The 461,373-nt window shown below is 72.4% G+C and carries 362 protein-coding genes, 7 tRNA genes, 3 pseudogenes, 1 CRISPR repeat array and 1 riboswitch (2 of these 374 only partly in view); of the genes and pseudogenes, 194 read left to right on the top strand and 178 right to left on the bottom strand.

Annotated elements, in window-relative coordinates; all coding sequences use genetic code 11:
• The 12 genes from MTQ01_RS05285 to MTQ01_RS05230 all read right to left on the bottom strand — a co-directional run.
• Positions 1-168, bottom strand: partial view of a DUF1707 and DUF4190 domain-containing protein gene (locus MTQ01_RS05285; RefSeq protein WP_247487083.1) — the 5' end (the start) only. The gene continues 384 nt to the left of window position 1, outside the view; the window shows 168 of its 552 coding nt (coding positions 1-168); it begins with the start codon at positions 166-168; its stop codon lies off the left edge, out of view.
• 234 nt (positions 169-402) lie between these two features.
• Positions 403-4,302, bottom strand: a complete 3,900-nt coding sequence (locus MTQ01_RS05280) for a DNA-directed RNA polymerase subunit beta' (protein ID WP_247487082.1) — start codon at positions 4,300-4,302, stop codon at positions 403-405.
• Between the two features lie 104 nt (positions 4,303-4,406).
• Positions 4,407-7,889, bottom strand: a complete 3,483-nt coding sequence (gene rpoB / locus MTQ01_RS05275) for a DNA-directed RNA polymerase subunit beta (protein ID WP_247487081.1) — start codon at positions 7,887-7,889, stop codon at positions 4,407-4,409.
• 671 nt (positions 7,890-8,560) lie between these two features.
• Entirely contained in the window at positions 8,561-8,950 is a 390-nt protein-coding gene (gene rplL, locus MTQ01_RS05270) for a 50S ribosomal protein L7/L12 (RefSeq protein ID WP_247487080.1), read from the bottom strand.
• Between the two features lie 81 nt (positions 8,951-9,031).
• Positions 9,032-9,586 (bottom strand): 50S ribosomal protein L10, encoded by a 555-nt coding sequence (rplJ, locus tag MTQ01_RS05265; RefSeq protein ID WP_247487079.1) that lies wholly within the window; start codon positions 9,584-9,586, stop codon positions 9,032-9,034.
• Between the two features lie 352 nt (positions 9,587-9,938).
• A complete protein-coding gene (locus tag MTQ01_RS05260) occupies positions 9,939-10,817 on the bottom strand; it encodes a hypothetical protein (protein WP_247487078.1) in 879 nt (292 codons plus the stop codon).
• 146 nt (positions 10,818-10,963) lie between these two features.
• On the bottom strand, positions 10,964-11,680 hold the full coding sequence (gene rplA / locus MTQ01_RS05255) for a 50S ribosomal protein L1 (protein WP_247487077.1): 717 nt from the start codon (positions 11,678-11,680) through the stop codon (positions 10,964-10,966).
• Between the two features lie 125 nt (positions 11,681-11,805).
• On the bottom strand, positions 11,806-12,240 hold the full coding sequence (gene rplK, locus MTQ01_RS05250; RefSeq protein WP_247487076.1) for a 50S ribosomal protein L11: 435 nt from the start codon (positions 12,238-12,240) through the stop codon (positions 11,806-11,808).
• A 208-nt stretch (positions 12,241-12,448) separates the two neighbouring features.
• Complete coding sequence (locus MTQ01_RS05245; RefSeq protein ID WP_247487075.1) at positions 12,449-13,327, bottom strand: NmrA family NAD(P)-binding protein; 879 nt, start codon at positions 13,325-13,327, stop codon at positions 12,449-12,451.
• A gap of 302 nt (positions 13,328-13,629) precedes the next feature.
• Positions 13,630-14,520: a transcription termination/antitermination protein NusG gene (nusG, locus tag MTQ01_RS05240; protein ID WP_247487074.1), complete on the bottom strand. Its 891-nt coding sequence runs from the start codon at positions 14,518-14,520 to the stop codon at positions 13,630-13,632.
• 73 nt (positions 14,521-14,593) lie between these two features.
• The gene (gene secE, locus MTQ01_RS05235) at positions 14,594-14,875 is read right to left on the bottom strand and encodes a preprotein translocase subunit SecE (RefSeq protein ID WP_247487073.1); all 282 of its coding nucleotides are present in this window, start codon (positions 14,873-14,875) and stop codon (positions 14,594-14,596) included.
• Positions 14,876-14,982: 107 nt separating this feature from the next.
• A tRNA-Trp gene (locus MTQ01_RS05230) sits at positions 14,983-15,055 on the bottom strand.
• Positions 15,056-15,459: 404 nt separating this feature from the next.
• Between MTQ01_RS05230 and MTQ01_RS05225 the strand changes: the two genes are divergently transcribed.
• Both MTQ01_RS05225 and MTQ01_RS05220 read left to right on the top strand, forming a co-directional pair.
• The gene (locus MTQ01_RS05225; protein WP_247487072.1) at positions 15,460-16,728 is read left to right on the top strand and encodes a pyridoxal phosphate-dependent aminotransferase; all 1,269 of its coding nucleotides are present in this window, start codon (positions 15,460-15,462) and stop codon (positions 16,726-16,728) included.
• Positions 16,729-16,919: 191 nt separating this feature from the next.
• Complete coding sequence (locus MTQ01_RS05220; RefSeq protein WP_247487071.1) at positions 16,920-17,993, top strand: adenosine deaminase; 1,074 nt, start codon at positions 16,920-16,922, stop codon at positions 17,991-17,993.
• A gap of 210 nt (positions 17,994-18,203) precedes the next feature.
• On the opposite strand, the gene MTQ01_RS05215 is transcribed toward MTQ01_RS05220, so the two are convergent.
• The 6 genes from MTQ01_RS05215 to MTQ01_RS05190 form a co-directional block, all read right to left on the bottom strand.
• A complete protein-coding gene (locus MTQ01_RS05215; protein WP_247487070.1) occupies positions 18,204-19,259 on the bottom strand; it encodes a UDP-N-acetylmuramate dehydrogenase in 1,056 nt (351 codons plus the stop codon).
• A 72-nt stretch (positions 19,260-19,331) separates the two neighbouring features.
• Positions 19,332-19,766, bottom strand: a complete 435-nt coding sequence (locus MTQ01_RS05210) for a MaoC family dehydratase (protein ID WP_247487757.1) — start codon at positions 19,764-19,766, stop codon at positions 19,332-19,334.
• Positions 19,767-19,785: 19 nt separating this feature from the next.
• Entirely contained in the window at positions 19,786-20,238 is a 453-nt protein-coding gene (locus MTQ01_RS05205) for a MaoC family dehydratase N-terminal domain-containing protein (RefSeq protein WP_247487069.1), read from the bottom strand.
• Between the two features lie 243 nt (positions 20,239-20,481).
• A complete protein-coding gene (gene rpmG / locus MTQ01_RS05200; RefSeq protein WP_006347275.1) occupies positions 20,482-20,646 on the bottom strand; it encodes a 50S ribosomal protein L33 in 165 nt (54 codons plus the stop codon).
• Positions 20,647-20,740: 94 nt separating this feature from the next.
• Positions 20,741-20,813, bottom strand: a tRNA-Met gene (locus MTQ01_RS05195).
• Positions 20,814-20,860: 47 nt separating this feature from the next.
• Positions 20,861-20,933 (bottom strand) — tRNA-Thr (locus MTQ01_RS05190).
• 279 nt (positions 20,934-21,212) lie between these two features.
• On the opposite strand from MTQ01_RS05190, the gene MTQ01_RS05185 reads away from it, so the two are divergent.
• From MTQ01_RS05185 to MTQ01_RS05170, 4 genes are all read left to right on the top strand, one after another.
• On the top strand, positions 21,213-22,472 hold the full coding sequence (locus MTQ01_RS05185; RefSeq protein ID WP_247487068.1) for a hydrolase: 1,260 nt from the start codon (positions 21,213-21,215) through the stop codon (positions 22,470-22,472).
• Positions 22,473-22,507: 35 nt separating this feature from the next.
• Entirely contained in the window at positions 22,508-23,167 is a 660-nt protein-coding gene (locus MTQ01_RS05180; RefSeq protein ID WP_247487067.1) for an NAD(P)H-binding protein, read from the top strand.
• A gap of 333 nt (positions 23,168-23,500) precedes the next feature.
• Positions 23,501-24,382, top strand: coding sequence for a class I SAM-dependent methyltransferase (locus MTQ01_RS05175; RefSeq protein WP_247487066.1), 882 nt, complete (start codon positions 23,501-23,503; stop codon positions 24,380-24,382).
• 614 nt (positions 24,383-24,996) lie between these two features.
• Positions 24,997-25,452: a CRISPR direct-repeat array (repeat unit 29 nt; unit sequence CTGCTCCCCGCGCACGCGGGGATGGTCCC).
• A gap of 39 nt (positions 25,453-25,491) precedes the next feature.
• A complete protein-coding gene (locus tag MTQ01_RS05170) occupies positions 25,492-25,821 on the top strand; it encodes a winged helix-turn-helix domain-containing protein (protein WP_247487065.1) in 330 nt (109 codons plus the stop codon).
• A 408-nt stretch (positions 25,822-26,229) separates the two neighbouring features.
• Here the strand turns inward: MTQ01_RS05170 and MTQ01_RS05165 are convergent.
• A tRNA-Tyr gene (locus MTQ01_RS05165) sits at positions 26,230-26,311 on the bottom strand.
• Positions 26,312-26,501: 190 nt separating this feature from the next.
• On the opposite strand from MTQ01_RS05165, the gene MTQ01_RS05160 reads away from it, so the two are divergent.
• Complete coding sequence (locus MTQ01_RS05160; protein ID WP_247487064.1) at positions 26,502-26,990, top strand: YajQ family cyclic di-GMP-binding protein; 489 nt, start codon at positions 26,502-26,504, stop codon at positions 26,988-26,990.
• 216 nt (positions 26,991-27,206) lie between these two features.
• On the opposite strand, the gene MTQ01_RS05155 is transcribed toward MTQ01_RS05160, so the two are convergent.
• Positions 27,207-28,988: an MFS transporter gene (locus MTQ01_RS05155; RefSeq protein WP_247487063.1), complete on the bottom strand. Its 1,782-nt coding sequence runs from the start codon at positions 28,986-28,988 to the stop codon at positions 27,207-27,209.
• A gap of 96 nt (positions 28,989-29,084) precedes the next feature.
• Here MTQ01_RS05155 and MTQ01_RS05150 point away from each other — a divergent pair, with 96 nt between their 5' ends.
• Complete coding sequence (locus MTQ01_RS05150) at positions 29,085-29,666, top strand: TetR/AcrR family transcriptional regulator (protein WP_247487062.1); 582 nt, start codon at positions 29,085-29,087, stop codon at positions 29,664-29,666.
• A gap of 363 nt (positions 29,667-30,029) precedes the next feature.
• Here MTQ01_RS05150 and MTQ01_RS05145 read toward each other — a convergent pair whose 3' ends face one another.
• The 14 genes from MTQ01_RS05145 to MTQ01_RS05080 all read right to left on the bottom strand — a co-directional run bounded on the left by MTQ01_RS05145 (position 30,030) and on the right by MTQ01_RS05080 (position 46,544).
• Entirely contained in the window at positions 30,030-30,404 is a 375-nt protein-coding gene (locus MTQ01_RS05145; RefSeq protein WP_247487061.1) for a YccF domain-containing protein, read from the bottom strand.
• Positions 30,405-30,409: 5 nt separating this feature from the next.
• The gene (gene htpX, locus MTQ01_RS05140; protein WP_247487060.1) at positions 30,410-31,258 is read right to left on the bottom strand and encodes a zinc metalloprotease HtpX; all 849 of its coding nucleotides are present in this window, start codon (positions 31,256-31,258) and stop codon (positions 30,410-30,412) included.
• A gap of 254 nt (positions 31,259-31,512) precedes the next feature.
• Complete coding sequence (locus MTQ01_RS05135) at positions 31,513-33,126, bottom strand: NADH-quinone oxidoreductase subunit N (protein ID WP_247487059.1); 1,614 nt, start codon at positions 33,124-33,126, stop codon at positions 31,513-31,515.
• Positions 33,123-34,946: a NuoM family protein gene (locus tag MTQ01_RS05130; RefSeq protein WP_247487754.1), complete on the bottom strand. Its 1,824-nt coding sequence runs from the start codon at positions 34,944-34,946 to the stop codon at positions 33,123-33,125. Before MTQ01_RS05130 ends, MTQ01_RS05135 begins: the two co-directional genes overlap by 4 nt.
• A gap of 12 nt (positions 34,947-34,958) precedes the next feature.
• Positions 34,959-37,055 carry an NADH-quinone oxidoreductase subunit L gene (locus MTQ01_RS05125; protein WP_247487058.1) on the bottom strand — a complete coding sequence of 699 codons (2,097 nt, stop codon included), beginning with the start codon at positions 37,053-37,055 and terminating at the stop codon, positions 34,959-34,961.
• A complete protein-coding gene (gene nuoK, locus MTQ01_RS05120) occupies positions 37,052-37,480 on the bottom strand; it encodes an NADH-quinone oxidoreductase subunit NuoK (protein ID WP_247487057.1) in 429 nt (142 codons plus the stop codon). Before nuoK ends, MTQ01_RS05125 begins: the two co-directional genes overlap by 4 nt.
• A complete protein-coding gene (locus MTQ01_RS05115; RefSeq protein WP_374207607.1) occupies positions 37,480-38,337 on the bottom strand; it encodes an NADH-quinone oxidoreductase subunit J in 858 nt (285 codons plus the stop codon). Before MTQ01_RS05115 ends, nuoK begins: the two co-directional genes overlap by 1 nt.
• On the bottom strand, positions 38,334-39,083 hold the full coding sequence (locus tag MTQ01_RS05110; RefSeq protein ID WP_247487056.1) for an NADH-quinone oxidoreductase subunit I: 750 nt from the start codon (positions 39,081-39,083) through the stop codon (positions 38,334-38,336). Before MTQ01_RS05110 ends, MTQ01_RS05115 begins: the two co-directional genes overlap by 4 nt.
• Positions 39,083-40,042 (bottom strand): complex I subunit 1 family protein, encoded by a 960-nt coding sequence (locus tag MTQ01_RS05105; protein ID WP_247487055.1) that lies wholly within the window; start codon positions 40,040-40,042, stop codon positions 39,083-39,085. The genes MTQ01_RS05110 and MTQ01_RS05105 overlap by 1 nt, the downstream gene beginning before the upstream one ends.
• Positions 40,042-41,499: an NADH-quinone oxidoreductase subunit C gene (locus MTQ01_RS05100; RefSeq protein ID WP_247487054.1), complete on the bottom strand. Its 1,458-nt coding sequence runs from the start codon at positions 41,497-41,499 to the stop codon at positions 40,042-40,044. Before MTQ01_RS05100 ends, MTQ01_RS05105 begins: the two co-directional genes overlap by 1 nt.
• Positions 41,496-42,089: an NADH-quinone oxidoreductase subunit B gene (locus MTQ01_RS05095; protein ID WP_247487053.1), complete on the bottom strand. Its 594-nt coding sequence runs from the start codon at positions 42,087-42,089 to the stop codon at positions 41,496-41,498. Before MTQ01_RS05095 ends, MTQ01_RS05100 begins: the two co-directional genes overlap by 4 nt.
• On the bottom strand, positions 42,080-42,451 hold the full coding sequence (locus tag MTQ01_RS05090) for an NADH-quinone oxidoreductase subunit A (RefSeq protein ID WP_211040734.1): 372 nt from the start codon (positions 42,449-42,451) through the stop codon (positions 42,080-42,082). The genes MTQ01_RS05095 and MTQ01_RS05090 overlap by 10 nt, the downstream gene beginning before the upstream one ends.
• A 367-nt stretch (positions 42,452-42,818) precedes the next feature.
• The gene (locus MTQ01_RS05085; protein WP_247487052.1) at positions 42,819-45,356 is read right to left on the bottom strand and encodes a hypothetical protein; all 2,538 of its coding nucleotides are present in this window, start codon (positions 45,354-45,356) and stop codon (positions 42,819-42,821) included.
• A gap of 30 nt (positions 45,357-45,386) precedes the next feature.
• Positions 45,387-46,544, bottom strand: coding sequence for a hypothetical protein (locus MTQ01_RS05080; RefSeq protein ID WP_247487051.1), 1,158 nt, complete (start codon positions 46,542-46,544; stop codon positions 45,387-45,389).
• Between the two features lie 472 nt (positions 46,545-47,016).
• Here MTQ01_RS05080 and MTQ01_RS05075 point away from each other — a divergent pair, with 472 nt between their 5' ends.
• A complete protein-coding gene (locus MTQ01_RS05075) occupies positions 47,017-47,754 on the top strand; it encodes an SDR family oxidoreductase (RefSeq protein ID WP_247487050.1) in 738 nt (245 codons plus the stop codon).
• A gap of 41 nt (positions 47,755-47,795) precedes the next feature.
• Here MTQ01_RS05075 and MTQ01_RS05070 read toward each other — a convergent pair whose 3' ends face one another.
• From MTQ01_RS05070 to MTQ01_RS05060, 3 genes are read right to left on the bottom strand one after another with little or no spacing between them, the layout of a single operon-like run.
• On the bottom strand, positions 47,796-47,990 hold the full coding sequence (locus MTQ01_RS05070; RefSeq protein WP_247487049.1) for a DUF397 domain-containing protein: 195 nt from the start codon (positions 47,988-47,990) through the stop codon (positions 47,796-47,798).
• Between the two features lie 10 nt (positions 47,991-48,000).
• Entirely contained in the window at positions 48,001-48,189 is a 189-nt protein-coding gene (locus tag MTQ01_RS05065) for a DUF397 domain-containing protein (RefSeq protein ID WP_247487048.1), read from the bottom strand.
• Positions 48,190-48,202: 13 nt separating this feature from the next.
• Entirely contained in the window at positions 48,203-49,054 is an 852-nt protein-coding gene (locus MTQ01_RS05060; protein ID WP_247487047.1) for a helix-turn-helix transcriptional regulator, read from the bottom strand.
• Positions 49,055-49,308: 254 nt separating this feature from the next.
• On the opposite strand from MTQ01_RS05060, the gene MTQ01_RS05055 reads away from it, so the two are divergent.
• The 3 genes from MTQ01_RS05055 to MTQ01_RS05045 all read left to right on the top strand — a co-directional run bounded on the left by MTQ01_RS05055 (position 49,309) and on the right by MTQ01_RS05045 (position 52,800).
• Positions 49,309-49,782, top strand: a complete 474-nt coding sequence (locus MTQ01_RS05055) for an ATP-binding protein (protein ID WP_247487046.1) — start codon at positions 49,309-49,311, stop codon at positions 49,780-49,782.
• 101 nt (positions 49,783-49,883) lie between these two features.
• On the top strand, positions 49,884-50,852 hold the full coding sequence (locus tag MTQ01_RS05050; protein ID WP_247487045.1) for a ribokinase: 969 nt from the start codon (positions 49,884-49,886) through the stop codon (positions 50,850-50,852).
• A 388-nt stretch (positions 50,853-51,240) separates the two neighbouring features.
• Positions 51,241-52,800, top strand: coding sequence for an FG-GAP-like repeat-containing protein (locus tag MTQ01_RS05045; protein WP_247487044.1), 1,560 nt, complete (start codon positions 51,241-51,243; stop codon positions 52,798-52,800).
• A gap of 323 nt (positions 52,801-53,123) precedes the next feature.
• On the opposite strand, the gene MTQ01_RS05040 is transcribed toward MTQ01_RS05045, so the two are convergent.
• The 3 genes from MTQ01_RS05040 to MTQ01_RS05030 are packed head-to-tail and all read right to left on the bottom strand — an operon-like array spanning position 53,124 to position 56,516.
• The gene (locus MTQ01_RS05040) at positions 53,124-54,707 is read right to left on the bottom strand and encodes a tripartite tricarboxylate transporter permease (protein WP_247487043.1); all 1,584 of its coding nucleotides are present in this window, start codon (positions 54,705-54,707) and stop codon (positions 53,124-53,126) included.
• 1 nt (position 54,708) lies between these two features.
• Positions 54,709-55,491: a tripartite tricarboxylate transporter TctB family protein gene (locus MTQ01_RS25135; protein WP_247487042.1), complete on the bottom strand. Its 783-nt coding sequence runs from the start codon at positions 55,489-55,491 to the stop codon at positions 54,709-54,711.
• Positions 55,492-55,514: 23 nt separating this feature from the next.
• On the bottom strand, positions 55,515-56,516 hold the full coding sequence (locus MTQ01_RS05030; RefSeq protein ID WP_247487041.1) for a tripartite tricarboxylate transporter substrate binding protein: 1,002 nt from the start codon (positions 56,514-56,516) through the stop codon (positions 55,515-55,517).
• Between the two features lie 542 nt (positions 56,517-57,058).
• On the opposite strand from MTQ01_RS05030, the gene MTQ01_RS05025 reads away from it, so the two are divergent.
• The 8 genes from MTQ01_RS05025 (at position 57,059) to rarD (ending at position 68,140) form a co-directional block, all read left to right on the top strand.
• Positions 57,059-59,107 (top strand): sensor histidine kinase, encoded by a 2,049-nt coding sequence (locus tag MTQ01_RS05025; protein ID WP_247487040.1) that lies wholly within the window; start codon positions 57,059-57,061, stop codon positions 59,105-59,107.
• Positions 59,104-59,871, top strand: a complete 768-nt coding sequence (locus MTQ01_RS05020) for a response regulator (protein ID WP_247487039.1) — start codon at positions 59,104-59,106, stop codon at positions 59,869-59,871. Before MTQ01_RS05025 ends, MTQ01_RS05020 begins: the two co-directional genes overlap by 4 nt.
• Before the next feature lie 261 nt (positions 59,872-60,132).
• Positions 60,133-61,365, top strand: coding sequence for a sensor histidine kinase (locus MTQ01_RS05015; protein ID WP_247487038.1), 1,233 nt, complete (start codon positions 60,133-60,135; stop codon positions 61,363-61,365).
• A gap of 8 nt (positions 61,366-61,373) precedes the next feature.
• Positions 61,374-62,732 carry a sensor histidine kinase gene (locus MTQ01_RS05010; RefSeq protein ID WP_247487037.1) on the top strand — a complete coding sequence of 453 codons (1,359 nt, stop codon included), beginning with the start codon at positions 61,374-61,376 and terminating at the stop codon, positions 62,730-62,732.
• Between the two features lie 142 nt (positions 62,733-62,874).
• Positions 62,875-63,546, top strand: a complete 672-nt coding sequence (locus tag MTQ01_RS05005) for a response regulator transcription factor (RefSeq protein ID WP_247487036.1) — start codon at positions 62,875-62,877, stop codon at positions 63,544-63,546.
• 274 nt (positions 63,547-63,820) lie between these two features.
• Positions 63,821-65,719, top strand: a complete 1,899-nt coding sequence (locus MTQ01_RS05000) for a 2-oxoacid:acceptor oxidoreductase subunit alpha (protein ID WP_247487035.1) — start codon at positions 63,821-63,823, stop codon at positions 65,717-65,719.
• Entirely contained in the window at positions 65,712-66,812 is a 1,101-nt protein-coding gene (locus MTQ01_RS04995; protein WP_247487034.1) for a 2-oxoacid:ferredoxin oxidoreductase subunit beta, read from the top strand. The genes MTQ01_RS05000 and MTQ01_RS04995 overlap by 8 nt, the downstream gene beginning before the upstream one ends.
• Before the next feature lie 299 nt (positions 66,813-67,111).
• Positions 67,112-68,140, top strand: coding sequence for an EamA family transporter RarD (rarD, locus tag MTQ01_RS04990; RefSeq protein WP_247487033.1), 1,029 nt, complete (start codon positions 67,112-67,114; stop codon positions 68,138-68,140).
• Here the strand turns inward: rarD and MTQ01_RS04985 are convergent.
• On the bottom strand, positions 68,121-69,212 hold the full coding sequence (locus MTQ01_RS04985; protein ID WP_247487032.1) for a DUF4185 domain-containing protein: 1,092 nt from the start codon (positions 69,210-69,212) through the stop codon (positions 68,121-68,123). The genes rarD and MTQ01_RS04985 overlap by 20 nt on opposite strands.
• Before the next feature lie 533 nt (positions 69,213-69,745).
• On the opposite strand from MTQ01_RS04985, the gene MTQ01_RS04980 reads away from it, so the two are divergent.
• The 4 genes from MTQ01_RS04980 to MTQ01_RS04965 all read left to right on the top strand — a co-directional run bounded on the left by MTQ01_RS04980 (position 69,746) and on the right by MTQ01_RS04965 (position 75,575).
• Positions 69,746-70,855, top strand: a complete 1,110-nt coding sequence (locus tag MTQ01_RS04980; RefSeq protein ID WP_247487031.1) for an ABC transporter substrate-binding protein — start codon at positions 69,746-69,748, stop codon at positions 70,853-70,855.
• Positions 70,856-71,382: 527 nt separating this feature from the next.
• The gene (locus MTQ01_RS04975) at positions 71,383-72,558 is read left to right on the top strand and encodes a macrolide family glycosyltransferase (RefSeq protein WP_247487030.1); all 1,176 of its coding nucleotides are present in this window, start codon (positions 71,383-71,385) and stop codon (positions 72,556-72,558) included.
• Between the two features lie 256 nt (positions 72,559-72,814).
• A complete protein-coding gene (locus tag MTQ01_RS04970) occupies positions 72,815-73,789 on the top strand; it encodes a M28 family metallopeptidase (protein ID WP_308294361.1) in 975 nt (324 codons plus the stop codon).
• 325 nt (positions 73,790-74,114) lie between these two features.
• The gene (locus MTQ01_RS04965; protein ID WP_247487029.1) at positions 74,115-75,575 is read left to right on the top strand and encodes a Gfo/Idh/MocA family protein; all 1,461 of its coding nucleotides are present in this window, start codon (positions 74,115-74,117) and stop codon (positions 75,573-75,575) included.
• Positions 75,576-75,730: 155 nt separating this feature from the next.
• Here MTQ01_RS04965 and MTQ01_RS04960 read toward each other — a convergent pair whose 3' ends face one another.
• On the bottom strand, positions 75,731-76,537 hold the full coding sequence (locus MTQ01_RS04960) for a DeoR/GlpR family DNA-binding transcription regulator (RefSeq protein ID WP_247487028.1): 807 nt from the start codon (positions 76,535-76,537) through the stop codon (positions 75,731-75,733).
• Between the two features lie 333 nt (positions 76,538-76,870).
• Between MTQ01_RS04960 and MTQ01_RS04955 the strand changes: the two genes are divergently transcribed.
• The 3 genes from MTQ01_RS04955 to MTQ01_RS04945 all read left to right on the top strand — a co-directional run bounded on the left by MTQ01_RS04955 (position 76,871) and on the right by MTQ01_RS04945 (position 80,087).
• Positions 76,871-77,851 (top strand): SIS domain-containing protein, encoded by a 981-nt coding sequence (locus tag MTQ01_RS04955; RefSeq protein WP_247487027.1) that lies wholly within the window; start codon positions 76,871-76,873, stop codon positions 77,849-77,851.
• Positions 77,852-77,942: 91 nt separating this feature from the next.
• A complete protein-coding gene (locus MTQ01_RS04950) occupies positions 77,943-79,235 on the top strand; it encodes a 1-phosphofructokinase family hexose kinase (RefSeq protein ID WP_247487026.1) in 1,293 nt (430 codons plus the stop codon).
• Positions 79,236-79,244: 9 nt separating this feature from the next.
• Positions 79,245-80,087, top strand: a complete 843-nt coding sequence (locus MTQ01_RS04945) for a class II fructose-bisphosphate aldolase (RefSeq protein ID WP_247487025.1) — start codon at positions 79,245-79,247, stop codon at positions 80,085-80,087.
• 205 nt (positions 80,088-80,292) lie between these two features.
• On the opposite strand, the gene MTQ01_RS04940 is transcribed toward MTQ01_RS04945, so the two are convergent.
• On the bottom strand, positions 80,293-80,712 hold the full coding sequence (locus tag MTQ01_RS04940; RefSeq protein WP_247487024.1) for a hypothetical protein: 420 nt from the start codon (positions 80,710-80,712) through the stop codon (positions 80,293-80,295).
• 557 nt (positions 80,713-81,269) lie between these two features.
• Here MTQ01_RS04940 and MTQ01_RS04935 point away from each other — a divergent pair.
• Together MTQ01_RS04935 and MTQ01_RS04930 are read left to right on the top strand one after the other, a co-directional pair.
• Complete coding sequence (locus MTQ01_RS04935; protein ID WP_247487023.1) at positions 81,270-81,719, top strand: VOC family protein; 450 nt, start codon at positions 81,270-81,272, stop codon at positions 81,717-81,719.
• A gap of 80 nt (positions 81,720-81,799) precedes the next feature.
• Positions 81,800-82,234: a VOC family protein gene (locus MTQ01_RS04930; protein ID WP_247487022.1), complete on the top strand. Its 435-nt coding sequence runs from the start codon at positions 81,800-81,802 to the stop codon at positions 82,232-82,234.
• Positions 82,235-82,345: 111 nt separating this feature from the next.
• On the opposite strand, the gene MTQ01_RS04925 is transcribed toward MTQ01_RS04930, so the two are convergent.
• Positions 82,346-82,633, bottom strand: coding sequence for a hypothetical protein (locus MTQ01_RS04925; protein WP_247487021.1), 288 nt, complete (start codon positions 82,631-82,633; stop codon positions 82,346-82,348).
• A gap of 418 nt (positions 82,634-83,051) precedes the next feature.
• On the opposite strand from MTQ01_RS04925, the gene MTQ01_RS04920 reads away from it, so the two are divergent.
• Together MTQ01_RS04920 and MTQ01_RS04915 are read left to right on the top strand one after the other, a co-directional pair.
• On the top strand, positions 83,052-83,891 hold the full coding sequence (locus MTQ01_RS04920) for a helix-turn-helix transcriptional regulator (protein ID WP_308294360.1): 840 nt from the start codon (positions 83,052-83,054) through the stop codon (positions 83,889-83,891).
• A complete protein-coding gene (locus MTQ01_RS04915) occupies positions 83,888-84,091 on the top strand; it encodes a DUF397 domain-containing protein (protein WP_247487019.1) in 204 nt (67 codons plus the stop codon). Before MTQ01_RS04920 ends, MTQ01_RS04915 begins: the two co-directional genes overlap by 4 nt.
• Before the next feature lie 88 nt (positions 84,092-84,179).
• On the opposite strand, the gene MTQ01_RS04910 is transcribed toward MTQ01_RS04915, so the two are convergent.
• Positions 84,180-84,620, bottom strand: coding sequence for a hypothetical protein (locus MTQ01_RS04910; RefSeq protein ID WP_247487018.1), 441 nt, complete (start codon positions 84,618-84,620; stop codon positions 84,180-84,182).
• A 190-nt stretch (positions 84,621-84,810) separates the two neighbouring features.
• Between MTQ01_RS04910 and MTQ01_RS04905 the strand changes: the two genes are divergently transcribed.
• Positions 84,811-85,011, top strand: a complete 201-nt coding sequence (locus MTQ01_RS04905) for a DUF397 domain-containing protein (RefSeq protein ID WP_247487017.1) — start codon at positions 84,811-84,813, stop codon at positions 85,009-85,011.
• A gap of 158 nt (positions 85,012-85,169) precedes the next feature.
• Here the strand turns inward: MTQ01_RS04905 and MTQ01_RS04900 are convergent, their stop codons facing one another.
• Positions 85,170-87,560 carry an HAD-IC family P-type ATPase gene (locus MTQ01_RS04900; RefSeq protein ID WP_247487751.1) on the bottom strand — a complete coding sequence of 797 codons (2,391 nt, stop codon included), beginning with the start codon at positions 87,558-87,560 and terminating at the stop codon, positions 85,170-85,172.
• Positions 87,561-88,173: 613 nt separating this feature from the next.
• Here MTQ01_RS04900 and MTQ01_RS04895 point away from each other — a divergent pair.
• Positions 88,174-89,634 carry an NCS2 family permease gene (locus tag MTQ01_RS04895; RefSeq protein WP_247487016.1) on the top strand — a complete coding sequence of 487 codons (1,461 nt, stop codon included), beginning with the start codon at positions 88,174-88,176 and terminating at the stop codon, positions 89,632-89,634.
• Positions 89,635-89,725: 91 nt separating this feature from the next.
• Here MTQ01_RS04895 and MTQ01_RS04890 read toward each other — a convergent pair whose 3' ends face one another.
• Positions 89,726-89,950 carry a hypothetical protein gene (locus tag MTQ01_RS04890; RefSeq protein ID WP_247487015.1) on the bottom strand — a complete coding sequence of 75 codons (225 nt, stop codon included), beginning with the start codon at positions 89,948-89,950 and terminating at the stop codon, positions 89,726-89,728.
• A gap of 182 nt (positions 89,951-90,132) precedes the next feature.
• On the opposite strand from MTQ01_RS04890, the gene MTQ01_RS04885 reads away from it, so the two are divergent.
• The 3 genes from MTQ01_RS04885 to MTQ01_RS04875 all read left to right on the top strand — a co-directional run bounded on the left by MTQ01_RS04885 (position 90,133) and on the right by MTQ01_RS04875 (position 92,967).
• Entirely contained in the window at positions 90,133-90,585 is a 453-nt protein-coding gene (locus tag MTQ01_RS04885) for a MarR family winged helix-turn-helix transcriptional regulator (protein ID WP_247487014.1), read from the top strand.
• Between the two features lie 94 nt (positions 90,586-90,679).
• Positions 90,680-92,248, top strand: a complete 1,569-nt coding sequence (locus MTQ01_RS04880; protein ID WP_247487013.1) for an MFS transporter — start codon at positions 90,680-90,682, stop codon at positions 92,246-92,248.
• A gap of 29 nt (positions 92,249-92,277) precedes the next feature.
• Positions 92,278-92,967, top strand: a complete 690-nt coding sequence (locus tag MTQ01_RS04875) for a 2'-5' RNA ligase family protein (protein ID WP_247487012.1) — start codon at positions 92,278-92,280, stop codon at positions 92,965-92,967.
• Between the two features lie 397 nt (positions 92,968-93,364).
• On the opposite strand, the gene MTQ01_RS04870 is transcribed toward MTQ01_RS04875, so the two are convergent.
• Together MTQ01_RS04870 and MTQ01_RS04865 are read right to left on the bottom strand one after the other, a co-directional pair.
• A complete protein-coding gene (locus MTQ01_RS04870; RefSeq protein WP_247487011.1) occupies positions 93,365-94,363 on the bottom strand; it encodes an aldo/keto reductase in 999 nt (332 codons plus the stop codon).
• A 274-nt stretch (positions 94,364-94,637) separates the two neighbouring features.
• Positions 94,638-95,342 (bottom strand): GDSL-type esterase/lipase family protein, encoded by a 705-nt coding sequence (locus MTQ01_RS04865; RefSeq protein ID WP_247487010.1) that lies wholly within the window; start codon positions 95,340-95,342, stop codon positions 94,638-94,640.
• Between the two features lie 83 nt (positions 95,343-95,425).
• Here MTQ01_RS04865 and MTQ01_RS04860 point away from each other — a divergent pair, with 83 nt between their 5' ends.
• Positions 95,426-96,436 carry an esterase-like activity of phytase family protein gene (locus tag MTQ01_RS04860; RefSeq protein WP_247487009.1) on the top strand — a complete coding sequence of 337 codons (1,011 nt, stop codon included), beginning with the start codon at positions 95,426-95,428 and terminating at the stop codon, positions 96,434-96,436.
• A 33-nt stretch (positions 96,437-96,469) separates the two neighbouring features.
• Here the strand turns inward: MTQ01_RS04860 and MTQ01_RS04855 are convergent, their stop codons facing one another.
• Positions 96,470-97,258 (bottom strand): TetR/AcrR family transcriptional regulator, encoded by a 789-nt coding sequence (locus MTQ01_RS04855; protein ID WP_247487008.1) that lies wholly within the window; start codon positions 97,256-97,258, stop codon positions 96,470-96,472.
• A gap of 254 nt (positions 97,259-97,512) precedes the next feature.
• On the opposite strand from MTQ01_RS04855, the gene MTQ01_RS04850 reads away from it, so the two are divergent.
• The 3 genes from MTQ01_RS04850 to MTQ01_RS04840 all read left to right on the top strand — a co-directional run bounded on the left by MTQ01_RS04850 (position 97,513) and on the right by MTQ01_RS04840 (position 100,020).
• Positions 97,513-98,583 (top strand): ATP-binding cassette domain-containing protein, encoded by a 1,071-nt coding sequence (locus MTQ01_RS04850; protein ID WP_247487007.1) that lies wholly within the window; start codon positions 97,513-97,515, stop codon positions 98,581-98,583.
• Positions 98,580-99,473 carry an ABC transporter permease gene (locus MTQ01_RS04845; RefSeq protein WP_247487006.1) on the top strand — a complete coding sequence of 298 codons (894 nt, stop codon included), beginning with the start codon at positions 98,580-98,582 and terminating at the stop codon, positions 99,471-99,473. Before MTQ01_RS04850 ends, MTQ01_RS04845 begins: the two co-directional genes overlap by 4 nt.
• A 154-nt stretch (positions 99,474-99,627) precedes the next feature.
• Positions 99,628-100,020 (top strand): pyridoxamine 5'-phosphate oxidase family protein, encoded by a 393-nt coding sequence (locus MTQ01_RS04840; RefSeq protein WP_247487005.1) that lies wholly within the window; start codon positions 99,628-99,630, stop codon positions 100,018-100,020.
• Positions 100,021-100,286: 266 nt separating this feature from the next.
• Here MTQ01_RS04840 and serC read toward each other — a convergent pair whose 3' ends face one another.
• From serC to MTQ01_RS04825, 3 genes are all read right to left on the bottom strand, one after another.
• On the bottom strand, positions 100,287-101,405 hold the full coding sequence (serC, locus tag MTQ01_RS04835; protein ID WP_247487004.1) for a phosphoserine transaminase: 1,119 nt from the start codon (positions 101,403-101,405) through the stop codon (positions 100,287-100,289).
• Between the two features lie 288 nt (positions 101,406-101,693).
• Positions 101,694-104,879, bottom strand: a complete 3,186-nt coding sequence (locus MTQ01_RS04830) for a sacsin N-terminal ATP-binding-like domain-containing protein (protein ID WP_247487003.1) — start codon at positions 104,877-104,879, stop codon at positions 101,694-101,696.
• Between the two features lie 168 nt (positions 104,880-105,047).
• On the bottom strand, positions 105,048-105,992 hold the full coding sequence (locus MTQ01_RS04825; protein WP_247487002.1) for a DUF3027 domain-containing protein: 945 nt from the start codon (positions 105,990-105,992) through the stop codon (positions 105,048-105,050).
• Between the two features lie 366 nt (positions 105,993-106,358).
• On the opposite strand from MTQ01_RS04825, the gene MTQ01_RS04820 reads away from it, so the two are divergent.
• From MTQ01_RS04820 to MTQ01_RS04805, 4 genes are all read left to right on the top strand, one after another.
• Positions 106,359-107,777 carry an MFS transporter gene (locus tag MTQ01_RS04820; protein WP_374207638.1) on the top strand — a complete coding sequence of 473 codons (1,419 nt, stop codon included), beginning with the start codon at positions 106,359-106,361 and terminating at the stop codon, positions 107,775-107,777.
• A 26-nt stretch (positions 107,778-107,803) separates the two neighbouring features.
• The gene (locus MTQ01_RS04815; RefSeq protein WP_247487001.1) at positions 107,804-108,313 is read left to right on the top strand and encodes a hypothetical protein; all 510 of its coding nucleotides are present in this window, start codon (positions 107,804-107,806) and stop codon (positions 108,311-108,313) included.
• Between the two features lie 64 nt (positions 108,314-108,377).
• Positions 108,378-109,160: a futalosine hydrolase gene (locus MTQ01_RS04810; protein WP_247487748.1), complete on the top strand. Its 783-nt coding sequence runs from the start codon at positions 108,378-108,380 to the stop codon at positions 109,158-109,160.
• Complete coding sequence (locus MTQ01_RS04805; protein WP_247487000.1) at positions 109,157-110,044, top strand: 1,4-dihydroxy-6-naphthoate synthase; 888 nt, start codon at positions 109,157-109,159, stop codon at positions 110,042-110,044. Before MTQ01_RS04810 ends, MTQ01_RS04805 begins: the two co-directional genes overlap by 4 nt.
• A 131-nt stretch (positions 110,045-110,175) precedes the next feature.
• Here the strand turns inward: MTQ01_RS04805 and MTQ01_RS24880 are convergent, their stop codons facing one another.
• A complete protein-coding gene (locus tag MTQ01_RS24880; protein ID WP_308294359.1) occupies positions 110,176-110,559 on the bottom strand; it encodes a cold-shock protein in 384 nt (127 codons plus the stop codon).
• 308 nt (positions 110,560-110,867) lie between these two features.
• Between MTQ01_RS24880 and MTQ01_RS04795 the strand changes: the two genes are divergently transcribed.
• On the top strand, positions 110,868-111,080 hold the full coding sequence (locus tag MTQ01_RS04795; protein WP_211039684.1) for a hypothetical protein: 213 nt from the start codon (positions 110,868-110,870) through the stop codon (positions 111,078-111,080).
• A 174-nt stretch (positions 111,081-111,254) separates the two neighbouring features.
• Here the strand turns inward: MTQ01_RS04795 and MTQ01_RS04790 are convergent, their stop codons facing one another.
• Positions 111,255-111,923: an HAD family hydrolase gene (locus MTQ01_RS04790; RefSeq protein ID WP_282613141.1), complete on the bottom strand. Its 669-nt coding sequence runs from the start codon at positions 111,921-111,923 to the stop codon at positions 111,255-111,257.
• 152 nt (positions 111,924-112,075) lie between these two features.
• Here MTQ01_RS04790 and MTQ01_RS04785 point away from each other — a divergent pair, with 152 nt between their 5' ends.
• Positions 112,076-112,600: a hypothetical protein gene (locus MTQ01_RS04785; protein WP_308294358.1), complete on the top strand. Its 525-nt coding sequence runs from the start codon at positions 112,076-112,078 to the stop codon at positions 112,598-112,600.
• A gap of 340 nt (positions 112,601-112,940) precedes the next feature.
• Here MTQ01_RS04785 and MTQ01_RS04780 read toward each other — a convergent pair whose 3' ends face one another.
• Positions 112,941-114,065, bottom strand: coding sequence for a hypothetical protein (locus MTQ01_RS04780; protein WP_247486999.1), 1,125 nt, complete (start codon positions 114,063-114,065; stop codon positions 112,941-112,943).
• Between the two features lie 109 nt (positions 114,066-114,174).
• Between MTQ01_RS04780 and MTQ01_RS04775 the strand changes: the two genes are divergently transcribed.
• Positions 114,175-116,580, top strand: coding sequence for a helicase C-terminal domain-containing protein (locus tag MTQ01_RS04775; protein WP_247486998.1), 2,406 nt, complete (start codon positions 114,175-114,177; stop codon positions 116,578-116,580).
• 328 nt (positions 116,581-116,908) lie between these two features.
• Complete coding sequence (locus MTQ01_RS04770; protein ID WP_247486997.1) at positions 116,909-118,561, top strand: DNA repair helicase XPB; 1,653 nt, start codon at positions 116,909-116,911, stop codon at positions 118,559-118,561.
• Between the two features lie 167 nt (positions 118,562-118,728).
• On the opposite strand, the gene MTQ01_RS04765 is transcribed toward MTQ01_RS04770, so the two are convergent.
• Entirely contained in the window at positions 118,729-120,837 is a 2,109-nt protein-coding gene (locus MTQ01_RS04765; protein WP_247486996.1) for an ATP-binding domain-containing protein, read from the bottom strand.
• A gap of 643 nt (positions 120,838-121,480) precedes the next feature.
• On the opposite strand from MTQ01_RS04765, the gene MTQ01_RS04760 reads away from it, so the two are divergent.
• Entirely contained in the window at positions 121,481-121,771 is a 291-nt protein-coding gene (locus MTQ01_RS04760; protein ID WP_247486995.1) for a hypothetical protein, read from the top strand.
• Between the two features lie 206 nt (positions 121,772-121,977).
• Here the strand turns inward: MTQ01_RS04760 and MTQ01_RS04755 are convergent, their stop codons facing one another.
• A complete protein-coding gene (locus MTQ01_RS04755) occupies positions 121,978-122,724 on the bottom strand; it encodes a copper homeostasis protein CutC (RefSeq protein ID WP_247486994.1) in 747 nt (248 codons plus the stop codon).
• A 269-nt stretch (positions 122,725-122,993) separates the two neighbouring features.
• Here MTQ01_RS04755 and MTQ01_RS04750 point away from each other — a divergent pair, with 269 nt between their 5' ends.
• The 3 genes from MTQ01_RS04750 to MTQ01_RS04740 all read left to right on the top strand — a co-directional run bounded on the left by MTQ01_RS04750 (position 122,994) and on the right by MTQ01_RS04740 (position 126,721).
• A complete protein-coding gene (locus tag MTQ01_RS04750) occupies positions 122,994-123,782 on the top strand; it encodes a hypothetical protein (RefSeq protein WP_247486993.1) in 789 nt (262 codons plus the stop codon).
• A gap of 303 nt (positions 123,783-124,085) precedes the next feature.
• Positions 124,086-124,649, top strand: coding sequence for a TIGR03086 family metal-binding protein (locus tag MTQ01_RS04745; protein WP_247486992.1), 564 nt, complete (start codon positions 124,086-124,088; stop codon positions 124,647-124,649).
• A 782-nt stretch (positions 124,650-125,431) separates the two neighbouring features.
• The gene (locus MTQ01_RS04740) at positions 125,432-126,721 is read left to right on the top strand and encodes a Cmx/CmrA family chloramphenicol efflux MFS transporter (protein WP_247487744.1); all 1,290 of its coding nucleotides are present in this window, start codon (positions 125,432-125,434) and stop codon (positions 126,719-126,721) included.
• A gap of 163 nt (positions 126,722-126,884) precedes the next feature.
• Here MTQ01_RS04740 and MTQ01_RS04735 read toward each other — a convergent pair whose 3' ends face one another.
• Both MTQ01_RS04735 and MTQ01_RS04730 read right to left on the bottom strand, forming a co-directional pair.
• Positions 126,885-127,154, bottom strand: a complete 270-nt coding sequence (locus MTQ01_RS04735) for a DUF4031 domain-containing protein (RefSeq protein ID WP_247486991.1) — start codon at positions 127,152-127,154, stop codon at positions 126,885-126,887.
• Between the two features lie 308 nt (positions 127,155-127,462).
• Positions 127,463-127,708: pseudogene (locus MTQ01_RS04730) on the bottom strand (hypothetical protein); the annotation flags it as partial.
• 491 nt (positions 127,709-128,199) lie between these two features.
• On the opposite strand from MTQ01_RS04730, the gene MTQ01_RS04725 reads away from it, so the two are divergent.
• Complete coding sequence (locus MTQ01_RS04725; RefSeq protein WP_282613312.1) at positions 128,200-129,123, top strand: MurR/RpiR family transcriptional regulator; 924 nt, start codon at positions 128,200-128,202, stop codon at positions 129,121-129,123.
• Between the two features lie 220 nt (positions 129,124-129,343).
• The gene (gene murQ / locus MTQ01_RS04720) at positions 129,344-130,270 is read left to right on the top strand and encodes an N-acetylmuramic acid 6-phosphate etherase (protein WP_247486990.1); all 927 of its coding nucleotides are present in this window, start codon (positions 129,344-129,346) and stop codon (positions 130,268-130,270) included.
• Between the two features lie 208 nt (positions 130,271-130,478).
• Here the strand turns inward: murQ and MTQ01_RS04715 are convergent, their stop codons facing one another.
• From MTQ01_RS04715 to MTQ01_RS04695, 5 genes are all read right to left on the bottom strand, one after another.
• A complete protein-coding gene (locus MTQ01_RS04715; RefSeq protein ID WP_247486989.1) occupies positions 130,479-130,913 on the bottom strand; it encodes a hypothetical protein in 435 nt (144 codons plus the stop codon).
• Between the two features lie 214 nt (positions 130,914-131,127).
• Positions 131,128-132,360 (bottom strand): lipase family protein, encoded by a 1,233-nt coding sequence (locus MTQ01_RS04710; RefSeq protein ID WP_247486988.1) that lies wholly within the window; start codon positions 132,358-132,360, stop codon positions 131,128-131,130.
• Between the two features lie 376 nt (positions 132,361-132,736).
• Positions 132,737-133,957, bottom strand: coding sequence for a lipase family protein (locus tag MTQ01_RS04705; RefSeq protein ID WP_247486987.1), 1,221 nt, complete (start codon positions 133,955-133,957; stop codon positions 132,737-132,739).
• Between the two features lie 419 nt (positions 133,958-134,376).
• Positions 134,377-135,231 carry a MerR family transcriptional regulator gene (locus MTQ01_RS04700; RefSeq protein ID WP_247486986.1) on the bottom strand — a complete coding sequence of 285 codons (855 nt, stop codon included), beginning with the start codon at positions 135,229-135,231 and terminating at the stop codon, positions 134,377-134,379.
• A 37-nt stretch (positions 135,232-135,268) separates the two neighbouring features.
• The gene (locus MTQ01_RS04695) at positions 135,269-136,018 is read right to left on the bottom strand and encodes a helix-turn-helix domain-containing protein (RefSeq protein ID WP_247486985.1); all 750 of its coding nucleotides are present in this window, start codon (positions 136,016-136,018) and stop codon (positions 135,269-135,271) included.
• 241 nt (positions 136,019-136,259) lie between these two features.
• Between MTQ01_RS04695 and MTQ01_RS04690 the strand changes: the two genes are divergently transcribed.
• Positions 136,260-137,252, top strand: coding sequence for a trans-aconitate 2-methyltransferase (locus MTQ01_RS04690; RefSeq protein WP_247486984.1), 993 nt, complete (start codon positions 136,260-136,262; stop codon positions 137,250-137,252).
• 94 nt (positions 137,253-137,346) lie between these two features.
• Here MTQ01_RS04690 and MTQ01_RS04685 read toward each other — a convergent pair whose 3' ends face one another.
• From MTQ01_RS04685 to thrC, 6 genes are all read right to left on the bottom strand, one after another.
• On the bottom strand, positions 137,347-137,913 hold the full coding sequence (locus MTQ01_RS04685; protein WP_247487740.1) for a sugar O-acetyltransferase: 567 nt from the start codon (positions 137,911-137,913) through the stop codon (positions 137,347-137,349).
• A 376-nt stretch (positions 137,914-138,289) separates the two neighbouring features.
• Positions 138,290-139,783, bottom strand: a complete 1,494-nt coding sequence (locus tag MTQ01_RS04680) for a sodium:alanine symporter family protein (protein WP_247486983.1) — start codon at positions 139,781-139,783, stop codon at positions 138,290-138,292.
• A gap of 309 nt (positions 139,784-140,092) precedes the next feature.
• The gene (groL, locus tag MTQ01_RS04675) at positions 140,093-141,721 is read right to left on the bottom strand and encodes a chaperonin GroEL (RefSeq protein ID WP_211040036.1); all 1,629 of its coding nucleotides are present in this window, start codon (positions 141,719-141,721) and stop codon (positions 140,093-140,095) included.
• Positions 141,722-142,068: 347 nt separating this feature from the next.
• Complete coding sequence (locus MTQ01_RS04670; RefSeq protein WP_037653356.1) at positions 142,069-142,272, bottom strand: cold-shock protein; 204 nt, start codon at positions 142,270-142,272, stop codon at positions 142,069-142,071.
• Between the two features lie 771 nt (positions 142,273-143,043).
• A complete protein-coding gene (locus tag MTQ01_RS04665) occupies positions 143,044-143,319 on the bottom strand; it encodes a MoaD/ThiS family protein (protein WP_247486982.1) in 276 nt (91 codons plus the stop codon).
• On the bottom strand, positions 143,316-144,620 hold the full coding sequence (thrC, locus tag MTQ01_RS04660) for a threonine synthase (RefSeq protein WP_374207601.1): 1,305 nt from the start codon (positions 144,618-144,620) through the stop codon (positions 143,316-143,318). The genes MTQ01_RS04665 and thrC overlap by 4 nt, the downstream gene beginning before the upstream one ends.
• Before the next feature lie 17 nt (positions 144,621-144,637).
• Positions 144,638-144,809: riboswitch (SAM riboswitch) on the bottom strand.
• Positions 144,810-144,958: 149 nt separating this feature from the next.
• Here thrC and MTQ01_RS04655 point away from each other — a divergent pair.
• Positions 144,959-145,948, top strand: a complete 990-nt coding sequence (locus tag MTQ01_RS04655; RefSeq protein ID WP_247487738.1) for a glucosyl-3-phosphoglycerate synthase — start codon at positions 144,959-144,961, stop codon at positions 145,946-145,948.
• A gap of 226 nt (positions 145,949-146,174) precedes the next feature.
• Positions 146,175-147,623, top strand: coding sequence for a trehalose-6-phosphate synthase (locus MTQ01_RS04650; RefSeq protein ID WP_247486980.1), 1,449 nt, complete (start codon positions 146,175-146,177; stop codon positions 147,621-147,623).
• Positions 147,624-147,849: 226 nt separating this feature from the next.
• On the opposite strand, the gene otsB is transcribed toward MTQ01_RS04650, so the two are convergent.
• From otsB to MTQ01_RS04630, 4 genes are all read right to left on the bottom strand, one after another.
• Entirely contained in the window at positions 147,850-148,710 is an 861-nt protein-coding gene (gene otsB, locus MTQ01_RS04645; protein WP_247486979.1) for a trehalose-phosphatase, read from the bottom strand.
• Between the two features lie 163 nt (positions 148,711-148,873).
• A complete protein-coding gene (locus MTQ01_RS04640) occupies positions 148,874-149,341 on the bottom strand; it encodes a DUF3263 domain-containing protein (protein WP_247486978.1) in 468 nt (155 codons plus the stop codon).
• Between the two features lie 9 nt (positions 149,342-149,350).
• On the bottom strand, positions 149,351-150,646 hold the full coding sequence (locus tag MTQ01_RS04635) for an extracellular solute-binding protein (RefSeq protein WP_247486977.1): 1,296 nt from the start codon (positions 150,644-150,646) through the stop codon (positions 149,351-149,353).
• Positions 150,647-151,078: 432 nt separating this feature from the next.
• The gene (locus tag MTQ01_RS04630; RefSeq protein WP_374207637.1) at positions 151,079-151,552 is read right to left on the bottom strand and encodes a flavin reductase family protein; all 474 of its coding nucleotides are present in this window, start codon (positions 151,550-151,552) and stop codon (positions 151,079-151,081) included.
• A gap of 338 nt (positions 151,553-151,890) precedes the next feature.
• On the opposite strand from MTQ01_RS04630, the gene cdgB reads away from it, so the two are divergent.
• Both cdgB and MTQ01_RS04620 read left to right on the top strand, forming a co-directional pair.
• Positions 151,891-153,519: a diguanylate cyclase CdgB gene (gene cdgB, locus MTQ01_RS04625; protein ID WP_247486975.1), complete on the top strand. Its 1,629-nt coding sequence runs from the start codon at positions 151,891-151,893 to the stop codon at positions 153,517-153,519.
• Between the two features lie 97 nt (positions 153,520-153,616).
• Entirely contained in the window at positions 153,617-154,549 is a 933-nt protein-coding gene (locus MTQ01_RS04620) for a hypothetical protein (RefSeq protein WP_247486974.1), read from the top strand.
• A 235-nt stretch (positions 154,550-154,784) separates the two neighbouring features.
• Here MTQ01_RS04620 and nagA read toward each other — a convergent pair whose 3' ends face one another.
• From nagA to arfB, 3 genes are all read right to left on the bottom strand, one after another.
• Positions 154,785-155,942 carry an N-acetylglucosamine-6-phosphate deacetylase gene (gene nagA / locus MTQ01_RS04615; protein ID WP_247486973.1) on the bottom strand — a complete coding sequence of 386 codons (1,158 nt, stop codon included), beginning with the start codon at positions 155,940-155,942 and terminating at the stop codon, positions 154,785-154,787.
• Positions 155,939-156,871: an ROK family protein gene (locus MTQ01_RS04610; RefSeq protein WP_247486972.1), complete on the bottom strand. Its 933-nt coding sequence runs from the start codon at positions 156,869-156,871 to the stop codon at positions 155,939-155,941. The genes nagA and MTQ01_RS04610 overlap by 4 nt, the downstream gene beginning before the upstream one ends.
• Positions 156,872-156,973: 102 nt before the next feature.
• Positions 156,974-157,402 (bottom strand): alternative ribosome rescue aminoacyl-tRNA hydrolase ArfB, encoded by a 429-nt coding sequence (gene arfB / locus MTQ01_RS04605; RefSeq protein ID WP_247486971.1) that lies wholly within the window; start codon positions 157,400-157,402, stop codon positions 156,974-156,976.
• 200 nt (positions 157,403-157,602) lie between these two features.
• Here arfB and MTQ01_RS04600 point away from each other — a divergent pair, with 200 nt between their 5' ends.
• Entirely contained in the window at positions 157,603-158,178 is a 576-nt protein-coding gene (locus MTQ01_RS04600; protein ID WP_247486970.1) for a TerD family protein, read from the top strand.
• Positions 158,179-158,392: 214 nt separating this feature from the next.
• Positions 158,393-158,890: a hypothetical protein gene (locus MTQ01_RS04595; protein WP_247486969.1), complete on the top strand. Its 498-nt coding sequence runs from the start codon at positions 158,393-158,395 to the stop codon at positions 158,888-158,890.
• 27 nt (positions 158,891-158,917) lie between these two features.
• On the opposite strand, the gene MTQ01_RS04590 is transcribed toward MTQ01_RS04595, so the two are convergent.
• Positions 158,918-159,583 (bottom strand): pentapeptide repeat-containing protein, encoded by a 666-nt coding sequence (locus MTQ01_RS04590; RefSeq protein WP_247486968.1) that lies wholly within the window; start codon positions 159,581-159,583, stop codon positions 158,918-158,920.
• A 301-nt stretch (positions 159,584-159,884) separates the two neighbouring features.
• On the opposite strand from MTQ01_RS04590, the gene MTQ01_RS04585 reads away from it, so the two are divergent.
• The 3 genes from MTQ01_RS04585 (at position 159,885) to MTQ01_RS04575 (ending at position 163,937) form a co-directional block, all read left to right on the top strand.
• Positions 159,885-160,898, top strand: coding sequence for a zinc-binding dehydrogenase (locus tag MTQ01_RS04585; RefSeq protein WP_247487736.1), 1,014 nt, complete (start codon positions 159,885-159,887; stop codon positions 160,896-160,898).
• 127 nt (positions 160,899-161,025) lie between these two features.
• Positions 161,026-161,832 carry an endolytic transglycosylase MltG gene (mltG, locus tag MTQ01_RS04580; RefSeq protein WP_247486967.1) on the top strand — a complete coding sequence of 269 codons (807 nt, stop codon included), beginning with the start codon at positions 161,026-161,028 and terminating at the stop codon, positions 161,830-161,832.
• Positions 161,833-161,987: 155 nt separating this feature from the next.
• A complete protein-coding gene (locus MTQ01_RS04575) occupies positions 161,988-163,937 on the top strand; it encodes a serine/threonine-protein kinase (protein WP_247486966.1) in 1,950 nt (649 codons plus the stop codon).
• A 210-nt stretch (positions 163,938-164,147) separates the two neighbouring features.
• Here MTQ01_RS04575 and MTQ01_RS04570 read toward each other — a convergent pair whose 3' ends face one another.
• Positions 164,148-164,342 (bottom strand): CsbD family protein, encoded by a 195-nt coding sequence (locus MTQ01_RS04570; RefSeq protein ID WP_247486965.1) that lies wholly within the window; start codon positions 164,340-164,342, stop codon positions 164,148-164,150.
• A 54-nt stretch (positions 164,343-164,396) separates the two neighbouring features.
• Positions 164,397-165,245: a DeoR/GlpR family DNA-binding transcription regulator gene (locus tag MTQ01_RS04565; RefSeq protein ID WP_247486964.1), complete on the bottom strand. Its 849-nt coding sequence runs from the start codon at positions 165,243-165,245 to the stop codon at positions 164,397-164,399.
• A gap of 219 nt (positions 165,246-165,464) precedes the next feature.
• Here MTQ01_RS04565 and galT point away from each other — a divergent pair, with 219 nt between their 5' ends.
• The 5 genes from galT to MTQ01_RS04540 all read left to right on the top strand — a co-directional run bounded on the left by galT (position 165,465) and on the right by MTQ01_RS04540 (position 170,673).
• The gene (gene galT, locus MTQ01_RS04560) at positions 165,465-166,511 is read left to right on the top strand and encodes a galactose-1-phosphate uridylyltransferase (protein WP_374207600.1); all 1,047 of its coding nucleotides are present in this window, start codon (positions 165,465-165,467) and stop codon (positions 166,509-166,511) included.
• Entirely contained in the window at positions 166,508-167,629 is a 1,122-nt protein-coding gene (galE, locus tag MTQ01_RS04555) for a UDP-glucose 4-epimerase GalE (protein WP_247486963.1), read from the top strand. The genes galT and galE overlap by 4 nt, the downstream gene beginning before the upstream one ends.
• A complete protein-coding gene (galK, locus tag MTQ01_RS04550; protein ID WP_247486962.1) occupies positions 167,626-168,756 on the top strand; it encodes a galactokinase in 1,131 nt (376 codons plus the stop codon). Before galE ends, galK begins: the two co-directional genes overlap by 4 nt.
• A gap of 455 nt (positions 168,757-169,211) precedes the next feature.
• Positions 169,212-170,000 (top strand): cyclase family protein, encoded by a 789-nt coding sequence (locus MTQ01_RS04545; RefSeq protein ID WP_247486961.1) that lies wholly within the window; start codon positions 169,212-169,214, stop codon positions 169,998-170,000.
• A 112-nt stretch (positions 170,001-170,112) separates the two neighbouring features.
• Positions 170,113-170,673 carry a GNAT family N-acetyltransferase gene (locus MTQ01_RS04540; protein ID WP_247486960.1) on the top strand — a complete coding sequence of 187 codons (561 nt, stop codon included), beginning with the start codon at positions 170,113-170,115 and terminating at the stop codon, positions 170,671-170,673.
• Between the two features lie 825 nt (positions 170,674-171,498).
• On the opposite strand, the gene MTQ01_RS04535 is transcribed toward MTQ01_RS04540, so the two are convergent.
• Entirely contained in the window at positions 171,499-171,753 is a 255-nt protein-coding gene (locus MTQ01_RS04535; RefSeq protein WP_247486959.1) for a hypothetical protein, read from the bottom strand.
• Positions 171,754-172,021: 268 nt separating this feature from the next.
• On the opposite strand from MTQ01_RS04535, the gene MTQ01_RS04530 reads away from it, so the two are divergent.
• The gene (locus MTQ01_RS04530) at positions 172,022-172,660 is read left to right on the top strand and encodes a TetR family transcriptional regulator (protein WP_247486958.1); all 639 of its coding nucleotides are present in this window, start codon (positions 172,022-172,024) and stop codon (positions 172,658-172,660) included.
• A gap of 209 nt (positions 172,661-172,869) precedes the next feature.
• Here MTQ01_RS04530 and MTQ01_RS04525 read toward each other — a convergent pair whose 3' ends face one another.
• Complete coding sequence (locus MTQ01_RS04525) at positions 172,870-174,489, bottom strand: helix-turn-helix transcriptional regulator (RefSeq protein ID WP_247486957.1); 1,620 nt, start codon at positions 174,487-174,489, stop codon at positions 172,870-172,872.
• 219 nt (positions 174,490-174,708) lie between these two features.
• On the opposite strand from MTQ01_RS04525, the gene MTQ01_RS04520 reads away from it, so the two are divergent.
• Positions 174,709-175,368 carry a DUF4232 domain-containing protein gene (locus MTQ01_RS04520; protein WP_247486956.1) on the top strand — a complete coding sequence of 220 codons (660 nt, stop codon included), beginning with the start codon at positions 174,709-174,711 and terminating at the stop codon, positions 175,366-175,368.
• A gap of 215 nt (positions 175,369-175,583) precedes the next feature.
• Here the strand turns inward: MTQ01_RS04520 and MTQ01_RS04515 are convergent, their stop codons facing one another.
• Together MTQ01_RS04515 and MTQ01_RS04510 are read right to left on the bottom strand one after the other, a co-directional pair.
• Positions 175,584-176,231, bottom strand: a complete 648-nt coding sequence (locus tag MTQ01_RS04515; RefSeq protein WP_247486955.1) for a response regulator transcription factor — start codon at positions 176,229-176,231, stop codon at positions 175,584-175,586.
• Positions 176,216-177,436, bottom strand: coding sequence for a sensor histidine kinase (locus tag MTQ01_RS04510; protein WP_247486954.1), 1,221 nt, complete (start codon positions 177,434-177,436; stop codon positions 176,216-176,218). Before MTQ01_RS04510 ends, MTQ01_RS04515 begins: the two co-directional genes overlap by 16 nt.
• Positions 177,437-177,760: 324 nt before the next feature.
• Here MTQ01_RS04510 and MTQ01_RS25130 point away from each other — a divergent pair, with 324 nt between their 5' ends.
• The 9 genes from MTQ01_RS25130 (at position 177,761) to MTQ01_RS04465 (ending at position 190,249) form a co-directional block, all read left to right on the top strand.
• Positions 177,761-178,597, top strand: coding sequence for an ABC transporter ATP-binding protein (locus MTQ01_RS25130; protein ID WP_374207636.1), 837 nt, complete (start codon positions 177,761-177,763; stop codon positions 178,595-178,597).
• A complete protein-coding gene (locus MTQ01_RS04500) occupies positions 178,597-180,981 on the top strand; it encodes an FtsX-like permease family protein (protein WP_247486953.1) in 2,385 nt (794 codons plus the stop codon). Before MTQ01_RS25130 ends, MTQ01_RS04500 begins: the two co-directional genes overlap by 1 nt.
• An 868-nt stretch (positions 180,982-181,849) precedes the next feature.
• The gene (locus tag MTQ01_RS04495) at positions 181,850-183,943 is read left to right on the top strand and encodes a PhoX family phosphatase (protein ID WP_247487732.1); all 2,094 of its coding nucleotides are present in this window, start codon (positions 181,850-181,852) and stop codon (positions 183,941-183,943) included.
• 319 nt (positions 183,944-184,262) lie between these two features.
• Entirely contained in the window at positions 184,263-185,015 is a 753-nt protein-coding gene (locus MTQ01_RS04490) for a class I SAM-dependent methyltransferase (protein ID WP_247487730.1), read from the top strand.
• Positions 185,012-185,665 carry a bifunctional 4-hydroxy-2-oxoglutarate aldolase/2-dehydro-3-deoxy-phosphogluconate aldolase gene (locus tag MTQ01_RS04485; RefSeq protein WP_247486952.1) on the top strand — a complete coding sequence of 218 codons (654 nt, stop codon included), beginning with the start codon at positions 185,012-185,014 and terminating at the stop codon, positions 185,663-185,665. The genes MTQ01_RS04490 and MTQ01_RS04485 overlap by 4 nt, the downstream gene beginning before the upstream one ends.
• A 120-nt stretch (positions 185,666-185,785) precedes the next feature.
• Complete coding sequence (locus tag MTQ01_RS04480; protein WP_247486951.1) at positions 185,786-187,030, top strand: aminotransferase class III-fold pyridoxal phosphate-dependent enzyme; 1,245 nt, start codon at positions 185,786-185,788, stop codon at positions 187,028-187,030.
• Positions 187,027-188,418, top strand: coding sequence for an aspartate aminotransferase family protein (locus MTQ01_RS04475; RefSeq protein WP_247486950.1), 1,392 nt, complete (start codon positions 187,027-187,029; stop codon positions 188,416-188,418). The genes MTQ01_RS04480 and MTQ01_RS04475 overlap by 4 nt, the downstream gene beginning before the upstream one ends.
• Positions 188,415-189,230, top strand: coding sequence for an inositol monophosphatase family protein (locus MTQ01_RS04470; RefSeq protein WP_247486949.1), 816 nt, complete (start codon positions 188,415-188,417; stop codon positions 189,228-189,230). Before MTQ01_RS04475 ends, MTQ01_RS04470 begins: the two co-directional genes overlap by 4 nt.
• A gap of 2 nt (positions 189,231-189,232) precedes the next feature.
• A complete protein-coding gene (locus MTQ01_RS04465; protein ID WP_247487728.1) occupies positions 189,233-190,249 on the top strand; it encodes a Gfo/Idh/MocA family protein in 1,017 nt (338 codons plus the stop codon).
• 42 nt (positions 190,250-190,291) lie between these two features.
• Here MTQ01_RS04465 and MTQ01_RS04460 read toward each other — a convergent pair whose 3' ends face one another.
• Positions 190,292-191,221 (bottom strand): hypothetical protein, encoded by a 930-nt coding sequence (locus tag MTQ01_RS04460; RefSeq protein ID WP_247486948.1) that lies wholly within the window; start codon positions 191,219-191,221, stop codon positions 190,292-190,294.
• Between the two features lie 78 nt (positions 191,222-191,299).
• Between MTQ01_RS04460 and MTQ01_RS04455 the strand changes: the two genes are divergently transcribed.
• The 17 genes from MTQ01_RS04455 to MTQ01_RS04375 all read left to right on the top strand — a co-directional run bounded on the left by MTQ01_RS04455 (position 191,300) and on the right by MTQ01_RS04375 (position 209,170).
• On the top strand, positions 191,300-191,998 hold the full coding sequence (locus MTQ01_RS04455; RefSeq protein ID WP_247486947.1) for a gluconate 2-dehydrogenase subunit 3 family protein: 699 nt from the start codon (positions 191,300-191,302) through the stop codon (positions 191,996-191,998).
• A complete protein-coding gene (locus MTQ01_RS04450; protein WP_247486946.1) occupies positions 191,991-193,685 on the top strand; it encodes a GMC oxidoreductase in 1,695 nt (564 codons plus the stop codon). The genes MTQ01_RS04455 and MTQ01_RS04450 overlap by 8 nt, the downstream gene beginning before the upstream one ends.
• Complete coding sequence (locus MTQ01_RS04445; RefSeq protein WP_247486945.1) at positions 193,682-194,764, top strand: hypothetical protein; 1,083 nt, start codon at positions 193,682-193,684, stop codon at positions 194,762-194,764. Before MTQ01_RS04450 ends, MTQ01_RS04445 begins: the two co-directional genes overlap by 4 nt.
• 208 nt (positions 194,765-194,972) lie before the next feature.
• Positions 194,973-195,245, top strand: a complete 273-nt coding sequence (locus MTQ01_RS04440; RefSeq protein WP_211041472.1) for an acyl carrier protein — start codon at positions 194,973-194,975, stop codon at positions 195,243-195,245.
• Positions 195,242-196,279: an acetylserotonin O-methyltransferase gene (locus MTQ01_RS04435; protein ID WP_247486944.1), complete on the top strand. Its 1,038-nt coding sequence runs from the start codon at positions 195,242-195,244 to the stop codon at positions 196,277-196,279. Before MTQ01_RS04440 ends, MTQ01_RS04435 begins: the two co-directional genes overlap by 4 nt.
• A 78-nt stretch (positions 196,280-196,357) precedes the next feature.
• Positions 196,358-197,404 (top strand): glycosyltransferase family 2 protein, encoded by a 1,047-nt coding sequence (locus MTQ01_RS04430; protein WP_247486943.1) that lies wholly within the window; start codon positions 196,358-196,360, stop codon positions 197,402-197,404.
• Positions 197,401-197,997, top strand: coding sequence for an AAA family ATPase (locus MTQ01_RS04425; RefSeq protein WP_247486942.1), 597 nt, complete (start codon positions 197,401-197,403; stop codon positions 197,995-197,997). The genes MTQ01_RS04430 and MTQ01_RS04425 overlap by 4 nt, the downstream gene beginning before the upstream one ends.
• A complete protein-coding gene (locus MTQ01_RS04420) occupies positions 197,994-198,782 on the top strand; it encodes a 4'-phosphopantetheinyl transferase superfamily protein (protein WP_247486941.1) in 789 nt (262 codons plus the stop codon). Before MTQ01_RS04425 ends, MTQ01_RS04420 begins: the two co-directional genes overlap by 4 nt.
• Before the next feature lie 249 nt (positions 198,783-199,031).
• Entirely contained in the window at positions 199,032-199,319 is a 288-nt protein-coding gene (locus MTQ01_RS04415) for an acyl carrier protein (RefSeq protein ID WP_247486940.1), read from the top strand.
• Complete coding sequence (locus MTQ01_RS25125) at positions 199,316-200,629, top strand: beta-ketoacyl synthase N-terminal-like domain-containing protein (protein WP_247486939.1); 1,314 nt, start codon at positions 199,316-199,318, stop codon at positions 200,627-200,629. Before MTQ01_RS04415 ends, MTQ01_RS25125 begins: the two co-directional genes overlap by 4 nt.
• Complete coding sequence (locus tag MTQ01_RS04405; protein ID WP_247486938.1) at positions 200,622-201,479, top strand: beta-ketoacyl synthase N-terminal-like domain-containing protein; 858 nt, start codon at positions 200,622-200,624, stop codon at positions 201,477-201,479. The genes MTQ01_RS25125 and MTQ01_RS04405 overlap by 8 nt, the downstream gene beginning before the upstream one ends.
• Positions 201,476-203,008, top strand: coding sequence for a class I adenylate-forming enzyme family protein (locus MTQ01_RS04400; protein WP_247486937.1), 1,533 nt, complete (start codon positions 201,476-201,478; stop codon positions 203,006-203,008). The genes MTQ01_RS04405 and MTQ01_RS04400 overlap by 4 nt, the downstream gene beginning before the upstream one ends.
• The gene (locus MTQ01_RS04395; protein ID WP_247486936.1) at positions 203,005-203,982 is read left to right on the top strand and encodes an ACP S-malonyltransferase; all 978 of its coding nucleotides are present in this window, start codon (positions 203,005-203,007) and stop codon (positions 203,980-203,982) included. The genes MTQ01_RS04400 and MTQ01_RS04395 overlap by 4 nt, the downstream gene beginning before the upstream one ends.
• A 128-nt stretch (positions 203,983-204,110) precedes the next feature.
• On the top strand, positions 204,111-204,800 hold the full coding sequence (locus tag MTQ01_RS04390) for an SDR family NAD(P)-dependent oxidoreductase (RefSeq protein WP_247487726.1): 690 nt from the start codon (positions 204,111-204,113) through the stop codon (positions 204,798-204,800).
• A 47-nt stretch (positions 204,801-204,847) separates the two neighbouring features.
• Entirely contained in the window at positions 204,848-207,313 is a 2,466-nt protein-coding gene (gene pabB / locus MTQ01_RS04385; RefSeq protein WP_247486935.1) for an aminodeoxychorismate synthase component I, read from the top strand.
• Positions 207,314-207,422: 109 nt separating this feature from the next.
• A complete protein-coding gene (locus MTQ01_RS04380) occupies positions 207,423-207,608 on the top strand; it encodes a Trm112 family protein (protein WP_247486934.1) in 186 nt (61 codons plus the stop codon).
• Positions 207,609-207,634: 26 nt separating this feature from the next.
• Complete coding sequence (locus MTQ01_RS04375; RefSeq protein ID WP_247486933.1) at positions 207,635-209,170, top strand: peptide MFS transporter; 1,536 nt, start codon at positions 207,635-207,637, stop codon at positions 209,168-209,170.
• Positions 209,171-209,257: 87 nt separating this feature from the next.
• Here the strand turns inward: MTQ01_RS04375 and MTQ01_RS04370 are convergent, their stop codons facing one another.
• The 8 genes from MTQ01_RS04370 to MTQ01_RS04335 form a co-directional block, all read right to left on the bottom strand.
• Complete coding sequence (locus tag MTQ01_RS04370) at positions 209,258-211,105, bottom strand: ABC transporter ATP-binding protein (protein ID WP_282613138.1); 1,848 nt, start codon at positions 211,103-211,105, stop codon at positions 209,258-209,260.
• A complete protein-coding gene (locus tag MTQ01_RS04365; RefSeq protein ID WP_247486932.1) occupies positions 211,102-212,958 on the bottom strand; it encodes an ABC transporter ATP-binding protein in 1,857 nt (618 codons plus the stop codon). Before MTQ01_RS04365 ends, MTQ01_RS04370 begins: the two co-directional genes overlap by 4 nt.
• Positions 212,959-213,233: 275 nt before the next feature.
• Complete coding sequence (locus tag MTQ01_RS04360; protein ID WP_282613137.1) at positions 213,234-214,181, bottom strand: aldo/keto reductase; 948 nt, start codon at positions 214,179-214,181, stop codon at positions 213,234-213,236.
• 94 nt (positions 214,182-214,275) lie between these two features.
• Positions 214,276-214,839 carry an AAA family ATPase gene (locus MTQ01_RS04355; protein WP_247486931.1) on the bottom strand — a complete coding sequence of 188 codons (564 nt, stop codon included), beginning with the start codon at positions 214,837-214,839 and terminating at the stop codon, positions 214,276-214,278.
• Between the two features lie 158 nt (positions 214,840-214,997).
• Positions 214,998-215,882, bottom strand: coding sequence for a class I SAM-dependent methyltransferase (locus MTQ01_RS04350; protein ID WP_247486930.1), 885 nt, complete (start codon positions 215,880-215,882; stop codon positions 214,998-215,000).
• A gap of 605 nt (positions 215,883-216,487) precedes the next feature.
• Complete coding sequence (locus tag MTQ01_RS04345; RefSeq protein WP_247486929.1) at positions 216,488-218,476, bottom strand: SelB C-terminal domain-containing protein; 1,989 nt, start codon at positions 218,474-218,476, stop codon at positions 216,488-216,490.
• Between the two features lie 22 nt (positions 218,477-218,498).
• Positions 218,499-219,809, bottom strand: a complete 1,311-nt coding sequence (gene selA, locus MTQ01_RS04340) for an L-seryl-tRNA(Sec) selenium transferase (protein ID WP_247486928.1) — start codon at positions 219,807-219,809, stop codon at positions 218,499-218,501.
• 174 nt (positions 219,810-219,983) lie between these two features.
• Positions 219,984-220,076: transfer RNA gene (locus MTQ01_RS04335), tRNA-Sec, on the bottom strand.
• 86 nt (positions 220,077-220,162) lie between these two features.
• Here MTQ01_RS04335 and selD point away from each other — a divergent pair.
• From selD to MTQ01_RS04300, 7 genes are all read left to right on the top strand, one after another.
• Positions 220,163-221,161 carry a selenide, water dikinase SelD gene (selD, locus tag MTQ01_RS04330; RefSeq protein ID WP_247486927.1) on the top strand — a complete coding sequence of 333 codons (999 nt, stop codon included), beginning with the start codon at positions 220,163-220,165 and terminating at the stop codon, positions 221,159-221,161.
• Positions 221,162-221,448: 287 nt separating this feature from the next.
• Positions 221,449-222,153: a hypothetical protein gene (locus MTQ01_RS04325; RefSeq protein ID WP_247486926.1), complete on the top strand. Its 705-nt coding sequence runs from the start codon at positions 221,449-221,451 to the stop codon at positions 222,151-222,153.
• Between the two features lie 7 nt (positions 222,154-222,160).
• Positions 222,161-222,853 (top strand): MauE/DoxX family redox-associated membrane protein, encoded by a 693-nt coding sequence (locus MTQ01_RS04320; RefSeq protein WP_247486925.1) that lies wholly within the window; start codon positions 222,161-222,163, stop codon positions 222,851-222,853.
• The gene (locus tag MTQ01_RS04315) at positions 222,841-223,368 is read left to right on the top strand and encodes a hypothetical protein (RefSeq protein WP_247486924.1); all 528 of its coding nucleotides are present in this window, start codon (positions 222,841-222,843) and stop codon (positions 223,366-223,368) included. The genes MTQ01_RS04320 and MTQ01_RS04315 overlap by 13 nt, the downstream gene beginning before the upstream one ends.
• The gene (locus MTQ01_RS04310; protein WP_247486923.1) at positions 223,368-224,285 is read left to right on the top strand and encodes a peptidoglycan-binding protein; all 918 of its coding nucleotides are present in this window, start codon (positions 223,368-223,370) and stop codon (positions 224,283-224,285) included. Before MTQ01_RS04315 ends, MTQ01_RS04310 begins: the two co-directional genes overlap by 1 nt.
• Before the next feature lie 166 nt (positions 224,286-224,451).
• Positions 224,452-224,619: a hypothetical protein gene (locus tag MTQ01_RS04305; protein ID WP_247486922.1), complete on the top strand. Its 168-nt coding sequence runs from the start codon at positions 224,452-224,454 to the stop codon at positions 224,617-224,619.
• A gap of 87 nt (positions 224,620-224,706) precedes the next feature.
• Positions 224,707-225,201: a hypothetical protein gene (locus tag MTQ01_RS04300; protein ID WP_247486921.1), complete on the top strand. Its 495-nt coding sequence runs from the start codon at positions 224,707-224,709 to the stop codon at positions 225,199-225,201.
• Positions 225,202-225,232: 31 nt separating this feature from the next.
• On the opposite strand, the gene MTQ01_RS04295 is transcribed toward MTQ01_RS04300, so the two are convergent.
• On the bottom strand, positions 225,233-225,967 hold the full coding sequence (locus MTQ01_RS04295; protein WP_247486920.1) for a LuxR C-terminal-related transcriptional regulator: 735 nt from the start codon (positions 225,965-225,967) through the stop codon (positions 225,233-225,235).
• Positions 225,968-225,987: 20 nt separating this feature from the next.
• Entirely contained in the window at positions 225,988-226,587 is a 600-nt protein-coding gene (locus tag MTQ01_RS04290; RefSeq protein ID WP_247486919.1) for a response regulator transcription factor, read from the bottom strand.
• Positions 226,588-227,074: 487 nt separating this feature from the next.
• Between MTQ01_RS04290 and MTQ01_RS04285 the strand changes: the two genes are divergently transcribed.
• The 3 genes from MTQ01_RS04285 (at position 227,075) to MTQ01_RS04275 (ending at position 233,875) form a co-directional block, all read left to right on the top strand.
• Positions 227,075-230,278, top strand: a complete 3,204-nt coding sequence (locus tag MTQ01_RS04285) for a type 2 lanthipeptide synthetase LanM family protein (RefSeq protein ID WP_247486918.1) — start codon at positions 227,075-227,077, stop codon at positions 230,276-230,278.
• A gap of 232 nt (positions 230,279-230,510) precedes the next feature.
• Positions 230,511-230,732, top strand: a complete 222-nt coding sequence (locus tag MTQ01_RS04280; protein WP_247486917.1) for a hypothetical protein — start codon at positions 230,511-230,513, stop codon at positions 230,730-230,732.
• Between the two features lie 227 nt (positions 230,733-230,959).
• Complete coding sequence (locus MTQ01_RS04275; RefSeq protein ID WP_247486916.1) at positions 230,960-233,875, top strand: AAA family ATPase; 2,916 nt, start codon at positions 230,960-230,962, stop codon at positions 233,873-233,875.
• 102 nt (positions 233,876-233,977) lie between these two features.
• On the opposite strand, the gene MTQ01_RS04270 is transcribed toward MTQ01_RS04275, so the two are convergent.
• The 6 genes from MTQ01_RS04270 to MTQ01_RS04245 all read right to left on the bottom strand — a co-directional run bounded on the left by MTQ01_RS04270 (position 233,978) and on the right by MTQ01_RS04245 (position 253,341).
• The gene (locus tag MTQ01_RS04270; protein WP_247486915.1) at positions 233,978-235,435 is read right to left on the bottom strand and encodes an MFS transporter; all 1,458 of its coding nucleotides are present in this window, start codon (positions 235,433-235,435) and stop codon (positions 233,978-233,980) included.
• A 119-nt stretch (positions 235,436-235,554) separates the two neighbouring features.
• Positions 235,555-236,856, bottom strand: coding sequence for a cytochrome P450 (locus MTQ01_RS04265; RefSeq protein WP_247486914.1), 1,302 nt, complete (start codon positions 236,854-236,856; stop codon positions 235,555-235,557).
• Positions 236,853-244,418 carry a non-ribosomal peptide synthetase gene (locus MTQ01_RS04260; RefSeq protein ID WP_247486913.1) on the bottom strand — a complete coding sequence of 2,522 codons (7,566 nt, stop codon included), beginning with the start codon at positions 244,416-244,418 and terminating at the stop codon, positions 236,853-236,855. Before MTQ01_RS04260 ends, MTQ01_RS04265 begins: the two co-directional genes overlap by 4 nt.
• Before the next feature lie 112 nt (positions 244,419-244,530).
• A complete protein-coding gene (locus MTQ01_RS04255) occupies positions 244,531-250,962 on the bottom strand; it encodes a non-ribosomal peptide synthetase (RefSeq protein WP_247486912.1) in 6,432 nt (2,143 codons plus the stop codon).
• A gap of 969 nt (positions 250,963-251,931) precedes the next feature.
• The gene (locus MTQ01_RS04250; RefSeq protein WP_247486911.1) at positions 251,932-252,669 is read right to left on the bottom strand and encodes a peptidase E; all 738 of its coding nucleotides are present in this window, start codon (positions 252,667-252,669) and stop codon (positions 251,932-251,934) included.
• Positions 252,670-253,089: 420 nt separating this feature from the next.
• Complete coding sequence (locus MTQ01_RS04245; protein WP_247486910.1) at positions 253,090-253,341, bottom strand: MbtH family NRPS accessory protein; 252 nt, start codon at positions 253,339-253,341, stop codon at positions 253,090-253,092.
• A gap of 277 nt (positions 253,342-253,618) precedes the next feature.
• On the opposite strand from MTQ01_RS04245, the gene MTQ01_RS04240 reads away from it, so the two are divergent.
• From MTQ01_RS04240 to MTQ01_RS04220, 5 genes are all read left to right on the top strand, one after another.
• A complete protein-coding gene (locus MTQ01_RS04240) occupies positions 253,619-256,039 on the top strand; it encodes a lantibiotic dehydratase (protein ID WP_247486909.1) in 2,421 nt (806 codons plus the stop codon).
• Positions 256,039-257,691, top strand: coding sequence for an amino acid adenylation domain-containing protein (locus MTQ01_RS04235; RefSeq protein WP_247486908.1), 1,653 nt, complete (start codon positions 256,039-256,041; stop codon positions 257,689-257,691). The genes MTQ01_RS04240 and MTQ01_RS04235 overlap by 1 nt, the downstream gene beginning before the upstream one ends.
• The gene (locus tag MTQ01_RS04230; protein WP_247486907.1) at positions 257,688-258,914 is read left to right on the top strand and encodes a threonine/serine dehydratase; all 1,227 of its coding nucleotides are present in this window, start codon (positions 257,688-257,690) and stop codon (positions 258,912-258,914) included. The genes MTQ01_RS04235 and MTQ01_RS04230 overlap by 4 nt, the downstream gene beginning before the upstream one ends.
• On the top strand, positions 258,911-259,189 hold the full coding sequence (locus MTQ01_RS04225; protein ID WP_247486906.1) for an acyl carrier protein: 279 nt from the start codon (positions 258,911-258,913) through the stop codon (positions 259,187-259,189). Before MTQ01_RS04230 ends, MTQ01_RS04225 begins: the two co-directional genes overlap by 4 nt.
• Positions 259,190-259,325: 136 nt before the next feature.
• Positions 259,326-261,731: a lantibiotic dehydratase gene (locus MTQ01_RS04220; protein WP_247486905.1), complete on the top strand. Its 2,406-nt coding sequence runs from the start codon at positions 259,326-259,328 to the stop codon at positions 261,729-261,731.
• Positions 261,732-261,924: 193 nt separating this feature from the next.
• Here MTQ01_RS04220 and MTQ01_RS04215 read toward each other — a convergent pair whose 3' ends face one another.
• Positions 261,925-262,551, bottom strand: coding sequence for a hypothetical protein (locus tag MTQ01_RS04215; RefSeq protein ID WP_247486904.1), 627 nt, complete (start codon positions 262,549-262,551; stop codon positions 261,925-261,927).
• Between the two features lie 314 nt (positions 262,552-262,865).
• Positions 262,866-262,939, bottom strand: a tRNA-Thr gene (locus MTQ01_RS04210).
• Positions 262,940-263,235: 296 nt separating this feature from the next.
• Between MTQ01_RS04210 and MTQ01_RS04205 the strand changes: the two genes are divergently transcribed.
• From MTQ01_RS04205 to MTQ01_RS04195, 3 genes are all read left to right on the top strand, one after another.
• A complete protein-coding gene (locus MTQ01_RS04205) occupies positions 263,236-264,360 on the top strand; it encodes an ABC transporter ATP-binding protein (RefSeq protein WP_247486903.1) in 1,125 nt (374 codons plus the stop codon).
• Positions 264,361-264,669: 309 nt separating this feature from the next.
• Entirely contained in the window at positions 264,670-265,095 is a 426-nt protein-coding gene (locus MTQ01_RS04200) for a hypothetical protein (RefSeq protein ID WP_247486902.1), read from the top strand.
• A gap of 27 nt (positions 265,096-265,122) precedes the next feature.
• Positions 265,123-265,887 carry a nucleotidyltransferase family protein gene (locus MTQ01_RS04195; RefSeq protein ID WP_247486901.1) on the top strand — a complete coding sequence of 255 codons (765 nt, stop codon included), beginning with the start codon at positions 265,123-265,125 and terminating at the stop codon, positions 265,885-265,887.
• A 605-nt stretch (positions 265,888-266,492) separates the two neighbouring features.
• Here MTQ01_RS04195 and MTQ01_RS04190 read toward each other — a convergent pair.
• The 7 genes from MTQ01_RS04190 to MTQ01_RS04160 all read right to left on the bottom strand — a co-directional run bounded on the left by MTQ01_RS04190 (position 266,493) and on the right by MTQ01_RS04160 (position 274,305).
• Positions 266,493-268,397, bottom strand: a complete 1,905-nt coding sequence (locus tag MTQ01_RS04190) for a DoxX family membrane protein (protein WP_247486900.1) — start codon at positions 268,395-268,397, stop codon at positions 266,493-266,495.
• A gap of 128 nt (positions 268,398-268,525) precedes the next feature.
• Positions 268,526-269,479 (bottom strand): 23S rRNA (guanosine(2251)-2'-O)-methyltransferase RlmB, encoded by a 954-nt coding sequence (gene rlmB / locus MTQ01_RS04185; protein ID WP_247486899.1) that lies wholly within the window; start codon positions 269,477-269,479, stop codon positions 268,526-268,528.
• 135 nt (positions 269,480-269,614) lie between these two features.
• Entirely contained in the window at positions 269,615-271,015 is a 1,401-nt protein-coding gene (cysS, locus tag MTQ01_RS04180; RefSeq protein WP_247486898.1) for a cysteine--tRNA ligase, read from the bottom strand.
• A 148-nt stretch (positions 271,016-271,163) separates the two neighbouring features.
• Positions 271,164-271,577 (bottom strand): PPOX class F420-dependent oxidoreductase, encoded by a 414-nt coding sequence (locus tag MTQ01_RS04175; RefSeq protein WP_247486897.1) that lies wholly within the window; start codon positions 271,575-271,577, stop codon positions 271,164-271,166.
• Between the two features lie 292 nt (positions 271,578-271,869).
• Positions 271,870-272,415 carry a 2-C-methyl-D-erythritol 2,4-cyclodiphosphate synthase gene (gene ispF, locus MTQ01_RS04170; protein WP_247486896.1) on the bottom strand — a complete coding sequence of 182 codons (546 nt, stop codon included), beginning with the start codon at positions 272,413-272,415 and terminating at the stop codon, positions 271,870-271,872.
• Complete coding sequence (gene ispD / locus MTQ01_RS04165) at positions 272,405-273,163, bottom strand: 2-C-methyl-D-erythritol 4-phosphate cytidylyltransferase (RefSeq protein WP_247486895.1); 759 nt, start codon at positions 273,161-273,163, stop codon at positions 272,405-272,407. The genes ispF and ispD overlap by 11 nt, the downstream gene beginning before the upstream one ends.
• Positions 273,164-273,822: 659 nt before the next feature.
• On the bottom strand, positions 273,823-274,305 hold the full coding sequence (locus MTQ01_RS04160; RefSeq protein ID WP_247486894.1) for a CarD family transcriptional regulator: 483 nt from the start codon (positions 274,303-274,305) through the stop codon (positions 273,823-273,825).
• A gap of 627 nt (positions 274,306-274,932) precedes the next feature.
• Between MTQ01_RS04160 and MTQ01_RS04155 the strand changes: the two genes are divergently transcribed.
• The gene (locus tag MTQ01_RS04155; protein WP_247486893.1) at positions 274,933-275,598 is read left to right on the top strand and encodes a DUF461 domain-containing protein; all 666 of its coding nucleotides are present in this window, start codon (positions 274,933-274,935) and stop codon (positions 275,596-275,598) included.
• Between the two features lie 220 nt (positions 275,599-275,818).
• Positions 275,819-276,985 carry a pentapeptide repeat-containing protein gene (locus MTQ01_RS04150; protein WP_247486892.1) on the top strand — a complete coding sequence of 389 codons (1,167 nt, stop codon included), beginning with the start codon at positions 275,819-275,821 and terminating at the stop codon, positions 276,983-276,985.
• Between the two features lie 114 nt (positions 276,986-277,099).
• Here MTQ01_RS04150 and MTQ01_RS04145 read toward each other — a convergent pair whose 3' ends face one another.
• Positions 277,100-277,780 carry a response regulator transcription factor gene (locus MTQ01_RS04145; RefSeq protein WP_211041444.1) on the bottom strand — a complete coding sequence of 227 codons (681 nt, stop codon included), beginning with the start codon at positions 277,778-277,780 and terminating at the stop codon, positions 277,100-277,102.
• Positions 277,777-279,348 (bottom strand): cell wall metabolism sensor histidine kinase WalK, encoded by a 1,572-nt coding sequence (locus MTQ01_RS04140; protein WP_247486891.1) that lies wholly within the window; start codon positions 279,346-279,348, stop codon positions 277,777-277,779. Before MTQ01_RS04140 ends, MTQ01_RS04145 begins: the two co-directional genes overlap by 4 nt.
• Positions 279,349-279,656: 308 nt before the next feature.
• Between MTQ01_RS04140 and phoU the strand changes: the two genes are divergently transcribed.
• The gene (gene phoU, locus MTQ01_RS04135) at positions 279,657-280,358 is read left to right on the top strand and encodes a phosphate signaling complex protein PhoU (RefSeq protein ID WP_247486890.1); all 702 of its coding nucleotides are present in this window, start codon (positions 279,657-279,659) and stop codon (positions 280,356-280,358) included.
• Positions 280,359-280,530: 172 nt separating this feature from the next.
• On the opposite strand, the gene MTQ01_RS04130 is transcribed toward phoU, so the two are convergent.
• Together MTQ01_RS04130 and MTQ01_RS25120 are read right to left on the bottom strand one after the other, a co-directional pair.
• Complete coding sequence (locus tag MTQ01_RS04130; RefSeq protein ID WP_247486889.1) at positions 280,531-281,187, bottom strand: response regulator transcription factor; 657 nt, start codon at positions 281,185-281,187, stop codon at positions 280,531-280,533.
• Positions 281,188-281,335: 148 nt separating this feature from the next.
• Complete coding sequence (locus tag MTQ01_RS25120; protein ID WP_247486888.1) at positions 281,336-283,117, bottom strand: histidine kinase; 1,782 nt, start codon at positions 283,115-283,117, stop codon at positions 281,336-281,338.
• A gap of 783 nt (positions 283,118-283,900) precedes the next feature.
• On the opposite strand from MTQ01_RS25120, the gene MTQ01_RS04120 reads away from it, so the two are divergent.
• The 3 genes from MTQ01_RS04120 (at position 283,901) to MTQ01_RS04110 (ending at position 286,768) form a co-directional block, all read left to right on the top strand.
• Entirely contained in the window at positions 283,901-284,764 is an 864-nt protein-coding gene (locus MTQ01_RS04120; protein ID WP_247486887.1) for an alpha/beta fold hydrolase, read from the top strand.
• A gap of 106 nt (positions 284,765-284,870) precedes the next feature.
• The gene (locus MTQ01_RS04115; protein ID WP_247486886.1) at positions 284,871-286,094 is read left to right on the top strand and encodes an AAA family ATPase; all 1,224 of its coding nucleotides are present in this window, start codon (positions 284,871-284,873) and stop codon (positions 286,092-286,094) included.
• On the top strand, positions 286,091-286,768 hold the full coding sequence (locus MTQ01_RS04110) for a hypothetical protein (protein ID WP_247486885.1): 678 nt from the start codon (positions 286,091-286,093) through the stop codon (positions 286,766-286,768). The genes MTQ01_RS04115 and MTQ01_RS04110 overlap by 4 nt, the downstream gene beginning before the upstream one ends.
• Before the next feature lie 69 nt (positions 286,769-286,837).
• On the opposite strand, the gene MTQ01_RS04105 is transcribed toward MTQ01_RS04110, so the two are convergent.
• The 3 genes from MTQ01_RS04105 to MTQ01_RS04095 form a co-directional block, all read right to left on the bottom strand.
• Positions 286,838-287,599, bottom strand: a complete 762-nt coding sequence (locus tag MTQ01_RS04105) for a phosphoglyceromutase (RefSeq protein ID WP_247486884.1) — start codon at positions 287,597-287,599, stop codon at positions 286,838-286,840.
• Between the two features lie 157 nt (positions 287,600-287,756).
• A complete protein-coding gene (locus MTQ01_RS04100) occupies positions 287,757-288,854 on the bottom strand; it encodes a PP2C family protein-serine/threonine phosphatase (RefSeq protein ID WP_247486883.1) in 1,098 nt (365 codons plus the stop codon).
• A 447-nt stretch (positions 288,855-289,301) separates the two neighbouring features.
• Complete coding sequence (locus MTQ01_RS04095) at positions 289,302-290,198, bottom strand: UbiA family prenyltransferase (protein WP_247486882.1); 897 nt, start codon at positions 290,196-290,198, stop codon at positions 289,302-289,304.
• A 448-nt stretch (positions 290,199-290,646) separates the two neighbouring features.
• Here MTQ01_RS04095 and MTQ01_RS04090 point away from each other — a divergent pair, with 448 nt between their 5' ends.
• The 6 genes and pseudogenes from MTQ01_RS04090 to MTQ01_RS04065 all read left to right on the top strand — a co-directional run bounded on the left by MTQ01_RS04090 (position 290,647) and on the right by MTQ01_RS04065 (position 297,992).
• Positions 290,647-291,777, top strand: coding sequence for a type III polyketide synthase (locus tag MTQ01_RS04090; protein WP_247486881.1), 1,131 nt, complete (start codon positions 290,647-290,649; stop codon positions 291,775-291,777).
• Between the two features lie 170 nt (positions 291,778-291,947).
• Positions 291,948-292,442, top strand: a pseudogene (locus MTQ01_RS04085) (isoprenylcysteine carboxyl methyltransferase family protein); the annotation flags it as partial.
• A gap of 188 nt (positions 292,443-292,630) precedes the next feature.
• Entirely contained in the window at positions 292,631-293,755 is a 1,125-nt protein-coding gene (locus tag MTQ01_RS04080) for an FAD-dependent monooxygenase (RefSeq protein ID WP_247486880.1), read from the top strand.
• Positions 293,756-293,906: 151 nt separating this feature from the next.
• Positions 293,907-295,517 carry an MFS transporter gene (locus MTQ01_RS04075; RefSeq protein ID WP_247486879.1) on the top strand — a complete coding sequence of 537 codons (1,611 nt, stop codon included), beginning with the start codon at positions 293,907-293,909 and terminating at the stop codon, positions 295,515-295,517.
• A gap of 2 nt (positions 295,518-295,519) precedes the next feature.
• Complete coding sequence (locus tag MTQ01_RS04070) at positions 295,520-296,761, top strand: FUSC family protein (RefSeq protein ID WP_247486878.1); 1,242 nt, start codon at positions 295,520-295,522, stop codon at positions 296,759-296,761.
• Between the two features lie 184 nt (positions 296,762-296,945).
• Positions 296,946-297,992, top strand: coding sequence for a glucose 1-dehydrogenase (locus tag MTQ01_RS04065; RefSeq protein ID WP_247486877.1), 1,047 nt, complete (start codon positions 296,946-296,948; stop codon positions 297,990-297,992).
• 104 nt (positions 297,993-298,096) lie between these two features.
• Here the strand turns inward: MTQ01_RS04065 and MTQ01_RS04060 are convergent, their stop codons facing one another.
• From MTQ01_RS04060 to MTQ01_RS04045, 4 genes are all read right to left on the bottom strand, one after another.
• On the bottom strand, positions 298,097-298,846 hold the full coding sequence (locus MTQ01_RS04060) for a class I SAM-dependent methyltransferase (protein ID WP_247486876.1): 750 nt from the start codon (positions 298,844-298,846) through the stop codon (positions 298,097-298,099).
• 217 nt (positions 298,847-299,063) lie between these two features.
• Positions 299,064-299,723, bottom strand: a complete 660-nt coding sequence (locus tag MTQ01_RS04055; protein WP_247486875.1) for a GPP34 family phosphoprotein — start codon at positions 299,721-299,723, stop codon at positions 299,064-299,066.
• A 213-nt stretch (positions 299,724-299,936) separates the two neighbouring features.
• Positions 299,937-300,605 (bottom strand): GPP34 family phosphoprotein, encoded by a 669-nt coding sequence (locus MTQ01_RS04050; protein ID WP_247486874.1) that lies wholly within the window; start codon positions 300,603-300,605, stop codon positions 299,937-299,939.
• Positions 300,606-300,788: 183 nt separating this feature from the next.
• Positions 300,789-301,370, bottom strand: a complete 582-nt coding sequence (locus MTQ01_RS04045) for a TIGR03086 family metal-binding protein (RefSeq protein WP_247486873.1) — start codon at positions 301,368-301,370, stop codon at positions 300,789-300,791.
• Between the two features lie 139 nt (positions 301,371-301,509).
• Here MTQ01_RS04045 and MTQ01_RS04040 point away from each other — a divergent pair, with 139 nt between their 5' ends.
• Together MTQ01_RS04040 and MTQ01_RS04035 are read left to right on the top strand one after the other, a co-directional pair.
• Entirely contained in the window at positions 301,510-302,124 is a 615-nt protein-coding gene (locus tag MTQ01_RS04040; protein WP_247486872.1) for a GNAT family N-acetyltransferase, read from the top strand.
• 275 nt (positions 302,125-302,399) lie between these two features.
• A complete protein-coding gene (locus MTQ01_RS04035; protein WP_247486871.1) occupies positions 302,400-303,833 on the top strand; it encodes an MFS transporter in 1,434 nt (477 codons plus the stop codon).
• Positions 303,834-304,018: 185 nt separating this feature from the next.
• On the opposite strand, the gene MTQ01_RS04030 is transcribed toward MTQ01_RS04035, so the two are convergent.
• Positions 304,019-305,998 (bottom strand): helix-turn-helix domain-containing protein, encoded by a 1,980-nt coding sequence (locus MTQ01_RS04030; protein WP_374207596.1) that lies wholly within the window; start codon positions 305,996-305,998, stop codon positions 304,019-304,021.
• A 95-nt stretch (positions 305,999-306,093) separates the two neighbouring features.
• Positions 306,094-306,927: a 3-hydroxybutyrate dehydrogenase gene (locus tag MTQ01_RS04025; protein WP_247486870.1), complete on the bottom strand. Its 834-nt coding sequence runs from the start codon at positions 306,925-306,927 to the stop codon at positions 306,094-306,096.
• Between the two features lie 99 nt (positions 306,928-307,026).
• Here MTQ01_RS04025 and MTQ01_RS04020 point away from each other — a divergent pair, with 99 nt between their 5' ends.
• Entirely contained in the window at positions 307,027-307,530 is a 504-nt protein-coding gene (locus MTQ01_RS04020) for a GNAT family N-acetyltransferase (RefSeq protein ID WP_247486869.1), read from the top strand.
• Positions 307,531-307,542: 12 nt separating this feature from the next.
• On the opposite strand, the gene MTQ01_RS04015 is transcribed toward MTQ01_RS04020, so the two are convergent.
• Positions 307,543-308,409, bottom strand: coding sequence for a hypothetical protein (locus MTQ01_RS04015; RefSeq protein WP_247486868.1), 867 nt, complete (start codon positions 308,407-308,409; stop codon positions 307,543-307,545).
• A gap of 389 nt (positions 308,410-308,798) precedes the next feature.
• Here MTQ01_RS04015 and MTQ01_RS04010 point away from each other — a divergent pair, with 389 nt between their 5' ends.
• The gene (locus MTQ01_RS04010; RefSeq protein WP_247486867.1) at positions 308,799-309,044 is read left to right on the top strand and encodes a hypothetical protein; all 246 of its coding nucleotides are present in this window, start codon (positions 308,799-308,801) and stop codon (positions 309,042-309,044) included.
• A 193-nt stretch (positions 309,045-309,237) separates the two neighbouring features.
• Here the strand turns inward: MTQ01_RS04010 and MTQ01_RS04005 are convergent, their stop codons facing one another.
• Together MTQ01_RS04005 and MTQ01_RS04000 are read right to left on the bottom strand one after the other, a co-directional pair.
• Complete coding sequence (locus tag MTQ01_RS04005) at positions 309,238-310,854, bottom strand: serine/threonine-protein kinase (RefSeq protein WP_247486866.1); 1,617 nt, start codon at positions 310,852-310,854, stop codon at positions 309,238-309,240.
• Between the two features lie 353 nt (positions 310,855-311,207).
• The gene (locus MTQ01_RS04000; RefSeq protein ID WP_247486865.1) at positions 311,208-311,849 is read right to left on the bottom strand and encodes a GyrI-like domain-containing protein; all 642 of its coding nucleotides are present in this window, start codon (positions 311,847-311,849) and stop codon (positions 311,208-311,210) included.
• Between the two features lie 214 nt (positions 311,850-312,063).
• Here MTQ01_RS04000 and MTQ01_RS03995 point away from each other — a divergent pair, with 214 nt between their 5' ends.
• From MTQ01_RS03995 to MTQ01_RS25240, 3 genes are all read left to right on the top strand, one after another.
• On the top strand, positions 312,064-313,161 hold the full coding sequence (locus MTQ01_RS03995) for a hypothetical protein (protein ID WP_247486864.1): 1,098 nt from the start codon (positions 312,064-312,066) through the stop codon (positions 313,159-313,161).
• 195 nt (positions 313,162-313,356) lie between these two features.
• Complete coding sequence (locus tag MTQ01_RS03990) at positions 313,357-317,865, top strand: molybdopterin-dependent oxidoreductase (protein ID WP_374207595.1); 4,509 nt, start codon at positions 313,357-313,359, stop codon at positions 317,863-317,865.
• A 195-nt stretch (positions 317,866-318,060) separates the two neighbouring features.
• A complete protein-coding gene (locus MTQ01_RS25240; protein ID WP_374207594.1) occupies positions 318,061-318,594 on the top strand; it encodes a VOC family protein in 534 nt (177 codons plus the stop codon).
• Between the two features lie 179 nt (positions 318,595-318,773).
• Here the strand turns inward: MTQ01_RS25240 and MTQ01_RS03980 are convergent, their stop codons facing one another.
• The 3 genes from MTQ01_RS03980 to MTQ01_RS03970 all read right to left on the bottom strand — a co-directional run bounded on the left by MTQ01_RS03980 (position 318,774) and on the right by MTQ01_RS03970 (position 320,049).
• Entirely contained in the window at positions 318,774-319,313 is a 540-nt protein-coding gene (locus tag MTQ01_RS03980) for a TIGR00730 family Rossman fold protein (protein WP_247486863.1), read from the bottom strand.
• 146 nt (positions 319,314-319,459) lie between these two features.
• Positions 319,460-319,735 (bottom strand): hypothetical protein, encoded by a 276-nt coding sequence (locus tag MTQ01_RS03975; RefSeq protein WP_247486862.1) that lies wholly within the window; start codon positions 319,733-319,735, stop codon positions 319,460-319,462.
• Entirely contained in the window at positions 319,732-320,049 is a 318-nt protein-coding gene (locus MTQ01_RS03970; protein ID WP_247486861.1) for a hypothetical protein, read from the bottom strand. The genes MTQ01_RS03975 and MTQ01_RS03970 overlap by 4 nt, the downstream gene beginning before the upstream one ends.
• A gap of 305 nt (positions 320,050-320,354) precedes the next feature.
• On the opposite strand from MTQ01_RS03970, the gene MTQ01_RS03965 reads away from it, so the two are divergent.
• From MTQ01_RS03965 to MTQ01_RS03940, 6 genes are all read left to right on the top strand, one after another.
• A complete protein-coding gene (locus MTQ01_RS03965) occupies positions 320,355-322,442 on the top strand; it encodes an NADPH-dependent 2,4-dienoyl-CoA reductase (RefSeq protein ID WP_247486860.1) in 2,088 nt (695 codons plus the stop codon).
• Between the two features lie 210 nt (positions 322,443-322,652).
• Positions 322,653-323,228 (top strand): PadR family transcriptional regulator, encoded by a 576-nt coding sequence (locus MTQ01_RS03960; RefSeq protein ID WP_247486859.1) that lies wholly within the window; start codon positions 322,653-322,655, stop codon positions 323,226-323,228.
• Between the two features lie 221 nt (positions 323,229-323,449).
• Positions 323,450-323,965 (top strand): lytic polysaccharide monooxygenase auxiliary activity family 9 protein, encoded by a 516-nt coding sequence (locus MTQ01_RS03955; RefSeq protein ID WP_247486858.1) that lies wholly within the window; start codon positions 323,450-323,452, stop codon positions 323,963-323,965.
• Positions 323,966-324,139: 174 nt separating this feature from the next.
• The gene (locus tag MTQ01_RS03950; protein WP_247486857.1) at positions 324,140-324,940 is read left to right on the top strand and encodes a MerR family transcriptional regulator; all 801 of its coding nucleotides are present in this window, start codon (positions 324,140-324,142) and stop codon (positions 324,938-324,940) included.
• Positions 324,937-325,551 (top strand): hypothetical protein, encoded by a 615-nt coding sequence (locus MTQ01_RS03945; protein WP_247486856.1) that lies wholly within the window; start codon positions 324,937-324,939, stop codon positions 325,549-325,551. Before MTQ01_RS03950 ends, MTQ01_RS03945 begins: the two co-directional genes overlap by 4 nt.
• 61 nt (positions 325,552-325,612) lie before the next feature.
• Complete coding sequence (locus MTQ01_RS03940) at positions 325,613-326,047, top strand: VOC family protein (RefSeq protein ID WP_247486855.1); 435 nt, start codon at positions 325,613-325,615, stop codon at positions 326,045-326,047.
• Positions 326,048-326,170: 123 nt separating this feature from the next.
• Here the strand turns inward: MTQ01_RS03940 and MTQ01_RS03935 are convergent, their stop codons facing one another.
• Positions 326,171-326,668 carry a VOC family protein gene (locus MTQ01_RS03935; RefSeq protein ID WP_247486854.1) on the bottom strand — a complete coding sequence of 166 codons (498 nt, stop codon included), beginning with the start codon at positions 326,666-326,668 and terminating at the stop codon, positions 326,171-326,173.
• 243 nt (positions 326,669-326,911) lie between these two features.
• On the opposite strand from MTQ01_RS03935, the gene MTQ01_RS03930 reads away from it, so the two are divergent.
• Entirely contained in the window at positions 326,912-327,148 is a 237-nt protein-coding gene (locus tag MTQ01_RS03930; protein ID WP_211041941.1) for a chaplin, read from the top strand.
• 137 nt (positions 327,149-327,285) lie between these two features.
• Here MTQ01_RS03930 and MTQ01_RS03925 read toward each other — a convergent pair whose 3' ends face one another.
• The 7 genes from MTQ01_RS03925 to MTQ01_RS03895 all read right to left on the bottom strand — a co-directional run bounded on the left by MTQ01_RS03925 (position 327,286) and on the right by MTQ01_RS03895 (position 336,995).
• A complete protein-coding gene (locus MTQ01_RS03925) occupies positions 327,286-328,398 on the bottom strand; it encodes an AI-2E family transporter (RefSeq protein ID WP_247486853.1) in 1,113 nt (370 codons plus the stop codon).
• A gap of 221 nt (positions 328,399-328,619) precedes the next feature.
• Positions 328,620-329,228 (bottom strand): response regulator transcription factor, encoded by a 609-nt coding sequence (locus MTQ01_RS25115; RefSeq protein ID WP_211041939.1) that lies wholly within the window; start codon positions 329,226-329,228, stop codon positions 328,620-328,622.
• 536 nt (positions 329,229-329,764) lie between these two features.
• A complete protein-coding gene (locus MTQ01_RS03915) occupies positions 329,765-330,847 on the bottom strand; it encodes an SIS domain-containing protein (protein WP_247486852.1) in 1,083 nt (360 codons plus the stop codon).
• Between the two features lie 329 nt (positions 330,848-331,176).
• Complete coding sequence (locus MTQ01_RS03910; RefSeq protein ID WP_374207592.1) at positions 331,177-333,108, bottom strand: choline/carnitine O-acyltransferase; 1,932 nt, start codon at positions 333,106-333,108, stop codon at positions 331,177-331,179.
• Positions 333,109-333,554: 446 nt separating this feature from the next.
• Positions 333,555-334,481, bottom strand: a complete 927-nt coding sequence (locus tag MTQ01_RS03905; RefSeq protein ID WP_247486851.1) for an arpA protein — start codon at positions 334,479-334,481, stop codon at positions 333,555-333,557.
• 449 nt (positions 334,482-334,930) lie between these two features.
• On the bottom strand, positions 334,931-335,875 hold the full coding sequence (locus MTQ01_RS03900; protein WP_247487715.1) for a bile acid:sodium symporter: 945 nt from the start codon (positions 335,873-335,875) through the stop codon (positions 334,931-334,933).
• 274 nt (positions 335,876-336,149) lie between these two features.
• Complete coding sequence (locus MTQ01_RS03895; RefSeq protein WP_247486850.1) at positions 336,150-336,995, bottom strand: MerR family transcriptional regulator; 846 nt, start codon at positions 336,993-336,995, stop codon at positions 336,150-336,152.
• 613 nt (positions 336,996-337,608) lie between these two features.
• On the opposite strand from MTQ01_RS03895, the pseudogene MTQ01_RS03890 reads away from it, so the two are divergent.
• The 3 genes and pseudogenes from MTQ01_RS03890 to MTQ01_RS03880 all read left to right on the top strand — a co-directional run.
• Positions 337,609-338,256: pseudogene (locus MTQ01_RS03890) on the top strand (DedA family protein); the annotation flags it as partial.
• Between the two features lie 476 nt (positions 338,257-338,732).
• The gene (locus tag MTQ01_RS03885) at positions 338,733-339,935 is read left to right on the top strand and encodes a sensor histidine kinase (protein ID WP_308294356.1); all 1,203 of its coding nucleotides are present in this window, start codon (positions 338,733-338,735) and stop codon (positions 339,933-339,935) included.
• A complete protein-coding gene (locus MTQ01_RS03880; RefSeq protein ID WP_247486848.1) occupies positions 339,926-340,570 on the top strand; it encodes a response regulator transcription factor in 645 nt (214 codons plus the stop codon). Before MTQ01_RS03885 ends, MTQ01_RS03880 begins: the two co-directional genes overlap by 10 nt.
• Before the next feature lie 304 nt (positions 340,571-340,874).
• Here MTQ01_RS03880 and MTQ01_RS03875 read toward each other — a convergent pair whose 3' ends face one another.
• From MTQ01_RS03875 to otnK, 5 genes are all read right to left on the bottom strand, one after another.
• Positions 340,875-342,113, bottom strand: a complete 1,239-nt coding sequence (locus tag MTQ01_RS03875) for a MerR family transcriptional regulator (protein ID WP_308294355.1) — start codon at positions 342,111-342,113, stop codon at positions 340,875-340,877.
• Positions 342,107-342,883: a HEAT repeat domain-containing protein gene (locus MTQ01_RS03870; RefSeq protein ID WP_247486846.1), complete on the bottom strand. Its 777-nt coding sequence runs from the start codon at positions 342,881-342,883 to the stop codon at positions 342,107-342,109. Before MTQ01_RS03870 ends, MTQ01_RS03875 begins: the two co-directional genes overlap by 7 nt.
• A gap of 198 nt (positions 342,884-343,081) precedes the next feature.
• Positions 343,082-344,005: an AEC family transporter gene (locus tag MTQ01_RS03865; RefSeq protein ID WP_247486845.1), complete on the bottom strand. Its 924-nt coding sequence runs from the start codon at positions 344,003-344,005 to the stop codon at positions 343,082-343,084.
• A 145-nt stretch (positions 344,006-344,150) separates the two neighbouring features.
• Positions 344,151-344,837 carry a class II aldolase/adducin family protein gene (locus tag MTQ01_RS03860; protein WP_247486844.1) on the bottom strand — a complete coding sequence of 229 codons (687 nt, stop codon included), beginning with the start codon at positions 344,835-344,837 and terminating at the stop codon, positions 344,151-344,153.
• Positions 344,838-344,972: 135 nt separating this feature from the next.
• A complete protein-coding gene (gene otnK, locus MTQ01_RS03855) occupies positions 344,973-346,238 on the bottom strand; it encodes a 3-oxo-tetronate kinase (RefSeq protein WP_247486843.1) in 1,266 nt (421 codons plus the stop codon).
• Between the two features lie 215 nt (positions 346,239-346,453).
• On the opposite strand from otnK, the gene MTQ01_RS03850 reads away from it, so the two are divergent.
• Positions 346,454-347,845, top strand: a complete 1,392-nt coding sequence (locus MTQ01_RS03850) for a homoserine dehydrogenase (protein ID WP_247486842.1) — start codon at positions 346,454-346,456, stop codon at positions 347,843-347,845.
• Between the two features lie 85 nt (positions 347,846-347,930).
• On the opposite strand, the gene MTQ01_RS24860 is transcribed toward MTQ01_RS03850, so the two are convergent.
• On the bottom strand, positions 347,931-348,062 hold the full coding sequence (locus tag MTQ01_RS24860) for a hypothetical protein (RefSeq protein WP_282613134.1): 132 nt from the start codon (positions 348,060-348,062) through the stop codon (positions 347,931-347,933).
• Here MTQ01_RS24860 and MTQ01_RS03845 point away from each other — a divergent pair.
• The 3 genes from MTQ01_RS03845 (at position 348,052) to MTQ01_RS03835 (ending at position 351,289) form a co-directional block, all read left to right on the top strand.
• Positions 348,052-349,413 carry a GntP family permease gene (locus MTQ01_RS03845; protein WP_247486841.1) on the top strand — a complete coding sequence of 454 codons (1,362 nt, stop codon included), beginning with the start codon at positions 348,052-348,054 and terminating at the stop codon, positions 349,411-349,413. The two genes, MTQ01_RS24860 and MTQ01_RS03845, sit on opposite strands and share 11 nt — an antisense overlap.
• A 178-nt stretch (positions 349,414-349,591) precedes the next feature.
• Complete coding sequence (locus MTQ01_RS03840; RefSeq protein ID WP_247486840.1) at positions 349,592-350,413, top strand: DeoR/GlpR family DNA-binding transcription regulator; 822 nt, start codon at positions 349,592-349,594, stop codon at positions 350,411-350,413.
• A 276-nt stretch (positions 350,414-350,689) separates the two neighbouring features.
• On the top strand, positions 350,690-351,289 hold the full coding sequence (locus MTQ01_RS03835) for a hypothetical protein (protein ID WP_247486839.1): 600 nt from the start codon (positions 350,690-350,692) through the stop codon (positions 351,287-351,289).
• A 62-nt stretch (positions 351,290-351,351) separates the two neighbouring features.
• Here MTQ01_RS03835 and MTQ01_RS03830 read toward each other — a convergent pair whose 3' ends face one another.
• Together MTQ01_RS03830 and MTQ01_RS03825 are read right to left on the bottom strand one after the other, a co-directional pair.
• Positions 351,352-352,041 (bottom strand): hypothetical protein, encoded by a 690-nt coding sequence (locus tag MTQ01_RS03830; RefSeq protein ID WP_247486838.1) that lies wholly within the window; start codon positions 352,039-352,041, stop codon positions 351,352-351,354.
• 80 nt (positions 352,042-352,121) lie between these two features.
• A complete protein-coding gene (locus tag MTQ01_RS03825; protein ID WP_247486837.1) occupies positions 352,122-352,523 on the bottom strand; it encodes a hypothetical protein in 402 nt (133 codons plus the stop codon).
• 324 nt (positions 352,524-352,847) lie between these two features.
• Here MTQ01_RS03825 and MTQ01_RS25235 point away from each other — a divergent pair, with 324 nt between their 5' ends.
• Positions 352,848-353,012 (top strand): hypothetical protein, encoded by a 165-nt coding sequence (locus tag MTQ01_RS25235; protein WP_374207590.1) that lies wholly within the window; start codon positions 352,848-352,850, stop codon positions 353,010-353,012.
• A gap of 79 nt (positions 353,013-353,091) precedes the next feature.
• Here MTQ01_RS25235 and MTQ01_RS03815 read toward each other — a convergent pair.
• Positions 353,092-353,168: transfer RNA gene (locus MTQ01_RS03815), tRNA-Thr, on the bottom strand.
• Positions 353,169-353,375: 207 nt separating this feature from the next.
• On the opposite strand from MTQ01_RS03815, the gene trxA reads away from it, so the two are divergent.
• A complete protein-coding gene (trxA, locus tag MTQ01_RS03810; protein WP_247486836.1) occupies positions 353,376-353,708 on the top strand; it encodes a thioredoxin in 333 nt (110 codons plus the stop codon).
• A gap of 315 nt (positions 353,709-354,023) precedes the next feature.
• Here trxA and MTQ01_RS03805 read toward each other — a convergent pair whose 3' ends face one another.
• The 4 genes from MTQ01_RS03805 to topA form a co-directional block, all read right to left on the bottom strand.
• A complete protein-coding gene (locus MTQ01_RS03805) occupies positions 354,024-355,613 on the bottom strand; it encodes an alpha/beta hydrolase (RefSeq protein ID WP_247486835.1) in 1,590 nt (529 codons plus the stop codon).
• A gap of 118 nt (positions 355,614-355,731) precedes the next feature.
• Positions 355,732-356,943, bottom strand: coding sequence for a DNA polymerase III subunit delta' (locus MTQ01_RS03800; RefSeq protein ID WP_247486834.1), 1,212 nt, complete (start codon positions 356,941-356,943; stop codon positions 355,732-355,734).
• A gap of 325 nt (positions 356,944-357,268) precedes the next feature.
• Entirely contained in the window at positions 357,269-360,382 is a 3,114-nt protein-coding gene (tmk, locus tag MTQ01_RS03795; protein WP_247486833.1) for a dTMP kinase, read from the bottom strand.
• A 321-nt stretch (positions 360,383-360,703) separates the two neighbouring features.
• Positions 360,704-363,568: a type I DNA topoisomerase gene (gene topA, locus MTQ01_RS03790; RefSeq protein ID WP_247486832.1), complete on the bottom strand. Its 2,865-nt coding sequence runs from the start codon at positions 363,566-363,568 to the stop codon at positions 360,704-360,706.
• Positions 363,569-363,849: 281 nt separating this feature from the next.
• On the opposite strand from topA, the gene MTQ01_RS03785 reads away from it, so the two are divergent.
• Both MTQ01_RS03785 and MTQ01_RS03780 read left to right on the top strand, forming a co-directional pair.
• Positions 363,850-364,266: a TM2 domain-containing protein gene (locus MTQ01_RS03785; RefSeq protein WP_247486831.1), complete on the top strand. Its 417-nt coding sequence runs from the start codon at positions 363,850-363,852 to the stop codon at positions 364,264-364,266.
• A 10-nt stretch (positions 364,267-364,276) separates the two neighbouring features.
• On the top strand, positions 364,277-364,675 hold the full coding sequence (locus MTQ01_RS03780) for a DUF2752 domain-containing protein (RefSeq protein WP_247486830.1): 399 nt from the start codon (positions 364,277-364,279) through the stop codon (positions 364,673-364,675).
• A 194-nt stretch (positions 364,676-364,869) separates the two neighbouring features.
• Here the strand turns inward: MTQ01_RS03780 and MTQ01_RS03775 are convergent, their stop codons facing one another.
• The 6 genes from MTQ01_RS03775 to bldG all read right to left on the bottom strand — a co-directional run bounded on the left by MTQ01_RS03775 (position 364,870) and on the right by bldG (position 372,507).
• On the bottom strand, positions 364,870-365,091 hold the full coding sequence (locus MTQ01_RS03775; protein ID WP_374207588.1) for a hypothetical protein: 222 nt from the start codon (positions 365,089-365,091) through the stop codon (positions 364,870-364,872).
• Between the two features lie 625 nt (positions 365,092-365,716).
• Positions 365,717-367,261 carry a methyltransferase gene (locus MTQ01_RS03770; RefSeq protein ID WP_247486829.1) on the bottom strand — a complete coding sequence of 515 codons (1,545 nt, stop codon included), beginning with the start codon at positions 367,259-367,261 and terminating at the stop codon, positions 365,717-365,719.
• A gap of 151 nt (positions 367,262-367,412) precedes the next feature.
• Positions 367,413-368,000 carry a small secreted protein gene (locus MTQ01_RS03765; protein ID WP_247486828.1) on the bottom strand — a complete coding sequence of 196 codons (588 nt, stop codon included), beginning with the start codon at positions 367,998-368,000 and terminating at the stop codon, positions 367,413-367,415.
• A gap of 262 nt (positions 368,001-368,262) precedes the next feature.
• On the bottom strand, positions 368,263-370,659 hold the full coding sequence (locus MTQ01_RS03760; protein ID WP_247486827.1) for a sodium-translocating pyrophosphatase: 2,397 nt from the start codon (positions 370,657-370,659) through the stop codon (positions 368,263-368,265).
• A gap of 983 nt (positions 370,660-371,642) precedes the next feature.
• Positions 371,643-372,071, bottom strand: coding sequence for an ATP-binding protein (locus tag MTQ01_RS03755; RefSeq protein WP_247486826.1), 429 nt, complete (start codon positions 372,069-372,071; stop codon positions 371,643-371,645).
• A gap of 94 nt (positions 372,072-372,165) precedes the next feature.
• Entirely contained in the window at positions 372,166-372,507 is a 342-nt protein-coding gene (bldG, locus tag MTQ01_RS03750; protein ID WP_143647025.1) for an anti-sigma factor antagonist BldG, read from the bottom strand.
• A gap of 186 nt (positions 372,508-372,693) precedes the next feature.
• Here bldG and MTQ01_RS03745 point away from each other — a divergent pair, with 186 nt between their 5' ends.
• A complete protein-coding gene (locus MTQ01_RS03745; RefSeq protein ID WP_308294354.1) occupies positions 372,694-375,114 on the top strand; it encodes a DEAD/DEAH box helicase in 2,421 nt (806 codons plus the stop codon).
• Here MTQ01_RS03745 and MTQ01_RS03740 read toward each other — a convergent pair.
• The 7 genes from MTQ01_RS03740 to ssd form a co-directional block, all read right to left on the bottom strand.
• A complete protein-coding gene (locus MTQ01_RS03740) occupies positions 375,038-375,352 on the bottom strand; it encodes an Rv3654c family TadE-like protein (RefSeq protein ID WP_374207587.1) in 315 nt (104 codons plus the stop codon). The genes MTQ01_RS03745 and MTQ01_RS03740 overlap by 77 nt on opposite strands.
• A gap of 140 nt (positions 375,353-375,492) precedes the next feature.
• Positions 375,493-376,098: a TadE family type IV pilus minor pilin gene (locus tag MTQ01_RS25110; protein WP_374207635.1), complete on the bottom strand. Its 606-nt coding sequence runs from the start codon at positions 376,096-376,098 to the stop codon at positions 375,493-375,495.
• 142 nt (positions 376,099-376,240) lie between these two features.
• Positions 376,241-376,483 (bottom strand): DUF4244 domain-containing protein, encoded by a 243-nt coding sequence (locus tag MTQ01_RS03730; RefSeq protein ID WP_374207586.1) that lies wholly within the window; start codon positions 376,481-376,483, stop codon positions 376,241-376,243.
• A 207-nt stretch (positions 376,484-376,690) separates the two neighbouring features.
• A complete protein-coding gene (locus MTQ01_RS25230; RefSeq protein ID WP_247486824.1) occupies positions 376,691-377,038 on the bottom strand; it encodes a type II secretion system F family protein in 348 nt (115 codons plus the stop codon).
• Between the two features lie 614 nt (positions 377,039-377,652).
• Positions 377,653-378,360, bottom strand: coding sequence for a type II secretion system F family protein (locus MTQ01_RS03720; RefSeq protein ID WP_247486823.1), 708 nt, complete (start codon positions 378,358-378,360; stop codon positions 377,653-377,655).
• Between the two features lie 401 nt (positions 378,361-378,761).
• The gene (locus MTQ01_RS03715; RefSeq protein ID WP_247486822.1) at positions 378,762-379,907 is read right to left on the bottom strand and encodes a TadA family conjugal transfer-associated ATPase; all 1,146 of its coding nucleotides are present in this window, start codon (positions 379,905-379,907) and stop codon (positions 378,762-378,764) included.
• A gap of 305 nt (positions 379,908-380,212) precedes the next feature.
• A complete protein-coding gene (gene ssd, locus MTQ01_RS03710; protein WP_247486821.1) occupies positions 380,213-381,310 on the bottom strand; it encodes a septum site-determining protein Ssd in 1,098 nt (365 codons plus the stop codon).
• Positions 381,311-381,800: 490 nt separating this feature from the next.
• On the opposite strand from ssd, the gene MTQ01_RS03705 reads away from it, so the two are divergent.
• Complete coding sequence (locus MTQ01_RS03705) at positions 381,801-382,628, top strand: HAD family hydrolase (RefSeq protein ID WP_211042297.1); 828 nt, start codon at positions 381,801-381,803, stop codon at positions 382,626-382,628.
• 755 nt (positions 382,629-383,383) lie between these two features.
• Here MTQ01_RS03705 and MTQ01_RS03700 read toward each other — a convergent pair.
• Positions 383,384-384,265: a Fic family protein gene (locus tag MTQ01_RS03700; protein ID WP_247486820.1), complete on the bottom strand. Its 882-nt coding sequence runs from the start codon at positions 384,263-384,265 to the stop codon at positions 383,384-383,386.
• 106 nt (positions 384,266-384,371) lie between these two features.
• Between MTQ01_RS03700 and MTQ01_RS03695 the strand changes: the two genes are divergently transcribed.
• Positions 384,372-385,358, top strand: a complete 987-nt coding sequence (locus tag MTQ01_RS03695) for an ATP-binding protein (RefSeq protein ID WP_247486819.1) — start codon at positions 384,372-384,374, stop codon at positions 385,356-385,358.
• Positions 385,359-385,530: 172 nt separating this feature from the next.
• Here the strand turns inward: MTQ01_RS03695 and MTQ01_RS03690 are convergent, their stop codons facing one another.
• Entirely contained in the window at positions 385,531-386,775 is a 1,245-nt protein-coding gene (locus tag MTQ01_RS03690) for a hypothetical protein (protein WP_247486818.1), read from the bottom strand.
• Between the two features lie 343 nt (positions 386,776-387,118).
• On the opposite strand from MTQ01_RS03690, the gene MTQ01_RS03685 reads away from it, so the two are divergent.
• The 5 genes from MTQ01_RS03685 to MTQ01_RS25225 all read left to right on the top strand — a co-directional run bounded on the left by MTQ01_RS03685 (position 387,119) and on the right by MTQ01_RS25225 (position 394,413).
• Positions 387,119-389,575 (top strand): SulP family inorganic anion transporter, encoded by a 2,457-nt coding sequence (locus MTQ01_RS03685; RefSeq protein WP_374207633.1) that lies wholly within the window; start codon positions 387,119-387,121, stop codon positions 389,573-389,575.
• Between the two features lie 504 nt (positions 389,576-390,079).
• Positions 390,080-392,050: an acetate--CoA ligase gene (gene acs / locus MTQ01_RS03680; RefSeq protein ID WP_247486816.1), complete on the top strand. Its 1,971-nt coding sequence runs from the start codon at positions 390,080-390,082 to the stop codon at positions 392,048-392,050.
• A gap of 473 nt (positions 392,051-392,523) precedes the next feature.
• A complete protein-coding gene (locus tag MTQ01_RS03675) occupies positions 392,524-392,973 on the top strand; it encodes a phage holin family protein (protein WP_247486815.1) in 450 nt (149 codons plus the stop codon).
• Positions 392,974-392,986: 13 nt separating this feature from the next.
• Entirely contained in the window at positions 392,987-393,913 is a 927-nt protein-coding gene (locus tag MTQ01_RS03670; protein WP_247486814.1) for an alpha/beta fold hydrolase, read from the top strand.
• Between the two features lie 296 nt (positions 393,914-394,209).
• Entirely contained in the window at positions 394,210-394,413 is a 204-nt protein-coding gene (locus MTQ01_RS25225; RefSeq protein ID WP_247486813.1) for a hypothetical protein, read from the top strand.
• Between the two features lie 64 nt (positions 394,414-394,477).
• Here the strand turns inward: MTQ01_RS25225 and MTQ01_RS03660 are convergent, their stop codons facing one another.
• The 3 genes from MTQ01_RS03660 to nth form a co-directional block, all read right to left on the bottom strand.
• The gene (locus tag MTQ01_RS03660; RefSeq protein WP_247486812.1) at positions 394,478-395,677 is read right to left on the bottom strand and encodes a MarP family serine protease; all 1,200 of its coding nucleotides are present in this window, start codon (positions 395,675-395,677) and stop codon (positions 394,478-394,480) included.
• Positions 395,678-395,853: 176 nt separating this feature from the next.
• Positions 395,854-396,642, bottom strand: a complete 789-nt coding sequence (locus tag MTQ01_RS03655; RefSeq protein ID WP_247486811.1) for a CoA pyrophosphatase — start codon at positions 396,640-396,642, stop codon at positions 395,854-395,856.
• Between the two features lie 334 nt (positions 396,643-396,976).
• Positions 396,977-397,828, bottom strand: a complete 852-nt coding sequence (nth, locus tag MTQ01_RS03650) for an endonuclease III (RefSeq protein WP_374207585.1) — start codon at positions 397,826-397,828, stop codon at positions 396,977-396,979.
• A 269-nt stretch (positions 397,829-398,097) separates the two neighbouring features.
• On the opposite strand from nth, the gene MTQ01_RS03645 reads away from it, so the two are divergent.
• Positions 398,098-398,772: a Crp/Fnr family transcriptional regulator gene (locus tag MTQ01_RS03645; RefSeq protein ID WP_211042215.1), complete on the top strand. Its 675-nt coding sequence runs from the start codon at positions 398,098-398,100 to the stop codon at positions 398,770-398,772.
• Positions 398,773-398,964: 192 nt separating this feature from the next.
• On the opposite strand, the gene MTQ01_RS03640 is transcribed toward MTQ01_RS03645, so the two are convergent.
• Positions 398,965-399,795 (bottom strand): MBL fold metallo-hydrolase, encoded by an 831-nt coding sequence (locus MTQ01_RS03640; RefSeq protein ID WP_247486809.1) that lies wholly within the window; start codon positions 399,793-399,795, stop codon positions 398,965-398,967.
• Positions 399,792-400,685: an NUDIX hydrolase gene (locus MTQ01_RS03635; RefSeq protein ID WP_247486808.1), complete on the bottom strand. Its 894-nt coding sequence runs from the start codon at positions 400,683-400,685 to the stop codon at positions 399,792-399,794. The genes MTQ01_RS03640 and MTQ01_RS03635 overlap by 4 nt, the downstream gene beginning before the upstream one ends.
• A 117-nt stretch (positions 400,686-400,802) precedes the next feature.
• Between MTQ01_RS03635 and MTQ01_RS03630 the strand changes: the two genes are divergently transcribed.
• Positions 400,803-402,512, top strand: a complete 1,710-nt coding sequence (locus MTQ01_RS03630; protein ID WP_247486807.1) for an MFS transporter — start codon at positions 400,803-400,805, stop codon at positions 402,510-402,512.
• On the opposite strand, the gene MTQ01_RS24850 is transcribed toward MTQ01_RS03630, so the two are convergent.
• The gene (locus MTQ01_RS24850) at positions 402,484-403,017 is read right to left on the bottom strand and encodes a TetR/AcrR family transcriptional regulator (protein ID WP_282613132.1); all 534 of its coding nucleotides are present in this window, start codon (positions 403,015-403,017) and stop codon (positions 402,484-402,486) included. The genes MTQ01_RS03630 and MTQ01_RS24850 overlap by 29 nt on opposite strands.
• Before the next feature lie 136 nt (positions 403,018-403,153).
• Here MTQ01_RS24850 and MTQ01_RS03615 point away from each other — a divergent pair, with 136 nt between their 5' ends.
• The 5 genes from MTQ01_RS03615 (at position 403,154) to MTQ01_RS03595 (ending at position 406,752) form a co-directional block, all read left to right on the top strand.
• Positions 403,154-403,321 carry a hypothetical protein gene (locus tag MTQ01_RS03615; protein ID WP_247486806.1) on the top strand — a complete coding sequence of 56 codons (168 nt, stop codon included), beginning with the start codon at positions 403,154-403,156 and terminating at the stop codon, positions 403,319-403,321.
• A gap of 307 nt (positions 403,322-403,628) precedes the next feature.
• Positions 403,629-405,020 carry an NADP-dependent succinic semialdehyde dehydrogenase gene (locus tag MTQ01_RS03610; protein ID WP_247486805.1) on the top strand — a complete coding sequence of 464 codons (1,392 nt, stop codon included), beginning with the start codon at positions 403,629-403,631 and terminating at the stop codon, positions 405,018-405,020.
• Positions 405,021-405,264: 244 nt separating this feature from the next.
• Positions 405,265-405,585: a LysR family transcriptional regulator gene (locus MTQ01_RS03605; RefSeq protein ID WP_247486804.1), complete on the top strand. Its 321-nt coding sequence runs from the start codon at positions 405,265-405,267 to the stop codon at positions 405,583-405,585.
• 128 nt (positions 405,586-405,713) lie between these two features.
• Positions 405,714-405,932: an MbtH family protein gene (locus MTQ01_RS03600; RefSeq protein WP_211040684.1), complete on the top strand. Its 219-nt coding sequence runs from the start codon at positions 405,714-405,716 to the stop codon at positions 405,930-405,932.
• 43 nt (positions 405,933-405,975) lie between these two features.
• A complete protein-coding gene (locus MTQ01_RS03595) occupies positions 405,976-406,752 on the top strand; it encodes a thioesterase II family protein (protein WP_247486803.1) in 777 nt (258 codons plus the stop codon).
• A 369-nt stretch (positions 406,753-407,121) separates the two neighbouring features.
• Here the strand turns inward: MTQ01_RS03595 and MTQ01_RS03590 are convergent, their stop codons facing one another.
• From MTQ01_RS03590 to MTQ01_RS25105, 3 genes are all read right to left on the bottom strand, one after another.
• Positions 407,122-408,126 carry a hypothetical protein gene (locus MTQ01_RS03590; RefSeq protein WP_247486802.1) on the bottom strand — a complete coding sequence of 335 codons (1,005 nt, stop codon included), beginning with the start codon at positions 408,124-408,126 and terminating at the stop codon, positions 407,122-407,124.
• Positions 408,127-408,325: 199 nt separating this feature from the next.
• Positions 408,326-409,363, bottom strand: a complete 1,038-nt coding sequence (locus MTQ01_RS03585; protein WP_247486801.1) for a beta-ketoacyl synthase N-terminal-like domain-containing protein — start codon at positions 409,361-409,363, stop codon at positions 408,326-408,328.
• Positions 409,360-410,607, bottom strand: a complete 1,248-nt coding sequence (locus tag MTQ01_RS25105) for a beta-ketoacyl synthase N-terminal-like domain-containing protein (protein ID WP_247486800.1) — start codon at positions 410,605-410,607, stop codon at positions 409,360-409,362. The genes MTQ01_RS03585 and MTQ01_RS25105 overlap by 4 nt, the downstream gene beginning before the upstream one ends.
• A gap of 261 nt (positions 410,608-410,868) precedes the next feature.
• Here MTQ01_RS25105 and MTQ01_RS03575 point away from each other — a divergent pair, with 261 nt between their 5' ends.
• Genes MTQ01_RS03575 through MTQ01_RS03555 form a run of 5 tightly spaced genes read left to right on the top strand, consistent with a single transcriptional unit; the run spans position 410,869 to position 413,324 of the window.
• The gene (locus MTQ01_RS03575) at positions 410,869-411,123 is read left to right on the top strand and encodes an acyl carrier protein (RefSeq protein ID WP_247486799.1); all 255 of its coding nucleotides are present in this window, start codon (positions 410,869-410,871) and stop codon (positions 411,121-411,123) included.
• Positions 411,120-411,497 (top strand): hypothetical protein, encoded by a 378-nt coding sequence (locus MTQ01_RS03570; RefSeq protein ID WP_247486798.1) that lies wholly within the window; start codon positions 411,120-411,122, stop codon positions 411,495-411,497. The genes MTQ01_RS03575 and MTQ01_RS03570 overlap by 4 nt, the downstream gene beginning before the upstream one ends.
• Complete coding sequence (locus MTQ01_RS03565) at positions 411,497-411,910, top strand: hypothetical protein (protein ID WP_247486797.1); 414 nt, start codon at positions 411,497-411,499, stop codon at positions 411,908-411,910. The genes MTQ01_RS03570 and MTQ01_RS03565 overlap by 1 nt, the downstream gene beginning before the upstream one ends.
• Positions 411,910-412,317 (top strand): hypothetical protein, encoded by a 408-nt coding sequence (locus MTQ01_RS03560; RefSeq protein WP_247486796.1) that lies wholly within the window; start codon positions 411,910-411,912, stop codon positions 412,315-412,317. The genes MTQ01_RS03565 and MTQ01_RS03560 overlap by 1 nt, the downstream gene beginning before the upstream one ends.
• Positions 412,314-413,324, top strand: coding sequence for a hypothetical protein (locus MTQ01_RS03555; RefSeq protein WP_247486795.1), 1,011 nt, complete (start codon positions 412,314-412,316; stop codon positions 413,322-413,324). The genes MTQ01_RS03560 and MTQ01_RS03555 overlap by 4 nt, the downstream gene beginning before the upstream one ends.
• A gap of 220 nt (positions 413,325-413,544) precedes the next feature.
• On the opposite strand, the gene MTQ01_RS03550 is transcribed toward MTQ01_RS03555, so the two are convergent.
• From MTQ01_RS03550 to MTQ01_RS03540, 3 genes are all read right to left on the bottom strand, one after another.
• Positions 413,545-414,342 (bottom strand): hypothetical protein, encoded by a 798-nt coding sequence (locus tag MTQ01_RS03550; protein WP_247486794.1) that lies wholly within the window; start codon positions 414,340-414,342, stop codon positions 413,545-413,547.
• A 139-nt stretch (positions 414,343-414,481) separates the two neighbouring features.
• Positions 414,482-414,679: a ferredoxin gene (locus MTQ01_RS03545; RefSeq protein ID WP_247486793.1), complete on the bottom strand. Its 198-nt coding sequence runs from the start codon at positions 414,677-414,679 to the stop codon at positions 414,482-414,484.
• Positions 414,680-414,684: 5 nt separating this feature from the next.
• Entirely contained in the window at positions 414,685-415,908 is a 1,224-nt protein-coding gene (locus MTQ01_RS03540) for a cytochrome P450 (protein ID WP_247486792.1), read from the bottom strand.
• Positions 415,909-416,288: 380 nt separating this feature from the next.
• On the opposite strand from MTQ01_RS03540, the gene MTQ01_RS03535 reads away from it, so the two are divergent.
• From MTQ01_RS03535 to MTQ01_RS25100, 22 genes are all read left to right on the top strand, one after another.
• Entirely contained in the window at positions 416,289-424,019 is a 7,731-nt protein-coding gene (locus tag MTQ01_RS03535; protein WP_247486791.1) for a non-ribosomal peptide synthetase, read from the top strand.
• A gap of 2 nt (positions 424,020-424,021) precedes the next feature.
• A complete protein-coding gene (locus tag MTQ01_RS03530) occupies positions 424,022-431,842 on the top strand; it encodes a non-ribosomal peptide synthetase (RefSeq protein ID WP_247486790.1) in 7,821 nt (2,606 codons plus the stop codon).
• Entirely contained in the window at positions 431,839-440,730 is an 8,892-nt protein-coding gene (locus MTQ01_RS03525; protein ID WP_247486789.1) for a non-ribosomal peptide synthetase, read from the top strand. The genes MTQ01_RS03530 and MTQ01_RS03525 overlap by 4 nt, the downstream gene beginning before the upstream one ends.
• A gap of 57 nt (positions 440,731-440,787) precedes the next feature.
• The gene (locus tag MTQ01_RS03520) at positions 440,788-441,489 is read left to right on the top strand and encodes a thioesterase II family protein (RefSeq protein ID WP_247486788.1); all 702 of its coding nucleotides are present in this window, start codon (positions 440,788-440,790) and stop codon (positions 441,487-441,489) included.
• A gap of 123 nt (positions 441,490-441,612) precedes the next feature.
• Positions 441,613-442,437: an SDR family oxidoreductase gene (locus tag MTQ01_RS03515; RefSeq protein ID WP_247486787.1), complete on the top strand. Its 825-nt coding sequence runs from the start codon at positions 441,613-441,615 to the stop codon at positions 442,435-442,437.
• A gap of 29 nt (positions 442,438-442,466) precedes the next feature.
• Positions 442,467-445,658: an amino acid adenylation domain-containing protein gene (locus MTQ01_RS03510; protein WP_247486786.1), complete on the top strand. Its 3,192-nt coding sequence runs from the start codon at positions 442,467-442,469 to the stop codon at positions 445,656-445,658.
• A gap of 50 nt (positions 445,659-445,708) precedes the next feature.
• Complete coding sequence (locus MTQ01_RS03505; RefSeq protein ID WP_247486785.1) at positions 445,709-447,541, top strand: non-ribosomal peptide synthetase; 1,833 nt, start codon at positions 445,709-445,711, stop codon at positions 447,539-447,541.
• Entirely contained in the window at positions 447,541-448,848 is a 1,308-nt protein-coding gene (locus MTQ01_RS03500; protein WP_247486784.1) for an NAD(P)/FAD-dependent oxidoreductase, read from the top strand. Before MTQ01_RS03505 ends, MTQ01_RS03500 begins: the two co-directional genes overlap by 1 nt.
• 343 nt (positions 448,849-449,191) lie before the next feature.
• Positions 449,192-449,986: an alpha/beta fold hydrolase gene (locus tag MTQ01_RS03495; protein WP_247486783.1), complete on the top strand. Its 795-nt coding sequence runs from the start codon at positions 449,192-449,194 to the stop codon at positions 449,984-449,986.
• 16 nt (positions 449,987-450,002) lie between these two features.
• On the top strand, positions 450,003-451,004 hold the full coding sequence (locus MTQ01_RS03490; RefSeq protein ID WP_247486782.1) for a thioesterase family protein: 1,002 nt from the start codon (positions 450,003-450,005) through the stop codon (positions 451,002-451,004).
• Between the two features lie 25 nt (positions 451,005-451,029).
• Positions 451,030-451,752, top strand: coding sequence for a 2-hydroxychromene-2-carboxylate isomerase (locus MTQ01_RS03485; RefSeq protein WP_211040602.1), 723 nt, complete (start codon positions 451,030-451,032; stop codon positions 451,750-451,752).
• A 91-nt stretch (positions 451,753-451,843) separates the two neighbouring features.
• Positions 451,844-453,547 (top strand): NAD(P)/FAD-dependent oxidoreductase, encoded by a 1,704-nt coding sequence (locus MTQ01_RS03480; RefSeq protein ID WP_247486781.1) that lies wholly within the window; start codon positions 451,844-451,846, stop codon positions 453,545-453,547.
• 150 nt (positions 453,548-453,697) lie between these two features.
• Positions 453,698-453,961: an acyl carrier protein gene (locus tag MTQ01_RS03475; protein WP_247486780.1), complete on the top strand. Its 264-nt coding sequence runs from the start codon at positions 453,698-453,700 to the stop codon at positions 453,959-453,961.
• 160 nt (positions 453,962-454,121) lie between these two features.
• Complete coding sequence (locus tag MTQ01_RS03470) at positions 454,122-455,354, top strand: beta-ketoacyl synthase (RefSeq protein ID WP_247486779.1); 1,233 nt, start codon at positions 454,122-454,124, stop codon at positions 455,352-455,354.
• Complete coding sequence (locus MTQ01_RS03465; protein WP_247486778.1) at positions 455,351-456,487, top strand: beta-ketoacyl synthase N-terminal-like domain-containing protein; 1,137 nt, start codon at positions 455,351-455,353, stop codon at positions 456,485-456,487. The genes MTQ01_RS03470 and MTQ01_RS03465 overlap by 4 nt, the downstream gene beginning before the upstream one ends.
• Complete coding sequence (locus MTQ01_RS03460) at positions 456,487-457,434, top strand: beta-ketoacyl synthase N-terminal-like domain-containing protein (RefSeq protein ID WP_308294368.1); 948 nt, start codon at positions 456,487-456,489, stop codon at positions 457,432-457,434. The genes MTQ01_RS03465 and MTQ01_RS03460 overlap by 1 nt, the downstream gene beginning before the upstream one ends.
• An 80-nt stretch (positions 457,435-457,514) precedes the next feature.
• Complete coding sequence (locus tag MTQ01_RS03455; protein WP_247486776.1) at positions 457,515-458,615, top strand: beta-ketoacyl synthase N-terminal-like domain-containing protein; 1,101 nt, start codon at positions 457,515-457,517, stop codon at positions 458,613-458,615.
• A gap of 80 nt (positions 458,616-458,695) precedes the next feature.
• Positions 458,696-458,959 carry an acyl carrier protein gene (locus MTQ01_RS03450; protein WP_247486775.1) on the top strand — a complete coding sequence of 88 codons (264 nt, stop codon included), beginning with the start codon at positions 458,696-458,698 and terminating at the stop codon, positions 458,957-458,959.
• Positions 458,956-459,354 carry a hypothetical protein gene (locus MTQ01_RS03445; protein ID WP_247486774.1) on the top strand — a complete coding sequence of 133 codons (399 nt, stop codon included), beginning with the start codon at positions 458,956-458,958 and terminating at the stop codon, positions 459,352-459,354. The genes MTQ01_RS03450 and MTQ01_RS03445 overlap by 4 nt, the downstream gene beginning before the upstream one ends.
• Positions 459,351-459,851, top strand: coding sequence for a 3-hydroxyacyl-ACP dehydratase FabZ family protein (locus MTQ01_RS03440; RefSeq protein WP_247486773.1), 501 nt, complete (start codon positions 459,351-459,353; stop codon positions 459,849-459,851). Before MTQ01_RS03445 ends, MTQ01_RS03440 begins: the two co-directional genes overlap by 4 nt.
• Positions 459,852-459,878: 27 nt before the next feature.
• Complete coding sequence (gene fabG, locus MTQ01_RS03435) at positions 459,879-460,625, top strand: 3-oxoacyl-[acyl-carrier-protein] reductase (protein WP_247486772.1); 747 nt, start codon at positions 459,879-459,881, stop codon at positions 460,623-460,625.
• Between the two features lie 20 nt (positions 460,626-460,645).
• Positions 460,646-461,373: the 5' portion of a YbaK/EbsC family protein gene (locus MTQ01_RS25100; RefSeq protein WP_308294353.1), read on the top strand. It continues 142 nt past the right edge of the window; only the first 728 of its 870 coding nucleotides appear in the window; it begins with the start codon at positions 460,646-460,648; the stop codon falls past the right edge of the window.

Genomic DNA, 461,373 nt, shown 5'->3' with positions numbered 1-461,373 from the left:
CCGGTGCACACGGTCGAGCCGGTGATCGTACTCCTCCTTCGACAGCCGACCCTCCGAGTAGCCGGCCTTGAGCACGTCGGCAGCGCGCTCGCGGTCGGAATCCGACGCACGCATCATCGGATTGTGACCGGGCTGCCCCTGCCCCGCGCCGTGCCAGTGGAGCGACATCCCCAGCACCTCCCCGCCTTAGACCGAGTACTGTCCCCATGTTCCATGACGACTGGGCCCGACGGGGAGTTCCGGGCAGGACCGTATGAGAACGCCGACACAGCCGTCACCGATACGAGACCCTTGCCGCGCGCGGGCTGCAGACCTGTGCGGGCCGACGCGCGGGCCGAACGCCGAGAGGCGGCCCCCCACCCCCGAAGGAGTGGAGAACCGCCTCTGGCGGAACGCTCGCGCCTACTGGTTGTACGGACCGTAGTCGTAGTCCTCCAGCGGTACGGCCTGGCCGGAGCCGGTGCCGAACGGCGAGTAGTCGATGTCGTCGTAGCCGACGGCCGAGTACATCGCGGCCTTGGCCTCCTCGGTCGGCTCGACCCGGATGTTGCGGTAGCGGGACAGGCCCGTACCGGCCGGGATGAGCTTACCGATGATGACGTTCTCCTTGAGGCCGATCAGGGAGTCCGACTTGGCGTTGATCGCCGCGTCGGTGAGCACCTTGGTCGTCTCCTGGAAGGACGCCGCCGACAGCCACGACTCGGTGGCCAGCGAGGCCTTGGTGATACCCATCAGCTGCGGCCGGCCGGAGGCCGGGTGGCCGCCGGTCTGCACCACGCGACGGTTCTCGCCCTCGAACTTGGTCCGCTCGACCAGCTCGCCCGGCAGCAGCTCCGCGTCACCGGACTCGATGATCGTCACACGGCGCAGCATCTGCCGGATGATGATCTCGATGTGCTTGTCGTGGATCGCCACGCCCTGCGAGTTGTAGACCTTCTGCACTTCCTGGACCAGGTGGACCTGGACGGCCCGCTGGCCGAGGATGCGCAGCACGTCGTGCGGGTTGATCGCACCCACGGTCAGCGCCTGGCCGACCTCGACGTGGTCGCCGTCGTGCACCAGCAGACGGGCACGCTTGGAGACCGGGTAGGCCGCCTCCTCCGCGCCGTTGTCCGGGGTGACGATGACCTTCTTGGTCTTGTCCGTCTCGTCGATGCGGACACGGCCCGCGACCTCCGAGATCGGCGCGACACCCTTGGGCGTACGGGCCTCGAAGAGCTCGACCACACGCGGCAGACCCTGGGTGATGTCGTCACCGGCCACACCACCGGTGTGGAAGGTGCGCATCGTCAGCTGGGTGCCGGGCTCACCGATGGACTGGGCGGCGATGATGCCGACCGCCTCACCGATGTCGACCAGCTTGCCGGTGGCCAGCGAACGCCCGTAGCACATGGCGCAGGTGCCGACCGTCGACTCACAGGTGAGGATCGAACGGGTCTTGACCGTCGAGATGCCGTGCCGGACCAGCTCGTCGATGAGCACGTCGCCGAGGTCGGTACCGGCCGGGCCGAGCACCTTTCCGTCGACCACGATGTCCTCGGCGAGGCAGCGCGCGTACACGCTGGTCTCGACGTCCTCGGCCTTGCGCAGCACACCGTCGGCGCCCTTGGCCGCGATCTCCAGCTTCAGACCGCGCTCGGTGCCGCAGTCCTCCTCGCGAATGATCACGTCCTGGGAGACGTCGACCAGACGACGGGTGAGGTAACCGGAGTCGGCGGTCCGCAGGGCGGTGTCGGCCAGACCCTTGCGGGCGCCGTGCGTGGCGATGAAGTACTCCAGCACGGACAGGCCGTCCCGGTACGAGGCGCGAATCGGCTGCGCGATGGTCTCGTTCTTCGCGTTCGACACCAGACCGCGGATACCGGCGATCTGACGCAGCTGCATCATGTTTCCTCGGGCCCCGGAGTCGATCATCATGAAGATCGAGTTGGTGCGCGGGAAGTGCGCCTGCATCGCCTCGGTGACCTCGTTGGTCGCCTTGTTCCAGACGACGACCATCTCCTGGTTGCGCTCGTCCCGAGTGATCAGACCGCGCTCGTACTGCTTCTGGATCTTCTGCGCCTGGCCCTCGTAGTTCGCGAGGATCGCCGGCTTCTCCGGCGGGCCCACGATGTCCGAGAACGCGACCGTGACGCCCGAGCGGGTGGCCCAGTGGAAACCGGCCGCCTTCAGGTTGTCCAGCGTCGCGGCGACCGCCACCTTCGGGTAGCGCTCGGCGAGGTCGTTGACGATCGCCGAGAGCTGCTTCTTGCCGACCGTGTAGTCGATGAAGGGGTAGTCCTCGGGCAGCAGCTCGTTGAAGAGCGCGCGGCCCAGCGTCGTACGGATCCGGAAACCGCTGCCGATCTGCCAGTCCGGCTCGCCGTCCTCGGCCGCCGGCGACTCGAAGCCGAGCGGAGGCACGGAACCGATCGGGAAGTTGATGTCGACCTTCGCCTGGAGCGAGAGCTCGCCCGCGTCGAAGGCCATGATCGCTTCCGCGGTCGAGGCGAACGCCCTGCCCTCGCCCTTGACCTCGCGCTCCTCCTCGTCGGTGGTGAGGAAGAAGAGGCCGAGCACCATGTCCTGGGTCGGCATGGTGACGGGACGACCGTCGGCCGGCTTCAGGATGTTGTTCGACGACAGCATCAGGATGCGCGCCTCGGCCTGGGCCTCGGCGGACAGCGGCAGGTGCACGGCCATCTGGTCACCGTCGAAGTCCGCGTTGAACGCGGTGCACACGAGCGGGTGAATCTGAATGGCCTTGCCCTCGACCAGCTGCGGCTCGAAGGCCTGGATGCCGAGGCGGTGCAGGGTCGGCGCACGGTTGAGCAGCACCGGGTGCTCGGAGATGACCTCTTCGAGCACGTCGTACACCACGGTGCGCTGACGCTCGACCATGCGCTTGGCCGACTTGATGTTCTGCGCGTGGTTCAGGTCGACCAGACGCTTCATCACGAACGGCTTGAAGAGCTCCAGCGCCATCGCCTTGGGCAGACCGCACTGGTGCAGCTTCAGCTGCGGGCCGACGACGATCACGGAACGGGCCGAGTAGTCGACGCGCTTGCCGAGCAGGTTCTGACGGAAGCGGCCCTGCTTGCCCTTCAGCATGTCGCTGAGGGACTTCAGCGGACGGTTGCCCGGACCGGTGACCGGACGACCGCGGCGACCGTTGTCGAACAGCGCGTCGACGGCCTCCTGGAGCATCCGCTTCTCGTTGTTCACGATGATCTCGGGCGCACCGAGGTCGAGCAGACGCTTGAGACGGTTGTTCCGGTTGATGACCCGGCGGTACAGGTCGTTCAGGTCGGAGGTGGCGAAGCGGCCACCGTCGAGCTGGACCATCGGACGCAGGTCCGGCGGGATCACCGGGACGCAGTCCAGCACCATGCCCTTGGGGCTGTTGCGGGTCTGCAGGAAGGCGGAGACGACCTTGAGGCGCTTGAGCGCACGGGTCTTCTTCTGGCCCTTGCCGGTGCGGATGATCTCGCGGAGGCGCTCGGCCTCCTCGTCCAGGTCGAAGGTCTCCAGACGCTTCTGCAGCGCGGCGGCGCCCATCGAACCGTCGAAGTACGTGCCGAAGCGGTCACGCAGCTCGCGGTAGAGGAGCTCGTCGCCCTCCAGGTCCTGGACCTTGAGGTTCTTGAAGCGGGTCCAGACCTCGTCCAGGCGGTCGATCTCGCGCTGGGCACGGTCGCGGAGCTGCTTCATCTCGCGCTCGGCGCCCTCGCGCACCTTGCGGCGGACGTCCGCCTTGGCGCCCTCGGCCTCCAGCTCGGCGAGGTCGTTCTCCTGCTTCTTGGCACGCGTCTCGAGGTCGGCGTCGCGCCGCTGCTCGATCTGCTGACGCTCGACGGAGACGTGCGCCTCCAGGGACGGCAGGTCGCGGGTGCGACGCTCCTCGTCCACGAACGTGATCATGTACGCCGCGAAGTAGATGACCTTCTCGAGGTCCTTCGGCGCCAGGTCGAGCAGGTAGCCCAGACGGGACGGGACACCCTTGAAGTACCAGATGTGCGTGACGGGGGCGGCCAGTTCGATGTGGCCCATCCGCTCGCGGCGCACCTTGGCGCGGGTCACCTCGACGCCGCAGCGCTCACAGATGATGCCCTTGAAGCGGACGCGCTTGTACTTGCCGCAGTAGCACTCCCAGTCCCGGGTCGGACCGAAGATCTTCTCGCAGAAGAGCCCGTCCTTTTCCGGCTTCAGGGTGCGGTAGTTGATGGTCTCCGGCTTCTTGACCTCACCGTGGGACCACTGACGGATGTCGTCGGCGGTGGCGAGGCCAATTCGCAGTTCGTCGAAGAAGTTGACGTCGAGCACTCTCGTCAATCCCTCTCAGGGTCGAGTCAAAAAGGGGTCTGAACGGGGGTCCGGGGAGAGCCGGGGAGCGTCCTGCTGTGGCGGGACGCTCCCCGGCCAGCCCGTCAGACCTCTTCGACGCTGCTCGGCTCGCGCCGGGACAGGTCGATACCGAGCTCTTCCGCGGCGCGGAAGACGTCCTCGTCGGTGTCACGCATCTCGATGGACATGCCGTCCGAGGACAGCACCTCCACGTTCAGGCAGAGCGACTGCATCTCCTTGATGAGCACCTTGAAGGACTCGGGGATGCCGGGCTCGGGGATGTTCTCGCCCTTGACGATCGCCTCGTAGACCTTCACACGTCCGGTGACGTCGTCGGACTTGATCGTCAGGAGCTCCTGGAGCGCGTACGCGGCGCCGTACGCCTCGAGCGCCCACACCTCCATCTCACCGAAGCGCTGGCCACCGAACTGCGCCTTACCGCCCAGCGGCTGCTGGGTGATCATCGAGTACGGGCCGGTCGAGCGCGCGTGCAGCTTGTCGTCGACCAGGTGGTGCAGCTTCAGGATGTACATGTAGCCGATCGAGACCGGGTCCGGGAACGGCTCTCCGGAACGACCGTCGAACAGCTGCGCCTTGCCGGAGGGCTGGACCATCCGGCGGCCGTCGCGGTTGGGCAGGGCGTGGTTGAACAGGCCGGCGAGCTCGTCCTCCCGCGCACCGTCGAAGACCGGGGTCGCGACGTTGGTGCCCGGCGCGACCTCGTCGGCGCCGATCGCCTTGAGACGCTCCATCCACTCCTCGGAGCCCTCGACCTTCCAGCCCCGCGAGGCCAGCCAGCCGAGGTGGATCTCCAGGACCTGGCCCGGGTTCATCCGGGAGGGCACACCGAGCGGGTTCAGGATCACATCGACCGGGGTGCCGTCCTCCAGGAACGGCATGTCCTCGACCGGCAGGATCTTGGAGATGACGCCCTTGTTGCCGTGGCGGCCGGCGAGCTTGTCACCGTCGGTGATCTTGCGCTTCTGCGCCACGTAGACACGGACCAGCTGGTTCACGCCCGGGGGCAGCTCGTCGCCCTCCTCGCGGTCGAAGATGCGCACGCCGATGACCTTGCCGGTCTCGCCGTGCGGCACCTTCAGCGAGGTGTCGCGCACCTCGCGCGCCTTCTCTCCGAAGATCGCGCGCAGCAGCCGCTCCTCGGGGGTCAGCTCGGTCTCGCCCTTCGGGGTGACCTTGCCGACCAGGATGTCCCCGGCCTCGACCTCGGCACCGATACGGATGATGCCGCGCTCGTCGAGGTCGGCGAGGACCTCCTCGGAGACGTTCGGGATGTCCCGGGTGATCTCCTCCGGACCCAGCTTGGTGTCACGGGCGTCGACCTCGTGCTCCTCGATGTGGATCGAGGAGAGGACGTCGTCCTGCACCAGACGCTGCGAGAGGATGATCGCGTCCTCGTAGTTGTAGCCCTCCCACGGCATGAACGCGACCAGCAGGTTCTTGCCGACGGCCAGCTCGCCGTCCTCGGTGGAGGGACCGTCGGCCAGGACCTGACCCTCGATCACCCTGGCGCCCTCGTCCACGAGCACCTTCTGGTTGAAGGAGGTGCCCTGGTTGGAGCGGTGGAACTTGGAGACGCGGTACGTGGTGTACGTGCCGTCGTCGTTCGCGACGGTGACGTAGTCGGCCGAGACCTCCTGGACGACACCGTCCTTGTCGGCCTTGATGACGTCACCGGCGTCGACCGCGGCGCGGTACTCCATGCCGGTGCCGACCAGCGGCGACTCGGCCTTGATGAGCGGCACGGCCTGCCGCATCATGTTCGACCCCATGAGTGCGCGGTTGGCGTCGTCGTGCTCGAGGAACGGGATCATGGCCGTCGCCACCGACACCATCTGGCGCGGCGAGACGTCCATGTAGTCGACCTCGGTGCCCGGGATGTTGTCGACCTCGCCGCCACGACGGCGGACCAGCACGCGCTCCTCGGCGAAGTGGAGGTCGTCCGTCAGCGGGGCGTTGGCCTGGGCGATGACGAAGCGGTCCTCCTCGTCGGCCGTCAGGTAGTCGACCTCGTCGCTGACGACACCGTCGGTGACGCGGCGGTACGGGGTCTCGACGAAACCGAAGGCGTTGACCCGGCCGTAGGAGGCGAGCGAGCCGATCAGGCCGATGTTCGGGCCTTCCGGCGTCTCGATCGGGCACATCCGGCCGTAGTGCGAGGGGTGCACGTCACGGACCTCGAAGCCGGCCCGCTCACGGGAGAGACCACCCGGACCGAGCGCCGAGAGACGGCGCTTGTGAGTGAGCCCGGAGATCGGGTTCGTCTGGTCCATGAACTGCGACAGCTGGCTGGTGCCGAAGAACTCCTTGATGGAGGCGACGACCGGCCGGATGTTGATCAGGGTCTGCGGCGTGATCGCCTCGACGTCCTGGGTGGTCATCCGCTCGCGGACGACCCGCTCCATCCTGGCCAGACCCGTGCGGACCTGGTTCTGGATGAGCTCGCCCACGTTCCGCAGGCGGCGGTTGCCGAAGTGGTCGATGTCGTCGGTCTCGACGACGATCTCGTCACCCTCGGCGCTGACCGTCTCGGTCTCGCCGGCGTGCAGCTTCACCAGGTACTTGATCGTGGCGATGACGTCGGCGTTGGTGAGCACGCCGGAGTTCAGCGGCTCGTCACCGCCGAGCTTCTTGTTGATCTTGTACCGGCCGACCTTCGCCAGGTCGTACCGCTTCGGGTTGAAGTAGAGGTTCTCCAGCAGGGTCTGGGCGGCCTCCTTGGTCGGCGGCTCGCCCGGACGCAGCTTCCGGTAGATGTCGAGGAGCGCGTCGTCCTGACCCTGGGTGTGGTCCTTCTCCAGGGTGGCGCGCATCGACTCGTACTCGCCGAACTCCTCGAGGATCTGGTCCGTGGTCCAGCCCAGAGCCTTCAGCAGCACGGTGACGGACTGCTTGCGCTTGCGGTCGATGCGGACACCGACCATGTCGCGCTTGTCGACCTCCATCTCCAGCCAGGCACCCCGGGAAGGGATGATCTTGGCGGAGAAGATGTCCTTGTCGGACGTCTTGTCCACGGAGGAGTCGAAGTAGACACCGGGCGAACGAACGAGCTGCGAGACGACCACGCGCTCGGTGCCGTTGATCGCGAAGGTGCCCTTGTTGGTCATGAGCGGGAAGTCGCCCATGAAGACCGTCTGAGACTTGATCTCACCGGTCTCGTTGTTGGTGAACTCGGCCGTGACGAACAGCGGAGCCGCGTACGTGAAGTCGCGCTCCTTGCACTCTTCCAGGGAGTTCTTCGGCGGCTCGAAGCGGTGGTCCCGGAAAGTCAGGGACATCGACCCCGAGAAGTCCTCGATCGGCGAGATCTCTTCGAAGATCTCTTCCAGACCGGACTTGTTGGGGACGTCCTCACCGCGCTCCAGCGCGGCCTCGACGCGGGCCTTCCAAGCGTCGTTGCCGAGGAGCCAGTCGAAGCTCTCGGTCTGGAGCGCAAGGAGGTTGGGAACCTCGAGAGGTTCCCTGATCTTCGCAAAGGAGATACGCAATGGGGCGGTGCTGGCGCCGTTGTTCGAATTGACGGTCGAGGCGTTGCGCGAGGCGGCCAAGAGGGGGTCCTTCCGAGGGCTCGGACTCACTACGCGCATACCGGTGCCCCCGGGTGACGGCAGGAGGCAACTAACAGGCAGCGCAAAGTGTCAGTGTAGCCACAAGGCACACTGATGTCCAGAGCGGATATCCGGAGATCGGCGCAGTGCCTCTCTCTCCCTCCGGGAGGGATCACTCCCTCGTTGTTCCTCCATTGCCTTCAGGGCCTCGACCGGGTCTGTACGCCCGGCCCGAGAGAGCCCTGCCTTGCGCTTCGAGCGGCCTCCTTCGGCGTCTGCCGCAAGACTTCCCACTTCCTCTGCGATCCATGCCTCGGACCCGAAATCGATGTGGATCGTCTGCCGCCGCCAGCCGTCGGCCGTCCTCGCCACCCAGGAGCGCCGCCTGCGTGCCGACCGATCGCTGTCGAGCAGCGTCCTGAGAATCGCTTGCCGTGTGCCGTTCGTCAAGGCCCTGCCGACCACGGGCCGGGCTGCGAAGCGGTTCGCACCGGCAACGATGATCACCCTACCCCCGGCGCCCGTGGTCGCACTCGACCGTCACTCGAACACCCGGGAACGCCGAAGGGCGACCACCCCAACGGGTGATCGCCCTTCGTGTGACGCCGTCCCGCACGGGACAGCACCGAGTCAGACGGCTCGCAGAACGGGCCGCGGGAGACTCAGCAGGGTCACTTGACCTCGACAGCGGCGCCGGCGCCCTCGAGGGACTCCTTGGCCTTGTCCGCGGCCTCCTTGCTGACCTTCTCCAGAACCGGCTTCGGGGTGCCGTCGACCAGGTCCTTGGCTTCCTTCAGACCCAGCGAGGTCAGCTCACGCACGACCTTGATGACCTGGATCTTCTTGTCGCCCGCGCCGGTGAGGATGACGTCGAACTCGTCCTGCTCCTCCGCGGCCTCGGCGGCGCCGCCGCCCTGGCCCGGGGCGGCAACGGCGACGGCGGCCGGGGCGGCAGCCTCGACGTCGAACTTGTCCTCGAAGGCCTTCACGAACTCGGAGAGCTCGATGAGGGTCATCTCCTCGAACTGCGCGAGCAGCTCGTCCTGGGTGAGCTTCGCCATGGTGGCGGTCCTTCCACTAATCGGCTGGTGCCGGATGTACATTGCGGCGGGCGTACGGGCCCGCTGGACTGCTGAGGGTTCTTACTCGGCAGCCTCGGCGGGAGCCGGCGTACCGGCACCGCCCTGCTCGACCTTCTCGCGCAGCGCGTCCGCAGTGCGGACGAGCTTCGTGAGCGGGGCCTGGAAGGTCGCCGCGGCCTTGGCCGTGGACGCCTTCATGCCACCGGCCAGCTTGGCGAGCAGCACCTCGCGGGACTCGAGGTCCGCGAGCTTTTTGATCTCGTCGGCGGACAGCGCCTTGCCTTCAAGGACACCGCCCTTGATGACGAGAGCGGGGTTCTCCTTGGCGAAGTCACGAAGACCCTTTGCCGCAACTACCGGGTCACCGGTAACGAAAGCGACAGCCGTCGAGCCCGTCAGGAACTCGTCGAGCGTGTTGACCCCGGCCTCCTTGGCCGCGATCTTGGTCAGCGTGTTCTTCACCACACGGTACTGAGCGTTATCACCGAGCGAGCGGCGCAGCTCCTTGAGCTGAGCCACGGAAAGCCCGGTGTACGCGGTGACCACAGTGGCGTTGGAGTTGCGGAACTTGTCCGTCATCTCCGCCACAGCTGCGACCTTGTCGGGCGTCGCCATGGGCCTCGGCCTCCTTCCGGGTGATGATCGTCAACCGACCTCTCGATCGGTCCTGCAAGCCGGACCGCCCGGATCGGGAGCGAGGACGCCCCACCTGACACGCGCACACGACAAACGCCCCGGCGCAGGCGCACGGGGCGTGGCTCGACCGGATGAATCTCTCCACCGGGAGCTGCTACCTCATTCACCTGCACGGGCCGCCCGCGCCAGCGGGGCCTTCGGACGCCGCACACATACTGTGCGCGGTGACGACCAGCGGTCTTTGGCTACGGCGTCAGAGTAGACGGAGCAGGGCTGCGCAGGCAAATCCGCGAAGTCTTCCCTCCCCGGCGGTGGTTCACACCTCTGCCGCTCAGGCTCCGAGATCGGCGAACCGCTCCAGCAGCGGCGCCACGTCGAAGGTGTCCGCCGCGGGCGGCGCCTTCGCGTTCACCTCGACGCCGTAGTCGGAGAGCTTCTGCACCACGGAGATCTTCCCCGCCGGGCTGTCCACGGTGGTGTTGATGCGCAGCGGCAGATCGTCCTTGACCCATGCCTCGATGGTGTAGCTCTTCACCTCGGAGTCACGCAGGTCCTTCAGGAGGGCCGAACGCTCCGCCTCGCTGAGCGAGTCCAGGCCGCCGCCGGCCTCGACGGCCTCGGCGGGGGTGACTGTGCCCCGGTAGTGCTCGGCGGTGGCGCCGTCGACGCGCTCCCGGCCGACGTGCCGAACGTTCGGTGCGGCGCGCAGCAGGGCCATGATCCGGCTCGGGTCCTGGTTGTTCACCTCGCCCAGACCGCCGGCGAGGTCCTTCGCACCGGCCTCGGCGAGCGCGTCGCCGAAGTCGAGCTTCATCCACTCCTTGCCGCCGGGCGCCGTCGCTCCTTTGTCCTGCGATCCGAGGTAGAGGGTGTCCTCCACCCAGACCAGCCGTCCGGAGGCCGGCAGGAGGGAGCTCGCGGCCTCGCCGGTGTCCACTTCGAGGTCGGCCACCAGCGGCCCCCAGCCCATGACGCCGGACAGCCGCACGTCGCCGACGAGTCCGTTCGGCGATTTGACCGTGGTGGTGACCTTCGCGGAGCTCGCCTCGCTTGTCCGCTCGGCCGCCGCGGTCACCGCGCTCACGGCGGCGGGACGGGACTTCTCCGGCGCGCTCTCGGCGTCCTCGCCGGCGGGGCCGTCGCAGCCGACCAGCAGCAGCACTCCGGCCAGCCCGGCGGCGTACACGGTCCTCCTGCGTGTGCTGCCCATGCCCGTCCCTTTCGTCCAACCGTCCGACTGCCGGGCCGAGTTGTCCCGTTCGATCACCGTAGCGCACGGGCTCGAACGACTCCGGCCCCGTTCCCAGGTGGGAGAACGGGGCCGGGGTGTGTGTGAGGCTCGGCTCACCGCGAGGCTCAGACAGCCTCTTCCGCCACCAGGAGGTTGCGGGTGCGGTTGCCGTCGACCGGGATTCCGGAGCCCATCGTGGTGGTGATGGTCGCCTTCTTCACGTAACGGCCCTTGGCCGCGGACGGCTTGAGACGCAGGATCTCGTCGAGCGCCGCCGCGTAGTTCTCCACCAGCGCGGTCTCGTCGAACGAGGCCTTGCCGATGATGAAGTGCAGGTTGGCGTGCTTGTCGACGCGGAACTCGATCTTGCCGCCCTTGATCTCGGTGACAGCCTTGGCCACGTCGGGGGTGACCGTGCCGGTCTTCGGGTTCGGCATCAGACCACGCGGACCGAGCACCCGGCCGAGGCGGCCGACCTTGCCCATGAGGTCCGGGGTGGCGACGACGGCGTCGAAGTCCAGGCGGCCCTTGGAGACCTCGGCGATCAGTTCGTCAGCACCGACGATGTCGGCGCCGGCGGCTTCCGCGGCCACCGCACGGTCACCGGTCGCGAAGACCAGGACCCGGGCGGTCTTACCGGTGCCGTGCGGGAGGTTCACGGTGCCGCGCACCATCTGGTCGGCCTTGCGCGGGTCGACACCCAGGCGCATGGCCACCTCGACGGTGGCGTCGAACTTGGCGGTCGAGGTCTCCTTGGCGAGACGCACGGCCTCAAGCGGCGCGTACAGCCGCGTGCGGTCGATCTTGGCGTCCGCGCTGCGAAGATTCTTGCTGCGCTTCACTTCTGCTCCTGACAGATCTTTGCCTCGCGGACGGGCCGCTGAGGCGGGTGGGAGTCGTGGTACGGGCCAGCGCTTGGCCCTGCCACGGGAGTTCAGGCCACGGGGGCGCTGAGAGACGGCCGGTTTCAGCCCTCGACGGTGACGCCCATGGAACGCGCGGTGCCGGCGATGATCTTCTCGGCGGCGTCCATGTCGTTGGCGTTGAGGTCGGGCATCTTCGTGGTGGCGATCTCACGAACCTGGTCGCGGGTGATCTTCGCGACCTTGTTGACGTGCGGCTCGCCGGAGCCCTTCTCGACACCCGCGGCCTTGAGGATCATCTTCGCGGCCGGCGGAGTCTTGGTGACGAAGGTGAAGGAGCGGTCCTCGTAGACCGTGATCTCCACCGGGATCACCCAGCCGCGCTGCGACTCGGTCGCCGCGTTGTAGGCCTTGCAGAACTCCATGATGTTGACGCCGTGCTGACCGAGCGCGGGGCCGACCGGCGGAGCCGGGTTGGCCGCACCGGCCTGGATCTGGAGCTTGATAAGCCCCGCGACCTTCTTCTTCTTGGGAGGCATGCTCTCTCCGGGTCTTGAGTGAGAGTGTTGGTGTCTGCCCGCCGATGTGCCGCCCCGTGAGGGAACGGCTGGTCGCAGGCATACCGCACAACGATAGCCCCTCCCCCACCGCGCGAGGAAACCGGCTGGTCAGTGCGGTCGAACGGACGGACGAGCCCGGGCCGGGCAGGGACGCGACCGCGCGGGCCCGGACCGTACGAGGCCCCGGTCAGGCCGCCGGGTTCGCGCCACCGGCCTCCGCCAGTACCCGGCGCAGCGTCTCCTCCAGCCCGGTCGTGCAGGAGTGCCGCCGGTCGCCGCGGAACCTGAGGATCCCCTGCTGCTCGGCGTCGTAGAGACCCGTCAGCTCCTGGGCGAACACCCGTGGCAGGCCGGCCTCGACGAGCGCGTCGACCCAACCGGGGCGAGGAATGGTGACGATCTCCAACCGTCGGCCGAGCATCGCCTCCAGCAACTGCGCGACCTCCCGCTCGGTGTACCGAGGGCCCTCCAGGTCCACGACCTCGCTGTGCGTCGGCGGTTCCAGCAGCGCCCCGGCGGCGGCGCGGCCGATGTCGGCGGTGGCGATCATCGGAGTGGGGACGTCGGCGGTGTCGCCGAAGACCGGGTACACGCCCGCTCCGAGCACCGCGGGCAGCAACGTCTCGACCTTCTCCTGGAAGTGCCAGGAGCGGATCGCACTCAGCACGGTGCCCGTCCCGCGCAGGAGGTTCTCCAGATGGCAGAGCCAGCGGATCGGCCCGGTCCCCTCGGCCAGTTCGGCGCCGATCGAGGAGAGCATCACCACGTGCGGCACCCCGCTGTCGGACACCGCGCCGGCGATCGAGTCGGCCAGCGCTCGGTGCTCGGCGTCGCCGCCGGTCGGGACCGTGGGCAGCAGGACGAAGGCGCCGCTGCTCCCGCGCAGTGCCTCGGCGAACGCCTCCCGGTCACCCAGGTCGGCGGTAGCCGTCTCGGCCCCGAGGCGCGCCGTCCGCTCGCCTCTCGACTTCTCCCGCACCACCGCGCGTACGGGCGCGCCCCGCTTCAGCAGTTCCTCGACGACGACGGAGCCGACGTGTCCGGTGGGTCCGGTGATCGTGTACATCTCATTCCCCTCAGCCCTGGCTGCTCTTGCTCGGTTGTCCTCAGTCAACCCTCGGCAGCTGAGCCGATCCATCGCCGATCCGCGCAGTTCCATGTGTTTGCGTCTACAGCTGGCTGGAGCTTCAACCACCCGCGGGAGCAGGGGCGTTCACCCGCGCGGCAGGCGGTGCGGCGGCAGGTGATGAGCAGTGAGCGGTGGGCGGAGGACCGCAGAGCGACAGAGCGGGGGCGCGGAAACGAGAAGCGCCCCGTCCCGCTGTCGTCCAGCGGTCGGGGGCGCTTCTCGATGCCTGCCTGCGAAGCTCAGTTCTTCTGGATCTGGTCGAAGCTCAGCTCGACCGGGGTCTCGCGACCGAAGATCTCCACCAGGCCCTTGACCTTCTTGGAGTCGGCGTTGATCTCGTTGATCGTCGCCTGGAGGGTCGCGAACGGGCCGTCGGTGACGGTGACCGAGTCCCCGACCTCGAAGTCCAGGACCTGGACCTCGACCTTGCGGCTCGGCGCCGGCTTGCCCTCGGCCTCGGCCGCCTCGCGGGCCGCCTTCTCCTCGGCCTCCGGCGCGAGCATCTTGACGACCTCGTCCAGGGTCAGCGGGTACGGGTCGTAGGCGTTGCCCACGAAGCCGGTGACGCCCGGGGTGTTGCGGACGACGCCCCAGGACTCGTTCGTCAGGTCCATGCGCACCAGCACGTAGCTGGGGAGCTTGTTCTGACGGACGGTGCGGCGGTCGCCGTTCTTGATCTGGACAACCTCTTCCTGCGGCACCTCGGCCTGGAAGATGTAGTCCTCGACGTTGAGCGAGACGGCGCGCTGCTCGAGGTTGGTCTTCACGCGGTTCTCGTAACCCGCGTAGGTGTGGATCACGTACCACTCGCCCGGAAGCAGGCGGAGCTCGTCGCGGAGGGCGGCGACCGGGTCGACCGGCTCGGGCTCCTCCTCCGGCGCTTCTTCCTCGCTGTCGGCGGCGTCCGCGTCGGCGGCGGGCGCGGCGCTCTCCGAGGACTCCGACGACTCGGCGACCTCGGCCTCGGCCGACTCGGCGGTTTCCGCGGAGGCGGCAGCTTCGGCCTTGTCCGCGCCGTCCCCTACAGGTGCCTCCGGGGAGGACGAAGCCTCGACGTTGCCGAGCGAGGCCTCGCCGCCCTTGGTGGGCTCGGCAGGCTCGACGACATCGTTCAGGTTCGGGTCAGACACGGTAGCTGCTTCTTCCTGGCTTTATGGATGTGGAACATACGGACCGGCGCCGTCCGGCGCCTCCGTGGAGCGGTCAGCCAAAGACAAAACTGACGACTTCTCCAAATCCATAGTCAATCACGAACACCAGGCTGATGACGATGAGAACGAAGACGATCACGACGAACGTGTAGGTCAACAGCTGACGGCGCGTGGGCCAGACGACCTTGCGCAGCTCGGCGACGATCTGCCGATAGAAAAGCGCGAGGCGGGCGAACGGGCCCTTCTTGCCCCGCTTGCCCCCGCGACGCGGCTTCTTGTCGTCGGAGGACCGCCCGGGCTCGGGAACCTCGGGGGTGTCCGTGATCTCGGCCACTCGTCCTCACCTGATCCGGGGTCATGGCCGTGCAGCGTCGAGTCCCTGCCGCACGGCCGTGCATTTCAGTACGTACGCATGCACGCACCGTGGTGAAGATGCGTGAGCAGGGCCGGAGGGACTTGAACCCCCAACCGCTGGTTTTGGAGACCAGTGCTCTACCAATTGAGCTACGACCCTTTGTGTGTCCCCAACCTACCCCATTCGCAGGACCGCACCTGATTCACACCTGGTACGGACACCGCTCATGGTGACCGGGGCCAACGACGGACGAGTGTACGTGGTCCTGGGCCGGTCGTCGAACACGTAGCTGTGGACGGCCGGTTCGCCCCTGTTCGGGCGGGTGTCGAGCCGCTTCCGTGCCCGCTTCGGAGCGCTTCCGGACCTGCTGCGGGCCGCGCCGGAAAGATCCACGGACGCTCGCTCTCGAGGCGTGCCGGAGCGCGCCCGCGGCGGTCCGGCACACCGCGTCGGACGGCGCGGAGGCCGGGCCGGCGACCGGTCCGCGTATCGGAGTACGGGCCCGGCGTATCGCACTGCGGGCTGATGTGCGCGGATCGTCCCCGGCCTGAAACGATGGCTGTATGAGTGCTACAACTCCTTCCGCACAGTCGGCCCCCGCACAGTCCTCCGCCACCGTGAGCGCGACCGAGCGCCGGGTGTCGGCGCGGATCGGCGCGATCTCCGAGAGCGCGACGCTCGCCGTCGACGCCAAGGCCAAGGCGCTGAAGGCCGCCGGCCGGCCGGTCATCGGCTTCGGCGCGGGCGAGCCCGACTTCCCGACGCCCGACTACATCGTCGAGGCTGCCGTCGAGGCGTGCCGCAACCCGCGGTTCCACCGCTACAGCCCTGCGGGCGGTCTGCCCGAGCTCAAGGAGGCGATCGCGGCCAAGACGCTGCGCGACTCCGGCTACCGGGTCGAGCCGGCCAACATCCTGGTGACCAACGGCGGCAAGCAGGCCATCTACGAGGCCTTCGCCGCGATCCTGGACCCGGGTGACGAGGTCATCGTCCCGGCCCCGTACTGGACGACCTACCCCGAGTCCGTACGGCTGGCCGGCGGCGTGCCGGTGCCGGTCGTGGCGGACGAGACCGTCGGCTACCGGACGAGCGTCGAGCAGCTGGAGGCCGCGCGCACCGACCGCACGAAGGTGCTGGTGTTCGTCTCGCCGTCCAACCCGACGGGCGCGGTCTACTCGCGGGAGCAGATCGAGGAGATCGGGCGCTGGGCCGCCGAGCACGGCCTGTGGGTGCTCACCGACGAGATCTACGAGCACCTGGTCTACGGCGACGCGGAGTTCCACTCGATGCCGGTCGTCGTTCCCGAGCTTGCCGACCGCTGCATCGTGGTCAACGGCGTCGCCAAGACGTACGCGATGACCGGCTGGCGGGTCGGGTGGATCCTCGGCCCGAAGGACGTGGTGAAGGCCGCGACGAACCTCCAGTCGCACGCGACCTCCAACGTCAGCAACGTCGCGCAGGCCGCCGCGCTCGCCGCCGTGTCCGGCGGCCTGTCGGCGGTGGACGAGATGCGTGCCGCCTTCGACCGCAGGCGGCGGACGATCGTGCGGATGCTGAACGAGATCGAGGGCGTCGACTGCCCCGAGCCGGAGGGCGCGTTCTACGTCTACCCGTCGGTCAAGGGCCTGCTGGGCAAGGAGATCCGGGGCCGGCGCCCGCAGACCTCGGTGGAGCTGGCGGCGCTGATCCTGGAGGAGGTCGAGGTCGCGGTCGTACCGGGCGAGGCATTCGGCACCCAGGGGTACCTGAGGCTGTCCTACGCGCTCGGCGACGACGATCTGACCGAGGGCGTCTCGCGGGTGCAGAAGCTCCTCGCGGAGGCTTCCGACTGAGGTCGCACTGCTGAGTGCTGCCGCTGGGTCGCACCGCCCAGTGCCGGCGGTCTTCCGGCGTGATCGGGGTGTTCCGGGTTCTTCCGGAACACCCCGATCTGCGTTCGGTTGCGGGCGCGGAGATGTTCGGTTCGGCGCTCGTTCGGGGAAACGGACTTCCGACCCTGTCGACAATGCGGCAAGATCCTGGAATGCAGCAGCAGTTTTCCGGGGAGCGTCCCCCTCAGCCCCGTGCACATGTTCGTGATGTCCGTCAGCTGCCGAAGGCGCATCTCCATCTGCACTTCACCGGCTCCATGCGGCCGGGCACCCTGCTCGAACTGGCCGAGAAGTACGGCGTCCACCTGCCGCCGGCGCTGAGCGGGGCGGAGCCTCCCCGGCTCAGGGCCACCGACGAACGCGGCTGGTTCCGCTTCCAGCGGCTCTACGACATGGCCCGGTCCTGTCTGCGCGAGCCGGAGGACATCCAGCGCCTGGTGCGCGAGGCCGCCGAGGAGGATGTGCGGGACGGCAGCCGCTGGCTGGAGATCCAGGTCGACCCCACCTCGTACGCGCCGCGTCTGGGCGGTCTGATCCCCGCGCTGGAGATCATCCTCGACGCCGTCGCCGCCGCCACCCGCGACACCGGTCTGCCGATCCGGGTGCTGGTCGCGGCGAACCGGATGAAGCATCCGCTGGACGCGAGAACGCTCGCCAGGCTCGCGGTGCGGTTCAAGGACCGGGGCATCGTCGGCTTCGGGCTCTCCAACGACGAACGCCGGGGTTTCGCCCGGGACTTCGACCGTGCCTTCGCCATCGCCAGGGAGGGCGGGCTGCTCGCCGCGCCGCACGGCGGCGAGCTGTCCGGGCCGTCGAGCGTGCGCGACTGCCTGGACGACCTGCACGCGGGCCGGGTCGGCCACGGCGTGCGGGCCGCGGAGGACCCGCGGCTGCTGGCGCGGCTGGCGGACGCGCAGGTCACCTGCGAGGTGTGCCCGGCGTCCAACGTGGCCCTGGGGGTCTACGAGAAGCCCGCCGACGTGCCGCTGCGCACGCTCTGGGACGCGGGGGTGCCCATGGCGCTCGGCGCGGACGACCCGCTGCTCTTCGGCTCCCGCCTGGCGGCGCAGTACGAGCTCGTGCGCGAGCACCACGGCTTCACGGATGCCGAACTGGCCGAGCTGGCACGTCAGTCGGTGCGCGGCGGCCGTATCGACGAGCCCGAGCGCAAGGCGATCCTGGCGGACATCGACGCCTGGCTCGCGGCGGAGCCGGTCGGCGGCTGAGCCCCCGGGCGGGCGGGACACCACGGGCACGCGTCGGCCCCCGCCCGGGCCCCTCGCGGGCGTGCGGCGCACGGCCGCCTGCCGGGCCCCGCGTCGGCGTGCGTACCGGCCTGCCGCTGCGGCACGGCCGTGCGGCTGCGCAGGGGCGTGCAGCCGCGCACCGGCCTGCCGCTGCGCGCGGGCGCGGGCGCAGGCCCCGGCGGCGCGGGGTCAGAGCGAGCAGCCCACCGTGACCGGCTCGTTGACCAGCGTCACACCGAAGGCCGCGTGGACGCCGTCGCGCACCTCGCGGGCCAGCGCGAGCAGTTCGTCGGTGCGGGCCTCGCCGCGATTGGTCAGCGCGAGGGTGTGCTTGGTCGAGATCCGTGCGCGGCCGGTGCCGTATCCCTTGGTGAAGCCGGCACGGTCGATCAGCCAGGCCGCGGAGGTCTTCACCCGCCCCTCCCCCGCCGGGTACGCGGGCGGTGCCGTGTCCGGCCCGAGGCGCTCGGCGGCGCGGGCGAGGAACTGCTCGTGCTCGGCGACGGTCAGTATCGGGTTGGTGAAGAAGGAGCCCGCAGACCAGGTGTCGTGGTCCTCGGGGTCAAGCACCATGCCCTTGCCGGCCCGCAGCTTCAGCACCGTCTCGCGGGCCTGCGCGGCGGGCACGCGGTCGCCGACCGAGACGCCCAGCAGCCTCGCGGTCTCCGCGTAGCGCAACGGTGCGGAGAGGCCGTCGGCGTCCTCCAGCGCGTAGCGGACCCGGAGCACGACGAAGCGGTCCGGCTCCGACTTGAAGCGGCTGTGGCGGTAGGAGAAGGCGCACTCGGCGGCGGGCACGGTGACCAGGCGGCCCTCCCGGCGGTCGTACACGTCGACCTCGGTGACGGTGTCGGCGACCTCCTGGCCGTAGGCGCCCACGTTCTGGATCGGGGTGGCGCCGGCCGAGCCGGGGATGCCGGCCATGCACTCGATGCCGGCCAGTCCCGCCTCCACGGTGCGGGCGACGGCCTCCGACCAGTTCTCACCGGCGGCCAGTTCGAGGTCGGTGCCGTCGAGCCGGAAGCCGCGGGTGGCGATCCGCAGGGCGGTGCCGGGGAAGCCCTCGTCACCGATGACCAGGTTGCTGCCGCCGCCGACGATCAGCAGCGGAGTGCCGCGCTCGTCGGCCTCCCGCACGGTCGAGACGACCTCGTCGTCGGTGGTGGCGGTCACCAGCACTCGGGCGGGACCGCCCAGCCGCAGTGTGGTGAGCGGGGCGAGGGGGGCGTTGGATTCTTCCTGCACGGGCACAGACTACGGCGCCGCCGTGCCCGCGCCCGCGGTGGACGGGGTGCACGGACGCGGCGGCGCGGTGCCTCAGGCCAGTCGTACGACGGCCTGCGCGCGGCCGAGTACCTTCTGGCCCTTGCTGGTCGCGGTCAGGTCGACGCGGACCGTACGGGCCTCGTCGTCCAGCTTGGCGGCGACCTTGGCGGACACCTCGATCAGCGCGCCCTGCTCGTCGTTGGGCACCACGACGGGGCGGGTGAAGCGGACCCCGTAGTCGATCAGCGCGCCGGGGTCGCCGGCCCAGTCCGTCACCACGCGGGCGGCGGAGGCCATGGTGAGCATCCCGTGCGCGATGACGTCCTCGAGCCCGACCTTCCTGGCGAAGGCCTCGTTCCAGTGGATGGGATTGAAGTCGCCGGAGGCGCCCGCGTAGCGCACCAGCGTCTCCCGGGTGAGGGGGAAACTGCGCGGAGGCAGCTCGGTGCCCTTCTCCACGTCGGCGTAGGCGACCCTGGCGGTCATCGGTGTGTGCGCCGTCATCTCAGCTCTCCTCCAGCGAACGCGAGACCAGCTTGGTGAAAGCGGTCACCACCAGCTCGCCCGACTCGTCGTGGACATCGCCGCGGATGTCCAGGATGTCGTTGCCGGCAAGGGACTTGATCGCCTCGATGGTCGAGGAGACGGTCAGCCGGTCGCCGGCCCGCACCGGGCGGTGGTGGACGAACCGCTGGTCGCCGTGGACCACCCGGTCGTAGTCCAGACCGAGCTGCGGATCGTGCACGACGTCCTGGGCGGCGCTGAAGCTGATCGCGAAGACGAAGGTGGGCGGCGCGATCACGTCGGGGTATCCGAGGGCCCTCGCCGCTTCCCGATCGGTGTGGACGGGGTTGTCCTCGCCGATCGACTCGGCGAATTCCCTGATCTTCTCCCTGCCGACCTCATAGGGATCGGTCGGCGGATAACTCCGGCCGACGAATGCCTGATCGAGCGCCATGACCCCGTGCCTCCTGATGTTTCCGCCGACCGACGGAGCCGGTCATCTGAGAGAACCGGCCCGAACGGGATCGAGCCCGGACCGGGCCGAACGAACGGATTCGAACGTGTGCGAACCGCTTCGATGAACGAACAACACCGCCGGAACGTGCCGGGACACAGACTCGATCGCAACGAAATCCGGCGTGCAACGCCCGGAGGCCGCCCCCCTGTTACGGGGACGGCCTCCGGAAGCGAGCCTTGTTTATCGCGTCTCGCGGTGCGCGGTGTGCGCCTTGCAACGCGGGCAGTGCTTCTTCATCTCAAGACGGTCCGGGTTGTTACGCCGGTTCTTCTTGGTGATGTAGTTCCGCTCCTTGCACTCCACGCAGGCCAGCGTGATCTTCGGGCGGACGTCGGTGGCAGCCACGTGAGTGCTCCTTGGACGCGGATGGACAGGTGATTAACACAGAAAGAGTAGCCGATCGAAGGGACCGACCCCACAATCGGCTACTGAGAGTGAGTAGCGGCGACCGGACTTGAACCGGTGACACAACGATTATGAGCCGTTTGCTCTACCGACTGAGCTACGCCGCCACGATGTGAGGGCCACCCGCCCGAAGGCGGACGGCCTTGCACATCAGAGCCCCAAAACGGAATCGAACCGTTGACCTTCTCCTTACCATGGAGACGCTCTGCCGACTGAGCTATTGGGGCGAGCGAGGAAGACATTACACGCTCTGCCGCCGAACGTGAAATCCGTATCCGCGGCCCCCGCGAAGGCCCTTCCGACCCCCGCCGGACGCGCCCTCCGCCCCGCTCCCCGAGCCGCAACACACCACGTCCGTACGACTATTCCCGGCCTGCCGGGGTGCGGACGGAGAGCGTCCTACCCTCGATCCATTCCAAGATCACGCGGCATCCCTCCGGGGTGCCCCGCGTCCATCCGCGCGGGTGCGCGCCCCGCACACACCCGCCAGAGCGAGCGGGAGTCCGATGGCCGACAGTCAGCCGCAGGGGCCGGGAGTGCCCGACCAGCCCAGCCCCACCCCGACCGGCAAGGGCTTGCTGCTCACCGGCGCCCGGCTGAAGGACGGCCGCACCGTCGACGTACGGCTGCGCAACGGACGGATCGACGCCGTGAGCACCGCGGGCAGCCTGCCCCGCGCGGAGGCCGACGGGCCGCCCCGGATGGACCTCGCCGGCTATCTGCTGCTCCCCGCACCCGCCGAACCGCACGCCCACCACGACACCGCGCTCACCGCCCCCGCCCGCGGACTGCCGCCCTCCCGCAAGCCCGCGCACATCCAACGGCGCACCACCGACGCGGCGTTGCTCCAGCTCGGCCACGGCGCGACCGCCGTGCGCACCCATGTGCCGATCGGCGGCCGGGACGGACTGACCACCCTTCAGGCCGTGCTCGCCGCCCGGCGGGCCCTGCGCGGGCTGACCGAACTCACCGCCGTCGCCGTGCCCAGACTGCTCAGCGGGATCGCCGGCGCGGACACGGCGGCGATGGTCGAGGACGCGGTGCGCATGGGCGCCACCGCCATCGGCGGCTGCCCCGATCTCGACCCCGACCCGGCCGAGTACACCGCCACGCTGCTGGACATCGCCGCCGAGCACGGCTGCGCCGTCGACCTGCACACCGACGCACGCGATCCGTCCCGACTGGCCGAACTGGCCGGCGCCGTCGGCGGGATCGGAGCCGCCGTCACCGTCGGCCCGTGCGGCGGCCTCGGCCGGATGACGGGCCGCACGGTCGCGGACGTCGCCGACCGGCTCGCCGCCGCGAACGCGGCCGTCACCCTGCTGCCGCAGGGCGGCTGCACGCTGACCGACCGCCAACTCCCCTGCTCCGCACCGCCGTTGCGCGTGCTGCAGGAGGCCGGCGTACGGGTGGCGGCCGGCAGCGGCGCCCTGCGCGACACGGCGAACCCGGTGGGCCGCGGAGACCCGCTGGAGGCCGCGTACCTGCTCGCCGCCCAGGGCACCGCGAGCGCGGCGGAGGCGTACGAGGCGGTCAGCACCGGCGCCCGTACCGCGCTCGGCCTGCCCGCGGTACGCGTCGAACCGGGCTTCCCGGCCGAGCTGTTGGCGGTGCGCGGCGAGACGCTGGAGGGCGCGCTGTCGCTGGCGTACAGCAGGGTCGTACTGCACCGGGGCCGAGTCGTCGCCAGGACGAGCGCGGTGCGCGAGTTCTGCGACGCCGACGCGGCCGGCACGCCCGAACTGCCGCGCCAGGCGCAGGGGTAGCGCCGGTGCGGCCGGCACCGGCGTAACGTCGGAGCATGCGCACAGTAATCGCAGGTGGAGCCGGACAGATCGCCCAACGCCTGGAGCGGCTGCTCCGCTCCCGGGGAGACACGCCCCTCGGGCTGATCCGGAGCCCGCAGAAGGCCGACCTGGTACGGGAGGCGGGCGCCGAACCGCTCGTCTGCGACCTGGAGTCGGCCTCCGTCGAAGAGGTCGCCGAGCTGCTGCGGGGCGCGGACGCGGCGGTGTTCGCGGCCGGCGCGGGACCCGGCAGCGGCGAGGCGCGCAAGGAGACCGTCGACCGCGCGGCGGCCGAACTGTTCGCCGACGCGGCGGCACGGGCGGGCGTACGGCGACTGCTGATCGTCTCGGCCATGGGCGTCGACGGCGAACCCCCGGCCGACGTCGACCCGGTGTTCGCCACGTACCTGCGGGCAAAGGGCGCCGCCGACGCAGCCGTCCGGGCACGCTCCGACCTGGACTGGACGATCCTGCGGCCCGGCCGTCTGACCGACGACCCCGGCACCGGCCGGATCGAGCTCGCCGCGCACACCGGGCGTTCCGAGGTGACCAGGGACGACGTGGCGGCGGTACTGCTCGCGCTGCTGGACGAACCCCTGTCGGTGGGACACACCCTGGAGCTGGTCAACGGGGATGTGCCGGTCGCCGAGGCCGTCGCGGCAGCGGTGCGCTAGCTCCGCCCCGGGCGGGCGGTGCGCCGGCTCCGCCCCGGGCGCCGCGGCCGAAGCCACCGGCCGCGGCGGCCGTCTGTGGCGGCCCGCGGCGGCGGGCGGTCGAGGCGGCACGCTGAGGCGCTCGGCCGGCGCTCGGCGCAGGTGCCGACCCGTCGGTGCTCCCCGGGGCGGCCGGGAAGCAGCTGCGGGGCGCCCGCGCCGTTCGAGCACCGCACACGGGTTGAACGTCTGATGAAGAGTGTCGAGAACACCGGATGAAGAGTGTTTCAGGACTGCGCGCTCCGGCCCGTTACCTGCTGACCCGACGCTCCCGGCCCCACTAGCGTCCGCGGCATGAGCCTCCTCAGCAAAGCCGCACGCCCCGTCCTCGACCGCATCGACCGGCGCATCGACCGCAAGGTGCGCAGCGAACTGCGCGACACCAGGGACGAGTTGAAGCGTCTCAGGGAGCAGCAGCACAGCGTCGAACTGCTGCTCGGCAGCGACGGCCGCCGATTCAACCGTCACCCCGGGCCCGGCCAGATCACCGCCGTGACGAAGCAGGTCGCCGACGTCACCGGCGAGAAGCACGCGCGCCGCGCCGTCATCCAGGCGTACCGCACACTCGTCGAGGCGGAGAACCGCGGCGTCGGCCGGATCGCCGGCGGCACCTCCAACATTCTCGGCAAGCTCGCCACCACACCGCTGCTGCGGCCGCCCAACGGCCGGGTGCTGGAGATCGGCACCCTCTACGGGCTCTTCGCCGGCTGCCTCGCCCGGCAACTGCTGCGCGCCGGCATCCCGTACGAACTGACGATCGTCGACCCGATCGCCTCCGTACAGCTCCAGGAAGAGATGACGATCGACGTCGACGCCTCCGGCACCCCGATCAACGAGGACGTCGTACGCGCCAACCTGCACTACACCGGCGTACTCCCCGACCGGCTCCGCCTCTTGCGCGGCTACTCCACCGCCCCTCGGATCCACACCGCGCTCGCCGGCAGCGAGTTCGGCGTGATCGTCGTCGACGGCGACCACTCGGCACAGGGCGTCAAGGCGGACCTCGACTGGGTCGAGCAACTGGCCGCGCCCGGCGCGGTGATCGTCGTCGACGACTACGACGACCGGGTGTGGCAGGGCGTCAAGGAGGCCACCGACAAGCACCTCGCCGACGGCGGCACCCGACTGCGGAAGATCGGCCAGGTCACCACCAGCGCCTTCCTCCGCGCCGAGTAGCCCACGCGGGAGGCGGGGTGGGCGGGGACGTCCCGCGGTGGCCACGGCCCCAGCCCGGCCCCGCTGCCGCACAGAACCCCGGTCACCCAACCCCGCTCCCCGCGCGCATTCGGGGACGGCCCCGGGATCTCGCGGATCGCACAGCCGATGGACTGCCGCCCCACCGCACGCGGGGACGAAGCCGACGGCAGGGGCTGCGCCGATCATCGCGGACCGGTCCGCGTACACGAGGAGTTGAGGCCGGGCGAAGTGGCACACAGTGGCCGGGACCCCGTACCCCGAGGAGGAGCGGCAACGGAGCGCGGCCCGTCCGGGCGGGGTGCGCGCGGAAGCCGAAGGGCGCCCAGCCGGGGTGGGGTGCTGCGAAACCAGGATTCGAACCTGCGAAGGCTGAGCCCGCAGATTCACATCGGGCTCCTCCATGAGCCGCTGGCCAGGCCGCCTCATACGCCAGCAGTCGTCTCGGGGGACGGATGGGGGAACGCTCAGCACGGCGCAGGCTTGATCGCGTACCGTGCTTGAGCAGCGGACTACACCTAAGGGGAGAAATGTCCGATTCTCCAATAGTTGCTCAGCCCGTACTCCTCTTCGGATAAACCCGCAGGTCAGCAAGACTGCTCCCCGCGCACGCGGGGATGGTCCCTGCACACACGATCAAGAGGACAGAGACCATGACTGCTCCCCGCGCACGCGGGGATGGTCCCGTGTGGTCGTCCTCGGTCACGGCCGTCTTGACCTGCTCCCCGCGCACGCGGGGATGGTCCCGGCGAGGCCAACGGCCGGTTCTCGAATCAGCGCTGCTCCCCGCGCACGCGGGGATGGTCCCTTCGGGCTCGCCCCGCCCAGGCCACAGGAGGACCGCTCCCAGCGCACGCGGGGATGGCCCCAATCCGGACGCGAGGCTAGGACGCGGCTCGCTCTGCTCCCCGCGCACGCGGGGATGGTCCCAGTTTCATCAGCATGGGCAGGGCGAAGATCGCCTGCTCCCCGCGCACGCGGGGATGGTCTCCACCTACCGACGTCGGTAGGTGCTCCGACGCACTGCTCCCCGCGCATGCGGGGATGGGTCCAGCGCCTGGGAGCTTGCGACGAATCGTGCGTTTGGAGGCGTGGATGTCACAAGCCAGTCCCCGAGGAACATTCCGGGTGGTGCCGATCAACTTCGCGAGCTGGTTCAGGACAGCCGGCTACTCGAGAAGTTGCCGTCTAAAGCCGAGTTGACGCGGAGACACAGCGTCGGCCGGGGCACTGTCCGGCGGGCGCTGAACGTACTGGCCGCCGAGAGGTTGGTGGAGTCGGTACCTGGGGTGGGCTGGCGGGTGGTGAGTGGTGCCGACCGGCATCGTCCGTTGAATGAACGACTGGCCGAAGTAATCGCAGCCGACGAGTTTCAGGTAGGCGCCCGATTCCCTTCGGAGGCCCAGCTGTACGCGGTGTGAGATGTCGCGCGCTGCGGTTCGTCGCGCGCTCGCGCAGCTGGAAGTGCAGGGGATGCTGGAGGCTGAGGGGCGGGGCTGCACGGGGAGTTGGAGTTGGAACGGCCTGAGCTGGTGGACGCGCTCGTCCACTGGGACAGGACGTCGACCTCGCCCGGCGACCGTACGACGACGCACGAGCGGTTGGACGAGGTCGTGGCGGCGGTACGGCCTGGATGCTGTCGAGGGGCGGCTCGCCCAGCGGGTAGCACAGTGCCGACCGCGAGGGGGCCGGGCCGTGGTCGATGCCCAGGCGCATCGACGGGTGGATGTCGAGGTTGTCGACGCACGAGACGCAGCCCCGTTGCCCGGAACGACGAAACCCCCTTCGACCTGCTGTGACAGCTGGTCGAAGGGGGTTTCCCATCCGTGTGGCGGCGCCAGGATTCGAACCTGGGAAGGCTGAGCCGGCAGATTTACAGTCTGCTCCCTTTGGCCGCTCGGGCACACCGCCTGGGATTTGCCGCCCCGGAGCCCTGCTCCGCGGCAACGGGGTAAACACTACCTGATACCCGTGGGTGCTTCGCCACCTGGTTGTTGCGGGGCAGGGGGCCATCCGTCGGGGCTAGGCTGACCCGGCCGGAACGGGAGCGCCGGGCCGGCATCGTCGTCAGCGGAATCTATGTACGAGGAGCCAACTCACGATGGCCGACTCCAGTTTCGACATCGTCTCGAAGGTCGAGCGGCAGGAGGTCGACAACGCCCTCAACCAGGCGGGCAAGGAGATCTCCCAGCGGTACGACTTCAAGGGCGTGGGCGCGTCCATCGCCTGGTCGGGCGAGCAGATCGAGATCAGGGCGAACTCCGAGGAGCGCGCGAAGGCCGTGCTCGACATCTTCCAGTCCAAGCTGGTCAAGCGGGGCGTCTCGCTGAAGGTGCTGGACTCCGGGGAGCCTCAGCTCTCCGGCAAGGAGTACCGACTGGTCTCCTCCCTCAAGGAGGGGATCTCCCAGGAGGACGCCAAGAAGGTCGCGAAGATCATCCGCGACGAGGGCCCCAAGGGCATCAAGGCGCAGGTCCAGGGTGACGAGCTGCGCGTCAGCTCCAAGAGCCGGGACCACCTCCAGGAAGTGATCGCCCTGCTCAAGGGCAAGGACTTCGACTTCGCGCTGCAGTTCGTGAACTACCGCTAACTACCGCTGAGGCAGCGGCAGTTGGTCACCGGCTCCTGGTCGCACGAGGTGCGATGACCGGGAGCCGCGACCGTGGGACGCAGACGACCGGGCCGGTCGCGCACGGGGCGATGCCCCGGTTCGCGACCGGCCCGGCCCGCGTGCGGCAGGGACCGGCCTCCCCGTCCGGTGTCCCGCGGCACGGCCTGACGGGCGGATGTCGCACCGCCGTCGGATTCAGTCGCGCATTCGGTCGCGCATTCGGTCGCGCACGAGGTCGTGTCCGGACCCGTGACCGTCCCCGGGTCGGGGTACGCCTCCCGGCTCGGCGGAACCCGCCGGACCCGGCTCGGACGAGTCCACCCTCCCGGGTTCAGGCGCCGTGGCATCTCCACCCAGCCCCAGCTCACCGACGAACTCGGGCGCGACGGGCGCGGGCGCGACAGGCGCGGACACCGAGGTGTCGGCCGTGGGTGGCTCGGCGGTGTCGTCCGCCGGTCCGCCGGTGGGCGTGGTGCCGGTGTGGCGCAGTCGGTGTGCGGCGAGGCCTGCGGTGGCCAGAGCGAGTGCGGCGGCCACGAGTGCGGCGGCGTTCATGCCGTTCGTGAAGGCCGTACGGGCTGTGTCGAGCAGCGCACGCCCTGCCTCGCCGGGCAGTTGACCGGCCACCTGCACGGCGCCGCCGAGGGTTTCGGCGGCGGGTCCGTCGGCGAGCGTGTCCTTGATCTCGCCGCGGTAGACGGCGGCGCCGATGCTGCCGAGGATCGCCATGCCGAGCGCGCCGCCCAGTTCCGAGGCGCACTCCACGGTGGCCGAGGCGCTGCCGGCCCGCTCGGCCGGAGCCGCGCCGACGACGAGGTCGGTCATCAGGGTCATGACCGCGGCAAGGCCCGCGGAGCACACCCCGACACCCACCAGCACGTGCCACAGCGGCGAGTCGACCTCCACCCGGACGATCAGCAGCAGCCCGGTGACGGCCAGGCAGAAGCCCGCGGCGATGAGGTGGGCGCGGTTGACCGTTCGGGCGAGCGCCACGGCGGCGGGTGCGGCGATCGCCACGCCCAGCGGCGGCAGCAGGCTCCACAGTGCGGCGGTGAGCGGGCTGTGGCCGAGCACCATCTGGAGGTACTGGGTGGTGAAGACCGCGCTGCCCACCATGACGAACATCGCCACCAACTGGCAGGCGAGCGCCGCCGGTACGCCGCGGACGCGGAAGAGGTCCGGCGGCAGCATGGGGTGCGGACAGCGCGACTGGCGCCGCACGAAGAGCGCGCCGAAGACCGCGGCGACAGCCAGGGCGACCCCGTCCAGCACCTGGAAGCCGTGGGCGGCGGCCTCCTTGACCGCGTACACCGCGGGCAGGATCGCGGCGAGGGAGAGCAGTGAGCTGAGTCGGTCGAAGCGGCCGGCGTGCTCGTTCCTGGACTCGGGCACCAGGAACGGGGCCAGGGCCAGGAGGGCCAGCATGGCGGGCAGGTTGATCAGGAACACCGATCCCCACCAGTAGTGCTCCAGCAGCACTCCGCTGATGACCGGGCCGAGAGCGACGCCGCTGCTCAGCACCGCCGACCAGATCGCGATGGCGGTGGCGCGTTGGCGCGGGTCGCGGAAGAGGTTGCGGATCAGCGCGAGGGTGGCGGGCATCAACGTGGCGCCGCCGAGCCCCAACAGGGCGCGGGCCGTGATGAGTTCGCCCGGGCCGTCGGCGTACGCGGCGGCGAGTGAGGCCGCGCCGAACGCCGCGGCGCCGATCAGCAGGAGGCGCCGGCGCCCGATGCGGTCGCCGAGCGCTCCCATCGTCAGCAGCAGCCCGGCCAGGACGAACGCGTAGATGTCCAGGATCCACAGCTGTTCGGTGGCGGTGGGGCCCAGCTCCTGGGCGATGAACGGGACGGCGAAGTAGAGCACCGAGACGTCCATGGACACGAGGAGCAACGGCAGCAGAAGCACGCAGAGCGCGGCCCACTCTCTGCGTCCCGCACGGGCGGGTGCGGCGTGGGACTTGGTGAAGGTGCGCATGGCGTCGACTATACACGCGTCTTATACGCTCGTATAGGACACGCGTACAAGTCACCTGTCCCAGACGCGCGTCCAGGCGCTGGATAGGCTGCGGGCATGGGACACCGTGAGGATCTGCTGGCCGGCGCGAAGCGCTGTCTGCTGGAGAAGGGGTACGCCAGGACCACCGCGCGCGACATCGTGGCGGCGTCCGGCACCAACCTGGCGTCGATCGGCTACCACTACGGCTCGAAGAACGCGCTGATGGCCGAGGCCCTGTTCGCCGCCACCAGCGACTGGGGCGACGACGCCGAGCAGGCCCTGGCCGCCGTGCTGCCCGACGGGGCCGGCCGCCGCCAGCACTTCGAGACGGGCTGGACGGTGATCATCGACCTGTTCCAGAAGCACCGTGCGCTGTGGAGCGCGCAGATGGAGGCGGTGCTGCTCGCGGACCGCGACTCCGCGCTCCGGGAGTTCTTCGCCACGTCCTGGCCGGAGTCGTCGACCGGACTGATCGCACTGCTGAACGGTGTTCCGGCCGAGGAAGTGACCGAGGAGCAGCGGCGGGTGTTCGGCTCGCTCTACATGACGCTGCTGGGCGGGCTGCTGCTGCAACAGCAGTTGGAGCACTACCCGGTGCCGGACGGGCGGGACCTCGCGCAGGCGATGGCCTGGATCAGCGGCGCGGACACTCCGTAGCGGTCAGCCGGCAGGGCTGGGACCGGCACCGGGCCGCTCGCAGGGCCACCCCGGGGCGGCAGTGGTGGGGCGGCAGCGGCGGGGCGGCAGTGGCGGGCGCACGGAGCCCGCAGGCGTGCGAGGCCCCCGGCCGTGTACGACAGGCGCGTACGACGCCCCGGGCGGCCCTGCGCGTACGCCGCGGCGGCAGCACCCGGCGGCGGCGTACGGACGCGGGACGGGGTCGCCCGGCGCGGGGCCCGGCGCGCACCGGGCCGCTGTGGCGCGGCAGGCAGCGACCGGCGCGGGCCCTGTGCCGGAACGCGCCGGACGGGGGTGGTCGGCGGAGGGCGGACGCCGACGCGTGGGGCGCCGGCGGGTGCGTCAGCGGGTGGGGACTATCTCGCGGCCCAGCGGCATCAGCGAGACCGGGATCATCTTGAAGTTGGCGATGCCCAGCGGGATTCCGATGATCGTCACGCAGAGCGCGATACCGGTGAAGATGTGGCCGAGAGCGAGCCACCAGCCGGCCAGCAGCAGCCAGAGCACATTGCCCACGCACGACGGGGCGCCCGCGTCGCGGCGTTCGACCGCCTCGTAGCCGAACGGCCACAGGGCGTACCGGCCGATGCGGAAGGAGGCCAGGCCGAAGGGGATGCCGATCACGGTGATGCACAGGATCAGACCGGCGAGCAGGTAGGCCAAGAAGAGCCAAAAGCCGCTCAGGACAAGCCAGATGATGTTCAGAATCGTCTTCACGTCGATCAGCTTCCCATGCGTTCGAGACGAGCGATGCGCTCTTTCATCGGAGGGTGGGTGGCGAAGAGACCGCGGCGCCCGGTGCAGCCGAACGGGTTGGCGATCATGAGGTGGCTCGCGGTGCGCAGCCGCGGCTCGCCGGGGAGCGGCAGCCGGCTCGTACCGACGTCGAGCTTGCGCAGGGCGGAGGCGAGGGCCAGCGGGTCGCCGGTGAGGCGGGCGCCGGCCGCGTCCGCCCCGTACTCCCGGGATCTGCTGACGGCCAGGCGGATCACAGTGGCGGCGAGCGGCCCGAGCACGGCGAGCAGCAGCAGCTCGACCAGGCCGGGCCCGTCCTCCTCGGTGCGCCCGAAGGGCAGCAGCCAGGCGAGGTGGACCAGGAGCATCACCGCGGAGGCGAGACAGCCGGCGACCGAGGCGAGCAGGATGTCGCGGTTGTAGATGTGGCTGAGCTCGTGCGCGATGACGCCGCGCAGCTCGCGCTCGTCGAGCAGCCGCAGGATGCCTCTGGTGCAGCAGACGGTCGCGTGCCGGGGGCTGCGGCCGGTGGCGAAGGCGTTGGGGGCGTCGGTGGGCGAGAGGTAGACCCTCGGCATCGGCCGCCGCGCGGCGGTGGAGAGCTCCCGCACCACGCGGTAGAGCTCGGGTGCCTCGAACTCGCTGACCGGGCGCGCTCGCATGGCGCGCAGCGACAGGGTGTCACCGCGCCAGTACGCGAAGCCGTTGAGCCCGATGGCGACGAGAAGAGCGAGGACGAGCCCGGTGCTGCCGAAGACGCTGCCGACGCCCATGATGAGCGCGGACATCAGGCCCAGGAGCAGGGCAGTCCTTGTCCCATTGTGTCGGCCGTGCACGGTTCGCCCTCCAGATGTGCGGCGGGAGAACACCTGCGGTCAGGTGTACCTCCACCCTCCAGCGGACCCTCCCCACTCCCACAACGCCGGTCCCCGGGCACGGGTTCCCCGAGCGCGTGTGCGGGCTGCGACACGGCCCGCGGCGCCCGTCCGCGCACGCTCCCGGCGGAGCGGTGGGAGGCGTGCAGCCGCGAATCGAAGGTCGCAGGGGATCGCTGGGATGCCTGGTCGCTGGAGGACGGGGCCGGAGCGGGTCAGAAGAGGGTGGTGGAGGCGAAGCGCAGTACGAGCTGGGGCAAGCCGGAGAGCACCGCTGCGACGCAGGCGGTCAGGGCGACGGCGAGCGCCGTGGGCCCCCGCAGCGGGGTGGCGGTACGGGTCCGGACCCCGGAGCCGGTCGCGGGCCGGACGGCGGAGCCGGGCTCGGGTGCGGCTGCGGAATCGGCCTCCGGGCCGGGCCCGGTTTCGGAAGCGGCCTCGGAATCGGGTGCGGGCTGGAAGAGCAGCGCGGTCCAGCGGAGGTAGTAGACGAGGCCGAGGACCACGTTCAGTGCCATGACCACCGCGAGCCAGCCGAGTCCGGCGTCCACCGCCGCTCCGAAGACCGCGACCTTGGCGAAGAGTCCGATCACCCCCGGCGGGAGTCCGGCCAGGCAGAGCAGGAAGAAGCCAAGCGCCAGCGCGGCCAGCGGGTTGCGGGCGAAGAGGCCGCGGTAGTCGGTGAGGCGGTTGGCCGGTGCGCTGCGGGCGACATGGGTGACGACCGCGAAGGCGCCGAGGTTGACCGCCGCGTACATCAGGGCGTAGCTCAGGCTCGCCCCGACGACCCGCAGCGGCTCCTCGCCGCTCGCGTACCCCGCGGCGGCGAGCGGGACGATCAGATAGCCGGCCTGGCCGACGGAGGACCAGGCGAGCAGCCGTACGGCGCTGTGGCGGGTGTCCGCGCGCTGGCGCATCGCGGCGAGGTTGCCGACGGTCATGGTCAGCGCGGCGAGCACGGCGACCGCCGGCGCCCAGGTGTCCGCGCGTCCCGGGAAGGCGAGCAGAGTGACCAGGATGAGTCCGACGAAGCCGACCGCCTTGCCGACCACCGAGAGGAAGGCGGCGACGGGCACGGGGGCGCCGACGTAGGTGTCGGGGACCCAGAAGTGGAAGGGCACCACGGCGGTCTTGAAGGCGAAGCCGACGAGGGTGAGCACCACTCCGGCCGCGGCCAGCGTCTCCAGCTGCGGGTCGACCTCCTCCAGGCCGGTCGCGACACGGTTCAGGTGGAGGCTGCCGGTGGCCGCGTACAGCAGGCTGATGCCCATCAGCGTGACGGCGGTGGCGGCGACCGAAGACAGGAAGAACTTGAGCGCCGCCTCCGAGCCGCGGCGGTCGCCGGCACGCAGCGCGAGCAGCGCGAAGACCGGCAGGGAGGCGACCTCCAGGGCGATGACCAGGGTCGCCAGATCGCGGGCGGCGGGCAGCAGCACGGCGCCGGCGGTCGAGGCCAGCAGCAGGAACCAGTACTCCCCCGCGGGCAGCTTCGCGTCCCGCACCAGCGCCAGCGAGATCAGTGCGGTCACCAACGCGGCGCCGAGCACGAGGAGTTGGACGGTGAGCGCGAAGGTGTCCGCGGTGTAGCTGCACGAACCGGGGTCCCCGACCAGGCAGAAGGTGCTGCGCCGCTCGCCGACGAGCGGGAGCAGGCTCAGTGCGGCGAGGACCGTCGCCAGCACCGCGCCCCAGCCGAGCAGCGGTTTGCGGCGCTCGTCCAGGAAGAGGTCGGCGACCAGCAGGACGAGCGCGGCCACCGTGATGACCGTGGGCGGGGCGAGCGCGACCCAGTCGACGGACTGGACGAGGTCCGCGGCGGCGTAGGTCATCGGGTGACTCCTGGCAGCAGGTTCTGCACGGCCGGGTTGGTCAGGTGCAGGAGGAGGCCGGGCCACAACCCGGTGAGCAGGGTGAGGACGACGAGCGGCACCCAGGCCGCGTACTCGTACCCGCGAACGTCCGGGAGCGCGGCGGTCGGCGGTGCCGCGACCGCCGTGGTGGTCGCGGTCGATGCGGTGGCCGCGGTCGATGCGGTGGCCGCGGTCGATGCGGTGGCCGCGGTCGATGCGGCCTCCGGATGCGGCTCGGTCGCCGGGCTGTGCGCCGGGCTGTGCGCCGGACCCTGCGTCGGGCTCGAAGCCGGAGCCGGGGTCGGGGTCGGAGTCGGGGCGCTGTCGGGTCCGGGGGGTGTGGTGTCCGTGGACGGGCGGGGGGCCTCGTTCGGATCGCCCATGCACACGCGGCGTACGACCAGCAGCAGATACGCCGCGGTCAGCAGCGTGCCGAAGGCGGCCAGCGCCATGAAGACCAGGTAGGTCGGGCGGCTCAGTCCGTCGGCGGGGTCGTACGCGCCGAGCAGGGCGAGCATCTCGCCCCAGAAGCCGGCGAGTCCGGGCAGTCCCAGCGAGGCGATCGCGGCGAAGGCCAGCAGTCCGCCGAGCCGGGGTGAACGGCCGTAGAGGGCGGCCCCGTTGGTGGCGGCGAGCCGGTCGAGGTCGGTGGTGCCGGTGCGTTCCTTGAGCGCGCCGACGAGGAAGAAGAGCAGGCCGGTGACGAGTCCGTGCGCGACGTTGGCGAAGAGCGCGCCGTTGACGCCGGTACGGGTGAGGGTGGCGATCCCCAGGAGGACGAAACCCATGTGTCCGACCGAGGAGTAGGCGATCAACCGCTTGAGGTCGCCGCCGGCGCCCCTGCGCACGAGCGCCAGACAGGCCAGCGATCCGTAGAGGATGCCGACGACGGCGAAGGCGCCGAGATAGGGCGCGAAGTGGGCCGCCCCCTCGGGTGCGATCGGCAGCACGATCCGTACGAGTCCGTAGGTGCCCATCTTCAGCAGGACGCCCGCCAGCAGCACCGACCCGACCGTGGGAGCGGCGGTGTGGGCGTCCGGCAGCCAGCTGTGCAGCGGCCACATCGGCGTCTTGACCGCCAGTCCGACACCGATGGCGAGGACGGCGACGAGCTGTGTGGTGCGGGTGAGCGAGGCGCCGTTGTCAGTGGCGAGTGCCACCATGTCGAAGGTGCCGCCCTGAAGGCCGATGAGCAGCAGTCCGAGGAGCATCACCACGGAGCCGAGGAGGGTGTAGAGGACGAACTTCCAGGCGGCCGGGGCGCGTCCGGCACCGCCCCAGCGGGCGATCAGGAAGTACATCGGGATGAGGACCATCTCGAAGGCCAGGAAGAACAGCACCAGGTCCAGGACCGCGAAGGTCGCCAGGACCCCGGTCTCCAGGACGAGCAGCAGCGCCACGAAGGCCTTGGGCGACCCCGCCCCCCGTGGTGGCGCGACGAAGTAGCTGTAGAGCGCGCACAGGAAGCAGAGCAGCGCCGTGAGGACGAGGAGGGGAAGCGAGATGCCGTCGATGCCGAAGTGCAGACGAATACCGAAGGCCGGGATCCAGCTGACGTCCGACTCCGCCTGGATGTCGCCGGCCCGGTCGTAGTCGAAGCCTGCGGCCAGCACCACCGTGGCCAGCAGTACGGCGCCGGTGACGGTGACACCGTGGCGCAGTACGGCCTGCTCCGGGCTGCGTCCGCGCAGACCGGGCGGTGCGGGCAGCAGCGCGGCGACGGCGCCGAGCAGCGGGAGCAACAGCGCGGCGACCAGCAGGAGTTGCGGTGCGCTCGCGCCGGGGACGAGGGCGTTCAGGGCAGTCACGACTCACGCTCCGGCGGCGAGGACGGCGATGGTCAGGATGATCGCGCCGGCCAGCAGTGCGCTCAGATAGGTCTGCGCGTTGCCGGTCTGGGTCCTGCGCAGCGCGGCTCCGAGCCAACGGGGCAGGGTGGCGGCTCCGCGTACACAGCCGTCGACGACCTCGCGGTCGAGGAAGCGGACCAGTCGTGCGCCGCCGCGCACGGGTGCGACGAAGAGCCGGTCGTACAGCGCGTCGAGGTGGAAGCCGGCGCGGGCGGGCCCGTGCAACGGCCCCAGGAGCACCGGGCCGGGGTCCGGGTCGCGGCCGAGCACGGTGGTGTGGCGCCAGGTCGCGTAGGTGACCAGCGCGCCGACGAGGGCCACGCCGGTGGCCAGGACGGAGGTGGTGAGCGTCGGCGCGAGGCTGTCGCCGTCGAACCAGTCGGGCAGGCGTGAGTAGAGCAGCCCGAAGCCGAGGGAGGGGACCGCCAGCAGCCACAGCACGGCGTTCATGGGCAGTGTGGCGGGGCGTGCGGCGGGCGCGGTCGGCACACCGGTCGTGGTCGCCTCCGCGGTGACCGTCGGCACAGCGGGCGTGGCCGGCGCTCCCGGCGCTCCGGGCGCGGTCGGCGCTCCGGGCGCCCCCGGCGCTCCCGGCGCGGTCGGCGCTCCGGGCGCGGTCGGCTCCGCCGTTGGCGGAAGGCCGGGTGCGGCGGGCAGGGTCGCGGGCGACGGCTCGGGCTGGACGGGGGCGTCGCGCCAGGTGAGCAGCCAGAGCCGGGTGGCGTAGCTCGCGGTGAGAAGGGCGGTGGCCAGGCCGGCGGCGAGCACGATCCAGCCCGCGGTCGCGGGGATGCCCCGGTCGGGGTCGACGGCGGCGTGCTCGGCGGCGCCCAGGACGGCTTCCTTGGAGAAGAAGCCGCTGAAGGGAGGGAGCGCGGCGAGGGCGAGGAGCCCGATCGTCATGGTCCAGAACGCGTCCGGTGCCCGGCGGGTGAGGCCGCGTATCCGGGCCATGGCCGTCAGCGAGGCGGTGCCGGCCGCGGTGATCACCACACCGGCGGTCAGGAAGAGCAGGGCCTTGAACGCACCGTGGGACAGGAGGTGGAAGACGGCGGCCGATCGGTTGCCGACGGCCAACGCACCGAGCATGTAGCCGAGTTGGCCGACGGTGGAGTAGGCGAGCACCCGTTTGAGGTCGTCCTGTGCCAGCGCGGCCAGGGCCGAACCGACCATGGTCAGGGCCGCGAGGAGGGCGAGGACCACCAGCGCCGCCGCGGAGGCGGTGAAGACCGGCAGCAGTCTTGCCACGAAGTACACGCCGGCCGCGACCATCGTGGCGGCGTGGATCAGCGCGGAGACCGGGGTGGGGCCCGCCATCGCGTCCGGCAGCCAGCTGTGCAGCGGGAACTGCGCCGACTTGCCCGCGACTCCCGCGAGCAGCAGCAGCGCGATCAGCGTCGGGTGGCCGAGCTCGAAGTCCGAGAGGGAGGAGGTGAGTCGGGCGACGATCGTGCTGATGCGGAAGGTGCCGGCTTCGGAGGCCAGCGCCAGGATGCCGATCAGGAAGGGGACGTCGCCGAGCTTGGTGATCAGGAACGCCTTGAGGGAGGCGGAGCGTGCCGCCGCCTTCTCCCAGTAGTGGCCGACCAGGAAGTACGAGCAGATGCCCATGATCTCCCAGCCGACCAGCAGCACGATGAGGTCGTCGGCGTAGACCACCAGAAGCATCGCGGAGGTGAACAGCGAGACGAGCGCGGCGTAGGAGGCGTAGCGCGGATCGTCGCGGAGATAGCCCGTCGAGTAGAGCTGCACGCAGGTGGCGACCAGGGCGACCAGCACTGCCACGAGCACGGCGAAGCCGTCGAGGTGGAAGGCGAGGCTGATCGGGAGCGATCCGTTGCCGGTGGGGGTGAGTTCGGTGGCGGCGGTGACCGCCGACTCCCCCGTGCCGCCGCCCTGCCGCAGCGCGACCACGACCGCCAGCGCGGTGGCCGCGAGAGTCGGCAGCACGGCGAGCGGCCGCACGAAGCCGGGTGCCCTGCGGCCCGCCGCGAAGCCGGCGAAGGCACCGAGGAAGGGCAACAGCGGGACGAGTACGGCGAGAGTGGTCGTGCTCACGCGGTGGCCTCCGCCTTCTTCGCCGCGGCGGCGTCGGGTTGGTGGCCGGTGCCGGCCGGGTCGGTGGCCTCGCCGGACGGCTCGACGGCGTCGGAGTCGTGGCGCGGTCCGTCGGGCGGTTCCTCGGCGAGGTCCCTGAGTTCGTCCAGGTTCGAGCTGCCGCGGTTGCGGAACACGAGGAGGACGATGGCCAGGCCGATACCGATCTCGGCGGCGGCGATCGCGATGGTGAAGAGCGTCAGCGACTGCCCGGCGTGCAGTTCGTCGCGGAGCCAGACGTCGAAGGCGACGAGGTTGAGGTTGACCGCGTTGAGCATCAGCTCGACGGAGATCAGGACGAGGACGATGTTGCGTCTGGCCAGCACGCCGTAGAGGCCGACGCTGAAGAGGAGAGCGGAGAGTACGGCCGGATAGACGAGATGCATCAGCGCTCTTCCTTCTTCCCCCGGCCGGACCGCGGCTCGCTCTCGGTGCCCGGGTCCTGTTCCGACTGCCCGTCGGCGTCGGCCCGTTCACCGGCGCCCGGCGGTTGCCCGACGGGGCCGCCGGACGCGGCGGGGCGGGTCTCTGCCTCGTCGCGGACGCCGGGCACGGGCGGGGTGGCGGACGCGGGCGGGGTGGCGGACACGGTCGGGGCGGCGGGGCGGGAGGTGCGGGCCGGCGTCCGGGCGGGGGTCCGGGGCGCGGCGTCCGCCGCGGCGGATCTGCGGCGGGAGAGCACGATCGCGCCGACCAGCGCTGCCAGCAGCAGCACCGAGAGCGCCTCGAACGGCAGCACCCAGTACCGGAAGAGACTCTCGCCGATCGTCGCGGTGTCCCCCTGCGGGGTGTCCAGCGTGATCCAGGCGGAGTTGGCCGAGACGAAGGCGTCGACGACGACGGTGACCAGTGTCGCGGCGGTGGCGAGAGCGACCGCGAGGGCGACCCAGCGGTTGCCGGAGTCCGCGTCGGGCGAGGGCCCGATGGGCGCCCGGGTGAGCATCAGCCCGAAGAGCAGCAGCACGACGACCGAGCCGACGTAGATCAACACCTGCACCCAGGCGATGAACTCGGCCGTGAGCAGCAGATATTCGACCGCGATGCCACCCAGTGCCAGTACCAGCCAGAGTGCGGCGTGCACCAGCTGCTTGCTGGTCACCGCCATGATCGCGGCGCCGAGCGTGACGAGGCCGACGAGCACGAAGGCGATCTCCACGCCGGTCGGCGACATGAAGCCGCGTCCGGCGGCGAGCAGCAGCGTGCCGTCGACGGTGCCGGAGGCGTGGGCGGGGAACGTGCTCATGCGTCTCCCTCCCGATCCCGGCGGCGGTCCTCGGGCCGGTCGGCTCCCTCCGGCCGGTCGCCCTCGGTCCGGTCGGCTCCCTCGGGCCGGTCCGGACGCCCGTCGACGAGCGGCCCGGCAGCGCCGTCGGCCGGCGCGGGGCCGGGGTCGCCGGCGTCCGGTCCGGCCGGCTCGGCGGCCTCCGCGCGCTCCTGTTGCGCGCGCTCCTGCTCCAGCTGCGCGGCCAGTTGGACGGCGAGCTTGTCGGCGGCCTTGCGTGCGGAGCCCACTTCCTTGGGCTCCTCCGCTGCGGGGTCCAGCGGCGGCGGTTCGGGGACGGTCCACATCCACTCGCGCAACTTCTCGCGTTCGTGGGTCAGTTCGTGGATGTCGGTCTCGGCGTACTCGAACTCCGGCGACCAGAACAGCGCGTCGAAGGGGCAGACCTCGATGCAGATTCCGCAGTACATGCAGAGCGAGAAGTCGATGGCGAAGCGGTCCAGCACGTTGCGGCTGCGGTCCCGGCCTCCCGGGGTGGTGGCCGGAACGGTCTCCTTGTGCGAGTCGATGTAGATGCACCAGTCGGGGCACTCGCGGGCGCACAGCATGCAGACCGTGCAGTTCTCCTCGAAGAGCCCGATGACACCGCGGCTGCGCGCGGGCAACTCCGGCTGTACGTCCGGGTAGTGCGCGGTGACCGACCGCCTCGTCATGGTCCGCAGCGTGATGGCCAGCCCTTTGGCGAGGCCCGAGCCGGGGAGGCCCATTACAGGAACACCACCTTCACGACGCCGGTCAGCGCGATCTGGGCCAGTGCCAACGGCACCAGGCAGGTCCACGCGAACCGCTGGATCTGGTCGGCCCGCAACCGGGGCCAGGCGACCCGCATCCAGATCACCAGGAAGCAGAGAGCGGCTGTCTTCAGGAGCATCCACAGCCAGCCGAGTTGATCGGCGAACGGACCGTGCCAGCCGCCGAGGAAGAGCACCGACGTCAGCGCCGAGATCACCACGATGCCGGCGTACTCCGACAGCATGAAGAAGGCGAAGCGCAGGCCGCCGTACTCCGTCAGCGGACCGAAGATGATCTCTTCGGGCGCCAACGGCGCGTCGAAGGGCGGGCGGTGCAGCTCGGCGACGCCGGCGACGAAGAACACGAACGCCCCGACGAGCTGCCACGGCAGCCACCACCACTGCCAGGCGTCGAGGATTCCGGGCAGCGAGAGCGTGCCGGAGGCCATCACCACGGAGGCGGCGGCGAGCAGCAGCGGCAGCTCGTACGCCATGAGCTGGGCGGCGGTGCGCATCCCGCCCAGCAGCGAGTACTTGTTGGCCGAGGCCCAGCCGCCCATCACCTGGCCGAGCACACCGACGCCCAGCACCGCGAGGACGAAGAAGATACCGGCGTCCACCACCTGCCCGACCACGCCGTTGGGCGCCAGCGGGATGGCGATGAGGACGATGAGATACGGCACCAGGGCGACCGCGGGCGCGAGTTGGAAGACGCGACGGTCGGCCGCGGCCGGGACGACATCCTCCTTCTGGGCGAACTTCACCCCGTCGGCGACGAGTTGGGCCCAGCCGTGGAAGCCGCCCGCGTGCATCGGACCGACGCGTCCCTGCATGTGCGCCATGACCTTGTGCTCGGCCTGGCCCACCAGCAGCGGCAGCACGAGGAACGCGAGCATGACGACCAGCAGCCGCCAGGCGACGTCGAAGAACTCCATCAGCCCTCGTCCTCCGTACGGCCGCGCTCGGACTCCGCGTCCTCGGCGGCGGACGACGCCTCGTCCTCCGGCCCCGACCCGCGTTGCGACCCCGACCCGCGTTCCGCCGCGGTCTCGCCGGGCGCGGTCTCGCAGGGCGCAGCTGTGTCGGGCGCGGTCTCGCCGGGCGCCGTACGGCTGTTGGACGCCGCGTCGTCGCCGGAGGGGGTCGCGTCGTCGAAGGCGGGGCGTGCGTGGTGCCAGGGAGCGTCGCTGGAACGCTGTCCGGGCGCACCGCTCGACGCGGAGTCCGGTGCGGCGTCGGTCCGGGGTGCACGCTGCGAGGCGGAGCCCTCGTTCACGCTGCGGTTCCGCCGAGCACGGCCGGTCGTTCCGGCCGGTGAACTGCCGGGCCTCGCCGCGGACTCCGGCGCCGACGACTCGGGAGCGGCCGACTCGGGAGCGGCGTCCGGCCCAGGAGCGACCGGCGGCTTCGGGTCGGTGTCCGGCTTCGGGGTCGGGGCGGTCTGCGAGGCCGAACCGTCCGCGGCGGTGCGGCTGCGGCGCGGACGCCTCGTCGGTGCCGCGGCGTCCCCGGTGGCCGGTGCTCCCGGTTCCTCCGCGGCGCCTGCGGCTGCTTGGCTCGACGAGCCCGCGGCGGCGCTGCGGGTACGGCGCGGGCGCTCACCGGCCGCGTCCGCGCCAGCAGCACTCGTACGCCCCGCCGCCCCCGTGCGACCGGCGGCGCCCGCACGGCCGCGGGCGGGTCGGGCCGGAGCGGGTGGGAGCTGGCCCTTGAGCGGGCCCCACTCGTTCGGGTCGGGTACGCCCGGCGGCAGCATCTGCCGCCGTTTGGGCCCGCCGTCGTGGCTCTCGCCGGGTTCCTTGGCGCCCGGCCAGGCCTTCACCACCCGGGCGGCGAGCACGAAGTCCTTGCGCAGCGGATGTCCCTCGAAGCCGTCCGGCAGCAGGAGCGGTTCGAGTCCGGGGTGGTCGGTGAACCGTACGCCGAACATCTCGTACGTCTCCCGCTCGTGCCAGGCCGCACCGGCGAACACCCCGGTGGCGGTGGGGAGTTCGGGCGAGGCGTGCGCCACGGTCGTACGGATCAGCAGCCGGCGCAGCCCGCGGGCCGTGCCGTCCGACGCGGCGCCCGGCAGGGCGACGAGATGGGCGCAGACCCGGAATCCGCTGCCGGGTTCGTCGACGGCGCTCAGCCAGTCGAAGTAGGTGCAGCCCAGTTCGTCCCGCGCCAACCGCAGGGCCGCGAGCCAGCGTTGGGCGGGTACGTCGACGGTGAGCAGCGCGTACGCGTCGCTCGCACTCGCGCCCTCGCCGAACAGTTCGGCCGCGGGCGCGGGCAGCCACCCCTCGGGCTCGGCCGGCGCGGCCGACGAGCCGGCCGCATCGGGCGCGGCGGGAGCGGGGCGCGGGGTCGCCCCGGCGGTCTCGTCGGGTTCCGGGGTGGGCACGCTCATTTGGCCTCCTCGCCCGGCGTGGGCGGAGGCGTCACCAGTCCGCTCGCGAGCGCGGCCGGACCCGCCCCCGTGGGCCCGCGGCCGTACCGCTCGCTCAGCGACTCCTGCGCGATCTTCTCCTGGAGCTTCAGAATCCCCTGGAGCAGCGCCTCGGGGCGCGGCGGGCAACCGGGCACGTACACATCGACCGGGATGATCTGGTCCACGCCCTTGGTCACCGAGTACGAATCCCAGTACGGGCCACCGCAGTTGGAGCACGCGCCGAAGGAGACCACGTACTTGGGCTCGGGCATCTGCTCGTAGAGCCGCTTGACGGCGGGCGCCATCTTGTCCGTCACCGTGCCCGAGACGACCATCAGGTCGGCCTGTCTGGGTCCGGGCGCGAACGGGATGACGCCGAGCCGGATGAAGTCGTGCCGCGACATCGACGCCGCGATGAACTCGATGGCGCAGCAGGCCAGTCCGAAGTTGAAGACCCAGAGGCTGTAGCGGCGACCCCAGTTGAGGACCACCTTCATCGGCTCGGGCGCCAGCCGGGCCAGCGCACCGAGTCGTCGCGGTTCCGGGAGGTCGGCACGTGTCACGTCCATGTGAGGACGCCCTTCTTATATGCGTAGAGCAGTCCGATCGCCAGCAGCCCGAGGAAGATGAACATCTCCACCAGCGTCGCTGCACCGAATCCGACCGCGGCGAAGATCGTCGCCCAGGGGAAGAGGAAGATCGAGTCGATCGCGAAGATCACGTAGAGGAAGGCGTACACGTAATAGCGAACCTGGGTGTGCGCCCAGTCGTCGCCCACCGGATCGACGCCGCACTCGTAGGTCAGCATCTTCTCGCGCGTCGGCGCGACCGGCCGCAGCAGCCGACCTCCGGTGAAGGCCGCCGCCACGAACACCGCGCCGAGGACCGCGACCAGGCCGACGACCGAGTAGCCGTGGAAGTAGTCCGGCACGACACCGTTCCTCTGCGTGTTGACGTCCGTCTCTCAGCGTGCGTACGCGTTCGACGATCTGTACGCACCGGAGTCTAGGCCCTGCCCCCTGACGTCCGACTGCCCCGTCTCACCACCGGGACGTTCGGAGCGGACGTGCGGGACGGCGACTTGCGGCTTGCTCCGGGCTTGCTCCGGTATGTCGGCGTCCGCTCCGTGCGCGTCGTTCACCGCTCGAAGGAGCGTACGAGCCGCGGCGGGGCGGGCCCGGAGCATCGGCGCGGCCACCGTCAACGGGCCCGGTCCGCCCGGCACTTGTCGTCGGAAGCGCCGCCCGCCGGGATCTGCGCACCTCGCTCCCGGACGTTGCCGCCGGGCCCGCGTCCGCCTACCGCCGGTCGAACGCGACCGCACGCCCCATGCACTCCGCGGCGAGACGGGCGGCCGCGGCACGGGTGTGGTGGCCCAGCAGCTCCGTGCGGATCGCGCCGCCCGCGGCGAGGTGCCGGTCGTAGGGGATGGGGACGACCGTCGCGCCGCCGACCGCGAGATGCCGGATCGCCTTCGCCTCGTCGAGCGCGGTGTCGGGTACCGCGTGCGAAACGGCGACCACGGTGGTGGCGAGCATCCGCGGATGGAGCTTGCCCATCCAGTCCAGCACCGAACGCGTCGCCGCAACCCCCTCCACCGTCGCCGGGGTGACGAGCACCCGCGCCTGGGTGGTGGTCAGCGCGGTGCGTGCCACTTCGGCGGGCAGCGTCTCGCAGTCCACCACCGAGGTGCCGAAGTAGCGGCCGAGCGAGGTGATCACGACACGGTAGGTGTCCAGGTCGAGTTGGGCGCCGACCGCGCCCTGACTCGCGGGCAGCAGCCAGCCGCCGCCGGGCAGCCGCACCAGATAGCCGGTGATGTCGGTCAGCCGCATCGAGGGGTTGACGATCCGCGCCAGATCCGCGCAGGTCCAGCGGATCTCTGAGGCCCCGAGCCGGCCCGGAATGGTCCCGAGGGCAGGATCGGCCTCCACGGTGAGCGTCGGATCGTTGCGGTAGTGCGCGTAGGTGAGGGACAGCAGCGCGGCGATTGTCGACTTGCCCGCGCCCCCGCGGATGCTGGTGACCGCCAACTGGCGTCCGCTGTGCACCGGTTGCTGTATCGCGCGGGCGGTCTCGGTGGCGATCGTGGTCTCGCGCGCGGTGGAGGAGACGAGCCGGTGCAGCGCCTGGACGGTGCGTCGGGACATGCTGTCGCCGTGCCGCGCCCGTCTTTTGACCTCGGCCACCTCCGGCCCGTTGACGGGGACGGAGACCGGCGCCAGAGCCCCGGGCGCCGAGCCGTACGGCAGGTGCGGGGCCGACGGGGCGTACGGCGCGTTCGGCATGTGCCGGGCGGGCGGGGCCGCCTGGGTGGAGTGAGCCGGCCGGGCGGGCGGGGCCTGCTGGGTCGGCTGGGCGTACGGCTGCGGCCCGACCGGCGCGGAGGGTCCGGACTGCGGCGGGTTGACGGGGTGGGCGGCCGGTGCGGTGTGCGCGGGTGCGTGCGCCGCCGGCGCCTGCGGGACTGCCGGTGCCTGCGGCGCCGCCGGTGCCCGCGGCGGCTGCGACGGAGCGTTCCGCGGTGGCTCGACCTCGGTGCGCCCCGCCGCCGACCCGACGTGCGGTGCGGGTGACGTCGCGGCCTGCGGTCCGGGCTGCACGGCGGATTGGGCGGCGGGCCGCGCGGCGACGGGCGGCTGTTGGACAGTCGGCGGCGCGGCCACCGCGTGCGGCGGCAGCGGGGCGGGGGGTGCGGCGTACGACTCGGCGGCGACGGTCGGTGCGGCGGTCGGTGCGGCGTACGGGACACCGGAGACGGTCGGCTCGGTGGCGGCGTACGTCTCGGTGGCGGCGTACGTCTCGGTGGCGGCCGTCGGCTCGGCGGCGGCCGTCGGCTCGGCGGCGGCCGTCGGCTCGGCGGCGAGGTCCGCGGGGACGGGTGACAGCAGCAGCGTCTGCTCGGCCGCTGCCGGTTCGGGAAACGCGGGCGGTGGGCTGCTCACGTCGAACACCGCGTCGGGAGGCGGGAGTTGGTCGATCGTCGGGCCGGTACCGGTCGGAGCGGCGACGGAGGCGACTGCCGACTCCCCGGAGGGCGGCGCCGACTGCGGCAGCGGGGGCGGAACGGCCGGCATGGGCGGCGGCGCGAGGGCCTCGATGTGTTGGGTGACGGCGGCGTCCTCGTCCTCCGCGAACGGCACCTCGATCCCGACCTGGGTCCGTTCTTCGGCGGCCGGCTCTGCCGTCGGGGGTGCGGGCCCCCGGTCGGGCCCCTCCACCGGCGCCCCGCCCTCCACCGGCGCCCCGCCCTGCGGCGGCGGCACGCTCGCCGCGGCTGCTTCGTCCGCCGGGCGGGCTGCCGCCCCGGCCGTCGGCTTCGACTCGGCTTCGCCCGGGAGCTGTTGGGCCTCGAACCCCGGCGGTACGGCGTCCTCCGGCTCGATCTCCGCGGCGCCTCCGCCGTCGGCCACGGGCTCCGCGCCCGGGTCGGCCACGGCCCGGGCGCGCGCGTCGGCCTCGGACTCGGCGGCGGCCCTCAGCCTCGGTCCCGGTACGGGCGCGGGCAACGGCACCGGACCGAAGCCCGCGAGCAGGACAGGGTCCTCGTCCGGCAGCGTTCCCGCGTCCGGCAGGCCCTCCGCGTCCGGCAGCGTTCCCGCCTCCGGCAGCTGCACCGCGTTCACGTCCGCCGCCGCCGCGTCGCGGTCGTCCGGGAGCGGCAGCGCCCCGCCGAAGGTGCGCGCCACGTCCTCCTGCACACCGCCGCCGTCGGCCGAACCGGCCGGCTCCGGCGCTCCCTCGCGAGGGCCCGCCCCCTGCTCCGCGGGCGGAACGCCTCCGCCCGCGGACGCCGAGTCCCGCTCTGCGCCCCGGACTTCGTCCCGTGCCGTCATCTCCGCATGCCCCCTCGACATCTCCACAGCTCAGAACGCCGTGAGCAGCTGACCGAACACCCCGAACGCTCCCACCACGAACGGCAGAAGCAGCACCACACTGACCGACTCCCCCACGTCGGTCACCCTCCGCAGCATCCCACCCGTGCGCTCCGGCACGCGCACCACCAGCGTCATCAGCACTCCGCCCAGCAGCACCGCGAACAGCGCGAGAGGGCCGACCGTCGCGTGGGAGCCCCACAGCACCACCAGACGCACCAGCAGCACGGCGGCCGCGGCCGTCAACGCCAGCACCTCCACCGTCAGCGGATACGCCCGGGCGCGCGCCAGCAGCAGCACCGCGAGCAGCACCACCAGTCCGACACTCCACGGCGACGGTCGTTCCAGCGCCAGCCAGCCGCCGGCGGCGGTCGAGGCGGCGGCGGTCATGGTGACCAGGGCCAACTGCCGGTGGTTGTCGGCGAGCGCGGTGTCGACCTCGTGCGCGCTGACCGAAGTGCCGCGCGCACGCTGGTCGTCCAGCCGCAGCAGCCCCGCGCCCTGGAGCGCGAGACGCGGCAGGAAGCCGAGGACGAACACCGACAGGGCGCCGAGCACGACGCCGGTGCCGCGTGCGTCGGTCAGCAGCAGTCCCGTCTCCCAGAGCGCGGCGGTGGCGGCCACCGCGCCCGCGCCGAGGAGCGCGCTGCGGCCCAGCGGCGTACTCACTCCGGCGAGCACCAGTGTCAGCGCGACGGCCGAGGCGAACGCGGCCAGCCGCACCGCGAGCGTGCCCGTCGCGACCCATGCGCCGCACACGCCCCAGAGGCCGGCCAGCGCCAACAGCACGTATCCCAGGCGGTGTCGGTCGCCGGCACGCGCACCGTCGGCGAGGCCGCCGAGCACGGAGCCCGCCGCCCCCGCCAGGCAGGCGACAACCAGAAGGACCGTGCCCGCACGGGCGGAACCGAGCCAGTGGTGGGCGTACCAGGCGGCGACCAGTCCGAGCGCGAGGGCCGTCACCCCGGCGGTCCTGGCCCGAGCGGGCTCGTCCCAACGCCAGTTGCGCACCCCGAGCGGCGCGGACGGGCCGACCGGGTCCTCGACGGGGTGGGGCCCCGGGCCCTGCGCGGTCTCCGGCGACGGGGGCGGAGCGGACTCCGGACGTGCCCGGGTCGCGGCGGGACCCGGCTGTGCGGCAGTCACCATCGCTCTGTCATCCCCTCAGTGATGCCGGACTGCAACCGCCGGCCACTCCCCTGTACTCGGCACATCTGCACCGCCGTATTTTACGGCCCCCACCCCGGCCGCCCTCCGACAGCCCGGTTCGACCGGCGCGACCCCAATCCTCGCGCCCCCGGGGCTTCTTGAGAAGTACACGTAGATGCGGAACACGACACTCCGGCGGTGTTCGGCGACCTCCCCGGCGACCGACCGCCCGAAGTCGCCCCCCACCCGCGACCGAACACGTCCGCCCGCCGACTGCGCACGTCCGCCCGCCGACTGCGCGCCACCGCCGCCGTACGCCCGCTCCAGCCCGCCGCCGCCGTACGCCGGACCGGGCAGCCGCCGCCGTACGCCCGGCCGGGCCGTCCCGGCGGGCCCGGGCCCCAATCGCCCGGTGGCGGCGGGTAGCGTGCGATTCCACGGAGGCGAACGGCAGCGCCAGAAGGAGAGTTCCGTGAGCAGAGCAGTCCTCGTCACCGGCGCCTCGCGCGGAATCGGCCGGGCGATCGCACACGCCTTCGCCGAACGCGGCGACCGCGTCGCCCTGCACTACGGTTCGCGCGCCGAGGCAGCCGAAGCCGCCTTCGCCGCGCTGCCCGGTGAGGGCCACGTGCTGGTGCGCGGCGACCTGAGCACCCCCGACGGGGCCGCCGAGCTGGTCGAGGCGGCGTCGACGGGCCTCGGCGCCGTGGACGTGCTGGTCAACAACGCCGCTGCCAACGAGCCCCACCCCGTCGCGGACACCTCCTACGCCGACTGGCATGCCGCCTGGCGCCGGATCGTCGACGTCAACCTGCTCGGCGCCGCCCACGTGAGCCACCTCGCCGCTCAGCTGATGATCGAGCGGGGCGCCGGCGGCCGGATCGTCAACATCGGTTCGCGCGGCGCCCATCGGGGCGAACCGGACCACCCGGCGTACGGCGCGTCCAAGGCGGCGCTGCACGCGCTCGGCCAGTCCCTGGCGGTCGCGCTGGCTCCGCACGGCATCGGTGTCGCCTCCGTGGCGCCGGGCTTCGTCGAGACGGAACGCGTCGCCGACCGCCTCACCGACGAGGTGCGCGCGCAGAGCCCGTTCGGTCGCGTCGCCGCGCCCGAGGAGATTGCCGCCGCCGCCGTGTGGCTCGCCTCCCCCGAGGCGATCTGGGCCTCCGGAACCGTCCTCGACCTCAACGGCGCCTCACATCTTCGCTGAGGCGCTCACGCGCACTGAAGTCGCGCTCCGGAACGGCCCGTTCAGAGGTCGGCCAGTCGACCGCTGCGCGCGGCCTCCAGCAGCGCGGCCAATCGGTCCGCGGTCGTCGTCAACTCGACTGCGGGATCGGCGGATTCGCGGAGCCGGACGACTCCGCCCGTCGAACCGGACGCAATCTCCACGCAGTTGCTCGCCTCGGCGCAGTAACTCGACTTCTGCCAGCTCGTGTTCACCATTCTCCGCCCCTCAGAGGCCGGCAAGTCGACCGGTGCGCGCGGCCTCCAGCAGCGCGGCCAACCGGGAGAAGTCGGAGGTCAACTGCACCGCGGGATCGGCCGATTCGCGCAGAGCTACGCCGTCTCCCGTCCCGGTGCGCGCGATCTCCACGCAGTTGTTCGCCTCGGCGCAGTAACTCGACTTCAGCCACTGGGTCATCCGGTACGTCCTCTCACAGGTCTTCGATGATCCCCACCAGGAACTCGCGGGACTCCTCGGCGCCGAGTGCAATCTCCACGGTACGCCCGAGCAGCGCCCGGTACTTGGCCAACTCCGTTTCCGAGTACAGAATTTCGGGCCCGTGTGAGGCGTCGAGAATCACCGTGTCGAGTTGCGGGACCGGACCGGCCGCGTAAGTGATCGTCTGGCCCGCCCCGGGAAACTCGCCTGCGGAGAAGGGAATGATGCGGAGAGTGACCGAAGCACGGTCACCGGCCTCCAGCAGATGATTGAGCTGCCTCTTCGCGGCGGCGGCGCCACCGAACTGCATCCGGAGCGCAGCCTCGTGAACGACCGCGAGAAAAGGAACGGGGCGGGGACGGAAGAGGATCTCCTGCCTCTTCAACCGGAAGGAGACCCGCTCCTCCACCTCGTGCGAGGGCAACTCCGGGACGGCCTGCCGGAAGATGGCGCGGGCGTACTCGGCAGTCTGGAAGACGCCCGGAATGTGTGTGGTCTGCGCGGTCCTCAACTCGGTGGCCTCGGTTTCGATTTCCACCAAATCGATCTGGCCGCGCGAGACCGTGCCACGGTGGACGTCCCACCATCGACCGCGCCTGGTGCGGCCGAGTTCGACGAGCGCCTCCAGGAAGGCGTGGTCCGCGCAGTCGTACAACTCCGCGAGGGCTCTGAACCGTTCGTCGTTCACCCCTACTCGGCCCGCTTCGATGTTGCTTATACGGGTCGCGTCGACGCCAAGTGCCTTGGCGGCAGTTGCCGACGACACACCGGCAGCCTCACGCAAGCTCCGCAACTCGGCGCCAAGACGTTGCTGCCTGGCCGTCGGCCTGCTCCTCGGCGCCACAAGCACTCCCTCTCCGCTGTAACCAACCAATCTACCGACCAGGGAAGTTGAAGCTCTTCCCCTATTGAGTAGCAACATGCAATCCATGTGCCCTACCGTGTGTAGTGCGTCACTCACTCGCCGTTTTCGGGTGTCGGAAGTGCATCGTGCTGCCTGCGCGCGGCGGCACGGCAGGCCACCGACCCGGAGCGCCGCGTTCCACCGCTTCATCGGCAAGACCAACTCCTCAGCACCGCAACGACCTTGGGGGTCCCGTGTCCGCTTCCGAACTGCGTCGACTCACGCCGACGGCTGTTCCGCTCCATCCGCCCGACGAGTGGGAGTGCGGGCTTCAGCTGTCCAACGTTCCCCGTGCCGCACGCGTGGCACGCGCGGCCTTCCGAACCGCGTTGGACGGCCTGCGGCCTCCCCGAGAGGTGGCGGACACCGCCGAGTTGCTGACCGGCGAGCTGGTGGGCAACGCCGTCAGGCACGCGGAGGGACAGGTCTGTGTACGGGCGCGAGTGCGCGAGGGCGTGCTGCGGATCAGCGTGCGCGACGAACATCCCGACCTGCCCGGCCCCGTACCCGTCACGTTCGACGACGCCCACGGGCGAGGGCTGCTGCTCGTCGAACGGCTGGCTCGGGCGTGGGGTCGCTACGCACTTCTGTCCGGTGCGGTCGGTGGAAGGGTGGTGGGGAAAGTGGTCTGGTGTGAACTGGACTGCTCCACCACACGTACGAGCTGAACTTCTCCAGCAGGGCGACCCGTCTCCACCGGGGGCGACGCGCTCTCACCGAACCGAACCGAACCGAACAGACCGAACCCGCCGAACAGGAAGGAACGTCCGTGCCCGTCGTCCACGTCGTCGGCAGTCTCAACGCCGACCAGCTGCTGGAGTTGACCGACTGCCCCGAGGCGGGCGAGACCGTGCTCGCCTCCGACGTACGGCTGTCCGCCGGCGGCAAGGGCGGCAACCAGGCGGTGGCCGCCGCACGGGCGGGCGCCGAAGTGGTGATGGTCGGCGCGGTGGGTGACGACGCGCACGGCAGGCTGGTCCGCGCCGAGTTGGACGGTTCCGGGGTCGACGCCCGCCGGGTGCGCACCGTGGAGGGTGCGCCGACCGGTACCGCGATCGTGCTGCTGGACGGGGCCGGCGAGAACCGGATCGTCGTATCGCCCGGCGCGAACTCCCGACTGACCGTCGCCGACGTCGAGTCGGGGCTGCGCGACCTCGGCGAGGGCGACGTGCTGCTGCTCCAGTTGGAGATCCCGTCGGAGGTCGTCGTGCACGCCGCACACCTCGGGAAGCGGCGCGGCGCTCGCGTCGTTCTCAACGCCGCCCCGGCGCCGGAACGGGCCGACTGCCTGGGCGCGGGCCTCGACCACCTGGTGGTCAACCGGGGAGAGATGTGTACGGTGGCCCAACTGCTGGGGCTCGCCGACGAGTTGCCGCCTGCCGAGCCGGCTCGCGCAGCGACCGGTCTCGACGCGCTGCCCGCTCTCGTCGCACGGGTGGCCGACTCGCTGGCGTGCACGGTCGTCTGCACGGCGGGGGCGGACGGAGCGTACGTCTGCGGCGGCGCACACGGCGCGACCGCCGTCCACATCCCGGCCGTGCCGGTCACCGCCACCGACACCACGGCGGCCGGCGACACCTACGCGGGATATCTGGCCGCCGACCTCGCGGCCGGACAGCGGCAACCGGCCACCGCACTGGCCCGCGCCTCGGCCGCCGCCGCACTCACCGTGACGCGGCCCGGTGCGATGGACTCGATCCCCCGCGCCGACGAACTGCCCGCCGCTTTCCGCCCGTGAGCCGGCCCCGATCCGCCCGCGGCTCCACAGCCCCGCAGCCGCACAGCACCGCAGCCCCTCGACCAGCCGCAGTCCGCAGCGCAGTCGGGCCAACGCCCCTGCGGACGCGGCGACTTGAGCACCGCACCGACCCGCGAGCCAACCCGCCGGAGTCGGCCGCACCGCGAAATCGGCGGTCCGCAGGAACTCCTCGCCACCCCGCGCACGTCCTCTTCAGAACCGCGCACCCGCACCCAACGACCGCACACAGAAAGACCGCACACCGATCGGACACGCAGGGCACGGGCACGCACGGCACGACCGCACGAGAAAACCGCACGCACCCCGTTCGGCGCCGAGGGCGCGGACCCTGCGACCGGGCGGGTACTACACGGGGAGGACCGAGACCGTGACGGAGGAACGCACGCCGCGACAACCGGACCGCGAACGCCCGGACAGCCGACGACGGAGCCGGTGGTGGTGGGCCGGCGGCGCGTCCGCGGTGGCCGCCACGCTGGTGGCGGTGGCGCTCGGCGCCCAGGCGCTCTCGGCCGGCGACGGAGCCGACGCCGATGGGAGCGCCCGCCCCGTCGAGAACGGCCCGGCCGGCACCGCGCCGAAGACCGACTTCAACGGCGACGGCCTGGAGGACATGGCCACGGCCGCCTCCTTCGGCGAGGACTCCGTCGCCGTCAGCTACGGCGCCCGGAACGGCGAACCCCGGCGGCAGCGGATCGGCCAGCAGGTCACCGGCACCCCGCACGAACGCGGCGACGGTGTCGGCTTCGCCCGCCACATGATCGCCCGCGACCTGGACGGCGACGGCTTCACCGATCTCGTCACCCACGTCGAGACCTACGGCGAGGACAAGGGCCCGGACGGAGCCCGTACGGGAGTGCTGGTGCTCTGGGGCTCCAAGGACGGTCTGCGCGACGGCCGGGGTGACGGCACCTACCTCGCGGACGTACCGAAGGACCACGCCCCCGCGGACGGACTCGACGACTCGCTGCTGGTGGCCGGGGACTTCGACGGTGACGAGCACACGGACCTCGTGGTCGCGATGGGCAGCGGCACAGGTCTGCTGAAAGGTCCCTTCGCCCGGGACGGCGAGGCGGCCGACACCGCCGAGGTGCCGAAGTCGCCGGGGATTCCCGAGGAGTTGAAGAGCGGCGCGGCCGGTACTCCGGCGGTGGCGGACGCCTTCGCCGCAGACCTCGACGGCGACGGGGCCGACGACCTCGTCACCTCGCACGTGTTCGAGGACGACATGATGGGCGGCGGCAAGTACGGCGTGCTGACCACCGGCGGCCCGGACGGCTTCGGGAAGCCGGACAACTCCGTGCTGCCGGGCATTGACAACGCAGCCGCGGCGGACGTCGACGGCGACGGCTTCACCGATCTGCTGCTGCGCCGCCACCCCGGTGACTCGGCGCCGGACAGCGCGGTCAGCGGCCCGGTCGAGGTCTTCCGGGGCGGCGAGAACGGGCCCGAGGCGCACACCGAGATCAGCTACGAGGACGTCACCGAGCCCGGCGAGCGCGACGAGGCGGGCAAGCGCGCCTTCGCCGAGTCCCTCGCGGCCGAGGACGTCGACGGCGACGGACGCGCCGAACTCGCGATCGGGACGGTCGGCGGACGCGGCCCGGTGCTGCTGCTCCGCGGCAGCGCGGAGGGCCCGTCCACCGACGGTGTGCAGCGGCTCCTGCCCGAGAGCGACGACACGGACGAACGCTCGGACTTCGGCGCCGCGCTGCACTTCTGGGACGCCGACGGCGACCGGCATCCCGAACTGGCCGTCGGTGCGCCCGCGGAGCCCGGCGCGAAGAAGGAGAAGGTGGGAGCCGTCCATGTGCTGACAGGTTCGGCGGACGGCATCGGCGACGCGGACGCGAACTCCCCGCTGACGCCTGCGGTGTTCGGCATCGCGGAGACCGACGGGGCCGAGTTCGGCCGCCACTTCGCCCGCTGACCGCCCCTCGTCCCAGCCCAGCGCCACCGCCCAGCGTCACGGCCCCTCGTCCCAGCCCAGCGCCACCGCCCAGCGTCACGGCCCCTCGTCACGGCCCCGTGCTCCGACCTCCCGGTTGCAGCCCGTGCTCCGACCCCGCGAGGCGCACCCCGCACGCCTCGGGCCCGGACCGCAACGTCCGGACCCGGGCCGACCGCCCGCCCGTACAACCGCGGTGCGGCGTGTACGCCCGGCGGCACCGCGCGTCTGCCGGGTCGGGCGCCCGGGCGCGAACACGCGGGCGGGCCCCCAGTTGGGGTGCCCGCCCGCGTGCGCGGAGTGCGTCAGCGCGACGCCGTACCGGCCGGCTCGCGCTCCTCCCCGCCGCCGTCCCGACCGTCCCGGTCGGCTCCGGTGCGGCTGCTGCGCAGTCGGCGCAGCTTCGCCGCCAACGGAAGCAGCGCGGCGACGACGACCATCACATAGAGGCCGATCGAGATACCGCTGTTGACGAGGATCGAGGGGTCGCCGGCCGAGGCGGCGAGCGCCCGGCGCAGCTCGGTCTCGGCGATCGGGCCGAGCACCACACCGATCAGCGCGGGCGCCACCGGTACGCCGAAGTGCCGCATCGCGAAGGCGAGCAGGGACACCGCGAGCAGCATCACCAGATGCACCGTGGAGCCGTTGATGGCGTAGACCGCCAGCACCGAGAAGAGCGTGATGCCCGCGTACAGGTACGGCTTGGGCAGCTTCAGCAGCTTGGCCCACAGCGGGGCGAACGGCAGGTTGATGGCCAGCAGCAGCACCGAGCCGATCAGCAGCGAGGCCAGCAGGGTCCAGACGAGATCGCCGTTGCGTTCGAAGAGCACCGGACCCGGCTGGAGCCCGTACTGCTGGAAGGCTGCCAGCATGATCGCGGCCGTGGCCGAGGTGGGGAGCCCAAGTCCCAGCAGGGGTACGAGAGTTCCGGCCGCGGAGCCGTTGTTGGCGGCCTCGGGCCCGGCGACGCCTTCGATGGCGCCCTTGCCGAACTCGCTCTTCTCGCCGCCGCGGCGCTCGCGCCGCTTGGCCAGTCTGCGCTCGGCGCCCAGCGAGAGGAAGGTGGGGATCTCCGCACCGCTGCCGGGGATCGGGCCGAAGGTCGTGCCGAGCGCGGTGCCGCGCAGCCACGCGGGCCAGGAGCGGCGCAGATCCCGGCGCTTGAGCCACGGCTTTCCGGACCGGATGGAGGCCAGGTCGGGCGCGTACCGGCCCTGTGCGGCGACGTAGAGCACCTCGCCGAGCGCCAGCAGACCGACGGTCACGATGATCAGGTCCACGCCGTCCAGCAGCACGGCCGAGCCGAAGTCGAAGCGCGGTGCCCCGCTCTGGCTGTCGATGCCCACCAGTCCGATGGCCAGGCCGATCAGCAGCGAGGCGATGCCCCGCACCACCGAGCCGGAGACCACCGCGGCGACGGCCACGAAGGAGAAGACGGTCAGCGCGAAGTACTCGCCGGGCCCGAACTTCAGCGCGAAGTCGACCATCGCCGGGGCGAAGAGCGCGACCACCAGAGTGCCGATGATGCTCGCCACGAACGAGCCGATGACGGCGGTGCCCAGTGCCTGCGGCGCCCGTCCGGCCAGCGCCATCTTGTGGCCCTCGTAGGTGGTGGCGATCGAGGACGCCTGGCCGGGGGTGTTGAGCAGGATGGAGGTGGTCGCACCGCCGAACATGCCGCCGTAGTAGACGCCGGCGAAGAGGATGAACGCCGCGGTCGGGTCCATCTGGAAGGTGACCGGCAGCAGCAGCGCCACGGCCATCGCGGAGCCCATGCCGGGCAGCACGCCGACGGCGGTGCCCAACAGCACGCCGCAGAACGCCCACAGCAGGTTCGCCGGGGTCAGCGCGGAGACGAGCCCGTCGCCGAGAAGGGAGAAGGCTTCCACGTCACACCATCCATTCCAGTACGCCGCCGGGCAGGCTCAGGCCCAGCCCGAAGGAGAAGCCGACCTGCACCGCCGCCGACATCGACACGGCGACGAGCGCGTCACGCGCGTACGAACGGGCACCGAAGGCGTACGCGACGCCCCAGAAGAGCAGTGCACCGGCGAGCAGCCAGCCCAGCGTCTCCAGCAGCGCGACGTGCACGGCGAGCGTGCCGACGATCAGCAGCACCGGCGGCCAGTCGGTCGGGGGCGGGGGCACGTGGCCGGGCAGTTGGGCGCGACCGCTTCCGCGGAGCTGACGGGCCGACCGCAGATTGGTGGCGGCCATCCAGGCCGCGACCACCAGCAGCAGCGTGCCGACCACGCCGGGCACGACTCCGGGGCCGGGCGGCTCGGTGTTGGGCGGGGCCTGGATGGTGAACGCGCCCCACACCGCGATCGCACCGAACGTCGCGACCAGCGCCGGGAAGACCCAGGCGCGCGGGCCGACCCACGGAGCGGTCTCCGGGTCGTACGCGGGCGCCGGCGCGAGGTCCGCGTCGCGGCCCTCGTCGGTCTCCGCGTCGGTCTCCGCGTCGCGGCCCGCCGTAGGGTCGTCGTCTTCCGCGTCGGGCGCGGGGGTTGCTGCGTTCCCGGCTTCCGCCGTGGTCTCCTCCGCAGCGTTCCCGGCCTCCGCAGCGTGCCCGGCCTCGGCCGCGTTTCCGGCCTCCGCTGCCCGGTCGCCAGCCGTCGTGCCGGCTTCCGCTGCTGACGGCCGGGATGCGGCCGGTCCGTTTCTCGTCACGTCCTGGTCCTCCTCCGCGCCCGTCACAGACCCAGCGCCTTCACGGTCTTGCGCGCCACCGCGACCTCTTCCTTCAGGAAGGCCGTGAACTCCTCACGCCCCTGGTACGTGTCGGTCCACCGGTTCCGCTTGAGGGTGTCGGCCCAGGTGGGGGTCTTGCGGAGCTTGGCGAGCACCCTCTCCAGCTTCTTCGCCTCCTCCTCGCCGATGCCGGGCGGAGCGATCACCCCTCGCCAGTTGGACATCTCCACGTCGTATCCCTGTTCGCGCAGAGTGGGCAGTTCGTCGACGCCCTTGAGCCGCTGCGGCGAGGAGATGCCCAGCGCGCGCACCGCGCCGGACTCCAACTGGTCGCTGAAGTCGCCGTAGGTGCCGAATCCGACCTGGGCGGTGCCGGAGAGCAGCGAGGTCAGCACCTCGCCGCCACCCGCGTACGGCAGGTAGTTGATGCCGCCCGGCGGCACCTTCATGCTCTGCGCGACCTGCGCGGCGAAGATCTGGTCGACGCCGCCCATCGAGCCGCCCGCGACCGGCAGACCGCGCTTCTTCTCCCGCCAGGCGTCGGCGAGTTCGTCCGCCGTCCGGAAGGGCGAGTTCTTCGGCACGACCACCGTCAGGTACTCGGAGGCCAGTTGGGCGATCGGGGTGGCGTCCGCCATGGTGTGCTGCGAACCGAGTGTCTCCACGGCGCCGACCATGCCGAGTCCGGTCATGGTGAGAACGCCGGACTGGCCCTCGCGGTTGGCGGTCTGGGTGAGCCCGATGGTGCCGCCCGCGCCCTCGGCGTTGGAGACCTCGACGTTGCGCCGCAGGCCCTCCTCGCGCAGACCGTTCTGCATCTCGCGGGCGAGCATGTCCCACCCGCCGCCGGGGGCCGCGGGCGCGATCAGCAGCAGCTTCTCGTTCTCTCCCGTGCCCGACGCGGCGCTCTGCCGTACGTCGACCACAGCGACGCCCACCAGGATCGCAGCCGCGCCGCAGGCGGCGATCCGCGTCAGGGCCGCCCGGGTCGGTGCCACCTTCATCTGGCTTCCTCCGTGATTCTCCGCAGCTCGGTACGGGGGTGGTTGCGGGTGCACGTGCGGGGCCCGGGGTGAGCCCGTGCAGGTGCGGGGGGGGTGTGTGCGGCTTGCTCGTGGGGCGCTGTGCGTTGTTCGCGCGGTGTTGCGGCCGGCTCGTGCGAGGTGCGGGGTGCTCGTGCGGGTGCGGGGTGCTCGTCGGGTGCGGGGCTCGGGTTCCTCCGCCCCCGGGGTCGGGACGGTGCGGAACGGCTGCGGACCGCCGGGGACGGACGGTCGTCGGGCCCGCGGGGTGGGGACCCGGCGAGGTGCCCCACAGTGTGGAGCGGGGTTACGGCGATGTACGAGATCTGTTAACACTGGCGTCGTAGTGGTCGTATTGGTCGTGTTCCGCCGGCTGCGGGAACCGCCGTTCGCCCCGTGCCACCTCCGCCTTTCACTGGAACCGCCGCCCCATGCGCCTCCGCCGCCCAGCCCGTCCGCACCCCGTTCCCGACGGGGCCGTGCCTCCCGCGCCTCCCGTGTCGCCCGGCCCGCACACCCCGCCCGTGCCCCGCGACATCGGCGACTCCGACGACCGCGACACGCGCGACTCCGGGGCCGCGGGTGGGCCGGGCCGCCGGGGCGGTCCGCTGCGCGCCTTCCGCCGGGTCTGCGGTCGGCTGCGCCGGCACCGGCTCTCGCTGACCGGTTCGCTCTTCGTCGGCTACGCGACGCTGCTCGTCCTCGCTCTGGTGGTGACGGGCGCACTGTGGGTGGCGCACCACGACCGGCAGTTGGACCGGCAGTACACCGAGCGGGTGCTGACCATCGGGCGTTCGGTGGCGGCGATGCCGGAGATCAGCGAGGCGCTGGCCTCGGCGGATCCGCCGGCCGTGATCGACCCGCTGGCGGACCGGGTGGGACGCGCGACCGGCGCCGAGTACGTCGTGGTCGCCACCCCGGACGGCATCCGGATGTCGCATGTGGACGACCGGCTCATCGGCAAGCGTGTGTCGACCCCGCCCGGCCCGGCGGGCGCGGGAGAGGAGTGGAGCGGTCAGCAGACCGGCACCCAGGGCACCAGCGTGCGGGCGAAGGTACCGATCCTCGGCGGGCCGAGCGGCGAGGACGTCCTCGGCTACGTCTCCGTCGGCGTCCTGACCTCCGACATCGCCACCGAGGCGACGGACGCGCTGCCGTCGATCATGGGCACCGTCGCAGCCGTGCTGACGCTGGGCGCCGCGGGCGCGTACGTGCTCTCCCGCCGGGTCCGCGCGAAGACGTACGGGCTGGAGCCGGCGGACATCACCGCGCTGCTGGAGAGCCGGGAGGCGCTGCTCCACGCGGTGCGCGAGGGCGTGATCGCCGTGGACAACGACGACCGGCTCGTGCTGGTCAATCCGCCCGCACGGCAGCTGCTGTCGCTGCCGGACGCCTGCGAGGGCACCGCACTGGAGGCGCTGGAACTGGACTCGCGGCTGCGCGACATCATCGGCGGGGCGACCGAGGGAGAGGACCAGATCGTGCTGATCGGCGCCCGGGTGCTGGTCTGCAACCGGATGCCGGTCAGCGTGCACGGCCGCGCGGCGGGTGCGGTGGTGACACTGCGCGACCGCACCGAACTCGACCGGCTGACCGGGGAGTTGGACGGCGCCCGTACCGTCACCCGCGGGCTGCGTTCGCAGTCCCACGAGTTCGCGAACCGCATCCACACCCTGGCCGGTCTGCTGGAGCTCGGCGAGGTGGAGGAGGCCCGCGCCTACCTCACCGATCTGTCCGCCGCGCACGCCCGGGCGAGCGGCCAGATCAGCGGTCACATCGCGGACTCGGCCGTCGCCGCGCTCGCGCTCGCCAAGAGCGCCCAGGCCGACGAGCAGAACGCGGAGCTGCGGCTGTCCCCGATGAGCAGAGTGCCCTACACCCTCCCGGGCGGGCTCCGCGCCGATGTGCTGCTGGTACTGGGAAACCTGCTGGACAACGCCCTGGACGCGGTCACCGGACGCACCGGCGAGGAGGGCTGGGTCGAGCTGCTGATCCGGGTCCACCCCGCCGACGGCGACGAACTCCCGCACGATCTGGTGGAGATCCGCGTCATCGACTCCGGGCACGGGGTCGGCGCCGGGCTCGCCGAGGAGATCTTCGAGTACGGGTTCACCACCAAGGCCGCGGACAGCAGAAACACCCGCGGCCTCGGCGAGGGCCTGGGGCTGGCGCTCGTGCGGCAGGTCTGCGAAAGTCGCGGAGGCAGCGTCGGGGTGGAGGTTCCCGGCGACGCCATGTCCGAAGAGGGAGCCGTGTTCACCGCCTACCTACCCGTCTCCGACCACCCGTTCGAGGACGAAACGGACATCGACGACGGCGCGGGCCCCGACGCCCCCGTACTCGGCGCCGGCGGCCCACGCACACCGCGCCCGTACGACAACTCCGCCCCCGATCCCTCCGACGGCTCCGGCGTTCAGCCCGGCGAGCCTGCCGGCGCCGGGACCTCGGGTGCCGCCACTCCGGGCGCCGTCACCTCGCGCACCAGGACCGCGCACACCCCCGGCTCCGAGTCCAGCTCCGACTCCGAGTCCGGCTCCGGCTCCGGCTCCGACGGGGCGGTCGAACGATCGTGAGCACCTCCGCCGCCACCCCCTCGCAGCCCGTGCCACCACCCGCGCCGCGCATCAGGGTGCTGGTCGTCGACGACGACGTACGAGTGGCCCGCAACCACCGCGAGCTGGTCCAGTCGCTGCCCGGCTTCACGGTGGTCGGAGTCGCCCACACCGCCGCGGACGCGCTGACCGAGATGGCCCGACTCCGGCCCGACCTGGTCCTGTTGGACCTCTACCTGCCGGACGACACCGGCATCTCGGTGCTGCGCAGACAGCGTTCGCCGGAGAACGCCGGGCACCATCCGGTGGACTTCCTCGTCATCACCGCCGTGCGCGACATCGACCAGGTGCGCGCCGCACTGCACGGCGGGGCCGTCCACTATCTGCTCAAACCCTTCCCGCTCACCGCGCTGCGCGACCAGCTGGAACGGTTCGCCGTCGCCCGGCAGCGGATGGCCGGAGCGGGCCAGGCGGCCAGTCAGCGCGATGTGGACCGGCTGTTCGGCCTGATGCGGCCCTCCACCGCGACGCAGTCACTGCCCAAGGGCCTGACCGCGGCGACCAGCGAGCTGATCGCCGGGACCCTGCGCGAGGCCGACGGCGATCTGTCGGCCGTCGACGTCAGCGAGCGGACCGGCGTCTCCCGCGTCACCGCCCGCCGCTACCTCGAACACCTCTGTGCCGACGGTCGCGCCGAGCTCCGTATGCGATACGGGTCGGCGGGCCGTCCCGAGCACCGCTACACCTGGCTCGGCCCCAACACCGGTCGCCCGCAGACCGGTTGACGCCGAGGCGGGAGGCCGACCCACCGAGACGCGGCCCCGGCGGCCGTCCGCGCCCGCGCGCCTGGCCGGTCCGCGCGGGTGCCGACGCAGGCGGGCAGCCGGCGTACACGCGGGCGCGCGGCGGGGCGGGGGCGCGCGGCAGGAGCGCGAGCCGGGGGCGCGAGCCGTGCGGCTTTGCGTACCTCCGGCTGGGGAAAACCCCAGCAGACGTTGCGGGAGACCTCATGGCGAGCAGCGTGGACGGCACGGCAGTCTTGTGGCATGACCGAGAGATCCACTTCCGAAGCGGCCGGTGCTGAGTCGCTTCCTCCGCCACGAGCGGCGCTGAGCGGCACGACCTGGCGGGAGATCGTCCATCTGCTGCTCAACCTCCCGCTCGGCATCTTCGCCTTCGTGTGTGCGGTGGTGTGGGTGTTCGCGGCTGCGCTGCTCTCGGTCACCGTGGTCGGGCTGCCGGTGCTCGCGGCGGGCCTCACCGGCATGCGCGCGCTGGGGCGTTGGGAGCGCGGTCGAGCGCGGGTGCTGCTGGGCCTGCGGATCGAGGAGCCGTCGCCGCTCGGTCGAGCCGGAGAACCGGGCTTCTTCCCGTGGCTGTGGCGGACGCTCTCCGACCCGGTCGGCTGGCGCTCGGCGCTGTTCGCGGTGATCAGACTTCCCTGGGGAGTGCTGACCTTCGCGATCACGCTGGTGTCGCTGTTCGTGCTCTGGCCGCTTCTGCCGTGGCTGGCGCGGCTGTTGACGCAGGTCGACCGGGTGATGGTGCGCGGCCTGCTCTCCCCCTCCGACGGGCTGGAGCGGCGGATCGCTCAGCTCAGGAGCAACAAGGAGACGGTCACCGACACGGCCAGCGGGGATCTGCGGCGGATCGAGCGGGATCTGCACGACGGCGCCCAGGCCAGACTCGTCGCTCTCGCCATGGACCTCGGCCTCGCCAAGGAAAAACTCACCGAAGACCCCGAAGCCGCCGCAAAAATGGTCGACGAAGCACACGGCGAAGTAAAACTCGCCCTCCAAGAACTCCGCGACCTCGCCCGCGGAATCCACCCCGCAATCCTCACCGACCGAGGACTCGCACCCGCACTCTCCGCACTCCGCGCCCGCTGCACCGTACCCACCACCCTCCACACCGAAATACCCCACAGACCCGCACCCGCCATCGAAGCCATCGCCTACTTCACCGTCTCCGAACTCCTCCAAAACATCAGCAAACACAGCCACGCCACCCAAGCCGACGTCGAACTCTGGCGCACCAAAAACCGCCTCCTCATCCAAATCACCGACAACGGCCAAGGCGGCGCCACCACCCAAACCGGCACCGGACTCAAAGGCCTCGCCGACCGCCTCAACTCCGTCGACGGACTCCTCCTCATCCACTCCCCACCCGGCGGACCCACCACCATCACCATCGAACTCCCCTGGCGAGACCCCCAACCCACCCACACCACCAACACACGAACCACCCACACCCACACGGACAACGGATCGGAGCGCTGACCACTGCCATGCGTGTCCTCAAAGAAGTGCTGCGCGCCCCGTTCGCGGGATGGACCTGGCGCGCTCTGCTCCACATCGTGAGCGGGCTGCTCATCGCCCTGCCGGCGTTCGTTCTGGTCGTGACGCTGATGGCGGCGAGCGGAGCGCTGCTGATCACCTTCCTCGGAGTGCCGCTGCTGGCTCTGACACTTGTGCTGTGCCGCGGGTTGGGCACGGTGCAGCGCTCCCGCACCCGCGCGCTGCTCGGGGTGCGAGTGGCCGCGCCCGAGCCGATACGACCCCGGGGCGAGCGCACCGGCGCCATGGCGCTGATCGGCGCGACGCTGAAGAACGGCGCCGCCTGGCGGCACGCCTGCCACGCGATGCTGAGCCTTCCGCTCGCGCTGTTCTCCTTCATCACCGGTGTGACGCTGTGGCTCTACGGCTGGGCGCTCGCTCTCTACCCGCTGTGGCACTGGGTCTTCCCGACCTACACCGACGATCCCGGCCTCCAGCTCTACGGCGAGTCCGACGGCAGCGGCATCTGGCTGGACACCCCGGTCGAGATCACGCTCGCCTCGGCGACGGGAGTGGTGTTCGTCCTTCTCAGCCCCTGGATGCTGCGGGGCCTCGCCGCCCTGGACCGGATGCTCGTCGTCGGCCTGCTCGGCCCTTCCAGGCTCGCCAGCGAGGTGCGAAAGCTGGAGAGCGCGCGCGGCACCGCGGTGGACACGGCCAGTGCGGATCTGCGGCGTATCGAGCGGGATCTGCACGACGGCGCCCAGGCCAGACTCGTCGCTCTCGCCATGGACCTCGGCCTCGCCAAGGAAAAACTCTCCGAAGACCCCGAATCCGCCGCAAAAATGGTCGACGAAGCACACGGCGAAGTAAAACTCGCCCTCCAAGAACTCCGCGACCTCGCCCGCGGAATCCACCCCGCAATCCTCACCGACCGAGGACTCGCACCCGCACTCTCCGCACTCCGCGCCCGCTGCACCGTACCCACCACCCTCCACACCGAAATACCCCACAGACCCGCACCCGCCATCGAAGCCATCGCCTACTTCACCGTCTCCGAACTCCTCCAAAACATCAGCAAACACAGCCACGCCACCCAAGCCGACGTCGAACTCTGGCGCACCAAAAACCGCCTCCTCATCCAAATCACCGACAACGGCCAAGGCGGCGCCACCACCCAAACCGGCACCGGACTCAAAGGCCTCGCCGACCGCCTCAACTCCGTCGACGGACTCCTCCTCATCCACTCCCCACCCGGCGGACCCACCACCATCACCATCGAACTCCCCTGGCGAGACCCCCAACCCACCCACACCCGCGCAGACGCCACCACCGCCTCCGGCGCGAAGGGCACCAAGGCCGCCCGCTGATTCAACCGCACACCACGCCGCCTCGCTCCCCCGCCGGGACAGTGGCCGCAAGTACCGGCAGGCAACCGAGGCAGCCTGCCGAAGCCGTCCGGATTCTGGGATGCTGAGTACCTGACTTCGGAGACCAGGGGGAAGTAGAGAAGTGTCGGACAACGTACGGGTCGTCATCGCCGAGGACTCGGTACTGCTGCGCGAGGGGTTGACCCGGCTGCTCACCGACCGGGGGCACGAGGTCGTCGCCGGGGTGGGGGACGGCGAGGCGCTGGTCAAGACCGTCGCCGACCTCGCTGCAGGCGGCGGACTGCCGGATGTGGTGGTCGCCGATGTCCGGATGCCGCCGACCCACACCGACGAGGGAGTGCGGGCCGCGATAGAGCTGCGCGGCCGGTACCCGAGCGTGGGCGTCCTGGTCCTCTCGCAGTACGTCGAGGAGCAGTACGCCACCGAGTTGCTGGCCGGCACCACCCAGGGCGTCGGCTATCTCCTCAAGGATCGGGTCGCCGATGTGCGGGAGTTCGTGGACGCGGTCTGTCGGGTGGCGGACGGGGGTACCGCGCTCGATCCGGAGGTCGTCACACAGTTGCTCGGCCGCAGCCGCAAACAGGATGTGGTGGAGCGGCTCACACCGCGTGAGCGGGAGGTTCTGGGGCTGATGGCGGAAGGCCGTACGAATTCGGCCATCGCCGCCCGCATGGTGGTCAGCGGCTCGGCGGTCGAGAAGCATGTGAGCAATATCTTCATGAAGCTCGGTCTCGCCCACAGTGACGCGGATCACCGAAGAGTCCTCGCCGTACTGACCTATCTCAACTCGTGATACGGATCGGCGGCCCTGTCACCGGCCGGCAGCGCGCTTCGGCCAGCGGGGCCGTCACCGCCAACTCCGCGCAGGGGGCGCTCCGTTCGGATCGCCCGGACCGCTCCCGCGACACCACCGCTTCACGTCCGCGAACCATGTCTGCCGCGCGGACGCGACCGCCACGGACACCCCGTCTCAGCCGGGCGTCCATCATCCGATCGGGCGGAGTTCGGCCGTCCCGACGCACGTACGATGGGCAGCGAGCCGTTGCCTCAAGGGGAGGTCCTCCGCAGTGACCCAGCAGGTCAGCCAAGAAAGCGCCAAGGAAGTCAGGCGTCTGGACCGGGTGATTATCCGGTTCGCGGGGGACTCCGGCGACGGTATGCAACTCACCGGTGATCGATTCACCTCCGAGACCGCCACCTTCGGCAACGATCTCTCCACTCTGCCGAACTTCCCGGCCGAGATCCGCGCCCCCGCAGGGACCCTGCCCGGCGTCTCCTCGTTCCAGCTGCACTTCGCCGACCACGACATCCTCACGCCCGGGGACGCCCCGAACGTCCTGGTCGCGATGAACCCGGCCGCGCTGCGCGCGAACATCGGCGACCTGCCCAAGGGCGCCGAGATCATCGTCAACACCGACGAGTTCGCCAAGCGCGCGATGGCGAAGGTGGGATACGCCACCAGCCCGCTGGAGGACGGCTCGCTGGACGGCTACCGGGTCCACCCGGTGCCGCTGACCACGCTGACCGTGGAGGCGCTCAAGGAGTACGACCTCGGCCGCAAGGAGGCCGCCCGCAGCAAGAACATGTTCGCGCTCGGGCTGCTGTCCTGGATGTACAACCGTCCGGTCGAGGGCACCGAGCGCTTCCTGCGGACGAAGTTCGCGAAGAAGCCGCAGATCGCGGAGGCGAACGTCGCCGCCTTCCGAGCCGGCTGGAACTTCGGCGAGACCACCGAGGACTTCGCGGTCTCCTACGAAGTGGCCCCGGCCACCAAGGCGTTCCCGACCGGCACCTACCGGAACATCTCGGGCAACCTCGCACTCTCCTACGGGCTGGTGGCGGCCTCGCAGCAGGCGGACCTGCCGCTCTTCCTCGGCTCGTACCCGATCACCCCGGCCTCGGACATCCTCCACGAGCTGTCCCGGCACAAGAACTTCGGCGTGCGGACCTTCCAGGCCGAGGACGAGATCGCGGGCATCGGCGCCGCGCTGGGCGCCGCGTTCGGCGGTGCGCTCGGTGTCACCACCACCTCGGGCCCGGGCGTCGCGCTGAAGTCCGAGACCATCGGTCTCGCCGTCTCGCTCGAACTGCCGCTGCTGATCGTCGACATCCAGCGCGGCGGCCCCTCCACCGGCCTGCCCACCAAGACTGAGCAGGCCGACCTGCTTCAGGCGATGTACGGGCGCAACGGCGAGGCCCCGGTGCCGATCGTGGCCCCCTCCACCCCGGGCGACTGCTTCGACGCCGCCCTGGAGGCGACCCGGATCGCGCTGACGTACCGCACCCCGGTCTTCCTGCTCTCCGACGGCTACCTGGCCAACGGCTCGGAGCCCTGGCGCATCCCCGAGGTCGAGGAACTCCCCGATCTGCGCACGCAGTTCGCCACCGGCCCGAACCACACGCTGGAGGACGGCACCGAGGCGTTCTGGCCCTACAAGCGGGATCCGCAGACCCTCGCCCGGCCGTGGGCGGTGCCCGGCACCCCGGGGCTGGAGCACCGCATCGGCGGCATCGAGAAGCAGGACGGCACGGGCAACATCTCCTACGACCCGGCCAACCACGAGCACATGGTGCGCACCCGCCAGGCGAAGATCGACGGCATCGAGGTGCCGGATCTGGTCGTCGACGACCCGGCCGGCCCGGACGGCGCGGGAGCACGGGTCCTGGTGATCGGCTGGGGCTCGACGTACGGCCCGATCACCGCGGCGGTGCGTCGGGTCAGGCGCGCGGGCGGGCAGGTCGCGCAGGCGCATCTGCGGCACCTCAACCCCTTCCCCGCCAACCTCGGTGAGGTGCTGCGCGGTTACGACCGCGTGGTCGTGCCGGAGATGAACCTCGGGCAGCTCTCCACGCTGCTCCGCGCCCGGTTCCTCGTCGACGCAAAGCCGCACACGCAGGTGAACGGCATGCCGTTCAAGGCCGAGCAGCTCGCCCACGTTCTCAAGGAGGCCATCGACCATGGCTGACGTTCTCGCCCAGGGCGACCGGGAGCGGGCACCGCACCCGCTCGCGCTGGTCCCCAAGACCGAGGTCAAGCAGACTGCCAAGGACTTCAAGTCCGACCAGGAGGTCCGCTGGTGCCCCGGCTGCGGCGACTACGCCGTGCTCGCCGCGGTCCAGGGCTTCATGCCCGAGCTGGGGCTGGCCCGGGAGAACATCGTCTTCGTCTCCGGCATCGGCTGCTCCTCGCGCTTCCCGTACTACCTGAGCACCTACGGGATGCACTCCATCCACGGCCGCGCCCCGGCGATCGCGACCGGCCTGGCAGCCGCGCGCAGCGATCTGTCGGTCTGGGTGGTGACCGGTGACGGCGACGCCCTCTCCATCGGCGGCAACCACCTGATCCACGCGCTGCGTCGCAACGTCAACCTGAAGATCCTGCTCTTCAACAACCGGATCTACGGCCTCACCAAGGGCCAGTACTCCCCCACCTCGGAGCCGGGCAAGCTCACCAAGTCCTCTCCGATGGGTTCGCTGGACGCCCCGTTCAACCCGGTGTCGCTGGCGATCGGCGCGGAGGCGTCGTTCGTCGCCCGCACGGTGGACTCCGACCGCAAGCACCTCACCGAGGTGCTGCGCGCCGCTGCCGACCACCCCGGCACGGCGCTGGTCGAGATCTACCAGAACTGCAACATCTTCAACGACGGCGCCTTCGAGGTCCTCAAGGACCGCGAGCAGGCCCAGGAGGCGGTGATCCGGCTCCAGCACGGCGAGCCGATCCGCTTCGGGCTGCCGGCCGAGGACGGGCTGGGTTCCAAGGGCGTGGTGCGCGACCCCGCTTCCGGGGAGCTGGAGGTGGTCGACGTCGCCGAGCACGGCACCGACGGCATCCTGGTCCACGACGCGCATGCGCAGTCCCCGACGCTGGCCTTCGCGCTCTCGCGGATCGCCGATCCGGACACCCTGCACCAGACCCCGATCGGGATTCTGCGCGATGTCCGTCGGCCGGTCTACGAGACGCTGATGACCGAGCAGTTGGAGACGGCGGTGCACAAGAGCGGCAAGGGCGACCTCGGTGCGCTGCTGCACGGCAACGACACCTGGACCGTCGCCGGCTGACCCACCGCCCGCGCGCCGAGAGAGCGCTCGCGGCAACGCCCGCAGACACCGCATCGCAGGTGGCCGGGGCCCGTCCGGGTCCCGGCCACCGCTGCGTGAGCCCCGCCCCGGTCGGGTCTTCGGCGTGAGCACTCTCGGCGTGAGCACTCTCGGCATGTGCGCTCACGCGGTGCGCGGCGACGCGCACGTACCGGCGTCAGGACCATAGTGCGAAACGGGAATGACTGCGCCGGCCGGGAGCGTTACCTTGCGCACAGGGCACGGCGGACGTCGCCCACGGCGCACAGGGAGGGGCCGAAGTGTCATCGAAGAGCGAGGCACGGACCGGGCTGGCATACGGCTTCGCGGCCTTCGGGATGTGGGGGTTCCTCCCCCTGTACTGGGCGCTGTTGAACGATTCGCCACCGGGCGAGGTGCTGGCCCACCGGATGGTCTGGTCGCTCCCGACCGCGCTGGTGATCCTGCTCCTGGTCGGGCGCTGGTCGTGGATCCGGCCTCTGCTCCGCGACCCTCGCAAGCTCGCGATGACGGCGCTCTCGGCGGTGCTGATCTCGGTCAACTGGTACATCTTCATCTGGGCGGTCAGCGCGGACCGGGTGCTGGAGGCGTCGCTCGGGTACTTCATCAACCCGCTGATCACCATCGCCATCGGAGTGCTGCTGCTGCGGGAGCGGCTGCGTTCGCTCCAGTGGGTGGCGGTCGGCGTCGGCGCCTCCGCCGTCGCGGTGATGACCTTCGCCTACGGGCAGGTGCCCTGGGTCTCGCTGGCGCTGAGCTTCAGCTTCGCCGGCTACGGGCTGATGAAGAAGCGCACCGGACTGGACGGCGTGGAGGGCTTCAGCGCCGACTCCGTGCTCCAGTTCCTGCCGGCGATGGGCTACCTCGGCTGGCTCGCGGTTCGCGGCGAGTCCGGATTCCTGGCCGAAGGGACCGCGCACGCGGGGCTGTTGGCGCTTTCCGGCCTCGCCACCGCGCTGCCGCTGATCGCCTTCGGCGCGGCGACGATGCGGGTGCCGCTGTCGACGGTCGGGATGCTTCAGTATCTGGGCCCGGCGCTGATGTTCGTCCTGGGGCTGACGGTCTTCCACGAGGAGATGCCGCCGGCGCGGCTGGCCGGCTTCCTGCTGGTCTGGCTGGCGCTGGTGATCCTGACCTTCGACGCGCTGCGCAACGCCCGCCGCAGCCGCGTCGAACTCCGCGCCCGCGCCGCCCGATTGGTGCCGGACACGGCAGCCGGCACGACAACCGGCGCGGCAGCCGGTGCGGCGGAGGACCCCGCCGCACCGACCGTGGCGAGCGCCGGTGCGATCACACAGCCAGACCGTTGATGCGGTACTGCATCACCCGGTAGTTCTGCGGGTCGTACCACTGGCTGACGGCGATGTGGAAGTCCTGGAAGGTCGAGCCCGGGAAGATCCAACCGCCGTACGGGTGCGCCACCCGGTTGCCGCCCTCCTGGCCGGGCGGCACCGGGTGAATGATCGTCTGCTCGGGGGTGGCGAAGAGGTTGGAGGTCGGCAGGTCGAAGATCTGCGCGCGGATGCCGAGGGCGTCCATGTTGAGCCAGGTCAGCGCGTACCGGCCCTCCATCGCGCGGAAGCAGATCTCGCCCCACCGGCGGGCCGCGGAGACGGTCGTCGCGGGCGTGCCCCAGGCCCAGTTGGCTCCGTCCCAGCCCCACGGCTCGTAGGCGGCCGGGTCACCGACCGACTCGTGGCGCACCCGGTGCAGGAGGAGGCCGGAGACGATGTCCCGGTTGAAGACGGTGGAGAGCACATAGGCCCAGCCGTCGTCGGCGATCGCGTACGTCTTCTGCTGGAACTGGCCGCCGAGCGCGTTGCCGGGCCACTGGCAGAGGTACTCCCAGTTCTCGCCGCCGTCGGTGGAGCGCCAGAAGTCGCTGTGGTGGGTCTGGTAGATCACCCCGCGCATCAGATGCATGTACATCGTGTCGCCGATGGTGAAGATGTCCGACGGGATGGCGGTGGTGCCGCCCTCGTGGCCCTCGGGGACGAGGTGCCGGGCGCTGCTGCCTCCCACCGCACCGTCGACGGTGATCGAGCCGAGTGCGGCGCTGGAGGACCGCAGGCCCACGGGTGAACGCCAGTTGGGGCCCCCGACGCCTCCCCCGTCGAAGGTGTCGCCGCAGGCGAGGAAGAGCGAACCGTTCGGGGTGCGCGCCGGGATGCCGAGGTCCGTCCACGGTGCGGCGAAACGACCGGTCTCGGCCGGACCGGTGAGGTTCTTGACCTTCGCGCCGGTGGGCGCGAGCCTCGCCGCGGGCGTGCCCGTACGCGCGGTGGCCGCGTTCGCCGCGGACGCTCCCGCACCCCAGACGGCCGCCGCCCCCGCGGCACCGATTCCCGCCCGCAGCAGGGACCTTCTGCTCGTTCCCGCCATGCCGTACCCCTTTCCCCGGCCTCCTCGGAGGCGCACGAGATCCCAACTCGCGGCGAGCGCGCGCGAGTTGCCGAATCGAAGCTACGGGCGCGTGTCGGGCGGCGCCAGGCATGACGCCGATCACCACAGGAACACACCAATGACGCGACCAAGACGTGATGACCGATTCATCCGGAACAACGCGACGGACATGCAGAATCCGCACACGGCGGACACCGCTGCGGCGCACGAAACGCTCCGAACGCCGCCCGGGCACCGCACCGCTCCAGTACGCGCCGAACGGCCGCCCACTGGAGCGAGTTTCGGAAGCGACCTCCTGGGGTGCAGGCCCTCGCCGGTGCCGATGACGATGATGCTTGGCGGCTCAGCAAGCCACATCTCTGTTGCCCACAGGCGCGGGCATTGGATCCAATGACCGGCATGATCAGCCGGGCGCGCCTGCCTCGGCGGGACGTGGTGAGCGCGCACCGTCAACGGCCGGCGCGCGATCCGGGCGGACCGCGACCGCATCGTCCCCAGGGAGACGCCATCCGATGAACACGCCACCATCGTCGTCCGGAGCGGAGCACACAGACGGGTCATCCATTCGCCTGGGTGCCCTCGCCCCACTGACGCGGCCCGGCTGGGTCGAGGCGGGCCGACACCTGCTCGCAGGAGTCGACCTGGCCGTTCGCGAGGTCAACGACACCGGCGGAATCGCCGGCAGACCCCTGGAGTTGGTGGTCCGGGACACCGCGGCCGATCCGGAGCGGGCTGCGGCGGCCGTCGAGGAGCTGGTCCACCTGGGCGTGGCCGCCGTGGTGGGTGAGTATCACAGCGTGGTCGCCCGCGCCGCCGCCGCCCGAGCCGACGCCCTCGGCGTGCCGTTTCTCTGCTCGTCCGCGGTGCTCGACTCGCTCACCGAGGAACCGACGCGGTGGGTTGCGCGTCTGGCCCCGGCCCAGTCCTACGGCTGGCGGATCTACGCGGACTTCCTCCTCCGCGCGGGCCGGCGCCGGATCGCTGTGGCGACCCAGCCCAGCGTCTACTGGGCGTCCGGGACTCGCGTCCTGCGGGACCACCTCGCTCCCCGCGGCGGCACCGTCCTCGAACTCGACGCGACGCTCACGCCCGAGGCTCTGTGCGACGCGCTCGTCGAGAATGGCGCGACGGCGCTCCTACTGCTGGTCGGCCATCCGGAGCCGGCGGTGCCGATCGTCCGGGCCGTCCGGGGCGACCGGCGACTCGCGGAGATCCTTGTCGGCGCTCCGGCCGGACAACCGGAGTTCGCCGAATGGGTCGCGGCGCTGGGTGAGGACGGCGCCGGGATCCCGTTCCTGCGCTACCTGCCCGAGCGCCTCGGTCCGCTCGGTGAACGCGTCGGGAAGGAACTCCGCGAGCGGCTCGGCGAAGTGCCCTCCTTCGTCGCCTTCGAGGGCTGGGACACCGTCGCCGCCCTCGCTGGGGTGCTGCGTTCCCACGGCACGGGCCGGGCGGCCATCGCCGAGTCGTGGCCGCGCGTGGCGGTCGAGGGCACCCGCAGGCCGATCCGGTTCTCCCGCACGCCGGGCATCAGCGTTTGGCAATGGGCTTGGGCACCCATCCAAGTCGTTGATCGGGATCCGGCGGAACCTGAGCGCTTTCGGATCCTCCACACCGGCTGAATGAGTGTGGAAGCGCAGCTGCCCGGATCTGCCGAAACTCGAAAGTGCCGGCCACAGCCACTCGTTGATGGCGGTGACGAGGACGGTCGCCTCGCAGCGCGTACCTCTCCCAGCAGGTCGTACGAGCACCTCCACGGTCCGTACTCCTCAGGCATGTCCCGCCGGGGATGCCCGAGGCCCCCGAGAAGGTATGTCGTCGATCAGCCGCCGGCGTGACCACACGAGTGGGCGCCCCGGCTTCTCCCCCTTCGGCAACTGCGGCGCCGGCACTGCCCCTTGTTCGCTCGCCAGACCTCCACACGACAACGATCAGGATCACCGCATGACCAGGATCCGCTTTCGAAACACGCGCTAGGGTCGCCGCATGAGTTCCTTCCTTCAGATCTACGGCTGACAGCGGCGGACCACGGGTCCGCCCTCTCCGGCACGCCCAGTGCGCGTCCGGCCCGCCGAGCGTGCGCTCGGACCGCCGGCGCGTCGGCCTGCCGTGTCACTTTCCGCCGTAGAACCGAAGTGAGTGATCGTCCATGACACGTCGCCGTGCCCATATCGCGATGGCCGGAATCCCCGCCATCAGCCACGTACTGCCCAGCCTGGAGATCATCCGGGAGCTGGTCTCCCGCGGTCACCGGGTGACCTACGCCAACGACCCGGTGATGGCCGACACGATCGCCGCCACCGGCGCCGAACCGGTCGTCTGCACGTCCACCCTGCCGGTCGCCGACCACAGCTGGCCCGAGGACCCCATCGCCGCGATGGATCTCTTCCTCGACAACGCCGTACAGGCGCTGCCCCAGCTGCACGACGCCTACCGGGACGACCCGGCCGACCTCTACCTCTACGACATCGGCGCCTACGCGGCCCGCGCGCTGGCCGAGTCGCAGGGCCGTCCTCTGCTCCAGCTCTCCCCGACCTTCGTGGCCTGGGAGGGGTACGAGCAGGAGGTCGGCGCGCAGACACGTCAACTGCCGGGCGCCGAGGCCCATCGGGAGAAGTTCGACCGCTGGCTCGCCCGTTGCGGGGCGACCACGACCGGGGTGGACGCCTTCGCCGGCCGCCCCGACCGGGCGCTGGCCCTGATCACCGCGGCGATGCAACCGTTCGCCGACCGGGTCGACACCGGCACGGTCACCTTCGTCGGCCCCTGCTTCGACCCCGCCGCGGACACGAAGGAATGGACGCGCCCCGCGCACGCGGAGAACGTCCTGCTGATCTCCCTCGGTTCGGCCTTCACCCGCCAACCGGAGTTCTACCGCCAGTGCCTGGCGGCCTTCGGCGACCTGCCGGGCTGGCACGTCGTCCTCCAGATCGGCAAGCACACGGATCCGGCGGTCCTCGGAACGATCCCCGGCAACGTCGAGGTGCACCCCTGGGTCCCGCAGCGCGCGATCCTGGAGCAGGCCGACGCCTTCGTCACCCACGCCGGCATGGGCGGCTGCGGCGAGGGACTGCTGGCCGGCGTACCGATGATCGCCGTGCCGCAGGCGGCCGAGCAGTTCATGAACGCCGACCGCCTGGTGGAGTTGGGCGTGGGCCGCCGGATCGACACCGCCGACGCCACCGCCGAGAACCTGCGGACGGCGCTGGACGAGCTGGTCGCCGATCCCGCGCGCAGCCGGCGGTCGGCGCAACTGCGCGCAGCGGCAAGGGCGGAGGGCGGCACGACGCGCGCCGCCGACCTCATCGAGGCCGCCCTCGGCTGACGGACCCCCGGCCGGGGCGGGGAGGCGGCGGCTCACCGCAGACCCACCGCCTCCCCGCCCCGGCACGGGCCGAGGGGCTCTGCCAGACACTCAGAACGTGCGCAGTTCAGTGCCTACGCACTGCTCGACAGGCCCGCTCCGCCGGTGGCCGGGGCAACTGTGGTGCGGGCCATGGGCCTTGACAGCTTCCGGGGGCGGGTCGAGCATCATGGCCACGTCATACGACGACTCTTTCGACCAGAGAGGCTTCCCCCACATGCCTGTCAACCCCCCACAGACCAGGCGCAAGCGGCACTTCCGGCGCGCGGCCATCGGTGCGTCCGTCGCCACCGCGCTCGCCGCCGCGGCGTTCACCGCGATGCCGGCCTCCGCCGCCCCGACGACGCTCGCCGCTCCGGACATCGCGGTGGAGAACGTCAAGGAACACCTGACCGCCTTCGAGAACATAGCCACCGAGAACGGCGGCAACCGGGCGCACGGCCAGCCCGGTTACGAGGCGTCGATCAACTACATCAAGGAGAAGCTCGACGCCGCCGGCTTCGAGACCTCCGTCCAGGAGTTCACCGCCAGTGGTTCCACCGGCTACAACCTGATCGCCGACTGGCCGAGCGAGGGCAGCGCGGACGAGGTCGTCATGGCCGGCGCGCACCTGGACTCCACCGGTTCGGGCCCGGGCATCAACGACAACGCCTCCGGTTCGGCCGGCATCCTGGAGACCGCTCTGACGGTCGCCAAGGAGGACCTGAAGACCAACAACACCCTGCGGTTCGCCTGGTGGGGTGCGGAGGAGATCGGTCTGGTCGGTTCCGGCCACTACGTCGACGAGCTGCCGCAGGAGGAACTGGGCAAGATCAAGGCGTATCTGAACTTCGACATGATCGCCTCCTCCAACGCCGGCTACTTCGTCTACGACGACGACGCCGACCTGGAGAAGGTGCTGACCGACTGGTACGCCGGGCAGGGCGTCGAGACCGACGTCGACACCGAGGCGGACGGGCGCAGCGACCACGCGAACTTCGACCGTGCGGGCGTCCCGGTCGGCGGTGTCTTCACCGGCGCCAGCAACCGGATGACCGAGGAGCAGGCGGCGAAGTGGGACGGCGAGGCCGGCCAGCCCTTCGACCAGTGCTACCACCAGGCGTGCGACACCATGGAGAACGTCAACGAGACGGCCCTGGACCGCAACAGCGACGCCATCGCCCACGCCGTCTGGACGCTGACCACCGGCTGACCCCACCGGTCGATCCAGCCGGCTGACCGGTCGGCTCGACCACTTGCCCGAGGACCCGCTCGAAACAGCGGTTCGACCACCGGCCCCCAGCGGGCCGTTCACATCCGGACGACGTACGGCCAGGCTCCCCCGCGGGACGAGCCTGGCCGTACGCGCGTTCCGAACCCCCTCACCACCACCCCGCGCCCGCGCCACTCGGCCCCTGCCTTCGATGATTTTTTCTGCGCGAAACAGCTCTCCTGTGAGCATCTATTGACACCTGGTTCTGCTTGCCGACAGAGTGCTGACGCCGGTACAGCTCACGACGGACCCAGGAGCGCGTCCCATGACTGAAAAGCCCGCGATATCACGACGGTTGGTGTTGGGCGGCGCGGTGGCCACGAGCGCCCTGGCGGCCGGAGTCGGCCTCGCGGGCCCCGCCGCAGCCGTACCGGCGACCGGCGCGACGAGTGCGGCGGGAGCCGCGCGCGGTCAGAGCGACCCGCGTCGACGCCCCGGCCAGAAGTCGATGATCGGCGTACCGTACGAGCCGCACGAGACCGTGCGCGTCGCCTGCGTCGGCCTCGGCCAGCGCGGCACCGGGATGACCGCGGGCTGGTCGATCATCCCCGGCGCGCAGGTCACCGCCGTCTGCGACATCCGCAAGGAGCGCGCCGAGAAGTGCGCCGACTCCCTCGTCTCCGACGGCAAGCCCCGCCCGGCGACGTACGGCGGCTCCGCGAAGTCCTACCGGGAGATGCTGCGCCGCGAGGACATCGACCTCGTCTACATCGCCACGCCGTGGGAGTTCCACCACGAGCAGGGCCGGGCCGCGCTGCTCGCCGGCAAGCACGCGATCGTCGAACTCCCCGTCGCCACCGAGCTGTCGGAGCTGTGGGACCTGGTCGACACCAGCGAGCGCACCCGAAGGCACCTCTTCCTCGCCGAGAACTGCTCGTACGGCCGCAACGAGCTGTCGATGCTCAAGATGACCCACGACGGCCTCTTCGGCGACGTCACCAACGGCCACGGCGGCTACCTCCACGACCTGCGCGAACTGCTCTTCGACGACGACTACTACACCGACTCCTGGCGTCGGCTGTGGCACACCCGCAGCCTCGCGTCGTTCTACCCGATGCACGGCCTCGCCCCGATCGCGGCAGCCATGGACATCAACCGCGGCGACCGACTGCGCACCCTCCGGGCGACCGCCACTCCCGCCAGGGGCCTCGCCGACTACCGGGCTCGCCACGTGCCCAAGTCGCACCCCTCCTGGAAGGAGGAGTACATCAACGGCGACCTGGTCACCTGTCTGATCGAGACCGAGAAGGGCCGCATCATCCGCGCCGAGCACGACGTCAGCTCGCCGCGCCCCTACAGCCGGATCAACAGCATCGCCGGCAGCCGCGGCATCTTCGAGGACTACGCGGGTCAGGGCGAGTCCGGCGGCCGGGTCTACCTGGAGCCGGACCACACCGACCACGCCTGGCGCGACTTCGACAAGCTCCAGAAGGAGTTCGACCACTGGCTGTGGGTGAAGCTGGAGGAGGAGGCCGAGGCCGGCGGCCACGGCGGGATGGACTACATCCTCCAGTGGCGCACGATCCAGCAGATGCGCGCGGGGCTCGTACCGGACATCGACGTCTACGACTCGGCCGCGTGGTGCGCGCCGGTTCCGCTCAGCGTCGCCTCGCTCAAGGCGGACGGACGCCCGGTCGCGGTACCGGACTTCACCCGCGGCGCATGGGTCAACAAGCGCCCGGGACTGGACTCCAAGCCGTCCGACATGCCGGCGGTCCGCCGCTAGCCGTCCCCGACGGCGCGCATACGGACGCGTGCAGGCCCCGGGGTGCGTACGCGGCGCAGGATGCGTACGCGGCCCGGGGTGCGTACGCAGTCCGGGGCGTCGGGCACGACGGGGGCGGGCGCACGGACGGGGGGCGGGGGTACGGGGGCGACGGGTCAGACCGCGAGCACGCGGACTCCCGCCTCCGTCATCCTCGCCCGGTCCTCGTCGCTGATGCCCTTGTCGGTCACCAGCACGTCGACCCGGTCGAGGTCGCAGATCCGGGCGAAGGCGCGGCGGCCCATCTTGGAGGAGTCGGTCACCACGATCACGCGGTGGGCGCGCTCGGCGAAGAGCCGGCTGATGCTCGCCTCGTCCTCGTGGTGGGCCATCACCCCCAGTCGCGGGTCGATCCCGTCGACTCCCAACACCACCGCGTCCAGGGCCACTTCGTTCAGCACACCCAGGGTGAGCGGGCCGACCAGCTCGAAGGTCTGCGGCCGGGCGACACCACCGGTGGTCACGATCTTGATCTGCGGGCGGACGGCGAGTTCGCCCGCGATGTTGAGCGCGTTGGTGACCACCGTGAGGGCGGGAGAGCCCGCCGAGGGTCCTCCGGCCGCGTTGTCCTGGCTGCCGCTGGTGCGCAGGGCCAGTGTGCGGGCGACCTCGGTGGTGGTGGTGCCGCCGTTGAGCCCGACGACCTCTCCGTTGCTGATCAACTCGGCCGCGGCGGCGGCGATGCGCTGCTTCTCCGAAGCGTGGCGAGCGGATTTGTAGCGCAGCGGAAGCTCGTAGGAGACACCGTGCGCGATGGCGCCGCCCCTGGTGCGCACGAGCATCTGCTGGCCGGCGAGTTCGTCCAGGTCCCGGCGGATGGTCGCGCTGGAGACCTCCAGCGCGAGGGCGGCCTCCTCCACCTCCAACCGGCCCTCGGTGGCCAGGAGTTCCAGAAGCGCACTCCACCTCTCGTGCTTGGACATGCCTCGGACTCCTCACGGCTGTGCGCGGCTCGCGGTGCGGCGGGCGCGCGGGGGCAGGTCTCGATCGTAGGCCGGTACCTCTGTGTGACCACCGCCCCCGGCAGACGGCGGTCCTCCTTCGCGACGGCTGGACCGGCGATGCGGCCTGGTGGATACTCGGACCACCGGAAGTGCGTTCATTTATGATTGCTGAGACCTGGAATCGAGCAGCTTCACGCACCACAGCACACGACCCGTGACCCACTCATCGCCGCCGCCCCACCCGCAGCACCCAGCGCGCCCGCACCGACCGCACCGCCGCCACGCATCCGCCGCCGCCCCAAGGAGCCCCACATGTCCGCAGCCAACGGCACCTCCGCCGCCGCCCCGGCTGAGCCCGGCAGCTCACGCACCGCAGTGGAGATCGCCAGCCAGCCGGACACCTGGCGCGAGGCCGCGCGCACCCTGGAGCGGCACACAGCGGCCCTGCCCCGCAGGGGCGAGCGGGTCGCCGTGGTCGGCTGCGGTACGTCCTGGTTCGTCGCCCAGTCGTACGCGGCGCTGCGCGAGGGGGGCGGCCACGGCGAGACCGACGCCTTCGCCGCCTCCGAGTTCCCGCACGGCCGCGCCTACGACCGGATCCTGGCGCTCTCCCGCTCCGGCACCACGACCGAGGTGCTCGAACTGCTGGCGCGCGTACGGGGCACCGGCACGGCCACCGGCGCGGTGACCGGCGACCCCGACACCCCGATCGCGGGCCTGGCCGACGCGGTCGCCGTGCTGGACTTCGCGGACGAGGAGTCGGTTGTCCAGACTCGTTTCGCCACCACCGCGCTCGCACTCTTCCGGGCCCATCTGGAGGCCGAGAACGCGCTGCCCGCCGGCGTCGCCGCAATCGAGCGGGCCGCGGCGGACGCCGAACGCGCCCTGACCGCGCCGCTGACCGAACAGCTCAGCTCCGCCGAGCAGTTCACCTTTCTCGGCACCGGCTGGACCTGTGGTCTGGCGCTTGAGGCCGGCCTCAAGATGCGCGAGGCCGCACAGGCGTGGACCGAGGCGTACCCGGCGATGGAGTACCGGCACGGTCCGATCAGCATCACCGGTCCAGGCCGGGTGGCGTGGGTGCTCGGCGAGGTGCCGGCCGGTCTCGCGGACGAGGTGCGCGGCGTCGGCGGCCACCTGGAGGCGGCCTCGGCCGGCGGCGCACTCGACCCGCTCGCCGATCTGGTGCGCGCGCAGCGGCTCGCCGTGCTGCTCGCCGAGGCCGCGGGCCACAACCCGGACCGGCCGCGCAACCTCACCCGGTCCGTCGTCCTCGACGCCCGGGACAGCTGACGGCGGCGGAAGAGATGGCCGCGCCCCGAACACCGTCCGCCACGCCTTCCCGGACGGCCAACTCCTGCACGGACGAGGAGAGTTGGCCGTCGTGATTCTCACCGTGACACTGAACGCCGCGCTCGACGTCACCTGTGAGGTGGCCGCGCTCGTGCCGGGCGCCTCGCACCGCGTCGGGCGGAGCCACGAGCGCGCCGGCGGAAAGGGCCTCAACGTCTCCCGGGTGCTGCACGCCCTCGGCCGGCCCTCCACCGTGACCGGCCTGGCCGGCGGCAGTACGGGTCAACTCATCCGCGCGGAGCTGGAGTCGGCGGGGCTCGCTGAGCAACTCCTGGACATCGGGGGCGAGTCGCGCCGCACCGTCGCGATCGTCTCCGCCGAGGACGGCGACGCCACAATCTTCAACCAGTCCGGTCCGACCGTCTCGCCCGCCGAATGGGACGCCTTCACCGTCCGCTTCCGCTCGCTGGTCGCGGACTGCCGCGTCGCCGTGCTCTCGGGCAGCCTCCCGCCGGGAGTGCCGCGGGACGCGTACGCCCTGCTCACACGACTCGCGCACCGGTACGGCGACGACGGCCGGGGCGCCGCGGCCGTCGTGGACACCAGCGGGCCCGCACTCCGCGCCGCTCTGTCGGCCCGCCCCGACCTGGTCAAACCGAACGCCGCCGAACTCGCCGGACTCGCCGAACTCCTCGACGACTGCCCCGAGTTGGCGCCCACCCCCGCTCAGGACGGCTCCACCGCGTCCCGTTCCGCCCCGCCCTCCCCCGGCACCGGCACCGAAACCGGCACCGGCACCGGCCACACCACCGGCGCCGGCCCCACGAGCAGCTCGGACGGCAGGCCCGGCGAAGTCCCGGACCGTCCCGGCGACGGTCCGCACGACGTCGGCGGACGGACCCTGCCGGAGGCGGTCGCGCGGCTGCGCGCGCTCGGCGCCCGCGCCGTGGTCGCCTCCGCCGGACCGGACGGGCTGTACGCCGACACACCGCACGGCGCCTGGTACGCCGTGCCGCCCACGAGACTCGCCGGCAATCCGACCGGTGCGGGCGACGCCTGCGTCGCGGCCCTCGCCGCGGGGATCGCGGACGGCCGTACGGCGTGCCCGGAGGGCTGGCCCGAGGTGTTGCGCGAGGCGGTCGCCGTCTCGGCGGCGGCCGTACTGCGCCCGGTGGCGGGCGAGTTCGACGCCCGGGCCCACGAGGAACTGCGCGCACGCGTCACCGTACGCCCCGCCCCCGTGCACCCTGTACGCCCTGTACGCGGTGTACGCCCCGGCCACCTAGGCGCCCCACCAGCCACCACCGCGCCGTCGGCGGCTGCCGGACCGCCGCGCACCGCTCGTTCCGACGTGCCGAACGCCCCTGCCTCAGAAGGAAGTTGAGTACGCACCATGCCGCTCGCACCCACCGACGAGATCGTCCGTCCGGCAGCGCTCGCCGGCCGCGGAGTCGGCGCGTTCAACGTCGTCCAGTTGGAGCACGCGGAGGCGATCGTCACCGGCGCCGAGGCGGCGCGGCGTGCCGTCGTTCTCCAGATCAGCGAGAACACCGCGAAGTACCACGGCGCCCTCGCTCCCCTGGCACACGCGACGCTGGCTGTCGCCCGCGCCGCCCGCGTGCCGGTCGCGGTGCACCTCGACCACGCCGAGTCGGCCGCGCTCGCCCACGAGGCGGTTCAACTCGGCTTCTCCAGCGTGATGTTCGACGCCTCGAAGCTGCCGTACGACGAGAACCTGGCCGCCACCGCGGCCGTCACGGAGCACTGCCACCGGCACGGCGTCTGGGTGGAGGCCGAGCTCGGCGAGGTCGGCGGCAAGGACGGCGCCCACGCTCCCGGCGTTCGCACCGACCCGGCCGAGGCCCGCGAGTTCGTCGCGGCCACCGGCGTGGACGCGCTCGCAGTCGCCGTCGGCAGTTCGCACGCGATGCTCACCAGGGACGCCGTGCTGGACTTCGCGCTGATCGGCGAGTTGCGCACCTCGGTACCGGTGCCGCTGGTGCTGCACGGCTCCTCCGGAGTGGGCGACGACGATCTGCGCCGGGCGGTGGCCGCCGGTATGACCAAGGTGAACGTCGCCACGCACCTCAACAAGGCGTTCACCGCCGCCGTGCGCGAGCAGCTGGCCGAACGGCCGGAGACGGCCGACCCCCGCACCTATCTCGGCCCTGCCCGCGCCGCCGTCGCCCGCGAGGTCGAGCACCTGCTCAACGTCCTCGCCACCGACGCCGGTTGAGCCACACGGCCCCAACGTCCGTCCCATTGAGGCCGGTTGAGCCGTAGCCTCACCCGCCCGCCGAGGACCGGGCGAGCAGTGCGGCGCGACACCCGACACCGAACGAGCCGCCAACTCCCCAACTCTCGGTGCCCGTTGCCACTGGACCCGGTGTGGAGCCCGGCGTATCCACCGAGCCCCACACACCTCAACTCAGCTGCTGCGGTCAGCCCTTGGCCGCGTTCGCCGCTCGGCTGCCGTTCGCCGCGGTCGGGTACTTGTCCTTACACAGCAGGACCGTTCCGGTGTTGTCGACCCAGCGCGCGGTCACCCACTGCTCGGCGCCCCGCAGCTTGAACCAGACGGTGTTGCCGTCCACGTTCTGGGCGTTGACCTTGCAGTCCAGGCCCACCTGCTGCCCGTACACCAGGGTCCCCTTCACCGAGGAGTCGGTGCTCGGGTACTGCCTGGTGTTCACCCCGGCCGGAGTGACGACGGTGCCGTACGGCAGCGCCGGCGCGGCAGCCGCCTTCGCCGCTGCGGGCGCCGCCTGGGCCGCTCCCGCCCCCAGCAGCGTGCCTCCCGCAAGCGCGGAGACGCCCAGCGCCACCGCGGTGATCCTGATACGACGCGTGTTCAGAGCCATGGCGTTCGTGTCCTTCCCTGGTGCCCCGTCCGGGGCGTGTGGTCTCGACGAGGAAGCCGACCGGGTCGTTCGCCACCGACCGCAATCCACCGCCTTCTGGCGATATTTCATGACTGCGGAACGCGATACCTCTCCCCGTTCACCGATCCTTCCCCCTGTTTTCCACCAGTTCGACAGGGATCGACCGCCGATGGTTGTACGCACCTTTTACTCCCTTTGGGTACTCGCCACGAAAGCCCAGCTCAACGCAGGCAGCCCTCCCCCGGTCGCCCCGAACTCGCCCTGAGCGCCGCGCACTTCGCCGCCCGCACGCCCCCGCATCACCACCCGCGCCGCCACTCCGGCCCAACCGCCACACCACCCGACCAAGCGCGCATCACCACCCGGCAACCCGCCGAACCACCCGACCAACACCGCACCACCCAGCCAACGCCGCACCACCCGATCGACACCGCACCGCGCGCTTCGACCCGACTGTCACACCCCCGCCGTAGGCTTCCCACCTGCGAGCACACCCGCGAGCCCGCTCGCCCCTCACCTCACACCGGAGTCGCGCCATGGCCCTGAGCTGGAAGCTCGTCGTCGACGCCCACGACCCGCACCTCGTCGCCGACTTCTGGGCACAGACCCTCGGCTACCTGGTCGAGGACAACAGCGTCCTCATCAACGGGCTGGTCGGCGCCGGCGCCATCGACGACTCACTCCTCACCGAGCACCACGGCCGCCCCTCCTGGCGGACCGTCGTGGCCGTACGCCACCCCGACGACCCGTACGCCGCCGAGACCGGCATCGGGCTCGGCCGCCGCATCCTCTTCCAGCAGGTCCCCGAGGCCAAGACCACCAAGAACCGCCTCCACATCGACGTGCACGCCGAGGCCGGCAGTCGCGCGACGGAGGTCGCCCGCCTCACCGCGCTCGGCGCCACCCACCTCCACGACGTCGACGACCAGGGCGGCCAGTGGTCCGTGCTCACCGACCCCGAGGGCAACGAGTTCTGCGTCTCCTGACGCCCCGCACCACCACACCGCACCGCCGCACCCGAAATAACCGCTGGCGACGGCGGGTTCACTTGTCCTACGATCCCGCCATGGCACCCATCCGACAGGTACAGATCACCTTCGACTGCGCGCAGCCGCAGCGCCTCGCCCGCTTCTGGTGCGAGGTTCTCGGCTACGTCGTACCGCCCGTACCGGAGGGGTTCGACAGCTGGGACGCCTACGAGGAGACCCAGCCGGCCGAGGAGCGCGACGCGGGCTTCGTCTGCTCCGACCCCTCGGGGACCGGTCCGCGGCTGTACTTCCAGCGGGTGCCGGAGGGCAAGGCCGCCAAGAACCGGCTGCATCTGGACGTACGGGTCGGCACCGGCCTGGTGGGCGAGGAGCGTCTCGCCGCACTGGAATCGGAGTGCGCCCGACTGCTCCCGCTCGGCGCGAAGCGGGTACGGCTGCTCGTCGCCGACGGGGTCAACGAGTCGTGTCTGGTGATGCAGGACATCGAAGGCAACGAGTTCTGCCTCGACTGACCCGAGGCATCGGCCGACCGTTTGATCGCGCCGTCGACGTGTGAGGGGACACGTCGACGGCGTTCGGCGTTCCAGGGCCGGCGAGCATCCCGACGCACGCGCTCGCCGTCCTCACTCCCACTCCCCCGGCACCAGCCGGTACGGGGTCGTACGGATCAACCGGTGCGAGAGATGCTCCGGTTGCTCCCGACGGTGCACCGGCACCCATTGCGCCGCCTGCCTCTTCGCCTCCTCGTCGGCCCTCAACTGCCCCTGCGGGTCTGAGGACTTCGCCGACTCGACGAGCGGCCCGGCCTCCTCGCAGACCGCGCACTGCATCGCGAAGCAGGTGGGCTCCCGGTCCGGTTCGGTGTCCCGCACCACGACGAACTTCCTGAAGGCGTACGTTCGTTGACTCACCGCTTCTCCAAGTCCTCGAAGTGCTGCTCGATCCGCACCCGCAATCCAGCGATACGCGCGTTCAGCTCGTCCCGGGTCGGTCTTTGCGGTTCCTCCGCCTCCCCCTCACCCTCTCCACCGGCCAAGATCAACGATCCTCCCGACCGGATCGGACTCGCTTCACTCCCCTCCTCACCCCCACACCACTGTGTGACTTCTTCACTACATACTGTCAAGTCACTTGATTTGACCTTCAGTTCGCTCAGGTCCGGCGTCTCGGGCGCCGATGAACCGAGTGGGACCGACGGCCTCGGGGGTTCGCTGTCTCCCAGCACGCTGACTCCTCTCCGTAGTGAGTTCACTACCGGGAAGCGACAGCGTGGCCCAGCGTTCTGAGCTCTTCAACTGACCAGACCTGAAGGAAGAGACGGGTGACAGCGTGGTCAACCGCAAGGAAATCGACCCGGAGGCCGGTCCGCGTGCCGCGTTCGGCGTACGCATGAGGCGATTCCGCGAGGATCGCGGATGGAGCCAAGACCTCCTCGCCGAGCGGACGGAGTACTCCGGCCAGCACATCTCGGCGGTGGAAACTGTTCGCAAACCGCCAACTCTCCCTTTCGCCCGCCGACTTGATCGCGCCTTCGGCATCAAGGACGGCCCTGACTCCTTCGAGCGGGAGTGGCGGGACATCCGGCACGGCAGCCTGCTGGAGGGCTTCCCGGAGTACGTCAGCCGCGAGAGCAGCGCCGTGGAGATCCGCCTGTACAACGTGGGCATCATCCCCGGGCTGCTGCAAACCCCCGCGTACGCACGGGTTCTGGCGGAGAGCGCGGTCCGACGCGGCGCCATCCCGTCCGGCCATGCCGTGGAGCGCGTCGAGTTCCTGGCGGAGAGGCAGGCCGCGCTGACCCGACCGAGCCCGCCGGCGATGCTGGTCGTGATGGACGAGAGCTGCATACGCCGAAGCGTCGGCGGCGAGAGCGTCATGCGCGAGCAGTTCGACCGGCTGCTGGAGTTCGCCCAACTCCCCCACACCGTCCTCCAGATCGCCCCGTTCAGCATGGGCGAGCTGCGGCCCTTCAACCTCCCGGTGAATCTGCTGACACTGCCAGATCTGACCGTGGTCGCCTACGCGGAGTCCCAGCTGCGCGGCCATCTGGAGCGCGACGCGGCCTCCGTACTGCCCCTGCTCTCCGCCTACCATCAGCTCCAGGCCGAATCCCTGTCCCAGGCGGCCTCGGTGGCCATGATCGAAGAGCTACGAAAGGGCAATCCGTGACGCTCCCGAGCGAGTCCCCACACTGGTTCACGTCCTCCTACAGCGACAACGGCGGCGACTGCGTCGAGGTCGCCACCGACCTCGCCGCGTCCCACGGCCTCGTCCCGGTGCGCGACTCCAAGAACGTCGGCGGTCCCACCCTCGCCGTGCCCGCCGCCCAGTGGGCCGCCTTCCTCACCACCCTCAAGGCCGACCGCTGACGCACACCGCACACCGCGTACGGCCCCGCCGCGCCTGCAGACGCCGCGGGGCCGTACGACGTGAACGGCCCACCGCACGCCGGGAGTTCTACTCGAAGAGGTCGACTCCCTTCCGATCCGCGAGAGCCTGCAATTTCTCGATGTCGTCGGCGGGAACACACAGATGAGCCCGCAGCCCCTCCTCGTCACGGCGCAGTACGTAGCTCGCGAAGCTGTCGGTCATCAGCTCGCCGTCGCCGTCGTGGAAGAGCCAGCGCACCCGGACCAGCACGACGGCCTCGCTGAGCAACTCGTGGCCGAGACGCTCGTACCCGACGGAGGCCAGCCCGAGCTTGCGATAGACGGGATACGACCGCTCCAGCCCTTCGGCCATGGCCTCGCGGGACTCCAGAACACCCGCGCCCTCCCGGTCGGTGAGGATCATGCCGGGGCTCCCCCACAGGGCCGCCGCACCCCGCGAGTCGTACGAGGAGAGCGTGCCGGCGTAACGGCCGAGAAAGTCGTCGAGCTCAACTCCGATGTCGTCCATACCACCCACGGTAGGCACGGCCCCGGTCACAGCCGTGGTGACCAACCCGGGGTGTTCACCACGGAACGGCGTGCGCCCCTGCGATGAAGGCGCTCCGGCCGGGGCACAACGACAGTGCGTTCCCTCAACGGCCCGCTCTCGCCGGGCACTTCGGAAGCAAGGCTCACCGCACACGGCGAAAGGCCGATCCATGACGAACACCAACGAGTCCCTCCGCTGGCTGACCTCCTCCTACAGCGGCAACGGCGGTCAGTGCGTCGAAGTGGCAGCCGGTCGCGCAGTCGCTCGGGTGCGCGACTCCAAGAACGTCGACGGCCCCACCCTCGCCGTACCCGCGGCGCAGTGGACGGCCTTCCTCGTCCACCTCGGGGCCGACCGCCCCGGCCTCTGAACGACCGGAGTCCGCCTGCCCGGACCAACTCGCGGACGCGCCGCAGGCGTTCGGCGTGGCCGAGCGCGCGCCGCAGGCGTTCGGCGTGGCCGAGCGCGCGCCGCAGGCGTTCGGCGTGGCCGAGCCCGACGACAGAGGTCACCACCCGCCCCGGGTGGCTACGCCGGGAAGCGGGTGGCGACGACGCGCCAGGCGATCTCCAGGAGCACCGCCGCCACCGCGGCGATGGCCGCCGCCGTGAGCGGCATGGTGAGGCCGACCAGTTTGAGCTGGAAGAAGTGCTGCAACCACGGCGTCACCATCACGACCACGAAGCCGCACGCCATCGTGAGGATCAGCCCGACGCGCCACCAGGTGTAGGGGCGGGCGACGATCGCCAGCACCCACATCGCGGTGAGGAAGAGCGTCAGCGTGGCCGCGCTGGTCTCCGCCTCCAACGACCCCTCGCCGGTGTAGAAGGACCTGGCGATCATGTACGAGGTGAACGTGGCGGTGGCCGCGATGATGCCGGACGGGACGGCGTACCGCATGACGCGGCGCACGAAGTGGGGTTTGGCGCGTTCCCTGTTCGGAGCCAGGGCCAGGAAGAAGGCCGGGATGCCGATGGTCAGCGCGGAGAGCAGCGTCAGGTGTCGCGGCAGGAACGGGTACGGGATCTGCCAGGCGATCACCAGGACGGCGAGCAGCACCGAGTAGACGGTCTTGGTCAGGAAGAGGTTGGCGACCCGTTCGATGTTGCCGATGACCCGTCGGCCCTCGGCGACGACCGAGGGGAGGGTGGCGAAGCTGTTGTTCAGCAGCACGATCTGCGAGACGGACTTGGCCGCCTCCGAGCCGCTGCCCATGGCGACACCGATGTCGGCGTCCTTCAGGGCCAGCACGTCGTTGACGCCGTCGCCGGTCATGGCCACATCGTGGCCCTTGGCCTGGAGCGCGCCGACCATCTCCCGCTTCTGCTGGGGGCTGACCCGGCCGAAGACGGCGCCGCGTTCGATGGCGGCGGCCATCTCCTCCTTGCCCTGCGGCATCCGGCGGGCGTCCACCGGGTCGTCGGCGCCGGGGAGTTGGAGCTTGCCGGCGACGGCGCCCACGGAGACGGCGTTGTCGCCGGAGATCACCTTGGCGGCGACGTCCTGCTCCTCGAAGTAGCGCAGGGTGTCGGCGGCCTCGGGGCGCAGCCGCTGCTCCACCACGACGAGTCCGGTGGGCTCGACGCCGTCGGCGACGGCGGGGTGGTCCAGCGGGCGGGTGCCTCGGGCGAGCAGCAGGATCCGCAGGCCCTGGGCGTTGAGTTCGTCGATCTCGGTGAGCCGCGGGTCGTCCGCGGGCAGCAGCACGTCGGGGGCGCCCAGGAGCCAGGTCGCGGTCTCTCCCCGCGGGTCGGTGAGGACCGCGCCGCTGTACTTGCGGGCGGAGGAGAACGGCAGCGCGCTCTCGCACCGCCAGCCGCTCGCGTCCTGCGCGGGACAGGCGTCGATGATCGCCTGGAGGCTCGCGTTGGGGCGCGGGTCGGAGTCGCCGACGGCGGCGAGCACCTCGCGCACCCGCTCCTCGTCGACGCCGTTCAGCCCCCGCACCTCGGTGACGTCCATGCCGCCCTCGGTGAGGGTGCCGGTCTTGTCGAGGCAGACCACGTCGACGCGGGCCAGGCCCTCGATCGCGGGCAGCTCCTGCACCAGGCACTGCTGACGTCCCAGCCGGATCACACCGATCGCGAAGGCGACCGAGGTGAGCAGCACGAGCCCTTCGGGGACCATCGGCACGATGCCGGCGACCATGCGCCGGATCGCCTCGTCGGCGCCCCGGCTCTCCACGACCATCTGGCTGATGATGAGCCCGATCGCGGCCGGGACCAGCATGTACGTGATGTATTTCAGGATCTGCGAGATGCCGCTGCGCAGTTCGGAGTGGACGAGCGTGAAGCGGGAGGCCTCCTCGGCCAGTTGTGCGGCGTACGCCTCCTTGCCGACCTTGGTCGCGGTGAACGAGCCGCCGCCCGCGACGACGAAGCTGCCGGACATCACGGTGTCGCCGGGCTGCTTGACGACGGGGTCGGCCTCGCCGGTGAGCAGGGACTCGTCGATCTCCATGTTGTCGGCGCCGACGACCACGCCGTCCACCACGACCTTGTCGCCCGGGGCCAGCTCGACCAGGTCGCCGAGCACGATCTCGCCGGTCGGCACCTCCACGCTCGTGCCGTCGCGCCGGACCTTCGGCTTGGCCTCACCGATGACCGCGAGGTTGTCCAGAGTCCGCTTGGCCCGCAGCTCCTGGATGATGCCGATACCGGTGTTGGCGATGATCACGAAGCCGAACAGGCCGTCCTGGATGGGCCCGACGACCAGGATGATGGCGAAGAGGACGCCGATGATCGCGTTGAACCGGGTGAAGACGTTCGCACGGACGATCTCGCCGGTGGAGCGGGAGGAACGTACGGGTACGTCGTTGACCTCGCCGCGCGCCACGCGTTCGGCGACCTGCGCGGAGCTGAGCCCGGTACGGGCGAAGTCCGGCCCGACGACCCCGGCGGCCTCCGCGCCCCCGGCGATCCCGTCCGCCTCGCCCGCCTCGTCCGCCTCGTCCGCCTCCGCGCCGGCCGCCCGGGGGCGTTCCGCCTCGGCGCGTTCCGCGCGCGCGATGGCGGCGGCGCGGCGGCGTACGTACCAGAGGCCGATCAGCCCGAGGGCGGTGCCGGCCAGCGGCGTCCAGACCCACCAGGTGTGGCCGCGGTCCGCGAACCAGCCGTAGAAGGGGAGTTGGACGAGGAAGAGAACGAACCACACCACGGTGCCGCCCGTGACGGTGGCGACGACGTTCCCCTCCAGCGGAGGCGGCGCCTGTCGCTTGCCGTCGGTCCAGTTACTCACGCGCATGGTCTGGGGCAGCCTCTCGGGTACGGGCGGATCGCGACCAGCGTATCGAGCACGGTCGGACAGCCCGCCGCGGCGCCGTCGGCGGGTGCTGTACGGGTGCCGTGCAGGTGCTGTGGGGAAGGCCACTGCGCGGCGCAGGGGATTGGCTTTCGGCTCCGCGGTGCGCTCATACTGGACCGGTTTCAAGGGTCCGGCCTCAATGTGGAGCGCCTTCTCAAGGATCCGCGCCTTCCCGGCTCGCAGGGCCGGCGCGAAGGCTCCTCGCACATCTCTCCACCCGAGGTTCCGCATGCCCGCTCAGGCCACTGGTTCGGCCGCCTCCGGCAGCTCCCCCAAGGCACCCCGCAACGGCTTCGACCACTTCTTCCGGCTCACCGAACGCGGCTCCACGGTCAGCCGCGAGCTGCGCGGCGGGCTGGCGACGTTCTTCGCGATGGCGTACATCATCGTGCTGAACCCGATCATCCTCGGCTCGGGCGCCGACAAGTACGGCAACCAGCTCGACAACGCGCAGCTGGTCACGGCCACCGCGCTGATGGCCGGTCTGACCACGGTGCTGATGGGTGTCATCGGCAATGTGCCGATCGCGCTCGCGGCAGGACTCGGCATCAACGCGGTCGTCTCGCTCCAGCTGGCGCCGAAGATGAGCTGGCCGGACGCCATGGGCATGGTGGTGCTGGCCGGGCTGGTGCTGATGCTGCTGGTCGCCTCCGGCCTGCGGCAACGTGTGCTGGACGCGATCCCCGGCGGCCTCAGGCGCGCCATCGCGATCGGCATCGGCCTGTTCATCTCGCTGATCGGCCTGGTCGACGCGGGCTTCGTCAGCCGCAACCCGGACGCCGCGAACACCACGGTCCCGCTGGGGCTGGGCCAGGGCGGACAGCTCCAGGGCTGGCCCGTGGTGGTCTTCGTGCTGGGCCTGGCGCTGATGTTCGTGCTGCTGGTGCGCAGGACCAAGGGCGCGATCCTGATCGGCATCGCCGTGATGACCGTGGTCGCCATCGTGATCAACAGCGTGGCCTCGATCCCGGACGAGAAGTGGGGCCTGGCCGTCCCCTCCCTGCCGGAGAAGGTCGTCAGCGCACCCGACTTCGGGCTGATCGGAGAGATCTCGCTCTTCGGCGGCTTCCGCGAGGTCGGCATCCTGACCGGCTGCCTCTTCGTCTTCACGGTGCTGCTGTCCTGCTTCTTCGACGCGATGGGCACCATCATCGGCGTCGGCGAGGAGGCGAAGCTGACCGACGAGAAGGGTCAACTGCCCGGCATGGGCCGGGTGTTGATGACCGACGGCGCGGCGGTCGCGCTCGGCGGCGCGGGCTCGTGCTCGGCCAACACCTGCTTCGTGGAGTCCACCGCCGGTGTCGGCGAGGGCGCTCGTACGGGCCTGGCGAACCTGATGACCGGCGGGCTCTTCCTGCTCGCGCTGGTCTTCACCCCGCTGGCCACCGTGGTGCCCTCACAGGCCGCGACCCCCGCCCTGGTGGTCGTCGGACTGCTGATCATGGCCGCCAACGTCAAGGACATCGAGTGGGACGACATCACCATCGCGGTGCCCGCGTTCCTCACGATGATCTCGATGCCGTTCACCTACAGCATCACCAACGGCATCGGCATCGGCGTGCTGGCCTTCGTGGTGCTGCGCACCGCGACCGGTCGCTTCCGCGAGATCCCGTGGCTGCTGAACGCGGTCGCCTTCTGCTTCCTGGTGTACTTCCTGCTCAACCCGATCGAGCAACTGCTGGGCGTCTAGCCCCCGTCGCCGTCACGGGCCCGGGCCTGCGGACGGGCGCGGGCCCGGGCCGGTGGCCGCGCACGGGTCCGGGTGCGCTGCCGGCCCGTACTCAAGTCGTTCCGGAGCCGCCGCGGCCGGCGGTGGTCGGTCCCTGCGGGCGGCTGTAGAAGCGCTCGGTCTCCTCGACCGCCACCTTGAAGCGTTCGTCGAAGTCCTCCCGCACGATCATGCCGATCACGTAGTCCTGCACGGTCATCCGCCGTCGGTCCGCGTGCTGGGTGAGCCGGTCGAGAAGCTCACTGTCGATACGGACGCTGAGCACCTTCGATGTCATGCCCACCACGTTCCTGGGGGCTGTGGTGTGTGCGGCCCGGTTCGGCCGTAGTCTCACTCATAAGGGTGAAGTGCGGCTCTCCACCGGCGAGATGCGGCATCCGACGGTGTCCCTCGGACGACCCGTGGCAGTGCTCACAAACGGGTGGTTGTTAGCGGGGCTAATGAGTTACCCTAACGACTATGCCGGACCTGTCCCACGGCGAGGACGCCGCCGCCGTGAATACCCTCCGCTCCTCGATCATGCTGCTCGGGCGCAGGCTCAAGCACCAGCGAGTGGACGAGTCGCTCAGCCCCACCGAGATGTCGGTGCTGGCGACTCTCTCCCGGTGCGGTTCGGCAAGCCCGGGAGAGCTCGCCCGCAAGGAGCACGTGCAGCCGCCCTCGATGACGAGGATCGTGGCCATGCTGGAGTCCAAGGGCCTGGTCGAGCTGGAGGCCCACCCCGACGACCGGCGTCAGAAGGTCGTCACCCGGACCGAGCGCGCGGAGTCCATGCTCGCCGCCAGCCGGATGAAACGGGACCGCTGGCTCACCGACCTCGCCGGCCAGCTCGACGAGGAGGAGTGGGAGAAGCTGCGCGCGGCGACCTCCGTGCTGGAGAAGCTCGCGCATCTGTCCGCGCCCCCGCGCTGAAAGACCGCGGGACTCCCCCGCACAGCGTGCGCCCAGCCCTGCGGCCGGGCGCCGCGACAACCGAAGCAGTACCGATCCAGGAGGCGAACCGCCCTTGAGTACGGGACCCGGAGCAGACTCCGCACCCGCACCAGGAACCGACCCGACAACCGACGACACCCCGCACGGCACAGGTGGCACCGCCCGCGAGAACCCCGCGAGCACCGGCCCCGTGACCGCGGGCGACGGCGCGGACACCACCGCCCGACCGGCCGGCAAGCCTGACAAGCCCGGCAACTCGATGTTCAGCTCGCTGAGGATCCGCAACTACCGACTCTTCGCCATGGGCCAGGTGGTGTCCAACACCGGTACCTGGATGCAGCGCATCGCCCAGGACTGGCTGGTCTTCACCCTCACCGGCTCCGCCACCGCCGTGGGTCTGACCGTGGCACTGCAGTTCCTGCCGATGCTTCTCTTCGGCCTCTACGGCGGCGTCCTCGCCGACCGCTGCGCCAAGCGCAAGCTGCTGATCATCACCCAGACCGCGATGGGCATGACCGGCATCGTGCTGGCCGTGCTGACCCTGACCGGTCATGTCGAGGTCTGGCACGTGTACGCGACGGCCTTCGCACTCGGCATGATCACGGTCGTGGACAACCCGACCCGGCAGACCTTCGTCTCCGAGATGGTCGGCCCCGACCAGCTGCGCAACGCCGTCTCGCTCAACTCCGCCAACTTCCAGTCCGCACGGCTCGTCGGCCCGGCCGTCGCCGGTGTGCTGATCACCGGCGTCGGCAGCGGCTGGGCCTTCCTGCTGAACGGTCTGTCCTTCCTCGCACCGATCGCCGGACTGCTGCTGATGCGCACCTCCGAGCTGCACCCGATCGACCCGGTGCCGCGCGGCAAGGGGCAGTTGCGCGAAGGGCTGCGCCATGTCCGCAGCCGTCCCGAACTGATCTGGCCGATCGTGCTCGTCGGCGCGATAGGCACCTTCGGCTTCAACTTCCCGATCTGGCTCACCGCCTTCACCGACCACGTCTTCGACCAGGGCGCGGGCGCCTACAGCCTGCTCAACGTGCTGATGGCCGCGGGTTCGGTCACCGGTGCGCTGCTCGCGGCCAGGCGCAACTCCTCGCGGATGCGGTTGATGGTCGCGGCTGCCGGGCTCTTCGGCGTGCTCCAGATCGTCGCGGCGGTGGCACCGACGTACTGGCTGTTCGCGCTGCTGATGCTGCCCATCGGGATCATGGGCCTGACCTTCAACGTCACGGCCAACAGCAGCGTGCAGCTGGCCGCGGACCCCGCGATGCGGGGCCGGGTGATGAGCCTGTTCATGATGGTCTTCGTGGGCGGCACTCCGATCGGTGGTCCGCTCATGGGCTGGATCACCGACACCTACGGCGCCCGGATCGGCTTCGCCAGCGGCGGTCTGGTCTCGCTGCTGTCGGCTGGGCTCGTCGGCCTGGCGCTGGCCCGTGCGGCGGGCCTGCGGATGCAGGTGCGCAGCTACCGGGTCACCTTCGTTCCGCGCGATCCGCGCGCCGCGGGCATCACCGCGGACACGGGCACGGACACAGGTACGCCCCCGAGCAACGGGCCGGTCGCGGGAGCCGTTCCCACCGCCGCGGCGGTGGAGCGCAGGGAGCTGACGCTCGCCGCGCCCCGGACCGACGGGCAGCCCTGAGCGCCGGAGCGGCGGGCAGCGAACCCCCGGTGCGCCTCTTCGCCGCGATCGAACTCCCGGAGCCCGTACGGGAGGAGCTGCGGCTGCGGACAGCCGCGCTGCGGACCCTGCCCGGAGCCGACCGGCTGCGCTGGAGCGCCCCGGCGGACCTGCACTGCACGCTGGCGTTCCACGGCCCGGTGCCCGAGCGGCTCGCGACCGGACTCTGTCGCGAACTCGGTCGCTCGGCCGCGCGGCAACGGCCCTTCGAGGTGTGGCTCGACGGCGGCGGCCACTTCGGCGACGCCGTCCTGTGGGCAGGCGTCGGGAGCGAACCGGCCGCCCCGGGACGGCCGGCCGCACCCGTCTCACCGGCCCCACCGACGGCGCCGCCGCCCTGGCCGTCGGCGCCGTCAAGGCCGGCCCCACCGATTGCCCTGGCGGCCCTGGCCGCGGCTGCCGCCGGGGCGGGCCGCGCGGCCGGGGTGCCCGCCGACGACCGACTCCCGTTCGTGCCGCACGTGACCCTGGCACGCGGACGCCCTGCCGAAGTGCCGCTGCTCCCCTGGGTCGACGAACTGCGGTCGCTGCGCACCCGCCCGTGGCGGGTCACCGAGGTCGTACTGCTGCGCAGCCTGCCGCAGCGGCCCGACCGCGCCGGCGCGCAGTCCCGGCAGGAGCAGCAGCCCCGGTACGAGCGGTGGGCGCGCTTCGGGTTGGGCTCGCCACCGGGCGGGTGACCGGCGGTCCGGACCGGGCGGTTACCGTGGTCCCGTGGACGCCAAGACCAGAACGCGGATCGTGACCGGCTTGCTCGTGCTGATGTTCGCCGTGGTGGCGGTGGCAGCCGCCTTCGGCCGATAGCGCCGAGCCGGCCGGGCCGAGCCGCACGGACCCGTACCGGCGAGCACGGACCCGTACCGGCGGGCGCCGGCCCGCACCGACAGGCCCGCGCGCCCGCCCGATCACGGGCTCGTACGCGGACGGCCGCCGCCGGCCCCCGCGCTCGTACGCGGTGGGCCGACGGGTCACCGAACGTGCACGGTGAGTTGGTGGGACGCCTCTGCGCGGTGGACCGTCGGGCCCCGCGGCCCGCGGCTCGCCCGGCTCACCCGGCCCGCCCGGTGGGCCGGTGGCTCACCAGGCGAACGCCTCCGGCGAGGGGCCGGGGCCGGGGAAGATCTCGTCCAGCCCCGCCAACACCTCGTCGCTCAGCTTGAGTTCGACCGCGCGCACCGCGGAGGCCAACTGCTCGGCCGTACGCGGACCGACGATCGGGCCGGTGACGCCGGGCCGGGTGAGCAGCCAGGCGAGCGCCGCCTCGCCCGGGTCGATCCCGTGCCGCTCCAGCAGGTCCTCGTAGCGCTGGACCTGCTCGCGCACCGCGGTGTTCTTCAGGGCGTCGCCCGAACGACCCTGCCCGGTGCGCGAACCGCCTCCCTCGCGCTCCTTGCGGATCGCGCCGCCCAGCAGTCCGCCGTGCAGCGGCGACCAGGCGATCACCCCGAGCCCGTACGCCTCGGCCGCCGGGACGACCTCCATCTCGGCGCGGCGCTCGGCGAGGTTGTACAGGCACTGCTCGCTGACCAGGCCGAGGCTGCCGCGGCGGGCAGCGGTCTCGTTGGCCTGCGCGATGTGCCAGCCGGCGTGGTTGGAGGAACCGGCGTAGAGGATCTTGCCCTGCTGCACCAGTACGTCGATGGCCTGCCAGATCTCGTCCCACGGCGTACGGCGGTCGACGTGGTGGAACTGGTAGAGGTCGATGTGGTCGGTCCGGAGCCGCTTGAGGCTGGCGTCCACGGCCCGGCGGATGTTGACGGCCGAGAGTCGGTCGTGGTTCGGCCAGGGGGCGACGCCGTCGCCGCTCATGTTCCCGTAGACCTTGGTGGCCAGTACGACCTTCTCGCGGCGACCGCCGCCCTTGGCGAGGAAGCTGCCGACGATCTCCTCGGTGCGGCCCTTGTTGTCGCCCCAGCCGTAGACGTTCGCGGTGTCGAAGAAGTTGACGCCGCTGTCCAGCGCGGCGTCCATGATCGCGTGGCTGTCGGCCTCGTCGGTCTGCGGACCGAAGTTCATCGTGCCGAGCACGAGGCGGCTGACCTTGAGTCCGGTGCGTCCCAGCTGCGTGTATTCCATGGCGCCAAGTCAAGGCGTTGGAGTGCGCTCCAAGCAAGGGCGCCCGGAACGCGGCGGGTTCGGTGCGCCGGGCCCGTCCGCAACGCCCTCGGCTCGGTGGGACACGGCTCGACGGGGCGGAGCCCGGGACGTTTCCCGGCGGTGGCGCGCTCGCCGGTGTCCCCCGTACGAGTGCTTCGTGCCCCGGCCCGCCACAGCGGGCAATCTCCGCCGCAAGGGCGCCTGTTGCCGTAGTGCCCGTACTGCCGCTCGCACCGCCCCCGTCGCCGGGCGGTCAGGCGGCTCGGGCGGCGGGCTGGGCGAGCGGCGGGAGCGCGGGCACGGCGTACGGGGCGCCGAACGACCAGGCAGCGTGCAGGGCGTCGGCGAACGCGGCGGCGAGGCGGTGCTCCCCGGATTCGGAGGGATGGGTGCCGTCGTGGGTGTCGTGCTCCAGGGTGTAGCCGGGCGGGCGGCCGGTGAGCACCAACGGCGAGCGTGCGGTGGTGAGTTCGGCGACCAGCTCGGCGAGCAGTCCGTTGAACCGTGCGCACTCGGCGGCGAAGAGCACGTCGGTGTCGGCCCGTGTGTTGGGAATGACCGGGAGCAGTACGGCCCGGATGTCGGGCCGGGCGGCTCTCGCGGCGGCGAGGAAGCGGCGGGCGTTCTCGGCGGTCCGCTCGGCACCGGTGTAGAAGCCGAGGTCGATCAGCCCGAGCGAGATCAGCAGGGTGTCCGGCCGGTGCTCGCGCACGGCGTCGCCGACGGCCTCGGACAGATGCAGCCAGCCCTCGCCCCAACCGGCCAGGTGGGCGCGGGCCGCGGCGGGAAAGGCGGGGTCGGCGTACTCCTGCGAGCCCTCGTGCAGTTCGCTGCGCGGACCGACGAACTCGACGTGCGCGGCGCCGCTTCGGCGAAGGTGGCTCCAGAGGCGGTAGCGCCAGGTGAAGTCGCCGGCACCGCCGATGGTCATTGAATCGCCCACGCACATCAGTCGCACCGCTTCATCCTGCCGGAGCGACAGTGGGACCGCGACGTGATACCGGTCACCGGTGCTTGTTTCGGACATGGCAGGCTGGGTGCATGCGAAAGCGCTTGCGTGCACTGGGAGTTGTGCTGGCCGTCCTCGCCACCGGGGCGTTCGGTGCCGCGTCGGCCGCTGCCGCCGAGGACGAGGGGCCGACCGAGGCGTTCACCCTCAAGGATCCGCGCATCAAGGAGTCCAGCGGCCTGGCGGCCAGCCGGGCGCACAAGGGCGTCTACTGGACGCACAACGACAGCGGTTACCAGCCGATGGTGTACGCCGTGGACAGCGCCACCGGCGAGACCGTCGCCGCGATCACCCTCACCGGCGTCGAGGGCCGCGACCTGGAGGCCGTCTCGGTCGGTCCGGACGGCAACGTCCACATCGCAGACATCGGAGACAACTTCGGCGGACGCTGGGAGGAGTTGTGGATCTACCGCTTCCCCGAGCCGGAGAAGCTCGTCGACCAGACCCTGCAACCCACCGTCTTCCGCATCGCCTACGACGACGGCAAGCGCGATGCCGAGTCCCTCGCGGTCCACCCGAAGACCGGCCGCGTCTACATCGTCGGCAAGAACGAGGACGGCGACGGCCTCTACCGCGGCCCGGAGGAGCTCACCACCGAGGGCGTCAACACCTTCGAGCGCATCGCCGAGATCGATCTCTGGGCGACCGACGCCGCCTTCTCTCCCGACGGCAGCAGACTCGCCGTCCGCGGCTACTTCGGCGGCATCATGTACGACTTCGCCGGCGGCAGGCCCGAGCGGTTGAGCCGGTTGCAGGTGCCGTTGCAGCGCCAGGGCGAGTCCGTCACGTTCACTCCGGACGGCAAACGGCTGCTCTACGGCAGCGAGGGCGAGGCCAGCGAGGTCAAGCCGGTCGAGCTCCACGGCGACCAGCGCCCCGCCGACGTGCAGAAGAAGGACGAGAGCGGGAAGGGCTCCGGCGGCGGCTCCGACCCGGACAGCCCGCAGGCCGACGGCAATCTGCTGCTCGGCGCCGCGACGTTCGCCGCCGCCGTGGCGATCTGGCTCGGGCTGCGCCGTGTGATCGGCTCCCGCAAGCGCTGAACCGCACGGCCGCCGCCCGCGCGAAGCCGGGAGTCAGTCGCCGTTTGCCATGCCCGGCAGCGGCGGCGCTCCCGCGGCGCGGGTGCGGACCAGTGTCTCGAAGCCGTCCAGCAGGGCCCGCATGGCCAGCTCCAGCACGTCCTCGTCGCGAAGATTGAAGGTGTCCTCGGCGAGCGCCGCGACCAGGGGGAAGTCGCCGCTCTCCATGGCCCGCTCCAGGAACGGCTCCTGCGTCTCCCAGAACTCGTCGTCCGTGACGCCGGAATGCTCGAACGCCTGCTGCTGGAGGATGTGGTTGCGGGCCAGCCCGGTGACCAGTCCGTCGATCGCCACGAAGAGCGAGACCTTCTCGCGCGAGGTCAGCGCCAGCTCCTCCAGCGCCCCGAGCGAGGAGTTGAAGGTGCCCAGCATGTTGGGGCCGAGCACCGGGCGCACCTGGTTCACCTGGAGCAGCCAGGAGTGCTTGACGTACTGCTCCCAGCTGTCCCGGGCGATCCACTCCAGCGTCGCCCGCCAGTCCTTGCCGCGGTAGGCATCGGGCTCGGCGCTCGCGCCGTTGACGTGGTCGATCATCAGATCCAGCAACTCGCCCTTGCCGGGTACGTACCGGTAGAGGGTCATCGTGCCGACGCCCAGCTCGGCGGCGACGTTGCGCATGGACAGCGCCGTCAGCCCCTCGCGGTCGGCGAGCTCCACGGCCGCGTGCACGATCGCGTCCAGGGTGAGGCCGGGTTTGGGCCCGCGGGTGGACCGCTCCTTGGTGCCCCACAGCAGTTCGAGGCTGCGGGTGAGGTCGCCGCTTCCGGTGTGTTCGCTCGCCATAGGTACGTCAGTTTACGGAGTGGTTTTCATTCTGGGTACGGCGTACGCTATTCTTACCGAGTACAGCGTACCCAGATTGCCGGCCGGTGGTTCGCCGCCGCGCCCTCCGTACGCACCCCGAGACCTCACGCAAGCCGCGGTGCGTCCGCCGCACCTCCGGCGGAAACCGGCCCGGAGCACCCGCGCACCGCACCGCCCGACCACCCCGAGCACCGCACGACAGACCACCGCACTCCGCGCAAGAGGGAGCCACCGTGAACCCGTCCGAACACGCGGTCCTCGCCGAGGACCTGCAGAAGCGCTACGGCCGCAAGAACAACGTCAAACACGCACTCGACGGCTTCGACCTGGCCGTCCCGACCGGCACCGTCCACGGGCTGCTCGGCCCCAACGGCGCGGGCAAGACCACCGCCGTCCGCGTACTGGCCACCCTGCTCCGCCCCGACGGCGGCCGGGCGACCGTCGGCGGCTACGACATCGCCACCCAACCCCGCCTGGTGCGCCGCCAGATCGGCTTCACCGGGCAGTACGCCGCCGTCGACGAGATCCTCACCGGCCGGCAGAACCTGGAGATGTTCGCCAAGCTCTTCCACGTCGACCGCCGGACCGCCAGGGCGCGCGCGACGGAGCTGCTGGAGCAGTTCGAGCTCGTCGACGCGGGCGACAAGCAGGTGCGCGGATACAGCGGCGGCATGCGGCGCAGGCTGGACCTCGCCTCGTCGATGATCCTGGCTCCCCGGGTGCTGTTCCTCGACGAACCCACCACCGGGCTCGACCCGCGCAGCCGCAGCGAGGTCTGGTCCTCGGTGCGCTCGCTCGTGCAGAGCGGCACCACGGTCATCCTCACCACCCAGTACCTGGACGAGGCCGACCAACTGGCGGACCGCATCGCGGTGATCGACAGCGGACGCAAGATCGCCGACGACACCCCGGACGCCCTGAAGCGGGCGATCGGCGGCGACCAGATCGAGGTGGTGGTCAGCCGCGCGGAGGACCTGCCGGCGGCCGAGCGCGTCATCGCCAGGGTCAGCGGCGCCGAACCGGAGAGCGACGTCGAGACGCTGCGGGTCACCGGCCCGGTCTCGGACCGGGTGGCCGCGCTGACCGAGGTGGCCCGAACCCTCCAGGAGGACGGCACCGAGGTCGTCGACATCGGCCTGCGGCGCCCCACCCTCGACGAGGTGTTCCTGCGTCTGACCGGCAGTCGCGCGGGGCGGGAGGCCGCGGACGGGGAGGTCGCGGCCCCCCGCGGAGAAGGGGACCGGGGCGGTCCCCCGGAGCAGTCCGGAGATTCCGGCGAGTCCAAGGAGGCAGCAGCCGTATGAGCACCACCACCGAATCCGAGTCCGCTGCCCGAAGCGGCGGTTCCAAGGGCACCGCGTCCGGCCGGGCGGTCGTGCTGCCCCCGCTGGACGGCCCCGAGCGCCGGCTCTACTGGGCCTTCGCGGACTGCACGACGATCGTCCGGCGGGATCTGACCCACCTGGTGAAGCAACCCGCCAACATCGCCTGGCAGTTGGGCTCGCCGATCATCTTCGTGCTGCTCTTCGTGTTCGTCTTCGGCAGCGCGATGGATGTGGGCGGAGGACTGGACTACAAGACGTTCGCGATGCCCGGCATGTTCGCGATGACGATGGCGTTCGGCTTCACGAACACCGCCCTCGCCGTCGTCATCGACAAGGAGCGCGGCGTCACCGACCGCTTCCGCTCGATGCCGATGGCGCCCTCGGCGGTCGTCACCGGCCGCGGCATCTCCGACGTCATCCAGGCCGGCCTCGACCTCGCGGTGCTGGCACTGATCGCACTGGCCATCGGCTGGCGGTCGGACGGCGGGCTCGGCGCGACGCTCGCGGCGTTCGGCCTGCTGCTCCTGCTGAGGTTCGCGCTCATCTGGATCGGGGTCCTGCTGGGTCTGATGGTCCCCAACCAGGAGGCGGCGGGCAACCTCTTCGCCCTCGCCTTCCCCTTCGGGATGCTCTCCAGCGTCTTCACACCGCCGTCGATGATGCCGGACTGGCTCGGCACCATCGCCGTGTGGAACCCGGTCTCCTCCACCGCCAACGCCATCCGCGAGCTGTTCGGCCAGGCGTCGCCGGCTCTCGGGGACAGCTGGGTCGAGCAGAACGCGATGCTGATGGCGGTCGTCTGGCCGCTGATCATCACCGCGATCTTCCTGCCGCTGGCGGTGCGCAAGTACCAGTCGCTCTCGCGCTGACCGATCCGGCGCACAGGGCCGGTGCGGTGGGGCGGTTCGCCGGAACGGGGGTCTCCGGCGAACCGCCCCGGCACGCGCCCGGGGTGGCGGCACGGTTGTGAAGCCGCTCGGCGGACGTCAGTTTTGGAGCAGCGGTCACGGGTATGCGGCGGCCATGACGACACCCACAACCGGGCTCGCCATGTACGCCCGGAAGAGCCGCGTACGGCTGACCACCTACCAGCGCGACGGCCAGCCGGTGGGTACGGCCCAGGCCATCGCCGTGGAGGGCGACCGGGCCTACGTCCGAGCGTCGGCACGCTCCAAGAAGATCGAGCATCTCCACCGCTACCCGGAGGTCGAGATCACCCCCGCGACGCTGGGCGGCACGCCGGCCGGAGCGCCGATGAAGGCGCGGGCCAGGCTGCTGGAGGGCCTCGACGCCCGGTACGCGGCCCGCAGACTGGCCATGCGGCACCCGTTCATGCACGGCCTGGTGCTGCCGGTCGGTTCGGCGCTCACCTTCGACAGCGCGGAGTACTACGAGCTGCGGCTGATCGGCGAGTGAGGCCGTAGCAGCCGCGACGACCGGAGCAGCAGGAACGGCCGGAGCAGCCTGGACGACCGGAGCAGCCTGGGCGGCGGTGCAGTCGGTCGCGGTGAGCGGGCCGCGGCGCGGGCCGTCGTCGCTCCCACCGCGGCCGACCCGACCGACCCGACCGACCCGACCGACCCGCTGAACGCGCGACAGGGGCCGGTGTCCCGGATCGCTCCGGGGCACCGGCCCCTGTCGTCGTCAGCGCCCGGGCGGAGGCGGTCCGCCCCGGCCTCGGGTCAGAGGCGCTCGATGACGTGGTCCACGCAGACCGTCAGCGCCTCCACGTCGGCCGGGTCGATCGCCGGGAACATGGCGACCCGCAGCTGGTTGCGGCCCAGCTTGCGGTACGGGTCGGTGTCCACGATGCCGTTGGCCCGCAGCACCTTGGCGACGGCCGCCGCGTCCACGCTGTCGTCGAAGTCGATGGTGCCGATCACCTGCGAACGCTGCGCGGGGTCGGTGACGAACGGCGTCGCGAGCTTGGATGCCTCGGCCCAGCTGTAGAGCGTCGCCGAGGAGGCGGCCGTACGGTCGACCGCCCAGCCGAGCCCGCCCTGGCCGTTGATCCAGTCCAGCTGCTCCGCGAGGAGGAAGAGGGTGGCCAGCGCCGGGGTGTTGTACGTCTGGTTCTTGCGGCTGTTGTCGATCGCGACCTGGAGGTCGAAGAAGGCCGGAATGTGCCGGTCGCTCGCCGCGATCCGCTCCGCGCGCTCGATGGCCTCCGGCGAGAACACCGCGATCCACAGCCCGCCGTCGGCGGCGAAGGACTTCTGCGGCGCGAAGTAGTAGACGTCCGTCTCCGTGATGTCGACCGGCAGGCCGCCGGCGCCGGAGGTGGCGTCCACCAGGACCAGCGCGCCCTGGTCCGCGCCGGCCGGACGCTGGAGCGGCATCGCGACACCGGTCGAGGTCTCGTTGTGCGTGAGCGCGTACACGTCCACGCCGGCCTCGGCGCTCGCCAGCGGGTGGGTGCCCGGGTCGGCGGAGATGACGGAGGGCTCCGCCAGCCAGGGCGCGAGCTTGGCGGCCTTGGCGAACTTGGAGGAGAACTCGCCGAAGGACAGGTGCTGCGAACGGTTGTCGATCAGCCCGTGGGTCGCCACGTCCCAGAACGCGGTCGAGCCGCCGTTGCCGAGGACGACCTCGTAGCCGTCGGGCAGCGAGAAGAGCTCGCGCACGCCCTCGCGCACCCGGCCGACCAGGTCCTTGACCGGAGCCTGGCGGTGGGAGGTGCCCAGCAGGGAGGTGCCGGTGGCGGCCAGGGCGCCCAGCGCCTCCGTACGCACCTTGGAGGGGCCCGCGCCGAAGCGTCCGTCGGCGGGCTTGATGTCATCGGGAATCCGGATCTCAGCCACGGAGGCAGCGTAGTACCGGCACAGGGCCCCGCCGCGGCGATTCCGTCAGATGAGACGCGTGGATGAGACAGACGGACAGGACAGGCGCACGGGACGTGGACGGGATCGGCGACGGGTCCGGCGGGACGGCTCGCACCGGACACCGCGTCCTGGCCCGGTCGCCCCCGCACCTCGTCCTCGGGACGGAAGGGGCGACCGGCCGGGCTCGGGCCGGTCCCGGTGTGGCTCGGGCGCGGTGCGGCTCGGTACGGCTCGGGCCGGTGCAGTGCGGTGCGGCTCGGGGTGCGGTCAGTCGAACCAGCGGGCGGTGCGCAGCTCCGCGACGCGGGACTCGTCCTCCAGCAGCGCGGCCAGCTCGAAGCGGCGCGGCCAGTGGCCGGCGGCCCAGGCCAGCCCGGCGGCGACGCCCTCCAGGGTCGCGGCGTGCAGTTCGCCCCCGGCCGGCAGCCGCCAGTCCAGCTCAGTGCCGCCGATGTTCAGCTCCTCGTGCTCCCAGTAGCCCTCGGGGGTGCGGTCGCCCAGCAACTCCCGTACGGCGTCGGGCACTTCGCGCCACTCGCCGCCGGCCGGAGCATCCGTGGGCAGCTCCCCGCTGAGCCGTCCGACCTCCAGCAGCGCGGCCAGCTCCGCGGCCAGCGCCGGGCGTACGGGCAGCAGTGCCCGCCCGTTCGCGAGCGGCAGCAGGTCGGGTGCGTCGGCGATCACCGCATCGGCGGCGTCCACCACACACGTCGCGCCGTCGCGCACCGCGCGCAACTCGTCCGGCAGCGTGACCTCTTCGGGGTCGAGCCGGGCCAACAGCGAGTAGAGGGCGTGGAGTTGGCCCGGTGTGACGGAGTGTTCGGGGTCGGCGAGCCGGCCGAGCAGCTCGGCCGCGCCGCCGGGCTCGTCGAGCAGCGCCGCCGCCGTGGTGCGTACGCCCAGCGCGTGCAGGACCTGCGGATCGTCGAAGCCGTGCGCGTCCACCTCCTCGTACAGCCCGTCCAGCAGCGGATCGCCGCCCGCGGCTCGCAGCCCGGCCGGCCGGCGTCCGTCGAGCACCGGATGCCCGCGCAACCACCAGGCGGTGTACGGGCGTACGGACTCGGCGGTGCCGTCCGGGAGCAGCACCCGTACGCGCTGGGTGAGGGCGTCGCGCAGCGGCGGACGGGAGAGCATCGCCAGCGCCTGCGGCCAGCGGTCGTCGTCCACCAGGTCGAGGTCGCGCACGGCGAGCACCTCGGTGGCGACCGGCGGCACCGGGGTCTCGGGCAGGGTGTCCAGCACGTCCTCGCACCAGACGTCGACGGCGTCCAGCAGCCCGGCGTCGTCGGGGGCCGGGAAGTCGCTCTCCCGCGGCTCCAGCTCGTCCGGCTCCAGGACCACGTCGTGGGCGCGCACCAGGGCGAAATCGGCGAGGACCCCTACCGCGGTGAGCGGGCCCTGTCCCCAGCGGGCGACCAACTCCGCGTCGCAGAGCGGGAGTTCGCCCTCCCGTACGACCTCGGCGAACGGGCTGCCGGGGTAGACCAGTTCGGCGGCGGGCTGGAGCTCGCCGTACTCGTCGGGCAGCGCGAGTGCACCGAGCCAGGGCTCGTCGCCGGGCGCGAGGGTCGCCGCCCCGACGAGGGCGAGCACGGTCTCGGCCAACTCCTCGGGATCGGGGGCGCCCTGGTCGTCCAGCCCGTCGTCCCAGCTCTCCTCCGCCTCCAGGGACGCGGCGACCGCCGCGCGCACCTGCGGCGTGGTGAGCACGGCACGGGGCGCGGCGGGCGTGGCGCCGAGCTTCTCCAGCAGCGGATGAGCGGCGTCCGCGTGTGCGACCTTCAGCCCGAGCGCGGCGAGCCGGGACGGCGCGAGCGCCGCCGGGGCGCCACCGCCCCGAGCGTCGGAGTCGCCGTGGCCGCCCCCGCCGTGGTCAACTCCCCGGCCGGTTTCCTCGTGGTCGGACCCGCCGGGCAGCGGCAGCAGGGCCTGGCGGGGGCCGATGGCGGTGCGGCCGTCGGCCAGCGGGACCGGGAGGCCGGTCAGCCGGTCGGGGTCGACGCCGGCCAGCGAGTCGTAGAGCCGGTACCACCAGGAGGCCGGGCGTTCGACGCCGGCCAGCCGGTCGATCAACTCGCCCAGCGGGACCCGGGTGACTCCGAGCGCGCGCAGTTCGGGGCGTCGTTCCAGGCCGGCGGGCAGCAGCTGCGGAAGCAGGTCGGACAGTGCCGCCACGGTGGCGCTCCCCGCCCCCTCGGCCAGCTCCGCCTCGCGCGGACGCAGGGCGTAGGGCTCGCCGTCCTCGGTGCGGGCGGCGGAGGCGAGGAAGGCGGTGTCGGGCAGCGCCCGCAGCACCAACTCCCTGATGGTGCCGTCGAGTTCGTCGCGACCGAGCGGGCCGGGCACCAGGTCGAGAGTGCCGTCGGCGACCGGCGACCACTCGCGCAGCAGCTCCGTGTAGGTCTCGGCGGCGCGCACGAGGAGGAAGTCGGTCAGCGGACCGGGCGCGACGCGGCGACGGGTCGGCTCCAGCGGGAAGGAGGCGATGAGCAGCGCGGGAAGTCCCAGCGGCTCGTCGGTGGGAGTGGGCGCGTGGACGTACGGCGCGGTGGGCGCGGGCACCGGCGCGCCCGCTCCGTCGACCGGTACGGCCCAGGTCACCGACCAGAAGGGACGATTGCGCTCCTCCACCGGCCGGTCGGCGAGCAGTTCGGCGGCGGTGGTGCCGGACTGCCGGGCCACTCGCCAGCGCCGGTCGCCGATCACGGTGTACGGGCCTTCCTCGCGCCGGGAGAGGGTGCGGCTGCCGTCGGGCGTGCTGACCGTGACCTCGGTCAGGCCGGGCAGCGAGAGCAGCAGCCCGTCGTCCACCGCGTCGAGCAGCCGGACGGTCAACTCCCGTGCGGAGTCGTCCCGGAGCGGCAGCACCACGGCGGTGTCGAACCCCTCGGCGACCGGGTGGGGCACGTTCGCGGGCAGGCCGGTGTCGGTCGGCAACGGCAGCCGCAGCAGCGGCACATGACCGTCCCTGCGGCCCAACTCATCCGCCAGCTCCGGGAGTTCGGCGGCCATCGCACGGGCCTCGGTCAACGACCAGCGCACGCCGCCCTGTTCACCGACCACGGCGGGGGCGTCGCTGACCGCGAGCACCGCGGCGAAACCGACACCGAAGCGGCCCACGGTGGGGCCCTCGGTCGACGGTTCGTCGCGCTTGGCCGAGGCACGCAGCGTCGACAGCGACTCCACACCGGCCGCGTCCAGTGCGGCGCCGGTGTTGGAGGCGACCAGCGCGCCGTCCCGCAGCTCCAGCCGCAGACGCCCGGGCACGCCCGCGCGAGCGGCGGCGTCGGCGGCGTTCTGGGCCAGCTCGACGATCAGTCGGTCCCGGTAGCCGCCGAGCGCGAGGTCCTCCTCCGCGTTGGCGTCCTCGCGGAAGCGGGCGGACGAGGCGGCCCACGCGTCGAGGACACGGCGGCGCAGCGCGGCGGTACGGAACAGGTCTTCAGCCATGCGGTGACCGTACCGCCAGCGGCCCGCGGCACCGCTCCCGGCGGCCGGGTCGCGCACGACGGGCGGCGGGCGCATCGGGACGCATCCCCTCATTCGCCCCGGCCACGCACCGGGACGGCGCTCCCGCACACCCCGGCAGCACCCGGTCCCGCTCGGACCGGAGTCGAATCAGCCTTCGCCGAGGGAGAGTTCGTCGACCCTGGTCTCGTCGATCACCGGCTCCGGCGGGCGCACGGGCTTGGGCATGACCGCCGCCTCGGAGTGGCCGCCGCAGCCGTAGTCGAACGCGACGACCCGGCCGTCGGCGGGCGCGAACTCGTTGGCGCAGACGCCGAACGCCTGCCGCAGCGAGCCGGCCAGCGGCACGCAGAAACCACAGGTGACGCAGGACGCGGGCGCGGCCTGCGCCATCGGCGTACCGGCCCCGTAGCTCTCCTCCCACCGTTCCGCGGCGAGCTCCAGTCCGAAACGGGAGAGCACCCGCGGCCGGGTCATCCCGATCTCCTGCGCGACGTAGCCGATCTCGGCGACCCGCGGCACCGCACCGACCCGCGGACCGTCGTCGGCCGACCCGGACCCGGTCGACTCGGACCCGGCCCGTCCGGCCTCGCCGTCCGCGGGCTCCGCGCCCGGGGCTTCCGTGCTCTCCGGGCGCTCGGCTCCGGCGGACGGGCCGTCGGCCGGAGCGTGCCGCCAACTCTCCTCCGCCAGAACGGAGTTGGGCGGCGGGCTGTCCTCGCCGGTGAAACCGGACTCCAGCCTCAGATCGGTGGGCTCGGTGGGCAGCAGATCGCCGGGGCCCATGTCGCCGGGGCGCAGGCGCTCGTTCCACGGCAGCCACTCGGGCGCGAGGACCGCGCCGGGGCCCGGCAGCAGCACCGTCTCGTCGAGCGTGACGTTCTTCGCCCGGGAGGCGCGGGCGACGGTGACCGCCCAGCGCCAGCCGCGATAGCCCGCGTCCAGGCACTCGAAGAGATGGGTGACCACACGGTCGCCGTCGGCGCTGAGCCCGAGGTGGTCACCGGGCTTGCCGGGCCACGCGGCCTCCTCGGCCGCCTCCCGCGCGAACTCGACGGCCTCGGCGCACAGCCGGTCCGGGGTACGCCTTCGCATCGCAGCACTCACAAGAATCTTTTCTCCTACGCCGTTTCGCGAGTGCGCCGGCTCGCCGAACCCGGCTGGTCGTGGAGGCGGAGCGGACCGGCGGACCGCTGCGACGCCCACCCGAACCGTCGCCGGACTGTGCGTGGCGCACTGCCCTCCCACGCTACCCCACGGCAGGCCAGGCGTGGCCTGGCCGTCCCGTCGATGTGCGGACATCTTCACACCGGAACGGCCTCCACCGCCCTGCCCGCCGCCGCCGCGCGTGCCCGGGAGCGCACGCCGGGGCGCGTTTCGCCGGCCGTCGAAGTTCCGCGCGCCCACAACCGGCGAAGCCCGGCCGCCGCTTGCGGGTCAGGAACGTGTCGCTGGGGCAGACTGAACGGCGTGGGCGCCACACGTCTGACGGAACGGGAGCCCGGACGAGCCGCCCCGGTGGCAGCGCTCGCCCGGCTGATCGGGCGCGCGATCCACCGGCCGTCGGCGGCCGTCGGCCGTCGCATCCGCCGGGCGACCCACGCGGAGGGCGCCGGCGAGAGCGGGCTCGGCAAGCTGATCGAGCTGCACGCGGTGAACTCGGCGGGCGACATGATGATCACCGTCGCGCTCGCCTCGACGATCTTCTTCTCGGTGCCGACCGGCGAGGCCCGCGGCAGGGTCGCGCTCTACCTCGCGGTGACGATGGCGCCGTTCGTCCTGCTGGCGCCGATCATCGGGCCGCTGCTGGACCGGCTCCCGCACGGCCGCAGAGCGGCGATGGCCGCGGCGATGGCCGCGCGGGCGCTGCTGGCGCTGATGCTCGCGGGCGCGGTGGCCGGGGGCGGTCTGGAGCTCTACCCGGCGGCGCTGGGCGTGCTGGTGGCGTCCAAGGCGTACGGCGTCGTGAGATCGGCGGTGGTGCCCAGGCTGCTGCCGCCCCGCGTCTCGCTGGTGAAGGCCAACTCACGGGTGACGCTTGCCGGTCTGCTCGCCACCGGCGCGGCGGCACCAGTGGGCGCGGGGCTCCACCAGATCGGACCGCAGTGGCCGCTGTACGGCGCGTTCGTGATCTTCGCCGCCGGAATGCTGCTGTCGCTGAGCCTGCCGCACATGGTCGACTCGGCCAAGGGCGAGCGGCGCGCCAAGCTCGCCGCCGCAGCCGGCGAGAGCGAGCCCTGGCTGGCGAAGCACAGCCCCGGCCACCGGCGCCGCGCCGCCCGCCCGGGGCTGCGGACCGTCGGCTCCTCGGTGCTCAACGCGCTGATCGCCAACTCCTCGATCCGGGCCCTCTCCGGTTTCCTCACCTTCTTCCTCGCCTTCCTGCTGCGCGAGGAGCCGTTCAGCGGGATGAACGCCGCCTACTCGCTCGCCCTGGTGGCCGGCGCCGCGGGCGCGGGCAACGCGCTGGGCACCGCGGTCGGCGCCTGGCTCAAGGGACGCGCGCCGGAGGTGAACATCGTGCTGGTGCTGATCCTCGTCACCACCGTGGCGGTGCTGGCCGCGCTGCTCTACGGCAGCATCGTGGTCGCGGTGCTCGCGGGCACGGCGGGCCTGTGCCAGGCGCTGGCCAAGCTCTCCCAGGACGCCCTCATCCAGCGCGATGTGCCCGAGGACTTCCGCACCTCGGCCTTCGCCCGCTCGGAGACGCTGATGCAGATGTCCTGGGTCCTCGGCGGCGCCGTCGGCATCTCGCTGCCGCTGCTCGGCCCGCTCGGGCTCGGGGTCGGCGCGGCTCTGGTGGCGACCGGTGCGCTGCTGTCGGTCCGAGCGCTGCTGGCCGCCGCACGCCGCGGCACACCCCACCCGCGCGTGGCCTGATCATCGGCGAGCGATAACCTGCGCCCATGACGAGCATGCTCTCTCCCGGTCGGGTCCGCCGCAGCATCCGTACCGCATGTGCCGTGGGCGCCGCCGGCCTGGTCGTGGTCGCCGTCTCCGGCTGCGAAAAGCCCAAGCCGGTCACCACCATCACCGTCGGCAGCACCAGCGTGCACAGCCACGACATGTGCGACAACGACGGCAAGAAGATGGGCAACAAGGCCTTCGAGGTCTGCGCCGCCGAGGCGAAGTCCAAGTCCATCGACTTCACCGGCAGCGACACCCTTCGGATCGGTGTCGAGCCCGAGGTGGCCGAGCGCGGCTGGGAGGTGCTGGGCACCATCCAGAACCCGCAGAGCGGCCAGGAACAGACCGCGAAGCTGGTCCAGTTCACCAAGAAGACCTACGCCACCACCGAGGGCCTGGACCTGAGCCTGCTCCCGGACAAGAGCGAGCTGGTCGTCGTCGAGCGCGACAAGGAGAAGGGCGACCCGTACGGCGTCTGGAACTTCACGCTCAACAAGAAGGACCACTGACACCTCGCCCGCGACTGCCGGCGACACCCGCGTGAGCGAACAACCGCCCGCAGCCGCCCGGCACGTGCGCACCCTGGTGGTCACCGCTGTTCCGCAGGAGCGGGACGCGGTGGCCGCGGGCTGTGCCCCGGAACGGTTCGAGGTGGTCGCCGGCGGCGTCGGCCCCGCAGCGGCCGCAGCCGCCACCGCACGGGAGTTGACCCGCGCCGAGCTGGCCGGACGGCCGTACGGGCTGGTCGTCTCGGCCGGAATCTGCGGCGGGTTCGCCCCGGTCACCGAGGGCCCGGTGGTGGCCTCCGCGATCGTCGCCGCCGATCTGGGCGCCGAGAACCCGGGCGCCGAGGGCGGGTTCACCCCGGTCGAGGGGCTCGGCTTCGGCACCGGCTCCCACCCCGTACCGCTCTCCCTGGCACGCGCCGTCGCCGACGTCTGCGGCGCCGCGTTCGGTCCGCTGCTCACCGTCTCCACCGTGACCGGCAGCGCCGAACGCGCCCGGACGCTGGCCGCCCGCCACCCGGGCGCGGTCGGTGAGGCCATGGAGGGCTTCGGCGTCGCCGAGGCAGCCGCCCTCCTGGCGCTGCCGGTGCTGGAGATCCGTACGGTCTCCAACCCGGTCGGCCCCCGCGACCGCGGCGGCTGGCGCATCCGCGAGGCACTCGACGGACTCACCGCGGTCTTCGCCGACTCCGCGCCGCTGCTCGGCAGTTGGACGGCTTCGACTCCGGACCACCCGGGCCCCGGGGACCACGTGGCCCACGGAGACCACGGGCCACGCGTAAAACACGGGGCACGCGGAGAACGCGAGAAACACGGGGGCCACCGCAAGTACGAGTTGGAGGGACCATGACGGACTCCGTCGGACCGCACGAGGACACGGTGCGGATCGCCTACTCCCCCTGCCCCAACGACACCTTCGTCTTCCACGCCTGGGCACACGGACTGGTGCCGGACGCGCCGCCGCTGGACGTGCGGTTCGCCGACGTGGACGTCACCAACTCCCTCGCGGAGCAGGGCGACCAGTGCCCGCAGGATGTGCTCAAGGTGTCGTACGCGGCGCTGCCCTGGCTGCTGGAGGACTTCGCGCTGCTGCCCTGCGGCGGCGCGCTCGGCCGCGGCTGCGGTCCGCTCGTACTGGGCCGGGAACCCGGCGACGGCAGCGGGCTGACGGGCCGTACGGTCGCGGTGCCCGGCGAGCGCTCGACCGCCTACCTGCTCTTCCGGCTCTGGGCCGCGGAGAAGGTGCCCGGCGGCGTCGGCCGGGTGGTCGTGCTGCCGTTCCACGAGATCATGCCCGCGGTGCGCGAGGGCCGGGTGGACGCCGGACTGGTGATCCACGAGGCCCGCTTCACCTACCAGGAGTACGGGCTGCACCAGCTCGCCGACATGGGCGAGCACTGGGAGTCGAGCACCGGACTGCCCATCCCGCTGGGCGCGATCATCGCCAAACGCTCACTCGGCGAGGAGCGCCTGGCCGCGCTCGCCGACGCCGCCCGCACCTCGGTGCGCATGGCGTGGCTGGACCCCGAGGCGTCCGCGGGATACGTACGGGCGCACGCGCAGGAGCTCGCGCCCGAGGTCGCACAGCAGCACATCGGCCTCTATGTGAACGAGTTCACCGCGGACCTCGGGGAGAGCGGATACGCCGCGGTGCGCGGGCTGTTGACCCGGGCGGCGGCGGAGGGGCTCGTACCGTCACTGCCACCGGACGCGCTGCGGGCGCCCGGCGCGTGACGCCGAACGCCCGCCTCGCGGCTCGGGCTCGTGAAGCGGTACGGGCTCGTGGAGCGGTGTGGACGGGCCGGTCGGCGCGGATGCGGCTCCGGGAACGGCGCCGGGCCGCGGCCGGGTGGTGCGACCGGGCCTCAGACGTCCAGTTGGTCGGCCACCGCGCGGAGCATCCCGGCGATCTTCTGGCCGTGTGCACGCTCCGGGTAGCGACCGCGCTCCAACTGCTGGGAGACGCCGTCCAGGAGGGTCGTCAGATCCTGCACGATGGACGCCAGCTCGTCCGGCTTGCGCCGCTGGGCGGCGGCCAACGAGGGTGCGGGGTCCAGCAGCGTCAACGACAGCGCCTGGTCGCCGCGCTGCCCGGCCACGACGCCGAACTCCACACGCTGACCGGGCTTCAGCGACTCGACCCCGCTCGGCAGCACCGACGAGTGCACGAAGACGTCCGCGCCGTCGTCACGAGAGAGGAAGCCGAAGCCCTTCTCGGTGTTGAACCACTTGACCTTGCCGGTAGGCACGTCTGTCCTCGCCCCTGAATCGTCCGGAAAGCCGGGGCGCCTCGTCGCGACCCGGCCGTTGAAACCTGCCGATGAATACCCTGAAGAGCAGTAGAGCGGGTCCGCGGACCCGCTGTCACCAAGATTAATCTCCCTGTGGCGGCTGGCAAGATCCCCCAGCCCGTTCTTCGTCGTGCTTGCACCCGGCCTACCCTGGCAGGGTGAGTACTACACCAGTGTCCGGGGGCACGCCCCCGCTGTCAGCCGAATCGTCCACTCCGGCGCAGGTCACGGCCGCCGACACGGAGCACGGGCGCCAGCCGGGCGATCTGCTGGTGCGGATCGGCGGGATCGTCTTCGTCGTCGGCGCGGTGGCGACGTTGATCACCTTCGTGCCGTTCTTCCTCGGCACCGACCCGTTCCCGGCCGCCGCCTACGTCGTCTCGATGCTGATGGGCGTCGGCTTCGCGCTCGCCGGCGCGGGCCTGGGCCGCTCGATGGCCGTGCAGCGCCGCCGCACCAGGGCCGCCTCGGCCGGCTGACGAGCCCCGGCCCGGCCGCCGTCGGCGGTCGACCGGTCGCGAGTCGGGCGGTCGCGAAACCGGCGCGCGCGAGTCCGGCGCGCGGTGGAGTCGACCGGTCGCGAGTCGGGCCTGTTCAGTGACCGCTGCCGGTCGGATCGCCGGTGACCGCTGCCGTCCGGTGCAGCTGAGCGGTCAGGACCGGTAGTCGGCCCACCACTGGGCGAACGACCGCAGATCCGGCAGTACGACGTCCGCACCCGCCGCACGCAGCTCGTCCGCGTCGCACGGGCCGGTCGTGACACCGACCGCCAGCGCGCCCGCGGCCCGGGCACCGCGCATGTCCCCGAGGTGGTCGCCCACGTAGACGGCGGCGCCGTGCTCGCGCAGCGCCAGCGCCTTGGCCTCCGCCCACAGCGAGCCGACCACCAGATCCGGACGCATGCCGAGGTGGTCCAGATGCAGCCGGGCGTGCGGTTCGTTCTTCGCCGTCACCACCATCGACCGCCCGCCGTCGGCCGCCAGCGCCGCCAGGGCCTCGCGGGCACCCGGCATCGGCAGCGTCGGCGCAATCGCGTGGTCCGGGTAGAGCGCCCGGTAGCGGTCGGCCCGCGCCGTCACCTCCTCGGCGGGGAACCAGTGCGCCAACTCCGCCTCCAGCGGCGGCCCGAGACGACTGACCACCAGATCGCAGTCGATGTGCGTGCCGGTCTCCCGGACCAGCAGCTCGTACACCGCCCTGATACCCGGGCGGGAGTCGATCAGCGTCATGTCCAGGTCGAACCCGACGGTCACGGGCTGCGTCGACGGGCTGTCGTGCGCCGCCTTCGGGGCGTGCGCCGGCTGGGCGGAAGGTATCGGCATACGCCCCATTGTGCCGGTGCGCGGCAGCGGGCCGCGAGGCCGGTCGAGTCCCTCCGACGCCCGTCCCGGGCCCGGTTTCGGACGGGCGGGCCCGCTTTCGGACGAGCGGCATCGAGCCGGGCGCTGTCAGTGGCGGGCGGCAGGATGGCCGCATGGACACCGAGACACGCATCACCACTTGGCGGAGCATTCTCGCCGACCCGCAGAAGTCCTGGGTGCTGTACGAGAACGGCACCTGTGTGGTCCTGCCGTCCCCGGGTGGGGATCCCGGCGCCGAAGCCACCGCCGTGCTGCGGGAGTTCGGGCCGGTGCACCCGGGCTCGCCCGCGGGGGACTTCGGAGTGATCGGGGTCCGGGACGCGGACGGCTGGGTGGTCACCGGCCGGCACCCCGATGTGCTGACGCATGTCGCCACCACCGAAGTACCGGCGAACGTACCGGAGTCCGACTTCGCGGTGGGCCTGTGCGGAAGGGCGAAGCGCGACCAGGACGCCGTGGAGCTGCGCATCGTGCACGTGGAGGACGGACGCCTGCACAGCTCTCGCGAGGCGGAGGAGGAGGCGGGCGAGGTCGGCGAGGCGGCCGACCCGGAAGCGGAAGGCGGCGGGATACCGGGGGCAGGCGGGGCGCGGAGCCGTGGTGGGCCGGGCGGGTCCGGCGGGTCGGACGCCGACTGACGGCCCCCGCGCGCGTCAACGGCCAATGGGACGCGGGGCGTTGACGTGCAGCACCACGTCGGCGCCGCCGTACCGCCGTTCCGCCCTGCCGCCGCAGTCGTGTCCGCCGGTCGGGCGGGGCTGTCCGGAAGGCAGGTCGTACGGGCAGCGCACGGGTCGTCGGCGCGGGTTCGTCGCGCTCGGGCGGTCGGCAGTCGGCGGGCGGCGGGCGGCGGGCGGCGGGCGAGCTTCCGGTGGCGACGGTGGGTCGGCGCGCGGACGAAGCACCCGGGGCAGGGCGCCGACGCGGGACTGTGGACCGCGGGACGGATCGGTGGCGGGACGGCGAGGCGGGAGGGGGTCAGCGGGGGCGGCGGGCGCGCCAGAGGAGGAAGGCGGCGCTGGCGGCAGCGGCGGTGCGCAGCAGCCAGGGGTAGCTCTCGTTCAGCACCTCGCCGAGTGCGCCCTCGGGGATCGGCTCGCCCCAGCGTTCGCCCGCACGGCCCCAGAGCCACACCGCGGTGCCGACGGCGACCAGTGCCGGCATGCCCGCGGCGGCCCACTTCGCCTCGTTGCGGCTCAACCGCGGCGACCACCAGGCCATCAGCCAACCGAGCCCGAGCGCGATGAGGTTGCCGAGGGCCGCGCCCGCGACGAGGGTGAGCACGGCGGCCAGCTCGACCAGCCCACCGGCGCGCGGCACACCCGCGGCGGTCAGCCCACCACCGCGCAGCCGGCGCAACAGCCCCTGCCCGGCCGGGGTTTCGGCCTTCTCGGCCGGGACGTCCTGCTCGATCGCGGGCTCCCCGCCCTGTGCCGGCAGCCCCCGAGTCACGCCCGGCTGCTCACCGGCCACGCCCTCCTTGGGCGGCGGCTTCAGCATCTCGGGGATCTCGATCCCGCCGATGAAGCCGTCTATCTCGCCGCCGCTCTTCTTGATGTACGGACTCGGGTCGTTGCGCCACCAGTCCGGGTCGGACTCGGCCGCGGAGAGCTCGTCCATACCGGCCAGATGCGGCGGCGGCGATCCGGTGGTGGGAAAACCGGACCCGATGCCCGTGGTGGGGGCGTCCCGGTCGGTCGGCGCGTCGGCGGGCTGCTGGGGGACGGGGCCGCCCGGCCCGGAGCCGCCCGCGGGTGCCGCGCCGCCGGTGCCCTCGCCGCGCCCCTTGAACAGGCGGGCGCCCAGGCCCCGTACGGAGGTGCGGCCGGTCGACGAACCGTCGCCGGTACGCGGCTCGGGGATCGTGACCTCGCCGCCGGAGGTGGAGGCGACGACTTCCTCGGGCCTCCCGACCGACTTGAGGATCTTCCGCACCGACGACGTCGTCTCGACACCTTCGGCCCTGGCCCGTCGCTGCTCGATGGTGGACCGCAGTTCGCCGATGAGTTTGGCGCGCTCGGCCGCCGTCATCGACGTACCGTGCGCCAGGTCTCCCACCCGGCTGAGGTAGTCCAGCACGAGCTGTTCGCTCTCGATCCCCACGGAGAAGACCGTACCCTCCCGGCGGCGCGGGGACAGCCGTTCGAGCCGGTCCGTTCCGTCGGAAGGCAGTCCGGCCCGTACTGCCCGGGTCGGTACTACTGTGGGGCGAATGACCAGCGAGACCGGTTCCCCGCGCACCCTCGCCGACGAGCTGCGTTCCTGGCCCGACGAGGCGATAGCCGAGCTGCTGCGGGTCCGCCCCGACCTGCTCTCCCCGGTGCCCGGCGATCTGACCCAGCTCGCCACCAGGGCGGGCACCCGGGCCTCGGTCAGCCGTGCGCTGGAACGGCTGGACCAGTTCGCGCTGCAGACCGCGCAGGCGCTCGCGGTGGCGCCGGACCCGTGCCCGTACGCCGTGCTGGAGGCGCTGCTGCCCGGCGGCGAGGCCGAGCTGCCGAGGGCGCTGCGGGCGCTGAGGGCCCAGGCGGTGATCTGGGGCGGCGACGACCGGCTGCGGCTGGTGCGCACCGCTCGCGAGCTGCTCGCCCCCACCTCCACCACCCCCTCGCCCACCGGGCTCGGTCCCTCGCTCACCGAGGCGGCGGTCGGCATGTCGCCGGGCCGGCTCCAGGAGATGCTGCTCAGCGCCGGTCTTGCCACCACGGCCGACCCGGTGAGCGCGCTCGCCTCGCTGGCCGAACTGCTCGGCGACACCGGGCGGTTGGCCGAACTGCTGGAGCAGGCCCCGGCCGGCGCGGTGACGATGGTGGACAAGCTGCTGTGGGGACCGCCGTACGGCGAGGTGTCCGGCAGTCCCTCGCCGCCGGTCCGCTGGCTGCTCGACCGCGGCGTACTGCTGCCCGCCGGGCCGCGCACCGTCGTACTGCCGCGCGAGGTGGCGCTCGCACGGCGCGGCGGCCGGGCGCACGAACGGTTGGAGGCCGTGCCCCCGGAGATCGTGCTGCGGCGCCAGCACCCCGAGCGCAGCGTGGACACGGCGGCGGCCGGGCAGGCGCACACCGCTCTCGGGCGGATCGACGACCTGCTCCAGGAGTGGCAGCACTCCTCCCCCGCCGTGCTGCGCGCCGGCGGACTCGGGGTGCGGGACCTCGCACGCACCGCGGCCGCGCTGGAGCTGACCGAGGACGAGACCGCCTTCTGGGTCGAACTCGCCTACGCCGCAGGGCTGTTGGCCTCGGACGGCGAGGCCGACGAGCGGTACGCGCCGACTCCCGCCTACGACAGTTGGCGCGAGCGCCGCGACCACCACCGGTGGGCCGCGCTGATCACCGCCTGGCTGCCGATGACGCGGGTCCCGGGCCTCGCCGGCACCAGGGACGGCAAGGGACGGCCGCTGTCCGCCCTCGGTCCCGGGCTGGACCGCAGCCCGGCGCCGGGTCTGCGGTTGCGGCTGCTGCGGCTGCTGGCCGAACTGCCGCCGGGTGCCGCGCCGGAGCCGGACGCGCTGGCCGCCCGGCTGCGCTGGGAGCGCCCGCTGCGGGCGTCCGGCGCGTTCCGCGAGCAGTTGTGCGCGGCCACGACGCAGGAGGCCGAGCTGCTGGGGGTGACCGGTCGCGGCGCGCTGGCGTCCGGCGTGCGGGAGTGGGTCACGGCCGTCGACGGCGACCGGCCCGCCGCGGTCGAGAAGGCCGCCCAGCTGGTCGCGCCGCTGCTGCCCGAACCGCTGGACCACGTGCTGCTCCAGGCCGACCTGACCGCGGTGGCGCCCGGCCCGCTGGAGCGTCCGCTCGCCGAGACGCTGAACGTGCTGGCCGACGTCGAGTCCAAGGGCGGCGCGACCGTCTACCGCTTCACCACCGCCTCGGTGCGGCGCGCGCTGGACGCCGGCCGCAACCCCGCCGAACTGCACGCCTTCCTCGCCGCGCACTCGCGCACCCCCGTGCCGCAGCCGCTCAGCTATCTGATCGACGATGTCGCCCGCAAACACGGCCGGCTGCGGATCGGCGCCGCCTCGGCGTATGTGCGCTGCGAGGACGACAACCTGCTGGCCGAGATCCTCGCCGACCGGCGCAGCGCCGCACTGCGTCTGCGGCTGCTCGCACCCACGGTCCTCGCCTCCCAACTCGACCCCTCCCAACTCCTGCTGAAACTCCGGGAGTTGGGCTACGCGCCGGCCGCCGAATCGGCCGAGGGCGATGTGCTGATCAGTCGGGTCGACGCCCGTCGAACGCCGCCGCGCACCGCACCCGAACCGGTGCCCGACGGTCCGCCGCGGCCGGACGCACGTCTGCTGACCGCCGCGGTGCGCGCCATCCGCGCCGGCGACCTCGCGGCCACCGCCACGCACCGAAAGCCCCGCGCGCCGCGTCGCACGCCGGCGGGCGAACTGCCCCGCAGCACCTCCGCGGACACCCTGGCGACCATGCAGTCCGCGGTGCTGACCGGCGAGGCGGTCTGGATCGGGTACGTCAACGCCGACGGCGCCGCCAGCCAGCGGGTCATCGCACCGGTGCGGGTGGAGGGCGGATTCGTCACGGCGTACGACCACACCGCCGACGAGGTCCGCACCTACCCGCTGCACCGCATCACCGGCGCCGCCGAACTCGCCGAGTGACACCCCTCCCGGGCCGGACGGGAGGCAGGCCGGACGGGAGGCACGGGGCGGGAGAGGCGCACGCGCCGAGTGAGAGGCGCGGGCCTGGAGCGGCGGGCCGGAAGAGGCGTGCCGGGAGAGACGAGTCGGGAGAGGCGAGTCGGCCCCGCGGTGAGCCCGGGGCGCGAGCGGTGCAGCGAACCGCGTCAGGGGCCGGACGCAGGTGGGGCGGCGGAGCCGACGGTGAGCCGGGTCACGACACGACCGCCCCGGGCAACACACGTCGAGGTCGTAGCCTGGAGGACGGCCCGCAGCCGCCGGGTCCGAAGGCTACGGAAGGCTGGCGCCGGTGAACGCTGGACCCCTGATCGTCCAGAGCGACAAGACGTTGCTGCTGGAGGTGGACCACGAGCAGGCCGACGCCTGTCGGCGGGCCATCGCGCCGTTCGCCGAGCTGGAGCGCGCTCCCGAGCACATCCACACCTACCGGATGACGCCGCTGGGCCTGTGGAACGCGCGCGCCGCCGGGCACGACGCCGAGCAGGTCGTCGACGCGCTGATGGAGTTCTCGCGCTATCCGGTGCCGCACGCGCTGCTGGTCGACGTCGCCGAGACGATGTCCCGGTACGGGCGGCTGACGCTCAGCAAGCACCCGGCGCACGGACTGGTGCTGGCGACCACCGACCGCCCGGTGCTGGAGGAGATCCTGCGATCCAAGCGGATCAAACCGCTGGTCGGCGCCCGGGTCGACCCGGACACGGTCGCGGTGCACCCCTCCGAGCGCGGCCAGATCAAGCAGACGCTGCTCAAGCTGGGGTGGCCGGCCGAGGATCTGGCCGGGTACGTGGACGGCGAGGCGCACCCGATCGAGCTGGACGAGCGCGAGTGGTCGCTGCGGCCGTACCAGAACCAGGCGGTCGAGGGCTTCTGGCACGGCGGCTCCGGCGTCGTGGTGCTGCCCTGCGGCGCCGGCAAGACGCTGGTCGGCGCGGGTGCGATGGCGAAAGCGGGCGCCACGACGCTGATCCTGGTGACGAACACGGTCTCCGCGCGGCAGTGGAAGCACGAGCTGGTCCGCCGCACCTCGCTGACCGAGGACGAGATCGGCGAGTACAGCGGCACCAGGAAGGAGATCCGTCCGGTCACCATCGCCACCTACCAGGTGCTGACGACCAGGCGGAAGGGCGTCTACCCGCACCTTGAGCTCTTCGACTCCCGGGACTGGGGGCTGATCGTCTACGACGAGGTGCATCTGCTCCCGGCTCCGGTGTTCAAGTTCACCGCCGACCTCCAGGCCCGGCGCAGACTCGGGCTGACGGCCACGCTGGTGCGCGAGGACGGCCGCGAGTCGGACGTGTTCTCGCTGATCGGGCCGAAGCGGTTCGACGCCCCGTGGAAGGAGATCGAGGCGCAGGGCTACATCGCGCCGGCGGACTGCGTGGAGGTGCGGGTCAACCTCACCGAGTCCGAGCGGCTGGCGTACGCGACGGCGGAGGCGGACGAGAAGTACCGCTTCTGCGCCACCACCGAAACCAAGCAGCGCGTGACCGAGACCCTGGTGCGTCGGCACGCGGGCGACCAGACGCTGGTGATCGGCCAGTACATCGACCAACTCGACGAGCTGGGCGAGCGGTTGGGCGTTCCGGTGATCAAGGGCGAGACGAGCAACGCCCAGCGCGAGAAGCTCTTCGACGCCTTCCGCCGGGGCGAACTGTCCGCGCTGGTGGTCTCGAAGGTGGCGAACTTCTCCATCGACCTGCCGGAGGCCACGGTCGCCATCCAGGTCTCCGGGACGTACGGCTCGCGCCAGGAGGAGGCCCAGCGGCTCGGCCGGGTGCTGCGCCCCAAGGCCGACGGGCACGAGGCGCGCTTCTACACCGTGGTCGCACGGGACACCATCGACCAGGACTTCGCCGCGCACCGCCAGCGCTTCCTGGCCGAGCAGGGGTACGCCTACCGGATCGTCGACGCCGACGAGTACCTGGCCGCCCCCGAGGACTGACGCCCCGGAGACCGACGCCCCGAGACTGACCGGGCAGGCAGTCCCCGCACGCCTGCCCGGGCCCGGACCACCGCGTCGTACGCCCCGCGCCCGTTCCGAGTGGGCACGGCGTACGACGCGGGACGTCTGCGGTCTCCTGCGGGCGCCCGCGGAACGCGTCGGCGGGGTCAGTCGGCGAGGGCTTCGGGGAGCGGGCTCGCGTGGACGACGGTCAGACCGGAGACCGCGCGGGTCAGCGCGACGTAGAGACGTCGAAGCCCGGTGCGGTCGTCCGGTTCGGCGTCGACCACCGCGGCCGGCTCGTCGAGCACCACGTGGTCGTACTCCAGTCCCTTGGCGAGCGAGGCCGGGACCAGGGTGAGGCGGGCGGTCTCGGAGGTCTCCTCGCCGGGGTCGAGATGGGGCATCCCCGCCTCGGCCAGCGCGGTCGCCAGCCGGTCGACTCGAGTGTCGGCGGCGATGAGTCCGATGGAGCCCTCGCGTCCGAGCGCTTCGCGGCAGGCGGCGACGACCGCCGCGTCCAACTCCCCGGCGGAGACGGCACGTACGGCGAAGTCGCCCGGCGCCTCGCGCACCGAGGTGGCCTCCTCCAGCTCCGGGGCGATGGCGGGCAGCAGCCGGGAGGCGTAGGCGATGACCTCGCGCGGCACCCGGAAGCCCTGCGTCAACTCCTCGACGGCGGCGTCGGGTTTGCCGAGATGCCGCAGCGCCTCCTGCCAACTCCCGGTCGCCCAGGGGGTGGTGCCCTGCGCGATGTCGCCCAGCACGGTCGCGGAGCCGGTGGAGCAGCGGCGGCCGACGGCGCGGTACTGCATCGGCGAGAGGTCCTGCGCCTCGTCCAGCACGACGTGTCCGAGCGAGGGCGTACGGGCGACCAGGTCCATCGCCTCGTCGATCAGCACCAGGTCCGCGGCGGACCACTTCGCGGACTTCACACCGCGCGCGGGCCGGTCCCACAGCAGGGTCTTCTGCTCCTGGTCGTCGAGGATCCCGGCAGCCTGCTCGGCCAGGAAGTCGGCGTCGGACAGCAGCCGCAGCACCAGTCGCGCCGGGTCGACGGCCGGCCAGACCTCCTTGACCGTCGCCTTCACCGCGGCGTTGCGCGCCACGGCGTCCTGCACCCGGTCGTCGGGTGCCTCGCCCGCCTGCTCCATCCGGATCAGCACGGCGTGCGCGATGCGCTGCGGGAACGCCTCCCGCGCCGCGCCGTAGCGGATGCCGCGCTCCCTCAACTGCTCGGTGATCTCGGCGAGTTCGTACGCCGGCACCCGCCAGCGACGGGACCCGCGCACCACCACGCACGGCTCGGTCGGCGTCGTGACGTGGGAGAGCAGCGCGCGGCGCAGCACCTCTGCCATCCGCGCATCGCCCTTGAGGGTCGCGGTGGGCGCGTCGTCGGCACCGCGGACCGGGAAGTGGGCGACCAGCCGGTCGGCGGTGGTCTGCCGTACGGCCAACTCCCCCAGCGCCGGCAGCACTTGCTCGATGTAGTGGAGGAAGGACTCGTTCGGCCCGATGACCAGGGTGCCGGTGCGGGCGAGCCGCTCGCGGTGCGCGTAGAGCAGATACGCGACACGGTGCAGGCCGACGGCGGTCTTCCCGGTGCCCGGGGCGCCCTGGACGCAGACCGTGCCCTCGACGGCGGCGCGGACGATCTCGTCCTGCTCGGGCTGGATGGTCGCGACGATGTCGCGCATCGGACCGACCCTGGGGCGCTCGATCTCCCGCTGGAGCAGCGCGCTGCCGCGGTCCTCCTCGGAGGTGTCGGTGAGGTGCTCGTCCTCGTAGGCGGTGAGGTCGCCGTGGGTGTAGCCGAACCGGCGGCGCAGCCGCACCTGTTGGGGATCGCGGCGGGAGGCGCGGTAGAAGGGCTGCGAGACCGGGGCGCGCCAGTCGATCACCATCGGATCGCCCTCGCGGTCGTGGACGTGGCGACGGCCGATGTAGAAGCGGTGGGCGTCCTCGTCACCGGGCCCGTGCCGGCGGACGGACCGGGCGCCGGAGCCGTCCGCGGGAGAGCCCTCCGCGCGGGCGTCCTCCGCGCGGGCGTCCTCGTAGTCGAGCCGGCCGAAGAAGAGCGGGGCGTGACTGAGGTCGGCGAGCGCCTTGATGCGCTCCTGCACGCCCGCCCTCACCACCTCCGCACTCACCCAACTCGCCGCCACATCAGTGGTGTCGAGCGATTCGACTTCCTCGCGCATCGCCCGCAGGGCGGCACGGGAGTCGGCGAGATGGGCACGTTCGTGGGCCAGTGGATCGGACGCGTGCGCGGACACGGCGGTACTCCTACGGGAACGGACAAGCCACCGCACGTCACCGGGACGGGCGGATCGGGCCTGGGGCGGCTGCGGACGGTGGCACGCCGGACGGACCGGGCGTGCGGAAGTCTCGACCGGTTCCGTCCGGCCGGGGTCCTGCCGGGCTCCGTCGGCGCACCGGGCCATGGGCTGCGCGGGCGCTGAAGACGGCCGCGGGCTTCGGTGCGGGCCGTACACACGGCCGCGGAAGCGGCGGGTACGGGGTGGGTGGAGCTCCGGGAAGGAGGCAAGACGCGAGAGTGTACTCAGCGGCGAGCGGGGACGCGAACCGTTTACCGGCCGAGCGCCCGCGCGGACGCCGGACCCCGCCGCGGGGCGTGCGGGGCGCGGGGCGGTCGGAGGCGGGAGCGCGGGGAGCCGGGGAGCCGGGAGCGGGGGCGGGGAGCCGGGAGCCGGGAGCCGCGAGCGGGTCCGCTGCCGGGTGCTCTCTGCCGCGCGGGGCCGCTGCCGCAGACCGGGGGGACGGGCTCCCTCTGCCATGAGGCCTCTGCCATGGGTCGAAGCGGTGGCCGACCCCTACGGCTCAGGACGGAGGGCCAAGATCACTCGTATCCACACCAGGTTGGATGTGCCTCGAAAGGATGACTCGCATGCTGGGCTCATGAGTACTGCATCGTTCACCTCTGCCATGGGCGGCCCGGAGAACCGGGGCGGCCGAACCGACGACAGGTCCGCCGAGCCGGGAGCCACCGCACTCCTCTCCGGTCGCGACCACCCCCGGCACCTGCTCGGCAACGCACTGCGAGTGACCAAGGTGTTTCTGACGACGGCCTTCGGTGTCGTCGTGCTGGGACAGTCCGACCAGGACGCGGGCGTGTACCGGCGCAAATCCGCCCGGCCCGCCCGGGTCGTACCCCAACCCCGCCCGCCCTCGGCCCCGACCGGCGGCTGACCTCCGCGACAGCGCCCCGTCACGGGGCTGCTCGCGGAAGGACGCCGTGGGTGGAGGCCCTGCACTTCCGACCGGCAGTGCAGGGACGTGCGGAACCTGCCGGGGGCAGTGCGCACGACGCCCGGCCGGACGAGCCGGCAAGCCACGAGCCGACGAGCCGAACGAGCCGAACGAGGGGTGCGCCGGGGCGCCGCGTACCTGCGAGGTCAGAGCGCGGGGGCCCGTACGCCCGGGGGCTCGCGATCCACCGGTTCACGGTCGAGGGCCGCCCGCCAGCGGCGTACGGCGTCCGCGTCGACGGGCTGCGTCCAACCGCCGGGGCGTGCCGCCGCACCGATGTGGAAGGCGTCGACGCCCGCCTCACGCAGCGGGGGCACCTGGTCGAGACGGAGGCCGCCGCCGATCAGGAGGCACGGGGTGTAGCCCGGCTCGCCCGCGAGATGGCGTTCCGCCTCGGCGGTGAGGACGGGCAGGCCGTCGGCGACGCCGTGCGGCGATCCCGCGGTCAAGTAGGTGTCCAGGCCCGGCAGTTCGGCCAGCTCCCGGCGGACGGCGTGCCGGTCCGCCGCATGGTCGACGGCGCGGTGGAAGGTCCACGAGCAGCCACCGAGTTCGAGCAGCACGGTCTCCGTGGCGGCGAGGTCGAGCTTCCCGTCCTCGTCGAGGAAGCCGAGAACGAACTCCTCCGCGCCCTCGGACCTCAGCTCGCGGGCGCGCGCCGTCAGCTCCGCGAGGCCGCGCTCGCCACCGGCGGTGAAGCCCGCCGACAGGCGCAGCATGACCCGCACCGGGATCGTCACGGCGTCGCGCACTGCCCGGAAGAGGCCGATGTCGGGCGTCAGGCCGTCGGCGGCCATGTCGGTGACCAGTTCGAGGCGGTCGGCGCCTCCCGACTGGGCGGCGGTCGCGTCGGCCGCGCTCAGCGCGATCACTTCGAGCATTGGTCTAGACATGTGCACCAGGGTGGCACACACCGCCGCCGTACGGAAGCGCGCCAGGTGCCCCACCAGAAGCGACCCGGTCCGGCGCCCCTCCCCAACATCCGTACGCCAGAGCCCGGTTGAGCCCCGCCCAGGGCCGCGCCGGCCCGGCCCGGCCCTCCACGCCACCGCCACCCCGTCCCGCTCGCCGCCCTGCCGTCCCCCCTCCCCCGCCCTCCCGCACCACAGCGCCCGATGCCGACAGCCCCGGCAGCCCCGCCGGCTTCGGCGACAATGGCCGCATGCCGGCCCAGGACTCCCCCGCACCGCACTCGAACGAACCGCACCCGGTCGAACCGCACTCGGCACAGTCACGCCGAAACGACGGGCGGACCGGTCCCCAGCACCCCCAGCACCCCCGACAGCAGCCGGACGAGCACCCGCGGACGGCGGAGCTGACCGAACGCTGGAACCGGCTGCTGCTCGCCGCACGCGACGACGCGAGCGGCCCTGCCCCCGAGCCGTACGCCCGCGACCTGCTGCGCCGCTGGGCGGAGCCGCAGCGGCGCTACCACACCACCGACCACCTGGCCGCGGTGCTGGACCGCCTCGACGAGCTGGGCCGCGACACCGCCCATGCGGCAGACCCGTGCGCCGTCGAGCTGGCGGCCTGGTTCCACGACGCCCACTACCGCCCGGACCGCAGCGAGAACGAGGAACGCAGCGCCGCCCTCGCCGAACGCGCCCTCCCCGAAGCCGGCGTACCCGACTCCCGCACCACCGAGGTGGCCCGACTGGTGCGGCTCACCGTCACCCACGACCCCGCCCCCGGCGACACCAACGGTGAGGCCCTCTGCGACGCCGACCTCGCCGTACTTGCCGGCACACCCGAGGAGTACGCCCGCTACGCGGCCCAAGTGCGCGAGGAGTACGACTTCGTTCCCGACGACGTCTTCCGCACCGGCCGCGGGAACGTACTGCGCCAACTGCTCGGCCTGCCACGCCTGTACCGCACCCCGCACGGCGCCGAACACTGGGAGGAACGAGCCCGTCACAACCTGCACACCGAGCTGACCCTGCTGCTCGGCTGACCCCGGCCCCCGCCGCCCGGTCCCACGTCCCGGCAACGCCGTTTCGCACCCCGTAGCCAGGGACCCGCGCCGGAGGCGGCACCACTCCGACCCCGGCACGTACCCGCTCCGACACCGAACGTGGCCGCACCCCGCACGGTTCGCCCCGTCGAGCCATTCCATGGGCCCCCGCTGCGGCGCAACCGGGCTTCCCGGCCCGTCCGTACGAGTCGGCCCGCGCACCTTCAGCACCCGGCGAACCCGTCCCGGCCCATCCGTCCGTCCGCGTCGCGGGGCGGCACGAGCGCTGGCACGCTGGAACGCATGGACCTGCTCACCGCACTCGACCGCGGCTTCACCGAATTCGGCCAACGCGTGGAGTACATCGGCGACGACCAGTGGTCCGCCGACACGCCCTGCACCGAGTGGAGCGTGCGCGATCTGGTAAACCACCTGATCGGCGAACACCTGTGGGCGCCCTGGCTGTTGAAGGGCGCCTCCGTCGCGGAGGTCGGCGACCGGTTCGACGGCGACGTCGGCGGCGACGACCCGCGCGGCGCCTGGGAAGCGGCGAGCGCCGTCTCCCAACCCGCGTTCCACCGCCCGGGCGCCCTCGAACTGCGCGTGGACACCACCATGGGCCCGCTCGACGCCGAGGAGTACGGCTGGCAGATGACGATCGACCTCACCGTCCACGCCTGGGACCTGGCCCGAGGCATCGGCGTCGTCGACCGCCTGGACCCGGAACTGGCCGGCGCCCTCCTCGAACGCGTCGCCCCGCAGGCGGAGGAGTGGCAGGGCCACGGCATCTTCGCCCCACCCGTGAAGGTCCCCGCCGACGCCCCCGCCCAGGACCAACTCGTAGCCCTCCTCGGCCGCACCCCGTAACTCCTGCCCCAGGGCCAACCGTGCGGGGAGCAGACGCAGTTGCCCAGACCCACCTGCGAACCGAAGGACCCATCCCCGTGCGCGCGGGGATGGGTCGATCACTCCGCCCTCGGCGTCGCGGATGAGGGGTCCATCCCCGGGCGCGCGGGGAGCAGCATGTTTCCCGCGGGAAACACGGAAGCCGTCGGGGCCCATCCCCGCGTGCGTCGGGAGCAGTCCCGCCCCCGACGGCGTCTGGCCAAGCCGGTCCATCCCCACGTGTGCGGGGAGCAGCGGCTGTAGCCCAGCCGCTCCAGGAACTCCCAGGGCCCATCCCCGCGTACGCGTGGAGCAGCGGGGCCCATTCGATTTCCCAGTCGACGCACTGGGTCCATCCCCGCGTGTGCGGGGAGCAGCTGGGAGCGTTGTTCCGCATGCGTCACCACCGGGGTCCATCCCCGCGTGTGCGGGGAGCAGTGTTGGTGAGGTGGGGTTCTAGTCGGCGGTGGGGCCGTGCTGAGCAACTATTGGAGAAACGGACATTTCCCCTCCCGTCGGCGGTCGTTGGCGTCACGGTACGCGGGTTCGCCGTCGTCGTGAGGTGGGTTTCGTGACGGAGTCCGACACGTCTGCGCCGTGACGGGCGGCGACTGCGGGCGGGCGGTCGTCGGGGCGAGGCCCGCACCTTGGGTGACCGGACGGGTACGTCGGGCGATTCACTCCCGGGGTGGGAATGCTCCTGCGGGGGCGGTGCGTTGGTTCCGGGTGTGACCACCGAGATCTCCCCTGCCCCGCCCTTCCGCATTCCTGCCGCCGTCTATGTCCTCGGGCTGTCCGTGTTCGCGCTGGGCACCAGTGAGTTCATGCTTTCCGGGCTGCTTCAGCCGTTGGCGCGCGATCTGGACGTGAGCATTCCGCAGGCGGGTTATCTCGTGTCGGCGTTCGCGGTCGGCATGGTGGTGGGCGCTCCGCTGTTGGCCGCGGCGACGCTGCGGCTGCCGAGGCGTACGACCCTGGTGGCGTTGCTCGCGGTGTTCGGGCTCGGACAGGTGGCGGGTGCGCTGGCGCCGACGTACGGCGTGCTGTTCGCGAGTCGGGTGGTGAGTGCGCTCGCCTGCGCCGGCTTCTGGGCCGTGGGTGCGGCGGTGGCGATCTCGCTCGTTCCGGTGAACGCGCGGGCCAGAGCGATGGCCATCATGGTCGGCGGTCTGAGCGTGGCCAACGTCTTCGGGGTGCCGGCCGGTGCCTTCGTGGGTCAGCACTGGGGCTGGCGGGCGGCTTTCTGGGCAGTGGCGGTGCTGGCGGCGATAGGGCTGGTCGGCGTGCTCACGGTGGTGCCCAGCACCAAGCCGCCGACCGGCGCGGACCGGCCCGTGCTCCGCCGCGAGCTGCGGATCTACGCCGACCGCCAGGTGTGGTTGGCGGTCGCGATCACCGCGTTGAACGCCGCAGCCGTGTTCGCGCTCTTCTCCTACCTCTCGCCGCTGCTCACCGATGTTGCGGGCCTGGCGGAGAGTTGGGTTCCGACGGTGCTGGCGCTGTTCGGAGTGGGGGCGCTGATCGGTACGTTCATCGGCGGACGCGTGGCGGACGCCCATCTGTTCGGCACGATGTATCTGGGGATAGCCGCCTCCGCCGTCGTGCTCGGGCTGCTGGCGATCACGGCGAGCAACCCAGTGGCGGCCGTGACCCTGTCGTTGCTGCTGGGCGTGACGGCGTTCTTCACCGCGCCGGCCATCAACGCCCGGATGTTCAACGTCGCGGGGGCCGCGCCGACGCTGGCGGGCGGTACGACCACGGCGTCGTTCAACATCGGCAACACCGTGGGCCCCTGGCTCGGCGGCCTGGTGATCAGCGCGAACCTCGGCTACCGCGCCGTGGCCTGGACGGGCGCCCTGCTCGCGGTGCTCGCGCTCGCCGGGACCGCGCTCGCCTCGCGCCTCCACCGCTCCGAGGGCGACTCGAGCGGCCACCACCACTCGGAGGTCGTCGCGGCCTCCGAGCAGCAGCGGTCGGTCGGGGCGACCGACGCTGCCGGGGAAGCGGTGCCGAGCGAGGCGGACGCGAGCGGCGCCGAGCGAATACGCAGCTGACGCACGACTGAACGCCTCGATCCGCGCGGCCTCACCCACCCCCGCAGGAGCATCCGCGGCGTACGAGTAGCTGCGGCGCCCTACCGCGGGTGACCGCGTACGAGCCCGGCGCCGTACGACGACCGCGGGCTCAGGGGCGCGGCGGACCCAGGGGTGCACGGGTTCAGGCGTGGGGGCGGCCTTTGGGGCGGCGGAGGCCGGCGGCGGTGAGCCGGCGCACCAGCTCCTTGCTGCCCACCTCGACAGCGCCCAGCCGTACGGCGTCGGGGTGGCGGGAGGCCGGTACGTCGTAGTGGTCCCGGTCGAACGCCCTTCTCGGCGCGCCGAGTTCGGCGGCGAATCGGTGCAGCTCCTCGTAGGAGACATCGCTGACCAGGTGCGACCAGAGCGTTCCGTGGCCGGGCCACTCGGGCGGGTCGATGTAGAGCGTCACGCCCCGCTCCCGGGCTGTTCCGTGCGGGCGCCGAGTCGGCCCACCGGTGCGACGGCGGTGGCGGTGCGGGCGCACACCCAGTGCGGGTCCTCGCCGAGTTCGGGCTCGACGTCCAGCGCGTGCGGGCCCTCGCCGCCGTACGGGTCGGGCTGCGGATCGGTGTGCGCGTGCGGATGCGCGTCGGGCATCCCGTACAGATCCGCTGTGGGCTCAGCTCCGTGCGACCCGTGCCCCGACCCGTGCGCACCGCCCGAACGCTGGTCGCCCGACCGCGAACCGCCCGGGTGCGGGCCGGTAGAGGGTGCTTGGTCACCGTCGCCGCAGAGCGGGCAGAGCGGCCAGCGCCCGTAGCGGTCCAGCAGCGCGTCCTGTACGTCCTGGGCGACCAGGCCGGGGACGAACTTCGCTCCTTCGGGCCACTGTTCGACCCACCAGCGACGGTGCGCCACCGCCTCCTCCACCAGCGAGACGGTCTCCGCGTCGGCCACCTCGGCGGTGGTGAGATCGGCCAGGATCAGCGCCCGCGCGGTGTGCAGTGCCTCTTCCAACTCCATCGGTCCATTGCACCAGACACGCGGGCCGAGCAGCCCGGATCGGTTCCACAAAGCCGGTCCGCGCTCTTGACGCACGCCACGACCGGAAATACTTTCCGCCCATGAGCGGTCGAATGAAGGAAAGTTTCTCCAGTGCGGGCCGCGGCGCCCCGGGCGGCGGTCCGTCCCAGCCTGCGCGCCAGGTCGGCCCGGGGACGAGCGCGGGCGCGCGCGGCCCAGCGGCCCAGCGCGGGCCGAGCGCCCCCTCCGGCCAGGCAGGTCCGGCAGCCCAGGCAGGTCCGGCAGCCCAGGCGGGTGCGGGGCAGGCCGGCGGCGCGGGGGCGGCGTACGCACAGGACGCCCGGAATCCGGGGACACCTCCGCACCAGGGCGGGCCGGCCGGGCACCAGGGCCGGGCGACCGGGCAGAGCGGGGCCGCCGGGCACCAGGGAGGGGCGGCGGGAGGGCCCGGTTTCCAGGCCGGTTTCCAGCCCGGTGCCCAGCAGGGCCGGCTGCGGCAGCCGCAGGGCGTGCGCGCTCCGGAGGCCCGGCAGACTCCCCCGGACCCGGGGGCGCTCGCCGCCAAGGTGCGCACTCTCGCGCCTTCGATGACGCGCTCCATGCAGCGGGTCGCCGAGACCGTCGCGGCCGACCCGGCGGGCTGCGCCGCGCTCACCGTGACGGGTCTGGCCGAGCGCACCGGCACCAGTGAGGCCACCGTCGTCCGCACCTCGCGGCTGCTCGGGTATCCCGGCTACCGCGATCTGCGTCTGGCGCTCGCCGGGCTCGCCGCGCACCAGGCGTCGGGGGCGGCGCCCGCCGTGACCGCGGACATCGCGGTGGACGATCCGATGACCGACGTCATCGCCAAGCTCGCCCACGACGAGCGCCAGTCGCTGGCGGACACCGCCGCGACTCTCGACCCCACCCAGGTCGAGGCGGCCGTCTCCGCGCTGGCGACCGCGCGAAGAATCGACGTGTACGGGGTCGGCGCCTCCGGGCTCGTCGCCCAGGACCTGGTGCAGAAGCTGCTGCGCATCGGCCTGCTCGCCCAGGCGCACAGCGATCCGCACCTGGCGGTGACCAACGCCGTGCAGCTGCGTGCGGGGGACGCAGCTCTGGCGATCACCCACTCCGGGCGCACGGTCGACGTCATCGAGCCGCTGCGGACCGCCTTCGAGCGCGGTGCCACCACCATGGTGATCACCGGGCGGCCGGACGGCGAGATATGCAGCTACGCCGATCTGGTCCTGACCACTTCGACGGGGCGCGAGAGCGAGCTGCGGCCCGCGGCGATGTCCAGTCGCACCGGTCAACTCCTCGCGGTGGACTGCCTGTTCATCGGGGTGGCGCAGCAGACGTACGAGACGGCGGCGCCCGCGCTGTCCGCCTCCTACGAGGCGCTCGCACACCGCCACTCCCCCACCACCCGTTGATCATCCGTCCGCACCCGCCATCCGCCGCGGCCGTCCGCGCGGCGCGGCCGACCGCCCCGTGTGCCGGCGCACGCACCCCGGCGCGGTTCCCAACGGGCACTCGGGCCCCGGCCGCACCGCGCACCGCGGCGCACTCCATCCGCCCACCACCACGCCCGTACGCACTGACCGCGCCGACCGACCATCAGACCCGGACCTGTACGGAAAGAGCCGCTCCAGCATGACGTCCTACAACGAGCTGCGCGCGCAGCTCGACACACTCGCCACCGAAAGCTTCCGTCCCGAGCTCGCCGAGATCGACCGACTGCCCACGCTGGAGATCGCGCGGGTGATGAACCGCGAGGACAGCACGGTGCCCGACGCCGTCGCCACCCAACTCCCCGTGATCGCCCGCGCGATCGACGGTGCCGCGGCCAGAATGGCCGAGGGAGGGCGGTTGATCTACGCGGGTGCGGGCACCGCCGGGCGACTGGGCGTGCTGGACGCCAGTGAGTGCCCGCCGACGTTCAACACCGACCCCTCGGAGGTGCTCGGCCTCATCGCGGGCGGACCGAGCGCCCTCGTCTCCGCGGCCGAAGGGGCGGAGGACAGCGCCGAGTTGGCGGCGGAGGACCTGGTCTCGCTGGGTCTGTCGGCCAAGGACACCGTGGTCGGCGTCTCCGCCTCGGGCCGCACCCCGTACGCGGTCGGTGCGGTGAGCCACGCGCGGAGCGCGGGCGCGCTCACCGTCGGGGTGTCCGGCAACCCGGGCTCGGCGCTGGGCCGGGCCGCCGAGCACGCCGTCGAGGTGGTCACCGGGGCCGAACTCATCACCGGCTCCACCCGGTTGAAGGCAGGCACCGCGCAGAAGCTGGTGCTGAACATGATCTCGACCATCACCATGATTCGGCTGGGCAAGACCTACGGGAACCTGATGGTGGACGTACGGGCGTCCAACGAGAAGCTCCAGGCCCGCTCACGCCGTATCGTCGCGCTGGCGACCGGCGCGGAGGACAGCGAGATCGAGCGCGCGCTCGCGGCGACGGACGGCGAGGTCAAGAACGCCATTCTGATGCTGCTCGGCGAGGTCGACGGCGCGACCGCGGCGCGGCTGCTCTCGGAGCACCGCGGCCATCTGCGCGCGGCCCTGGTCGGCGCACTGAAGTGACGCCGGTGCGGGCACGCCGTCGGCACGTGCCCCGCCCCTGACCCCGTCCCCAACCGCGGGGCCGGGCGGGGCGTCACGGCACGGACGGGACGAACGGCACGGCGGCACGGCACGGGCGGCACTGCGCCGGCCGTACGGTGCAGTGCGTGCAGTGCGTGCAGTGCGTGCAGTGCGTGCAGTGCGTGCAGTGCAGTGCGGTGCGTGCGGCTCAGTCCGGGAGGTACCCGGTCTCGGGGTCGATCTGCTCCAGGAACTCCCGTATCTCCTCGCGGAGTTGGTCCTCGCTCAGCCCGGACGCACCGTGCAGGGCGGTGGTGAAGCCGTAGTCCGGGTTCCGCCCGCTGATCCAGTCGAAGTCGTAGATCCCGCGCGCTCCGGGGCGCCTCCGGACGAGGAACGTCTCGCCGTCCACGACCAGCTTCACCGTGCCCCGCCGCTGCCCGCCGGCCCTCCCGGCAGCCGCCCTGGCCGCCTTCCCGGACGGTCGGTTGCTCGCCGGGGTCCGGGCAGCGCTCTGCGCGGAGGTCCTGGGCGAGGCGTCCACAGAGGGCGTCGTCGCAGCGCTCTCGGGCGGCTTCTCGGCACTCTCGGGCGGCTTCTCGGACGCGGTCTTCGCCGCGTCCCTGGCGGGGCGTCGGGGCATACGGCCAGCCTGCCAGTACGGCGAGGAGGGCGCCCACCGGTTTTCGGCGGACGCCCTCCTCGCTCGGGTCGTGCCCGCGTCAGCTGCCCGACGCGGTTCGCGCTTCAGTCGGCACGGCGCTCCGGCTCCCGCCCTGAGGACTCGCGCCCTGAGGGCTCAGGTCCAGTGGACTCGCGTCCGGTGGACTCGTGCCCCGCGGACTCGCGCACTGCGCTCAGCAGTTGGACGGTGCCTGCTTGCCCTTCAGCACGCCCTCCAGCCACAGGAACGTACGCGGGAAGCTCGCGATCGCGCCGCCGATGTGCGTCGGGCCGAGGTTCGGCTTGAACTCGACCGTCGCGCCCTTGGCGCACCAGTCGGCCTTCAGCTCCTTGCCGAGCTTGAACGGGATGACGTCGTCGAGTCGGCTGTGGTTGATCAGCACCGGAACCTCGGGCTTGCGCTCACCGATCTTCTGCTCGTCGATGATCGCCTTCCACCGCGGTTCCTTCAGGTACTCGGTGATCGGCTTGCCGTTGGCGGTGAGCTTGCTGCTGTCCCGCAGGCCGAGGGTGGCGACGGCCTCGATGGTGCAGGCCTGCTTGACCTTGGTGAGGTAGTCCCGGCCCTTGTCGTTGAGGTACTCGTCGGTGTCGATGTCGTTGCCCGCGGCGAGCCCGACGATGGCGTAGCCGAGGAAGGCCGAGTACAGACTCTTGTCCAGGTTCTCCGCGACGGTCGAGAGGTCGCTCGGCACCGCGCCGACGGCCGCGCCCCTGATGTCGAGCTCGGGTGCGTACTCCGGGGCGAGTTCGGCCGCGGCAGCGGCGCCGCCACCGCCCTGGGAATAGCCGGTGATCGCGACCGGACCGTTGGCGGGGAGGTTCGCTCCGGGCAGCGACTGCGCCGCCCGCACGACGTCCAGTACGGCGTTCCCGGAGACCTCGCGGTTGATGTACGTGTGGTCGCCGGGCGTGCCCAGGCCCTCGTAGTCGGTCATCGCGACGGCATAGCCGCGGGCGATGAGGCCCTTGATGAAGATGCCCTCGTACTCGGTGCCGTTGGAGAGCTGGCGGGAGGGTGCGCAGTGGTCGCCGATGCCCTGCGTACCGGCGGCGTAGCTGATCAGGGGGCGCTCGCCGTCGCCCTTCCACGCCTTGCGCGGGGTGATGACGGTGCCGGTGACGGCGATGCCCTCGCCGTTGCCGTCGGTGGTGCGGTACATCAGGCGGTGGACGTCGGCGTCGACCTTGATGGCCTTCAGCGGGTCCAGGTAGTACGTCGAGGGTTCCGACCGGATCAACTCACCGTTCTTGGTGGGGAGTTCGACGGGCGGCTCGTAGAAGGGCGGTCGCTCCTCCGCATGGGCTGCGGGGGCGCCCGCGAGGCCGAACGACGCTGCCGTGGCGACGAGCGCGAGTCCTGCGGTCGTCCGGCGGAGTCGACTGCCGTGGCGGGGTGGCTTCACTGACACTCCTGAGGGTGGCGGCTCGAACAGCACCTTACTTCTGAGTAAGGCTTCTTGAGAGTGCGTCGCGTTGACGCTTCCGTCAATAGAACTGACAGCAGAGCTTCTCAATTACCGTTCACTCTGCATTCCGCTGACAACGACCGCGGCCAAAACCCGCACCGGGGTGCGTCGACAGTCGGGACCGTCACCCACTCATTGCACTTCACCGCCCCTCGCCCACCCACCGCACTTCGCCCCGCCCGCCGCTCTCCCCGACACTCGCCCACCGTTCGCGACCCGGCGCCCGTCCTCGAAACAGCGGAGCAACGGAACAGCGGAACCGGGCCCCGTCGACGACGACGGGGCCCGGCCACTCAGCTGCTCGGCTGCCTGGTCAGCAGCTCGACGGCGCGGGCAGACCCGCGAACCTGCCCTCCAGCCAGGTCAGCACTCCGGGGAAGCCGAAGACCGCACCCGACACATGGTTGGGCGCCACATTGGGCTTGTGCTTCACCGTGGTGCCACCGGCGCACCAGTCCGCCTTCAGCCCCTGACCGACCTCGAAGGGGATCACCTCGTCGAAGCGGCTGTGGTTGATCAACATCGGGAAGCCCGGGGGCCGTTCGCCGATCGCCTGCTCCGCGACCACTCCGGCCCACGGCTCCTCGGTCATGATCTGCGCGAGCGAACGCCCGTCCACGGTGAGGTCCTCGCTCCGCACTCCCTGGTGCGCGTCCTGCATCTCGCCGTTGCACAGCGTCTCGGCGTCCTTGGCGAACTTCTTGCCCGCGTCGTTCAGATACGAGTCGAGATCGATGTCGTAGCCGGCCGCGAGTCCGACGACGGCGTAGCCGAGGAAGCCGACCTTGTCCGAACCGTCGAGGTTCTCCACCAGCGCGTCGAGGGTCGCCGGCGGCGCTCCGGCCGAGGCGCCCCGGATGTCCAACTCCGGTGCGTAGGTGGCCGCGAGCTCCGCCGCGGAGGCCGAGGCCCCGCCGCCCTGCGAGTAGCCGACCAGCCCCACCGGGCCGTTGTCCGGCAGCTTCGCCTCCGGCAGGCGCTGGGCGGCCCGTACGACGTCCAGCATCGCGTTGCCGGTCGCCTCGCGGTTGACGTAGGTGTGCACGCCCGGTGTGCCGCCGCCCTCCATGTCGCTGACGGCCACGGCGTAGCCGCGCAGCAGCAGCGCCTGCACCAGAGCCGCCTCGATCGCGGTGCCCTCGGCCATCTGCCGGGAGGCCGCGCACTGGTCGCCGACGCCGAGCGTGCCGAAGGTGTATCCGACGATCGGCCGCTCCCCCTTGCCGATCCACGGGGTGTTCGGAGTGAGCACGGTGCCGGTGACGGCGAGCGGTTCGCCCCGGCCGTCGGTGCTGCGGTACATCACGCGGTGGACGTCGGCGGGCACCTTCAGCGCCTTGTTCGGATCGAGGTACACCTCGGCCGGCTCGGTTCGGATCACCTCCCCGTTGCCCGCGGGGAGTTCGGCGGGCGGCTCGTAGAACGGTGGGCGTTCCTCAGCGTGGGCGGCGGGTGCGGCGACAAGACCGAACGAGGCGGCGGTGGCCAGCATCAGACCTGTCGCCCACATGCGGCGAAGTGTGCGGGACTTCACGGGCACTCCCTGTGGGGGTCGCGACTCTGAGCGAACCTACGCAACAGTAGGTTCTGGCTTGGAGAATGCGATCGCCGTGAAGGCGTGTCAATGAGACGGAAGGCGCCGGTTTCCCCGACGGCGTGCACGGTGGGCCGACACGACAACCGGCCGGCGGACAGCAGGGCCGAACACTCACCCCGGTGAGTGTTCGGCCGAGCCGCACTGCGCAACCGCCCGCACGGCTGCGGGAGTTGGATCATCGCCGACGCCCGTGCGGGTGGTGACGCACTGTCACCGCCCGCACGGTCCTGCTGCACGACCGGACCACGCGGAGCCGGACCACCCCGAGCCGGACCTCGCCGAGCCGGACCACGCCGGGCCGGACCTCGTCGGGGCCGCGTGCGCCGCGGAGCCGGACCGCCCCGCGAAGGTTCGACTCAGCCCTCGTCGGCCCTGCGGACCGGCTCCTGGAGTTCGGTCACCCAGTTCTCGGTGCCGCCCTCCGCCGCCAGCGTCACCTCCCGCGCGATCCCGAGCGATCGGTAGCCGTTCGCCTCGATCCAGTGCCCGAGCCGCTGAAGCGTCGGCAGCACCTCGTCCATCGACCCCCGGTGGACCACGGTCGCCGCGCTCTCCATCGCGGGCAGCTCCACCACCTCGAAGCCGTACGCCCCGTCCGACCCGTACGCCCCGCGCGCCCCGCCTGTGACCGGCATCGCGACGTGCACCCGTACCGGGCCCGACTCGCCCTCGCCCGCACGCGCGTACCGCGCGACCCCCGGCCCGGCCGGCCTCAACCCGGCCCGCTCCAGCTCCCCGCACAGCTGCCGGAACAGCGGCCCGACCACCGGGCCGATGTACTGAGGCAGCAACTCCTCGGCCTCGGCGGACAGTTGGGCCACCCGCTGGGCCGGGATCCGCTTGACCACCACATCGTCGACAGGCATGACGCCCTCGCTCTCGATCGTTCGGAGCCTCGCCTCGACCCGCAGGAGCCGGTCCGTGTCCGCCGCCACCGCCGCCGCCAGCTGCGCACGGCGCAGCCGGAGCATCGCGCGCAGCTCGACCGCCGCCACCTCCTCGTCCAGCATCTCCGCGATCTCGCGGAGCCCGAACCCGAGCTCGCGCAACGCGATCACCCGGTTCAGACGGGCGAGCTGGCCGGCCGTGTAGGAGCGGTAGCCGGTGAACTCGTCGACCCTGGCGGGCCGCAGCAGACCGACGGCGTCGTAGTGCCGCAGCATCCGCACCGACACACCGCCGTACTTGGCGAAATCTCCGATACTCAACATGACGGGTCCCAGCCGACCGGCTCACACCGTGTGAGAGTCAACGCGAGCCCGCCTCGGACTCCGCCCCGCGGCCCGATCCGCGCTCCGAACCACGGCCCGCCTCGCGCGGTTTGGCGCTCACGTGGATCCGCTCGCCCTGCTGCCCGAAGAGGCTCAGCAGCTCCACCGGCTCACCGTCGGCGCTCCCGAACCAGTGCGGCAGCCGGGTGTCGAACTCGGCGGCCTCGCCCGGGCCCATCGTCAGATCGTGCTCCGCGAGTACGAGTCGCAGCCGCCCCGCGAGCACGTACAGCCACTCGAACCCCTCGTGGGTCATCGGCGTCGGCTCGCTCCGCTCCCCCGGCAGCACCATCTTGTACGCCTGCAACCCGCCCGGCTGCCGGGTCAGATGGACGACCGTACGGCCGCCGGCGAACTGCTGGGCGCGCAGCCGCACCCGCGGATCACCGGTCTCCGGTGCGCCGACCAGCTCGTCGAGCGGTACCCGGTGTGCGTGTGCCAGCGGCAGCAGCAGCTCCAGACTGGGTCGCCGCAGACCCGACTCCAGCCGGGACAGCGTGCTCTTGGAGATGCCGGTGGCCTCCGAGAGGTCGGCGAGCGAGAGGTCGCGCTCCTGTCGCAGCGCCCGCAGTCGCGGGCCCACCCGGGACAGCACCGCGTCGAACTCCGGCTCGGCGGCGGATGCGGCGGCGGATGCGGTCGCCGGGCCCTCCGGCCCGTCGGCGGCCTCGCCGCCGTGCGGGTGCGGGTGGCGGCGCGGGGAGTGCGGGGCGTCGTGTCGTGGCATCCCTCCATGAGACGACGTCGTTGCCGGATCGGCAACGTTTCTTGCCGAAACCGGTCGGTCGGCCGCACCCTCCCCGTATCGGCACCACACGACTCGACCCACCACCGCCGCACCACCCAGCACGCGCACCCGCGCCGCCACCCGCACGGACACGGGCCCCCGCACGGGCACGGGCACGACCCAGCGCCGGCACCACGCGCATCGACCGACCCATTCCGCACCACCAAACCCAGGAGCACCCATGACAGCCGAGCACACCCCGGGACAGGAACAGGCACACCACCCGCACGGAGACGGAGCCGCCCACGAGCACGGACAGACACCCGGCCGGGACCACGCCCACGCGCACACCCACGCGCACGGCCACGGCCACGGGTCCGGCGAGGAGCCGGACTGGGAGGCGATGGCCGACATGCTGGTCCAGGAAGCGCAGCTCCAGGCGGACGGCGTACGCCGAAGCGCCCGCTGGCTGGGCGAGTTGCTCGGGGAGCGCGCCGCGCGGGTGGGCCGGGCGCTCGACGTCGGCAGCGGGCCCGGGGTCAACACCGCCGTGCTGGCGCAGGAGTTCGCGAACGCGGAGGTGGTGGCGGTGGACGGCACACCCGCGCTGCTGGACCACGCCCTGCGGCAGGCCCGCGCAGCGGGAGTCGGCGACCGGGTGACGACGCTGCACGCCGAACTCCCGGGCGACTTCCCGGCGTTGGGGCGCGCCGATCTGATCTGGACGAGCCATGTGGTCCACCACATCGGGGACCAGCAGGCGGCGCTCGCCTCCCTCGGCGAGGCGCTCCGGCCCGGTGGGCTGCTCGCCGTCGCGGAACGCGGCCTGCCCCTGCGGTACCTGCCCAGGGACATCGGCATCGGCCGGCCCGGTCTGCTGACCCGGCTGGAGGCGGTGCGCGAGGAGTGGTTCAGCAGGATGCGGGCCGAACTGCCCGGCTCCACAGACGTCGTCGAGCACTGGCCGGCGCTGCTCTCCGGCGCCGGCCTCCTGCCGATCGGCAGCCGCACCTTCCTGGTCGAGGCGCCGACGCCGCTGGCCGAGCCGGCGAGGCAGCATCTGTACGCGCTGCTCTCGCGGGCCCGCGAGACTCTCGCCGAGGATCTGGACGCCGAGGACCTGACGACGCTCGACCGGCTGCTCGACCGGGACGCGGCAGAGGGCATCCTGCACCGCCCGGACGCCTTCTACCTCACCGCCACCACCGTGCACACCGCCACCGCGCCGGCCTGACGCGGGCGTCGGCCCGTACGGCACCGTGGCCGGGCAGGGCTCGCCGCGTCCCGCAGGGCGGCGCGGCGAGCCCGCGGGCCGGTACCGCCGCTGCTCACGAGGGCGTCGGGAACTCGCCCTCGTGGGCGGGGAGTTCGCGGACCACCCGGGCCGGATTGCCAACGGCGACGACGTTCGGCGGCAGATCGCGCACCACCACCGAGCCGGCACCGACCACGGTGTTCTCGCCGATCGTCACCCCGGGGCAGACGATCACGCCGCCGCCCAGCCAGACGTTGTCGCCCAGGGTGATCGGCTTGGCGCCCTCCCACTTGTTCCGCCGCGGCTCCGCCTCCAGCGGATGGATCGGCGTCAGCAGCTGTACGTTCGGGCCGATCTGCACGTCCTCGCCGATCGTGATGGGCGCGCAGTCCAACAGCACCGCACCGAAGTTGATGAACGTCCGCGCGCCGATGGTGATGTGCGTCCCGTAGTCCACCCGGAACGGGGCGCGTACGGCGACGTCCTCGCCGAGTCCGCCGAGCAGCTCGGCCAGGATCTTGCCGCGCCCCTCGCGGTCCAGCGCGTCCGCGGTGTTGAAGCGCTCGCTCAGCACGGCCGCCCGTTCCGCCTCGGCGATCAACTCAGGGTCGTCGGCGAGGTACCACTCGCCGGCGAGCATGCGCTCCTTCTGACTGCTCAACCCGAACTCCTCTTCTCGGCCCGTCGGTTGCGGGCACCGCTGCACCGCAGAACGGGACCGCCACCGCGTTGTCCTGCGAATTCGTGAAGTACCCGGCGGCCACGGCGACAAACTCCACCGCGGTACGCCGCACCCACCCGTGTGCACGGCACTCCCGCACCGCCCGACCCCCGGCCCGAGCAGGCCGCCCGCCCCTCGGCCCGAGCACGCGGACCGCGCACGTCGGCGCGACCGCCGGCCCGCGCACGCGGCACGCGGACCGGAGCACACCCCGGAACGCGTCTGCCGCGGACGCGCCTGCGGGCGGGCACCCGGCAGAGAGCCGGACGCGCCGCCCGCGGTCGGTCCGTCGTGATCAACCGCCGGTGGGAGCCGACTCCTTGGCGAGCGGATCGTCGTCGCCGCCCCGGGAGTCCCGGGAGCCCTCCGCCGCACCGGCCTCGGCCGGCTCCCAGCACTCCACGCCGGTCAGCCCCGGAATCCGGTCGCGGGTGAAGACCGGGTCGAGCCCGAGCCTGCGCTGGGCCGTGTAGTCGTCGAGCAGTCGGAAGGCGATGGCCGAGAGCGGCAGGATCGCCAGCAGGTTGACCAGGACCATGCTGCCCATGGTGATGTCGGCGAGGTTCCAGACCAGCGAGACCGAGCCCATCGCGCCGAGCACCGTGCAGACGACGACCACCACTCGGTAGCCGGTCATCACCGTGCGGCTCCCGGTCATGAACTCGATGTTGGATTCGCCGTAGTAGTAATTGCCGATCATGGAGCTGAAGGCGACCATGAAGACCACCACGGTCAGCGCGTGTCCGGCCCAGGCGCCGAGGGAGTCGCTGAACGCGGTCTGGGTGACGTCCGCGCCGCCCCGCTCACCGAGCGTCGGGTTGGCGCTCAGGATGATGAACGCCGTCATCGAGCAGACGATCCAGGTGTCCACGTAGACGCCGAGGGTCTGCACGAGACCCTGCTTGACCGGGTGGGTGGTCTCGGCAGCGGCGGCGGCGTTCGGCGCGGAGCCCATGCCCGCCTCATTGGAGAACATCCCGCGGCGCACGCCCTGGAGGATCGCCGTGCCGACGGCGCCGCCCGCGACCTCGCGGACGCCGAACGCGCCACCGACGATGTCGGCGAGCATGGCCGGGATCTGGCCGACGTTGATCACCACGATGACCATGCCGATGAGCAGGTAGAAGCCGACCATCACCGGAATGAAGATCTGGGTGACCTTCGCGATGCGCTTGACGCCGTAGAAGACCGACAGCGCCAGCAGCACCGCCAGCACCACACCGAGCCCGAAGGTGAACCAGTGGCTGTCCGAACCGTCGCCGAGCGAACCCTGGGTGGCCACGGTGATGGTGTTGGACTGCACCGCGGTGAGCACGAAACCGAAGGTCACGGTGATCAGCACCGCGAACAGCACACCGAGCCAGCGCTTCCCCAGCGCCCGTTCCATGTAGTACGCGGGACCGCCGCGGAAGGTGCCCGGCTCCTTGCCGCGCGCCTTGTACAGCTGCGCCAGCACGGACTCCACGAAGGAGGAGGCGCCGCCGATCAGCGCCATCATCCACATCCAGAACACCGCCCCCGCGCCGCCGAGCGTGATGGCGGTGGCGACACCGGCGATGTTGCCGGTGCCGATGCGGGCGGCGGCGGAGATGGTGAACGCGCCGAAGGGGCTGACCCCGCCCTCCGTCGGCTTGTCCTTGAAGACCCGGAACATCTCCGGGATCAGCCGCAGCTGCACGGCCCTGGATCGAAAGGTGAACCACAGTCCGGCGATCGCGACGAGCGGGATCAGCAGATAGGTCCAGAAGGCGTCGTTGATGTCGACGACGAGGGAGTCGAGCGTTTCCATGCGGGGGGTGCGTCCGTCCTCGGGTGCATCGGGCAGGCCCCGACCGGACGGCTGGAACGGCACGCGTCGCGCGCCGCCCCGGAGCGCCCTCCGAGGCAAAACCCTCGGAGGTTAACCGCGGGTTTCCGCCGGTGAACAGCCGACCCGGCGGTGCGGAATGTCACACGGCGCCGAGTGGCCGACGGCCGGCCCGCGCGGATGCCCGGAGGCCGCGCGAGGGTGCCCGCACATGCCCGAGGGCGGCACTCCTTCTCGGAGTGCCGCCCTCGGTTCGCACCTGTGCGGCGTGAACCTCGATCCTCGGAGGGATCAGAAGTCCATGCCACCGCCCATGCCACCGGTCGGGTCCGGGGCGCCGGCCCCGGCCTTCTCCGGCTTGTCGGCGATGACGGCCTCGGTGGTGAGGAACAGCGCGGCGATCGACGCGGCGTTCTGCAGCGCGGAGCGCGTCACCTTGGCCGGGTCGATGATGCCCTCGCCGACCAGGTCGACGTACTCGCCGCTGGCGGCGTTCAGGCCGTGGCCCGGGGTCAGGTTGCGCACCTTCTCCACCACGACACCGCCCTCGAGACCGGCGTTGACCGCGATCTGCTTGAGCGGAGCCTCCAGCGCCAGCTTGACGGCCTGGGCACCGGTGGCCTCGTCGCCCTCCAGCTCCAGCTTCTCGAAGACGCTGGAAGCCTGGAGCAGAGCCACGCCACCACCGGCGACGATGCCCTCCTCGACGGCGGCCTTGGCGTTGCGCACCGCGTCCTCGATGCGGTGCTTGCGCTCCTTGAGCTCGACCTCGGTGGCGGCACCGGCCTTGATGACGGCCACGCCGCCGGCCAGCTTCGCGAGACGCTCCTGGAGCTTCTCGCGGTCGTAGTCCGAGTCGCTGTTCTCGATCTCGGTACGGATCTGGTTGACGCGGCCCTGGACCTGGTCGCTGTCACCGGCACCGTCGACGATGGTGGTCTCGTCCTTGGTGATGACGACCTTGCGGGCGCGGCCGAGCAGCTCGATGCCGGCGTTCTCCAGCTTGAGGCCGATCTCCTCGGAGATGACCTGGCCGCCGGTGAGGATCGCGATGTCGCCGAGCATGGCCTTGCGACGGTCGCCGAAGCCCGGAGCCTTGACGGCGACGGACTTGAAGGTGCCCCGGATCTTGTTGACGATCAGGGTCGACAGGGCCTCGCCCTCGAGGTCCTCGGCGATGATCAGCAGCGGCTTGCCGGACTGCATGACCTTCTCCAGAAGCGGCAGCAGGTCCTTGACGTTGCCGATCTTCTGGTTGGCGATCAGGATGTACGGGTCGTCGAAGACGGCCTCCATACGCTCCATGTCGGTGGCGAAGTACGCCGAGACATAGCCCTTGTCGAAGCGCATGCCCTCGGTGAGCTCCAGCTCCAGACCGAAGGTCTGGGACTCCTCGACGGTGATGACGCCTTCCTTGCCGACCTTGTCCATCGCCTCGGCGATGAGCTCGCCGATCTGCGAGTCGGCGGCGGAGATGGAGGCGGTGGAGGCGATCTGCTCCTTGGTCTCCACGTCCTTGGCCTGCTCGAGCAGAGCGGCGGAGACGGCCTCGGTGGCCTTCTCGATACCGCGCTTGAGGGCCATCGGGTTGGCGCCGGCGGCTACGTTGCGCAGGCCTTCCTTGACGAGGGCCTGGGCGAGAACGGTCGCGGTCGTCGTGCCGTCACCGGCGACGTCGTCCGTCTTCTTCGCGACCTCCTTGACCAGCTCGGCGCCGATCTTCTCGTACGGGTCCTCGAGCTCGATCTCCTTGGCGATGGAAACACCATCGTTGGTGATCGTGGGGGCGCCCCACTTCTTCTCGAGGACGACGTTCCGGCCCTTGGGGCCGAGAGTGACCTTGACGGCGTCGGCGAGCTGGTTCATCCCGCGCTCGAGGCCGCGCCGTGCCTCCTCGTCGAACGCGATGATCTTGGCCATGTGAAGTGGTCCTCCCAGACTGGGGTGGATTTCTCCGGACCGCGCCGACGCCCGCGACGGACGGTCTGCGAGCCTGACGGTTCCTTCCCGCCGGGCCTGCGGACCTCGCCGAACCGGTCCTTATCTGTCACTCTCACCTTCAGAGTGCTAACGCCAATCATTAGCACTCGCCCCCTGCGAGTGCAAGCCGCCGGCGTCATTCCGCACCCGCACCCAGGGTGCACCGCGTCCCCTCGGGGGCCGACCGCGCAGGCCGGGAGGGCATGACGAAGGCCCGCACCGGATTCGGTACGGGCCTTCGCGGACCGCCTCGCGATCCTCAGTCGTTGGCGCTTCTTGGTCGCCGCTCAGACCGCCACGCGGACCATGTCCGCCTGCGGCCCCTTCTGACCCTGCGAGATCTCGAACTCGACTCGCTGTCCTTCTTCCAGGGTGCGGTAGCCGTCCATCTGGATCGCGCTGTAGTGGACGAAGACGTCCGCACCACCGTCGACCGCGATGAAGCCGTATCCCTTCTCCGCGTTGAACCATTTGACGGTGCCCTGAGCCATCCCTAACTCCCCTATTACTGGCCCTTACACGAGACCGCGCTCCGCGGACCCGGGTCAGACCTCACCGCCGGGCGATGACCCGGAGGCTGCGCCGGAACGCGTCGACCGCCGCTGAATGTATCCGCACGGACGCCCTCTGCAACAGGCCGCCGAGAAGAGAAATATGGACTAGACCAATCGGAACTTCAGTCACATTCACGAATAACCCAGGGCAACTCAGGCCGGGCATAACGGATGAGCGCGACATTTCACTTTGCTTTTTCTCTGGACATTCTCCGGAACTTTCTCCGAGCACGGTCGGGGCTCGACCACGGACCTGCGGGGGCCCGTCGGTGTTCCGGGAAGCGAGGCAGCGAAGGGATTGGCGCGCGGGAGAAGATTCGATCCCGCCCCGAACCGAGCGGGGCGGAAGCCACTTTACCGGTAAACGGGCAGCCGGAATGACCGCTTCCACGAGCCCGAGCCACGGGAGTGCAACTGACTTCCCGGCCGACCTGGGACCGTAATGACCGGATCCGGACCGTTTACCGATCACTTCGGCGGTCCATTGCAGAACCGGTCGCGGGACCCGTCTCACCGAGATCCGCGTCCGCGGGCCCGACCCGCGGACGGCGGCCGGGGATCGGGATCGGGCCGGACGGCAACGGACGGCGTACGGGCCGGACGGCGGGGACGACGGGGGGACGACAGGGGACGGCTGCGGACGGCAACAGAAGAGCCCCGCACCGGCGGCGACCGGTGCGGGGCCGAGAAGTCCGGCGTCAGGAGGGCTCAGCCGCCCGCGACCGCCGGGATGATCGAGACGCCGGCGCCGTCCGGGGTCTGCGTCTCCAGACCCTCGGCGAACCGGACGTCGTCGTCGTTGACGTACACGTTGACGAAGCGGCGCAGCTTGCCGGTGTCGTCCAGCACGCGCGCACCGATGCCCTGGTGGTTCCGCTCCAGGTCGGCCAGCACCTCGCCCAGGTTCGCGCCCTCGGCGCTCACCTCGGACTTCCCGTCGGTGTAGGTGCGAAGGATGGTCGGGATACGGACGTTGACACTCATGCCAGGCCAGCCTCTCGGAAGGAGTCCAGATTCGGGCGGATGATCGCGGTCGCCTGCGAGGTCGGCGCCACCGCGTCAAGGGTCTTCAGGCCGTCTCCGGTGTTGAGGACGACGGTGGTCAGGGTCGGGTCCAGCGCACCGGACTCGATCAGCTTGCGGGTCACACCGACGGTCACGCCACCCGCGGTCTCCGCGAAGATCCCCTCGGTGCGGGCGAGCAGCTTGATCGCGTCGACGACCTGCTCGTCGTTCACGTCCTCGACCGCGCCGCCGGTCCGCCGGGCGATGTCCAGGACGTACGGGCCGTCGGCCGGGTTGCCGATCGCCAGCGACTTGGCGATGGTCGAGGGTCGCACCGGACGCACCACGTCGTGGCCGTTCTTGTACGCCTGCGACACCGGCGAGCAGCCCTCGGCCTGAGCGCCGAAGATCTTGTACGGCCGGTCCTCGACCAGGCCCAGCGCGATCAGCTCGCGCAGCCCCTTGTCGATCTTCGTCAACTGCGAGCCGGAGGCGATCGGTACGACCAGCTGGTCCGGCAGACGCCAGCCGAGCTGCTCGCAGATCTCGTACGCCAGCGTCTTGGAGCCCTCGGCGTAGTACGGCCGCAGGTTGACGTTGACGAAGCCCCAGTTCTCGCCGATCGGGTCGCCGATCAGCTCGCTGCAGAAGCGGTTGACGTCGTCGTAGTTGCCCTCGATGCCGACCAGCTCGCCGCCGTAGACCGCGGCCATGACGACCTTGCCCTGCTCCAGGTCGTGCGGGATGAAGACGCAGGAGCGCAGCCCCGCGCGGGCCGCGGCGGCGCCGACGGCCCCGGCGAGATTGCCGGTGGAGGAGCAGGAGAGCGTGGTGAAGCCGAAGGCGCGGGCGGCCTGGACGGCGATGGCGACCACACGGTCCTTGAAGGAGTGCGTCGGGTTCCCGGAGTCGTCCTTGATGTGCAGTTCGCCGGTGACGCCCAGCTCACGGGCGAGGTTCTCGGCCCTGACGAGCTTGGTGAAGCCGGGGTTCAGACTCGGGGTGTCGGCGACTCCGGCGGGCACCGGCAGCAGCTCCGCGTACCGCCAGATGTTGTTCGGACCGGCCTCGATACGCTTGCGCAGACCCTCGGGGTCGCCGTCGGGCAGTTCGTAGGCGATCTCCAGCGGGCCGAAGCAGGCCGTACAGGCGAAGTGCGGGCCGAGCGGGATGCGTTCGCCGCACTCACGACAGGAGAGTGCCGCGGCCGGGCCCAGGTCGACCCGGGAATCGGTGGTGCCGGAGGGATCTGCGGAAGTGCTCGCAGTGTGCACAGCCATGGAGGCGAGGCCCTTTCTCCTCATCTTCCCCGGTCACGTATTTCGCCCGGGACGGAATTGGCACCTGCCCCGCACCGGCTTCGCTTTCCGCTCCACGGAACGTGGAGGAGAACGTCGCAGTCAACTGGTAGTGCGGGAGGGTTGCCGGGGCTTCAACGGGCCGTGTCCCTCTGCCCCTCTGGATGAGCGCTATGGCGTCCACCGGACGCGTTTGTCGGCGCCGGACCCCGGGATGCCGTGGCCCTGAGCGCTGTTCAAGACTGTATCCGACAGGCATCAGCGTGAAGACACCCGTCCGCGACCCGAGACGGAGACAGACGGAGACAAGGGGCTTGCAGGTGCTGGAAGAGGTCGAGAGCTGGCTTCGGCGCCGTTCGTGGCACGCGGACCGGTGGCCGCCGGACAGGCTGCTGGCCGCCAAGCGGGCGGCGGGCGCGGCCGGCAGCGTCAGTGTCGTCCTGCCCGCGCTGAACGAGGAGGCCACCGTCGGCCGGATCGTCGAGGCGATCCGGCGCGAGCTGATGACGGAGGCGCTGCCGCTGGTGGACGAGCTGGTCGTCATCGACTCGGGGTCCACCGACCGCACCTCGGAGGTGGCGCTGGAGGCGGGCGCCAAGGTGACGCACCGCGACGAGATACTCCCCCGGCTCCCGGTCGTGCCCGGCAAGGGCGAGGTGCTGTGGCGCTCGCTGCTGGTCACCGACGGCGAGCTGGTCTGCTTCGTGGACGCGGATCTGCGGGAGTTCGACACCCGCTTCGTGACGGGCATCCTCGGCCCGCTGCTGACCGAACCCTCGGTGCAGCTGGTCAAGGCGATGTACGACCGTCCGCTGGGCGAGCAGCCGGCCGGCGGCGGACGGGTCACCGAGCTGGTCGCCAGACCGCTGCTGAACCTGCACTGGCCGAGGCTGGCCGGCTTCGTCCAGCCGCTCGGCGGTGAGTACGCGGCCCGCCGCTCGCTGCTGGAGCAGCTGCCCTTCCCGGTCGGCTACGGCGTCGAACTCGGCCTGCTCGTCGACGCGTTGGAGACCGCGGGCCTGGACGCGCTCGCGCAGGTGGACGTAGGGGTGCGGCACCACCGGCACCAGGACGGCCAGGCGCTCGGCCGGATGGCGGCGGCGATCTACCGCACCGCCCACACCCGGCTCTCGGCCGGCCAGGGCCCGGGCGGCGCGGAGGGCCGCTTCGCCGCCGCGGCACTGACGCAGTACGAGCGGGTGGGGGGCGAGTTCGTACCGCGCACCCACGAGGTGGACGTGCTGGAGCGACCGCCGGTCCGTGAGCTGCCGGAGTACCCGGGCCACCGCACCCGACGCCCGGCCGCCTGAGCCGGGCCGCCCCCTGAGCCGCGGCAGCGGCGGGCGCAGGACGGGTGGGCGTGGGACGGGCAGGCGCGGGACGGGCGGGCCCGCCGCGGGACGGGCGGGCGCGCCGCGGGACGATCGGCGGGGCGGCCGCGACGGGAGGGGCGGGTACCGGCCGCGGGGTGCCGGGTACGAGCCTCTGCGGCGCGGCGGCGTTTGAGCAGGCAGCGGGGCGGATACGCCTAGCCGCATGTCGCAGGTACTCGTCGCCTCCAACCGCGGCCCGGTCTCCTACGCCCTCGACCGGGACGGCACCCTGACCGCGAAACGCGGCGGTGGCGGTCTCGTCTCCGGCCTCTCCTCGATCGGCGGACGGGCGCTGTGGGTGTGCGCCGCGCTGGATGAGGGCGACCGCGAGGCGGTGCGGCGCGAGCCCGCCCGACTGGCGGCCGAGGACACCGGAGGACAGCCGGTGCGGATGCTGGACATTCCGCGGGAGGTCTTCGCCGACGCGTACAACGGCATCGCCAACTCGGTGCTGTGGTTCGTCCACCACATGCTCTACCGGACGCCCTTCGAGCCGGTCTTCGACGCCGAGTTCGAGAGCAGCTGGCGGCACTACGAGCAGTACAACGCCGCCTTCGCGGACGCGCTCGCCGAGGAGGCCGCCGAGGGCGCGACCGTACTCGTGCAGGACTACCACCTGACGCTGGTGCCCGGCCTGCTCCGCGAGCGCCGCCCCGACCTGCGGATCGGCCACTTCTCGCACACCCCCTGGGCACCGCCGGACTACTACCGGCTGCTTCCCGACGACACGGCCGCGGCAGTGCTGGAAGGAGTGCTCGGCGCGGACCGCGCGGCGTTCCTCACACAGCGCTGGGCACGGACGTTCGCCGACTGCTGCGTCGAGGTGCTGGGCGCGAAGGTGCGTACGGGTGCGGAGGGCGAGTTGCTGGTCGAGCACGCCGGACGCAGCACCCGGATCGGTGTGCACGGTCTCGGCGCGGACGCCGACTTCCTGCTCGAACGTTCCCGCCGCCCGGACGTGGACGAGCGGGCCGAGGCGCTGCGCGAGCAGATCGGCGGCGAGGGACGACGGACGATCGTGCGGGTGGACCGCACCGAGCTGTCCAAGAACATCGTCCGCGGGCTGCACGCCTTCGGGCGGCTCCTCGACGACTTCCCGCAGTGGCGCGAGCGCGTGGTCCATCTGGCCTTCGCCTATCCCTCGCGCCAGGATCTGGAGGTCTACCGGGCCTACACCGACGAGGTGGCCGAAGTCGCGCAGGAGGTCAACGACCGCCACGGCACCGCGGGTTGGACGCCGGTGGTGCTCCATGTGCAGGACGACTTCGCACGATCGCTGGCCGCCTACCGGCTGGCCGACGTCGCGCTGGTGAACCCGATCAGGGACGGGATGAACCTGGTCGCCAAGGAGGTCCCGGTGGTCTCCGACGAAGGCGTCGCGCTGGTGCTCTCCCGGGAGGCGGGCGCGTACGCGGAGCTGGGCGCGGACGCCCTGGTGGTCAACCCGTACGACATCGGCGGCACCGCCCGCGCGCTGAACGAGGCCCTGAGCATGCCGGACGCCGAACGGACCGCGCGCACGGCCCGGTTGGCAGCCGCAGCGACCGCGCTGCCACCACAGCGGTGGTTCCTCGACCAGCTGGAGGCGCTCGAGGGCCGCCCCTCCGACTGACGGGGACGGGGACGGGGACGGGGGCGGCGACGGCTCGCCGGTACGGGGCGACAGCACCGGTGAGCCGACCGGGGCCGGCCAAGTGCCGCGCATCGTGGCGGGGTTCGGCAAGTACCGCACGCCGTGCGGGAGTTGCCGAACTCCGGCGGGCCGCAGGCCGGTTCGGCGCCGGCAGCGGCCCGCGCGGTCTCGTCCACCGCGGCCCGCGCGGTCTCGTCCGCGGAGGTCAGTCGTGTGCGGCGAGGTGATCGGCGACCGCGACCAGGAGGGCGGCGACGCCCGCCGGCCCGTCGACGGTCAGATCGGCGCACTCGATCAGCGGGGCCACGATCTCGTGGGGGTCGCCGCTGCACACCAGCAGCCCCGGCAGACCTCCGGAACGCAGACTCAACACCGCCTCGTAGGCGGGGAGATCACCGAGGTCGTCACCGCCGTAGAGAACCGCGCCGGTGTCGACGGGCGGGCCCGTCTCGGCGAGGAATCCGCGCAGGGCGGCGCCCTTGTCCATCCCGGCCGGGCGCACCTCCAGGACGAACCGGCCCGGTTCCAGGTGGAGTTCGTGGCGTGCGGCGAGATCGGCCAGCGGTTCGCGGAGCCGGTCGAAGGTGCCGGCGGGGTCCTGTGTGCGACGGGTGTGGACGGCGACCGCGTATCCCTTGTCCTCGGTCGCGGTGCCCTCGGGGACGGCCAACCGCCGTAGCAGGTCCGGGAGTTCGCCACGCACCGCGTCGATGCCCGGATGGGGCGGCGGGAGGCGCAGCTCGCCGGTGGCCGCGTCCCAGCGTTCCGCCCCGTACGCGCCGAGGACGGTCAGCCGTTCCAGGCCCGGGGTCGTCGCGAAACTGCCGTACTCCACCGCCGTGCGGGCCGGTCGTCCGGTGATGACGGCGACGGCGCGCATCCGGGGGGCGAGCCGCGCGAGCGCGTCGAGCACCTCGGGGTGGACGCGGGCGTCGGCGGGGTCGGGGACGATCGGCGAGAGCGTGCCGTCGAAGTCGAACGCGAGGACCGAGTCCGCGGGATGGGCCAGCAGTGCGTCCAGCGCGGTGCGGCCGGCAGCGGTCACGGGGATCGGAAGAGGGCCCATGGAGGCACGATACGTCCGTCCCGCCGCCGCGCGCAGGAGTGCCTCGGAAGCCGGGACTCCGCGGTCCGAGGCGCACGGGCCGAGGAACATGGGGCGGAGCACAGGTGCAACCGCCTCGGGGCCCGTGGCGGCCGGTAGCGCCGTACGGCTGTGGCGGGAGTGGTCAGCGACGCGCGCGGTGGGCCTCGCGCACGCGGCGCAACCGGTTGACGGTGACGGGGTCGTGGCGGGCTGCGGCCGGGTCGTCGAGCAGCGCGTTCAGCAGCTGGTAGTAGCGGGTCGGCGAGAGGCCGAGCTGCTCGCGGACGGCGCGCTCCTTGGCGCCCGGCCCGGGCCAGCCCCTGCGTTCCAGCGCGAGAACGGCACGGTCGCGGGCGTCGAGCCCCCCGTCGCCCGCCGGGCCCTCGCCCGCGGAGCCCTCGCCCGCGGAGCCCTCGCCCGCGGAGCCCTCGCCCGCCGGTACCGCGTACGCCGCCCGGTCCGCACGATCCGCGCCGCCCTCGGCGCCCTCGCTGCCGCCCTCGACGGCTGCCGCGTCGCGCTCGGTGCCTCCCTCGGCGGCGCCGGAGGGAGCCAGGGACGGTGCGCGGGTGGCGGCGGACGGGTCCGCGGGATCGGCTGGCTGGGTCACGCGCCCAGGCTACTCACTGGCCTCGCGGGCGGCGGCCTCGCGCTCCTCGGCCCCGCGTTGGAGGCCGCCGAGCACCGTGGCCGGGTCGCCGTCCTCGGCGACCGCGGCGCCCACCTGCTTGCGGATCTCCTGGCTGACGTCGGGCCAGGACACCTTGTTCAGCGGATAGAACTCGGCCTCGCCCAACGCCTGCAGGAACGGCCGCAGTTCCTTGTTCCTGCTGTCGTCCATCATCTTGTCGGAGGCGCTCATGGTGACCGGGATCAGCCCGTAGCGGTCCATGAACTCGTAGTGCTGCTCGTCCTGGAAGAGGAAGTCGAGGAAGGCGCCGATCTCCTTGCGGTGGCCGTTCTCCTTGAAACCCATGATCCAGTCGGCGACGCCCATGGTGGAGCCGGCCGGTTCCGACTTGCCGGGCAGCGGCGCGGTGCCGTAGTCGATCTTCGCCTTCTTCGCGGGTTCGACGAGCGTGGGGTGGCCGTTGAGCATCCCCACCTCGCCCTTGCCGAACGCCTCGAAGATGTCCTTGCGGTCGAGGTCGGCGGGGGCGCCCGGGCCGGTGAGGCCCTTGCCTACGAGTTCGTCGCGGAGCCAGATGAAGGTGTCGACGTTCTCCGGGGCGTCCAGGGTGTACGTGCCGACCTGGTCGGTGATGCCGCCGCCCCCGCCGAGCATCCACATCATCGACTCGCCCTGCGCCTCCTCCCGGCCCAGCGGCAGCCCGTACGGGTGCTTGACCCCGGCGGCGTCGAGAGCCTGCGCGGCCTTCTGGAGCTGCTTCCAGGTCTGCGGCGGCTTCTCGGGGTCGAGCCCGGCGTCGGCGAACAGCTTCTTGTTGTAGAAGAGCACCCGGGTGCTGGAGGCGAACGGCAGCCCGTACTGGGTGCGGCCGACCTCTCCGGCCCGGGCCAGCGCGGGTACGAGGTTGGCGTGCGTGGGTATGGAGAGCAGCTCGGACACGCTGTAGAGGCGTCCCTCGGCGGCGTAGTCCGCGTAGCCGCCCACCTGGGCGATGTCGGGCGCCTCGCCCGCCTTGACCATGTCGGCGACTTCGCCCTCGACGTCGTTCCAGCTCAGCACGGTGACTTCGACGCGAATCCCGTCGTTCTCCTTCTCGAACCGCTCCACGGCCTCGTCCCAGTAGTGCTGGGAGCTGCTCGGCTTTCCGGGGTCGCCGTAGTCGGCCGCGACCACCTTGAGGGTGACGTCACCGCTCCCGGGGCCGGTGCCGCAGCCCGAGGCTCCCAGACCCATGACGCCCACCAGGCCGAAGGCCGCCCAACCAGTGAACCGACGACGCTGCACCGCGAACCGCTCCTTCGCACTACCTGCGTGCGCAACGTGCCCGGGGCTCGCCGCAGCACCGACTTTCGATCGAGGCCGGCTGGGCGTCGAACGCGTCGACCGGCCACTCCTGGTACGGGCGTGCGAGCCGGCGCGTACACCTGTTCTTCACATACCCGTACGGTGCACGAGTCTCCCGTCCGCTCCGCCTCAGGTCCAGACCACGACCGCGATCAGTTCCGGACGGACCGAATCCGGCCTGCTCAGCGGCGCGTTGACGCGCTTCCGGATCGGCCCGCACATCTCCGGAACCACCCCGTCCGCCACCCGTGACCGCCGTCCCGCCGTCCGCCGTCCCGCCGTCCGCCGACGGAGAGCCGAGAGCCGGTCGCCCGACAGTCGGTCGTGTGTCCGCGCCGCGGGGTCGGTCCGCGGGGTCGGTCCGCGCGCTCGTCAGGCGAGCCCGCGGTACCGGCCCTGGAAGTACGTCAGCGGACCGCCCTGGCCGCCGGGCAGCACCGTGTTCAGCACCCGGGCGACGAGCAGCGTGTGGTCGCCGGCCGCGACCCGCTGCTCGGTGCGGCACTCCAGCTGTGCGAGCGCGCCGTCGAGCAGCGGCGCACCGGAGAACTCGCCGCGCACGTGCGGGGTTTCCTGGAACATGAGCCGGTCGCTGAGCCGGCCCTTCATCGCGAACCGGCCGGCGGTCTGCCGCTGCCCCTCGGTCAACAGCGAGGCGGCCCAGAGCGGTTGGCGCTCCAGCAGCTCGTCCATCCGGGACTCGGTGCGCACGCTGAGCAGCACCAGAGGAGGCTCCAGCGACACCGAGACGAAGGCGGTCGCGGTCATCCCGACATCGGAACCGCGCGGACCGTCCTCCTCGTCGTGGCCGGTGACCAGCACCACCCCGGACGCGAGCCGCGACATCGCGGCACGGAAGTGTTCTGTGCTCACCCCCTCAGGATGGGGGGTGTCCGCCTCGGAGGGGTGGTGGGCCGGCTGCTCGGTCGTCGGATACACCCCAGAACCGTAGATCGCCGCCGCGACCTGGCGCATCGGTCCTTCGACGGAAGCGGGTCCTAGGACCGCACGCCCGGGCCGCATCGGAGCGCTGGATGGTCAATCCCCGTACCCGCTTCGTGACTTGAGTCACAGAACGCATTAATTGTTGACCCTGTGTACCGAGTGAACAGCTCGCTGTGATTCAGTGGCGGAGACACCCGGAAGAGTGACTTCTGGCGGTTGAGCGGTAAACAGGGGAGGCGATGGACACCGACTCGGAGCCCTACGTTCACCTCGCGACACTGCGCCAACTGCACCAGTCGGTTGCGCAGCTCAACAGCGCGCGCAGCCTCGCCGACACTCTCCAGGCCGTCGCGGACGGCGTCGTCTCCGGCCTCGGTTTCGAGCTCGCCGCCGTCAACCTGGTGCGTCAGGACGGCGATCTGGTGGTCGCCGCCATCAGCGGCAGCCAGGCGGCGGAGGCGATGATGGCCGGCCGCGTCGGCTCCCGCGCGTCCTGGGAGCGCAGGCTGAGCATGGGCGAGGTCTGGGGCGAGCTGCGCTTCATCCCGTACACCGACGGCTGGGTGCTCGACGAGGACGACGTGCCGCAGTGGCACCACACCGCGCCGGCACCGCAGTTCGCCGGCGAGTGGCACCCGATGGACCGGCTCTTCGCGCCGATGTACTCCCCCGACGGCGAGCTGATCGGGGTGATATCCGTCGACAAGCCGGTGGACGGGCGCCGCCCGGGCCCCTGGGGCTGCGACGCCCTGCAGATGTACGCCTTCCAGTCCGCCGTGGCGATCAACAACTCGCGGCTGCGCTCCAACATGCAGCGCGCCCTGGTCCGGCTGGAGCGGGAGCAGCAGGCGCTGCGCGCCAGCGAGGAGAGCTTCCGCCAGGCGTTCGAGTACGCGCCGAGCGGTATGGCGATAGCCGAGATGGGCGGCGACGAGCGGGGCCGGCTGATCAAGACGAACGACGCGCTCTGCCGGCTGCTCGGCAGGCCCGCCTCGATGATGCGGCGCTACAGCTTCTCCGACCTCGTGCACCCCGAGGACGTCGGCACCCTGCTGCGCACCTCCGCCGAGGGCGGTCGCGCCGAGCTGCGGCTCAACCGGCGGGACGGCTCCTACATATGGGTCTCGCTGCGCAACTCCGTGGTCGCCGACACCGCGGACGGCCCCCGCTTCCTCCTCACCCACGTCGAGGACATCGAGGAGCGCAAGCGCCACGAGCTCCAACTCGCCCACCGCGCCAGCCACGACTCGCTGACCGGACTGCCGAACAGCGCCGAGCTGCGCGCCCGGCTCTCCGCCCGGCTGTGCGAGCGCCCGCTGCCGGCCGGCACCTCCGTACAGGACTTCTTCGACGCGCAGGCCGAGACGTACGCCTTCGCCGCCGAGGCGTTCGACCAGCCGCAGGCCGCGCTGGGCGCCTTCGACAACCACCACGAGCATCTGACCGCCCCGGAGAGCGACGACCCCTCCGAGAAGGGGCTCGCGGTGCTCTTCTGCGATCTGGACGGCTTCAAGTCGATCAACGACCGCTTCGGCCACCACTGCGGCGACGCCGTACTGATCGAGGTGGCGCGGCGGCTGGCGGGCCAGGTGCGGGACAACGACACCGTCGCCCGGCTCGGCGGCGACGAGTTCGTCGTGCTCGCCGACGGGCTCGGCGCCCCGGACGCGGCCGATCTCGCGCTGCGGCTGCGCAACGCGATCATTCCGCCGATACGGGTCGAAGGGCGCTCGGTGCGCGTAGGGGCAAGTTTCGGGATCGGATGGGCGGCCTGCGGCATGTCGGCCGAAGACGTACTGCAATCCGCTGACCAGCGCATGTACGTCGAAAAGCGGTCACGTTCCAAGGCCCATCGGCGCGCCGGCTGAGTCCCGCGGAGCGGTCACCGGCATCGAGCGTTCGTCCGAAAGCGGTAGGCTGCGGCGCGTCAGCCGAATGCCGGATGCCGTATGAGGAGAGCAGGCGATGACCGCCGGAAACAACGGTACGAACCCGCCGGAGGGCGACGACCCGTTCGGCTATCTGTACCGGTCCGAGAACGGTGCGCCCTCCGCCCAGGGACAGCAGGCGAACAGCCCGCGCAGGTCGTACAACGAGGTCAGAGCGGTCGGTGACCGCCGCTACGGGCAGCAGCAGCGTCCGCAGCCGGACCAGTCCCCGAACCCGTACTACGCAGCTCCCGAAACGCAGCCCGGCGGTGGCCAGGGCGGTCAGGGCGGCCCCGGTGGCCCCGGTCGCCGTGCGGCCGGTCGTGCGAACCAGGAGCCGGCCCGTCGCAACGGCCTGCTGATCGGCGCCCTCGCGGTCGTCGGCGCCGTGATCCTCGGCGTCGGTGCCGCCTTCGCCTTCAGCGACGGCGACGACGACAAGGCCGGAGCCGACCCGGGTGCCTCGGAGTCCGCCGACGCGGGCAAGGGCGAGGACGAGGGTCCCGACCCGGACGACGCCCCGCCGGAGGAGGACGAGGAGCGTCCGCTCCCCCAGGAGAACGGCTCCAGCCTCCGCCTGGAGAACGGCCCCGTGGTCGCCAGCGACGTGGAGGGCTCGCGCGCCAAGGACGGCTCGTACATCCACGGTTTCAAGGAGGGCTCGGCCGCCCTGTGGCAGCCGGAGGTCGAGGAGGACGGGGAGTACACCGTCTTCGTCGGCTACACCGTGCCGGGCAAGGACATGAGCCTCCAGGTCTCGGCCAACGACGCCTCCCCCTACTCGGCGCGCTTCAGCAACTACGCCGGTGCCGAGGAGGGCGACTGGGCCAAGGGCTGGACCCAGACGTACGCCTGGGTGGAGCTCAAGAAGGGCACCAACGACATCCGGATCGCCTGCGGCGACAAGGCCGAGCAGTGCGGCGTCGCGATGGACCGCATCTGGCTGGAGAAGGGCCACGTGAAGAAGTAGCCGCCCCGGGCCCGTACTGCGAGCCGAGCCGCGTGCCCCGAGGGGTGCGCGGCTCGTTCGCGTCACCGGCAGCCGGAGCCGCAGACGCCACTGCCGTACGACGCCACCGCGGCCGGCCGGCGCTGCTGCCGTACGACGCCGCAGCCGGCCGGTGAACCCCGGCTGGGCGCCCCGCCGGTTCGGCGCCTCGTCCGGCCGAGGCGCCGGGCTCCTCCGCGGCTCGTCGGTCGCCGGCTCAGCCGGTGGGGTCGACCACCCACTCGCCCTTGCGTAGCACGCCGCGCAGGGTGAACTCCGCGTCCAGCACCACGAGATCGGCGTCCTTGCCCGCGGTGAGCGAGCCGACCCGGTCGTCCAGACCGAGCAGCCTGGCCGGGTTGGCCGACAGCGCACGCACCGCGTCCTCGATCGGCAGTGCGTCGACCGTCACCGCGCGCCGCAGCGCGACGTCCAGGGTCAGCGTGGAGCCCGCGATGGAGCCGTCCGGCACCCGGGCGACTCCGTCCACGACGGTGACGTCCATGGCCCCGAGCCGGTAGGTGCCGTCGCCGAAACCGGCCGCGTCCATCGCGTCCGTGACGAAGGCGACCCGGTCCGCGCCGGCGGAGCGGAACGCCAACTCGGTGACGGACGGGTGGAGATGCACACCGTCGTTGATCAGCTCGACCGTGACGCGCTCGTCCTCCAGCAGCGCCGCGATGGGGCCGGGCTCGCGGTGGTGCAGCGGCGGCATCGCGTTGAAGAGGTGGGTGGCGACGGTGGCACCGGCCTCGATCGCCTCGCGGGTCTGCTCGTAGGTCGCGTCGGTGTGGCCGATCGCGGCGATCACTCCGTGCTCGGCCAGCAGCCGTACGGAGTCCAGCCCGCCCGGGAGTTCGGCCGCGAGCGTCATCATCCGGGCCGTGCCGCGCGCCGCTTCCAGCAGCTTGCGCACCTCGGCCGGGTCGGGGTGGCGCAGCAGCTCCTCGGCGTGGGCGCCCTTGCGACACGGCGAGATGAACGGCCCCTCGAAGTGGACGCCTGCCAGATCGCCCTGCTCGACCAGCTCGGAGAGCAGCGCCGACTGGCGGGCCAGCACGTCCAGATCGCCGGTGACGGTCGAGGCGACGGTCGTCGTCGTCCCGTGCAGCCGGTGGGTGCGCACGCCGGTCAGCACGCTCTCGGCGTCGCCGGAGGTGAACGAGCCGCCGCCACCGCCGTGGTTGTGCAGATCGACGAAGCCCGGCACGACCCAGTGGCCGGTCAGGTCGACCGCACCGGGCGCGGGGGCTCCCGAGCCGGAGCCGACATAGGCGATGCGTCCGCCCGCGGCCGCCAACTCGCCGTCCTCCAGCACCCCTTCGGGGGTGACGAGACGAGCGCCGGTCAACAACGTGCGGCCCGACTCGGTCATCGGCTCGCCACCTCCACGGAGAGTAGGTCCCAGGCGAGGAGTCCCGCGCCCAGGCAGCCGGCCGCGTCGCCCAGTGCGGCCGGCACGATCGGGGGAAGCTGCTGGAAGGTCACCCGTGATTCGACGGCCGCGCGCAGCGGGGCGAACAGCGTCTCGCCCGCCTCGGCCAGTCCGCCGCCCACGACGACGGTGCGCGGGTCGAGCAGCGTCAGCGCGCTCACCAGGCCGGTGGCCAGCGCGTCCACCGCCTCCGCCCACACCTTCTCGGCGCGGGGGTCGCCCGCGGCCACCGCCCGCGCGGCGTGCTCGGCGGTGGCCTGCGCCTCGCCGCTCGCCGCGGCCCAGGCGCGGCCGACCGCGGCGGCGGAGGCGATCGCCTCCAGGCAGCCGTGCTGGCCGCAGCCGCAGCGCGGCCCGCCGGGGCGCACCACCACATGCCCGATCTCGCCGGCGCCGCCGTGCGCGCCCGGCTCTACCCGGCCGTCGATGCCGATGGCGCCCGAGATGCCGGTGCCCAGCGCGACGAAGAGGAAGCGGTCCACGCCCTCGCCCGCGCCGAGCCGTCCCTCGGCGAGCCCTCCGGTGCGCACGTCGTGTCCCAACGCGACGGGCACGCCCAGCCGTTCGGCGAGCAGCGCACGGATCGGCAGATCGCGCCAGCCCAGGTTGGCGGCGTAGCGCACCACGCCCGCGGCCTCGTCGAGGATCCCCGGTACGGCGACGCCGGCGGCGGCCGGGCTCTCGCCGTACCGCTCGACGCCGGTGCGGCGGAGCGCGTCCGCGAAGTCGAGGACTGCCGCGGCGATCGTCTCGGGCCCCTGTTCGCGCGGGGTCGGGCGGCGGTCCTGGAACAGCAGGTCACCGTCGGCGCGCATCAGCGCGGCCTTCATCCCGGTGCCGCCCACGTCCAGGGCGATGACGTATCTCACCGGGGTAGTCTCACCCAGACCCACAGGTCTAGTCCACTATGCGATTCCCGGCGAAACCGGCGCCGGCCCGACGTGCGGGGGCCGGTCCGGTCGCGCCCGGCGCTAGCCCCAGTCGCGACCGGACCGGCCGCGCTTGATGTCGGCGCGGTGCTTCTTGTTCCGCAGGCGGCGCTCCACGAGCCCGCGCGGGGTCTTGCGCGCCCGGCGCTGCGGCGGCGGAGGCGCCGTGGCCTCCGCGAGCAGCGCGGCCATCCGTACGCACGCCGCCTCCCGGTTGCGCCACTGCGAACGGTGCTCTCCGGACCTCACCGCGAGCACGCCGTCGGTCAGCCGGCCGGACAGCCGCTCCAGCGCACGTTCCTTCCACACCTGCGGCAGCGCCTCGGTGCCCGCGAGGTCGAAGAGCACCTCGGCGCGGCTGTCCGAGGTGTTGACGTGCTGGCCGCCCGGTCCGGAGGACCTGCTGAAACGCCAGGAGAGCTCGGACTCGGGAAGCGCGACGGAGCCACGGATGAAGTAGGGACCGGACATGTGTCCATGATTGCGCCCGCCACGCGGCCGCGCATCCCCTTAACCGAGAGCGGACTCCGGCCAAGTGTCCGGGTTTTTCGCCGACTTCTTGGGCGTGGGCAGGAACCAGCGCATACGGCACAGGCGTTGGACTCAGTGAATGTACCGTCGTCGGCAGCACGGACGCCGATGCACGGATCGACAAGAGAGGGACTTTTCCCATGGCTGTGAGCCTGTCCAAGGGCGGCAACGTATCGCTCACCAAGGAGGCCCCGGGCCTCACCGCGGTCACCGTCGGCCTGGGCTGGGACGTCCGGACGACGACCGGCACTGACTTCGACCTCGACGCCAGCGCCATCGCTGTCAACGCGGCCGGCAAGGTCTTCTCCGACCAGCACTTCATCTTCTTCAACAACAAGGTCTCGCCGGAGCAGGCGATCACCCACACCGGTGACAACGTCACGGGCGAGGGCGACGGCGACGACGAGCAGATCAAGATCGACCTCTCGCTGCTGCCGGCCGAGGTCGACAAGATCGTCTTCCCGGTCTCCATCTACGAGGCCGAGTCCCGCAGCCAGAACTTCGGCCAGGTGCGCAACGCCTACATCCGCGTGCTCAACCAGGCCGGCGAGGCGGAGATCGCCCGTTACGACCTGAGCGAGGACGCCGCCACCGAGACCGCCATGGTCTTCGGCGAGATGTACCGCAACGGCGCCGAGTGGAAGTTCCGCGCCATCGGCCAGGGCTACGCCTCCGGCCTCGTGGGCATCGCCCAGGACTTCGGCGTCAACGTCTGAGTCACGCCTCGCGCCGGCGCACGGCGCTGAAGAGGGGGTTCCGGCTGCGGTCGGAGCCCCCTCTTCTCCTTGTCCGCCCCTACGTGCCGGCGGCGGCACGGGCAGTCCGGTCGCGCCGGACCGGGCACGGCGAGCGGCGGGCCGCACCTGGGTTCGCGGGCCGAGCACCCCGGGCAGGGCCGGATCGCCGCCGCCGGGTGCGTACGATCGCCCGGTGATCGACCTCGGCTACTCCCTCTCCCGCCGCTACCCGGACCCGCCGCAGACCGACTACCGGCAGGCGGACACACGGATGCTGCGGTACGACCTCTTCTGCGGCGACGTCTATCTGGCCGACGTCTCCACCGACCGCGAACTGTCCACCTCCCGTGGCTGGGTGCCCGTGCTGGACTTCGCCTGGGCGCTGTGCGACGTCGTCGAGCAGCTCGACCGCGACCCGCTCGGCAGCAGAGCCGCCGGCGTGCAGACCGCGGAGCTGGATCTCACCGAGTCCGCCGAACGCCTCCACTTCCGGCGGCGGTTCGGCTGGGTGGAGGTCGGCGCGGACTGGCAGCCGCGCGAGGAGCCGCCGCTGAACCTGAACCACACCGCGCTGCGGCGCGAGGCCAGGGACTTTCTGCACGATCTGGTCGCCGACCTGACCGATCTGCACGAGGGCCTGGGCGACAACCCCGCGATCTGGGACCTGCTCGGACGCTTCCCGAGGGTCTGACCCCTCCCGCCGTCGGCCCGTGCCGGGCTACCGAGGTGCCACGACCAGCCCGAGTCGGGCGGCCAGGGCGGGCGCGAGGTCCAGCAGTTGGCCGGGGGTGACGACCGCGCCCGCCAGGCGGTCGAAACCGTCGGAGATCTCCAGCCGGGCCGCTCCCCGGAAGTCGACGTCTCTCAGCGTCGCCTGCGCGAGGTTGGCCTGCCGGAGCTCGCAGTCGTGGAAGCTCACCCGCTGGAGCTCCGCGCCCGCGAGGTCGGGCTCGACGAGCACGCACCCCTCGAAGGAGACGTCCCGCAGCTTGGCCTGGCGCAGGTTGAGGTAGTCGAACTTGCCGCCCACCACCCGCACCCGCTCCAGCACCGCTCCGTGCAGCTGCACTCCGCCGAGCCGCGCCTCGAGGAGCTCGACGTCCCGCAGCTGCGCCCCCGCGAGCTGAACGCCGACTCCGCGCACTCTCTCCCACACACCGGAGAGAAACCGGGCGTTCTTCAACAGGGCTTCGTCCAGGCTCACTTCGCGCAGCGCGCACTCCAGGAACCGGGCTCCTCGCCCGTCCTCCCCCGCAAGGTCGACGCCGGAGAACTCCAGGGCGTCGTAGTCGCCCTCCGGCTCCAGGCCGCTTCCGGAGAACTCCTCCAGCGCGGGCAGCACGGCGTCGGGAGAGAACGGCGGCTTGCAGATCTTCGCGGTCATTCCGACATGGTGCACCCCGCCACTGACAGCCGGTCCCGGGTCGCGCCCCGGGGGTCGACGGCTGCGCGATCGGGCGGTGAACACCCGCACCCGCACCTTGACTTGAACTTCACTTCAACTTGCAGGCTGGGGCCCGGATCGGAGCCACCGGCCCCGCCCCACGACCGCAGGACTCACCGCACCGCGCCACAAGGAGCCCGAGATGAGCCACGCCCGCCCCGCCGACCGAACCGCCCCCACTCACCCCGACGACCGGGCCGACCAACCCCGCACCGGCGGTACGACCCCCTCCCGGACGACGATGCGCGCCGTACGACTGCACGAGTTCGGCCCTCCGGAGAACCTGAGCGTCGAGCGGGTGCCCGCCCCGGTGCCGGCCGCGGGACAGGTACGGATCGCGGTCACCGTCGCCGGTGTGCACCTGGTCGACACCGCCCTGCGCGAGGGGCTTCGCCTCGGCCCCGCTCCGAAGCCCACGGCGCTCCCCGCGATCCCGGGGCGGGAGGTGGCCGGCACGGTGGAGTCGGTCGGCGACGGGGTCGATCCCTCCTGGCTGGGCCGACGCGTCGCCGCTCATCTGGGCATGGTGCCCGGGGGCGGCTACGCAGAGCTCGCGGTCACCGGCGCGGAGCGGCTGCACGCGCTCCCCGACCACGTCCAGGAGGAGCACGCCCTGGCGATGGTCGGCACCGGGCGCACGGCGATGGGCATCGCCCAGTTCACGGAGCTCGGCCCCGCCGACACCGTGATCGTGCTGGCGGCGGCGGGCGGGATCGGCTCGCTGCTGGTGCAGTACGCGAAGAGCCGGGGCGCGTACGTCGTCGGGGCCGCGGGCGGGCCGGCGAAGGTCGAGGCCGTACGCGGTCTGGGCGCGGACCTCGCCGTGGACTACACCGAGCCGCGCTGGGAGGAGCGGATCACCGGGCAGCTGGGCAGCAGGCCGGCCACCCATCTGCTGGAGGGGGTGGGCGGCACCCTCGCCCGTACGGCCGTGGAACTGCTGGACGTCGGCGGCAGCCACCTCGGCTACGGCTACGCCTCGACCGGATTCGACCCGATCGGCGGGGTCAGCCTCTCCGAGGCGGAGGCGGCGGACCGCGGGATCACCTCCCAGTCCGTGCTCGGGGAGCCGATGTTCGCGCGGATCGGGGGCATCGAGAACCTGCGGGTGCTGGAGGACCGGGCGATGCGGCTACTGGCCGACGGCACGTTCGCCCCGCTGATTCATCACTTCCCGCTCGCCGGGGCGGCCCGGGCGCATCGGGCGCTCCAGTCCCGCGGCACCCTGGGCAAGGTGGTGCTGGCGACCCGCTGAGCCCCGGCCGCCGGCCGGCGCCCGCGCGCCGGCTCCCCCTGTCGGCCGGCTTTTCCCGGGGCCCCGGCTCCACCCGTCAGGGTCCGCGCGGGGGCGCCTACCGCGCGGCGGGCCTAGCGTGCTCGGCATGAGCAAGAGATGGCTGATCCGGGCGGCGCTGCTGTGTGTGCTGATCCTGCTCGCCGTACTGATCGTGACGCAGCTGGTCACCCGGGACCGCGATCCGGCTCCGCGCGAGGAGCGCCTGACCGTTCCCGAGGGCTGGCGCGCGAGCCAGGTCTACGCGGCCGGCGACAAGGCGCTCGGCCTGGACCGGGGCAGCACCGAGCGGGCCGCCCGGAAATCGGAGCTGAAGCTGCCCGCCGAGGCGGACGGCAATCCTGAGGGGTACCTCTTCCCGGCCACCTATCCCGTCGCCGAGGACAGCGGTGCACGGTCGCTGCTGTCCTTCATGGTCAACACCGCGAACAGCACCTTCGCGGAGAGCGGGCTCGGCGAGGCGGCCGAACGTTCGGGGCTGAGCGTCTACGAGACGGTCGCTCTCGCCAGCATCGTCCAGGCCGAGGCGGACACCCCCGAGGACATGGGCAGGGTCGCCAGGGTCGTGCACAACAGGCTCGATCAGGACATGGCGCTCCAGATGGACTCCACCCTCAACTACGCGCTCAAGCGCAGCAGTCTGGACACCAGCCACGGCGACACCCGTATCGACAGTCCGTACAACACCTACCAGCGGCGCGGGCTGCCGCCGACGCCCATCGGCAACCCCGGCCCCGACGCGCTGCGGGCGGTCGCGAAGCCTCCGAAGGGCGACTGGCTGTACTTCGTCACCGTCCGTCCCGGCGACACGCGCTTCACCTCCGACCACGCCGAACACGAGCGCAACGTCGAGGAGTTCAACCGGGCGCAGCGGGAGGACGATTCCGACTCCTGACCGGGCGCGGGCCGAACGCCCGTACGAACGCGTCGGGTTGGGGTCTCCGGCGGGACCGCGGCCACCTCCCCGGCACAGCGGCGCCGGTGCGTCCGCCGGCACTATCCTCGGAACACGGCTGCGGGACGCGGCCGTTACGGGGGCGGGGGCCGAAAATGGAGCAGCTGGAACCGGGCGATCCTCAACGCATCGGCGGATACCACCTGTTGGGCCGGCTCGGTGCCGGCGGCATGGGCGAGGTCTATCTGGCGCGTTCCGCGCGCGGGCGCACCGTCGCCGTGAAGCTGGTGCGTCCCGAGCTGGCAGAACTGGACGAGTTCCGGCGCCGTTTCCGCCAGGAGGTGCTGGCCGCGCAGCGGGTGGGCGGCCACTGGACGGCTCCGGTCCTCGACGCGGACACCGAGGCGGCCGTCCCCTGGGTGGCCACCGGATACGTCGCAGGCCCCTCGCTGCACCGGGTCGTCGCCCGAGGCCACGGACCGCTTCCGGAGCACTCGGTGCGGGTGCTGGCCGCCGGTCTGGGGCACGCGCTGCGGGACATCCACGCCGCCGGACTCATCCACCGCGATCTGAAGCCGTCCAATGTGCTGCTCACCATCGACGGCCCCCGTGTCATCGACTTCGGCATCGCCCGCGCACTGGAGAACGTCACCGACGGCGGGCTGACCTCGACCGGCGCGGTGATCGGCTCGCCGGGGTTCATGTCGCCCGAGCAGGTGCGCGGCGAGCGGCTGACCCCCGCCTGCGACGTCTTCTCACTGGGTTCGGTGCTCACCTTCGCCGCCACCGGGCGGCTGCCGTTCGGCAGTCCGGACAGCGGTCAGCACGCCTTGATGTTCCGGATCGCCGAGGAGGAGCCCGACCTCGACGAACTGCCGGAGCCTCTGGTCGAGTTGGTGACCGAATGCCTGCGCAAGGACCCCGCGCGGCGGCCGACGCTCACCGCGATCCTGGAGCGCACGGACGCATCGGCGGCGGTACGGGCGGGCCGCGTCGCCGACACCTGGCTGCCCGGCGCGCTGACCGCCGAACTGGCCCGGCACGCGGTGGAGTTGCTCAACCACGAGTACGCCGACGAATCCGCCCCGACCACTGCCGCCGCCGTCCCGGACACCGCACCTGCGGACACCGCGCCCGTGGAGACCGCGCCCCTGCCGTCCGCGCCCCCGCAGCCCGCGGACGCCGCATCCGAGCCGGTGACACACAACGCGGCGTCGCAGGAGGGGAGTTCCGCACCGGAGGGAGCCGACGGGCAGGCCGACACCCGTCCGTCCCACAGCCACCCGTCCGCCGCTCCCCCGCCCGCGCCGCCCGTACCCGTTCCCTTCCCGCCGCCGACCGGCCCGACGGCGCCGACACCGTCGTACGCCCACCCCGTCCACGGCGGTCAGCCCGTCCCGGCCGTCCACGGCGGCGGGTGGCCGGGTCAGGGGCCGGGCGCACTCGCGCCTCAGCCGTACCCGCACGCGGCGGCGCCCGGGCGCGGCAGCGGCGCACACAGATGGCTCGTCGTGCTCGCGGTGGTGGTGCTGCTGCTGGCGGGGGCGCTGGTCGGCCAACTGCTGCGGAACGGCTCCGACGCCGACGACCGCAGCGACGGAAAGAGTTCGAGCGAGGGCCGCGACGGCGGGGCGTCCCCCGGAGCCGACACCGGCACCGATGCCGACACGACCGAGGGCTCCGACGCCGGTTCGGACGACCCCGAAGCCTCCTCGGGCGTGCCCGGGGCGAGCGGCGGCGACGACACGGCGGGCGCGGTGCCCGGGGAGTACCTCGGCACCTGGCGCGCCACCTTCGACAATCCGGGCGGCGGCACCAACATCCGCGTCCTGACCATCAGGAGCGGCGAGGTCGGCGACACGGTGGCCTCCCTGCACGGTCACGGCCCCGACCACGACTGCACCTGGACGGCGACGCTCCGTTCGGCCGGGCCACCGCTGGAGTTGAACGAGTCCGAGGTGACCGCCCGCAGATCGGGTTCCTGCTCGCCGGGCGAGTGGAGCCGCCTCACCCTCTCCGGCAGCGGCCCGGACCGCGAGCTGCGGCGCGAACTGGTCGGCAGCGGGGGCACCCCGCTCACCTACGACCACCGATCCGGCGACTGACCCGCACGCACCCGCCGCCGCTCCGGCGACCGACCCGCCGCCACCGCGCCCGCCCACCCGTCCGCCGACGGACCGCCGCACGGCTGCCCCTGTCCACCGTGTCCCGCACACCTCGGTGGCGGGCCGCGCGAACGTTCCGCGCGGCCCGCCACCGACTCCGCACCGGTCCGGGCGGGCCCGGCCGGATGCCCGACTCCGTTCGCCGGAAGGTCAGTTGCCCTTCTTCCGGTCCTTCAGAGAGTCCTTCATCCCGTTCATGCGCTCCTTGGCGTCACCCAGGGAGTCCTTCGCTCTGCCCTTGAGCTGGTCGGCCTGGCCCTCGCCCTTCTTGCGCTCGCCGCCACCGAGCTTCCCGGCCATCTCCTTGGCCTTGCCCATCAGCTTGTCCATCGCACCTTCACCCACGGCAATTCTCCTCAGAACGGGACATTTGACCTACACGCTAGGCCAAACCCGTCGTCACGGCCTCTGCTCGGCCGGCCGCCCTCGCCCACCTGCGCCGACGCGCGGCGCGAGAATCAGCTCACCGACCGACTCGGCGAGCAGTTCGGCGTCCGCGTCGGGCAGACCGTCGTCGGTCACGAACCAGTCGACCTCGCCGAGCGCCGCGAAACCGCTCAGCGCGACCACCCCCCACTTGGTGTGGTCGGCGGTGATCGCCACCCGGCGGGCGGCCGCCACAAAAGCACGGTTGGTCTGCGCCTCGGCCAGATTCGGGCTGGTGCAGCCGGCGACCGGGCAGACCCCGTGCGCCCCGAGGAAGAGCAGATCGACGTGGAGCGAACCGATCACCAGATCCGCCAACGGGCCGACCAGCGCCGCGGACCTGGTCGGTGTACCGCCGGTGAGCAGCAGCCCGGGGGCCGCCGCACCCCGTTCGGCCGCGGCGGCGCGCAACAGATCCGCCACCGGAAGGGAGTTGGTGAGCACGGTCAGATCCGGTACGGACAGCAGCCGGCCGGCGACGGCGTGCGCGGTGGTGCCCGCACCGATCGCCACCACACTGCCGGGCTCGACCAGTGCCGCCGCCGCTTCGGCGACGGCCGCCTTGGCGGCGGACTCACGGCCCGACTTGGCCTCGAAGCCGGGCTCCTCCGCGCTGCGTCCGCGAGAGGCGACCGCACCGCCGTGCACCTTCTCCACCTCGCCGCTGCGGGCGAGCGCGTCCAGATCGCGGCGCACGGTCATGTCCGAGACGCCGAGCCGGTCGACGAGCTCGGCCACGCGCACGGCGCCGTCGCGGCGCACCGCCTCCAGGATGAGCCCGCGCCGCTGCCGGGCCAGCAGCCCGTGTCCCTGATCCGCCATGCTCCACTCCCGCCGCGCCGGGGCGCCCGGACCCTCCCGGCGCCTCTCGACCGCGCCGCCCGCGCGACCGACGCACCTCAGAATCACACAGCGAAGCCGCAGTTCACAGCGATCCACCCAGATCCGCCTGTTGATTCACATCGGAAGTTGTTTGATTATGTCGAATGCGGTGCGCCCGAGATGCGGCGCTCCGGACGGCCGACAGTCAGGCGGGGAACGGTGAGGACCAGAACGCGACTCGCGGACGGCCGCGAGCTGATCTACTACGACAGCGGCGAGACACCCCGCAGACCGCCCGCAGACCCGCGTCCGCTGCCCCCGGTGCACACCGGCTCGCAGATCCGCCGGGATCCGCTCACCGGCGACCCGGTGGCGCTGGCCGCGCACCGGCAGGGCCGTACGTACCACCCGCCGGCCGACCAGTGTCCGCTCTGCCCCTCGCGGGAGGGCCGGCAGACCGAGATCCCGGCCGAGGACTACCAAGTCGCCGTCTTCGAGAACCGCTTTCCCTCGCTCTCCGGCGACACCGGCCGCTGCGAGGTCGTCTGCTTCACCTCCGACCACCGGCTCTCTTTCGCCGACCTCGACGAGTCGCAGGCCCGTCTGGTGCTGGACGCCTGGACCGACCGCACCGCCGAGCTCTCCGCACGGCCCGAGGTCGAGCAGGTCTACTGCTTCGAGAACCGCGGCGCCGACATCGGCGTCACCCTCGGCCATCCGCACGGCCAGATCTACGCCTTCCCCTATGTGACGCCGCGCACCGCCAAGATGCTGCGCCGGGCCGAGGAGCATCTGCGGGAGACCGGGCGCAACCTCTTCGACGACGTGCTGGCCGCCGAACTCGCCGACCCCGTACGGGTGGTGGCGTCCGGCGAGCACTGGGTCGCCCACGTCCCGTACGCGGCACGATGGCCGTACGAGGTGCATCTGCGTCCGCGCCGGCGGGTGCCGGACCTGACGGCGCTCAGCGAGCTGGAGCGGGCCGAACTCCCCTCTCTCTACCTGGAGTTGCTGCGCCGGTTCGACCGGCTCTTCCTCACTCCCGAGAGCCCGGACCGGCCGTCTCCCACGCCGTACATCTCCGCCTGGCACCAGGCTCCTCGCGGGCACGGCGGGCAATTCGGCCTGCACCTCCAGCTGTTCACGATCCGACGCACCGCCGACAAGCTGAAACACCTCGCGGGGACGGAGTCCGGCATGGAGGCGTTCATCGGCGATGTCGCCCCCGAGGCCGCCGCCGAGCGGCTGCGGGAGGTGGCCTCGTGAGCACCTCGCACTTCCTGGTCACCGGCGGCGCGGGCTATGTCGGCAGCGTCGTCGCGGCACATCTGCTGGAGGCCGGGCACCGCGTCACGGTGCTCGACGATCTGTCCACCGGTTTCGCCGACGCGGTGCCGCCGGGCGCCGAGTTCGTGGCGGGCCGGGTGCAGGACACGGCCGCACGGCTGCTGTCCGACCGCTCCGCGCCGCCCGTCGACGGCGTGCTGCACTTCGCCGCTTCCTCACAGGTCGGGGAGTCGGTCGCCGACCCCGAGAAGTACTGGCGCAACAACGTCGCGGGCTCCCTGGAGCTGGTCTCCGCGATGCGCGCGGCCGGCGTGCGCAGGCTGGTCTTCTCCTCCACCGCCGCGGTGTACGGGGAGCCGGAGCGGACACCGATCCGCGAGGACGCCCGTACCGCGCCGACCAGTCCCTACGGTGCGACCAAGCTCGCGGTCGACCATCTGCTGACCGGCGAGGCGGCCGCCCACGGGCTCGCCGCGGTGAGCCTGCGCTACTTCAACGTGGCTGGCGCGTACGGCAGTTGGGGCGAACGCCACGAGCCGGAGTCGCATCTGATCCCGCTGGTGCTCGGTGCCGCGCTCGGCGAGCGGGAGCACATCGCGGTGTACGGCGAGGACTGGTCGACCCCGGACGGCACCTGTGTCCGCGACTACCTGCACGTCGCCGACCTCGCCCGCGCCCATCTGCTCGCGCTGGACGCCGCGGTGCCCGGCGAGCATCTGATCTGCAACCTGGGCAACGGCAACGGTTTCTCCGTCCTGGAGGTGATCGAGGCGGTGCGCCGGGTCACCGGCCGTGCGGTCCCGGTCGTCGGAGCGCCGCGCCGAGCGGGCGATCCGGCCCAACTGGTCGCCTCCGCCGACCTGGCCCAACAGCGCCTGGGCTGGCGGCCGGAGCACACCGGACTGGACGAAATAGTCGCCACCGCCTGGGAGTTCACCCTTCGCCGCCGCGCCGCCGCCGACCGGGCCGCGCTGCCGGGCGACACTCGGCCGGGCGCGGGGAACGGTACGGACGACGGTCCGGGCCCTGCCGCGGACGCGCGTCCGCGGCAGGGCCCGGACCACAGCGGGAACGAGAGAGAGCGGGGCGCCCCATGAGCGGTTTCAGGGCCACGTACGGCACGGCACCGGCCGGCACCTGGGCCGCCCCCGGCAGGGTGAACCTGATCGGTGAACACACCGACTACAACGACGGGTTCGTGATGCCGTTCGCGCTGCCGCAGACCGTGCGCGCAACCGCCCGACGCCGGGACGACGGCCTGCTGCGACTGCACAGCGCCCACGGCGACGGCCGGACCGTCGAGCTGAAGGTCGCCGAACTGCGTCCCGACGGCGTCACCGGCTGGGCCCGGTACCCGGCGGGCGTGGTGTGGACGCTCGCCGCCGAGGGGCACCGGGTCGGCGGCGCGGATCTGTACTTCGAGAGCGACGTGCCCGCGGGCGCCGGCCTCTCCTCCTCCGCCGCGCTGGAGTGCGCCACCGCCGCGGCCTTCCGCGACCTCTGGCAACTCGACCTGGACGACACCAGGTTGGCGCTGGTGGCCCAGCGCGCCGAGAACGACTTCGTCGGCGTCCCCTGCGGAATCATGGACCAACTCGCCTCCATGTGCGCGCAGTCGGGCCATGCGCTGCTGCTGGACACCCGATCCCTCGCCCAGCGCCAGGTGCGCCTGGACCTCGACCGGCACGGTCTGCGGCTGCTGGTCGTCGACACCCGGGTCCGGCACGAGCTCGCGGACGGCGCGTACGCCGCACTCCGCAGCGGCTGCGAACGCGCCGCCCGGCTGCTCGGGCTCGCCGCCCTGCGCGATCTGACCGTGCCGGAGCTGACCGGAGCACTCGACCGACTCCCGGCGGAACTGGGCCCGTTGGTCCGCCACGTGGTCACCGAGAACGCCCGGGTGGCGGACGCGGCAGCGGCGCTGGACGCCGGTGACGCCGCCGCTCTCGGCCCGGTGCTCACCGAGGGCCACCACTCGCTGCGCGACGACTACCGCGTCTCCTGCCCGGAAACCGACCTCGCGGTACGCATCGCCGTCGAAGCGGGCGCGCTCGGCGCCCGGATGACCGGCGCCGGCTTCGGCGGCTCGGTGATCGCCCTGGTCCCCCAGGAGCGTACGGCCGGCGTCACCGCGGCGGTGACGGAGGCGTTCGCCGCGGCAGGGCACCGCGCACCCCGCACCTTCACCGCGACCGCGGCGGCCGGGGCACGGCGCCTCGACTGACCGGCCCGAGGCCCGCCCAGCACCGCGCCCGAGCCGGCCGGAGCCGCGCCCGAGCCGGCCGGAGCAGGCCCGCGCCGGCCGGAAACTCGTTGGCGCGAACACCCCCGCCCCGACACACTCTCACCGGAGGTCGACAACGGCCGCACCGGCCGGTAGTGCGGCGCGCTTCCCGCGCCGGCGACGAGAGTTCCGGCAGGCGGTCGGACAGAGACGTACGGAGGTACGGGGTGCACGGGTGTACGGCGTGTACGAGTCGTGCGGAGTGTGCGCCGCTCCGGCGCGGCGGCCGGGAGGGCCGCAGCCGTGTCGCCCGCGGTGAAGCGGCTGCGCGCGCCGTACCGTCCGCACGGGCGGCGCGGGACAGTTGAGCCACCGCACCCGCCGCCCCGGCCGGAACGCACCGGCCGACCCGCCGACCCGCCGACCCGCCGACCCGCCGAAAGCAGAGCATCGCCTTGGACGAGCGCACCGAGCACCCCGAGCCCGAACTGTGGGCGCTGCACCGGCGGTTGACCGCCGGCACGCGGTTCACCGACCTCACCCACGCCTTCCGTCCCGGGCAGCCGCACTTCACCGGCTTCACCGACGAGGAGCGCACCACCGCCTTCGACATGGAGCGCGGCGACCCGTTCACCACGCACCGCTACTCCCTGGTGGGACAGTGGGGCACCCATGTGGACCCGCCCTCGCACTTCGCCGTCGGCGGGCGGACGCTGGACCGGATCCCGGTGACCGAGATGATCCTCCCGCTCGTGGTGCTCGACATCAGCGAGCGGGTCGCGGCCGACCCCGACGCGGTGCCCACCCTCGAGGACGTCGCCGCCTGGGAGCGGCGCAACGGCCCTGTGCCGCGCGGAAGTCTCGTCGCGCTGCGGACCGACTGGAGCAGTCGCTGGCCCGACCCCGAGGCGATGGCCAACCGGGACGCCGACGGCGTCTCCCACACGCCCGGCTGGTCGGCGGAAGTGCTCCGGCACCTCGTCGAGACGGTCGGGGTCGCCGCCGTGGGGCACGAGCAGACCGACACCGATCCGGGGCGCGCCACCTCGGCCGGCGACCTGGACCTGGAGCGCTACGTCCTGGGCCGGGACCGGTGGCAGATCGAGCTGCTGACCAACCTCCACCTGGTGCCGGAGTGCGGCGCGCTGGCCGTCGCCTCCTGGCCCAAGCCACTCGGCGGATCCGGCTTCCCGGCAAGGGTGTTCGCCCTGCACCCGGACCCGGACCCGGACCCGGCAGCCTGAGCGACATCCGCACCCGCCGACCAGCCGGCCCTCCCTGCCGCCGAACCGCCCACCCGAACGCCCGAACGCCCGAACGCCCGACCACCACGGACAACCGGAGAGACCACCCCAGATGCTGGAGATAACCACCCCCCTCAGGACCGAGCGCCTTCAGCTCCGCCCCTTCGCCGCGACGGACGAGACGGCCATGCTGGAGTTCGAGTCCCACCCCGAGGTCGCGCGCTACCTCTACAACGAGCCGCGCACCCCCGAGGACAACGCGCGGACCCTCGCCGAGCGCCGGGAGCTGACCGCACTCCGCAAGGAGGGCGACACCCTGCTGCTCGCCGTCGACCTGGACGGCACCGCCATCGGTTACGTGCTGCTCACCTGGCTCAGCGAGCAGCACCGCCAGGGCGAGTTCGGGTACGTGATGAACCCCGCCCACCACGGCAGCGGTTACGCGACGGAGGCGGCGGTGGAGATGCTGCGCCTGGGCTTCGAATCCCTCGGGCTGCACCGGATCATCGGCCGCTGCGACGCGCGCAACGAAGCCTCCTACCGTCTGATGGAGCGCCTGGGGATGCGCCGCGAGGCGCACTTCGTGGAGTCCGAGATCTTCAAGGGCGTCTGGGGCTCCGAGCTGCACTACGCGCTCCTCGAGGCCGAATGGCGCGCCTCCGCCTGGAGCTGAGGCCCCGTCGAGGCCACACCCGGCCGCGCCCGATCGCGCCCGATCAGCCGGGCCCCGTCACCGCCGTCGCCCGGCCCACCCGGGCGGCGGCGGTGACGACGGTTTCTCCCGCCACTCCCGCCTCTCTCGATCACCTGCTCCCCACTCGCAACTCACGCACCACGGTGGGTAGTTGCCGGGCGACCGATTGTCAGTGGCGTTGCGTAGCGTCTCTCCCAGGCCCCCGAACTCCGGGCCGCCCACCTCTCCGGGAGAACGCGCCGATGACGTACGTACGCGGGCACCGCCGTCGGGACGGCACTTATGTCCGGCCGCACCACCGCCGGCCGCGGCAGTTCGGCGGGGCCGGCCTCCCCCGTCCGCGCCGCCGTCCGCGGGCCGATCCACCGGACCCACTCGGCACCCTCTCCCGTGCCCGGCGCTGGAGATCGCCCTCGCCCGCCCCGTGGGGCACGCCGGGTCCGCCGCCGCACGAGGAGGAGCGGGCCGTGCGCGTCCGCGCCCACCTGCGCAACGGGCGCCCGGTCCGCTCCCACCTCCGTCGCACCGGCACTCCCGTGCGCACGGCGGGCGGGCTCGGCGCGGCAGGGCTCTTTCTCGGTCTGCTGCTGATCATCGGCCTCGGCGGCAGCGGCACCGCGGGCCCCCCGCGCCCGCCGCACCGACAGCACCGACAAGTGCTGCCACTCCGCACGGCTCGTCCGGCCACGCGACGCCCAACTCACCCTCGTCGGAGTCGCCTTGACGATCCACGGACGGACAGGAGCGGGCCCACCCCACCGTTCTCACGGAGTCGGGGCGGGCCCGGAGCGCCGGCAGGCGGCGTCAGATCGCCTTGACCTGCTCCGTCCGGTCGGCGCGGCGAGGCTCGTGCGGCGCGTACCGGACAGCGACCGACCGCGCGGCAGCGGTGCGACCCACGGCGGACTGCTCGGATTCCGACCGCGCGGCCTGCGCGGTGGTCCGGCGTCGCGGGCCAGACTGGAGCCGGCCCGCGACAGCGGCGGCGACGATCGTGCCGATCAGCCCGGCGGCCACGACAAGGGCGAAGGTGAACCAGAAGTCGGTCGGGAAAAGCATGGTGGGCTTCCTCTCCGGTCGATGGGCGCGGCCGGTCCGGCCGCGGCGGTCGCTGCCGCCCTCCCGCTGCCGCGCGGCGCCGGTTCGGCGACGGCGAAAGCCGGGGCAGGGCATACGGGCCGTTCACCCTTCGGCACCTGTGAGCCTCGGCGACGACGCGGGCGTCGAACCCTCCCGTTCTCAGTAAACGGTCGTAATACAACTGTTTACTGAGACGACCCTACTCTCGACTGGTACGGATTGGCAAACAAGTGTTTACTCATTTCCTGTGAGCCGCACTACACCCGGGTCCCGCGAGGCCCAGAAGCAGAGAACCCGGCAGGCCATGCTCGACGCGGCACTCGGCCTGCTGGAGGACCAGAACATCTCCAGCCTCGGGCTCCGCGAGGTCACCCGCGCCGTGGAGATCACACCGGCCGCCTTCTACCGGCACTTCCGCGACATCCCCGACCTCGGGGTGGCGCTGGTCGAGGAAGCGCTGGACAGCCTGCACACCCTGGTGCGCACCGTGCTGGACGCGCCCGTCGAGCAGACGGAGCGCATGGACCGGACGGTGCGGCTGGTCCGCGACTACGTGCGCGAGCACCCCGCCCACATCCGCTTCGTCATGCGCGAACGCCACAGCGGTGTACGGGCCGTGCGGCTGGCGATCGCCTCGCACTTCGACCGGTTCGTGGCGGAGACCGCGGAGGCGCTGGCCGAGGACCCCGGGTTCAGCACCTGGAACGACCACGACCGGGAGATGCTCGCAGGGATGCTGGTGGAGCAGATGGTGCAGACCGGATCGGCCTTCCTCACCGCCGAGTTGGGCGAGGGCCCGGACGCGGAGAAGGTCGCCGCCACCGCACGCGACCGCCACCGGCTGATCCGCCTCGGCACCGAACGCTGGCCCGAGCACGCCGACTGACCGCCCGACTGCCGACCGCCCGTCCGCTTGTCCGGTCGGCCGTCCAGGCCGGACAGACCGGACGACGGACGACCGGAGAACCGCCGCCACTTGACCGCCCGACCCCGGCCGATCCGCGCCGTGCCGGACCCCGCCCGGACCACCCACCCGGAGCCGCGCCGGGCCGCCCGAGCCCGGCCGCTGGAGGGCCCCGGGGGGGGGAGGCGCGGTCAGTAGTCGGGGGCGGGCTGCCAGCCGTCCTCGTAGCCGGGCGGCCACCGGTACTCCGTCTTCCCGCCGGTGCCGCTGGTGCGGAACGGCTTGCCCGCCGCGTCCACCCGCAGCACCCCGTGCCGCCCGCCGCTGGACCACTCCAGCTCCAGGTACCAGCTGACGTCCTGCTTCTGGACATCCGCCTTGAAGAGGAAGACCTCGGGGTCCGACTCGCTCACCTTGTACGGGAAGTCCCGCTGCCCGTTGGCGGGTACGGGCTCGGGGCGGGCCGAGTCCAGATCCACCGAGAACGCCCGGGTGCGCACCTCCCCGCCGCAACCGATGCCGGTCGCGTACTCGTTCCAGGCGAGCGGCGCCCGGGCCCCGGCGACCCGCACCCGAGCGGCCTCCAGCACCACCGTCTGCTCCCCCGTGCCCTGGAGCGTCACCTCCACCAGCTGCTGCTCCGCCGGGACCGCCCCGAAGGCCGTGACCCAGGAGGGCGCTCCCGACTCGTCGGGCGGCTTGGGCAGTTGCTGCGGTTCGCGGTCGACCAGAAAGTGCTGTGAGCAGGGGGTCTCGTACACGTACGGGCGCACCCGTGCGGTGACCGGCACCCCGCCGGCGTCGGGCCGGTCGGCGTTCCCGTCGCCCGGCTGCGACTGCTGCGACTCGTCGGGCCCGTCCTCGGGCTGCTTCGACGGCTCGTCCTCGCTCTGCTCGCCACCGGGTTTCTTCGCGCTGTCGTCCGTCCGCTGGTCGGAGGGGCGCTGCGCGCCACTGCCACCCGCCGCGGCCCCGGACGTGTCCTCGGAGCCGCCGCCCGTGTCCCCACCGACCCAGGCGAGGCCGAGCACCAGCGCGCCCACCACGGTCGCCGCCCCGCAGCCGAGCGCCAACCGCCTTCTGCGCGCCCGCCGTCGGTCCCGCGGACCTGTTGTCGAGCCGGCGGGGGCGTCGCCCACCACGTCGAGCTCCCCGTCCGGAGCGGAGCCGTCCGGAACATCTCCGTCCGGTACATCTCCGTCCGGAACCGAGGCGCCGGTGCCGGTCGCGGCGGCACCGGCCGGCGGCGCCCCCTCCCGGCTCCCTGCCGGTTTCCCGGGCTCCCCGCGATCCGCCGACGACGCGACCTGCGCTGCTCCCCCGGCAGCCGGACCCACCGGGGCCTCGGCGCTCTTCCCGTCCGAGGTCTGCGCCGCCGGGGCCGAGGGGCCGGAGCTGCCGGCGGTACCGGAGGCGCTGCCCGACGAGGCGTTGCCCGGCGAGGCGCTGCCCGACGAGGCGCTGCCCGACGAGGCGCTGCCCGACGAGGCGCTGTCCGCCGAAGTGGCGCCCGGCTTCGGGTCGCCGCGGGTCGGTTCAGGTGCCGGCGCCGTTCCCTCGGAGCCCGCCCGTCCGCGCGCGGCGTCGGCGAGGATCCACAGCCGGTGGAGCTCCACCACCTCCTCCGGCGTCGCCCTGCACACCCGCGCCAGTCGCTCGACCGGCGCGAACTCCTGCGGCACCGCACCACCGTTCACATACCGGTGCACGGTGGACGTGCTCATGTGCAGCCGCTTGGCCAACGCCCCGTAGCTCAGTCCCGAGCGCTCCTTCAGCTCCCCCAGCCGACGGGTGAACTCCTCTGCCCCCACGCATGCCTCCGTCCCAGCAGGCCGTTCCAGCCCACCCGTATTCCCCCTGGTCAGAGCCGGTACAAGCGTTCCAGCGTCCCAACCTCACGGCAGTTGCTGGAAGTTGGAACGACCCGCGGTACAGGCTTCGGTCATCCAAGCACGCCGCTCGCTTCCCGGTACGGGCCGGGCGGAGTGCCCCGTTCCACAAGACGCCTCCACCAACGCGAAAGGTGCCCCATGCGCATCGCCAAGCTTCCGGCCGCCATCACCGTCGTAATCGCCGCGCTGGCACTCACCGCGTGCGGTGAGGACGAGCCGCTGCGCAGCTCGAACATCCCCGGCCCGTCCACCAGTGCCGAGGGCTCTGCCGACGAGAACACCGAGAGCGCCGAGAACACCGACGGCGACCAGGACGGCTCGAACGCGGGCAAGGCGCCCAACGGGCAGAAGGAGAACGCCTCCGACGGCCCGGCCCGGGAGAACGGCGGCGCACGCACCGACTGCACTGTGGAGAACACCTCGGTCCGGGCGGCCGAGGTCTCCCGGCCGGTCAACACCATGCTGCTCACCGTCACCAACACCGGCAGCACCGACTGCGACCTGAAGAACTACCCGTATCTGAAGTTCACCGGCGCGCAGTCCGTGCCGCCGCCCATCGAGTCCAGCAAGCCGCAGGCAGTGGTCACCCTCGCGCCGGGCGCGAAGGGGTACGCGGCAATCCGCCTCTCCGCCGCGGACGGCAGCGGCGACCACGGCTACCGCGCCACCACCCTTGAGGTCGGCTTCCAGAAGGACGGGATGACGAACGTCCGGCTGCCGAAGGGCGGCGTCCACATCGACAGCTCCCTCACCGTCACCTACTGGCAGTCCACCGCCGACGACGCCCTCATGCACTGACCCGGGAACGCCGCCTCCGCCGAGGGCCGGCCCGACGGCCCGGCGGGGCAGCCCCGTTCGCCACCCGCAGGGCCGCCCCGCGAACGCAGCGCACTCGCGAAGCACTGAGCACTCGCGAAGCACTGAGCACTCGCGAACCGCCGTACGCGCAGACGCACCGGGCACCCGGGCGGGCAGGGACCGGGGCGCGCCCGACCAGGCAGGCGCCCGGGCGCTCAGGCGCGGAGGAAGGCCAGTACGGCGAGGACCCGGCGGTGGCCGTCGGTGTCCACGGGCAGGTCGAGCTTGGTGAAGATGTTCCCGATGTGCTTGTTCACCGCCGCCTCGCTGATGAAGAGCCGGGCCGCCAGGTTGGTGTTGGACAGGCCCTGCGCCATCAGCCCGAGCACCTCCCGTTCGCGGGCGGTGAGCCGCTCCAGCGGGTCGTGCCGGCGGCGGAGCAGCTGGTTGATCACCTCGGGGTCCACCACGGTGCCCCCGGCCGCGACCTGCTCGACCGCGGTGCGGAAGTCGGCGACCGCGGCGATGCGCTCCTTGAGCTGGTAGCCCACCCCGGCGCCGCCTCCGGTGTCCAACAGCCGCGTCGCGTACGAGCGTTCGACGTACTGGCTGAGCACCAGCACCGGCAGCCCCGGACTACTCAGTCGCAGGCCGACCGCCGCCCGCAGTCCGTCGTCGGCGTCGCCCGGCGGCATCCGTACGTCGGTGATCAGCAGGTCGGGCCGCTCGACGGTCACCGCCGTCACCAGCGACTGCGCGTCGCCCACCGCGGCGACCACCCGGTGGCCGAACCGCCGCAGCAGCTCCACCAGGCCCTCTCGCAGGAGTACGGCGTCCTCGGCGACGACTACGCGCAGCGACACGGGATCTCCACATGGACGAGGGTCGGGCCACCGACCGGGCTGGACAGGCGCATTCTGCCCTCCAGTGCGGTGAGCCGGTCGGCGAGGCCGGTCAGGCCGGTGCCCGCGTCGGGGTCCGCACCGCCGCCTCCGTCGTCGCCGATCTCCAGCACCAGCAGATCGCTGCGGCAACGGCCGTGCACCCAGGCGCGGTTGGCGCCGCTGTGCCGGGCGACGTTGGTCAGCGCCTCGTTGATCAGGTAGTACGCGCCGGTCTCCAGGGGGCGGGGCATCCGCCGGGGAAGCACGAGGTCGACGTCGACCGGCAGGGGGAAGCGGGTCGCGAAGTCCTCGACGGCGGCGGCGAGTCCGTGGTCGGTGAGCACCGGCGGATGCAGGCCGCGGACCAGCGAACGCAACTCGGCGTGGGTGGCGGCCAGCCGGCGTTCGGCCTCGTCGAGCCCGGCGGCGAGCGGGGAGTCGTCGGGGGCGTCGAGGCGCATCAGGCCCAGCGTCACTCCCAGCGACACCAGATGCTGCTGGACGCCGTCGTGCAGATCCCGTTCGATCCGGACGCGTTCGGCGTCGAAGGAGTCGATCAGCCGTGCCCGCGAGGCCCGTACCTCCCGCAGTGCCTCGCCGAGTTCGGCGTCGCGCGGCGCCAGGAAGGTCCGGGCGAACGCCGCCCGCGCGCCCGCCCAGGAGGTGACGGTGTACGGCGAGGCCAGCAGCACGATCGCCCCGAAGACCGTCCACGGCCAGGTCTGGGAGTCCGTGGAGGCGAAGAGCAGCACCGGCAGGCCCAACGAGAACGCCAGCACCAGCAGGTCCAGCCACCACAGCGCGGCCACCGACAGCAGCGTGAAGAGCAGCTCCCGCCACGTCACCTGTTCCCTGAGCCGGGTCGCCGCCCACGCCCGCAGTCCGGGTGCCGGCGGTGCACGGTGCGGGTCGGGCAGCGCGTCGAGGTCGACCAGCCGCAGCCGGCGCCGTTCGACGGCGGCCACCGTCACCGACGACAGCACCACACCGACCAGCGGCGCGATGCCGACCAGGACGACCAGCAGCACCACGCCGGCCACCAGCCCGGCGGCGAACACCAGCGCGGCGACCGCGCCGACCAGCACCCCGCCGACCAGGTACGCGAGCGACCGCCAGGGCCAGGCGGAGGTCAGAAAGCTGAGCGGGTGCAGGGCCATCGCCTGCCAGGCGGTCCGGGGGCGCATGGTCGGGACGCTACCGGCGCTGCCGCCCGGGCGAAGTAGAGCAGGCTCCACCTTCGAAGGTGGCACGGGCGCCAGTGCGTCCGGGGCCGGTCGGGCGGTGGACTCTGCGGCATGGTTCCCACGACGCCCACCGGCCCCGCGCCGCACTCCGGCCACCGCTCCCCTCCACCGGGAGGACCGCCCGCACCCACCGACGCCGCACCCACCGACGGCCCCCGCGCCACCGACGCCGGCCGCGACGCCACCGACGCCGCGGAGGCCGGCCCGCCCCACGCCGTACGACTCGACGGGGTACGGGTGGTGCACGGCAGCGGCGCCCGTGCCGTGACCGCGCTCGACGACGTGTCGATCGGGTTCGCCCGCGGCACGTTCACCGCCATCATGGGCCCCTCCGGCTCGGGCAAGTCGACGCTGCTCCAGTGCGCGGCGGGCCTGGACCGGCCGACCGCCGGACGCGTCGTACTGGCCGGCACGGACATCGGCGGCCTCGACGAGAACGCGCGCACCCGGCTGCGGCGGGAACGTGTCGGCTTCGTCTTCCAGGCGTTCAACCTGGTCGAGTCGCTGACCGCGGCGGAGAACGTCGTACTGCCCTCGCGGTTCGGCGGGCGGCGGGTGGGCCGCGACCGGGTCGCCGAGGCCCTGGAGGCCGTGGGTCTGGCCGACCGCGCACACCACCGTCCCAGTCAGCTCTCCGGCGGCCAGCAGCCGCGGGTGGCGCTGGCCCGCGCGCTGGTCAGCCGGCCGGACGTGCTGTTCGCCGACGAGCCGACCGGTGCGCTGGACACTGCGACCTCCGCCGAAGTCCTGCGGCTGATGCGGATGTTGGTCGACGCCCGCGGCGGGACGACGCTGATGGTCACACACGATCCGGTGGCCGCGGCCGGCGCCGATGTCGTGGTCTTCCTCAAGGACGGCCGGATCGTCGACCGCCTCGACCTCGGCCGCGGACCGGACGACGACAGCGGCAATCAGGACAGCGGCAATCAGGACAGCGGCAATCAGGACAGCGGCAATCAGGACAGCGGCAATCACGACAGCGGCAGCGGCAACGGCCACCTCAAGGGGGCCTCTTCCCCGGACCCCGGTGCCACGCACCCGCGGTCCCTGGCCGAGCGGGCGTCCGTGATCGCCGCCCGTACGACCCGGCTGGAGTCGTGATGCTCGCTCTCGCCAACCTCCGCGAGCACCGCCGTGCCTTCGTCGCCGCCTTCCTCGCCGTGCTGGTCGGCGTCGGGCTGATCACCGCGACGCTGGTCGTCCACGACTCCTCGCTGCCGCGGGTGCCGGACCGCTACGCGGACACCACCGCGCTCGCCCTGCCGCGGCAGGCCGCCGACACCGACGGCCGGGCACGCGACCGCATTCCGTGGGGCCGGGCCGAATCGGCCGCGCTGGTACGGGAGTTGGCCGCACTGGAGGAGGTCGGCACGGCGGTGGCGGACCGCTCCTTCTACGCCCAGGCGTTCCTCGGGGGACGTCCGGTCGAGGACGAGGGCGCGCTGGAGGCCGGACACGGCTTCGCCGCCGCCGGCCTCGCCCCGTATCGCGTCGTCGAGGGACGGGCACCGAGTGCGGACCGGGAGGTGGTGGTCGACCGCGCGCTCGGCGTCGCCGCCGGTACGAAGCTGACCGTCAACCTCTCCGAGGGCAGGCGGGACTTCACGGTGGTGGGCACGCTCGACGGGCCGGGCTACTGGTTCACCGAGACCTTCGCCGCCGGGCAGCAGCCGGGCGTACGGGCAATCGGGCTGACCGCCGCCGACGGTGTCTCCGGCGCGGAGCTGGCCGCCGCTGCCGAGCCGGTGCTCGACGGCACCGGCACCGTCGTCGTCGGTGACGGGCGGTCCGCCGCCCAGCCGGCCCATCTCGCGCACAAACGGTTCCTGGGTGCCCAACTGCTGGGCGCGATGGCTCTGTTGGCGCTGTTCACCACGGTGTTCACGGTCGCCGCCACCTTGGCGCTCGCCACCGGTCTGCGCCGCCGCGAACTGGGACTGCTGCGCGCGCTGGGCGCCTCCCCCGGCCGGATTCGCCGCATGATCCTCGGCGAGGCCGCGCTGCTGGCGGTGGCGGGTTCGGCGGTCGGGGTGCCGGTGGGGCTCGCGGGCGCACCGCTGCTGCTCTCCGTCCTGCGCCGGCTGGGAGTCGCCGCCCCGGACCTGGCCCTGCGGGTGTCGGCGTGGCCGCTGCTGACGGCCGCCGGGATCGGTGTCGCGGTGTGCGTGCTCGGGGCCTGGACGGCGGCGCGGCAGGCGGCGCGGGTCGCCCCGCTGGAGGCGATGCTGCCCACCCGCGGCGCGAACAGGCCGCTGAGCCGGGCGCGTACGGTCTGCGGTCTGGTCGCGCTCGCCGGCGGCGGCGCCCTCACCGCGGCCACCGCCGTCACCGGCGCCGACGACCGGGTGAACGCGGCGCTCTCGGCGACCATGGTGCTGATCGTGGCGGCCGCGCTGCTGGCGCCGGTGGTGGTGGGACCGCTCGCCCGCGCCCTGACCCGGCCGCTCGCCCGTTCCCGCGGCGCCCAACCCCTGCTGGTGCGCGGGGAGTTGACCGCCCACCCGGGCCGGGCCGCCGCGCTGGCGGCGCCGGTGATCGCCGCGGTCGGCTTCGCGGTGCTGCTGACCGGTGCGGTGGAGACGATGCGGGTCGCGTACCCGGCCGGCGAGGCGCTGAAGCTCGCGGGCCGGGTGATCGTGGTGCCCGACGGAACCCCCGGAAACACCGAGGAGGTGGTCGAGGCACACCCGGTCGGCAAGGCGGCGGTCCCGACCCGCGCCTTCGTCACGGCCGGCGGCGCGGCCGAGCAGACCGTCGTGGACGTGATCGGCTCCCGCGACCCGCGCTGGAACGCGCCGGGCAGCGCCGTACTGGGCGCCCGCACGGCCGACGACCTCGGGCTCCGCGCCGGCGACCGGGCTCCGGTGCGGTTCGCGGACGGGCGCACCGTGGTGCTGCGGGTCGCCGAGGTACTGCCCGACGACCCGGCCCGCGGTGACTTCGTCGTCGCGCGCTCGCTGGTGCGCGAGCACGATCCGGCGGCGCTCACCGACGACCTGTTCGTACCGGTCGCGCACGCGCCGGCGTCGGCACACCCCGGTACCGCCGTGCACGACGCGGTCCGGTTCGCGCTGGAGGACTACCGCGTCGACGCCGAACTCACCGAGAGCCTGGCGTGGTTGCTGGTCGCGGTCGCCGTCGGGTACAGCGCGATCGCGGTGGCCAACGGCACGGCCGCCGCGGCGCACAGCCGCCGCCGAGATCTGGCGGTGCTGCGCGCGACCGGGGGCACCGGACGCCAACTGCTGCGCACAGCCGCCGCCGAGACCGCCCTGGTCGTCGGCGTGGGAGGGATGCTCGGGATCGCGGTGGCCGTGCCGCCGCTGCTCGGCATGGCCTCCGGCCTCTCCCAGCTCACCGGCGTCGGGATCGGCCTGCGGCTGAATCTTCCGGCGGTGACGGGGGTCGTGGCGGCCACCCTGCTGGTCGCGGTCGCCGCCGCCCTGGTCACCACCCGGCGCACACTGCGCCGTACGCCCCGCTGACAGCCGTACGCCCACTGGCAGCCACCGCGCCACCGGCCCCGGGCGGAGTGCACCGCCCGGGGCACGACGCGCCGCGAACCCGTCCGTCGGTCGGCCCCGTCGATCGACCCTGTCGGTCAGCCCTGTCGGTCAGCCCTCCCGCCGACTCGTGCGACGGGCCCGTCGGGGCAGGCCGGCAGCCCCGTCACGTTCCCCTTTCAACAATCCGGTGTACGTCGTTTCGTGTCGGCAAAGGCGGGCCGCGCGAAGTGATTTGCGCGAGGGCATTTACCACACCGCCGGGGATATCTGCACAGCCTCGTGAATCAAGGCGGCAACTAACTGCCATTTGCGGAACGCAAGATTCCGCTACTCGGCGGCGAACCCTTGACGAATAAGCCACACCAGCACCTGCCGCACCTCGCGCACACTGGAGTTTCGGCGGAGATTCACACGCCATGAATTGTGCCGGACACGCACTCCCGCAAGCCCTCCCGAGCCGGCCGCACCCCCGTGCGACAGCAGTGCGCCAGCCGCTCGGTCCACCGGTAAATCCCAGTTCAGACGCCATTCCAACGCCACCAGGACCCAGCCGGCCACACCCCGGGGACCCCGCCGGCGACGGGCGGGCACCGGGCTCCCAAGAGCTGTCCGGAACGCCGGAGATAAAGATAGTGACGAGCCGTTGCCCGGCATTTGAGTGTGCAGATTCGGCCACCATGACCGACCCCGGTGTCACGCCTCTGATTTCGGGGAAGCTTCTGTCGTTACTCCGCTCACCTCGCATTACACCGAAAGCGCAGCTCAGGAACTTGATTGTCACTGGCCCTGTTGTCATGCATACTGACGGCGGTTCACGTGTGTAATCCGAAGGGCGGTTGGCGTGTCGGTGCGACGGTTACCTTTACTCTCGGACGGTCGGCATTCCAGTCGCGCACCGGAGACCTGTTTATTCCGATGCGGTAATGCTTGCGCCGGACACGCGCCCAATACCTCTGGAAACCGCTACTTCGGCAGCGTCCTGCGCGATTCCATCTCCCGCAGAAACCTGCTCGGCGCCGGAGCCGTCGCTCTCGCCGCGCCGCTGATTCCCGCCGCCTCGGCCGCCGCGTCCCAGAGCGCGGGAAGCACCGGAATCCCGGCCGGCACGGCAGCCGCCGGAGTCCCCGGAAACGACGGGGCACCGGCCGGCGACCACCTGGGCTTCCCCGCCGTCCCGCCGGACAGCGGCGACCGCGTCACCGTCCCCGAGGGCTTCGAGTACGACGTGCTCATACGCTGGGGCGACCCGGTGCTCGCCGGGGCCCCGCCCTTCGACTTCGACAACCAGACCGAAGCCGCGCAGTCCGGCCAGTTCGGCCCCAACAACGACTACTGCGCCCTCGTTCCGCTGCGCTCCGACGGCCGATGGCTCATGGTGAGCAACCACGAGTACGTCAACGAGCTGCTGATGTTCCCCGGTTGGGACCCCGAGGGCCCCTCGGAGGAGCACGTGCGCACCTCCTGGGCGGCGTACGGGATGTCCGTGGTGCTGGTCGAACGCCCGCGCGCGGGCGGCCGGATGCGGGCCAGGTCCTCCTCCCGCTGGAACCGCCGCATCACCCTGCACACCCCCTTCGAGATGCGCGGCCCGGCGGCGGGTTCGCCGCTGCTGCGCACCGGGGCCGATCCGACCGGCCGCACAGTGCTCGGCACCATGGCCAACTGCGCGGGCGGTACCACCCCGTGGGGCACGGTGCTCTCCGGCGAGGAGAACGTGCACATGCCGTTCGCCCACGCCGAGAAGGCGACCGACCCGGTGGTCAAGGAGGGTCTGAAGCGCTACGGGTTCGCCGAAGGGGCCTCGCTGCGCGCCTGGGAGAAGTACGACGAGCGGTTCGACCTCGGCAAGGAGCCGCACGAGGCCCACCGGTTCGGCTGGATCGTCGAGGTCGACCCCTCCGATCCCGAGTCGGTGCCGGTCAAGCACACCGCGCTCGGCCGCTTCAAGCACGAGGGCGCGACGATCAGCGTGGCCCCCGACGGCCGCGTGGTCGCCTACATGGGCGACGACGAACGCTTCGAGTACGTCTACAAGTTCGTCTCCGACAAGCGGATGCGCAAGGGCGAGGACTGGGCCTCCCGGCGTCACAACATGGGCCTGCTGGACTCCGGCACCCTGTACGCCGCGCGCTTCACCGGAGACAGCCCGGCGGAGGAGATCGACGGTTCCGGACAGCTGCCCTCCGACGGCGAGTTCGACGGCACCGGCAACTGGCTGCCGCTCGCCCACAACGACCGCAGCTTCGTCCCGGGCATGACCAGCGACGAGGTCTACGTCTTCACCCGGATCGCGGCCGACCGCGCGGGCGCAACCCGGATGGACCGCCCGGAGGACGTCGAGGCCGACCCCCGTACGGGCCGTGTCTACGCGGCGCTGACCAACAACGACTACCGGGGCGCCGCCGGTCAGCCGGGCCCCGACGAGGCCAATCCGCGCAAGGACAACCGCGACGGGCACGTGCTGGAGCTCTGCGAGCGCCGGGACGACCCGACCTCGGAGCGCTTCGTCTGGCGGCTGATGCTGGTCTGCGGCGATCCCGAATCGCCGAGCAGCTACTACGCCGGCTACGACAAGTCCCGGGTCAGCGCGATCTCCTGCCCCGACAACCTCGCCTTCGACCCCGCGGGCAACATGTGGATCGCCACCGACTCCGGCGGCCAGGGCGGCGTCAACGACGGGCTCTACATGGTGCCGCTCAGCGGTCCCGAGCGCGGCCGGGTCCAGCGCTTCCTCACCATCCCGGCCGGCGCGGAGTGCTGCGGTCCGGTGGTCGGCGAGGACCATGTGCTGGTCTCGGTCCAGCATCCGGGCGAGATGCCCGACGCCACCCCCGAGAACCCCGCCTCCCACTGGCCCGACGGCGGCGACTCACAGCCCCGGGCCGCGGTGATCGCCGTCCGCAGGAAGGACGGCGGCCCCATCCTGCGGCACAGCGGCTGACCCGGCCCGCCCCTCCCCCGTCGGTGCCGTGCCCTGTCGTACGGCGCGGCGGGCGGATCGGGGCGAGCCGCCGGTCGGACCGCGAACCGCCCGTGTGCCAGAACCCCGCCGGGGTGCCCCGTGTCCCGCCTCTTCGAATGCCGTCGGCCCGACATCGCGGCGTTCGGAGAATGCGCGGAGAAATGCCAGCAGTGTGCCGGCCGTTCCTCTGTGCCAGCACATTGCGCGTCATGCGGAAAAGCAGCGACAGGAGACTGTCCCCGCCTTTTCACGCAGTCCTTTCCATGCACTGACGACAAGTAGGTGGAAACAGGTGGAGATGCAGTCCTCGGTCAATTTCTCACCGGCGGCGGACTTCTACGACAAGACCCGGGGCGGCGAGGCCCGGGGCCGGAGGATCGCCCCCGCCGTGGCGTCCCGCACGTCCAAGGGCGAACTCATCCTGGACGCGGGCATGGGCACCGGCGTGGTCGCACTGGCTCTCTCCGAGCAGGGCTACCCGGTGGTGGGAATCGACCTCTCCCACTCGATGCTGACCAAGGCCGTGGGCCGGGTGGGGCAGGTGGCCGCCGCCGCCTCGCTGGAGGATCTTCCGTTCCCCGACGAGACGTTCAGCCAGGCGTACAGCGTCTGGGTCACCCATGTCGTCGGCGATCTGCGCAAGGGCCTATCGGAGGTGTACCGGGTGCTGAAGCCCGGCGGCCGCTACGTCGTCATCCCCGGCATGATCCTCTTCGACGACCACCCGGTCAGCCAGATCATGGAGACCATCCAGTCCCGCACCGCGGAGGCGGACGACCGCGCGAACCGGATCGTGCCGCTGGCCGAGTCGGTCGGCTTCAAGGCGGTGGAGGTCGGCGAGCTGGAGGCCGCCACCCACGAGCACAGCCCCGAGACGATCGCCTCCGGCCTGGAGCAGCGGATGCTGTACCACTTGTGGGCGGTCGACGACTCGGTCTACGAGGAAAAGGTGGAGCCGCTGGTGCGGGAGCTGCGTGCGCTGCCCGACCCGGAGGAGCCGGTCGTGCGGCAGACCCGCCGGCAGATCCTGGTGCTGGAGAAGCCGGCATGAGCGGCCCGCGGATCACCCCGGCCGACCTCGCGCAGCAGCTCTCCGCCGACCCGCTGATCGCCATGATCACCGAGCCCGAGTCGCCCGCCGTGCCCACGGTGACCGAGGAGTTGGGCAAGGCCGGCATCCGCGCCGTGGAGATCACGCTCACCTCGCCGAACGCGCTGCGCACGCTCAGCGAGAGCGTCGCCACCGAGGCGACGCTGGTGGGCGCGGGCACCATCCGCGACGCCGACACCGTCAAACGCGCGGTCGACGCGGGGGCCCACTACCTGCTCACGCCCGGGGTGATTCCCGAGGTGCTCGCCGCGGCGGGCGACCTGGGAGTCCCGGTGGTGTGCGGCGCGTTCACCACCACCGAGGTGATGGAGGCGCACCGGCTGGGTGCGGCGCTGGTCAAGCTGTTCCCCGCCCGGATGGGCGGACCGGCCTACCTCGCCTCGCTCACCATGGCGTTCCCCGACATCCCGATCGTGCCGACCGGGGGCATCACCGCCGACGACCTCGCGGACTACTTCGCGGTGGGCGCGCACGCGGCGGCCCTCGGCAGGCCGTTGGTCGGCGACTCCCTGCGGGGCGGGGATCTCACCGGCGTCCGGGAGCGCTCGCAGGCGTTGCTGGAGGTCGCCCGGTCCGCGCGACCGGACTAGCCACACCCCGCACCGGCGGCTGTTCCGTACTGCCTGCTCGTCCGCACTTCCTCATCCGCAGTTCGCCCGTCGCCGTGCGGCGGCGGCGAACTGCGGCCTGCCCGGCGAAAGGAAGATCACGTGCGTTTGGACCGGTCCTTCGAACTCGACCGCAAGGCCGAGCAGATCGATGCTCTGGCAGCCAAGAGAAAGAACGTCATCGCCTCCGACCAGATGGTCGAGGGCCGCTACCCCGTCTTCGCCGAACGAGCCGCGGGCGCCCACTTCTGGGACGTGGACGGCAACAAGTACCTCGACTTCTTCCTCTCCTACGGCACGGTCATCCTCGGCCACGCCGACCCGGACGTGGACGACGCCGTGGTGCGGGAGATCCGGCGCGGCTTCGCGGTGGGCCTGATGAAGCCCGTGCAGACCGAACTCGTCGAGGAGCTCCTGGAGATCATCCCGGGCGCCGAGATGGGCATGCTGCTCAAGACCGGTTCGGACGCGACAGGTGCGGCGGTACGGCTCTCCCGCGCGTTCACCGGACGCGACCGGGTGGTGCGCTGGGGCTACAACGGCTGGCACGACTGGTGCGCCCAGTGGGACAACGGCATCCCGGAGGCGAGCCGCGAGCTGGTCGACACCTTCACCTACAACGACCTGGACTCGCTGCGGGCGCTCTTCGAGCAGCACCCCGACAGCATCGCCTGCGTGGTGATGATGCCCTTCATGGTCGAGGCCCCCGAGCCCGGCTTCCTGGAGGGCGTGCGCGAACTCACCCGCGAGCACGGCGCGTTGCTGGTCTTCGACGAGATCCGCTCGGCCTTCCGGCTGGCGCTCGGCGGCGCGCAGGAGCACTACGGCGTCACCGCCGACCTGGTGACGCTCTCCAAGGCGTTCGCCAACGGTTACGCCGTATCGGCCCTGACCGGCCGGGCCGATGTGCTGCGGACGCTGGAGAAGGTGCACATCTCCTCCACCTACTACTCCAACGCGGACGCCATGGCGGCGGCGCTCGCCACCATCCGCAAGCTGCGGTCCGGGGACCATCTGGCCCACATCTGGCGACTGGGCGAGCGGCTGCAGAACGGGCTGCGCGAACTGACCGCCAAGAGCGGCACCCCGGTCGCGGTGGTGGGCCATCCGCCCATGCCCTTCCTGGACTTCGCGATGGGCAGCGAGGACGACAACCAGAGCGCGAAGCGGGTCTTCTACGCGGCGACCATCGCCGAGGGCGTCTTCTTCCACCCGAACCACCACTGGTTCGTCTCCGCCGCCACCACCGAGGCGGACATCGACCAGGCGCTGGAGGCCGCCCGCAGCGGGTTCGAGGCGCTGGTGGCCGCGGGCTGGACGACCGAGGCCCTGGAGGCGCGGTCATGAGCGGCGCCACTGCCCCGGTCCCGGACACCTCCGCGCCCGGGCCGGAGGCCGCCGGCCCGGGCGGCGACCACGGGTGGGGAATGCGCAATCCGCGCACGGTGACCGAGCGCCACTGGGCCGAGGAGCAGAAGGTCATCGGCCCCGGGCTCCAGGCGGTCATGCTGCTCTCCCGGCTCTGTGTGGAGTCCGCCGACGGCGCCGAGCTGACGGACGTCGACGGCAACCGCATCCTCGACTTCCAGGGCGCCGGCGGCGTGAACTCCCTCGGCCACGCCGAACCGCGCTTCGTCGCGGCGATGGCGCAGGAGCTGGGCCGGGCCACCGCGGGGGCCTTCGGCACCCCGGCGCGACTGGAAATGGCCCGCATCCTGCGGGACTTCCTCCCCGAGGACCTGGCCACCGTCCAGCTCTACAGCGGTGGCACCGAGGCGGTGGAGGCCGCGCTGCGGCTGGCCAAGTCGGTGACCGGGAAGCACGAGTTCCTGTCCTTCTGGGGCGGCTTCCACGGCAAGACGATGGGTTCGCTGGCGCTGACCGCCGGTGCGCGCTCGGGGCTCGGGCCGCTGCCGCCGGGCTACTTCTCCACGCCGTACGCCAACTGCTACCGCTGCCCGTTCAAGCTGCGCGCCCCCGAGTGCGGGTTCGCCTGCGTCGACCACGCCCGCAAGGTGGTCAAGGAGAACAGCACCGGCGCGCTGGCCGCGATCGTCGTCGAACCGGTGCAGGGACGTTCCGGCAACGTCGTTCCCCCGCCCGGCTACCTCTCCGCGCTCAAGGAGGTCGCCGACGAGTTCGACGCGCTGCTGATCTCGGACGAGATGATGACCGGTTTCGGCCGCACCGGCGCCCCGTTCGCCTACCAGCACGAGGACGTCCGGCCCGATGTGCTCACGGTGGGCAAGGGCATGGGCGGCGGCTATCCGGTGACCGGGGTGATCGCCTCGGCGCAGACCATGGCGGCCGAGCCCTTCTCCGAACCGAGCGCCAGCTCCTCCAGCTTCGGTGCCTTTCCGATGGCCTGCCGCGCGGTGGGCACCACCACCGACATCCTGGTGCAGGACAAACTGGTGGAGAACGCCGCCGAGCGGGGGCGGGAGATGCTCGCCATGCTGCGCCCGCTCGCGGAGACCGCTCCGCTGGTCGGGGACGTGCGCGGCGCGGGCCTGGCCATCGGCATCGAGCTGGTGGTCGACAAGCAGACCCGCGAGCCGGCCCCCAAGAGCCTGGTGCAGCGCGTCTACCTCCAGCTGATGGAGGCCGGCGTACTGGTCATGCTCGGCGGCAACACGCTCCGGCTCTACCCGCCGCTGTCGATCGACGCGCAACGGGCCGAGACCGCGGTGGGCGTCATCTGCGAGGTCCTCAACTCCGCGCAGGAGGACCGATGAGCGGCGCACTCGACCCGGCCGCCCTGCGGACGGTCGCCGAGGAGGCGGCCGACGGCGCGGCCGAGGAACTGCTGCGGCGGCGCGGCGCCGTCCACGAGGTGGCGACGAAGGAGAACGACTCGCTGGTCAGCGACGCCGACGAGGCCGCGGAACGGCTGGTGCTCGGCGTACTGCGCGAACGCACCCCCGGGTTCGGCATCGTCTCGGAGGAGGCGGGCGCCGACGTCGTCGAGGGTGCGCCGTGCTGGATCGTCGACCCGCTGGACGGCACCACCAACTACCTGCGCGGGCTGCCGGACTACGCGGTCGCCCTCGCCCTGGTCGTGGAGGGCCGCACGGTCCTGTCCCACGTGGTGCTGCCCGAGTCCGGCGCGCGGTTCACCGCGCTCGCCGGGCAGGGCGCGTACCGCGACGGGCGGCGGATCTCGGTCACCCGGCAGGCCCCGGGGCGTTCGCTGACCGGTACCGGCTTCGGTACGGCCGGGGTGGTGCGCGAGGCGCAGCGCTCGGTCGCCGACAGCCTGCTGCGGGGCGGCTTCGAGATCCGCGAGCCGGGCAGCGCCTCGGTCGGCCTGTGCCGTACGGCCTGCGGTTCCTACGACGGCTATCTGGAGTTCGGCATCGAGGTGTGGGACACCGCCCCCGGCGCCCTGCTGGTCGAGGAGGCCGGCGGCACGGTGACGGGTTGGGGCGGTGCGCCCTTCGACGCGTGGACCGGTGATCTGGTCGCCGCCGCGCCCGCGGTGCACGCACGGCTGGTGGAGGCGGGCGGCGCACGGCCGCCCGTGCCGGTGACAGGAGGTGCGGTGTGAACATGCCCCTGAAGGTGGCCCTTTCGGGCTTCGGCACCTCCGGCGGCGCACGGCTCGCCGGCTACCGCTCGGTGGCCGGCGCGGACGTGGTCGCCGTGGTGGACCCGGGCGAGCAGGCCCGCGACCGCGCGGCCCAACTGCTGGACGGTGGGCGGGTGTTCGGCTCTCTGGAGGAGCTGCTCGCCTCGCCGACCGGCGCCGCGGTGGACGTGGTGGACATCTGCAGTCCGCCGGTCTTCCACGTACCGCAGACCAGAGCGGCGCTGACCGCCGGTGCCCATGTGATCTGCGAGAAGCCGGTCGCGGTCACCGGGGAGGAGGCGCGCGGTCTGGTGGAGCTGGCGCGCTCGCGCGGCCGGCTCCTCTTCCCGTTCCACAACTACGGGACGTCGCCGGTGATGCGGGAGCTGTCGGCCGCGGTGGAGGAGGCCCGGATCGGCCGGCTGGAGTCCGCCGTCTTCCGGATTCTGCGCGACCGGCACGCCCGCGGTGTCGCCGGCTTCGCGCCGGACTGGCGCCGTTCGCGCGAACTGGCGGGCGGCGGCATCCTGTTGGACCACGGCACCCACTGCGTCTACATGGCGCTGCGGCTGTTCGGCAGACCGCCCAAGCAGGTCTCCTGCACGGTCGGCCGGGCCGGCGACGATCCGGCGGCCGTCGACGAGGAGGCCCGGCTGCGGCTGGACTTCGGCGACGCGCACTGCGACATCGAGCTGAGCTGGACCAGCGATGTGCGCTCCAACCACTACTCGGTGCACGGCTCCGGCGGCCTGCTGCGGATCGACGACGGAGTCGTCGAGAGCACGGCCGGCGGCAGCACCGACCGGCGGAACCTGGTCTCCCCGAGCAAGGACCAGACGCATCTGGAGTGGTTCCCGCCGATGTACCGGGAGTTCCGCGGTGTGCTCGCCGATCCCGCGTCCTGGCACCGGCCGGCGACCGAGATCGTCGAAACCGCCCGGATCGTGGAGTGCGCGTACGCCTCCGCCGCCGCGGGCGGTCCGGAAGTGCCGCTGTGAGCACGGTGCGTGCCGCCCGCGCGGCGGCACGCACCGCTTCGTTCAGCCGGCGGCAGGCAGCCCGATCGCTCGGGTGAGCAGCGGTGCCTCCTCGGTCAGGTTGTCCAGCGCCGTGGAACGTTCATGGGAGGCGAAGTAGTGGCAGATCACACGGTCTTCCCGGTCCGGGAGCCACTCCAGGCGGCCCGACCGGTACGGCTCCTCCAGGCTCTGCGAGCCCGTACCGAGCCGGCCGCCGAGCAGCGAGTACGACATCTGCGTCACGTAGCGCGGCGCGAAGCTGATCTCCCGGGGCAGTCCGGCCAGGGTGCGCTCCAGGAAGTCGGCGTCGAAGAAGCGGACCCGGTCCACGGCGGAGAACCCGCAGCACATGTACGACACATGGGGCACGCCGGGCAGGTGGTCGGGTATCCAGTGCACGCCCTGTGGCTCCCAGCCGAACTCGGGCGAGTAGAGGAAGCCGGGGCGCTCGTCCACCGGGGCGGCGGCCCAGTCGATCAGCAGCTGCGGGCGGTTCAGGAAGACCACGTCGCTGTCCATGCTCACCACCGACCGGGTCTCGGCGAGCAGGAAGTAGTCGACCAGCTGAAGGATGCGGACGTTGTTCTGCCGCACCGCGGCGAGCACCGGGTGGTCCGCCAGCAGCTCGGCCACCCGGGCGTCCGCCTCCGCGCGCTCGATGACCCGCACTCCGGGCACCAACCGCTCGAGCCGGGCGACGTCGACGGCGGTCAGCGTGCCGTCGTCGTGCACCACCGGCGTGACCTCCGGCCAGCAGCGGGCCAGCGACTTCACCGCGAAGAGGTACAGCGGGACGTGGTCGGACGAGACCAGGCTGTGCACCTCCACGCCGTGGCTTCCGGTGAACTCCGGGACCCGGGCGCCGAAGAGGCCCCGGGTGACGGAGAACGCCGTACCGGCGCCGCCGGAGCGCTCGGCTCCGTGGGGGGAGGCGGTCTCGGTCTGGCTCATACGGATCTCCTTGAGCAAAGGGGGAGGAACATGGACGTACCGGCTGATTATTCTCAACTCCCTTCGGAAAGAGAAGAGTTGACATGGCTTCACTTCTCCGGGGGCCAGGCGGAGGTGGTGCGGGAGGCGATGGCGCTCCTCGTCCCCGGGCCGACGGATCTGCCCGGCGAGCAGGAGCCGGGCGCCCGTGAGGCCGACGCGGTCCGCTACGCCGACCGACTGCTCGGCGCCTTCCGCACCGAACCACCGCTGATCTACGCGGCCGGCTCCGGCAGCGCGCACGTACCGCTCTCGCCGGAGCAGCGGCACGGCTGGCTGCTGCGGGTGCGGGAGCTGCAGGACGCCTACCGCGAGGGCACCGCGCTCCTGGACCGGCTCGCCGACGGCGACTTCGCCGCTGCCGACCCCGCGGTGCGCCACCGCGCACTGCGCGATCCCCGGGCGCACACCTTCCGCGGACTGCTCTTCGACCACGCGATCGAGGGAACGTACGGCGATCCCGTCTACCGCGGGCGCCCGGCCCCCGGCAGCACGGTGCTCCCCACCCCGCCCCTGCCTCCGCCCTCCGCACCGGAGGACGCGTCGGAGAACGCGCCGGAGGACACGCCGCCGCCCACGTCACCGGAGAGCGCCGCCCCCGCGGACGGCGCCGCACCGTCCGCGGACTCCCCTCCCCCGGCGGACGCCGCCGCCCCGTACGGCGAGGAGACCGCCGCGCTGCTGCGGGACTTCACCGCCGCCGCGCGCCGGGTGGTACTGGGCGGCGACGATGGCTGAGCGCGCGGTGGTGGTCGGCAGCGGCCCGGGCGGCTCGGTCGCCGCGATGGTGCTGGCCGAGCGCGGCTGGGACGTCACGGTGCTCGAACGAGGGCCCAGCCACTTCGAGGACCTCGCCGACCCGGCCCCCGCGCACCGCTTCTCCTCCGACGAGGTCAAGGGGCCGGTCCGGGGCTTCGAGTACCCGGACGTGCTCGCCGAACCGCGCGTCTACGAGGAGCGCCGGCCCGGCGGCGGACGCCACACCGGCTTCGTCAACGCGCTGCCGGCCACCGTGGGCGGCGGCTCGGTGCACTGGGACGCCAAGACCCCCCGGCTGTGGGACCTGGACTTCGCCAAACGCTCGCTGCTCGGCCCGCTGCCGGACGCCGACGTACGGGACTGGCCCTTCGACTACGCCGAACTCGCCCCGCACTACGAGGAGATGGAGCAGATCCTCGGCGTCCAGGGCTCGCTGGCGCAGCTGCCGGACTCCCCCACTCTGCGGCACGCCCCGCGCGGCACCGACTTCCCGATGCCGCCGGGGCCCGACCAGTCCTCCTCGCTGCGGATCGCCGAGGCCGCCCGCTCGCTGGGGCTGCGCCCCTTCCCGATGCCGATGGCTGCCAACTCCCGCGCCTACGACGGCCGTCCGGCCTGCTTCGACTGCGGCGCCTGCTGCGGCTACGGCTGCCCCAACCAGTCGCGGGGCAGCGCGCTGATACCGCTGCGGCGGGCGGTGCTGGCCGGCGCCGAGGTGATCCCGCACGCCACCGCGACCCGGGTGCGGTACGAGGGTCGACGGGCCCGCTCGGTGGTGTGGCGGGACGCGGCGGGCCGGGAACACGAGCTGCCCGCCCGACGGGTGGTCCTGGCGGGGTCCGCGGTGGAGACCTGCCGGCTGGCGCTGCTCTCCGAACTCCCGGACCCGGGCGGGCTGGTGGGCCGGTTTCTGATGTTCCACTGGTACTCCGTCGCCTACGGGTTCTTCGCGGGCGAACCGGTGCGCGGCGAACGCGGCCGCAACATCACCCACGCGCTGGACGACTTCGCCGACCCCGACCACCCCGGCGCCCGCGCCGCCGCGCAGGACGCGGGGCTGCCCTACTTCCGCGGCGGCGTGGTGGAGCTCGGCGGCACACCGCTGGGCCGGGTGGCCGAGGGCCGGGTCTACCGGCGGCTGCTGCCGGAGCTGGCGGAGGTGCCTTACGGCGCGGCGTTCAAGCGGCTGATGCGCGAAAGCCCGCTGAGAGACCGGCTGTTGGGCGTCCAGATGCACGGCGAGGACGTCCCCCAGCGGGAGAACACGGTGACCCTCGACCCGCATCTGCGGGACTGGCGCGGAGTGCCGGTGCCCCGTGTCCGCTGGGCGCCCCACCACCACGAGACGACGGCCCAGCGCTTCTACCTGCCCCGGCTCGCGGCGCTGCTGCGCGCCGCCGGCGCGGACGCCGTGGCCGCTCTGCCGGAGACCCGCTCGGCGGCCTTTCCCGACGAACCGGCCTTTGTGCCGGGCAACTTCCACACCCTCGGCGGGATGCGCATGAGCGAGGACCCCCGCTCCGGCGCCACCGACGGCGAGGGCCGACTGCACGGCCTGGACAACGTATTCGCCGCCGACGGCAGCCTCTTCCCGGGCTCCGGCGCGCACAACCCGACTCTGACGCTGATGGCGACCGTACTGCGGAACACCAGGAGGACGACGTGACCGACCACAGTCCCGCACCCCGGGCCGCGACACCGCGCCCCCGCGCCCCCGAGTACGCCTTCGACCCGACGGCGGCCCTGGGCTGGAAGAATATCGGACTGGACGGGCTGGGCTGCTTCCTGCGCTCCGTCGAGGCGGTGCTGGTGGGCCACGGCTACGGGGGGAGGGAGATCGCGCAGGGCATGGCCGTACCGCTGGACCTGGTGCGGCGCGGCGAGTGGTACGGGCCGATGAGCGAGTTCCCCGCGTGCACGGTGCGCTGGCAGCTGGCCGGGATCGGCGAGGGGGACCGGCAGTGGCCGCTCGTCGTCGAGACGCTGGCCTCCGGCGCCCCGGTGGTGCTGATGCCCGACGGTTTCCACTGGCCCGGCGACGAGTACGAGGGCCGCGAGCACTTCCACCACCACATGGTGCTGGCCCACCGGCTCGACGGGCAGGGCCTGCATCTGCTGGACATCGACGCCCCGGCCGCCGAGGGGTACCGCCGGATCGTCGAGGTCGACGCCGAGCTGCGGATGTCCGCTTCGCGGATCGCGCTGGTCGAGGACATCGCGCCACCGCGCCGGCGCCCCGCCGAGGAGGTCGCGGAGGCGCTGCTCCCCTCCTCGCTGACCGCGCTCGCCGAGGACATCGCCGAACTCCGGGCGTTCCACGGCCGGGTGTGGTCCGGCGGGCCGCTGCCGGTGCTGGTCGCCAAGGGCATGGACGTCCTGGTCCTCGGCGACATCCAGCCGCAGCTCTTCCTGCTCGGCCACGCGCTCGCCGACGCGCGGGAGGAGTCGGTGCGGCGGGTCTCGCAGGCCGCGCTCACCGCGGCGGGGCGGGCACAGAAGCTCGGCCTGCTCCTGCTCGGCCTGCACCGCTTCCAGGCCGAGGGGGTCTACGCCGTCGCCCACGAGGAGATCTCCCTGCTCGCGGACAGCCTGGAGGGGCTGCTGGGCGAGATGCACCGCTGGCACGGGAGCGGGAGACCCGCGACGACCGAGACGGACGGCGCGCGCATCACCCGCCGGCTGCTCGGCGAGACGCAGTGGTGCTTCGGCGCGGGAAAACCGTTGGAGAACATCGCCATCGGATAACCGGGCGGCTCGTTGAAACGCCTTTCGCAAGGCCCTGTGGAATGCAATCCCATGGGGTCCGAAAAGCATTCCCCAATGCAATTTCCATGATTCAGGCAAACCGTTGACAGCTTTCTGTGCCGGGCATAGCGTCTGCTCGTGCCCGGCCGCGCCGAACTATCGGCGCACCGGTGAATCATTGTTCGCTTTCGGTGAGGAGAGCAGTGGTATGGGTTCGGACGGCGAAATACTCCAGGAAATTCGTACGGTCCTGGTGGAGCAGTGCGACACCGCACCGGATCGGGCTGCGGAAATCACCCTGGACGACCCGGTGTCCGCACTGGAACTGGACTCGATCACCATGGCCTACGTCTTCAGCCACTTCGAGCAGAAGCACGATCTCACTTTCGAGAACGACGACATCGATCCGATGCGCTACAGCACGGTTCGAGAGCTTGTCGAAACCCTTTCCGGCCGCATCGCGGAGGCCGGCACCCGATGACGTCCGACAGCGCGCTGCTGCCCGTCGGCGAAGCGGAGGCGGCGGCTCCCGACGACGCCCTGCTGATGGATGTGCTGGCGTCGCAGTACCGGCTCTCCGCGGTGGCCGTGGCCGACCGCCTCGGAGTGTTCGCCGCACTGGCCGAACAGCCGTCCACCGCCGCCGCACTGGCCTCCGACCGTGAGCTGCACCCGCACGGCACCGCCGTCCTGCTGGACGCGCTGGCCGCACAGGGACTGCTGACCGTGTACGGAGGCGCGTACCACCCGACCGCCTCGGCGCGGGCCTTCCTGCTGCCCGGCACCGCCCGCTACTGGGGCCCGATGCTCGGCCTCGGCTGGGACGAGCGCTGCACCGCAGTCCGCACCCTGGTGACCGAGGGGACGGCGTACGGCTACCGGGGCAAGGGCATCTGGGACACCCACAACCGCTCCCGTCACCACGGCGAGCTGTTCGCCCGCGCCATGCACGCACACTCCGCGGGGCCGGCCGCAGCGCTCGCCGCCACCCTCGAACTCGACGACTGCACCAGTCTGTTGGAGATCGGCGGCGGCGTGGGCACCTACTCGCTGGCGCTGGCCGGACGCAATCCGCGGCTGACCGCGCAGGTCCTGGACCTGCCCGTGGTCGAGCGCCCGGCCGTGCGGCTGATCGAGGACTCGGGCCTGACCGGGCGGGTACGGCTGCGCGCCGGCGACATGTTCGGCGAGACCTGGCCCGGCGACCAGGACCGGGTGCTCTTCGCCGACGTCCTCAGCGACTGGGACGACGAGGGCTGCCGCACCCTGCTCGGCCGCGCCCGCAAGGCACTCGCGCCCGACGGGCGGCTCCTGATCCACCAGGTACTGCTCGACGACTCCCGGCACGGCTCCCACTCGGCGGCCGGCTACTCGCTGGCGCTGGCCGTGATGACCGGCGGCCGGCTGCGCACCCTGCCCGAACTGGCCTCGCTGCTCGCGGAGTCCGGCTTCGGCGACTGCGCGGCGACCCCCGCCTACGGCCACTACTCGTTGATCACCGCGCACCCCGACTGACCCGCGGGGCAGCCCGGTCATCCGCCGCTACGGAGCCCCGTACGCGCGAATCCACTCCCCGGTGAATCTGGAGCAGACATGGACAACCAGCCCCGTGTTACCGCCATCATCACCAGCCGGGAGCGCTTCTCCTACGCGGAGGAGTCGCTCAGGAGCTTCTACGAGCACACCGAGCTCCCGTGCCATGTGGTGTACGTCGACGTCAACTCCCCCCGGGACCGGTGGGAGAAGCTCAAGCGACTCGGCGACGAACTGGGCTTCACCGCGATCCGCCTGAACAAGTACGTCTCGCCCAACTGCGCGCGGAACGTCGGGCTGCGGTTCGCCGAGAGCGAGTACGTGGTCTTCCTCGACAACGACGTGGACTACACGCCCGGTTGGCTGGAGCCGCTGGTCGCCTGCGCGGACAAGGAGAAGGCCGCCATGGTCGGCCCGCTCTACCTGCACGGCCCGCTGGACGAGCAGGTGGTCCACATGGCCGGCGGCGACATGGAGTTCTCCGGCGTCTGGGGCACCCGGGAGTTCAAGCAGACCCAGCGGTACTTCATGAAGCACGTCACCGAGGTGCCGAAGAAGGAGATGCGGCGCCAGCAGTGCGACATCATCGAGTTCCACTGCGCGCTGGTGCGCCGCGAGATCTTCGACCGGGTCGGCGGGATGGACGAGGGGCTGCTCACCACCCGTGAGCACCTGGACTTCAGCCAGCGGGTGCTGGACGCCGGCGGCACGGTCTGGTTCGAGCCCGAGTCGGTGATCACCTACCGGATGCCGCCGCCCTTCGCCCTGACCGACCTGCCGTACTTCATGCTCCGGTGGAGCGACGCCTGGACCGAGGACACCCTGCGGCACTTCGCCAACAAGTACGGGATCAGGCCCAGTTACGTCGAGCGCGTCACCAAGAACCGCAAGGGCAGGCAGTGGCTGCTCTTCGAGCAGATCAAGCAGTACCTGCCGGACAGCCTCGGCGAATCCGGCACCAAGGTCGTCAAGCGCTCGTTCCAGAAGGTCGAACCGCTGGTCAACCGCGCGGTGGTGGAGGTGCTGACCTTCCGCGACGAACCGCTCCAGTGGCAGGTCCACCACGGCTCGGCCGACCGCGCCCGCGCGAAGGTCCCGGCCTCATGAGCGGCGCCCCCACCGCGGACGAGGCAGCCGGCCCGGACGCCGAGGGCGGCGGACAGGCCGCGCCGGTGGTCGTCATCACCGGCATCCCCGGCAGCGGCAAGTCCACCATCGGCGCGCTGCTCGCCGAACGCCTGGAGCGCGCCGTGCTGATCGAGGGCGACACGCTGCGCCGCATGGTGGTCTCCGGCCGGGTCGAGATGTCCCCGGACCCGGAGCCGGAGGCGCTGCTCCAGTACGGGCTGAGGCTGCGTCATCTGGCGCACCTCGCCCGCTCCTACGCCGCCGCGGGCTTCCCGGTGATCGCCGAGGACAACATCCTCGGCGCCTATCTGGAGGAGTTCGTCGAGATGCTCGGCGACACCGTCACCGCGCACGTGGTCGTACTGGCCCCGCGCGCCGAGGTGGTGCGCGGACGCGACGCGGCCCGGACGCACCACGCGTACGGCGACGACGGCTGGGGCGCGGAGGCACTGGACGCGACCTTCCGCGAGGAGACCGCCCGGATCGGCCACTGGCTGGACACCTCCGAGCAGAGCGCCTCGCAGACCGCCGACACGGTCCGGCGACTGCTGGCCCTGGGCGAGGAGCGGTGAACGGCCCCGACGCCCGGGTGGCGCTGCCCGGACCGGGTCGGGCCCGGCTCTGGCAGCAGCGCGTCACGCCCGGCTCGGCCCGCAGCTGCTCCTCGCTGCTCAGCCGCGAGGAGCGGTTGCGAGCCGCGGCGATGACGGACGCGGCCCGGGCCCGCTTCACCGTCGCCCGCGGTGTGCTGCGCGGGGTGCTGGGCAGCGGACTCGGACTGCGGCCGGACCGGGTCCCGCTGCGCGTCACCTGCACCCGCTGCGGCGCCGGCGACCACGGACCGGTGCGGCTTGACCTGCCCGGAGTGGACCTGGCCCTCTCGCTGGCGCACTCGGACGAACTGGCCGCGGTCACCGTGGCGCACGGCGAACGCGGAGTGGGGGTGGACGTCGAGGCGGGCACCTCGGTCGGCGACCTCGGGACGCTGGCACGACGGGTCTTCGCACCCGCCGACCACGACCGGTGGCAGGAGCTGCCGGCCGACCGGGCCCGGCCGACCGTACTGGCGGCGTGGGCCTGCGGCGAGGCGTACGCCAAGGCGACCGGGCTCGGCCTGGGCACCGCCCTGGCCGGTGTCGGAGCGCGGCTGGACGGCGACGGGCGGCTGGTCGTCGCCGGTCCGCGGGAGCTGGACGGCTGGTCGGTGCGGAACGTACCGGCACGGCTGTCCGGATACGCGGCGGCGGTGGCGACCCGGCGCGAAGTACGGCTGAGCGGGGGCGACTTCGCACGCACCGGCACCGCGGGCGCGGACGGCACAGCTGCCGCCCTGAGCGGACCGGCGCACCGCGGCTGAGACACCGGAAGCCCGAGCGCCGAACCGGCAGCCGTGCCCGCCGGCGGGCACGGCACGACCGGCACGGCAGGCAGAGAGCAGAGGGCACGCGACAGACGGGGCGGCACAGGACAGGACGACCGCACGGGACAGGACGACCGCGCACCGGGCGCGCCAACGGCGGCGCCCCAGGCGGTGGTTCAGGGACGGGACACCGGACGAGGGACCGGCGGAAGCCGGAGCGACAGCGGGCAGGGAGAGGGAGAGGCTATGCAGGACGACCGGCAGGCTTCGGCCGCGGAGCGGACGGAAGCGCTGGTGCGCGACCGCCTGGGCGCGCGGATCGGGGCCGAACTCGCCCACGCCCTGGACCGCGGGGAGAAGTTCCACGACGTGGGCATCGACTCTCTGGACATCGTCGTCGTACTCGCCGAACTGGAACGCGACTTCGAGGTCGAGCGGATCGCCGACGGCGAGCTGTGGGACATCGCGGACTCGGTCGACGCGCTCGTCCACTATCTCGACACCCACGGCCACGCGCCCGCGGAGACCCCGTGAGCACCGCCGGCGCACCTGCCGCGGACGGGCAGGCGACGGACACACGGGCCGCGGACGCACGGGCCGCGGACGCACCGGCCGCACTGGCACAGGACGACGGCGCACGGGCCGGGGACGACCTCGACCGCGCGCCGGTGGTGACCGGGCTCGGAGTGCTGTCGCCGGGCGGCGTCGGCACCGAAGCCCTGTGGCGCGTCTGCCGGTCCGGCGACGGCGAGTTCCGCGAGGTCACCCACTTCGACGTCTCGCGCACCGGCACCCGGGTCGCCGGCTTCGTGCCCGAGGAGCCCGGCGCTCCCGTCCCGGGCGAGGCGGCCAGGCTGCCGTACCTGCTGCACCGCGCCGTCACCTCCGCTCTCGCCGACGCCCGCGAACGCACCGGCGCACGGGACGTGCCGACCGCGCTGGTGCTGGGCACCACCGACAGCGGCGGCTGTCCCGGCACCGAGGTGTGGCGTGCCTGGGCCGAGGGCAACAGCACCCGGCTGGACGCCGGTTGGGAGCCCTGGGCCCCCGACGGCGCGCCCCGGGGCGACCACGAAGGAGGCCCCGACGCGTCCTTCCCCGACGGCCCGGTGGTCCAGGTGGGCAACGCCAGTGCCGCGGGCGCCACCGCTCTGGGCGTCGCCACGGACCTGCTGCGGGACGGTGTCGTGGAACGCGTCGTGGTCTGCGGCGTGGACACCGTCACCGAGACCGCCTTCCACGGGCTGGCCTCGCTGCGGACCCTCAACCCGCGCGGCTGCCGCCCCTTCAGCACCCGACGTGCGGGCATCCGGATCTCCGAGTGCGGCGCCGCGATGGTCCTGGAGCGCGGAGGGGACCGCACCACCTCCGGCTACGCCCGGTTGCGGGGCTGGGGCAGCAGCAACGAGGCGAGCCAGGCCGCACGTCCGGACTACGAGGGCGTCGCCAAGGCCGTGCAGCGCGCGCTCGCCGACGCCCGCACCGGGGCCGACCGGCTCGACTACGTCAACGCGCACGCGGCCGGCACCCGGCACGGCGACATCGCCGAACTCCGGGCGCTCGACGAGGTGTTGGGCGAACGGCTGCCGAAGGTTCCGGTGGTGAGCACCAAGGCCGCCCTGGGCCACTGCCAGGGCGCCGCAGGCACCGTGGAGGCGATCATGACCGTACTCACGCTCGCGCGCGGCGAGGTCCTGCCCACGCTGGGGCTGGAGGACCGCGATCCGCGCTGGGACCATCTGAACCTCGGCGACCGCGCGCCGGAGGCACCGCCCTCGGTCGGAATGACGATCTCCTGCGGTCTCGGCGGTTCCAACGTGGCGGTGGTGTTCAGCCGTGACTGACGCCTCCACTCCCCGTTCCGCCACGTACGCGGCCTCCACCACCGACACCGACCGCGCGCCGGGCGGCTCCCTCGCGGCGCCCGTGAACCTCGCCGGCCTCGTCGTCCGCTCCGCGCGACAGCCCGTGCCCCGACTGCCCGAGCGCACCGAGGAGTTGCCGCGCACCCCGCTGGCGGTGCGGGACCTCCTGCGGCCCGCGCTGCTGGCCACCGCCGAGGCGGCCGTCGCCGAGGCGGGGCTGAGCCCCGAGGAGGTGCGGAACATGGGCTGCGTCACCGCCTCCAACGGTGCCACCGCGGCGACCGGCAGCTACATCGCCCAGGTGTTGGCCGGGCCCGGCCCGCGCTGGCTGGCACCGGAGTGCTTCCTGCACTACTCGCCGCACACCCTCACCGGCGAACTGTGCATCGCCCTCGGCCTCGACGGCTGCGCGGTGACCCTCACCGGCGCCTCCGCCGGAGTCGACGCGCTCGGCTACGCCGCGCTGATGGTGCGTTCCGGGCGCTGCAGCAGCGTTCTGGTGGCCGCCGCGCACTGGCCGCAGCCCGCGACCGCCGACGACGAGTCCGTACCGCTGCTGACCACCGCCGCCGCGGTCCTCGGCAACGGCGGCAGCGGGGCGGTCAACGGCCGGGTCGCGGTGACCGGTTGGCGTCCCGGCGGCAGCCACCCGGCGGTGCGCCGCGACGAGCCGGCCGGTCCGGCGGACGGGACGGCGGGCGGCAGGGACACGGACGTGACCGCGCCGTTCGCGGCCCTGGCCGACCGGCGGGACTCGCACGACGCACGCGGCACCGAACTGGTCTGCGGAGGCTCCCGGCTGACCGCGGTGGCGGGAGCGGGCGAATGAGACCGTCGGACCACACCGCACCCGCACCCCACCGCACCACGAGCGGCAGCGGGGCGCCCGTCGCACCGGACCTGCTCTCCCTGCTGCGCGAGCGCGCGGAGCGGGACGGCGACCGGACGGCGCTGGAGCACGAGAGCGCCGTGCTCTCCTGGGCCGAGCTGTACGCACGCGTCCAGCTCGCCCGCCCCGCCCTGCCCGCGCCCACCGGCGGGCGGAGCCGGACCGGACTGCTCGCGAGCAACCACCCCGACACCGCGGTGGCGCTCCTCGCGCTGATCGCCAACGCCGCGGAGGTCGTGCTCTACGACGCGCGCGCCACCGCCGCCGAACGCGACCAGGTCGCCGAACTGGGCAACGTCGGCCACTGGTACGGCACTTCGGCCGCGTCAGAGCCCGGCTCCACCCCGACCGGCCCCCTCCCCGACACCACCACAGCCGCCGACACCACCACCGCCGCCGCCACCGACGGTGCGCCCGCGTACATCGGGCTGGTCACCTCCGGCACCGGCGGGCTGCCGAAGGTGGTGCGCAAGAGCTGGCCGGTCACCGTGGCCAACTCCGGCGCGTACGCCGAGAGCGCCGGATACGGCCCCGGCGACCGGCTGCTGTGCACCACGCCGCTGCACCACGCGTACGCCTTCGGTGCCTCGCTGCTCCCGGCGCTGCTCAGCGGCGCCACCCTGGTGCTCGCCCCGCACCCGCCCTCACCGGCCGGACTCGCCCGCGCGCTGCGGGAGAGCCGCGCGACGGTGGTGCAGACCGTGCCGTTCCTCTACCGGGCGATGCTGGAGTGCGGCGAGCCGCTCGAGGCTCCAGATCTGCGGTTCTGCCTTTCGGCCGGTGAACCGCTGCCGCCCGAGCTCGCGCGCACCTGGCACGAGCGCGTCGGCGCGCCCGTGCGCAACCAGTACGGGGCGACGGAGTTCGGCCAGATCGCGTTCGCCGCCGACGACCCCGAGGGTCCGATGCGGTTGATGCCGGGCGTCACCGCACGGCTCTCCGACGAGGACGGCAACTGGCTGACCGACGAGGACGGCCGCTGGCTCGCGGACGCCGGCCCGCAGACCGTCGGCGATCTCCATCTGCGCCAGCAGGGCGCGGAGGTCGACTACTGGGGCCTGCCCGAACTCGGCCCGGCCGCCCTGCGCGAGGGCTGGTTCCGCACCGGTGACACCGGCCGGCTGCCCGGGCCGGGGCTGGTGGAGGTACGGGGACGCACCGACCGTCGGATCACGGTGGCCGGCCGGAAGGTCGACCCGGACGAGGTGGAGCGCGCCGTGCTGTCCATGGCGGGCGTCAACGAGTGCCGGGTGAGCGCGGCGCCCTCGGTGCCGGGACGCACCGGCGACGCCTTCGTGGCCTTCGTCGCCGCGGAGCCGACCGTCACCGAGATCGAACTGCGGCGTCATCTGGCCCGGTTGCTCTCCTCCTACAAGGTGCCCACCCGCTTTCATCTGACCGAGCGGCTGCCCCGAACCGGTTCGGGCAAGGTGCACATGGCCAGGCTCTGGGCGGGGGTGCGCGCATGACACCGCTCGCCGCGCTCGAAACGGGCCGCTACGCACTGGTCTTCCCCGGCGCCGGTTCCCATCTGCCGGCCATGGCCCGCCGGTTGTGCCGTACGTTCCCGGCGGCGGTCGAGGTGCTGGAGCGTGCCGAGAAGGCCGTCGGACTCGATCTGGCCCGGCTCTGCCGCGCCGGTACGGCGCCCGAGCTGGCGCCGCCGGAGATCTCCCATCCGGCGGTGGTGGCGACCGCGCTGGCCGGCAGCACCGCGCTCCGCGCCCATCTGGGCGAGCGACTGGCGCCGCCCGCCTTCATCGGCGGCCACAGCCTGGGCCACTTCGCGGCGCTCGTCGCCGCCGGGTCGGTCGGCTTCGAGGACGCGCTGGTGCTGGTGGCGCGCCGTGCCCGGCTGATGGCGGAGCAGTCGCGCCTGCGTCCCGCACTGATGGCCTCGATCGGCGGCCTCGCACCGGCACGCGTCGCCCGGTGGTGCGCGGACTGCCCGCCCGCCGTCGGGGTCGCCGTCACCGGCTGCCTCAACGGGCCGCAGCAGACCGTGGTCTCCGGCGACGAGCGCGCGGTGCGCTGGGTGACGGACCGCGCCACCGAGGCGTCCACCGAGCAGGAGCCCGTGCACGTACGGGAGTTGACCGCCGGAGTGGCCTCGCACTCGCCGCTGATGGACCCGGTGCAGGACGAGCTCGCCCCGGCGCTCGCCGCCCTCGGACCGTCCGCACCGACCGCGCCCGTGCTCCTGAACACCACCGGCCGACCGAGCACCGACCCCGGGGAACTGGGCACCGATCTGCTGCGCCAGCTCTCCGCCCCGGTGCTCTGGAACGACGCGATGCGCGCGGTGCTGGACTCCGGAGTGGAGACCGTCGTGGACACCGGCCCCGGCCAGGTGCTGTGCAAGGCCGCCGCCCTCCACCCGGACGCGGCCCCGCTCGCGCTGAACTTCATGCAGCCGCTGGAAAGAGTGGTGCCACTGCCGTGACCACCGACCGGAACCGCACCGCGCACACCGACGGCCCGACCGGCCCGACCGGCTCCACCGGCCGCGCCACGACGGCCGCGCTCACCGCCGACTCCTCCGACTCCCCGTCCCCGCGCGGGCGTTCGGCGCTGGTCTTCGGCGGCAGCCGGGGCATCGGGCTGGCCACCGCCCGGGCGCTGGCCGCGCAGGGCCACCGGGTGACGGTGGCCTCCCGCGGCGGCGAAGCGCCCGACGGACTGGCCGCGGTGCGGTGCGACGTGGCCGAACCGGCCGATGTGGACCGCGCGTTCGAGAGCGCCGGGCGGCGGCAGGGACCGGTCCAGATCGTGGTCTGCAACGTCGGGGTGCGCGAGGACAACCTCCTCATCCGCTCCGACGCAGCCGCCTTCCAACGCGTCGTCAACACCAATCTGACCGGCAGTTGGCGCGTTCTGCGCCGGGCCGCCCCCGCGCTGGTGGACGGCGGTTGGGGCCGGGTGGTGCTGGTCTCCTCGGTCGCCGCGGTGCTCGGCATGGCGGGCCAGACCAACTACGCGGCCTCCAAGGCGGCGCTGGTCGGACTCGGCCGGACGGTGGCCCGCGAACTGGGGCCCCACGGAGTGACCTGCAACGTCGTGCTCCCCGGCTTTGTGCGCACCGCGCTCACCGAGGACCTGCCCGCACCGCGGCGGGCGCAGATCGTCGACGGCAGCGCACTGGGGCGGGCCGCCGAACCGGAGGAGGTCGCGGCGGTCATCGCCTTCCTCGCCTCCGAGGCGGCCGGCTATGTGACGGGCGCGGTGGTCCCCGTCGACGGAGGTCTGGCGATGGGCGTATGAGCACCACCGGTCATCCCGACGTCCCCGGACCAGCCAACGGAGCCTCCATGCGGATACTGCTCGTGGACAACTACGACTCCTACAGCTACAACCTGTTCCAGCTGATCGCCACGGTCACCGGAGCCGAGCCCGACGTGGTGAGCAACGACGACCCGGTGCTGCTGCGCCCGGACGTGGCGGGGTACGACGCGCTGGTCGTCTCGCCGGGCCCCGGACACCCGGGCGCACCGGGCGACTTCGGGCATCTGACGGGTCTGCTGGCCGCGTCCCGGCTGCCGGTCCTCGGCGTCTGTCTGGGCCACCAGGGGCTCGCGCTCGCCGCCGAGGCCCGGGTCGAGCAGGCGTGGGAACCCCGGCACGGCTGGCTGAGCCCGGTGCGCCACCGGGGGCGGGAGCTGTTCGCCGGCATCCCGCAGCACTTCACCGGGGTGCGCTACCACTCGCTGGCCGTGCGCGAGCCGCTGCCGCCGGAGCTGGAGGCCACCGCCTGGGCGGAGGACGGCGTGGTGATGGGGCTGCGGCACCGCCGACTGCCGCGCTGGGGAGTGCAGTTCCACCCGGAGTCGGCCTGCACCGAGCACGGCGACCGGCTGATAGCCAACTTCGTGCGGCTCGCCCGGTCCCACGCGGTCGCCGGCTCGCCGCGCCCCGCCGTCTCCCGGCCCCGTACGCTCCGCCCGACCGCCCCCGCGCTGCGGACCGCCCCGGCGCAGGCGTCCGACGGCCCGGCTCCGGCCGGCCCCCGGGAGGGGCGGACGGACCGCGGCGGCCCGCCGACTGCCGTACCGGACAGCGCACTTGAGCCCGCCGTCACACGCACCGCGCCGCCCGCGGACGGCGCGCGGACCGCGACGGAGTACCGGCTGCACCACCGGCGGCTGGCGTCCGAGCCGGACACCGAGGCGGCCTTCCGCGAACTCTTCTCCGCGACCGCGCACGCCTTCTGGCTCGACAGCTCGCGCGCCGAACGGGGACGTGCGCGCTTCTCCTTCCTGGGCGACGCCTCGGGGCCGCTGGCCGAGACCGTGCGCTACCGCGCCGGTTCCGCGCGGGTGTCGGTGACCGGCTCGGACGGCACCACCACCGAGGTGGCGGGCACGGTCTTCGACTACCTCCGCGAGGAGCTGCACCGCCGCCGCATACCCGCTCCCGACCTGCCGTTCGACTTCGTCTGCGGCTATGTCGGCTATCTCGGCTACGAGTTGCGCGCCGACTGCGGTTCGCCGCTCGCCCGCCCCTCCACGGCCGACGACGCGGGCTGGATCTTCGCCGACCGGCTGGTGGCGGTCGACCACGAGCGCGGCGAGACCCATCTGCTCTGCCTCTCCCGGCCCGACGACGCCGACGCCGCACGGGCCCGGCGGTGGATCGACCGCACCGCGCACAGTCTGCGCACACTCCCGCGCACCGAGCCCGAGCCGGCCCGGACGCCGCCCGCCGACTCCCCCTCCCGCTCGGGCGACCGGGGCGCGGACCGCTACCTCGCCGACATCCGGGAGTGCCTGGCGGAGCTGCGCGCCGGCCAGAGCTACGAGGTCTGCCTCACCGACCGCCTCGGCCTGCCCGGCGACCCGGACGGCCTGGAGGTCCACAGCAGGCTGCGCCGCATCAACCCGGCACCGTACGGGGCGTATCTGCGGCTCGGCGAGCTGGAGGCCGCCTGCTCCTCGCCCGAACGTTTTCTGCGCATCACCGCCGACGGCACCGTGGAGTCCAAGCCCATCAAGGGCACCGCTCCCCGGGAGGAGGACCCCGAGGCGGACGCGGACGCCCGGCGGGCGCTCGCCGCGGACGCCAAGACCCGCGCCGAGAACCTGATGATCGTCGACCTCCTCCGCAACGACCTCGGCCGGGTCTGCGAGGTCGGCAGCGTCCATGTGCCCCGGATGATGCACGTGGAGTCCTACGCCACGGTCCACCAGCTGGTCTCGACGATCCGCGGCCGGCTCGACCCGGCCGCCGATCCGGTCACCTGTGTGCGCGCCTGCTTCCCCGGCGGCTCGATGACCGGGGCGCCCAAGCTGCGCACCATGGAGATCATCGACCGGTTGGAGGGCCGCCCCCGGGGCCTGTACTCGGGCTCCATCGGCTACTTCGGCCTGGGCGGCGGCGCCGATCTGAACATCGTCATCCGCACCGCGGTCCGCAGCGGCGGCCGCTGGAGCGTCGGCGCCGGCGGCGCGATCGTGCTCGACTCCGACCCGGGTGCCGAGCTCGAGGAGATGCGGCTCAAGTCCCGCGCCCCCGTGCACGCCGTACTCGCCGCCGCCCGCGCCGGCGCAACCGCGCAGACCGGGCACGCACAGGCCGCACCCGCAGAGCCCGGGCACGCACAGGCCGCACCCGCACAGGCCGGGCACGCGCATGCCGGGCACGCGCAGGCGGGAGCCGCGTCGGAACGCGGGCCGTCCCGGCACGGGTTCACCCAGCGCGGCGCCCCCGGGCCCGAGGCCCCCGGTTCGGGGCCGCCAACGAACGTGTCCGCTCCCGTCCCGGCACAGCCCCGGAGGTGAACCGGCCCGAGGGAGCCGCGGCACCCGTCCCACCCGGACGGTCCCTCAGCGCGGTGGCGACACCGCGGACAGCACAACTCACCACCCACGGAACGAAGGAAGACCTCTCATGATCGAAAGCCGTCTGCTCGACATCCTCGCCTGCCCCGTCTGCAAGACCCGGCTCGACGCCGACGCCTCGAGCGACTCGATGACCTGCACGGGCGCCGAGTGCGGTCGCACCTACCGGGTGGTCGACGGCATACCGCTGCTGCTGGTCAGCGAGGAACTCGAAGCCACTTCGCTGGCCGGCTGAGACCGGTCGCGGGGCACTGAGCACTGATGTCGACACCGGCGGGCGAGGGCGAGGACAGCGTGACAACGGGGGACACCGCGCAGAAGGACGTGCGCACCCGGAATCGGCACCCACGGGGACTTTTCACCCTGTGGAACGTCGAGATGTGGGAGCGGTTCAGCTTCTACGGGATGCGGGCGATCCTCGTCCTCTTCCTCGCCGCGCCGGAGGACCAGGGCGGGCTCGGGCTCGCCCCGCACATCGCCGCGGCGATCTTCGGCATCTACGGCGCACTGGTCAACCTGCTGGCGCTGCCCGGCGGTTGGCTGGCGGACCGGCTCTGGGGCTCGTACCGGGCGGTGCTGTGGGGCGGTGTGGTGATCACCGCGGGACACTGCACCCTCGCCGTCCCGGCGGGCCCCGGGGCCACCTATCTCGGGCTGCTGCTGGTCGCCGCCGGCACCGGCATGCTCAAGCCCAGCATCTCCACCATGGTGGGCAGGCTCTACGACCACGAGCAGGACGCCGCCCAGCGGGACGCCTCGCGCCGCGACGCCGGCTTCTCGCTCTTCTACATGGGCATCAGCGTGGGCGCCTTCGCGGCCCCGCTGATCACCGGCTACCTCGGTGAACGGATCGACTGGCACGCCGGGTTCGGCGCCGCCGCGGTCGGCATGCTGATCGGTCTGCTGGTCTGCGTGCACGGCGGACGGCGGCTGCCGGCCGTCACCCGCGAGCGGGTGCGCACCGCGAAGCCCGCCGAGATGCAGCGGATGCTGAGCCTGTGCGCGGCGGCGGTCGCCTTCGTCGTACTGCTCTGCCTGGGCCTGGTGGCGCTGTGGGGGATGACGTTCACCAAGGGCATCATCCAGTCCGTCACCGCCCTGACCGTGCTGATCCCGGTGGTCTACTTCGTCTCCATGTTCCGTACGGCCGGCCTGGACCCGGTCGACCGCAGCCGGCTGCGGGCGTACATCTGGATCTTCCTGGCGGCCAGCATGTTCTGGATGATCGCCGAGCAGGGCGGTTCGCTGGTCAGCCTGTTCGCCCGCGACCACGTGGACCGCGACCTCTTCGGCTGGGAGTTCCCCACCAGCTGGTTCCAGTCGCTCGGCCCGTTCTACAGCATCCTGCTGGCGGGCGCCTTCGCCGCACTGTGGATACGGATGGGCACCCGGCAGCCCAGCACGGCGGCCAAGTTCGCCATCGGGCTCGGCGGTCTGGGCGTGGCGACGCTCATCATGGCCGGTGCCGGCATGGCGGCGGCGGGCGGCGAACGCGTCTCCATGATGTGGCTGCTGGTGGCGTTCCTGGTGCAGATCATGGCCGAGATGTGCCTGAGCCCCACCGGGCTCAGCGTAACCACCCGGCTGGCACCGCCCCGGTTCGCCAACCAGCTGATGAGCCTGTGGTTCCTCTCGGTGGCGATGGGCAGCGCGCTCAGCTCCCAGGTGGTGCAGCTGGGCACCGTCTGGTCGCCCGGCACCTACTTCGCCGTGCTCGGCTGCGCGGCGCTGGCCTGTGCGGGTGCGGTCGCCGTCTCCCGCAAGCACCTCAGCCGGCTGATGCGCGGCGTCAACTGAGCCTGCGGCGCGGGTACGGAGGAGGGGGTGGCGGCCGGTCCTCGGCCGCCACCCCCTCCTCCGTGTCCACCGGCACCTGCCGACGGTTCAGCCCCGGCCGGCCGCCTCCGCCGCACCCGACGTACCCGCCTGCTCCGCCGCACCCGCCTGCTCCGCGCCCGTGGCTCCCGCCGTCGCCGACTGCCAGGCCGCGTAGAGCTCCGCGTACCGGCCGGGTCGGGTCGACAGCTCCTCGTGCGTGCCCTGCTGGACGATGCGGCCGGCGTCGAAGACCAGCACCCGGTCCGCCGCCTCCGCGGTGGAGAGCCGGTGCGCCACCGAGACCGCGGTACGGCCCCGGGTGGCGGTCTCCAGTGCGCGCTGGAGGCGCTGTTCGGTCGCCGGGTCGACGGCCGAGGTCGCCTCGTCCAGTACGAGCAGATCCGGATCTGCGAGGTACGCCCGGGCCAGCGCCACCAGTTGGCGTTCGCCGGCCGACAGCGCCTCGCCGCGCGGCCCGGCCGGGGTCCGCAGACCGTCGGGGAGCGATTCGGCCCAGCCGGTGAGCCCGAGATCGGCCAGCGCGGCGCGGACCTCCTCGTCGCCGACGTCGGCGCGGCCGTAGCGGATGTTCTCGCCGACCGTGGTGTTGAAGAGGAATCCGTCCTGAGGCACCATCACCACCCGCCGCCGCAGCGACTCCAGCGGCACGTCCGTCAGCGGCACCCCGCCGAGCAGCACCCGTCCGGAGGACGGATCGGCCAGCCTGGTCAGCAGTTTGACGAAGGTCGACTTGCCGGAGCCGGTCTCGCCGACCACGGCGACCCGGCTGCGCGGTGCGATCTCCACCGAGACCCCGTGCAGCACCAGTCCGCCGTCGGGGTAGGCGTACTCCACCTCCTCGAAGCCGACGCCCACCGGGCCGGGCTCCAGCTCCACACCCTTCTCGCCCGGGTCCTCGACCTCGCGCGGCGCCTCGATGACGGCGAGCGTGCGGCGCAGCCCGGCGAGTGCGTTCTGGAGCTCGTTGAGCACCTCGGTGCTCATCTGCGCCGGGCCGATGAAGAGCGTCACCAGGAAGAGGAAGGCGACCAACTCCCCCGCTGTCATGTGGCCGTTGACGCCCAGCACGACGCCGAAGCTCACCACCGCGCCGATGGCCAGCGCCGCGGCGATCTCCCCGCTGGAGAGGGTGACGGCCACCAGTCGCTGCGCCCTGCCCTGCGCCTTGCGGTGGTCCTCCACTGCGGTGTCGATGCGGCTGCCGATCAGTCCCGAGGCGTTGTGCGCACGGATCACCGCGGCGCCGGCGACGGCTTCGCCGGTGGTGGCGAGCATCGCGCCCGCGCGGGTGCGGACGTCGGCGTAGCGGAAGGAGAGCCGGTGCTGGAGCCGCGGCAGGATCAGTGCGAGCGGCAGGAAGACCGCCCACACGGTCAGCGCCAGCGCCCAGGAGTAGGCGAACATCACCGCGCTGCCCACCAGCAGTTGGCAGCCGCTGACCAGCAGCATGCCGCCGAACTGGAGGAAGATGCTGAACTGGTCCACATCGCCGGTGACCCTGGCGACCAGATCACCGCGCTGCTCGCCGCCGAGCGCGGGCGCGGACAGATCGTGCACCCGCCGGAACGCCTTCTTGCGCATCTCCGCGAGTGCCGTCTCCACCTCCCGGTAGAGCCGGTGGTTCATCCGGAAGGTGATCCACGCCGTGCAGAGCACCGCCACCGCGCAGACGCCGACCGAACCGAGCACGAATCCCGTGCGCGGCCCCTCCTCGGACTGGATTCCGGTGTCGAGCGTCACCTGCACCGCGATCGGCACCACCACCCGGCCCGCGGCCGCGACCACCGCGAGCAGCAGGACGATGAGCAGGCCGCGCCGCAGCGTCGGCGAGGTGGCGAACAGCCGCTTCAGCGTGCCGGTCGCGCTGTGGTGGGAGCCCCCGATACGGCTCATGCGGTCCGTTCCTCCTCGGCTTCTGCGGCGGACGCGCCGACCCGCGCGTCCCCCTCGCTTCCGTCGTCCCCGGCACCGTCCTCGGCCCGGTGCCCGTTCTGCTCGCCCTCGTAGGCGGTGACCAGCGAGCGGTACCCCGTGCAGCGGGCGAGGAGTTCGGCGTGCGAGCCGGCGTCCGCGACCCGGCCGCGGTCCACGTAGACGATGTGGTCGGCGAGTGCGATGGTCGCCTTGCGGTAGGCCACCACCACGACGGTGGAGGGCAGTTGGGAGGTGCGCAGCCGATTGAGGATGCGGCTCTCCACCTCCGGGTCGACGCTGGAGGTGGCGTCGTCCAGCACCAGCAGTCGCGGCCGGCGCACCAACGCCCGTGCCAGCGCGACGCGTTGGCGCTGGCCGCCGGAGAGGGTGGCGCCGCGTTCACCGACCCGGGCGTCGAGCCCGTCCGGCAACTCGCGCACCACCTGGGCGACATCGGCCGCCTCCAGCGCCTCCCAGACGGCCGCGTCGTCCCGCTCCAGACCGAGCAGGACGTTGCCGCGGACGGTGTCGTCGAAGAGCAGCGCCTCCTGCGGGACGAAGGCCACCGCGGACGCCACCTCGCCCGAACGCATCTGCCGCGCGTTCATCCCGTCCATCAGCACATCGCCGCGGTCGGGGTCGATCAGCCGCACCATCAGCGCCGCCAGGGTGGACTTGCCCGAGCCGGTCGGACCCACCACCGCCACCGTGCTGCCCGCGCCGGTGCTGAGCGTCACGTCGCGCAGCACATCGCTGCCGTTGTAGGCGTAACTCACCCCGCGGGCGTCGAGGTTGAGCGGGCCGGGGTCGGTCAGCCGCAGCTCGCCGCTGGGCATCTCGCCCTCGGCGTCCAGCACGGCGCGCACCCGCTCCCAGCCGACCGCGGAACGCGGCAGTTCCGCCAGCACCCAGCCGAAGGCCCGCACCGGGAAGGCGATCATCGTGAACAGATAGGCCACCTGCACCAGTTCGGCGACGCCGATCGCCCCGGAGGCCATCCGGCTGGTGCCGACCGCCAGAACCGTCAGGATGCCGAGGTTGGGCAGGGCGTCCAGCAGCGGGTCGAAGCGCCCCCGCATCCTGCCGACCGCGACATTGGCGTCCCGCAGGGCTTCCGCCCGCTCCGCCATCCGCGCGGACTCGTGCGACTCCAGGCCGAGGGTCTTCACCACCACGGCGCCGTCGAAGCTCTCGTGCGCGATGTCGGCCACTTCGGCGCGCAGGCTCTGCGCGCGTGCCGCCAGCGGGGAGAGCCTGCGCTGGTAGAAGACGTTGAGCAGTCCGATGGCCGGGAAGAGCGCGATGCTCACCAGCGCCAGCACCGGATCGACCAGGATCAGCGAACCGATGGCCGAGACCAGCATGATCAACACGCCGAGCGCCGTCGGCAGCGGGATGATCGGCGCCCACACCGCCTCGACGTCGGAGTTGACCGTCGACAACAGCCGTCCCGCGGAGTGGCGTTGGTGCCACGACAGCGGCAGGTGGAGATAGCGGTGGGCGACTCGGCGCCGGTAGGTGGACTGGAGCCGGAACTGCATCAGCCCGGCGCCCACCCGGCGCCCGATCACACCGACCACCCGCAGCATCGCGACCGCGAAGATGGCGGCGCCCGCTGCCGCGAGAGCGGCGTACGAGGTCTCCCCGCTCTCGAACGCGGGCAGGATCACCCGGTCGGTGATCCTGCCCAGCGCCCAGGAGGTGGCGACCGGTGCGACGCCGTACAGGGCGCTGGCCGCGAGCGCCGCACCGAAGATCCAGGGCTCCTCCCGCACGGCGGCCGTCAGAACGGGCAGGCCCTTGCGGCGTGAGGGCCCGTCGGCTTCGGACACGGATGTCCTTCCTTCCTGCGCGGCGCGCGGCCGTGTCCGCCCACCGCCCGGCCCACCGCCCGGCACGGCCTCCGCGGGGCGCGAGGGCGCGTTGCGGCGCGGTGGCCCGGTGGGGCGGCACCGGCCGGGTCGGCGGGTTCTACGGGTGCGGCGGGTTCACGGCTGCGGGTTGCGGATGGGTGGGGTGTGCGAATGGCTGTGGTGTGCGGACGCGGACGGCTGCGTGCTGCGTGCTGCGGGGTGCGTCCGTGGCGGGGTGCGTCCGACGGCGGTCGCTACTGGCGGGCGCCCGCGGGGGCCGGCAGTGCGTCGAGCAGCGCCGTCTCCTCCCGGGTGAGCCGCAGTTCGCAGGCGGCGGTGTTCTCCTCCACATAACGCGCGTTCTTGGTGCCCGGTATCGCCACGATGTGGTCTCCCTGCGCCAGCACCCAGGCGAGCGCGATCTGCGAGGGCGCGACACCGCGGCCGTCGGCAACCTTGCGCACCGCGTCGGCGAGCGGGAGGTTGGCCACCAGGTTCTCGGGCTGGAAGCGGGGGTTGACCAGGCGATAGTCGTCCGCGGGCAGGTCCTCGCTGGAGGCGAAACGGCCGGTGAGAAAGCCGCGGCCGAGCGGCGAGTAGGCGAGCACCGCGATGGACTCGCGGGCGGTGAAGGGCACCAGCTCGGCGAGGGAGTCCCTGGTCCACAGGGAGATCTCCGCCTGCACCGCGGCCACCGGGTGCACCGACTGCGCGGTGCGGATCTGCTCCACGGTGACGTCCGAGAGGCCGAGCGCACGGACCTTGCCGGCGCGCACCGTCTCCGCCATGGCGCCCCAGCTCTCCTCCAGCGGCACTTCGGGGTCGACCCGGTGGAGCTGGTAGAGGTCGAGGTGGTCGGTGCCCAGCCTGCGCAGGCTCGCGTCCACCGCCGCCCTGATGTGCTCGGGCCTGCCGTCCTTGCGCAGCCTGGTCTCGCCGGGGACGAAGCCCACCTTCGTCGCGACGAACGCCCGGTCGCGGCGCCCCGCGAGCGCGCGGCCGACCAACTCCTCGTTGGTGTGCGGCCCGTAGACGTCCGCGGTGTCGATGAGGTTCGCGCTCAGGTCCAGTGCGCGGTGGATGGCGGCGATCGAGGCCGTGTCGTCCCGTCCGTGGGGGTCGTACGCATAGGACATCCCCATGCAGCCGAGTCCCACGACGCCTACCCGCTGCCCGTCCTGCCCGATGGCGGTGGTGCGCAACTCACGTCTCCTGTTCGGGGGTTGTGCTCCGGCGATGAGATCGGGGCCGGGTCGCGCCCACCCCCTCGGTGGACACGACCCGGCCCCGGGACGTTCAGGAAACGGCGCCCTCGGTCCAGGCCCGCTTGAGGATCTCGTCCACGGTCTGGTCGACGGTCTGGTCGGAGGTGTCCAGCCAGAGGCCGACCTCCGGAGTGCTGCCGCGCAGCACGGCGTCGAGGTCCTTGGGCTGCCAGTCCGGGCCGTACCCGGTCTTGGCGCGCTTCTCCTCCCGCGCCAGCACGGCGTCGGGGTTGGGAGCGAGCACGACCACGGCCAGCGGCCGGCTCTTGATCGTCTCGGTGATCTCCTGGAGGTGCTCGCCGAGCAGGATGTCCTGGATGATCGCGGTGAAGCCCGCCTGGCAGTACGCGTCGGCGGACGCCGCTGCCAGCCGGTGCCGCAGACGCAGCTGCTCCAGGGCTTCCGGCTCCGGGTCGGCGGTCATGTTGACCTGGCCGTTGACGATCATGCGGCGGAAGAAGTCGCCGCGCACGTGAACAGACCGGTCTAACCGCTCGGCCAGAGCCTGTGCGACGGTCGACTTGCCCGCCGCGGAGATGCCCGACAGGACGAGGACGCCCCTGCTGCCCCCGTCACCCGGAATGTTGTCTGCCATTGGGGAAGTGTTTCCTCTCTCGTGTACTCGCTCGCACGGCGACCGCGTCGAACACGGCGACCGCCGACGGTTTCGGTGAACCCAGCAAACCCAGCAAATCCGGCAAACCCGCAATCGCCGACCGCAATGCCGGTGCGAGAATTCGGTGCTCTGTGCACTCAGTCGCGTTCGAGGACGAGCAGGTCCATTGAGGCCGGCCTCTCGGTGGAGGTGCCCCAGGTCCCCGGCTTCGGTTCCCGACGCAGGTGCAGACCATATCGCGCGGCCGCCTCGCGCAGATACTCGACCCGGTACGCGATCGCGTACGTCGGCTCTTCCTTCGAATGCACGTAGTATTCGCCATGATCATTTGTGAAGGTGAACGCGGTGCGCCCCTGGGCGATGTTTTCGGCCACCTTGTCGTCGACGAGATAGGCCGTCGCGAAGCACTGGCCGCCGGGCCGCAGCACACGAGCCGCCTCGGTCAGGTAATTGTCCAGCTCGGGCGGGAGCAGATGACTGATGAGACCCACCATCGCGACCACGTCGAACGCGGAATCCGCGGCCGGGAATCGGAAATCCGCAGCCGAAAGCTTTCCGTCGGGATTGTAGATCTCCTGACGGATGTCGACATGCTCGAACCGAAAATTCGGGTGCTTGGCGGTGATGACGGAGGAGCACCAGTCGATGGCGTGCGGCACGATGTCGAAGCCGAGGTAGGAGCCCTTCTCGCCGAGCACGTCGGTGAGCGGAACCGCGATGCGCCCCGCGCCGCAACCGGCGTCCAACACGTCGTGCGAGGGCCCGACCCCGAGCTCCTCCTGCATGTAGTCGGTGATCTGGCGCCCGACCTTCAGGAAGTCGCCGTTGCCGATGAAGCGGCGGTACCTGCGCGGCGGCAGCAACTCGTGGTCCCGGCCGCGCAACCGGTCGGTCAGGTCCAGAATTCGCAACCCCGCCCGGTAGCCGGAAGCCCGCAACTGGTCGAAAGCACTGGACGCGCGCACCGTGGAGGTGTATTTGGTCGCCTTCAGCGCTTTCAGCTCGGATTTGTTGTCCGGCATAGCGAGCGGCCCCTTTCTGGCGGTTTCTGCGATCGTGCCGAATCTGATGGCAGTACGGGCGCGCCAAGGGGTTCTGTTGTTTCTCGCCGCACGGTGGAGTGCGCCGCCCAAAGGGTTGCAGTCATACCCCCGTGCCCCACGGGACACAGCATGTCCCGAGCGACACCGATGGTCAATAGTGACGAAGAACGCCGGCAGCGGGCATTGTCCGATTCTGCCCCGATTACCGCTGCGGCACCTCGATTCCGGGCGTCCGGAAACCGGCCCGAATGAAGTTGCCGCTTCAACGGAACATAGTCCGCAGGCATGTGCACACGGCTTCCCGACCGCCTTTCACCGGGCCCCGCGAACTCGTGCAGGTTACCGCTATCCGCGCAGGCCCGGAGAAGTCGCGGACGCCTCCCGCCGGCCGCACTTTGGCCGAAATCAAACGTTGCCTTCCTCGGTCGCCCGTGGAACGGGCCACCACTCCCCGGCTGCGGAGGGGCACGGCGGCCGGCGGCGGGCAGGGGCAGGACCGTCTCCGCGTCCGCGGACCGTCGGCGGCCGGCCCGACAGCCCGCCCGGCAGTCCGCCCGGCAGCCGACCCGTCGCCCGGTCGCCGGTCAGGGGGCGAGAGTTCGGCGGCCCTCGGAGTCGCGGCGGGTGCGGCCGGCGGCGTCGAGCGCCTCCAGCAGCGGCACCGCCACCCGGCGGCTGGTGCCCAGGGCGCGGGCGCACTCCCCCGGGCCGAACGGGCCTTCCAGCGCCCGGAGTCGGGCCACCGCGCGGTCGGTCGCGCCGACGGCCAGATGGTGCGGACCGATCCGCTCCAGATGCCCGCGCCGCACCAGCAGTGCGAGCGCCGCGTCGGTGAGCCCGAGTTCGCCGAGCTGCCGCCGGGTGGGCGCGCCGAACGGATCGTCCGCCAGCCGCCGGAGCAGCCGGTCCAGCGCCGCCGAGACCTGCGGGGGCAGCCGCCGGGCGTCCGCGGCACGGTAGACACGGCCCTCGCGCACCACCAGCTCCGGGCCGGCAAGGGAGCTCGGCGGCAGATCGTCGGGCAGGTCGAGGAGTTGACGGGCGCGGCCGATCGGCAGCCCCGGATCGCCGGGACTCGCCGCGGCGCGGCGGTCGACCTCCGCACGCAGCGCACCGGCCGCCCGGTCCGCGAACCCGGCGTCGAGCAGGTACGCCCCCGCGTCGAGCACGTACGGCTCGGCGTCGGGCGCGGGACCCGCAGCGGAGGGGTGCGGGCCGGTGCCGGCGTCGGACGGGCCGGTGCCGGCGTCGGACGGGCCGGTGCCGGCGTCGGACGGGGCTGTCGGTGGTGGCAACTCGTAGCCCATCGCGGCGAGTTCGGCTCTGGCGGCGAAGCCGACGGCGCGCAGCCGGCCGGCGGGGTCGGCGGGCTCGGCGACGTCGGCGAGCAGCCGCGCCCGTGCGGCGGCGGCACCGCGGCGGCGCAGTTCCGGCGGCGCCACGTCCAGTGCGACGGCGCCCCACAGCAGCCGCGAACCGGGGTCGCGCAGCAGCAGCCGGTCACCGACGTGCAGATCCAGCGGCGTGCGCAGGGTGAGGCGGACGGTGTCGGGCCCGAGTGGGCGCAGCCGTGCGGCGGTTGAGGCGGTGCCGCAGTGCACCAGAGGCTCGGCGGGCAGCCGCGGAACGGGGTTCGCGGCGTGCCCCCCGGCCGCGGGCCGTCCGGCGAGGCGCACGTCGACGACGGAGGTTCGCCACCACGCACCCGGAGCGATCAGTGCGTGGCCCCGGCGGATGTCGCCCGCGGACGCACGGCGGAGGTTGACCGCCACCCGGGCGGGGCCGCACACACGGGAGACCTCCTCGTCCAGGCACTGGAGGCCGCGGACGGCGACGGGCGTGCCGGCGGGCGAGAGCTCCAGGGTGTCGCCCACCGCGAGCGTGCCCGCCGCCAGCGTCCCGGTGACGACGGTGCCGGCCCCGGCCACGGTGAACGCGCGGTCCAGCCACAGCCGTACGGGCGCCCGCGGGTCGGGGGTCGGCGCCGCCTCGGCCACCGCGTCCAGCAGCGCCGTCAGCTCCGTCAGCCCCGCGCCGGTACGGGCGCTGACGGCCACCGCGGGTGCGTCGGCCAGGCCGGTGCCGGCGGTGTGCTCGCGCGCCTGCGCCAGTGCGTCGGCGGGGTCGGCGAGGTCGCTGCGGGTGATCACCAGCAGCCCGTTCCGGATGCCGAACGCCTGGAGCGCGGCGAGGTGTTCGGCCGTCTGCAGGCGCCATCCCCCGTCGGCGGCGACCACCAGCATCACGGCGGGCGAGGTGGCCAGACCGGCGAAGGTGGTGGCCAGATAGCGGTGGTGGCCCGGTACGTCGACGAAGGCCAGCCGCCGTCCGCCGGGCGCGGTGGTCCGGACGAAGCCGAGGTCCAGCGTGAGCCCGCGGCGTCGTTCCTCCGCGAGGCGGTCGGGGTCGGTGCCGGTGAGCGCCCGCAGCAGCGTGGACTTGCCGTGGTCCACGTGTCCGGCGGTGGCGACCACCCACATCCCGCTCGCGCCGGTCCCGTTTCCGGTCCCGGTCGCACCGGTCGCGCCCGTCCCGCTCCTCGCACCCGCCCCGCTCGCCCCCGTCCGTGTCACGGTGCCTCCTGCGTCGCCGCGGTCAGTCGGCCGCGGGCGCGGCGGGGCGGGCGGCGAGTACGGCGGTGTGCAGGACCTCGTCGTACGCCGTCGGCACGGTGCGCAGATCGAGCAGCAGCCGGTCCCGGTGCAGTCGGCCGACGACGGCCGGACGGCCGGTGCGCAGCGGCGCCGCCAGGGCGGCCGGCAACGCGACGGCGGCGCTGTCGAGCACCGCTTCCGGTGCTCCGCCGCCGCCCACCCGCGCCTGCGAGGCGACGGCGGCGGCGTCCAGTCCCGCGGCGCGCAGCCGGGCGGCCAACGCCTCGGCGCGCGGGACGAGTTCGGCGACGCCGACGCTCAGCGCCTGCTCGACCGGAGTGTCGGGCCCGCGCAGGGTGGCCTCCAGTGCGGCGAGGGTCAGCTTGTCCACCCGCAGGGCGCGGGCGAGCGGATGGGTGCGCAGCAGCTCGACCGTTTCGCGGCGGCCCAGCAGCAGTCCGGCCTGCGGGCCGCCGAGCAGCTTGTCGGCGCTGGCGGTGACCAGGTCGGCGCCGTCGGCCAGCGAGGTCGCGGCGTCCGGTTCGTCCGGGAGCACCGGGTGCGGGCGCAGCAGTCCGGAGCCGATGTCGTGCACCAACGGCACGCCGAGCGTGGCGAGTTGGGCGATCGGCACCGAGGAGACGAAGCCGGCGGTGTGGAAGTTCGACGGGTGGATCTTGAGGACGAAGCCGGTGCGCGGCCCGATCGCCTCGCGGTAGTCCGCGAGATGGGTGCGGTTGGTGGTGCCGACCTCGCGCAGCGTGGCGCCGGTGGCGGCGAGCAGGTCGGGGAGCCGGAAACCGTCGCCGATCTCCACCATCTCGCCGCGGCTGAGGACGATTTCGCGGCCCCGGGCCAGTGCCGTCGCGGCCAGCACCAGTGCGGCTGCGTTGTTGTTGACCGCGTGCACCGCCTCCGCACCGGGCACCGCCGCCGCGAGAGCGGCCACGGCGCCGCCACCGCGCCGAGCCCGTCGGCCGGTGGCCAGGTCGTACTCCACGTCCGTGCAGCCCGCGGCGTCCGCCAGCGCGGCCCGGGCGGCCTCGGAGAGCGGGGCGCGGCCGAGGTTGGTGTGGACCACCACTCCGGTGGCGTTGACCACCGGGAGGAGCGCGGCGGCGGTCGGCGGCAGGGCGTCCACGGCGGCGTCGGCGGCCTCCTCGGGCGCCAACTCGCCGCAGCGCACCCGTTCCTGGGCTGCCGTCACGGCGCCGCGCACCGGTTCGCGGCCCAACCGCTCGGCCGCGGCGGCGAGCCTGGGGTCGGCCAGCAGCGCGTCCGTCCTGGGAACGCGGCGTCGGGCGTCGGCCATCGGCTGTCCTCCCCGGGTCCTCGTCGTGCCTCACGGCCGTTCCCGACCGGGCTCCCGCACGTACGGCGGGCCCGGTGTGCGTCCCGCGGCCCGGTACGGCGCGTCCGGCCCGCGGCGGTACGGGCCCGCGGCGGTCCGGTACGGGCCGGCGGGTTCGCACCGGGAGCCGGCGAGCGGAGGCGTATGGGAATCGAACCCACCCGGCCGGGGTTCCCGACCGCATCGGTGTTGAAGACCGTGGGGGCCACCAGGCACCCGCACGCCTCCGGCGCGGAGTCTAGCCGCAGCTCGCCGCGTGCGGCCGGTCGGGACGGGGCTGGTCCTCGCCGCCGCGGCGGGCTACCGTCCGGCGGATGACGGTTCCGCGCATGACCCAGTACGCCGGTGGTGGCGGCTGCGCCTGCAAGCTCCCTCCGGGTGAACTCGACGAGCTGGTGGCCGCGTTGGCCGGCAGCGCCCCCGCGAACCCGGCCGCCGAGCTGCTGGTCGGCCTGGACGGCGGCGGGGACGACGCCGCGGTGGTGCGGCTGGACTCCGAACGCGCCCTGGTCACCACCGCGGACTTCTTCACGCCGGTGGTGGACGACCCGTACGACTGGGGCCGGATCGCGGCGGCCAACGCCCTGTCCGACGTCTACGCGATGGGCGGCACGCCCTGGGCGGCGGTCAACCTGCTGGCGTGGCCCCGGGAGACGCTGCCGCTGGAGGTGGCCGCCGAGGTGCTGCGCGGCGGCCGGGACGTGGCGCACGCCGCGGGCTGCCAGGTATCGGGCGGGCACAGCATCACCGACGCCGAGCCGAAGTACGGCATGTCCGTGGTCGGGCTGGTGCACCCGGACCGGATGCTGCGGGTCGACGCGGCCGTCCCCGGCAGCGCGCTGACGCTCACCAAACCGCTCGGCAGCGGCGTGCTCAACTCCCGTCACAAGGCGACCGGCACGGTCTTCGCCGAGGCGGTCGAGGTGATGGCGGCGCTGAACCGCGACGCCTCCCGCGCCGCGGTCGAGGCGGGCATTCCGGCCGGCACCGATGTCACCGGCTTCGGCCTGCTCGGCCACGCCTACAAGCTCGCCCGCGCCTCCGGCGTGACGCTCGCCGTCGACGCCGCCGCGGTGCCGTACCTCGCCGACGCCCGACAGGCACTGGCGGACGGCTACGTCAGCGGCGGCACCCGGCGCAACCTCCAATGGGTCGCTCCGCACGTGGAGTTCGGCTCCGCCCCCGAGAGCGAACGGCTGCTGCTGGCGGACGCCCAGACCTCCGGCGGGCTGCTGCTGACCGGCGAGATCGCCGGTCACCCGGTGATCGGCGAGGTGCTGCCCCCCGGCCCCTCCCCGGTGGTGGTCCGCTGACCCCGTACGTGTGCGCCGGTGAGCGCGCGCGGCCCGGTACGGACGCACGGGCCCGCGCCGCCCCACCGAACCCCCGCGCGCCCGCGCCGCCCCACCGGCCCGCCGTCCAACGGACCGGCCGCCCGACCGACCGGCCGACCCGCCGCTTCCCCACGGCACTCCGCCCGCCTCCGCACCGCCTTACCCGTACACGAGTTATTGACCGTGCATCGACAAACGGACAGGGTGGGCTCTCGTCGTCGCCGGCAGTCGGCGGTCGCCGAACTCGGGCTCTCGGGAGGAACACCGTGGCTCCATCCACAGCCGTCGAGCACCGTTCCCTGGACGGCGTCGCCTTCCGTCTCTCCGGGGACCTGGACCTGACGCAGCCGGCCACCTCCGTCGTCGAGGTGATCGCCGGCGGCCGTCTGCACGAGTTCACCTCGGGACCGCGCAAGCTGGGCGAGTCGGTCGCCGCCTCGCTCGGCGTCACCGACTTCGACTCCGAACTCGCCTTCCGCGGCGGCACCCTGCGCACCGCGACCACCAGCGAGTACGACCGGCAGTCCCAGCAGGTGGAGAACCCGACGCTGGTCGTCTGGGAGGGCCGCCGGTTCAGCCTGATCACCCGGCTCTACCGCGCCCGCCTCGCCGACGTCCTCTCGCTGCTGCGCACCCTGGACATCGCCGAGCACCCGGACGGCGTCGTACTGGCCCCCGACCGCGCCGCCGGCAGCCGACTGGCGCGCCCGGCGGCCGTCGTCAAGGAGATCCCCTCCCTGGGCCTGGTCGAGGTCGCCCGGCGCACCCGGGAACACGGAGCCCAACTCCCGCCCTGGGAAGGCGCGTCGGTCGGCTCCGGGGAGCTCTTCCGGGACAGCCTCTCCGACGGGAGTCCCTTCTTCGTCCTCTCCGGCTCCGACCTGTGGGCCACCATCGTGCCGCTGGCCGGTGTGGACGTCGCCTCGGTGCCCCGTGCGGTGGACCGGCTCGACCTGCGGACCGCGGGGTGAGGAACCGGTGACCTCCCTGCTCGGCACCGTCACCACCGCGGTGGTGCTGCTGGTGCTGCTCGCCGGATGCGCCGCACACCTCACGCGCCCCGCCGCGCTGCCGGACGCGCTGTACGCGCACGGCCTGGTGCCCGAGCGCGCCATCCGCCTCGCCGCCGGCACGGCCACCCTGGCCGAGGGCGCGCTCGGCGCGGCTCTCGTCGCGAGCCTGCTGCTCCGCCAACGCACCGCGCTCACCGCGGCGTTGGCCGCTACCGCGGTGCTCTTCGTCTGCTACGCGCTCTACACCCGGCACGTCCTGGCCACCGGCCGCGGCGGCCCCTGCGGCTGCTCGCGCACCGAGGTGCCGCTGAGCGGCTGGGTGGTCGGCCGCGCCTGGGTGTTCGCCGCGCTGGCCCTGGGCGGCGCGGTACTGGCGGCCGGCCCCGGGAACCCGCCGGACGGCGCCGCCGAGACCGCCGTCGCCGCGCTGGTCGCGGTGACCCTCGCCGCACTGTTGTGGGTGCTGCCGGCCGCGATGGCGCAGCCCGCCGGCGGCCCCGCGCCGGCCCGCCGCTCCGTGGCACCCGACCCGCGCCCGCGGAACACACCGAACACACCGCACACACCCCACGGACCGCACGCACCGCACACGCGGAACGTGAACACCGTGACAGCCATGCCCACCGTGAGAGGGGGACACCGCGCGTGGACTTCGTGACCAGTGCCCTGCTCGTGTCCTGGGTCGCCATCGCCCTGCTCGCCCTGGTGGTGTCCGGCCTGGTGCGCCAGGTGCACCAGCTCTCCCGGGGCGGCGGCGCCGCGCGCACCCCCGGACGGGTCGGCGTCGCCCCCGGCAGCCCCGCGCCGCACGCGGCGGAGCTGCTCGCCGAGGACCGGCCGACCCTGCTGCTCTTCCTCAGCCCCGACTGCCGCACCTGCGTCCGGGTGCTGGCCGAGGCGGACCGCGTGCACACCGCCGCCGACGGCACGGACGCTGCCGGCGGCCCCGCCGTACGCGCCGTCTATGCCGACGAGGCCCCTGCCGAAACGCACTCGGTGCCCGTCCTCGACCACCGCCCCGACCTGTTCACCGCGTACGACGCGATCGCCACGCCCTTCGCCGTGCTGGTCGCGGCCGGCGGCCGGGTCCTGCGCTCCGAACCGCTCGGCGCCCCCGAGGCGTTGCACGAACTGCTCGCCGAACTTCCCGCCAGCCAGCCGAGGAGCGCGTGATGCCCCACCTGGACGACGTCCCCATGCTCCGCCGCTCCGACAGCTCGGACCGGCCGGTCCGGCGGAGCACCGCGGGCCTGCCGCGCTTCGTGCTCTCCCGCCGCACCGCGCTCCAGGCCGCGACCGCGGTCGGTTTCGCCTCCCTCGGCGTCTTCTCGGTGGCCCGCGAGGCGTACGCCGACGGGTACGACATCTGGACCGGCGACTGCCCCTCGTACGCCTCCGACCACGACTGCTCCCCCGGCTGCGGCCCGAGCACCGTGCACGCCGCCGCCTGCGAGACCTCCGGCGAGCACGAGGGCTTCCACCGCAACGACGGCACCACCTGGACCCTGCGTCCCAACCAGTGCTACTCCGGCACCTACGACGGCTGGCTGTGGCGCTTCACCGGTGCCTGCGGAGCCTGCGCCTGCGGCATCGAACGCCGCTGCCACGACGGCTACTTCAACTCCGGTTCCGGCTGGGTCCGTTCGATCTGCCGCTGGACCACCGACTGCGGCTGCGAGGGCACCGTCACCTGGCCGACGCTCAAGTCCGGCGTCCGCGGCCCCGACGTGCACACCGCCCAACACCTGCTCACCCACCACCAGTTCACCCTGGAGGCGGACGGCATCTTCGGCCCCGACACCGAGGCCGCGGTCAAGCAGTTCCAGACGTCCGTCGGCCTGGAGGCCGGCGGCACCGTCGACCCCGTGACCTGGCCCCATCTGGTGGTCACCGTCAAGGAGGGCGACAACGGCCAGTCGGTGCACGCCGCACAGCGCCAGTGCGTCAAGCACGGCCACCCCATCGAGGTGGACGGCGCCTTCGGGCCGCTGACCACCACCGCGGTGCGCGAGTTGCAGAAGGCAGCGGGCCTCACCCAGGACGGCATCGTCGGCCAGCAGACCTGGCGCGCCCTGGTCGGCGGCGCGTAGCCGCACCGCGCCGGGCAACCGACCCGTACGGTCCGGGCAACCGGTCGCACGACACCGGTCGGCCCGGCACACAGGCACTCCGGGCGCCCGGACGCCCGGACAAGGGCAACAGGACGGCCGGACGACAGAACGACAGGACGCCCGACGGCGACGCGGAGGGAGGGGCATGAGCGGGACGACGGGTCGCAGCCGCGTGCGCGGCCGGCTCACCGACCCCGCGATACCCGTGCTCGCACTGGTCTGCGCCGCGGTCGCCGCCTCCTGGTACGGCCCCGTCCTCACCTGGGCGGTGCTCGGCGGCCTCGCGGGCTACTCGCTCTCCGGCTCCGTTTGAACGCGCAACAGCGCACATGCGCTTGCCTCGCCAGGTTGGCGGGCCGTACATCGACAGACCACCGTCCTCGGGGTCTTCTCCACCGGGTTGCTGCTCGGCGCTCTGCTGTCCGCATCCGTGCTCTGGCTGCTCTCCGGCCTGCTGAGCCCGCTGCCGGACAACTGGGCGCTGCCCCTGACCGTCGCCGCGGCGGCGGCCGGAGTCGCCCGGGACGCCGGCGTGCTGCGGTTCCCCCTGCCCCAGAACTCGCGCCAGGTCCCGCAGGACGTGCTCCAGCGCGATCTGGTGCGCGGCACGCTCCAGTTCGGCTTCGAGATGGGCACCGGCGTGCGCACCTACGTGTCGGCGACCCTGCCGTACGTGCTGGCCCTCGGGGTGCTGCTCGCCGGTGAGGCGCAGCCGGCGCTGGCAGCCGGGGTCGGCTTCGCCGTCGGCCGGGCGGCCACCCCGGTGCTGCGGTGTGCGGCCGGGACCGGCGAGGAGTGGGACGACCGACTCCAGGACCGGCTCCCGCTGCTGAAGGTCGGCGGCGGCACCGTGCTGGCCCTCGCCCTCCTCGCCCTCACCCTCCGCACCACCTAGCCCCCGGGTCGGCGCGCGTGGGGTGGCGGGGTCAGATGAGGCCGTCGCGGAGGGCGCGGGCGACCGCGTGGGCCCGGTTACGGGCCTGGAGCCGCGACATCACCTCGTAGATGATGTTCTTCACCGTGTGCTCCGAGCAGCTGAGCAGCTCGGCGATGTCGGCGTTGCCGTGGCCCTCGGCCATCAGCCGCAGGACCCGCACCTGCCGGGCGGTCAGGCTCGGCAGTGCCGCGCCCCAGGGCGCCTTCTCCTGCTGCTGTGCGCGGTCGGTGCGGGCCGGGCGTCCTTCCCTGGTCAGCAGGTGGGAGAGCATCGGGTACGGGATGCTCGGCAGCAGGTGGCCGGCCCGGCGGACGGCGTCCCGCAGGCCGTCGGCGGTGAGGTCGGCGTTGCGCAGCACCACGGCGCCCACTCGCAGGGCCTGCCGCAGGCTGGCCCTGGTGACGGTGTCGCAGATCAGCAGCAGCGGGCCCGCATCGGTCAGTCGGCGGAGTTCCCGCTCCGCGTCGTCGGCCACGAGCACGGTGACGGTGCCGCTGCCGGTACGAGCGCCGGGGCCGGGGCAGGTGGTGGAGGCGGAGGCGGAGGCTCTGAGCCCCGTACCGGTGGCGCGGCGGGCCGGTTCCGGGCCCGACTCGCAGTGCAGTCCGGCTCGGCGCAGCAGCGTCCGCACCCGTACCGCCTCGCGGTCCGGGCGGGGCGGCACGAGGCGAACCGACGGCAGTACGGCGGCAGTTGAGGAGACGGCGGTCGGCGCGGCCGTCATAGGGGGCGGGGCCAGGGTGCTCACAGCAGACCTGCCCGAAGGGCGAAGGCCACCGCGTGGGCGCGGTTGCGCAGCCGGAAGCGCTGGGTGATGTCGTGCATGACGCTGGTCACCGTGCGGGGCGAGTAGGCGAGTTGGTGGGCGATCTCCGAGGTCTCGTGGCCGTCCGCGACCAACTGGAGCACCGAACGCTCGCGCTCGGAGAGGGAGTTGCCCGCCCAGCCGGTGGCCGCGCCGGTACGGTCCAGCACCGCCTCCAGCAGGTCGGGCGGCAGGGTGCACTCGTCCCGGGCCGCGGCCAGCACCGCGTGCGAGAGGCGGGTGGCGTCGGCCTCGCGGCGCAGCAGCAGCCCGCGGGCGCCGGCGGCGAGGGCGTGCAGCGCGTCGCCCGAAGCCAGCGCCCCGGCCAGCAGGACCACCGCGGGGCCCTGCCGCAACGCCCGGGTGGTGCGCACCATGTCCAGCTCCGAGGGGCCGAGCCGGTCCACGGTGAGCACCACCACCCGGGCCTCGTCCGGCTCGCAGACGGCGAGGTCCGCGCAGTTGACGAGGGTGCTGCGAGTGCCGGCCTCCAGCACGGGGTCGAGTGCGGTCACGCTGACCGGTACGGGTGCACCCATCTGCCTCTCCTTGGTGTCGGTCGTGGTCCGCCGCGAACGTCCGGGCGGGGTCGGGCTGTTGTCCTGGGGCAGACGCTCCCCGATCCGCCGGGTGCCCGGCATCGGTAGTCGTTCCCCACCTTTGCCCGCCGGGCCCGGCGCCGGTGGGGTTGGGGTGCGGTCCCGGTCGCGCCGGCCCGCGCGCACGCGCCGCGGGTGGGGCGGGCGGGGCGGGTCCGCGGGCTGGCTCCGGCGAAGCCCACGCCCGCGTACGGGTCAACGGGACGCGCACGGCGGCCCCTTGACCACCCACACGTACGTCTCCCCCATCCCCCGCCGGGTGCGGGACGGGTGGCGCGCACCCCCGCCGACCAGCCCGTTCGCCGCTCATCCGGCTTCCGGGCACGGGTCCGCTCCCCCATGTCCGCCCCGGCGGGCACGGGGTCCGCGCACAATGTGGGGGCTACTCCCCCATGTGGGGGGCGGGGGCGTCTGCGACCTTCGTAGTGTGATCGAAACAGCCAGCCTCCAGCTTCCGCAGAGCGCCGGCCTACCGCTTGCCTGGTGGGCCCGGGCGCTGTCCCTCGCCGAACGGCTCGACGCGCCCAACCCGCCGCAGCCGGCGGGCGCTTCGGCCGGCGCGGCGCCGTGGGAGGCCGGGGACGCGGAGGGCTTCGCGGCCCGGCTGGCGCACCTGGAGGTGGACACCGCAGCGGCCCGGGCGCTGGCCGAGGAGGCTCCCGAGCGGCTGGCGGCACGAGCACCCAAGCCGATGTGGGCGGAGTACGCGGAGCTGGCACTCGACACCGCGGACCGCCTCTCCGAGCAGGCCGAGCAGGCCGAAGGCACAGAGGACACAGACCCGTTCGGGCAGGCGGGGGCCGCCGGGGCCGTCGAGGGGCCCGAGGTCTTCGCGCCCGTGGTCCGGCCGTTCACCGCGCTGGCCGCCACCCGGCTCGACGTCGCGCTGGCGGGCCTGCCGAGGGACGAACAGGACGTGTGGCGGCGGGCGTTCGAGCAGCGGCTCACCCACCGGCTGGTACGGCTCGCCGGCCGCACCCTGGTGCTCGAACTGGACGCTGCCCGCCGCGCCGGGCGCCTGGCGGGCGCCGACTCGCGCCGCCGGTTCTGCTCCTTCGTCGAGGAGTTGCGCACCGCCGAGGGACTGGGCGGGCTGCTGACCCGCTACCCCGTACTGGCCCGCATGCTCGCCCAGACCTCGTCGGACGCCGCGGAGGCCGCCGCCGAACTGGTGCTGCGCTTCCGGGCCGACCGGGACGCACTGGTCGCGGAGCTGCTCGACGGCCGCGACCCGGGCGCGCTGGTCGGCGTCGACCTGGGGCAGGGCGATCCGCACCAGGGCGGTCGTTCGGTCGCGATCCTGGCCTTCGCGGACGGCGCGCGCGTGGTCCACAAGCCGCGCCCGCTGTCCCAGCACGCGCTGCTGGACGAGCTGACCGCGTGGTTCGGGACCAAGGCCCCCGGAATGCGTGTGCGCACCCCGCGCACGGTGCGCCGACAGGGCTACGGCTGGCTGGAGTTCGTGCCCCACCGCTGGTGCCGCTCGCTGGGCGAGGCCGCCGCCTTCTACCGCCGTCAGGGCGCGCTGCTGGCCCTGCTGTACGCGCTGGACGGCGCCGACATGCACTACGAGAACCTCATCGCCTGCGGTGACCAGCCGGTTTTGGTCGACGCCGAGACGCTGCTGCACACCGGCCTGCCGGAGCCGAACACGGCCGGCGCCGACCCCGCGGCCGAAGCACTGCGCGCCTCGGTGCACCGCACCTGCCTCCTGCCGCATCTGCTCATCGGCGAGCAGGGCGCACTGGACATCTCCGCACTCGGCCGGTCCGCCGACGGCACCTTCCCCAGCGAAGGTCTCAACTGGCAGAACTGCGGCACCGATGTGATGCGGGTGGTCCGCGGCCCCGTGCTGAGCCCGGCCGCACAGAACCACCCGCTGCCCGAGGACCGGCCGCTGGGCCGCGCCGACCACCGGGCCGTACTGCTGGAGGGCTTCCGCGCCGGGTACGCCGCCATCGCGGAGCACCGCGCCGAACTGGAGGCGGCGGACGGGCCGTTGCGCACCTGGGCGGACTCGCCCGCACGGCTGATCGCCCGCCCGACCCGGCTGTACGCCACCCTGCTGGAGGAGTCGACTCACCCCTCCCTGCTGGGCGACGCCCTCGCCCGCGACAGCGTCTTCGCCGTCCTGTGGACCGAGTCCCTGGCGGACGGCGCCCGTCGCCGGCTCATCGAGCAGGAGACGGCCGACATGTGGCGCGGCGACGTGCCGCTCTTCGTCCACCGTCCCTCCGGCACCGGAGTGCGCTCGTCCGACGGCACCTGGCTGCCGGACCTGCTGCCGGTGGCCGCGCTGACCGCCGTACGGCGCAAACTGGCCCGGCTGGACGAGGTCGACTGCCTGGACCAGGAGTGGATCGTCCGCGCCACGCTCGCCGCGGGCAGCGCCGGACTCCCCGGCGCCCGCCCCCGCTCGGAGCTGGCCGTCACACCGGTGCCGACCGCGGGCGCCGCCCCCTCCCGGCTGCTGGCCGCCGCGGCCGGTATCGCCGACGAGATCGCCGCCCGCGCCGTGCGCTCCGAGGGCCGGGCCAACTGGCTGGGCCTGGAACAGGTTTCGGGGCCGCACTGGGCGGTCCTGCCGATGGGCGCCGGACTGGCACAGGGCTACTGCGGCGTCGCGCTCTTCCTGGCCCAGCTCAACTCCCTCGCCGGCCCCGGCCGTCACGGCACCCTCGCCCAGGAGTCGGTACGGCCGCTGGCGCCGCTGCTGCGCGCCCTGGCGGCCGAACCCGAGCTGGCCGCCCCCGTCGGCCCCGGCGCCTACCACGGCCTGGGCGGCGTGGTGCACGCCCTGCTCCGGCTCTCCCGGCTGACCGACGAACGGCTCCTGGACTCCCTCCCGGACGCGCTCACCGCGCTGGAGCACGCCGTGCGGCACTGCCCCGAACCGGGACTGGCGAGCGGCAACACCGGTGCGCTGACGGCCGCCGTCAGCGCCCACCGGATGACGGGTGACGCACGGGCCCTGCTCCTCGCCGACCGGTTGGCCGACGCCCTGACCGCCCAGCTGTCCGTACCGGAGCAGCGCGACGCCCTCGGCGCCGGCTTCGCGGAGGGCGCCGCCGGCATCGGCTGGGCGCTGCTGCGGTACGCCGAACTGCGGCCCGAGCGCGCCCGACCGCACACCGTCCTCGCGCAGGAGCTGCTCCGCCGGGCGGCCCGCGAGACCGGGCCCGGGAGCACCCTCGACCTCTCCTGGACGGACGGGACCGCCGGCATCACCGCCGCCGCCGCGCGGTTGACCGGGGTCCCCTCCGCCGACCGCATCGAGCGGCTCGCGGAGTGCGGGACCTCCTTCGACCTCAGCCTCGGCCGCGGCACGCTGGGGCAGTTGGAGGCCCTGGCCGTGCTCGCCGGCCCCGGCGGCCGGGACGAGGAGCTGACAGCCCGGGCCGGGGAGGCCCTGATCCGCGGCACCGGCGATGTGCTCGCCCTGGTCGAGGCCCAGGGCCACCGCTGCGCCACACCGGACCGGATCCCCACACCCGGACTGCTGACCGGCCTCGCGGGCATCGGCTACGGGCTGCTGCGCCTCGCGCACCCGCGCTCCGTACCCTCCGTACTGCTGCTGGAGCACCCGCAGGAGGAACCACCGGGCCGCTCCGGCGAACGGCCCCGCACCTGACCCCACCGACGCCGCCGGGCCCCACCGCCCGGCAGCCACCAGCCCAACCCCCGGAGTCCGTCCGTCCCTTCGGACTCCACGCACCACCCAGCACCACACGCACCACCGAGCACCACGCACAAACAGGCACCACGCACCACGCACGAACACGCACCACCGAGCACCACCACGCGAACCACCCTCGCGCCATCACGAGCAGTCCCACGCGTTTCACGACACTCAGGAGCCAGACATGGACCAGCACCGCGACGACGCCACCACCGTCAGAGCCCACGGAGCGAACGAGGCCGTCGCCACCGAGCAGCAGGACGCCGCCGGCGGCATCACCCTCAAGGGCCGCAACGGTGCCTGCTCCCGGGCCCGCGCACTCGCCGGAATGGTGCTGACCAGCGGCATCGTCATCACGCTGAGCAGTGTGGACACTTCGGTCTCCGCCCCCATCGGCGGTGCCTGAGCCGGAAGCGTCCCCCGGGCCGACACCGCGCGGCGCGAAGCCTCAACGGGCTTCGCGCCGCACGGCGTTGTGCCGGGGAGGTCCCGAGCGGGCCGCGGTGGCCCTGCCGCTCGGCGGTCGGCACCGGACGCACGCGCTCCGGCTGTCCCGTGCGCCACACACCGACCTCGGGACGAGTGTCACGCATCCTGCCGTCCGGGCAGGATTTCTGCTTATCATCCTCAATCATGCGCTCCCATACGCGATCCCTGGTCGGGAGGGACCCTCAGCTGGAGCAGCTCGGCACCGCCCTCGCCGACACCCGACAGGGTCGCGGGGGCGTGGTCTTCGTCGTCGGCGAGGCCGGCGTGGGCAAGTCGCGGCTGGGCGCGGAGGCCGCCGGCGGCGCGCTGAACGACGGGATGCGGGTGCTGCGCGGACGCAGCAGCACCACCGGGCCCGCGGTGCCGTTCCGCCCGCTCACCGAGGCGCTGATGTCGCTCTTCCGCAGCGGCGACCCGCCGGACGGCGTGCTGCTCGGCCCCTACCGTCCGGCGCTGGGACAGCTGATCCCGGACTGGTACACCGGCGAGCGCGAGAGCAGTTCCATGGTGGTGCTCGGCGAGGCGGTGCTGCGGCTGCTGCTCGCCTCCGCCCCGGAGCAGGGGCTGTTGCTGCTGCTGGAGGATCTGCACGACGCCGACCCGGAGACCCTGGGGGTCCTGGAGTACCTCGTCGACAATCTTGAGCACACCCCGGTGCTGCTCCTGGCCACCGTGCGCACCGACTTCAGCGACGCCCTCGATCTCGCCCAGTCCGCGCGGCGCCGGGGCGCGGCGACGCTGCTGGAGCTGCCGCCGCTGACCCGCGCTCAGACCGGCGCCATGGCCGCGGCGCAGCTGGGTGTCGACTCCCCGGAGGAAGTTCCCGAAGCGGTGCTCCAGCGGCTGTGGGAGGACAGCGCCGGAAGCCCGTACCTGATCGAGGAGTTGCTCCAGTCGATCATCGGGACCGGCGCGCTGGTGCAGGGCCCGGACGGCTGGCGGGCGGTCGGCGACGCACGCGGCGACGTCTCCTCGACGCTGGCCCGCGGCATCCTGCGGCGCATCGACCGGCTCGGCGCGCAGGGCCTGACCCTGCTCTCGGCCGCCGCCGTGCTCGGGCGGCGCTTCCCGCTGACCGTCCTCCAGCGCATGACCGACATCGACGACCGTGCGCTGCTCACCCACCTGCACGCCGGGGTCGCCGCCCGGCTCGTCATACCCGACGAGCCCGCGCCCGACTGGTACTCCTTCCGGCACTCCCTGAGCGTCGAGGCACTGTTCACGCAGATGACGACGGGTCAGCGGGCGGAGCTGGCCCGGCGGGGAGCCGAGGCCGTGGAGGAGCTGCGCCCCGGGCTGGAGGGCGACTGGTGCGTCTTCGCGGCCGGTCTGCGGGACGAGGCCGGCGACCGGGAGCGGGCCGGGGACCTCTTCGCGCAGGCCGGGGCGCGGGCGCTGGCGACGGGTGCGCTCAGCTCCGCCGTCGCGCTGCTGACCCGGGCCGAGGGGCTGCTCGCCGGCGGCGGCCGGCCGCAGGCCCGCGCGGAGGTGCTGGAGAACCTGCTGCCCGCACTGGCCGAGGCCGGGGACTTCACCCGCGCCTTCGACCTCGTCGACGATCTGCGCACCCTGGACGGCTCCGGGCTCAGCCCGGCCAGGCTGGCCACCGTGCACACCCGGTTGGCCAAGGTGGCCCATCTGGCGGGGCGTTGGAGCGACGGCAACCGGCAGATCGAACGGGCCAGGGCCGAGCTGGCCCTCGCCCCGGACGAGGCCGAGGCCGCCGCCGTCGACGTGACCGCCGCGTACCTGGCGCTGGACACCCCGGGCCCGGGCCGCACCCAGCAGGCGGAGGCGCTCGCGCTGTCGGCCGCCGCCGCGGCCGAACACCACAAACTGCCCGTGGTCGCCTGCCAGGCCTGGCAGTTGCTGGCCACCGTCGTCCGCGAACGCGACCCGGACCGTGCCAGGGAGATGCTGGAGCAGGCCGGCGACACCGCCGAGCGGCACCGGCTGCCGCTCCAGCGGATGTACGTGATGACCCGGCTGGGCGGCAACTCCTGGCTGGCGGACGGGGATTCGGCCGGGCTCCGCGAGGCCCGTGAGGAGGCGCTGCGGCTCGGCTCGGTCAACGTGGTGCACACCGTGGACGGCATCCTGGTCCTGGACGCCGTGCTGCGCGGCGAGTACGCGGCGGCCGGCGAGGCGGCGGCCAAGTGCCTGGCCGTGGTCCGCCGGCTGCGGTTCGCGCCCACCGTGCGCTACGTGTTGACCGCACAGGCCGTGCTCGCCGCCCACCGGGGCGACCGCGCGGAGATGGAGGCCCGGCTGGCGGACCTCGCCGAGTGGGACGGCGCCGGGTCCCAGGAGGAGCCGCTGGGGTACGGGCTGGCCCGGGCGTTCTGCGCACTGCTGGAGGAGAACCGCGAACGGGCGGCCGAGGAGCTGCGCACCGTGCGCGCCCTGGAGGCGGACAACCCCTCCACCTTCCACCTCAGCGGCACCCACGGTCTGGGGCTGCTGCTGGACGTGCTGTCCGGCGCCGCGGGCCGCGAGCGGTACCGCGAGGTGACCGCCACCGCCACCTCCCGGCTGCGCTGGAACCGGCAGTTCGTCACCCTCGCCGACGCCGTCCTGCTCGGCGCCGAGGGCGAGGGGGAACGGGCCGCCGCACGGGTGGCCGAGACCCAGTCCGAGCCGTACCCGATGGCACGGCACCTGGGGCTGCGGCTGGTCGCGGACGCGGCGCGGCGGGACGGCTGGGGCGATCCGGTCGGCTGGCTGCGCCAGGCCGAACACCACTTCCACGAGCTGAACGTGCCGCCGGTCTCCAACGCCTGCCGGGCCGGGCTGCGCCAGTTGGGCGTCTCGCTGCACCAGCACCGCAGCGGGACCAGCGGCATCCCGGAGGAGCTGCGCGCCCAGGGCGTGACGGTACGGGAGTACGAGGTCTTCCGGCTGCTGGCGGAGCGGCTCAGCAACAAGGACCTCGCCGACCGGCTGTTCATCTCCCCGCGCACGGCGGAGAAGCACATCGCCAGTCTGATGGCCAAGGTCGGCGCCACCAACAGGGCCAATCTGTGCGCGCGTTCGGCCGCCTTCCGGCCCTCGGGCAGCTGACGCCCCGACCTCGGACACCCGACGCTCGTACCCGCCCCGCACGCGTCGCGCACGCGCAGGCCGGCGAACCGGAGCGCTCGGCCCCGGTCCGCCGGCCCGGTCTCAGCGCATCTCCCGCACCGAACGGGAGCAGAGCACCGCCAGCCCGGTCATCAGCAGCATCACTCCGACGAAGGAGAACAGGAGCGTCGGGGAGCTGCCGGCCAGCGCACCGCAGACGATCAGGGAGACCGGTGCGACGGCGTAACCGAGCACCATGTCCACCGAGATGACCCGACTGAGCACGTTCTGCGGGATGTTGCGCTGGATCCAGCTGATCCCGTAGACGCCCTGGAAGCCGATGCCGAAGCCCATGGTCAGGACCACCGCCAGTACCGCCACGGTGGATTCGACCAGCCCCAGCACGGTCATTCCCATCGCCAGCCAGCCGGCCAGTGCCGCGACCAGCAGGCCCACCCGGAGCCGGCCGCCGACCGCGCCGCCGGCCAGCGCACCGAGCAGAGCGCCGCCCGCGAGCGCGCCGTTGAGCAGTCCGAGGGTGGCGGACCCGCCGCTGAGCACCTCGTTGGCGAGAGTGGCGAAGCCGACCACGAACGGCCCGGAGTAACAGAAGTTGATCGCGGTGTCGAGGGCGACGATCGTCCGCAGCCGAGGGTCGCGCCAGGTGTACACCACGCCCTCGCGGATGCGCGCACCGAGCGAGAGCTGGGCGGCCGGCCCGGGGTCGGGCGGCCCCTCCCCGCCGGCCTTCCCGCCATCGACCTTCCCGCCATCGGTCTTCTCGACGACGAGCGTCTTCTCGCCGCCGCCCTCCCCGACGCCTGAAGCGCGGTCGCCGGAAACGCTGTCGGGGAAACCCGAGTCCGATCCCGAGTCCGATCCCGATCCCGCGGCGGAGGCCGACGAGGTGTCGGCGGAGTCGTCCTGCGCGGTCCGCTGCCGGGGACGGATGGCGAGCACGCACCAGCCGCAGACGGCGAAGCAGACCGCGTCGACCAGGAACGCGGCGGGCGCCCCGGTGAAGGCGATGACGGTGCCGCCGATGCCCGGGCCGATCACCGCCGCGGTCCTGGCGCCCGCGCTGAGCAGGGCGTTGGCGGGCGGCAGGGTCTTCTCGTCGACCACCGACGGCAGGATCGCGACCCGTGCGGGATGGAAGAAGGCGTCCACGGTGCCGAAGGCCGCGGCGGCGGCGCAGAGCATCCAGACCGTCAGACCGTCGGCGAGCCCGATCAGTCCGACGGCGGCCATCAGCGCCGCGCGGGCGAAGCTGGAGACGGCCATCAGCGTACGGGTGGACCAGGTGTCCCCGAGCGTGCCGCCGACCAGGGTGAACAGCGCCCGGGGAACGGCCTGGAAGGCAAGCACGTATCCGAGGGCGAGGGTGGAGCCGGTCAGGGTCAGGGTGATCCAGGAGAAGGCGATGACGCTGAATCCGTCACCGAGCAGGGACAGCGACTGGCCCGCCCACAGCAGACGGAAGTTCCGGTTGCGGGCGGGTGACCACAGCCGCGGCCGACTGTCGGCCTCTGGGTCGGGGGCGGCGAGGGTACTGCTCATGTGCGGGCCTCTTCTTCGAAGACGAATGCCGGAAGGACGACGCCGGACGGGCGGCGGGAGCCGGAGGGAGGGCCGCCCCGGCCCGGACGGCGGCCGGGGCGGGCGGGGGCGCCGCCGGGTCAGTAGCGGACGGGCAGCGCCGTGAGGCTGCGGTTGAGCAGCGAGGGCTGCCACTCCACAGCGTGTGGATCGCTCACCACCAGCTCGGAGTCGCCGGTGACCAGGCTGCGCACCGCGGCCACCGCCACCAGCCGGGCCAGTGCGGCGCCGATGCAGAAGTGCGCGCCGAAGCCGAAGCCCAGATGGGTCGCACCGGTGCGCCGGACGTCGAACCGGTCCGGATCGGGGAAGCGTTCCGGGTCCCGGTTCGCGGCGGCGGTCACCAGGAAGATCCGGTCGCCCGCACGCACGGTCCGCCCGTCGAGTTCGAAGTCCCGGGCGGCGTTGCGGACCGAGAGCTTCGACGGGCCGTCCAGCCGCAGCGTCTCCTCCACCGCGCCCTGGGCCAGCTCCGGATCCGCGCGGACGGCGGCCAGTTGGTCGGGCCGACGGGCCAGCGCCAGCACGGTGTTGGCGATGAGGTTGCTGGTGGTCTCCCCTCCCGCGAACGCCATCTGGGTGAGCATCCCGACGAACTCCTGCTCGGTGACGGAGTCGCCCACCCGGCCCTCGCCGAGCACCTTGCTGATCAGGTCCTCGCCCGGTTCGGCACGGCGTTTGACGACCAGGTCCCCGAGGTAGTCCTCCAGGCTCACCAACGCCTGGAGCGAGGCGCGGTACTCGCTCTCCTCCTGGGCGGTGCCGAGCACCAGATCGGCCACCCGGGCGTTCCAGTACCAGAAGGCCGCCGTGTCGGTGCGGGGAATGCCCAGCCAGCGGGCGAACACCAGCGCCGGCAGGGGCTTGGCCACGTCGGCCATCAGGTCGCCCTCACGGCCGGGGGCCGCCTTGCGGGCGAGGATCGCGGCCGTGGCCTTCTCGGTGAAGGTCCGGTAGCGGTTGATCGTGCGGGCGGCGAAGGCCTCCTGGAAGACCTGTCGCAGTCTGCGGTGCTGCGGCGGATCGTTGAAGACCATCCACCGGGAGAGGATGCCGAAAGCGCGCTCCGCGTCGTCGCGGGCGCCCTGCGGCACCGCGTCCATCAGCGGCCGGACGCGGTCGGCGGAGACGGCGCGCTCCCGCAGGCAGCGCATGACCTGGTCGTACCCGGTCACCATCCAGGAGTTGTGCACCGGGCTCCAGAACACCGGGGCGTGGTCGCGCAGTCGGTCGAGGTAGCCGTACGGGTCGGCGACCATGTCCGGCGAGAGCAGATAGCGCTCGCTGAAGGCGGACGCCGTGCTTCCGGCGGTCGCGGCGCTTGCGGCGCTGCCTGCGGACGCCGTGCCGGGTGCGGACGCCGGGGGTGCGGGGGTGCTCATCGGTCCTGCTCCGTTCCGGACGCGGCGGTCCCGGCAGTGGTGGTCGCGGTGCCGGCGGTCGCGGCGGTGGCGGCAGTGGCGGTCGCGGCAGTGCTGGTCGCGGCCCCGGCGGCGTCTGCCGCGGTGAGGCGGTCGAGTACGGCGGCGACCCCGGCCACCCGGGGCTCGGCCATCATCGACATGTGGTCGCCCTCGGTCAGATGCAGGCCGAGCGCTCCGTCGGCGACCTCTCGCCAGCGCTCCACGTACGTCTCGTAGTCCACGTCCAGTCCGGGCATGTGCCGGCCGCGTGGTGCGCCGGCCGCCTCGCTGCCGACCACCAGCTCGATCCGCCCCGGGTAGGGGCGCAGTTCGTAGGCGGCCAGCGCGGCCAGCAGCGAGTACCAGACCTCGATGGGCGCGTCCTCCACCAGCGCGGCCTCGGCGGTGCTCATGCCCGCGCCCAGCAGCGAGGCGGTGAGTTCGTCGGTGGCCCGGTCGCGCTGTGCGGAGTCCGTCATCTCCCGCAGCCGGTCGCGCAGTTGACGGGCCCGCCGCAGCTCCTGGGTGACTCCGAGGAGCCGGGCGCGGGCGGCGGGGTTGGGCAGATAGGGCTCGATCAGCACCAGCGGCGCGACCTCGTGTCCGGCCTCCCGCAGCTGGGTGGCCATCTCCAGCGCGATGTTGGCGCCCATCGACCAGCCGAGCAGGGCGATCGGCTCCCGGGTTCCCTCCCGGGCCGCCCGGTCGGTGATCTCCGCGACGTAGTTGGCCGCGATGCCGGGCACGGTGCCGGGGTCGACGCCGCCGAGCAGGCCGCGGGCCTGGAAGGCGTGCACCGGCTGTCCGTCGGGCAGCGCGCGGGCGAGCGGGACGAACCAGGTGGCGCTGCCCCCGGTCGGGTGCACGCACCACAGCGGTTCGCCGGTGCCGGCGCGCAGCCGCACCTCGGAGGTGACGGCCGCGGGCACCCCGCTGCCGGCCCTGCTGTCGATGTGCGCGGCGAGGGCGGCGATCGTCGGATGCTCGATCAGGTCCCCGACCGAGACCGCGAGGCCGCGGGCGGTGGCCATCAGGGAGACCCGGACGGTGGAGAGCGAGCTGCCGCCGATCCTGAAGAAGTCGTCCTCGGCGCCGATCCGGGTCAACCCCAGTACCTCGCGCCAGATTTCGGCCAGGATCTTCTCGGTGTCGGTGGCCGGGGCCACGTGGGCGGTCCCGCTGTCGCCGCCGTCGGCCGAGGGCAGCGGCAGCGCCTTCCTGTCGATCTTTCCGCTGCTGTTGACCGGCATCGCGTCCAGGACGACGAAGCGGGCGGGCAGCATGTACGCGGGCAGGAAGGCCCGCAGTTCGCGGCGCAGCTCCTCCGGTTCCGGACGCTCCCGGCCCTCCGGCACCAGGTAGGCGACGAGGGCGGGTTCGCCCGGCAGATCGGTGCGGTGCAGGACCACGGCCTGCTGGACGGCGGGCAGTTGGCGCAGGGCGTGCTCGACCTCCCCGAGCTCGATGCGGAAGCCGCGCAGCTTGACCTGGCTGTCGCGGCGGCCCAGCCACTCCACCGAGCCGTCCGGACGGTGGGTGCCCAGGTCACCGGTGCGGCACAGCCGGGAGCCGGGCGGGCCGTAGGGGTCGGGCACATAGGTGGCCGCGGTCAGCGCGGGCCGGCCCAGGTAGCCGCGTCCCACGCAGTCCCCGCCGAGGTGGATCTCGCCGGGCACACCGACCGGAACCGGCTGGAACGCCTCGTCCAGCACATGCATCCGGGTGTTGCGTATGGGGGTGCCGACCGGCGGCTTGCCGCCGCCGGGTGCGAGGTCGGCCGCCACCGACCAGACCGTGGTCTCGGTCAGTCCGTAGACGTTCTGGAAGCGGCGTCCGGCCGACCAGCGGTCCGCGAGCTCGGCCGGGCACGCCTCGCCGGCGACCTGGAGCACCCGCAGTTCGGGGAAGTCGTCCTCGCCCAGGACCTCCAGCGCGCTGGGCGGGAGCATGGCGGCGGTGATCCGCCGCTCCCGCAGCACCCTGGCCAGATCGGGGCCGGGACGCAGGTCCTCCGGGGTCGCGGTGACCAGCCGCCCGCCGTTCGCCAGCGACCAGGTCAGCTCCAGTACGGAGGCGTCGAAGCCGAAGGAGGCGAACTGCAGGACCCTCTCGTGCACGGTGGGCCGCACCAGATCGCGCTGGCCCTCCAGCATGTTGGACAGCCCGCGGTGCTGGACCGCCACGCCCTTGGGGGTGCCGGTGGAGCCGGAGGTGTAGATGACGTACGCGAGGGAGTCCGGGCCGGGCCCGTCGGCTTCCGGCGCCAAGCCGGAGAGCGCCGAACTTGAGAGCGCCGCGCCGGAGAGCGCCGACGCCCCGGTGTACGGGCCGTGTTCCTCGTCGCGGTCCCCGGGCTGCGGCTCGTCCAGCCGGATCACCGGCCCGTCGAAGGGGACCAGCTCCCGGAGCTCCGTCTGTGTGAGCAGCACCCGCATTCCGCTGTCGCCGGCGATGAAGGCCATCCGGTCGGCCGGGAGCCTGGGGTCCAGCGGCAGGAACGCCCCACCCGAACGCAGTACGCCCACCGCGGCGCGCACCAGGTCGAAGCCGCGCTCCACGCAGATGCCCACCAGGGTCTCCGGCCCGACGCCGAGGCGGCGCAGCCGGTGCGCCAACTGCGCGGTCTGCTCGTCGAGTTCGCCGTACGTCAGCCGCGCGTCGCGGTGCTCGACGGCGACCGCGTGCGGAGTGCCGGCGGCGTGCCGGGCGAAGTGCTGGTGGAAGAGCAGCGGCGAGGACGGTGTCCGCGGGCCGCGGCCCCAGACCTCCAGCGCGGTGGTCCGGGCGTGGCCGGTGAGCGCGGGCGGGGAGGCCGGCGCGTCGGGTTCGTCGACCAGCGCCTCCAGTTGGGCGCAGTAGACGTCCGCGAGCTGTTCGGCGGTCGCCGGCGCCACGCAGCGCGGGTCCACGTCCAGGGTGAACTCGTTGACGCCGGCGTTGACGAGCAGCGGGAACATGGTGCGGGCTATCTCCAGCGACTCGTCCCAGGTGTCGTGGGTGAGGCGGTGGAAGTTGACGTAGTTGAAGACCGCGTCGGTCAGACCGGCGCCGCCGGTCCGCTGCTCGGAGATCGTGACCAGCGGGACCCTGCGGTGCGGCAGCATCTCCTGCTCGGCGGCGAAGACCTCGCGCAGGTACTCGAGTCGGCTGCCGCGCGGTCGGGCGACCCCGAACGGGACGGTGTTCAGGAAGAGTCCGCGCATCCGGTCGGCACCGGGGACCTCCGGGCGGCCGTTGGTGACCAGGCCGATGCTGTGGCCCACGGCGCCGTCGTCCTGCCCGGCGCGTTCGGCGAACAGGCTCATGGTGTGGTGGAAGGCCGCGAGCAGGACGGTCCGCCGGGGCACCCCGGCGCTCCTGGCCAGCCGTCCGATGCCCTCGGCCAGCCGCGCGTAGGAGCGCCGCGCCTCGTACACCGGCACCTGCTCGCCCTCGCGCAGCCAACCGGAGCTGTCCGCACGCCGGTTGAGGGTCACCGGCCGCAGCTCGGCCAGGCGTCCGCGCCAGTAGTCCAGGGACTCCCGGTTCTGCGAGGCGGCGCGCTCCAGCGCCACGTACTCCGCGAAGGCCGGGGCGCTGGGCGCCCGGGGCGCCGTGCGGTGGGCGACAGCCTCCCGGTGCAGCGCGAGCAGGTCCGCGATCAGCGAGGTCAGGCTCCAGCCGTCCAGGACCACATGGCAGTCGGTGAGCACCAGTCGCAGCTCGTGGTCGGTGAGGTGGTGCAGATGGATGCGGACCAGCGGGGCCGCCGTCAGCTCGAAGTGCTCGGTGAACTCCTGCTCCACGAACCGCTTCAGGCTCTCGCGCTGTTCCGGTCTCGGCAGCCCGCGCAGATCGGTGTAGCCGACGGGCAACTGGGCGCTGCGGTGCACCAGTTGGAGCGGCTCGCGGTATCCGACCAGGTCGACCGAGGTGCGCAGGATGGGGTGGCCGGCGACGACCGCGTCGACCGCGGCCTGGAAGGCGTCGAGGTCGAAGCCCTCGGGCACGGTGATCTTGAGATCGGTCACGTTGTGGTACGCGCTGCGCTCGGGGTCGGCGAGCATCTCGTGCAGCATGCCGGTCTGCAGCATGGTCAGCGGGTACGCGTCGCTGAGCCCGTCCGGGAGCCGGTCGGCGTCGGCCGGGTCGAGCTGGGAGAACGGGGCGACCGGCGGCGGGGCGTCGACGGCTTCGGTGGACGAGGCCGCCAGGTCCGCGAGGGTGCGGGCGCGGAAGACGTCGGCGACCGAGAAGCCGATCCCCTCCTGCCGGCCCAGCCCCACCAGGCGCAGCGCCAGGATGGAGTCGCCGCCCAGATCGAAGAAGTTGTCGGTGCGGCTGATGTGTTCGGCACCGAGCACCTGGGACCAGACGCCGGCCAGCGCCTGCTCCACCGGCCCCTCGGGCGGCACATGGGCGCCCGCTCCCGTGGTGGCGGTGGGGGCGACCGCGGTCAGCGCCGCCCGGTCCACCTTGCCGTTGACCGTCAGCGGCAGCCGCTCGTGGCGGACGAAGAGCGCCGGGACCATGTAGTCCGGCAGCGTCAGCCGCAGCCCCTCCCGCAGCGCGGGGGCGTCCAGCGGACGGGCCTCGGGGGTGACGACGTGGGCGACCAGCCGCGCCGTACCGCCCTCGCGGCGGGCGACCACCGCGACGTCGGCGACCCGGGGCAGGGCGCGCAGCGCCGTCTCGACCTCGCCCGGTTCGATGCGGTAGCCGCGGATCTTCACCTGGTTGTCCGCACGGCCCACGTAGCCCAACTGCCCGTCGGGCAGCACCCGTACGAGGTCCCCGGTGCGGTACATCCGGCTGCCGGGCGGGCCGAAGGGGTTCTCCGGGAAGCGCTCGGCGGTCAGCTCGGGGCGGTTGCGGTAGCCGCGGGCCACACCGCCGCCGGCGACGTACAGCTCGCCGGTGCAGCCGGGCGGCACCAGCCGGCCCCAGGGGTCGAGCACATAGCCGTGGGCTCCCGACAGCGGGCGGCCGATCGGGGAGCGCACGGCGGCGGCGCTGACGTCCTCCTCGGTGACGGTGCGCAGGGTGACGTGGACCGTGGTCTCGGTGATGCCGTACATGTTGACCAGCTCGGGCTTGGCGCCGGGCGCGGTGAACCAGTCGCGGTAGTCCCGCACGTCGAACGCGTCACCGCCGAAGACCACGGTGCGCAGGGCGAGTTCGGCGAAGGACGCGCCGGCCTGGTCCAGCTGTCCGCGCAGCCCCTTGAAGGCGGCGGGGGTCTGGTTGAGCACGGTGACCCGCTCCTCGCGCAGCACCCGCAGCACGGTGGCCGGATCGCGCACCTCCTCGGCGTCCAGCACCACCACCCGGCCGCCGGTGGCCAGCGGCGCCCACAGCTCCCAGACGGAGAAGTCGAAGGCGGGAGAGTGCGTCAGCGTCCAGGTGTCGGCGGGCCCGAAGCCGAAGTGCCGGTCGGCGGCGCCCAGCAGCCAGGCGAGGTTGCCGTGGGTGACCTCCACGCCCTTGGGCCTGCCGGTGGAGCCGGAGGTGTAGATGACGTAGGCGAGGTCCGCCGGGGCGGGCCTGACGTCCTCGGCGACGGAGCCGGTGCCGGAGTCGGAGTCGGAGTCGGCGGCGCCCTCGGTGACATCCTCGGTGACGAAGTCCGTCGGGGGCTGCTCGGCAGCGGCCGGTCCGGACTGCGGGGCGTCCGCCTCGATCAGCCGGACGGGCAGTCCGGCGACGGCCTCCCGGGTCGCGGCGTCGGTGACGATCAGCTCGATGCCGGAGTCTTCGACGGTGAACTCCCGCCGGGCGCGCGGGTGGGAGGGGTCGAGCGGCAGATAGGCGGCGCCTGCCCGCCACACCGCCAGCAGCGCCACCGCCAGGCGCGGGGTGCGGTCGAGGCAGACCCCGACCAGCGAGCCGGGGGCCACCCCCGCCTCACGCAGCCGGGCCGCCAGAAGCGAGGCGGCGGCGTCGAGTTCGCCGTAGCTCAGCGAGCGGCCGGAACCGCTGACGGCGGTCGCCTCCGGGGCCCGTACCGCGTGCTCGGCCACCCGTTCGGCCGCGGTGCGCGATGCGGGTCCGGCGGGCTGCTCGGCCCTGGCCGGACCGTCGGGGCCCAGCAGCAGGGCGCGTTCCTCCGCGGTCAGCGGGTCCACCGCGCTGAGCGGAGTCCCCGGCGCGGTGCGGAACGCCTCCAGCAGGGCGACGGTGTGCCGGGCGAGCGCCGCGACGGTGGCCGGCTCGAAGAGCCCGGTGCGGTGGACGAAGACCAGTTCGGTGCGGCCGTGGCCGTCGCGCAGATCGAGGGTGAGGTCGAACTTGGCGGTGGTGAGGTCGATCGGGTGGGTCGTCCCTCGCGCCTCGCCGAGGACGAACTCCCCCGCGGCGGCGTCGGTGTGCGTGTACAGCACCTGGGTCAGCGGGTTGCGGCTCAGCTCGCGCTCCGGGCTGAGGGCGTCGACGACCTTCTCGAACGGCAGCGACTGGTGCGAGAACGCCTCCAGCACCCGTTCGCGGGTGCGCCCGAGCAGCGTGTCGGGGGTGGGGTCGTCGGAGAAGTCGCCGCGCATCACCAGGGTGTTGACGAAGAAGCCGACCAGCTGCTCGGTCTCGGCGCGCTCCCGGTTGGCCACCACGGTGCCCACCGCGATGTCGCGCTGGCCGGTGTGGAAGGCCAGCGCGGCCTGGAAGGCGGCGAGGACCGTCATGTACGGGGTGGTGCCCCGCGTCCGGCCCAACTCGGCCAGGTGATCGGTCAGTTCGGCCGGGAGCGTGACGCTGTGGGCGGTGCCGCGGCCGTCCGGCTTCTCGGAGCGGGGGTGGTCGGTGGGCAGCGCCAGCGGGGTCAGCCCGGCCAGCCGCTCCTTCCAGTGGGCCAGCGCGGCCGAGGTGTCGTGCTCGCGCTGCCAGATCGCGTAGTCCGTGTACTCCACCGGGAGTTCGGGCAGCCGGGCCGGGCGCCCGGCCCGGCCGGCGGCGTACAGCTCGGTGAGATCGCGCACCAGCAGCCCCAGCGACCAGCCGTCCGAGACGATGTGGTGCATCCCCAGCGCCAGCACATGATCGTCCTCGGCGAGCCGGACGAGGGTGGCGCGGAAGGAGGATTCACGGGCGAGGTCGAAGGGCCGGACGGCCGCGGCCTGCACGGCGGCCGTCAACCGGCGCTCGCGGTCCGCCGCCCCGACGTCGCTCAGGTCCACCACGTCCAGTTCCGTGCTGCCGGCCTCCTCGACGGGGAGCACCCGCTGGAACGGCACCCCCTCGTGCTCCGGGAAGACCGTCCGCAGCTGCTCGTGCCGGGTGACCAGCTCCACCAGGGCGGTGCGCAGGGCGGGCACGTCCAGCGCACCGCGCAGCCGCCAGGCCGCGGGCAGCAGATAGGTGGCCGCGCCCGGGTCCATCCGGTCCAGGAAGTACAGGCGCTGCTGCGCCGCCGACAGCGGGGTCCGCTGCGGGCGCGGCCGGTTGCGCACCGGCCCGTCCGGCCGGGCGACCGACCGGCCGCGCAGCCGCTGCTCCAGGAGGCGCCGCGCCGCGGGGGTCAGGCCCTTGCCCGGCTCGGGGGACGCGGGGCGCACGTCGGGGGTGGTCATGGTGGTACTCCGTTCCTGCGGTTGGACGAGGGGGCCGCCGTGCACGCGGCCGGTTGGCCCGGGCCCGCCGTGCACGCGGCCGGTGGCCCTAAGCCCGAGTCGGTGGCCGGGGTCAGAAGTCGACGGTCAGGGAGAGGTCGATCTCGTCGTCGCTCATCTGCGAGATCAGCTCCAGCAGCCCGCGCTCCACCTCGGCGGCCAGCAGCGCCACGGTGGGGTGTTCGAAGACGTCGCGGACCTGGATCGGGCAGTCGAAGGCGGTGCGCAGCCGGGAGGCCACCGAGACGGCGCGCAGCGAGTGCCCGCCGACGGCGAAGAAGTCCTCGTGGACGCCGACCCTCGGCAGGTCGAGCACCTCGCACCAGATCTGTGCGACCACGATCTCGGCCGGTGTCCTGGGCGCCACGAACTCCGTGCGGGTGACGGCGGGTTCGGGCAGAGCGGCGGTGTCGAGCTTGCCCTGGACGGTCATCGGCAGCGCGTCCAGCAGCACGAAGGCCGCGGGCACCAGATAGTGCGGCAGCTCGGCCCGGCAGCGCGCCGCCAGTTCGTCCTCGGTCAGCCCGTCGCCGGCGACGTACGCGACGAGGGCGGGCTCGCCGCGCAGCGGGCGCACCACCACCGCGGCGGACCGCACCCCGGGCTGGGAGCGCAGCGCGGCCTCGGCCTCGCCGGGCTCGACCCGGAAGCCGCGGATCTTGACCTGGTCGTCGTTGCGCCCGAGGAACTCCAACTCACCGGCGGCGGCGCGGCGCACGATGTCGCCGGTGCGGTAGAGCCGCCCGCCGGGCCTGTCCCCGAAGGCGTCGGGGACGAAGCGCTCGGCGGTCTGCTCCGGCCGTCCGAGGTAGCCGCGGGCCAACTCCGCACCGCCCACCAGGAGTTCGCCGGGCACCCCGTCCGGGGTCAGCGCACCGCGCGCGTCCACCACGTAGGTGTGGCGACCGCCGAGCGCACGGCCGATCGGCACCCGGCCGCTCACCGGGCCCTCGATGCGGTGCGCGGTGGCGGAGACGACCGACTCGGTCGGGCCGTAGGTGTTCAGCACCGGTACGCCGGGGAGCAGTTCGAACCAGCGCCGCAGCGGTGCGGCCGGCAGCGCCTCGCCGCCGGTCACCAGCAGCCGCAGCGAGGCGAGCCGGGGAGCCAGCACGTCGAGCCGTGCGACCAGCTCCGACCAGTAGGACGGGGTCAGTTCGAGCACCGTGACGCCCTCGGCCTCGACCCGCTCCACCAGCTCCTCCGGGGACCAGATCTCGTCCGGGCGCACCACCACGCAGGCGCCGCAGGCGAGCGCGGGAAGGATCTGCTCCAGCGAGGCGTCGAAGGAGGTGGAGGCGAAGGTCAGCACCCGGTCCGCGGCCGTCAGCCCGAACTCGGCCCGCATGGTGGCGGTGTGGGCGTTCAGCGCGTGGTGCTCCACGCCCACCGCCTTGGGCCGGCCGGTGGAGCCGGAGGTGAAGATCACGTACGCCAGGTCCTCCGGCGCCGGAGTGTGGCGGGGGCCGGACGCGTCCGCGCCGACCGCCTCGACGGCGACCGTCGGCACGTCCAGCCCGGCCACGCCGGCCGAGGTCCCCGCGTCCACCAGCACCCGTGCGACGCCAGCCTCGCGCAGCATGTACCGCAGCCGCTCGGCGGGGAGCCGGCCGTCCAGCGGCACATAGACCCCGCCGGCCCGCCAGACGGCGAGCATCGCGGCGACGGACCGGACCCCGCGGCCCAGGCAGACGCCGACGGCCTCGCCGGGGACCGTGCCGGCCGCGGCGAGCGCGGCGGCGAGACCGCCCGAGAGGGCGTCCAGTCCGGAGTGGTCGAGCGTCTCGCCCTCGCAGCGGACCGCCGGTGCGCCCGGTTCGCCGGACGGGACGAAGGGGGGCGCGGGGGCGAGGTCCCGCCCGGCCGCGGCCACCAGTTGACGGCGTTCGGCGGCCGTCAGCAGCGGTATCCCGTCCACCCGTGCCTCCGGGTCGGCGAGCGCGCCCTCCAGCACCCGGCCGACGTGCCGGGCGAAGAGTGCGGCCGTGTCGGGGTCGAAGAGGTCGGCGGCGTACTCCACGCCCAGCGCGAAGCGGCCCGAGCGGACCAGGAAGGTCGCCGTCAGATCGAACTTGGCGCTCTCCCAGGGGAGGGTGAAGGGCACGGCGTCGACACCGGGCAGGCCGGAGCCGCCCGTACTGGCGTCCTGGACGTCCACCATCACCTGGAACAGCGGGTTGCGGGACAGGTCGCGCTCCGGGCGCAGCCGCTCCACCACCCGCTCGAACGGCACCTCCTGGTGGTCGAAGGCGCCCAGCACCACCTCGCGCACCCGCTCCACCAGTGCGTCGAAGCCGGGCGCTCCGGAGAGATCGGTGCGCAGCACCACCGTGTTGACGAAGAAGCCGATCAGTGGCTCCAGTTCGACCCGGTCGCGGGCGGCCACGGGGGTGCCCACGACCACATCGGTCTGGCCGCTCCACCGGGCCAGCACCGCCTGCGCGGCGGCCACCAGCACCATGAAGCGCGTCACGCCGTGGACCCGGGCGTAGGCGTCCACCCGGTCGACGAGCGCGGTGGGCAGCTCCACCTCGACCGCCCCGCCGCGGCCGGAGAAGGCCGGCGGACGCGGTCGGTCGGTCGGCAGCTCCAGCACCGGGGCCGCCTTGAGGCGGTCCTCCCAGTAGGCGAGCTGCGGTTCCAGGGCGCCGCTGTCCGCGCGTCGGCGCTGCCAGACGGCGAAGTCGGCGTACTGGACGGGCAGTTCGGGCAGGTCGGCCGCCCGCCCGTCCAGCCGGGCCCGGTAGTGCGCCATCAGCTCGTCCAGCAGAACGCCCCTGGACCAGCCGTCGGTGACGGCGTGGTGCAGCGAGAGCACCACCACGTGGTCGTCGTCGGCCAGCTCCCACACCCCCGAGCGCAGCAGCGGCGGCCGGGACAGGTCGAACGGGCCGGTGGCGTGCGCGAAGGCCGTCTCCCGCACCGTCTCCAACCGGTCGCCGCCCGGCGGTTCCTCCGCCGCCGCCTCCCAACGCAGCGGTACGGGCACCGGTCCGCCGATCCGCTGGACCGGCCGTCCGTCGGCCTCCGACAGCGCGGTGCGCAGCACCTCGTGACGGGCGACCAGATCGTCCAGCGCCTGCTGCCAGGCCTCCCGGTGCAGACCGCCGCGCACCCGCCAGCAGTACCAGAGCAGATAGTTGTCGCCGCGGTCGGAGGTGCGGTCCAGGAACCACAGCCGCTCCTGTGCGAAGGAGAGCGGCAGCGGACCGGTGCGATCCACCGGCACGATCCCGTCGCCCTCGCGGACCCGGGCGCCGGCCACTCTCGGGGCGAAGCCGCGCACCGTGGGGTTCTCGAAGACGACGCGCAACTCGATCTCCCTGCCCAGGCGTTGGGCGATGCGGGAGACGGCCATGGTGGCCAGCAGGGAGTGGCCGCCGAGGTCGAAGAAGCTGTCGTCGAGACCGACGCGTTCCACCCCGAGCACATCGCCCCACACCTCGGCGACGATCCGTTCGGTCTCGTCGCGCGGCGCGAGGTGGCCGGGATCATCGGCGGTGCGACCCCGTACGGGCTCGGGCAGCGCGGCGACGTCGAGCTTTCCGGAGACGCCGACCGGGAGTTCGCGGAGCAGCACGAAGTCGGACGGCACCGCGTACTGCGGCAGGAACCGCGCGCACCAGGCGCGGAGCGCGGCGGCGTCCGGACCCACGACGGGAGCGGCGGGGTCGGTTGCGGCGGTGGGGTCGGTTACGGCGGTGGGGTCGGCGGGGTCGGTTGCGGCGGTGGCCGCGGGGACGACCCAGCCGATCAGCGTCTGCCCCGTGGCACGGTCCGGGCGGACGACGGCGGCGGCCACCTCCGGGCAGGAGCGCAGCGTCAGCTCCACCTCGCCCGGCTCGACGCGGAAGCCGCGGATCTTCACCTGGTCGTCGTTGCGGCCCAGGAACTCCAGCTCCCCGTCCGCGCGCCAGCGCACCAGGTCACCGGTGCGGTAGAGCCGGCCGCCCGGCGCGCCGAAGGGGTCGGGGACGAACCGTTCGGCGGTCAGACCCGGACGGCCCAGATAACCGCGGGCCAACTCCGTTCCTCCGACGAGGAGTTCGCCGGGCACGCCGACCGGCACCGGAGCACCGTCGGCGTCCACCACGTACACCCGGCGGTCGCCGAGCACCCGGCCGATCGGCACCGTCGCCGGGGACGGTGCCCCGTCCGCCGCGATCTCGTGGGTGGTGGCGGTGGCGGTGGTCTCGGTCGGCCCGTAGGCGTTGCTGACCCGCGCCCAGGGCACCGCGGTCCGCCAGTCGGCCAGCGTGTCCGCCGGCACCGCCTCGCCGCCGAGGATCAGCAGCCGCAGGGAGGAGAGCGCGGCGGTCGACGGCCCGTCCAGGGCCAGGGTCAGCTCGGCCCAGTAGGTCGGCGGGAGGTTGACCACCGTCAGCGCGTGCTCCTCGACGACCTCCGGCACCCGAGTGGGCATCCAGGGCTCGTCGGGCCGCAGCACGACGGTGGCACCACAGCTCAGCGCGGGCAGCAGCTGGTCCAGCGAGGCGTCGAAGGAGAAGGAGGAGAAGGCGAGCACCCGGTCGTCCTCGGTGATCGCGAAACGCTCCCGGGCCGCGGCGACATGGGAGGCGAGCGCCCCGTGCTCGACGCCGACCGCCTTGGGCCGGCCGGTGGAGCCCGAGGTGAAGATGACGTGCGCCAGCTCCCGCGGATCGGGCACCGCACGCGGCCCGTCCGGGTCCGGTGCCACCGCGTCGAAGTCGACGAGCACCGGCGCCAGCCTCGCCGCCGTCGCACACGACGCCGAGTCGGTGACGACCGCGCCGAGTCCGGCCTCCGCCGCCATGAACGCCAGCCGCTCCGGCGGCAGTTCGGGGTCGAGCGGGACGTACGCGCCGCCCGCGCGCCAGATTCCGTCGATGGCGGCGACCGACCGCGGACCGCGGCGCAGCAGCACCCCCACCCGGTCCCCGGCACCGGTCCCGGCCGCGACCAGCGCGGCTGCCAGACCGCCGGAGATCGCGTCCAGCTCGGCGTACGAGATCCGTTCCCCGCCGCAGATCAGCGCGGTCGCCCCGGGACGCCCCGCGAACGCGGGCACGGGGGCCGGCGCGGCCGGCAGCTCCGGCGCACGGTGCCACTCCGGACGCGGGGCGGCGGGCGCGGCCGGACCGACCGGCAGCGCGCGCAGCAGCTCGTTCACCGGGGTGTCGGGGTCGGCCGTGACGGCCCGCAGCAGCTCGGTGTAGCCACGGCCGAAGTCCCGTACGGTCTCGGCGTCGAAGAGCGAAGTGGCGTACTGGAGCAGGGCGATGACGCTGCCGTCGGAGCGCAGCGTGAGGTCCAGGAAGAGGTCGAGCGGGGTCTCCGTCAGCGGCGGGTCGAGCACCTGCGCGCGCAGACCGGGCAGCTCCACCGGGCGGATCGGGTTGTTGAGCAGCGTGAAGGAGGCCTGCGCCAGCGGGTGCCGGGAGAGGTCGCGGCCACCGCCCAGCGCGCCCACGACCCGGTCGAACGGCGCCTGCGCGTGGGAGAGGTCCGCCAGGACGCGCCCGCGCACCCGCTCCAGCAGATCGCCGAACCCGGGACCGCCGGAGAGGTCGGTGCGCAGCACCACCGTGTTGACCAGCGGGCCGATCAGCCGCTGCGCACCGCGCCCGCCGCGGTCCGCGATCGTGCTGCACACGGCCACGTCCCGGCGTCCCGACCAGTGGCCGAGCAGCGCCTGGTAGGCGGCCAGCATGAGCATGTAACGCGTCGCGCGCCGGGTCCTGGCCAGGGCGTCCACGGCCTCGACCAGCTCGGCCGGCAGCACGAAGCGGACCACGTCCCCCGAACCGTCCCAACGAGCGGGCCTGGGACGGTCGGTGGGCAGATCCAGCGGTGCCAGCCCGGAGAGCTGGGTGCGCCAGTGGTCGAGCATCCGCTCCATGCGGGGCCCGGCGAGGCGACCTTCGCGCTCGCCGGCGAAGGCGCCGTACTGCGTCGCCACGGGAGCGACCTCCTCGCCCCGGTAGTCGGCGGCGAGTTCGTCGAGCAGCACCCCCCAGGACCAGCCGTCCACGGCGATGTGGTGGATCTCCACCAGCAGCAGATGCTCGGTCTCCCCGGCCGGCGCACCGGGCGCTCCCGCGTCGGACGGGTCCGGAGCGGACGGGTCCGTGACCCGGGCGAGGGTGGCGCGCACGGGGTGCTGGACGGCGAGGTCCAACGGCCGTCCCAGGCAGCGCGCGTAGAGCTCCTCCGGTCCGGCGACCGTGATCCGCTCCAGTAGACCCGTCACCGGCGGATCGACCACCGGGACCGGCTCGCCGTCCACCGACGCGAACCGGGTCCGCAACACCTCGTGCCGGGCGACGACCCCCTCCAGCGAACGCGCCAGACGCTCCGTGTCGAGATCTCCCTCGATCCGCAGCACCAGCGGCAGCATGCCGCCGGAGGAGTCACCACTCAGCTGGTCCAGGAACCACAGCCGACGCTGGGTGAACGATGCGTGGTGGGTACCGCCGCTCTCACTGTCCCGCGAAGCCCCTGCGTGGGCCGGCCCTGTTGTCACTTGCGCCTCCAAGCCGTGTTTCCAGCAGAGTGCCGCCACAGCCGGAGGGCCCATAGGGAAGAAGACGCAGTGCCACGAGCAGACTGCACTGCCGAACCGTCCCTGCCCCGGGCCGTACGGCGGGCGGCGGGCGCGCGCAACGGCAGGCGGCGGGTGGCGGGCGGGGGCAGGCGGCGGGCGCGTCGAGCGGCTCGACGCAGGGAAGCGGGGGCCACCCGTGACACCGGACGGGACGTCCGGGGCGGGCGCGGTGGGGACGCCGGGAACGCGGGGCGGGCCCGAGGAGGAGCACGGCGGGCGGCGGGCGGCGGGCGGCCGAGCGGGACCAACTCCGCGCTCTCACCCGGGAGTTCACCGGTGCGGGCCTCGGGCGCCGTGGACCGATGAGTGGAAGCCGAAGCAGCGCAACGGGCGGGCCGTCAGTGCCGCGCGGCGGGCAAGGAGCGCGAAGGGGCGTACCCGGGTTCCGCGCGTCGCGGCGCCCTTTCACCGCAGCAGGCCGCGGAGCCTCATGCTCGGCTGCGTCCCACTGTTCCGAAGGCCCGGACGGAGAGCCACGGCGTGGCTCGGCCCCGGCTGGAACGTCCAACTCGGCCGCGACGGCCTGTACTTGGACCTCGGCGATACGGCCGGCCGCCGCGGGAAGCGTGTCGACGCCCGTCGAGCCCGCCCAACCCGGGACGCCCGGGACGCCCGTTCAGCACGTGCCACAGGGCCCCGGGGCGAGCGGCGTTTGCGTGCGACGGGCGGGACGCGGGAGCAACCGGCCCCGGACCGCGGTGCGTTCGGGACTCCGTGCGTTCCACGGTGCGGGACGGTCCGACCGGGCGCGTTCGGCAGAGCAGCCCCTCCGGCAGGCCGGACGTACGCCAGACGGGACGTACGGCAGACAGGACGTACGCGTACGGCAGTCGCGGCCTCGCGCAGCGGACGAGACGTCCGGGCGGGGCCGCGCAGCGGACAGGACGTTCAGGCGGGGCGGCACAGCAGGCGCGGCTCCAACCGGTCCTCGACGGCTCGGCCGTTCTCCCGGGTCACCACGTAGGCGCCCTTGCCCGCGACCTCGGTGACCGCCTCGACCAGCCGGGTGCCCCGGTAGACGAGGCCCACGCCGTCGTCGGTGCAGTGCGTGGTGGGGAGGGTGCCGTCGGCGACCAGTCGGTGGATGAGCGGGCGGCGGCCGGCGTCGGAGTCGTAGTGCACGCCGTTGCCGTACGGCAGCATGGCCAGGCCGTTGGTGACGGGCCGCAGCTGGGGGCCGAAGGAGTCGGTCGTGCCGCCCCGGAACCAGCAGATGGAACCGGCGCTCACCCCGGCCATCACCACCCCCGCCAACCACGCGCGGTGCAGCACCGCGTCCAGGCCGTGGGCGCGCCAGACCGCCAGCAGATTGATCACCGAGCCGCCCATCACCCAGACGACGTCGTGGCTCAGCACGGCCTCTTCCAGGTCCTCGACGTTGGGCATCGGGAAGAGGTAGAGCGGGGTGAGGTCGAAGCCCGCCACCCGGGCGGCTTCGTGCATGCGCGAGGTGACGTGCTCGGCGTCCCCGATGGCAGTGCCGAGGTAGAGGATCCTGGGCCGTCTGCCGCTCACCCCGGCCAACTCGACCGCGTGGTACACCAAGGCGTCGAACAGCACCCGCGACCGGGCGTCGGCGCGATGGCCCCCGGAGGTCGCCAGGACGGTCGGCTCCGCTGCGCTCACAGTCTCGATCCCATACTTGTCACGCGCCGGTCGGCGCTGCGGTGTGTCGGTGCCCGCCCGGCGCGGGCGCGCGCCCGGTGCGTGCTCCCGGGCGCGGGCGAACGGCGCGCCGGAGAGGCCGAGTACGCCTCCCCGGCGCCCGCCGGTCTGTTCGCGCGCGGTGTCACCGCGCGGTCCGTGCTCCTCGTTCCCCGTCCCCGGGCTCCGGAACCACCCGCTCCGCCGTCGCGGCCATCGCCCGTGCGGCAGTCGCCCGTACGGTCACCGCGGACGCGGTCGTCGCCGCGAGTCCGAGTCGCCGGTGCGCCCCGAACCCGCGCACGCCCGAACCCGCACACGCCCGAACCCGCACGCCCGAACCCGCGCACAGCGGCAGCCGGCCTGCGGTGCGGTGCGGGCCGTTCCGTGTTCCGTACGGTGTCAGGCGTCCGCTCCGGCGAGCCGTCGGCGGAGGCTGAGCGGACGCATGTCCGTCCAGACTCTGCCGATGTGGTCCAGGCACTCCTGCCGCGCGCCCCGGAAGCCCTCCGGGTGCCAGCCCGCGGGCGCCTCCTGGTCCGCCCTCCAGATCGAGTACTGCTCCTCGTCGTTGCGCACGACGAGGTAGACGTCTTCGGCATCGGGACGGGCCGGGCCGTCGCCGGTGCCCGTCGCGGAGTTGTCTTGCGTCACGGTGAACCTCCCGCATTCGGAAACCGGCCGCGGACCCGCCGCGGACCGGTACGGGCCCAGGCCCGGACCCGACCGCTCCAGGGTGCCCAGCCGCCCGCGCCCCCGGGCAGGGACGAACGCGCTGCGCGGGACGGCATGTGTTGCTGCCGAATCTTCTCTGGTGGGCGGCCCCGGAGCGCGGGACCTTCCTTGTGCGGTCGCAGCCCTCGGGGTGCGGCGGCGCTCGGGACCAACCCCGCAGTTCGAGCTGGGGAACACCATCGGAAGGAGCCAGGCGATGCCGGACGAGCACGCACCTGTCGCACTATCGGGCGGAGGCTGGCGGCTCTGGGAGCAGTTCGCGCTGCGCGGCCCGGGCTTCCCCGCCGAGGGCGTACTGCGCCTCGCACCTCCCGGACTGGCCGAGGCCGCCGACAAGTTCGGTCCCCGGGACCCGCTCGCCGGCCCCGACTGGACGGCCTTCACCGAGCAGTTGGACGCCGCCGCCGTGCGGACCGCCCACCACCTCCAGGAGGTCGCCGCGCAGCCGCGCTTCCAGGCCGCCCTGGCCTGGCAGAACCCGGCGGTGCTGCGCACCGGTATCGCCCCGTTCCTGCGCTGGGACCCGGACACCGACAAACGCAGCAGCATGCCGCGACAGCGCGAGGAACTCGTCGCCCACTACTGGCAGCGCTTCTGCGTCAAGAACGACACCATCGGCTTCTTCGGCCCCGTCGGCTGGGGCCGCTGGGACCTCGACACCGAGCGCGTGGTGGCCATCGAGCCGGGTACGGGCTTCCTGGCCGAGTCCCGGGTGTACTTCTCCGGCTGGGCGATCGACGCGCTGGCCAAGGTGCTCGCCGAGGACCCCGAGCTGATGCGCTGGATACCGCCGCGCCGGGTCGCCTTCCTGCGCTGCGAGACCGACCCCGCGGACCCCGCGGGCGGCGGAACGGCCCGGGTGCCCGGCCGTCCGGCCAAGCCCGCCACCGCCGTCGAGCTGGCCGTGCTGCGGCTGTGCGACGGTACGCGCCGGGTCGACGAGATCGCCGCGCAGCTGTCCGTCACCCCCGACGAGGCGTCGACGGTCGTCGAGGTGCTCGTCTCCCGTCGCTGGCTGTACCGGCGGCTGGAAGTGCCCGCCTCCCCGCACCCCGACGCCGCGCTGCGCGAGATCCTGGAGCGGATACCGGACCGGGCGGTTCGGGAGCGGGCGCTGGCCCCGCTCGCCGAGCTCGAGAAGGGCCGGGACGAGGTGGCGGCGGCCGGCGACGACGCGACGGCGCTCACCGCGGCGATCACCGCGCTGGAGGGCGACTTCGCGAGGCTCACCGACAGCGAGGCCCAGCGCGCCAAGGGCGAACGCACCGCCCCCTGCCGGGGGTTGGTCTACCTCGACGCCCGCCGTGCGGCCACCGCGACCACCGGCACCGGGCTGCTGGAGCAGCTGGAGCCGCTGCGGATGTGCCTGACCTCCGCCCGCTGGCTGACCAACCGCTTCGCCGAGGGCATCCGGACCCGACTGCACGCCGCACACCGCGAGCTGAGCGCCGGCGGCAACGCCGTCTCGCTGGGCGACCTCTGGCTGCGCACCCTCCCCTCGCCCCATCCGGACGCCGACGCCCTGCTCGACGCCGCCCAGGCCGAGCTGCGCGCCAAGTGGGCCCGGGTGCTGGACCTTCCCACCGGCGCGGAGCAGCCCCGGCTGGTGCGGCGCACCACCGAGGAGATCGCGCAGCGGGTGCGGCAGGAGTTCGAGGAGCCGGGCGACGGCTGGTCGCTGGCCCGCTACTTCAGCCCCGATCTGCTGGTGCTGGCCGAGGACGAACAGGCCCTGGCCGAGGGCGAGGTGGAGCTGATCCTCGGCGAGATGCACTGCGCGCTCAACACCATGGCCGCCTCCCTCTTCGTGCACCAGCACCCGGACCGGGACTCGCTGATCGCCGAGACCACCCGTGACTTCCCCGGCCCGCGGCTGCTGCCCACGCTGCCCAAGGAGCTGCCGCTGAAGTGGTCCACCCGCAGCCAGCCCTCGCTGGCCCGGCCCGAGGACCGCCACGTCGCCATGGTCGACCAGACCGTCGACCCCTTCAGCACCCTGACCGTGCGCAGCGGCGACGTGATCGTCGAGGACCGGGACGGCCGGCTGACGGCGGTCCTGCCGGACGGCACCGCGCACGACGTGCTCGACGCGTACGCCAACACCCTGACCCAGCGCGCGATGGACCGCTTCACCGTCCGCCCGGAGGGGAACCACACCCCGCGCATCGTGATCGACCGGCTGACGGTGGCCCGCGAGACCTGGCAACTCCCCGTCGGCGAGGCGGACTTCGCCGAGGCGAAGACCGAGGCCGCGCGCTTCGTGCGGGCCCGGCACTGGCAGCGCGCCAACGGGCTCCCGCGTTTCGTCTTCGTCGTCTCCCCGACCGAACCGCGGCCGTTCTACGTGGACTTCGACAGCCCGGTCTACCTCACCATCCTCGCCAAGGCGATCCGCCGCCTGGCCCGCAAGGACCCCGACGCCCGCCTCAAGGTCAGCGAGATGCTGCCCACCCCCGAGCAGGCCTGGCTGACCGACGACCAAGGGCACCGCTACACCTCGGAGCTGCGCTTCGTCGCCGTGGACCAGACGACCCCGGGCGCGCCCGGCGCTCCCGGTGCTCCCGGTACGCCCGGTGCTCCCCCCGCCGGCGCCCGCACGGCCGCGGAGGAGGAGTGATGGCCACCGCGCCGCGCACCGTCGCCGCCGGGATCATCGCCCACGCCGCCCGGGAGCCCCGGAGGATCGCGCTCACCACCCCGGACGGCGACGTCGAGTACGGCCGCCTCGCCGCGGACATCGAAGAACTCGCCCGGTACCTGCGGGCCGAGGGCGTCGGGCCGGAGACGGTCTGCGCCGTCGCCGTCGACCCGGGCGCCCACGCGGTGACCGCGATGGCTGCCGTCAACCACGCCGGCGCCGCGTTCCTCACCGTCGACATCGGCCAACCGCCCGAGCGGCTCGCCGCGTTCACCCGGACCGCGGGCGCCACCGTGCTCCTGACCACCTCCGACGTCGCGCCGCGGCTGGACCTCGACCTGCCCGCACTGCTGCTCGACCGGCTCCCGCCGCGCTCCGCGGACAGCGGCCGGTACGGGACCGGGGACCGGCCCGGTACCGGCCCGGCGGAGGCCGAGGGGCCCGTGCACCCGCGTGCGCTCGCGTACGTCAGCCACACCTCCGGCAGCACCGGCGAGCCCAGCACCGTCCTCATCGAGCACCGCAGCCTGAACGAGTACCTCCACGACACCGCCCGCGCCTTCGAACTCGGCCCCGACACCGTGGCGTTGGCGATGGCACCGCTCGGCTACGACGCCTCGATCCGGGACACCCTCGTCCCGCTGCTGGCAGGCGGACGGCTGGTGCTGGCCGAACGCTCCCAACTGCTGCGCCCCGAGGCGTTCGTCCGCACCCTGCGCACTCACCGGATCACCGCCCTGCTGAGCGTGACACCGTCCTTCCTCTCCCACCTCGCGGGACAGCCGGCGCCGGCAGACCCGTTGGCCGGGGTCGCCCTGGTGGCCTCCAGCGGCGAATCGCTGCGGCCGTTCCTCGCGGCGGGCGGACGCCGGCTCGTCCACGGACGGCTGATCAACCAGTACGGGCCCACCGAGTGCACCATGACCACCACCCGGTTCGCCGTCCCCTCCGGAACCTCCGACACCGCCGCGTCCGGCCCAGCCGCGTCCGACACCGCCGCAGGCGCGGGCCCCGCCGCGGAGAGCGGGTCCGCCGCGGAGAGCGGCCCCGACATCGTCGGCACGGCGCGGGCCGGAACACTGATCCGGCTGCTGGACGACCGGCTGCTCCCGGTCGCCCCGGGCGAGGTCGGCGAGGTGTGCATCGGCGGCACCGGGCTGGCCCGCGGCTACCGCGACCGGCCCGCCAGGACCGCCGAGTGCTTCGTGCCCGACCCCTGCGGACCACCCGGCGCCCGCCTCTACCGCACCGGCGACTTCGGCCGCCTGGACCCGGACGGCCGGCTGGAGTACCTCGGCCGCACCGACCGGCAGGTGAAGATCCGCGGCTACCGGGTCGATCCCGCCGAGATCGAGGGCGCGCTCCTCGCGCATCCCCTGATCAGCGGCGCCGTCGTCACCGCCCACCACGACGAGCAGGGCCGGGTCCACCTGGTCGCGCACCTGGCGGGCGAGCTGGACGACGTCCCGGACTCCGCGCTCCGCGGCCATCTCCTCCGGCTGCTGCCTCCGCATCTGATGCCCCGCCGCTTCCTGCGGATGGACGTCCTGCCCACCACCCGCGGAGGCAAGGCGGACCGGCGCGCACTGGCCGGCGGAGCCGGTGCGCCCACCGGCGGAGGCCGCCCGTGAACGCCGCCGTCGCGGCCACCCAGCCGCCCCCGCTCCCGCCGCCCGCCACGTCCAGCGGCACCCGTCCGTCCACCGGCCCGTCCACCGGCCCGTCCACCGGCCCGCCGACCGCCACGCCGACCGCCCCGACGCCGCTCGACGTGGTGACGGCGGCCGACCGGATCGCGCCGTACACCCTCCCGACGCCGCTGCTGCCCGGCCCCGAGCCGGGGGCGGCGGGCGGCCCGCGGCTGCTGCTGAAGGCCGAACACCTCCAGCTCGGCGGCTCGTTCAAGACCCGCGGCGCGGCCAACGCCGTTCTCGCGCTCGGCGCCCGGCGCATCGTCACCGGCTCCTCGGGCAACCACGGCATCGCCCTCGCCCGGATCGCCCGGCGGCTGCGCGTCCCGCTCGTCGTCGTGCTGACCGCCGCCGCCTCGCCCGCCAAGGTGGCCGCACTCCACGCACTCGGTGCCGAGACGGTGCTGACGGAGGGCGGCGTCGAGGAGCGCGAGGCGCGTGCCCTTGCCCTGGCGCAGGAGAGCGGCGCCGTGTTGATCCCCTCCTCCGACCACCCTCTCGTGGTCGCCGGAGGGGGGACCGTCGGCGCGGAAGTGCTCGCCGAGGCACCGGAGACGGAGGCGCTCTACGTTCCGACGGGCGGCGGCGGACTTCTCGCGGGAACCTGTCTCGCCGCGATCGGCCACCCGGTCCGGGTGGTCGGTGTCGAACCGGCCCTCACCCCCCGCTACGCCCGCTCGCTGGCCGCCGGCCGGCCCGTGCGGCTACCGCCCTCCACCACCGTCGCGGACGGTCTGCGCGGCCAGAGCCCGGGCACCGTCACGTACCCGATCGTCCGGGACCACGTCGACGAGCTGATCCTCGTCGACGAGGAGGCGATCGTGGCCGCCGCCGAACAGCTGCGCCGGCTCGGCGTGCATGCGGAACCCAGCGGGGCGGTCGCCCTGGCCGGGGCGCTGCGCGCGGGCCGCCGCGAACAGGCGGTGGCCGTCGTCTCCGGCGGCAACACCCCCGAACGCCTCGCAGCCCTCCGCCACCCCCGCACCGAGCGCGACACCGGCCGCGACACCGGACCGCCCGCCGGCCCGGACCGCCGTACCGACGCCCGCACCTCCGCCGTCGGCACCCCGCGGTACGCCGCGCACCAAGCCACCGACCGCCCCCACGGGCACCACAACAACCCACTCCACCCACACCAGCACCCACAGGAGCACACGCCATGAGCGCGGACACCACCACCGTCACCAGCCCGACCGCCACCGCCGCAGCGGAGGCAACCGGCACCGAGGAGCTGCTGGTCGAGATCTTCCGGGAGGTGCTGGGCGCATCCGACCTCGACGCGGACGCCGACTTCTACGAGGCGGGCGGCGACTCCCTGACGGCGTTCCAGATCACCGGCCGCTTCCAGGACGAGCGGAACATCGAGGTCCCCGTCTCGCTGGTCTTCGCCTACCCGACACCTCGGGAACTGGCCGAGGTCATCGACACGGACTTCTGACCGGCGGGCCGGGCGCGCAGACCACCCTCCCGCACGCCCGGCCCGTCCCCCTCCCCCACTCCGCCCGCCCCTCGGACACCTGCCCGGCCGGCCCCTCCGTCACCTCCGCCCGCGCTCAGCAAGGAGAGCACCCGCCATGACCGACGACCTCGTACCGTCCCTCGGCCGCTGGCGGCTCTGGGAGCAGTTCGCGCTGCGCGGCCCGGGCTTCCCCGCCGACGGCGTACTGCGCCTCGCACCTCCCGGACTGGCCGAGGCCGCCGACAAGTTCGCGCCGCGGGAACCGCTCAGCGGTCCCGGCTGGACGGCCTTCGCGGGGCTGGTCGACGAGGCCGCGGTGGAGACCGCCCGTACGCTCCAGCAGATCGCCCGCACGCCCGCCTTCCGGGAGGCGGTCGCCTGGCAGAACCGTCCGGTCCTCACCTCCGGCATCGCCCCGTTCCTGCGCTGGGACCCGGAGACCGACAAACGCAGCAGCATGCCGCGACAGCGCGAGGAACTCGTCGCCCACTACTGGCAGCGCTTCTGCGTCAAGAACGACACCATCGGCTTCTTCGGCCCCGTCGGCTGGGGCCGCTGGGACCTCGACACCGAGCGGTCCGACGCCCCCGGCGTCGCGGTGGAACCGGGCGCCGGGCTGATCGCCGAATCCACCGTCTACTGGGCGAGTTGGGCCATCGACGCACTGGTCAAGACCCTGGACGCCGACCCCGTGCTGCGGGAGTGGACGGCACCGCGCCGCGTGCCGTTCGTCTCCGTCGACAACGGTGTGGTCCGCGTCCCCGGACGGCGTCCGATCGACGTACCCGCGCACACCGCCGCCGTCCTCGAACTGTGCGACGGCGTCCGCCCGGCCCGCGCCATCGCCGCCGAACTGGCTCGCACCGCCCCCGAGGTCGACGTCCCCGCCCTCCTGGAGGAACTCGTCACCCGCCGCTGGGTGGTGTGGCGGCTGGACGTGCCCGCCGACACCCACCCCGACCGCGCCCTGCGCGGTTGGCTGGCCACGGTCGGAGACCCGGCAGCACGGGAGCGCGGACTTGCTGCCCTGGACCGGCTGGAACGCGGCCGCGCCCGCGTCGCACAGGCCCGCGGCGCCGACGAACTCGTCGCCGCGATGGTCGAGTTGGAGACGGAGTTCACCGAGCTGACCGAGGTACGGGCCACCCGGGAGAAGTCCGCCACCACCGCCCCGTGCCGCGCCACCGTCTACTCCGACACCCGCCGCTCCGCCACCGCCGCCACGGGCCCCGCCGTACTGGAGGCGCTGCGCCCCCTCACCGCCCTGATGGACAGCACCCGTTGGCTGACCTCGGGCCTCACCGCCGCGGTCACCGCCGAGGCCCGCCAGGTGTACGCCCGGCTGGCCGCCGAAGGCCGCCCGGTCGACCTCGCCTCCTTCTGGTTCGCCTGCCTGCCCGTACTGCACGGCTCCGCCCGCACCGCGGCCTCCGACCTCCAGACGGAGTTCGCCCGGCGCTGGCAACGCATCCTCAACCCCCCGAACCCCGACGCCGAACGCCCCGACCCCACCGCAGTACCGGACGCCGCACAGCCCGGGGCAACCCCCGCCCAGCCACCCGCGCCGCTCGCCACCCACCGCCGGCTGACCGTACGACTGGCCGACATCGAGGAGCGGGTGCGCGCGGAGTTCGCCGGGGCGGGCGAGAGCTGGACCGCGGCGCGCTGCCTGAGCCCCGACGTGATGCTCGCCGCCGACGGCCCGCGGGCCGCGGCCCGCGGCGAGTTCACCGCCGTGCTCGGCGAACTCCACCTGGCCTCCAACACGCTGGGCGCCTCCCTCTTCACCCACCAGCACCCGGACATCGCCGAACTCCTCCAACTCACCGACCGGGACCACCCCGACCCCCGGCTGCTGCCGCTGATCCCCAAGGAACACCGCTCCCGGCTCTCCGCCCGGGTCCGGCAGACCCTCGTACGCCCACAGGACCGCCAGGTGGCCCTGGCCGACTTCACCGCCGACCCCGCCCGACCGCACACCTTCCGCAGCTCGGACGCCACCGTGGAGGACCACGACGGCGCTCTGCGCGTCCTGCTGCCGGACGGCTCGCGGTTCCCGGTCACCGATGTGTTCTCCCACGTCCTGACCACACTCGCCATGGACCTCTTCCAGGTCCTGCCGGACGCCGACCACACCCCGCGCGTCACCGTGGACCGCATGGTGATCGCCCGCGAGACCTGGCGCACACCGTCCGCCACCGAGTTCGCCGAGGAGAAGGACGAGGCCCGACGCTTCGTCCTCGCCCGACGCTGGCGCACCCGGCTGGGCCTGCCGCGCTTCGTCTTCGTGGTCTCCCCGACCGAGTCCCGGCCGTTCTACGTGGACTTCGACAGTCCGGTCTACGTCACCATCCTCGCCAAGGCACTGCGCCGCCTGACCCGCAAGGACCCCGACGGCACCGTACGGATCACCGAGATGCTCCCCTCCCCGGAACAGACCTGGCTCACCGACGACCAGGGCCACCGCTACACCTCGGAACTCCGCTTCGTCGCCACCGACACCACCCCCGACAGCCCCTGACCACCCATCCCCCGAACACCAACAACCCCGGGCCACAGCCAACGTGACCCGGGGTTCCGCATTGAGCCCCCTGCCGGAGGCCGGTCGCTCGGTGGGCATCTGGGTTCATTGCCGGCGCTGGTCCCCGGCGCCCACAAAACCACGCCCCCGTCAGCGCTCAGGGAACTCTGACGAGGCGAAGGCGCTGCAGCCATCACTCAACCTGAGTGGGAGCGACTACGAGCTGTTCACTGTTGAGCCACGTGAACGTGCGGTCGAGTTCGAGGCGGGCTTTCCCCCAGTGGATGACGTGTATGCCGTCTTCCGCGTTCGCGGTGAAGAACACGCAGACCAACCTGGTGGAAGCTCCCAGCTCCTCGAACGCTTCGTGGAGCCCGAGGTACTCCTCCGTCGCCAAGCCCTCATCGAGGTCGAAGAGGCCTTCCGGCGGTTGCGGCCCATGCGCCCGGAACAGCCTGCGCCGAGTCGGTGACGCATTGGCCGGCAGCCGCGCTCGGTCAAGAGGCTTTGGGCTGGCCGCGTAGCGGAAGGGGAAGAGCGCGTGACCGTTGATCACCGCGTACTCGTATCCCCGCACATCACGGACGACCTCTCCCAACTCGCGCGCCATGGCCGCCAGATTCCCGCGCACCACACCAGCAAGTGCAACACCGTACGGACTTCGCTTCTTCAGCCCGGCAGCGAGGTGCGCAGCATGAGCCTTCCCGTGCGCCTCGGCCAGCTGCGCCGGAATCGCAGAGACAAGCGCACTGGCTTGTCGTCCGAACCGCTCGACAGCCCAGTCCGATGGCCCTACCGAGTTGGCACCCAACACCGACATTCAGTGCTCCCCTCGTCCGGCTCCCGCCTCTGAACTGTGTGACATGACGACGAAGGACACACAAGAGGGCGATCCGGCCAGAGCGCGGCCACGCGCCTGCTGCCCAGGACAGTCACTGTTGATCACGACGGCCACGATCTGCTGCCGCGCCGCATGGGAGACGCCTTCCTGCCGCGCCCGCAGGGCCCCGTTGAGACCACAACTGAGACCGCCGACAGCCGTACGGCCCGCAGCCGACGCCGACGACGCGCGCGCCGAGCCCCCGGGCAGCAGAAAACCCCAGGTCAGAGACGATCTGACCCGGGGTTCCTCGGAGCCCCCTGCCGGAGTCGAACCGGCGACCTACGCATTACAAGTGCGTTGCTCTGGCCAGCTGAGCTAAGGAGGCGCGCGGCGCGGCGGTCGTGCCCGAGGCGTACGCCCGCGCGGTGCGGCACCACTCTACAACGCGCGCCGCCGCACCGGCCAAGGCGTTCCGGGCCCGGCCGCACCGGGACGGGCGGTACGGGGCGGTGGCGGATTCGGGCGGGGAACGGGCCGGGAAATCGTGGAAACCGGCAGGTCGCCGGGGGCTGACAAGCCGGGTGCGGGCGGGTTAGCGTCAAGCGGCGTCCACGTCCGTGGACGACTCTGCCTTTACTCGGATCGTCCGGCACGTTCCTGCCGGTGAAGGAGTACAACAGCATGGCTACGGTCACGTACGACAAGGCTTCCCGCATTTACCCGGGCAGCGACAAGCCCGCCGTCGACCAGCTCGAGATCGAGATCGAGGACGGCGAGTTCCTCGTCCTCGTCGGCCCCTCCGGCTGTGGCAAGTCCACCTCCCTGCGCATGCTCGCGGGCCTGGAGGACGTCAACGACGGCGCCATCCGGATCGGTGACCGCGACGTCACCCACCTTCCGCCCAAGGACCGGGACATCGCCATGGTGTTCCAGAACTACGCGCTCTACCCGCACATGTCCGTGGCCCAGAACATGGGCTTCGCGCTGAAGATCGCGGGCGTGCCGAAGGACGAGATCCGCAAGAAGGTCGAGGACGCCGCCAAGATCCTCGACCTCACCGAGTACCTCGACCGCAAGCCGAAGGCGCTCTCCGGCGGTCAGCGCCAGCGTGTGGCGATGGGCCGTGCGATCGTCCGCGAGCCGCAGGTCTTCCTCATGGACGAGCCGCTGTCCAACCTGGACGCCAAGCTGCGTGTCCAGACCCGTACCCAGATCGCCTCGCTGCAGCGGCGGTTGGGCATCACCACCGTCTACGTCACCCACGACCAGGTCGAGGCCATGACGATGGGCGACCGCGTGGCGGTCCTGAAGGACGGCCTGCTCCAGCAGGTCGCCTCGCCGCGCGAGATGTACGACCGGCCGCAGAACCTCTTCGTCGCCGGCTTCATCGGCTCGCCCGCGATGAACCTGGTCGAGGTGCCGATCACCGACGGCGGTGTGAAGTTCGGCAACAGCGTGGTGCCGGTGGAGCGTTCGGCCGTCTCCGAGGCCGCGGACAAGGGCGACACCACGGTCACCGTGGGCGTCCGTCCGGAGCACTTCGACCTGGTGAACGGCAGCGACTCCGGCAAGACGGTCAGCAAGGACCAGCCGGCGGGCATGGCCATCACGGTGAACGTCGTCGAGGAGCTCGGCGCCGACGCGTACGTCTACGGCACCGCCCATGTGGGCGGCCAGGACAAGGACTTGGTGATCCGGGTCGGTGGCCGCGAGGTGCCGGAGAAGGGTTCCGAGCTGCACGTCGTGCCGCGTTCCGGCGAGACCCACGTGTTCGCCACCTCCTCCGGCGAGCGCCTCAGCGACTGAGCCGACCGCCGGGCACCGTCGGGCCGCCCGTGGCCGGGCAGCTCGTCGCACCGAAACGTCCACCGGGACTGATTCGCGTCAACTCCGGGTAGGCAGAGGGGCCTTGTATCCGCGCACAGCGGATACAAGGCCCCTTTTCGATCCCTGTGCGTCAACGCGGCATCCGCACCAAACGCCGATTATTACCTCGTCGGAGTGACTGAATGTCGCTGGACGGCAACTCCTCGCTACCATCGCTGATGGCTCCGTTTACGGGGTCTGTCCGCCCCTGCCCCCACACCCGGGGGCACCGTCGCGAGGAACCAACCAGTGAATCAGGCAGCAGTACGCCGTATCGGCAGAACTCTCGCCCTCGTCCTCCCGGTTGTCCTGGTGCTGTCCGGGACGCTCGCAGTCGCCCAGGTGCCGTGGGCGATGGCCCCGTCGGAGTCGCAGGTGCTCGCCTCGTCCGCCGACGAGGGCCTCAACGAGTCGACGACCTCACGGAGTCCGGCCTACATCAAGCTCCAGGACGGCCTCGTCGAGGAACTGCGCGCGCAGGACCCGGGCGTCGCGCTCACCAGTCTCCAGCGCGCGGTCGACCGCAAGCCGTCGCTCGCCGCGCACTGCCAGGACCTCGCCGAGGTGCTGGGGCGCGAAGCCGTCCGCAAGTACGGCTCGGTGGAGCGCGCGCAGGAGTTCTCCCGCCCGGTCTGCGACACCTCCTTCGCCTCCGGCGTGGCCGAGAGCCGCTGACCGCACCCCCGTGCCTACCGTGCGGGCATGAGCCCGCACGTGCACGAACTCCCCACGCAGGCGGTGATCCTGGCCGGTGGCCAGGGTTCCCGCCTGCGGCCCTACACCGACGACCGGCCCAAGCCGATGGTCGAGATTCCCGGCACCGGGACCCCGATCATCGGCCACCAACTGGCCTGGCTCGCCCAGGAGGGCGTCACCGACGCGGTCATCTCCTGCGGGCACCTCGCCTCCGTGCTGGAACGCTGGCTCGCCGAGACCGAACTGCCGCTGAGCACCCGCACGGTGGTCGAGACGGAGCCGCTGGGGCGCGGCGGCGGCCTCAAGTACGCCGCCGCCGCGCTCCCCCGCCCCGACGAGCCCTGGTACGCCACCAACGGCGACATCTGGACCCGCTTCCCGCTGCGCGAGATGGCCGCCTTCCACGCCGAACGCGACGCTCTGGCCACCCTCGCGCTCGCCCGGCCGCAACTGCCCTGGGGCGCGGTCCGCACCGACGACTTCGGCCACGTCGTCGACTTCATCGAGTCCCCGACGGTCAACTTCGAGGTGAACGCGGGCGTGTACGTCTGCGCCGCCGAGTTCGCCGGGCTGCTGCCGGAACGCGGCGACCACGAGCGCACGACCTTCCCCGGCCTCGCCCGCCAGAACCGGCTCGCCGGATGGCCGCTGCCGCACGGCGCGTACTGGCGGGCCATCGACACCGCCAAGGACCTCACCGAGGCCGCCCGCGAACTCACCCTCTCCCGCGACCGCCCGACCGACGGACCCACCGGGCCACCCACAGGCTGACCGACGGTCCCACCGGCTGACCGGACGGCCGGCCGACGGCTGACCGCAGCTGACCGGCGGCCCCACCGAAAGGCCGGCCGACGGCTCGACCCGACGCCCGACCGATGGGCCAACGGGTCGCCGACCAGGGCCAGTACGGCAGCCGCGCGCACTGCGCCCACCGGGCGCGGGGCCGCAGCACGCACGTGCCCGATGGGCTCCACCGGGCACGTGCCGCGACACGGAGCGCCCGGCACGGCGTCCCAACTCCCCTACGGCACACCGACGTTCGACTCACCGCCCACCCGTCGCCCGTACGCACGCAATCCCGGCCCAGCGGCCGACCCCCGTACACGGACACAGGCACGTCCCACCAACGGGCCCTGTAGGCACAGGCGCGTCCCACCGACCGACCCGTACACACACGGGCGCGCTCCACCCACCGCGCCCGTGAGCACGATCCCGGCCCACCGGCCGACCCGTACACACACGGGACCGGCCCACCGACGCCGCTCCCGCCCGTACGCGCAGCCGCCGCTGCCGACCCGCGCGGTGAGGCGGCGGGTCGGCAGCGGCGGGTGTTGTCCGCGGCGGGTCGGCAGCGGCTGTCGTCCGGCGGCGAGTCGTCAGCGGCCGAGGAGGCCGCCGAGGGCGCCGCGGCCGGAGCCGCCGTCGTCGCTCTCGCGCTGCGCCTCGCCACCGCCGTCGCCGCCACCGGCACCGCCGTCGCCGGGGGCTTCGCCGCCGCCCGTGGTGGGCGCGGGCGCCTCCGGCTGTTGCGGGGGTGCGGGCTGGTTCTGCTCCTGCTCGGGCGGCGGGGCCTGGACCGTCTGGTCCTGGCTGGGCCCGCTGCCGGCTCCGCTGTCGGCTCCGGGCTCCTGGCTCGGCGGGGCGGACTCCCGCTGGTCGGGGCCGGCGGACTGGCCGGCGGTCGGCTCCGAGCCGGGCCCCTCGGTGGCCGAAGGCGTCGCGGAACGCGGCTCCTTCGGCGCGGGCGAACCGGGCAGGTTGTTGCGCGGCGCCTCGCCGGGCTCCGGCACGGTCGCGACCTGGGAGGACCGTACGGCGCTGCCGAGGATCGAGCCGATCAGCAGTGCCAGACCCACCAGCAGCGTCACCAGCAGAGTGCCGCGCCGCAACACCCGCCGACGCAGATCGACCAGCCGGGATCGCGGCCCGAGCGTGCGCCAGGCCTCTCCGGCGAGGCGGGCGTCGAGCGAGTAGACGGGGGCGCCGGCGATGATCAGCGGCGACCAGGCGGCGAGGTAGATGATGTCCGGGGCGTCGTAGGCCGCCACGGTGTTCCAGCTGATGGTCATCAGCAGCACCACCGACAGCAGCGCGCCGACACCGGCCACCGCTCGCTGCCACAGGCCGAAGATCGTCAGCACGCCGACGACGACCTGCAGGAAGGCCACCGTCAAACCGGCGCCCACGGGGTGGGAGACGGCGAAGTCGTGCAACGGCGAGGCGATGGACCACGGTTCGAGGCCGCGCAGCCAGGTCACCATGGAGCCGCGCTCGCCGCCGTCGAAGTAGACGGGGTCGGTGAGCTTGCCCATGCCTGCGTAGAGCGAGATGAAGCCGAGGAAGAAGCGCAGCGGCAGCAGGACGATGCCGAGGTTCATCCGGCGGTCCGGGTAGTACGCGTGGCGGGTCGCCTCGCGCGTCGAACGGCCTTCCCTGCGGCCGGATTCACCGCTCTCGGCGGGCAGCGGCGCGGCCCGGCGGCGGTCGTCCTCCCCGTCGGCGTCCTCGAAGCCGTCGCCGGTCGGCCGGTCGCCGTAGGGGGCGTCCGGGCCGTACGGGTCGTCGGGGTCGTACGGTGCGCTGCCGTACGGGTCGTAGGCGGGGTAGGGCTGGGACGGGTCGGGATCGACGTCGTACGCGCCGCGGGCGGGCGGCGCGCTGCCCAGCAGCGGGGCCGCCGACTCCGGCAGCCGCGGACGGACCACCGTGGGCGGGTCCTCCCAGTCCGGCTGGGGCCGCGGCAGCGTCTGGGTGGTGGCCGCGAGCGGCTCCTCGTCCAGCACCGGCGGTACGGGCGGCGCGGTCGACTGCCGGACCGCGCGCAGGAGTTGGCCGGCCTCGGCGTCGCCCGGCATCGTACGGCCGCTCCAGACGACCGGCGGACGGCGTCGAGCGGCGGGCCGGTCTCCGGCGGCGCTCGGCGCCGACCCTCCGGGTACGCGCGGGACCCCGCCGAGCAGCCCGCCGGCGGCAACGCCGAGCGAGTGGCTCGCGGGGTTCAGCAGCGGTACGGGGGTGCCTGCCGCGGAGACGAGTCTGCGGCCCGAAGCGTGCGGGGTGTGCCCGGGCGCGACACCGGCCTTCGACGGCACGGTGGCTGCGGCGACGTGGCGGCTCTGGCTGGGGGGCGCGCCCAGCCGCACCCGGAAGCTCACGTTGTTGACGATCACCTGGGCCGGGTCTGACGGCACCTTGACCGCGCTCAGCACCGACTGGCTGTCGTACGAACCGGGCGGGCTCTCCCCGGTGGGCGTGCGGGGTGTTCTGGTGTCCACACTCATCTAACCGAGTGACGGACGCTTAGGACACTGCCTTGACGGGCCGGATCTGTCCGCGACCCGTCAAGGCTCGGTCAAGTGCGGGCCACCGCGCCCGGCTCGCGCCGAACTCCGGGGCCCCGACCGCCGGTTCAGGCGCGGCGGCGGGAAGCCTCGTAGAGCACGACGCCCGCCGCCACACCGGCGTTGAGCGATTCGTCGCCGCCCGGCATCGGGATCCGCACCCGCAGGTCGCAGGTCTCGCCGACGAGTCGGGACAGGCCCTTGCCCTCGCTGCCGACGACGATGACGACCGGGCCGTCCAGCGCCTCGACCTCGTGCAGCTCGGCGTCGCCGTCGGCGGCGAGGCCGACGACGAAGCAACCGGCCTTCTGGTACGCCTCCAGCGCCCTGGTCAGATTGCTCGCCCGGGCGACCGGCGTACGGGCCGCGGCACCGGCGGAGGTCTTCCAGGCACCGGCCGTCATACCGGCGGCGCGCCGCTCGGGGATCACCACTCCGTGCCCGCCGAACGCCGAGACCGAACGCACCACGGCGCCCAGGTTCCGCGGGTCGGTGACGCCGTCGAGCGCGACGATCAGCGGGTCCTGGCCCTCGTCGTGCGCGGCGACGACCAGGTCGTCGGGGTGCGCGTACTCGTAGGGCGGGATCTGCAGGACCATGCCCTGGTGGTTCAGCCCGTCGGTCATCCGGTCCAGCTCGGCGCGCGGCGCCTCCATCAGGTGGATGTCACCGAGGTCGGCGGCCAGCCGCAGCGAGTCCCGCACCCGGTCGTCGCTGTCGATGAACTGCTGCACGTAGAGGGTGTTGGCCGGAACGCCGTCCCGCAGCGCCTCGTAGACCGAGTTGCGGCCGACGACCAGCTCGGCCGTGCCCTTGGCGCCGCCCCGGCGCGGAGCCGGACGGCCGGTGGCCTTGCGGGCGCGGGCCTGCGCGGCACGCTGCTTGGCGTGCCCCTTGCGCATCTCGGCCGGCGGCGTCGGGCCCTTGCCCTCCAGGCCGCGCCTGCGCTGGCCGCCGCTGCCGACCTGGGCGCCCTTCTTGTTGGCTGTACGGCGGTTGCGCCGTTGGCTGTTGCCCGCCATGGGAGGTCCTCATCTTTCGGGTACGTCAGAAATTGTCTCAGGGCCGGCGCGCACCGCGACGCGCAGGCGGTCCGGGCGGGAGCGCAGGGGCCCGTACGGCTCGTACGGGCCCGCGCTTCCACGCGGAAGGGGCGCTCAGCTCTGGCCGAGCTCCCAGCGCGGGCCGGACGGGGTGTCCTCGATGACCAGGCCGGAGTTCTGGAGCTCGTCCCTGATCGCGTCCGCCGTGGCGAAGTCCTTGCGGGCACGGGCGGCCTGGCGCTGGTCGAGGAGCAGCCGCACCAGGGCGTCCACCACCCCGGTCAGCTCCTCGCCGCGCTCGCCGCCGGCGGAGCCCCAGCTCTCGTCGAGCGGGTCGAGCCCCAACACGCCGAGCATGGCGCGCAGTTCGCCCAGCGCCCGCAGGACGCCGTCCTTGTCCTCGGCGCTCAGCGCGGCGTTGCCCTGGCGCACGGTGTTGTGGACGACGGCGAGCGCCTGCGGCACCCCGAAGTCCTCGTCCATCGCCGCCGCGAACTCCGCGGGCACCTCCGTGTCCGGCTCGACCGGCCCCGCCTGCTCCACCGCCCGGTGCAGAAAGCCCTCGATCCGCGCGAAGGCGGTCTCGGCCTCCCGCAGCGACTCCTCGCTGTACTCGATCATCGAGCGGTAGTGCGGGGTGCCGAGGTAGTAGCGCAGCACGATCGGCCGCCAGGTCTTGACCATCTCGGAGATCAGCACGGAGTTGCCCAGCGATTTGGACATCTTCTCGCCGCTCATCGTCACCCAGGCGTTGTGCAGCCAGTAGGCGGCGAAGTCGTCGCCGTAGGCGGTGGACTGGGCGATCTCGTTCTCGTGGTGCGGGAAGACGAGGTCGACTCCGCCGCCGTGGATGTCGAAGGCGGCGCCGAGGTACTTGTGCACCATCGCCGAGCACTCCAGGTGCCAGCCGGGACGGCCGGGGCCCCAGGGGGTGTCCCAGTACGGCTCGCCGGGCTTGGTCGCCTTCCACATGGCGAAGTCGCGCGGGTCGCGCTTGCCGGTCTCGCCCTCCCCGGCGGGCTGGCGCAGATTGTCCAGCTCCTGGTTGGACAGGGAGAGGTAGTCCGGGCAGGACCGCACGTCGAAGTAGACGTTGCCGTCGGCGGCGTACGCGCTGCCCCGCTCGATCAGGACCCGCATCATCTCGATCATCTCCGGCACATGGCCGGTCGCCCGCGGCTCGTACGTCGGCGGCAGGCAGCCGAGAGCCGCGTAACCGTCGTTGAAGGCGCGCTCGTTCTCGTAGCCGATGGCCCACCAGGGACGCTGCTGCTCGGCGGACTTGGCGATGATCTTGTCGTCGATGTCCGTCACGTTGCGCACGAAGGTGACGTCGTAGCCCCGGTAGCCGAACCAGCGACGCATCACGTCGAAGTTGAGCCCGGAGCGGATGTGCCCGATGTGCGGTGCCGACTGCACGGTGGCGCCACACAGGTAGATCGAGACACAGCCCGGCAGCAGCGGGGTGAAGTCACGGATCTGGCGGGCGTGGGTGTCGTACAGCCGAATGGTCACCCGACAAGGGTAGTGGAAACCGGCACTGACTCCAGCCGCCCGAACGGTGCGGATCCGAGCAAGTGCCGGCTCCCCGGCTCGCGCCGGAGCCGGAGACGGCCGGCCGCGGAGGTCGCGGCCGTGCCGGTCCCGGGAGGCGCGCCGCAGCTCAGGCCAGCCCGCCCTGCCCGACGATCTTGCGCGGGGTGACGCGCACGACGACCCGCTCCGGCTCGTCGGCCGCCGACGGGTTGAACTCGACGTAGCTCTTGCCGACGTACTTCTGCGCCAGCTCGTCGATCAGCTCCTGGCCGCCCTCGGTCGTCATCGTCACCGAACCGCGCACCTCCGCGTAGGAGTACGGCTCGTCGGCCGGCTGCACCACCACGGTGATCCGGGGGTCGCGCTCCAGGTTCCGGGTCTTGCGGCGACCGAGGACGGTGGAGATCAGCAGCTCGTCCCCGTCGCGCTTCACCCACACCGGGGAGACCTGGGGGCTTCCGTCGGGCTGGATGGTCGCCACGTTGACGAAGACCTTGCTGTCGAGCAGTTGCTTGAGCTTGTCGGTGAAAACGACGGACACGATGAGCCCCTGTTCGTGAGATCGGTACTCGCTGTACGGGCGGGTGCCACGGGCACGGACGCCCCGTACGACGGTAGTTCAGCGGGCGGCGGCATCGGGGCTCTTCGCCCGGCCCGCCGCCGAACCCGCACCACCCGTCCGACGCGTGCCGGAACGGTGCGGTGCCGTACGCGGCTCGCGCCCGGGCCGACGGTGGGACCCGGACCGGCGCGGCTGTGCTGCCGTCGGCGGACGGCCCCGCGCGCCTCGTCCACCGACGGGCCGGGGCGGGCGCGCTCGTTACCGGGGCTCGTTACCGGGAGCGGACGATCAGCGCGGTGGCGGTCGCGGCCAACCCCTCGGCGCGACCGGTCAGCCCGAGCCCGTCCGTCGTCGTGCCGGAGACCGAGACGGGCGCACCGACCGCCGCGGAGAGCGCCTGCTGCGCCTCCTCGCGGCGGGTGCCGATCTTCGGCCGCACCCCGATCACCTGGATCGCCACGTTGCCGATCTCGAAGCCGGCGGCCCGTACGATCCGCGCCGCCTCGGTGAGCAGCGCGACGCCGGAGGCACCCGCCCACTCGGGTCGCGAGGTGCCGAAGTGCAGGCCGAGATCGCCGAGCGAGGCGGCGGAGAAGAGCGCGTCGCAGGCGGCGTGCGCGGCGACGTCGCCGTCGGAGTGACCGGCGAGACCGATCGGCTCGCCCTCCGGGGTGTGCGCCTCCCAGCGCAGGCCCGCACACCACAGTTCGCGCCCGGTGGCGAAGGCGTGCACATCCGTACCGATGCCCACCAGCGGCAGCCCCGACCGCACGGAAGCGGCGGGGACCGTGTCGGGGGCCTGGGGATCAGAAGCCATCGGTGGCCCTCCTGCGGGCGAGCACGGCCTCGGCGAGTACGAGGTCGAGAGGTCGGGTGATCTTGAAGGCTTCCTCGTGGCCCGGCACGATCAGCACCGGGCGCCCGAGCCGTTCGACCATCCCGGCGTCGTCCGTGGCGCCCTCTCCTTCGACTGCGATGCGGCGGTGCGCCTCGTCCAGCACCGCCCGGTCGAAGCCCTGCGGGGTCTGGACCGCGCGCAGCCGCCCGCGCTCCGGTGTCCCGGTGACGGTCTCCGGCGCACCCGATCCGGCGGACGGCTCCACTTCCTTGACCGTGTCCGCGAGCGGCAACCCCGGCACGACGGCGGCAGCGCCCTCCCGGACCGCGGCGATGACCGCGGCGACCGTGTCCAGCGGCACCAGCGGCCGGGCCGCGTCGTGCACCAGAACGACGTCCACGTCCGCGGGCAGGGCGGCCAGCCCGCGCCCCACCGACTCCTGGCGGTTCTCGCCACCGGGTACGACCAGCACCTCGGTGACGTCGTAGGCGGGCAGCGGGTGCGCGTCCAGCAGACGGCGCACCTCGGCCACGCCGTCGTGCGGTGCGACCACCACGACCAGATCGACGGCCCGGGCCAGGGCCATCGCACGGACGGCGTGCACCAGGATCGGAGTACCGCCCAGCGGACGCAGCGCCTTGGGGGTGCCCGGGCCGAGCCGGGTGCCGAGTCCGGCCGCCGGGATCACGGCGGCGGTGCGCGCAGGGGGTCTGGGTTCTTCGGCCATTCCTCGCTCGTGGGGCTCGTTCGGGCGCTCGGCTCCTGTCGCTCACACCGCCGGCGACCGTTCCCGGCGTGTCGTGCGGCTGCTCGGACAGGATTGTGTGCACGGCCAGGTTTGTGGCCGCGGGGTGCTTGGGTATGGGCCGTAACGTGCCGGGTGGCACGACTGAGCAGCCCTTCCGTGACAGCGCTCGGTCGTCAGCCCGGGCCCGGCACTCGCCGCGCAGAGCGGCGGGTACGACGCACGGCCACCGGTTGACAGGCTTGGTGGCCGTCGTCGGCACTGCCGCACCGGCGCGCCTTGCGCCACCTCACCCGTCACAGCCCGTCCCCGGCGGGGGACGGCGGGTGAAAGCGGCGCGCGCGGCGCTCCACAGGAGCCGAGCAATCGGCGTGGCGCGCGCGCAGCACGCCCCGGCGCGAGGCTTCGCCGCGCTTCGGGCTGTGCGCCGCACAGGACAGCACCGACCGGTAGCGACGAGCCGCGCGGCGCCCGGCGCGGCGTCACCGCCGTACGCCGGACCGCCGCGATCACGCGGTGCGCCGATCCACTCGCCTCACCGCCCGCTGTGCACGGCGTATCGCGGTACGCCCCGCACGCACACGGCTCATGCCTGTGCTTGTGCCACCGAGGGCCGCACTGTCATCGACCCGGTGACGGGGTCAGGACGCGAGGACCTCGTCGAGCAGAGCCTCGGCCTTGTCTTCGTTGGTGTTCTCAGCGAGCGCGAGCTCACTGACGAGGATCTGCCGCGCCTTGGCGAGCATGCGCTTCTCACCGGCGGAGAGACCGCGCTCGCGCTCACGACGCCACAGGTCGCGCACGACCTCCGCGACCTTGATGACATCGCCGGACGCCAGCTTCTCGAGGTTTGCCTTGTAGCGGCGCGACCAGTTCGTGGGCTCTTCGGCATACGGTGCGCGCAGCACCTCGAAGACCCGATCCAGGCCCTCCTGACCGACCACGTCGCGCACTCCGACGAGCTCGGCATTTTCCGCGGGTACGCGAACCTCCAGATCGCCCTGCGCGACCTTCAGAACCAAGTAGGTCTTGTCCACGCCTTTGATCTGACGAGTTTCAATTGCCTCGATCAGCGCGGCCCCGTGATGGGGATAGACCACGGTGTCGCCAACCTTGAACGTCATGTGACAGGTACCCCTTCCGTGGCTATCCAGGATAGCACGGCGACAGCGCCTTCCGAATGGCGTTTTCGCAGGTCAGACCGTATCTCAGGGCTTGACAACAACGCCCGCGACATGCTGAGACCCCCCGATCCCGACGGGTATTCGCAGGTCGGGACGCCTCTCGCGGCATCCCGAAACACCGCCGTCACAGCGCCTCCGGGACGGGAAACGAGTGACGTACGTCCGTTTTGCCGGTTTTTAAGAGAGCGTTGTTCGGCCGGAGTTAATTGATCAACTCACGACCCGATCAAGAGTGTGTGAACACCCCGAGATCCAATTCACCCGAAGCAGCGGCATTCACTTGGCGCCGGCCCGTGCGACTCCTCGGGTTCATCACAGTTCACACCCCGCTCGCGCATGTTCTCGTTCACCGCACTCGGGTAATCGGGGCGCTCGCGCACGTGGCCGGGCCGGGCGTGCGAGAGGCATCGCGGGACGGGCGGCGATCCGCCGACGGGCGCTAAGTGCGGGTCGCGTGTGGGCCCGTATTCCGGGGTCGGTACTCTGAGCCGCTGACAGACCCTTGTGACAGTTGCGACCAGACCCTGCGAGCAGCTGCCGAACCCACCGCTAGGAGATGCCGCCGCCGTGAGCAGCAGCCTTCGACGCGGCGCCGTCGCCGCCTCAGTCATCGCGCTCTCGACCCTTTCGCTTGGCGCCTGCGGCGCCGGGTTCGACGCGCAGACCAGCGGAGTGCGCCCGGACAACGCCTCGGTCAGCGTTGACGACATCAAGATCCAGAACATCAACGTCGTCACCTCCGAGGAGAGCGGCGGCCCCGTCGCCGTCACCGCCCGCATCTTCAACGACGGGAACAAGGACGAGAAGCTGACGTCCATCACCGTCCGCGGGGCCGGGAAGGTCGAGCTGGAGCCGGCCGACAAGGGCGACCTCGTCGTACCGGCGGGCGGCTCCCTCAAGCTCGGCGGCAAGGGCAACGCCTCCGCGCAGATCGCCGACGCCTCCGGCATCACCGAGGGCAACGCCCAGTCCGTCAGCTTCAAGCTGAGCGAGACCGGCAGCCTCAGCGCCGACGCGACCGTCGTCCCGGCAGGCGGCCAGTACGCCGACTGGGGCCCGACCGCGCCCGCGTCCCCGTCGCCGAGCGACGAGACGCCCGAGGACGGCCAGGAGAGCCCCGGCGGCACCGAATCGCCGGGCGCCGAGTCGCCCGGCGACGAGGAGAGCCCCGAGGACGCCGAGTCCCCGGGCTCGGACGGCTCCCCCGGCTCGGACGAGTCGCCCGCCGCCTGACCGCGTTCCCGCAGCGCACCGCGCAGCCGCAGCACACGCCGTACGAACCGGCCCGTTCCCTCCCGAGGGGCGGGCCGTTCGTGTTCCCGCTCCCCTGCGACTCGTCGGGCCTCGTGCGCCGCCGGTCGTGAGTGGGCGGCGGCGCGGACCGGACTGTCGGACCGGGGGACGACGACGGCCCCGCCTGCAACCGCGGTCGTGCGAATCGTGTCTCACAGAGATGACTCGTAACCGACCGTCACAGCGGGCCCACAGCGATCAGGATCTGCGGTTGTGGAGCGTCGGCCGAGCCCTGGCCGTCTCGTTCACCGTATCGGTCCTGGTGGCCGGGGCCATCTTCTTCGCACTGGTGGGCCTGCTCGGCTTCCAGGGCATCGACAGCGACAAGAAGCTGGACGCGGCGACGCTCTTCGACATGGTGAAGCTCTCCTTCGGCGTGGTCGCCGGAGCCGGCGCGCTCGTCGCCCTGGTCGTCGCCTACCGCCGCCAACGCGTCGACGAGGCGGGCGCCCACCGCGAAGCCACCCGGCTGCACACCGAACGCTTCACCCAGGCCGTCGAGCAGCTCGGCTCCGACTCGCCCGCCGTCCGGCTCGGCGGCGTCCACGCCCTCTCCGGACTCTCCGACGACGCCCCCGACCCCACCCAGCGCCAGGCCTGCATCGACGTCCTGTGCGCCTACCTCCGGCTCCCCTTCACCCCCGACCCCGGCGACGACCCCGCCCACCAGGAAGAACACCACCGCTACCTCGCCCACCGCACCGTCCGCCACACCATCCTCCGCCTCATCGGCGACCACTGTCGACGCCCCGCAGAGGACCGCCGCTCCTGGCAGGGCCACGACCTCGACCTCACCGGCACCACCATCGACGGCGCGCTGCACTTCCACGACACGGAGTTCTCCGGCGGCAACGTCTCCCTCGACGACGCGAGGTTCACCGACGGCGACGTGATCCTCCGGGGCGCGACGTTCTCCGGCGGCAACGTCTCCTTCGACGGCGCCGAGTTCTCCGGCGGCAACGTGCCCTTCCACCGCGCGAGGTTCTCCGGCGGCAACGTCTCCTTCGACGCCGCGGAGTTCTCCGGGGGCAATGTGCCCTTCGACCGTGCGGAGATCACCGGCGGCAACCTGTTCTTCGACGCCGCCGAGTTCTCCGGGGCGAACGTGTCCTTTCGCGACACGACGTTCGCGGACGGCTTCGTCTTCTTCGACGCCGCGACGTTCACCGGCGGCGATGTGTCCTTCCGCGACGCCGCGTTCTCCGGCGGCGACGTGTCCTTCGAGCAGGCGACGGGGCAGGCTCCCGCCGGGCTTCTCGCGTCGGTCGCCGCCTCCAGCACGTCCGCCGCCGTACGGCTGCCACCCGCGTGGACCGCGGCGGGCTGAACCGGCCCGGAACGCCCGACCCGGAACGCCCGGTGCCGCGGGTACGGCGAAGGGCCCGGCAGGCGTCGTGCAGGACGAGTGCCGGGCCCTTCCACCCGCTGTGCGAAGGGTGGTTTACGGCTCGAACTTGTAGCCCAGGCCGCGGACCGTCACCAGGTAGCGCGGGGCTCCCGGGTCCGGTTCGATCTTGGCGCGCAGCCGCTTGACGTGGACGTCCAGCGTCTTGGTGTCGCCGACGTAGTCCGCGCCCCAGACCCGGTCGATGAGCTGCATCCGGGTCAGTACGCGGCCCGCGTTGCGCAGCAGCATCTCCAGCAGGTCGAACTCCTTGAGCGGCAGGTCGACCTTGGCGCCGGCGACCGTCACCACGTGCCGGTCGACGTCCATCCGCACCGGTCCGGCCTCCAGGGCGGCGACGGTCGGCTCGACCACCTCGCCGCGGCGACGCATGACGGCGCGGATGCGGGCGACGAGCTCGCGGGAGGAGAACGGCTTGGTCACGTAGTCGTCGGCCCCTATCTCCAGCCCGACGACCTTGTCGATCTCACTGTCCTTGGCGGTCACCATGATGACCGGGACGTTGCTTCGGCTGCGCAACTGGCGGCAGACCTCCGTACCGGGCAGGCCCGGGAGCATCAGGTCGAGCAGGACGAGATCGGCGCCGTTGCGCTCGAACTCGTCGAGGCCGTCGGGCCCGGTCGCGGCGATGGCGACCTCGAAGCCCTCCTTGCGCAGCATGTAGGACAGCGCGTCGCTGAACGATTCCTCGTCCTCGACAACGAGCACACGGGTCACGGAAGGACCTCCGGGGCGATGATGCGGTCAGTGGGGAAAGTCGAAGGCGACCGGCGTCGGGCGGGACGCGCGGCTGCGGGCGTCCCGTCGGTCGTACGGGCGGGGGTGCTCGGGGCCGGGCCGCCGGTGGCCGGGTGGCCGCCGGCGGACGCCTGGTCCGCGCGTTCCTGGTGCCGGGGCGCCTCGTACCGGGCCCCCCGGTGGTGTGCCCCGTGGCGGGACTCCCGGCGCGGGAGCCGTCCGTCCGGGGTGCTGCGGTCCGCCGCGGCGTCCTTGCCGTCGGCGGGGCGGGGGACCTCGGTGCCGTCGGGCACCTCGTCCGGAGCGTCCTCGTCGAAGTCGTCGACGTCGGCGGGCTCCTGGAGTGCGCCGCTGAGCTGGTTGCGGGTGCGGCGGGACTCCTCGGCCCGTTCGCGTGCGCTGCCGGCTTCGGGCAGCCGCAGGGTGAAGGTGGAGCCCTGGCCCTCGGAGCTCCACACGGTGACCTCTCCGCCGTAGGAGGCGGCCACGTGCTTGACGATGGCGAGCCCGAGACCGGTACCGCCCGTCGCGCGGGACCTGGCCGGGTCGACGCGGTAGAAGCGCTCGAAGATCCGGTCCTTGTCGCGGTCGGAGATGCCGATGCCCTGGTCGGTCACGGCGATCTCGATCATGTCGCCGCCCGGTTCGCGCACCCGTCGTGCGGCGATGCCGACGCGGGTGCGGGGCGGCGAGTAGTTGACGGCGTTCTCGACGAGGTTGCCGAGCGCGGCGGCGAGCTGCCCGCGGTGGCCCCAGACGTGCAGTTCGTCGGTGCCGCCCGCGGCGATGGTGATCTGCTTGGCGGTGGCCGACTGCCGACTGCGTTCGACGGACTCGGTGACCAGCTCGGTCACCGCGACGGCCTCGGAGTCGGCCATCGGGTTGTCGTTCTGCACCCGGGAGAGGTCGATCAGCTCCTGGACGAGGTTGGTGAGCCTCGTCGCCTCCTTCTGCATCCGGCCCGCGAAACGGTCGACCGCTTCCGGGTCGTCGGCCGCGTCGAGCACGGCCTCGGAGAGCAGGGAGAGCGCACCGACCGGGGTCTTGAGCTCGTGGCTGACGTTGGCGACGAAGTCTCGCCTGATCGCCTCGATCCGGCGGGCCTCCGTCAGGTCCTCGACGAGCAGCAGGACCAGTCGGGAGCCGAGCGGAGCCACTCTGGCGGAGACGGCGAGCAGATCGCCGCGTCCCGAGGCGCGCTGGGGAAGGTCGAGTTCGACCTGCCGTATCTCTCCGTCCCTGCGGGTCTCCTGCGCCATCTGGAGCATGGGGTCGACCGCCAGCCGCCCGCCCCGCACCAGCCCGAGGGCGTACGCGGCGGAGCTGGCCTTGACGACCGAGTCCTCCTCGTCCAGCACGACCGCCGAGGAGCGCAGGACGGAGAGCACGGTGTCGACGCCGGGCGGCAGCGCGGCGACGGTGTGCAGAGAGGAGCGGGTGGGCCGGTTCTGCTCCCGCTCGCTGTAGCGGAACGCCAGCACAGCGACGGCCCCGGTGCACGCACCGACTATCGCTGCCACTGCGGCGACCGCCGCGTTCACGTCCATGTCCTCAGGTTAAGCGGGTCGGCGAACCCGCAGGCAGGGGTCGGGGGGTGGACCGGGCCACTCGTCCCGCAGAGTTCACCACCAGGACAGCGATGGTTCACTCCTCACCTGGCAAAACGGGGCAAAGACGGGCAGCTCGCCGAGACCGGTCCCGTCTCGCTTCCGGTGTCCCAGAGTTCACCCGTGTGAGGGCGGTGGTTCACTTGGCGGGTCAACGTCGGATGCCTTGACCGCCCAGGGTGGGGCTTTCGGGCGGACCGGAACAACCGGCCCCACGGGCCACAACGCCATGCGAGGGAAGGACAGCCATGCGCGACGCGTACCACGAGGAGCTGGATTCGATCAGCGACAGCCTGGTCGAGATGGCCCGGCTTGTCGGCTCGGCGATCGGCCGGGCCACCACGGCGATGCTGGACGCGGACCTCAACCTCGCCGAGAGCGTCATCGCCAACGACGACAAGGTCGACGACCTCCAGCGCGGGCTGGAGACCCGCGCCATCCAGCTGCTGGCACGGCAGCAGCCGGTCGCCACCGATCTGCGGATCGTGGTCACCTCGCTGCGCATGAGCGCCGACCTCGAACGCTCCGGCGACCTGGCGCAGCACGTGGCGAAGGTGGCGCGACTGCGCTTCCCCGACTCGGCCGTGCCGCGCGACCTCCAGGCCACCATCCTGGAGATGGGGCAGCTGGCGCAGCGCCTGATGGCGAAGGCCGCCGAGGTCATCATCACCAAGGACGTCGACCTCGCCCTCCAGCTGGAGCAGGACGACGACAAGATGGACGACCTGCACCGCACCCTCTTCCAGCACCTGATGGACGACCGCTGGCAGCACGGTGTGGAGACCGCGGTGGACGTCACGCTGCTCGGCCGCTACTACGAGCGTTTCGCCGACCACGCGGTCTCGGTCGCCCGCCGCGTCGTCTATCTGGTCACCGGCGACTACGCCGACGAGATCGACCCGGCCGCGGCTGCCGCGGGCGCAGCGGGCACCCCCTCCACCGAGAGCTGAGCGACCCGACGCCACCGGACGCCCGGCGGGCGGGGGCGTACGGCGCATGCGGCTCGTACGGCGCGTGCGGCGGGCTCGTGCGGCGGTGTGGTTGCGGTGTGCGCGGGCCGACGGGTGCGCGGGCGATGTGTGCGCGCGGCGATGTGGATGGGCGGGTACGGGCGCGGGGCGCCTACCCGCCCATCCCCGCGTCGCGGGCGAGCAGCGCCGCCTGCACGCGGTTGCCGCAGCCCAGCTTGGCCAGGATGCGGCTGACGTAGGACTTCACCGTCGCCTCGCTCATGTGCAGCACCTCGCCGATGTCGGCGTTCGCCCGTCCCTCGCCGAGGAGTTGCAGCACCTCCGACTCGCGCGGGCTCAGCTCGGCCAGTCGGCGCCGCGCCTGCTGTGTGCGTACGTCCTGGGCGCCGGTGTCGCCGAGGTTGTCGATCACGTAGCGGGTGGCGCCGGGAGAGAGGTACGCGTCGCCCGCGGCGGTCGCCCGTACGGCGCGCATCAGCTCCTCGGGAGCGGAGTCCTTCAGCAGAAAGCCGGCGCCGCCCTGGCGGAGCGCGGCCAGTACGTTCTCCCGCTCGCCGAAGGTGGTGAGGATCAGCGGCTTCGCGGTGGGGACCGTGCGGCGCAGCTCGGGCAGCGTGGAGAGCCCGTCGAGCACCGGCATCTGGATGTCGAGGAGCACGACGTCGACCCGGTGGCGCTGCGCGAGATCGATCGCCTCGCGTCCGTTGCCCGCCTCGGCCACCACCTCGATGTCCTCCGCCGAGGTGAGGATCAGTCTGATCCCGGCGCGGATAAGCGGCTCGTCGTCGGCGATGAGGACCCGAATCAACGAGAACTCCCTTGAGAAGTGGGTGGGTTGGCACGCGCCCGGCGGGTGCGTGTGCGGAGCTGCCCCGGCCCGGTCGGCGGCCGGTCGGCCGCGGCGCGCGTCGGCGGCCCGCTGCCTGTGCGGTGTCCGGTCGAGGCCCGACCGCCGGTCAGTCGAAGGCCAGTTTCTGGATCAGCTTGCCATCCCGGAAGCAGAACCTCGCCAGGTCCCCCGTCCCGTCCTTGTTGAGCGCCTCGGCGGAGAACATCACCACGCAGGTGGCGTCCTTGGGCCGGGGGTGCTCGGCGTCGAGGACGTCGGCGAAGGAACTGGGCCGCGGCAGCCGTTCGCGCACCGGGCCCTCGTCCTGGCCGACCCGCACTCCCCGATAGGTCTCCTGGTCGACCAGGGACCGTTCGATGTCCAGTCCCAGCCACACCACTCCGGTCACCACCAGGGCGATCAGCAGGCCGCCGATCGCCAGCGCCGAGGGCAGACAGCCGCGGGACCTGCCGACGACGGCGCGGTCCAGATCGCGCACCGCACGCTGCCGACGGGCATCGACGGCCGGTGTCACCGCGTCGTACGGAAGCGCTCCGGCCAGCCGGAAGCCGCCGGTGCCGTACGGGCCGTGGTGCAGCATCCCGCCTGCGGCGCGGGCGCGTTCGCCCAGGCCGTCCAGTCCGCGTCCACCGCTGACGGCGGTGGCCGCCGCGGTCCCGGCCGTCTCCGGATCGCCGTCGGGCGCCGGGTTGTTGACCACTTCGACGAGCAGCACGTCGGGTTCGTAGCGCAGGCCGACGGCGACGGCCGAACCGGGGGCGTGCTTGTGCGCGTTGGTCAGCCCCTCCTGGACGATCCGGTACGCGGCCTGGTCCGCCGCCGGGGCGAGCGGGCGCGGGGTGCCGGTCACGGTGTGGCTGACGGCGGTGCCGGCGCGGTGGGAGGAGGCGACGAGTTCGGGCAGATCGGCGACGCCCGGTGCGGAGGCCGTCTCCACGCCGTCGCCCTCCTCGTCCTTGAGGATGCCGACGACCTCCCGCAGCTCCCTCATCGCGGTCACCGACGCCTCGCGCAGCACGCCGACCGCCTCCCGCTGCTGCGCGGACAGCCCCGCGTCCACCTGGAGCGCGCCGGTGTGCACGGCGATCAGGGTGAGGTGGTGACCGAGGCTGTCGTGCATGTCACGGGCGATGCGCTGTCGTTCACGCATCCGGGTCTCCCGGGCGATGATCGAGTTCTCCCGGATCAGCTGGTGGTGCTGGGCCCTGATCGCCGCGAGCAGCGAACGTCGCTGGTGCAGATAGCGCGCCGTCAGCCCCGGGATCGTCGCCATCGCCAGAAACCACACCGCCGAGACGAAGACGCCCATCAACGAGCGCGAACCGCCCTCGGTCAGATAGGCGCTGTGCAGATTGCCGCCGAGGTCGAGCAGGAACGCCGCACCCAGGAAGGCCAACGCCCGCCACGGTTCGACGATCCGCTTGCCCGCCGACCAGCCGACGAGCGGCAGCAGCGCGGCGAGCCCCGGCAGGACGGCGGACACACCGGCCACCGTCAGCAGGGCCACGCCGGGGAAGGACCGCCGTACGACGCAGACCGTCAGCGTCAGCATCAGCAGCACCGCGACCTGCGCGACGCTGCCGCCGGCGATCATCTGCACCGACAGCGCCAACAGCGTGAGCAGCGGGACGGTCAGGATCTCCCCGACGATCTGCCCCGCGGTCCACGGCTCCGGGCCGCCGCCCACCCAGCGCGCCGCCCGGGTGATCGGACCCGGCCGGTGGCGTTCCCGCCGGTCCTCCCGACGGCCTGCCCGCCGGTCCTCCCGACGGTCCTCCCGACGGCCGGCCCGCTGGTCCGGCGAGCCCTCGTGACGATCCGCCGCGTACGCCGCACGAGGCTGCGCGGACGCGCCCGTGGCCCTGCCCGTGCCTGGAAGCTCACTCACACGAGCACGGTACGGAACCCGCAGGGGCCGATCGACCTCCGTTCGTCGCCCCCGACCCCGACTTTGGTCGCGGAGCCGAGCACCCCGGCGCGGGCGCCCCGGCCCGGCCCCGCGGCGGGCTGGTGGGACGGCGGGTAAGCGGGTGAGCGGTACGGCGGCGGACACGGGCAGTTCGACGGGGTCCGGGCGGTACGGCGGACGCGGGCGGTACGGCGATGGGCGCGGGCGGGCCCGGTGTGGGTGAGGTGGGGTGACGTGGGCGGTGGCGGTGGGGCGGCTGGGTGCGCTGGGGCGGCGGGGGCGAGGTGCTCTCGCCGGACACCGATGCGCCGTTGCCGCGCCCCTCGGAGGGCGACTGCAATGGAGACGTACGGTCACGACCGGCTGCCGACCCCTCTGGAGCGACGCAATGACCGAGCTCAAGCGCACCCCCACGGCCCTTTCCCCGCTCGCCGCCTGCGGCTGCGGTTCCGGATGCAGCTGCGGCTGCCAGTCCGGCGGCGCCTGCCAGTGCGGCGGGGGCTGCTGAGCCTGAAACGGGACGGGACCGGAGTTCCGGTTCACCGCAGAGAAGCACCGACGCCGGGCCCGGAGGCATCCCTGACAATGCCCCCGGGCCCGGCCCCGTGCGGCGGGTTCCGCCCGGCGGGGCCGGGCGAGGTCTCGTCCGCCTGCTCGACCGCCTGCTCGTCCAGCGGGGTCCGCGCCCTGCACGCAGGCTGCCGTCGGAGAAACTCCCATGAAAACCGATGAGTTCGCGCCGCTCCCCCGGTCGGTACGGGCATGACCACACACACCCTGGTGACCGACGAGGTCGACCTCGTCCACGATGTACACGGGCCGCTGCCCACCGCCGACGGGCAGCCGGTGCTCCTGCTGATCGGGCAACCGATGGACGCGAGCGGCTTCACGAGCCTGGTCTCCCACTTCCCGGACCGCACCGTGGTGACGTACGACCCGCGCGGGCTGGGACGCAGCACCCGCAAGGACGGCCGCACCGACCACGACCCGCACGTACAGGCCCGGGACCTGCACACCCTCATCGGTGAACTGGGCGCGGGGCCCGTGGAGTTGTTCGGCTCCAGCGGCGGGGCGGTGGTCGGGCTGACGCTCGTCGCGACACATCCCGAGGACGTGACCGTCCTGGTGGCGCACGAGCCGCCGCTCATCCCCGTGCTGCCCGACGCCCCGGCCGCACTGCGGGCACGCGACGGCTTCCAGGAGGTCTACCGGGACAGGGGCTGGGGCGCGGGCATGGCCGGCTTCATCGCCATGACGTCGTGGGAGGGCGAGTTCACCGAGGAGTACTTCGCGACTCCGGCACCCGACCCCGCGGCGTACGGGCTGCCCGTCCAGGACGACGGTTCCCGAGACGATCCGCTGCTCTCCGACCTCTCCAACGCCGTCAGTTCGCACCGACTCGATCTCGACGCACTGCTCGCCGCCCCCACCCGTGTGGTGATCGCGGTGGCAGAGGAGTCCGGCTCCACCTTCACCGGCCGCACCTCCCACGCGACGGCGGCCCTGCTCGACCGCGAGGCGGTGGTGTTCCCCAGCCACCACGGCGGCTTCGCCGGCGAGGAGAACGGCTACCCCGGCCGCCCCGAGGAGTTCGCCCACCGCCTCCGCGAAGTCCTCAAACCCTGACCCCGAACCACCCGCCCCGGCCTCGCCCGCGCTGCGGGTGAGGCCGGGGCGCTCTGGGGCAGGCATGTGCCGTACGAGCCGCACCACCAACCGATAGATTCCCTCCATGCCCGGCCGCCTCCTGGAACTCCGTGTCGAGAACTTCCGCAGCCTTCGTGACGTGACCATTCCGCTCGGTCCGCTCACCGTCCTCGTGGGCCCCAACGGGGCAGGCAAGTCGAATGTGTTGAAGGTGTTCGACTTCCTCGCCTCGATCATCAGGACCGACCTCCAACCCGCGCTCGAGGACCGCGGCGGTTTCGACGAGGTGGCCTTCTGGGGCGGCGAGAAGCCACCGACCACTCTCACAATTCGACTCAAGGCTGATTGGACGAGCCACGCAAGCGCGAAGGCTCCGGACGAATACGCGTTGACCATTCGCCGACGTGCCCAGTCGGGCAGCCCGGGAGCTTACACTCTGTCGCGCCAGGAGAGCTTTCAGTTCAAGCGGACTCGGGGCAGGGGCCGCCGCATCACCATCTCCGGCGACGAGGCCCGAGTGGTGGACAACAGGGCCGGCCGCGAATCTGACGGAAACAGCTTCGGAATTCAGCGGCTGAGCAGTGGCCTGTCCACACTTCCGCGTCTGGGGCGCACGGACGGCGGGGAGGAGGTCGCGCGCGTCGCCGAACGACTCTCGTCCTTCAGGGTCTTCGACGTGGATGTACCAGCCGCACGACGTCCGACGCGGGCCCGGGCGATCCTGGCCGACCGCCTGGACTCGCGCGCCGAGAACCTGGCTGCCTTTCTGGTGCAGCTGAGCCGGGACGAAGAACGCTGGGACCTCTTGAACCGGGACGCCCGCCGCGTTCTGCCACAGTTGGACTCCATTGCCTTCGAACAGGTAGGCGGAGCGGCGGATCAGCTGGCTGTGACGCTGCACGAACGCGGCCTGCGCAGACCCACACCGCTCGCAGACGCTTCCTTCGGGACCGTACGGCTCCTCGGCCTGCTGGCCATGCTCTACGACCCCCGGCCACCTGCACTGACCTGTGTCGAGGAGATCGACCACGGCCTGCATCCGCAGGCCCTGGAACTGATCGTCGAGCGTATGCGGGAAGCGTCCGCGCGCACTCAGTTCATCGTGGCGACCCACTCACCGGCACTCGTCGACCGATTGGAGCCGCACGAGTTCATCGTGTGCGACCGCGACGACGACGGGGCCTCCGCGATTCCCGCCCTCACGACGGAGGAGATCGAGGAAATCGTCGCGGAAACGGGCGACCAGCCGCTCGGCGAACTGTGGTTCTCCGGCGTTCTGGGCGGCGATCTGACGGAGGACGAGTTGTGAGCCGCAGGCAGATCGGATCAGCCGGCCGGGACGTGGTGGTGCTCGCCGGGGAGAGTGCGAACGACCGCCGAATACTGGCCGCCTTCATCAGGGCGGCGCACCCCGAACTCGCCTCCTCGGTTGCCCTCGCCGAGATCACCGACCCTGTTCGACTGCGCAGGAAAGTCGGAGCGGACCTCGCCACAGCCGCATCCACCTTGGCGAGCAAAGCCCGAGGAAAAGCCCGGCTGAAGGGCGGACAGCTCGTGGGCCTCGTGGTGCACGAGGACATGGACTCCGGTACCGGGCCCGATTACGACGCCGCCCGCCGAACTGTCAGCCACGCACTGACCAGAGCGGCGGGCGCAGCATCCTCCGTGTACGCACTGGCTGCGGCCGAGTCCGAGGCGTGGCTGCTCCTCTTTCCACGGGCGTTCTCCCTCTACCGAGCCTCGTGGAGCATTCCGGCGGCTTGGAAGGGGAAAGACAGTGGGCGCCGCCAGAATCCGAAGGAGGACCTTGCGGCTGTTCTCCTCAAGCCCCGCTTCAGGGAGAGCGACGGGCCAGAGGTCGCCGAAATCGCGTTGCGGCACGGGCTGCTCGCGAAGCCGGAGGGAACAAACCGCTCGCACCAGGATTTCGTCGCCGACATCTCACGCTGGAGCGTCCCGGCGGCGCGATCGGCGCGCCGCTGACCGGCCCGCGACGAGACAGGCCCTCCGCACCGTGTTCCGGGCGGAGGGCCTGTGCGTTCTTCGTGCGGGCTACTTCTTCTTGCCCTGGTTCTTGACGGCTTCGATGGCGGCCTTGGCGGCTTCCGGGTCGAGGTAGGTGCCGCCGGGGTTGACCGGGCGGAAGTCGGCGTCCAGCTCGTAGGCGAGCGGGATGCCGGTGGGGATGTTGAGGCCGGCGATGTCCGCGTCGGAGACGCCGTCCAGGTGCTTGACCAGTGCGCGCAGGCTGTTGCCGTGGGCGGCGACCAGTACGGTGCGGCCGGCGAGCAGGTCGGGGACGATGCCGTCGTACCAGTACGGCAGCATCCGCGCGACGACGTCCTTCAGGCACTCGGTGCGCGGGCGCAGCTCCGGCGGGATGGCGGCGTAGCGCGGGTCGTCGCTCTGCGAGAACTCGCTGCCGTCCTCGAGCTCGGGCGGCGGGGTGTCGTACGAGCGGCGCCAGAGCATGAACTGCTCCTCGCCGAACTCGGCGAGCGTCTGCGCCTTGTCCTTGCCCTGGAGCGCACCGTAGTGGCGCTCGTTGAGACGCCAGGAACGGTGGACCGGGAGCCAGAGGCGGTCGGCCGCCTCCAGTGCGAGCTGCGCGGTGCGGATGGCGCGCTTCTGCAGCGAGGTGTGCAGCACGTCGGGGAGCAGACCGGCGTCCTTCATCAGCTCACCGCCGCGGACCGCCTCCTTCTCGCCCTTCTCGGTGAGGTTGACGTCCACCCAGCCGGTGAACAGGTTCTTCGCGTTCCACTCGCTCTCGCCGTGGCGGAGGAGGATCAGCTTGTACGGTGCGTCGGCCATACGACGCAGCCTAGTCGGTGCGTACGGGGGCCCTCGCGGGTGTTCCGACCGTCGGACGGCGGGTCGGACGGCGGTCGGGAGGGCGCGGCCGTACGGCGGGCGTCGAGCGTCAGGGCGTACGGGGCGTAAGGGTCGTACGGGGCGTACGGGGCGGCGGTCAGTCGGCGGTGCGTTGCAGCAGGAGCATCGCGGCGTCGTCGGCCAGTCGGCCGCCGGCGTGGGAGGTGAGGTCGGCGCGCACCGCGGCGAGCGTGGTTTCCGGTTCGCGGGCGAGCAGGCGCGGCAGTCGGTCGGCGAGCGGGTAGAAGACGCCCTCGGCGTTGCGTGCCTCGGTCACGCCGTCGGTGTACAGCAGGAGTTGGTCCCCCGGTTCGAACGGCAGCACCTGGCGCACCGGACGGTCGCCGCCGAGCGCGGCGAGGCCGAGCGGGGGCACCGTGGCGACCGGTTCGACGACGGTGATCCGCCCGGCCCGGATCCAGAACGGCGGCTGGTGACCGCAGTTGACCAGTTCCAGGCCGTGCGGTTTCGGGAAGCCGGCGACCACCGCCGTCACGAAGTCGTCGCCGCCCAGGCTTCGGCTGAGGCTGCGCTCGATGCGGTGGACGATCGCCAGCAGGTTCTCCTCGTCGTACGCCGCTTCGCGGAAGACGCCGAACACCTGGGCGGCCGTGCGCACCGCCGGGAGCCCCTTGCCGCGCACGTCGGCGATGAGGGCCCGTACCCCGTGCGGGGTTTCGACCACCGCGTACAGGTCGCCGCCGATACGGGCCTCGGCCGCGGCGGCGTTGTAGGTGACCGCGCACCGCAGGGCGCCGACCCGTTCGGGCACCGGTGCCAGTACGGCCTGCTGAGCGGCCTCGGACACCGACCGCACGACCGCCAGGGTGCGTTCGCTGCGTCTGCGCAGCTCGCTGCCGAGTGCGCTGACCAGGGTGACGGCGAGCAGCGCGGCGAGCACCTGCGGACGGTCGTTGGCGATGTCGCTGCGCATGCCGAGCACCGCGGCCAGCGCGAAGGAGACACCGCCGATGACCAGCACTCCGCGGGGCGTGTAGCGGACGGCGGCGAGCGCGGGCGCGGCGGCGAGCATCGAGGCCCAGCGCAGTCCCGGGGCGCTGAGCGCGGCGACGAGCGAGACGACGACCACGATCACCCACGGCAGGATCGCGGTGAGCAGCCGAAGCCCCTTGGGCATCTCGGGCTCGGACTCTGCCCCGAGGACCTCGGGCGGAGGCTCTTCGTCTCGCAGCATCGGGGTCTGCGCCAATCTCCGGGAGCGGTGGCGCCCCGGGCCTGCTCCCGCCCGCCGGCTTCCTTGGGGGCGACCCCGGTTTCGGTGGGCCGCACGGGGGGGGGATCGGGGACGCACGGGGCGGGAACGGGGACGCGCGGGGCGGGTCGTGGGCGGCCGGATCGATGGGGACGGGTCGTGGGCGGCTGGGTGACTTCAGAGTGCGCCGCTGCTTCCCGGGCGGCAACCGGGGTCGCCCCTCGGCACGTACCGGCACCGCGGGCGTACGCGGCCCGCACGACGCACGCGCACCGGCCCCGGGCCGGCACGCACCGCACGCGCACCGGCCCCGGGCCGCACGTACCGCACGTGCACCGGCCCCGCACGGCCCGCGTCGCAGGCGTACCGCGCGCACCGCCCCGCGTCGCGCCGTGTGCCGCCCCGTGTGCCGCCCCGGGCGGACGGGCCTCAGCCCGTGCCGGCGCCGGAGGCGACCAGCAGGCCGACGGCCAGTACGGCCACCCCGACCGCGCCGACGAACGGCGCGTGCCGCACCCGGCGGCCGAGCGCCAGCCCGCCCAACGCCAGCGCGACCGCCGCCGGTGGTGCCAGCGCGACCGCGAGGCCGGGCACGTCGGGCGGGCCGACGACGAGCACCGCGGTGGCGGCGACCAGTGGCAGCGGCAGCAGTGCACGGGTCGTACGGGCGCCCAGGCGCTGCGGCAGCCCCCGTACGCCGGCGGCGAGGTCCTGCCGCAGGTCCGGCAGTACGTCCGCCAGATGGGCGGCGACGCCGAGCAGGGCGCCGGCGGCCACCGCCCACCACGCGGGCGTGGTGCCGCCCGGTGCGGCGAGCGCGACGAAGGCGGGCAGCGCGGCGAAACCGACGGCGTACGGCAGCCACGAGAGCACCGTGGACTTCAGCCGCAGGTTGTACGCCCAGGCCCCGGCCACGCCGAGGAGGTGGACGGTGCCGGCGAGCGTGCCGCAGGCGAGCGAGAGCACCGCGCAGACGGCGAGGGCGGCAACGGCCGCCGTCCAGAGTGTGCGGGCGGTGATGTCGCCGACCGCCACGGGTTTGTCGGCGCGTTCGGCGGCGGTGTCGCGTGCGGCGTCGCGGGCGTCGTTGCTCCAGCCGACGGAGAGTTGGCCGCTGAGCACGGCGGCGCCGACCAGCGCGGCGCTGCCGACCGGGTGGCCCCCGGTGGCGGCCAGAACGGTGGTGAGCACGGTGACGGCCAGCACCGCGCCGGGGTGGGAGCAGCGCAGCAGCGCGAGCGGGAGCACGCCGGAACGGCGCGCGCCGGCGGTCGGCTGACCGACCGTCGGCGCGGGCGGCCGGGGGTGGAGCGGATGCGGGTCCACGCCCCGATCGTAGGGAACGCGTCGGATCGCGGAGCGCCGTCGCGCGCGGTCGGAGCGTCAGCGCTGGCAACGCTCGGCTGTCGGTCGCGGGGCCGTGGACGGGGCGGTGGGTGCCGTGGACGGGGACGGGGACGGGTGCCGGGGGCGGGTGCGCAGGCGGGCACGGGGGCGGGTGCGCAGACGGGCACGGGTGCCGTGCCGCGGTCGTTGGGCTGCGGAGTCCGGCCGCGGCGGATCGGGCGAGGCGGTGTCGGAGCGTCACCGGGGCCCGGACGCCGTACCGCCGGGACACGGGCCACCGGCCCGTTTCCGGGGGGCCGTTCGCCCGGGCGGTGGCTGTCCGGCACTCGGCGGTGTCCCCGGGGCGGATGCCTGTACGGGGCGCGATCATGCCCGTAGCGTCAGTGACCGCCGACGTACCGCTGTACACAGACCCGAGTGGGGATCGATGACCCGGATCGCAGCTGTCCACGGAGTACTGGCACCGCACCGCTACCCCCAGGAGGAGCTCACCGCACTGGTGGCCCGCAACTGCCTGCCGGAGGGCGCCGATCGGGGTGTGCTGCGCCGGCTGCACACCAGCGCGCAGGTGCGGCACCGCAACCTCGCGCTGCCGGTGGAGGAGTACGCGGGGCTGGACGGGCTCGGTGCCAGGAACGAGGTCTTCGTCGACGCGGCCTGTGCGCTGGGCGGCGAGGCGGTACGGGGTGCGCTGCGGGCTGCGGGACTGCGGCCCGAGGACGTGGACCTGCTGATGTTCACCTCGGTGACCGGGATCGCCGCGCCGTCGGTGGACGCGAGGCTGGTGGGACGGCTGGGGCTGCGGCCCGATGTGAAGCGGCTGCCGATCTTCGGCCTCGGCTGTGTGGCGGGCGCGGCCGGTATCGCTCGGCTGCACGACTATCTGCTGGGCCGGCCGGACCAGGTGGCGGTGCTGCTGTCGGTGGAGCTGTGTTCGTTGACCTTCCAGCGCGGCGACGACTCGATGGCGAACCTGGTCGCCTCCGGTCTGTTCGGCGACGGCGCCGCGGCGGTGGTCGCGGTGGGACCGGACCACCCCGCGTACGCGGGCGCGGCGGCGCAGGGCGCACCGGCGGCGGGAGCCGCACGCCCCACCGGCGCCGGGCCCTCAACCGCCGCCTCCGCGCCGCGAGTTGTGGATTCCCGCAGCCGGATGTACCCGGACACCGAACGAGTGATGGGCTGGGACGTGACGGACACCGGCTTCCGGGTGGTCCTGGACGCGACCGTCCCGGACGTCGTACGCCGCTATCTCGCGGACGATGTGCACGCCTTCCTCGCCGACCACGGCCTGAAGCCGCAGGACATCACCGCCTGGGTCTGCCACCCCGGCGGGCCGAAGGTGCTGGAGGCGGTCAGCGAGACGCTGGCCCTGCCGGAGGGCGCACTGGACGTGACCTGGCGTTCGCTGGCGGAGATCGGCAACCTGTCCTCGTCGTCGGTGCTGCACGTGCTGCGCGACACGCTCGCCGAACGACGCCCGCCGCGCGGTACGCCCGGCCTGCTGCTGGCGATGGGGCCCGGCTTCTGCGCCGAACTGGTGCTGCTCGACTGGTGATCGGCGCCGCACGCGGAGCCCACACACGGCACCGTGGCACGGCAGCAACGCGAACCGCGAACCGCGGCACAGCGGCACAGCGCCACAGCGCCACAGCAGCACCCGACGTCACCGCAGCACCGCACCACCGAGACACCGCACACCGAGACACAGAGAGAGTGGGAGATCCGATGTTCTGGTTCACGGCGCTGGTGCTGCTGGTGGGGGTGGAGCGGCTGGTCGAACTGGTCGTCTCCAAGCGCAACACCCGCTGGAGCCTGGAGCGCGGAGGCGTGGAGCACGGCTTCGGCCACTATCCGCCGATGGTCGTGCTGCACACCGGTCTGCTGCTCGGTGCGCTGCTCGAAGTGGGCCTGGCCGACCGGGAGTTCAGTCCCGTACTCGGTTGGACGATGCTGCTGCTGGTGGTCGCGTCCCAGGGGTTGCGCTGGTGGTGCATCCACACGCTCGGCCCGCGTTGGAACACCCGGGTCATCGTGGTCCCGGGACTGCCGCTGGTGGCGGGCGGCCCGTACCGGCTGATGCGCCATCCCAACTACGTGGCGGTCGCCGTCGAGGGACTGGCGCTGCCGCTGGTGCACGGTGCGTGGATCACGGGCGTGGTCTTCACCCTGCTCAACGCCGCTCTGATGGTGGTGCGCATCCGCTGCGAGGACGAGGCGCTGCGCAGCGCCTCGTCGACCCCGCGCGACGCCGAGGCGTCAACCGCCCCCGGACACAAGCCCGTTGCCCCCGCGGCCCCCACCTCCTCGGCCCCCACCGCGCCGGACGTCCGTACCCCGCGGAGCGCCCGTCCCGCCGAGACGGCGGCCAACTCTGCCGGGGACGGCGGGCGTTCGGCCGACCCGGCGCCGTGACCGCCGCTCCCGACTTCGACGTCCTGATCGCCGGGGGCGGGCCCGCGGGTCTGGCCGCCGCGCTCTTCGCGGAGCGCGCCGGTCTGCGTGCGGCCGTCGTCGAACCCCGCGTCGGACCGGTGGACAAGGCGTGCGGCGAGGGCGTGATGCCCAGCGGCGTCGCCGCGCTGCGCGCGCTCGGGGTGCAGCCCGCCGGGCGCGAACTGCACGGCATCCGCTACCTCGACGGCCGCCACCGCGCCGAGGCCCGCTTCCGCACACCGGCCGCCGCAGCCGCACCCCCGGGCGGTGCGCGCACCGCCGCCTCCGGCTGCCCGTCCCCCGCCCTCGCGGCGGCGCCCGCGACCGCTGCCGGACTGGGCGTACGGCGCACGGAGCTGCACTCCGCGCTCGCCGAGCGGGTAACGGCGGCCGGGGTGGAACGGCTGACCGGCCGGGTCGAGGACGTACGGCAGTACCCGGGCCACGTCGCCGCCGCCGGCCGCACCGCGCGCTGGCTGATCGCCGCGGACGGGCTGCACTCGCCGCTGCGCCGGCGTCTGGGGCTGGACCTCCCGCCGCGGGCAGCGGCCCGCTACGGGCTGCGGCGGCACTTCCGCACACAGCCGTGGACGGACTTCGTGGAGGTCCACTGGAGCCCGTACGGCGAGGCGTACGTGACGCCGGTCGGCAGCGATCTGGTGGGCGTCGCCGTGCTGAGCCACCACCGCCGCAGCTACTCCGAACACCTCGCCGCCTTCCCGGAGTTGACCGCGAAGCTGGCCGAGCACGGGGCCGAGCCGGCGACTGCGGTACGGGGTGCGGGGCCGCTCCGGCAGCGGGTGCGCACACCGAGGGCGGGCCGGGTGCTGCTGGTCGGGGACGCGGCGGGGTACGTCGACGCGCTCACCGGCGAGGGCGTGGCGCTGGCGCTGGCGACCGCGGAGACGGCGGTGCGGTGCCTGGCCGAGGGGCGGCCGGAGGCGTACCCGGCGCGGTGGGCGGCGGTCACTCGGCGGCACCGGCTGCTGACCGGGGCACTCGTACGGACCACCCGGCACCCGCGTGCCGCTCGGCTGGTCGTACCGGCGGCCCGGCGGTTGCCCGCGCTGTTCACGGCGGTGGTGCGGGCACTCCAGTAGCGGCTCCGGCGGGGCGGGCGGGGGTTTAGTGGCAGACGGCGCCCGGTACGTCTCATCGGCACGTCAGCCGGGTGCAGCGACGTTCCGGTGCGTGCGGATCGGCTCGCCAGTACCGCCGGGCACTCCCGGCGCTGCCAGTCAGGAGCGTGACGTGGGTCAGGGATCCTCCCGTGGGTCGGGCAGCGGCGGACCGCTCGCCGAACTGCCCGCGAAGGGCGTGCGGAAGGTGTACCGGTCGGCGCTGGTGGTGGCGCTCGGCGGGTTCCTCTTCGGGTTCGACACCGGTGTGGTGTCGGGTGCGCTGCTCTTCTTCCGGCACGAGTTCGACCTCAACTCCTTCCAGCAGGGCAGTGTCGTCAGCGTGCTGCTGATCGGCGCGATGTTCGGCGCCCTCGGAGCCGGACGGGTGGCCGACCGGATCGGGCGACGGCGCACGCTGATGCTGGAGGGCCTGATCTTCGTCGTCGGTACGGTGCTGGCGGTGACCGCCCAGGGCTACGGCTCGTTGATGCTCGCCCGGGTCGTGCTGGGGCTGGCGGCCGGCGGCGCCTCGGCGACCGTGCCGATCTACCTCTCCGAGCTCTCGCCGGCGGAGATCCGCGGCCGGATCCTGGGCCTGAACCAGTTGATGATCACGGTCGGCATCCTCTGCGCCTATCTGGTGAACCTGAGCTTCTCCAGTACCGAGAACTGGCGGGCGATGTTCGGCTTCGGGCTGGTGCCGGCGACGCTGATGGTGCTGGGCGCCCTGTTCCTCCTGCCGGAGTCGCCGCAGTGGCTGATCGTTCAGGGACGTACCGACCAGGCACGCAGACAGATCGCCCGGGTCACCAACGAGGAACGCGCCGACCGGCTGATCCGGCTCGTGCAGAGCGGCGAGAGCGAGGACGACGAGGGCGGCCCCCGGGACGGCGAGGGCGCGCGGAAGGAACGCGAGGGCGACGGCACCTCGGGGCCGGCCGGCGGAAACGGCGACACCGGCGGGACGGGCAGGCACAGCGGGAACGGCGGTACGGGCAGGAACGGCGGGTCGGGCGACACCGGCGGGTCGGGCAGGAACGGGGGCGGGGGCAACTCGCCCGCCACCGGCTGGCGTTCGCTGCTCGCGGGCCCGGTGCGGCCGGCGCTGATCGTCGGGCTGACGCTCGCCGCCGTGCAGCAGCTCGGCGGCATCAACACGATCATCTACTACGCCCCGACCATCATCGAGCAGACCGGTCTGACCGCGTCGAACTCGATCTTCTACTCGGTCTTCATCGGCCTGATCAACCTGGTGATGACGCTGGTGGCGCTGCGGCTGGTGGACCGCCTGGGCCGCCGGGTGCTGCTGCTGGGCTCGCTCACCGGGATGCTGGTGACGCTGACGCTGCTCGGCCTCACCTTCGAGGCCGAGCTGAACTCGGTGATCTCGCTCATCTGCATGGTCCTCTACATCGCCGCCTTCGCCTGCGGGCTGGGCCCGGTCTTCTGGGTGCTGGTGGGCGAGCTGTTCCCGCCCTCTGCGCGGGCGACCGGCTCCAGCGCCTCGACGACGGTCAACTGGCTGGCCAACTTCGTCGTCGGGCTCGTCTTCCTGCCGGTGGTGGACGCCATCGGCCAGGGCCCGACCTTCTGGATCTTCGCGGTGATCTGCGCCTTCGGGCTCTTCTTCGTCATCCGGTACGTGCCGGAGACCCGCGGGCGCGACTTCCACGAGGTGGACGCCTCGCTGCACGCCCGCTTCGACAAGAAGTCGGCCGCCCCGGCCCGGCGGTCGGACTGACGATGCCGGACGGGCGCACACCCTCGGGGCCCGCGCCGGACAAGGGTCGCAGGCCGCACACCGGCAGCTCACCGGCCGGCTGGTTCGGCCCCTGGCGGGCAGCGGCCGGACGCGGGCTGCGGCGTACGGCCCGGGCCGGCAGGCCCGCCTGGGACCGGCTGACCGACAAGCTGTGGATGCTGCTCCAGCAGTCGGCCGGGGCCACCATCGCCTGGTGGCTCGCGGTCACGGTGGCCGACCACCCCCAGCCGATCTTCGCCCCGATCACCACCCTCGTCGCGCTCAACGCCGCACGGGGCGAACGCGGCACGAACGCGGTCCGGTTCGTCGCGGGCGTCCTGGCCGGCATCCTCGTCGCAGAGGTGGCGATCACCTTCGTCGGGACCGGCTACGGGGTGATGGCCGGCGCGACCCTGCTCGCCATGCTGCTCGCCCTCCTCCTCGGCGGTGAGCGCATCACCATCGCCCAGGCGGCGGTCAGCGCGGTGCTGGTCGTGGCGACCGGGACCGTGCAGAGCGGTACGGAGCGCATCCTGGACGTACTGCTGGGGGTGGCCGTCGCGCTCGTCTTCAGTCAACTGCTCTTCCCCGTCGAGCCGTTGGCGCTGCTGCGGCGCGCCGAGGCCGCCGCGCTCGCCGACCTCGCCGACGCGCTCCACCTCACCGCGCGGGCGCTGCGGCACGAGGGCGACCACCTGAGCGAGTGGACCTGGGACCATCTGCGGTCGGTCTACGGCCACCTCTCGGAGGTGAGCCGCACCCGTGTGCTGACCTCGCGGGCGGCGCGGCACTCCCCGCTCTGGTGGGGCCGCGGACCGCTGATCGCCCGCGAGGGCGAGTACGCGACCCGGCTCGACCTGCTCGGCAACGGATGCCTGATGCTCACCCGCACGGCCGAGGACCTGGACGCCCACGGGCGTGCGACGGTCGCCCCCGTGGTGCACGACCTGGCCACGGTGGTCACTGCCCTCGCCCTCGCGCCCGGCGACCCCGGGGTGCGGCGCTACGCGGCGGACCGCACAGTCGAGCTGGCCGCCGCCGTGCCCGAGGAGGCCGGCGACGCACGGCTCGCCGCGGCCTGCGAGACCGTGCGGACGGTGCTGCTGGACCTGCTGCTGTTCGTCGGCGCGGACGGGGAGGAGGCCGCCCACGCCGTACGGACCGACCCCCGGGAGGGTGGGCGCCGCCTCGAACTGGCCGAGCCGCCGCCCGCGGCCCGCCGACTGCCCTTCCGCCGCCGCTGAGCCCCGCCGCGCGGGCGCGCGGGCGCTTCGACGAGGGCGGGGCCGGCTCCGGCGGGGCGGGGTCTCGGCGGGCGGCGGCCGGCGGGCGGTCCGATTGCGGGGGCGGGCCGCCGCGGTGACGCTGGGAGACCGCGGTACGGACCGCCGGGCCGCACCGGAGAGCACCGGACGAAGGGGCGCCCGTATGAAGGCCATCACCGTGGTACCCGGAGATCCGAGCAGTGTGGCGACCACCGAGGTGCCCGATCCCGAGCCCGACGACCGCACGCTGCTCGTCGAGGGCGAGCTGCTGGGCATCTGCGGCACCGACGCCGACATCGTGGAGGACGGCTACGGCAGCCCGCCGCCCGGCGAGGAACGGCTGCTGCTGGGACACGAGTCGCTCGGCGTCGTGCGCGAGGCGCCGCGGGGCAGCGGCTTCTCGCCCGGCGACCGGGTGGCGGGCATCGTGCGCCGGCCCGACCCGGTGCCGTGCGGACCGTGCGGCGAGGGCCAGTGGGACTTCTGCCTCAACGGCCGCTACACCGAACGCGGCATCAAGGAGCTGCACGGATACGGCTCCCAACTCTGGCGCCTGGAACCGGAGTTCGCGATTCCCGTCGACCCCTCGCTCGGGGACTGCGGCGTACTGGTCGAACCCGCCTCGGTTCTGGCCAAGGCGTGGGAGCAGACCGAGCGGATTCTCGGCCGGGCCGGTCTGCGCCCGCGTACCGCGCTGATCACCGGAGCCGGGCCGATCGGGCTCTTCGGCGCGCTCATGGGCGTCCAACGCGGCCTGGACGTCCATGTGTTGGACCGCAACGACACCGGGCCCAAACCGGATCTGGTGCGCCGGCTCGGCGCGACGTACCACACCGGCGAGGTCACCGAGCTGCCGCTGCGACCCGATGTGGTGATCGAGTGCACCGGCCACGGCCCGCTGGTCTTCGGGCTCTCCGAGATCCTGCCGCCGGCGGCGGTGCTCTGCCTGACCGGTATCGCCTCCGGCAGCAAGGAGGTCTCCGTGGACACCGACGAGGTCAACAAGACGCTGGTGCTGGACAATTCGGTGGTCTTCGGCACGGTCAACGCGGCTCGGCGGCACTACGAGCAGGCCGCCCGGGCGCTCGCCGAGGCGGACCGCACCTGGCTGGAGCGGCTGATCACCCGACGCGTCCCGATGGACGGCTACGCGGAGGCACTCCACAAGGGCCCGCAGGACGTCAAGGTCGTGGTGGACCTGCGGAGTTGAGCGCCGCGACCGGGTCGGCACGGGCTCACACCCGGCCGGTGGGCGCCAACTGCTGTTGCGCACGGGCGGGTTGAAGGAATCGACGCTCGACCCGCGTGCGCCGTCTACCGGGTGGCGACGACCAGTCCGGCTCGGGGGCTGCCGTCCTCACGGGTGCCGTACTCGCCGAGCGGGTGCAGCTCCACCGTGAACCCGGCCCGGACCAGGGTCTGTTGAAGCGCGCTGTACCGCATCGTGCGGTAGTACATGACGAACGGCGGACGCCAGAGCGCGTTGCGCACCCGCATCGCCGCGTCGAAGGCGTACAGCGTCCAGTACTCGGCGCTGCCCGGGCGCGGTGGTGCGGCGAGCGGCATCACCAGGCGCCCGCCCGGGCGCAGCACCCGGTGCACCCCGGCGAACAGCGTCGGCCACTGCGCCGGCAGGAAATGGCCCAACGCGCCGAAGCTCGCGACGAGTTCGAAGGACGCGGGGGCGAAGGGCAACTCCCGGGCGTCGCCGCGCACCCACCGCACCGCCGGTCCGCCGGGTGCCGCGTGCCGGCCCGCCGCGGGTCGCCGGTGCCGCTCGCGCGCGACCTCCAGCATCCCCGCGCTGAAGTCGACGCCGACGGCCTCCTCGGTGCAGACCGAGCGCAGCACCTCCACCCCGGCGCCCGTGCCGCAGCACAGGTCGAGTCCGCTGCGGTACTCCCCGAGCCCGGCCAGCACCCGGGCCGTACCGGCGAGCGCGAGATCGGGCGTACGGAAGGGTGTGTGGTCGAACTTGGGGGCGAGCAGGTCGTAGCCGCGCTCGACGGAGGAGAGCGCCTGCACGGCGAGTTCGCGGGCGGTGGGGCCCTCGGGACTGAACACCGTCCCGAGCATAGGCCCGCCCGCCCCGTCGGACCCTGCACGGCACGGCTCTGCCCGCCGGCGCGCGGCGGCGAACGTCCGCCCGAGCGCAGGCGTCCGCCCGCGACTGCCCGCGATCGGGCGGGCGCGATCGGGGCGGGCGCGCGTGCGCGATCAGCCGCGCGCGATCGGACGTGCGCGCGTGCGCGATCAGGCGTCCGCGAGCAGCCGTGCGCGGTCAGCTGCCTGCGGACGAGGCGGCGGCCACCGAGGCCGCGACGGCGGCGGCAGCGGCGGCGATGGCCTGCTTCACCTCGGCGGCAGCCCAGTTGCCCTCGGAGATCTCCTTCATCCGGGGCTTGAGGTCGCGCGGCCGATGGTCGGGGAAGGCGACCTTGTGCAGTTTCGTGGTGTGCAGCAGCGCGATCAGTCCACCGATCCGCGCGTCGGGGTGGTGCCCGCCGAGGACGACCTGGTCGAGCATCGCCCGTACCGCCTTCTCCGGCCCGGGGTCGAGGACCGGGTAGCGCTTCAGCAGGCCCGGTTCGAGGCGGACGACTCCGCGCTGCACCAGGTCGGCCTGGATCTTGCCCACTCCGCGCCGCGCCTCGCGGTTGACCAGGCCGCGCACCCGTGGGGCGAACAGCGAGGGGTGCGCGGGCTTGCCCGCCAGCCACCGCAGGGACTCGTCCAGCACCTCGCTCCCGGTCGGCGTCCCGTCGACGAGGTGGAGCTTCTTGCGGTCGATGCCGATGCGGCCCTGCACCGAGAGCTCCATCAGCGCGGCACCCGCGACGGCCCAGCCCACACTCTGCCGCGAACGCAGCGCCCCGGTCCGGTTGTCCAGTGCCAGCAGCACGATCTCCTCGCCCATCGTGAGCGGCGGCGGCGTGTACATGTGGCTCCCCCTTCGTCGTACCGGTCCCGCAGGGAAGGATTCCACGAGGCCCCCGTACGGTTCCATCCGCCGGTGCACCGAGCCGGGCCCGGTGCGGGCCGGTGCGCCGAGCGTGGCGCGCAGGGCCCGCCGCCGCCCGGGCCGCTCGTGCGGATCCTGCCGGGTCGGGTCGGGTCGGGTCGGACGTCGGGTCGGGGCGGACGTCGGGGCGGCTCAGCCGGTGACGGCGGCTGCGGTTCCGGCGGATGTCGCCGCCATCGTGCGCATCACCGCGCTGTTGACCGCCTCGGCCGCCCAGCTGTCCTGCTCCAGCTGCTTCGCGCGTTGGAAGACCTTGCCCGACCACGGGATGGAGCGGTGCAGGGTCGGCAGGGTGCCGCTGGCGGCGAGCAGCCCGGCGAGCGCCGCCGTACGGGAGTCGGGCTCGGCCCCGTCGACGAGCGTGGCGCGCAGCCGTGCGAGGAGTTCGCGCTTGTGGTCGGTGTCCGCGACGCGGGTCGAGGTCGTGCGGAAGAGCCCCAGCACCGTTCTGCTCTGCCGCAGCAGCAGGCCGCGCTCCACCAGCCGGTCGGTCACCGTGGTGTGCAGGCCGGTGCCGATCTCGATCAGCAGCGTCTGCACTCCGCGCACCCGGGAGGCGACGGTCTCGTGGGCGGTGCGCAGCAGCGGGTCGGCCGGCGGGTCCCCGGCGACGGCGCGCACCCGCAGCCCGTTCAGGCCCGTGTCGTTCTCGTCGACGGCGACCCGTCCGTCGAGGCCGAGCTCCACCAGCACCGCCCCGCCCAGCGTGTAGTAGAGCGTCCCGGCTCCCGCGACCGCTCCGGACCGCTCGTCGGTCATCAGCAGCATCAGGTCCTCGACGAGAAGCGTTTCGTTCCGCATGGTCTCTCCAACCGCCGGTGTCGGGAGGCATGGGAGCGGGCCCTCCGTACGGTCCACGCTAGACACCGCCGGCGACGGTCCGCGGTGACAGACGTCATGAGAAATCCGTGACGGACGGACGGCTCCCGGCCCTTGCGCCGTACGGTCGCGCCGACGGCTCGCAGGGGCCGGGAGCCTGTCGCCTCACGGCGTCCAGGCGGGATCGCGGCCGCTGAGGGCCACGGCGCGGTCCAGCTCGGAGGCGTCGGCGGGCGCGGGGACGACCGGGCCGAACATGCCCTCCCGGTCGGACGGGTCGGTGGAGGCGTTCAGGAACTCCAGTGCGAGGTTGAGGAGTTCGGGGTCGGCGTCGTAGGACTGCCCGGTGGCGACGGCCAGGTCCCAGCCGTGGATGAGGAGTTCGTCGATCACCACCCTTCCGGCGACATCGCCCGGCAGGTCGACGCCGCCCGCGCGGGTCATCCCGGTCCAGGCCGCGGGATCGCGCCAGGCCGCCGCCAACTCGTCGAGCATGATCGGCAGTTGGGTACGCCAGTCGGTGGGTGGTTCGGGTGTGCCGGCGCCGGGGACGGTGTCCGTCAGGCTGCTGAAGTTCTTGCGCGCGGCGTCGCGGAAGGCGGCGGTGAGGCCGACCAGGTGGCCGAGCAGCGCCCGCACCGAATAGTCGGGGCACGGGGTGGTGTCGTCCAACTGCGCGTCGGCCGTTCCCGTCACCACCTCGCCGACCCGCCTTGCGAGCGGGCCGAAGTCCACGGGTGTGTCCATTACTGCCTCCAGGTCGTGGCGAAAGCTCCCCCGAAGCATCGACGGCGCACCCCCGGGAATGTCATCGCACGCGGCCCGGTCCGCCCGGATCAGCCCGCCCCGCCACCCGGTCGGGCGCCGCGCGGGCGAGAATGGGGGCATGACAGACGCGCCGCTCCCCGCCGAGCACCCTGGTTTCCGCGCCGATCCGGTGCTCGACGGCGAGCTGGTGCGGCTGCGCCGCGTGACCGAGGCCGATCTGCCCGCGCTGCTGCCGATGCACCGGGACCCGGAGGCGGCCCGGCTGACCGGCAGCCACGACGCCGACCCCGACGAGAGCCTCCTGCACGACTGGTACGCCGGTCGGCGGGACCAGGGCGGGCGGCTCGACCTCGCCGTCGTCGAGCGGACCACCGGGAACGTCATCGGGGAGGCTGTGCTCAACGAGTACGACCACCAGAACGGGAGCTGCAACTTCCGTATCGCCCTGGTGCCCGGCAGCCACGGGCGGGGCAGCGGCACCGAGGCGACCCGGCTGCTGGTCGGCCACGGCTTCGAGGTGCTGGGACTGCACCGGATCTCGCTGGAGGTCTACGCGTTCAACCCGCGCGCCCGCCGCGTCTACGAGAAGGTCGGATTCGTCACCGAGGGAGTGCTGCGCGAGGCGCTGCTCTGGCAGGGCCGGCGGACGGACGCGGCCGTGATGTCGATCCTCGCTCCCGAGTGGGCCCGCCACCGCGGACACCCCGAGGCTGCCGCGCCCGGCACCCACTGAGTCCGGCGCGGGCAGCCCCGGGCGCGGGGCAGGCGGGGCAGCCCCGAGCCGGGTGCGGGGCCGGCGGGGCGGGGTCGAGCCTCCGCGCCGCGGGGTTCGGCGGGGTACGGGCCCCGCTGCGCGCTCCGGGACTCCCGTCGCACGGGCGGGCATGTTCGCGGGACGCACAGGCGCACCCCCAACTGTGGGTGCCGGACACATGGGTGGGAGGCCGCCGTCTTCCTACGGTGTGGCGACCGCTCCGTCCCCTCCCCGCGCACACCGAGGTGAACACCATGGCCGCTCCCCCGCCCCCCACCGGCGCCGCCACCCGTCCCGGTCCACTGCGCCGGGTGGTCGCCGCGAGCCTCATCGGCACCACGATCGAGTGGTACGACTTCTTCCTCTACGGGGCAGCCGCCGCCCTCGTCTTCAACAAGCTGTTCTTCCCGGACTCCGATCCGCTCGTCGGCACCCTGCTCGCCTTCCTCACGTACGCGGTCGGGTTCGCCGCACGGCCGATCGGGGCGCTGGTCTTCGGGCACTACGGAGACCGGCTCGGGCGCAAGAAGCTGCTGGTCATCTCGTTGCTGCTGATGGGAGGCGCGACGTTTGCGATCGGTCTGCTGCCGACGCACGCGGCGATCGGTTCCGCCGCCCCGCTGCTGCTGACGCTGCTGCGGCTGGTGCAGGGGTTCGCGATCGGCGGTGAGTGGGGCGGCGCGGTGCTGCTGGTGTCGGAGCACGGTGACGCGCGGCGACGCGGCTTCTGGGCGTCCTGGCCGCAGACCGGCGCGCCCGCGGGCCAGCTGCTGGCGACCGGCGTGCTGGCCGCGATGACGGCACTGCTCACCGAGGACGCGTTTCTCTCCTGGGGCTGGCGGGTGCCGTTCCTGCTGTCGGGGGTGCTGGTCCTGGTCGGCCTGTGGATTCGGGTCTCGGTGGACGAGTCGCCGGTCTTCAAGGAGGCGCTGCGCCAGGCGGAGCTGCGCCGGGCCGGCGAGGAGCGGGTCGAACAGCTCCCGCTGCTGGCCGTGCTGCGCCACCACTGGCGGGACGTGCTGGTGGCCATGGGCGCCCGGATGGCCGAGAACATCAGCTACTACATCATCACCGCCTTCATCCTCGTCTACGTCACCAACCAGCTCGACATGTCCCAACAGACCGCTCTCAACGCGGTGTTGATCGCCTCCGCGGTGCACTTCGCGGTGATCCCGGGCTGGGGCGCGCTCTCCGACCGGCTCGGCCGCAAGCCGGTCTACCTCTTCGGCGCGGTCGGCACGGGGCTGTGGATCTTCCCGTTCTTCGCGCTGCTGGACAGTCGCGAGTTCCCGCTGATGGTGCTCGCCGTGATCGTCGGGCTGATCCTGCACGGGGCGATGTACGCACCGCAGGCGGCGTTCTTCTCGGAGATGTTCGCGACCCGGATGCGGTACTCCGGCGCCTCGATCGGCGCCCAGTTCTCCTCGGTGGCCGCCGGCGCGCCCGCGCCGATGATCGCCACCGCGCTGCTCGCCGACTTCGAGAGCTCCACCCCGATCGCGCTCTACGTCATCGCGGCGGCGCTGCTCACCGCCGTCGCGCTCGGCTTCGCCCGCGAGACCCGCAACCAGGACCTCTCCGCCGTCGGCGAGGAGGAGCCCGTCCCGTCGGCCGAGGGCGCGTCGGCCGTCCCGCTCGGGAAGGACACCGGCGCGGGGCGGGACGAGACGGTGAAGTCCCCGCGCTGAACCGCTCCGGGTTCCGCCCGGCCCTCCGTCCGGCCCGGCGCCGTGCATCTCCGCACGCGCCGGGCCGGCGCTCTCGGACGCGTAACCGTGCCCGGACGCGGAACGGTGGTCGGAGGCGGAACCTTCGTCGGACGCGGAGCCGTGCCCGGACGCGGACCGTGCCCGGACGCGGGCGGGCAGCGTGTTCAGGGGCGGAAGGCGGTGCTCAAGTGGTGCAGACGCAGGGCGAGTTGGAGCTCGAGCGCACGGTCGGGCGTGTGCCAGTCCGTGCCGAGGAGGCGGGCGACCCGGTCCAGACGCTGGGTGACGGTGTTGACGTGGACGTGCAGCTCGTCCTTGGCCCGGGCGGGGCTCATCCCGTGGGCGAAGTACGCGCGGAGCGTCTCGACGAGATCCGTGCCGCGCGTGCGGTCGTACTCCAGCACGGGCCCCAGGGTGCGGCCGACGAAGCCGTCCAGGCCGCGGGGGCCGCTGTCGGCGAGCAGCATTCCCAGAAAGCCCAGGTCCTCGGCGGTGCCGCCCTCGCCCTCCCGTCCGAGCAGGCGCAGCGCGTCGGCGCAGCGACCGGCCTCGTCGTACCGGTCCGCGACGGTGCGGGGGCTGTCGGCCGGGTCGGCGTCGTCGGCGGCCAGTACCTGCTCCACCACCGCGCCGCCGACGGTCACCCGCGCGTGCACCGCGGCGCCGAGCTGCGTCGCCGCGCGGCGGGCCAGCGCGGAGGCGGTGTCGCCGTCGGCGAGCGGAAGCAGCAGCACGGCACCGCCGTCGCGGGTGGCGGCCAGTCCGTGGCCGGTGGCGGCGAGGTGGGAGGCGGCGGAGAGCAGTCGTCTGCGGGCGGTGAACTCCTCGTTCTCGGACGGGAGTTGGGCGTTCTGCGGTTCGGTGGCGAGCCGGGCGGCGAGGACTGCCTGCGGCCCGTCCAGCCGGGTGCCCAGACGTCCGGCGCGTTCGCGCAGCAGGGCCCGGTCGCGGTGCGGGGCGTCCAGCAGATCGTCCAGCAGCTCGCCGCGCACCCGCTGCTCCGCGTCGCTGGCGCTGCGGCGCGCCAGTTGCAGCAGCGAGGTGACCATCGCCGCGCGTTCCAGGGTGAGTTGGTCGACGGGCGCGAGGTCGGGGTGGCCGTGCAGGGCGAGCGCGCCGAGCAGTTCGCCGCCCGCCGTGACGGCCGCCACCCACACCTGGCCGGCCCGTACGGCGCCACCGCGTGCCAACGACTCGCGCACGAACTCCTCGGTGCTGCCCTCCAGTTGCTCCGGTTCCAGATACGACACGCCGCCGCCCAGCACCTCTGCCAGCGCTTCGGCCACCTCGGCGACGCCGCCGCCGCGCAGCACCAACTCGGTGAGCCTGTCGTGCACTTGGGCGGCGCGTTCAATGGTGCGTCCGGCCGCCTCCAGCTCGGCGACGGCGTTGCGCGTCTCGGAGATCAGCCGTGCGGTGTCGATCGCGACGGCGGCGTGCGCCGCGAACGAGGCGAGCAGCGCGATCTGTTCACGCCCGTAGTGCCGGGCGCGGCGGTCGGCGGCGTAGATGACGCCGATGATCTGCTCGCCGAGCGCCAGCGGCACGCCGAGGATTGCGACCAGCCCTTCCTCGCCCACCCCGTCGTCGATGGAGGTGGTGTGCTGGAACCGGGCGTCCCGCGAGTAGTCGTCGGTGACGTACGGGCGGGCGGTCTGGGCGACGAGCCCGCCGAGCCCCTCGCCCATGCCCAGGCGCAGCTGCTGGAAGCGCGCGGAGACGGAACCCTCGGTGACCCGCATATAGGTGTCGCCGCGCTCGGTGTCGGTGAGCGTCAGATACGCGACGTCGGTCCCGAGCAGCGAACGCGCCCTGCGCACGATCGCCCGCAGCACCTCGTCGAGGTCGCGCAGCCCCGCGAGGTCGTGCGCGGTGGCGATCAGTGCGGTCAGCTCCGCTTCCCTGCGCCGCCGTTCCTCCAGCTCCGCACGGAGCCGCAGGGCGAGCAGCCGTTCCGGGGTGGAGGGCCCCTCGTACGCCTCGACGGGAGCGCCGCGCACCAGCAGCTCCAGATATCGCGCCGCGGTGGACTGCCCGGACTCCGGCGCCGCCTTCCCGGCCGCACCGGCTCGTCCGGCCGCACCGGCTCGTCCGGCCGCGGCCGACGCACTGGACCCGGCGGACGCACTGGACCCTGCGGACACGGGAGTCCCTGCGGACGCGCTGGACCCGGCCGGCGCGGGTCGGGGGTCCTGCGGGTGCTGCTCCCCGGCAGCGGGGCTCGGCTCTGACATGCGGCTCAGTGTGCCGTCCAACCGCCGTCGAGCGGGAGGGATGTGCCGGTGATCGCTGCGGCCTGCGGCGAGCAGAGGTAGGTCACCGCTGCCGCGACCTCCGCCGGTTCCACCATCCGCTTCAGCGCCGAGTCGGCCAGCAGCACCTCGCTGACCACGCGTTCCTCCGGTACGCCGTGCAGCGCGGCCTGGTCGGCGATCTGCCGCTCGACGAGCGGAGTGCGGACGTATCCCGGGCAGACGCAGTTGGAGGTCACGCCCTTCTCGGCGCTCTCCAGCGCGACCGTCTTGGAGAGCCCTTCGAGCCCGTGCTTGGCGGCCACGTAGGCCGATTTGTACGGCGAGGCGCGCAGCCCGTGCACCGAGGAGATGTTCACGATCCGCCCCCAGCCGCGCTCGTACATCCCCGGCAGCGCACCTCTGACCAGCCGGAACGGCGCTTCCAGCATCACGGTCAGCAGCCGCGAGAAGTCCGCCGGCGGGAAGCTCTCCACCGGTGAGACGACCTGGAGGCCCGCGTTGTTGACGACGATGTCCGCGTCGGCGGCGGCCCGTTCGGCCGCGTCCAGGTCGGCGGCGAGGTCGAGCACGGCCGTCTCCACGCCGTCGATCTCGCGCGCGAGCGCCGCCAGGCCCTCCGCGTCGCGGTCCACCGCACGCACCTTCGCCCCGGCCGCCACCAGCCGCAGCACACAGGCCCGCCCGATGCCGCCGGCCGCGCCGGTCACCACCGCGGTACGGCCGTCGAGTCCGCCGGTACGGGCCTCGAAGCCGCCGGTACGGGCGCGGAGCCCGGCTGATTCGGCAGCATCGTCTGGGAACGCCACATCCGAAGTCATGACCGCAGGCTAGGAGCCGCCCCGGACTCGACCGATGTGTCCCGCACCCACACTTCGCCCGCCCGGCGTGTGCGTCGCGGAGATACGTATCGTGGACCGATGCCCGACCTCCAGCGCCTCCGTCCCGACCACGCGCCCGCGCTGCTCGCCTTCGAGCGACGCAACCGGGCGTACTTCGCCACTGCCGTCCCGGACCGGGGAGACGCCTGGTTCGAGGAGTTCGAGTCCCGGCATGCGGCGCTGCTGGCCGAACAGCGGCGTGGGCTCTGCCACTTCCACGTTCTGGCGGACGAGGCCGGGGAGATCCTCGGACGGGTCAACCTGATCGACGTCGACCCCCGCGAGGGCTCCGCCGAGCTCGGCTACCGGATCGCGCAGTCGGCGGCCGGGCGCGGACTGGCCACCGCCGGGGCGCACGCGGTCTGCTCGCTCGCCGTCGGGTCCTACGGCCTCACCTCGCTGCGCGCGGCCACCACCGACGACAATCCCGGCTCCCGCAAGGTGCTGACCCGGCTCGGCTTCGCGCCGGTGGGCGCTTCGCGGTTCGACGGACGGCCGGGCACCCTCTTCCGGCTCGACCTGGCTCCGTTCGCGCCCCGCTGAGCGCGCGCAGACTCAGGCCCGCCGCACCCGGGCGTGCGGTCGCGGGGTGAATCCGGCGGCTTCGCGTACGCGTTGGACTTGGGCGCGGTGGTGTTCGGTGTTGATGCGTGGTGGTGGTGTGGGTTCGCCTCGGCAGGTGCGGCAGAGTCCGCCGGGGAGGGCGTGGGGGCGGCCGGGTTTTTGGCAGAGGGTGCATTCCATGAGGGGGCCGGTGGGGTCGGGTGCGGGTGCGTGGGGTGGGAGTTTGTCGTGGAGGCGTCGTCGGACAAGTGCCGCCGGGTGGTGGACCGTTGACGGCAGACCCGCGGTCAGCGCGTGCTCCAGATCGGCGTCGCTCGCACCGCGCTCGTACCACTGCCGCAGCAGCGGCTCCAGCGCCGTGCACTCGGCGGCGCTCAGTGTGAGCCGTATGTCGCGGCGGCCCAACCGCGCCAGCAGCCGATGTTCCCGCGAGGGCGTCCGGCGATCATTCTCAGCCACTTCGGTGGGGTGTTCGCCGCGGGTGTACGCCTCCCACCAGGTGTCGGGGCGCGGTGTGCGGGAGAAGTGGGTGCGGGTGATGTGGTGGTAGGAGCCGTCGGTGCCGAGGACGGTTTCGCGGGTGCGGCGCAGATGTCCGGCTTCGGAGATCAGGCGCAGGGCGGTGCGCAGGGCGCACTGGCCGTACGGCGTCGTGCGGGCGAGGGTTTTGACGGAGATGTCGGCGCCCTCGGGGAGGCGGTCGAGGTAGGTGGCGATGCTTGCCTCGCGGGGCGGGAGGTGCCCGAAGTGCGGGTCGGCGTCGCGGTGTTGGCCCGGCACGGCACGCTTTCCGAAGCCCGGGGCGGCCTTCGGATGGGTGTCGGCGGGCAGCTCACGGATAAGCTGGGCCACAGCCATGGGGATCGTTCCTTCTGGGGATCGTCGATCTCGGTGGTCAGACCCCGGCGTGGTGTTGGTAGCACCTGTCGGGGTCGTCCTATTTGCAGTTGTTGGTCAGAAAGTAACCCCACCCCACCCCGGGTGGCAACTCGGTCACCCAGCGCCATCTCGTCGGCCGCGCGGGCGAGTTGGGCGGGTGGGCGGGCAGGGACCCACCACCCATTCCTTGCAGAGAGGGCTCGCAGCACGCGACTTGAGCCCCGGGCCCGCCCCACCCCCGCGACGGGCGCCGTTCCACCCGATCCGACCTCACGAGATGGCCGAAAACGCCCCATCAAGGATCGAGACACGGAGAGCAATCACGGAAACACTCATGGTGACCGTTACCCGTAGGGAGAGGACTTCTCATGCGTATCACCATGCGTTCGCTCGTCGCTGCCGCGACTGTCGCCGGCATGATGGCGTTCGGCGCCGCCACCGCACAGGCCCACGACTCGGGCAAGACGCACAAGGAGAGCTACGAGCTCGAGTTCGAGATCGGTGACGTCTTCGCCCCCGAGGCCGAGGTCGAGGACTCCGAGTTCGTGCAGATCGACCAGTCGGTGACCGCCATCGTCACCGAGGTCACCTTCGGCGACATGGTCATGGACTGACCCGGCCGCATCGTCGGCCCGGCGCCGCCCGCACTCCGCGAGCGGCGCCAACCGCCCCCGCAGCGCACGGACTTGTCCGTATCCGCCGCGGGGGCGGTGCCGTTTCCGCCTCCCGGCCGTCAGAGCCGGGGCCCGGCGCTCGGGCGCCTTGAGCGCATGCCCCTGCGCGGGCGCCCCGGGCGGGCAGCAGCGCTCAGGAACCGGGGTCGACCCGGGAACCGGCCTGCATTCGCAGCTGTTCGCGCCGGGAGAGCCGGGTCTGGGGGTGATCGGGCCCCAGCACCCGCGCACGGTCGCCGGCGACCTCGGCGAGCAGCAGCGCAGCCTGCGCACGACCGCCCGACGCCCCCAGGCTGTAGGCGTGTTCGTGCCGGGTGGTGAGGGTGTGCGGGTGGTCCGGGCCCAGCACCCGCCGTTTGTCGAGCGCCACTTGCGCGAGCAGTCGCGCCGCCTGCGCGTGGTCGCCGGACTCACCGAGGTTGTAGGCGTGGTTGTGGCGCGTCGTCAGGGTGCGCGGGTGGTCGCGGCCGAGCACCCGACCCTTGTCGGCGGCGATCTCCGCCAGCAACCGCGCCGCCCCGGCGCGGTCACCGGACTCGCCCAGGTTGTAGGCGTGGTTGTGGCGCGTCGTCAGAGTGCGCGGGTGGTCCGGGCCGAGGACCCGCGCCCGGTCCGCCGCGACCTCGGCGAGCAGTCGCGCCGCCTGCGCGTGGTCGCCGGACTCACCGAGGTTGTAGGCGTGGTTGTGGCGCGTCGTCAGCGTGCGCGGGTGGTCGCGGCCGAGCACCCGACCCTTGTCGACGGCGATCTCCGCCAGCAGCCGCGCGGCCCCGACCCGATCGCCGGACTCCCCGAGGTCGTAGGCGTGCACATGGCGCGCGGTGAGGCCGTCAGGGGTCGGCTCGACCGCATCGGGGCGACCGTAGGGAGTGGTGCGGGGCGGGGTCTGCGGGGTGCTCTCGATGAGGGTGTTGACCGCCTTGGGCCAGGTGGGGTTGTCGGGCGGTGTCCAGTGGGTGGTGATCTCGCCGAGGAGTTGCGGGGGCGTGGGCCGCATGGCCGGATCCTTGGCCAGACAGCGCTCGACAAGGGTCAGCACCGGCTCGGGCGTCCCGGTCAGCCGGGGAGTGCCGTTGACGACTCGGTGGAGGATGGCCAGCGGCGGCCCGTGCCCGAACGGCTCCTGGCCCGTGGCGGCGTAGGCGAGCACGGCGCCGAGCGAGAAGATGTCGCTGGCCGCGTCGAGATGGCGGCCCTCGGCCTGTTCGGGCGACATGAAGCCGGGGGTGCCGATGGTGGCGTTGGTCGGGGTGAGCGCGGTGCCGTCCATCGCGTGCGCGATCCCGAAGTCGATGACCCGCGGCCCGTCCTCGGCCATCAGGATGTTGGAGGGCTTGAGGTCGCGGTGCAGGAGGTCCTCGGTGTGGATCGCCTGAAGCGCCTCCACGAGCCCGGCGGCCAGCAGCCAGAGCGAGTTCTCGGGCAGCGGCCCGCTCTCGGAGACGGCCTCGAAGAGCGAGGGACCGGGCACGTACGAGGTCGCGATCCACGGCGGGTTGTCGTCCACTCCGGCCGCCACCACCGGGGCGGTGTAGGCGCCCGAAACCGCCCTGGCGGCTATCACCTCGCGTCGGAAGCGGCGGCGGAAGTTCGGTTGGAGCGCGAGATGGGCGTAGACGACCTTGACGGCGACCGTCTTGCCGCCGGGAGTGCGCCCCAGATAGACCTGTCCCATACCGCCCGAACCCAGCCGCGCACGCAGAGCGAGGTCACCGATGCGCGTTGGGTCTTCCGCTCTCAGCGGTTCCACCGATCCCCCTCTTCCGCCGGCGCTCCGGCCCCGGACTGGTAGCTACCCAGCCAACCGCCAAAGAGCCCACTTTGCTTGACAGTTGGTCGACAAGTGGTGGTTTCGCAGGACGGGCGACCGGACGCGGCGCCGCCTCACCGCGGAGGCGGGGGCCGGAACGGGCCGGGTGTCGGCTGCTGCCTCCCGGCGGAACCCGGCACATCGGCTCTTCGGAGGGAACGGGGTCGGGCGGGCGGAGAAGGGAACGGGTCGGGCGGGCACGGAAGGGTGCGGGAGGCAGGGGTGGGCGGCGTACCCGGTGTGCCCGAAGGACGGGCCGGTGCCGACGGTCGGCCGTCGGCCCGCGAGCGGCCCTACCGGTCCGCCTCGCGCTCCGGCAGGGGTTCGACGGGCTGCCGGAGCAGAGTGCGCAGCTTCTCGGGCGCGGTGCGGCGGGAGTCGTTGAGGTAGATCTCGTGGTGCCTGCCGGTCATGCGCAGCCCCTCGCCCGGGATGAAGTCGTGGTGCATCCGGTTGAGCAGCGGTGCCTCGTCGTCGTACGGGCCGAGATGCAGCGTCTGGACGCACAGCCCCTCGTCGAGCGACTCCATGCGCACGGCGTCCAGGCGGGGCGGACGCTTCTTGCCGGCCTCCTCGACCGCGGCGGTGAAGTGCGACTCCTCGATCCACTCGGGCACCATGATCATCAGCGTCCAGTCCCAGCGGCTCTTGTCCCGGGAGGCGGTGAAGGCGTCCATGTCCCGTGCCCACCACAGGCCCTCCAACGGCGGGACGACGTAGTCGCGTTCGAGTCGGCGCGCGCTGGTGAACTTGAGCTTGTAGGCGACCGGATAGAGCGACTCCACCGACTCGGCGAAGGCGGCGGAGGTGTTGGGGTCGCCGTGGCCGTCGATCATCAGATAGCGCGTGGGCGGCACCCGCAGGACCCGGAACTCGCCGCGCTCCGCCCGGTAGCTGTCGAGGGTCTTCTTGAAGTCGCTCTTGTCGCTCGGCATCCGCCCTGTCTACCGCCGGGCACTGACAGAGTGCGCGTCGATACGCCGACCGTCGGGGCTTTCCCGGCCCGAACCCGAACGTGACGCACGCATATACCGGCCAACGATGTTACCCAGCAGTGAAGCTGACCAAAATGTCACCGGTGCCACCGCCCTCCGTGGGACAGGATGGTCGACGAAGATCACTCCCGACAGATGATTGGCGACGCTCCACATGTCCGGTCACCGCAACACCTCGCTCTACGACGTCGACGCCTTCCCGCTCAACGCGCTGACCCGCTCGGTGCAGTTGGCGAACACCGGTGTCGCCGCCATGGCGGTGGCCTCCGGTCTCCCCCTGTCGAGCATGGGGGACGACCTCGTCGTCGTGCGGGAGAGCACCGCGCCCTGGTTCGAGTCCCAACTCCCGCGTCTGCTCGACCTGTTCGCCGGATTCCAGCGGCACGCGACGCTGCCCGCCGGCCTCTCGCCGGAGGGCGTGGACCGGCTGCTCGCCGACTGGGGCACCCCGCACGGCAGGCAGGAGTTCCGGGAGGCGGGCCAGAGTTACGTCGACGACGCCCGGGCGCAGAGCGCACGCGCGTCCGACACCGCGGCCGAGGCCCGCCGGTTCCTCGTCGACTTCGACACCGACCTCTCCAGCCTGACCTTCCGCGCGGAGGCCCAGGGCTGGTCGACCCCGGAGGGCGTCTCCGCCGCCGGCAAACGTCTGCGCACTGCGGCCGGCCTGCTGCTCGAACCGGCGGTCTGCACCTCGGCCACCGCGCTGGTCGCCGGTGACACCGGAGCGCTGCGCGGACGGCCGGGCACCGTCCTCCACCTCTGCACCGGCGGCCCGGACGCGGCCCCCGGGACCGAGTGCGCGAGCGAGGCCGAGCAGGCGGCCCTCGAGGAGCAACGGGCCGCCGCGCACGCCCTGTTCGCGGTGCTGGGCGAGCTCGGGGGCGAGACGGCCGGCACCGCGCTGCTCCTCGAACTCAAGCTCGGCCTCGACCAGGCGGTGGAGGCCGCGGCAGCCGCCACAGACCTCATCGCGCGCGCCTGGACGGAGACCGCCGAACGCTGGGATCGACTCGACGACCACACGGACCCCGCCGCGGTCCGCGACCGACTGCTCGCCGCCCGGGAGGACTTCCACCTGCTGCACGAAGCGAGCGTCCGGGCGGAACCGCTGGCGGCCCCACCGGTGGTGCTCAGCGACGGGCTCGCGCAGCTGCTGGACCAGCCGGCCGGGCGACCGCTCGACCTGGTCGGGTTCGTCGCCACCGTCACCTACGGCCACCGTCGTGCCGCCGAGGGACGCCAGAGCTGACGCGCGGCGACGGGCCGGCGGGCCGGTGATCGCGGACCCCGGCACGGTCGGCCTCACCGCGGTCGGCGGCGCGGCGTGCGGGGCGCGCAACCCTCCTGCCCCGGGCGGGGTGACCGGACGGAAACCGGAGCCTTCTAGAGTCTGGGCCCGTACCCGAGTCCGGACCGGGCGGGGCGCGCAGGAGAGGAGCCAATCGTGGACACGCAGCGGACGTCCGCCACCGGCGACGGCACGGACCGGGTGAGGACGGTCTGCACCTACTGCGGGGTCGGCTGCGGCATGCTCCTCCAACTGACGGACGCCCCGGCGGACTTGGCGGCCACAGCCGTTGCCACAGCCGCCGCCGGGGATTGCGCGCCGCGCGTCGTCACCGCGGTGTCCGGCGATCCGGAGCACCCGGCCAACCGCGGGCGGCTGTGCACCAAGGGCGCCACCACCGCCGAGATGCTGGCCGCACCGGGCCGGCTGTCGGCCGCGCTGGTACGGCCCGACCGCGCGGACGCCCCCGGACGGCCGGACCGCGAGGCGGCACCCGTACCGACCCCGACGGCCGAAGCGGTCGCGCACACCGCACGTCGGCTGCGGGCGATCGTCGACGAACACGGCCCGGACTCGGTGGCCCTGTACGTCTCGGGCCAGATGAGCATCGAGGCCCAGTACCTCGCCAACAAGCTCGCCAAGGGCTATCTGCGCACCCGGTGGATCGAGTCCAACTCCCGGCTCTGCATGGCCGGTGCGGGCAGCGGCTACAAGCTCTCGCTCGGCGCGGACGGTCCTCCCGGCAGCTACGACGACCTCGACCGCGCCGATCTCTTCCTGGTGATCGGCTCCAACATGGCCGACTGCCACCCCGTCCTCTTCCTGCGGATGATGGACCGGGTCAAGCGCGGTGGCGCCAAGCTGATCGTCGTCGATCCCCGGCGCACCGCCACCGCGGAGAAGGCGGACCTCTTCCTCCGGATCAGGCCCGGCACGGATCTGTCCCTGCTCAACGGTCTGCTGCGGCTGCTCGTCGACAACGGGCACACCGACGACGCGTTCATCGCCGAACACACCACGGGCTGGCCCGAGTTGGCGGCGATGCTCGCGGACTACCCGCCCGAACGCGTCGCCTCGACGACCGGCATACCGGAAGCCGATCTGCGCGAGGCGGCGCGGCTGATCGGCGAGGCGAGCAGCGGCGGCGAGTGGACCAGCTGCTGGACGATGGGCCTCAACCAGTCCACCCACGGCACCTGGAACACCAACGCCCTGATCAACCTCCACCTCGCGACCGGTGCGATCTGCCGACCGGGCAGCGGACCGTTCTCCCTCACCGGCCAGCCGAACGCCATGGGCGGACGCGAGATGGGCTACATGGGCCCCGGGCTCCCCGGCCAGCGCTCGGCGCTCGACGCCGAAGACCGTGCGCGCGTCGAGGAGTTGTGGGGAATCGAGCCGGGGGCGATACGCCCCGACGGCCACGGGCGCGGCACCGTCGACCTCTTCGAGCGGATGGCGCGCGGCGAGATCCGGGCCTGCTGGATCATCTGCACAAACCCCGTCGCCTCGGTCGCCAACCGCGACACGGTGATACGCGGCCTGGAGGCGGCCGAACTCGTCGTCACCCAGGACGTGTTCGCCGAAACCGAGACCAACACGTACGCCGACGTCGTACTGCCCGGCGCCATGTGGTCCGAGGCGGAGGGCGTGCTGGTCAACTCCGAACGCAGCCTCACCCTGGCCGCGGCGGCCACCGAACCACCCGGCGACGCCTGGCCGGACTGGCGGCTGATAGCCGCCGTGGCCCGCGGGATGGGCTACGAACAGGGCTTCTCCCACGACAGCGCCGAGGAGGTCTTCGAGGAGATCACCCGCGCCTCGAACCCTGCCACCGGCTACGACCTGCGCGGAGTGAGCCACGAGCGGCTCCGCGCGGGCCCCGTGCAGTGGCCGGCCGCCCCGGACGGCCCCGACCGCAACCCCGTGCGCTACCGCAACGACGGCGTGCACAGCCCCCTGCTCGTGCGGGAGGACGGTACGCGCCCCGCGCTCGCCTTCCCGACGCCCGACGGGCGGGCGGTCTTCCACGCCCGCCCGCACCTTCCGGCCGCCGAACTCCCCGACGACGACCACCCGTTCGTGCTCAACACCGGACGGGTGCCGCACCAGTGGCACACCCTCACCAAAACGGGGCGGGTCCCGCGGCTGAACCGGCTCAACCCCGGCCCGTTCGTCGAGATCCACCCCCGGGACGCCCACACCCTCCGCGTCGTGGACGGCGACCGGGTGCGGATCGCCTCCAGGCGTGGGCACGCGGTGCTGCCCGCGGTCGTCACCGACCGTGTGCGGGAGGGGAGTTGCTTCGCTCCGTTCCACTGGAACGATCTGTACGGCGAGGAGCTGAGCATCAACGCGGTCACCAACGACGCGGTCGACCCGATCTCCTTCCAACCCGAGTTCAAGGTGTGCGCGGTCGCGCTCAGCCGGGTCGGGCCCGCCGCACGAACCGACATCCCGGAGGCTCTCGGGACGGGTCGGACGGTCGGGACGACGGGAGCCTTGGCAGCGCCCCGCGCCGGCGTCCACGACGACGGCCCCGGAGGCGACGGCCCTCGCGGTGGCGGTCCTGGAGGCGACGGCCCCGGAGGCGACGACCCTGCCCGTGGCGGCCCTGCCGGTGACGGCCGCGGAGAGGGCGACAGCGCTGCCGACGACCACCGCCGGGGCTCCTGGAGCGATCAAGTGCCGGCGCTTCAGGCCGTGTTGGGCATAGCCGACCTCTCCCCGCCGACGCTCGACGAGCGGGCCCGCCGCTACCTCGGCGGCTTCCTCGCCGCCCTGGCGGCACCACCCGCCGCCGGGCACCCGGCCGACCCCACCCCCTTCGCCGACGCCGCCGCCTCCGCCGCACTCGCCGGTGCGGTGCCCGTGCTCCCGGCGGACGCGCCGCTCGACCCCGCCGCCCTGCACTGGGTCAACGGCCTGCTGGCGGGCCACTGTTCGCGTACGACGCCGACCGCCCCACCGAGCACTCCCCCGGCCGCCGCATCCGCCACACCGGCACCGGACTCTCCCACGGAACAGAACGGCCGACCGCTGCTCGTTCTGTGGGCCTCCCAGACCGGCAACGCGGAGGAGGCGGCCCAGCGGCTCCACCGCGAACTGTCCGAAACCCGCCGCCGGCCCCGACTGCTCGACATGAGCTCCCTGCTGCCCGGCGAACTCCCGCGCGACGCCGACCTTCTGCTGGTCACCAGCACCTACGGCGACGGTGAGGCACCCGACAACGGCACCGGGTTCTGGGAGGCCCTGACGCACCACGACGCCCCGCGACTGGACGGCGTGCGGTACTCCGTCCTCGCGCTCGGCGACTCCTCCTACACCGACTTCTGCGGTCACGGCCGCCGTCTGGACGCCGCCCTGGAGGGACTGGGCGCACACCGCCTCGCCCCGCGCGCGGACTGCGAACCGGACTGTCGGGAGACCGTCCGGCAGTGGACCGCGCAGATACGAGCAGCTCTCTCCGACCGGCCAACTCCCGTCGTCACCACGGCAGTCCAGCGCCCCGAGGAGGAACGGCCCACCAGACTCGCGCCGTTCACCTCCCGACTCGTCGGAAACCGTCTGCTCGGCCGCCCGGGCGGGGCGAAGGAGGTGCGTCAGTTCACTCTCACCGCCGAGGGCCTCGACCACCGGGTCGGCGACGCACTCGGCGTACTGCCGCTCAACTGCCCCTCGCTGGTGGCGGAATGGCTCGACGCCACCCGTACCGATCCGAACGCACCGGTCCACCCGCGGGACCTCGGGCTCGATCCGCAGCGCAGCCCGCTCGAACCGCTGCCGCTGTCGGAGGCACTTCTGCGGCACTTCGACATCACCCGCGTCACCCCCGGCCTGCTGCGGCTGCTCGCAGAACGAGGCGGCAGCCCCGTACTGCGCAAGCTCCTGCGCCCGGACAACACCGGGGAGTTGACCCAGTGGACCTGGGGACGGCAGGCGGTGGACGTGCTCAAGGAGTTCCCGGTCGACGCCGAACTCACCGACTGGCTGGGCGTGTTGGGGCAGCTCCGGCCGCGCCGGTACTCCATCTCCTCCAGCCCGCTCACCGACCCCGGCCTGCTCTCGCTCACGGTCTCGGTCGTCCGCTACGGGACGCGGGACGGCCTGCGCACCCGCAAGGGCGTCGCGTCCACCTTTCTGGCCGACGCGCCCCCGGACAGCCCCGTACAGGTCTTCGTCCAGCCCACCGCGCACTTCCGGCCACCCACCGATCCGCAGACTCCGATGATCATGGTCGGTCCCGGTACGGGCGTCGCGCCCTTCCTCGGCTTCCTCCAGGAGCGTCAGGCGCTGGGACACTCCGCACCCAACTGGCTCTTCTTCGGCGAACAGCACGAGGCCACCGACTTCTACCACCGCGACCGGCTCGTGAAGCTGCTCGACGACCGGGTGCTCACCCGCCTGGACACGGCCTTCTCCCGCGACCAGCGCAACAAGGTCTACGTCCAGGACAGGCTGCGCGAACACGGCGCCAAGGTCTGGTCCTGGCTCCGGGACGGCGCCCACTTCTACGTCTGCGGCGACGCCTCCCGGATGGCCGGCGACGTCGACCGCGCCCTGCACGAACTCGTCGCCCTGCACGGCGGCCTCGACGAGCAGGCGGCCCGCGCCCACGTCAAACAGCTCGCCTCCGACAAGCGCTACGTCCGCGACGTGTACTGACCACGCCGACGGCCGAGCCGGCCGCCCGTCGACTCGCTAAGCTGGCGCCGTGACGACCGGGTCGGCCATGGGCCACACACGAGACGGGCGCCCGGCTCCCGGGTGATCCCCCGGCGGGCCCGCGGCCCGCCACCTCCTCCGCGCACTCTCGGCACCGCTTCACCCGCTGACCGACGACACGGAGGAGAACCGCAGTTGAACCAGAACCCACCCCACCCGCAGCAGCAGCCACCCGCCACACCCGACCCGCAGAACGCACCCCGCCCCCGGAGCACACCGCGGCCCACCGCCACGCCACGTCCCGTCGCCGCACCGCGGCCCGAGGCGGCCCGGCCGGCAGGCGTCGACTCCGTACGGCTCGACCACACCGTCGTCCACGCGTCCGACCGACAGCTGTCCGCCGAGTTCCTGGCGGCGGTCCTGGAGCTGGAGGTCGGCGCCCCGTTCGGCCCGTTCCTGCCGGTCGACCTCGGCAACGGCGTCACCCTGGACTTCCACGAGACGCGCACCGAGGACATCCAGCCCCAGCACTACGCGTTCCTCGTTCCGGAGCAGCGCTTCGACGCGATGATCGACCGGCTCGGGGCGCTCGGCGTGACGTACTGGGCGGACCCGCACCACACCCAACCGGGCCGCACCAACGACCTGTTCGGCGGACGCGGTGCCTACTTCGACGACCCGGACGGGCACAACATGGAGATCATGACGCGCCCCTACCGACGCCCCTGACCGGCCCCGGAGGCCGGGCCCCGGCGGCCGGGCAGGCTCACGCACAGACGCCTGCCCGGCCGCCGGGCCACCCGCCCCGCTGCCTGCCTGCCTGCCTGCCTGCCTGCCTGCCTGCCTGCCTGCCTGCCGCGAGTGAACTCCGCCCGGAGCGCGGTGTGTTCAGCCACGGCGGGCGTGGATCACTCCAGACCCTGGCTCTCCTCCAGATGCGCCATCGCCCCGAGGGGCTCCTCGGCGAAGAAGACCAACTCGGTGAGCGGACGCGGGAGGAAGCCCTCGTCCTCCATCCGCTGGAACTGCTGCTTGAGGCCGTCGTAGAAGCCCTCGGTGTTCAGCAGGACGACCGGCATCTCGGTGTGGCCGTGCTTCTTCAGCTCCAGGATCTCGGTCGCCTCGTCGAGAGTGCCGGTGCCGCCGACCATGACGACGACGGCGTCGGCCTTTTCGAGCAACAGCCGTTTGCGCTCGGCGAGATCGGCGGCGATCACCATGTCGTCGACGTCCGGACGGGACCGGTCCGCCAGGAAGGCCACGGACACCCCGCACAGCCGGCCGCCCGACTCGTGCACCCCGTCCGCGACGACCTTCATCAGCCCGACGTCGGAGCCGCCCCAGACCAGGGTGTGCCCACCCCTGCCCAGCAGTTCCGCGAACTCCCGCGCGGGGCGCGTGTAACGCTCGTCGAGTTCGGCGGCGGAGAGAAAGACGCAGATACGCATGGACGCAGCGTACGTGCGCCGGCCGGCCGTTCCCAGAGCGCCGCGACCGGCCACCTCCGCCGTCCGGCCACTGCCGCCGCCGTCCGACTCGGGCCGCACCTCCGGGCGCCGCCACCGCGCTCCCGGGCCCAACGGCCCCCGTCGGCTCACTGGTTGGAGGCGGCCGCGACGATGTAGAAGATCAGCACGACCGCGATGACGACCGCGAGCGCGATCCGGGCGAGATGCACCACCCGCTCGGAGTTCTCCACCTCGTGTGTACGCAGATGGTCCTCGGCCCTCGTCCGGGCGGAGAACGTGGCATCCGTGCGGAGCCCGCAGCTGTCGCACACCAGGACGCGGGTGAAGAGACGCCCCTCGCGGATGTGCACCTCGTGGGTGCGCCCCTGCGGATCGGTGCCGGTGTACGTGCTGAGCCTCATCCCTCCCCCGCCTCCTCGGACCGCTCCGAGGGATCGCCGCGCAGTACGTCGTACAGATAGGACTTGCCGTTCTTGAAGCTGCGCCACACGGTGGCCGGCGGCTGCGCCTCGTCGCCGGTGGTCTCCAGCGGCTTCGCGACGACCGTGCCGTCCGGCAGCGCGCAGTGCCAGCCGTCGGCGGGCGACCACACGCACAGCACCTGCCCGTCGGTGCGCAGATGGGCGGGTCGACCGTGGTGCTCGCCGTTCCGGGTGAAGCGGTAGCGCAGACCGTCGAGACGGCGCTCGAAGGTGAGCGTGGTGAGTGGCCCCATGCCTCCGGCAGCGTACGTACCCCGGGCCGGACCGGCGAGCCCTTTGCCCGCCGTCGCCGCAGGGCACCCCGCGGCCCGGACCCCGCCCCCAGCCCGTGAGCCCGTGAGCTGCCGGAACGACGCGGAGTCGGCTGTGCCACAATCTTGTGCAACTTGTTGCACAACCCTCGGCGGTCACCTACAACAGAGTGGCGGCCCCCGCGTTCCCCCCGCAGCGCCGCAGCGCCGCAGCACCCCGCTTGCACCCCCGCATCGCCACCGCAGCCCGGCGGCGACCGAAGAGCGAGAGAGACGAGACGAATCGGATGAGCTCCCACCACCCCGTCGGCACTCCTTCGGCACACCCGACGCAGCCCGGCGACGCCTCCCCCTACCCCCGGCTCCTCGCACCGCTCGACCTCGGCCACGTCACACTGCGCAACCGCGTGCTGATGGGCTCGATGCACGTCGGGCTGGAGGAGGCGGAGAACGGCTTCGCGCGGATGGCCGCCTTCTACGCCGAGCGCGCCAGGGGCGGCGTCGGGCTGATCGTCACCGGCGGCATCTCGCCCAACGAGGCGGGCCGGCCGTGGGACGGGGGCGCGAAGCTCACCACCTCCGAGGAGGCCGCGCAGCACCGCGTCGTCACCGAGGCGGTGCACCGCGAGGGCGGCCTGATCGCCATGCAGATTCTGCACTTCGGCCGCTACGCCTACCACGAGGGACTGGTGGCACCCAGCGCGATCAAGGCGCCCATCAGCCTCTTCGAGCCGCACGCCCTCACCGACGACGAGGTCGAGCAGACGATCGAGGACTTCGTACGGGCGGCGGAGCTGGCGCGCGAGGCGGGCTACGACGGCGTCGAGATCATGGGGTCCGAGGGCTATCTGATCAACGAGTTCATCGCCTCCGCCACCAATCACCGCACCGACCGCTGGGGCGGCAGCTACGAGAACCGGATGCGCTTTCCGCTGGAGATCGTGCGGCGCGTGCGTGAGCGGCTGGGCCCCGACTTCGTCCTGATCTACCGGCTCTCCATGCTCGACCTGATACCCGGCGGCTCGACCCTGGAGGAGGTCACCACCCTCGCGCGGCGCATCGAGGAGGCCGGGGCCTCGATCATCAACACCGGAATCGGCTGGCACGAGGCACGCATCCCGACGATCGTCACCTCGGTGCCGCGGGCCGCATGGGCCTGGGTCACCAAGAAGCTCATGGGCACCGTCGACATCCCGCTGGTGACCACCAACCGCATCAACACCCCCGAGAAGGGCGAGGAGTTGCTGGCGGAGGGGTACGCGGACATGGTGTCGGTGGCGCGGCCCATGCTGGCCGACCCCGACTTCGTCGCCAAGGCCGCACAGGGCAGGTCCGAGGCGATCAACACCTGCATCGGCTGCAACCAGGCGTGCCTGGACCACACCTTCTCGCTGAAGATCACCTCCTGCCTGGTCAACCCGCGGGCCTGCCACGAGACCGAACTCGTCCTCTCCCCCACTCGCCGCGCCAAGCGCCTGGCGGTCGTCGGAGCAGGACCGGCCGGCCTCGCCTTCGCCGTCTCGGCGGCCGAACGCGGCCACCGGGTCACCCTCTTCGACGCGGACGACCGCATCGGCGGCCAGCTCAACCTCGCGGCCGGCATCCCGGGCAAGGAGGAGTTCCACGAGACGCTGCGCTACTACCGCCACCGGCTCGACGAACTCGGCGTCGAGCTGAGGCTCGGCACGCCCGTCACGGCCGCGGACTTCGCCACCGGCGGCAGCCACCCGGACCACGACGAGATCGTCGTCGCCACCGGCGTACTGCCGCGCACACCGGAGATCGAGGGCGTGGACCACCCGAGCGTGGTCAGCTACCTCGACGTGCTCAGGGGCGCCGAGGTCGGCGAGCGGGTGGCCGTCCTGGGCGCCGGCGGCATCGGGTTCGACGTCGCGGAGTACCTCACCGACGACGAGGAGCACGCGGCGCTCGACCCCGAGGTCTTCTTCCGCCAGTGGGGCGTCGATCCCGAGTACCGGGAGGCCGGCGGTCTGACCGAGGCCAAACGCAGCAGACCGCGTCGCTCGGTGCACCTGCTCCAGCGCAAGACCAGCAAGGTCGGCGCGGGCCTCGGCAAGACGACCGGCTGGGTCCACCGCAACGAACTGCGGGCGCGCGGCGTGGAGATGGTCGCCGGCGCGACGTACGAGCGCATCGACGACTCCGGTCTGCACATCACCGTCGAGGGGGTCAGCAGGGTCGTCCCCGCCGACACGGTGGTGCTCTGCACGGGTCAGGAGCCGCGCCGCGACCTGTACACCGAACTGGAGGCTGCCGGACACACCGTCCACCTCATCGGCGGCGCCGACGTGGCGGCCGAGCTGGACGCCAAGCGCGCCATCGACCAGGGCACCCGCCTGGCCGCCACCCTCTGATCCCGGCCCGCCCACCGGCTCCGCACCCCGAAGCGCCCGCTCCGCCGCGTCGCGCGCCGCGTCCCGTGCGCGCGCGACGGGCGCAGGGGCCCCGCGCACGTACGGGCGTTTCGGGTGCGGAGGCCGACTGGCGTCCGCGCGGCGTCCCGGGGAGCCCGTACGGCGGGCCGCAGCCCGGGCGGCGACGCGGCCGCTCTCTAGGATCGGTTCATGTCACTGCCGCACGCCATCCTGACCGCGCTCCTGGAGAAGCCGTCCTCCGGGCTGGAGCTGACGCGCCGGTTCGACAAGTCGATCGGGTTCTTCTGGTCGGCGACGCATCAGCAGATCTACCGCGAGCTGGGAAAGCTGGAGCAGGCCGGACTGATCCGGGCGCTGCCGAGCACCGAGCGGGCACGCGGCCGGCGCAAGGAGTACGAGGTACTGGCCGCCGGACGCGGGGAGTTGACCCGCTGGACGGCGTCCAGCGACGAACCCAAGCCGCTGCGGGACGCGTTGGCGGTGCGCATCCGGGCGGCGGCGGTCGTCGGAACGGCCGGCCTGGAGGCGGAGCTGGAGCGCCATCTCGCCGTGCACCGCGAGCAGTTGGCGTCCTACCGTGCGATGGCCGAGCGGGACTTCCCGCGCGGCGGCGAGCGGGATTTTCCGCGCGGTGAGCGGGGCGGTGGCAGCGAGCAGACCAGACTGCACGAGGTGCTGCTGCACGGGGGCGTGCGGATGGAGACGTTCTGGGTGGAGTGGCTGGCAGAGGTGCTGGAAGCGGTGCGCGCACTGGACCGCGACTGAGGCCGGAGGAACCGTGCCGGAGGGGGTCGTGGAGCGGGCCAACTCTCGGATTCCCGGGGCGGATTGCGTCCGAGCCCTTGACGGTACGCCGCCAAGCCTTAAAGTCTAGACCAATAACGGGTTCGAGGCGCCCGACCCGTGTACCCCCCTGGCCGCGTACAGGAAGCGAGCTTCCCCCACCCTGGCTCGCGGCACAACGCTCCTCCTCACAAGGAGACAGAATGAACCGGAAACGCAAAGTCGCCGCACTCATCGGCGCGGGCGTCGCCCCGCTGATCGCGGTCTCTCTTCCCGCCAGCTCGGCGTCGGCCCACGGCTACGTCGACTCTCCGCAGAGCCGTCAGGCTCAGTGCGCCGCCGGCGTCGTGGAGTGCGGTGACATCAAGTACGAGCCGCAGAGCGTCGAGGGGCCCAAGGGTCTGACCAGCTGCAGCGGCGGCAACGGACGCTTCTCCGAGCTGGACGACGACGGCCGGGGCTGGAAGGTCAACCAGGTCAGCTCCACGCAGGACTTCACCTGGAAGATCACCGCCCGGCACGCCACCAGCACCTGGCAGTACTTCGTCGGCGGCGACAAGGTCGCCGAGTTCGACGACGGTGGCGCCCAGCCCGGCGAGACCGTGAACCACACGGTCGACTTCGGCGGCAAGAGCGGCAACCAGAAGGTGCTCGCCGTCTGGAACATCGCCGACACCCCGATGGCCTTCTATGCCTGCATAGACGTCAACATCGGCTGATCCACCTCGGGCGCGAGCTGTGTGGCCGGGCGGTCCTCCGCCCGGCCACACAGCTGTCCGCGGCACCGGCCCCGCCCCCGTCCGTGCCCCCACTCGCCCGCAGCGCCACACGCTCCTCGCCGCCGCGCCGATCGGCCTTGACCTTGTCGCGACGTCAAGGTCTGTACTGGGCGCATGCGAATCGGAGAGCTCGCCGCACTGGCCGGCGTCAGCACCAGGACCGTGCGCCACTACCACCGGATCGGGCTGCTGCCCGAGCCCGACCGCCGCTCCAACGGCTACCGCGTCTACGGACTGCGGGACGCCGTACTGCTCGTCCGGGTGCGGCGCCTGACCGAGCTGGGACTCAGCCTCGACGAAGCGGCCGACGTGCTGGCCGACGACGCGGGCCGCGACCTCCAGGAGGTGCTCGCCGAGCTGGACGCGAGCCTGGCCCTCCAGGAGGAGCAGCTCCGCTCCCGCCGCAGCCAGCTCGCCGCGCTGCAGGAGCTGGCCGCCGACCGGCTGCCGGCCGAGGGCCCCGTCAGCCCCGAACTGGCGGCCGTGCTCGCCGAGATGACCCGCACCGCGGGCGAACTGCCCGGCGGGGAACCGGAGACGGCCAGACGGGAGCGCGAACTGCTCGTGCTGCTGGACGGTTCGCCCTCCGGGGCGGCCCGCGGCTGGCTGACGCCGATGACCGAGGCGCTGCGCTCCGACCCCGACGCGGTCCGAAGGGCGTACGAACTGTACGCGCGGATGGACGAGTTGGCCGATGCCGCGCCCGACGATCCGCGCGTCCCCGAGGTCGCACGGGCGATCGTGGACGTGCTGCCGCCGGAGGTCGCCGACCGGCTGGCCGAAGAGCTCACCCGCGCGCCGCTCGACCTGGAGTCCGAGAACGGATTCACCAGGGCCTTCTTCGCGGACCAGACACCCGCACAGGCCGAGGCAGTGCGCCGGGCGATCGAGCTGCTGCGGGAGCGTGCGCGATGATCGTCCGCACACTGACCGCCCTGCGCCGACTCCTGGTGCACGAGGTCCTGCTCTACACCAGCACGGTGCGGTGGATCGCCCGCCGCGGGCCGCACGCCGTCGGCACCGGCGCGACCGCCCTGCCCTACGCCGCCGAGCAGGCGTTCCTGATGTACACGATGATCTTCGTTTCGGTGATCGAGACCGTCGTGCTCGCCCTGGTGATCCCGTGGCCGGTCGTGCACCTGATACTGCTGGTGCTCGGCATCTGGAGCATCTTCTTCGCCGTCGGGCTGCACGCCTCGTGCGTCGTGCGCCCCCATGTGCTGGAGGCCGACGGCTCGTTGCGGGTCCGCTACGGAGCGCTGGTCGACATCCGGATCCCGGCCGGCAGCATCGCCGCCGTCACCGCGCAGCGCCGAGAGGGCGGCGGCATGGGGAAGGCGATCAACGACGGTTCGGTCGTGGTGGGCGTGGCCGGGCAGACGACACTCACCGTCGAGCTGACCGAACCGGTGGTCTACACGAGGCCGTTGGGGAGGAAGGCGTCGACCGACGTCGTACATCTGCACGTCGAGGACGTCCGTACGGTCGCCGCGCTGCTGCGCTCCGCGGTGGCGGAAACCCGCTGACCGCGCCCCTCGGTGCGCCGGGCGGCGCCGCGGGAGGCCGCGGGCCGGTTAGCGTTGCGGAATGGAGCAGCGAATCAGCCTGGTGACGCTGGGAGTCACCGACCTCGAAGCGGCCAAGTCCTTCTACACAGCGCTGGGTTGGCGCGGCCAGGAGGCTGAGGAGACGGTCTTCTTCCAGGCCGGCGGTCAGGCGATGGTGCTGTGGAGCAGGGCGAAGCTGGCGGCGGACTGCGGTGTGCAGGACCCGGGCCCGGTCGCCTTCGGCGGCATCGCGCTGGCACACAACGTGCGCTCGGCCGCCGAGGTGGACGAGCTGTTGGAGGCCGCCGCCGCGGCGGGCGGCCGGATCACCCGCCCCGCGGCAACCACCTTCTACGGCGGCTACGCCGGAGTCTTCGCCGACCCGGAGGGGCATCTGTGGGAGGTGGCGCACAACGAGGGCTTCCCGCTCGCCGAGGACGGTTCCCTCACCCTGCCGGACTTCGACGCCAAGTAGCCACCGGCCCTGGCCGGTTCGGCGTGTCCGCACCCGGCCGGCCCCCGGCGCCCGGCCGGGCGCGCACACGCCGGGCTCGCGGCGCGGCCGTGCGGGTCCCGCGCCCGCGCCGCGCCCGCCGGCTCAGCCCTTCGCGGCGTCCTCCAGCGCCCGCACATCGAGCCGGCGCATCCCGAGCATCGCCGTCATCACCCGGTTCGCCACCTCGCGGTCCGGGTGGGCGAGCAGCTCGGGCAGCCGGCTGGGGACGATCTGCCAGGACAGGCCGTACCGGTCCTTGAGCCAACCGCACTCGCCCTCCTCGCCGCCGTCCGCGGTCAGCGCCGTCCAGAGCCGGTCAACCTCCGCCTGGTCGGCGCACTCCGCGGAGAGCGAGACCGCCTCGTTGAAGCCGAAGGACTGCGCACCGCCGTTGAGCGCCATGACCCGGTGGCCGGCGAGCGTGCCGTACACGACCAGCGGCCGGTCGGCCCGTCCGGAGTCGGCGGGCAGGCCGGGGACGGCGGGCAGGCTGGGCTGCACCCGCTCGATGCGGGAGTCGCCGCCGAGGACGTCGACGTAGAACTCCATCGCCTCCTCGCCCCGGTCGTCGAACCACAGGCATGTGGTGATCTTCTGCATCGCGGACGCCTCCCTGGTGCGGTCTGCCGCTCTCTCGCCGGTACCGACCGACCGGCGGCCGGAAACTCATCGGGAGGCGTACGCCCTGTTCCGGCGGGCGCGCACAACACACTTCGGCGGGCCGTGGAAGAGCGGGAGCGCCGCACGGACCCAGCACTGCACACCATCGGGTGAAGTACGTTTTGGAGATCATCGGACGGTGAAACGTTGGCGCTGACACTTCTCTACGAAGGAGCGCATCACATGCGTCTACGCGCCACCATCCTCGCTTCCGCCTTTGCCGCCGTCACCGTCCTGGGCGGCGCGGCCACCGCCGTCGCCGACGACGGTGTCCAGGGCGTCGCGAAGAACTCCCCCGGCGTCCTGTCCGGCAACGTCGTTCAGATTCCGGTGAAGATCCCGATCAACGTCTGCGGCAACACCGTCAGCGTGATCGGCGCCCTGAACCCGGCCGCGGGCAACGTCTGCGTGAACGACTGACGCGCCGCCCGGCTTTCCCGTGAGCCCCTGCCGACCGCTTCGCACGGCGGCAGGGGCTCACGGCTGCCCGGACACACACCGCGACCGCGGGAACGGGCCGCGGGCTGCGGGCTGCGGGCTGCGGGTGCCGGGACGGATCAGGCGGCCGGTTCGGCCGGCAAGTCCACCAGCGCGCGCCGGAGTTCGGTCACCACCCCGAACGCCGCGGCGGTCAGCGGCACCGCCATGAGCGTGCCGAGCAGGCCCGCGACCGAGGCGCCGGCGGTCACCGCGACCATCACCAGCGCGGGGTGCAGCGCGACCGTCCGGCTCTGCACGATCGGCTGGAGGAAGGTGCCCTCGATGAACTGCACCAGCAGCACCACCCCCAGCGCCGCCGCCGCGATCCACAGTCCCTGGTCCGCGAAGGCGACCAGCACCGCCACCGTGCCGGACAGGAAGGCGCCGACGAAGGGCACGTACGCGCCCACGAAGACCAAGGCGCCCAGCCCGTACGCCTGCGGCACACCGAGCAGCGCGAGGCCCACGGTGATGAAGACCGCGTCGATCGCCGCGATCACCGTCGTGCCACGCATGTAGCCAGCCATCGCCTCCCAGGCCCGCCGGCCCATTCGCAGCGCGAGTGTGCCCTGTCCGCCGGGGGTTCGTTCGCGCACGGTGCGCACGAGTCGTCCGCGGTCCCGCAGCAGGAAGAAGACCAGCGCGAGGGCGAGCACACCGCCGGCGAGCAGTTGACCGGCCAGGCTCAGTCCGCCGAGCACGCCCTTGGCCGCCTCGCCGGCGATGCCGCGGCCGAGCGAGGTGAGGCTGTCGGCGGCGGTCGAGACCAGGTCCGCCGCGGGCCCCTCGGAATCGGACACCTCGTGCACCGCCGAGCGCATCGACGCGGCCAGGTCGGTCGCCGCGTTGGCGAGTACCCGGACCACGATCCACACCACGCCGCCGACCGCCAGCACCAGCGCGGTGGCGGAGAGACCGGCCGCCGCCCCCTTGGGGACGCCGACCCGGCGCAGCAGCCGGTCCAGCGGTGCGACCAGCGCCGCGACGAGGACCGCGACCAGTGCGGGGATGAGCGCGACCCGGAGCGTGTAGGCGAGCCACAGGAAGAGCGCCACCACCGCCGCGCCCAGGAGCAGCGCCGAGGACCAGCGGATCGTCAGGCGCAGGGCGGTGTCGACCTGCGCGGGCGTCAACCGTTCGGTGGGCTCGGCATCGGGCTCGGCGCTCGCCGACGAGTCGTCGTGGGGCATCTCGCTTCTCACCACCGGTGACGTACGGGCGTCCCGCCGACTGACGGAACATCGCACCCATTACGTCACAAACGGCTCGTCACGCGGCGCAGGGCGGGCCGACGACCGGGAGTTGCTCTCTACCCGGTCGCGGATTGCCCGTATGCGTCCGCGTGCCGCCCGCACCGTGCCCGCATCCGCCCCGACTCGCCCGTCGCGCGGAGGAGGGGACGGCCGTCCGCTCAGATCCAGCCGTGCTCCCGAGCGATGCGGGCGGCGTCGAAACGGTTGCGGGCGGTGAGCTTCCGGATCGCCGAGGAAGCCAGGTTCCGCACGGTGCCGGGCGCGAGGTAGAGCTCGCGGGAAATCTCCTTCAGCGACGCCCCGGTGACGGTGGAACGCAGTATCTCCAGCTCGCGATCGTTGAGCGTGCGCGCCATCGACACGTGCTCCGGCGGGCCCAGCAGATCCGGACTGATCGTCCTGGCCCCCGCGGCGACTCCGCGGATGGCCTTGATCAGCTGCGGAAGCGAGGCTTCCTTGGGCACGACGCTCAGGACACCGGCCTCTAAGGCCCTGCTCGCCAGGGCCTTGTTGGGTCGGGAGGCGATCAGCGCGATACCGCAGGACGGCACCCGTCGGCGCATCTCGTCCGCCAAGCCCCACGGTTGACCGATCAGCGCCTCGCTCGCCACCAGAACGGCGGCTCCACCGGTGGAGGCGGCAGGAATCACCCCGCTGCGCTCACCCACCGCACCGACCACCTCGAAGCCCGGAACGGACTCGAAGCACTTGCTCAGCGCCTCGGAGAAGATGAGGTGCTCGTCCGCTATCACTATTCGAATGCCCACGAACGTCAAACCCCCGTCGTCGCGATGTAGGCAGACCGCACCAGGTGCGCGTCCACCCGTCCAACCCCGGCGGCGGGACAAGCGGCGTGTGACGGCAAAGGCACACATACGGAGGGTCAGCGAACACTACCCCTCAGTCCACTCCCATCCCCGCCAGGGAGCATTACCGATTCTTGAGCAGGAGTGACTGAATTTGCAGGGGATTTGAGCAACTTCTGAGATTGGGCTTCGCGAACGTAAGGGCACAGTGCGGGCGAAAGCGGAATCACGCGTATGTGGTTTCCGCGCGATCGAAGGAGAAAACGGACACGACGCGGTCGGGCGGCAACCGACTGCGAACGACCGGGCGTCGGGTGCGAACGACAGATTCGCGCCGCGCGTCGCCGGAGCCCGCGGACGGAACTCTTGGGCGTCGGCCTCGGTCGGCCTCGGTCGGATTCGGTCGGCTTCGAGGACGCCGCGGACAGAGCTCGGCCCGCACCCCGGGTTCGGGGCGCGGGCCGAGACGGTGTGCGGCCGGGCGGGCGGGCGGTGCGTCAGTGCGTCTCGGTCACCTTCGCCAGCCCGCGCGGGGTGTCCGGGTCCTGACCGCGGGCGATCGTGACCTCGTGGGCGAGGAGCTGGAGCGGGATGATCTCCAGGATCGTCTGCAGCTCCTCGTCGATGCCCTCGATCGGCAGCACGAACCCGGCGGACGCCCGGGCGACATCCGCCTCGGGACCGAAGACCACCAGGTCGGCGCCGCGCTCGCGCAGCCGCTCCAGGACCGGCTGCAACGCCGCGCCGCCGCGGCCGTCCGGCACGACCGCGATCACCGGCGATACGTTCCCGACCATGGCCAGCGGCCCGTGCAGCAGATCGGCGCCGGAGTAGGAGAGCGCCGGGACGTAGGTGGTCTCCATGAGCTTGAGCGCGGCTTCCTTGACCGTGGGGTAGCCGTAGCCGCGCGAGGTGAAGACCATCCGCTCGGCGAACCGGTACCGGGCGGCGAGCGCCCTGACCTCGTCCTCGCGGGCCAGTAGTTCCTCGGCGCGGCGCGGGAGTTCCGAGGCCGCCCCGCCGTCGCCGCCGCGCAGCCCCTCGACCAGGAGGTAGAGGGCGAGCAGCGAAGCGGTGTACGTCTTGGTCGCGGGCAGCGCGTACTCCGGGCCCGCCATGACGTCGACGTGGTACTCGGAGACCTCGGCGAGCGGAGAGCCGGGGTTGTTCGTGACGGCGAGCGTGATCGCGCCGGCCTCGCGGGCGGCCCTGGTGGAGGCCACCAGATCGGGTGAACCACCGGACTGGCTGATGGTGATCACCAGCACGTCCCGCAGGTCCTGCTGCGCGCCGTACGCGGTGGTGGTCGACATCGAGGTCAGCCCGCACGGCAGTCCGAGCTTGATCTCCAGCAGGTACTTCGCGTACAGGGCCACATTGTCGGAGGTGCCCCGGGCCGTGAGCAGCACGAAGCGCGGCTTGCGCGCCGCGATCCGGTCGGCGACGGAGCGGATCGCGCCCGCGCCCTCGTTCAGAAGGCGGCGGAGAGCTGCCGGCTGCTCGGCGATCTCCCGCGCCATGATCCGGCCCGGCACCTCGTCGGTGTGTGCGGCGCCTTCGGCAGGGGTCGGGGCGGTCATAGCGGGGTGCCTCCTGGGATGAGGGAGTACGGACGCGCGAGAAGCGTCCTGCGTCACTTGTAGCCCATCACCCCAGCAGAGGTCTAGTCCACTTGAGCGAGTCCGTGACGGCGTCTGCCCGAACGGCGGGTGGCGTCCGGGTGCCGGCGGGGTGGCGTACCGGCGGGTGGGGTTCGCGTACCGGCGGGTGAGGTTCGCGTGCGGCGCCGGGTCCCTGGCGGTGGCCCCGCCGCGTCGAGGGAACGCAACGCGCCCCCGGGACGGGGTTGCCGTCCCGGGGGCGCGTCGACCGCAAGCGGTGGTGCCGTCAGCAGCCGGTGGTAGTGCCGTCAGCGGTCCTCGCCCGCCAGCAGCTCTCTCAACTCCCCGATCGCCGTACGGAGTTCGGCAGCGAAGGCGCGCATCTGCCCGGCGACCGGCTCCGGGGTGCTCAGATACAGATGGAAGCGGTCCGGCAGCAGTACGTACGCCACCCCGATGCAGCGGCTGCTGGTGGAGCCGAAGCCGAAGTACTGGATGTGCGTGGACGGCGCCGAGCTGGTGCTCAGATAGTCGTCCCGCATCGTGGTCCAGCCCGGTGTGCGGAAGAGCGTCGGCTCCTCGCCGACGCCCAGCTCCGCGCCGCGGCGCTTCTGGATCAACTGCAGTTCCCACAGGTGCTGTTCGGGCGCACGGCCCGCCTTGCAGTCCTTCGCCCGTGCGACGTGTGCGGCAGCGGCGGCGCGCACCGCCGCTCGACGGTCGGCCGCGTCGGCGGACGAGTCCTGGAAGGTCCGTACGAACTCGACGATCTCCGGGGTGACCACCCGCATCGCCTCGGTGCGCCCGCGCCGCCACTCGCGCGTGGCGATCGACTCGTACGTCGCGCCCAACCGCCCCTTCGCACGCTGGTGGGCGAGCTGGTACGCGAGCTGGACGAAGGCGTCGGGCGAGATGCCGAGCGCCTTGGCGTCGGAGGTGCCGAAGTCGTCGAAGGCGACAGTGGTGGTCGCGGTCGCGTCGGCGTACTGCGCGAACGCCGTTGCAGCGTCCACGACTTGGCCGCGCAGGGCGTCGTCGAGCTCGAACTCCAGCTCCGCCGACGCGGGTTGACCCTGATCGACGGCACCGGACAGCCGGGACTGCTCCTCGGCCGGGGTGCCGAGCAGCGCGTCGGTGAAACTGAGGATCGTCGTGCCGTCCAGCTCGCAGTGCTCGACGTTGATACCGGCCCGCCCGTCCCGGAAGACGACGAGCGAGACGGCCTTGTCGAACCAGCGGTTGCCGCTGTCACCGTGCAAAAGCGCGTCGCAGGCGTCCAGTTCACCGGCGGGGGCGAGATCGTCCAGACAGAGGTGGAACAGGGACGTCTCGACGTCGTCGAGCAGGTCCGCGTTGCGCGGATGGTGGTCGAGCAGCGACTGCCTGGTCGCCGCCCACTCGGCGCGCGCCATCGTGGTGAGATGCCCGACCGAGGCACCGGGAGCGGCCGGCTCGGCACCGGACTTCAGCACCGCCCGCAGACCGGACTCCAGATCCGCCAAGGAGTGCGGCACCGCGTCCGGGCCGATCACCTCCATCCGGAACATCCGGCCGTGGAAGAGGACCACGATGTGCCGCGCGCCCGAAGGCCCGGGCCAGCTCGGTGAGTACGGCGCGCGAACGGAGTCCTGGACCTCGCCCGGGATGCGGGTGGTGGAGAAGAGGTACTTGTTCTGCTCCATCGTCAGCGCCTGCCCGCGCTGGGTGACGGGCGGCAGGCTCTCCTCGTCGAGCTGCTGCTTGTAGTGCACCGCGGCGGCGATCAGCCCGGCGGCCCGACGTATCTGCGGCGCGTACGGATCGTTGGCGGGGTCGGGCTCGGAGGCGGGGTGGGACGGTTGGGGTGCGGTCTCGTCCTGGGGCGCGGTCTCGTCCTGGAAGAGGAAGAAGAAGTTCGCGTTCAGAGCGATCCGGTCACGACGGCCCAGGTAGCGGTACGGCCAGAAGGTGTCGAGCCAACTGTGCACGCCCTCCTGCGAGTTGTACTCCTCAAGCGCGCTGTGCAGGGCGCGTCCGGGACCGTCGGGAGCAAGGAAGGCGGCGACCTCGGCCTCGGTGGCCGCGATCTCGTCCGCCGAGAGCAGCGGCGCGCACCAATGGAGGAAGCGCGTGCAGCTCTCCTCCAGACCGGGCAGCGGGACCCTGGGCAGGGTGTCCTCGTGGGCGAAGGTGATGGGGGCTGTGGCTGTGGCGGCGGGCGGGCCGGGGTTCGGAGTCGGCTGGCTGGTGTTCAAGTCCACTCTCGTTTCGGCTTGTTGGTGCGTTGGTGGCAGGACGGGCAGTTGTGGCGACGGCTGCCCGTCGGTGTCGTGCGGACGGTGTCGTACGGGTGCGTGCGGTGTTCCGGGCCGCTTCCCGCGGGTGGGCGGTTGCGGTGGCGCCTGTCGGACGAGTGCTGACCGAGCGGGCGTTCGCCGGGGTGGTTGGCGGGCCGGGTCAGCGGCTCGGCGGGTCGGGGGTGGGCCGCCGGCTTCGGGTGCGTGGCGTACGGGTGCGTGGCATACGGGTGCTTGGCGTACGGGGTGCGCGGACTGCGGCTGCGCGGACTGCGGTGCACGGGTCGGCTCGGTGGGAGCGCCGTGCACCGCGGCTCCGTGGTCAACCGACCGTCGCGGGCCTGCGGTTCAGCGGTTCGACGGCGGCCTTTCGGCCGGACACCCCGGACGCCTTGGGCTCGCCCGGTGGCTCAGTCGAGCAGCTGGTCGACCCGTACGGACCTCGCCCGGCCCTCCTCGGCGGCCAGATGCTCGGGAAGCACCCGTCCGAAGAGCTGACGGGTCCGAGCCGGGCTGCCGATGACACCGGGGCGCTCGCTGTAGGCGAAGATCGCCGAATGGCGGTCGGCGGCGCCCTCCACCGGGCTGACCCGGTGGAGCGAGTAACGGCCCTTGAAGAGCTGGAGATCTCCGGGCCGCAGCGTCAGGCGCCGGACCAGGCTTTCGCCGCGACCGGTCAGCACATCGCGCACGTCGTCGAGGTTCTCCTGCTCGACGGTCCTGATGTTCGGGCAGTACTCGAAGACGCCGCCGCTCTCCGGCTCCTGGGTGAGCATGCTGACGGTGAACTCGTTGGTGTCGAAGTGCCACGGGTGCTCCATGCCCGGCCGCACCACGTTCAGAACCAGCCCGGACAGCGGATCGGCGAGCTCGTGCAGTCGGGGCAACTCGAAACAGCGGGCGACGAATTCACGGAACCACTCGTTCGTGTACAGCCTGCTGATCAGCGCCTCGCCCGGGATGCGATCGCGGGCGACAAAGGCGTTGCCCCGGTCGAAGGCGATCCGGCCCGGATGGTCCTCGGCCAGCCGCGAGTCGACCGCGATGTTGTAGGCGTTGACGGTCTCCACGTCGTAGTGCGCCTGGGGCGCGAGGGCGGCGCACTCCCGGCGGAGATGTTCCCGCAGCTCGGGGCGGACGAAGTCCCGCAGCACCGTGCAGCCCTGCGTGCGCAACTCCCGTCCGGCGCGGTCGATCACGGACCGCATGGTGTCGCTCTCCGGGGAGGAGAGCGGGTACCTGGCGGTGTCGACCACCCGTTCCAGCGGTGCGGCTCCGCCCCCGCGCGCGGCGTCGGGCGTGCTCCCGGGCGTCGGCCCGGCTTCCAACGTGCTCATGACGATCCTCTCGTCGGTTGGACCGCACACCCGTCACCGGCCGTTGCCGACCGGGGCGGCGGTCCGCGGATCTCACTCACGCGCGACCTTGAACTCCCCTGCGATTTAACACAGTTGACGTGCAGACTTCATCGCATCCGTCGTCGGTGTGACACGTGACACGGCGTCGTGCAGCGCCCCCTGACGGCGCGGTGGCCCGCGGGCAGCTCGGCGGGGTCGGACGTCGCTGCGGGCAGGGCCGGGCTGCGCGGCGGACGGGCGGGGCTGCGCGGTGGGCGGGCGGGGCTGGACTGCGCGGCGGCCGGGGCTGCCGTGACCCGCGCCAGGAGCAGCGCCGCGGCCCGGCTCGGGAGTGCGGTGTCCGGCTCGGGGCGGGTGCGACCGGGGAGGGCGCGGCTTCGGGGAGGGCGGCCGTCCCTGAACTGCCGCTTGGTCACCGGTGTTTGGGCTCAGTGCGACGGCACCAGACGCGGCACGAGGCGGACGCAGACCACCATGCCGACGACCTCCACCAACGTCTGCGACACCATCACCACCGGCGCGACCGCCGCATGCTCCCCGGGCAGCGCGAGCGCGAGCGGAAGAAGCACCAGCCCGTTGCGGGTTGCTCCGGTGAACACCACCGCCCGGCCCTCGGCGGCACCCAGCCGGAACATCCGGGCCACCAACCGGCCCGCGAACACCATCACCACCAGGAAGCCGACGAAGAACGGCAACGCCCCCGCGACCTCGCCCAACCGGCCGTCCAGCAGCGGGATTTGGGAGGCGGTGACGACGAAGAGCGTCGCCGCCATCAGCGGCACCATCACCGCACCGGCGCCGTCCGCCACCCGCCGTCCGACCGGTCTGCGCCGCGCCCACGCCTGGGTGGCCCAGGCCAGCGCGAGCGGTACGACGATGAGCGTCACGAACGCCTCGACGAACGGCCCCGCCTCCACCACGTCCGCCAACCCCGGCCCGAGGAACGCCCAGAGCAGCAGCGGCAGCAACGCCATCTGCGCCACCAGCAGCAGCGGAGTGGCCGCGAGCAGTCGGTCCGCGCTGCCACCCGCGAGGCGACTGAAGACGATCACGTAGTCGACGCAGGGCGCGAGGAGCACCAGCAGCATGCCCAGACGCAACGCCTGGTCCGCCGGGAAGAACGGGAACGCCGCGACCACCACCAGCGGTACGACGACGAAGTTCACCACCAGCACCGCCGCCAGGAACCGCCCCGCCCGCAGCGAACGCACCAGATCCGCCACCGGCACCTGGAGGAAGGTGACGTACAGCAGCGCGCCGAGCACCGGCGTCACCGTCCACGACAGGCCCGGCCCGACCGACGGCACGGCCAGTCCGCACAGCACCCCTGCCGCGACGGCCGCGACGTAGACGGCGACCTGGTGCCGTTCCATGGCATCGACGAAGGCGGGCGACGACCCCTGTTCGAGCCGGTCGGGCCGGTCGGGTTCCTCGGGTTCGTCGGGCCGCGCAGCGGGCCGGTCGGCGGGCGTGGGCATCGTGAACTCCTCGGGGCAGGCGCGCCGTTCGTCGGGGCGCGGTCGGGCGCGCCGTGCGTCGGCGGGGTTCAGGGGCGGCGGACGGGCAGGGCGATGGGTGGTCAGGACGGCGGGCGGGCAGAACGGCAGGCGATGGGCGGCGGACGGGCAGGAGGTGAACGGCTAACTGTCAGGACGGCTGGGGCAGTTCACCGAAGAGCGCGGCCAGGAGAGGAGCGCCGAGCTCGGACGTCCGTATGTCCAAGTGCAGTTCGGGACCGTCCAGCTGGAGGCGGAAGTCGAGGAAGGGACAGCAGCTCTGCTCGGCGACGGCCAACTCCGCGACGCGCGAGGTGCGTTCGACGGGGAGTGTCAGGCGCAGACCGTCGGTGACGGGGCTTCGGCGGGCTCCGCGCATCGCCCGGCGCCACTCGTCGGCCCGTGCCCGCGTCTCCTGTGCTGTGAGTGAGCAGGCAACCGGCGCGGTCCGCCATCTGCCGGGCTCCGGCGCCGAAGTGCTGCCGCCGGGACGAGAGTTGACCGTCTCCGCCGCGCCCACGGCGGACGGAGCGGTACCTGCGGCTGGGGGCGGACCGGCGGCGGTACGACGCATCGCCGGGGGCAGTTTGGAGCCCGCGGCGGAAGCGAGGAACCCGCACTCGGGATCGCAGCGACCTGGCCGGTCCGGAAGCGAGTCCAGCCGGTCCAGCGCATCGGTCAACTCCACGGCGAAGGCGTCGAGTTCGGATCGACGGCGCTCCGCACTGCGAAGTCGCTGCTCGACCAGTGGACGCAGCTCCGCCTTCACCTGAGAGCACGCCCCCGACTTCCATACGGTCAGCAGCGAGGCGATCTCCTTCAGCGGAAGGCCGAGGTGCTTCGCCGCGTCGACGAACGCCAACCGCTCCACCGCCTCCTCTCCGTACAGGCGGTACCCCGACGCCGTGCGCGAGGCCGGCAGCAGTCCGGCGGACTCGTAGTAGCGAAGCGTCGTCGCGGGCGTACCGGTGCGTGCCGCGAGTTCGGAGATCCTCATGCGGTGGGCACCACCGCGAGTCGCCGGATCGGCGGCCGGGCTCGGTCCGGGGGAGGCTCCGTCGGCGGCGGGGGTGACGGGCCGCGCGTCGGAACGCTCCCCACGGCGGCTCCGCGCGGGGCCGGGACCGGGGCCGGGACGGCTCCGAGTGCGGCGCGACCCTGCCGGGCTGTCGCGGTGCCGATGGCGCCCTTCTCGTCCTTCTCCATGCCAACGACCGTAGACCTTCGAGCCGACTGGAAGGTCAAGCGGAAACCGCGGAGCAACACCGCGGAGCAACACCGCGGAGCAACGGTGCCGGCACGGCGGCAGGGAACGGCGGCGCACCGCCGGTGTGCTGGTACGGACTGCCCGCGGAGAGGCGGGGACGGGAGTTGCCTGCGGAGGTCGGGCGGCCCCGTCGGCGCGGGTTCTCACGCCTCGCAGGCCGACGTGGAGCCGTGGTCGATGCACGAACTGGCGCATTCTACAACTGTGGGAACCCGCAGAGCTGCTTACGGAGTTCCGCAATAGAGCGGACGGATATCCGCATACCCGCAGCGGGCTGCGGTCCCTAGGTTGTTCTACGCGACAGGCGCTCAGCGCCATGATGTGCGACTCACAGGAGAGACTGATGGAGCATCCTCAACTGGCGCTCGAGCACGCGCCCGCCGGTGGTGTGGCGGGTTGGGCGGTCGACCTCATGGACACCATGGGCGGCCCCGGCGCCGGGCTCGCCATCGCGTTGGAGAACCTCTTCCCACCGCTGCCCAGCGAGGTGATCCTGCCCCTCGCCGGCTTCGCAGCCGGGCAGGGAGCGCTGAGTCTGGCGTCCGCACTGTTCTGGACGACGCTCGGCTCGGTGGTCGGCGCGGTGGCGCTCTACTACCTCGGGGTTCTCTTCGGTCGTGAGCGGATGCACAGGCTCTGGGGCAAGCTTCCGCTCGTCAAGCCCGCGGACTTGGTTCGCACGGAGGAGTGGTTCGCGCGGCACGGCACCAAGGCGGTGTTCTTCGGCCGGATGGTGCCGATCTTCCGCAGTCTGATCTCGGTTCCCGCCGGGGTGGAGCGGATGCCGTTGGCGACCTTCGTGCTCCTCACCACCGCCGGCAGTTTCATATGGAACTCCGTGCTGGTGCTGGCGGGTTACTGGATGGGCGATCAATGGGACACGGTGGGCACCTACGTCGGAGTGCTCTCCAAGGTGGTCCTTGCTCTGGTGGCGGTCGCGGTCATCGCCTGGCTCCTCATACGCATCAAGCGGCGCCGAGTCCGGGGCCGTGCGCAAGGCGGGCAGCCCTTGGGGCCTGACGGGCAGGAGCAGGGCGAGACGGGTCACCACCCCACCGATCCGGTCCTCGCCACCCGGGCCGACGCGCAGGGAGATGCGCCGGGCGATGCCCGCGGTCGGCACCGACGCACTCGCTGAGGCGCCACGGCTGAGGGCGAGCTCGAAGTTCTCCTGCCCGGATGTTCCCCGGGCACCTGCTCTTCCCCTGCCGAACTCGACTGCGCCCCGCCCGGGACGCCTTCGCACCGCCGGCCCGAGCGCTCTCCTCGCCAAGCCCCCTTCTCACAGTTGGCCCACTTCACGCACTCCGCGCACTCCGCGCACTCCGCCACGGCTCCCTCTCCCGGCGTCCGTGCGGGCATGTCCTTCCCGGACGCCCTACCGCTGTTATCAACCCACGCCCCTGCCTGATCCGTTCGGTGTCGCCCTGTGGCCACGCCGTACGGACTCGCAGGCGACTTGAGGAGGTGACGACTGTGAATGTCCACGACGATGCGCCCCCGAGCAGCGACCGCACGACCGGCTCCCCGGCCAACCGCGGGCACCCTCCGTGGCAGGTGCGCGCCGCAGGCACGGTTCTCGGCTGTCTCAGCGGCGTTCTGGCGCTGCTGTACTTCGCGGGCGTGGGCCTCGTTCTGGGGCCGCTGCTCCTGCGGAGCCGCACTCGGGAGCCCGCACTCGTCCGTGTCGAAGCAGGAGCCCGTCGGCTGGTCGTGCTGGAGCGTCGCCGCAGATTCTCCTATTTCCAGGACCACTACCCGCCCAGAGCCGTCAACCGCGCCCAAACCCTGCGCTATCTGGCGCTGCACGGCGGCACCGGTCTCGCGGGCAGCATCATGCTCACCCTGCTCTTCCTCGGATGCGTACTCGCCGGCGCTCTTCTCGCCGGTGTCGTGCAGGGCGGGTTCGGCTTGGGCGAGCTGCTGTTGCAGATACTGCTCGGCAGCGTGCTGCTCCTGCTGAACCTCCAGGGCCTGGTCACCCTCGCCGAGGCGGATGCGGGGCTGGCCCGGATGTACTTCGGGCCCTCGGAGCGGGAGTTGCTCACCCGCCGTATCGAGCAGCTCGCCAGCAGCCGGGCGGCAGTCGTCCACGCCGTCGACGCCGAACGCCGCCGTATCGAGAGGGACTTGCACGACGGCGTACAGCAGCGCCTGGTCGCCATGGGCATGCTGCTCGGCCGGGCCCGTCGCGGCCGAGACCCTGCGCAGGCCGACGCCCTGCTCGCGCAGGCGCACCGGGAGGCCCAGGAGGTGATCACCGAGCTGCGCGAAGTGACCTGGCGCGTCTACCCGACCGCCTTGGACAGCCTCGGTCTCGAGGAAGCGCTTGGCGGCGTCGCGGAGCGCTGCGGCATTCCACTGCGGTTGGACTTCGCCGTCGACCGTCCGCTTCCCGGGCCGGTCGAGATCGCCGCCTACTTCGTGGTGTCCGAAGCGGTGACCAACGCCGCCAAGCACGCACGGGCGACCGAGCTCGAAGTCGGCGTCCTCCAGCAGGGCCCGGTCCTGCGGGTGTTCGTGCGCGACGACGGAGTCGGCGGCGCACAGCCGGACGGAAGCGGGCTGACCGGGCTGCGGAGCAGAGTGGCGGCGCTCGACGGCGAGTTCGCCGTCTCCAGTCCTCCGGGAGGCCCCACCATTGTCGAAGCGGAGCTGCCGTGCGGGTAATTCTTGCCGAGGACTCGACCCTGCTGCGCGAGGGTCTGGTCAGACTTCTCCTCGAAGAGGGCCACGAGGTCCTTGCCGCGGTCGGCGACGGGCCTGCGCTGCTGAGAGAGGTGGAGCAGCACCAGCCGGACATTGTGGTGACCGACATCCGCATGCCGCCGAACAACACCGACGAGGGCCTGCTCGCCGCGGTCACCATCCGTCAGAAATGGCCGTCCGTGGGGGTGTTGGTGCTCTCCCAGCACATGGAGCGCAATTACGCGACCCGGCTCGTGGCGTCCAACGTCGAAAAGGTCGGCTACCTGCTCAAGGACCGCGTTGCCCAGGTGGAGGAGTTCCTGGACGCGATGGAGCGCATCCACGCCGGCGGGGCCGCACTCGACCCCGAGGTCATACAGCACCTGGTCGTGCGTACGACACACAGCGATCCGATCTCCCGTCTCACTCCGCGCGAGCGCAGCGTCTTGGAGGGTCTGGCACAGGGTTTCACCAACGGCGCCATCGCCGCGAAGCTGCACATCTCGCTGAGCGCGGTGGAGAAGAACCTCAACACCGTCTTCGACAAACTCAACCTCACCCACTCCACCGGCTACAGCAGACGCGTCCTCGCAGTTCTCCGTTACCTGGAGTCGTGAGCGGGCGCGACGTCGGGGCCACGCCCCAGCGCCGCCCTCACCTCGGCCCGGCGCCTCCCGCGATCCCGCCGGGCCACGCACCGCCCGGAGGGACCGCACCGATGCCGACTGCGGCCGGCTGCCCGTACGAGCCCCACCTCTGTGAACCGTCCGGCCGGGCGTGTCCATGGGCCGGACGTTGCCCTTCGAATCGGCCCTGGGCATCCGGCTCGGGCGTGAACAGCCGGAACGCGTACGGCTGTTGTCCGCGGGCTGTTGTCGAGTCGCCGCCGAGTGGCCGGCTCCAAGGTCCTGCCCGTCGGTTTCACCTACCCGACCCGTCGAGCATCTTCAGGAACGCCGTGGCGACGCGGGCAACGTCACCGTCCTCGTCCCTCGCCAACCGCTCCATCACCGCACACACCGCGTGCGACGTCACCGTCGCACCCTTCCCAGCAACCGCATCGGTCCGGGCCCCGGGCCCCGGGCCCGACTCACCTCCCGTACTCGCCGTCCCCCCGGAGTCGCCGTGCAGTGCAGCGCCCCCATCCGCTCCCACTCCCACTTGCGCACCCGAACCCGAACCCGAACCCGAACCAGCGTCCGCATCCGAACCCGCCGCACCAATCTCCGTACGGTCGGCCTCCGTTGTGCCCGAAGCGAGTTCCACCAGGGCCTGGGCGAGGCGGATTCGGGTCGCCGAGCCTGCGGTGGGCTCCGCGAGTTCGTCGCTCAGTGCTGCGACGACCTCGTGTGTGCAGTGGCCGTCGGCCGCCACCGACCCCAACGCCTCTGCCGCGCCCACGTCGTTGTCGCCCTCGACCACCATCTCGATCAGGGTCGGTACCGCCTCCGTCGCTCCCGGGGCTGCCAGCTGAAGCGCCGCGCATCGGCGCACCGCCGGTTCGGGATCGTTGAGCGCGACGGCCAGCGCGGCAGCGACGTCGGGGGAAGTGGGCAGTTCGGCGAGCGCCAGCACCGCGCGCCGTCGTACCCCGGCATCGTCCGCCCGTACGCCCTCGATCAGCTCCGCCGCGCCCTGTCCGCCCGCTCTCGCGAGCGCCCAGCGCAGGGCACCCGCCACATGGGGGTCGGTCTCCGCGAGTACGGCCGCGGCCAGCAGTTCCGCGGGCGCTCGCGCGTTCTCCGGCCCGGTCAGGACCGCCTGTTGGCGGCGGGCGGCGTTGGTGGAGCCCAGACCGCGTACGAGTTCGACGAGGCGGAGCACGTCCGGCCAGTCGGTGGGCTCCGAAGCGTCGATCGTGCGGAGCCGATCCAGCAGCTCGCGTTCCCGCTCCAGGCGTTCTTCGGTCCACCGGATGAGCTCGGCCACCAGTTCCGCCGGCGCGAACTCCGGGTCCTCCAGCGCTCGGGCGATCTGTCGCAGCGAGAGACCGAGAGTCCGCAGGCTCTCGACATGGAAGATCCTGCGGACGTCGGCGTCGGAGTACTCGCGGTAGCCGCCGTGGGTACGGCCGGTGGGCCGCACCAGCCCCAGTGCGTCGTAGTGCCGCAGCATCCGAGTGCTCACGCCGGAGCGTCGTGCGACCTCACCGATCAGCACTCCAAGACCCTCGCAGCCTCCACACCCGGCGCACCGGCGCCGGCCGCCTCCGCGCCACCAGCCCCGTCAGAACCGGCCGCCTCGGAACCAGCCCCCTCCGCGATCGACCCCGCAGTGTCCGGACCTAGACTGACGATTCGCCGCGCCTCGTGGATCGCCCAGTCGAAGCCGGCCTCCGGGTCGTGCAGCAGCAGCTCGGTGGCGCGGGCATGAGCGGCGACAGTCTGGTCCTGGTCGGCCGAGGCCCGTGTCAGAACCGGCTCGATCACCGCGCCGAGGTCGACGAGCGCCCGGCTCAGGCTCAGCTGCATCTGCCGGTCACCGCGGCCCAGTTGGTCGGCCAGCTCCTCCGCAAGCTCTGGTCGCTCTTCCTCCGGAGCCAGCACGACCGCGACGCGCCAAGCCGTGCGCGCCACCTCGTCGTCGGCGTCCCGCAGCGTGTCGCGGGTGATCCACGCCCACGCCCGACCGTCGCCGATCTTGGAGAGGGTGTGCAGCGCCTGGCTCCTGGCCTGGTCACGCGGGGAGTCCAGCTCGCGTCGGATACGAGGGAGCGTGCTCTCCGCCGGGAGCCGGGTCAGTGCCCAGGAGAGCATGTCCCGTACGTAGAAGTCTGGTTCGACCGCGCAGCGTTCCACCAGCGTGTTCAGCAGCTCGGGATCGGGCTGTGTGCCGGCTGCGAGCGCGGCTTTCAGCCGGATCGACGAATCGTCCGCGCTCAGCGCCTCGGCCAGTCGACTGCCCTGCTGGGCTTTCTCGGTCGTGTCCATCGGGACCACCTCCAACGCCCAGTGGAGACGTTAGCACCGTGTCAAGGTCAAGCCCGACCCTCCGGTTACGACGAACCTGCTGGTCAGCGCGTTCGCGACCCGTCCCCGACCGCTGGGTCGTTCCTGTCCACTGGGTCGTTCCTGTCCGCTGGGTCGTTCCCGCCCGCGGAGGCGCTCCCGTCGGCTGCCGGGGCTGCGTCAGCTGAGCAGGAGGGTCACCACGACGAGGGCGGGCACGGCCAGGACGGTGGACAGCAGCACGGCGTCGCGCGTGAGGGTGATGGCGGTGTCGTAGCGCTGCGCGTAGGTGTAGAGGTTCTGCGCGGAGGGCAGCGCTGCCAGCACCACGACGGTGAAGAGCGCAGAGCCGGTGAGGCCGAACAGCCCGTACCCGATGGCCCAGGCCAGCAGCGGCTGGACCGCGGATTTCAGCAGTACGGCAAGGAGCACCGGCACTCGGTCCGGCCCACGCGCGGGTACGGTGCGGCCGTTCAGCGAGATGCCGAACGCCAGGAGTACGGCGGGGACCGCGATCCCGCCGATCAGCGCAATCGGCTCCAGCACCGGACCGGGCACGGTCAGGCCGGTGGCGTTGACCGTGACCCCGGCGAGGCAGCCGACCACCACGGGGTTGCGCACCGGCGTGGTCAACTGCCGCAGAACTCCCGGGCGTTCACCCTCGGCGGTGGTGAGGTCCAGGACAGTCAGGGCCGCCGGGGAGACCAGCAGCATCTGGAAGAGCATCACCGGCGCCACCAGCGACGGGTCTCCCAGCACGTAGGAGGAGATGGGGATGCCGAGGTTGCCCGCGTTGACGTAGCTGGCGCAGAGCGCACCCATCGTGGAGTAGCCGACGCTCCACCGACGCAGGACGGCAGGTATCAGGAAGAGCAGCGCGCAGCCGATCGTGCTGAGCGCGATGACCAGCAGCGGCGCGGAGAAGACGTCCGACAGTTCGGCGTCCACCATCACCGTGAACAGCAGCGCCGGGGTGGCGATGGAGAAAGCGAGCCGCGACAGCACCCGTGGGCCGTCCGGCCCCAACACCTCGCGCCGGCCGGCGACATAGCCGACGAGGACGATCAGTGCGATCGTCGCGAACCCGGCGACCACTCCACCCACGTCCCGCTACTCCTCCCGCTCCGCACTCGACAGGCCAGTTCCGGCCGCACAGATCACTCCGCCCACAGGCAGCACACCCCGGCACAGCCGACCGGCAGCCCGGCCCGCGGCCAGACCGGCCACCGCCCGGGCCGCCCGGCTCCGTTCACACCTGGAGCGGTTCGGCCGACGACGGCGTCCAGTGGGTGCCGTACCGCTCGGCGAGCGCGCTCGCTTCCGCGGGCGTCAGCACCCGGGGCTGCTGCGCCCCGAGGAGGAGGAGCAACCGGCTGGTCTCCTCCAGTTCGACCGCAGCGTCCACCGCCTCCGCCATGTCGCGGCCGCAGGTCACCGGCCCGTGGTTCTGGAGCAGCGCCGCCCGGAAGGGGAAGCCGAGCGCCTCCAGGTCCTGCGCCTGGTCCGGATCGCCGGGTGGCGCGTACGGGATGAGTGGCGCTTGACCGACCCGGATCACGAAGTACGGGGTCAGCGGCGGTACCGCACTCTGCTCCGACCAGGCGGGCAGGCAGGAGCGGGCAGCGGCGTGGGCGCTGTGCAGATGGACGACGGCGGTGGCGTCCGGGTCGCGGCGGTAGAGCGCCAGATGCAGCGGGAATTCCTTGGAGGGCCGCGGCCCCGCCAGATGGGCCCGGTCCAGCGGGGTGCCGGGCGCCGCGGTGGCGTCCAGCACGGAGAGCTGCTCGGCATCCAGTGCGTCGAGGGCGCTGCCGGTGGGCGTGAGGTACATGCGGTCGCCGATGCGCACGCTGAGGTTGCCGGAGGAGCCCGGGCTGAGTCCGGCGTCGCTCAGGCGGCGGCCCGCGGCCACGAGTTCGGTGCGCGGGTCGGTCATGTTCGGGCTCCTAGGTGGGGGTGCTCGGCCTCTCGGGCACCCCGACGGAGAGGCGCGTGAGGTGCGTGAGACGCAAGGGGGTACGGGGCGCGGCGGCGCCGACGGCGGGAAGTGGCCCGCGGCGGCGGTCTGTTCTCAGCCGAGAGCACGCCAGCCCTCGGTGAAGATGTCGGTGGCTCCGAAGTTGCCCGACTTCAGCGCGAGGTTGTACGCGCGTCCGTCACCGGCGGTGCCGTGGGCCCAGCTGACGCCGGGGGCCAGGGGCGGGCCGAGCTCCAGGCGGCGTACGCCGAGGGCCTGCACCACGCTGCCGGAGGTCTCGCCGCCGGCGACGATCAGCCTGCGTGCCCCGGCTGCGGTGAGCCGCCGGGCGCACTCGGCCAGCGCCTCTTCGACGAGTTCTCCCGCCGGGCGCGCACCCTCCGGGGTCTCCCGGCGGATGTCCTCGGCGCTCTCCACCGCGTGGATGAGGAACGGAGCGTCGGGTGCCTGCGCCCAGTGCGCGGTGACCTCGTCGACCAGCCGGGCGACGGCGGCGCCGGGGTCCTCGCGCAGCGCGTCGATGTCCAACTTCCGGGCGGGTGTGCCGGCTTGGCGGGCATGGGCGATCTGCGCCCGGGTGGCGGTGGAGGCGCTGCCCGCGAGGATCAGCGGGTGGCCCGGTTCCACCGGCATCGCCTCGTGGGCGGATGCGGCCGGCGGCAGCCCGAGGGCGAGCCCGGAGCCACCGGTCACCAGCGGGTGGTCGGCGGTGGCCCGGGCGATCACCGCGAGGTCGTCCTCGTCGACGGCGTCCACCACCACCAGCACCGGGTCGTTCGGCCTGCGCAGCCGGTCCAGTTCGGCCCGCAGACGCTCGGCCCCGGCTCGCAGGACCGGCAGCCCGATCGCCGCGACCCGGTGCGCGGTCTGCGGGCCGAGCAGACCGGGCAGGTCCGAGCGGGTCATCGGGGTCAGCGGGTGGTGGCGCATCGAGCTGTCGGAGAGGAGTTGGTCGCCGACGAAGAGATGCCCGCGGTAGACGGTCCGCCCGGTCGCGGGGAACGACGGCACGACCACGGCGAGTTCGGTGCCGAGCGCCGCCATCAGCGCGTCGGCGACCGGGCCGATGTTGCCCGTCGCGGTGGAGTCGAAGGTCGAGCAGTACTTCTGGTGGATGTGCTCGACTCCGAGCCCGCGCAGCGCCTCCAGTGCGTCCAGCGATTCGCCGACGGCCGTGTCGGCCGGGGCGGTCCTGGACTTGAGCGCGACCACCACCGCGTCCACGTCGGCGAGCGCCGCCCGGTCCGAGGCGTCCGGGACGCCGAGAGTCACCACGGTACGGAGCCCGCGTGCGACCCAGTTGCCGGCCAGGTCGGTGGCACCGGTGAAGTCGTCGGCGATTCCACCCCATGTGACCATGCGTCACCCGTCCTCGTCACGAAGAGTTGTCATGTCCTACGGCTGTGCGCGGTCGCGTGCACGGAGGAGTGGACCTCTCGTACCGCGGTAGACCCAGCCGCTCAAGTCTGTGAGTTTATGTTACTACAGTTGACGCAGATGTTAATCGAAGTTACGTTCCCGCTTCGAGGCCGTCCGTGATGGTCCGCCGCACCGAGTCCGTCGAAAGGCTCCTGATGACTCCGCTTCACCCCGTCACCGCGGGCACCGCGCCGCAGGGCCGCACGGTCACCTTCGCCCTCACCGGCGCGTGCGGCGGTTTCGCCCGTACGCTGCTGGCGACCACCCGCCTCACCGCCGACATCCGCCCCACCGTCCTGTGCGACCGGGACACCGACGGCGTCCACGCACTCGCCGCCGATCTCGGGCACCCGGCCGACGCACTGGTCACCGCGAGCACGCCCGCGCAGGTCGCCGAGGCGACAGCCACCGGCCGCATCGCCGTGGTCGCCGACATCGCACTGCTCTCGGGCGCCGACTTCGACATCCTGGTCGAGGCCACCGGAAGCCCCGCGGCCGGCTACCGAGCCGCCCGCCAGGCGCTGCTGGAGGACCGACACGTCGCCATGGTCAGCAAGGAGGTCGACTCGGTGGCCGGCGTCGGCCTCGCCGCCATCGCCGCCGACCGCGGCCTCGTCTACACCCCCGCCGAGGGCGACCAGCCGGCGAACCTGATCCTCTGGTACGAGCGCCTGGCCGGCCTCGGCCTGGACATCGTCGCGCTCGGCAAGTCCAGCGAGTACGACCTGGTCTACGACCCCGAGCAGGGCACCGTCTCCCAGCTGGACACCACCGTGGCCGCCCCCGAACTCGGCGCCCTGCTGCGCCTCGGCGACGACCCCAGCGCCACCCTCGCCGCCCGGGCCGAGGCGGTTCGCGGCCTCAAGCGCTCCGCGGCGGCCGACCACTGCGAGATGGCCGTGGTCGCCTCCGCCACCGGCTTCACCGCCGACCGCCCCGAACTCCACTACCCCGTCGCCCGCGTCTCCGAGCTCGCCGACGTCTACGCCCACCGCGACCACGGCGGCATCCGCGAACGGGACGGTGTGCTGGACGTCTTCAGCGTGCTGCGCCTGCCCGACGAGGCGAGCTTCGCCGGTGGCGTCTTCGCGGTGGTGCGCACCCACGACGCGCAGACCTGGGAGACCCTCCGAGCCAAGGGCCACCTGGTCAGCCGGGACGGCCGCTACGGCTGCCTCTATCTCCCGTACCACGCCATGGGCGTGGAGACGCCGGCCACACTGCGCCGCGCGGTCGTGGAGGGCGCCGCCGTCTCACCCCGTACGCCGCACCAGTACGCGGTGCTGGCCGGTCGCGCGGACGGCGATCTCGCCCCGGGCACCGAGCTCACCCTCTACGGCCACCACCACGAGGTACGCGGCGTCGCCCCCGTGCTCTGCGACGCCGACGCGGTCCCGGCCGACGCCGCACCCTTCTATCTCGTCGCGGGCAGCACCACCGCCCGCGAGATCGCCGACGGCTCGTTGATCACCCTGGACGATCTGGCCGACGTCGACCCCGAACTGCTCGCCGCCTGGCAGGCCGGTCGGGACACCACCGCCGCCTGAACCACCGACCGCGTGCGGGGCCCTGCCCCCCGGGCCCCGCACGCCCCTCCCCCGTCCGGCAACACCGTGTCAGCGCCCCACCGCCTCACCCACCGCCGAACCAGCGCCCATCGGCAACGGCCACGCCGCCGCCCATGACGCACCACCACTCCGGCCCCACCCGCACCACCGGGCCGGCCCGGTCCCGCACCGCCGAGAGGTAAGCCATGTCCGACATCTACACACTCATCGCGTTCGCGGTGGCGATCGCGGTGCTGGTGCTGCTGATCGCCAGATTCAAGGTCCATCCGGTCGCCACGCTCTTCATCATCGTGGTCACCCTCGGCCTCTGCCTCGGCATCGGCGGCGCCAAGACCATGGAGTTGGTCACCGAGGCGTTCGGCAGCACCCTGGCGAAAGTCGGCCTCCTGGTCATCTTCGGCTGTGTGCTGGGCAAGATGCTGGAGCTGAGCGGCGCCGCGGAACGCATCACGCTCAGCGCCCTCACCCTCTTCCCCAGCAAGCGCGCCCCGTGGGCCGTCGCCCTGGCCTCCATGGTGCTCGGCATCCCGCTGATCGCGGACACCGCCGTCGTGATGCTCATCCCGGTCGTCTCCGCGCTCGCGTACCGCACCAACATCTCGATGATGCGACTCGGCCCGATCCTCTACATCGGCGCCTATGTGATGACCTCGCTCGTGCCGCCCGGCCCCGGCCCGCTCGCCGCCTCGGCGATGCTCGGCGTGGACTTCGGCGAGGCGATGCTCTGGGGCCTGGCCGTGGCCATCCCCAGCATCCTGGTCGCCACCCTCTACCTGCTCACCATCAAGACGCATGTGGACCCCAAGCCCGAGCTGGTCGCCCACCTCACCCGCGGCGGCGGGTCCGGCGGCACCGACGCCGAGCCGGAGGAGAAGAAGAAGCTCCCCGCCCTGTGGATGTCCCTGACGCCCGTACTGCTGCCGATCGTGCTGATCATCATCAGCTCCTACGTCGTCGACATGCTGGAGATCGACAACGTCTTCGGCTCGATCGTCGCCTTCGTCGGCAACCCCACGCTGGCGCTCTTCATCGGCTGCCTGGCCGCGCTGCCCCTGTTCGGCGGGCGCTGGCGCGACAAGGAGACCGTCAACGACCTCTTCGAGGCGGGACTGCGCCTCGCCGCCATGCCGGTCGCCCTGACCGGCGTCGGCGGTGCGCTGGCCGCGATCATCCGCGACACCGAGGTCGCCGAATCGGTCGCCGACGTGATCAGCGACTGGGGGCTCTCCCCGATCATCGTTCCGTTCCTGGTCGCCGCCGCGATCTGCACCATCACCGGCTCCAACATCCTCGGCGTGATGACCGCCGCGGCCATCATGGAGCCGCTCGCCGAAGGACTCGGCGTCTCGATGCTCGCCGTCTACCTCGCCTGCGGCACCGGCGCCCAGATCATGAAGCACGCCAACTCCTCCGGCTTCTGGGTCACCACCACGCTCTCCAACATGACGGTGGGCCAGGGCGTCCGCTCGATCGGCGTGGCCTCGGCCCTCTCCGGGGTCACCGGCGGCGCGATCGTCTATGTGCTGTACGTTCTCGGCTTGATATGACGAAGTCCTGACGCTCGATCGGGCGAACTCGCCGGCCCGCCGCCCTCTTTCGACCCACCCGGCCGACGGAGAGCGCAGCGGGCCGGCCCACACCGTCCGCAACTCCGCACCCCGAGCAGCACCCACCCCGACACCCGCTCGCACCCGTACTCGCACTCGCACTCGCACTGGAGGAAGCATGCCGCCCGAAGACAGCCGCGGCGCCACCCTCATCCCGGACCAGCGCCGCGAGTTGCTCGTCACGCTGCTGCGCGAGCACACCGTGCTGAGCGTCCAGCAGCTCACCGAGCTGCTCGACGTCTCGCACATGACGGTCCGTCGCGACATCGCCGCCCTGGAACGCCAGGGCAGGGCGGTTTCGGTGCCCGGCGGCGTACGCATCGCGGGCCAGCTCCACCACGAGCCGAGCCTCGCCGACAAGAGCACCATGGACACCCCGGCCAAGCTCGCCATCGCCGAGCTGGCGGCGACCTTTCTGCACGACGACACCACCGTCTACCTCGACGCCGGCACCACCTGCCAGGCGCTGATCCCCCACCTGGTCAAGCGCCGCGGCATGACCGTGGTCACCAACGACTTCACCGCCGCGGCCACCTTGATGGCCACACCGGAGGTGGAGGTCATCCACACCGGCGGGCGGGTCGAGCCCGCGAACCGTTCCGCGGTCGGCGGCCTCGCCGCGGCCACCCTCGGCCAACTCGCGCTGGACATCGCCTTCGTCTCCACCAGCTCCTGGGACCTGCGGCACGGCGTCACCACGCCGTCCGCCGCCAAGGTGGAGGTCAAGCGGGCCGCCATGGCCGGCACTGCCCGAACCGTACTGGTCGGCGGCAGCGCCAAGTACGGCTCGTTCGGCATGTACCGGGTGGCCGAGCTGGAGGACTTCGACGCGATCGTCACCGACGCCGGCCTGCCCACCACCGCCCGCGACGCCCTGGCCGCCAAGGACATCGACACCCTCGTCGCCGAACTCCCCACCCCACCCACCAACTCCCCCTGACCCACGCCGACACCACTGGCACCACCGCCCCCGTGCGTACACGACTCGTCCGGACGATCAGGTGGCTGCCTCCCGGCGGGACCGCTGGTGCGCGTACGGGGCGGGGTGACGCAGCGATGCGCGCCCGGTTGCGCGCCGAATCCAGCATCCTGCGCGAGCAGCGTTCCGCCGCCGAGACGTTCCCGCCGAAGATGCGGGCCGCTCGCCCCTGCGCCCATCTCGCAGGCTGACGAGGCGCTGCGCGGCGTCCGAGCCGGTGCCCCGGTCTCCCTCGACGTGTACGCGCTCGCCGCACTCCGCGCCCGCCGTGACGTCCTGGTCGTCGTCGCCGTGCTGATCGCCGTGAACGGGGCAAGCCACCTCGTCGAGGTCGGGCTACTGCCGGTGAACGTGCCGCTCGTCGTCGCCGTCTCGGCTATCGCACCGCTCGTTCTGTGGCGCGTGCACCGACTCAGCGAGCACCTACCGGCGCCCGCCGTATCCGCGGCACCCGAGGCGTACCCGGCGGCCGAGGTGCACCGCGACGACCCGGCGCCCGCGCGGGTCGACGAGGTGCCCGTGCTGCCGGCCCTCGGCCCGTGCGCGAGCTTTCACGAGGTGCCGCTCACCCGCCCGTACCCGGCCGTGTATCCGACCCCTGACCAGGACGAACACGAACGGACCGACGACGACGTACCCGCCCCGGATACGGGCTCGGGTACGTGGGATACGCCGCACCCGCACGACGACCAGGACGAGCTGACGGCCACGGCCCGCGACGACTTCGCGACGCTGCTCGACGGCGGCCGGCCGCCGTCGATTCACACCCTGCGCAATACGTACTCGATCGGCCAGCCGCGCGCGCAGCGCATCCAAGCCGAGTTGGTCGGCTCGTGACCGGCGCCGTGCTCTTCGGTTTTACTGATCGAACGAACGCCAGGCTTCCAAAATCACGAGTGCTACGTGAACGGCGCGTCAGGGTGGTCGTCAGGCAAGAGATACGGCGCCAAGTCCGTAAGGGGCAACCACTCGTCAGATCTAACAGGGTCAAGGGTGGCGAGCTCAGCAAACGGTCGAACGTAGCAGGGCAAAGATCCGTAGCGTACGAGCAGCTCGCGCAGGCCGGCATACACCGAGTCAGACTGGCAGATCCACGTCATGTCGTCATGATGAGAAAGGCGCCCAGCGCCGCGACTTATGCGCCCGCGTTTGGTATCGACCCACGTATCGAATAGATGGAACGTGTCGTGCTCCGGACCACGTTGGTACGAGAATTCCAGTCCCGCTGCATTCACGGTCACAGGAACGAACCCGCGGTTGTCTACTTGCACCGCAACGTAGGTGGCGCCGCCGTCTTCCGAAATGGTCACCCTCCTCAGCGACTTCAGCGCGCCCAACACCATCCCACCACCCGCCATGCGACCAACGCGCAACTCGACGACAACGTCTACCTGAGTCAGTTGAGCCAGGCTCCGCCGAATGTGGTCGAACACCTCGGCGGAATCAGCAGCCGAGAGATGGGTTCCGCTCTGTGCGATCTGCCCCTCTTTCCACTCCTCCAGTTCTTCGACCGTGTACGCAGAGTCGTGTTGGTCGACAGGCGGGTGGTGTGTACCGCACAGCAGCAGGAGATTCTCGAAGCTGTTCACCAACTCCTTGGGGTACGTGCGGTCGTGGCGCGGCCCGTTCTTCTTCTCTGACCTAATGTGCGCGATCTGCACCACTACGGTCAGGTGTCCCCGCTCTCTGTACAGCAGACCGGCGTCGCATTGGGGGTGCGCACATTGAGATGCCCCACCGAACAGCAGCTTGATCGTCCGCTCTGAGTATTTGCTTGCCACCTGACGAGGCTAGCGCCGGGGTCTGACAGCGAGCCGACGGCGAGGCACGCGCGCCACTCCTTCACCTGCTGCTCGGCGTCCGGCTCAACGTCCCTCGGTGCGAACCGCGTCAGCAACTCCCGCGGCACACGCACGAACGTCTCGCTCGGCTTCACGTCCCGAAGCTGCGCAAGATGCTCGGGGTCCGCCTCGATCTCGCCCTGAACGAGGATCTCGCCCGTCTCGACGACCCCGTACAGCGTGGGGCAGTTGCCATGCTCCGACGTCGTACCGATGAACCTGAGCGTCATCTGTCCGCCTCCGTCCTGGATGATGAGAGACCCAGAATGCTGCCTCTCCCGCGCGCGGCCCGGTGAAGAACCACGAGAAGCGCTCGGTGCCGCTCCTCCGCTCGTTCGCTGACGAGCTGCCCGACCTCGTCGACGGCCGGCGCCCCGATGTCCTGGTGTTCATCGCACCCGAGGGCGGCCCGATGCAGTACGCGAACTTCCGATCCCGGGTGTTCGACCCGGCGGTGAAAGAGGCCGGGCTCGACGGCCTCGGCATCACGCCGCGCAAGCTGCGCCACACGGCCGCGTCACTCGCTATCGCCGCCCGGCGCCGACCCGAAGGTCGTGCAGATCATGCTCGGCCACAAGTCGGCGGCGATGACGCTCGACATCTACGGCCACCTGTGGCCGGACCGGCTCGACGAGGTCGCCGACGCGCTCGACGTCGGCCGAGCCGCCGCGCTCGCCAAGCTGAGTGCGTCACTCACCGGGGCAGCGTTATCGAAATGAGGTGTACAAAAAGCGCACTGCCCGCTCGGAAGATTCCGAACGGGCAGTGATCAACTGGCCTGTGACCAGCGGATTTAGCTGGAGCCGCCTAGGGGAGTCGAACCCCTGACCTACGCATTACGAGTGCGTCGCTCTGGCCGACTGAGCTAAGGCGGCGGAGGCGTGGGACCGTCTGGCGGTCGCAGCCGGGGACAAGTCTACACAGTCGCCGGGGGTGCTCGGACCGGGGGCGGGCGGCGCTGAGGTGGGTGTTGGACACCCCGTGTGGGGTGGGGGAATATCTGCTCCCGGGGTTCCGTTGTGCCGTGTGTACGGCGGCTTCCCGCCCCACGGAAGTGCACGCAACGAGCAGAGGAGACGACTGTGGCCGGCACCCTGAAGGATGTGACGGACGGATCGTTCGAGGCGGACGTCCTGAAGAGCGAGAAGCCCGTGCTGGTGGACTTCTGGGCCACCTGGTGCGGTCCGTGCCGCCAGATCGCTCCGGCGCTGGAGAAGATCGCCGAGGAGCAGTCCGACAAGATCGAGGTCGTGAAGGTGGACACCGACAAGAACCCGGTCACCGTGGCGCAGTACGGCGTGATGTCGATGCCGACGCTGGCGATCTTCCACAACGGCGAGATGGTCAACCAGCTGATCGGCGCCCGCCCGAAGGCCGGCATCGAGAAGTTCCTGGGCGAGTACATCGGCCAGTGACGGCCTGCGGGATCGGCCGGCAGGGCCGATCCCGGGCCCGTCGGCCGAGTCCGACAGCGGGCCGGGCCGGTGCGGTCGTCGTATCGGTGCCGTACGGCGGTCCGGCTTGCGGTCGCCCGGCCCGTACGGCGGTTCCGGTCCGAACGTTGGTTTGGCGGCTGCCCGCCGGTTTCCCGAGCGTTGCTCGGAGGACCGGCGGGCAGCCGCCAAACGTGTATTGCGCCCCGCCCGGACGCGCTGTCGGCCGCGAGGCGAGCCGCCCACCCCGCCCCAGCGCGCTGCCGGCAGCAGAGCTGGACGCGGGGAGCTGCGCGGCTACCCGCAGCGCTTGCCGTCCTCCGGCATCGTGCCCTCCAACAGGTAGGCGTTGACCGCCGAGTTGATGCAGTCGCCGCCCCGTACATAAGCGGTGTGGCCGTCGCCCTCATAGGTGAGCAGCCGCCCGGAGGCGAGTTGCTCGGCGAGGCTCTCGGACCAGACGTACGGGGTGGCCGGGTCCCGGGTGGTGCCGACGACGAGGATCGGGTCGGCCCCCTCCGCCTCGATGCGGTTCGGCTCGCCGGTGGGCTTCGTCGGCCAGTCGGCGCAGGCGAGTGCCTCGTAGGCGAAGCCGCGTCCGAAGACGGGCGAGACCTTCTCGAAGCTCGACACCGCCTTCTCCGCCTCCTCGGGGGTGCGGAACGCGGCGGGCTGGTCGAGGCAGTTGACGGCGGCGTTGGCGTACATCATGTTGCTGTACGAGCCGCCGGGTTCGCGCTCGTAGTAGTTGTCCGAGAGCAGGAGGAGGCTCTTGCCGTCGCCCTTCTCGGCTTCCTTCAGCGCATCCCTGAGCGGCCCCCACATGCTCTCGTCGTACATGGCGAGGATGACGCCGGTGGTGGCCAGCGATTCGGTGAGATCACGCTTGGCGTTACCGGTGCTGAGCGGCTTGCGGTCGACCTTCTCGAAGAACTCGCCGAGTTGGCGCCCCGCGTCCTGTGCACTCTTCGTGCCGAGCGGGCAGTCGGAGCGCTTGACGCAGTCCTCGGCGAAGGCGGTGAACGCCGTGTTGAAGCCGGCCGTCTGGTCGCGGTTGAGCTGCTCCGCGTCGAGCGAGGGGTCCAACGCGCCGTCCAGCACCAGCCGTCCGGCCCGGCTCGGGTACAGGCCGGCGTAGGTGGCACCCAAAAGCGTGCCGTAGGAGAACCCGACGTAGTGCAGTTTCCGGTCCCCCAGCACCGCCCGCAGCACATCCAGATCGCGTGCCGACTCGACCGTCGAGACATGGCCGAGGAGCTTGCCGGCCCGCTTGCGGCAGCCGTCGGCGAAGGTCTTCTTCATCCGGACGAGCTCGGCGACCTCCTCCTCGGTGTCCGGGGTGGAGTCGACCCGGGTGTGCCGATCCATCTGCGCGTCCGTCAGGCATTCGATCGGCTCGCTCCGGGAGACGCCGCGGGGGTCCATGCCCACCAGGTCGTACCGCTCCTGCACCTGCGCGGGAAAGCTCGGGCCGGCCGCCAACTGGACGTAGTCCACGGCTGATCCGCCGGGGCCTCCCGGGTTGACCAGCAGGGAGCCGATTCTGTCCGAGTCGCCGACGGCCCTTTTGCGCACGACCGACAGCTCCAGGTCCTCCTCGGCGCGCGGATTCCCGTAGTCCATCGGCGCTTTGAGCGTGGCGCACTGGAAGTCCTGGCCGCCGCAGTCGTCCCAGTCGAGCTTCTGCTCGTAGTAGCGCTTCAGGTTCGCCGGGACCGCGGCGGGCAGCGGCTCCAGAAGCTTGTCCGTGCCCTGCTGCCGCTCCATCGCGGGCGGCGGCGTACCGGCGTCGTCAGTACCGCCCGAGCTCCCCGACGTACAGCCCGCGAGCAGGACCGCCGCCGCGGCCAGCGCTCCCGAGGTACGGAAAAGCCTGCTGATCTCCATGCTGGCCCCTCGCCACGTGATCGGTCTCCACCCCGCCGGACCTCGGGCGCCGGCGCTCGCGCACGTCGGCGACCGCACTTCATTCCGCGGACCCGGCCGCCGAAAGAGCGTATAACGGTCAGCCGGTGCGCAGGCTCATCGTCATCGACTCCACCGCGAGCAGCGGTGCGACGTTGCGGTCCAGCGCCTCGCGGCACGCCAGGATCGCCTCCATGCGCCGCAGCGTCTCCTCGGGACGACCGCGCGCCGCGAACTCCTCGACCGCCTCCTGCACTTCGGCGCCGGCGCCCAACCCCGTGGAGCTGCCGAGCTGGTGGGCGAGGACATCGCGGTAGAAGGAAGTGAGGTCGGTCAGCGCCAGGTCGAGCGAATCGCGCTGGGTACGAGTGGCGCGCCGCTTCTGCCGGTCCTCCAGCTCCTTCATCGCACCCGCGGTGCCGCGCGGCATCCGCTTGCCCTCCGCGCCTCCCAGCGCGGTGCGGAGCTCTTCGGTCTCCTTGGCGTCGAGCTCCTCCGCGACCTGCTTGGCGTCCTCGGTCGCCGCGTCGATCAGCTCCTGGGCGGCCTTCAGACAGCCCCCGACACCGGACATCCGCTGCGGCAGCCGCAGCACCGCGGCACGCCGCGAACGGGCCCGCTCGTCGGTCGCCAGCCGACGGGCCCGGCCGATGTGGCCCTGCGTCGCCCGCGCGCATCTGTGGGCGAGCTCGGGCTCCACCCCGTCGCGCCGCGTCAGCAGATCGGCGACCGCCTCGACCGGCGGGGTGCGCAGCGACAGGGAACGGCAGCGCGACCGGATCGTCGGCAGCACGTCCTCGGTGGAGGGGGCGCAGAGCAGCCAGACCGTACGCGGCGCGGGCTCCTCGATCGCCTTGAGCAGGACGTTCCCCGCGCCCTCGGTGAGTCGGTCGGCGTCCTCCAGGACGATCACCTGCCAGCGGCCCCCGGACGGCGACATCTGCGCGTGCCGGACCTGCTCGCGGGTCTCCTTGACGCCGATGGTCAGCAGGTCGGTGCGGATCACCTCGACGTCGGCGTGGGTGCCGACCAGGCTCGTGTGGCAGCCATCGCAGAAACCGCAGCCCGGCGCACCGCCCCGGGCCCGCTCCGGATCGACGCACTGCAACGCCGCCGCGAAGGCTCTCGCCGCGGTGGCCCGCCCGGAGCCCGGCGGGCCGGTGAACAGCCAGGCGTGGGTCATCGCCGAACCGCTCGTACGCGGCTCCTCACCCTCGCGCGCAGCGGTGACGTACGCGTCCGCGTCCACCGCGGCGGCCGTCAGCTGGGCCACCACGCGCTCCTGCCCGACCAGGTCGTCCCACACCGCCATGGCCAGCCCCTTCACCGCTGTACGTGCTACCGCCGCCCATTGTGCGCGACCCCACTGACACTTCCCGCCGCGCTCACCGCGGACGCGCCGAACTCCCGTCCGCTGCCAGGGGGTTCACACCCGCCGCTACGGCCGAGTCCGGGCGACGGCCCGAACACCCCGCTCCGGAAAGGACAACGGCGACAGCACCGGCCCCGGTCCCGGCACCGGCAGCTGCTCCGGGCGTACGAAACGCCTCCCCGCGCGTCGAGCGGCAGGGTCGAAGCACCGGGCCGAACCGTCGCCCCTGCGCCGGTCGGGCAGAGCGCCGAAGCGCCCCGCCGGATCAGCGGCGTCCGCGTCGCGAGCCGCCGTTCCCCTCTTCGCCGTACGGGCCGAGCAACTCGTCCGCGAGAGTGGGGAGATCGTCCATCGGCGTCTCCTCGGCCCAGTCGGAGCGGGGACGCTGCTGGCGCGGCCGGCCCTGCTCGTCCACCTGGGGCAGCTCTCTGGTGCGGTCGTCGCTGCTCTCCTCGGCCGGCACCCGGGGCAGCAGCGAGGTCTCGGCCTCGTCGGGGGCGAACTGCGGCAGCACGGTGGTCTCTTCGTTCGCCGACTCCGGCACCGCGGGCTGCGGCGTCTGCACCGTGTCCTCGTCCGAACCGGACGACTGCGCCGCTGAACGCTTCACGTCCGCGCCGTCCGCCATGCCCGCACTCGGCGCCTCACCGGCCGTACGGGCGTCCTCCGCCTCGCGAGCCTCCTCGGCGCGGAGCACCGACTCGGCCTCCCGACGGCCCCGCTCCTCCTCGGCGCGACGGGCCTCGGCCTGCTGCCGGGCCTCCTCGGCCTGACGCTCCTCCTCGGCTCTGCGGACGGCCTTCTCCTGCCGCGCCTGCTCGGCCAGCAGCAGCGACTCCTCGGCCTTGCGCTGCTTCTCCAGGCGACGCGCCTCCGCCTCGGCCCGCAGCCGCTCCTCGCCCTCCTTCTGGCGCCGCAGCCGCTCCTGCTCCGCTTGGCGCGCGGCCTCCTCGGCCTCGCGACGCTTGCGCTCCTCCTCGGCGCGCTGGCGGGCCTCCTCGGCCTTGCGGCGGGCCTCCTCGGCCACCCGCGCCTCTTCAGCCCGGCGCTGAGCCTCGGCCTCCTGGCGCCGCCGCTCCTCCTCCTCGGCACGCAGCTTCGCCAACTGCTCCTGGCGCTCCCGCTCCTGGCGCTCCTCCTCCGCCTTGCGGGCTGCCTCTTCCTCCTCGCGCCTGCGGCGCTCCTCCTCGGCCTTGCGACGGGCCTCCTCCTGCTGCTCCAGCTCCTTCTCGGAGAGCGGCAGCACGAGGTCGAGGCGGTGCCGTACGACGGTGGTGACGGACTCGGCCTCCTGGCCGGCGTCCACCACCAGGTAGCGCACCGGGTCCGCTGCGGCGAGCGTCAGAAAGCCGGACCGAACGCGCTGGTGGAACTCGGCGGACTCCGACTCGAGCCGGTCGGGAGCCTCGGTGAAGCGCTCGCGCGCGGTCTCCGGGGAGATGTCCAGCAGCACGGTCAGATGCGGGACGAGCCCGCTGGTGGCCCAGCGCGACATCCTGGCGATCTCCGTCGCGGAGAGCTCGCGCCCGGCGCCCTGGTAGGCGACCGAGGAGTCGATGTAGCGGTCGGAGATGACGACGGCTCCCCGCTCCAGCGCGGGCCGCACGACCGAGTCGACGTGCTCCGCGCGGTCCGCGGCGTAGAGCAGCGCCTCGGCCCGGCCGGACAGCCCCTCGGAGGAGATGTCCAGCAGGATGGAGCGCAGCCGCTTGCCGATCGCGGTCGCGCCCGGCTCACGGGTGACGACCACCTCGTGGCCCTTCTCCCGCATCCACGTCGCGAGCGCTTCGACCTGCGTCGATTTGCCGGCGCCGTCGCCGCCCTCGACCGCGATGAAGAAGCCCGTGGTCGACGGCGCCTGGGCCGGGTCGTCCCCGCGCAGCGCGTCCAACAGGTCGCGGCGCAGCGGGACTCCGCCTCGGTCGTCGACCCGGCTGAGCACCAGCGCCGCGACCGGCAGCAGCAGCGCTCCGGCCAGCACCAGGGTGAAGCCCGCGCCGTCCTGGTCGAGCACGAAGCTGCCGCTCTCCACCCGGTGCTGCCCGATCAGCGCGGCGAGCACCGGAGCGGCCACGGCCGCGAACGCCACCGAGAGCCGTACGACCGCGGCCAGGTGCTCCGCCATCCGCGGGCGGCGGAACTCCTCGACCTCCAGATCGATCAGGGTGTGCGCGGTGTGCGCGGCGACACCGGCGCTGACGCCGGCGAGGAGCGCGGTGAGCAGCGCGGTGGCGGTGTCGGCGAGGAGGCCGGCGGCGATGAGCGCGCCGGCACCGAAGATGAGAGCGAGCCCCAGCAGACGGCGCCGCGGGAGAGTCGGCAGGATGCGGCCGGCGAAGCGGATGCCGATGGCAGTGCCGCCGGTCAGCGCGAGGGCCAGCAGCGCGAAGGTCACCGGGCCGCCGCCCAGGCCCATGGCGTGCAGCACGGAGACCGCCACGGCGGCGGCGATCGCGGCGGCGACAGCGGCGGCGGTCACCACCAGCAGCGGGACCGCGCCGGTGCGGCCCTTGTCCGGGCCCTCGGCGTTCTTCGGGCGCCGCAGCCCCTCCAACGGGGAGCGCGGACGCGGGGTGCCGGTGGACGGCAGCTGCAGGAACACGAGCACGGAGACCGAGGCCGCGAAGAGACCGGCGGCCACGTAGGAAGCCAGCGCGGCCTGGTGCTGGGTGAACCAGTCGATGCCGGACCCCAGCAGGTTGCTCAGCAGCGTCACCAGCAGCAGCACCGAGGCCGCGGCCGGGACGGCGAGGAAGCTCGTGCGCAGCGAGAGCCGGCGCAGTGCGTCGTTGTGGTCCGGCAGCGGCCGGACCGCGGCACCCTCGGCGGGCGGCGCGGGCAGCAGCGCCGGGGCCGCGCTCTGACCGGCGACGGTCCAGAAGCGCTCGGCGACACCGGTCACGAAGACGGTGATCAGCAGAATCGCGTACGCGTTGTCCGGGGACCAGGTGATCCACAGCGGCGCGACGATGAGCAGCGCGCCTCGCAGACCGTCAGTGACGATCATGGTCCAGCGGCGGTCCAGCGCGTTGCCCGGGGCGACCAGGGAGGACAGCGGACCGAGCAGCACCGCACCGAAGAGCAGCGTGGACAGCAGTCGCGTACCGAAGACGGCCGCGACCACCAGCGCGAGCCCGCTGTACCCGGTGCCGAAGACCGGCTCGCCTCCGCTGAGCACCACGCTCAGCGTCGCCTGCATCGCGAGGAGCGTCAGGACGAACAGCGCCAGCATGTCGGCCACGCCGCTCACACACTGGGCGCTCCACAGGCGCCGCAGCGGGGCGTGGCGGACCAGAGCCCGAATGGCACGTTCGCGGGACTCCGCGGCCAGGGCTTCGGAGGTGGGGTTCACAACCGTTGGCTGCTCTGCACGCGTCATATCGGTCAGCGTATCGGCAAGCACTGACAGCCGAGCAGGCTACTGCCCACCCGAACGCGCTGGGCGCGGCAAGGTGTGCGCTTATGTCCGCCTCGCCCGTTGTGAACCTGCCGACGGGCGGGCGCCCGCGACCGTTCGGACCCCTCCCGGGCCGCGCGAGAGTCGCCGCGAGGCCGGAACAAGAGGCCGCGCGAGAGGCCCGCGCGAGAGCCCCTACAGGTCCCCGCTCCGCGGTCCGCGACCGCTGCGCGGCGGGCCCCGTGGAATCCCGGCGGCCCACCGCGACGTCCGCCCCGCGGCGGACGACTGCTGCGCGTACGGCTACTGCGCGTCCGTCTCCTGCGATCCGACCGATGCGGAGGTCTTCTTCGCCGGCGCCTTCGCGGTGGCCGTCTTCTTCGCAGCGGTCTTCTTGGCCGCGGCCTTCTTCGCCGGCGCCTTCTTGGCGGCGGTCTTCTTGGCCGGAGCCTTCTTGGCGGTCTTCTTCGCCGCCTTCTTGGCCGTCTTCTTCGCCGGGCCCTTGGCGCGCTTCTCGGCGAGCAGCTCGAAGGCCCGCTCGGGCGTGATCGTCTCGACCTCGTCGTCCCGGCGGAGCGTCGCGTTCGTCTCGCCGTCGGTGACGTACGGGCCGAACCGGCCGTCCTTGACCACGACCGGCTGCTCGTTGGTCGGGTCCGGGCCCAGCTCCTTGAGCGGCGGCTTGGCGGCGGCCCGGCCGCGCTGCTTGGGCTTGGAGTAGATCTCCAGCGCCTCTTCGAGGGTGATCCCGAAGATCTGCTCCTCGGTCTCCAGGGACCGGGAGTCCGTGCCCTTCTTCAGGTACGGGCCGTACCGGCCGTTCTGCGCGGTGATGTCCACACCTTCGGCGTCCTGGCCGACGACCCGGGGCAGCGAGAGCAGCTTGAGCGCGTCGGCGAGGGTCACCGTGTCCAGCGACATCGACTTCAACAACGAGGCGGTGCGCGGCTTCACGGCGTTCTTGCCCGTCTTGGGCGTGCCCTCCGGCAGCACCTCGGTGACGTACGGGCCGTACCGGCCGTCCTTCGCGATGATCGGACGACCGGTCTCCTCGTCCGTCCCGAGCTCGAAGTCGCCGCTGGGCTTGGCCAGCAGCTCCTCCGCCAGCTCGACGGTCAGCTCGTCCGGCGGCAGGTCGTCGGGCACATCCGCCCGATGGCCCGTCTCGCCCTCGGGGCCCGGCTTCTCGACGTACGGCCCGTAGCGCCCGACCCGCAGCATGATGCCGCCACCGATGGGGAAGGACGAAACGCCCTTGGCGTCGATGGCGCCGAGGTCGGAGACCAGCTCCTTGAGCCCGCCGAGGTGGTCGCCGTCGCCGTTGCCCGCGGCGGCGGCCGAGCCCTCGGTGCCCTCGCCCTCGCCGAAGTAGAAGCGCCGCAGCCACGGCACCGAGGCGGCGTCGCCCCGCGCGATGCGGTCGAGGTCCTCCTCCATCTGCGCGGTGAAGTCGTAGTCGACGAGACGGCCGAAGTGCTTCTCCAGCAGGCCGACCACCGCGAAGGACAGGAAGGACGGCACCAGGGCGGTGCCCTTCTTGAAGACGTACCGGCGGTCCAGGATGGTGCTGATGATCGAGGCGTACGTCGAGGGGCGGCCGATCTCCCGCTCCTCCAGCTCCTTGACCAGCGTCGCCTCGGTGTAGCGGGCGGGCGGCTTGGTGGAGTGGCCGTCGACGGTCAGCTCCTCGGCGCGCAGTGCGTCGCCCTCGGCGACCTGCGGCAGACGGCGCTCGCGGTCGTCCAGCTCGGCGTTGGGGTCGTCGGCACCCTCGACGTAGGCCTTGAGGAAGCCGTGGAAGGTGATGATCTTGCCGGACGCGCTGAACTCCGCGTCCCTGTCGTCGGCGGAGCGGCCCCCGACCTTCACCGTCACGGACTGGCCGGTCGCGTCCTTCATCTGGGAGGCGACGGTGCGCTTCCAGATCAGCTCGTAGAGCCGGAACTGGTCGCCGCTGAGCCCGGTCTCCGCCGGAGTGCGGAAGCGGTCGCCGGAGGGGCGGATCGCCTCGTGCGCCTCCTGCGCGTTCTTGACCTTGCCGGCGTAGGTGCGCGGGCTGTCGGGCAGGTAGTCGGCGCCGTAGAGCTGGGTGACCTGCGCACGCGCCGCGGTGATGGCGGTGCCGGAGAGCGTCGTGGAGTCCGTACGCATATAGGTGATGAAGCCGTTCTCGTACAGCTTCTGCGCCACCTGCATCGTCACCTTCGCGCCGAAGCCGAGCTTGCGCGACGCCTCCTGCTGGAGGGTGGTGGTGCGGAACGGGGCGTACGGCGAGCGGCGGTAGGGCTTGGACTCGACCGAACGCACCGCGAAGTCGGTGTCGGCGAGAGCAGCGGCGAGCGAGCGGGCGCCCGCCTCGTCGAGGTGGAGGGCCTGGGCGCCGTCGCGGCCGGTCTTCAGCAGACCGTCCGAGCCGAAGTCGCGGCCCTGGGCGATACGGCGGCCGTCCACGGCGCTGAGCCGCGCGGTCAGGCTGCTCGGGTCGGAGGCGTCACCGGCACGGCCGGTGTGGAAGACCCCGGTGAGGTCCCAGTACTCGGCGGTGCGGAACGCCATCCGCTCCCGCTCCCGCTCCACCACCAGCCTGGTCGCCACGGACTGCACACGCCCCGCGGAGAGGCGCGGCATGACCTTCTTCCACAGGACCGGCGAGACCTCGTAGCCGTAGAGGCGGTCGAGGATGCGGCGGGTCTCCTGGGCGTCCACCAGCTTCTGGTCGAGATCGCGGGTGTTGTTCACCGCGGCCCGGATGGCGTCCTTGGTGATCTCGTTGAAGACCATCCGGCGGACCGGGACCTTGGGCTTGAGCACCTCCTGGAGGTGCCAGGCGATGGCCTCGCCCTCGCGGTCCTCATCCGTGGCGAGGAAGAGCTCGTCGGACTCTGCGAGCAGCGACCTGAGCTTCTTGACCTGATCCTTCTTGTCGCTGTTGACGACGTACAGCGGCTCGAAGTCGTGGTCGACGTTCACTCCGAGGCGGGCCCAGGGCTGTCCCTTGTACTTGGCCGGCACCTCCGCAGCGCCGTTCGGCAGGTCGCGAATGTGCCCGACGCTCGCCTCGACGACATAGCCAGGGCCGAGATAGCCCTTGATCGTCTTCGCCTTGGCGGGGGACTCGACGATTACGAGTCTCCGCCCGCCGTTTGCGGTTTCGCTGGTCGGGGACAACTTCTCGCTCTTCTCTCGGCTAGGTGGAGGGCCGCCGGCGCCCGTCTTCCGCCGGGCCCCGGGCGACGCCGTATGTGGATTGCTGGTCCGGGACAAACCCTGACGCCGTCTGACACAGCTGACGCTGCGGAGTGTGACGGTACCTCCCGGTCCGGTGTCAAACGAGAAAAGTCCGCGACGCCAATGGAACGGTAACCCGACAACCGATATTCCTGCCGCTCGGTGACAGCTGGCACTATGTGCGAGTCAGTAGCACGTTTTATCAAGCCTCAGGGGGAGACATGTCCCAGCCGCCACCCAACCCGTACGGCCAGCCCGGGGGGCAGCCGCAGGGTCCGCCGCCCGGCCAGCAGCCCGGCTACGGGTACCCGCAGCAGCAGCCCGGCCCCGCCGGTCCGCAGTACGGCTACCCCGGTGCGGCCCCGCCGCCGCCCCAGATGGGCTTCGACCCGAACGCGCCGCACGGTTACGACCCCTACGGCCGCCCGTACTCCCCCAAGTCCAAGATCGTGGCGGGCGTCCTCCAGCTGTTCATCGGCACGCTGGGCATCGGCCGCTTCTACACCGGCCACATCGGCATGGCCATCGGCATGCTGCTGACCTGCGGCGGTCTCGGAATCTGGGCGCTCATCGACGGCATCATGCTGCTGGTGAAGGACGACGCGACCGACTCCGAGGGTCGCATCCTGCGCAGCTGACGCGGCCGTCGTGGCCCTCGCCAGTCGATTTCGACACCCCGCCGCGGCGCCGTTGGCCGTGCTGGGGACCGGCGTCGTGGGGTTGGTGTACCTCTGGCACACCAACCCCCACGACCCCGGGCAGCTGCTGCCGCGCTGCCCGGTAAACCTGCTCACCGGTGTGCTCTGCCCTGCCTGCGGGGGCACCCGGATGACGTACGACCTGATCCACGGCGACCTGGTCGCCGCCTTCCACGACAACGCCGTGCTGCTCCTGCTCGGCCTGCCCCTCGCCGCGTATCTGCTCGGGAAGTGGCTGCTGGAAGGTCTGCGGGGACGCCGTTATGTGCCGCGTTGGGGAGCGGGGCGCGTCATCGCGATCGTGGGAGTCGCGGCCGGCTGGATGGTCGTCCGCAACGTGCTCGGCTGATCTGCGGCGGGACGGCGGCGGCAGCGCGGGCCGGCGGTCCGCCGACGGACTGCGCCGCGTCTTCGTCCCGCCTGCCGGGTGACCGGGAACCGGCCGCAGCCGGTCGGCAGAAGCACACCGGGCGCCCCGAAGCCGCCGGCTCGGGAACTCGCAGACGTTCGCACCGAGCGCTTCGGCGACCGCGTACGGAGCGCTCAGAGACTGAGCAGCAACCACAGACCCGCGGCGAGGAAGAACGCCCCGAAGGTGACCGTCGACAGCGCGGCGACGACAGGACTCCCCTCCGCCACCACCGGCTCTCCCCGGCGCATCCGCGCGACGGTCCACACCAGCAGCAGTGCTCCGAAGAGCACACAGACGGTGCCCGCGAAGAACGCAGGCCCCGTCTCCAGTCCAGCCCCTGCGGCTCTCTCCATGCGGGCGAGGCTCACAGCCGAGTGCGGCGCGCCCGCCAATTCCGGGTGAACGTCTGCCGCCGACGCGTACAACTCGCCACCGCGCCCGGCCCGTCGAGGGACCGCCCCACCGCGGCCGGCCTTCGCGCGAGGACGGTCTCGTCACGCACTGCCGGTCGTGTACGTACGCGGGACCGTGGACACCCGCGGGCCGCCGTACGCGGTCGGGTCGGCGTGCGCGGGCTCTCGTGCGCGGACCGTCGAGCGCCGTCTTGTCACGGTGACGCGCGACCGCGACCCGCGACCGCCCCGCACACGGCCGGGCGCGCAGGGGTTCCGCGCCGTCCGGTGGTCGTGTGTCGGCCCTGCCCGCCGTGCCGACCAGTGGCGGCGCGAGCGGGCAGCCCGGTGCGTTGGATACGGGTCGACGCACGCGCCGGGGCGTGCACCGCACCGCGCGCGCCGTGCAACTCCCCCTTCACGACGGCGAGTTCAGGCCGACCTGCGCGCGGAGGCGAACAACAGCACCCGGAGAACTCCCGGCCGCAGCCCCGCACGCGGCACGACCGTCGCCGACGCGCTCGTGCCGCCGGCCGGACCCGGGCGCGACCTGCGGCTCCGGAGCCCGGCCGGGTGCGAGATGCGGTCAGCCCTCTGCGGAGGGCAGCAGGAAGCCCTGCTCCACCAGCAGCCGAATCGCGTCGGGCGTACGGTCCCGCAGCGCCACCGCGTCCTCCCCGACGAGTTGGGCGATCGCGTCGAGGATGCGACCTGCGCTCAGCGTTCCGTCGCACACCCCCGCGAAGCCGGCACCCACGGTGTCCACCTTGGTCGCACGCATCATGCCGCGGCTCTGGCGCAGCACCACGTGCTCCGGGTCCTCCGCGCCGGGCGGGCCGACCTGCTCCTGCACCACACCCTCGGCCAGCACGAACCGGGTGTCGAGCAGCGCGGCGTCGTCGTGGCGGCGCAGAAAGTCCTGCCGGGCGAAGTGCTCGCGCACCGTGTCGCCGAGCGGCTGCTCGACCGGGTGCGTCCACTCCTCCAGCGTCAGCGAGGGCTGGTCGCTGTCGGTCCGGCGCAGGCTGATCCAGCCGAATCCGACCGCCTCGGTGCCACTGCGTTCGAACTCCGCGAGCCAGGCGTCGTAGCGCCTCGCGTACTCCTCGGGGCCGAGGAGGTGCACGCCCGCATCGCGCAGCCACAGCTCGGTGTACTGGTTGACGTCCTGGGTCTCGCGCTGCACGATCCAGGCGTCGCAGCCGCGCGGCACCCAGCCGCGCACACGGTCGCGCCAGTCCTCGCCGCCGATGTGTTGCCAGTTGGCGAGCAGTTGGCAGTATCCGCCGGGGGCGAGGCGGGCAGCGCTGTTCTGGACCAGGGTGCGGCACAGCGCGTCGCCGGAGAGCCCGCCGTCGCGGTAGGTCAGGGCCCGGTCCTCGCCGGAGACCGGTCCCGGGGAGATGACGAACGGCGGGTTGGAGACGATCAGGTCGTACGGCTCCTCGTTGTCGACCGGCTCGAAGAGCGAGCCCTCCCGCAGCTCGGGCGCAGGCGCTCCGGACAGAGCGAACGTCAGCTCCGCGAAGCGCAGCGCTCGGGGGTTGAGGTCGGTCGCGGTGACCTCGGTGGCGTGCCGGGCGAGGTGCAGCGCCAGGATCCCGGATCCGGTGCCCAGATCGAGGGCGCGGTCGACCGGTTCGCGCACCACCAGCCCCGCCAGCGTCGTGGAGGCACCGCCGACGCCGAGCACCACGTTCTCGCGGTCCTGTTCGGGCCCGCGGATCCCACTCGCACCGCCCACCGCGCAGCCCAGGTCGGAGACGATCCACCAGTCCTCGCCCTGCGGACCTCCGTAGGGGCGCACGTCGACGGTGGCGCGCACCTCCTCGCCCCGGGGGCTGTGCTCGACGCTCAGCCAGCCGTCGTCCAGCGCATCCCGAAGGGGCAGCACCTCGGCGGCGCGGTCGCGGTCGACCCCGTCCTGAAGCAGGAAGAGGCGAACCAGCGTGGCCAGTGCGCTGTCGCCGCGCGTGGCGCGCAGCGCCGGAGTGGTCTCGCTGCGGGCGAGCGCGGCATAGGCGGGCGCGCCCAGCAGTTCGAGGAGCCCGTCCACGGTGAAGGAGGCGGCCAGGAACGCCTCACGCAGCCGGATGGTCGTATCGCTGGCGATGGGGAGGTGCGTACTCACCCCTCCATTGTGGTGGGTCGGCCCGGTGGATTCGCCGTCTCGGCGTCACCGGGCCGACCGCACGCGCGGTGCGCACCGCTCGGCATGGAGCACGTCCGACACCGAGCACGAGCTCGGGCGGTGGACGTTTGCCGGACGGGAGGGCAGCGCGTCAGGCGGGCGAGGGCTCGGACTTGTCCACGTCGGTCTTGGCGCAGCCCGGCTCCTTGCTCATCGCGGTGCGCAGATCGCCCGACTCGAGCTTGTTGAGCGCCGCGTCGCCGCTCTTGCCCAGGGTCTCCAGCTCCTTGGCCACCTCGCGCAGACCGTCGGCGAACTTCGCCTGGTCCTTGGTGTCGAGCTTGTCGACCTTGACCTTCAGGCCGGCGTAGGAGGCGGAGATGTCGCTGAGCTCCTTGACCGCGTCCTTGCGCAGCTTCGCCCCGTCGTCCACCGGGGGCTCGCCCGCGCCCGAGACCGCACGGCCCAAGGACTTGTAGGCGTCGGAGAGTTGACCGAACGCCTCCGAGTCGGCCTTCTGCACTGCGGCGGAAGAGCTGTCCTTGGCAGCGGCCTCGGAGATGGCCGTGTTGGCGCCCTGGATCTTCTTCACCTGGGGCTGGACCTGGTCACAGACCTTCTTCGCCCAGGCCTGGGCCTTCCCGTCGTCCCCGTCGTCACCGCCACAGCCGGTCAGCGCGAGAGCGAGGGCGGCGCTGCCACACAGCGCCGCGGCGAGCTTGTTGTTCACCGGTTCCATCCCTTCATGGCTACTCGGCCCGGAACATACACGCCCGGCGCCACCCACGAGGCGGCGAAGATACGCGTTCGACGCTTTCCGGACCCAAAGCAGCAATTTGCGGCAGAGCTCTGCGCAGCCGTCCGCGGCACTACCGCCACCCGTCGGCGGGCAGCGGAAGCGGGTGGCACGCGTTCCGCGCACCACCCGCTGAACTGCGCAAACCCCGGACAGTGAGCACCACCGCACCGTTCGGTCGGCGGCCCTCACCCGTCCGTCACGATCAGGGAGCTGCGACCGGATCCCTCGGCTGAGTGGGCTTGCTCACGTTGTCCGAATCATCCTCTTCGCCCATCACCACTCCACGTCGCTTGGAGACGTAGACGGCGCCCACGATGACGATCACCGAGGCCACCGCGATCACCGCTCGAAGCGCGGCGCTCGCGTCGTCGCCGTAGGAGAGGGTCACGATGGCGGGCGCGATGAGCAGCGCCACCAGGTTCATGACCTTGAGCAGGGGGTTGATCGCCGGACCCGCGGTGTCCTTGAACGGGTCGCCCACGGTGTCGCCGATGACCGTCGCGGAGTGGGCCTCGCTGCCCTTGCCGCCGTGGTGGCCGTCCTCGACCATCTTCTTCGCGTTGTCCCACGCACCACCGGAGTTGGCCAGGAAGACGGCCATCAGAATGCCCGCCGCGATCGCACCCGCGAGGAAGCAGGCGAGTGCGCCGATGCCCAGGCTGAAGCCGACCGCGATCGGCGACATCACCGCCAGCAGGCCCGGCGTGGTCAACTCGCGCAGCGCGTCCTTGGTGCAGATGTCGACGACCCGCCCGTACTCCGGCTTCTCCGTGTAGTCCATGATCCCGGGGCGCTCCCGGAACTGGCGCCGCACCTCGTACACGACGGCGCCCGCGGAGCGCGAGACGGCGCTGATCGCCAGGCCGGAGAAGAGGAAGACGACTGCCGCACCGAGGATCAGACCGACCAGGTTGTTGGGCTGGGCGATGTCCAGGCTGAGGTTCATCTCCCCCGCTGCCGCGCCCACATCGCGTGCCGCCGTCTCGAAGGCGTCCCGGTAGGAGCCGAAGAGCGCGGCGGCGGCGAGTACGGCCGTGGCGATGGCGATGCCCTTGGTGATCGCCTTGGTGGTGTTGCCCACGGCGTCGAGGTCGGTGAGCACCTGCGCGCCCGCACCCTCGACGTCGCCGGACATCTCGGCGATGCCCTGGGCGTTGTCGGAGACCGGCCCGAAGGTGTCCATGGCGACGATGACGCCCACCGTCGTCAGCAGTCCCGTGCCCGCGAGGGCGACCGCGAAGAGGGCGAGCATGATCGACGCGCCGCCGAGCAGGAACGCGCCGTACACGCTCAGACCGATCAACAGCGTCGTGTAGACCGCCGATTCCAGACCGAGCGAAACACCTGCGAGCACGACGGTCGCGGGGCCCGTCAGCGAGCTCTTCCCCACGTCCTGGACCGGCTTGCGGGTCGTCTCGGTGAAGTAGCCGGTCAGTTGCTGGATCAGCGCGGCGAGCACGATGCCGATCGCCACCGCGGTCAGCGCGATCAGCCGCGGGTCGCCCTCGTGGCCGGCGATGGCCTCGTTGGTGACGCCGTCCAACTCCGCGAAGGTGGCCGGGAGATAGGTGTACGCCGCCACTGCGACCAGTACGAGCGAGATGGCCGCCGAGATGAAGAAGCCCCGGTTGATCGCGGACATTCCACTGCGGTCCGTGCGACGCGGCGCGACGACGAAGACACCGATCATCGCGGTGATCACACCGATCGCCGGAACGATCAGCGGGAAGGCGAGGCCCGCGTCACCGAAGGCCACGGTGCCCAGGATCAGGCTCGCCACCAGGACGACGGCGTAGGACTCGAAGAGGTCGGCGGCCATACCGGCGCAGTCGCCGACGTTGTCGCCCACGTTGTCGGCGATGGTCGCCGCGTTGCGCGGGTCGTCCTCGGGGATGCCCTGTTCCACCTTGCCGACGAGGTCCGCGCCCACATCGGCGGCCTTGGTGAAGATGCCGCCGCCCACGCGCATGAACATCGCGATGAGCGCCGCGCCGAGACCGAAGCCCTCCAACACCTTCGGCGCGTCCGCCGCGTACACGAGCACCACGCAGGCAGCGCCGAAAAGGCCCAGCCCGACGGTGAACATTCCCACCACACCGCCGGTGCGGAAAGCGATCTTCATCGCCTTGTGCGAAACAGTGGTGAGATCCGCGGCCGGCTGGCCCTCCGCGGGCGTCGCTTCGCGCGCCGCCGCCGCCACTCGGACGTTGCTGCGCACCGCGAGCCACATGCCGATATACCCGGTGGCCGCAGAGAAAGCGGCGCCCACCAGGAAGAACAGTGAACGCCCAATCCGTTGATTCGTATCGTCGGCAGGCAACAGGAAGAGCAGGAAGAAGACCACCACGGCGAAAATGCCGAGTGTGCGCAACTGTCGATACAGGTAGGCATTCGCGCCCTCCTGTACGGCAGCGGCGATCTTCTTCATGCTCTCCGTGCCCTCGTCGGCCGCGAGCACCTGGCGCAAGAGCACCACGGCGACGACGAGCGCGGCCAGCGCGATCGCGGCGATCGCCACCACCAGCCCTCTGTTGCCCGTTGTCAGCACGGCGTCGGCCAACAGGTGATGGTCCTGCAGAGTGGGGAGTTGCCCCGCCATTCGTCCTCCTTGACGTTTGGCACATGGGCGCGCGCAAGCACACGCTCAGGCGTCCTGCTGCTCAGATGTCGAGGGAGTTTTGGGATCTTCCCGGGAACTAAACAGGGCGCCGTCGCGAGGAATTCGCAGCGAGTTGACGAAGATCAGAAAGACGACTCTTTGGGAATTCCCTCACAAGAGAGTGTGTACATAATCCTGACTGCTCGGAAAATGATCTCACTATCGAGCGGCGAGACGCGGGCGCACCGGTTCCCAACAGGAAAAACAAAGACCTCAGCAGCTACAGGAGACCACTCGGCAGCGCGGAACAAGATCCGCGACCGGGGCGCCGGAGGGCCGTGCACCGGACGTCTGAGCGACTGTCGACCGTCTCCCCGGCGGGCCAGGGCGAACGAAGACGACCGGAAAGAGCGTCCCGGAAACGTCACGGGGTTGACCGTTGCCGCCCGCCGCGCGGGAGCCGATCCCGACGGGGACGCCACCCGCGGTGCGGGGGGCCGATCCCGACGGGGACGCTGTCGCCGCGCCCCGCACCGGGCCTCGTCAACGCTCGACCGTCGCGCTTCTCCGGCAACGCCGTCTCGGCGCACCTCCCCGAACGCACTGGGCCGGCAGCGCGAAGGGCGCAGCTCTGCGTCGACTCCGCGGACGCGGTACGGGTCGGCTGATCCGGCGGAAGCGGCAGCCGGGCAGGGGCGGAGGCGGTAGCCGACAGGTGCAGAGGCGGCAGCGACAGCCGGCGGACACTCCACCAGGACCTGCGCGGAGCCGACACGGTCGTACAGACGATCAGACGTGGGTGTGTGCAACTCGTACGCGCAACCGGCTCGTTCGGCCCGCGCAGCGCGTACTGCTCGCCAATCGACGTGCGCCGCCCTGCAGGACCGACCGCGTACCTGACCGGTTCTCTCGCGAACCGGGCTGCGCGACGGGTCGGGCCGACGTCCGTCGCGCCCGCCTTCGGCGGCAGAGCGGCCCGGGTTTCAGGGAAAGAGCGGTGCCGGGGTGGTCGGCCAGGTCATGCGGATGAGGCCGCCGTGGTCGTCGGAGAGCACCTCGACGTCGTCCACGAGGCCGCTGATCACCGCGAGCCCCATGTCGCTCTCGTCCTCGGCGCCGTCGGCCGCACCGCCAACCGCGGTGTCGCCGGCCCCGCCCGCCACGGCGGCGTCGTCACCCACCTCGATGGCGAACTTCTTGTCGTCCTCGATGAGGGCGACGCGCACCGGCGAACTCAGACCGCCGCTCTGGTGCAGACCCACGGCGCGGCTGCACGCCTCACCCACCGCGAGTCGGACCTCGTCCAGCACGGCTTCGTCGACTCCAGCTCGCCGAGCGACGGCCGCCGCCACCAGACGAGCGGTGCGCACGTGCTCGGGAAGCGCACTGAAGCGCAGTTCGACGGTGGCCATGCCATCCCCTTGGAGGTCGTACGGACGTGCTTCCCGGGGGTCCGGCGCAACACAGTGCCCGACCCCCGGGGGGAAGCCTCTGGATGAGGGCGCGTCAGTCGGTGGCCGCGACGGCTTCGTCGACCGAGTTGTGGATCGGGAAGACCTTCGTCAGGCCAGTGATCCGGAAGATCTTCAGGATGCGCTCCTGATTGCAGACCAGCCGCAACGAACCCTCGTGCGCGCGCACTCGCTTGAGACCTCCCACCAGCACGCCCAGACCGGTGGAGTCAAGGAAGTCGACACCTTCCATATCCACAACGAGGTGGAAGCTTCCATCGTTCACCAGCTCCACGAGCTGCTCACGCAGCTTGGGCGCGGTGTACACATCGATCTCGCCACCGACCTCGACGATCGTGCGATCGCCTACGGTACGGGTCGACAGGGACAGGTCCACGGATCCTCCAGCACCTTGCTATCGAGCGGTCGCCCCCTGGGCTATCCCCTCCTCAGAAGGGGATGGGTATCCCCCGCTGCCCGGAAGGAACGGATCGGCAGCCGCAGGGGCATTCAATCACCTACTCACGTGCGTGCACGACGCCTTGAGCCATTGTCCGTCAGGCTGATGACACACTCGGTGTCAATGGCCAGCAAACGTCGCCCGCACGCGAAGGGTGCCCGACCCGCCCCGTCACCGCCCGGGTCGGTCTTCGAGCAGCTCGCCGGCACGGCCGACCGGGACAGCCGGATCACCCATACGGAGCATGTGCCCCCAAGGGTCGGTCGTCATGCCGACTGGCCCGCCCCGATCCGGCCAGAGGTGATCGAAGCCGTCCGCGCGGCGGGCATCGAACGCCCCTGGGAGCACCAGGCGGCCGCGCTGCGGCACGCGCTGGCCGACGAGTCCGTCGTGGTCGCCACCGGCACCGCTTCCGGCAAGTCGCTCACCTACACGCTGCCGGTTCTCAACACCCTGCTCGAAGGCGCGCAGGCGCCGGACGGCCGCGGCACCACCGCCCTCTACCTGGCCCCGACCAAAGCGCTCGCCGCCGACCAGCTGCGAGCACTCAAAGAGCTGGCCCGCCCGCTCGGCACCGGGGCCCGTCCGGCCGTGTACGACGGCGACACCCCCTACGAGGAACGCGAGTGGGTACGGCTGCACGCCAACTACGTGCTCACCAATCCGGACATGCTTCACCGAGGGATGCTGCCGTCGCACCCACGCTGGTCCTCCTTCCTCCGCGGGCTGCGCTACGTCGTCGTAGACGAGTGCCACACCTACCGGGGTGTCTTCGGCTCACACGTCGCCCAGGTCCTGCGACGGCTCCGCCGGGTCGCGGCGAAGTACGGAGCCGATCCGGTCTTCCTGCTGGCCTCGGCCACCTCCGCGGACCCGGCGGTCGCGGCGACCCGACTCACGGGCGTACCCGTGCGCGAGGTCACCGAGGACACCTCCCCGAAGGGCCGACTGACGTTCGCGCTGTGGGAGCCGCCGCTGACGGGCACACAGGGCGAACGGGGCGCGCCCGTACGGCGCACGGCCACCTCCGAGGCCGCAGAGCTGCTGGCCGACCTCGCCGGCCGGGACGTTCGGACGCTGGCGTTCGTCCGGTCGCGGCGGGGCGCAGAGCTGACGGCGGTGATCGCCCAGGAACGACTGGCTGAAAATGATCGCTCTCAGGTCGCGCGAATCGCCGCATACCGGGGCGGCTACCTTCCCGAAGAACGTCGGGCCCTGGAGCGGGCACTGCACTCCGGTGAACTCCTCGGCCTCGCCGCGACGACCGCACTGGAACTGGGTGTGGACATTTCCGGCCTCGACGCGGTGCTCATCGCCGGCTATCCCGGAACCCGGGCCTCCCTCTGGCAGCAGGCCGGGCGGGCCGGCCGCCAGGGCCAGGACGCCCTGGCCGTCCTCATCGCGCGGGACGACCCGCTGGACACCTATCTGGTGCACCATCCCGAGGCACTCTTCTCCCAACCGGTCGAGTCGACCGTGCTCGACCCGGACAACCCCTACGTACTCGCTCCTCACCTGTGTGCGGCGGCTGCCGAAATTCCGCTCTCCGAGGCCGACTTCGGGCTTTTCGGGCCGGCGGCGGCCGAGGTGGTGCCCTCCCTGGAGCGACGCAGACTGCTGCGACGGCGCGGCTCGACCTGGTACTGGACGCGTCGGGAGAGAGCGGTCGACCTCACCGACATCCGTGGGCAGGGCGGCTCGCCCGTCCAGGTCGTCGAGGAAGCGACCGGCCGGCTGCTCGGCACCGTCGACGCCGCGGCGGCGCACAGCACGGTCCACGAGGGCGCCGTGCATCTGCATCAAGGCCGCAGCTACGTCGTACGACAGCTCGACCTGGAGGACCCGGACGGATCCGTCGCGCTGGTGGAGGAATCCACTCCGCCCTGGTCGACCATGGCCAGGGACACCACCGCCATCACGATTCTGGAGACCACCTCCCGCGTGCCCTGGGGCGAGGGAGAACTGTGCTTCGGTTCGGTCGAGGTCACCCACCAGGTCGTCTCCTATCTGCGGCGCAAGCTGGTGACGAACGAGGTGCTGGGCGAGACCAAGCTCGATCTGCCTCCGCGCACCCTGCGCACACGCGCCGTGTGGTGGACGGTCTCGGAGGATCAGCTGGACTCCGCCGGGATCGCCCCCGAAGTGCTTCCCGGAGCACTGCACGCCGCCGAGCACGCCTCGATCGGCATGCTGCCGCTTTTCGCCACCTGCGACCGTTGGGACATCGGTGGCGTCTCCGTCCCCCTGCATCCCGACACGCTCCTGCCCACCGTCTTCGTCTACGACGGGCAGCCGGGCGGCGCCGGCTTCGCGGAACGCGCCCACGCCACCGCACAACGGTGGCTCGGGGCGACTCGCGAGGCCATCGCGGCCTGCGAATGCGAACGCGGGTGCCCCTCCTGTGTGCAGTCCCCGAAGTGCGGCAACGGCAACGAGCCCCTGCACAAGCGCGGCGCGCTGCGCCTGCTCACCGAACTGCTCCGGGCGGCCCCGCCCTCGACCGAATCTCCGGCGCATAAGGACCGTGAGATATCCGGGCCGTGACGTCCACGGCGCCATCGGGCCCGAGCACGCACCGCACCACGGAAGCTCCCTGCGCCTCGGCCACCCGACGTGCCGCACCGCAGGCCGCCTGCGCTCCCTGAGGCGCCCGCGCCGCCGCAGCGAGCGCCGCCAGATCCGCCGCGCCTGCCGCGCGATGGCGTACGACGACCGCCTCGCAGAACGACATCAGCGCCAGGAACACGGTGCACAGGGCCAGCGCCGACCACGCGGCCCACACGGTGGCCGAGCCGCCGTCGTCCCGGGATCTCGCCGAACGACGGACCCGACCGAGTTCCGGCCTTCCTGGGCGCCGCCGCCCCGGTGCGCGGCCGAACGGCCGCTCGGGGATCCGGTCAGCCGTTCGGCCCCGGCCTCCACTCACCCGACGCTCCTGCCCTCTGCACCGGGCGTGCCCACCGCATCGCGGCGGGCATCCGGCGCCTCCTTTCGCGCGGCGCCCTCCCCTGCCCGCTCGGAACCATCGCCGGACGGCGTACGCATCGCCGCACTCGGCGCCAACGACGCCCTCGGCACAGCCGGGGCAGACGGCGGAGCCGTCCCCGACAGCGGCGACGGCACCCGACGCCCGGACTCCGCCGGTCCTGGGCCCTCCACGCCCGGGCCCTCCACAACTGGGCCCTCCACGGCTGAGTCCTCCACCTGCCGTTCCTCCGCGGTGCCGTGCCCCGGGGCTGCAGCCGACCCGGGACGGTCCGCCCCCGGACGGTGTTCCGCCTGGGCGACCGCTTCCGCGCTCAACTCGACGGACAGCGGTCCGGGGCCGACACTTCGCGCTCTCACCCGCACGCGCACCAGGTCGCCGTCCCGCGCCGCCTCCACCTCCGCACCGGCCGGAGCCACCTGTTGGGCGGCAGCCGTCACACCGGGCCACGGTTCGGCTCTGGCCGCGGCCCTGGCGCCGGCACGGGCCGCGTCGACGCACTGAATGTGAGCGGCGCTGGCGAGCAGACCCCACAGCAGCATCGCGATGAGCAGGACCAGAGACGGGACGACCACCGCGGTCTCCGCCGTGGCCTGTCCCGAATCCCGCCACCGCCACCGCCACCGCAGAAGGCACCGCACCCGGCGCACGCACACGTTCGCGTTGACCGCGGCAGCCACGCACTCACACCGCCGAGCTGAACGCACGCTCGATCAGGCCCTGCAACGCCGCCGTGACGGGCGAACTGGTGAGCACCTTGTACAGCACCGCGGCGAAGGCACAGGCGGCGAGCGTCGCCACCGCGTACTCCGCGGTGCTCATTCCGGCGTCAGACGTACGGGACCGACGCACAGCACGCCGGAGCCGACCGCAACGCGGCCAGACATCGGCGACACGCCGCCATCGCACCGTGGGGCACATCAACATGGCTTTGTCTCCTCAGAGTTGAGAGTGGATCCGAGTGGAAGGAACGAAGACGCCCCTCGGGCCCCGTGCTCGTCGGACGATCCGCCCGGCGACCGCCGAGCAGCGCCCGGCGCAAGCACCTGAAGCGCCGGGGAACGAGGTGAGGCCGCGGAACGCGCCGCGCCCGGACGCGGTACGAGGTTCGGGGGCATGCGTCGGGCGAGCGGCCTAGCTGAGACGCTGCCCGAGGCCAATCACCACGGGCACGACCGTCGCCAGCAGAAACGCGGGCAGAAAGCACAGCCCGAGTGGCGCGGTGACGTGCACCGCCGCCTGTCTGGCACGGGCAGCGCCGGCACGGGCCCGGTCGGCTCTCGCCGTCGCAGCCTGCCGTGAGATCTCGTCCACCACGGGCGCTCCGGACTGCTCCGCCTGCTCCAGACAGCGGGCCAACCGACGGCCGCCCTCGACCTCCGCGACGCACCGCCATGCGGCGTCCGGCTCCGCGCCCAGCCGCAGCTCCTGGCACACCCGCACCAGACGCTCGCCCAACGGCCCGCCCAGGCTTGCACCCACCGCCCACGCAGCCTCTCGCGGCCGACTGCCGGCTGCGAGGCACGCGGCCAACAGCTCTGCCGCAAAAGGGAGTTGACGGCCTGCTTCCCGCAGCTCCGCCTTCTCTCCACGTCCGCGACCGGGCCGCTTGCCCACCGCTCGCCACGCCGCCGCTGCCGAGCAGGCGCCCAGCAGCAAGCCGAGAGGTGTCCCGAGCAGACCGTCGAGGAGAACCGCCACCGATATACCTGCCCCTGTACCGGCCGCCGCGGGAGCAAGTCCGCGGGTCCCCGTCAGACGTGCCGTCATCTTCCGGACGCCCGCCGAACCTCCCGCCGGCCCGGCTGCCACCACCGGCGCCACCGGGCCGAAGAGCACTACGGCGCGAGCCCGCCGCCCTCGGGAGCGGCGCCACCGCCGCAACCCCAGCAACGCCACACCGGTGGCCACAACCACCACCGACCAGAGCAACGACGACCGGCCCGGTGACAAGTCCGCGATCGCCTCCAACTGCCCGTGTCGGCAGCCCGGCGGCCAGCCGGCTGGGCCCGCCCGCCCCTCTGCGACGACGCCCGCAACGGAACAACCCGCCACAGGCGCGCCGACCGCCACGACTCCCGCACCGATCAGCACGCTCATCGCGCCTCCTCCCTGTCTCGCGCGCCCGCTGCCCGACGCACGATCGCGCGCGCCCACAGGGCTCCCAGCAGCTCCAGACCCGACGAAGCCGCGAGCAGCACCCAGCCGACCGGCGTGTGCAGCAGCACTCCCAGCGGGTCGGCGCCCATCGCCGTACCCATCGACACCCCGAGCAACGGCAGCCCTGCCAGGATCGACACCGTCGCGCGCGGGCCCGCCAGTTGGGCCTGGAGATCCTCGCGCTGGTCACGCTCCAGCCGCAGGGCGTGCGCCACGCGGTCCAGGCCTGCCGCCAGGCCCGAGCCGCCCTCCGCCGCCACCTGCCAGCACGCGGCGACTCCGCCCAGCCCGCCGCCGCCCGGCTCTCCGGCGGCGCTGCGCAGCGCACCGGGCAGATCGCCTCCGAACCGGGCTGCGGCCAGCACCGCCGCGCCCGGCGGGCCGAGTCCCGCGACGCCCACCGCCAACAGCGCCTGCTGCGGCTGGCTGGCCGCTCTCAGCTCGGCCGCCACCTCGACGCACAGCTCCACCACCGCCGCCTCGCGACGGTCCGCCTCGAGCCGCCGAGCTCTGCTCCTCAGCCCGCGCCGCACCGCCACGGCCGCACCGAGGCAACCGAGCAGTGGCAGTGGCGAGCGCTGCCAGTGGGCCAGCGCGCAGCCCACGGCCACCACGACGAGACACAGGACCAGTCCGCCGGGCATGAGCGCGTCGGGCGTCGGCCACGTGGAGTGCGAGGCCTTGGCCGTCGCAAGCCGACTTCCGGACCCCCGACCCGCATGCCGACTTCCGGGCCACCGGTCAGGCTGCGCAACAACAGAGCCCCGGCCGAGCAAGTCCCGCCAGCGGGCCGGCCACCCGCGCGACGCCCACCGCGCCACCGGCCCCCGCCGGGCGTCCTGTCGGAGCCCGCCGACGAAGCCCGGACGCCAGGCCGCAGTGCACAGCTCTGCACCACCGAAGAGGGCGCGCGCCCTCCGCACCTCCGGACTCGCGGCAGCGACCCACCACACGGCGGCCGGCACACCGCACAGCAGCAGCGCGACGGCCGTCCAGCCGCCCCCCAACTCCCCGCTCGCCAGAGCCGCTTCGATCTGCACCGCACTCATGCCGCCCCTCCCCCGCGTGCACAGAGGTCCTTCAGCACGGGCCAGCCCTCTGCCTCGACGAAACCCGCAGGGCCCCAACGCACGGCGGGCACGGTACTCACGAGCCCCTCGGCGCCTCTGCGCAGTACGTGCACCTCCGCGAGGCGGCGGCGCCCCGTGCTGTCCCGGTGCAGATGGAGGACGAGATCGAGGGCGGCGGCGATCTGGCTGTGCAGTGCCGCCCGCCCCACCCCGGCCGCCATTCCCAGGGCCTCGAGACGGGCGGGAACGTCTGCCGCCGCGTTCGCGTGCAGGGTGCCTGCTCCGCCGGAGTGCCCCGTGTTCAGCGCTGCGAGCAGATCGATCACCTCCGCGCCGCGGACCTCTCCGACGACCAGCCGGTCAGGACGCATCCGCAGCGCCTGGCGGACCAGATCGCGCAGGTCGACCCGGCCCGCGCCCTCCTGGTTCGCCGGGCGGGCCTCCAGCCGTACGACGTGGGGGTGCGCGGGCCTCAGCTCCGCGGAGTCCTCGGCCAGCACCAGCCGCTCGGCCGGGGCGGCCAGGCCGAGAAGGCAGCTCAGCAGGGTCGTCTTGCCGCTGCCCGTGCCGCCGGAGACCAGGAAGGAGAGCCGTGCGTCCACCACCGAACGCAGCAGTCGGTCGCCGCCCGCCGGCAGAGTGCCCGCGGCCACCAACTCGGCCGGGCCGAAAGCCCGGTGGCGCACCACCCGCAGCGAAAGACACGGACCGTCCACGGCCACCGGCGGCAGCACCGCGTGCAACCTCGTGCCGTCCGGGAGGCGCGCGTCGACCCACGGCCTGGCGTCGTCCAGCCGCCGACCCGCCGCACTCGCCAACCGCTGCGCCAGTCGGCGAACGGACCTGGCGTCGGCGAACGTGACGCCCGTGCGCTCGAGTCCTCCGCCGCGGTCCACCCACACCCTGTGCGGTCCGGCCACCAGCACGTCCGTCACCTCGGGATCGGCGAGCAGCGGCTCCAGCGGACCGGCACCGACAAGCTCGGACCGCAGCGCGTTCACCACGGCGAGCACACCGCTGTCGCCGAGCAACCGACCCTGGGCGCGCAGCGCGGCGGCCACCTGCGAGGGGGTCGGATCCGCCCCCGACTCCGCGAGCCGGCGGCGGACGACATCCACCAACTCCTCGGACGGCGCGGCCGGTTCGCTCGCCCCTTCGTCCGCCCGAACCGTGGCGGAAGGCGGTCGGAGACCGGCACCGCTCGGGCCCGGGCGCGGCTGGGGAGCCTCCGCCGCGCTCCCGCCCGGGCCCCGGCTGACGGGGCGGACGGGCCGCACACCACGAAGACCGGCGTGCAGGCCCGAAGGGCGCAGCACCGACCCGTACGGACGCGCCCCGTACGCACCCGACGGACACGACCCCGACGACGCCGCCGGATACCCGTCCGACGGGCGCCGGCCCGAGGCGTACGGCGGTGGTCCCCCGCTCACGAGGTCGCGCTCCCCTGCAGCCCGTCCCCGGGCAGGGCCCGCGACCAGAAGGCGCTGCAGAACCGCCCCAACGGACCGCCCGGCGCCGCACCCGGCGGCCTGCCGCGGCCCGCGGCCTCGGACAGATCGCGCTCGTTCGGGACCTCACCGGCAAGCGGCAGGTCCAGCAGCGCCGCCACCTCCTCGGCGCCCAGACCGGCGGCGTACGGGCCCCGCACCACCACCCTCATGTCCTTCAGCAGCAGCGCCCAACGAGCGGCCACCCGGCGGGCCGCCGCAATCGCCCGGAGCTCTGCGGGCACGACCATCAGGCCGAGATCCAGCTGTGTCAGCGCTTCCGCAACCGCCTCGTCGAGCTGGCGCGGCAGGTCGATCACCACCGCTCCGCCGCGCCGGCGGGCGGCCCCGAGCACGGCGCGCATCGCCTCGGGCGGGACCAGCACGCAGTCGCTGCGGTCCCAACTGAGCACCCTCAACTCCGCGACGGCGGGCAGGGATTCCTCCAGCGCCTTGGCCGCCACCCTCCCGCGCGACTCCAGCAGCGCGGGCCAGCGCAAGCCGTCGGCGGACTCTCCGCCGAGCAGGATGTCCAGACCACCGCCGAGCGGATCACCGTCGACGAGCATCGTCCGCTCGCCGTCGCGCGCGGCGCTCATCGCGAGCGCACAGGCGAGGGTCGAGGCGCCCGCTCCGCCGCGACCGCCGACGACCCCCACGGTGAGAGCGGGGCGCCCGACGCCTTCCACCGCGTCCGCGATGCGGCCGGTGAGCCATCGTTCGGCGTCCGGCAGGAAGACCACCTGCTCCGCCCCCAGACGCACACCTCGCTCCCAGATCGAATGGTCGTCGAGGTCCTTGCCGACGAGCAGCACGCCCTCCCTGCGGGCGACCGAGTGCAGTTCGGCGCCGAGCGGACGCGCCCGGTCGTCCCCCAGCAGCACGAGCGGCGCGGACCGCCAGGACCGTGCTCCGGACGGATCCGCAGCCCTGGGCCCGTGCACCACTTCGGCTTCGGCTCCCGCGGCTGCGCACAGTCGCAGGAGGTCGTCGAGGAGATCGGCGTCCTCGGTCACGATCAGGATCGTCTCGGCCATCTGGCCTTCCCCTTCGGGCTCGGTGAGCGCGCCCCACGGCCTTTCACAGAGCCGGGGGGCGCCTTGCGCATTCACCGTGCAGAAGTCCGGGAAAGATTGGGGATCTTGGTCAGATTCTGTGGATAACCCACAGGTTGTGAATAACTCGCTCACACTCTCGGGCTACGCGGCACTGTCGGCCCGCAGCAGCCGATCCACTACCCGGAGTGACGTTCCCCCGAGGCTTCCCGCCCTGCGCCGGCACCCGCGCGACAACGCCCCGGCGGCGACTCAATCGCGGCACAGGGCAAGCAAAGGTGTCCGGACATGCGACGACCCCCGCCGGGGGGGAGAGCGGGGGTCGTCTTCCACGGTCGACTCGGGGGGGGAGGAGCCGAACCGGGTTAGCACGGTCGCGAACGATCCGTGACTTCCATGGTGTACCCGAGAGCCTTCTCGAGCAAACCCACACGCAACAGCTTACGCCGAATGGTGGGCGCCAATCATCGGTATCCTCCACAGCGTGGAAAACCACTCGATGCCCCGCACAGCTGCCTTCTTCGACCTGGACAAGACGGTCATTGCGAAGTCGAGCACGCTCACCTTCAGCAAGTCGTTCTACCAGGGCGGCCTGATCAACCGTCGCGCCGTACTGCGCACCGCCTACGCCCAGTTCGTGTTCCTCGCCGGACGCGCGGACCACGACCAGATGGAACGAATGCGCTCCTATCTGTCCGCGCTGTGCAAGGGGTGGAATGTCGAGCACGTGAAGGAGCTCGTCGCCGAAACCCTGCACGAACTGATCGACCCGCTCATCTACGACGAGGCCGCCTCGCTGATCGAGCAGCACCATCTGGCGGGACGCGACGTCGTCATCGTCTCCACCTCGGGAGCCGAAGTCGTCGAGCCCATCGGCGAACTGATCGGCGCAGACCGGGTGGTGGCGACGCGCATGGTCGTCGAGGACGGCTGCTACACCGGCGAGGTCGAGTACTACGCGTACGGCCCGACCAAGGCGGAGGCCGTCCGGGAGCTCGCCGAGAGCGAAGGGTACGACCTCGAACGCTGCTACGCCTACAGCGATTCGGCCACCGACGTCCCGATGCTGGAGACGGTCGGGCACCCGCACGCGGTGAACCCCGACCGCGCACTGCGCAGGGAGGCCGTCGCCAGGGACTGGCCGGTGCTGACGTTCAGCCGGCCGGTCAGCCTCAAGCAGCGGCTGCCCTCGCTGCCGCCCCGCCCGATCGTCACCGCCGCGGCGGCGGTCGGAGCCGCGGCCGCGACCGCCGGGCTGCTCTGGTACGCCGCCCGCCGACGTGCCGGATCAGCCGCTTAGCGCGACGCCGCGCAACGCCGCAGCCGGCGCGCACAGTGCGCCGGTACGTCCCGCGCGGGGGTTCGCGCGGGACCTCGCGCAGAGCGCGCCCACACGGCGACGCCCGCACAACCGCACGGCCGGCGAGGAGGGACGAACCTCCCACCGTGCCCCCCACGGCCCCTCAACCGCGCAGCCCAGTACGCAGGTTGGTCCGGTCGGACAGGGCGATCGCCGTCCGATCCGGCCGACTACCGCAAGTGGCTTGAAAACGGCGGAAAGTGAACGTTGCCCTCCGGGCTTCCCCTCGCTCCCATACCGGAGTACAAAGGACTTAACGGCCCGCGAGACCTCAACCGATATCCGAGAGGATGACGGAAATAGGAGTTCAAGGCCCCACGGACCGACGCATGAATATCGGGAACCCACGCGACGCCGACCCGTCGAATACGGGCCCACCGTCCAGGTAACGGGCAAAGTCCCGACCTGATCGGATCTGATTCGAGCACGCACTGGTACCCCGATGGACATGTCAGCGGCGGCACTGCGAGAGCAGTGCCGCCGCAATTTCGTACCACCGGCGGACTCGTCACATCGCCATCCGGCGCACCCCAACCGGCGCACCTCGACCGGAAGGCGAGAAACCAGAACCCCGCGCACCGGAACTCACCCCGCGTTCGCCGCCCACCGCGACGACGAAAGAGATCCGCCTGTGCGCAGTGGCACATGCCTCGGGGAAATTCCCGACGCTGCGACGTGCGGAGCGGGGTCCGCCCTCAGGCAGCGCCGCGCTGCATCGCCTCGCATACGGCGGTCGATTCGCGTGCGCCCAGACGTACCGATCGGCCGCAGTGCACGATCCAGGCGCCGACACCTTCCGGCGTGCCGGACAGATAGCCCTCGAAAGCGCCCAGATAGCCGCCGTCTTCGGACTGCGCCTCCTGGTGGCCGACCTCCGCCGGGCAGATCGACTTGGGGTCGAGGCCGCTGCCGACCAGGACGACACGTTCCGCCGCACGCGCGACGAGGGAGTTGTGCGAGACGAAGGGGCGGAGCGCCAGCAGTTCACCGTGCACCACCGCGGCGGTCACCAGCGCGGGTGCCGAGGAACCGGCGACGATCAGTTCGGCGAGCGACTCCAGACGCGCGGACACCTCGTCGGCCGACGGCAGTTCGAACGGGAGCGTCGGCTCGTCGACCGGCTCGCCGGCCAGCCGCGGACGGCCGATCGCGTCCGCCCCGCTGCTCGGCACCTCCGGCCGCTGCACTCCTCCGGCCGCCACAAGATGCAGCCGGGCGAGCACCCGGAGCGGCGACTGCCGCCAGATCGGCAGGAGTTGACCCGCCTCGGCGGTGACGCGCAGTGCGGCGCCCACGGTCCGCGCCTGCCCGTCGACGCCGAAATCGCTGCGCCGCCGCACCTCCTCCAGCGCCCAGTCGGCACCGGCCAGCGCCGCGCTGGCACGCGCTCCGCGCAGTACGGCCTCGGCGGTCACCTCGGTGCTGCGCCGCCGCATGACGCGGTGCTTGTAGAGCAGGTCGACGGCGCGGCGCACCGAGTCGACGGCCTCATCCACGCCGGGTAGGCCGCCGAGCGGCGCCAAGGGGTCCGCACCGGCGGACGGCTGCGAACCGGGTGCCTGGGGACTGTTGCTCATGGGTCACGACCCTACGCACACCGCGGTGCCGCTACGCCCCTCGATCGAGTGGTCTTGCCCACTCGGCTGCCCGATCCACCACCGGTGCCGCCCTACCCTGACGAACATGAAGATCGCTTTCGTAGGCAAGGGCGGCAGCGGCAAGACCACCCTGTCGTCCCTGTTCATCCGTCATCTCGCCGCTCGCCGGCTGCCGGTGGTCGCCGTCGACGCGGACATCAACCAGCACCTGGGCGCGGCCCTGGGCATGACGGACGAAGAGGCGGCCGGGATCCCGGCCATGGGCGCGCACCTCCCCCTGATCAAGGACTACCTCCGGGGCTCGAACACACGCATCGCCTCCGCCGACTCCATGATCAAGACGACTCCCCCCGGCGCCGGCTCCCGGCTGCTGAGCATCACCGGCCAGAACCCGGTCTACGACGCCTGCGCCCACCGGCTCACGCTGGAAGGAGGGGACGTCAGACTCCTGGCCACCGGGCCGTTCACCGAGGACGATCTCGGCGTCGCCTGCTACCACTCCAAGGTCGGAGCGGTGGAACTGTGCCTGAACCATCTGGTGGACGGGCGCTCGGAGTTCATGGTCGTCGACATGACCGCCGGCTCCGACTCCTTCGCCTCCGGCATGTTCACCCGCTTCGACACGACCTTCCTGGTGGCCGAACCCACCCGCAAGGGCGTGGCCGTCTACCGCCAGTACCGCGAGTACGCCCGGGACTTCGGCGTACGGCTCCAGGTCGTCGGCAACAAGGTCCAGAACCAGGACGATCTCGACTTCCTGAGCGCAGAGGTGGGCGACGACCTGCTCGCCGCCTTCGGCCACTCGGACTGGGTGCGCGGCCGGGAGAAGGGCCGAGCCCTGCCCTGGGCGGAGCTGGAGGAGTCCAACAGGCACGCGCTGCGCACCCTCCACGACGCCGCCGACGACTCGTACGCCCACCGCGACTGGCGGCGCTACACCGACCAGATGGTGCACTTCCACCTCAAGAACGCAACGGGCTGGGGCAACGCCCGCACCGGCACCGATCTGACCCATCAGATCGACCCGGACTTCCTGCTCGGCGAGGACCTCGTCGCGCCGCAGCCCGCCTGACCCCACCCCGCGCACAGCCGACCTCCGCACGCACCGGACACGACCCCGCCTCCGGCCACGACCCCCGCGGCGGAGAACCGCGGCGGAAGACCGCGGCGGAAGACCGCGGCGGAGCGGAAGGCGAGAGGCGGCCACCGAGGCACGGTGGCCGCCTCTCCTCCGACACGGGCGGTTACTTCGCCGACGGCCCCGCCGCGAGGAAGCGCTGCCAGTCGCCCTTGGGGCGTTCACCGACGCCGAGGCCGCGGAGCTTGTCGAGCACCTCCTTGTCCTGGAGGTCCAGCCAGTCCACGAGCTGACGGAACGACACACAGCGGACGTCGTCCTTCACGCACACGGTCTTGATCACGTCCTCGACGGCCTTCATGTAGATGCCGTTGTTCCACCCGTTGAAGTGGTTTCCGATGATCAGCGGTGCGCGATTGCCCTGGTGGGCGCGGTCGAATCCCTGGAGCAGACCGTCGCGCATCTGCTTCTCCCACTGCGGGTGCTTGGCCGGATCCCCGCTGCCGGGGCCGGACTGGTTGACCATGAAGTTGTAGTCCATGGAGAGCGTCTCGAAGGCGCGTCCGGGCATCGGGACCATCTGCAGCGGGATGTCCCACATGCCTCCCTTCTTGCTCGGCCACACCTGGCTGCCGTTGCCGCTGGAGTCGTAGCGGAAGCCCAGCTCCTTGCCGGCCTTCACCACGTTGTCGCGGCCCTCCAGGCAGGGCGTGCGTCCGCCCACCAGCTCCTGCTCGTAGTCGAAGGGCAGCGCCTCGGTGCCCTTCCAACCCGTGGTGCTCTTCCAGTTCTTGACGAACCATTTGGCCTGCCGGATCTCGCTCTTCCAGTCCTCCACGCTCCAGCTGTCCACGCCGTTCGGACCGCAGAAGTGGCCGTTGAAGTGGGTGCCGATCTCGCTGCCGTCCTGCCAGGCGCCGCGGACCTGCTCCAGCGTCGCCCTGACGTTCTCGTCCTTGAGGTAGCCGATGTCGGAGGCGCCCGGCTTGCGGCCGGGCGGGCTGTAGCGACTCGCCTCCCCCTCGGGCAGCAGATAGATGCCGGAGAGGAAGTACGTCATCTGCGCGTCGTACTTCTTGCCGATCTTGCGGAAGTGCGAGAAGAGCTTCTTGCTGTCCTCGCCCGCGCCGTCCCAGGAGAAGACCACGAACTGCGGCGGCTTCTCGCCCGGCACGAGCTTCTTCGGCCGAGGCTGGTTGGGCTGGATACCGGTGAAGGAGGTCGAGCCGTCACCGATGAGCCGAGGCCGCAGCGGCTTGTCCACCTGCCCCTGCTTCTCCCCCCGCTCTCCGTTCCCGTCCCGGTCGGACTGGCCGTCCGAACCGTCGGAACCGGTTCCGCACCCGGTCGCGAGCACGGCGGTCGCGACGAGCGCGGCTGCGCCCGTGAGGTACGTCCGTGGCCTGGCCATACGTTTCCACCTCGCCTTTCGGCGCGGGCGGACAGGTGCGGCGCCGGCCGGGGAACAGTGGGCGTCAGCTGCCGCACCCCGTTGACCAGCACTGACAGGCCGTCCCACGCGCACATTGACAGCGAATCAGCTGATTCGAGCTCAACGTGGCATGGATCCGATAAGCACATTGATATGACAAGCGGACAACAGCTCATCGTTCACTCATAAGGCGGAAGAGCGACACAGAGCACCTGGATCACCGCAGGGCTTCCTTTACCTGTCATTACGATTCATTTACCTCCCCTTGGGAGTAGTTGAATTTCCACAGACCGTGATGAGCTACGCGACGGAAACGAGATCGATGTCCGCCTGCGCACCCGTTCCCGCCCTCGGCGCCCTCCGTGCCGCCCGGCAGGGCCACACCCCCACCGCCTCCCCCACAGACAGCGCCTCCAACGCGTCCACCGACGACAGGACCGCCGGCACCGCCCCGCAGACCCCCTGGAGGGACCGCCTGCGGGGCGGCTTCGGCGGACGCGGCACAGGAGGCGGCTCGGCCGATCTCTCCGCGTCCGTCTCGGTCTTCCTGATCGCACTCCCGCTCTCGCTGGGCATCGCGCTGGCGACCGGGGCGCCGCTCCAGGCCGGGCTGGTCGCCGCCGCCGTCGGCGGGATCGTCGCGGGCCGGTTCGGCGGAGCGCCGCTCCAGGTCAGCGGACCTGCGGCCGGTCTGACCGTGGTCACCGCCGAACTCATCCAGCAGTACGGCTGGCGCACGACCTGCGCGATCACCGTTCTCGCCGGGCTCGCCCAACTCGTCCTGGCATACGTGCGAGTGGCCCGCTCGGCTCTCGCGGTCAGCCCTGCCATCGTGCACGGGATGCTCGGCGGCATCGGCGTGTCCATCGCGCTGGCCCAACTGCACATCGTGCTCGGCGGCAGTCCGGAGAGCTCCGCCGTCGCCAATGTGAAGGCGCTGCCGGAGCAGCTGGCGAACCCTCACCCCGCGGCGCTCAGCGCCAGCGCGCTGACGATCGCCGTACTGCTGGTGTGGCCGCGGCTGCGCGGACGCACCGGACAGCTGGTGCGCACGGTCCCCGGCCCGCTCGCCGCGGTCGTACTGGCCACCGGGCTGGTCGTGGTGGCGGGACTCAGCCTGCCGCGGGTCGACCTGCCGTCCTGGCGCAGCCACGCGCTGCCCGAGATGCCGGAAGGGCCGGTGCTCGGCCTGATCGCCGCGGTGTTGACGATCACCCTGGTGGCGAGCGTGGAGTCGCTGCTCTCCGCGGTGGCCGTGGACAAACTGGCCGCCGGCCGCACCAACGAGCGCGGCGGACCCCGCATCCCGCGCGCCGACCTGGACCGGGAGCTGCGCGGACAGGGCGCGGCGAACGTCGTCTCCGGCGCCCTCGGCGGGCTGCCCGTGACGGGAGTCGCGGTGCGCAGCGCGGCCAACGTGCAGGCGGGTGCGGTCAGTCGGCGCTCGACGATCCTGCACGGCTGCTGGGTGGTGCTCGCCGCCGCCCTGCTGGTGCCCGTCCTCCAGCTGATCCCGCTGGCGGCCCTCGCCGCGCTGGTCATGGTGGTCGGTGTGCAGATGGTCAACCTGACGCACATCCGGACCGTCAACCGGCACCGCGAGGTGTGGGTCTACGTCGCGACCGCGACGGGCGTCGTCCTCCTCGGTGTACTCGAAGGAGTGATCATCGGAATCCTGGTGGCCGTCGGCGTGAACCTGCACCGGCTGACACACACCCGGATCATCCACGAGAGCCCGCAGTCCGACGCCGGCGAGCACCGGGTGCTGGTGCGCGGCCAGTTGACGTTCCTGGCGGTGCCCAGGCTGAGCAGGACGCTCGGGCGGCTTCCCGACGGCGGCCGGGTGGTGATCGAGCTGGACGGCTCCTTCATGGACCACGCGGCGTACGAGGCCCTCCAGGACTGGCAGAACGCGTACACCACCCACGGCGGCGACGTCAGCATCACCGGCCGGTCGGGGGCGCGGATCGCCGAGCCCAGCACGGCCCACCACTGCACGCCCTGGACGCCCTGGCGCAACCACCACTGCACCCAGCCGAGCGAGAAGCAGAGCCCGCGCACCGAGCGGCGCGGTCAACTGCTCGGCGGCGTACGGAACTTCCAGCGCGCCACCGCACCACTCGTACGAGCGGAGCTCGCCCGTCTGGCGCGCGACGGCCAGCAGCCCTCGCACCTCTTCCTGACCTGTGCCGATTCCAGGCTGGTGACCAGCATGATCACCTCGAGCGGACCCGGCGACCTGTTCACGGTCCGCAACGTCGGCAATCTGGTGCCGCCGCCCGGCCGGGAGACCGGCGACGATTCGGTGGGCGCGGCGATCGAGTACGCCGTGAACGTGCTGAAGGTGGGTTCGATCACCGTGTGCGGGCACTCGGGCTGCGGCGCGATGCACGCGCTGCACGCCGCGGGAAGCGGCCGTCCGGACCGCGGCAGCTCGCTCTCCCGCTGGCTGCACCACGGCAGGCCGAGCCTGCTGCGGGCCCGCGAGTCCGCCGCCGGGCCGCGACTGGCCGAACGCGAGCCGGCGGACGAGATCGAAGCGCTCTGTCTGACCAACGTGGTGCAGCAGCTCGAACATCTGCGGGCCCACAGCTGTGTCAACGAGCGTCTGGCCGAGGGCTCGCTGGAGCTGCACGGGATGTACTTCCACGTCGGCGAGGCGCAGGCGTACGTGCTGGACCACCGGGAGCTGGCCGACGCCCACGCTCCCGTCTTCACACCGGTCCACCCGGAAGCCGACACCGCCGTCCCCACCGCCGGACACCGGACGACCGACTGAGCCGGCGGGCGTCAACCGGCTGACAGACGCCGAACGGCCGGCCGGACACCGGTCGGCCCACCGAGAGCGGCGGCCCGCAGAAGTCCCGGGCCGCCGCTCTCTCGCGGCGCACGCGGGCACACACGCCGGGCCGTGCGCGATGCGGCACGGGGTCGCTCGTCGGCGCCGCGACCGATGTGCTTCCGCGGCGGCGCGACACGGGCGTACGTTCGCGGTACCGGGTCCCGCCGAGAGCAGCGCCCACCGGAGCGGCGCCCCGGGCCGTACGCAGCCGCGCTCCGGATCCGACGCCGGTGGCGGCCCGTGAGGGGCGGACCCGCCGACCGCGCGCCGAACGGTTCCACGACCGTCCGGCAACCGTCCGGCGCGGCAGCACGCCACTCACCGATAGAGGTCTACACCACTTGCCCGTGAACCCTTGTCAGGGCCCGGCGGGAGCTGGTCAGCTATGACCTGGGACACAGCGCACACCCCGGGCGAGAGCCATGGGACGAGGGAGATGTCGTGAGCAACGAAAGCCTGGCCAATCTGCTCCGCGAAGAGCGGAGGTTCGAGCCGCCGGCCGAGCTCGCCGCCAACGCCAACGTCACAGCCGAGGCGTACGAGCAGGCACGCGCCGACCGGCTCGGTTTCTGGGCCGAGCAGGCACGCAGGCTCAGCTGGTCGACGGAGCCGACCGAGACCCTTGACTGGAGCAACCCGCCCTTCGCCAAGTGGTTCCAGGACGGCAGGCTCAACGTCGCCTACAACTGCGTCGACCGGCACGTCGAGGCGGGCAACGGCGACCGGGTGGCGATCCACTTCGAGGGCGAGCCCGGCGACAGCCGCACGCTGACCTACGCCGAGCTGCAGCGCGAGGTCTCCAAGGCGGCCAACGCGCTGCTGGAGCTCGGCGTCGGGACCGGCGACCGGGTCGCCGTCTACATGCCGATGATCCCGGAGACGGTCGTCGCGATGCTGGCCTGCGCCCGGATCGGCGCCCCGCACTCGGTGGTCTTCGGCGGGTTCTCGGCGGACGCGCTCGCCACCCGTATCAACGACGCCGACGCGCGCGTCGTGATCACCGCGGACGGCGGCTACCGCAAGGGTTCGGCCAGCGCGCTCAAGCCCGCCGTGGACGAGGCGCTGACCCGCCCCGGCACCGAGAACGTGCGCAATGTGCTGGTCGTACGGCGCACCGGCCAGGACGTCGAGTGGACCGAGGGCCGCGACGTGTGGTGGCACGACGTCGTCGAGCGCCAGTCCGAGGAGCACACGCCGGAGGCGTTCGACGCCGAGCACCCGCTGTTCATCCTCTACACCTCGGGCACCACGGGTAAGCCGAAGGGCATCCTGCACACCTCGGGCGGCTACCTCACCCAGGTCGCCTACACCCACCACGCCGTCTTCGACCTCAAGCCCGAGACGGACGTCTTCTGGTGCAGCGCCGACGTCGGCTGGGTGACCGGCCACTCGTACATCGTCTACGGGCCGCTCGCCAACGGCGCCACCGAAGTCCTCTACGAGGGCACCCCGGACTCGCCGCACAAGGGCCGCTGGTGGGAGATCATCCAGAAGTACGGCGTCACCATCTTCTACACCGCGCCCACCGCGATCCGCGCCTGCATGAAGTGGGGCGACAACATCCCCGCCGAGTTCGACCTCTCCTCGCTGCGGCTGCTGGGCTCGGTAGGCGAGCCGATCAACCCCGAGGCATGGGTCTGGTACCGCCAGCACATCGGTGCCGGCAGCACGCCGGTGGTGGACACCTGGTGGCAGACCGAGACCGGCGGCATCATGATCAGCCCGCTGCCCGGGGTGACGGCCACCAAGCCGGGGTCCGCACAGGTGCCGCTCCCGGGCATCGCCGCGACGGTGCTGGACGACGAGGCACGGGAGGTGCCGGACGGGTCGGGCGGCTATCTGGTCCTGACCGAGCCGTGGCCGTCGATGCTGCGCACCATCTGGGGCGACGACCAGCGGTTCCTGGACACCTACTGGTCGCGCTTCGAGGGCCGGTACTTCGCCGGCGACGGCGCCAAGAAGGACGACGACGGCGACATCTGGCTGCTCGGCCGGGTCGACGACGTGATGCTGGTCTCCGGCCACAACATCTCCACCACCGAGGTGGAGTCGGCGCTGGTCTCCCACCCCTCGGTCGCCGAGGCGGCCGTGGTCGGCGCCACCGACCCGCAGACCACCCAGGCGATCTGCGCCTTCGTCATCCTCCGCGGCAGCGCGGCGGAGAAGGAACAGGACGAGCTGGTCACGGAGTTGCGCAACCACGTGGCCAAGCAACTCGGCCCGATCGCCAAGCCGTCGCGCATCCTGCCGGTCGCCGAGCTGCCGAAGACGCGCTCCGGGAAGATCATGCGGCGACTGCTGCGGGACATCGCGGAGAACCGCGAACTGGGCGATGTCACCACGCTGACGGACTCCTCCGTGATGGAGCTGATCCAGAAGCAGCTGCCGGCGTCCGGCGGCGGGGACGACTGACGGTTCCCCAACGGCGCACGGTCACCGGCGGGCGCCGAGCGCGCCGAGCGCGCAGTCGCGCGGTACGGCGCCGGCGGTGAAGGACGGGCGGGTGGGGCACGGATCTCCGTGCCCCACCCGCCCGTCCCGCGTCCCGGGGACCGCGTCCCGGCCACCTCCCCGCTTCGGGCCCCACGGCAGCCGGACGCGGACGGCAGTCCTGCACGCAAGGCAGCCCGGCAGGCAGGGGCACGCACGGCAGCCCGGCAGGTACGACAGCCGGACACGTACGGCAGTCGGGCGCGGGCGGCGCGCACGGCGGCGGGCGGCGCGCCACACGAGCGGCGCAGATGCACCAAGATCCCCCGAAAGCAGACGCCACTGCCACCACGGCGTGCCGAACCACCCACCAGCGACGACGATACGAAGGGTGCTGCGGCATGATGTGACGCCGAAGTAAGTACCACGGGCGCGCCTATGACAGGGAGTGAGTGATGAGCACAGCCGCCAACGGCAAGCCGAGCCTGGGGGATCTCGTCTCCCGAGCGTCCGAGGAGATGTCGAACCTCTTCCGGGCAGAGGTGGCGCTGGCCAAGTCGGAGGTGAAGAGCTCGGCGATCCGCGCCGGGGTGGGCATCGCCTTCTTCGCCGTCGCGGGCGTACTGGCGCTCTTCTCGCTGCCGGTCTTCAGCTTCGCCCTCGCCTACTGGCTGTACGCGTGGTGGAGCATTCCGCTGGCCATCGCGTTCCTCATCACCGGTGGCCTGATGCTGCTGTTCGCCGTCATCTGCGGCTGGCTCGCGGCCCGGCTGATGAAGAAGCTGGAGCCGCCGAAGAAGGCCATCGCCTCGGCCAAGGACTCCGCCGCCGTTCTGTCCAACGCCAAGCCGCACCCGCGTCGCAGCACCGAGCCGGAGGCGGTCCGACTGGTGAAGAATCAGTGACAGACTTTCCCGTATGACCTCCGCCGTACCGCCTGCCGTTCAACTCGACGGCCCCTGGACCCATCGTGATGTCGCCGCCAACGGAGCGCGCTTCCACATCGCGGAGATGGGCGAGGGGCCGTTGGTGCTCCTGCTGCACGGCTTTCCGCAGTTCTGGTGGACCTGGCGGCACCAGCTGCCGGCGCTCGCGGAGGCGGGCTACCGGGCGGTGGCGATGGATCTGCGCGGCGTGGGCGGCAGCGACCGCACCCCGCGCGGCTACGACCCGGCAAACCTGGCGCTGGACGTCACCGGCGTGATCCGCTCGCTCGGCGAACCGGACGCGGCGCTCGTCGGCCACGGCCTCGGCGGCTATCTGGCGTGGACGGCCGCGGTGATGCGGCCCAAGCTGATCCGGCGCCTTGCGGTGGAGTCCATGCCGCATCCCCGCCGGTGGCGTGCGGCGATGTTGCGCGATCCGCGCCAGACGGCGGCGAGCTCGCACATCTGGGGCTTCCAGCGCCCGTGGGTGCCCGAGCGGCAACTGACCGCGGACGACGGCGCGTTGGTCGGACGGCTCGTGGGCGACTGGACGGGGCCGAGCCCGGACACGTACACACCCGAGGATCTGGACGTCTACCGGCGGGCGATGTGCATTCCCTCGGCGGCCCACTGCTCGGTGGAGCCCTACCGCTGGCTGATGCGCTCGCTCGCGCGGCCGGACGGCGTGCAGTTCTACCGGCGGATGAAGCGGCCGGTACGGGTGCCGACTCTCCATCTGCACGGTTCACTCGATCCGGTGCTCCGCACCCGCAGCTCCGCGGGCTCCGGTGCGTACGTCGAAGCGCCGTACCGCTGGCGGCTGTTCGACGGGCTGGGGCACTTCCCGCACGAGGAGGACCCGGCCGGCTTCACCACGGAACTCGTCGACTGGTTCCGGGACCCCGAGCCGGACCGCTGACGCTCCCCACGCCCCCCGCGCACCCGGCCGCCGCGGCGGTTCCGGAGCAGGCGTCCGGCTGCGGTTCCGGAGCAGATGTCCGGCTGCGGTTCCGGACCAGGTGTCCGGCGGTTCGGGGTACGTGTCCGGCGGCGGTGGTCGGTGCCCGGCGGAGCCGTGGCGCACATGCCGGCGCAAGCCGTACGGCCCTTGGGAGCACTGGCCGGCGGCCCGGTTCGCACACGTGCCCGGAGCATAGGCCGATCGAGTTCGGGTCGGGCGGTTACCGATCGCCGGAGCGGGGCAGAGTCCCCGGTATGGGCTGGACTCACGATCACCGTGACGTGTCTCGTAGCACCCGGGAGAACAACCGGGAAACCAGCGTCAGAAAGCGTGGCGCAGGGCCAAGGGCCGTCTCACATTCTCCTCGCACCGCGTACGACGCCCGTATGGGCATCCCGCGGATTCTGCGGCGCCGTGCTCGCTGGGTGGGCGCAAGACTGCGCCATCCCCGCGGCTGAAGCGCCGCGTCACTTCAACCACCGGGCGCTGTCGTCCTGTTGATCGGTCATCAGTTGTGTCCGGTCACAGGGCGCAGGCCTGGCTTTCGACCCGTTCGTCCGCGGTGCGCCCGCGGGCCGCCGTCTCGCGCACCTCGTCGTTGGTGAGCGCATATCCGGTGTGCGCGTCCTCCAGGGACTTGGCGAAGATGACCCCGTACACCTGTCCCTGCGGGGTGAGCAGCGGGCCGCCCGAGTTGCCCTGCCGCACCGGGCCGCGCAGCGAGTAGACGTCCCGGCGCACGGTGCCGCGGTGGTAGATGTCCGGGCCCTTGGCCTGCACCCGGCCGCGGACGCGTGCCGAGCGGGCGTCGAAGCCGCCGTTCTCGGGGAAGCCGGCGATGATGGCGTCATCGGCGGTGGCCGCCGCGCCCTCGGTGAACTCCAGTGCGGGAGCCCGCAGTTCGGGCACGTCGAGGACGGCGACATCACGCTTCCAGTCGTAGAGAACGACCTTCGCCTCGTACTTCCGGCCCTCGCCGCCGACCTGCACCGTCGGCTCCGGCACTCCGCCGACCACGTGTGCGTTGGTCATCACCCGCTGTCTGCCGAAGACGAAGCCGGTGCCCTCCAGCGATTTGCTGCAACTGGGCGCCGTACCGGTCACCTTGACGATGGAACGCTTCGCGCGCGCCACAACCTCGCTGCCCGCAAGGGCCGGGTCCGGCGCGGGCACCGCGGTGATCGGCTCGCTGGTGAAGGGCGAGAAGACCTGCGGGAAGCCGTTCTGTGCGAGCACGGTCGAGAAGCCGGCGAACCAGGTGTCGGCCCGGGTCGGCATCAGCCGCGAAACTCCTTGCAGGACGGAGGAGTTGCGTACTTCCTGACCGACCGTGGACAGCGAGGTGGTGGCCAGCGCGGAGCCGAGCAGCCAGGCAACGAGCAGCATCGCCAGTACGTTGACGAGGGCGCCACCGGTCGCGTCCACCGCCTTGGCCGGCCGCCAGGTCACCCGCACCCGGAGCCTGCCGCCGATCTGAGTGGTGAGTGCCTGGCCGATCGAGGCGAAGACGACCACCACGACGACGGCCAGCACCGCGCCCACCGTGCCCGGCGAGGCGTCTCCGCCGAACTCGCTCCACAGCGGCGGCAACAGCACGATCGCCAGCAGTCCGCCGGCGAGAAAACCCACGACCGAGAGGATGCCGACGATGAAGCCCTGGCGGTAGCCGACGACCGCGAACCACACGGCGGCGAGCAGCAGCAGAATGTCCAGAACGTTCACCGCGCAAGCCTTGCCTATTCCTCGCCCCGGGGCCACCGGTCGGGGCTCCGGTGCTCCCTACGGGTCACCGCGTACGAAGGTCGCGCGCCTGATACGCCGTCAACTCGCACACCGGAGACACCACTCGTACGGGAGTGCCCATCCGGACTGCCCGGGAGTGACGGCCCGAAGCCCGCTCAGGAGTGCCAGTCCAGCGGGATGCTCCGCTCGCGGTCCCAGGGCCGCTCCCAGCCGCCGTGATGGAGGATCCGGTCGATCACGCCCGCGGTGAACCCCCACACCAGCGCGCCGTGCACCTGGAAGCAGGCGCCCCGGTAGCCGCTGGGGTGGACGGCGATGCCCCGGTTGGCCGGGTCGGCCAGCTCCGCCAGCGGCACCGTGAACACCCGGGCAGTCTCGCCCTCGTCGACGGCCGCCACCGGGCTCGGCTCCCGCCACCAGCCCAGCACCGGCGTCACCACGAAGTCGCTGACCGGGATGTAGAGCTTCGGCAGGACCGAGAAGATCTGCACTCCCGAGGGATCGAGCCCGGTCTCCTCCTCCGCCTCGCGCAGCGCGGCGCGCAGCGGCCCCGCGCCCTGCGGATCGCCGTCCTCCGGATCGAGGGCGCCACCGGGAAACGACGGCTGCCCGGCGTGCGCCCGCAGGCTCGACGCACGCTCCATCAGCAGCAGATACGGCTCCGGCTCGGCACCGGCGGAGCCGCCGGCAGAACCGCTGTCGCCGGACGAAACGGCGGACGGGCCGGACGCGGACGGGCCGGAGGGCTGTACGGCGGTGGCGGCGTCGCCGAAGAGCACCAGCACGGCGGACTGGCGCCCGCCCCCGGGCGGCGGCAGGAACCGGCTCAGCTGCTCGGGGCGCAGCCCGGCGGCGGCCTCCGCAAGACCACCCAGCCACACGGGCAGGCCCTCGTCGCTCACCTGCGGCGCCTCTCCCACCTCGCCCTCACCGGGCCGGTCCACAGACCCGTCCCCCGGCGCCCGGCCTCCCGACAGCCGGTCCGCCGACGACCCCTCGGGGCGCGCCCGGCCCGGGCGCGACTGGTCCGCGGGACGTCCCGCGGACGACACCTGAGCGGCTGAACGGTCCGCGGCTGAACCGCCGGCGGGCGAACGGCCCTCCGGGGAGCGGCTCGCGGGCGACGGCACCGAATCGGCGGAACGCGGCCGCGGCGTGCGGCCGTGCGACCGCGGGGCGCTCATCGGCGGCTCCGCCCGACGGCGGGGACAGGACGCGGGGTGCGGCGGCGACGCGAGGCGGTCGGCGCCGAGGGAACGGCCCGCTCCGCGCAGGACCTCACCGGTCCCCCAGCGCGGGCGCGGGACGGCCGGGATAGTCCGGCGGGGGCTTGAGCCGCTGGCCGGGCTGCCCGCCCATCTCGTACTTGAGCAGCTTGCGGGCCTTCTCCTCGTCCGTCTCCCCCTCGCCGTAGGAGGGGCAGAGGTGCGCGATGGGGCAGGCACCGCAGGCAGGCTTGCGCGAGTGGCAGATGCGGCGCCCGTGGAAGATGGTGCGGTGCGAGAACATCGTCCAGTCCCGTTTGGGGATGATCTCGCCGATCTCGGCCTCGACCTTCTCCGGGTCGGTCTGCTCCGTCAGCTTCCAGCGGCGCACCAGACGCCCGAAGTGCGTGTCCACCGTGATGCCCGGGTGCCCGAACGCGTTCCCCAGGACGACGAAGGCCGTCTTGCGACCCACTCCGGGCAGGCTGGTGAGGTCCTCCAGGCGGCCGGGAACCTCGCCGCCGAAGTTGTCGCGGAGGGCGGCGGAGAGGCCGATGAGGGACTTGGTCTTGTTGCGGAAGAAGCCGGTGGGCCTGATCAGCTCCTCCAACCGCTCCGGCGGCGCCGCGGCCATCTCCTCCGGCGTGGGGTAGTGCGCGAAGAGCGCCGGGGTCGTCTGGTTGACCCGCAGATCGGTCGTCTGGGCGGAGAGGACCGTCGCCACCAGCAGCTGGAAGGGGTTGTCGAAGTCGAGCTCGGGGTGGGCGTAGTAGTAGACCTCCGCCAGCTCGCGGTCGATGCGACGGGCCCGCCGCACCATCGCCAGCCGCGACTCGGGCTTCGCCCCGGACGATCTGCGCGCCGCGCCCGGTTTCGGGGCCTTCGCGGACTCCCTGCGCGCACCGTCGTGCTCACGTTCGCCCACAGCGGAATTCCGTGATGGTGGCACCCAGTCGGCTCCTCTTCTCGGGCTCGCACCGGCCTGCACCGGCGATTTCGACCACTCGGCCAGCCTAAGGGCGGCCACCGACATTCGCCCCGATCCACATGGATTCACCGGCCAATCAGCCCCCTGCCGTACGCCTGTGGCCACCCGTAGGTCAAACTTGTGACTGATCGCACTGTTTCGACGTCCGGCATCATGGGGCGGTACGTTCCGTATCCCCCAAGGGCCGGTCGACAAGGAGAGAACTCGTGGACGACGTTCTGCGGCGCGCCCCCCTCTTCGCGGCGCTCGATGAAGAGCAGGCGGCTGAGCTGCGTGCCTCCATGTCCGAGATGACGCTGGCTCGCAGCGAAGCCCTGTTCCACGAGGGAGACCCCGGCGACCGCCTGTACGTGGTCACCGAGGGCAAGGTGAAGCTGCATCGCACCTCCCCCGACGGCCGCGAGAACATGCTCGCGGTGCTGGGACCGGGCGAGCTGATCGGCGAGCTGTCCCTCTTCGACCCCGGACCGCGCACCGCCACGGCGAGCGCGTTGACCGAGGTCAAGCTGCTGGGTCTGGGGCACGGCGACCTCCAGCCCTGGCTCAACGTGCGGCCCGAGGTCGCGATGGCGCTGCTGCGTGCGATCGCGCGCAGGCTGCGCCGCACCAACGACTCGATGTCCGACCTGGTCTTCTCCGATGTGCCGGGCCGCGTGGCGAAGGCGCTGCTGGACCTCTCGCGCCGCTTCGGCGTGCAGTCGGAGGAAGGCATCCACGTGGTGCACGACCTGACCCAGGAGGAGTTGGCGCAGCTCGTCGGCGCCTCCCGCGAGACGGTCAACAAGGCGCTCGCCGACTTCGCCGGGCGCGGCTGGCTCCGGCTGGAGGCACGCGCCGTGATCCTCCTGGACGTGGAGCGGCTCGCCAAGCGCAGCCGCTGAGCGCCGGACCGGACGACAACCGCCGACACGGGCGGGGCACGGGCTCGACCCCGCCCCGCCCGTTTCGCGTGCCCGGACCTGTACGCGCCGTCGCGCCCCGCGCGCCCGTGCGCGCCGTACGCCCGGCCCACGCCGCAGCCCGCCGTACGGCCCCCGATCGCGCCCGTGCGCAGGGACCGGGTGGGTGGCGGTCTAGATCAGGCCGTGTTCGGTGAGGTAGTCGAGTTGGGCGCGCACCGAGAGTTCGGCGGCCGGCCACAGGGCGGGGTCCACGTCGGCGTAGACGTGGGCGACGACCTCGGGCGCGGTGCGGTGGCCCGACTCCACCGCCGTCTCCACCTGCGCCAGCCGGTTGGCGCGGTGCACCAGGTAGTAGTCAATGACGCCGAGTGCGTCGTCCAGCACCGGTCCGTGACCCGGCAGCACCGTCGTCAGCCCTTCTCCCACGACGAGTTCGCGCAGCGCCCGCAGCGAGTCCAGGTAGTCGCCGAGCCGCCCGTCGGGGTGGGCGACGATGCTGGTCCCGCGCCCGAGCACGGTGTCGCCGCTGAACAGCACGCCGTCGGCGGGCAGGACGAAGGAGACGGAGTCCTGGGTGTGTCCGGGGGTGGGGACGACGTCCAGCGCGAGCCCGCCGACGGTGACCACGTCGCCGGCGGACAGACCCCCCGCCTCGCCGATCCGGTGTGCCGGATCGTGGGCGCGGACCGGTGCGCCGGTGAGCTCGGCGAAGCGGGCCAGCCCGTCGGAGTGGTCGCCGTGGCCGTGCGAGAGCAGCGTGAGGCAGATGCTCAGGCCCAGCGACTCGGCGGTGGCGACGACGTTGCGCAGATGCTCCTCGTCGTGCGGGCCGGGGTCGATGACGACCGCTTCCGTGGAACCCGGCTCGCTGACGATCCAGGTGTTGGTGCCGTCCAGGGTCATGTGGCCGGGATTGGGCGCGAGGACGCAGACCGCCCGCTCGGTGATGCGACCGGCGGTGACGGCCTCGCGCGGGCGGCCAGGAAGTGCGGCGTTCGTCATACGGCGTCGATCCTCTTCTCGAATTCCTCGTGTCCCGGCCAGCTCAGCACGATCTCCCCGCCCTCCAGGCGCGCCCGGGCGAGCACCGGCGTGAGGTCGCGACCGGCGGCGGCGGCCGTGGCGTCGGCGGCGGTGGCGAGCCGGGCGGCGGCCAGCTCGCGCAGGGTGCTGACGGTCGGCGGCATCATCAGCAGCTCGCCGCGGTCGTAGCCGGCGACGGCGTCGGCGGGGCTGGTCCACAGGGTGCGGTCGGCCTCCGTCGAGGCGTTGCGGGTGCGTTGACCGGCCGGCAGTGCCGCGGTGAAGAACCAGGTGTCGTACCGGCGTTCCTCGAACTCGGGGGTGATCCAGCGCGCCCAGGCGCCCAGCAGGTCGCTGCGCAGCACCAGTCGGCGCGCGGCCAGGAAGTCGGCGAAGGAGAGCTCGCGGCTGACCAGCGCGCCGCGGTCGGCCTCCCAGTCGTCGCCGGTGACGTCCTCGACGACGGTGTGCGGATCGCGTCCCGCGAGCAGTACGCCGGACTCCTCGAAGGTCTCCCGGACCGCCGCGCAGACGGTCGCCTGCGCCCGAGCCGCGTCGACGCCCAGGCGCTCCGCCCACTGCGCGCGGGAGGGGCCCGCCCAGCGGACCTCCGCCTCGTCGCGGGCGTCGACCGCGCCGCCGGGGTAGGCGTACGCACCGGCGGCGAAGGCCATCGTGGTGCGGCGGCGCAGCAGGTAGACGTCGGGGCCGGCAGCGGGGGCCGGGCTCGCGGGGCCGGGCGGGGACGGGTCGCGCAGGAGCATCACGGTGGCCGCCCGACGCGGGGTGACGGGAGTGAGCTCGCCCCTGCTGAGCGCCCTGATCCGGTCGGGCCACTCGGGCGGGTACCACTGGCCGTTCTTCGACATGGCCGGATCGTACGGCGCGGTGGGCGGATGTTCGAGGGGCGCATTTCCGCGGCCGGACCGCTACAGTGAAACTGTACCGTCCAGACGGTGCAGTAACGATCGAACACGGAGGTCCCCATGTCCGTCGAAACAGCGGCCCCGGCGCCGCTGTCACCCCGCCGCCGCCGGTGGGCGCTGGTCGCCCTGGTCCTGCCGGTGCTGCTGATCAGCGTCGACATGACGATCCTGGGCTTCGCGGTGCCCACCCTGAGCACCGAACTGGAGCCCACCGGCAGCCAGTTGCTGTGGATGGTGGACGTCTACTCCTTCCTGCTCGCCGGCCTGCTGGTGCTGATGGGCACTCTCGGCGACCGGATAGGCCGGAGGAAGCTGCTGCTGCTCGGCGCCTTCGCCTTCGGCGGCGCCTCGGTGCTGGCGGCGTACGCGACCAGCGCCGAGATGCTCATCGCGGCGCGGGCGCTGCTCGGCGTGGGCGGCGCGACGCTGATGCCCTCGACGCTCTCGCTGATCCGCAACGTCTTCGCCGACCGGCGCGAGCGCCGTACCGCCATCGCCGTCTGGGCCGCGGCGTTCGCCGCCGGCGCGGGCCTCGGGCCGGTGCTGGGCGGGGTGCTGCTGGAGCACTTCTGGTGGGGCTCGATCTTCCTGATCAACGTGCCGATCATGCTGTTGCTGCTGGTGCTCGGCCCGGTGCTGCTGCCGGAGTCGCGCGACCCGGACCCGGGCCGCTTCGACCCGCTCAGCGCGGTGCTCGCGCTGGCCGGGATGCTCTCGTTCGTCTACGGCGTGAAGAAGATCGGCGAGACGGGAGCGACGGGCGCCGCCGGGCTCTGGCTGCTCGCGGGGCTCGGCGTGGGTGCGCTGTTCGTACGGCGCCAGCGCAGGTCGGCGGCGCCGATGATCGACGTCGGCCTCTTCGCGCACCGCCGGTTCAGCGTCTCGGTCGCCACCAATCTGCTGGCCGTCTTCGCCCTGGTCGGGCTGATGTTCTTCTTCCCGCAGTACCTCCAGATGGTGCACGGGATCCGGCCGGTCGAGGCGGGGTTGTGGCTGTTGCCGGCGGCGGTCGCGGCGGTCGCGGGAGCGCTCGCGGCGGCCCGGCTCGCCCGCCGGGCGCCGCTTTCCCACCTCATCGGCGGCGGTCTGCTGCTGGCGGCGCTGGGCTACGGCGTGGTGCTCGGCTTCACCACCGGGAGCGCGCTGTGGCTGGTGGTGCTGAGCGCCGGTCTGGTCGGCGCGGGCGTCGGCCTCGCCGAGACCCTGACCAACGACGCGATCATCGCCGCCGCGCCGCCCGAGCAGGCCGGAGCGGCGTCGGCGATCTCCGAGACCGCGTACGAGCTCGGCGGCGCGCTGGGCGTCGCCGTACTCGGCAGCGTGGCCTCCTCGGTGTACCGGGAGGAGCTGTCCGCGGCGCTGCCCGCCGGACTGCCGGAGCAGGCCGCGGAGGCGGCCGGCGAGACCCTGGGCGGCGCGCTCGCGGTGGCCGAGCGGCTGCCGCCTCAGCCGGCGGAGGAGGTGCTGTCGGCGGCGCGGGAGGCGTTCGTCGGCGGGATGCACGTCGCGGCGGTGATCGCGCTGGTACTGGCGCTCTGCGCGGCGGTGCAGGCGGCCGTGCTGCTGCGGGGCATGCGCCCGGACGACCGGGAGGCCGCCCCGGGCGACTCACCCGCGGCGGTCGACGGCGACGCGGCGGCCGTGCGGGACGAGGGCGCCGTACGGAACGGGGACGACGACGGCGGGGCGGGTGACGGCGGTGGGCCGGTCGGGGACGGCGGGCCGGTCGGGGCGACGGCGGTCAACCGGCGGACGGGCGGAGCCTGTTGAGCAGTTCGGGCAGCGCGCCCAGCAGCGGCGACTCGTCGACGTCCAGCACCGCGTGGAGGTAGAGGCCGTCGCCGAGGACGGTGAGCAGCCGGGCGGTCGACTCGTCGCCGGTCTCCTCGGCGAGGAGCGTCCGCCAGGCCTGGGTGGTGCGGGCGAGAGTGGCCCGGGCCGAGGGCTCGTGCACGGCAAGCTGGATCACCGCCATCAGGGTGCGGTGGGGCGGGTCCTCCTCCGTCACGTCGGTGAAGGAGGTCCGCAAGTAGTAGGTGACGGCGTCGGGTTCGCAGCTGCGCGCCCGTCGGATGTCCTCCGCGTTGCGCTCCTCCAGCCGGTGCAGCAGGGCGTCGCGCAGGGCGTCCTTGGAGGGGAAGTGGTAGAGCAGGCCGCCCTTGGACACCCCGGCCTGCCGGGCCACCGCCTCCAGGGTGACGGCGGCGGGCCCCGTGGCCCTCAGCTGCTCCTCGTAGGCGTCCAGTACGAGTTCGCGGGATGAAGGGCGAGGCATGACAGCAGACCCTACCGGCAGGTTCGGGACGGAGCGGGCGGGTGCGGTACGGGCGCCGGGTAGCCGGGCGGGGGCAGCCGCGCGACAGTGGAGGTGTGCGCGGAGAGGTCGCGCGCGGGAGGCAGCGGGAGGCAACATGTCCAAACGCCACCAGGAGCACAGCCGGTTCGCGGAGCAGCAGCGGCAGAAGAACCTCGCCGTCGAGCAGCGGGCGGAGCACCAGGCCCGCGACATGCACTCGATGGCCGCCAAGGGGCGGGGCAAGACGGCGAAGGCGACCGCCAGACGGCAGGGCCGGGACTGAGCAGTCGCCCCGCCCGCGCTCCGGCAGCAGCACGCGGACGGGCACGGCCCGGGCGACGCACCCGCGCCCCGTGAAGCGGGCACGCGGGCACGTCGTGACTGCGGCGCACGCCCCGCTCCCGGGCGAGCACCCCAACCGGCGGGCGGCTGCGGCCGGTTCGCCCTCCCGGCTCCGCGGGGCGCCCGCGGCGCGACGGGCCCCGGGGGCGGAGCGCTGCCGTGTTGCGCACACGGCCGCGGCGCGGGACGGTCGGGGGTGAGGGGGAGCCACGGCGTACGCAAGCGGGGGCCGAGGGAGGAGCACCACCATGCCCATCGCCACCGTGAACCCGTCCACGGGCGAGACAGTGCGCACGTTCGACGCCTTCGACGCCGACCGGATCGAGCAGTGCCTGGCCACTGCCGCGGATGCCTACCGCAGCCACCGGCTGACCGAGTTCACCACCCGCAGCCGGCTGCTGCACAGCGCCGCCGATCTGCTGGAGTCCGAGGTCGAGGACGTCGCCCGCACGATGACCACCGAGATGGGCAAGCCGATCAACGCGGCCCGCGCGGAGGCGAAGAAGTGCGTCAAAGCGATGCGCTGGTACGCCGACCACGCCGCGGAGGCACTGGCCGACGAGCACCCCGCGGCGGCGGACGTCAAGGACTCGGGCGCGGCACGGGCGATCGTGCGCTACCGGCCGATCGGTCCGATCCTCGCGGTGATGCCGTGGAACTTCCCGCTGTGGCAGGTGGTGCGCTTCGCGGCCCCCGCTCTGATGGCGGGCAACGTCGGCCTGCTCAAGCACGCGTCCAACGTGCCGCAGACCGCGCTCTACCTCGACGACCTATTCCGTCGCGCGGGCTTTCCGCAGGGCTGCTTCCAGACGCTGCTGATCGGCTCGGGCGCGGTGGAGTCCGTGCTGCGGGACCGGCGGGTGGCCGCCGCGACGCTCACCGGGAGCGAGCCCGCGGGCCGCTCGGTCGCCTCGGTCGCGGGTGACGAGATCAAGAAGACGGTCCTCGAACTCGGCGGCAGCGACCCGTACATCGTCATGCCGTCCGCCGACATCGCCCGTGCGGCGGAGGTCGCCGTGACGGCACGCACCCAGAACAACGGGCAGTCCTGCATCGCCGCCAAGCGCTTCCTGGTGCACGGCGAGGTGTACGACGAGTTCGCCGAGCGGTTCACCGCCGGTATGGCGGCGCTGGTGGTGGGCGACCCGCAGCAGGAGGAGACCCAGGTCGGCCCGCTGGTCAGCGAGCAGGGGCGGGCGGATCTGGAGGAGCTGGTCGAGGACGCGGTGCGGCTGGGCGCGCGCACGCTGTGCGGCGGCAAGCGGCCGGAGGGCCTGGAGCGGGGCTGGTACTACGAGCCGACGGTGCTCGCCGACATCACCGACCGGATGCGGATCGACCAGGAGGAGACCTTCGGCCCGGTGGCCACGCTGTACCGGGTCGGCGATCTGGAGGAGGCCATCGACATCGCCAACTCCACGCCCTTCGGGCTGAGTTCCAACGCCTGGACCCGCGACGAGGTGGAGGTCGAGCGTTTCGAGCGCGATCTGGAGGCGGGCGGCGTCTTCATCAACGGCATGACCGCCTCCCACCCGGGCCTGCCGTTCGGCGGCGCCAAGCGCTCGGGGTACGGGCGCGAGCTCGCCGGGCACGGCATCCGCGAGTTCTGCAATCCCACGACGGTCTGGCACGGCGTCTGAGGCTCCCCCGGCCTCCGCGGCGCGCGAGGCCGTACCCCCGCACGGTGGCGCACCCCGCGGTGACGCACCCCGCACGGTGGCGCACACCGCAGCCGCGGTCGAGGACTCACTCCCGACCGCGGCTGCGGTGTGCAGCTTCCTGAAAGCAGTGGGGAGAACAGAGGTTCGGCGTCTGTAGGGTTCGTGATATCGGCGGTTTGTGATCGAGTTTTCGCCTTGGTACGGGCCATACGCGGGGGGCAGGATGCACGAGCGCGAGTTCCGAGCATTTGTTTCGATTGCGGAAGCCGGGCGAATGGATGTCGCGGCGCGGCAACTGGGTTACTCCCAGCCGGCGATCACCTACCAGATCAAATGCCTCGAACGCTCGCTCGGCTACAAGCTTTTCGCCAGACATCCCAGTGGTGCGCGGTTGACCGGCGACGGCCAAATGATTCTGCCGTCGGTGCGCGCCGTACTGATGCTGATCGACAACATTCGCGACCCCCACGGCACCCGTTCCGAACAGGAGACGGAAGCCAAGGGGGAAGCCGATCTGCCGATAGTGCGGCAGGACACCGCCTAGGCCGCCGGCCAGACCGCCGACCGGGACCGCCGCGCGCTCACCCGCCTCGCCCCCGGTCGCCCTCGACTCCCGTCCGCCGCGTGCGGCCGGGTCACCGCAGACGGACGCCACACACCTGGAGACAAGAGATGAGCACCAACCCGTTCGAGGACAACGACGCCCAGTACTACGTACTCGTCAACGAGGAGGGCCAGCACTCGCTGTGGCCCGTCTTCGCCGAGGTGCCCGCCGGCTGGACCGTCGCCCACGGCGAGGACAGCAAGCAGGCCTGCCTGGACTACGTCGACGAGAACTGGACCGACATGCGCCCGCTGAGCCTCGTGCGGCAGATGGAGAACTCCCAGTAGGACCGCACAGGTTCAGCAGGGACGTACGTCGGAGAGGACGATCATGCAGACGGATTCCACCGCGGCGGTGCAACGGCCGCTTCCCCGACCGAACGCCGACCGGGTGCTGGTCTGCCTCAGCTACTGCGGCGGCGGCACCGCACCCTTCCGGCAGTGGGCGGAAGTCCTGCCGCCGGACGTGGAGTTGGCGCTGATCTGCTACCCGGGCCGGGAGGCGCGCTTCGGTGTGCCGTTCGCGACCGACTGGGTCGCGCTGCGCGACGACGTGGTGCGCGCGGTGCGCGGCATCGCCGGCCGCCCGTACACCCTCTTCGGACACAGCATGGGTTCGTGGATGGCGTTCGAGACGGTCGCGCAGCTGGAGCGGCTCGGTGTCACCCCGCCGTCGGCGCTCGTCGTCTCGGGCGGCGTGGCACCGCAGAACCGCCACGAGGAGCGCCCCGACGTGCCGCACACCGGCCAGAGCGACGCGGCCCTGGTGCGCTGGATGCGCGAGTTCGGGCAGATGAGCTCGATCGTGGCCAACGAGCCGGAGCTCGTGAAGCTCGCGGTGGAGCTGCTCCGGGCCGACCTCCAGGTGTCGGAGTCGTACCGGTACGCCGAGGGCACCCGGATCTCGGTGCCCACACGGGTGCTCTACGGCGCCGAGGACAGTGCCGACTTCGCGGTTCTGGAGCGGAACTGGGCGGCGCTGACCGACGGGCCGTTCCACGCCGAGGAGCTGCCCGGCGGGCACTTCTACACGCCCGAACTCTGGGCGCGGCTGCCGGAGTTGTGCACGGCGCCGAGCCCGGACACGACCTCCTGCGCGGCACGCTGACGCGCAGGACGGACACGCGGAACGCCTGCCCCGCACACCGCTGCGGGCACGCAGGACGGACACGCGGAACGGACACGAGCGTCCGGACGGTTGCTCCCGACGGGAGCGGTCGGCCGGGCGCTCGTCTCCGTTCCGCCGCACGCCAGGACGTACGCGCCGCACGCCGACTCGCCGCACGCCGACGCGCAGGGCGGCTGTTCGGGCCGTGCGCCTCCGGGCCGGGTGTGCGGCGCGCACAGCGCCGAGCGGGACAGCCCGGCCCGCGCACCCGGCCCGCGTAACCCCACACAGGCCGAGGGCCGCACGTACCGGATGCGTACGCGCGGCCCTCGGCCTGTCTCCGTGCGGTGACGGGCGGGCGGTCGGTCGTCAGCCGACGCTGCTGTCGACGCCGCTGTCGTGCGGCCGGCTGCCGCCGGTGCTCCCGGCCTCGCGGCCGAACCCGCCGGTCGGCGGCACACCGGCGCCCTGCGGATCGGCTCCGGTCCGGCCCGCGTCGACGCGGCCGGCAGCCGGGTCGCCCGTGACGGGTGCGGGGGCGTCCACGCCCATGGCGCGTCGGCGGTCGTGCAGCACCATCAGGATCACGATGCCCATCAACACACCGAGCACGGCGCCGAGTTCGCGGGTGGTGGCGGCGACGATCGGTTCCTCGGGGGCGGGCTGCTGCATGTCGGTGAGGGTGAGCAGGTTGTAGACGCTGTAGGCGAAGAGCATCCCGGAGGAGATCCAGGCGGCGCCCATCGGCGGCAGGAAGCGGCGGGAGCCGCGGCAGGTCGTCAGCACGACGAGTCCCCACGCCCCGGCGAGCGCCCACACACCGGTGCTGAGGGTCAGCAGGTGCCACCAGACGTCGCGGCCGTCGAGCCGGTCCGGGTCGATGCCGAGGGTGCCGCCGACGGCCCAGTAGATCTTGACGACGCCGAGCAGGACACAGCCGACGGCCAGCAGCTTGGCGACGGTCGCCTGGAGCGCGCGTGAACTGCCGTGCGGCTCCCCGCAGTCCAGCGGCCCGCCGAGCGCCTCGGGCCAGCGCGCCTTCGCGTAGCCGAGCAGCGCCAGGGGCAGGCCGATACCGGCTCCGACGAGCGAGATCATCACCAGGATCTGCTCGTAGATCCAGAAGTCGGGGGCGCCCGCTTCCTTGTCCTTGTTCATCGCGGCGGGGCCGAGGACCGGTGCCAGCAGGAGCATCGGGACCAGCAGGCCCGTACCCACCCACACCGGGAGGGCGACCAGCCAGGCGGGGAGCTTGTTGCCCCAGGGGCGGGAGAACGCCATCGCCAGGGTGATCCCGACGGCGGCGAGCACCGCGGTCGCGGCGTTGATGGCACGCCAGTCGGCGCCGGCCATCTCCTCCGTCGGAACGAACAACCCGAAAGTCCAGAGAATTTTGATGAACAGGTACGGAGCTACCGCGATAGCCGCCGCATTGCCCGAAATTCTGCGAATTCTCGTCAAACGATCGACCGGCTGCCCCGGGTTGGCTGTCATGTGCATCATGCTATCCAGGCCGAAGTGGGTGGGTCAAAGTCGTCGTTGAACATCAGAAGTTGCTCACTGTTTAGTGGAATTACGGACGGGACGCATTGCCGAGTGCTATCGCGGTGAGCCGGCCCGATCCGGAGACGGAGACAACCAGCGCGGATTCCCCGGACTTGGCGAGTGTCACCAGCTCCAGCAGCCCGGAGACCGCGCAGTGCCGTGCCTCCTGCACCTCCGTGTGCCGGTCGCGCACACCGCCGCCCGGGGTGTCGAGCGCGTCGCCGACGGCCTCCCGGACGGCGACCGCGAACTCGTGTGCGGCGGCGGGGGCGCTGACGACCAGTCGGGGGCGGGCCGTCGACTCCGAGCCCTCGACTCCCGCCGCCAGGGCGGCGATTCGGCGTGCGCCGAGGGCGAGGGCGACCGGGTTCCACCGGCCGTCCGCGTCGACCGGGACGAACCGGGAGACCCCGCCGGTGATCTCGGCCAACGCCAACGCGCCCTCGTACGAACCGCCGACCGAACCGCCGACCGAACCGTCCACCGGACCGCCCGGCACGTCCGCAGCGTCCGCCGTGAGCAGTACGGCGGCTGCCGCGTCGTGTCCCAGGCCCTCGACTCCGGGCGGCGTCTGGTCCGTTGCCGCGGCGACGACCCGGTCGGCGCGACCGGTGCGCAGTGCGGTGGCGGCGAAGTGCACGGCCTCCAGTCCGGCGGTCACCGGGTTGGTCACGGTGGCCGAGAAGGCACGGGCGCCGGCGCTGATGGCCAGCTGGCTCGCCGGGGTGTTCATCGAGAACGCCGGCACCTCGGCCGGGCTGATGCCCCGTACGCCCTCGGTGCGCAGGGTGTCGTACATCCGCCGGTGGACCCCGGCGATCGCGTACTCGGTGCCGGCGACGACTCCGAAGCGCTCGGAGGCGGTTCCGGTGAGCGGCTCGTCGCTGTGGCGGCGGCCGATGGCCTCGTTGCCCGCGGCGAGCAGATAGCGGGTGGCCGGGCTGAGGTACTTCCAACCGCGCCGCCCCAGGTGGGGCACCGGGTCGAACCAGGCGTCGTCCGTCCCGTCGGCGGCGGGCCGCGGCTCCTGCGCCACCGCCCCCACTCCGGTGATCAGCACCCTCACTCGGCAGCCCTCCACAGCAGTACGGCGTTGTTGCCGCCGAAGCCGGTGCCGCTCACCAGAACGGACGGCCGGGCGAGCGGTACCGGATTGTCGACCGGTACGGCGAGCGGGCAGTCGGGATCGAGGTTCTCGACGTGGGCGTTGGGCGGGACGAGTCCGTGGCGCAGGATCAGCGCGGCGATGGCGCAGCCGAAGACTCCGGCGGCGCCCGCCGTGTGGCCCATGACCGCCTTGGGCGCCGAACCGGCCACCTCGGCAGGCGCGATCAGCTCCGACAGCGCCGCGCCGACGGCGTCGGCCTCGACCGTGTCGTTGCCCGCCACGCCCGCGCGGTGCAGTACGACGGCGCCGGGCGCCTCCGGCACGCCGTCGAGCACACCGGCGACAGCACGGCGCAGCTGCGCGCCGGTCGGCTCGGGGGCCATCGGGTGGTGGGCGTCGCAACTCCAGGCGTGTGCGGCGAGTTCGGCGTGCGCGGTCGCGCCGCGGCGCCGGGCGGACTCGGCCGATTCGAGCACCATCGCCACCGCGCCCTCGCCGGTGACCATTCCGGCCCGCTCGGTGTCGAAGGGGCGGCAGTGTTCGCTGTCGACGAGTTCGAAGCGCTCCAGGGTCCCGACCGCGACCGTGGAGAAGGCGTCGCCGCCGCAGACGACGACCAGGTCCGCCTGCCCGGTCTCGATCAGTTCGGCGCCCCAGCTCACCGCGTACGCGCCGGCCGAACAGGCCGTGGACAGCGTGTGGTTGGGGCCGCCGATACCGAACCGGGCGGCGATGACCGATGCGACGTGGTGCGTGGCGAGCCCGCGCTCGACCCCGCCGTCCCGCTCTGTCGCGGACCCGCCTGCGGACCCGCCTGCGGACCCGCCTGTCGCGGTCGCGCCGTCCGCCGGCTCCGCGAGGTCGATGTCGCCGAGCGAGGTACCCAACGACAGGCCGGCGTCGGCGAGTTGCTCGTGGGTGAGTCCGGCCTCGCCGACCGCCTCGGCGACGGCGGCGGCGATCAGCGCGCTGGTGCGCCCGCCGGGGGTGTGCGAGGAGACACCGCGGGTGTCCTCACCGGGCGCGGGGCCCGACGGGTCGTCCGGGGAACGGGTCTCGGGGCCCGCGTAGAAGTTCGGGCGGAAGGACAGACCGCAGTCGTCCGGCGCGGGCACCGGCAGCTGGTCCGCGCGCAGAAGTCCGTCCCACAGAGCGGTGGTTCCGCTGCCGAAGCAGCTCACCGACCCCATCCCAGTGACCACGACCGTCACCGACGCACCTCGCTTCCGGGTAGCGCTGCGGCAGCGCTGCACAAAAATTGCCGACGCTACTCAGCCTGCATTCGGAAAGAGGTGGTGACCACGAGGATTGCAAGTACCTGCAGCAACCAGGATCAGCACTTCTGTGCTTTTCGCCCGCTGTCCTACTGTGGGCCCCGATCACTGTGGCAGATCTCATTCCCCGGAAATACTCCGCGGGAACCACACTGAATCACAAAATTGGCCCGAGGAAAGGGAATTCCGGTGAGCGTCGAAACCACTTTGGACGAGGCGGAACTTCGGAATCTCGTTGCGGACACGCTCGATGTCGAGACTGCGGCGCTGACCGATGACGTACTGCTCATCGAGGAGCTCGGTGTCGACTCCGTCGTGGCGCTCGAGCTCGCGGTCACGCTGGAGAACCGGTACGACATCAAGATCCCCGAGACCGAGCTGGTGACGGTCCGCAAGTTCCCCGACATCGTCGCGCTGCTGAACCGGAAGCTGCAGGGTCAGTGACAGCGCAGACGGCGAACGCCCGCGACGAGCGGGACTCGCCCGCCGGCCCGGGTTCCTATCTGCTCATCGAGAGCAAGGGGAACTGGGCGGGGCCGACCGCAGGTGCCTTCCTCCGCGATGCCGTGGTGCTCGCGGAGGCGGGTCACCGGGTGCGGGTCTTCCTCGTCGAGGACGGGGTCTTCAGCGCGGTGGGCACCGCGGTCGCCGAGATCGAGCGGCTGGCCGCGCTCGGCGCCGAGGTCCTGGTCGACGACTTCTCCGCGGCGCAGCGCGCGCTCGGCGCCACCACGCTCTCGCCGCACGCCTCGCTCGTCGGCATGGACGTGATCGCCGCGGCGCTGGCCGAGGACGACTGCCGGGGAGTGTGGCACTGATGGCGGGCACGATGGAACGCCGCATGTGGGACCTGCTGTTGATCCTCACCACCGCACCGCACTCCAGCGATGTCGTCACCTCCGCGCTGCGCCTGTCCCAGGCCGTGCTCGACCGGGGCGGCTCGGTGCGGGTGTGGGCCTGCGGCTACGCGACGATGATGACGCAGAACACCTTCGGCGACACCAAGCTGCCGAACACCCGCGACCCCGAGGGGCACTACCCCTCGCCCTCCGCCGTCGTCCAGCGGATGATCGCCGACGGCGAGGGCCGTTTCGGCTGGATCAGCTGTACGGCGTGCACCGAGGAGCGCGGTTCCACGCACCACATTCCGCAGGTGCGGCACAGGTCGCCGCTGCGGCTGGCGACGACCGTCACCTCCGCGAAGCAGACCCTTTACCTCGGGGGAGCCTGATGACCACCACCAAGGGCCGCGGCCCTCGTGTGCTGTGTGTGCTCGACCGCGGCTACCGCGGCGCGGTCGAGGCGCAGTTCTTCCACGCGCTCTACGGACTGCTGGATCTGCACGGGCAGTTCGAGCAGATCGACGTGGCGCTGCGCGGCGCAGCGGTGACGATGGCCGTCGAGGAGGACGACTACCGTCCCGAGGTGCGGCTGGGCACGATGGTGCTGGACACCCTGCCCGACTACCGGGGTTCGGTCCGGGACCTGGTCAAGGAGGGCTTCGCGGTCTACGTGGACCGCGCCGACGTCACCGCCCTCGGCTTCGACCCCGAGCGACTGGTCGACGGTACGACCTGCCTGCCCTCCGCCGAACTGTCGCTGCGCTGGCCCGAGTACGACGAGGTGTGGTTCGTGTGACCGGGTCGCTGCTCGCACCGGGCGGATCGGTCGCGACCCGACCGACCGGGCCGTCCGGGTACGCGAGCCCGCTGCGCGCGGTCGACCGCCTGGAGGTGCTCGCCCGCGAGCCGCATCCGCGTTTCGTGCTGTACAAGACGGTCGACCCCGAAGACCCGTACATGGTCGGGCACTTCCCCGGTCTGACGCTGCTGCCGGCCGTCTTCGTCCTCGAAGGGCTGCGGCAGGCGATGACCGCGCTGCTCGGGGCCGAGGAGCCGCTGAACCTCGTCGAGGTGCGGTCCGCACGCTGGCTCGCCCCGATGCAGGGCGGCGACGAGGTGCGCCTGGACGTCGCGGCGGAGCCCCTGGCGGGCGGGCTGTGGCAGCTGAAGGCGGACGGGGTGCGGCAGGACGGCACCGCGGTGGCCTCGGTGAAGGTCGTACTCGGTGACCGCACCGCGGCGCCCGGCGGCGACTGGCCCGCACCCCGTGCCCACGGCGCCCACGGCGCGCACGGCGGCGGGGCCGGCCGGTTCGCCGACGGGGTCGAGGGCCCGGACTACACCCGGATCCTGGAACTCCTGCCGGTGCGCCACCCGATGCTGCTGGTGGACCGGGTGGAGGCGCTGGAACCCGGGCGGCGCATCGTCGTCGCCAAGGCGGTCTCCGGTTCGGAGCCCTGCTACCAGGGGCTGGACGACGGGCTGCCGCTGTCGCGGTACATGTTCCCCAGGGCGTTGATGCTGGAGTCCTTCGGGCAGTCCTCGGTGCTGCTGTGGCTGTGTTCCGACACCTCGGAGGGTGTACTGGTGGCGGCGGCGTTCCGCGACTGCCGTTTCCACGGCGAGGTGCGGCCCGGAGCGGTGCTGCGGCACGAGGTGTGGATCGAGCGGCTGATGGCCGACAACGTCTTCGTCTCGGGCCGGACCTGGGACGGCGACCGCTGTGTGATGACGGTCGGCAGCCTCATCGGCTCCGCACGGCCCCGCACCCAGGTCGACCGTACGGCCGTCGCCGACGCCTGACACTGACGCCCGGCACTGACGCCCGGACACTGACGCCTGACACTGATGCCCGGCACCTGACGCATCACCACCGAGCAGCGGCACTCACCACCGAGCAGCGCACGCACGACCGGGCGCGGAACGCACCGCAGGGCCTGTCCACGACCGAGTTCTCCCCGGTCGCGTACAGGCCCTGCGGTGTTTCGGCAGTGCTTCGGCGGTGGTTCCGCCGTGCCCCCGGCTACGAACCGACGGGCGCCTTGACCGCGTCGTTCACCGCGTCGGCGACCCGCTTGTCACGGAGGATGTCGCTGTGCGCGACGGCGATGTCGACGGCGACGGCGGCCTGTGCGGCGCCCTCGGTCGGGTGCTCGGAGTTCACGGCGGTCGCGGTGGACCAGGCGGCGGCCGGGTCGATCTGCCGGGCGGCGTTGAGATAGGCGACGAAGGACCGGAAGACCGCGACGAACTCGTCGAGCATCTCGGTGTCCAGCTCCTCGCGGGCGAAGGCGACACCGGCCTTCTCCTGGAAGATCCGCACGAGTTCGTCACCGTAGGCGGCGAACTCCGCGAAGCGCGCCTGCGCCTCCTCGCCCTCGCGGTGCGCCGCCGCCACCTCGTCCGCGGAGAGCACCGCGGCGAACTGGTTCATCATCGCGACGAAGTCCCGGTAGAGGCTGGCGTGTGTCGGCACCTCGGGGTCGAACATCACGAAGACCGGTGCGCTGCCCTGGCGTTCGGCGATCCGGGCGGCCAACTCGCCGGCGTGGACGCTGCCCGCGCAGTAGCCGAGCACCGCGCGCACCGTGCGTCCGCTCTCGGCGACCCCGTCGGCCCACAGCCCGAGGAAGTCCTCGACCGAACCCGCACTCGCGCCGTCCGGCTGCCGGGTCTCCCACAGCGCCAGGCCGTGGCCGAGGTTCGGGGCGAGGTCGGAGAAGCTCGAGTCGGAGCGGCCGGTGGTGGCGAAGTCGACGCCGAGCACGACCTCGCCCCCCTGGCCCTCGTTCAGCACTTTCCATCCGTTGAGCTTTGTCATCTGTCAGCTGTCCAGTCAGGTCCGCGGTGGATGTGGAAGTGGGGGTGGCAGCGGGGAATCGGGGGTCCGCCGCAAAGGCCGTGGGTCCGACGCCCACACGGGAGAGACGTCAGACCCACGGCCGAGGTGGACGGCGGCGTCAGCCGTCCGTGATCCGGATCGCCTTCGAGGGGCAGATGTCCTCGGCGAGGCGGCGTGCGTCGGAGGAGTTCTCCAGAGTGGGCGAGCTGTCCAGCAGCACGACCATTCCGTCGTCGTCCTGGTCGAAGATGGTGGGCGCGTTCAGCGCGCACAGCCCGGCGCCGATGCAGCGGTCGCGGTCAGCGTGGATCTTCATGCGCTTCACCACCCGACCGTGAGCTTGTGCACCGGCGGCAGACCGTCGATCAGCTCGATCGGCTCGGTGCTCTCCACCATGTGCAGGTTCGGGTAGCGGGTGATCAGGCTCTTCAGGCACAGCTCCAGCATCAGCCGGGCGACGTGCTGGCCCAGGCACTGGTGGATGCCGTAGCCGAAGGCGAGGTGGTCGCGGGCGTCCCGGTGGATGTCGAAGGTGTCCGGGTTGCTGTACTGCTGTGGGTCGCGGTCGGCCAGCCCCTTCAGGACCAGGATGCCCTCGCCCTCCTTGATGGTGACACCGTCGATCTCGACGTCGGCGAGCGCGACGCGGGCGATGATCTCGTCCACCAGGCTGAAGTACCGCAGGATCTCGTCGACCGTCTTCGGCATGAGGCCCTCGGGGTCCTCACGGAGCGCGGCGAGCTGCTCGGGGTGGTCCAGGAGCGCCTGGGTGCCGAGCGCGATGCGGTTGACGATGAACTCGTAGCCGGCGAGCAGCAGCATCTTCGTCATCAGAGTCAGACCGTGGTGGTCGAACTCCTCGGACTTGGTGGCCCGGGTGATGAAGTTGCCGAGCATGTCGTCGGTCGGGTTGTCCTGCTTCTCGGTGACGAGGGTGGCGAAGTACTTCATCAACTCCTCGTTGGCCGCCAGCTTCTCGTCCATCGTGTACGAGTGCCGGGTGCCCACCATGATCGCGGCGTTCTTGGTGAAGATCTCCCGATCGGAGTCCGGGATGCCCGCCAGCTCGCAGATGACCTGGGCCGGCAGCGGCAGGGCCAGCGCCTGGACCAGGTCGACCGGGCTGCCCTGCTCCTGCATGCGGTCCAGGTAGACGTCGATGAGCTCCTGGACCCTGGGCGCCATCTTCTTGGCGGCCCGGATGGTGAAGTCCGGCAGCGCCATGCCGCGGATGCGGGTGTGCCGGGGCGCGTCCATGGTCACCAGGAGGTTCTTGGCGTCCCTGGCGATCATGTCCAGCAGTTCCTGCGGAGCCGGGAACCGGATCGGGAACGTGGGGTGCGGCTCCACGCTGAACCGGTCGTCGGCCAGCAGCTGCTGGATCTGCTCGTGCTGCGCGACGAGCCACGCCTTGCTGCCCGACGGCATTTCGACCTGCGTCAACGGTCGGCCTTCCGGCAGCTGCTCGTATTCCGGCAGCAGCGGGTTGGGCCAACCGTGAGGGGCGACGGGGCAGGTCGCCACCTTCTCCACGGTGTCAGTCATGGCGTTACCCCTTTGTCAGTAATCGATGTTTGCGCTGCGGCAGATGCTAGGAGTGGACTCCTCCGCGTCTGCGGCGCTTGCCACTTGCTGCAAGCCGATTCGAAGAATTTGAATTCCCCTGCCAGGACCGGGCGTTTCCGGAAAATGCATCTGCTCGCGACAGTCATTGTCCGATCGTGTATTTCTTTAGCCGGAGAACGTCGATCGACCTCCAGCCGGCGAAGTACGGGGCACGCCGAGAACGCGACCCACTTCTCCCGCCGTGGGCGATCCGGCCGACTCGCTCCAGACGACCAGGGCAACCGATGACGTTTGTCCTGCCCGTCAACCGAACCCGACCGGAATCTCAGATCGGCTTGGCCCGAAGAAACAGAGGACAGATGTCTGACTCGTCAGCCACGGTTCTGCCACTGACCGCCGGCCAAGCCGGAATCTGGTACGCGCACAGCCTCAGTGGACCGAACGCCACCTTCCACGCCGCGCTGTACCTGGAGATACCCGGGGCCGTCGACCCGCAGCTCTTCAGCGAGGCGATGCGGCAGATCGTGACGGAGACCGAGGTGCTGCGCGCCCGGTTCAGCGACGACGGCTCCGGCCCGGTGCAGACCATCGAACCGGTCACCGACTGGTCCGAGCAGCCGTTGCACGTGCTGGACCTCAGGGACGAGGACAGCCCGCGCGAGCACGCCGAGAAGTGGATGTGGGCGGACGCCGACACCCCGCTGGACGTGCTGGAGGGGCCGCTGTACCGGTTCGCGCTGATGCGCGTGGCCGACGACCTCACGCTGTTCTACTACCGCTTCCACCACCTGGTGATGGACGCCTTCGGCGCCAACCTGGTCGCCGCCCGGCTCGCCGAGGTCTACACCGGCCTGGTCGAGGGCACCGACACCTCCGCGGGTGCGTTCCCGCCGCTGCGGGCGCTGGTGGAGGACGAGGAGGCGTACCGCGAGTCCGCGAGCTTCGCCGCCGACCGCGACTTCTGGGCCGAGCAGTTCGCCGACAAGCCCGTGGTGGCGAGCCTCGGTTCGCGTCCCACCGCGCTCCCCCGCCACCTGCTGCGCGGCAGCAAGCACGTCTCGGCCGCCACCGGCGCGGACGTGCGCGGCGCGGCCCGCGCGGTCGGCGTCGGCTGGCCCGCGGCGATGCTGGCCGCGCTCGGCGTGTACACCAGCCGCATCACCGGCAGCACGGACGTGGTGCTCGCGCTCTCGGTGGCCGCCCGTGACACCACCGTCGCCAGGGCCGTGCCCGGCATGGTCTCCAACGTCATCGGCGTACGGCTGAAGGTGCGTCCGGAGATGACGGCCGCCGAGCTGATCGCCCACGCCCACCAGCGGATGCGCGCCGCGACGCGGCACAAGCGCTACCGCTACGAGGACATCCGGCGCGACCTCAAACTCCTGGGCGCCGACGGCCGGTTGCTCGGCCCGCGCGCCAACCTGCACGTCGTCGCGCCGCCGGTCACCTTCGCCGGTGTGCCGGCCTCGCTGCACCCGATGACGGCCGGCCACGACGACGACTTCTCGCTGGTGATGGTCGCCGAGGAGGACGGCAGCTTCCGGCTGGACATGTCGGCCAACCCGGATGCGTACAGCACCGAGGACGCCGATCTGCACCACCGGCTGGTCACCCGGCTGATGGGCGAGCTGGCCGCGCGGCCGGACCGTCCCGTCGGCGCGCTGGACATGGTCGAGCCCGAGCTCCTGGACCGGTTCGCGGTGGAGTGGCGCGGTGCCACGGCCAAGGCGGAGGCGGGCGAACGCTCCACGCTGACCGCGCGGTTCGCCGCCGCGGTGGCCGCCCACCCGGACAACACCGCCGTGCTCTGCCCGGACGGCTCCGACCGGCAGTCCCTCACCTACCGCGAACTCGACGCGCGCTCCAACCAGTTGGCGCGACTGCTGATCGAGCGCGGGGTGCGCCGCGGCCAGATCGTCGCGCTGGCGCTGCCGCGCACCGTCGAGCTGGCCGTCGCCGTGCTGGCGACGCTGAAGACCGGCGCGGCGTATCTGCCGATCGACCCGGAGTACCCCGAGGAGCGGGTCTCTTACGTGCTCGGCGACGCCGAGCCCGTCGCGGTGGTGACCGCCGAGAAGGGCGACCTCGCCCACGCGGACGCCTCGATCCCGAGGATCGCCCTCGGCGACCCGGTGACGGCCTCGGACCTCTCCGTGCTCTCGCCGTCCCCGATCGAGGACGCGGACCGCGGCGGCCCGGTCGTCCCCGACCAGGCGGCGTACGTCATCTACACCTCCGGCTCCACCGGCCGGCCCAAGGGTGTGGTGGTCGCCCACCAGAACGTCATCCGGCTCTTCGACACCACCGCGCACTGGTCGGACTTCGGCCCGGACGACGTGTGGTCGCTCTTCCACTCCTACGCCTTCGACTTCTCCGTCTGGGAGATCTGGGGCGCGCTGCTGCACGGCGCCAAGCTCGTCGTGGTGCCGTTCTCGGTGAGCCGGGCGCCGGAGGAGTTCCTGCGGCTGCTGGTCCACGAGCGGGTGACGGTCCTGAACCAGACCCCCTCGGCGTTCGCCCAGCTGATCCAGGCCGACCAGGAGCACCCGGAGCTCGGCGACGAACTCGCCCTGCGCTTCGTGGTGTTCGGCGGCGAGGCGCTGGAGTTCGGCCGGCTGGTGCCCTGGTACGAGCGGCACGCCGAGGACGCGCCGCGGCTGGTCAACATGTACGGCATCACCGAGACGACCGTGCACAGCACCGAGCTGATGCTCGACGCCGCCCAGGTCGCGGCGGAGTCCGGCAGCATGATCGGTGTCGCCCTCAACGATCTGCGCGTCTACATCCTCGACTCGGCGATGCGCCCCTCCCCGCCCGGCGTGCTCGGCGAGATCTACGTCAGCGGACCGGGCGTCGCGGACGGCTACTTCGGCCGTCCGGACCTGACCTGCACCCGCTTCGTCGCCGACCCGTTCGGTCCGCCCGGCCAGCGGATGTACCGCTCCGGCGACCTGGCGCGCTGGACGCACGACACGACCAACATGGAGTACCTGGGCCGGGTCGACCACCAGGTCAAGATCCGCGGCTTCCGCATCGAGCTGGCCGAGATCGACTCCGCCGTGCTGCGCCACCCCGACGTGCAGCACACGGCCTGCGTGGTCCGCGAGGACACCCCGGGCGACAAGCGGCTGGTGGCGTACGTCGTCGCCGGCAGCGAGGGCGCCGAGGCGGGCACCGCCGTGCTGGACACCGGTGAGCTGCGCAAGCACGCCGCCGCCGCGCTGCCCGAGCACATGGTGCCGTCCTGGTTCGTGCAGATCGACGCGCTGCCGCTGACCCTCAACGGCAAGCTCGACACCCGTGCGCTGCCCGCTCCCGACGTCGCCGCCGGCGGCACCGGACGGCTGCCGCGCACCCCCGACGAGGAGATCTTCTGCGGTCTCTTCGCCGAGATCCTGGGCGCGCCCTCGGTCTCCATGGACGACAACTTCTTCGACCTGGGCGGCCATTCGCTGCTGGCGACGAAGCTGGTCAGCCGCATCCGGGCGTCGTTCGGCGTCGAGGTCCCGATCCGCAAGGTCTTCGAGCTGCGGACCCCGGCCGCGATGCTCTCCTGGATGGCCGGCAGCGGCAACGTGCCGCGGGCCCGCAAGTCGCTGACCCCGATGGAGAAGCCGGAGGAGATCCCGCTCTCCTTCGCGCAGCTGCGGCTGTGGTTCATCGACAAGATCGACGGCGGCTCCGGCACGTACAACATCCCGCTGGTGGTACGGCTGAACGGCCCGCTGGACCGCGGCGCGCTGCAGGAAGCGATCGGCGACGTGGTCGGCCGGCACGAGAGCCTGCGCACCGTCTTCCCGGACCGCGACGGCACTCCGCGCCAGCGCATCCTCTCCGCCGCCGAGGCGACCCCGGTCATGGGATCCTCGGAGGTGAGCCGCGAGGAGCTGGCCGCCGCCATGGCCGAACGCGCCGGCATCGGCTTCGACCTCGCGACCGAGGCGCCCATCCGCGCCCACCTGTTCGTACTGCCGGACGACGAGCACGCGCTGCTCATGCCGGTGCACCACATCGCCGGCGACGGCTGGTCGCTGGTGCCGCTGACCCGTGACCTCCAGACCGCCTACACCGCGCGCTGCCGCGGCAGCCTGCCGGACTGGGAGCCGCTGCCGGTCCAGTACGCCGACTACACCCTGTGGCAGCGCGAGATCCTCGGCGACGAGGAGGACCCGGACTCGGCGATCTCCGGCCAACTCGCGCACTGGCAGCAGTACTTGGCCGGTCTGCCCGAGGAGGTCACGCTGCCCTCCGACCGGCCCCGTCCGGCCGTCGCCTCCTACCGGGGCGAGACGCTGCGCTTCGAGCTGCCGCCCGCGCTGCACGCGCAGCTGATGCGCTGCTCGCGCGAGTACGACGTGAGCCCGTTCATGGTGGTGCAGACCGCGCTGGCCGCGCTGCTGAGCAAGCTCGGCGCCGGCGAGGACGTACCGCTGGGCATCTCCATCGCCGGCCGCACCGACGAGGCGCTGGACGACCTGGTCGGCTTCCTGGTCAACACCCTGGTGCTGCGCACCGACCTCAGCGGTGATCCGCGCTTCGACGATCTGCTCGGCAAGGCCCGCACCGACGGTCTCGCCGCGTTCGCCAACCAGGACCTGCCGTTCGAGCGGCTGGTCGAGGCGGTGAACCCGGAGCGCTCGGCCGGACGCCACCCGCTGATCCAGATCGGCCTCGGTTTCCAGAACAACGAGACCCCCGTCCTCGACCTGCCCGGTCTGGACGCCTGGATCGAGCCGGCCGACACCCACACCGCCAAGCTCGACCTGCTCTTCGACTTCCGCGAGGTGCAGGGCGAGGAGCCGGACGAGGAGAGCGGCTCCGCCGGTACGCCGGACCACATGGCCTGCGCCGTCGAGTACGCCACCGACCTCTACGACCGCTCCACCGTCGAGCTGCTCATCAGCCGTCTGGTGCGGCTGCTGGACCAGGCGACCGGTCAGCCCGGGCGCAGGCTCAGCGAGTTGGACGTGCTCGACGCCGACGAGCGCCGGCGCCTGCTCGTGGAGTGGAACGACACCGAGAGCGAGACCCACCTCGGCACCCTGCCGGAGCTGTTCACCGCACAGGTCGAGCGCACCCCGCAGGCGACCGCGGTGGTCGCCGGCGACGAGGAGCTGACGTACGCGGAGCTGAGCGCCCGCGTCAACCGGCTCGCCCGCGAGCTGGTGGTGCGCGGCATCGGCGCCGAGGACCGCGTCCTGCTGGTCATTCCGAAGTCGGTCGACCTGGTCGTGGCACAGCTGGCCGTGGTGACGGCCGGTGCGGCCTTCGTGCCGGTCGACCCCGGCTACCCGCGCGACCGGGTCACCTTCATGGCCCGCGACGCCCGGCCCGCGATGCTGCTCACCTGCACCGAGGTGGCCGATCTGGCGGTCGAGGTGCTGCCCGAACTGCCCAGGCTGGTCATCGACTCCGAGACCGGCAGCGCGCGCATCGCCCGCCGCCGCTCGGAGCCGCTGATCGACGCGGACCGCCGCGAGCCCACCTCGATCGCGCACGCCGCGTACGTCATCTACACCTCGGGCTCCACCGGCCGCCCCAAGGGCGTGGTCGTCACCCACCGGGGCATCGGCAACCTGGCGAGCGCGCAGATCGAGCGGTTCGCGATCGAACCGGACAGCCGGGTCGTGCAGTACGCGGCGCCGAGCTTCGACGCCGCGATCTCGGAGACCAGCATCACGCTGCTGCGCGGTGCCACGCTGATCCTGCCGGTCGGCGAGGGGCTGCTGCTGGGCGAGGCGCTGGCCCGCTTCCTCACCGAGCGCCGGGTCACCCACGCCACGATCCCGCCGGTCGCGCTGACCGGTCTGGACCCGGCCGCCGTCCCCGCCGGACTGACCCTGACGGTCGCCGGCGAGGCGTGCTCGGCCGATCTGGTCGGCACCTGGTCGCAGGGCCGCCGCATGATCAACGCGTACGGCCCCACCGAGACCACGGTCTGCGCCACCATGAGCCAGCCGCTCTCCGGCGCCGTCACCCCGCCGATCGGCACACCGATCGCCAACGCCCAGGTGTACGTGCTGGATTCACGGCTGAGCCCGGTCCCCTGCGGGGTCGTCGGCGAGCTGTACGTCTCCGGCGTCAACCTGGCCCGCGGCTACCTCGGCCGCTCCGGGCTGACCTCCGAGCGCTTCGTCGCCAACCCCTTCGGCGAGCCCGGCGCCCGGATGTACCGCACCGGTGACGTGGTGCGCTGGCGCGCGGACGGGCAGCTGGACTTCGTCGGCCGCGCCGACGACCAGGTCAAGCTGCGCGGCTTCCGGGTGGAGCTGGACGAGATCACCAGCGTGCTCAACGAGCAGGCGCAGGTGGCGTCGGCGGCCGTGGTCATCCGCGAGGACCGGCCCGGCGACCGCCGGCTGGTCGGCTACGTGGTGCCCACCGAGGGCGGCGAAGCCTCCCGGGACGTCTCGCTGGAGACCGACCAGGTCGACAAGTGGCAGGTCATCAACGACGAGGTGTACGGCGCCGCGTCGGTCGAGGACGGCCCGCCGCTGGGCGAGAACTTCGCCGGCTGGCACAGCAGTTACGACAGCTCGGTGCTGCCCGACGAGGAGATGCGTGCCTGGCGCGCGGCGACCGTCGAGCGGATCCTGGAGCTCCGGCCGCGCCGGGTGCTGGAGATCGGCGTCGGCGCGGGTCTGATCATGGCCCCGGTCGCACCCCATGTGGACCTCTACTGGGGCACCGACCTGTCCGGCACCGTCATCGAGACCCTGCGCAGCCAGACCCGGCAGGACCCGGTGCTCGCCGAGCGCACCCGCTTCACGGCCTGCCCCGCGCACGTGCTGGAGGGGCTGCCCACCGGGACGTTCGACACCGTGGTCGTCAACTCGGTGGCGCAGTACTTCCCGAGCGTGGAGTACCTGGTCGACGTCATCGGCAAGGCGTTCACCCTGCTCGGCGAGAGCGGCTCGGTCTTCCTCGGCGACATCCGCGACCTGCGGCTGCTGCACTGCATGCGGGCGGCCATCCACCGGCTCGCCAACCCCGGCGACGGCGCCGCGGCGCTGCGGTTCGGCACCGAGCGGGCCGTCGAGCGGGAGACCGAACTCCTCGTCGACCCGGGGCTGTTCGAGAGCCTGGCCGAGAAGTTGGACGGCTTCGGCGGCGTGGACATCCGGACCAAGCGCGGCTCCTACGAGAACGAGCTCAACCGCTACCGCTACGACGTGGTCGTGCACAAGCGGCCGACCGCGCCCGTCTCGCTGGCCTCCGCCCCGACGGTGGAGTGGGACGAGGTCGGCGGCCTCGCGCCGGTGGCCGCGCGGCTGCGCGCCGAGCGCCCCTCGGTGCTGCGCGTCACCGGGCTGCCCAACGCCCGGCTCACCTCGGACCTCGCGGCCGTCGCGGAGATCGAGGGCCCCGGTTTCGAGGTCCGACAGGGCCCGAGCCAGGCCGAGATCGACGAGATGAGCCTGGCCACCGGCTACCGCTCACTGGTCACCTGGAACGGCGAGGCGACCGACGGCCGGCTGGACGTGGTCTTCGTCGCGGTGCACGACAGCTCCGACGAGCTGCCCGCCTACCGGGACCTGTACCTGCCCGGCCCGGCCCCCGAGCGCTGGGCCAACGACCCGCTGGCCGCGCGCAAGGAGGGCGAGCTGGTCACCGAGCTGCGGGAGGCGCTGGCCAAGAACCTCCCCGACTACATGGTGCCGAGCGCGCTCGTCCTGATGGAGGCGCTGCCGATCACGCCGAACGGCAAGCTCGACCAGAAGGCGCTGCCGGCTCCGAGCGCGTCGGCGGCCACCTCCGAGCTCCAGCCCTCCACCCCGGACGAGTCGATCATCGCCAGGCTCTTCGCCGAGGTGCTGGGACTGGGCCGGGTCGGGGCGGACGACGACTTCTTCCGTCAGGGCGGCGACAGCATCATCTCCATCCAACTGGTCAGCAAGGCACGGGCGGAGGGACTCCAGTTCACCGCGCAGGACGTGTTCGCGCACCGGACCGTACGGGCCCTGGCGGCAGCCGCCACCCGGGTCGACGCGAACGCCGGCGAGAGCGCCGACAAGGACCTCAGTGAGTGGGACATTCCGCTGGTCTCGCAGGACGAACTCGACCAGTTCGAATCGAATTGGAGCGCCTGAGAATGAGTACGAAGCAGAACGCGGAACTCGAAGCCGTACTGCCTCTCACCCCCCTTCAGGAGGGCCTGCTCTTCCACGCCCAGTACGACGACCAGGCCGGCCCCGACGTCTACGTCATGCAGTTGGGCATGGACATCGACGGTCCGCTGGACGTACCCGTCCTGCACTCGGCGGCCCGCGCGCTGCTGGAGCGGCACGGCAACCTTCGGGCCGGCTTCCGGCACGAGGGTGAGCGTCCGCTCCAGTTCATCCCCAAGTCGGCCGAGCTGCCCTGGCGGGTCGTCGACCTGACCGAGGTGCCGGACGGCGAACGGGACGCCGCGGTGCGCGAGGTCACCGAACGCGACCGGTCCGCCCGGTTCGACCTGCGCAACCCGCCGCTGCTGCGCTTCACCGTGGTGCGCACCGCGCCGCAGCGGCACCGGCTGCTGGTCACCAACCACCACATCCTGCTGGACGGCTGGTCGGCACCGATCCTGGTGCGCGAGCTGTTCGAGCTGTACGCGGCCGGCGGTGACGCCTCGGCGCTGCCGGCGGTCACGCCGTACCGCTACCACCTGGGCTGGCTCGCCAAGCAGGACGGCGCGGCGGCCGAGCGCGCCTGGCGCGAGGAGCTCGCCGACCTGGACGGCCCGACCATGCTGGCCGCGATGCCCGACGACCGGTCGGCCTCGGTGCTGCCCAGCAAGATCAGCGCACATCTCTCCCCGGAGACCACGGCGCGGCTCTCGCAGCAGGTGCGCGAGAGCGGACTGACCCTCAACACCGTGCTCCAGGCGGCGTGGGGGCTGCTGCTGGGCCGGCGCACCGACCGCGAGGACGTCACCTTCGGCATGACGCTGGCCGGTCGGCCGCCGGAGATCCCCGGTGTGCACACCATGGTCGGACTCTTCCTCAACACGGTGCCGGTACGGGTGCGGCTGCGGCGCGAGGAGTCGCTGATCGCCCTGTGCGAGCGGGTCCAGCGCGAGCAGCAGCGTCTGATGGGCCACCAGTACATGGGCCTGGCGGAGATCCAGCGCGCCGCGGGGCACGGCGACCTCTTCGACACCCTCACCGTGCTGGAGAACTTCCCCGTCGACCCGTCCGCTCTCACCCTGCCCGGCGGGCTCACGGTCGACGGCGTCTTCTCCACCGACGGCGCGCACTACCCGCTCGCCCTCATGGTGATCCCCGGCGACTCCATCGAGCTGCGCTTCACCTACCGCGCGGACGCCTTCGAGGTCGGCGAGATCGAGTCGATCAGCGGCCAACTGGTCACGCTGATCGACTCGTTCGTCAAGAACCCCGAGGCCCCGGCCGGCAGCGTGGAGGTGCTGAACCAGGCCGAGCGCTCGAAGCTGCTCGGCGGCTGGAACCCGAGCCCCGCGCTCACCCCCGTCTACACCCTGCCCGAGATGCTGGCCCGCCGGACCGCCGAGGGGCCGGACCGGCAGGCCCTGGTCTGGGGCGAACAGTCGCTCACCTACGGCGAGTTGAGCGAGCGCGTCGAGCAGATCGCCGCCTGGCTGCGGGCCCGCGGGGTGCGCCCGGAGGAGCCCGTCGGCATCTCCATGGACCGCTCCCCCGAGTACGTGCTCGCGGTGCTCGGCGTGATCCGGGCCGGCGCGGTCTACGTGCCGATGGACCACCGCTGGCCGCGGGCGCGGCGCGAGCACGTGCTCAGCGACAGCGGGATCTCGCTCGTCCTCGAACAGGGCGACCTGCCCTCGCACCATCCGGTGCCCGAGGGCGGCCTGCCCGTGCCGACCGGCCCGGACCGGGTGGCGTACATCATGTACACCTCCGGTTCGACCGGTCGCCCCAAGGGCGTCGCGGTCACCCACCGGGGCATCAACGACCTCGCCGCGGACGGGCTGTTCGCCGGCGGGGCGCAGGAGCGGGTGCTGCTCCAGTCCGCGCACGCCTTCGACGCCTCGACGTACCAGATGTGGATTCCGCTGCTCAACGGCGGAACGCTGGTGGTGGGCCCGCCCGGTGATCTGGACGTGGCCACCATCGCCCGCGTCCTGACCGAGCAGCGGATCACCGCCACCCTCTTCACCACCGGCCTCTTCCGGCTGATCGCGGCCGAGTCCCCCGAGGTCTTCCGCACCCTGCGCGAGGTGTGGACCGGCGGCGAGGCGCTGCCGACCGCCTCGGTGCGCCAGACCCTGGCGGCCTGCCCCGACCTGACCGTGGTCAACGCCTACGGCCCCACCGAGGTCACCGTCATGGCCGCCGCGTACGCGCTGCGTCCGGGCGGCGCGGTGACCGAGCCGGTGCCGATCGGCGGCCCGCTGGACGGCAAGCAGGTCTACGTGCTCGACAGCCGGCTGCGGCTGTGCCCGATCGGCGTGGCCGGTGAACTGTACGTGGCGGGCGTCGGGTTGGCGCGCGGCTACGTCGGCCGGCCGGACCTGACCGCCGACCGCTTCGTGGCCAACCCCTTCGGCGCTCCCGGCACCCGGCTCTACCGCACCGGCGACGTGGTGCGCTGGCGCTGGGACGGCGAGCTGGAGTTCGTCGGCCGCCGGGACAACCAGGTCAAGCTGCGCGGCTTCCGCATCGAGCTGGGCGAGATCGAGTCCGCGCTCGCCGCCCACGAGGCGGTCGGCCACATCGCGGTCGTCGTCCGTGAGGACCGGCCGGGCGTCAAGCAGCTGGTCGGCTACGCCGTACCGGCCGCGGGCGCCGAGCTGGACACCGAGGAGCTGCGCCGCTGGGCCGGCGACCGGCTGCCCGACTACATGGTGCCGCGCCCGATCATCGCGCTCGACACCCTTCCGCTGACCACCAACGGCAAGGTCGACCAGAAGGCGCTGCCGGCCCCCGAGCACGCGACGGAGGCGGCCAGGAAGCCGAGCACCCCGCACGAGGAGCTGCTGTGCGGGCTGTTCGCCGAGGTTCTCGGCCTGGAATCGGTCGCGGTCAACGACAACTTCTTCGAGCTGGGCGGCCACTCGCTGCTCGCCACCCGGCTGGTCGGCCGGGTGCGTGCGGTGCTCGGCGTCGAACTGCCGATCCGCCGGGTCTTCGAGAAGCCGACCGCGGAGACGCTGGCCACCGAGCTGGGCGACACCTCCACCGCGCTCCGCGCACCGCTGCGGCCCGCCGAGCGGCCGGAGAAGGTGCCGCTCTCCTTCGCCCAGCGCAGACTCTGGTTCCTCAACCGGATGGAGGGGCCGAGCGCGACGTACAACATCCCCTTCGCCGTCCGGCTCTCCGGCACTCTGGACTCCGCCGCACTGGTCGCCGCACTGGGTGACGTGGTGGCGCGGCACGAGTCGCTGCGCACCGTCTTCCCGGACGCCGACGGCGAGCCCTGGCAGCAGATCGTTCCGGTCGAGGAGGCCGGAATACCGGTGGAGACCGTGGAGGTCTCCGAGGAGTCGCTGCCCGCCGCGCTGGACGCGGCGGGCACGACGGGTTTCGACCTCGCCGTCGAACTCCCGCTGCGGGCGCAGCTGTTCAGGCTCGCGGAGGACGAGCACGTGCTCTGCGTCGTGGTGCACCACATCGCCGGCGACGGCTGGTCGCAGGCACCGCTCGCCCGGGACCTCAGCCAGGCGTACCGGGCCCGGCTGGAGGGCTCGGCCCCCGACTGGGCGCCGCTGGCGGTGCAGTACGCCGACTACACCCTCTGGCAGCACGAGCTGCTGGGCGACGAGCAGGACGAGAACAGCCTGGCCGCCGAGCAGTTGAGGTTCTGGCAGGACCGACTCACGGGCTCACCGAGCGAGTTGGAGCTGCCCGCCGACCGGCCGCGGCTCCCGGTGGCCACCCACCGCGGCGGTGCGGTGCCGATCCGCATCGAGGCCGAACTGGCCGAGCGGCTGCACGCGCTGGCGGCGAGCACCGACACCACGCCGTTCATGGTCTTCCAGGCCGCGCTCGCCACGCTGCTCTCGCGGCTGGGCGCGGGCCGGGACATCCCGATCGGTACGCCGGTCGCCGGCCGTACCGACGTGGCCACCGACGAGCTGGTCGGCTTCTTCGTCAACACCCTGGTGCTGCGCACCGACGTGTCCGGCGACCCCGACTTCACCGAGGTGCTGCGCCGGGCGCGGACCACCGCGCTGGAGGCGTACTCGCACCAGGACCTGCCGTTCGAGCGGCTGGTGGACGTCGTCACCAGCGACCGCTCGCTCTCGCACAACCCGCTCTTCCAGGTGCTGCTGGCCTACCAGAACAACGACGGCGGCGAGATCGAGCTGCCCGGGCTGCGGGTCACCCCGCAGGAGATGCTGCTGCCGGTGGCCAAGGTGGATCTGGAGCTGACCTTCGCCGAGGAGGCGGACGGCTCGGTCTCCGGCATCCTGAACCACAGCACCGACCTCTTCGACCGGGAGAGCGCCGAGCGGATCGTCGCCCACCTGGTCCAGCTGCTGCGCTCCGCGGTCGCCGAACCGCACGTGCCCGTACGGCAGTTGGAGATCCTCTCCGGCGAGCAGCGGGCGCAGCTGCTGGCCGGCTGGAACGACACCGCGGTCCCGTCGGACCGGACGGGCGAGGCCACCGTGCCGGCGCTCTTCGCCGCCCGGGCCGCGCAGTTCCCGGACCGGCCGGCGCTGGTCGCCGACGGGCTGACCCGCGACTACGCCACGCTGGCCGACCGTGCCAACCGGCTGGCCCGGCTGCTGGTCGCGCGCGGCGTCGGGCCGGAGGACCGGGTCGCGCTGGTGCTGCCGCGCTCGGCCTTCCTCACCACCTCGCTGCTGGCGGTGATGACCGCCGGAGCCGCGTACGTACCGGTCGACCCGAACCACCCGTCGGACCGGATCGCCTACATGCTCGCCGACAGCGCGCCCTCCCTGGTGATCACGCTGGCCGACCTGGTCGACCGGCTGCCGCAGGGGTCCGCCGCACCGCTGGTGCTCGACGAGCGCGGCACCGTCGAGGAGCTGGCGCGGGCCTCGGGCGCCGAGGTCACCGACGCCGAGCGGCGGGCGCCGCTGTCCGCCGACCACCCGGCGTACGTGATCTACACCTCCGGGTCCACCGGCCGCCCCAAGGGCGTGGTGGTCCCGCACCGCGGTGTGGGCAACCTCGCGGCGTGGCAGGCGAGTTGGTTCGGGGTGGACAGCACGAGCCGGGTCGGGCAGTTCTCCGCCCCGAGCTTCGACGCCGCCCTGTACGAGACGGTGATGGCGCTGCTCAACGGCGCCGCGCTGGTGCTCTCCCCGTCCGACGGCCCGGTCCTCGGTGACGCGCTGACCGACTTCCTGACCGACGAGGGCATCACCCACGCCGTGCTCACCCCGACGGCGCTCTCCAGCGCGGAGGCGCGCAACGCCCCCGCGATGACGCTGATGACGGCGGGCGAGGCGTGCTCGCGGGAGCTGGCCGCGCGCTGGTCCCGCGGCCGTCGTTTCGTCAACGCCTACGGCCCCACCGAGACGACCGTCTGCGCCACCGCGAGCGGTCCGCTGGACGGCAGCGGCGTTCCGCACATCGGCGGCCCGATCCACAACACCAGGGCGTACGTGCTCGACGCCGACATGGGCCTGTGCCCGCCCGGTGTGGCGGGCGAGCTGTACGTGGCCGGTGTCGGCCTGGCGCGCGGCTACCTCGGTCAACCGGCCCTGACCGCCGAGCGGTTCGTCGCCGACCCGTTCGGCCCGGCCGGCACCCGGCTCTACCGCACCGGCGACGTGGTGCGCCGCCGGGCGGACGGCGAGCTGGAGTTCGTCGGCCGCCGGGACAACCAGGTCAAGCTGCGCGGCTTCCGCATCGAGCTGGGCGAGATCGAGTCGCAGATCGCGGGCTGCGCGGGCGTCGAGGGCGCCGCCGTGGTCATCCGCGAGGACCGGCCCGGCGTCAAGCAGCTGGTCGGCTACGTGGTGCTGCCCGGCACCGGTGCGGATGCCGACGCCGGCACCGATACAGACGCCGACACCGACGCAGCCACGGAGGCCGCGCTGGAGCCGGTGCGCGCGGAGGCGGCCGGGCGGCTGCCCGAGTACATGGTTCCGCAGGTCTGGGTCGTGCTGGACGCCCTGCCGCTGACCGTCAACGGCAAGCTGGACCAGGCGGCCCTGCCCGCCCCGCGGTTGCCGGTGCGCGAGGACGCCAAGGAGCCGACCACGGACGCCGAGCGGGTCATCGCCGAGGCGTTCCGGGAGGTGCTGGGCCTGCCCGAGGTGGGCGTGGACGACAACTTCTTCGAGCTCGGCGGCGACAGCATCGTCTCGATCAAGCTGGTCAGCCAGGTCCGCAGGGGCGGTCTGGTGATCAGCCCCAGGGACGTCTTCGAGCACAAGTCGGCCGCCGCCCTCGCGCGGATCGCCCGTGCCGAGGAGGAGGTGGCCCCGGAGGACCCGGACGCCGGTATCGGCGAGGTGCCGCTGACCCCGATGACGCACTGGCTGCGCGAACTGGGCGGCAGCATGGACCGGTTCCACCAGTCGGTGCTGCTCCAGGTGCCGGACCGGGTCGACCAGGAGTCGCTGACCACCGCGCTGGGTACCGTGCTGGACCACCACGACGCGCTGCGGCTGAAGCTGTCCGCGGACGGCGACCAGTGGTCCTACGAGGTGCGCCCGCGCGGTGCGGTGGACGCGGCCGAATGCGTCACCCGCGTCGACATCGCCGGGGCGGACCGGGACAAGGTCCGGGCGACCGTGGCCATGCACGCCCAGGATGCGGTGGCCTCGCTGTCGCCGACCGAGGGCGCGATGGTGCGCGCGGTCTGGTTCGACGCCGGCCCGGGCACGCCCGGCAGGCTGCTGGTGATCGGCCACCACCTGGCGGTCGACGGAGTCTCCTGGCGGATTCTCGTACCCGATCTGGCCGCCGCCTGGCTGGCGGCGCTGGAGTCCCGGGACGCGGGTCTCCAGCCGGTCGGCACCTCCTGGCGCCGCTGGTCGCAGTGGCTGACCGAGCTGGCGCAGGACCCGGCGCGCGAGCGCCGACTGGACTGGTGGACCGAGCAGTTGGCGGACGAGGACCCGCTGGTGACCACCGCGCCGAAGGACCCGGCCGTCGACACCATGAGCACGCAGGAGGCCCTCGCGCTGACCCTGCCGGAGGACGTCACCGACCGGCTGCTGACCGCGGTGCCGACCGCGGCCCGCTGCGGTGTGGAGGACGTGCTGCTGACCGGCTTCACGCTGGCGGTCGCCGACTGGCGGCGCCGGCGCGGGCTGGGCGCGGGCACCTCCGTACTGCTGGACGTGGAACGGCACGGACGGCAGATCCCGGAGGGCTTCGACCTCGACATCTCGCGCACCGTGGGCTGGTTCACCAGTCTGGCGCCGGTGCGGCTGGATCTGGGCCCGGTCTCCTGGGGCCGCGTGTACAGCGACTCCACCGCGCTGCACAAGGCGGTCTCCCGGGTGCGGGAGACGCTGCGCGAGATGCCCGACGAGGGCATCGGCCACGGTCTGCTGCGCCATCTGAACCCGGCCACCCGCGAGCAGTTGGCCGCGCTCGGCGACCCGCAGTTCGGCTTCAACTACCTGGGCCGGACCACGATCGCCGAGGACGACGGTGCCCGGGACGGCGCCGACGACACCTGGACGATGTCCGCGGACGGCGACGTGCTGCGCGAGCTCGGCGGAGATCCCGGGCTGCCCGCCGCACACGCCCTGTCCCTCAACGTCCTGGTCGAGGACACCTCGAACGGACCGCGTCTGGTCGCCAACTGGACCTGGCCGCGCAGACTCCTCGACCCGGACGACGTACGCAAACTCGCCGACGGATGGTTCCGGGCGCTCCGGGCGCTCGCGGACCACGCGAGCGCACCGCGCTCCGCGGAACTCTCCCCGTCGGACCTGTCACTGATCGACCTCGAACTCGACGATCTCGGGGTACTGGAATCAGAGTGGAGGAAGACCCAGTGACCAGCAACGAACTCTTCGAAGAAATCCTTCCGTTGGCGCCCCTTCAGGAGGGCATGCTCTTCCACGCCACGTACGACGAGGACGCCTTGGACGTCTACACCGTGCGTCTGGCCGTGGACTTCGAGGGCCCCTTCGACATCGCCACCTTCCGGGAGGCCGTGCGCGCGCTCCTGGTGCGCCGCAACAACCTGCGGGCCGGCTTCCTCTCGGAGAACCTGAGCAAGCCCGTCCAGGTCATTCCGCGCGAGTTCGAGACCCCGGTGGTCGTGCACGACCTCTCCGGACTGCCGCAGGGCTCCCGCGAGTCGCGGCTGGCCGAGCTGGCCGCCGAGGAGGAGGCCGTACGCTTCGACCTCGCCAACCCGCCGCTGCTGCGGTTCACGGTGGTGCGGCTGGCCGAGCGCGGCTGGCGGCTGATGTTCAGCTGCCACCACATCCTGCTGGACGGCTGGTCGATGCCGCTGGTCCTGGGCGAGCTGTTCGAGCTCTACCAGCGCGAGGGCGACGCGAGCGGGCTGCCGGACGCGACACCGTTCAAGCTGTACCTGGCCTGGCTGCGCAAGCAGGACAAGGAAACCGCCCTCGACGCCTGGCGCACCGCGCTGGAGGGCCTGCCGGGCCCGACCAAGGTCGCCCCGGAGGCGTCCGACACCGTCTCGGCGCTGCCCGGCGGAACCACCGTCGACCTGCCCGAGGAGCAGAGCGCCGCGCTGACCGCGCTCGCCCGCAGGCTCGGCGTCACCGTCAACACCGTGGTGCAGGTGGGCTGGGGCCTGCTGCTCTCCCGGCTCACCGACCGGCGCGACCTGGTCTTCGGCGCGACCGTCTCGGGACGGCCGGCGGAGATCGAGGGTGTGGAGAGCATCGTCGGGCTGTTCATCAACACCGTCCCGGTGCGGATGCGGCTGGACGCGGCGGAGTCTCTGCGCGAGCTGCTGATCCGCGTCCAGGACGAGCAGTCCGCACTGCTGGACCACCACTACGTGGGCCTCACCGACATCCAGCGGGCCGCGGGCCACAACGGCCTCTTCGACAGCATGGTCGCCTTCGAGAGCTACCCGGTCGACGAGGGGCTGAAGGGGTCGCTCGGCGAGCTGACGATCACCGGTGTCTCCGGTTCCGACGCCACTCACTACCCGCTCACCCTCATCGTGGTGCCCGGGGACCGCCTTCAGCTCCGACTCGGCTTCCGGCAGAACCTGTTCACCGAGGAGACCGCGGGCGCGCTGCTCGGCGGTCTGGAGCAGCTGCTGTCGCGGATCGCGACCGACGACGGGGCGCAGGCCGAGGAGGCAGCCGCCGCGGTGGAGCTGCCCGAGGGCTGGACGGTCGCGGCGGCCGACTCCGCCGCGGCCTCCGGCTCGTCCGTCTCCGACCTGACCGCGGCTCCCGGTGGCGGCCGGGCCGCGCGGACCCCGCACGAGGAGGTGCTCTGCGGGCTGTTCGCCGAGGCGCTCGGGGTGGCCTCCGTCTCCATCGACGACAACTTCTTCGACCTGGGCGGCCACTCGCTGATGGCCACCAAGCTGGTGAGCCGCATCCGCAGCGTCTTCGAGATCGAGCTTCCGGTGCGTGCGCTCTTCGATGCGCAGACGGTGGCGGCGTTGGCGGAGCGTGTCTCGGGCAGCGTGGACGACGGTCGTTCGGCGATCCAGCCCGTGGAACGCCCCGAACAGATACCCCTGTCCTTCGCACAACGCCGCCTGTGGTTCCTCAACCGCATGGAAGGCCCCGGCGCCACCTACAACATCCCCCTCACCGTCCGACTCACCGGACCCCTCAACCACACCGCACTGCGCCACGCACTCCGCGACATCCTCCACCGCCACGAAACACTCCGCACCACCTACCCCGACCACGACGGCCAACCCTGGCAACACATCACCCCCACCACCCACACCACACTCCCCTACACCACCCAAACCACCACCGAAGCCACCCTCGAACACGACCTCAACACCCTCGCCACCACCGGCTTCGACCTCACCACCCAACTCCCCATCCGCATCACCCTCCTCCAAATCACCCCCACCGACCACATCCTCAACCTCACCATCCACCACATCGCCACCGACGGCTGGTCACAAGCACCCCTCGCCCAAGACCTCACCACCGCCTACACCGCACACACCCAAGGCACCACCCCCAACTGGACCCCCCTCCCCGTCCAATACGCCGACTACGCCCTCTGGCAACACGACACCCTCGGCAACGAAAACGACCCCGACTCCCCCATCACCACCCAACTCAACTACTGGCGCAACACCCTCAACAACCTCCCCGACGAACTCAACCTCCCCACCGACCGACCCCGCCCCACCCACGCCACCTACCAAGGCGCCACCCACACCACCCAACTCCCCCCACGCCTCCACAACGACCTCCAAAACCTCGCCCGCACCACCCGCTCCAGCCTCTTCATGGTCCTCCAAACCGGCATCACAGGACTCCTCAACAAACTCGGAGCAGGCACCGACATCCCCCTCGGCACCGCCATCGCCGGACGCACCGACACCGCCCTCGACAACCTCGTCGGCTTCTTCATCAACACCCTCGTCCTGCGCACCGACGCATCAGGCGACCCCACCTTCCGCGAACTCCTCAACCGCACCCGCACCACCGACCTCACCGCCTACAACCACCAAGACCTCCCCTTCGAACAACTCGTCCACGCCCTCCAACCCACCCGCTCCCTCGCCCGCCACCCACTCTTCCAAGTCATGCTCGTCCTCCAGAACAACACCAAAGCCACCCTCAACCTCCCCCACCTCACCGCCCAACCCCTCAACACCCAAACCGGCGCCGCCAAATTCGACCTCGGCTTCAACTTCATCGAGGAGAAGGGCGAGGACGGGCAGCCGGCCGGTATCGAGGTGACGGTGGAGTACGCCACCGACCTCTTCGACGAGGAGACGGTCGAGCGATTGACGCGTCGGCTGGGCCGACTGCTCTCGCTCGCGGTCGCGGACCCGGAGATGCCGATCAGCCAGTTCGACCTGCTCGAACCGGACGAGTGGCAGCGGTTGACGGCCGGAGGCACCGGTGCGCAGGACGCGGCAGGCACGGACGACGAGGCGCTGGACACGGTCGCCGGGCTCTTCGCGAAGCAGGCCGCACTCACCCCCGCGCGCACCGCGATCGTCGCGGCCGACGCGCATCTGACCTACGCCGAGCTGGACGCACGCTCCACCCGCCTGGCCACCCACCTCACCGCCCACGGGGTCCAGCACGGCGACACCGTCGCCATCGCGGTGCCCCGCTCCGCCGCGCACACCGTGGCGCATCTGGCGGTGCTGCGCGCCGGCGCCGTCTGCCTGCCGCTGGAGACCGACCACCCGGCCGGACGGATCGCCCGTCTGCTGGACGACACCGCCCCCGTCGCGGTGCTCACCACCCGCAACGTGCACGCCACGCTGCCCGAGACAGACGCGCCGGTCGTCGTGCTGGACGACGAGGAGACCGCCCACGAGCTGGCGGTGCTCCCGGCCGACCCCACGGCGTTCCCCGCACCGCTGCCCGACTCGCCCGCGTACCTGCTGCACCCCTCCGGTTCCGCGGGTCGCCCCAAGGGCGTCCTGGTGCCGCACCGCGGCATCGCCAACCGGCTGCGCTGGATGCGCGACAACCACGAACTGGGCGCCGGCGACCGGGTGTTGTACAAGGCACCCGCCGATCTCGACGTCTCCGTCTGGGAGTTGCTCTCCCCGCTGGTCGCCGGAGCCGTGCAGATCGTGGCCGAGCCGGGCAGCCACCGCGACCCGGCGAGGCTCGCCGCGCTGATCGAGCGCACCGAGGTCACCTGCCTGCACTTCGCCCCCTCGCTGCTGCGCGAGTTCCTCGCCGAGGCCGGCCCGGAGACGTACGCGGGGCTGCGCCGGGTGTTCCTGAGCGGCGAGCCGCTGGCCACCGTGCCCGCGGACGAACTCCGCGAGCTGCTTCCGCACGCCGAGATCCACCTCCTGTACGGGGCGACGGAGGCGTCGTTCGACTCGCTGGCCCGGGACGTCCGCGACGCCGAGGGCGCGTACCCGGCCGCCGGACGGCTGATCCGCAACACCCGTGCGCACGTCCTCGACTCGCAGCTCTCGCCGATGCCCACGGGCAGCGCCGGTGAGCTCTACCTCGGCGGCGCCGGGCTGGCGCACGGCTACCTCGGCCGGCCCGCCCTCACCGCCGAACGCTTCGTCGCCGACCCCTACGGACCTGCGGGCTCCCGCCTCTACCGCACCGGCGACCTCGCCCGCATCACCCGCGTCGGCACGGTCGAGCTGATCGGCCGCACCGACGACCGGATCACCATCGGCGGACGGCACGTCGAGCCGGCCGAGGTCGAGCGGGTGCTCGCCCTGCACCGGGGTGTGGACGTCGCGCTGGTCACCACCCGCCCGGGCCCGTCCGGCGAAGTAGTGCTGGTGGCGTACCACACGCCCATCGACCCGGACGCCCCCGCCGAGGCGGAGGCCCTGCGCACCTATCTGGCGCAGGAGTTGCCGGACTACACGGTGCCCGCGCACTACGTCTCGCTGGCCGCCTTCCCGCGGCTGGAGGACGGCGGCATCGACCACGCGGAGCTTCCCGAGCCGCGCCGCGAGGCGGTGCGTCCGCCGCGCAACGACATCGAGCAGACGCTCTGCGACCTCTTCTCCGAGCTGCTCGGCAAGCACGTCAACAACATCGACGACAGCTTCTTCGACCTGGGCGGTCACTCACTGCTGGCCACCAAGCTGGTGAGCCGGGTGCGTTCGACCTTCAGCATCGAGCTGCCCTTCCGCGACATCTTCGATGCGCAGACGGTGGCGGCGTTGGCGGAACGTGTCTCGGGCAGCGTGGACGACGGTCGTTCGGCGATCCAGCCCGTGGAACGCCCCGAACAGATACCCCTGTCCTTCGCACAACGCCGCCTGTGGTTCCTCAACCGCATGGAAGGCCCCGGCGCCACCTACAACATCCCCCTCACCGTCCGACTCACCGGACCCCTCAACCACACCGCACTGCGCCACGCACTCCGCGACATCCTCCACCGCCACGAAACACTCCGCACCACCTACCCCGACCACGACGGCCAACCCTGGCAACACATCACCCCCACCACCCACACCACACTCCCCTACACCACCCAAACCACCACCGAAGCCACCCTCGAACACGACCTCAACACCCTCGCCACCACCGGCTTCGACCTCACCACCCAACTCCCCATCCGCATCACCCTCCTCCAAATCACCCCCACCGACCACATCCTCAACCTCACCATCCACCACATCGCCACCGACGGCTGGTCACAAGCACCCCTCGCCCAAGACCTCACCACCGCCTACACCGCACACACCCAAGGCACCACCCCCAACTGGACCCCCCTCCCCGTCCAATACGCCGACTACGCCCTCTGGCAACACGACACCCTCGGCAACGAAAACGACCCCGACTCCCCCATCACCACCCAACTCAACTACTGGCGCAACACCCTCAACAACCTCCCCGACGAACTCAACCTCCCCACCGACCGACCCCGCCCCACCCACGCCACCTACCAAGGCGCCACCCACACCACCCAACTCCCCCCACGCCTCCACAACGACCTCCAAAACCTCGCCCGCACCACCCGCTCCAGCCTCTTCATGGTCCTCCAAACCGGCATCACAGGACTCCTCAACAAACTCGGAGCAGGCACCGACATCCCCCTCGGCACCGCCATCGCCGGACGCACCGACACCGCCCTCGACAACCTCGTCGGCTTCTTCATCAACACCCTCGTCCTGCGCACCGACGCATCAGGCGACCCCACCTTCCGCGAACTCCTCAACCGCACCCGCACCACCGACCTCACCGCCTACAACCACCAAGACCTCCCCTTCGAACAACTCGTCCACGCCCTCCAACCCACCCGCTCCCTCGCCCGCCACCCACTCTTCCAAGTCATGCTCGTCCTCCAGAACAACACCAAAGCCACCCTCAACCTCCCCCACCTCACCGCCCAACCCCTCAACACCCAAACCGGCGCCGCCAAATTCGACCTCGGCTTCAACTTCATCGAGAACAAGGACGAAGACGGGCAGCCGGCCGGTATCGACGTGCAGATCGAGTACAGCGTCGACCTCTTCGACCACGAGACGGTCGAGCAGCTCGCCGAGCGGCTCATCCGCCTGCTCAGCGTGGGCGCCGGGGAGCCGGAGACCCCGCTCAGCCGGATCGGCATTCTCGAACCCGCCGAGCGCGAGCAGCTGTTGAACGGTTGGAACGACACGGCGAGGGCGCTGGACCTGCCCGAGCAGGGCACCGGGGACCACGGCTTCGAACCGGAGACGATCGCAGGGCTCTTCGCGGACCAGGCGGCCCGCACCCCGGGACGCAGCGCGATCGTGGCCGAGGACGCCCACCTCACCTACGCAGAGCTGGACGCACGCTCCACCCGCCTCGCCACCCACCTGGTGTCCCGGGGCGTACGACGCGGGGACACCGTCGCCGTCGCCGTGCCGCGCTCCGCCGCGCTGACGGTGGCGCTGCTCGCGGTGGTCAAGACCGGTGCGGCGTACCTGCCGATCGAGACGGACTACCCGTCCGAGCGGATCGCGTACATGCTCACCGACGCCGCGCCCGCGGTGGTGCTCACCACCGGTGCGGTGCGCGACCGGCTCCCGGAGGAGGCCGAGAACGCGGGAGAGGGCGCCGAGGCCGCGCGGACGCTGATCGTGCTGGACGACCCGGCGACCGCCCACGCGCTCGCCGTGCTCCCGGCCGACGCCGGCGCGCTCGCGGGCCCGCTGCCCGACTCGCCCGCGTACCTGCTCTACACCTCCGGTTCCACCGGCCGCCCCAAGGGCGTCCTGGTGCCGCACCGCGGCATCGTCAACCGGCTGCTGTGGATGCAGGACACCTACCGGCTCGGCGCGGACGACCGGGTGCTGCAGAAGACCCCGTCCGGATTCGACGTGTCGGTCTGGGAGTTCTTCTGGCCGCTGATCACCGGCGCCGTGCAGGTCGCGGCGAGGCCCGGCGGCCACCGCGACCCGCGGTACCTGGCCGAGCTGATCCAGGAGGCGGAGGTCACCACGGCGCACTTCGTGCCGTCGATGCTGGAGGTCTTCCTCGCCTCGCCCGAGGCCGCCGAGTGCACCGGGCTGCGACGGGTGGTGTGCAGCGGTGAGGCGCTGCCGGCCGGTCTGCGCGACCGCTTCCGGGCGCTGCTCCCGGCCGAGCTGCACAACCTGTACGGCCCGACCGAGGCGTCCGTCGACGTCACCGCCTGGGACTGCGCCGAGGACGCCGACGCACCCGTGGTGCCGATCGGCCGACCGGTCTGGAACACCAGGACGTACGTGCTGGACGGCACGCTGGCCCCGGCGCCGGTGGGCAGCAGCGGCGAGCTCTACCTCGGCGGCGTACAGCTGGCGCACGGCTACCTCGGCCGGCCCGCCCTCACCGCCGAACGCTTCGTCGCCGACCCCTACGGACCGGCGGGCTCCCGCCTCTACCGCACCGGCGACCTCGCCCGCGTCACCCGTGCCGGAGTGCTGGAGTTCCTCGGCCGCACCGACGACCAGATCAAGATCCGCGGTCGACGGGTGGAGCTGGGCGAGATCGAGCACGCCGTCTCCCGGTACCCGACGGTCGGTTCGGCGATCGTGGTCGCCCACCGGGCGCCCTCCGGCGACACCCGGCTCGCCGCGTACGTCACCGACCGGGACGCCTCGGAACCGGTGGACCTGTCGGCGCTGCGCGACCACCTGGCGACGGTGCTGATCGACCACATGGTGCCGGTGCACTACACGAGGATCGACGAGGTTCCCCTCACGCCCAACGGCAAGGTCGACAAGAAGGCGCTGCCCGCGCCCGAGCAGCTGGAACAGCAGCCGGGACGTGCGCCGCGCAACGAGACCGAGACGGCGCTGTGCGAGATCTTCGCCGAGCTGCTCGGCCACGAGTCGGTCACCATCGACGACAACTTCTTCACCCTGGGCGGCCATTCGCTGCTGGCCACCCGCCTGGCCAGCCGGATCAAGGACCGGCTGGACCTGGAGATGTCGGTGGTCTCGATCTTCGAGGCGCCGACGGTCGCGGCCCTGGCGGTGCGGCTCGGCCAGGACAGTGCCGGCGGCCCGCTGAGCGGTCTGCTGCCGCTGCGCGCCGGCGGCACGCAGTCGCCGCTCTTCTGCGTCCACCCGCTGGGCGGGCTGAGCTGGCCCTACGCCGGTATCGCCGAGCATCTTCCGGCGGGTGTCGGTCTCTTCGGCCTCCAGGCGTCCGGGCTGAGCGAGGGCGACCCGCTGCCTCAGACGCTGGAGGCGATGGCCGCCGAGTACGTGGCCCGGATCCGCACCGTCCAGGAGCAGGGCCCCTACCGCCTGCTCGGCTGGTCGCTCGGCGGCCGGATCGCGCACGCCATGGCGGCGCTGCTGGAGGAGGCCGGGCAGGAGGTCGAGCTGCTCGCGCTGCTGGACGCCTACCCGCAGACCGAGGAGGCCGAGGAGAGCGACTTCTCCGAGGCCGACTTCCTCAAGGGCATCCTGGCCGCCGCCGACCTGGAGCCGTCCGCGCTGGGCGGGGCGCTCAACCTCGACACGGTGATGGCCGCCGTACGCGCCGCGGGCAACGACCTCGCGGGCATGTCGGCCGACCAACTGCGGCGCCTCCAGCGGGTGATGGCCAACAGCTACCGCGTCGACGCAAGCGGGCTGACCGGCCGCACCGGCTCGGGCGCGGTGATGTTCGCCGCGACGACCGACCAGGTCGGCGACCCCGAGGACTGGCGCGAGCACCTCGGCGGCGAGCTGGAGGTCCACCCGGTCGACGCCTCGCACAACGACCTGATGCGGCCCGAGCCGCTGGCCGAGATCGGTGCGGTGCTGGCGAAGAAGCTGGCAGCGACCGCCCGGGTGGACGGGGTCTGACGCTCCCGCGTCGCACTCGTCCACCGCGAACCACACTCGAGAGAAAGGCAGTTGCACATGTCCAAGGCGGTCGTCATCTCCGTACCGTTCGCCGGGGCCGGCGCCTCGGTGTTCCGTCCCTTCGTCCCGCTGAGCGAGGGCAAGTTCGAGCTCGCGGCCATCCAGCTCCCGGGCCGCGAGCAGCGGTTCGCCGAGGAGCCGTACACCGATGTCGAGGTCGCGGCCGACGGGCTGCTGCCCGAGGTCCTGGAGCGGGTCAAGGGCGCGGACTCCGTGGTGCTCTTCGGCCACAGCCTGGGCGCGGTGCTCTCCTACGAGCTGGCCCGCCGGCTCGCCGCGACCGAGGGCGTCAGGCTGACCGCGCTGGTCATCAGCGGTTCGCCCGGCCCGTGGGCCCGCCGCGAGAACGGCGCCAGCGGACTGGACGACGACCAGTTCCTCGCCCGCGTCAAGGAGTTCGCCGGCTACCGGCACGACGCGCTGGAGGACCCGGAGATGCGTGAGCTGCTGCTCCCCACGCTGCGGGCGGACGTCGAGATGCACGAGAGCTACACGGCGCGTTCGGACGAGCCGCTGGCGGTCCCGATCGTGTCGGTGCGCGGCACCTCCGACTCGCTGGTCACCACCGAGCAGGCCATGGAGTGGTCCAAGGCCACTTCCCGGGACTTCCGCTTCGAGGAGGTCGAGGGCGGCCACATGTACCTGGTCGACAACCCCGAGGGCCTGGTCCGCGTACTGGCGGACGCCGTCGGGAGCTGACCGGCCGTTCCGGCGGGCCGGTCGCGGGACGCACCCCGCGGCCGGCCCGCCGGAACCCGGTCGTGGGGGACGGGTGGTGCCGGCCCCTCGCGGAGAGTCCACAACCGTTGAGAAGGAGTCCTGGTGCGTCTGCAAGGTAAGACCGTCCTGGTGACGGGGGCCGCGCGCGGTGTCGGCCGCGCCTGCGCGCTGGCGATGAGTCGGGAGGGCGCGGACCTGGCCCTGCTCGACGTCTGCGGCGACGTCCCCGGAGTGCCCTACCCGCTCGGCACCACCAGCCAGCTCGACCACACCGCGAAGCTCTGCCGCGCGGAGGGCGCGGCGGTGCTCACCGCCGAGGCCGACATCCGCGACCGCGCCGCGCTCTCCGCGGCCGTCGACGAGGTGTGCGCCCGCTTCGGCACCATCGACGCGCTGGTCAACAACGCGGGCATCGTGGCCCCTTCGGGCCGCACCACCCACGAGACCACCGAGGAGGAGTGGCAGGTGATGATCGACATCAACCTGTCGGGCGCCTGGCGCATGACCTCCCTGGTCGGCCCGCTGATGACCGCCCGCCGCTCCGGCAGCATCGTCAACGTGGCCTCCACCGCGGGCCTGGTCGGCTACCGGCACTTCGCCGGCTACGCCGCCTCCAAGCACGGCGTGATCGGACTCTCCAAGGCGACCGCGCTGGACTACGCCCCGCTGAAGGTGCGGGTCAACGCACTGTGCCCGGGCTCCATCCGGGACGACAGCCAGGCCGAGGGCCGGATGCTGGCCGAGATCGCCCGTTCGCTGGAACTGCCGGTCGGCGAGCACGAGGAGACGTTCGTCCAGTCGCAGCCGATGAACGCGCTGATCGAGCCGGAGGACGTGGCCCAGGCCGCCGTCTGGCTGGTCTCGGACGAGTCCAGGCAAGTGACCGGCTCCGTGTTGACCGTCGACGGCGGCTTCACCGCCCGGTGAGCCACCCCATCACGCCAAAGGGACCAGTCGTGTCGATCTCTGAGCAGGACGCCGCCACCGCACCGGCGGAGCGCGCCACCGATCCAGCCGCAGCACCAGCCACCGCATCCGTCTTTGCACCGGCCACCCCGTCCGGCCACCCCGCCGCATCTGCGGACGCCGCATCCGCGCCGGCCGCCGGACGCACTGTCGTGCGCACCGCCGGGCAGTCCGGCGGGAACCTGCCGGTGCCGGGCGCCGACTGCCACGCACTCGCCGTACGCCTGCCCCGCGCCGACGCCCGACAGGGCGCTGCCGCAAGGCAGTTGGCCGCCCGGATGGCCGCTCACCCCTCGGTGGCCGGCTGGTCCGAGGAGGTGCCCTGCGGTTCGGAGGAGCCCGCGGCCCAGCAGCGCCGCGGCCGCGAGCTGCTGCGACCGGTCGCCGCCGGTCAGGACGCGCGGGTGCGGGTCGTGCTGCTGCGCTACGCGGACGGGGTCGCCGACCTCGTCGCGGTGGCGCACCGCCGACGGTTCGGTGTCGCCGCGCTGCGGGCCTGCGTCATCGAGCTGCTGGTCGGCGCGGAGACGGCCGAACCCGCCGCGGACGCCGCGCCGTCGGCCGCCGCGCACCCCGACCCGACCCGGCTCGCCGCCGAGCTGGCGCAGTGCTCCTCGGCCGGACGTCCGGACTGGGGGCTGGGCGACCCGTACGGGCCGGCAGCCGCCCGCAGCTGCGAACTCGCGCTCTCCCAGGCACATCCCGCCTCCGACTCGGCAGGCTGGGCCGCCGCGCTCGGCCTGGTGCTGGCGCGCTACGACGGGGTGAGCGCCCCGGTTCTCGCCCAGCTGGTGACGGACTCCGACGCCGACCCGGGAGCCGCCGCCGACCCCGCGGAGACCGAGGCCGCCGGCGTCGCACTGGTCCCGGTGCCGGCCGACGGCGCCCGGACGCTCGGCAGCGTCCACAAGCAGATGCGCGAGGCAGCGGCGGCGGGGCCTGCCTGGCGCACCGAGGCACTGCGCCGGGAGATCACCGCGGCCGGCGGCGACCTCGACGACGCCGACCGTGTCGGCCTGGTCGTCGCGGACCGCAACGCGGCCACCGGGCTGCCGGGGGTGCGACCGGCCGAGTACGTGCCGTACCAGGCGCCGCCGTTCGCGGTGACGGTCTCGGTGGTGCGCGACATGACGCGCCAACGCCCCTTCCTGCGCTGCGACTTCGACCCCCGCCTCCTGTCGCCCGCGAGTGCCGAGCAGCTGCTCGCGCACGTGCGCCGCGTCCACGAGGCGCTGCTGCGCGAACCGGACACCTCGACCGACCGGCTGGAACTGCTCTCCGCCCAGGAGCTGGACCGGGTGCACGCGCTCGGCCGGCACGCCGAGGCGCGGCCGGTGGTCCCCACCCGGATCGACGCCGCCATCGCGACGATCGCCGCCGGCGCTCCGGACGCCGTCGCCGTCCGGTTCGAGGACGAGACCCTCGGCTACGGCGAGCTGGACCGGCGCGCCGACCGCCTCGCGCACGCGCTGCGCGAACTCGGTGTCGCCGACGGCGACCGGGTCGGGGTCTGCCTGGAGCGCTCCACGGAGCTGATCGTCTCGCTGCTCGCGGTGCTCAAGGCGGGCGCGACCTACGTGCCGATGGACCCCGCCTATCCGAGCGACCGCCTGTCGTACACCACCACCGACGCCGGGCTGACCACCGTCGTCACCGACCACCGGGACTTCCCCGGCGGGGAGTCGGTGCGGGTGGTCTCCCCGGCGGAGCTGGCCGCGCTGGCGCCGGAGAGCTGCGAGGGGCCGCCGCGCTCGACGACCGGCCCGGACGACGCCGCGTACGTCATCTACACCTCCGGCTCCACCGGCCGTCCCAAGGGCGTGGTCATCCCGCACCGCAACGTGCTGGGTCTGATGGCCGCCACCACCGAGGACTTCGAGCTGGACTCGGACGACGTCTGGACCCTGTTCCACTCCAGCGCCTTCGACTTCTCCGTCTGGGAGATCTGGGGCGCGCTGCTGACCGGCGCCACCCTGGTCGTCGTGCCGTACTGGGCCTCCCGCTCGCCCGAGGAGTTCCACCAACTCCTGCTGCGCGAACGGGTGTCGGTGCTCAGCCAGACCCCTTCGGCCTTCTCCCAGCTGGTGGAGGTCGAGCGCGACGGCGGCGAGCCGGTGCCGGTGCGGCTGGTCGTCTTCGGCGGCGAGGCGCTGGAACCGCGCATCCTGCTGCCCTGGTTCGACCGGCACCCGGAGAGCCGGTGCCGGGTGGTCAACATGTACGGCATCACCGAGACCACCGTGCACGTGACCGCGCAGACCGTCACCAGGGCCGAGGCCCTGACCGGCGACAAGTCGGTCGGTCACGCGCTGCCCGGCTGGTGGGTGCGGATCGCCGACCCCGAGGGCCGGACGCTGCCGATCGGCGTCGCCGGCGAGATCTGGGTCGGTGGCACGGGCGTCGCCACGCACTATCTGAACAAGCCCGAACTCACCGAGGAGCGCTTCCGGGTCGACCCGCGCACCGGTGAGCGGATGTACCGCAGCGGGGACCGCGGCAGGATGCTGCCGGACGGCCGGATCGAGCATCTGGGACGGCTGGACAGCCAGGTCAAGCTGCGCGGCTTCCGCATCGAACTGGACGAGATCCGCGCGGTGCTGGCGGACGACCCGCAGGTCTCCGCGGCCGTGGTGGTGCTCGGGCGGAGCGACCCCGACGACCCCGCGACCGCGCAGCTCGACGCGTACGTGGTGCCGGCCGGCGACGATCTGGACGACACGGCCGCGGTGCGCCGCCGCGCGGCCAGGTTCCTGCCCGAGTACATGGTGCCCTCCACCGTCACCGTGCTGGAGCGGATGCCGCTGACCACCAACGGCAAGCTGGACACCCGCAGGCTGCCGAAGCCGGCCGCGGCGCCCGTACCCGCGGCCCCTGCCGCGACCGCGGCCGGCGACACGGGCGCATCGGGCGCAACACCCGGCGCAACGGCGGGCGTTGCCGCGGACGGCGGCGCCGAACCGGCCGGGGAGACCTTCGAGTCCGTGCTGCTGGAGGTGTGGCAGGAAGTGCTCGGCGTGCCGATCGGCCCCGACGACAACTTCTTCGACCACGGCGGCAATTCGCTCCTCGCCATGCGGGTGGGCGCGGCACTGCGGCGCCGGGGCGGCGGTTTCACCGTGGCGATGCGCGAGCTGTACCTGCGCCCGACGATCCGTCAACTGGCTGCGGACCGCGCCGAGTGACCTGCGGAGCCGTCGTGCGACGGCTCGTACCGAAGGAATAGGAATCCACGATGGCCCAATCGCCTCTCCCCGACCTGTTCCGGCTCCAGGTGGCGCGTACGCCGCACGCCCCGGCCGTCCGCTCCGGCGGGCAGGAGCTGGACTACACCGAGCTCAACCGCCGGGCGAACCTGCTGGCGCACCGGCTGATAGCCCGCGGCGTGGGCCCCGAGTGCGTGGTGGGGGTGCAGCTGCCCCGCTCCCCCGAGCTGGTGGTGGCGCTGCTCGGCATCCTGAAGTCGGGGGCCGCCTATGTTCCGATCGACAGCGACTGCCCCGTCGAGCGGCGGGAGTTCATCGTCCGGGACACCGGGCTGGACCTGATGCTGGTGCCGGACGGGGCGGCCGGCATCGCGGGCCTGACGACCCTGACCGTCGCCTCGGCGCTCGCCGCCGGCGGGCCGGAGCACGACCCCACCGACGCCGACCGCCTCGCCCCGCTGACCGCGGCGAACCTGGCGTACGTCATCTACACCTCGGGCTCCACCGGCCGGCCCAAGGGCGTCACCGTCCAGCACGACACCCTGCACCGGTACCTGGCGTTCGCCTGCGAGGAGTACCCGGGCCTGGCCAAGGGCGCGCTGCTGCACTCCCCGGTGGCCTTCGACCTCACCGTCACCGCGCTGTACGGGCCGCTGCTGCTGGGCGGCTGTGTCACCGTCGCGGCGCTGGACCGGGAGCCGGCGGCCGGCGAGCAGGCCCCGGAGAGGCAGGGGTTCGTCAAGGCGACCCCGTCCCATCTGCCGATTCTCACCGCGCTGCCGAGCGCTCTGTCGCCCACCGACGAACTGGTCGTGGGCGGCGAGATGTTGATCGGCGACGTGGTCGAGCGCTGGCGCGAGGTCCACCCCGGCGCGGCGGTCGTCAACGAGTACGGCCCCACCGAGGCCACCGTGGGCTGCTGCGTATTCCGCATCGGCCCGGACGACGCGATCGAGCCCGGCGCCACCCCGATCGGCACCGCCACTCCCGACACCGAGCTCTACGTGCTGGACGAGGCCCTGCGTCCGGTCCCGGAGGGCACCGTCGGCGAGCTGTACATCGCGGGCGGCCAGGTCGCCCGCGGCTATCTGGGCCGTCCGGGGCTGACCTCCGACCGCTTCGTGGCCAACCCCTTCGCCGGCGCCGCCGGCACCGGGGCCACCACCGCGGGCGACCGGATGTACCGCACCGGCGATGTCGTCCGGCTCCGCCCGGACGGCCTCCTGGAGTACCTGGGCCGCACCGACGACCAGGTCAAGATCCGCGGCTACCGCATAGAACTGGGCGAGGTCACCTCGGCGTTGGCGGCCGGCCCCGGCATCGCCCAGGCGGCCGTGATCGCTCGCGAGGACCGTGCCGGAGACAGGTACCTGGCGGGCTACGCGGTGCTGGAGGAGGGGGCGACGGCCGGCGCGGGCTTCACCGCCGAGGTGCGCGCGGACCTCTCCCGCACCCTCCCCGCCTACATGGTCCCCTCCACCGTCACGGTCGTCGCGGCGCTTCCGCTCACCTCCAACGGCAAGCTGGACAAGGACGCGCTCCCCGAGCCGCAGCCGGAGCAGGAGCACACCGGCCAGGACGGCCCCGCGGCCGACACCTCGGCCGGTGAACTCCCCTCCACTGAGGCCGAGTCCGCGCTGTGCGCCCTGTTCGCCGAGGTCCTCGGCATCGACCCGGTCCGTCTGGACGACGACTTCTTCCGCAACGGCGGCGACAGCCTCCGGGCGGCCCGGCTGGCCACCAAGGCGCGCAAGGCGGGCTGGACCTTCGGCCTGCGCGACGTGCTGGAGCTGCGCACCCCGCGCGCGCTCGTCGCGCACGCCGCGGCCCAGGGCGGCCTCGTCACGGACGGAGCGCTCTGATGCCCGACGCCCCCGCCCCGCAAGCGGACGCCACCGCCGCCACGTCCGGCGCGTCCGACACCGCCGAGCACGCGCCCGCCGACGCCGGCGCGACCGGCACCGGCGCGACCGATCTGCGGACGGTGATCGTCGGGGCCTCGGTCGCCGGGGCCCGGGTCGCCGCCGAGCTGCGCGCCGCGGGCTACCGGGGCTCCATCGATCTGGTCGATCCGGACCCGGACGCCCCCTACGACCGGCCGCCGCTGTCCAAGCAACTCCTCAGCGGCGACTGGAGCGAGGACCGCGCCACGCTCGGCAACCCCGACGACTGGCGGGTGCGGCGCCATGTGGCCGCGGCCGCCTCGCTGGACACCGGCGCCCGGCTGCTGCGCCTGGACTCCGGCGAGGAGCTGGCGTACGACCGGCTCGTGCTGGCCTGCGGCGCCGCCCCCCGCGCCCTGCCGCAGATGCCGCTCGGCGGCGTGCACCTGCTGCGCACGCTCGCGGACTGCCGTGCGCTGCGCGCCGACCTCGACCGGTACGGCTCCGGCCGACTCGTCGTCGTCGGCGGCGGCTTCGTCGGCGCCGAGGTGGCGTCGACCGCGCGCGCACGTGGCATGAAGGTGACAGTAGTGGAGGGGATGTCCGCTCCGTTGGCAGCTCTTCTCGGTCACGACGTCGCGGCCGAACTCGCCCTGCTGCACCGCGACAACGGCACTCGGCTGCTCTGCGGCACCCCGGTCGAGGCGCTGCTGGGTGAACGCTCCGTGACCGGCGTGGAGTTGGCCGACGGCAGGACGCTGCCCGCGGACGCGGTCGTGGTCGGCATCGGGGTGGCACCGAGCACCGGCTGGCTGGCCGACTCCGGGCTGCCGCTCACCGAGGACGGCGGCGTGCGGTGCGACGAGTTCTGCGCGGTCGACGCCGACCGCACGGTGTACGCCGTCGGCGACGTCGCCCGGAGCCTGGATCCGCAGGTCGGAGCGCATCTGCGCACCGAGCACTGGACCAACGCGGTCGAGCAGGCCGACCTCGTGGCGCGCGCGATCGCCGGCGAGGAACCCCAGCCGCACCGGCACCAGTTCTTCGTCTGGAGCGACCAGTACGGCGGAAAGATCACTCTGCTCGGCCGCCCGGAGGCGGACGACGAGGTCACGGTGGTGCGTTCGGAGGGCCCCCGTCGGCGCTTCGCCGTCGCCTACCACCGCGGTTCGCGGCTCGCGGCAGCACTCACCGTGAACTGGCCCAAGGCCCTCATGACCGCCCGGCGCGCGCTCGCCGCCCCGGACAGCGGCGTCGACGTCGTGGCCAATTGGAAGAATTTGTAGTAGCAGCTTGCTGAAACGGCTCTTTCGGCACGCTCGTTTTCCGGGATCATCGATGGTGCGGGGCGGCTTTTCACCACAGACGTGGACGCCGCTTCCGTACCCCCGGCCCTCTCCGCCGCTCCGGCATTGTTGATTCATGCGTAATACACGGGACGGGACGCCCCGCAACGGGCTGCATGTCGCTGCAAAATCAGCGGCCCGACATGGGTCGACAAGCGATTGGTTGCTAGCGTCACGCCCTGCCGGGGAAAGGAATGCCGGCACTGACTGGCAATACCTTCTGCTGTCCGATTTCCTCGGAAAGGGATAACCGGTGCTCCGATACGGTGATGTCGAGCCGCTCGTGCTTCGACAGCATTGCGCGTCCGCGAATGCGGAACACCGCGCACTGCTGCTGCACGGCCTCGGCAGCAGCACCCGGAGCTGGGACACGTTCCTCGCGCACCGGCCGCCGTCCCTCGAAGTGTGGACCGCCGCCCTGCCCTGGCGCGCGGGCGGCCCGCCCGCGGTGCCCGAGGGCGACGAGACCCACTGGATACGCGAGGCGATCCGGCAGATACCCGGCGGGCCCGACATCGTCGTCGCCCATTCCTACGCATCTGTTCTGCTTCTCACTCTGCTCGCCGAAACAGTGGCGCGCGGCGCGGACCCGCGGGAAGAATTCGGCATCAGCGGCGCAGTGCTGGTTTCGCCGTTCTTCCGCGAACAGACCGACGATTTCTCCTGGCCCGAACTGCCCACATTCCTCGACCGGTTGCGACTCGGCGCCGGCGAGGGTATCCAACTGCTTTCCCACAAGCCGCTGGACTCCGACCTGCTGGCGGAGATGGCCGAGCACTCGTGCGCACAGCTGGGCCCGCACTGGGTCGTTCGCTACCTCAACACCTACCTGCGCACCCCATTCCTTCCTGTCGAACTGGTCGGCCTGCCCGTCCAGATCGTCATCGGCGATCGCGACCCGATCGCGCCGCCCACCGAGGGCGAGCTGCTCGCCGAGCGGCTCGGCAACGCCTCGATCGAGCGGATCGAAGGCAGCGGGCACACACCGATGGCCGAGCACCCGGAGCGGTTCTCGCTCGCCGTCCAGCAATTCCTCACCACTCTGTCGGCCGGGCACACCCCGGCGGCGGTCAACTGAGTACGGGAGAACACCGATGGCCACCCTGTCCGATGTCGAAATCAAGAAGCTGCTGCACGAGCCGAGTTCGGTGACGATGCGCCCCTCCTACGAGGGCGGCAACATCAACACCGCGATCGGCTTCAAGTGCGACAACTACCTGCTCGAAGCAGCTGTGCTCGACCACTTCCGGGCCGTCGGCCTGGGCGCCACCGAGCTCTACCTGACCCACGGCGTCAACTTCGACGTGGTCGGCGTCGACACCCGTCTGCACACGGTGCTGACCCTGGACGACGACGTCCGCATCGAGGTCGTCCCGAAGACCAAGGACACCGACCGCGAGATGGTGTTCGCGACCGCGGCCTACGTGGAGCGCGACGGCGAGACCAAGAAGGCCGTCTCCTCCAAGCTGCGCGTGCTGCTCCGCCGCGACCCGGCCATCCCCGACGCCCAGCCGCTGCCGGCCGAGCTCGAGCGCTTCGTGGTCGACCGCTTCGCCACCGCCGAGCCCACCGAGCTGGCCGCCACCGAGGTCGACGACTTCGCCGGTGCGTTCCACCGCGGTGAGAACTCCGACACCGACCCGGTGCTGGCCGAGATCATCGGCGACTCCAACGCCGTCGGCTGGAAGTGGAAGGTTCCCTACTACTACTGCCACTTCACAGAGCGCATGCAGATGTCGGGCTACCTGCGCCAGATGGAAGAGGCCAAGCACCTCTTCGTCGCCTCGCGCGGCATCAGCATCAAGCGGCTGCTCGACGAGCGCGGCTGGATCCCCGTGGTGACCAGCAACAAGATCCAGTTCACCGACGAGACGGTGATGGAGGAGAACCTCTACACCGTCTACACGGTGGAGTCGATCTTCAAGGACATGCTCTACACCTCCCGCATGGACTTCTACGTCGTGCGCGACGGCAAGCTCGTCAAGACCGCCACGGGTTCGATCACCCACGGCTACTGCCACAAGGAGACCCCGGAGTCCGAGTGGCAGATGGCCGTCTTCGACGACGAGGTCCTGCGCGCCCTGCGCGGCGAGTGACCCCGACGACCAGCCCGGAGGATTCATGGCTTCCCGCCCGCGCAAGCTGCGTTGGTACTTCTCGCTCCGCAGCCCGTATTCCTGGTTCGCCTACCGCGACCTGATGAGCAAGCACCCCGAGGTTCTGGACCGCATCGAATGGCTGCCGTTCTGGGAGCCGGACGAGGAGACCACGCGACTGCTCGCCGACGAAGGGGTCACGCTGCCCATCGTCGCGATGAGCAGGGCGAAGAACTTCTACATCCTGCAGGACACGCGCAGGCTCGCCACCGAGCGGGGCCTGAGCGACATCACCTGGCCGATCGACCGTGATCCGTGCTGGGAGGTCGCTCACCTGGCCTGGTTCGCGGCGGAGGACGCGGGACGCGGCAAGGACTTCGTCGCCGCCGCCCACCGCGCCCGGTGGCAGGAGGGCAGGAACATCTCCGAGCCCGAGGTCATGGCGGAGATCGCCACCGAACTGGGCCTGGACGCCGACGTGTTGGCCAACGCCCACAAGGACCCGGAGCTGCGTCGACGGGGAGCCGAGACGCTCGCCGAGTCCGCGCACGACGGACTGTTCGGTGTGCCGTTCTTCATCCACGGCCGGGACAAGTTCTGGGGCGTGGACCGGGTCGAGCAGTTCGTGAAGTCGGTCGGCGCCACCGCGGCGCCGGCGGCCTCCGCCGAGAAGGCGCCGGACCCGGCGACGCACGCCGACCAGTTCCCGGTCGGCGGCGACCAGGGCCACGCCGGCGGCTGCGGCTGACGACCGCCGCCGGGGCGGCCGCGCCTGAACCGCGGCCGCCCCGGCGGCACCGCCGACACACCAACACCGCGCACGCAACGAGGAGAAGACAGTGGACAGCAAGGCGCACGGCACCGACTGGGATGCCGTCGTGGTCGGGGCCGGCCTCGGCGGACTGACCGCCGCTGCCTACCTGGCCGCCGCGGGCAAGCGCGTCCTGGTGCTCGAGCAGTTCTCGATCGTCGGCGGCAACAGCCACGTCTTCCGGCGGCGCCGGAGCTACGAGTTCGACGTCGGCGTCCACTACCTCGGCGACTGCGCGCCCGGCGGCGTCATCCCCTCGATCCTCTCCGGCGTCGGACTCGACAAGCGCGTCGAGTTCCTGGAGATGGACCAGAGCGGCTTCGACCAGATCCGCGTACCGGGTGCCTCCGTGGACATGCCCGCCGGCTGGCAGGAGTACCGGCAGCGGCTGACCGCGGCCATGCCGGACGAGGCCGCGGGCCTGAACACCTTCGTCGACGTCTGCTCGGCGCTCGGCGAGGAGCAGCGCTCGGCCCTGTTCGAGGCGCACGAGTGGTCGGCCGCAGACATCGCGGGTCGTACGACCACCATCCGCGAGTGGGGCAGGCGCACGCTGGACGACCTGTTCCGGCACTGCGGACTCTCCTCCCGCGCCCGCACGGTCCTCGCGGCCCAGGCCCCCAACTACGGTCTGACCCCGCAGCAGGCGACGGTCGCGCGGCACACCAGCGTCACCGACCACTACCTGCGCGGCGCCTACTTCCCGGCCGGCGGCGGCCAGGTCCTCTCGGCCGGACTGGTCGAGGTGATCGAGGCCCACGGCGGCGAGGTGCGCACCCGCAGCCGGGTGAGCCGGGTGCTGGTGGACAACGGCGCCGTCACCGGCGTCGGGCTGGAGAACGGCGAGCTGATCAGGAGCGGCCTGGTCGTCTCCAACGCCGACTACCCGCGCACCGTGCTGGAGCTGGTCGGCTCCGAGCACTTCTCCAAGTCGGTCGTCAGGCGCACCGAGAACGCCCGGATGGGCATGCCCTGGCTGGTGCTCTACCTCGGCCTGGACAAGGACCTCTCCGAGCGGCCCAACGCCAACCTGTGGTGGTACGACACCGACGACATCGACGGCTACTTCGAGCAGGCCGGCGCCGGCGAGACCGGTGAAGTCCCCTTCCTCTTCTGCTCGTTCGCCTCGCTCAAGGACCCGCACAACCGCGCGCTGTGCCCGCCCGGACACGCCAACCTCCAGGTGATGACGCTCTGCCCGCCGGACTACGCCTGGTGGGGCGTGGACGAGGGCCCCGCGAGCGACCCGTCCTACCGGCGCAACCCGATCTACCTGCGCCGCAAGCAGGAGTTGATCGAGTCCACCCTGCGGGCCGCGGAGAAGGCCCTGGGCCCGCTGCGCGACCACATCACCCACCTGGAGGCGGCGACCCCGCTCACCCACGAGCGGTACACCCTCTCCACCGGCGGCACCCCCTTCGGCATGGCCGAGTGGGGCGGCACGGCCCGTCCGGGCACCGCCACCAGCATCGACGGACTGCACGTCGTCGGCGCCAGCACCCAGTCGGGCAACGGCATCGCCGGCGTCATGCTCGGCGGCATCTCCTGCGCCGCCGACATCCTCGGCGAGCCGCTGCTCGCCTCCGCCCGCGGCGGCACCGTCTACGGCGACGCGGACCTGCTGCCCGAGCGCACGGACGGCTGGGACCCCAGGGACGTCTGCCGCGGCAGCGTCCGACGGACTACCAGGAAGCCGTCCCGCCTGGAAACCCTCGCCGGCACGACCGGCTAGCGGACGGCGGTCCGCCGGTCGCGTCCGCCGGTCCGCCACAGCACCACCGAAGACCAACCACCCGGGGAGCACCCGGAGTTCCCACCGGATCTCCACCGCTCCCCACCCAGTCCGACCACACCCGCACAGCACAGAGAAAGAGAGATCAACATGACCACCTCCGCCATCGACGCCGACGCCCAGGCCCGCATCAAGGAGCTCGTCTGCGACGTCCTGGAGCTCGAAGAGGACGAGGTCAGCAACGACAGCCTCTTCAAGGAGGACCACGGCGCCGACTCGCTGCGCGCCATCGAGATCCTGGCCGGTCTCGAGAAGGAGTTCAAGATCACGATCGACCAGACCGAGCTGGAGCGCATGGTCAACCTCGACGGCGTCTACGCCGTTGTCGGGGAGGCGATCGCCGCCGGCGCGTAAGCGCACGGCTGGACCGCACCTTCGGAGGGCCGGCGGCTGACCGCCGGCCCTCCGGAAGCGGCTTCCCAGGAGGCCGCAGATCGGCGTTCCATTCCCGGCCCCGTCCGAGTCGACCAGGCCGTACCGAGGGAGATTTATGTCTGTGAACATTTCTGACGCAATGCCCGACGACGCGGAAACCCGGGTCGTACTGACGGGGTTCGGCGTGTTCTCCAGCATCGGTGTGGGCGCCGATGAGTTCGCCAAGGGTCTGCGGGCCGGCCGCAGCGGGGCGAAGCCGATCACGCTCTTCGACACCGAGGGCTTCGCGCACGCCAACGGCTGCGAGATCACCGGGTCCGAGCCCGAGCGCTGGATCCACAACCTGCCGGTCGACACTCTCGGCCGCGCCACCACCTTCTCCGTCGCCGCCGCCCGGATGGCCGTCGAGGAGTCCGGCGTCGAGCTGGAGGACCTGCGCGCCAAGCGCGGCATGATCTCCATCGGCACCACCGACGGCGAGTCCTACGACCTCGACAACCTCGTCGAGACCGAGATCGCCTCCGGCCCCGCCGCGATGGACCCGACCACCGCGCGCCGCGTCTCGCCGAACCGGCTCTCCATCGCCGCGGCCCAGGAGTTGGGCCTGTCCAACGTCGAGGCCGTCACCATCGCGACCGCCTGCTCGGCCGGCAACTACGCCATCGGCCAGGGCTTCGACGCCATCCGCTCCGGCGAGGTGGACTACGCCCTGTGCGGCGGCGCCGACGCCATGTGCCGCAAGACCTTCACCGGCTTCTACCGGCTGGGCACCATCGCCCCGGACGTCTGCCGTCCCTTCGACGTCGACCGCAAGGGCATCCTCACCGGCGAGGGCGCCGGCGTACTGATGCTGGAGAGCCTGGCCTCCGCCCGCGCCCGCGGCGCCAAGATCTACGCCGAGGTGCTCGGCTACGGCATGAACTGCGACGCCTACCACCAGGTCGCGCCGAACCAGGACAGCGTCGCCCGCTGCATGGAGATCGCGCTGGAGAACGCCGGCGTCAAGACCGAGGAGGTCGACCTGATCTCCGCGCACGGCACCGGCACCAAGGCCAACGACGTGACCGAGTCCCGTGCGATCCACGACGTGTACGGCGACGGCCCGCCGCGGACCGTCTCGCTGAAGTCGATGCTCGGCCACACCATGGGCGCCGCGAGCGCGCTGGCGACCATCGCCTGCTCGCTCTCGCTGCACCACGGCTTCATACCGCCGACGATCAACCACCGCGAGACCGACCCCGAGTGCGAGATCGACTGCGTGCCGAACGAGTCCGTCGAGGCCGATCTGCGCGTCGTGCAGAACAACGGTCTGGCCTTCGGCGGCAACAACGCCATCGTGATCCTCGGCAAGTACGCGGAGAGTGCGCTGTGAGGCTTCCCATCACCGGTGTCGGCGCCGTCGCGAGCATCGGCCGCGACGCCGACGAGGTCTTCAGCAGCCTGTGCGCGGGCCGCAGCGGGCTCGGCCCGATGCGCGGCTTCGACCACCAGCACTACAACGGCCGCCAGTTGTTCGAGGTGGACGACCGCCCCGAGGGCGCCGACCGCACACTGCGCGCCACCGGCTTCCTGCTCGACGCCGTCGGCCAGGCCGCGGCGGACGCGGGCCTGGGCGAGGACCTCTCGGGCATCCCGGTCCTCGTCGGCACCGGCCTGCGCGAGCTGCGCTCGGCCGAGCTGTGGTGGCGCGACGGTGCCGACTTCGGCGCCGACCAGCTGCACTTCGGCACCGCGCTGCGCGAGCGCTTCGGCACCTCCGACAGCCTCACCATCTCCAACGCCTGCTCCGCCTCGCTCTACACCCTGGCGCTCGGCGCCGACCTGCTGAGCATGGGCGAGGCGGACACCGTCATCGTCGCGGGCGTGGACGCGATCACCGAGTCCATGCACGGCCTGGCCGACCGCGTACAGCCCAACCCGCCCGAGTCGCTGCGCACTCTGGACGTCAACCGCCGCGGCACCATCCTCGGCGACGGCGCCGCCGCCGTGGTGCTGCGCCGCGAGGACCTCCAGTGGCCCGGCGGCCGGCTGTGGGGCAGGCTGCGCGCCGTCGGCATGACCTGCGACGCCAAGCACCCCACCGCACCGGACCAGGAGCAGGTCGCCGAGGCCATGCGCCAGGCGCACCGGCACGCGGGCACCAGCCCCGGCGACATGGACCTCGTCCTGCTGCACGGCACCGGCACTCCGCTCAACGACCTGGTCGAGATCTCCGCCTACGGCGAGGTCTTCGGCGAGGACGCGGGCGTACCGCTGGTCACCGGCATCAAGCCGATGACCGGTCACACCAGCGGCTCCGCCGGCCTGTTGAGCCTGGTGGTCACCCTCCAGGCGATGGCCACCGGCAAGGTGCCGCCGCTGGTCAACCTCGACGAGCCGATCGAGGAGGCCGCCGGGGTGCGGCTGGTACGCGGTCAGGAGGCCAAGCACGAGGCGCAGCTGGCCCAGGTGCACGGATTCGGGTTCGGCGGGATCAACGCCGTGGCGATTGTCGAGGGAGCATGATGATTACCGTGACCGGCGTCGGAGTCGCCATGCCGGGAGCCGAGTCGGCGGCCGAACTCGCCGCGGCGAGCGGCCCGCAGGGCTCCGTCGACCCCAAGGAGATCCTCGGCAAGAAGGGTCTGCGCTACAAGGACCGCGCCACCCAGCTCGGGCTGTGCGCCGCGCTGCGCACCGTCACCGACGGCGGGCTGTACGCGGACGGCGAGCTGACCGTGGACGGCACCCGCGTCGCGGTGCTGGTGAGCACCAACCTCGGCAACGTCGACACCGTCTGCCGGGTGACGAAGACCATCAGCGAAGAGGGCACCTACGGCGTCAGCCCGATGGACACCCCGAACGCCTCCAGCAACATCACGGCCTCCGAGATCGCCATCAAGTACGGCTTCAAGGGCCCCAATCTGACGCTGTGCAACGGCCCCACCTCGGGTCTGGACGCGGTGCGCTGGGCCTCGGCCCTGCTGCGCGCCGACCGTGCCGACCAGGTCGTGGTGGTCGGCGTCGAGCCGGACAACGAGATCGTGCGAAGCCTGGTCGGCGGCCCGGTGGCCGACGGCGCGGCCGGTCTGGTCCTGGAACGCGCGGAGTCCGCGCGCGAGCGCGGTTCGACGGTGCGCGCGGTGATCGGCGCACACACCCGCAGCAGCGATCTGGCGACCGGTGTCGGCGAGTTGGCGGAGACCGAGACCGAGGCGCCCGCCGCCTGGTTCGCCCCCGGCACCGCCGCCGACGAGCTGATCCCGGGCCCGGCGCGGCACGACCTCGCCGCCGCCTGGGGCGAACTGTCGGGAGCCCTCGGCGTCGTGCAGTGCGCGGCGGCGGTCGGCGCGCTGGAGTCCGGCACCGACGGCCCGATGTGGCTGGTGGCCGGCAGCGACAGCGACGACGGCGTCGCCACGCTCGTACTGCACCACCCCTCTCGGGCGGAAGCCGAGCTCCTCGCGCACTGAGCAGTCCGCCGGGCCGTCCCCGGGCGGCCCGGCAACCTCCCGCCTCTCCCCAGGACTTCGAACAGAACGGAACTCTGACCATGACGCTTACGGCGATCGCGACGAAACCGGTGATCACCGCGTGGTCCGCGGTGTCGCCCTTCGGCATCGGCAAGGACGCGTTCGTGTCCGGTGTGCTGGCCGGCACGGACGCCTCGTCCGCGCTGGACGCCGAGGAGTGGTCGGGCGGCCCGGACAGCCACGCCTGCCTGGTGCCCGGCTTCGCGCTCCGCGAGGTGCTCGGCAAGAAGGGCACCCGCTCGATGGACCGGGTGACCGGTCTGGCGGTCACCGCGGTGCGCGACCTGCTGCGCGACTCGGGCGACCTGCGCACGGCCTCCGACGAGGAGACCGCGCTGGTGCTCGGCACCACCACGGGCAGCGCGCAGTCGATGATGGACTTCACCCGTGCCTCGATGGAGGGCGACCGTCCGTTCTACGTCGACCCCTCGCTGATGCCGAACGCGGTGATGAACTGCGCCGCCGGCCAGTGCGCGATCTGGCACAGCCTCAAGGGCCCGAACACCACCATCGCCGGCGGCCGGGCCGCCGGGCTCTCCGCGCTGAGCTACGCCACCGGGCTGCTCGGCTCCGGCCGCGCCAGGACCGTACTGTGCGGCGCCGCCGAGGAGTTCTCCACCGCCCGCGCCTGGCTGGACCACCACCGCCGCGGTGCGGACGCCGGTGCGCTGCTCGGTGAGGGCTGCGCGATGTTCATGCTGGAGTCCGGCAGCTTCGCCACCGAGGAGAGCCGCGGGCTGGCCGAGGTGTCGGCCGTGGAGTCCCGGGTCTTCTTCGACGACCTGCGCGACGCGCTCGGCGGCTGCATCGACGCGGTGCTGGAGCGCGGCGAGATCTCCCCCGAGGACGTCTTCGCGGTCTCCACCTCCCCGCTGACCGGTGCGCTCGGCGAGCAGGAGCACGAGGTGCTCACCGGCCGCTTCGGCGCCGAGATCCTCGGCCGCGCCCCGGCGATGTCCTCCGTCGGCGACACCACCGCCGCCTCCGCGGCCTTCCAGATCGGCTCGCTGCTGAGCCTCGCCGAGCGCGGCGAGGTGCCGGCCGGCGGCGTCGCACTGGTGTCGTCGGTGGACGACAACGGCGTCGTCTCCTGCGCGGCGCTGCGCTTCCCGGTGCGCTGAACCGGCTCACCACCCACCGGGCGCCGGCTCACCGAGTACGACCGAGCGCCGCTCACCCAAGCACACCCGAAAGGAACCCCATGTCTATCGAAGCGGTCGCTCCCCTGGATCGGGAAGAGCTGCGCAAGCTGCTGGCCGACACCATCGACACCGACGTGTCGGAGGTCTCGGACGACGCCGACTTCGTGGAGGCCCTCGGAGTCGACTCGTTGATGGCCCTGGAGGTCGTCGTGGTGGTGGAGCGCAAGTACGGCATCAAGATCGCCGAGACCGAGATGCGCTCCGTCCGGACGCTGGAGAGCACCTACGAGCTGGTGCACAGCAAGCTCCAGGTGGCTTCGTGATCAGTCCGGTCCAGGCCGCTCCCGAGCGCCTGCGCCCGCTCGCGCGCGAGGAGGGCTCGGAGAGCTGGTCCGCCTCGTACGCGGTGGGGGTCAGCCGGGACGAGCCCGTCTTCGCCGGGCACTACCCGGACTTCCCGATCTTCCCGGGCGTCTGCGTGATGGAGTGCGTGCGCCGCGCGGCGGAGGCCGAAACGCCGCCGCCCGCAGGGGAGTTGAGACTCGATTCGGTGGAGTCGACCCGCTTCCTGTCCGCCGTCCACCCCGGCGACCGACTGTCGATCGAGCTCAACTGGTCGCAGCGCGGCGAGGGTTGGCGCTGTCAGGCCAAGGTCGCCACCCAGCACGGACAGGCCGCCACCATGCGTCTGCGCTATCTGCCGGAGGCGGTCGCATGACGACCACCGCCGCCGGCGCCACCTCCGCCGAGGTGCGCGCGACCCTTCCGCACCGCTACCCGATCCTCCTGGTCGACCGGGTCCTGGAACTCGGCGAGCAGGAGATCCGGGCGGTCAAGGCCGTCACCTTCAACGAGCCCTGGTACGCCGGGCTGGGTCCCGATCCGGACCAGGAGGACCTGGCCTACCCGCCGTTCCTGCTGATCGAGTCGTGGACGCAGACCGCGGGTGTGCTCGCCAAACGTCTGGCGGGCAGCACGGCGGACGGCCAGGTGATGCTGTTCGGCTCCATGACGGGCATCGAGTTCCACCGGCCCGTCCACCCCGGCGACGTCGTCGAGCACCACGCCCGACTGGAGCGCGCGGTGAACGACACGATGATCTTCGAAGGGGTCAGCAGGGTCGCCGGAGAGCCGGTGCTGACCGTCGGCCGCATCACGATGGCCTTCCGCCCGGGCGAGCAGCTCAACCCCGCCGCCGGTCCCGCGACCGGATGACCGGCACAGTCCATTGAGGAGAGTGTCATGACAGAGAACGCAGCGCCTGTCGCCCTGGTGAGCGGCGGGTCGCGCGGCATCGGCCGGGCCGTGGTGCTCCGGCTCGCCGCCGAGGGATACGACGTCAGCTTCTGCTACCAGTCCAACGAGCAGGCCGCGCTGGAGCTGGAGAAGGAGGCGGGTGAGCTCGGCCGCCGAGTGCTCTCCGTCAAGGTGGACGTGACCAGCGCCGCCTCGGTGAAGGAGTGGGTGGCCCGCACGGAGTCCGAGCTCGGGCCCGTCGACGTCGCCGTCAACTCGGCCGGCATCACCCGGGACAACCCGCTGGTCCTGATGTCGGACGAGGAGTGGCACAGCGTTCTGGACACCAATCTCGACGGTGTCTACCACGTCAGCCGCTCGGTGATTTTCGAGATGATGAAGCGCAAGTCCGGCACCATCATCAATATCTCCTCCATAGCCGGCGTCTACGGCAATCCGACGCAGTCGAACTACTCCGCCTCCAAGGCGGGAATCATCGGTTTCACCAAGGCGCTCGCCAAGGAGGTCGGCCGCTACAACATTCGCGCGAATGTGGTGGCGCCCGGATACATCGAGACCGATATGACGGCCGAGTTGACCGACAAGGTCAAGAAGGAAGCGGCGAAGCAGGTTCCGCTGCGCCGTTTCGGCCAGGTCGAGGAAGTCGCGGATCTGGTCGCGTTTCTGGCCGGCGAGCGCGCCGCGTACATCACCGGGTCGGTCTTCCAGATCGACGGCGGAATGACCGTCTGACACCACCTCCGGGAAATGTGATGACGACAAGCGGACACCGTCCCGCCCCTGTCGGCTCCGAACCCGCGAAGCAGTGCAGGGGGCGTGGCGGTGCCACGCCCCCTGACGCGGCCACCGAGCCGGTTCGCGTCCCGCACGGGACCACCGCCGAGTCCACCACCGCGTCCCCCGCCGCGGCTCCTGCTCCGATCGCCGCCACGATCCCGACATCCACCCCGATTACCGCCCGTTCCGCCTCGGCGGCGGCCGTCACCCCGGCCCCTCCCGAGCACGCCGTCACCGCCTCCGCGCCGCCGGCCACCGCCGCGCCGCCCACCGCCGCACCGCAGAGCGGGCTCCGGCCCGCCGCTCCGCCACCCCCGGACACAGCGGACCGCCCGGCTCACACCGAGCTGCAGGAACGTTCCGTCAACGAGCGCCTCACCGCACTGCTCGACGACGCCGGTGCGACCTACCGCCTGATCGCGCATCCGCCGGAGGGCCGCACCGTCGAAGCCAGCGCGCTGCGCGGACACCCGCCCGCACAGGGCGCCAAGTCCCTCGTGGTCGTGGTGCGTCCGAACAAAAGGACGCGTCGCCACATCCTCGCCGTCATCCCCGGCGACCGCCGGGTGGACCTGCTCCGGATCGCGGAATCCGCGGGCGCGAGAAAAGCCGGTTTCGCCGATCGCGAGACCGCCGAGGAGCTCGCCGGTTCGGCCAGCGGAACCATCGTTCCGTTCTCCTTCCGTCCCGAACTCGAAGTGCT

The organism is Streptomyces sp. XM4193, assembly GCF_023072595.1.
Taxonomy (GTDB): domain Bacteria; phylum Actinomycetota; class Actinomycetes; order Streptomycetales; family Streptomycetaceae; genus Streptomyces.
The sequence above is the reverse complement of the archived record's forward strand: the minus strand, read 5'-3'. Positions and strand labels throughout refer to the sequence as shown.

Bases quoted from the DNA above. Each gene is read 5' to 3' on its own strand.
- otnK (WP_247486843.1), bottom strand. From the start codon at position 346,238: ATGGTCACATGGGGTGGAATCGCCGACGACTTCACCGGTGCCACCGAC.
- MTQ01_RS04750 (WP_247486993.1), top strand. From the start codon at position 122,994: ATGCCGGCCCAGGACTCCCCCGCACCGCACTCGAACGAACCGCACCCG.
- galK (WP_247486962.1), top strand. From the start codon at position 167,626: ATGAGCGGTTTCAGGGCCACGTACGGCACGGCACCGGCCGGCACCTGG.
- MTQ01_RS03600 (WP_211040684.1), top strand. From the start codon at position 405,714: ATGAGCACCAACCCGTTCGAGGACAACGACGCCCAGTACTACGTACTC.
- MTQ01_RS04070 (WP_247486878.1), top strand. From the start codon at position 295,520: ATGCCGGACGGGCGCACACCCTCGGGGCCCGCGCCGGACAAGGGTCGC.
- MTQ01_RS04395 (WP_247486936.1), top strand. From the start codon at position 203,005: ATGACACCGCTCGCCGCGCTCGAAACGGGCCGCTACGCACTGGTCTTC.
- MTQ01_RS05220 (WP_247487071.1), top strand. From the start codon at position 16,920: ATGCAGCAGCAGTTTTCCGGGGAGCGTCCCCCTCAGCCCCGTGCACAT.
- MTQ01_RS03970 (WP_247486861.1), bottom strand. From the start codon at position 320,049: ATGGGGCCACTCACCACGCTCACCTTCGAGCGCCGTCTCGACGGTCTG.
- MTQ01_RS04355 (WP_247486931.1), bottom strand. From the start codon at position 214,839: ATGGCAGACAACATTCCGGGTGACGGGGGCAGCAGGGGCGTCCTCGTC.
- MTQ01_RS04375 (WP_247486933.1), top strand. From the start codon at position 207,635: ATGTCGACACCGGCGGGCGAGGGCGAGGACAGCGTGACAACGGGGGAC.
- MTQ01_RS04885 (WP_247487014.1), top strand. From the start codon at position 90,133: ATGCCGGACCTGTCCCACGGCGAGGACGCCGCCGCCGTGAATACCCTC.
- MTQ01_RS04090 (WP_247486881.1), top strand. From the start codon at position 290,647: ATGACCCGGATCGCAGCTGTCCACGGAGTACTGGCACCGCACCGCTAC.
- MTQ01_RS04310 (WP_247486923.1), top strand. From the start codon at position 223,368: ATGCCCCACCTGGACGACGTCCCCATGCTCCGCCGCTCCGACAGCTCG.
- MTQ01_RS04745 (WP_247486992.1), top strand. From the start codon at position 124,086: ATGGACCTGCTCACCGCACTCGACCGCGGCTTCACCGAATTCGGCCAA.
- MTQ01_RS03560 (WP_247486796.1), top strand. From the start codon at position 411,910: ATGACCACCACCAAGGGCCGCGGCCCTCGTGTGCTGTGTGTGCTCGAC.
- MTQ01_RS03520 (WP_247486788.1), top strand. From the start codon at position 440,788: ATGTCCAAGGCGGTCGTCATCTCCGTACCGTTCGCCGGGGCCGGCGCC.
- MTQ01_RS05110 (WP_247487056.1), bottom strand. From the start codon at position 39,083: ATGGGCCTCCCCGGCTCGGGCCTCGCCAAAGGGCTGGCCATCACGCTG.
- MTQ01_RS05080 (WP_247487051.1), bottom strand. From the start codon at position 46,544: ATGGTGACTGCCGCACAGCCGGGTCCCGCCGCGACCCGGGCACGTCCG.
- phoU (WP_247486890.1), top strand. From the start codon at position 279,657: ATGCGCGACGCGTACCACGAGGAGCTGGATTCGATCAGCGACAGCCTG.
- MTQ01_RS25225 (WP_247486813.1), top strand. From the start codon at position 394,210: ATGGGCTGGACTCACGATCACCGTGACGTGTCTCGTAGCACCCGGGAG.
- MTQ01_RS04630 (WP_374207637.1), bottom strand. From the start codon at position 151,552: ATGTCGCGGCTCGCGTCCGGGGTGGTGCTGGTCACCGGCCACGACGAG.
- groL (WP_211040036.1), bottom strand. From the start codon at position 141,721: ATGGCCAAGATCATCGCGTTCGACGAGGAGGCACGGCGCGGCCTCGAG.
- MTQ01_RS04565 (WP_247486964.1), bottom strand. From the start codon at position 165,245: ATGGCGGATCAGGGACACGGGCTGCTGGCCCGGCAGCGGCGCGGGCTC.
- rplJ (WP_247487079.1), bottom strand. From the start codon at position 9,586: ATGGCGACGCCCGACAAGGTCGCAGCTGTGGCGGAGATGACGGACAAG.
- MTQ01_RS25110 (WP_374207635.1), bottom strand. From the start codon at position 376,098: ATGCTGCTGTGGGGTCTGCTCGCCAGCGCCGCTCACATTCAGTGCGTC.
- MTQ01_RS03595 (WP_247486803.1), top strand. From the start codon at position 405,976: ATGCAGACGGATTCCACCGCGGCGGTGCAACGGCCGCTTCCCCGACCG.
- MTQ01_RS05065 (WP_247487048.1), bottom strand. From the start codon at position 48,189: ATGACCCAGTGGCTGAAGTCGAGTTACTGCGCCGAGGCGAACAACTGC.
- MTQ01_RS03980 (WP_247486863.1), bottom strand. From the start codon at position 319,313: ATGCGTATCTGCGTCTTTCTCTCCGCCGCCGAACTCGACGAGCGTTAC.
- MTQ01_RS04590 (WP_247486968.1), bottom strand. From the start codon at position 159,583: ATGACCGCGAAGATCTGCAAGCCGCCGTTCTCTCCCGACGCCGTGCTG.
- MTQ01_RS04960 (WP_247487028.1), bottom strand. From the start codon at position 76,537: ATGTCCAAGCACGAGAGGTGGAGTGCGCTTCTGGAACTCCTGGCCACC.
- MTQ01_RS04350 (WP_247486930.1), bottom strand. From the start codon at position 215,882: ATGCCGGACAACAAATCCGAGCTGAAAGCGCTGAAGGCGACCAAATAC.
- rplL (WP_247487080.1), bottom strand. From the start codon at position 8,950: ATGGCGAAGCTCACCCAGGACGAGCTGCTCGCGCAGTTCGAGGAGATG.
- MTQ01_RS04435 (WP_247486944.1), top strand. From the start codon at position 195,242: ATGACGTCCGACAGCGCGCTGCTGCCCGTCGGCGAAGCGGAGGCGGCG.
- MTQ01_RS04035 (WP_247486871.1), top strand. From the start codon at position 302,400: ATGGCCGCTCCCCCGCCCCCCACCGGCGCCGCCACCCGTCCCGGTCCA.
- MTQ01_RS05150 (WP_247487062.1), top strand. From the start codon at position 29,085: ATGGGACACCGTGAGGATCTGCTGGCCGGCGCGAAGCGCTGTCTGCTG.
- MTQ01_RS03775 (WP_374207588.1), bottom strand. From the start codon at position 365,091: ATGGAGAGAGCCGCAGGGGCTGGACTGGAGACGGGGCCTGCGTTCTTC.
- MTQ01_RS04270 (WP_247486915.1), bottom strand. From the start codon at position 235,435: ATGAGCAGTACCCTCGCCGCCCCCGACCCAGAGGCCGACAGTCGGCCG.
- MTQ01_RS03485 (WP_211040602.1), top strand. From the start codon at position 451,030: ATGGCTTCCCGCCCGCGCAAGCTGCGTTGGTACTTCTCGCTCCGCAGC.
- MTQ01_RS04830 (WP_247487003.1), bottom strand. From the start codon at position 104,879: ATGGCTGAAGACCTGTTCCGTACCGCCGCGCTGCGCCGCCGTGTCCTC.
- MTQ01_RS03720 (WP_247486823.1), bottom strand. From the start codon at position 378,360: ATGCCCGGCGGACTGGTCCTGTGTCTCGTCGTGGTGGCCGTGGGCTGC.
- MTQ01_RS04425 (WP_247486942.1), top strand. From the start codon at position 197,401: ATGAGCGGCGCCCCCACCGCGGACGAGGCAGCCGGCCCGGACGCCGAG.
- MTQ01_RS03460 (WP_308294368.1), top strand. From the start codon at position 456,487: ATGATTACCGTGACCGGCGTCGGAGTCGCCATGCCGGGAGCCGAGTCG.
- MTQ01_RS03635 (WP_247486808.1), bottom strand. From the start codon at position 400,685: ATGTCGAAGAACGGCCAGTGGTACCCGCCCGAGTGGCCCGACCGGATC.
- MTQ01_RS04700 (WP_247486986.1), bottom strand. From the start codon at position 135,231: ATGTTGAGTATCGGAGATTTCGCCAAGTACGGCGGTGTGTCGGTGCGG.
- MTQ01_RS04475 (WP_247486950.1), top strand. From the start codon at position 187,027: ATGAGCGGCGCCACTGCCCCGGTCCCGGACACCTCCGCGCCCGGGCCG.
- MTQ01_RS04520 (WP_247486956.1), top strand. From the start codon at position 174,709: ATGCGCATCGCCAAGCTTCCGGCCGCCATCACCGTCGTAATCGCCGCG.
- MTQ01_RS04805 (WP_247487000.1), top strand. From the start codon at position 109,157: ATGACGGACTCCGTCGGACCGCACGAGGACACGGTGCGGATCGCCTAC.
- MTQ01_RS04160 (WP_247486894.1), bottom strand. From the start codon at position 274,305: ATGACGTTCAAGGTTGGCGACACCGTGGTCTATCCCCATCACGGGGCC.
- MTQ01_RS03700 (WP_247486820.1), bottom strand. From the start codon at position 384,265: ATGAGCAACAGTCCCCAGGCACCCGGTTCGCAGCCGTCCGCCGGTGCG.
- MTQ01_RS04195 (WP_247486901.1), top strand. From the start codon at position 265,123: ATGAGCCCGCACGTGCACGAACTCCCCACGCAGGCGGTGATCCTGGCC.
- MTQ01_RS04535 (WP_247486959.1), bottom strand. From the start codon at position 171,753: ATGCTTTTCCCGACCGACTTCTGGTTCACCTTCGCCCTTGTCGTGGCC.
- MTQ01_RS04215 (WP_247486904.1), bottom strand. From the start codon at position 262,551: ATGTCGGTGTTGGGTGCCAACTCGGTAGGGCCATCGGACTGGGCTGTC.
- MTQ01_RS03530 (WP_247486790.1), top strand. From the start codon at position 424,022: ATGAGTACGAAGCAGAACGCGGAACTCGAAGCCGTACTGCCTCTCACC.
- MTQ01_RS03685 (WP_374207633.1), top strand. From the start codon at position 387,119: ATGTCCGCCTGCGCACCCGTTCCCGCCCTCGGCGCCCTCCGTGCCGCC.
- MTQ01_RS04115 (WP_247486886.1), top strand. From the start codon at position 284,871: ATGCCCGGCCGCCTCCTGGAACTCCGTGTCGAGAACTTCCGCAGCCTT.
- MTQ01_RS04785 (WP_308294358.1), top strand. From the start codon at position 112,076: ATGGACACCGAGACACGCATCACCACTTGGCGGAGCATTCTCGCCGAC.
- MTQ01_RS04575 (WP_247486966.1), top strand. From the start codon at position 161,988: ATGGAGCAGCTGGAACCGGGCGATCCTCAACGCATCGGCGGATACCAC.
- MTQ01_RS04010 (WP_247486867.1), top strand. From the start codon at position 308,799: ATGCGTATCACCATGCGTTCGCTCGTCGCTGCCGCGACTGTCGCCGGC.
- MTQ01_RS03695 (WP_247486819.1), top strand. From the start codon at position 384,372: ATGAAGATCGCTTTCGTAGGCAAGGGCGGCAGCGGCAAGACCACCCTG.
- MTQ01_RS04150 (WP_247486892.1), top strand. From the start codon at position 275,819: ATGACTCGTAACCGACCGTCACAGCGGGCCCACAGCGATCAGGATCTG.
- MTQ01_RS04045 (WP_247486873.1), bottom strand. From the start codon at position 301,370: ATGGACACACCCGTGGACTTCGGCCCGCTCGCAAGGCGGGTCGGCGAG.
- MTQ01_RS04815 (WP_247487001.1), top strand. From the start codon at position 107,804: ATGACGAGCATGCTCTCTCCCGGTCGGGTCCGCCGCAGCATCCGTACC.
- fabG (WP_247486772.1), top strand. From the start codon at position 459,879: ATGACAGAGAACGCAGCGCCTGTCGCCCTGGTGAGCGGCGGGTCGCGC.
- MTQ01_RS04105 (WP_247486884.1), bottom strand. From the start codon at position 287,599: ATGGCCGACGCACCGTACAAGCTGATCCTCCTCCGCCACGGCGAGAGC.
- MTQ01_RS03505 (WP_247486785.1), top strand. From the start codon at position 445,709: ATGGCCCAATCGCCTCTCCCCGACCTGTTCCGGCTCCAGGTGGCGCGT.
- mltG (WP_247486967.1), top strand. From the start codon at position 161,026: ATGAGCAAGAGATGGCTGATCCGGGCGGCGCTGCTGTGTGTGCTGATC.
- MTQ01_RS04665 (WP_247486982.1), bottom strand. From the start codon at position 143,319: ATGAGTGTCAACGTCCGTATCCCGACCATCCTTCGCACCTACACCGAC.
- MTQ01_RS04860 (WP_247487009.1), top strand. From the start codon at position 95,426: ATGCGAAAGCGCTTGCGTGCACTGGGAGTTGTGCTGGCCGTCCTCGCC.
- MTQ01_RS05135 (WP_247487059.1), bottom strand. From the start codon at position 33,126: ATGACCTACGCCGCCGCGGACCTCGTCCAGTCCGTCGACTGGGTCGCG.
- MTQ01_RS04275 (WP_247486916.1), top strand. From the start codon at position 230,960: ATGCGCTCCCATACGCGATCCCTGGTCGGGAGGGACCCTCAGCTGGAG.
- MTQ01_RS04225 (WP_247486906.1), top strand. From the start codon at position 258,911: ATGAGCGCGGACACCACCACCGTCACCAGCCCGACCGCCACCGCCGCA.
- MTQ01_RS03950 (WP_247486857.1), top strand. From the start codon at position 324,140: ATGCGAATCGGAGAGCTCGCCGCACTGGCCGGCGTCAGCACCAGGACC.
- MTQ01_RS04935 (WP_247487023.1), top strand. From the start codon at position 81,270: ATGGCCCTGAGCTGGAAGCTCGTCGTCGACGCCCACGACCCGCACCTC.
- MTQ01_RS04970 (WP_308294361.1), top strand. From the start codon at position 72,815: ATGCCTGTCAACCCCCCACAGACCAGGCGCAAGCGGCACTTCCGGCGC.
- ssd (WP_247486821.1), bottom strand. From the start codon at position 381,310: ATGGCCGAGACGATCCTGATCGTGACCGAGGACGCCGATCTCCTCGAC.
- MTQ01_RS04460 (WP_247486948.1), bottom strand. From the start codon at position 191,221: ATGAGCCAGACCGAGACCGCCTCCCCCCACGGAGCCGAGCGCTCCGGC.
- MTQ01_RS04680 (WP_247486983.1), bottom strand. From the start codon at position 139,783: ATGGAAACGCTCGACTCCCTCGTCGTCGACATCAACGACGCCTTCTGG.
- MTQ01_RS04715 (WP_247486989.1), bottom strand. From the start codon at position 130,913: ATGCCCCGACGCCCCGCCAGGGACGCGGCGAAGACCGCGTCCGAGAAG.
- MTQ01_RS03995 (WP_247486864.1), top strand. From the start codon at position 312,064: ATGTCCGGTCACCGCAACACCTCGCTCTACGACGTCGACGCCTTCCCG.
- MTQ01_RS03760 (WP_247486827.1), bottom strand. From the start codon at position 370,659: ATGGCGGGGCAACTCCCCACTCTGCAGGACCATCACCTGTTGGCCGAC.
- MTQ01_RS04895 (WP_247487016.1), top strand. From the start codon at position 88,174: ATGCCCGCTCAGGCCACTGGTTCGGCCGCCTCCGGCAGCTCCCCCAAG.
- MTQ01_RS04380 (WP_247486934.1), top strand. From the start codon at position 207,423: ATGATCGAAAGCCGTCTGCTCGACATCCTCGCCTGCCCCGTCTGCAAG.
- MTQ01_RS04370 (WP_282613138.1), bottom strand. From the start codon at position 211,105: ATGAGCCGTATCGGGGGCTCCCACCACAGCGCGACCGGCACGCTGAAG.
- MTQ01_RS05180 (WP_247487067.1), top strand. From the start codon at position 22,508: ATGCGCACAGTAATCGCAGGTGGAGCCGGACAGATCGCCCAACGCCTG.
- MTQ01_RS04965 (WP_247487029.1), top strand. From the start codon at position 74,115: ATGACTGAAAAGCCCGCGATATCACGACGGTTGGTGTTGGGCGGCGCG.
- MTQ01_RS04840 (WP_247487005.1), top strand. From the start codon at position 99,628: ATGACGACACCCACAACCGGGCTCGCCATGTACGCCCGGAAGAGCCGC.
- MTQ01_RS04120 (WP_247486887.1), top strand. From the start codon at position 283,901: ATGACCACACACACCCTGGTGACCGACGAGGTCGACCTCGTCCACGAT.
- MTQ01_RS03475 (WP_247486780.1), top strand. From the start codon at position 453,698: ATGACCACCTCCGCCATCGACGCCGACGCCCAGGCCCGCATCAAGGAG.
- MTQ01_RS04065 (WP_247486877.1), top strand. From the start codon at position 296,946: ATGAAGGCCATCACCGTGGTACCCGGAGATCCGAGCAGTGTGGCGACC.
- MTQ01_RS03745 (WP_308294354.1), top strand. From the start codon at position 372,694: ATGGCCAGCAAACGTCGCCCGCACGCGAAGGGTGCCCGACCCGCCCCG.
- MTQ01_RS05185 (WP_247487068.1), top strand. From the start codon at position 21,213: ATGGCCGACAGTCAGCCGCAGGGGCCGGGAGTGCCCGACCAGCCCAGC.
- selD (WP_247486927.1), top strand. From the start codon at position 220,163: ATGACGGTTCCGCGCATGACCCAGTACGCCGGTGGTGGCGGCTGCGCC.
- nagA (WP_247486973.1), bottom strand. From the start codon at position 155,942: ATGACCGAGTCGGGCCGCACGTTGTTGACCGGCGCTCGTCTCGTCACC.
- MTQ01_RS03975 (WP_247486862.1), bottom strand. From the start codon at position 319,735: ATGAGGCTCAGCACGTACACCGGCACCGATCCGCAGGGGCGCACCCAC.
- MTQ01_RS04015 (WP_247486868.1), bottom strand. From the start codon at position 308,409: ATGGCTGTGGCCCAGCTTATCCGTGAGCTGCCCGCCGACACCCATCCG.
- MTQ01_RS03470 (WP_247486779.1), top strand. From the start codon at position 454,122: ATGCCCGACGACGCGGAAACCCGGGTCGTACTGACGGGGTTCGGCGTG.
- MTQ01_RS04025 (WP_247486870.1), bottom strand. From the start codon at position 306,927: ATGACTTCGGATGTGGCGTTCCCAGACGATGCTGCCGAATCAGCCGGG.
- MTQ01_RS03535 (WP_247486791.1), top strand. From the start codon at position 416,289: ATGTCTGACTCGTCAGCCACGGTTCTGCCACTGACCGCCGGCCAAGCC.
- murQ (WP_247486990.1), top strand. From the start codon at position 129,344: ATGACGTCCTACAACGAGCTGCGCGCGCAGCTCGACACACTCGCCACC.
- MTQ01_RS03860 (WP_247486844.1), bottom strand. From the start codon at position 344,837: ATGACCGACCCGCGCACCGAACTCGTGGCCGCGGGCCGCCGCCTGAGC.
- MTQ01_RS03755 (WP_247486826.1), bottom strand. From the start codon at position 372,071: ATGGCCACCGTCGAACTGCGCTTCAGTGCGCTTCCCGAGCACGTGCGC.
- MTQ01_RS05070 (WP_247487049.1), bottom strand. From the start codon at position 47,990: ATGGTGAACACGAGCTGGCAGAAGTCGAGTTACTGCGCCGAGGCGAGC.
- MTQ01_RS04975 (WP_247487030.1), top strand. From the start codon at position 71,383: ATGACACGTCGCCGTGCCCATATCGCGATGGCCGGAATCCCCGCCATC.
- MTQ01_RS03900 (WP_247487715.1), bottom strand. From the start codon at position 335,875: ATGGAACGGCACCAGGTCGCCGTCTACGTCGCGGCCGTCGCGGCAGGG.
- MTQ01_RS03845 (WP_247486841.1), top strand. From the start codon at position 348,052: ATGTCCGACATCTACACACTCATCGCGTTCGCGGTGGCGATCGCGGTG.
- MTQ01_RS04100 (WP_247486883.1), bottom strand. From the start codon at position 288,854: ATGCTGCGAGACGAAGAGCCTCCGCCCGAGGTCCTCGGGGCAGAGTCC.
- MTQ01_RS03550 (WP_247486794.1), bottom strand. From the start codon at position 414,342: ATGACAAAGCTCAACGGATGGAAAGTGCTGAACGAGGGCCAGGGGGGC.
- MTQ01_RS04620 (WP_247486974.1), top strand. From the start codon at position 153,617: ATGACCGCCGGAAACAACGGTACGAACCCGCCGGAGGGCGACGACCCG.
- MTQ01_RS03840 (WP_247486840.1), top strand. From the start codon at position 349,592: ATGCCGCCCGAAGACAGCCGCGGCGCCACCCTCATCCCGGACCAGCGC.
- MTQ01_RS04040 (WP_247486872.1), top strand. From the start codon at position 301,510: ATGACAGACGCGCCGCTCCCCGCCGAGCACCCTGGTTTCCGCGCCGAT.
- MTQ01_RS03675 (WP_247486815.1), top strand. From the start codon at position 392,524: ATGAGCACAGCCGCCAACGGCAAGCCGAGCCTGGGGGATCTCGTCTCC.
- MTQ01_RS03930 (WP_211041941.1), top strand. From the start codon at position 326,912: ATGCGTCTACGCGCCACCATCCTCGCTTCCGCCTTTGCCGCCGTCACC.
- MTQ01_RS05085 (WP_247487052.1), bottom strand. From the start codon at position 45,356: ATGACGGCACGGGACGAAGTCCGGGGCGCAGAGCGGGACTCGGCGTCC.
- MTQ01_RS03805 (WP_247486835.1), bottom strand. From the start codon at position 355,613: ATGGAGATCAGCAGGCTTTTCCGTACCTCGGGAGCGCTGGCCGCGGCG.
- MTQ01_RS03800 (WP_247486834.1), bottom strand. From the start codon at position 356,943: ATGGCGGTGTGGGACGACCTGGTCGGGCAGGAGCGCGTGGTGGCCCAG.
- MTQ01_RS04995 (WP_247487034.1), top strand. From the start codon at position 65,712: ATGGCTGACGTTCTCGCCCAGGGCGACCGGGAGCGGGCACCGCACCCG.
- MTQ01_RS24860 (WP_282613134.1), bottom strand. From the start codon at position 348,062: ATGTCGGACATGGCTTACCTCTCGGCGGTGCGGGACCGGGCCGGCCCG.
- MTQ01_RS04415 (WP_247486940.1), top strand. From the start codon at position 199,032: ATGCAGGACGACCGGCAGGCTTCGGCCGCGGAGCGGACGGAAGCGCTG.
- MTQ01_RS04760 (WP_247486995.1), top strand. From the start codon at position 121,481: ATGAGTACTGCATCGTTCACCTCTGCCATGGGCGGCCCGGAGAACCGG.
- MTQ01_RS04470 (WP_247486949.1), top strand. From the start codon at position 188,415: ATGAGCGGCGCACTCGACCCGGCCGCCCTGCGGACGGTCGCCGAGGAG.
- ispF (WP_247486896.1), bottom strand. From the start codon at position 272,415: ATGGCTTCTGATCCCCAGGCCCCCGACACGGTCCCCGCCGCTTCCGTG.
- MTQ01_RS05100 (WP_247487054.1), bottom strand. From the start codon at position 41,499: ATGAGCGTGCCCACCCCGGAACCCGACGAGACCGCCGGGGCGACCCCG.
- MTQ01_RS04540 (WP_247486960.1), top strand. From the start codon at position 170,113: ATGCTGGAGATAACCACCCCCCTCAGGACCGAGCGCCTTCAGCTCCGC.
- MTQ01_RS03540 (WP_247486792.1), bottom strand. From the start codon at position 415,908: ATGACTGACACCGTGGAGAAGGTGGCGACCTGCCCCGTCGCCCCTCAC.
- thrC (WP_374207601.1), bottom strand. From the start codon at position 144,620: ATGGCTGTGCACACTGCGAGCACTTCCGCAGATCCCTCCGGCACCACC.
- MTQ01_RS04000 (WP_247486865.1), bottom strand. From the start codon at position 311,849: ATGCCGAGCGACAAGAGCGACTTCAAGAAGACCCTCGACAGCTACCGG.
- MTQ01_RS04600 (WP_247486970.1), top strand. From the start codon at position 157,603: ATGGCTGTGAGCCTGTCCAAGGGCGGCAACGTATCGCTCACCAAGGAG.
- MTQ01_RS04260 (WP_247486913.1), bottom strand. From the start codon at position 244,418: ATGACCACCCCCGACGTGCGCCCCGCGTCCCCCGAGCCGGGCAAGGGC.
- arfB (WP_247486971.1), bottom strand. From the start codon at position 157,402: ATGTCCGGTCCCTACTTCATCCGTGGCTCCGTCGCGCTTCCCGAGTCC.
- MTQ01_RS04450 (WP_247486946.1), top strand. From the start codon at position 191,991: ATGGCTGAGCGCGCGGTGGTGGTCGGCAGCGGCCCGGGCGGCTCGGTC.
- MTQ01_RS03640 (WP_247486809.1), bottom strand. From the start codon at position 399,795: ATGACGAACGCCGCACTTCCTGGCCGCCCGCGCGAGGCCGTCACCGCC.
- MTQ01_RS03825 (WP_247486837.1), bottom strand. From the start codon at position 352,523: ATGACGCTCAGGTTCATCGGTACGACGTCGGAGCATGGCAACTGCCCC.
- MTQ01_RS03690 (WP_247486818.1), bottom strand. From the start codon at position 386,775: ATGGCCAGGCCACGGACGTACCTCACGGGCGCAGCCGCGCTCGTCGCG.
- MTQ01_RS04890 (WP_247487015.1), bottom strand. From the start codon at position 89,950: ATGACATCGAAGGTGCTCAGCGTCCGTATCGACAGTGAGCTTCTCGAC.
- MTQ01_RS04500 (WP_247486953.1), top strand. From the start codon at position 178,597: ATGCTCGCTCTCGCCAACCTCCGCGAGCACCGCCGTGCCTTCGTCGCC.
- MTQ01_RS03965 (WP_247486860.1), top strand. From the start codon at position 320,355: ATGAGCTCCCACCACCCCGTCGGCACTCCTTCGGCACACCCGACGCAG.
- MTQ01_RS04190 (WP_247486900.1), bottom strand. From the start codon at position 268,397: ATGAGTGTGGACACCAGAACACCCCGCACGCCCACCGGGGAGAGCCCG.
- MTQ01_RS04870 (WP_247487011.1), bottom strand. From the start codon at position 94,363: ATGGAATACACGCAGCTGGGACGCACCGGACTCAAGGTCAGCCGCCTC.
- MTQ01_RS03500 (WP_247486784.1), top strand. From the start codon at position 447,541: ATGCCCGACGCCCCCGCCCCGCAAGCGGACGCCACCGCCGCCACGTCC.
- MTQ01_RS04220 (WP_247486905.1), top strand. From the start codon at position 259,326: ATGACCGACGACCTCGTACCGTCCCTCGGCCGCTGGCGGCTCTGGGAG.
- MTQ01_RS04910 (WP_247487018.1), bottom strand. From the start codon at position 84,620: ATGGACGACATCGGAGTTGAGCTCGACGACTTTCTCGGCCGTTACGCC.
- tmk (WP_247486833.1), bottom strand. From the start codon at position 360,382: ATGACGCGTGCAGAGCAGCCAACGGTTGTGAACCCCACCTCCGAAGCC.
- MTQ01_RS04845 (WP_247487006.1), top strand. From the start codon at position 98,580: ATGAGCACCACCACCGAATCCGAGTCCGCTGCCCGAAGCGGCGGTTCC.
- MTQ01_RS04305 (WP_247486922.1), top strand. From the start codon at position 224,452: ATGAGCGGGACGACGGGTCGCAGCCGCGTGCGCGGCCGGCTCACCGAC.
- MTQ01_RS04930 (WP_247487022.1), top strand. From the start codon at position 81,800: ATGGCACCCATCCGACAGGTACAGATCACCTTCGACTGCGCGCAGCCG.
- MTQ01_RS03490 (WP_247486782.1), top strand. From the start codon at position 450,003: ATGGCCACCCTGTCCGATGTCGAAATCAAGAAGCTGCTGCACGAGCCG.
- MTQ01_RS03955 (WP_247486858.1), top strand. From the start codon at position 323,450: ATGAACCGGAAACGCAAAGTCGCCGCACTCATCGGCGCGGGCGTCGCC.
- MTQ01_RS04290 (WP_247486919.1), bottom strand. From the start codon at position 226,587: ATGGGTGCACCCGTACCGGTCAGCGTGACCGCACTCGACCCCGTGCTG.
- MTQ01_RS04240 (WP_247486909.1), top strand. From the start codon at position 253,619: ATGCCGGACGAGCACGCACCTGTCGCACTATCGGGCGGAGGCTGGCGG.
- MTQ01_RS03605 (WP_247486804.1), top strand. From the start codon at position 405,265: ATGCACGAGCGCGAGTTCCGAGCATTTGTTTCGATTGCGGAAGCCGGG.
- MTQ01_RS03850 (WP_247486842.1), top strand. From the start codon at position 346,454: ATGACTCCGCTTCACCCCGTCACCGCGGGCACCGCGCCGCAGGGCCGC.
- nuoK (WP_247487057.1), bottom strand. From the start codon at position 37,480: ATGCATCTCGTCTATCCGGCCGTACTCTCCGCTCTCCTCTTCAGCGTC.
- MTQ01_RS05160 (WP_247487064.1), top strand. From the start codon at position 26,502: ATGGCCGACTCCAGTTTCGACATCGTCTCGAAGGTCGAGCGGCAGGAG.
- MTQ01_RS03545 (WP_247486793.1), bottom strand. From the start codon at position 414,679: ATGAAGATCCACGCTGACCGCGACCGCTGCATCGGCGCCGGGCTGTGC.
- MTQ01_RS03615 (WP_247486806.1), top strand. From the start codon at position 403,154: ATGTCCAAACGCCACCAGGAGCACAGCCGGTTCGCGGAGCAGCAGCGG.
- MTQ01_RS24850 (WP_282613132.1), bottom strand. From the start codon at position 403,017: ATGCCTCGCCCTTCATCCCGCGAACTCGTACTGGACGCCTACGAGGAG.
- MTQ01_RS03630 (WP_247486807.1), top strand. From the start codon at position 400,803: ATGTCCGTCGAAACAGCGGCCCCGGCGCCGCTGTCACCCCGCCGCCGC.
- MTQ01_RS04690 (WP_247486984.1), top strand. From the start codon at position 136,260: ATGACAGCCGAGCACACCCCGGGACAGGAACAGGCACACCACCCGCAC.
- MTQ01_RS04695 (WP_247486985.1), bottom strand. From the start codon at position 136,018: ATGCCACGACACGACGCCCCGCACTCCCCGCGCCGCCACCCGCACCCG.
- MTQ01_RS03925 (WP_247486853.1), bottom strand. From the start codon at position 328,398: ATGCCCCACGACGACTCGTCGGCGAGCGCCGAGCCCGATGCCGAGCCC.
- MTQ01_RS05105 (WP_247487055.1), bottom strand. From the start codon at position 40,042: ATGGAGTTCTTCGACGTCGCCTGGCGGCTGCTGGTCGTCATGCTCGCG.
- MTQ01_RS03895 (WP_247486850.1), bottom strand. From the start codon at position 336,995: ATGAGGATCTCCGAACTCGCGGCACGCACCGGTACGCCCGCGACGACG.
- MTQ01_RS05015 (WP_247487038.1), top strand. From the start codon at position 60,133: ATGACCGAGAGATCCACTTCCGAAGCGGCCGGTGCTGAGTCGCTTCCT.
- MTQ01_RS04465 (WP_247487728.1), top strand. From the start codon at position 189,233: ATGCCCCTGAAGGTGGCCCTTTCGGGCTTCGGCACCTCCGGCGGCGCA.
- MTQ01_RS04510 (WP_247486954.1), bottom strand. From the start codon at position 177,436: ATGCGCCCCCGGACCGCCTGGCAGGCGATGGCCCTGCACCCGCTCAGC.
- MTQ01_RS05155 (WP_247487063.1), bottom strand. From the start codon at position 28,988: ATGCGCACCTTCACCAAGTCCCACGCCGCACCCGCCCGTGCGGGACGC.
- MTQ01_RS04280 (WP_247486917.1), top strand. From the start codon at position 230,511: ATGGACCAGCACCGCGACGACGCCACCACCGTCAGAGCCCACGGAGCG.
- MTQ01_RS04825 (WP_247487002.1), bottom strand. From the start codon at position 105,992: ATGCGAAGGCGTACCCCGGACCGGCTGTGCGCCGAGGCCGTCGAGTTC.
- MTQ01_RS04440 (WP_211041472.1), top strand. From the start codon at position 194,973: ATGGGTTCGGACGGCGAAATACTCCAGGAAATTCGTACGGTCCTGGTG.
- MTQ01_RS03440 (WP_247486773.1), top strand. From the start codon at position 459,351: ATGACGACCACCGCCGCCGGCGCCACCTCCGCCGAGGTGCGCGCGACC.
- MTQ01_RS03935 (WP_247486854.1), bottom strand. From the start codon at position 326,668: ATGCAGAAGATCACCACATGCCTGTGGTTCGACGACCGGGGCGAGGAG.
- MTQ01_RS05225 (WP_247487072.1), top strand. From the start codon at position 15,460: ATGAGTGCTACAACTCCTTCCGCACAGTCGGCCCCCGCACAGTCCTCC.
- MTQ01_RS05260 (WP_247487078.1), bottom strand. From the start codon at position 10,817: ATGGGCAGCACACGCAGGAGGACCGTGTACGCCGCCGGGCTGGCCGGA.
- MTQ01_RS04985 (WP_247487032.1), bottom strand. From the start codon at position 69,212: ATGGCGGGAACGAGCAGAAGGTCCCTGCTGCGGGCGGGAATCGGTGCC.
- MTQ01_RS03670 (WP_247486814.1), top strand. From the start codon at position 392,987: ATGACCTCCGCCGTACCGCCTGCCGTTCAACTCGACGGCCCCTGGACC.
- MTQ01_RS03565 (WP_247486797.1), top strand. From the start codon at position 411,497: ATGGCGGGCACGATGGAACGCCGCATGTGGGACCTGCTGTTGATCCTC.
- MTQ01_RS04020 (WP_247486869.1), top strand. From the start codon at position 307,027: ATGCCCGACCTCCAGCGCCTCCGTCCCGACCACGCGCCCGCGCTGCTC.
- MTQ01_RS04485 (WP_247486952.1), top strand. From the start codon at position 185,012: ATGAGCGGCCCGCGGATCACCCCGGCCGACCTCGCGCAGCAGCTCTCC.
- MTQ01_RS05095 (WP_247487053.1), bottom strand. From the start codon at position 42,089: ATGGACGTGACACGTGCCGACCTCCCGGAACCGCGACGACTCGGTGCG.
- MTQ01_RS04685 (WP_247487740.1), bottom strand. From the start codon at position 137,913: ATGCTCGCCGGCGAGTGGTACCTCGCCGACGACCCTGAGTTGATCGCC.
- MTQ01_RS04295 (WP_247486920.1), bottom strand. From the start codon at position 225,967: ATGACGGCCGCGCCGACCGCCGTCTCCTCAACTGCCGCCGTACTGCCG.
- MTQ01_RS05205 (WP_247487069.1), bottom strand. From the start codon at position 20,238: ATGGCGCTCGATCAGGCATTCGTCGGCCGGAGTTATCCGCCGACCGAT.
- MTQ01_RS04490 (WP_247487730.1), top strand. From the start codon at position 184,263: ATGCAGTCCTCGGTCAATTTCTCACCGGCGGCGGACTTCTACGACAAG.
- MTQ01_RS05210 (WP_247487757.1), bottom strand. From the start codon at position 19,766: ATGACCGCCAGGGTCGCCTACGCCGACGTGGAGAAGGGCACCGAGCTG.
- MTQ01_RS04905 (WP_247487017.1), top strand. From the start codon at position 84,811: ATGACGAACACCAACGAGTCCCTCCGCTGGCTGACCTCCTCCTACAGC.
- MTQ01_RS05030 (WP_247487041.1), bottom strand. From the start codon at position 56,516: ATGAAGGTGGCACCGACCCGGGCGGCCCTGACGCGGATCGCCGCCTGC.
- rplK (WP_247487076.1), bottom strand. From the start codon at position 12,240: ATGCCTCCCAAGAAGAAGAAGGTCGCGGGGCTTATCAAGCTCCAGATC.
- pabB (WP_247486935.1), top strand. From the start codon at position 204,848: ATGCGGATACTGCTCGTGGACAACTACGACTCCTACAGCTACAACCTG.
- MTQ01_RS03940 (WP_247486855.1), top strand. From the start codon at position 325,613: ATGGAGCAGCGAATCAGCCTGGTGACGCTGGGAGTCACCGACCTCGAA.
- MTQ01_RS04945 (WP_247487025.1), top strand. From the start codon at position 79,245: ATGCCGCTCGCACCCACCGACGAGATCGTCCGTCCGGCAGCGCTCGCC.
- ispD (WP_247486895.1), bottom strand. From the start codon at position 273,163: ATGGCCGAAGAACCCAGACCCCCTGCGCGCACCGCCGCCGTGATCCCG.
- MTQ01_RS03450 (WP_247486775.1), top strand. From the start codon at position 458,696: ATGTCTATCGAAGCGGTCGCTCCCCTGGATCGGGAAGAGCTGCGCAAG.
- MTQ01_RS04955 (WP_247487027.1), top strand. From the start codon at position 76,871: ATGTCCGCAGCCAACGGCACCTCCGCCGCCGCCCCGGCTGAGCCCGGC.
- MTQ01_RS03730 (WP_374207586.1), bottom strand. From the start codon at position 376,483: ATGTTGATGTGCCCCACGGTGCGATGGCGGCGTGTCGCCGATGTCTGG.
- MTQ01_RS05115 (WP_374207607.1), bottom strand. From the start codon at position 38,337: ATGAGCACGTTCCCCGCCCACGCCTCCGGCACCGTCGACGGCACGCTG.
- MTQ01_RS03785 (WP_247486831.1), top strand. From the start codon at position 363,850: ATGTCCCAGCCGCCACCCAACCCGTACGGCCAGCCCGGGGGGCAGCCG.
- MTQ01_RS04650 (WP_247486980.1), top strand. From the start codon at position 146,175: ATGTCGCAGGTACTCGTCGCCTCCAACCGCGGCCCGGTCTCCTACGCC.
- MTQ01_RS04140 (WP_247486891.1), bottom strand. From the start codon at position 279,348: ATGGACGTGAACGCGGCGGTCGCCGCAGTGGCAGCGATAGTCGGTGCG.
- MTQ01_RS03905 (WP_247486851.1), bottom strand. From the start codon at position 334,481: ATGAGCACGTTGGAAGCCGGGCCGACGCCCGGGAGCACGCCCGACGCC.
- MTQ01_RS04755 (WP_247486994.1), bottom strand. From the start codon at position 122,724: ATGTCTAGACCAATGCTCGAAGTGATCGCGCTGAGCGCGGCCGACGCG.
- MTQ01_RS04400 (WP_247486937.1), top strand. From the start codon at position 201,476: ATGAGACCGTCGGACCACACCGCACCCGCACCCCACCGCACCACGAGC.
- MTQ01_RS04775 (WP_247486998.1), top strand. From the start codon at position 114,175: ATGACCAGCGAGACCGGTTCCCCGCGCACCCTCGCCGACGAGCTGCGT.
- MTQ01_RS04055 (WP_247486875.1), bottom strand. From the start codon at position 299,723: ATGTACACGCCGCCGCCGCTCACGATGGGCGAGGAGATCGTGCTGCTG.
- MTQ01_RS04855 (WP_247487008.1), bottom strand. From the start codon at position 97,258: ATGGCGAGCGAACACACCGGAAGCGGCGACCTCACCCGCAGCCTCGAA.
- MTQ01_RS05175 (WP_247487066.1), top strand. From the start codon at position 23,501: ATGAGCCTCCTCAGCAAAGCCGCACGCCCCGTCCTCGACCGCATCGAC.
- MTQ01_RS05245 (WP_247487075.1), bottom strand. From the start codon at position 13,327: ATGTACACGATCACCGGACCCACCGGACACGTCGGCTCCGTCGTCGTC.
- MTQ01_RS03870 (WP_247486846.1), bottom strand. From the start codon at position 342,883: ATGGACACGACCGAGAAAGCCCAGCAGGGCAGTCGACTGGCCGAGGCG.
- MTQ01_RS04940 (WP_247487024.1), bottom strand. From the start codon at position 80,712: ATGGCTCTGAACACGCGTCGTATCAGGATCACCGCGGTGGCGCTGGGC.
- MTQ01_RS04980 (WP_247487031.1), top strand. From the start codon at position 69,746: ATGAACACGCCACCATCGTCGTCCGGAGCGGAGCACACAGACGGGTCA.
- MTQ01_RS04265 (WP_247486914.1), bottom strand. From the start codon at position 236,856: ATGAGCACCCCCGCACCCCCGGCGTCCGCACCCGGCACGGCGTCCGCA.
- MTQ01_RS04235 (WP_247486908.1), top strand. From the start codon at position 256,039: ATGGCCACCGCGCCGCGCACCGTCGCCGCCGGGATCATCGCCCACGCC.
- MTQ01_RS04670 (WP_037653356.1), bottom strand. From the start codon at position 142,272: ATGGCTCAGGGCACCGTCAAATGGTTCAACGCGGAGAAGGGATACGGC.
- MTQ01_RS04050 (WP_247486874.1), bottom strand. From the start codon at position 300,605: ATGCGGAACGAAACGCTTCTCGTCGAGGACCTGATGCTGCTGATGACC.
- MTQ01_RS03915 (WP_247486852.1), bottom strand. From the start codon at position 330,847: ATGACCGCCCCGACCCCTGCCGAAGGCGCCGCACACACCGACGAGGTG.
- MTQ01_RS03455 (WP_247486776.1), top strand. From the start codon at position 457,515: ATGACGCTTACGGCGATCGCGACGAAACCGGTGATCACCGCGTGGTCC.
- MTQ01_RS03945 (WP_247486856.1), top strand. From the start codon at position 324,937: ATGATCGTCCGCACACTGACCGCCCTGCGCCGACTCCTGGTGCACGAG.
- MTQ01_RS03960 (WP_247486859.1), top strand. From the start codon at position 322,653: ATGTCACTGCCGCACGCCATCCTGACCGCGCTCCTGGAGAAGCCGTCC.
- MTQ01_RS04205 (WP_247486903.1), top strand. From the start codon at position 263,236: ATGGCTACGGTCACGTACGACAAGGCTTCCCGCATTTACCCGGGCAGC.
- rlmB (WP_247486899.1), bottom strand. From the start codon at position 269,479: ATGGCGGGCAACAGCCAACGGCGCAACCGCCGTACAGCCAACAAGAAG.
- MTQ01_RS05010 (WP_247487037.1), top strand. From the start codon at position 61,374: ATGCGTGTCCTCAAAGAAGTGCTGCGCGCCCCGTTCGCGGGATGGACC.
- MTQ01_RS04585 (WP_247487736.1), top strand. From the start codon at position 159,885: ATGCGCGCCGTACGACTGCACGAGTTCGGCCCTCCGGAGAACCTGAGC.
- cdgB (WP_247486975.1), top strand. From the start codon at position 151,891: ATGGACACCGACTCGGAGCCCTACGTTCACCTCGCGACACTGCGCCAA.
- MTQ01_RS04790 (WP_282613141.1), bottom strand. From the start codon at position 111,923: ATGCCGATACCTTCCGCCCAGCCGGCGCACGCCCCGAAGGCGGCGCAC.
- MTQ01_RS03765 (WP_247486828.1), bottom strand. From the start codon at position 368,000: ATGGAACCGGTGAACAACAAGCTCGCCGCGGCGCTGTGTGGCAGCGCC.
- otsB (WP_247486979.1), bottom strand. From the start codon at position 148,710: ATGGGCCCTCTTCCGATCCCCGTGACCGCTGCCGGCCGCACCGCGCTG.
- MTQ01_RS04430 (WP_247486943.1), top strand. From the start codon at position 196,358: ATGGACAACCAGCCCCGTGTTACCGCCATCATCACCAGCCGGGAGCGC.
- selA (WP_247486928.1), bottom strand. From the start codon at position 219,809: ATGGCCGACGCCCGACGCCGCGTTCCCAGGACGGACGCGCTGCTGGCC.
- MTQ01_RS03610 (WP_247486805.1), top strand. From the start codon at position 403,629: ATGCCCATCGCCACCGTGAACCCGTCCACGGGCGAGACAGTGCGCACG.